Annotated in this window: 385 protein-coding genes, 10 tRNA genes and 2 other RNA genes (2 of these 397 cut by a window edge); 182 read left to right on the forward strand and 215 right to left on the reverse strand. The window is 63.3% G+C overall.

What is annotated here, in order from left to right:
• Both AC3EC3_RS04550 and AC3EC3_RS04555 read left to right on the forward strand, forming a co-directional pair.
• Positions 1–489, forward strand: the final stretch of a protein-coding gene (locus AC3EC3_RS04550) for a TonB-dependent receptor plug domain-containing protein (protein ID WP_488488459.1). It extends 2,193 nt beyond the left edge of the window; the window shows 489 of its 2,682 coding nt (coding positions 2,194–2,682); its start codon lies off the left edge, out of view; the stop codon is at positions 487–489.
• A 276-nt stretch (positions 490–765) separates the two neighbouring features.
• Entirely contained in the window at positions 766–1,950 is a 1,185-nt protein-coding gene (locus AC3EC3_RS04555) for a pyridoxal phosphate-dependent aminotransferase (RefSeq protein ID WP_488488460.1), read from the forward strand.
• A gap of 103 nt (positions 1,951–2,053) precedes the next feature.
• Here the strand turns inward: AC3EC3_RS04555 and AC3EC3_RS04560 are convergent, their stop codons facing one another.
• On the reverse strand, positions 2,054–2,314 hold the full coding sequence (locus AC3EC3_RS04560; RefSeq protein ID WP_488488461.1) for a hypothetical protein: 261 nt from the start codon (positions 2,312–2,314) through the stop codon (positions 2,054–2,056).
• On the opposite strand from AC3EC3_RS04560, the gene AC3EC3_RS04565 reads away from it, so the two are divergent.
• Both AC3EC3_RS04565 and AC3EC3_RS04570 read left to right on the forward strand, forming a co-directional pair.
• The gene (locus AC3EC3_RS04565) at positions 2,304–4,652 is read left to right on the forward strand and encodes a TonB-dependent receptor plug domain-containing protein (RefSeq protein ID WP_488488462.1); all 2,349 of its coding nucleotides are present in this window, start codon (positions 2,304–2,306) and stop codon (positions 4,650–4,652) included. The genes AC3EC3_RS04560 and AC3EC3_RS04565 overlap by 11 nt on opposite strands.
• A gap of 45 nt (positions 4,653–4,697) precedes the next feature.
• A complete protein-coding gene (locus tag AC3EC3_RS04570) occupies positions 4,698–6,485 on the forward strand; it encodes a gamma-glutamyltransferase family protein (protein WP_488488463.1) in 1,788 nt (595 codons plus the stop codon).
• 168 nt (positions 6,486–6,653) lie between these two features.
• Here AC3EC3_RS04570 and AC3EC3_RS04575 read toward each other — a convergent pair whose 3' ends face one another.
• Positions 6,654–7,565, reverse strand: coding sequence for a FecR family protein (locus AC3EC3_RS04575; protein ID WP_488488464.1), 912 nt, complete (start codon positions 7,563–7,565; stop codon positions 6,654–6,656).
• 28 nt (positions 7,566–7,593) lie between these two features.
• A complete protein-coding gene (locus AC3EC3_RS04580) occupies positions 7,594–8,190 on the reverse strand; it encodes an RNA polymerase sigma factor (RefSeq protein WP_488488465.1) in 597 nt (198 codons plus the stop codon).
• A 327-nt stretch (positions 8,191–8,517) separates the two neighbouring features.
• Between AC3EC3_RS04580 and AC3EC3_RS04585 the strand changes: the two genes are divergently transcribed.
• The 6 genes from AC3EC3_RS04585 to AC3EC3_RS04610 all read left to right on the forward strand — a co-directional run bounded on the left by AC3EC3_RS04585 (position 8,518) and on the right by AC3EC3_RS04610 (position 16,194).
• The gene (locus tag AC3EC3_RS04585; RefSeq protein WP_488488466.1) at positions 8,518–11,142 is read left to right on the forward strand and encodes a TonB-dependent receptor; all 2,625 of its coding nucleotides are present in this window, start codon (positions 8,518–8,520) and stop codon (positions 11,140–11,142) included.
• A gap of 69 nt (positions 11,143–11,211) precedes the next feature.
• Positions 11,212–12,039 (forward strand): sulfite exporter TauE/SafE family protein, encoded by an 828-nt coding sequence (locus AC3EC3_RS04590; RefSeq protein WP_488489198.1) that lies wholly within the window; start codon positions 11,212–11,214, stop codon positions 12,037–12,039.
• Positions 12,040–12,156: 117 nt separating this feature from the next.
• A complete protein-coding gene (locus tag AC3EC3_RS04595) occupies positions 12,157–13,308 on the forward strand; it encodes a pyridoxal phosphate-dependent aminotransferase (RefSeq protein ID WP_488488467.1) in 1,152 nt (383 codons plus the stop codon).
• Between the two features lie 53 nt (positions 13,309–13,361).
• Positions 13,362–14,618: a dipeptidase gene (locus AC3EC3_RS04600; protein ID WP_488488468.1), complete on the forward strand. Its 1,257-nt coding sequence runs from the start codon at positions 13,362–13,364 to the stop codon at positions 14,616–14,618.
• Between the two features lie 132 nt (positions 14,619–14,750).
• Entirely contained in the window at positions 14,751–15,341 is a 591-nt protein-coding gene (locus AC3EC3_RS04605) for a TetR/AcrR family transcriptional regulator (protein WP_488488469.1), read from the forward strand.
• Positions 15,342–15,453: 112 nt separating this feature from the next.
• Complete coding sequence (locus tag AC3EC3_RS04610) at positions 15,454–16,194, forward strand: siderophore-interacting protein (RefSeq protein WP_488488470.1); 741 nt, start codon at positions 15,454–15,456, stop codon at positions 16,192–16,194.
• A gap of 84 nt (positions 16,195–16,278) precedes the next feature.
• Here the strand turns inward: AC3EC3_RS04610 and AC3EC3_RS04615 are convergent, their stop codons facing one another.
• Genes AC3EC3_RS04615 through AC3EC3_RS04625 form a run of 3 tightly spaced genes read right to left on the reverse strand, consistent with a single transcriptional unit; the run spans position 16,279 to position 20,590 of the window.
• Positions 16,279–17,829, reverse strand: a complete 1,551-nt coding sequence (locus tag AC3EC3_RS04615; protein WP_488488471.1) for an efflux transporter outer membrane subunit — start codon at positions 17,827–17,829, stop codon at positions 16,279–16,281.
• Positions 17,829–19,367 (reverse strand): MDR family MFS transporter, encoded by a 1,539-nt coding sequence (locus AC3EC3_RS04620; RefSeq protein WP_488488472.1) that lies wholly within the window; start codon positions 19,365–19,367, stop codon positions 17,829–17,831. The genes AC3EC3_RS04615 and AC3EC3_RS04620 overlap by 1 nt, the downstream gene beginning before the upstream one ends.
• 50 nt (positions 19,368–19,417) lie before the next feature.
• Positions 19,418–20,590: an HlyD family secretion protein gene (locus AC3EC3_RS04625; RefSeq protein ID WP_488488473.1), complete on the reverse strand. Its 1,173-nt coding sequence runs from the start codon at positions 20,588–20,590 to the stop codon at positions 19,418–19,420.
• Positions 20,591–21,025: 435 nt separating this feature from the next.
• On the opposite strand from AC3EC3_RS04625, the gene AC3EC3_RS04630 reads away from it, so the two are divergent.
• Positions 21,026–22,174 carry a diguanylate cyclase gene (locus tag AC3EC3_RS04630; protein ID WP_488488474.1) on the forward strand — a complete coding sequence of 383 codons (1,149 nt, stop codon included), beginning with the start codon at positions 21,026–21,028 and terminating at the stop codon, positions 22,172–22,174.
• A gap of 10 nt (positions 22,175–22,184) precedes the next feature.
• On the opposite strand, the gene recG is transcribed toward AC3EC3_RS04630, so the two are convergent.
• Entirely contained in the window at positions 22,185–24,242 is a 2,058-nt protein-coding gene (gene recG / locus AC3EC3_RS04635) for an ATP-dependent DNA helicase RecG (protein WP_488488475.1), read from the reverse strand.
• A gap of 110 nt (positions 24,243–24,352) precedes the next feature.
• Between recG and AC3EC3_RS04640 the strand changes: the two genes are divergently transcribed.
• From AC3EC3_RS04640 to AC3EC3_RS04655, 4 genes are all read left to right on the forward strand, one after another.
• Positions 24,353–24,775, forward strand: coding sequence for a baeRF12 domain-containing protein (locus AC3EC3_RS04640; RefSeq protein ID WP_488488476.1), 423 nt, complete (start codon positions 24,353–24,355; stop codon positions 24,773–24,775).
• A 158-nt stretch (positions 24,776–24,933) separates the two neighbouring features.
• Positions 24,934–25,203: an FAD assembly factor SdhE gene (locus AC3EC3_RS04645; RefSeq protein WP_488488477.1), complete on the forward strand. Its 270-nt coding sequence runs from the start codon at positions 24,934–24,936 to the stop codon at positions 25,201–25,203.
• Positions 25,204–25,228: 25 nt separating this feature from the next.
• Positions 25,229–28,711 carry a transcription-repair coupling factor gene (gene mfd, locus AC3EC3_RS04650; RefSeq protein ID WP_488488478.1) on the forward strand — a complete coding sequence of 1,161 codons (3,483 nt, stop codon included), beginning with the start codon at positions 25,229–25,231 and terminating at the stop codon, positions 28,709–28,711.
• A 56-nt stretch (positions 28,712–28,767) separates the two neighbouring features.
• On the forward strand, positions 28,768–29,202 hold the full coding sequence (locus tag AC3EC3_RS04655; protein WP_488488479.1) for a hypothetical protein: 435 nt from the start codon (positions 28,768–28,770) through the stop codon (positions 29,200–29,202).
• A 7-nt stretch (positions 29,203–29,209) separates the two neighbouring features.
• Here the strand turns inward: AC3EC3_RS04655 and AC3EC3_RS04660 are convergent, their stop codons facing one another.
• Complete coding sequence (locus AC3EC3_RS04660; protein WP_488488480.1) at positions 29,210–30,535, reverse strand: EAL domain-containing protein; 1,326 nt, start codon at positions 30,533–30,535, stop codon at positions 29,210–29,212.
• Between the two features lie 140 nt (positions 30,536–30,675).
• Here AC3EC3_RS04660 and AC3EC3_RS04665 point away from each other — a divergent pair, with 140 nt between their 5' ends.
• From AC3EC3_RS04665 to AC3EC3_RS04685, 5 genes are all read left to right on the forward strand, one after another.
• Complete coding sequence (locus tag AC3EC3_RS04665) at positions 30,676–31,479, forward strand: NAD kinase (protein ID WP_260922940.1); 804 nt, start codon at positions 30,676–30,678, stop codon at positions 31,477–31,479.
• A gap of 85 nt (positions 31,480–31,564) precedes the next feature.
• Positions 31,565–31,639: transfer RNA gene (locus AC3EC3_RS04670), tRNA-Asn, on the forward strand.
• 218 nt (positions 31,640–31,857) lie between these two features.
• A complete protein-coding gene (locus AC3EC3_RS04675) occupies positions 31,858–32,019 on the forward strand; it encodes a hypothetical protein (protein ID WP_488488481.1) in 162 nt (53 codons plus the stop codon).
• A 112-nt stretch (positions 32,020–32,131) separates the two neighbouring features.
• A complete protein-coding gene (locus AC3EC3_RS04680) occupies positions 32,132–32,425 on the forward strand; it encodes a hypothetical protein (protein ID WP_488488482.1) in 294 nt (97 codons plus the stop codon).
• 66 nt (positions 32,426–32,491) lie between these two features.
• Positions 32,492–32,626 carry a hypothetical protein gene (locus AC3EC3_RS04685; protein ID WP_488488483.1) on the forward strand — a complete coding sequence of 45 codons (135 nt, stop codon included), beginning with the start codon at positions 32,492–32,494 and terminating at the stop codon, positions 32,624–32,626.
• 94 nt (positions 32,627–32,720) lie between these two features.
• Here AC3EC3_RS04685 and AC3EC3_RS04690 read toward each other — a convergent pair whose 3' ends face one another.
• The 5 genes from AC3EC3_RS04690 to AC3EC3_RS04710 form a co-directional block, all read right to left on the reverse strand.
• A complete protein-coding gene (locus AC3EC3_RS04690; protein WP_488488484.1) occupies positions 32,721–33,308 on the reverse strand; it encodes an opacity protein in 588 nt (195 codons plus the stop codon).
• A gap of 387 nt (positions 33,309–33,695) precedes the next feature.
• Complete coding sequence (locus AC3EC3_RS04695) at positions 33,696–34,007, reverse strand: hypothetical protein (protein WP_488488485.1); 312 nt, start codon at positions 34,005–34,007, stop codon at positions 33,696–33,698.
• A gap of 171 nt (positions 34,008–34,178) precedes the next feature.
• Positions 34,179–36,941, reverse strand: a complete 2,763-nt coding sequence (secA, locus tag AC3EC3_RS04700) for a preprotein translocase subunit SecA (protein WP_488488486.1) — start codon at positions 36,939–36,941, stop codon at positions 34,179–34,181.
• 167 nt (positions 36,942–37,108) lie between these two features.
• Entirely contained in the window at positions 37,109–37,435 is a 327-nt protein-coding gene (locus tag AC3EC3_RS04705; protein ID WP_488488487.1) for a hypothetical protein, read from the reverse strand.
• Between the two features lie 64 nt (positions 37,436–37,499).
• Positions 37,500–38,114 (reverse strand): TonB family protein, encoded by a 615-nt coding sequence (locus tag AC3EC3_RS04710; protein ID WP_488488488.1) that lies wholly within the window; start codon positions 38,112–38,114, stop codon positions 37,500–37,502.
• 422 nt (positions 38,115–38,536) lie between these two features.
• On the opposite strand from AC3EC3_RS04710, the gene argJ reads away from it, so the two are divergent.
• Genes argJ through AC3EC3_RS04725 form a run of 3 tightly spaced genes read left to right on the forward strand, consistent with a single transcriptional unit; the run spans position 38,537 to position 41,220 of the window.
• Positions 38,537–39,763 (forward strand): bifunctional glutamate N-acetyltransferase/amino-acid acetyltransferase ArgJ, encoded by a 1,227-nt coding sequence (argJ, locus tag AC3EC3_RS04715; RefSeq protein ID WP_488488489.1) that lies wholly within the window; start codon positions 38,537–38,539, stop codon positions 39,761–39,763.
• A gap of 5 nt (positions 39,764–39,768) precedes the next feature.
• Positions 39,769–40,389, forward strand: coding sequence for a glutathione S-transferase family protein (locus AC3EC3_RS04720; protein WP_488488490.1), 621 nt, complete (start codon positions 39,769–39,771; stop codon positions 40,387–40,389).
• A gap of 15 nt (positions 40,390–40,404) precedes the next feature.
• The gene (locus tag AC3EC3_RS04725) at positions 40,405–41,220 is read left to right on the forward strand and encodes an inositol monophosphatase family protein (RefSeq protein ID WP_488488491.1); all 816 of its coding nucleotides are present in this window, start codon (positions 40,405–40,407) and stop codon (positions 41,218–41,220) included.
• Positions 41,221–41,290: 70 nt separating this feature from the next.
• Here the strand turns inward: AC3EC3_RS04725 and trxA are convergent, their stop codons facing one another.
• The 8 genes from trxA to ahcY form a co-directional block, all read right to left on the reverse strand.
• On the reverse strand, positions 41,291–41,611 hold the full coding sequence (gene trxA / locus AC3EC3_RS04730; protein WP_260922961.1) for a thioredoxin: 321 nt from the start codon (positions 41,609–41,611) through the stop codon (positions 41,291–41,293).
• Positions 41,612–41,692: 81 nt separating this feature from the next.
• The gene (gene addA / locus AC3EC3_RS04735) at positions 41,693–45,193 is read right to left on the reverse strand and encodes a double-strand break repair helicase AddA (protein WP_488488492.1); all 3,501 of its coding nucleotides are present in this window, start codon (positions 45,191–45,193) and stop codon (positions 41,693–41,695) included.
• Positions 45,190–48,156 carry a PD-(D/E)XK nuclease family protein gene (locus AC3EC3_RS04740; RefSeq protein ID WP_488488493.1) on the reverse strand — a complete coding sequence of 989 codons (2,967 nt, stop codon included), beginning with the start codon at positions 48,154–48,156 and terminating at the stop codon, positions 45,190–45,192. Before AC3EC3_RS04740 ends, addA begins: the two co-directional genes overlap by 4 nt.
• A gap of 7 nt (positions 48,157–48,163) precedes the next feature.
• Positions 48,164–48,901 (reverse strand): nucleotidyltransferase family protein, encoded by a 738-nt coding sequence (locus tag AC3EC3_RS04745; RefSeq protein ID WP_488488494.1) that lies wholly within the window; start codon positions 48,899–48,901, stop codon positions 48,164–48,166.
• Entirely contained in the window at positions 48,898–49,893 is a 996-nt protein-coding gene (locus AC3EC3_RS04750; protein WP_488488495.1) for an aminoglycoside phosphotransferase family protein, read from the reverse strand. Before AC3EC3_RS04750 ends, AC3EC3_RS04745 begins: the two co-directional genes overlap by 4 nt.
• An 8-nt stretch (positions 49,894–49,901) precedes the next feature.
• Positions 49,902–50,351: a tRNA (adenosine(37)-N6)-threonylcarbamoyltransferase complex ATPase subunit type 1 TsaE gene (tsaE, locus tag AC3EC3_RS04755; RefSeq protein ID WP_488489199.1), complete on the reverse strand. Its 450-nt coding sequence runs from the start codon at positions 50,349–50,351 to the stop codon at positions 49,902–49,904.
• Complete coding sequence (locus tag AC3EC3_RS04760; protein WP_488488496.1) at positions 50,351–52,708, reverse strand: PAS domain-containing sensor histidine kinase; 2,358 nt, start codon at positions 52,706–52,708, stop codon at positions 50,351–50,353. Before AC3EC3_RS04760 ends, tsaE begins: the two co-directional genes overlap by 1 nt.
• A 130-nt stretch (positions 52,709–52,838) precedes the next feature.
• Entirely contained in the window at positions 52,839–54,260 is a 1,422-nt protein-coding gene (ahcY, locus tag AC3EC3_RS04765) for an adenosylhomocysteinase (protein ID WP_260922969.1), read from the reverse strand.
• Positions 54,261–54,500: 240 nt separating this feature from the next.
• On the opposite strand from ahcY, the gene AC3EC3_RS04770 reads away from it, so the two are divergent.
• On the forward strand, positions 54,501–54,980 hold the full coding sequence (locus tag AC3EC3_RS04770) for a redoxin family protein (protein ID WP_488488497.1): 480 nt from the start codon (positions 54,501–54,503) through the stop codon (positions 54,978–54,980).
• A 34-nt stretch (positions 54,981–55,014) separates the two neighbouring features.
• Here AC3EC3_RS04770 and AC3EC3_RS04775 read toward each other — a convergent pair whose 3' ends face one another.
• The 3 genes from AC3EC3_RS04775 to AC3EC3_RS04785 form a co-directional block, all read right to left on the reverse strand.
• Positions 55,015–56,472 carry a hypothetical protein gene (locus AC3EC3_RS04775; protein WP_488488498.1) on the reverse strand — a complete coding sequence of 486 codons (1,458 nt, stop codon included), beginning with the start codon at positions 56,470–56,472 and terminating at the stop codon, positions 55,015–55,017.
• Positions 56,473–56,559: 87 nt separating this feature from the next.
• Positions 56,560–57,171, reverse strand: coding sequence for a GTP cyclohydrolase I FolE (gene folE, locus AC3EC3_RS04780; RefSeq protein ID WP_488488499.1), 612 nt, complete (start codon positions 57,169–57,171; stop codon positions 56,560–56,562).
• On the reverse strand, positions 57,168–58,646 hold the full coding sequence (locus AC3EC3_RS04785) for a phospholipase D-like domain-containing protein (RefSeq protein ID WP_488488500.1): 1,479 nt from the start codon (positions 58,644–58,646) through the stop codon (positions 57,168–57,170). Before AC3EC3_RS04785 ends, folE begins: the two co-directional genes overlap by 4 nt.
• A 591-nt stretch (positions 58,647–59,237) precedes the next feature.
• Here AC3EC3_RS04785 and AC3EC3_RS04790 point away from each other — a divergent pair.
• Both AC3EC3_RS04790 and AC3EC3_RS04795 read left to right on the forward strand, forming a co-directional pair.
• On the forward strand, positions 59,238–59,840 hold the full coding sequence (locus tag AC3EC3_RS04790; protein WP_488488501.1) for a hypothetical protein: 603 nt from the start codon (positions 59,238–59,240) through the stop codon (positions 59,838–59,840).
• Positions 59,841–60,049: 209 nt separating this feature from the next.
• On the forward strand, positions 60,050–61,372 hold the full coding sequence (locus tag AC3EC3_RS04795; protein ID WP_488488502.1) for a chloride channel protein: 1,323 nt from the start codon (positions 60,050–60,052) through the stop codon (positions 61,370–61,372).
• A 241-nt stretch (positions 61,373–61,613) separates the two neighbouring features.
• Here AC3EC3_RS04795 and AC3EC3_RS04800 read toward each other — a convergent pair.
• The 3 genes from AC3EC3_RS04800 to AC3EC3_RS04810 form a co-directional block, all read right to left on the reverse strand.
• A tRNA-Arg gene (locus AC3EC3_RS04800) sits at positions 61,614–61,690 on the reverse strand.
• Between the two features lie 48 nt (positions 61,691–61,738).
• A tRNA-Arg gene (locus AC3EC3_RS04805) sits at positions 61,739–61,815 on the reverse strand.
• Between the two features lie 37 nt (positions 61,816–61,852).
• On the reverse strand, positions 61,853–62,263 hold the full coding sequence (locus AC3EC3_RS04810; RefSeq protein WP_488488503.1) for a (deoxy)nucleoside triphosphate pyrophosphohydrolase: 411 nt from the start codon (positions 62,261–62,263) through the stop codon (positions 61,853–61,855).
• A 125-nt stretch (positions 62,264–62,388) separates the two neighbouring features.
• Between AC3EC3_RS04810 and AC3EC3_RS04815 the strand changes: the two genes are divergently transcribed.
• The 3 genes from AC3EC3_RS04815 (at position 62,389) to AC3EC3_RS04825 (ending at position 63,082) form a co-directional block, all read left to right on the forward strand.
• Positions 62,389–62,583: a Flp family type IVb pilin gene (locus AC3EC3_RS04815; RefSeq protein WP_488488504.1), complete on the forward strand. Its 195-nt coding sequence runs from the start codon at positions 62,389–62,391 to the stop codon at positions 62,581–62,583.
• Positions 62,584–62,639: 56 nt separating this feature from the next.
• On the forward strand, positions 62,640–62,810 hold the full coding sequence (locus AC3EC3_RS04820; RefSeq protein WP_488488505.1) for a hypothetical protein: 171 nt from the start codon (positions 62,640–62,642) through the stop codon (positions 62,808–62,810).
• Between the two features lie 101 nt (positions 62,811–62,911).
• Positions 62,912–63,082 carry a Flp family type IVb pilin gene (locus AC3EC3_RS04825; RefSeq protein ID WP_488488506.1) on the forward strand — a complete coding sequence of 57 codons (171 nt, stop codon included), beginning with the start codon at positions 62,912–62,914 and terminating at the stop codon, positions 63,080–63,082.
• Positions 63,083–63,163: 81 nt separating this feature from the next.
• Here AC3EC3_RS04825 and AC3EC3_RS04830 read toward each other — a convergent pair whose 3' ends face one another.
• On the reverse strand, positions 63,164–64,087 hold the full coding sequence (locus AC3EC3_RS04830; RefSeq protein ID WP_488488507.1) for a tyrosine recombinase: 924 nt from the start codon (positions 64,085–64,087) through the stop codon (positions 63,164–63,166).
• 2 nt (positions 64,088–64,089) lie between these two features.
• Positions 64,090–66,018 carry a hypothetical protein gene (locus AC3EC3_RS04835; RefSeq protein WP_488488508.1) on the reverse strand — a complete coding sequence of 643 codons (1,929 nt, stop codon included), beginning with the start codon at positions 66,016–66,018 and terminating at the stop codon, positions 64,090–64,092.
• Positions 66,019–66,275: 257 nt separating this feature from the next.
• Between AC3EC3_RS04835 and AC3EC3_RS04840 the strand changes: the two genes are divergently transcribed.
• The 3 genes from AC3EC3_RS04840 to AC3EC3_RS04850 all read left to right on the forward strand — a co-directional run bounded on the left by AC3EC3_RS04840 (position 66,276) and on the right by AC3EC3_RS04850 (position 69,723).
• Entirely contained in the window at positions 66,276–66,854 is a 579-nt protein-coding gene (locus AC3EC3_RS04840; RefSeq protein WP_488488509.1) for a shikimate kinase, read from the forward strand.
• Positions 66,842–67,957, forward strand: a complete 1,116-nt coding sequence (aroB, locus tag AC3EC3_RS04845; RefSeq protein WP_488488510.1) for a 3-dehydroquinate synthase — start codon at positions 66,842–66,844, stop codon at positions 67,955–67,957. Before AC3EC3_RS04840 ends, aroB begins: the two co-directional genes overlap by 13 nt.
• Positions 67,958–68,316: 359 nt before the next feature.
• Entirely contained in the window at positions 68,317–69,723 is a 1,407-nt protein-coding gene (locus tag AC3EC3_RS04850) for a peptide MFS transporter (RefSeq protein WP_488488511.1), read from the forward strand.
• A gap of 45 nt (positions 69,724–69,768) precedes the next feature.
• Here AC3EC3_RS04850 and AC3EC3_RS04855 read toward each other — a convergent pair whose 3' ends face one another.
• From AC3EC3_RS04855 to gorA, 9 genes are all read right to left on the reverse strand, one after another.
• Positions 69,769–70,188 carry a hypothetical protein gene (locus tag AC3EC3_RS04855; protein WP_488488512.1) on the reverse strand — a complete coding sequence of 140 codons (420 nt, stop codon included), beginning with the start codon at positions 70,186–70,188 and terminating at the stop codon, positions 69,769–69,771.
• 78 nt (positions 70,189–70,266) lie between these two features.
• On the reverse strand, positions 70,267–72,288 hold the full coding sequence (locus tag AC3EC3_RS04860) for an ATP-binding protein (protein ID WP_488488513.1): 2,022 nt from the start codon (positions 72,286–72,288) through the stop codon (positions 70,267–70,269).
• Positions 72,288–72,731 (reverse strand): lysozyme inhibitor LprI family protein, encoded by a 444-nt coding sequence (locus AC3EC3_RS04865; protein WP_488488514.1) that lies wholly within the window; start codon positions 72,729–72,731, stop codon positions 72,288–72,290. Before AC3EC3_RS04865 ends, AC3EC3_RS04860 begins: the two co-directional genes overlap by 1 nt.
• On the reverse strand, positions 72,728–73,795 hold the full coding sequence (gene bioB, locus AC3EC3_RS04870; RefSeq protein ID WP_488488515.1) for a biotin synthase BioB: 1,068 nt from the start codon (positions 73,793–73,795) through the stop codon (positions 72,728–72,730). The genes AC3EC3_RS04865 and bioB overlap by 4 nt, the downstream gene beginning before the upstream one ends.
• Positions 73,796–73,809: 14 nt before the next feature.
• Entirely contained in the window at positions 73,810–74,619 is an 810-nt protein-coding gene (locus AC3EC3_RS04875) for a heme-dependent oxidative N-demethylase family protein (protein ID WP_488488516.1), read from the reverse strand.
• A gap of 5 nt (positions 74,620–74,624) precedes the next feature.
• Positions 74,625–76,880, reverse strand: a complete 2,256-nt coding sequence (gene scpA / locus AC3EC3_RS04880) for a methylmalonyl-CoA mutase (RefSeq protein WP_488488517.1) — start codon at positions 76,878–76,880, stop codon at positions 74,625–74,627.
• Positions 76,881–76,958: 78 nt separating this feature from the next.
• Positions 76,959–77,396, reverse strand: a complete 438-nt coding sequence (gene mce / locus AC3EC3_RS04885; protein ID WP_488488518.1) for a methylmalonyl-CoA epimerase — start codon at positions 77,394–77,396, stop codon at positions 76,959–76,961.
• 16 nt (positions 77,397–77,412) lie between these two features.
• Positions 77,413–78,939, reverse strand: a complete 1,527-nt coding sequence (locus AC3EC3_RS04890; protein WP_488488519.1) for an acyl-CoA carboxylase subunit beta — start codon at positions 78,937–78,939, stop codon at positions 77,413–77,415.
• A gap of 117 nt (positions 78,940–79,056) precedes the next feature.
• On the reverse strand, positions 79,057–80,403 hold the full coding sequence (gene gorA, locus AC3EC3_RS04895; RefSeq protein ID WP_488488520.1) for a glutathione-disulfide reductase: 1,347 nt from the start codon (positions 80,401–80,403) through the stop codon (positions 79,057–79,059).
• A gap of 231 nt (positions 80,404–80,634) precedes the next feature.
• On the opposite strand from gorA, the gene AC3EC3_RS04900 reads away from it, so the two are divergent.
• A complete protein-coding gene (locus AC3EC3_RS04900; protein WP_488489200.1) occupies positions 80,635–81,318 on the forward strand; it encodes an RBBP9/YdeN family alpha/beta hydrolase in 684 nt (227 codons plus the stop codon).
• A gap of 45 nt (positions 81,319–81,363) precedes the next feature.
• On the opposite strand, the gene pgi is transcribed toward AC3EC3_RS04900, so the two are convergent.
• Positions 81,364–82,887 carry a glucose-6-phosphate isomerase gene (gene pgi, locus AC3EC3_RS04905; RefSeq protein WP_488488521.1) on the reverse strand — a complete coding sequence of 508 codons (1,524 nt, stop codon included), beginning with the start codon at positions 82,885–82,887 and terminating at the stop codon, positions 81,364–81,366.
• Positions 82,888–83,095: 208 nt separating this feature from the next.
• On the opposite strand from pgi, the gene lepB reads away from it, so the two are divergent.
• From lepB to AC3EC3_RS04930, 5 genes are read left to right on the forward strand one after another with little or no spacing between them, the layout of a single operon-like run.
• Positions 83,096–83,986, forward strand: coding sequence for a signal peptidase I (gene lepB / locus AC3EC3_RS04910; RefSeq protein ID WP_488488522.1), 891 nt, complete (start codon positions 83,096–83,098; stop codon positions 83,984–83,986).
• A 2-nt stretch (positions 83,987–83,988) separates the two neighbouring features.
• Positions 83,989–84,657 (forward strand): ribonuclease III, encoded by a 669-nt coding sequence (gene rnc / locus AC3EC3_RS04915; RefSeq protein WP_488488523.1) that lies wholly within the window; start codon positions 83,989–83,991, stop codon positions 84,655–84,657.
• Positions 84,654–85,571 carry a GTPase Era gene (gene era / locus AC3EC3_RS04920; RefSeq protein WP_488488524.1) on the forward strand — a complete coding sequence of 306 codons (918 nt, stop codon included), beginning with the start codon at positions 84,654–84,656 and terminating at the stop codon, positions 85,569–85,571. Before rnc ends, era begins: the two co-directional genes overlap by 4 nt.
• Positions 85,568–86,617, forward strand: coding sequence for an SGNH/GDSL hydrolase family protein (locus AC3EC3_RS04925; protein WP_488488525.1), 1,050 nt, complete (start codon positions 85,568–85,570; stop codon positions 86,615–86,617). Before era ends, AC3EC3_RS04925 begins: the two co-directional genes overlap by 4 nt.
• Positions 86,618–86,660: 43 nt before the next feature.
• A complete protein-coding gene (locus tag AC3EC3_RS04930) occupies positions 86,661–88,178 on the forward strand; it encodes an ArnT family glycosyltransferase (protein WP_488488526.1) in 1,518 nt (505 codons plus the stop codon).
• A gap of 10 nt (positions 88,179–88,188) precedes the next feature.
• Here AC3EC3_RS04930 and topA read toward each other — a convergent pair whose 3' ends face one another.
• From topA to plsY, 3 genes are all read right to left on the reverse strand, one after another.
• Positions 88,189–90,786, reverse strand: a complete 2,598-nt coding sequence (gene topA / locus AC3EC3_RS04935) for a type I DNA topoisomerase (protein ID WP_488488527.1) — start codon at positions 90,784–90,786, stop codon at positions 88,189–88,191.
• A 127-nt stretch (positions 90,787–90,913) separates the two neighbouring features.
• Positions 90,914–92,050, reverse strand: a complete 1,137-nt coding sequence (gene dprA / locus AC3EC3_RS04940; RefSeq protein WP_488488528.1) for a DNA-processing protein DprA — start codon at positions 92,048–92,050, stop codon at positions 90,914–90,916.
• Complete coding sequence (gene plsY / locus AC3EC3_RS04945; protein WP_488488529.1) at positions 92,047–92,649, reverse strand: glycerol-3-phosphate 1-O-acyltransferase PlsY; 603 nt, start codon at positions 92,647–92,649, stop codon at positions 92,047–92,049. Before plsY ends, dprA begins: the two co-directional genes overlap by 4 nt.
• Before the next feature lie 146 nt (positions 92,650–92,795).
• Here plsY and murI point away from each other — a divergent pair, with 146 nt between their 5' ends.
• From murI to AC3EC3_RS04965, 4 genes are all read left to right on the forward strand, one after another.
• Positions 92,796–93,725, forward strand: a complete 930-nt coding sequence (murI, locus tag AC3EC3_RS04950; RefSeq protein WP_488488530.1) for a glutamate racemase — start codon at positions 92,796–92,798, stop codon at positions 93,723–93,725.
• Positions 93,722–94,624 carry a hypothetical protein gene (locus AC3EC3_RS04955; RefSeq protein WP_488488531.1) on the forward strand — a complete coding sequence of 301 codons (903 nt, stop codon included), beginning with the start codon at positions 93,722–93,724 and terminating at the stop codon, positions 94,622–94,624. The genes murI and AC3EC3_RS04955 overlap by 4 nt, the downstream gene beginning before the upstream one ends.
• The gene (gene hemA, locus AC3EC3_RS04960; protein ID WP_488488532.1) at positions 94,621–95,835 is read left to right on the forward strand and encodes a 5-aminolevulinate synthase; all 1,215 of its coding nucleotides are present in this window, start codon (positions 94,621–94,623) and stop codon (positions 95,833–95,835) included. Before AC3EC3_RS04955 ends, hemA begins: the two co-directional genes overlap by 4 nt.
• A 142-nt stretch (positions 95,836–95,977) precedes the next feature.
• Positions 95,978–97,081: an NADH:flavin oxidoreductase/NADH oxidase gene (locus tag AC3EC3_RS04965; RefSeq protein WP_488488533.1), complete on the forward strand. Its 1,104-nt coding sequence runs from the start codon at positions 95,978–95,980 to the stop codon at positions 97,079–97,081.
• Here AC3EC3_RS04965 and AC3EC3_RS04970 read toward each other — a convergent pair.
• Entirely contained in the window at positions 97,078–97,488 is a 411-nt protein-coding gene (locus AC3EC3_RS04970) for a MarR family winged helix-turn-helix transcriptional regulator (RefSeq protein WP_488489201.1), read from the reverse strand. The genes AC3EC3_RS04965 and AC3EC3_RS04970 overlap by 4 nt on opposite strands.
• Positions 97,489–97,627: 139 nt before the next feature.
• Here AC3EC3_RS04970 and AC3EC3_RS04975 point away from each other — a divergent pair, with 139 nt between their 5' ends.
• Positions 97,628–98,569, forward strand: coding sequence for a quinone oxidoreductase family protein (locus AC3EC3_RS04975; RefSeq protein ID WP_488488534.1), 942 nt, complete (start codon positions 97,628–97,630; stop codon positions 98,567–98,569).
• A 68-nt stretch (positions 98,570–98,637) separates the two neighbouring features.
• On the opposite strand, the gene AC3EC3_RS04980 is transcribed toward AC3EC3_RS04975, so the two are convergent.
• From AC3EC3_RS04980 to AC3EC3_RS04995, 4 genes are all read right to left on the reverse strand, one after another.
• Positions 98,638–99,864, reverse strand: coding sequence for a type III PLP-dependent enzyme (locus AC3EC3_RS04980; RefSeq protein WP_488488535.1), 1,227 nt, complete (start codon positions 99,862–99,864; stop codon positions 98,638–98,640).
• Positions 99,865–100,186: 322 nt separating this feature from the next.
• The gene (locus AC3EC3_RS04985) at positions 100,187–101,365 is read right to left on the reverse strand and encodes a carboxynorspermidine decarboxylase (RefSeq protein WP_488488536.1); all 1,179 of its coding nucleotides are present in this window, start codon (positions 101,363–101,365) and stop codon (positions 100,187–100,189) included.
• Between the two features lie 46 nt (positions 101,366–101,411).
• Entirely contained in the window at positions 101,412–101,762 is a 351-nt protein-coding gene (locus AC3EC3_RS04990) for a DMT family protein (protein ID WP_260923041.1), read from the reverse strand.
• Between the two features lie 61 nt (positions 101,763–101,823).
• A complete protein-coding gene (locus tag AC3EC3_RS04995) occupies positions 101,824–103,035 on the reverse strand; it encodes a saccharopine dehydrogenase family protein (protein WP_488488537.1) in 1,212 nt (403 codons plus the stop codon).
• Positions 103,036–103,308: 273 nt separating this feature from the next.
• On the opposite strand from AC3EC3_RS04995, the gene AC3EC3_RS05000 reads away from it, so the two are divergent.
• The 4 genes from AC3EC3_RS05000 to AC3EC3_RS05015 are packed head-to-tail and all read left to right on the forward strand — an operon-like array spanning position 103,309 to position 106,534.
• Positions 103,309–104,559 carry a BtaA family protein gene (locus tag AC3EC3_RS05000; RefSeq protein ID WP_488488538.1) on the forward strand — a complete coding sequence of 417 codons (1,251 nt, stop codon included), beginning with the start codon at positions 103,309–103,311 and terminating at the stop codon, positions 104,557–104,559.
• Between the two features lie 4 nt (positions 104,560–104,563).
• Positions 104,564–105,208, forward strand: coding sequence for a class I SAM-dependent methyltransferase (locus AC3EC3_RS05005; RefSeq protein WP_488488539.1), 645 nt, complete (start codon positions 104,564–104,566; stop codon positions 105,206–105,208).
• Between the two features lie 57 nt (positions 105,209–105,265).
• Positions 105,266–106,240 (forward strand): threonine ammonia-lyase, encoded by a 975-nt coding sequence (locus AC3EC3_RS05010; protein WP_488488540.1) that lies wholly within the window; start codon positions 105,266–105,268, stop codon positions 106,238–106,240.
• 33 nt (positions 106,241–106,273) lie between these two features.
• The gene (locus AC3EC3_RS05015) at positions 106,274–106,534 is read left to right on the forward strand and encodes a hypothetical protein (RefSeq protein WP_488488541.1); all 261 of its coding nucleotides are present in this window, start codon (positions 106,274–106,276) and stop codon (positions 106,532–106,534) included.
• Between the two features lie 18 nt (positions 106,535–106,552).
• Here the strand turns inward: AC3EC3_RS05015 and AC3EC3_RS05020 are convergent, their stop codons facing one another.
• From AC3EC3_RS05020 to AC3EC3_RS05050, 7 genes are all read right to left on the reverse strand, one after another.
• Complete coding sequence (locus AC3EC3_RS05020) at positions 106,553–107,842, reverse strand: class I SAM-dependent RNA methyltransferase (RefSeq protein ID WP_488488542.1); 1,290 nt, start codon at positions 107,840–107,842, stop codon at positions 106,553–106,555.
• Positions 107,839–109,224 (reverse strand): NAD(P)H-hydrate epimerase, encoded by a 1,386-nt coding sequence (locus tag AC3EC3_RS05025; protein WP_488488543.1) that lies wholly within the window; start codon positions 109,222–109,224, stop codon positions 107,839–107,841. Before AC3EC3_RS05025 ends, AC3EC3_RS05020 begins: the two co-directional genes overlap by 4 nt.
• 18 nt (positions 109,225–109,242) lie before the next feature.
• The gene (locus AC3EC3_RS05030) at positions 109,243–109,677 is read right to left on the reverse strand and encodes a hypothetical protein (RefSeq protein ID WP_488488544.1); all 435 of its coding nucleotides are present in this window, start codon (positions 109,675–109,677) and stop codon (positions 109,243–109,245) included.
• A gap of 189 nt (positions 109,678–109,866) precedes the next feature.
• Positions 109,867–111,723, reverse strand: coding sequence for a dihydroxy-acid dehydratase (gene ilvD / locus AC3EC3_RS05035; RefSeq protein WP_488488545.1), 1,857 nt, complete (start codon positions 111,721–111,723; stop codon positions 109,867–109,869).
• An 83-nt stretch (positions 111,724–111,806) separates the two neighbouring features.
• Complete coding sequence (locus AC3EC3_RS05040) at positions 111,807–112,547, reverse strand: N-formylglutamate amidohydrolase (protein WP_488488546.1); 741 nt, start codon at positions 112,545–112,547, stop codon at positions 111,807–111,809.
• Complete coding sequence (locus tag AC3EC3_RS05045; protein WP_488488547.1) at positions 112,544–113,359, reverse strand: 4-(cytidine 5'-diphospho)-2-C-methyl-D-erythritol kinase; 816 nt, start codon at positions 113,357–113,359, stop codon at positions 112,544–112,546. The genes AC3EC3_RS05040 and AC3EC3_RS05045 overlap by 4 nt, the downstream gene beginning before the upstream one ends.
• A 74-nt stretch (positions 113,360–113,433) precedes the next feature.
• Complete coding sequence (locus AC3EC3_RS05050; RefSeq protein WP_488488548.1) at positions 113,434–115,080, reverse strand: electron transfer flavoprotein-ubiquinone oxidoreductase; 1,647 nt, start codon at positions 115,078–115,080, stop codon at positions 113,434–113,436.
• A 134-nt stretch (positions 115,081–115,214) separates the two neighbouring features.
• Between AC3EC3_RS05050 and AC3EC3_RS05055 the strand changes: the two genes are divergently transcribed.
• From AC3EC3_RS05055 to moaB, 3 genes are all read left to right on the forward strand, one after another.
• Positions 115,215–116,000: a uracil-DNA glycosylase family protein gene (locus tag AC3EC3_RS05055; protein WP_488488549.1), complete on the forward strand. Its 786-nt coding sequence runs from the start codon at positions 115,215–115,217 to the stop codon at positions 115,998–116,000.
• A 212-nt stretch (positions 116,001–116,212) separates the two neighbouring features.
• The gene (locus tag AC3EC3_RS05060) at positions 116,213–118,030 is read left to right on the forward strand and encodes a lytic transglycosylase domain-containing protein (RefSeq protein ID WP_488489202.1); all 1,818 of its coding nucleotides are present in this window, start codon (positions 116,213–116,215) and stop codon (positions 118,028–118,030) included.
• A gap of 11 nt (positions 118,031–118,041) precedes the next feature.
• Complete coding sequence (gene moaB, locus AC3EC3_RS05065) at positions 118,042–118,569, forward strand: molybdenum cofactor biosynthesis protein B (protein ID WP_488488550.1); 528 nt, start codon at positions 118,042–118,044, stop codon at positions 118,567–118,569.
• Between the two features lie 3 nt (positions 118,570–118,572).
• Here moaB and AC3EC3_RS05070 read toward each other — a convergent pair whose 3' ends face one another.
• Positions 118,573–119,424, reverse strand: a complete 852-nt coding sequence (locus AC3EC3_RS05070) for an arylamine N-acetyltransferase family protein (RefSeq protein ID WP_488488551.1) — start codon at positions 119,422–119,424, stop codon at positions 118,573–118,575.
• 226 nt (positions 119,425–119,650) lie between these two features.
• Here AC3EC3_RS05070 and AC3EC3_RS05075 point away from each other — a divergent pair, with 226 nt between their 5' ends.
• Together AC3EC3_RS05075 and AC3EC3_RS05080 are read left to right on the forward strand one after the other, a co-directional pair.
• Positions 119,651–122,065, forward strand: coding sequence for a membrane-bound PQQ-dependent dehydrogenase, glucose/quinate/shikimate family (locus AC3EC3_RS05075; protein ID WP_488488552.1), 2,415 nt, complete (start codon positions 119,651–119,653; stop codon positions 122,063–122,065).
• A complete protein-coding gene (locus AC3EC3_RS05080; RefSeq protein ID WP_488488553.1) occupies positions 122,065–123,450 on the forward strand; it encodes a carbohydrate porin in 1,386 nt (461 codons plus the stop codon). The genes AC3EC3_RS05075 and AC3EC3_RS05080 overlap by 1 nt, the downstream gene beginning before the upstream one ends.
• Positions 123,451–123,501: 51 nt before the next feature.
• On the opposite strand, the gene AC3EC3_RS05085 is transcribed toward AC3EC3_RS05080, so the two are convergent.
• The 10 genes from AC3EC3_RS05085 to AC3EC3_RS05130 all read right to left on the reverse strand — a co-directional run bounded on the left by AC3EC3_RS05085 (position 123,502) and on the right by AC3EC3_RS05130 (position 135,732).
• Positions 123,502–125,133 carry an alpha-D-glucose phosphate-specific phosphoglucomutase gene (locus AC3EC3_RS05085; RefSeq protein ID WP_488488554.1) on the reverse strand — a complete coding sequence of 544 codons (1,632 nt, stop codon included), beginning with the start codon at positions 125,131–125,133 and terminating at the stop codon, positions 123,502–123,504.
• Between the two features lie 107 nt (positions 125,134–125,240).
• Positions 125,241–125,765 (reverse strand): hypothetical protein, encoded by a 525-nt coding sequence (locus tag AC3EC3_RS05090; protein ID WP_488488555.1) that lies wholly within the window; start codon positions 125,763–125,765, stop codon positions 125,241–125,243.
• A 42-nt stretch (positions 125,766–125,807) separates the two neighbouring features.
• Positions 125,808–126,140: a hypothetical protein gene (locus AC3EC3_RS05095; RefSeq protein ID WP_488488556.1), complete on the reverse strand. Its 333-nt coding sequence runs from the start codon at positions 126,138–126,140 to the stop codon at positions 125,808–125,810.
• A gap of 105 nt (positions 126,141–126,245) precedes the next feature.
• Positions 126,246–126,752 carry a helix-turn-helix transcriptional regulator gene (locus AC3EC3_RS05100; RefSeq protein ID WP_488489203.1) on the reverse strand — a complete coding sequence of 169 codons (507 nt, stop codon included), beginning with the start codon at positions 126,750–126,752 and terminating at the stop codon, positions 126,246–126,248.
• 151 nt (positions 126,753–126,903) lie between these two features.
• Positions 126,904–128,706: a translation elongation factor 4 gene (gene lepA, locus AC3EC3_RS05105; RefSeq protein WP_488489204.1), complete on the reverse strand. Its 1,803-nt coding sequence runs from the start codon at positions 128,704–128,706 to the stop codon at positions 126,904–126,906.
• Positions 128,707–128,738: 32 nt separating this feature from the next.
• Positions 128,739–131,408 carry an EAL domain-containing protein gene (locus tag AC3EC3_RS05110; RefSeq protein ID WP_488488557.1) on the reverse strand — a complete coding sequence of 890 codons (2,670 nt, stop codon included), beginning with the start codon at positions 131,406–131,408 and terminating at the stop codon, positions 128,739–128,741.
• 289 nt (positions 131,409–131,697) lie between these two features.
• Positions 131,698–132,816: a DNA polymerase III subunit beta gene (gene dnaN, locus AC3EC3_RS05115; RefSeq protein WP_488488558.1), complete on the reverse strand. Its 1,119-nt coding sequence runs from the start codon at positions 132,814–132,816 to the stop codon at positions 131,698–131,700.
• A 192-nt stretch (positions 132,817–133,008) separates the two neighbouring features.
• Positions 133,009–133,773, reverse strand: coding sequence for a 3-oxoacyl-[acyl-carrier-protein] reductase (gene fabG, locus AC3EC3_RS05120; RefSeq protein ID WP_488488559.1), 765 nt, complete (start codon positions 133,771–133,773; stop codon positions 133,009–133,011).
• Positions 133,774–133,814: 41 nt separating this feature from the next.
• Positions 133,815–134,750, reverse strand: coding sequence for an ACP S-malonyltransferase (gene fabD / locus AC3EC3_RS05125; RefSeq protein WP_488488560.1), 936 nt, complete (start codon positions 134,748–134,750; stop codon positions 133,815–133,817).
• Positions 134,751–134,922: 172 nt separating this feature from the next.
• On the reverse strand, positions 134,923–135,732 hold the full coding sequence (locus AC3EC3_RS05130; protein ID WP_488488561.1) for an LD-carboxypeptidase: 810 nt from the start codon (positions 135,730–135,732) through the stop codon (positions 134,923–134,925).
• A gap of 55 nt (positions 135,733–135,787) precedes the next feature.
• On the opposite strand from AC3EC3_RS05130, the gene AC3EC3_RS05135 reads away from it, so the two are divergent.
• Positions 135,788–137,233: a glutamate ligase domain-containing protein gene (locus tag AC3EC3_RS05135; protein ID WP_488488562.1), complete on the forward strand. Its 1,446-nt coding sequence runs from the start codon at positions 135,788–135,790 to the stop codon at positions 137,231–137,233.
• 21 nt (positions 137,234–137,254) lie between these two features.
• On the opposite strand, the gene AC3EC3_RS05140 is transcribed toward AC3EC3_RS05135, so the two are convergent.
• Positions 137,255–138,202, reverse strand: coding sequence for a DUF808 domain-containing protein (locus tag AC3EC3_RS05140; protein WP_488488563.1), 948 nt, complete (start codon positions 138,200–138,202; stop codon positions 137,255–137,257).
• Between the two features lie 225 nt (positions 138,203–138,427).
• Here AC3EC3_RS05140 and AC3EC3_RS05145 point away from each other — a divergent pair, with 225 nt between their 5' ends.
• The 7 genes from AC3EC3_RS05145 to AC3EC3_RS05175 all read left to right on the forward strand — a co-directional run bounded on the left by AC3EC3_RS05145 (position 138,428) and on the right by AC3EC3_RS05175 (position 145,019).
• The gene (locus AC3EC3_RS05145) at positions 138,428–139,252 is read left to right on the forward strand and encodes a flagellin N-terminal helical domain-containing protein (protein WP_488488564.1); all 825 of its coding nucleotides are present in this window, start codon (positions 138,428–138,430) and stop codon (positions 139,250–139,252) included.
• A 239-nt stretch (positions 139,253–139,491) separates the two neighbouring features.
• On the forward strand, positions 139,492–139,854 hold the full coding sequence (gene rpsF / locus AC3EC3_RS05150; protein WP_260923106.1) for a 30S ribosomal protein S6: 363 nt from the start codon (positions 139,492–139,494) through the stop codon (positions 139,852–139,854).
• A gap of 5 nt (positions 139,855–139,859) precedes the next feature.
• On the forward strand, positions 139,860–140,084 hold the full coding sequence (rpsR, locus tag AC3EC3_RS05155) for a 30S ribosomal protein S18 (RefSeq protein ID WP_260923108.1): 225 nt from the start codon (positions 139,860–139,862) through the stop codon (positions 140,082–140,084).
• Between the two features lie 14 nt (positions 140,085–140,098).
• Positions 140,099–140,698 carry a 50S ribosomal protein L9 gene (gene rplI / locus AC3EC3_RS05160; protein WP_260923110.1) on the forward strand — a complete coding sequence of 200 codons (600 nt, stop codon included), beginning with the start codon at positions 140,099–140,101 and terminating at the stop codon, positions 140,696–140,698.
• A 101-nt stretch (positions 140,699–140,799) separates the two neighbouring features.
• Positions 140,800–141,300 carry a GNAT family N-acetyltransferase gene (locus AC3EC3_RS05165; protein ID WP_488488565.1) on the forward strand — a complete coding sequence of 167 codons (501 nt, stop codon included), beginning with the start codon at positions 140,800–140,802 and terminating at the stop codon, positions 141,298–141,300.
• Positions 141,301–141,355: 55 nt separating this feature from the next.
• Positions 141,356–142,786: an AMP nucleosidase gene (locus AC3EC3_RS05170; RefSeq protein WP_488488566.1), complete on the forward strand. Its 1,431-nt coding sequence runs from the start codon at positions 141,356–141,358 to the stop codon at positions 142,784–142,786.
• Positions 142,787–142,949: 163 nt separating this feature from the next.
• Positions 142,950–145,019: a M13 family metallopeptidase gene (locus tag AC3EC3_RS05175; RefSeq protein ID WP_488488567.1), complete on the forward strand. Its 2,070-nt coding sequence runs from the start codon at positions 142,950–142,952 to the stop codon at positions 145,017–145,019.
• Between the two features lie 63 nt (positions 145,020–145,082).
• Here the strand turns inward: AC3EC3_RS05175 and nfsB are convergent, their stop codons facing one another.
• Positions 145,083–145,772 (reverse strand): oxygen-insensitive NAD(P)H nitroreductase, encoded by a 690-nt coding sequence (gene nfsB, locus AC3EC3_RS05180; protein ID WP_488488568.1) that lies wholly within the window; start codon positions 145,770–145,772, stop codon positions 145,083–145,085.
• Positions 145,773–145,885: 113 nt separating this feature from the next.
• A complete protein-coding gene (locus tag AC3EC3_RS05185) occupies positions 145,886–146,665 on the reverse strand; it encodes an alpha/beta fold hydrolase (protein ID WP_488489205.1) in 780 nt (259 codons plus the stop codon).
• Between the two features lie 157 nt (positions 146,666–146,822).
• Here AC3EC3_RS05185 and AC3EC3_RS05190 point away from each other — a divergent pair, with 157 nt between their 5' ends.
• Positions 146,823–147,107, forward strand: coding sequence for a hypothetical protein (locus AC3EC3_RS05190; protein ID WP_488488569.1), 285 nt, complete (start codon positions 146,823–146,825; stop codon positions 147,105–147,107).
• Positions 147,108–147,133: 26 nt separating this feature from the next.
• Here the strand turns inward: AC3EC3_RS05190 and AC3EC3_RS05195 are convergent, their stop codons facing one another.
• The 4 genes from AC3EC3_RS05195 to AC3EC3_RS05210 form a co-directional block, all read right to left on the reverse strand.
• The gene (locus tag AC3EC3_RS05195) at positions 147,134–148,159 is read right to left on the reverse strand and encodes an aspartate-semialdehyde dehydrogenase (RefSeq protein ID WP_488488570.1); all 1,026 of its coding nucleotides are present in this window, start codon (positions 148,157–148,159) and stop codon (positions 147,134–147,136) included.
• 259 nt (positions 148,160–148,418) lie between these two features.
• Positions 148,419–150,818, reverse strand: a complete 2,400-nt coding sequence (lon, locus tag AC3EC3_RS05200) for an endopeptidase La (protein WP_488488571.1) — start codon at positions 150,816–150,818, stop codon at positions 148,419–148,421.
• Between the two features lie 128 nt (positions 150,819–150,946).
• The gene (locus AC3EC3_RS05205) at positions 150,947–151,282 is read right to left on the reverse strand and encodes a YbaB/EbfC family nucleoid-associated protein (RefSeq protein ID WP_260923133.1); all 336 of its coding nucleotides are present in this window, start codon (positions 151,280–151,282) and stop codon (positions 150,947–150,949) included.
• Between the two features lies 1 nt (position 151,283).
• Positions 151,284–153,332, reverse strand: coding sequence for a DNA polymerase III subunit gamma/tau (locus tag AC3EC3_RS05210; protein ID WP_488488572.1), 2,049 nt, complete (start codon positions 153,330–153,332; stop codon positions 151,284–151,286).
• 162 nt (positions 153,333–153,494) lie between these two features.
• Between AC3EC3_RS05210 and AC3EC3_RS05215 the strand changes: the two genes are divergently transcribed.
• Positions 153,495–153,971 (forward strand): hypothetical protein, encoded by a 477-nt coding sequence (locus AC3EC3_RS05215; RefSeq protein WP_488488573.1) that lies wholly within the window; start codon positions 153,495–153,497, stop codon positions 153,969–153,971.
• 83 nt (positions 153,972–154,054) lie between these two features.
• Here AC3EC3_RS05215 and ffs read toward each other — a convergent pair.
• The 3 genes from ffs to hrpB form a co-directional block, all read right to left on the reverse strand.
• Positions 154,055–154,149: signal recognition particle sRNA small type (ffs, locus tag AC3EC3_RS05220), an RNA gene on the reverse strand.
• 85 nt (positions 154,150–154,234) lie between these two features.
• A complete protein-coding gene (locus AC3EC3_RS05225) occupies positions 154,235–154,513 on the reverse strand; it encodes an NADH dehydrogenase ubiquinone Fe-S protein 4 (RefSeq protein WP_488488574.1) in 279 nt (92 codons plus the stop codon).
• Between the two features lie 45 nt (positions 154,514–154,558).
• The gene (gene hrpB / locus AC3EC3_RS05230) at positions 154,559–157,027 is read right to left on the reverse strand and encodes an ATP-dependent helicase HrpB (protein WP_488488575.1); all 2,469 of its coding nucleotides are present in this window, start codon (positions 157,025–157,027) and stop codon (positions 154,559–154,561) included.
• On the opposite strand from hrpB, the gene AC3EC3_RS05235 reads away from it, so the two are divergent.
• Entirely contained in the window at positions 157,026–159,128 is a 2,103-nt protein-coding gene (locus AC3EC3_RS05235; RefSeq protein ID WP_488488576.1) for a putative bifunctional diguanylate cyclase/phosphodiesterase, read from the forward strand. The two genes, hrpB and AC3EC3_RS05235, sit on opposite strands and share 2 nt — an antisense overlap.
• A gap of 24 nt (positions 159,129–159,152) precedes the next feature.
• On the opposite strand, the gene AC3EC3_RS05240 is transcribed toward AC3EC3_RS05235, so the two are convergent.
• Both AC3EC3_RS05240 and AC3EC3_RS05245 read right to left on the reverse strand, forming a co-directional pair.
• Positions 159,153–159,857, reverse strand: a complete 705-nt coding sequence (locus AC3EC3_RS05240; RefSeq protein WP_488488577.1) for a hypothetical protein — start codon at positions 159,855–159,857, stop codon at positions 159,153–159,155.
• Positions 159,858–160,051: 194 nt separating this feature from the next.
• A complete protein-coding gene (locus AC3EC3_RS05245) occupies positions 160,052–161,068 on the reverse strand; it encodes a polyprenyl synthetase family protein (protein ID WP_488488578.1) in 1,017 nt (338 codons plus the stop codon).
• A gap of 108 nt (positions 161,069–161,176) precedes the next feature.
• On the opposite strand from AC3EC3_RS05245, the gene AC3EC3_RS05250 reads away from it, so the two are divergent.
• The gene (locus AC3EC3_RS05250) at positions 161,177–161,482 is read left to right on the forward strand and encodes a chorismate mutase (protein WP_488489206.1); all 306 of its coding nucleotides are present in this window, start codon (positions 161,177–161,179) and stop codon (positions 161,480–161,482) included.
• 155 nt (positions 161,483–161,637) lie between these two features.
• On the opposite strand, the gene AC3EC3_RS05255 is transcribed toward AC3EC3_RS05250, so the two are convergent.
• The 4 genes from AC3EC3_RS05255 to AC3EC3_RS05270 form a co-directional block, all read right to left on the reverse strand.
• Complete coding sequence (locus AC3EC3_RS05255) at positions 161,638–161,841, reverse strand: hypothetical protein (protein ID WP_488488579.1); 204 nt, start codon at positions 161,839–161,841, stop codon at positions 161,638–161,640.
• A 168-nt stretch (positions 161,842–162,009) separates the two neighbouring features.
• Positions 162,010–163,326, reverse strand: a complete 1,317-nt coding sequence (locus tag AC3EC3_RS05260) for a sensor histidine kinase (protein ID WP_488489207.1) — start codon at positions 163,324–163,326, stop codon at positions 162,010–162,012.
• Between the two features lie 119 nt (positions 163,327–163,445).
• Positions 163,446–164,120: a response regulator transcription factor gene (locus tag AC3EC3_RS05265; protein ID WP_260923153.1), complete on the reverse strand. Its 675-nt coding sequence runs from the start codon at positions 164,118–164,120 to the stop codon at positions 163,446–163,448.
• A gap of 140 nt (positions 164,121–164,260) precedes the next feature.
• A complete protein-coding gene (locus AC3EC3_RS05270; RefSeq protein WP_488489208.1) occupies positions 164,261–164,587 on the reverse strand; it encodes a PepSY domain-containing protein in 327 nt (108 codons plus the stop codon).
• A 172-nt stretch (positions 164,588–164,759) separates the two neighbouring features.
• On the opposite strand from AC3EC3_RS05270, the gene AC3EC3_RS05275 reads away from it, so the two are divergent.
• Positions 164,760–166,556 carry an ABC-F family ATP-binding cassette domain-containing protein gene (locus tag AC3EC3_RS05275; protein WP_488488580.1) on the forward strand — a complete coding sequence of 599 codons (1,797 nt, stop codon included), beginning with the start codon at positions 164,760–164,762 and terminating at the stop codon, positions 166,554–166,556.
• 66 nt (positions 166,557–166,622) lie between these two features.
• Here the strand turns inward: AC3EC3_RS05275 and AC3EC3_RS05280 are convergent, their stop codons facing one another.
• Complete coding sequence (locus AC3EC3_RS05280) at positions 166,623–166,952, reverse strand: TM2 domain-containing protein (protein WP_488488581.1); 330 nt, start codon at positions 166,950–166,952, stop codon at positions 166,623–166,625.
• Between the two features lie 103 nt (positions 166,953–167,055).
• Here AC3EC3_RS05280 and AC3EC3_RS05285 point away from each other — a divergent pair, with 103 nt between their 5' ends.
• Positions 167,056–167,625, forward strand: a complete 570-nt coding sequence (locus tag AC3EC3_RS05285; protein ID WP_488488582.1) for a helix-turn-helix domain-containing protein — start codon at positions 167,056–167,058, stop codon at positions 167,623–167,625.
• Positions 167,626–167,649: 24 nt separating this feature from the next.
• Positions 167,650–168,888 carry a glycosyltransferase gene (locus tag AC3EC3_RS05290; protein WP_488488583.1) on the forward strand — a complete coding sequence of 413 codons (1,239 nt, stop codon included), beginning with the start codon at positions 167,650–167,652 and terminating at the stop codon, positions 168,886–168,888.
• Positions 168,889–169,053: 165 nt separating this feature from the next.
• Here AC3EC3_RS05290 and secF read toward each other — a convergent pair whose 3' ends face one another.
• The 3 genes from secF to yajC form a co-directional block, all read right to left on the reverse strand.
• Positions 169,054–170,040 carry a protein translocase subunit SecF gene (gene secF / locus AC3EC3_RS05295; RefSeq protein ID WP_488488584.1) on the reverse strand — a complete coding sequence of 329 codons (987 nt, stop codon included), beginning with the start codon at positions 170,038–170,040 and terminating at the stop codon, positions 169,054–169,056.
• A gap of 9 nt (positions 170,041–170,049) precedes the next feature.
• Positions 170,050–171,666 carry a protein translocase subunit SecD gene (gene secD / locus AC3EC3_RS05300; RefSeq protein ID WP_488488585.1) on the reverse strand — a complete coding sequence of 539 codons (1,617 nt, stop codon included), beginning with the start codon at positions 171,664–171,666 and terminating at the stop codon, positions 170,050–170,052.
• Between the two features lie 62 nt (positions 171,667–171,728).
• Complete coding sequence (yajC, locus tag AC3EC3_RS05305; protein ID WP_260923161.1) at positions 171,729–172,055, reverse strand: preprotein translocase subunit YajC; 327 nt, start codon at positions 172,053–172,055, stop codon at positions 171,729–171,731.
• A 320-nt stretch (positions 172,056–172,375) separates the two neighbouring features.
• Between yajC and AC3EC3_RS05310 the strand changes: the two genes are divergently transcribed.
• The 4 genes from AC3EC3_RS05310 (at position 172,376) to aroQ (ending at position 174,108) form a co-directional block, all read left to right on the forward strand.
• Positions 172,376–172,452: transfer RNA gene (locus AC3EC3_RS05310), tRNA-Pro, on the forward strand.
• 139 nt (positions 172,453–172,591) lie between these two features.
• A complete protein-coding gene (locus AC3EC3_RS05315) occupies positions 172,592–173,005 on the forward strand; it encodes a holin family protein (RefSeq protein ID WP_488488586.1) in 414 nt (137 codons plus the stop codon).
• Positions 173,006–173,175: 170 nt separating this feature from the next.
• Positions 173,176–173,565, forward strand: a complete 390-nt coding sequence (locus AC3EC3_RS05320; RefSeq protein WP_488488587.1) for a hypothetical protein — start codon at positions 173,176–173,178, stop codon at positions 173,563–173,565.
• Positions 173,566–173,670: 105 nt separating this feature from the next.
• A complete protein-coding gene (aroQ, locus tag AC3EC3_RS05325; RefSeq protein WP_488488588.1) occupies positions 173,671–174,108 on the forward strand; it encodes a type II 3-dehydroquinate dehydratase in 438 nt (145 codons plus the stop codon).
• On the opposite strand, the gene AC3EC3_RS05330 is transcribed toward aroQ, so the two are convergent.
• On the reverse strand, positions 174,072–174,677 hold the full coding sequence (locus AC3EC3_RS05330; protein ID WP_488488589.1) for a hypothetical protein: 606 nt from the start codon (positions 174,675–174,677) through the stop codon (positions 174,072–174,074). The genes aroQ and AC3EC3_RS05330 overlap by 37 nt on opposite strands.
• Before the next feature lie 31 nt (positions 174,678–174,708).
• Positions 174,709–175,176: an Lrp/AsnC family transcriptional regulator gene (locus tag AC3EC3_RS05335; protein ID WP_260923172.1), complete on the reverse strand. Its 468-nt coding sequence runs from the start codon at positions 175,174–175,176 to the stop codon at positions 174,709–174,711.
• Between the two features lie 277 nt (positions 175,177–175,453).
• On the opposite strand from AC3EC3_RS05335, the gene AC3EC3_RS05340 reads away from it, so the two are divergent.
• The 5 genes from AC3EC3_RS05340 (at position 175,454) to AC3EC3_RS05360 (ending at position 180,237) form a co-directional block, all read left to right on the forward strand.
• Positions 175,454–177,466: a histidine kinase gene (locus AC3EC3_RS05340; RefSeq protein ID WP_488488590.1), complete on the forward strand. Its 2,013-nt coding sequence runs from the start codon at positions 175,454–175,456 to the stop codon at positions 177,464–177,466.
• 34 nt (positions 177,467–177,500) lie between these two features.
• The gene (locus AC3EC3_RS05345) at positions 177,501–178,505 is read left to right on the forward strand and encodes a polysaccharide deacetylase family protein (RefSeq protein ID WP_488488591.1); all 1,005 of its coding nucleotides are present in this window, start codon (positions 177,501–177,503) and stop codon (positions 178,503–178,505) included.
• Positions 178,506–178,579: 74 nt separating this feature from the next.
• Positions 178,580–178,655, forward strand: a tRNA-Ile gene (locus AC3EC3_RS05350).
• 59 nt (positions 178,656–178,714) lie between these two features.
• Positions 178,715–178,791 (forward strand) — tRNA-Pro (locus AC3EC3_RS05355).
• Between the two features lie 213 nt (positions 178,792–179,004).
• On the forward strand, positions 179,005–180,237 hold the full coding sequence (locus AC3EC3_RS05360; protein WP_488488592.1) for a tyrosine-type recombinase/integrase: 1,233 nt from the start codon (positions 179,005–179,007) through the stop codon (positions 180,235–180,237).
• Between the two features lie 235 nt (positions 180,238–180,472).
• Here the strand turns inward: AC3EC3_RS05360 and AC3EC3_RS05365 are convergent, their stop codons facing one another.
• From AC3EC3_RS05365 to ku, 8 genes are all read right to left on the reverse strand, one after another.
• Positions 180,473–181,126, reverse strand: coding sequence for an SOS response-associated peptidase family protein (locus AC3EC3_RS05365; protein WP_488489209.1), 654 nt, complete (start codon positions 181,124–181,126; stop codon positions 180,473–180,475).
• A 91-nt stretch (positions 181,127–181,217) separates the two neighbouring features.
• Positions 181,218–181,505: a hypothetical protein gene (locus tag AC3EC3_RS05370; protein ID WP_488488593.1), complete on the reverse strand. Its 288-nt coding sequence runs from the start codon at positions 181,503–181,505 to the stop codon at positions 181,218–181,220.
• Between the two features lie 3 nt (positions 181,506–181,508).
• Entirely contained in the window at positions 181,509–184,772 is a 3,264-nt protein-coding gene (locus tag AC3EC3_RS05375) for an error-prone DNA polymerase (protein WP_488488594.1), read from the reverse strand.
• Positions 184,769–186,589, reverse strand: coding sequence for a Y-family DNA polymerase (locus AC3EC3_RS05380; RefSeq protein WP_488488595.1), 1,821 nt, complete (start codon positions 186,587–186,589; stop codon positions 184,769–184,771). Before AC3EC3_RS05380 ends, AC3EC3_RS05375 begins: the two co-directional genes overlap by 4 nt.
• On the reverse strand, positions 186,504–187,265 hold the full coding sequence (locus AC3EC3_RS05385; RefSeq protein ID WP_488488596.1) for an ImuA family protein: 762 nt from the start codon (positions 187,263–187,265) through the stop codon (positions 186,504–186,506). Before AC3EC3_RS05385 ends, AC3EC3_RS05380 begins: the two co-directional genes overlap by 86 nt.
• 216 nt (positions 187,266–187,481) lie before the next feature.
• Positions 187,482–188,039: a type 1 glutamine amidotransferase domain-containing protein gene (locus tag AC3EC3_RS05390; RefSeq protein WP_488488597.1), complete on the reverse strand. Its 558-nt coding sequence runs from the start codon at positions 188,037–188,039 to the stop codon at positions 187,482–187,484.
• 340 nt (positions 188,040–188,379) lie between these two features.
• On the reverse strand, positions 188,380–190,926 hold the full coding sequence (gene ligD, locus AC3EC3_RS05395) for a DNA ligase D (RefSeq protein ID WP_488488598.1): 2,547 nt from the start codon (positions 190,924–190,926) through the stop codon (positions 188,380–188,382).
• Positions 190,898–191,779, reverse strand: coding sequence for a non-homologous end joining protein Ku (ku, locus tag AC3EC3_RS05400; RefSeq protein WP_488488599.1), 882 nt, complete (start codon positions 191,777–191,779; stop codon positions 190,898–190,900). Before ku ends, ligD begins: the two co-directional genes overlap by 29 nt.
• Before the next feature lie 454 nt (positions 191,780–192,233).
• Between ku and AC3EC3_RS05405 the strand changes: the two genes are divergently transcribed.
• Genes AC3EC3_RS05405 through AC3EC3_RS05425 form a run of 5 tightly spaced genes read left to right on the forward strand, consistent with a single transcriptional unit; the run spans position 192,234 to position 198,546 of the window.
• Positions 192,234–193,541, forward strand: a complete 1,308-nt coding sequence (locus AC3EC3_RS05405; protein WP_488488600.1) for a metallophosphoesterase — start codon at positions 192,234–192,236, stop codon at positions 193,539–193,541.
• 2 nt (positions 193,542–193,543) lie between these two features.
• Positions 193,544–194,638: a GTPase-associated system all-helical protein GASH gene (locus tag AC3EC3_RS05410; protein WP_488488601.1), complete on the forward strand. Its 1,095-nt coding sequence runs from the start codon at positions 193,544–193,546 to the stop codon at positions 194,636–194,638.
• Positions 194,639–194,642: 4 nt separating this feature from the next.
• Entirely contained in the window at positions 194,643–195,665 is a 1,023-nt protein-coding gene (locus AC3EC3_RS05415; protein WP_488488602.1) for a TRAFAC clade GTPase domain-containing protein, read from the forward strand.
• Positions 195,662–196,522, forward strand: coding sequence for a TRAFAC clade GTPase domain-containing protein (locus AC3EC3_RS05420; RefSeq protein WP_488488603.1), 861 nt, complete (start codon positions 195,662–195,664; stop codon positions 196,520–196,522). The genes AC3EC3_RS05415 and AC3EC3_RS05420 overlap by 4 nt, the downstream gene beginning before the upstream one ends.
• Positions 196,507–198,546 carry a GAP1-N1 domain-containing protein gene (locus AC3EC3_RS05425; RefSeq protein ID WP_488488604.1) on the forward strand — a complete coding sequence of 680 codons (2,040 nt, stop codon included), beginning with the start codon at positions 196,507–196,509 and terminating at the stop codon, positions 198,544–198,546. Before AC3EC3_RS05420 ends, AC3EC3_RS05425 begins: the two co-directional genes overlap by 16 nt.
• A gap of 578 nt (positions 198,547–199,124) precedes the next feature.
• Here AC3EC3_RS05425 and AC3EC3_RS05430 read toward each other — a convergent pair.
• Together AC3EC3_RS05430 and traA are read right to left on the reverse strand one after the other, a co-directional pair.
• Positions 199,125–199,844 carry a DUF6118 family protein gene (locus AC3EC3_RS05430; RefSeq protein ID WP_488488605.1) on the reverse strand — a complete coding sequence of 240 codons (720 nt, stop codon included), beginning with the start codon at positions 199,842–199,844 and terminating at the stop codon, positions 199,125–199,127.
• A 96-nt stretch (positions 199,845–199,940) separates the two neighbouring features.
• Positions 199,941–202,991 (reverse strand): Ti-type conjugative transfer relaxase TraA, encoded by a 3,051-nt coding sequence (gene traA / locus AC3EC3_RS05435; protein WP_488488606.1) that lies wholly within the window; start codon positions 202,989–202,991, stop codon positions 199,941–199,943.
• Between the two features lie 174 nt (positions 202,992–203,165).
• Here traA and AC3EC3_RS05440 point away from each other — a divergent pair, with 174 nt between their 5' ends.
• Complete coding sequence (locus AC3EC3_RS05440) at positions 203,166–203,516, forward strand: conjugal transfer protein TraD (protein WP_488488607.1); 351 nt, start codon at positions 203,166–203,168, stop codon at positions 203,514–203,516.
• Positions 203,517–203,532: 16 nt separating this feature from the next.
• Complete coding sequence (locus AC3EC3_RS05445) at positions 203,533–203,742, forward strand: conjugal transfer protein TraD (protein ID WP_488488608.1); 210 nt, start codon at positions 203,533–203,535, stop codon at positions 203,740–203,742.
• 33 nt (positions 203,743–203,775) lie between these two features.
• On the opposite strand, the gene AC3EC3_RS05450 is transcribed toward AC3EC3_RS05445, so the two are convergent.
• Positions 203,776–204,723, reverse strand: coding sequence for a HEPN domain-containing protein (locus AC3EC3_RS05450; RefSeq protein WP_488488609.1), 948 nt, complete (start codon positions 204,721–204,723; stop codon positions 203,776–203,778).
• A 317-nt stretch (positions 204,724–205,040) separates the two neighbouring features.
• Between AC3EC3_RS05450 and AC3EC3_RS05455 the strand changes: the two genes are divergently transcribed.
• Positions 205,041–205,256 (forward strand): helix-turn-helix transcriptional regulator, encoded by a 216-nt coding sequence (locus tag AC3EC3_RS05455; protein ID WP_488488610.1) that lies wholly within the window; start codon positions 205,041–205,043, stop codon positions 205,254–205,256.
• Positions 205,257–205,327: 71 nt separating this feature from the next.
• Here the strand turns inward: AC3EC3_RS05455 and AC3EC3_RS05460 are convergent, their stop codons facing one another.
• The 6 genes from AC3EC3_RS05460 to AC3EC3_RS05485 form a co-directional block, all read right to left on the reverse strand.
• Complete coding sequence (locus AC3EC3_RS05460) at positions 205,328–205,609, reverse strand: sigma factor-like helix-turn-helix DNA-binding protein (protein WP_488488611.1); 282 nt, start codon at positions 205,607–205,609, stop codon at positions 205,328–205,330.
• Positions 205,609–206,496 (reverse strand): ArdC family protein, encoded by an 888-nt coding sequence (locus AC3EC3_RS05465; protein ID WP_488488612.1) that lies wholly within the window; start codon positions 206,494–206,496, stop codon positions 205,609–205,611. Before AC3EC3_RS05465 ends, AC3EC3_RS05460 begins: the two co-directional genes overlap by 1 nt.
• A 536-nt stretch (positions 206,497–207,032) precedes the next feature.
• Entirely contained in the window at positions 207,033–207,209 is a 177-nt protein-coding gene (locus tag AC3EC3_RS05470; protein WP_488488613.1) for a hypothetical protein, read from the reverse strand.
• Between the two features lie 131 nt (positions 207,210–207,340).
• Positions 207,341–208,321 (reverse strand): PAS domain-containing protein, encoded by a 981-nt coding sequence (locus tag AC3EC3_RS05475; RefSeq protein WP_488488614.1) that lies wholly within the window; start codon positions 208,319–208,321, stop codon positions 207,341–207,343.
• A 372-nt stretch (positions 208,322–208,693) separates the two neighbouring features.
• On the reverse strand, positions 208,694–210,022 hold the full coding sequence (locus tag AC3EC3_RS05480; RefSeq protein ID WP_488488615.1) for an ABC1 kinase family protein: 1,329 nt from the start codon (positions 210,020–210,022) through the stop codon (positions 208,694–208,696).
• A gap of 167 nt (positions 210,023–210,189) precedes the next feature.
• Complete coding sequence (locus AC3EC3_RS05485; protein ID WP_488488616.1) at positions 210,190–210,921, reverse strand: Crp/Fnr family transcriptional regulator; 732 nt, start codon at positions 210,919–210,921, stop codon at positions 210,190–210,192.
• Between the two features lie 313 nt (positions 210,922–211,234).
• Here AC3EC3_RS05485 and AC3EC3_RS05490 point away from each other — a divergent pair, with 313 nt between their 5' ends.
• Together AC3EC3_RS05490 and AC3EC3_RS05495 are read left to right on the forward strand one after the other, a co-directional pair.
• On the forward strand, positions 211,235–213,838 hold the full coding sequence (locus AC3EC3_RS05490; RefSeq protein WP_488488617.1) for an HWE histidine kinase domain-containing protein: 2,604 nt from the start codon (positions 211,235–211,237) through the stop codon (positions 213,836–213,838).
• A gap of 1,382 nt (positions 213,839–215,220) precedes the next feature.
• Positions 215,221–217,377 carry a TonB-dependent receptor gene (locus tag AC3EC3_RS05495; RefSeq protein WP_488488618.1) on the forward strand — a complete coding sequence of 719 codons (2,157 nt, stop codon included), beginning with the start codon at positions 215,221–215,223 and terminating at the stop codon, positions 217,375–217,377.
• 49 nt (positions 217,378–217,426) lie between these two features.
• Here the strand turns inward: AC3EC3_RS05495 and AC3EC3_RS05500 are convergent, their stop codons facing one another.
• From AC3EC3_RS05500 to AC3EC3_RS05520, 5 genes are all read right to left on the reverse strand, one after another.
• Positions 217,427–218,641 carry an HlyD family type I secretion periplasmic adaptor subunit gene (locus tag AC3EC3_RS05500; RefSeq protein ID WP_488488619.1) on the reverse strand — a complete coding sequence of 405 codons (1,215 nt, stop codon included), beginning with the start codon at positions 218,639–218,641 and terminating at the stop codon, positions 217,427–217,429.
• Positions 218,638–220,779, reverse strand: a complete 2,142-nt coding sequence (locus AC3EC3_RS05505; protein WP_488488620.1) for a type I secretion system permease/ATPase — start codon at positions 220,777–220,779, stop codon at positions 218,638–218,640. The genes AC3EC3_RS05500 and AC3EC3_RS05505 overlap by 4 nt, the downstream gene beginning before the upstream one ends.
• A complete protein-coding gene (locus AC3EC3_RS05510; RefSeq protein WP_488488621.1) occupies positions 220,776–222,239 on the reverse strand; it encodes a TolC family protein in 1,464 nt (487 codons plus the stop codon). The genes AC3EC3_RS05505 and AC3EC3_RS05510 overlap by 4 nt, the downstream gene beginning before the upstream one ends.
• Positions 222,240–222,307: 68 nt before the next feature.
• A complete protein-coding gene (locus AC3EC3_RS05515; RefSeq protein WP_488488622.1) occupies positions 222,308–232,942 on the reverse strand; it encodes an Ig-like domain-containing protein in 10,635 nt (3,544 codons plus the stop codon).
• A 442-nt stretch (positions 232,943–233,384) separates the two neighbouring features.
• Positions 233,385–234,527 carry a glycosyl transferase gene (locus AC3EC3_RS05520; RefSeq protein ID WP_488488623.1) on the reverse strand — a complete coding sequence of 381 codons (1,143 nt, stop codon included), beginning with the start codon at positions 234,525–234,527 and terminating at the stop codon, positions 233,385–233,387.
• Positions 234,528–234,754: 227 nt separating this feature from the next.
• Between AC3EC3_RS05520 and AC3EC3_RS05525 the strand changes: the two genes are divergently transcribed.
• The gene (locus AC3EC3_RS05525; protein ID WP_260923255.1) at positions 234,755–235,432 is read left to right on the forward strand and encodes a response regulator transcription factor; all 678 of its coding nucleotides are present in this window, start codon (positions 234,755–234,757) and stop codon (positions 235,430–235,432) included.
• Complete coding sequence (locus AC3EC3_RS05530) at positions 235,429–236,802, forward strand: sensor histidine kinase (RefSeq protein WP_488488624.1); 1,374 nt, start codon at positions 235,429–235,431, stop codon at positions 236,800–236,802. Before AC3EC3_RS05525 ends, AC3EC3_RS05530 begins: the two co-directional genes overlap by 4 nt.
• 9 nt (positions 236,803–236,811) lie before the next feature.
• Here the strand turns inward: AC3EC3_RS05530 and AC3EC3_RS05535 are convergent, their stop codons facing one another.
• From AC3EC3_RS05535 to AC3EC3_RS05560, 6 genes are all read right to left on the reverse strand, one after another.
• Positions 236,812–239,007, reverse strand: a complete 2,196-nt coding sequence (locus AC3EC3_RS05535; protein ID WP_488488625.1) for an ATP-binding protein — start codon at positions 239,005–239,007, stop codon at positions 236,812–236,814.
• Positions 239,008–239,179: 172 nt separating this feature from the next.
• Entirely contained in the window at positions 239,180–241,111 is a 1,932-nt protein-coding gene (locus AC3EC3_RS05540; protein WP_488488626.1) for an alpha-L-fucosidase, read from the reverse strand.
• Positions 241,112–241,150: 39 nt separating this feature from the next.
• Positions 241,151–242,602, reverse strand: coding sequence for a glycoside hydrolase family 125 protein (locus AC3EC3_RS05545; RefSeq protein ID WP_488489210.1), 1,452 nt, complete (start codon positions 242,600–242,602; stop codon positions 241,151–241,153).
• Between the two features lie 35 nt (positions 242,603–242,637).
• Positions 242,638–245,244, reverse strand: a complete 2,607-nt coding sequence (locus tag AC3EC3_RS05550; protein ID WP_488488627.1) for a glycoside hydrolase family 3 C-terminal domain-containing protein — start codon at positions 245,242–245,244, stop codon at positions 242,638–242,640.
• 19 nt (positions 245,245–245,263) lie between these two features.
• Positions 245,264–247,873: a beta-mannosidase gene (locus tag AC3EC3_RS05555; protein ID WP_488488628.1), complete on the reverse strand. Its 2,610-nt coding sequence runs from the start codon at positions 247,871–247,873 to the stop codon at positions 245,264–245,266.
• 11 nt (positions 247,874–247,884) lie between these two features.
• Positions 247,885–250,299: a beta-N-acetylhexosaminidase gene (locus tag AC3EC3_RS05560; protein ID WP_488488629.1), complete on the reverse strand. Its 2,415-nt coding sequence runs from the start codon at positions 250,297–250,299 to the stop codon at positions 247,885–247,887.
• 198 nt (positions 250,300–250,497) lie between these two features.
• Between AC3EC3_RS05560 and AC3EC3_RS05565 the strand changes: the two genes are divergently transcribed.
• Both AC3EC3_RS05565 and galA read left to right on the forward strand, forming a co-directional pair.
• Complete coding sequence (locus AC3EC3_RS05565) at positions 250,498–251,235, forward strand: GntR family transcriptional regulator (RefSeq protein WP_260923270.1); 738 nt, start codon at positions 250,498–250,500, stop codon at positions 251,233–251,235.
• Positions 251,235–254,147 (forward strand): beta-galactosidase GalA, encoded by a 2,913-nt coding sequence (galA, locus tag AC3EC3_RS05570; RefSeq protein ID WP_488488630.1) that lies wholly within the window; start codon positions 251,235–251,237, stop codon positions 254,145–254,147. The genes AC3EC3_RS05565 and galA overlap by 1 nt, the downstream gene beginning before the upstream one ends.
• A 117-nt stretch (positions 254,148–254,264) precedes the next feature.
• On the opposite strand, the gene nagE is transcribed toward galA, so the two are convergent.
• From nagE to AC3EC3_RS05600, 6 genes are all read right to left on the reverse strand, one after another.
• A complete protein-coding gene (nagE, locus tag AC3EC3_RS05575) occupies positions 254,265–255,998 on the reverse strand; it encodes an N-acetylglucosamine-specific PTS transporter subunit IIBC (protein ID WP_488488631.1) in 1,734 nt (577 codons plus the stop codon).
• On the reverse strand, positions 255,995–258,583 hold the full coding sequence (gene ptsP, locus AC3EC3_RS05580; RefSeq protein ID WP_488488632.1) for a phosphoenolpyruvate--protein phosphotransferase: 2,589 nt from the start codon (positions 258,581–258,583) through the stop codon (positions 255,995–255,997). The genes nagE and ptsP overlap by 4 nt, the downstream gene beginning before the upstream one ends.
• A gap of 39 nt (positions 258,584–258,622) precedes the next feature.
• The gene (nagA, locus tag AC3EC3_RS05585; protein ID WP_488488633.1) at positions 258,623–259,759 is read right to left on the reverse strand and encodes an N-acetylglucosamine-6-phosphate deacetylase; all 1,137 of its coding nucleotides are present in this window, start codon (positions 259,757–259,759) and stop codon (positions 258,623–258,625) included.
• Complete coding sequence (locus AC3EC3_RS05590) at positions 259,756–260,775, reverse strand: SIS domain-containing protein (protein WP_488488634.1); 1,020 nt, start codon at positions 260,773–260,775, stop codon at positions 259,756–259,758. The genes nagA and AC3EC3_RS05590 overlap by 4 nt, the downstream gene beginning before the upstream one ends.
• Positions 260,776–260,945: 170 nt before the next feature.
• Positions 260,946–261,674: a copper homeostasis protein CutC gene (locus tag AC3EC3_RS05595; RefSeq protein WP_488488635.1), complete on the reverse strand. Its 729-nt coding sequence runs from the start codon at positions 261,672–261,674 to the stop codon at positions 260,946–260,948.
• Positions 261,572–261,796: a hypothetical protein gene (locus AC3EC3_RS05600; RefSeq protein ID WP_488489237.1), complete on the reverse strand. Its 225-nt coding sequence runs from the start codon at positions 261,794–261,796 to the stop codon at positions 261,572–261,574. The genes AC3EC3_RS05595 and AC3EC3_RS05600 overlap by 103 nt, the downstream gene beginning before the upstream one ends.
• A gap of 237 nt (positions 261,797–262,033) precedes the next feature.
• Here AC3EC3_RS05600 and AC3EC3_RS05605 point away from each other — a divergent pair, with 237 nt between their 5' ends.
• The 3 genes from AC3EC3_RS05605 (at position 262,034) to AC3EC3_RS05615 (ending at position 269,533) form a co-directional block, all read left to right on the forward strand.
• Positions 262,034–264,742: a TonB-dependent receptor gene (locus AC3EC3_RS05605; RefSeq protein WP_488488636.1), complete on the forward strand. Its 2,709-nt coding sequence runs from the start codon at positions 262,034–262,036 to the stop codon at positions 264,740–264,742.
• A gap of 128 nt (positions 264,743–264,870) precedes the next feature.
• On the forward strand, positions 264,871–267,216 hold the full coding sequence (locus AC3EC3_RS05610; protein WP_488488637.1) for a GH92 family glycosyl hydrolase: 2,346 nt from the start codon (positions 264,871–264,873) through the stop codon (positions 267,214–267,216).
• A gap of 10 nt (positions 267,217–267,226) precedes the next feature.
• Positions 267,227–269,533 (forward strand): hypothetical protein, encoded by a 2,307-nt coding sequence (locus tag AC3EC3_RS05615; RefSeq protein WP_488488638.1) that lies wholly within the window; start codon positions 267,227–267,229, stop codon positions 269,531–269,533.
• A 9-nt stretch (positions 269,534–269,542) separates the two neighbouring features.
• Here AC3EC3_RS05615 and AC3EC3_RS05620 read toward each other — a convergent pair whose 3' ends face one another.
• From AC3EC3_RS05620 to AC3EC3_RS05630, 3 genes are read right to left on the reverse strand one after another with little or no spacing between them, the layout of a single operon-like run.
• Positions 269,543–270,187, reverse strand: a complete 645-nt coding sequence (locus AC3EC3_RS05620; protein WP_488488639.1) for a TadE/TadG family type IV pilus assembly protein — start codon at positions 270,185–270,187, stop codon at positions 269,543–269,545.
• The gene (locus tag AC3EC3_RS05625) at positions 270,187–270,798 is read right to left on the reverse strand and encodes a TadE/TadG family type IV pilus assembly protein (protein WP_488488640.1); all 612 of its coding nucleotides are present in this window, start codon (positions 270,796–270,798) and stop codon (positions 270,187–270,189) included. Before AC3EC3_RS05625 ends, AC3EC3_RS05620 begins: the two co-directional genes overlap by 1 nt.
• On the reverse strand, positions 270,795–272,615 hold the full coding sequence (locus AC3EC3_RS05630) for a TadE/TadG family type IV pilus assembly protein (protein WP_488488641.1): 1,821 nt from the start codon (positions 272,613–272,615) through the stop codon (positions 270,795–270,797). The genes AC3EC3_RS05625 and AC3EC3_RS05630 overlap by 4 nt, the downstream gene beginning before the upstream one ends.
• A gap of 247 nt (positions 272,616–272,862) precedes the next feature.
• Between AC3EC3_RS05630 and AC3EC3_RS05635 the strand changes: the two genes are divergently transcribed.
• From AC3EC3_RS05635 to AC3EC3_RS05650, 4 genes are read left to right on the forward strand one after another with little or no spacing between them, the layout of a single operon-like run.
• Positions 272,863–275,976 (forward strand): response regulator, encoded by a 3,114-nt coding sequence (locus tag AC3EC3_RS05635; RefSeq protein ID WP_488488642.1) that lies wholly within the window; start codon positions 272,863–272,865, stop codon positions 275,974–275,976.
• On the forward strand, positions 275,976–276,833 hold the full coding sequence (locus tag AC3EC3_RS05640; RefSeq protein ID WP_488488643.1) for a CheR family methyltransferase: 858 nt from the start codon (positions 275,976–275,978) through the stop codon (positions 276,831–276,833). Before AC3EC3_RS05635 ends, AC3EC3_RS05640 begins: the two co-directional genes overlap by 1 nt.
• Positions 276,823–278,742 carry a response regulator gene (locus tag AC3EC3_RS05645; RefSeq protein ID WP_488488644.1) on the forward strand — a complete coding sequence of 640 codons (1,920 nt, stop codon included), beginning with the start codon at positions 276,823–276,825 and terminating at the stop codon, positions 278,740–278,742. Before AC3EC3_RS05640 ends, AC3EC3_RS05645 begins: the two co-directional genes overlap by 11 nt.
• Positions 278,743–278,774: 32 nt before the next feature.
• Positions 278,775–279,242: a low molecular weight protein-tyrosine-phosphatase gene (locus AC3EC3_RS05650; protein WP_488488645.1), complete on the forward strand. Its 468-nt coding sequence runs from the start codon at positions 278,775–278,777 to the stop codon at positions 279,240–279,242.
• Positions 279,243–279,296: 54 nt separating this feature from the next.
• Here AC3EC3_RS05650 and AC3EC3_RS05655 read toward each other — a convergent pair whose 3' ends face one another.
• Together AC3EC3_RS05655 and AC3EC3_RS05660 are read right to left on the reverse strand one after the other, a co-directional pair.
• Complete coding sequence (locus tag AC3EC3_RS05655) at positions 279,297–279,869, reverse strand: nucleotidyltransferase family protein (protein WP_488488646.1); 573 nt, start codon at positions 279,867–279,869, stop codon at positions 279,297–279,299.
• A 119-nt stretch (positions 279,870–279,988) separates the two neighbouring features.
• Positions 279,989–280,615 carry a GNAT family N-acetyltransferase gene (locus tag AC3EC3_RS05660; protein ID WP_488488647.1) on the reverse strand — a complete coding sequence of 209 codons (627 nt, stop codon included), beginning with the start codon at positions 280,613–280,615 and terminating at the stop codon, positions 279,989–279,991.
• Positions 280,616–280,793: 178 nt separating this feature from the next.
• Here AC3EC3_RS05660 and purC point away from each other — a divergent pair, with 178 nt between their 5' ends.
• The 3 genes from purC (at position 280,794) to AC3EC3_RS05675 (ending at position 285,573) form a co-directional block, all read left to right on the forward strand.
• A complete protein-coding gene (gene purC / locus AC3EC3_RS05665) occupies positions 280,794–281,576 on the forward strand; it encodes a phosphoribosylaminoimidazolesuccinocarboxamide synthase (protein ID WP_488488648.1) in 783 nt (260 codons plus the stop codon).
• Between the two features lie 146 nt (positions 281,577–281,722).
• Entirely contained in the window at positions 281,723–284,602 is a 2,880-nt protein-coding gene (locus AC3EC3_RS05670; RefSeq protein WP_488488649.1) for a M16 family metallopeptidase, read from the forward strand.
• Positions 284,603–284,733: 131 nt separating this feature from the next.
• Positions 284,734–285,573, forward strand: coding sequence for an aldo/keto reductase (locus tag AC3EC3_RS05675; protein WP_488488650.1), 840 nt, complete (start codon positions 284,734–284,736; stop codon positions 285,571–285,573).
• Between the two features lie 117 nt (positions 285,574–285,690).
• On the opposite strand, the gene AC3EC3_RS05680 is transcribed toward AC3EC3_RS05675, so the two are convergent.
• A complete protein-coding gene (locus tag AC3EC3_RS05680) occupies positions 285,691–286,362 on the reverse strand; it encodes an HAD-IA family hydrolase (RefSeq protein WP_488488651.1) in 672 nt (223 codons plus the stop codon).
• 59 nt (positions 286,363–286,421) lie between these two features.
• Here AC3EC3_RS05680 and glmU point away from each other — a divergent pair, with 59 nt between their 5' ends.
• The 5 genes from glmU (at position 286,422) to AC3EC3_RS05705 (ending at position 293,498) form a co-directional block, all read left to right on the forward strand.
• A complete protein-coding gene (gene glmU, locus AC3EC3_RS05685; protein ID WP_488489211.1) occupies positions 286,422–287,792 on the forward strand; it encodes a bifunctional UDP-N-acetylglucosamine diphosphorylase/glucosamine-1-phosphate N-acetyltransferase GlmU in 1,371 nt (456 codons plus the stop codon).
• Positions 287,793–287,815: 23 nt separating this feature from the next.
• Positions 287,816–288,643, forward strand: coding sequence for a TIGR00266 family protein (locus tag AC3EC3_RS05690; RefSeq protein WP_488488652.1), 828 nt, complete (start codon positions 287,816–287,818; stop codon positions 288,641–288,643).
• Positions 288,644–288,720: 77 nt separating this feature from the next.
• On the forward strand, positions 288,721–288,987 hold the full coding sequence (locus tag AC3EC3_RS05695) for a hypothetical protein (RefSeq protein WP_488488653.1): 267 nt from the start codon (positions 288,721–288,723) through the stop codon (positions 288,985–288,987).
• A gap of 135 nt (positions 288,988–289,122) precedes the next feature.
• Positions 289,123–290,946 carry a glutamine--fructose-6-phosphate transaminase (isomerizing) gene (glmS, locus tag AC3EC3_RS05700; protein WP_488488654.1) on the forward strand — a complete coding sequence of 608 codons (1,824 nt, stop codon included), beginning with the start codon at positions 289,123–289,125 and terminating at the stop codon, positions 290,944–290,946.
• 362 nt (positions 290,947–291,308) lie between these two features.
• Positions 291,309–293,498: a putative bifunctional diguanylate cyclase/phosphodiesterase gene (locus AC3EC3_RS05705; protein WP_488488655.1), complete on the forward strand. Its 2,190-nt coding sequence runs from the start codon at positions 291,309–291,311 to the stop codon at positions 293,496–293,498.
• Positions 293,499–293,563: 65 nt separating this feature from the next.
• Here AC3EC3_RS05705 and purQ read toward each other — a convergent pair whose 3' ends face one another.
• The gene (gene purQ, locus AC3EC3_RS05710; protein ID WP_488488656.1) at positions 293,564–294,241 is read right to left on the reverse strand and encodes a phosphoribosylformylglycinamidine synthase subunit PurQ; all 678 of its coding nucleotides are present in this window, start codon (positions 294,239–294,241) and stop codon (positions 293,564–293,566) included.
• Positions 294,238–294,474 carry a phosphoribosylformylglycinamidine synthase subunit PurS gene (purS, locus tag AC3EC3_RS05715; RefSeq protein WP_488488657.1) on the reverse strand — a complete coding sequence of 79 codons (237 nt, stop codon included), beginning with the start codon at positions 294,472–294,474 and terminating at the stop codon, positions 294,238–294,240. Before purS ends, purQ begins: the two co-directional genes overlap by 4 nt.
• Positions 294,475–294,789: 315 nt before the next feature.
• On the opposite strand from purS, the gene AC3EC3_RS05720 reads away from it, so the two are divergent.
• On the forward strand, positions 294,790–295,419 hold the full coding sequence (locus AC3EC3_RS05720) for a DUF4328 domain-containing protein (protein ID WP_488489212.1): 630 nt from the start codon (positions 294,790–294,792) through the stop codon (positions 295,417–295,419).
• Positions 295,420–295,429: 10 nt separating this feature from the next.
• Here AC3EC3_RS05720 and AC3EC3_RS05725 read toward each other — a convergent pair whose 3' ends face one another.
• The 4 genes from AC3EC3_RS05725 to AC3EC3_RS05740 form a co-directional block, all read right to left on the reverse strand.
• Positions 295,430–295,738, reverse strand: coding sequence for a DUF2794 domain-containing protein (locus tag AC3EC3_RS05725; RefSeq protein ID WP_488488658.1), 309 nt, complete (start codon positions 295,736–295,738; stop codon positions 295,430–295,432).
• Between the two features lie 59 nt (positions 295,739–295,797).
• Positions 295,798–296,514: a serine O-acetyltransferase EpsC gene (gene epsC, locus AC3EC3_RS05730; RefSeq protein WP_488488659.1), complete on the reverse strand. Its 717-nt coding sequence runs from the start codon at positions 296,512–296,514 to the stop codon at positions 295,798–295,800.
• A gap of 84 nt (positions 296,515–296,598) precedes the next feature.
• Positions 296,599–297,210, reverse strand: coding sequence for a P-loop NTPase family protein (locus AC3EC3_RS05735; protein WP_488488660.1), 612 nt, complete (start codon positions 297,208–297,210; stop codon positions 296,599–296,601).
• A gap of 38 nt (positions 297,211–297,248) precedes the next feature.
• Positions 297,249–298,574, reverse strand: a complete 1,326-nt coding sequence (locus tag AC3EC3_RS05740; RefSeq protein ID WP_488488661.1) for a heavy-metal-associated domain-containing protein — start codon at positions 298,572–298,574, stop codon at positions 297,249–297,251.
• A 186-nt stretch (positions 298,575–298,760) separates the two neighbouring features.
• On the opposite strand from AC3EC3_RS05740, the gene purM reads away from it, so the two are divergent.
• A complete protein-coding gene (purM, locus tag AC3EC3_RS05745; protein WP_488488662.1) occupies positions 298,761–299,864 on the forward strand; it encodes a phosphoribosylformylglycinamidine cyclo-ligase in 1,104 nt (367 codons plus the stop codon).
• Between the two features lie 109 nt (positions 299,865–299,973).
• On the opposite strand, the gene AC3EC3_RS05750 is transcribed toward purM, so the two are convergent.
• Entirely contained in the window at positions 299,974–301,068 is a 1,095-nt protein-coding gene (locus AC3EC3_RS05750) for an AI-2E family transporter (RefSeq protein WP_488488663.1), read from the reverse strand.
• A gap of 203 nt (positions 301,069–301,271) precedes the next feature.
• Between AC3EC3_RS05750 and purN the strand changes: the two genes are divergently transcribed.
• Positions 301,272–302,222: a phosphoribosylglycinamide formyltransferase gene (purN, locus tag AC3EC3_RS05755; RefSeq protein WP_488488664.1), complete on the forward strand. Its 951-nt coding sequence runs from the start codon at positions 301,272–301,274 to the stop codon at positions 302,220–302,222.
• Positions 302,223–302,237: 15 nt separating this feature from the next.
• Here purN and AC3EC3_RS05760 read toward each other — a convergent pair whose 3' ends face one another.
• From AC3EC3_RS05760 to ndk, 3 genes are all read right to left on the reverse strand, one after another.
• Positions 302,238–302,972 carry an SDR family NAD(P)-dependent oxidoreductase gene (locus AC3EC3_RS05760; RefSeq protein ID WP_488488665.1) on the reverse strand — a complete coding sequence of 245 codons (735 nt, stop codon included), beginning with the start codon at positions 302,970–302,972 and terminating at the stop codon, positions 302,238–302,240.
• Positions 302,969–303,391, reverse strand: coding sequence for a GlcG/HbpS family heme-binding protein (locus AC3EC3_RS05765; protein ID WP_488488666.1), 423 nt, complete (start codon positions 303,389–303,391; stop codon positions 302,969–302,971). Before AC3EC3_RS05765 ends, AC3EC3_RS05760 begins: the two co-directional genes overlap by 4 nt.
• A gap of 307 nt (positions 303,392–303,698) precedes the next feature.
• Positions 303,699–304,121 (reverse strand): nucleoside-diphosphate kinase, encoded by a 423-nt coding sequence (gene ndk / locus AC3EC3_RS05770; RefSeq protein WP_260923326.1) that lies wholly within the window; start codon positions 304,119–304,121, stop codon positions 303,699–303,701.
• A 239-nt stretch (positions 304,122–304,360) separates the two neighbouring features.
• Here ndk and AC3EC3_RS05775 point away from each other — a divergent pair, with 239 nt between their 5' ends.
• Positions 304,361–304,693: a hypothetical protein gene (locus tag AC3EC3_RS05775; protein WP_488488667.1), complete on the forward strand. Its 333-nt coding sequence runs from the start codon at positions 304,361–304,363 to the stop codon at positions 304,691–304,693.
• Between the two features lie 75 nt (positions 304,694–304,768).
• Here AC3EC3_RS05775 and AC3EC3_RS05780 read toward each other — a convergent pair whose 3' ends face one another.
• Entirely contained in the window at positions 304,769–305,218 is a 450-nt protein-coding gene (locus AC3EC3_RS05780) for a DNA polymerase III subunit chi (RefSeq protein WP_488488668.1), read from the reverse strand.
• A gap of 72 nt (positions 305,219–305,290) precedes the next feature.
• Positions 305,291–306,751, reverse strand: coding sequence for a leucyl aminopeptidase (locus AC3EC3_RS05785; protein ID WP_488488669.1), 1,461 nt, complete (start codon positions 306,749–306,751; stop codon positions 305,291–305,293).
• 104 nt (positions 306,752–306,855) lie between these two features.
• Here AC3EC3_RS05785 and AC3EC3_RS05790 point away from each other — a divergent pair, with 104 nt between their 5' ends.
• The 5 genes from AC3EC3_RS05790 to AC3EC3_RS05810 all read left to right on the forward strand — a co-directional run bounded on the left by AC3EC3_RS05790 (position 306,856) and on the right by AC3EC3_RS05810 (position 313,486).
• The gene (locus AC3EC3_RS05790; protein ID WP_488488670.1) at positions 306,856–309,207 is read left to right on the forward strand and encodes an LPS-assembly protein LptD; all 2,352 of its coding nucleotides are present in this window, start codon (positions 306,856–306,858) and stop codon (positions 309,205–309,207) included.
• Between the two features lie 372 nt (positions 309,208–309,579).
• Positions 309,580–310,851 carry a peptidylprolyl isomerase gene (locus tag AC3EC3_RS05795; RefSeq protein ID WP_488489213.1) on the forward strand — a complete coding sequence of 424 codons (1,272 nt, stop codon included), beginning with the start codon at positions 309,580–309,582 and terminating at the stop codon, positions 310,849–310,851.
• 22 nt (positions 310,852–310,873) lie between these two features.
• Entirely contained in the window at positions 310,874–311,902 is a 1,029-nt protein-coding gene (gene pdxA, locus AC3EC3_RS05800) for a 4-hydroxythreonine-4-phosphate dehydrogenase PdxA (protein ID WP_488488671.1), read from the forward strand.
• On the forward strand, positions 311,866–312,726 hold the full coding sequence (gene rsmA / locus AC3EC3_RS05805; RefSeq protein ID WP_488488672.1) for a 16S rRNA (adenine(1518)-N(6)/adenine(1519)-N(6))-dimethyltransferase RsmA: 861 nt from the start codon (positions 311,866–311,868) through the stop codon (positions 312,724–312,726). Before pdxA ends, rsmA begins: the two co-directional genes overlap by 37 nt.
• 460 nt (positions 312,727–313,186) lie before the next feature.
• Positions 313,187–313,486 carry a hypothetical protein gene (locus AC3EC3_RS05810; RefSeq protein WP_488488673.1) on the forward strand — a complete coding sequence of 100 codons (300 nt, stop codon included), beginning with the start codon at positions 313,187–313,189 and terminating at the stop codon, positions 313,484–313,486.
• 79 nt (positions 313,487–313,565) lie between these two features.
• On the opposite strand, the gene ssrA is transcribed toward AC3EC3_RS05810, so the two are convergent.
• Together ssrA and mscL are read right to left on the reverse strand one after the other, a co-directional pair.
• Positions 313,566–313,930, reverse strand: a transfer-messenger RNA (tmRNA) gene (ssrA, locus tag AC3EC3_RS05815).
• Between the two features lie 56 nt (positions 313,931–313,986).
• Positions 313,987–314,460 carry a large conductance mechanosensitive channel protein MscL gene (gene mscL / locus AC3EC3_RS05820; RefSeq protein WP_488488674.1) on the reverse strand — a complete coding sequence of 158 codons (474 nt, stop codon included), beginning with the start codon at positions 314,458–314,460 and terminating at the stop codon, positions 313,987–313,989.
• Between the two features lie 260 nt (positions 314,461–314,720).
• Between mscL and AC3EC3_RS05825 the strand changes: the two genes are divergently transcribed.
• From AC3EC3_RS05825 to AC3EC3_RS05845, 5 genes are read left to right on the forward strand one after another with little or no spacing between them, the layout of a single operon-like run.
• Complete coding sequence (locus tag AC3EC3_RS05825) at positions 314,721–315,326, forward strand: LemA family protein (RefSeq protein ID WP_260923344.1); 606 nt, start codon at positions 314,721–314,723, stop codon at positions 315,324–315,326.
• Between the two features lie 4 nt (positions 315,327–315,330).
• On the forward strand, positions 315,331–316,182 hold the full coding sequence (locus AC3EC3_RS05830) for a TPM domain-containing protein (RefSeq protein WP_488488675.1): 852 nt from the start codon (positions 315,331–315,333) through the stop codon (positions 316,180–316,182).
• Positions 316,183–316,197: 15 nt separating this feature from the next.
• The gene (locus AC3EC3_RS05835) at positions 316,198–316,893 is read left to right on the forward strand and encodes a TPM domain-containing protein (protein ID WP_488488676.1); all 696 of its coding nucleotides are present in this window, start codon (positions 316,198–316,200) and stop codon (positions 316,891–316,893) included.
• Positions 316,890–317,441 carry an NUDIX hydrolase gene (locus tag AC3EC3_RS05840; RefSeq protein ID WP_488488677.1) on the forward strand — a complete coding sequence of 184 codons (552 nt, stop codon included), beginning with the start codon at positions 316,890–316,892 and terminating at the stop codon, positions 317,439–317,441. The genes AC3EC3_RS05835 and AC3EC3_RS05840 overlap by 4 nt, the downstream gene beginning before the upstream one ends.
• Before the next feature lie 5 nt (positions 317,442–317,446).
• The gene (locus AC3EC3_RS05845) at positions 317,447–317,656 is read left to right on the forward strand and encodes a hypothetical protein (protein WP_488488678.1); all 210 of its coding nucleotides are present in this window, start codon (positions 317,447–317,449) and stop codon (positions 317,654–317,656) included.
• A 106-nt stretch (positions 317,657–317,762) separates the two neighbouring features.
• On the opposite strand, the gene AC3EC3_RS05850 is transcribed toward AC3EC3_RS05845, so the two are convergent.
• The 8 genes from AC3EC3_RS05850 to AC3EC3_RS05885 form a co-directional block, all read right to left on the reverse strand.
• Complete coding sequence (locus AC3EC3_RS05850) at positions 317,763–318,335, reverse strand: hypothetical protein (protein ID WP_488488679.1); 573 nt, start codon at positions 318,333–318,335, stop codon at positions 317,763–317,765.
• 73 nt (positions 318,336–318,408) lie between these two features.
• A complete protein-coding gene (locus tag AC3EC3_RS05855; RefSeq protein WP_488488680.1) occupies positions 318,409–318,981 on the reverse strand; it encodes a hypothetical protein in 573 nt (190 codons plus the stop codon).
• Between the two features lie 94 nt (positions 318,982–319,075).
• A complete protein-coding gene (mmsB, locus tag AC3EC3_RS05860) occupies positions 319,076–320,023 on the reverse strand; it encodes a 3-hydroxyisobutyrate dehydrogenase (RefSeq protein ID WP_488489214.1) in 948 nt (315 codons plus the stop codon).
• A 29-nt stretch (positions 320,024–320,052) separates the two neighbouring features.
• Positions 320,053–320,847 (reverse strand): enoyl-CoA hydratase-related protein, encoded by a 795-nt coding sequence (locus AC3EC3_RS05865; RefSeq protein WP_488488681.1) that lies wholly within the window; start codon positions 320,845–320,847, stop codon positions 320,053–320,055.
• Positions 320,844–321,902 (reverse strand): enoyl-CoA hydratase/isomerase family protein, encoded by a 1,059-nt coding sequence (locus tag AC3EC3_RS05870; protein WP_488488682.1) that lies wholly within the window; start codon positions 321,900–321,902, stop codon positions 320,844–320,846. The genes AC3EC3_RS05865 and AC3EC3_RS05870 overlap by 4 nt, the downstream gene beginning before the upstream one ends.
• A 9-nt stretch (positions 321,903–321,911) precedes the next feature.
• A complete protein-coding gene (locus tag AC3EC3_RS05875; RefSeq protein ID WP_488488683.1) occupies positions 321,912–323,060 on the reverse strand; it encodes an acyl-CoA dehydrogenase family protein in 1,149 nt (382 codons plus the stop codon).
• Between the two features lie 51 nt (positions 323,061–323,111).
• Entirely contained in the window at positions 323,112–323,609 is a 498-nt protein-coding gene (locus tag AC3EC3_RS05880; protein WP_488488684.1) for a hypothetical protein, read from the reverse strand.
• A 122-nt stretch (positions 323,610–323,731) separates the two neighbouring features.
• A complete protein-coding gene (locus tag AC3EC3_RS05885; RefSeq protein ID WP_488489215.1) occupies positions 323,732–325,180 on the reverse strand; it encodes a CoA-acylating methylmalonate-semialdehyde dehydrogenase in 1,449 nt (482 codons plus the stop codon).
• Between AC3EC3_RS05885 and AC3EC3_RS05890 the strand changes: the two genes are divergently transcribed.
• From AC3EC3_RS05890 to AC3EC3_RS05900, 3 genes are all read left to right on the forward strand, one after another.
• Complete coding sequence (locus AC3EC3_RS05890) at positions 325,091–325,381, forward strand: hypothetical protein (RefSeq protein ID WP_488489238.1); 291 nt, start codon at positions 325,091–325,093, stop codon at positions 325,379–325,381. The genes AC3EC3_RS05885 and AC3EC3_RS05890 overlap by 90 nt on opposite strands.
• 75 nt (positions 325,382–325,456) lie before the next feature.
• Positions 325,457–326,356, forward strand: coding sequence for a LysR family transcriptional regulator (locus AC3EC3_RS05895; protein WP_488488685.1), 900 nt, complete (start codon positions 325,457–325,459; stop codon positions 326,354–326,356).
• Between the two features lie 42 nt (positions 326,357–326,398).
• Positions 326,399–326,890: a flavin reductase family protein gene (locus AC3EC3_RS05900; RefSeq protein ID WP_488488686.1), complete on the forward strand. Its 492-nt coding sequence runs from the start codon at positions 326,399–326,401 to the stop codon at positions 326,888–326,890.
• A gap of 15 nt (positions 326,891–326,905) precedes the next feature.
• On the opposite strand, the gene AC3EC3_RS05905 is transcribed toward AC3EC3_RS05900, so the two are convergent.
• Positions 326,906–328,087 (reverse strand): acyltransferase family protein, encoded by a 1,182-nt coding sequence (locus AC3EC3_RS05905; RefSeq protein ID WP_488488687.1) that lies wholly within the window; start codon positions 328,085–328,087, stop codon positions 326,906–326,908.
• A 208-nt stretch (positions 328,088–328,295) separates the two neighbouring features.
• Between AC3EC3_RS05905 and AC3EC3_RS05910 the strand changes: the two genes are divergently transcribed.
• Positions 328,296–329,237, forward strand: a complete 942-nt coding sequence (locus tag AC3EC3_RS05910) for a substrate-binding domain-containing protein (protein ID WP_488488688.1) — start codon at positions 328,296–328,298, stop codon at positions 329,235–329,237.
• Positions 329,238–329,410: 173 nt separating this feature from the next.
• Positions 329,411–330,511 carry a hypothetical protein gene (locus AC3EC3_RS05915; RefSeq protein WP_488488689.1) on the forward strand — a complete coding sequence of 367 codons (1,101 nt, stop codon included), beginning with the start codon at positions 329,411–329,413 and terminating at the stop codon, positions 330,509–330,511.
• Between the two features lie 121 nt (positions 330,512–330,632).
• Here the strand turns inward: AC3EC3_RS05915 and AC3EC3_RS05920 are convergent, their stop codons facing one another.
• From AC3EC3_RS05920 to AC3EC3_RS05935, 4 genes are all read right to left on the reverse strand, one after another.
• Entirely contained in the window at positions 330,633–331,406 is a 774-nt protein-coding gene (locus AC3EC3_RS05920; protein WP_488488690.1) for a LysR family transcriptional regulator, read from the reverse strand.
• Positions 331,407–331,462: 56 nt separating this feature from the next.
• A complete protein-coding gene (gene apaG / locus AC3EC3_RS05925; protein ID WP_488488691.1) occupies positions 331,463–331,861 on the reverse strand; it encodes a Co2+/Mg2+ efflux protein ApaG in 399 nt (132 codons plus the stop codon).
• A gap of 201 nt (positions 331,862–332,062) precedes the next feature.
• The gene (locus AC3EC3_RS05930; RefSeq protein WP_488489216.1) at positions 332,063–333,439 is read right to left on the reverse strand and encodes a PAS domain S-box protein; all 1,377 of its coding nucleotides are present in this window, start codon (positions 333,437–333,439) and stop codon (positions 332,063–332,065) included.
• Positions 333,436–334,641, reverse strand: a complete 1,206-nt coding sequence (locus tag AC3EC3_RS05935) for a trans-sulfuration enzyme family protein (RefSeq protein ID WP_260921956.1) — start codon at positions 334,639–334,641, stop codon at positions 333,436–333,438. The genes AC3EC3_RS05930 and AC3EC3_RS05935 overlap by 4 nt, the downstream gene beginning before the upstream one ends.
• A 114-nt stretch (positions 334,642–334,755) precedes the next feature.
• Here AC3EC3_RS05935 and AC3EC3_RS05940 point away from each other — a divergent pair, with 114 nt between their 5' ends.
• Positions 334,756–336,102, forward strand: coding sequence for a phospholipid carrier-dependent glycosyltransferase (locus AC3EC3_RS05940; protein ID WP_488488692.1), 1,347 nt, complete (start codon positions 334,756–334,758; stop codon positions 336,100–336,102).
• An 836-nt stretch (positions 336,103–336,938) separates the two neighbouring features.
• Here the strand turns inward: AC3EC3_RS05940 and AC3EC3_RS05945 are convergent.
• The 6 genes from AC3EC3_RS05945 to AC3EC3_RS05970 all read right to left on the reverse strand — a co-directional run bounded on the left by AC3EC3_RS05945 (position 336,939) and on the right by AC3EC3_RS05970 (position 342,134).
• Positions 336,939–338,141 (reverse strand): glycosyltransferase, encoded by a 1,203-nt coding sequence (locus AC3EC3_RS05945; RefSeq protein ID WP_488488693.1) that lies wholly within the window; start codon positions 338,139–338,141, stop codon positions 336,939–336,941.
• 47 nt (positions 338,142–338,188) lie between these two features.
• Complete coding sequence (gene leuB / locus AC3EC3_RS05950; protein WP_488488694.1) at positions 338,189–339,232, reverse strand: 3-isopropylmalate dehydrogenase; 1,044 nt, start codon at positions 339,230–339,232, stop codon at positions 338,189–338,191.
• Positions 339,233–339,252: 20 nt separating this feature from the next.
• The gene (gene recO / locus AC3EC3_RS05955) at positions 339,253–339,858 is read right to left on the reverse strand and encodes a DNA repair protein RecO (RefSeq protein ID WP_488488695.1); all 606 of its coding nucleotides are present in this window, start codon (positions 339,856–339,858) and stop codon (positions 339,253–339,255) included.
• Between the two features lie 74 nt (positions 339,859–339,932).
• Positions 339,933–340,175 (reverse strand): accessory factor UbiK family protein, encoded by a 243-nt coding sequence (locus tag AC3EC3_RS05960; protein WP_488488696.1) that lies wholly within the window; start codon positions 340,173–340,175, stop codon positions 339,933–339,935.
• 467 nt (positions 340,176–340,642) lie between these two features.
• A complete protein-coding gene (locus AC3EC3_RS05965; RefSeq protein WP_488488697.1) occupies positions 340,643–341,197 on the reverse strand; it encodes a TspO/MBR family protein in 555 nt (184 codons plus the stop codon).
• Between the two features lie 100 nt (positions 341,198–341,297).
• A complete protein-coding gene (locus AC3EC3_RS05970) occupies positions 341,298–342,134 on the reverse strand; it encodes a TlyA family RNA methyltransferase (protein WP_488488698.1) in 837 nt (278 codons plus the stop codon).
• A 288-nt stretch (positions 342,135–342,422) separates the two neighbouring features.
• Here AC3EC3_RS05970 and AC3EC3_RS05975 point away from each other — a divergent pair, with 288 nt between their 5' ends.
• Positions 342,423–342,845, forward strand: a complete 423-nt coding sequence (locus AC3EC3_RS05975; protein ID WP_488488699.1) for a hypothetical protein — start codon at positions 342,423–342,425, stop codon at positions 342,843–342,845.
• A 623-nt stretch (positions 342,846–343,468) separates the two neighbouring features.
• On the opposite strand, the gene AC3EC3_RS05980 is transcribed toward AC3EC3_RS05975, so the two are convergent.
• The gene (locus tag AC3EC3_RS05980; protein WP_488488700.1) at positions 343,469–343,930 is read right to left on the reverse strand and encodes a hypothetical protein; all 462 of its coding nucleotides are present in this window, start codon (positions 343,928–343,930) and stop codon (positions 343,469–343,471) included.
• Between the two features lie 145 nt (positions 343,931–344,075).
• Between AC3EC3_RS05980 and AC3EC3_RS05985 the strand changes: the two genes are divergently transcribed.
• Positions 344,076–345,176 carry a branched-chain amino acid aminotransferase gene (locus AC3EC3_RS05985; protein WP_488488701.1) on the forward strand — a complete coding sequence of 367 codons (1,101 nt, stop codon included), beginning with the start codon at positions 344,076–344,078 and terminating at the stop codon, positions 345,174–345,176.
• A gap of 106 nt (positions 345,177–345,282) precedes the next feature.
• On the opposite strand, the gene AC3EC3_RS05990 is transcribed toward AC3EC3_RS05985, so the two are convergent.
• Positions 345,283–345,621: a hypothetical protein gene (locus AC3EC3_RS05990; RefSeq protein WP_488488702.1), complete on the reverse strand. Its 339-nt coding sequence runs from the start codon at positions 345,619–345,621 to the stop codon at positions 345,283–345,285.
• Between the two features lie 211 nt (positions 345,622–345,832).
• On the opposite strand from AC3EC3_RS05990, the gene yghU reads away from it, so the two are divergent.
• The 3 genes from yghU (at position 345,833) to AC3EC3_RS06005 (ending at position 347,255) form a co-directional block, all read left to right on the forward strand.
• Entirely contained in the window at positions 345,833–346,684 is an 852-nt protein-coding gene (gene yghU, locus AC3EC3_RS05995) for a glutathione-dependent disulfide-bond oxidoreductase (RefSeq protein WP_488488703.1), read from the forward strand.
• Positions 346,685–346,796: 112 nt separating this feature from the next.
• A tRNA-Gln gene (locus AC3EC3_RS06000) sits at positions 346,797–346,871 on the forward strand.
• A 171-nt stretch (positions 346,872–347,042) separates the two neighbouring features.
• On the forward strand, positions 347,043–347,255 hold the full coding sequence (locus AC3EC3_RS06005; protein WP_488488704.1) for an Arm DNA-binding domain-containing protein: 213 nt from the start codon (positions 347,043–347,045) through the stop codon (positions 347,253–347,255).
• Between the two features lie 170 nt (positions 347,256–347,425).
• Here AC3EC3_RS06005 and AC3EC3_RS06010 read toward each other — a convergent pair whose 3' ends face one another.
• A complete protein-coding gene (locus AC3EC3_RS06010) occupies positions 347,426–348,811 on the reverse strand; it encodes a sugar porter family MFS transporter (RefSeq protein ID WP_488488705.1) in 1,386 nt (461 codons plus the stop codon).
• 119 nt (positions 348,812–348,930) lie between these two features.
• Here AC3EC3_RS06010 and xylB point away from each other — a divergent pair, with 119 nt between their 5' ends.
• Positions 348,931–350,373, forward strand: coding sequence for a xylulokinase (gene xylB / locus AC3EC3_RS06015; protein ID WP_488489217.1), 1,443 nt, complete (start codon positions 348,931–348,933; stop codon positions 350,371–350,373).
• A gap of 54 nt (positions 350,374–350,427) precedes the next feature.
• Here xylB and egtD read toward each other — a convergent pair whose 3' ends face one another.
• Positions 350,428–351,414: an L-histidine N(alpha)-methyltransferase gene (gene egtD, locus AC3EC3_RS06020; RefSeq protein ID WP_488488706.1), complete on the reverse strand. Its 987-nt coding sequence runs from the start codon at positions 351,412–351,414 to the stop codon at positions 350,428–350,430.
• Between the two features lie 4 nt (positions 351,415–351,418).
• Positions 351,419–352,651, reverse strand: coding sequence for an ergothioneine biosynthesis protein EgtB (gene egtB / locus AC3EC3_RS06025; protein ID WP_488488707.1), 1,233 nt, complete (start codon positions 352,649–352,651; stop codon positions 351,419–351,421).
• 409 nt (positions 352,652–353,060) lie between these two features.
• On the opposite strand from egtB, the gene AC3EC3_RS06030 reads away from it, so the two are divergent.
• Together AC3EC3_RS06030 and AC3EC3_RS06035 are read left to right on the forward strand one after the other, a co-directional pair.
• Positions 353,061–354,167 (forward strand): DNA topoisomerase IB, encoded by a 1,107-nt coding sequence (locus AC3EC3_RS06030; RefSeq protein WP_488488708.1) that lies wholly within the window; start codon positions 353,061–353,063, stop codon positions 354,165–354,167.
• Positions 354,164–355,474 (forward strand): MFS transporter, encoded by a 1,311-nt coding sequence (locus tag AC3EC3_RS06035; protein WP_488488709.1) that lies wholly within the window; start codon positions 354,164–354,166, stop codon positions 355,472–355,474. The genes AC3EC3_RS06030 and AC3EC3_RS06035 overlap by 4 nt, the downstream gene beginning before the upstream one ends.
• 169 nt (positions 355,475–355,643) lie before the next feature.
• Here the strand turns inward: AC3EC3_RS06035 and AC3EC3_RS06040 are convergent, their stop codons facing one another.
• Together AC3EC3_RS06040 and AC3EC3_RS06045 are read right to left on the reverse strand one after the other, a co-directional pair.
• A complete protein-coding gene (locus AC3EC3_RS06040) occupies positions 355,644–355,868 on the reverse strand; it encodes a hypothetical protein (protein WP_488488710.1) in 225 nt (74 codons plus the stop codon).
• A 76-nt stretch (positions 355,869–355,944) separates the two neighbouring features.
• Complete coding sequence (locus tag AC3EC3_RS06045) at positions 355,945–356,838, reverse strand: LysR family transcriptional regulator (protein WP_488488711.1); 894 nt, start codon at positions 356,836–356,838, stop codon at positions 355,945–355,947.
• 120 nt (positions 356,839–356,958) lie between these two features.
• Between AC3EC3_RS06045 and AC3EC3_RS06050 the strand changes: the two genes are divergently transcribed.
• The 3 genes from AC3EC3_RS06050 to AC3EC3_RS06060 all read left to right on the forward strand — a co-directional run bounded on the left by AC3EC3_RS06050 (position 356,959) and on the right by AC3EC3_RS06060 (position 359,878).
• Positions 356,959–357,942, forward strand: coding sequence for an aldo/keto reductase (locus tag AC3EC3_RS06050; protein ID WP_488488712.1), 984 nt, complete (start codon positions 356,959–356,961; stop codon positions 357,940–357,942).
• Between the two features lie 84 nt (positions 357,943–358,026).
• Positions 358,027–358,437, forward strand: coding sequence for a (R)-mandelonitrile lyase (locus tag AC3EC3_RS06055; protein WP_488488713.1), 411 nt, complete (start codon positions 358,027–358,029; stop codon positions 358,435–358,437).
• Between the two features lie 199 nt (positions 358,438–358,636).
• On the forward strand, positions 358,637–359,878 hold the full coding sequence (locus AC3EC3_RS06060) for a multidrug effflux MFS transporter (protein ID WP_488488714.1): 1,242 nt from the start codon (positions 358,637–358,639) through the stop codon (positions 359,876–359,878).
• A gap of 45 nt (positions 359,879–359,923) precedes the next feature.
• Here AC3EC3_RS06060 and AC3EC3_RS06065 read toward each other — a convergent pair whose 3' ends face one another.
• Positions 359,924–361,093: an NAD(P)-dependent alcohol dehydrogenase gene (locus tag AC3EC3_RS06065; protein ID WP_488488715.1), complete on the reverse strand. Its 1,170-nt coding sequence runs from the start codon at positions 361,091–361,093 to the stop codon at positions 359,924–359,926.
• 84 nt (positions 361,094–361,177) lie between these two features.
• Between AC3EC3_RS06065 and AC3EC3_RS06070 the strand changes: the two genes are divergently transcribed.
• Complete coding sequence (locus tag AC3EC3_RS06070; RefSeq protein ID WP_488488716.1) at positions 361,178–361,318, forward strand: hypothetical protein; 141 nt, start codon at positions 361,178–361,180, stop codon at positions 361,316–361,318.
• Positions 361,319–361,835: 517 nt separating this feature from the next.
• Entirely contained in the window at positions 361,836–362,408 is a 573-nt protein-coding gene (locus tag AC3EC3_RS06075) for a MarR family transcriptional regulator (protein ID WP_488488717.1), read from the forward strand.
• A 133-nt stretch (positions 362,409–362,541) separates the two neighbouring features.
• Here the strand turns inward: AC3EC3_RS06075 and eno are convergent, their stop codons facing one another.
• Positions 362,542–363,828 (reverse strand): phosphopyruvate hydratase, encoded by a 1,287-nt coding sequence (eno, locus tag AC3EC3_RS06080; protein WP_488488718.1) that lies wholly within the window; start codon positions 363,826–363,828, stop codon positions 362,542–362,544.
• Positions 363,829–364,047: 219 nt separating this feature from the next.
• Here eno and AC3EC3_RS06085 point away from each other — a divergent pair, with 219 nt between their 5' ends.
• From AC3EC3_RS06085 to AC3EC3_RS06105, 5 genes are all read left to right on the forward strand, one after another.
• Entirely contained in the window at positions 364,048–364,560 is a 513-nt protein-coding gene (locus AC3EC3_RS06085; protein ID WP_488488719.1) for a hypothetical protein, read from the forward strand.
• Between the two features lie 31 nt (positions 364,561–364,591).
• On the forward strand, positions 364,592–364,990 hold the full coding sequence (locus AC3EC3_RS06090; protein WP_488488720.1) for a phage holin family protein: 399 nt from the start codon (positions 364,592–364,594) through the stop codon (positions 364,988–364,990).
• Positions 364,987–365,334 carry a hypothetical protein gene (locus AC3EC3_RS06095; RefSeq protein ID WP_488488721.1) on the forward strand — a complete coding sequence of 116 codons (348 nt, stop codon included), beginning with the start codon at positions 364,987–364,989 and terminating at the stop codon, positions 365,332–365,334. The genes AC3EC3_RS06090 and AC3EC3_RS06095 overlap by 4 nt, the downstream gene beginning before the upstream one ends.
• Entirely contained in the window at positions 365,321–365,926 is a 606-nt protein-coding gene (locus AC3EC3_RS06100; protein ID WP_488488722.1) for a hypothetical protein, read from the forward strand. The genes AC3EC3_RS06095 and AC3EC3_RS06100 overlap by 14 nt, the downstream gene beginning before the upstream one ends.
• 155 nt (positions 365,927–366,081) lie before the next feature.
• Positions 366,082–366,315 (forward strand): DUF4170 domain-containing protein, encoded by a 234-nt coding sequence (locus tag AC3EC3_RS06105; RefSeq protein ID WP_260923510.1) that lies wholly within the window; start codon positions 366,082–366,084, stop codon positions 366,313–366,315.
• Positions 366,316–366,392: 77 nt separating this feature from the next.
• Here the strand turns inward: AC3EC3_RS06105 and greA are convergent, their stop codons facing one another.
• The 4 genes from greA to carA form a co-directional block, all read right to left on the reverse strand.
• Entirely contained in the window at positions 366,393–366,869 is a 477-nt protein-coding gene (gene greA / locus AC3EC3_RS06110; RefSeq protein ID WP_260923512.1) for a transcription elongation factor GreA, read from the reverse strand.
• Between the two features lie 117 nt (positions 366,870–366,986).
• A complete protein-coding gene (gene carB / locus AC3EC3_RS06115) occupies positions 366,987–370,310 on the reverse strand; it encodes a carbamoyl-phosphate synthase large subunit (RefSeq protein ID WP_488488723.1) in 3,324 nt (1,107 codons plus the stop codon).
• 8 nt (positions 370,311–370,318) lie between these two features.
• Positions 370,319–370,531: a DUF4177 domain-containing protein gene (locus AC3EC3_RS06120; protein WP_488488724.1), complete on the reverse strand. Its 213-nt coding sequence runs from the start codon at positions 370,529–370,531 to the stop codon at positions 370,319–370,321.
• Positions 370,531–371,697: a glutamine-hydrolyzing carbamoyl-phosphate synthase small subunit gene (carA, locus tag AC3EC3_RS06125; protein WP_488488725.1), complete on the reverse strand. Its 1,167-nt coding sequence runs from the start codon at positions 371,695–371,697 to the stop codon at positions 370,531–370,533. Before carA ends, AC3EC3_RS06120 begins: the two co-directional genes overlap by 1 nt.
• Positions 371,698–371,873: 176 nt before the next feature.
• On the opposite strand from carA, the gene AC3EC3_RS06130 reads away from it, so the two are divergent.
• The 15 genes from AC3EC3_RS06130 to AC3EC3_RS06200 all read left to right on the forward strand — a co-directional run bounded on the left by AC3EC3_RS06130 (position 371,874) and on the right by AC3EC3_RS06200 (position 384,068).
• On the forward strand, positions 371,874–372,326 hold the full coding sequence (locus AC3EC3_RS06130) for a GatB/YqeY domain-containing protein (protein ID WP_488488726.1): 453 nt from the start codon (positions 371,874–371,876) through the stop codon (positions 372,324–372,326).
• Positions 372,327–372,477: 151 nt separating this feature from the next.
• Positions 372,478–372,912: an endonuclease domain-containing protein gene (locus AC3EC3_RS06135; protein ID WP_488488727.1), complete on the forward strand. Its 435-nt coding sequence runs from the start codon at positions 372,478–372,480 to the stop codon at positions 372,910–372,912.
• Positions 372,912–374,792, forward strand: coding sequence for a DNA primase (gene dnaG, locus AC3EC3_RS06140; RefSeq protein ID WP_488488728.1), 1,881 nt, complete (start codon positions 372,912–372,914; stop codon positions 374,790–374,792). Before AC3EC3_RS06135 ends, dnaG begins: the two co-directional genes overlap by 1 nt.
• A 45-nt stretch (positions 374,793–374,837) precedes the next feature.
• Positions 374,838–376,865 (forward strand): RNA polymerase sigma factor RpoD, encoded by a 2,028-nt coding sequence (gene rpoD / locus AC3EC3_RS06145; protein ID WP_488488729.1) that lies wholly within the window; start codon positions 374,838–374,840, stop codon positions 376,863–376,865.
• Between the two features lie 61 nt (positions 376,866–376,926).
• A complete protein-coding gene (locus AC3EC3_RS06150; protein WP_488488730.1) occupies positions 376,927–377,454 on the forward strand; it encodes a hypothetical protein in 528 nt (175 codons plus the stop codon).
• A gap of 180 nt (positions 377,455–377,634) precedes the next feature.
• A complete protein-coding gene (locus tag AC3EC3_RS06155; protein ID WP_488488731.1) occupies positions 377,635–377,952 on the forward strand; it encodes a hypothetical protein in 318 nt (105 codons plus the stop codon).
• 152 nt (positions 377,953–378,104) lie between these two features.
• On the forward strand, positions 378,105–378,722 hold the full coding sequence (locus AC3EC3_RS06160) for a DUF2059 domain-containing protein (protein ID WP_488488732.1): 618 nt from the start codon (positions 378,105–378,107) through the stop codon (positions 378,720–378,722).
• 395 nt (positions 378,723–379,117) lie between these two features.
• Positions 379,118–379,555 carry a ribose 5-phosphate isomerase B gene (gene rpiB, locus AC3EC3_RS06165; protein WP_488488733.1) on the forward strand — a complete coding sequence of 146 codons (438 nt, stop codon included), beginning with the start codon at positions 379,118–379,120 and terminating at the stop codon, positions 379,553–379,555.
• A gap of 14 nt (positions 379,556–379,569) precedes the next feature.
• Entirely contained in the window at positions 379,570–380,868 is a 1,299-nt protein-coding gene (gene glyA, locus AC3EC3_RS06170; RefSeq protein WP_488488734.1) for a serine hydroxymethyltransferase, read from the forward strand.
• Between the two features lie 4 nt (positions 380,869–380,872).
• On the forward strand, positions 380,873–381,100 hold the full coding sequence (locus tag AC3EC3_RS06175; protein WP_260923540.1) for a hypothetical protein: 228 nt from the start codon (positions 380,873–380,875) through the stop codon (positions 381,098–381,100).
• A gap of 33 nt (positions 381,101–381,133) precedes the next feature.
• Entirely contained in the window at positions 381,134–381,595 is a 462-nt protein-coding gene (gene nrdR / locus AC3EC3_RS06180; protein WP_260923542.1) for a transcriptional regulator NrdR, read from the forward strand.
• Positions 381,596–381,629: 34 nt separating this feature from the next.
• Positions 381,630–382,415, forward strand: coding sequence for an RNA methyltransferase (locus AC3EC3_RS06185; RefSeq protein WP_488488735.1), 786 nt, complete (start codon positions 381,630–381,632; stop codon positions 382,413–382,415).
• Positions 382,416–382,495: 80 nt separating this feature from the next.
• Positions 382,496–382,771, forward strand: coding sequence for a hypothetical protein (locus AC3EC3_RS06190; protein ID WP_488488736.1), 276 nt, complete (start codon positions 382,496–382,498; stop codon positions 382,769–382,771).
• Between the two features lie 264 nt (positions 382,772–383,035).
• Entirely contained in the window at positions 383,036–383,650 is a 615-nt protein-coding gene (rpsD, locus tag AC3EC3_RS06195) for a 30S ribosomal protein S4 (RefSeq protein WP_488488737.1), read from the forward strand.
• A gap of 223 nt (positions 383,651–383,873) precedes the next feature.
• Positions 383,874–384,068: a hypothetical protein gene (locus tag AC3EC3_RS06200; RefSeq protein WP_488488738.1), complete on the forward strand. Its 195-nt coding sequence runs from the start codon at positions 383,874–383,876 to the stop codon at positions 384,066–384,068.
• Between the two features lie 18 nt (positions 384,069–384,086).
• On the opposite strand, the gene AC3EC3_RS06205 is transcribed toward AC3EC3_RS06200, so the two are convergent.
• The 9 genes from AC3EC3_RS06205 to AC3EC3_RS06245 all read right to left on the reverse strand — a co-directional run bounded on the left by AC3EC3_RS06205 (position 384,087) and on the right by AC3EC3_RS06245 (position 391,452).
• Complete coding sequence (locus AC3EC3_RS06205) at positions 384,087–384,722, reverse strand: AAA family ATPase (RefSeq protein WP_488488739.1); 636 nt, start codon at positions 384,720–384,722, stop codon at positions 384,087–384,089.
• 120 nt (positions 384,723–384,842) lie between these two features.
• On the reverse strand, positions 384,843–385,982 hold the full coding sequence (gene tgt / locus AC3EC3_RS06210) for a tRNA guanosine(34) transglycosylase Tgt (protein WP_488488740.1): 1,140 nt from the start codon (positions 385,980–385,982) through the stop codon (positions 384,843–384,845).
• 18 nt (positions 385,983–386,000) lie between these two features.
• The gene (locus AC3EC3_RS06215) at positions 386,001–386,774 is read right to left on the reverse strand and encodes an ABC transporter permease (RefSeq protein ID WP_488488741.1); all 774 of its coding nucleotides are present in this window, start codon (positions 386,772–386,774) and stop codon (positions 386,001–386,003) included.
• Entirely contained in the window at positions 386,771–387,706 is a 936-nt protein-coding gene (locus AC3EC3_RS06220; protein ID WP_488488742.1) for an ABC transporter ATP-binding protein, read from the reverse strand. The genes AC3EC3_RS06215 and AC3EC3_RS06220 overlap by 4 nt, the downstream gene beginning before the upstream one ends.
• A 69-nt stretch (positions 387,707–387,775) precedes the next feature.
• Positions 387,776–388,810 (reverse strand): tRNA preQ1(34) S-adenosylmethionine ribosyltransferase-isomerase QueA, encoded by a 1,035-nt coding sequence (gene queA, locus AC3EC3_RS06225; RefSeq protein WP_488488743.1) that lies wholly within the window; start codon positions 388,808–388,810, stop codon positions 387,776–387,778.
• A 56-nt stretch (positions 388,811–388,866) separates the two neighbouring features.
• Positions 388,867–389,601: a peptidylprolyl isomerase gene (locus tag AC3EC3_RS06230; protein WP_488488744.1), complete on the reverse strand. Its 735-nt coding sequence runs from the start codon at positions 389,599–389,601 to the stop codon at positions 388,867–388,869.
• 145 nt (positions 389,602–389,746) lie between these two features.
• Positions 389,747–390,274: a pantetheine-phosphate adenylyltransferase gene (coaD, locus tag AC3EC3_RS06235; protein ID WP_260927958.1), complete on the reverse strand. Its 528-nt coding sequence runs from the start codon at positions 390,272–390,274 to the stop codon at positions 389,747–389,749.
• Complete coding sequence (locus AC3EC3_RS06240) at positions 390,267–391,193, reverse strand: polyprenyl synthetase family protein (RefSeq protein WP_488488745.1); 927 nt, start codon at positions 391,191–391,193, stop codon at positions 390,267–390,269. The genes coaD and AC3EC3_RS06240 overlap by 8 nt, the downstream gene beginning before the upstream one ends.
• Before the next feature lie 4 nt (positions 391,194–391,197).
• On the reverse strand, positions 391,198–391,452 hold the full coding sequence (locus AC3EC3_RS06245; protein ID WP_260923572.1) for an exodeoxyribonuclease VII small subunit: 255 nt from the start codon (positions 391,450–391,452) through the stop codon (positions 391,198–391,200).
• A 145-nt stretch (positions 391,453–391,597) separates the two neighbouring features.
• Between AC3EC3_RS06245 and purL the strand changes: the two genes are divergently transcribed.
• The gene (gene purL / locus AC3EC3_RS06250) at positions 391,598–393,772 is read left to right on the forward strand and encodes a phosphoribosylformylglycinamidine synthase subunit PurL (protein ID WP_488488746.1); all 2,175 of its coding nucleotides are present in this window, start codon (positions 391,598–391,600) and stop codon (positions 393,770–393,772) included.
• Positions 393,773–393,985: 213 nt separating this feature from the next.
• On the opposite strand, the gene serB is transcribed toward purL, so the two are convergent.
• Positions 393,986–394,870: a phosphoserine phosphatase SerB gene (serB, locus tag AC3EC3_RS06255; RefSeq protein ID WP_488488747.1), complete on the reverse strand. Its 885-nt coding sequence runs from the start codon at positions 394,868–394,870 to the stop codon at positions 393,986–393,988.
• Between serB and miaA the strand changes: the two genes are divergently transcribed.
• From miaA to AC3EC3_RS06295, 8 genes are all read left to right on the forward strand, one after another.
• Entirely contained in the window at positions 394,863–395,849 is a 987-nt protein-coding gene (gene miaA / locus AC3EC3_RS06260) for a tRNA (adenosine(37)-N6)-dimethylallyltransferase MiaA (protein WP_488488748.1), read from the forward strand. The two genes, serB and miaA, sit on opposite strands and share 8 nt — an antisense overlap.
• 177 nt (positions 395,850–396,026) lie before the next feature.
• The gene (ilvB, locus tag AC3EC3_RS06265; RefSeq protein ID WP_488488749.1) at positions 396,027–397,769 is read left to right on the forward strand and encodes a biosynthetic-type acetolactate synthase large subunit; all 1,743 of its coding nucleotides are present in this window, start codon (positions 396,027–396,029) and stop codon (positions 397,767–397,769) included.
• Between the two features lie 33 nt (positions 397,770–397,802).
• Entirely contained in the window at positions 397,803–398,318 is a 516-nt protein-coding gene (ilvN, locus tag AC3EC3_RS06270; protein ID WP_260923576.1) for an acetolactate synthase small subunit, read from the forward strand.
• Positions 398,319–398,420: 102 nt separating this feature from the next.
• Positions 398,421–399,440, forward strand: coding sequence for a ketol-acid reductoisomerase (gene ilvC / locus AC3EC3_RS06275; RefSeq protein WP_488488750.1), 1,020 nt, complete (start codon positions 398,421–398,423; stop codon positions 399,438–399,440).
• Between the two features lie 113 nt (positions 399,441–399,553).
• Entirely contained in the window at positions 399,554–400,222 is a 669-nt protein-coding gene (locus tag AC3EC3_RS06280) for a YceI family protein (protein WP_488488751.1), read from the forward strand.
• Positions 400,223–400,301: 79 nt separating this feature from the next.
• Positions 400,302–400,925, forward strand: a complete 624-nt coding sequence (locus AC3EC3_RS06285; protein ID WP_488488752.1) for a TMEM175 family protein — start codon at positions 400,302–400,304, stop codon at positions 400,923–400,925.
• Positions 400,926–401,126: 201 nt separating this feature from the next.
• Complete coding sequence (gene leuA, locus AC3EC3_RS06290; RefSeq protein WP_488488753.1) at positions 401,127–402,806, forward strand: 2-isopropylmalate synthase; 1,680 nt, start codon at positions 401,127–401,129, stop codon at positions 402,804–402,806.
• Between the two features lie 140 nt (positions 402,807–402,946).
• Complete coding sequence (locus tag AC3EC3_RS06295; RefSeq protein WP_488488754.1) at positions 402,947–403,888, forward strand: NAD(P)H-dependent flavin oxidoreductase; 942 nt, start codon at positions 402,947–402,949, stop codon at positions 403,886–403,888.
• On the opposite strand, the gene AC3EC3_RS06300 is transcribed toward AC3EC3_RS06295, so the two are convergent.
• Together AC3EC3_RS06300 and AC3EC3_RS06305 are read right to left on the reverse strand one after the other, a co-directional pair.
• Entirely contained in the window at positions 403,852–404,436 is a 585-nt protein-coding gene (locus AC3EC3_RS06300; RefSeq protein WP_488488755.1) for an AHH domain-containing protein, read from the reverse strand. The two genes, AC3EC3_RS06295 and AC3EC3_RS06300, sit on opposite strands and share 37 nt — an antisense overlap.
• A 5-nt stretch (positions 404,437–404,441) precedes the next feature.
• Complete coding sequence (locus tag AC3EC3_RS06305; RefSeq protein WP_488488756.1) at positions 404,442–405,152, reverse strand: hypothetical protein; 711 nt, start codon at positions 405,150–405,152, stop codon at positions 404,442–404,444.
• 209 nt (positions 405,153–405,361) lie between these two features.
• On the opposite strand from AC3EC3_RS06305, the gene recJ reads away from it, so the two are divergent.
• From recJ to AC3EC3_RS06320, 3 genes are all read left to right on the forward strand, one after another.
• Positions 405,362–407,152, forward strand: a complete 1,791-nt coding sequence (gene recJ, locus AC3EC3_RS06310) for a single-stranded-DNA-specific exonuclease RecJ (RefSeq protein WP_488488757.1) — start codon at positions 405,362–405,364, stop codon at positions 407,150–407,152.
• A gap of 103 nt (positions 407,153–407,255) precedes the next feature.
• Positions 407,256–407,331 (forward strand) — tRNA-Glu (locus AC3EC3_RS06315).
• A gap of 37 nt (positions 407,332–407,368) precedes the next feature.
• Positions 407,369–407,443 (forward strand) — tRNA-Glu (locus tag AC3EC3_RS06320).
• Positions 407,444–407,617: 174 nt separating this feature from the next.
• Here AC3EC3_RS06320 and AC3EC3_RS06325 read toward each other — a convergent pair.
• On the reverse strand, positions 407,618–408,997 hold the full coding sequence (locus tag AC3EC3_RS06325) for a sensor histidine kinase (protein ID WP_488488758.1): 1,380 nt from the start codon (positions 408,995–408,997) through the stop codon (positions 407,618–407,620).
• Complete coding sequence (locus tag AC3EC3_RS06330; protein ID WP_488488759.1) at positions 408,994–409,722, reverse strand: response regulator transcription factor; 729 nt, start codon at positions 409,720–409,722, stop codon at positions 408,994–408,996. The genes AC3EC3_RS06325 and AC3EC3_RS06330 overlap by 4 nt, the downstream gene beginning before the upstream one ends.
• A 169-nt stretch (positions 409,723–409,891) precedes the next feature.
• Here AC3EC3_RS06330 and AC3EC3_RS06335 point away from each other — a divergent pair, with 169 nt between their 5' ends.
• The 4 genes from AC3EC3_RS06335 (at position 409,892) to AC3EC3_RS06350 (ending at position 416,644) form a co-directional block, all read left to right on the forward strand.
• Positions 409,892–411,145, forward strand: a complete 1,254-nt coding sequence (locus AC3EC3_RS06335) for an efflux RND transporter periplasmic adaptor subunit (protein WP_488488760.1) — start codon at positions 409,892–409,894, stop codon at positions 411,143–411,145.
• On the forward strand, positions 411,142–414,288 hold the full coding sequence (locus AC3EC3_RS06340) for an efflux RND transporter permease subunit (RefSeq protein WP_488488761.1): 3,147 nt from the start codon (positions 411,142–411,144) through the stop codon (positions 414,286–414,288). The genes AC3EC3_RS06335 and AC3EC3_RS06340 overlap by 4 nt, the downstream gene beginning before the upstream one ends.
• Positions 414,285–415,715: an efflux transporter outer membrane subunit gene (locus tag AC3EC3_RS06345; protein WP_488488762.1), complete on the forward strand. Its 1,431-nt coding sequence runs from the start codon at positions 414,285–414,287 to the stop codon at positions 415,713–415,715. Before AC3EC3_RS06340 ends, AC3EC3_RS06345 begins: the two co-directional genes overlap by 4 nt.
• A 65-nt stretch (positions 415,716–415,780) precedes the next feature.
• Complete coding sequence (locus AC3EC3_RS06350) at positions 415,781–416,644, forward strand: Rossmann-like and DUF2520 domain-containing protein (RefSeq protein WP_488488763.1); 864 nt, start codon at positions 415,781–415,783, stop codon at positions 416,642–416,644.
• Between the two features lie 13 nt (positions 416,645–416,657).
• Here the strand turns inward: AC3EC3_RS06350 and AC3EC3_RS06355 are convergent, their stop codons facing one another.
• Together AC3EC3_RS06355 and AC3EC3_RS06360 are read right to left on the reverse strand one after the other, a co-directional pair.
• The gene (locus AC3EC3_RS06355) at positions 416,658–417,830 is read right to left on the reverse strand and encodes an aromatic ring-hydroxylating oxygenase subunit alpha (RefSeq protein WP_488488764.1); all 1,173 of its coding nucleotides are present in this window, start codon (positions 417,828–417,830) and stop codon (positions 416,658–416,660) included.
• Positions 417,831–417,869: 39 nt separating this feature from the next.
• A complete protein-coding gene (locus tag AC3EC3_RS06360) occupies positions 417,870–418,568 on the reverse strand; it encodes a cyclase family protein (protein WP_488488765.1) in 699 nt (232 codons plus the stop codon).
• A 172-nt stretch (positions 418,569–418,740) separates the two neighbouring features.
• Between AC3EC3_RS06360 and AC3EC3_RS06365 the strand changes: the two genes are divergently transcribed.
• On the forward strand, positions 418,741–419,742 hold the full coding sequence (locus AC3EC3_RS06365) for an AraC family transcriptional regulator (RefSeq protein ID WP_488488766.1): 1,002 nt from the start codon (positions 418,741–418,743) through the stop codon (positions 419,740–419,742).
• Here AC3EC3_RS06365 and AC3EC3_RS06370 read toward each other — a convergent pair.
• From AC3EC3_RS06370 to AC3EC3_RS06380, 3 genes are all read right to left on the reverse strand, one after another.
• Positions 419,739–420,728, reverse strand: coding sequence for an aldo/keto reductase (locus AC3EC3_RS06370; protein WP_488488767.1), 990 nt, complete (start codon positions 420,726–420,728; stop codon positions 419,739–419,741). The two genes, AC3EC3_RS06365 and AC3EC3_RS06370, sit on opposite strands and share 4 nt — an antisense overlap.
• Positions 420,729–420,794: 66 nt before the next feature.
• Positions 420,795–421,553, reverse strand: a complete 759-nt coding sequence (locus AC3EC3_RS06375) for an extensin-like domain-containing protein (protein WP_488488768.1) — start codon at positions 421,551–421,553, stop codon at positions 420,795–420,797.
• Positions 421,554–421,633: 80 nt separating this feature from the next.
• Positions 421,634–423,142, reverse strand: a complete 1,509-nt coding sequence (locus AC3EC3_RS06380; protein ID WP_488488769.1) for an amino acid permease — start codon at positions 423,140–423,142, stop codon at positions 421,634–421,636.
• A gap of 179 nt (positions 423,143–423,321) precedes the next feature.
• Between AC3EC3_RS06380 and panB the strand changes: the two genes are divergently transcribed.
• Positions 423,322–424,194: a 3-methyl-2-oxobutanoate hydroxymethyltransferase gene (gene panB / locus AC3EC3_RS06385; protein WP_488488770.1), complete on the forward strand. Its 873-nt coding sequence runs from the start codon at positions 423,322–423,324 to the stop codon at positions 424,192–424,194.
• Between the two features lie 8 nt (positions 424,195–424,202).
• On the opposite strand, the gene AC3EC3_RS06390 is transcribed toward panB, so the two are convergent.
• The 9 genes from AC3EC3_RS06390 to efp all read right to left on the reverse strand — a co-directional run bounded on the left by AC3EC3_RS06390 (position 424,203) and on the right by efp (position 433,178).
• Complete coding sequence (locus AC3EC3_RS06390) at positions 424,203–425,297, reverse strand: tetratricopeptide repeat protein (RefSeq protein ID WP_488488771.1); 1,095 nt, start codon at positions 425,295–425,297, stop codon at positions 424,203–424,205.
• A 42-nt stretch (positions 425,298–425,339) separates the two neighbouring features.
• Positions 425,340–425,936, reverse strand: coding sequence for a tetratricopeptide repeat protein (locus AC3EC3_RS06395; protein ID WP_488488772.1), 597 nt, complete (start codon positions 425,934–425,936; stop codon positions 425,340–425,342).
• 61 nt (positions 425,937–425,997) lie between these two features.
• A complete protein-coding gene (gene prsR / locus AC3EC3_RS06400) occupies positions 425,998–427,374 on the reverse strand; it encodes a PEP-CTERM-box response regulator transcription factor (protein ID WP_488489218.1) in 1,377 nt (458 codons plus the stop codon).
• Complete coding sequence (gene prsK, locus AC3EC3_RS06405; protein ID WP_488488773.1) at positions 427,374–429,521, reverse strand: XrtA/PEP-CTERM system histidine kinase PrsK; 2,148 nt, start codon at positions 429,519–429,521, stop codon at positions 427,374–427,376. The genes prsR and prsK overlap by 1 nt, the downstream gene beginning before the upstream one ends.
• A complete protein-coding gene (locus AC3EC3_RS06410) occupies positions 429,518–430,903 on the reverse strand; it encodes a TIGR03013 family XrtA/PEP-CTERM system glycosyltransferase (RefSeq protein WP_488488774.1) in 1,386 nt (461 codons plus the stop codon). Before AC3EC3_RS06410 ends, prsK begins: the two co-directional genes overlap by 4 nt.
• A 205-nt stretch (positions 430,904–431,108) precedes the next feature.
• Positions 431,109–431,192, reverse strand: a tRNA-Leu gene (locus AC3EC3_RS06415).
• A 51-nt stretch (positions 431,193–431,243) separates the two neighbouring features.
• Entirely contained in the window at positions 431,244–432,062 is an 819-nt protein-coding gene (locus AC3EC3_RS06420) for an inositol monophosphatase family protein (protein WP_260923619.1), read from the reverse strand.
• 64 nt (positions 432,063–432,126) lie between these two features.
• On the reverse strand, positions 432,127–432,615 hold the full coding sequence (locus AC3EC3_RS06425) for a hypothetical protein (protein ID WP_488488775.1): 489 nt from the start codon (positions 432,613–432,615) through the stop codon (positions 432,127–432,129).
• A complete protein-coding gene (gene efp, locus AC3EC3_RS06430; protein WP_488488776.1) occupies positions 432,615–433,178 on the reverse strand; it encodes an elongation factor P in 564 nt (187 codons plus the stop codon). Before efp ends, AC3EC3_RS06425 begins: the two co-directional genes overlap by 1 nt.
• 120 nt (positions 433,179–433,298) lie before the next feature.
• Here efp and AC3EC3_RS06435 point away from each other — a divergent pair, with 120 nt between their 5' ends.
• Together AC3EC3_RS06435 and AC3EC3_RS06440 are read left to right on the forward strand one after the other, a co-directional pair.
• Positions 433,299–433,748, forward strand: a complete 450-nt coding sequence (locus AC3EC3_RS06435) for a hypothetical protein (RefSeq protein ID WP_488488777.1) — start codon at positions 433,299–433,301, stop codon at positions 433,746–433,748.
• 43 nt (positions 433,749–433,791) lie between these two features.
• Complete coding sequence (locus AC3EC3_RS06440; RefSeq protein ID WP_488488778.1) at positions 433,792–434,790, forward strand: cation diffusion facilitator family transporter; 999 nt, start codon at positions 433,792–433,794, stop codon at positions 434,788–434,790.
• Between the two features lie 148 nt (positions 434,791–434,938).
• On the opposite strand, the gene AC3EC3_RS06445 is transcribed toward AC3EC3_RS06440, so the two are convergent.
• Both AC3EC3_RS06445 and AC3EC3_RS06450 read right to left on the reverse strand, forming a co-directional pair.
• Positions 434,939–437,473 carry a penicillin-binding protein 1A gene (locus AC3EC3_RS06445; RefSeq protein WP_488488779.1) on the reverse strand — a complete coding sequence of 845 codons (2,535 nt, stop codon included), beginning with the start codon at positions 437,471–437,473 and terminating at the stop codon, positions 434,939–434,941.
• 52 nt (positions 437,474–437,525) lie between these two features.
• On the reverse strand, positions 437,526–438,197 hold the full coding sequence (locus tag AC3EC3_RS06450; RefSeq protein WP_488488780.1) for an N-acetylmuramoyl-L-alanine amidase family protein: 672 nt from the start codon (positions 438,195–438,197) through the stop codon (positions 437,526–437,528).
• A gap of 850 nt (positions 438,198–439,047) precedes the next feature.
• Here AC3EC3_RS06450 and AC3EC3_RS06455 point away from each other — a divergent pair.
• The 4 genes from AC3EC3_RS06455 to zapE all read left to right on the forward strand — a co-directional run bounded on the left by AC3EC3_RS06455 (position 439,048) and on the right by zapE (position 444,386).
• Positions 439,048–441,789 (forward strand): Rne/Rng family ribonuclease, encoded by a 2,742-nt coding sequence (locus AC3EC3_RS06455; RefSeq protein WP_488488781.1) that lies wholly within the window; start codon positions 439,048–439,050, stop codon positions 441,787–441,789.
• A 225-nt stretch (positions 441,790–442,014) separates the two neighbouring features.
• Positions 442,015–442,797 carry a succinate dehydrogenase iron-sulfur subunit gene (locus AC3EC3_RS06460; RefSeq protein ID WP_488488782.1) on the forward strand — a complete coding sequence of 261 codons (783 nt, stop codon included), beginning with the start codon at positions 442,015–442,017 and terminating at the stop codon, positions 442,795–442,797.
• Positions 442,798–442,821: 24 nt separating this feature from the next.
• Entirely contained in the window at positions 442,822–443,271 is a 450-nt protein-coding gene (locus AC3EC3_RS06465) for a PaaI family thioesterase (protein WP_488488783.1), read from the forward strand.
• Positions 443,268–444,386 carry a cell division protein ZapE gene (gene zapE, locus AC3EC3_RS06470; RefSeq protein ID WP_488488784.1) on the forward strand — a complete coding sequence of 373 codons (1,119 nt, stop codon included), beginning with the start codon at positions 443,268–443,270 and terminating at the stop codon, positions 444,384–444,386. Before AC3EC3_RS06465 ends, zapE begins: the two co-directional genes overlap by 4 nt.
• Before the next feature lie 369 nt (positions 444,387–444,755).
• On the opposite strand, the gene AC3EC3_RS06475 is transcribed toward zapE, so the two are convergent.
• The 12 genes from AC3EC3_RS06475 to AC3EC3_RS06530 all read right to left on the reverse strand — a co-directional run.
• The gene (locus AC3EC3_RS06475; RefSeq protein WP_488488785.1) at positions 444,756–447,059 is read right to left on the reverse strand and encodes an EAL domain-containing protein; all 2,304 of its coding nucleotides are present in this window, start codon (positions 447,057–447,059) and stop codon (positions 444,756–444,758) included.
• Between the two features lie 217 nt (positions 447,060–447,276).
• The gene (locus AC3EC3_RS06480; RefSeq protein WP_488489219.1) at positions 447,277–449,172 is read right to left on the reverse strand and encodes an XrtA/PEP-CTERM system amidotransferase; all 1,896 of its coding nucleotides are present in this window, start codon (positions 449,170–449,172) and stop codon (positions 447,277–447,279) included.
• A gap of 10 nt (positions 449,173–449,182) precedes the next feature.
• Positions 449,183–450,727 carry an exosortase A gene (xrtA, locus tag AC3EC3_RS06485; protein WP_488488786.1) on the reverse strand — a complete coding sequence of 515 codons (1,545 nt, stop codon included), beginning with the start codon at positions 450,725–450,727 and terminating at the stop codon, positions 449,183–449,185.
• A 7-nt stretch (positions 450,728–450,734) separates the two neighbouring features.
• Positions 450,735–452,018, reverse strand: coding sequence for a TIGR03087 family PEP-CTERM/XrtA system glycosyltransferase (locus AC3EC3_RS06490; RefSeq protein ID WP_488488787.1), 1,284 nt, complete (start codon positions 452,016–452,018; stop codon positions 450,735–450,737).
• Between the two features lie 4 nt (positions 452,019–452,022).
• Positions 452,023–453,105, reverse strand: a complete 1,083-nt coding sequence (locus AC3EC3_RS06495; protein WP_488488788.1) for a FemAB family XrtA/PEP-CTERM system-associated protein — start codon at positions 453,103–453,105, stop codon at positions 452,023–452,025.
• Positions 453,102–453,992: an XrtA system polysaccharide deacetylase gene (locus AC3EC3_RS06500; protein WP_488488789.1), complete on the reverse strand. Its 891-nt coding sequence runs from the start codon at positions 453,990–453,992 to the stop codon at positions 453,102–453,104. Before AC3EC3_RS06500 ends, AC3EC3_RS06495 begins: the two co-directional genes overlap by 4 nt.
• 29 nt (positions 453,993–454,021) lie before the next feature.
• Positions 454,022–455,248 carry an XrtA/PEP-CTERM system-associated ATPase gene (locus tag AC3EC3_RS06505; RefSeq protein WP_488488790.1) on the reverse strand — a complete coding sequence of 409 codons (1,227 nt, stop codon included), beginning with the start codon at positions 455,246–455,248 and terminating at the stop codon, positions 454,022–454,024.
• A 20-nt stretch (positions 455,249–455,268) separates the two neighbouring features.
• Complete coding sequence (locus tag AC3EC3_RS06510) at positions 455,269–457,005, reverse strand: preprotein translocase subunit YajC (RefSeq protein WP_488488791.1); 1,737 nt, start codon at positions 457,003–457,005, stop codon at positions 455,269–455,271.
• The gene (locus AC3EC3_RS06515; RefSeq protein WP_488488792.1) at positions 457,002–458,030 is read right to left on the reverse strand and encodes a P-loop NTPase family protein; all 1,029 of its coding nucleotides are present in this window, start codon (positions 458,028–458,030) and stop codon (positions 457,002–457,004) included. The genes AC3EC3_RS06510 and AC3EC3_RS06515 overlap by 4 nt, the downstream gene beginning before the upstream one ends.
• An 8-nt stretch (positions 458,031–458,038) precedes the next feature.
• Complete coding sequence (locus tag AC3EC3_RS06520) at positions 458,039–459,562, reverse strand: XrtA system polysaccharide chain length determinant (RefSeq protein ID WP_488488793.1); 1,524 nt, start codon at positions 459,560–459,562, stop codon at positions 458,039–458,041.
• A 25-nt stretch (positions 459,563–459,587) separates the two neighbouring features.
• Entirely contained in the window at positions 459,588–460,232 is a 645-nt protein-coding gene (locus AC3EC3_RS06525) for an XrtA/PEP-CTERM system exopolysaccharide export protein (RefSeq protein ID WP_488488794.1), read from the reverse strand.
• 160 nt (positions 460,233–460,392) lie between these two features.
• Positions 460,393–461,373 carry the 3' portion of a pyridoxal-dependent decarboxylase, exosortase A system-associated gene (locus AC3EC3_RS06530; protein WP_488488795.1) on the reverse strand. 246 nt of this gene lie beyond the right edge of the window, so the window shows 981 of its 1,227 coding nt (coding positions 247–1,227); its start codon lies beyond the right edge, outside the window — the gene reads right to left on this strand; it ends in the stop codon at positions 460,393–460,395.

The following is a 461,373-nucleotide window of genomic DNA, read 5'->3' on the forward strand; positions in this document are numbered from 1 at the left end:
AAGGTCGACAAGATCAACGCCTTGCCGTCTGCGCTGTACACCAGCACGATCAATCCTTCGGCCACCGCACTCATCAACCGTTACTCGGTCTGGCAGCTGGAGAACAGCACGCCCAAGTTCCGTTCGGTCCTCAGCGCCTACTGGGAATCGAGCCGCTTCAGCGTGAACTTCCGCGAGAACTTCTACTCGAAGGTCTCTTCGCTGGCCGCAGCGCCTGCCGGTTGCGATTGCTCGGGCGATATCGAGACCCCGGTCAAGTCGGCCTTCATCACCGACCTCGAACTGGGCTTCAAGGCCACCGACATGATCAAGTTCTCGATCGGTGCGAACAACCTGTTCAACAAGTACCCGACCAAGACGCCCAAGGAGATCCGCGACGCATATCTCAGCATCGCCTCGACCTCCTACGCCAGCAGCGTCTACCCCACCATCTCGCCCTACGGCATCAACGGTGGCTACTACTACGCTCGCGTGAACGTGAACTTCTGATCGCGCGCGTGAACTGACAGCCAGGCCGCTGCATTGCGACGAAAAATTATCGTCAGAAATGCAGCGGCCCCATGGCGGAAATCTTCGTTTCGTTCGTTTCAACAGACAGGACGGACCACTTTCACAACGCAGCAATGTACCCGACCCGATCCGGGACAGATCGGAGCGAGTTCCTGCACGCGTTCGTGATCCGCACCGACTGCACTGCCATTCTCCAAATTCGCCGCGCCGTCACGCTCTGACCGCAGGCAAGACATTCGACAGGGAGTTCCATCAATGACCGACCTCGAGACCGAACTGGCCGAAACCATCGCGCCCGAAATCCGCGATGATCTGATGGGCCGCGGCTACTCGCGCCGTCACCTTGGCCGTATTGCTGCGCTTCTCGGCGGCGGTGTTGCTCTCGCGGGCACCGCAGGGACCGCATTTGCTCAGCAGTCGGCCAAGGCCGTAGTCGGCGCCGTGCGTATCGGCTCGAACGAATGCTGGACCGGGCCCCTGCCCGCCGGCATCGCCGCGGGCCAGAAGCTGGTCACAGAAGGCAATCGCTACGAGCCCGATGACGAGCACGAAAAGCTTTTTGCCGCCGTTGCGCAGGTCGAAGGCATTCCTGTCGAGCGCGTGACGGCATGGCCCGGTTCGAGCGATCCGCTCAACCGCGTCGCCGTGACCTTCGCTTCGCCGACGCGCGGTATCGTGACTGCCGACCCGACCTACGAGCAGATCTGGCGCACCGGCGCATGGCTCGGCGTGAAGGTCACCAAGGCACCGCTGACTGCCGACTATCGCCATGACGTGAAGGCCATGCTGGCCGCCGATCCGAATGCCGGGCTCTATTACGTCTGCTCGCCCAACAATCCGACCGGCACGCTGACGCCGATCGAGGACATCGTCTGGCTTGCCGAAAACAAGCCCAAGGATGCCATTCTCGTTGTCGACGAGGCCTACATCCACTTCTCCGGCACGCAGAACGCCGCCAAGCTCGCAGCCACGCGCGACGATGTGATGGTCATGCGTACCTTCTCCAAGCTGTTCGGCATGGCGGGTATGCGTCTTGGTCTGACGATCGCATCGAAGCAGATCCACGACAAGATGATGCGCTACGACGGCATGCAGGTCACGAACATGCTGCCGATGACCGCCGTTGCCTGTGGCACAGCCTCGCTGCCGCTCGCCGATCAGATCGCGGCACGACGCGGCCAGATGATCGCCGCGCGCGAAAAGACCATCGCCCACATCAAGAGCCGTGGTCTCAACGTCCTGCCCGGCAGCCACGCGAACATGTTCATGGTCGAATGGAAGGGCAAGACGCCCAAGGAAATGCAGGCCGCATTCCTCGCGCACAATGTGCAGATCGGCCGTTCGTGGAGCGCATATCCGCAAATGTCGCGCGTCACTGTCGGGTCTGCCGAGGACATGCAGAAGTTCTGCCTTGCCCTCGACAAGATCCTGATGGCCTGACGCATGTGATTACGCCGCATCGCCCGGCAATCGGGCGATGCGGCAGCATCAATGCATGGTATTCGCTCAACGCATACGATCGTTGCGCAAGCCAGCCTTCTCCTCATCCAAAAAATTCTGCTGGACCATGGCGGGTGTTCATCTGCCATTCGTTTTCCCGGTCAGTAACCCAACCGTCAACCGCGTCGACCGCACAAGCGGAGACCGGCAGAACAGTCGCGTGGCGGATAGGGAACTGACGGTTTCGGGGTCGGCGCAACCGATGCCGGAAGCCGATCCGGGAGAGAAACGAAGCAAGGTTCAGGAATTTGCGGCGGGCGTCCGGATCGGCCCTGTCGCGCGAGGAGAATAGAATGACGTTCAAGAACGCTCTGGTGCTGGCAGCCACTTCCGGCTTTGCCATGGCCCAGGCTCAGGTGGTTCATGCGCAAACTGCGCCCGCAGCCACCGACGCTGGAGACGAAATCGTCGTCACCGGCACCCGTACCGTGGGCCGCTCGAAGCTCGACAGCGCCTCGCCGGTCGATGTGATCACCGCCAACGACCTCAAGCAGCAGGGCACCACCGAACTCGCGACCGCACTCGCGAACTCCGTGCCCTCGATCGATTTCCCGCGTCCGTCCGCGACCGACGGCACCGATGCGATCCGCCCCGCCACCCTGCGCGGCATGGGCCCGGACCAGACGCTCGTGCTCATCAACGGCGTGCGTGCGCACACCTCGGCCTCGCTCAACGTCAACGGTTCGGTGGGCCGTGGCTCGGCCGCGACCGATCTCAACACCATTCCTTCGACCGCGCTGCAGTCGATCGAAGTCCTGCGTGACGGCGCCTCGGCGCAGTACGGCTCGGATGCGATCGCCGGTGTCGTCAACCTGCGCCTGCGCGAAGCCGATCATGGCGGCGGCGCGACTGTTACCTACGGGATGTACGACACCGACGTCGATACCGCGCGCGACAGCCGCCACGTCAACGGCGAAGGCACGATCACGGCAGCCGGCTGGCAGGGCATGAAGCTCGGCAATGACGGCTTCCTGACGGTTTCGGGCGAATACACCCACCGCAACCCCACGAGCCGTGGCGACGTCGATCCGCGTCTGGCCGATCCGATCGTGGACAATCGTTTCGGCGATCCGGAATCGACCAGCTACACCGGCTACGTCAATGCAGCCAAGCCGCTGGGTGACGTGTGGACGCTCTATGCCTTCGGTGGCTATCAGTACCGCAATTCGTCGTCGGCTGCTTTCCCGCGTCTGGCGACCGCTGCTGCCACTTACGGCCTTGCTGACCTGTATCCCGACGGCTTCCTGCCGATGATCAACACGCACTCCAAGGATCTTACGGCCACCGCAGGTCTTCGTGGTGAGGTCGCCGGCTGGAAAACCGACGTCAACGTCAGCTACGGGCGCAATCGGATCGACTACTGGACGCGTGACTCGGCTAATTACACCTACGGCGCTTCTACGCAGACCGATTTCTACGATGGAGCATCGACCTACGACCAGTTGGTAGCGGGCGTGGACTTCTCGAAGGAGTTCAATGTCTTCAAGTCGCTGAACGTGGCATGGGGAGTCGAAGGTCGCCGCGAGAGCTATCAGGTTCAGGCGGGCGAATATGCGTCCTACGGTTACGGCACCGAATACCCGAATGCGACGCCGGGCGCGCAGGGCTTCCCGGGCTTCTCGCCTTCAAACGAAGTGAACCAGCATCGCCAGAACGGTTCGATCTACCTCGATCTGGAATCGCAGATCACCGACAAGCTGTTCGTTGGTCTTGCCGGTCGCGGGGAAGACTATTCGGACTTCGGCACGACCGGCACCGGCAAGCTGACGGCTCGCTACGACTTCACGCCCTCGTTCGCGATCCGTGGCACCGCTTCGACCGGCTTCCGCGCACCCAGCCTGATCCAGCAATACTACACCTCGATCACTTCAGTTATTCAGGACGGTGGCCAGATCAACACCGGCACGTATCCTTCGACCTCCGCCATCGCGGAATCGCTCGGCGGCAAGGCGCTCGAGCCCGAGAAGTCGACCAACCTCTCGGCTGGTTTCGTCTTCCGCACCGGCGGCTTCTCGCTGACCGTTGACGGCTATCGGATCCACGTCCGCAACCAGATCGGTCTGTCGGAGAACATCCCCGTCACCGGCATCACCGGCGTCTCTGCAGCGCGCTTCTTCATCAATGGGCTGGCCACGACCACGCAGGGCATCGATGCCGTCGCGCACTACAAGTGGAACACCGACAAGGTCGGCAGCTTCGACTTCACGCTGGCGGGCAATGTCAACCAGATCAAGGTCACCAAGGTGCCCACGAGCACTCTGTCGACCCTGTTCGCGCGCAGCCGCATCCTGACTATGGAATCGGGTACGCCGGGCGAGAAGGTGACGGGCACCGTCGTGTGGACCGGCGGCCAGCTGGGCGCCACGGCACGCGTGACCTACTACGGCAACGTGCTGCAGCCGGGTACGACTGCCGCGAACGATCTCAACACCGGCAAGCGCGCGATCACCGATCTGGAGCTTCGCTACCAGCCCAAGGATCAGCCGTTCAACCTCGCCATCGGCGCGAACAACCTCTTGGATGTCTATCCCAAGAAGGTTCCCGCCGCGCTGAATACAACCGGCGTTACCGGTTTCCCGTACTACTCGCCGTTCGGGTATAACGGACGTTACCTTTACGTGCGTGCCAGCCTGAACTGGTAAGCACCACTTGGGCCATGCATCGCCCCCTAATCCCTTAAGCGATGCATGGCCCCCTTCCCTGTTTTCTTATATTCCCAAGGCTTTCGCGGAGATCTCCACTTGCGCGCCTTTCTTTTGTCCGCCGGTTCCCTCGCCTCAGTTCTCGCTCTGGCCCTGTCCTCTTTGGCGCCTGCCGGGGCAGAGGCCCCCGTCGCGTCGCCAAGCGAAACGGCCAAGTCCGTCCAGTCCGGTTTCGCGCGCCATGCCATGGTCGCGGCCGCCAATCCGTTGGCCACCGAGGCAGGTGTTGCCGTCCTCAAGCGTGGCGGCACCGCAATCGACGCAGCCGTCGCGATCCAGACCGTTCTGGGACTTGTCGAGCCGCAGAGTTCCGGCCTCGGCGGCGGCTCGTTCATGGTCTACTACGACGCCAGGACCCACAAGGTGACGGCTTACGATGGCCGCGAATTCGCGCCCGCCGGGGCCACCAACCGCCTGTTCGTCGACGATCGGGGCAAGCCCATTCCCTTCTACGATGCCGTGCTCGGCGGGATTTCGACCGGCGTGCCGGGCGCTATCGCCATGCTCGATCAGGCGCATCGCGACCACGGCAAGCTGCCCTGGGCCAGCCTGTTCGATCAGGGCGAAAAGCTCGCGTCCGATGGCTTCGAGGTCAGCCCACGCCTTGCCAAGATGATCGCCTCGAAGGCACCGCAGGCCAAGGCGCCCGATGCCGTGCGCTACTTCACAAAGGCTGACGGCGAACGCTATGTCGCGGGCGACGTTCTGAAAAATCCCGCTTATGCGCATACCCTCGGCCTGATCGCCAAGTTCGGCGCCTCCGGCCTGCTGACCGGCCCTGTCGCGCAGGACATCGTTGCGCGACTGCACGAAGGCCCGCGTCCCAGCACGATGACGCTTGCCGATCTTGCTGCCTATCGCCCGACTGTAAAACCCGCGCTGTGCGAGCCTTTCCTCGGCTACGTGGTCTGCACGCCGCAGGCGCCTTCAGGCGGTCCGGGGCTGCAAATGGCGCTGGGAATCCTTGGCCACACCGACATTGCCAAGCGTAACGCGAGCGACGAAAAAGCGTGGTTCGAATTCGCGCAGGCAAGCCGCCTCGCCTATGCCGACCGTGATCGCTACGTTGGTGATCCCGCTTTCGTGAAGGTGCCTCTCGCCGGACTGCTTGCGCCCGAATATCTCGCCAAGCGCGCCGCACTGGTCGGTGAAAAGGCGGGACCGGTGACCTTCGGCCAGCCTGAAGGCGCGCCGGATTATGCCGCAGACAAGACTCTGGAGCCGGGCGGAACCAGCCACTTTATCGTGGTAGATCAGTACGGTAACGTCCTGTCGATGACGACGACGGTGGAATCGATCTTCGGTTCCGGACGTATGGTCGATGGGTTCTTCCTGAATAACCAGCTGACGGACAGTTCGTTCTCACCGACGGATCCCGATGGTGTTCCGGCGGCCAACGCGCCTGCCCCCGGCAAGCGTCCACGCTCCAGCATGGCGCCTGCTATCGTATTGAAGAACGGTCGTTTCTATGCTGCTGCCGGTTCGCCGGGCGGTAGCGCGATCCAGGCCTACAACCTCAAGGCCCTTGTCGCGATTCTGGGCTGGAAGATGAGCCCGCAGGATGCCGTGGCGCTGCCCAACCTTGTTGCCAAGGGGGATAAGTTCAATGCCGATCCGTTCCCGGCGGACATCATGAAAGGCCTTGCCGACCGCGACATGCCGCTCGACACCGCGCGCGGAGAGGAGTCCGGCATTCAGGCTATCATCGTGAAAAACGGCGGTTATCTGGGCGGTGCCGATCCGCGTCGCGAAGGCCGCGCCCGCGGTTTCTGATCTGGTCCCCTGCCGGCGGCGCGCCTCGCCAGCGTTCCGCCGGTAAACCGGGCTAAAACCGGCAGAGATGGGGTCAAGACCGGGTAGAGACGGGGCACAACCCGGCACAGACCAAAAAAAGGGGGCCTGAGCGCCCCCTTTTTCATATCCGTCATCGAAACGTTCGGATCAGGTGCCGATCTGGACCGATCCATCCGCCTCCCGCGTAACACTCACACCGAAGCCAGATTGCAGGGCATCGAGAAACACATCGGATTCGTTGAGTCCGAAACGGCCACCGATACGCATCTGTGCGACGGCCGGATCGCTGACCCGGAGCGGCTTTGCGCGGTAGCGATTGAACTGGGCTGCGGCCTCACCGATCGTCAGGCCATCGAACACCAGCATGCGGTCCTGCCACGAAGTGCGCTGCGCGATTTCCAGCGAGGTCAGCTTCGCAGGCACGATGGCCGCGCCATCGACGATCCGCGCGCCGCTGCCCGCAGCAACCTGTGCATAGCGACTGGCATCGCGAACCGAGACGACGCCTTCTGTCACAGTCAGATCCACTCGGTCGGGCTGGCGTCGCAGGGTGAAGCTGGTGCCAATGGCACGGGTAATCGAATCCCCGGTCTCGACTTCGAAAGGCCGGTCGGGATCGTGCGCCACGTCGAAGGTGCCTTCCCCACGTAGCAGGCGCAGGAACCGACGGTCGCGGGTAAAGGCGACTTCGACCGCGGAATCGGTGTTGAGATGCAGCGTGCTGCCATCGTCGAGCTGGAGCGTGCGGACTTCCCCGAAACGCGTTTCGATCTGCTCCCCGCGCGGCGCGAAAAGGTGTCGCGCAGGCCAGGCGCCCAGCAAGGCTGCCACGGCTACACCGCTGAGGATGACACCACGGCGCGACGAGCGGCCGGGGCGCACGTCCGAATCGGTAACGGGAAAATCATCCGGCTCGACCAGATCAGTCGGCAGATCGCGACGACGTGCCGCCTCATCGAACCGGGCGCCGAGGGCTTTCAGCCGCTCGGCATCCTGCCACGCACTTTCTGCTTGAGCGTAAGCTACGGCATGGAACGGATTTTCATCGACCCAGGCCATGATTTCGGCCCGTTCGTCATCGTCCGCATCAGGATACCGAACTGCGTGCCGTGCAGCCGTCTCCTCGATCTCCGCTCGTTCCGTTCTCCCCGGAACCTGTTGGTTCACCGCCGAATTCCTCGCGTTGCCTGCGCGCCTGCATAATGAGTGCAAGTGCCTTGGCCAAATGTTTCTCTACGGTAGAAACGGATAAACCCATCACTTCCGCTATTTCCGCCACCGATTTTTCCTGAACCCGGCGCATATGGAACGCGCGGCGTGCCTGGATCGGCAACTCGGGCAGGAAATTGTGCAGCCATCGCAGTTCCGAGCGCGCCTGCAACTGCCCTTCGAGACTGGTGTCCGCCTGCAGCAGTTCGGCATCGGCAATCTGCTCGAATGAAACCACCTTGTTGCGCCGCGCTTCATCGATCACGAGATTGCGGGCGATATTGTAAAGATAGGCGCGGCCGTGGATCACACGTTCCCATTCGACCACGGTCCAGGCTCGGCACAGCACTTCGGCGACCATGTCGTCCGCGTCCTGCCCCGCCGTCACGATCCGCACGAGGCGCGAGCGCAGCGCGGCCTGATGCGGCAGGATGACAGACTTGTACCAGTCCAGCTTGGCGCGTGTATCGCCCAATCGAAACCCCCTGCGACCCCGGCACAGTTACCCGTGCGCGGTTGAAACCATAAAGAAGCGCCTCTCCACGCAAATGTACGGATTTGTTATATCCTGCCCTGTGCATTCCATTGCACCACGCATACGCACGCCTGTCCAGCAAATTTGCGACATAAAATTGTCGCATGGACATTGTTCCTGCCGCAGTGCAAAAAAATCGAGCGAACCAATGGCGGTTTCGTGACGGCGGTCCGTTCTGGATGGGCAAGGGACGACGACGGCCAAAGGGGGGTCGGGTTGCGAGGTACAGGACGATACTGGCTCCTGTTGCCATTCGCGCCGCTGCTCATGGCCGAGGCACCCGACGCCGCGCAACAGGCGCACGTTCACCCGTACCGGATCGAGGCCCAGCCCATGGCGCAAGCGCTCACCCGATTTTCGGAGCAATCGAACTTGCGCATCCTGTTCCCGTTCGAGGGCGTTCAGGCGATGCGATCGCGCCCGGTCAAGGGACGCCTCGACGATCGCCAGGCGCTCGAACGCCTGATCGCCGGAACCGCGCTGCGGATCGCCAGCATGCGCGACAATGTGGTGGTGCTCAGCCTGCCGCGCAGTGCCAGCGCAGTTGCCGTAGGCGCGGCACCCGGCGATACCGACAATCTTCCTGTAAGTCCGAGGCATGGTCTTTCCCGGCCAATCACTGCGCTGGGCGGCCCTGCCCCCGGCGAGCAGATCGTCGTCACCGGCAAGCGGATTTCCGACAGCAGCGAGGCGGTAGGCAGCGGACACACCACGCAGACCGTTGGCGTGACCCGCAAGGCCCTGCTTTCCGCGCCGCCGGGGATTTCCGGCCTGAAGATGCTGGAGTACCTGCCCGGCTTTAATGTCCAGACCGACGGTCCGCTCGGCCTCTACGAGTTCGGCAATTCGGTTCAGGTGCGCGCCTTCAATCTCGACGAGATAGGTTTCGTGCTCGACGGTATCCCGATGGGCCGTTCCGACGCTTTCGGGGGCAGTCCGATCTTCCGTTATGTCGATAACGAGAACCTTGCGGGCGTAGAGGCCTCGCCGGGCGCCTCGGATGTTACCCAGCCGAGCTATTCCTCGCTGGGGCCGATGATCCGTTATTCGACGATTGCGCCGCAGGACGCGCCGGGCCTGTTCGCGGCGCAGTCGCTCGGCTCGGACGCGCTGCGCCGCACGTTCCTGCGCGCCTCCACCGGCAAGGTCGGGCCTTTCTCGGCCTATATCAGCCGGACCCGGCTCGACAGCGATCTGTGGCGCGGTGCCGGATCAATCGATCGTACCCATTGGGAAGGCCAGCTTCACGCCCGGATCGATGCTCATTCATGGCTGCGGCTGAAGTTCGTCGCCAACGACTTCGACGATACCGACAGTCCTTCGCTCACCAAGGCGCAGTACGACAGCACGACGCCCGATCTCGGCGGTAAGACCGGGCGCGATCGGGGCTATGTCGGCACGGTGCTCAACCTGCCCGAGACCGTGGTGGGTGTGCCTTATTCCAATCCCGACTATACCTACTACGCAGGCCTTGCGAAGAACGCGCGCAGCGATCGCCTTTATGGCGCGACGCTGCATCTCGAACCCGCATCCGGCAGCACGCTGGAGCTGACTACGTACCGCGAGAACAAGGCCGGCCATGGCGTTTCGCCCGACAGTTATGCCAACTCGCTGATCTATTATACGGAGCAGGCAGAAGCCGGGCTCGCCGTCACCGCGCCGCGCGGTGTCCAGTACGGTTATTCGGGGCTTACCGGGCATCGCCAGGGCGCAGTGCTCAGCGCCTCGCAGGAAATCGGCGACCACAGGATCGATGCCGGAGCCTGGATCGAGAGCGACCGCTATCACCGCACGCAGTACCGGCTCAATCTGGAGGATGGCGCTCCGGACGGTGCTGTGCTCGCCGATGAAGTCGTCTATTATCGCCGCAATTACCGCTCGCATCGTGACACGCTTCAATACTGGCTGCGCGATCGCTGGACGCCGGGTCAGGGACGGCTGACCATCGAGGCGGGCATCAAGGGGCTCGACATGCGCTATGGCCTGACCGGCTATCGCGATTTCGATGATTATGCCCATGCGGACGGGACGCCGGGGTGGGGACCGCAGAGCGGCAAGGCGCACTGGTCCGATGGCTTCCTGCCAAGCCTTGGCGCGCTGTACCGCCTTGATGGCGAGCGCACACAGGTCTTTGCCAGCTACGCACAGAACATGGCGATGCCCAAGGGCATGGATACGATCGCCTCTACCGCGTTCGCTTCGACATCCGCCTTTGCCCCGACACCCAAGGCCGAGCGTGCGCAAAATTTCGAGGTCGGCATCCGGACCAAGCAGCCGCGTTTCTATGCCGTGGCGACGCTCTACCACACCTACTTCAGCAACCTCATCAGTGCGCTCAGCGTAACCGCGCCCGGCGATGCGAGTGAGGTGGAAACCTACTACGTCAACGTCGGCGCGGTAGAAGCGCACGGGGCCGAAGCCTCGGCCACGGTCAAGCCCGCGTTCCTGGGCGATAAGGCCTACTTCACCGGCACGCTGACCTATTCCGATGCCACGTTCCTGGACGACCTGCCTGCAACTACCGTCTCTGCGGCGACGGCGATCCGGGGCAATCGTCTGCCCGACAGCGCGCGCTGGATCGTCTCGGGCAGCGCCACGGTGGAACCCACGCGCTGGTCGCTGCTCGGCGTGAGTGCCCGCTACACCGGCAGGCGCTTTGCCGACTATGCCAACACGCAATCGGTAGGCGGCCAGCTGGTCGTCGATGCCTATGCCGAACTGGCGGCATCCCGCAGGCTCGGCCCGCTCAAGGACATGCGCCTGCGCCTCAACGTCGACAATGTGTTCGACCGCGATGCGCTGTCCTTCATCAATCCTACCGTGTCCGGCGAGGCCACCTATCGGCCGATGTCTCCGCGCACGGTGCAACTGACGCTTTCAGGGGAGTTCTGATCCAATGCCTGTGACGAAGTCGGTATCCTGTGTTTTCGATGCACTCCCTGTCAGGAGTGCGCAGGCATGATGGAGCTTGTTTCCCAGTGGGGCATGCCTGTGCTGATGCTACTGGCGGCAGGTGTAGCAGCCGGTTTCGTGGCAGGCCTGTTCGGTATCGGCGGCGGCTTCGTGGTCGTCCCCGTGCTGTTCGTGATGCTGCCGCTGTTAGGCGCGGCGAAGTCCGAAATCGCGCATGTCGCGATCGGCACCTCGCTCGCGACGATCATCATTTCCGCGATTCGCGCCACCCATGCACAGGCCAAGCGCGGCGCGGTCGATTTCGAAATGCTCAAGACCTGGGCACCGTGGATCGTGATCGGTGACGGCGTGGGCGTGATGCTCGCCTCGCGCGTGTCGAGCAACGGCCTGGCGATGATCTTCGGTGTCGGCGTCGCTCTGATGGCGATCCATTTCCTCCACCCGGTGCTGCGCGAGAAGCGCGTATCCGATACACTACCGGTGGGCTATGCCCGCGTCGGCATCGCCGGTGGCCTTGGCGCCTTCTCCTCGCTGCTTGGCATCGGCGGCGGTACCATCGCGATCATCGTGCAGACCCTGTGCGGCCGCGACATCCACCGCTCGATCGCGACGGCTTCGGGCATCGGCGTCATCATCGCCATTCCCGGCACCATCGGCTTCATGATCATCGGCCTTGGTTCGCAAGGGCTGCCGGTGGGCTCGATCGGCTATATCAACCTGCTGTCGGTCGTAGCGATCTCGGCGACGTCGATCATCTCGGCGCCCTGGGGCGTGGCCGCAGCACACAAGATCCCCAAGCACATCCTGACGCCGGTCTTCGGGCTCTACCTGCTCTTCGTCGCCTTCACGATGATCCGCCACGGGCTCGGCTACTGATCGCCTGACCGTTCCCCCCGCACTGCCGCCCCCCCCAGCCCGGCGGCAGGGCAAAGTCCGGTCCGGCGGCGTTCATGCCCGCCGGACCGGCATTGCATAAGAGGCCAGACACCCGACATGCCCCCCTTCTCCCTTTCCCGGCGCTCCTTGCTCGGCACAGCCGGAGCAGGCGGTGCACTGGCCCTGACCGGCACGAATCCGGCGCTTGCTGCGGCAGCGGAGCAAGGCACGGCAGCTTATGGTGTCGATGTCGCCGATGTGTTCGGGCCGCCGCCGGGTGTCGCCCAGCTCAGCCGGAACGAGAACCCCTTCGGCCCTGCCCCATCCGCGTTGCAGGCGGTCGCACGCTATTCGGCGCAAGGTGCCTATTACGCCGATCGTGCAGTGCGCAAGCTGATCGCGATGATAGCTGAGCGCCACGGCCTCGAATCCGATCGCGTGGTGCTCTCCTCCGGTTCGACCGAAGTACTCAAGTGCGTCGCGCTGGGACTCGGCCGCAAGGGGACCATCCTGTGCCCCGAACTGTTCTGGGACACTACCGTCCACTATGCCGAGGCCAAGGGCGTCAAGGTGAAGCGTGTTCCGCTTGCCAGCGACATGAGCATCGATCTTGCCGCGATGAAGGCTGCGATCACCCCCGACGTCAGCCTGATCCATATCTGCAATCCCAACAATCCGACCGGCATGTCGCTCGACGGCGAGGCCCTGCGCGCCTTCATCCGCAGCGTCGACCCGCGCGTCACCGTGCTGGTGGACGAGGCTTACATGGAACTGACCGCCCGGCCCGACTACACGACGGTCGTGCCGCTGCTGAAGGAGCGCGCCAATCTGGTGATCTGCCGCACGTTCTCGAAGATCTACGGCATGGCGGGCCTGCGTCTGGGCTATGCGATGACTTCGCCCGACATCGCCGAAACGCTGCGCGGCTATCTGATGAGTTTCGGCGGCAATCTGGCGGGCCTCGCTGCCGGGATCGCCTCATACCACGACGAGCCGTTCCTCAAGGCCTCGAAGGCTTTCATCCTGGAATCGCGCGCCTCGATCATGGAGGTAGTGAAGTCCTGCGGCCTTGCCACCTGCGCGTCGGACACGAACTTCGTATACGTGAAAGTGCCCGATGCAGATGCGCTCTACCAGAAGATGGTCGAGGCGCAGGTCGATATCCGACCAGCCTATGGCAAATGGACCCAGTGGTCGCGCGTCAGCACCGGCCGGGCCGAGGACATCGCTCGCTATGCCGCCGTGCTGCGCGCTTACGTCGGGGCCTGAGCGGCCATTTGGAAATTCGCGGAATGCGAATATTTGAACAGGGGAAAATCGAGATGCTGCAGATCCACCGCTTTCTGCTGGCGAGCGCCGCGCTGATGGCGCCGCTCGCCATGACGCACGCGGATGCCGCCAGCGATCCGCTGCCCGCGATAACCCCGCAGGTTCTGGCTATCCAGAAGCAGATGATTACGCTCGACACCCATCTCGACAGTTCGGCCTCGCTCGACCTGCCGGGCTGGTCGGTGATGGACCGCCATGACGTGCATACCGACTTCACGCAAGTCGATCTGCCGCGCATGAAGGAGGGCGAACTCGATGGCGGCTTCTGGGCGATCTACACGCCGCAGGGGCCGCTGGACGAGGCGAATTATCACCGCGTGCGCGATTTCGCGGTGATGCGCGGGCTCTCGATCCGGCTGATGGTCGCCGCCCACCCCGACCAGTTCGAACTGGCGACCAAAGCATCCGACGCCGCGCGAATCCATGCCGAGGGCAAGCGCATCGTCTTCATGAGCATCGAGAACGCCTATCCGCTGGGCGAAGATCCTTCGCTTATCACGCTGTTCTACAAGATGGGCGTGCGCGAGACCGGCTTCGCGCATTTCCGCAACAACCAGTACGCCGACAGCTCCACGGATCCGAACGGCCCCAAGTGGCATGGCCTCAGCCCGCTGGGCATGAAGCTGCTGGCCGAGGCGAACCGGCTGGGGATCATCGTCGATGCCTCGCACTCCAGCGACGATGTGTTCGACCAGTTGATCAAGTATTCGACGACACCGGTGGTGCTCTCGCACTCGGGCTGCCGCGCGGTGTTCGATCATCCGCGTAACATCGACGATGCGCGGCTGAAGGCGCTGGCGGCCAAGGGCGGCGTCATTCAGATCAACAGCTACGGCGGCTATATCCACACCGCCAAGGCCAACCCTGCGCGTCAGGCAGCGATGAAACAGCTCTTCGCGATGATGCGCGAGGACAAGGACATGACCCCGGCCGAGCGCGAGGCCTTCCTTGCCAAGCGCCGCGAGATCGACGCGAAGTTCCCTGATACCGATCCGCCGACCTTCGACGAGTTCATGGCGCATCTGCTCCATGCCCTGAAAGTCGTCGGCCCCGATCACGTCGGCATCGGGATGGACTGGGACGGCGGGGGCGGGGTCAAGGGTCTGGAAGATTCCAGCAAGCTGCCCCGCATCACCGCCGCGCTGCTCAAGGCAGGGTATTCGAAGGCGGATATCGCCAAGATTTGGGGCGGCAATATCCTGCGTGTGATGAAACAGGTGGAAGCGGCGGCGCAGCCTGCACCGGCCTGATCGGGATTGCGAGTTGATCGCAATGCCCTGCGGATAACACCGACGACAGGCTTGGCTTTGGCACGCCCCACACTACTCTGATACCGGTTACGACAAATATTATGTCGCGTCTTTTCAAACGAGAGAATGCCGGTGCCCAGACTGACCCGTAGTGAAAGCCAGGCCATCACCCGCGTCAAGCTGCTGCAGGCGGCGCGCGAACTGTTTCGGCGCGACGGCTATGCGATCACCTCGGTGGATCGCATCGCCGCCCATGCCGGGTACAGCAAAGGTGCGGTCTACTCCAACTTTCCGACCAAGGATGCGATCTTTCTCGAAGTGCTGGAAGGGATCGGCACGGATGGGATGGAAGCGCTGATGTCCTCGCTCAAGGCCGATCCTTCGCGCGAGGAGGTGATCGCCACACTGTGCAATTGGGCGAATTACTGCTCGGGGTCCGGAAGCTGGGTGCTGACTATCCTCGAACATGTCCGCAGCACGACGCCGGACTCGCCCGCGCTCGTCCGCCAGCGCGACATTCTGACCGCCAACTGGCGCCAGCTTGCCGGATGGCTGAAGCAGCGCTTTCCCGCAATCGACCTGCCCGAACTGACGCTCGGCGCGCTGCTGTTCGAGATCGCCTATGCTCCGGCGCTGACCTTCGTGAAGGAGCCGACCACAGGTGAACTCATGCGTGTCGTACTGGAGGGCATTCTGCCCGCAGATGCAGAGGCTATAATTTGAGAATAGGTCTCATTAGTTTATCTGAGATATATCTTTAGGCTTGAAATCGGTCATACCCGGCAGTATCTGCGTGTTCGACACAAGCACTCGGAAAAACAGCAGGAAGACAGGCATGACCCATACGCTCGAACGCGTCCGCCACGAACTCAAGCGCCGCGCGGCCACCGTCCGCTCGGTCGAGCAGGTCACGCCTGCCATGGTCCGCATCACGCTGGAAGGCGAAGACCTTGCCGATTTCGTCAGCCTCGGCGCCGACGATCACATCAAGGTCTTCGTCCCCGGATCGGGCGAGATGCGGGACTATACCCCGCGCCGCTACGACAATGCCGACCGCTCGCTGGTCATCGACTTTGCCATGCATGGTGGACAGGAGCATGCTGGCCCTGCCACTGCCTGGGCGCGCGATGCCAAGGCGGGTGACGAAATCCGCATCGGGGGGCCCAAGGGCTCGATGGTCGTCTCGCCGACCTTCGACTGGTATCTGCTGATCGGCGACGAGACCGCCCTCCCCGCCATCGGCCGCCGCCTTGAGGAACTGCCCGCAGGCGCCAAGGTCATCACTGTCGCCGCCGTCACCGGCCCCGAGGAAGAGCAGGCTTTCACCACCGCTGCCGATCACACCGCGATCTGGATTCACCGTCCCGAAAGCGCCAACGACGATCCCGCCCCGGTAATGGCCGTGCTCGAAACGCTGAGCGTTCCCGAAGGCGACGGCTTCGTGTGGATCGGCACCGAGGCCCGCGTGATGCGCGCCGCCAAGGCTCATGTCATCGAGACGATGAAGCACAACACCAGCTGGCTCAAGGCCGCCGGTTACTGGATCAAGGGGCAGGCTGACTCCAGCGAGAAGTGACCGCTTTTCGCAAGCGATAACCCACACGAAAAAGGGCGCGGACCGCACGGACCGCGCCCTTTTTCGTGTGCAGAGAATACACCGTCACTTCGCGGGCGGCGTGTCCCCCTGCGGCGTTTCTGGCGTTTGGGCCGGATCGCTCCAGCCAAGGCCCAGCGCCTTCTGCACCGCGATATAGTCGATCGTCAGCTGCGCGCGCGTCTGCGCCACGCTGATCTGCGCGGAGAGCTGCTGGCGTTCGATGTCGAGCTGGTCGATCAGCGTGCTGGTGCCCGCCCGATAGCGCTGTCCATTGAGCGAGGCGGCATTGTCCGCGCTTTGTTCCGAGCGGACGAGACCCGCCAGCTGGCGACGGGTCGAACCGAACCGGGCAAGGCTGTCCTCGGCATCCTGCAAGGCTTCGAGCACCTTCTGGCGATACTGCGCAGTGGCCTGATCGCGCTGGGCTTCCGACTGGCGGATCGCTGCCGCGTTGCGCCCGAAGTCGAGGAACGACCAGTTGATCATCGGCGCCAGCAGCGTGACGAGATTGTCGGGATCAACCACGTCGCCGGGCTTGGTCCCACCCATGCCGAGGATGCCGAAAAAGCTGACGCCGGGCAGCGCCTTGGCCTTGTTCACGCCGATCTGCGCGGTACTCGCTGCCAGTGCCCGCTCGGCCGAGCGGATATCGGGGCGATGAGCGATCAGCGCGGCAGGATCGCCGATCGGCACCGAGGCGGGCGGCAGCGGCACGGGGGCCTCGGTCGCAAGCGTCGCATCGAGGGCGCCGGGCACGCGACCCGTCAGAACCGCTAGCGCATCCTTGTACATCGCGATCTGCGCATCGAGCGGCACGATCTGCGCGTTGGTGTTCTCCAGTTGCACCTGCAGACGCTCGACATCGAGCTTCGAGGCCGTACCGGCGGTATAGCGCTGTTTCGTCAGGTCCAGCGACTGTGCCTGTAACCGGGCGGAATCGCGGTTGAGCTTCGCGCGGTTCTCGACATCGCGCAGGTTCACATAAGTCTGCGCGACCTGTGCGGTCAGCGAAACCTGCGCGTCGGCAAGGTCTGCATAGCGCTCCTCCACCGTCGCGCGCGCAGCTTCCACGCCGCGCCGCTTGCCGCCGAACAGGTCCGGTTCCCAGGATGCCGTGGCGCCGACATTGTAGAAATCCACCGCGCCCTGATCACTGCCCGAACTCTCGCTGCCCGAACTTCCGCTTCCCGATCCCGAGCTGTCGTCCGACGAATTGCCCAACAGTGAACTGGCGCTGTTGGGCAGGATCGCGTGAAGGTACGAGCCGCTGGCGCTGACGCTGGGCAGCAGGTTGGCCTTGCCCTGATCGAGCTTGCCGCGCGCCTCGGCAATCCGCGCCTGCGCCAGATCGATCGAGGGGCTGTTCTTCAGCGCATCGTCGACCAGCGCGTTCAGCGTCGGATCGTTCAGCGTCTCCCACCAGCGGGCAAGGCCCGGCGCGGTGGAGATCGCCGGATCGTCGGCGCGCACGAAGGTGCCCCGCGCGGCCGCGTCCGAGGCGACCTTGGGCGGCCCGGCATAGTTCGGGCCGACCGTGCAGCCCGAGGCGAGCAGCGTGCCTGCCAGAAGTGTCCCGGCCATCAGCGGTGCGGAGAGAGGAGAAGTTTTACGCATCAGTGCATCGCCGCCTTGGGGGCGTCCTTGGCCAGAGGTCTCAACAGCAGGATCAGCGGCATGACGCCCATCGTCACGGCGCTCATCGCGAAGAAAATATCGTTGTAGGTCATCGTCAGCGCCTGCTGCTGGATCTGGTTGCCGATCATGCGGATCGCGCCCATGTCGCCGCCATAGCTTTGCGAGAGGGTGTGAACGTAGTCCTGCACGGCGGTCGTGTTGGCGTTCAGCGTCTCTTCCAGACGGCGCGAGTGGAACCACATGCGGTCCTGCTGGAGGATCGAGATGCCTGCCAGCACGAAGCTGCCGCCAAGGTTGCGCGCGGCGTTGAACAGGCCCGAGGCATCGCCTGCATCCTCCGGGGGGACCGACTGCACGCAGGCCTGGCTGAGGAACAGCATGCCCAGGATCGTGCCGACCCCGCGCATCAGCTGCGAATCGATGAAATCGCCGCCGACCGAGTCGATGGTGAGGTTCGTCTCCATCCACGCCGAAAGCGCCAGCGTCGCCATGCCGAATCCCACCGCGAGGCGGATGTCGATCACCCGCACGAGGCGCGGCAGGAACGGCATCAGCATGATCGAGGGAATGCCCGAAAGCATCACGATCTGGCCCGATTGCAGCGCATTGTAGTCGGCAATGGAAGAGAGGAACTGCGGGATCGCGTAAGACGTGCCGTAAAGCACCATGCCCAGCGCCATCGCCATGATGATGATCGAAGCGAACTGCCGGTTGAGCAGCAGCCGCAGCTTGATGACCGGACGGTTGGCGAACCATTGGCCCAGAAACAGCAGGATGAACCCGAAGACCGATATACCTGCCATCCAGCGGATCATCTCGGAGGAAAACCACTCCTCGCGCGCGCCTTCCTCAAGGAACACCGTCAGCCCGCCCATGCCGAGGGTCAGCCCGGCGATGCCCAGCCAGTCCGCCTCGCCGATCAGGTGCAGGTTGCTCTTCTGAGCCGGGAGACCGATCAGCAGCAGGGTGATGAGCACGGCGGAGACCGGCACATTGAGGAAGAAGGCATAGTGCCACGAGATGTTCTCGGTCAGCCAGCCGCCCACCACCGGGCCGACGATCGGCCCGAGAATGGCGACGACGCCGAACACCGAGGTGCCGATCGGCTGCTGATGGCGCGGCAGGCGCTGGGCGATGATCGTCTGCGCGGTCGGGATCAGCGCGCCTCCGGTTATGCCTTGCCCCACGCGCCCGACGATCATCATCCCCAGCGTCGTCGAGATGCCGCACATCACCGAGAACAGCGTGAAGATCGTCGTTGCGATCAGCAGGAAGGTGCGCAGGCCGAGCAGGCGCTCCAGCCAGGCGGAGAGCGGGATGATGACGATCTCGGCGACGAGATAGGCGGTGGAAACCCACGCCCCTTCCGTGCCGCTGGCGCCGATAGCGCCCTGGATCTCGGGCAGCGAGGAGTTGACGATCGAGATGTCGAGCGTCGCCATCAGCGCGCCCAGCGTGCCTGCGATCACCGCCAGCCACGCGGTCAGGTCGGCGTTCTGCGGCTTGGCAGCGGGCATGCTACGCCTGCCTCCCCCACCCTTGCCGTTGATTGCGGCGCTGGCCACGCTCAGTGCTTCCCGTCCTCGAACTGCTTCTGCTGCTGGCGGATGCGGTCGAGATCGCCCTTGGCGCCGCGCGTATCCACCGTCACCGTCACCGAGAGGCCCGGAACCAACAGCCTGGCGGCAGAAGGCGTCGCATCGATGGCGATGCGCACCGGCACGCGCTGGACGATCTTGGTGAAGTTGCCGGTCGCGTTCTGCGGCGGCAGGATCGAGAACTGCGCCCCTGTGCCCGGCGAAACGCTCTCGACATGGCCGTCCACCTCAAGACCGTCGAGCGCGTCGACCGAGATCTTCGCGGGCTGGCCGGGGCGCATCAGGGCCAGCTGCGTTTCCTTGAAGTTCGCCACGATATAGAGCTGGTGGACCGGCACCACCGACATCAGGCGCGTGCCGGGCTGGACGTACTGCCCCACCTGCACCGTACGATCGCCCACCCGGCCATCGAACGGCGCGGTCAGCAGCGTGGCGTCGAGGTTCACCTTCACCGAGGCAAGCTGGGCCTTGCCGGCATCGGCCTGCGCGTCGGCCTGCTTGATCTGCGCCTGCAACGAGGCGATCCGGCGCTTCTGCGCTTCCAGTGCCGCGCTCTGCTGGCGGACCTGATCGGCGGACTGCGCGGCGGCGAGCTTCAACTGCGCCAGCTGCTGGCGGGTTTCGGCACCGCTGGCGACGAGCGGCGTGTAGCGCGCCACTTCGCCGGCATCGTGTGCGGCCTGACTGCGGGCGGCAGCCAGCTGGGCCCCGGCCTGCGCGATCGCCGCATCCTGCTCGCGGATCGAAGCCTTGACATTCTCCACGCTGGCATCGGCCTGCGCGATCGAGGCCTGCGCCTGCGCGGCCTGCGCCTGATAATCGCGTGCGTCGATCCGGGCGAGTGGCTGGCCCTTCTTCACGTCCTGGTTATCTGCCACCAGCAGCTGCGAGACATAGCCGTTGACGCGCGGCGAGATCGCCACGCCATCGGCATCGATCTGCGCATCGTTGGTGGAAGCCATGTACTGGCCATAGGTCTGGTAGCGGATGAACCACACCAGCGCGGCGATCACGGCCACCACCAGCAGCGCCAGAAGGATCACCTTGGCACGGCCGCTCATCCGCCTTTTGGGCGCAGCGGGCTGGTCAGCGGATTCGTTCTGCTGCGGTTCGTTGTCCATCGACTGGGTTTCGTCTGTCATGACGGCTGGAAATCGTCCCTGTTGTTACCGCGCGGAAGGCAGCCTTGGCATATGCTGGACGACGTAAGTCGCATCTCCCGCCAAAGTTGCATTTGTCTCCTGCAATCCCATCCAGAGTAGCGCGCTATTGCATTGCAGCAACAGGTAATTCGCCGGAGCACGTTGGATCTGGAGGCCCGCATGCTCCCGTAGATCGGGTTCATGACGGTAATGTGCCAGAAAACCGCTATTTACGTGCATTTCCAACGAACCCGAATACTCGCTCGCATCCGGATACCGGTCTGTTCTACAAAAGGAGCGACGCCAGCGATTATTAACGCTGCGTCAAGGATATTGCCCTAGCAGGAATCCATAGGGGACGGAGCGGGACAGTTGATCAGTAACAGACAGCCGGACAGCGGGGCGAACAGGAGGCGCAAGTGGCCCTCCCGTCGCATGATGGTCTTCATCACTGCCATCCTGACCATGGGTATTCTGTTACTGGGCTCTTCCGTCATGGCCTGGCAGGCGCATCGCCGTCAGGTGCAGCTGACCGGGATGTACGATGACACCCTGAGCGTGCTGTCGGCCAACAATCATGTGCGGATCGGTGCGCTCAACGCGCTGCGGGGCGAGCGCGGTTATCTGCTCACCAATGACGAGGGCTATCTTGAGCCCTACACGCGTGGTCGCGAAGAGATGCTCAAAGCGCTCGACAAGCTCGATGCGCTATCCACCGAAACCCCGGAACAGCGCAGTATCGTCGCGGCCCTGCGCCAACAGACAGCCGCCTATCTCGGTCACATCGATACTGTGGACATGCTCAACCGGGCCGGGCAGCACGAGGCCGCCATGGCCGAAGTCATGACCGGCCATTCGCGTGTTGCCATCGAGGGGATGGACCGCCTGCTCGATGCGATCTCGAAGCGGGAACGGGCCCGGCTCGACGATTTCTGCACCCGCTCGCAGCAGGCCTATACCCTCACCATCGTCTTCGCCGGGTTCGTTGCCCTGGCGGGTTTCGGATTGCTGATCATGGCCGCGATCAGCCTCTTTGCCCTCAACCGCTCGCTCGAACGCGAAAAGAGCTATCGTCGCGAATTGCAGAAGCTGGCCTTGACCGACGAACTGACCGGCCTCGCCAACCGCCGCGCATTTCTGACCGAACTCGATCGGGCGGCAGCCTCCGCCCGGCGTTCGGGCGCACCGCTGGCCGTGGCGATCTTCGATATCGACCACTTCAAGCGCATCAACGACGAGCATGGACACCTGTGCGGTGACGAGGCCCTGCGCGAGGTCGCGCGTCGAGCCACAGATTGCATGCGGGGCGGCGATCTTGTCGCCCGCATCGGCGGTGAGGAATTCGCGGTATTGCTTCCCGCTACCTCGACCGAGGCTGCGTTGGTCGCCTGCGAAAGGCTCCGAAAGGCCATGACCGAGCATCCGGTGCCGCTCGGCAACGGCACGCAAGTGCGCCTGACGATCAGCACCGGCCTTGCCGAGATGCGCGCCGAAGATACCGCCGAGCAGACCATCGCGCGGGCCGATACCGCGCTCTATGCCGCGAAGCAGGCCGGTCGCGACATGGTTCGCCGCGCCGCCTGAACAGGTGCCCTCAGCCGCCGCGCAGCAGTTGCACGCCCCAGTCGCGCTCGAACAGATAGAGCAGCACTCTAGCCGCCTCGCCGCGTGGGCCTGACAGGCCGCCGTCGCGCTCGATCAGCAGCCGCGCATCGTCGTGCGCCATCGGCAGATACTTGGTGATCTGCTCCAGACTGGCGATGCGGAACGGGGTATCGCCCGACTGTTTCGTGCCGAGCAACTCGCCGCCGCCGCGCAGCTTCAGGTCTTCCTCGGCCAGCCGGAAGCCGTCCTGTGTCTCGCGCATCAGCGCAAGGCGCTGCTTGGCCGTTTCACTAAGCGCGCCGCCGCGCAACAGGAGGCAGACCGATTTCTCGCTGCCGCGCCCGACGCGCCCGCGCAGCTGGTGCAACTGGGCAAGCCCGAAGCGCTCCGCCTGCTCGATCACCATCAGCGTCGAGTTGGGCACGTCGACGCCGACCTCGATCACCGTGGTCGCGACCAGCAGCTTCGCTTCTCCGCGCGAGAAACGCTCCATCGCCGCGTCCTTCGCCTCGGGCCGCATCTGGCCATGGACGAGCACCACATCGTCGCCGAACAGCTCCTTCAGCACCGCGAAACGTGCTTCGGCGGCGGCAAGGTCGTCGTTCTCGCTCTCGTTGACCATCGGGCACACCCAGTAGGCCTGACCACCGCCCTCAAGGTGTCTCGACAGCGCGCTCACCACATCGGCGATACGGTCCACCGAAACGACACGGGTATCGATCGCCTGCCGTCCCGGCGGCAGTTCGTCGAGCTTGGAGACTTCCATCTCGCCGTACTGCGCCAGCGTCAGCGTGCGCGGGATCGGCGTCGCGGTCATCGCCAGCGTGTGCGGTGTGCGCTTGCCTTTGCGCGCCAGCATCAACCGCTGGCCGACACCGAAGCGGTGCTGCTCGTCGATCACCACCAGCGCCAGATCGCGATAGGAAACGGCATCCTGAAAGATCGCATGGGTGCCGACCACGATGTCGATCGAGCCATCCAGCAGCCCCATGAGCACGGATTCACGCGCTTTGCCCTTGTCACGCCCGGTCAAGAGCGCGATCTCGACGCCCGTCCCCTGCGCCATACGCACCAGCGTTTCATGGTGCTGGCGCGCAAGGATCTCGGTCGGCGCCAGCAGGGCGCCCTGCCGCCCCGCCTCGACCGCGATCAGCAGCGAGGACAGCGCGACCACCGTCTTGCCCGAGCCGACATCGCCCTGCAGCAGCCGCAGCATCGGCGCCGCCTGCGCCATGTCGCCCTCGATCTCGGCGATCGAGCGGACCTGCGCGCCGGTCAGCGAGAACGGCAGCCGCAGCTTGGCGCGCAAGGAACCGTCGCCGGTCAGCGGCGTGCCCTTCTGGCGGCGGTTACTCTCGCGCACCAGCATCAGCGCCAGCGCGTTCGCAAGCAGTTCGTCATAGGCCAGCCGGTCGCGCGCGGGCGCATTCGGGCCCTGATGCGCGGCGGGCAGCGCCTCGATCCAAGTGGGCCAGTCGGTCCTGGTAAGCAGGCTCGGCTCGATCCATTCGTCCAGCCTGGGAAGCACTTTCAGCGACTGGCGCACCATGCTGCCGATGCGCCCCTGCGTCAGCCCTTCGGACAGCGGATAGATCGGCTCGCACACCTGCCCCATCGGCACCGCGCCCGCTTCCGAGACATGCTCGGGGTGAACCATCTGCAGCATCTGCCCGTACTGGTCGAGCTTGCCCGCCACCCAGCGCGTCTCGCCCACCGGCAGCTGCTTCTTGGCGGTGTACGACGAGCGCCCGAAGTAGGTGAGCGTGCAGATATTGCCCTTCACGTCCTCTGCGATCACCCGGAACGGCCCGCGACCGCTGGGCGCGCGATGTTCGCGCACGGTGAGGGCGATAATCACGTTCTCGCCTACGCCCGCCTCGTCGAGATCTGCCACCGCACGGCGCTCCACGAAGCGGTCGGGCAAATGGTACGCCAGATCGCGCAGCCGGGTCAGCCCCAGCTTGTCGAGCGGCTTCTTGAGCTTGGGGCCGACACCGTCGAGCGTCTCGACTTCGGCGAACAGGGGATTGAGCGCATCGGGTCTCATGATGTCCGACCCTTTAACCTGAGTGACGAACGTTTCGCCAGCCCGTGCGGAACGCAAAGCACCCTTCTCCGTTGGAAACTCCTGAAACCCCAACCGAAATGGAGACGCCCATGCTTCTGCCGAACGGCACCGTGCTCGCCATCGTCGATGGCTCCCACTTCGAGCTGTACCGCAATACCGGGATCGAGGCCGAGCCGATGCTCACCGCGATCGCCACGCCCGAACTGGAGCCTACCAACTTCTCCGCCGGGCACCGCCGCAGCGACGAGCCGCGCCGCCATCAGGCGCGCACGGGCGACGGCAGCAACGATTCCTTCGACGAAAGCGCGCATGTGGCCGCCGTCACCGGCTGGCTCAACCGGCAGGTGATGGAGCGCGAGATCGACCAGCTGGTGGTCGTTGCCGATCCGCGTTCGCTGGGCGAGATGCGCCGCCACTACCACAAGTCGCTGAAAGGCGCGCTGGTGGCAGAAGTGCCCAAGACGATGACCGGGCGCCCGCCCGCAGAGATCGTGCGCGTGCTTCACGCCTGATATCCCCCTGACGGCCGACACCCAAGATCGGCCGCAGAGGCAGGGGCTGGCCTTCCAGACTCCGGGGCCAGCCCCCGACCTCCTCACTTCTGAATGAGCGCTCCATCGCCAAACCTGCCGCCTTGCCCTCCCCCACGCGCGGGAGTATCGGCGCTGTCATGACCGAACTCTCTCCCCGCTTCGCCCGTATCAAGTTCCGCGCCTGGCATCGCGGCACGCGCGAGGCCGACTACATGATCGGCTGCTATTTCGACCGCTTCCATGCCGACTGGACCGAAGCCGAGACCGCCCTGTTCGAGGAGCTGATCGAGGAAGAGGACGTCGAGATCATGGCCTGGGCGCTCGGCACCGAGCCGGTCCCCGAAAAGTACCAGGGCGCGATGATGGAGCGCATGCAGGTGATCGATTACGTCACCATTCCGCGCTGATCCTTTTTCGCCTATTTCCAGAGCCATGACCGACTTCCAGCGCATCCTCTCGGCCAAGACGCCGCTCACGCTTTCCTCGGTGACGCGCGGCAGTCAGCCGCTGGTCATGGCCGACCTTGCCCGCGCCGCAGCCACCAAGCGCGCGCGCGCGGTGTTCGTGGCCGACAACGAGGCGACGATGGCGGCGGTGGCCGAGGCCGCGCGCTTCTTTGCGCCCGAGTTGGACGTTCTGGAATTCCCCGCGTGGGACTGCCTGCCTTACGACCGGGCCAGCCCGGCGCTGTCGGTCAGCGCGCGCAGGCTGGCCGCGCTCCATGCGTTGCAATTGAAGCGGGATGGCGCGCAACTGCTCGTCACCACGTCGAACGCGCTGCTCCAGCGCGTGCTGACGCCGTTCCGCATCCGCGAATCCGTGCGCCTGCTCAAGCCCGGCATGGAAGTGGGGCACGAAAGCCTGATCGCCCTGCTGCGCCGTCAGGGCTACCAGCGCAGCGACACCGCTATCGACGCGGGCGAGTTCGCGGTGCGCGGCGCGATCTTCGATATCGTCCCCTCGGGCTTCGACGGGCACGGGTTGCGGCTCGACTTCTTCGGGGACGAGCTGGAAACGGTACGCCGCTTCGATACCGGCACGCAGCGCTCGGTCGGCTCGGTCGATCAGCACCTGCTGCTGCCTGCCAGCGAAGCGCTGCTCGACGAGGACAGCGTCAAGCGCTTCCGCAGCCGTTATCGCGAGATGTTCGGCGCCAATGCCACCGCCGATCCGCTCTATCAGGCGGTCAGCGACGGGCGGCGTCTGGCAGGCATGGAGCACTGGCTGCCGCTGTTCGAGGACCGCCTCGTCACGCTGCTCGATCACCTGTCGGACGACGACGTGCTGGTGATGGACAGTGCCGCGATGGGCGCCGCCGAGGAACGGCTGAAAGACATTGCCGACTATCACAAGGCGCGCCTCGACACCTCGGGCCAGAAGGCGGGCAGCTATCGCCCGCTGAAGACCGACGCGCTCTATCTAGCTGAAAGCGAATACGAGCAGGCCGTCAGCGCCAGCCCGATCCATCGCGCCGATCCCTTCGCCCAGCCCGAGAGCGCCAAGGTGCTCGATTTCGGTTTCGGCAATGCGCGCGATTTCACGCCCGAACGCGCACGCGGTGACAACGCCTATGAGGCGGCGGCAAAGCACTTGCAGGCGGTCGCGAAATCCGGCCGCAAGGCGATCCTCGCCGCCTATTCCCCCGGCAGCCGCGCGCGTCTCGTCTCCATTCTGGGCGAAGCGCTCGCACCGGAGCCGCGCGTTGCCGAGACCTGGCAGGAAGCCCTCGGCCTTGCCGTGCAGGGCCGCTCCGCCGCGCTGGTACTGCCACTGGAAACCGGGTTTTCCAACGATGTGATGGAAGTCGTCACCGAGCAGGACATTCTCGGTGATCGCCTTGTCCGCCGCAAGAAAAAGAAGAAGGATTCCGACGCCTTCCTCGCCGAACTGGCGGCACTGACGCCCGGCGACCTGATCGTCCACATGGACCACGGTATCGGCAAGTACGAAGGCCTTCAGTCGATCCCGGTCGGCAAGGCCCCGCACGACTGCGTGATGCTGACCTATGCAGGCGGCGACAAGCTCTATATCCCGGTCGAGAACCTCGACGTGCTTTCGCGCTACGGCAGCGAGGCGGAAGGCGTTGCGCTCGACAAGCTGGGCGGCGAGGCCTGGCAGAAGCGGCGCGCGCGCCTGAAGGAGCGCATCCGCGAGATCGCGGGCGAGCTGATGAAGACCGCCGCCGAGCGTGCACTGCGCGTCGCCCCCGCGCTCGAACCCGATCCGTCCGCCTTCCCGCAGTTCGTCGACCGTTTCCCCTGGCAGGAGACCGAGGATCAGGAGCATGCCATCGAGGACGTGCTGGGCGATCTTTCGTCCGGTCGCCCGATGGACCGTCTGGTCTGCGGCGATGTCGGCTTCGGCAAGACCGAGGTGGCCCTGCGCGCCGCGTTCGTCGCCGCCATGGCGGGCCAGCAGGTGGCCGTCGTCGCGCCCACCACCCTGCTCGCACGCCAGCACTATGCCGGGTTCGCCGAGCGTTTCGGCGGCTTCCCGCTCAATGTCGGGCGCCTCTCGCGCCTCGTACCCGAAAAGGAAGCCCGCACCACCCGCGAGGGCCTTGCCTCGGGTACTGTCGACGTGGTCTGCGGCACCCATGCAATCCTGTCGAAAACGGTGAACTTCAAGCGCCTCGGCCTCGTCATCGTCGACGAGGAGCAGCGCTTCGGCGTGAACCACAAGGAAAAGCTCAAGCAGCTTCGCGCCGACGTGCATGTGCTGACGCTCACCGCCACGCCGATTCCGCGCACCTTGCAGATGGCGATGTCGGGCCTGCGCGAACTCTCCACCATCCAGACCCCGCCGGTCGACCGCCTTGCGGTGCGTACCTATGTGATGGAGTGGGACGAGATGGTGATGCGCGAGGCCCTGTTGCGCGAACATCATCGCGGCGGACAGAGCTTCATCGTGGTGCCGCGCATCTCCGACATGGCCGAGATCGAGGACTGGCTCCACGCCCATGTGCCCGAGGTGAAGTACATCTCCGCCCACGGCCAGATGAGCGCAGGCGAAGTGGAAGAGCGCATGAGCGCGTTCTACGAGGGCAAGTACGAGGTGCTGCTCTCCACCACCATCGTCGAGAGCGGGATCGACATTCCGCGAGCGAACACGATCATCATCCACCGCGCCGACCGCTTCGGCCTCGCCCAGCTTTACCAGTTGCGCGGGCGCGTCGGCCGCTCGAAGCTCCGCGCCTATGCGTACCTGACGACACCTGCGGGGCGTGCACTGTCCGAAGTTGCCGAAAAGCGCCTGAAGGTGCTCGGCGATCTCGACAGTCTGGGTGCCGGCTTCCAGCTCGCCAGCCACGATCTCGACATTCGCGGTGCAGGCAACCTGCTGGGCGACGAACAGTCCGGCCATATCCGCGAGGTCGGCTTCGAACTCTACCAGTCGATGCTGGAGGATGCGATCCTCGCCGCCAAGGCGGGCGGCGTCGGGCTGGAGAAGGACACGTCCGGGCTCAGCCCGCAGATCACGGTCGAAGCGCCGATCATGATCCCGGAAGAGTACGTGCCCGATCTGGCGGTACGCATGGCGCTCTATCGCCGCCTCAACGATGCCGACAGCAAGGACGAGATCGAGTCCCTTTCGGCCGAAATGATCGACCGCTTCGGCCCGCTGCCGCAGCCGACCGCCAATCTCGTCCAGCTTATCCAGATCAAGCGGCAGGCGATCGAGGCACATATCGCCAAGATCGACGTCGGTCCGCGCGGCACGCTGGTCAGCTTCCACAACGACAGCTTCCCGAACCCGACAGGCCTCATTGCCTATGCCGCGCGATTGGAGGGTACGGTCAAGCTGCGCCCCGACAACAAGCTGGTGCTCCAGCGCGCCTGGGGCGATCCGAAAAGCCGCCTCAACGGCCTGCTGCAACTGACCAAGGGGCTCTCGGCCATCGCCCGCAAAGGCTGACGCCCGCCAAGAGCCAGACCCGCCAACCGACTTTCAGGACCACGCCGGAAACCGCCATGCCCTGCCTTTCGATCACTCGCCTGAAACTGCGCCACTGGTGGACCGTGCCCGGCTACCTGAAAGCCACCGGCACCGCCTCGAAAGCGCTCCAGGCAACCCCCGGCTATATCGACGGCTATATCGGCTTCAGTTCGGGGCAGGTCTACTGGACGATCTCGCTGTGGACTTCGCGCAAGGTGCTGGAGAAGTACCGCGCCAGCGACGCCGCGCAGGTAACGCTGGCCCGCCTGCCGAAGTGGTGCGGCGAACTGTCGACAGCGGCGCTCGATATGCCGATAAGCGAAGCGCCCGAACCTGCCGAGATCGCGCGCCTGCTCGATAAGCATGGCACGATCGAAAACGTGGTACGACCCACCGAGGCGCAAGCCCGCAGTATCGTCTGGCCCGACCGTCGCGTGCCGCAGATGGGCATGCGGATCAGGCCGATATAAGTCGAACTCAGGAAGCGCGCGCCAGCTTGGCGAACATCGCCGCGCTCATCGGCTGGGCGCGCAGGAAGCCCTGATAGAAATCGCACTTCTCGCGCGCGACGGCGGCGCGCTGGGCCTCTTCCTCGATCCCCTCCGCAATCACCTGAAGATCGAGCGCCCGCGCCACGCCGACGATGGCGCGAAGCACGGCAACGTCACGCTTGTCGGTGGTGACGCCCTCGATCATCGAGCGGTCGAGCTTGAGATAGTGGATCGGCAGAACCTTCAGGTAGCGGAAGTTGCAGAACCCCGCGCCAAAATCGTCGAGCGCGATGCGGATGCCCTGCGAGGAGAACTCCGCCATCGTCTGCGCCGCCATGCTGACGTCCTTGATCAGCGCCTGCTCGGTGATCTCCAGCGTCAGGCGGCGAGGCGGGAATCCGCTTTCGCGGATCAGGTCGAGCATCTGCCGGGTATAGCTGGCATAGGCGAGATCGGCGGGCGTCACGTTGATCGAGAGGCGCAGGTCGCTCGGCCAGTTGCTGGCGATCGCCATCGCCTTGCGGGCGATATGCTGCGAAAGCGGCGCGATGTGATCGGCCCGCTCGGCCAGCGCGAACAGCGCACCGGCCCCGATGCGGCCAAGCGTCGGGTGGTTCCAGCGCGCGAGCGCCTCGGCCCCGGTCAGCCGGTCATCGGTGAGGCTGAACTGCGGCTGGAACAGGATCTCGATCTCGTCGCGGTCGATGGCGCCGAGCAGATCGGCCTCAAGCTGCGCGGCACTGCGCCCCGGCAGCGAAACCTCCCCTTCGGCCCAGGCGATGCGCGCGGCGGGGCTCTCGTTGATATCCGCCAGGGTCTGGCCGAGCCGGTCGAGCATCGAATCGACGCTTTCACCCGTCAGCGCGCGAATAAGGGCGACGCGTGGCGACAGTCGCACGATGCCCGAGGGCACCGCGATTGGCCTTGCCACCTCCTCAGCCAGTTGATCCGCGACCAGATACCAGCGTTCGCGGCTGCAGGCCTCGTTGGCGACCAGCAGGAAACTGCCGCCCGCTGCCCGGGCGACCATCCACGGCCCATCCAGTTCTTCGGAGGCATAGTGCGAAATGCGGCCTGCGATCTCTTCCAGCAGGCCATCGCCTGCCTCAGCCCCGTAAGCGATATTGATCGCATCGAGGCGACGCAGGCTGAGCAGCATGGCATGGACATGCGCATCGGGCGGCAGCATCGCCTCGTTCGCCTTCCAGCTCTCGATCCGCTCCCGCACAGACTCTACCGCCGGAACCCCGGTCAGCCGGGTTTCAAGGGTTCGGGCGAGATTGGACGACGGCGACGGCGAAGGTGAACTCATGGGAGGTGGTCATACCGCCAAAACCCTTGCCAAACACTTCAAAATTCGACAGCCCTGCCCCGGTTCGGGACGTTCCCGCAGCTCTCCCGGCAGGGAGAATCTTGACAAGTCCAAAGGGACATTTGCCGATGGCGGCGGATATGCACAAAGAGCTGAAACTGGCGCTGGTCGCCTCCGAAACCCCCAAGGCACAGGACGGTCTTTCCGGCCTGCTGGCCGCGCATCCCTGGGTGTCGCAGGAGGAGGCCGATGTCGTGGTCGTGCTCGGCGGCGACGGCTTTTTGCTGCAGGTGCTGCACGAGATGATGGCGCGCGACCGGGTGAAGCCCGTCTATGGCCTGAACCTTGGGACCATCGGCTTCCTGATGAACGCGCTGCCGGAAGATGAGCCGATCGCCAAGCGCATCGCCGAGGCTCATGCAGTCGAAGTGCGCCCGCTGGAGATGCGCGCGGTGACGCAGGACGGGCGCCAGTTCGTCTATCACGCGATCAACGAAGTCTCCCTGCTGCGCGAGACGCGCCAGACCGCCAAGCTGGAAGTGCGCATCAACGGGCGCGTCCGCATGGAGGAGCTGGCGGGCGATGGCGTGCTGGTGGCGACCTCGGTCGGCTCGACCGCCTATAACCTTTCGGCCAACGGACCGATCCTGCCGCTGGGCGCCCGGATGCTTGCCCTCACCCCGATCAGCCCGTTCCGCCCGCGCCGCTGGAAAGGTGCAATCATTCCCGAAAGCGCCGTCGTCGAGTTCCGCGTGCGCGAGCCCGGCAAGCGCCCGGTTGCCGCCGTCGCCGACCAGCGCGAAGTGCGCGACATCGCCGAGGTGCATATCTCCATCGCCCGCGAGCGCACGCTCACGCTGATGTTCGATCCCGGCCATACGCTGGAGGAGCGCATATTTGCCGAGCAATTCCAGACAGGTGAGCCTGTGGAAAAGTTTTCATGACATTTTCGGGAGGAAGTTGTTGCCAAGCCCGCTGAGCCTGTTATAGGCGCACACCTGCCCGGCAGTGGTGACACTGACAGGCTGCTCCCCGATAGCTCAGCGGTAGAGCATTCGACTGTTAATCGAATGGCCGTAGGTTCGAATCCTACTCGGGGAGCCAACATCCTTCCACTGGAAAGGATGACGCAAAAGCGGCCTTCGGGCCGCTTTTTTCGTTTCCGCTCAAGGCGCATGAGCCAGTCCCATACTGGTCCCGTCACCCGCACACGATCGCTGGGGCACGCAACATTGCATGCGATTCTTGCAATTGCGTAAAACTCACCTCTCTGCGAATGAGCATTCGTGCTGCAATGCAGCAATTTGAAGACAGAGGGAAACATGACCGCCACCGCCCGCAAGCTCTACGATCTGGACGCCACCTTCACGGCTGCTCCGACACCTGCAATTGTGCGCAACGATCGTCTGGCAGACAAGGCCGGGCGGCTGTTCGCAGGGCTGATGAAGGCGATCGCCAATACGGCGGACGAGCCTTTCCTCTGATCCGAAACGTCTTTGCAAGGACACGAACAGGGCGGCCACAGGGTCGCCTTTTTCGTTTGAGGATGGCATTCTTGCCCCCCAGGGCCTTTCACGACACACGGCATAAAATCTGATGAACTATTTCGCCCACGCCCTTGCCGCGCTGATCTTCCAGATCCTGATCGGCAGGACCACTGGACGATGGTGGACGGGCGCGGCGATCGCCTGCGCCTATTTCATCAGTCGCGAACTGACGCAGGCCGAATATCGCTGGATCGAGCATTTCGGCCACGGATTGCGCGCGAACATGCCCTGGTGGGGCGCGCTGGACTTGCGGGTCTGGACCACCTGGGACCAGTGGGTCGACTGGATCGGCCCCATCGTGGTGACCTGCTTACTGGCTGCGATCATGACGCGCCGCAGATAAAACAGGCCCGCGTTTCATAGCCCCCAAATTATCGAATATGCCTGTCCCCGCTCAAAGGAGGTCAGAATGGCAAATTCAGAAGTTGAAAATCGACTTGAGGCGTTGGAACATGAAGTGAAGCAGCTTCGTTCGCAAATGAACGAACTACTTCAAGCGGCAGGAAAACCCGCACGCAATCAGCGAAAACCACCAGTTGGTTAAAAAAACGCGGCCGGATCTCTCCGGCCGCGCCATTCCCGCGATCGATCCGGCGCCACTCGGTGAAGGGACGCCGGATCGTTCAGGGTTCCACGGATCAGAAGTGGAAGATCACACCGGCCATCGGGCGGATGCTGTCGAAGTCGTAGGTGTCGACCTCGAAGCGCAGGCGCACGCCCGCGTTGTCCGTCAGACCACCAAGACCGATGTCCTTGGGGCCGACTTCGGCGCCGACGCCGTAGATCCAGTCGCTCTTGTCGGCATAGGCACGCTTGCCGTTGACCCACTCGTATCCGGCGGTGGCGTAGATCATGCCGCTGGTGCCGGCACGGGCACCGAGGCGACCCTTGACGCCGTATTCCCAGCTGATGTCGTTGAAGCCCTTGGCAGCGTTGCCTTCAACGCCCACGAAAGCGGGGCCGATCGGCACGTTCACACCGGCCACGCCCTGGATCAGCGCGCCGTTCATCTTGCCACCGCGCGGCGAGCCGAACTCGCTCGACTTGTCGTAGCTGTCGTAGCCGCCCATCACGCCGACATAAGGCTCGATGCCGAAGGCCTTGGAACCGTCCGGCGAGGTGGCTTCGGTGCTGGTGCTCGTGTCGGTGCTCGATGCGTCCTGCGCATAGCTGGCAACCGGGGCAGCAGCGGCAATGGCCACTGCAAGAAGGGCAATCTTTTTCATAGTCTCGACTCCTCGGGACGAAACCGCCGGTATTCAGGCCGGACGATCCCGCTTCCGTTTCCATTCGAGCGGTTGGAGAAGCCCCTTGCGACGTACTGAAGGCGCCTCACCGAAGTGCAGAACCCCCTCGGCATAAGCGCACATTCGCGCTTGTGCCGTAACTCTCGCTACCATTCGTGAACCGAACCGTACCGACGGTGCAGAATGGGCTTTGCAACCTACCTGAAAAGGCCGCAACCCTCTGCAATCCATGAGCTATATCAGCTGTGTCGGCCTCATGACCTCTCTAACCATCTCGCCGGATAAATGACCGGGCGGGGGTAAGAGTTCCGGCACGAATACGGAACATCAGGAACTGTGACTTTAGAGTGACACTTTCAGTTGCAACTAACTGCGCAGCTTGGGCCGAACACGGATCGCCGCAAAAAGCACCACCGGCCAGAACCATGTGGCGATCATGTCAGCGCGCGTATCGCGCCACATCCACCCGCCATGGGCAAGATAATCGATACATTCGTTGAGGCACTCGGCAACGATCACCACGCCGAGGGGATGCCAGTGGCGCAGTGGCTTCTTCATCAGCAAGGCTGCGCCAAGCCAGATCGTCAGCCCCGCGTAGGTCTGCGCGAACTTGTCGGGCGCGGGGCATAGCGAGACGAGCCACCGGATCAGGTCTTCGTAAAGATACACGAGCTTCATGGGTATGGTCATGCTGGATCGCCGGGCCGGTGTCCACTGGGCCGGTGTCCACTCTCCCCCGGACGTCCGTCGCAGCCATTTCGACGAACGGAACACGCCCACGCAAAAGGGGCGGGAACCGGTCTGCCGATCCCCACCCCCTTTGTGATGTCAGCCTGGATCAGCGCGCGATCAGACGAGCGCGCCGTGGCAGTGCTTGTACTTCTGGCCCGAACCGCAAGGGCACATCGCATTGCGGCTGATGCCCATCTCGGCATAGGGATCGCCACCTTCCGGTGCGCCTGCCGGGGCGGTCTGACCGAACCCGACGGGCGCGGGCTGCGGGCCACCTGCCAGCGAGGCGAACAGTTCGGGATTGAACGCCGATCCGTCCCCGTCGTTGCTGTCATCGAAGCCGGTCAGCGGGTCGATGTGGCCGGTCAGGAAGTCCGGCAGTTCCGGCAGCGTCGAAATTTCGGGCATGCGCAGTTCGCTGATCGAGAGGATGCGCGTCACGTCCACGCGGATCGCATCGAGCATGTGCTCGAACAGACCGAAGGCTTCCTGCTTGTACTCGTTGATCGGCGTCTTCTGCGCATAGGCGCGCAGGAACACCACCTGGCGCAGCGCATCGAGCGTGGCGAGGTGATCCTTCCAGTGGTTGTCGAGGCGGTCGAGCAGGATGGTCTTCTCGGCCTGACGCCAGATCGCCGGATCGTCGTTTGCCATCTTGTCGGCCATGTGCGCATCGGCCGCGTCGGTCAGCCGCTGCTCGACGGTTTCGGGATCGACACCGTCCTCGTCGGCCCAGGCCGCGATCGGGGCATCGACGCCGAGGATGTCCTTGGCCTTCGCGGTCAGGCCTTCGATGTCCCAGTGCTCGGGATACGACCCTTGCGGACAGGCATCTGCCACCAGCGAGTTGATCGTCTCGTGGCGCATGTCGAGCACCACGTCGTCCACCGTCTCGGCATCCATGATGTCCGAGCGCTGCTCGTAGATCACCTTGCGCTGATCGTTCATCACGTCGTCGTATTCGACGACCTGCTTGCGGACCTCGTAGTTGCGCGCCTCGACCTTCTTCTGCGCGGTCTCGATCGCCTTGGACAGCCACTTGGAACCGATCGCCTCGCCATCGGCCAGGTTGCTGTTCATCATCTTGGCGAACAGGGTGTCCGGACCGAAGATACGCAGCAGATCGTCTTCGAGGCAGAGGTAGAACTTCGACAGGCCCGGATCGCCCTGACGGCCCGAACGGCCGCGCAGCTGGTTGTCGATGCGGCGGCTCTCGTGGCGCTCGGTGCCGATGACACACAGGCCACCGGCCTCGATCACCAGTCGCTTCTGCTCGGCCACTTCCATCTTGATGCGGGCGATGGCCTCCTCGCGCTCGGGCCCCTCGGGCATGTCGCGCAGTTCGTCCTCGACGCGGAACTCGACGTTGCCGCCCAGCTGGATGTCGGTGCCGCGCCCGGCCATGTTGGTGGCGATCGTCACCGCGCCGGGGCTGCCCGCCTGCGCAACGATATGCGCTTCCATCTCATGGAAACGCGCGTTCAGCACCGAGTGCTTGACGCCTTCCTTGTTGAGGAAGTCCGAGAGCAGTTCCGACTTTTCGATCGAGACGGTGCCGACCAGCACCGGCTGACCGATCTCGTGCTTTTCGCGGATCAGCTTCGCGATCGCCGCGAACTTGTCGAGCGTGTTCTTGTAGAACTCGTCCTCTTCGTCGATGCGTTGGATCGGCAGGTTGGTGGGGATCGTCACCACGTTCATTTTGTAGATGTCGTAGAACTCGCCCGCCTCGGTCGCCGCCGTGCCGGTCATGCCCGAAAGCTTGGGATACATGCGGAAGTAGTTCTGGAAGGTGATCGAGGCCAGCGTCTGGTTCTCGGGCTCGATGTTCACGCCTTCCTTGGCCTCGACCGCCTGGTGCAGGCCGCTCGACCAGCGACGTCCGTCCATCATGCGGCCGGTGAACTCGTCGATGATGACGACCTTGCCGTCCTTGACGATGTAATCGGTGTCGCGCTTGAACATCATCACCGCCTTGAGCGCCTGCTCAAGGTGATGCACGACCAGCGTATTTTCGACATCGTAGAGGTTCGAGCCGACCAGCAGGCCCGCCTCTTCGAGCATGCGCTCGACGCGCTCCACGCCGTCCTCGGTCAGGGTGATCGACTTTTGCTTCTCGTCGGCTTCGTAGTCCTCCGGGGCGAGTAGCTTCACGACCGCGTCGACCGAAATGTAAAGCTCGCTCTTGTCGTCGGTCGGCCCCGAGATGATCAGCGGCGTGCGTGCCTCGTCGATCAGGATCGAGTCCACCTCGTCGACGATCGCGTAGTTGAAGGGGCGCTGCACCATCTGGCTGCGCTCGTGCTTCATGTTGTCGCGCAGGTAGTCGAAGCCAAACTCGTTGTTCGTGCCGTAGGTGATGTCGGCGGCATAGGCCTCGCGGCGCTCGTATTCGCCAAGGTTGGGCACGATCACGCCAACGGTCAGGCCGAGGAAGCCGTGGAGCTGCTCCATCTGCTCGGCGTCGCGGCGGGCAAGATAGTCGTTCACGGTGACGACGTGGACGCCCTTGCCTTCCAGCGCATTCAGATAGGTCGGCGCGGTCGCAACCAGCGTCTTGCCTTCACCGGTGCGCATTTCGGCGATCTCGCCGCGATGGAGCACCATGCCGCCGATCAGCTGCACGTCGAAGTGACGCATGCCGAACACGCGCTTCGAGGCCTCTCGCACGGTAGCGAAGGCTTCGGGCATGATATCGTCGAGCGTGGATCCTGCGGCCAGCATCGCGCGCAGCTTGGGAGTCTGGGCCTTGAGTTCCTCGTCGCTCAGCGCGCTCAGCACCGGTTCGAAACCGGCGATCTGGGCAATCACCTTGTCGAGCGACTTGACGTAACGCTCGTTTGACGAGCCGAAGACGGACTTCATGAGAGAGCCGAACATGGCCTTGGTATCCCTGTTTTCTTTAGATTCGATATGGGTGGCAGGCGGAACCGGACGGAGGTGGCGGCGCGGGGTTCACGCGCAACAGCGACACGGGTCTCGCAGGACACGCACGCCGGACCTTCAGGGCCGCGCGCGGTCGGGAATGGGGTATGACGCGCTCGCGCTTATTGCAGCGCGCGGTCGCTGCCGGTCTGCACCGTCAGGGGACGGCGGGGCGCGAAGCCCGGAAGTTCGGCAGGCGCATGGCGACGGGTATTGCTGAACCCCGGTTCGGGCAATCGCGCGAGCGCGATAGGCGCGCGCGGCGCCTTCAGACTCTCGACCAGACTGTCCACCTGAGCGCCCAGCCCCAACTGCACGCTGGCGACAGGCACCATACGCGCCTCGGCAGGGCCGATCTGCGCGACAAGGCCCGTCAGCAGGGCAAGCAGGGTCAGGACGAAGCGGTTCGCCATGGCGACGAGATAGGATGCGCGAGAGGCCCTGTCCACCGCGAATGCGCTTTATCCTGCAATCATAGACGCGTGCAGCGAACAATGGATGCCCGGAAACTCGTCACGGTACGGGATCGATCGAAATCGAGTTCTTGACCGTGATCCGCCGGGGGACGGGATTACCCTTGTCATCATGGAACGGCGCATAGGTGGATTTGCGGCAAGCCGCCTCCGCCTGTTCTTCGCGCCCCGCGAACATGCCCGTGGCCTCCACCATCCGGCAATTGGCGACGCTGCCATCTGCCTCGACGTCCACGATCATCGTCGTGGCGCCCGGGGCAAGATGCCTGCCTTCTTCATCCTGCGTCCATTTCACGGCTGTGCTGTACGTGCCCGCGACGGCCCGGCCCTTGTTGTCTGTGGCGGGATAGAACGTCGCCCGCTCGGCAAGGCGCGCGCACGCCGTCTGGTCGAGTTCATCGTTTCCGCTGGACGAGGTGACGGTGCAGGTCGTCACTCGTCCGTCCGCGCCCACCGTCAAGCGTACACCGGTACGCCCCTGAGCACCGCCCTTGGGATAATCGTCGGGCAGAACCCATGCGCCGGGATTGCCATTCGGACGCGGCCCTTGCACCTTGCCCTGCGCGCTTTCCCGGATTTGCTCGGCGCCGGTGATCGGCACCGACGAGGCCATCGCGGCGCTGGCCACTCCCGACATGGCCAGAAGAGCCACCATTGTTTTCGATATGTTGTTCATTTCGCCCCTGAATATCTCGCCTCAGCTTTATCCCGCCGCAGTTTTATGAAGCGGGAAGGAATATGACCAGAAGGAATTGAAGCCTTGCGGTCAGGGCCATGGGTGACGACACACGCCCCTGTTCTGTCGCACCTCTTTTGCGATGCCATTTTCCTACATGGATCCCGGCGCGGTAAGTTGCACATCATGTCCGCAACTCTCCGCCTCGTGCGCCGCAAGGTGACACTTTCGTTCTCACGAAACAGCGGCTTTTCGCCGCGAGGAGACACGCTCCACGGGCAAGGTGACACTTCTCCTCTGGACCGTGTCAACTGTGTCAACCTGTCACCTTGCGAGGGCTTGTGTTCCGCGCTCCGCCAAGCTCCCTTGACCTGTCCCGCCCACGCGCTAGGCAACCGGCCATGGCCTATCCCACCTCCCCGCTCGCTCAGCCCTTCCCCGCCCTTCCCGCCATCGCGGGCGTGACGCCGCATGTGGTGCGTGCCGGCTACAAGGACTGGGGCCGCTGCGACCTCACTTACGTCTCGATGGACGAAGGGACGAGCGTGGCAGGCGTGTTCACGAAGAACCTGTGCTGCTCCAGCGAGGTCGAGATCGGCCGCGCCAATATCGCGCAAGGCCAGGCCCGCGCGCTGGTGGTCAATGCGGGCAATTCGAATGCCTTCACCGGCTATCGCGGGCGCGAGGCGGTGGAGCAGATCATGGCGCAGGTCGCAGGTCAGATCGGCTGCCCGAAGGAACAGGTCTTCGTCTCCTCGACCGGCGTGATCGGCGTGCCGCTGCCCAAGGACAAGGCGCGCGAGGGCGTCGAGAAGGCCCTGACCGCCGATGCCTGCACCTGGGAAGAGGCCGCGAACACCATCGCCACCACCGATACTTTCGCAAAGGGCGCCACCGCCACCGCGATGATCGGCGAGACCAAGATCACGATCAGCGCGATCATCAAGGGTTCGGGCATGATCGCGCCCGACATGGCGACGATGCTGGGCTACCTGTTCACCGATGCCGCGGTCAGCCCGGCGTTCCTGCAGGCCTGCCTCTCTTCGGCGAACCTGCGCACGTTCTCGTGCATCACCGTCGATTCCGACACCTCGACCAGCGACACCGTGATGGCCTTCGCCACCGGCAAGGCGGGCAATACGTCGCTCACCTCGATCGAGGACGCCGGAGCCCACGCCTTCGCCGCCGCCGTCCACGACGTCTGTCGCCAGCTTGCCCATCTGGTGGTGCGCGACGGCGAAGGCGCGCAGAAGTTCATCGCCGTCACCGTCTCCGGCGCAGTCTCGGACGAGAGCGCGCGCACGGTCGGCATGGCCATCGCCAACTCGCCGCTGGTCAAGACCGCCATCGCGGGCGAGGATGCCAACTGGGGCCGCGTGGTCATGGCGGTCGGCAAGGCGGGCGAGCCTGCCAACCGCGATACGCTTTCCATCGGCTTCGGCGGCATCTGGTGCGCCCGAGAGGGCCTGCCGCTCGCCGACTACGACGAGGCGCCGGTCGCTGCGCATCTGAAGTGTCAGGACGTGACCATCGAGGTCGATCTCGGCCTGGGCGACGGCACCGCCACGGTGTGGACCTGCGACCTGACGCACGGCTACATCTCGATCAACGCAGATTACCGGAGCTGAGCGCCATGGCTGCGCATTTCATCCTCTGGGGCCGCCCCAACTCGCACAACGTCAAGAAGATTGCGTGGTTCGCAGTGGAGCTTGGCCTGCCCTTCGAACGGCGCGACATGGGCGGGGCTTTCGGCTACTCCGACGAGTATTTGGCGAAGAACCCAAACCGCCTCGTGCCGATGATCGAGGACGGCAAGATCGCGCTGTGGGAATCGAACGCGATCCTGCGCTACATGGCCGCGGAATACGGCGGCGAGCGCTGGTTCGCGCGCGACCCCATCGACCGCGCCCTCGCCGACCGCTGGATGGACTGGCAGTTCACCTATGCCGACGGTCAGCGCCTGCCGTTCCTGTCTATGGCGCGCATCCCGCAGGACAAGTGGGACATGGCCGCGATCGATCGCGACGTCGTAACCTGCGCCTCGCACCTCGCCGTCCTCGAAGCGCATCTGGCCCAGAACCAGTGGCTCTCCGGCGGCCAGTTCGGCATCGGCGACATTCCGATGGGCTGCTACATCCACACCTGGTTCGCCCTGCCCTACCAGAAGCCCGAGTTCCCGAACATCGCCGAGTGGTATGCCCGCCTCCGCGAGCGCCCCGGCTTTTCCGAACACGTGATGATCCCGCTGACCTGAGGACCAAAGCGCCCCATGACCAATCTTGCCCGCCTCACCCCTGCCGTCGAAGCCCTGATGCGGCAGGCCAGCGAGCAGGCGATCCTGCCGCACTACCGCACGCTCTCGAGCGACCAGATCGACGCCAAGGCGCCCGATGACGTCGTGACCGTGGCGGACAAGGCCAGCGAAGCGTTCCTGACCGAGCAGCTCTCGGCGCTGCTGCCCGATGCCGTGGTCGTGGGCGAAGAGGCCGTGTTCGACGATGAAAGCCGCATGGCGCCCCTTAAGGACAGCCTGTGCTGGATCGTCGATCCACTCGACGGCACCAACAACTTCGCGGCAGGAAAAGCCCCGTTCGGCGTGCTTGTCGCGCTGGCGGACAAGGGCGAGACGCTGGGCGGCTGGATTCTCGACAGCCTGACCGGACGCTTCTGCTCCGCCACGCCGGGCGGCGGCGCGTGGATCGACGGCGAGCGTGTTACCGCGCGCACCACCGGCGAGGCCAGACCAGTCGCGGCGATCTCGACGATCTTCATGAACCCGGCAGAGCGGGCCGAAGTCAGCGCCCACGTCGCGCCGCACTACACGCTGGTCGACATTCCGCGTTGCGCCGCCGAGCAGTATCCGCGCCTGATGCTCGGCCAGAACGACATTGCCGTGTTCAACCGCACGCTGCCCTGGGACCATGCGGCGGGCGTGCTGTTCCTCAATGAAGCGGGCGGCAGGGCTGCGCGCGAGGACGGCAGCGCCTACCGCGTCGACGAATACGACCGGCGCGGGTTGATCGGCGCAGCCTCGCCCCGGCTGTGGGACGATTTCGCAAACCTGCTGGCCAAGCGCACGGCCTGAACAAAAGAAAACCCCTCCGGCCATATTGGCGGGAGGGGTTTCTTGTCTTCTCAGACAGCGAAGCGCGAGATCAGATCTCGCTTTCGATCCAGCCCTTGAGCGCGCTCTTGGGCGCTGCGCCGAGCTTTTCGGCAACCTTCTGACCGTCCTTGAACAGCACGAGGAAGGGGATCGAGCGCACGCCGAAATCGGCAGGCGTCTGGGTGTTGGCCATGATGTCCATTTTGGCGATCGTCACCTGACCGTCGAGTTCGGCGGCGATCTCTTCGAGCGCCGGGGCGATCATCTTGCACGGGCCACACCAGTCAGCCCAGAAATCGACGAGCACGGGCTTGTCGGACTTGAGAACGTCTGCCTCGAAGCTGGCGTCGGTAACGGCGATGGTCGACATGATCGAAAATGCTCCACAAAAGGATGTTGGTGACAATCTAGGGAGGAAACGACGCTACGCAACGCCCCTTTCTTCCAAGCTTTACTGCGTCGCGGCCAAGTCCGGCTTGTTCGCGGCGATAAGGTCGGCAGGAACCGCGATCAGGCGCGGCGCAGCGGTGTAGAGCAGCGCGGCTTCCACCGTGCGCCCCGGAAAGGTCACTTCCAGCGCGGCGACATAGGCCGCCATCTGCCGCAGGATAGCGCGCGGCACGGCGGCAATATCAGCAGGCGGGCGGCGCGAGGTCTTGAAATCGACCAGCCGCACATGCGTCGGCGTCACCACCAGCCGGTCGATGGTGCCCGCGACGACCTGCCCGCCGACGACGGCGGCAATCGGCACTTCGGCGAGCGATCCGGCCGCGAACAGATCGGCCCATGCGGGCTCCTCCAGTACCGTCAGCGCACTGGCTGCGAGTTCTCCACGCACCGCCTCGTCGAGATCGGCGGCATGGCGCTCCAGCCAGTGCAGCGCGGCCTCCTCACGCAAGCCTGCCGCCACATCGGGCAGCCGTTCGAGCAGGCGGTGGACCAGCGTCCCCCGGCGCGCGGCATCGCGACCGGCAGCGGGCGGCCATGGTGGATCGGGGGCTTCGTCTTCACCAAGTGCAGAGGGTGCTAGCGGGCGCGGCGGGCGAGGTTCGGCGGGCGGCTGTCGATCGAGCCAGCGCGGAATCGGTTCCTCCAGCGCCAGTTCGGGCACCTTAGCCTGGGTCTCGGCTGCGGGAGCAAACGGTGACAGCGCACCCCGCTCGCAGCGACTGCCCCAGATCGGATCGGCGACGGCGGCCTCTGTCGGGAAAATCTCGCGCAGCTTCGCGTACCAGCTCTTGGGCGCAGGAACGCCCTTGTCCCTTGAACCCAGCGCACCGCCCACGAACAGCGCTTCCTCGGCGCGGGTCATGGCGACATAGAGCAGGCGCCAGTGCTCCTGCTCGTCGCCGGTCTTGTTGTGCGCGATCTCGCTCTCGATGGGGCCGCGTTTCTCGTCCTTAGACAGCGGCGGCAGCGGAATGCGGCGGCGCTCGTTCGCCGGGTCCGGCAAGTCGATACCGCGATCGCGCGCGGTCTCGGGATTGCCGGTGGCGTCTGCCAGAATGACGATCGGCGCCTGAAGCCCTTTCGAGCCATGAACCGTCATCACCCGCACGAGACCCGAGGCGCCATCCGCCTCGCGCTTCAACTCGCCGTCGCCTGCGTCGAACCACGCGAGGAACCCTGCAAGGCTCGGCGTATCGGTCGCGACATAGGCGCTGGCGGCGTTGAGCAGCTCGTCGATGGGATCGTTGGCTTCGCTGCCGAGCCGCGCCGTCAGACGGCGGCGCCCCTGCCACGGTCCGACCAACAGCCAGTGCAGCAGATCCTGCGGTGTGCCGAAGTCGGCCTTGGCCAGCAGCTCGCCCAGTTGCCCGAGCAGAGTGGCGACCTCAGGCTCGCGCGAGGCTCGCAGATGGCTCCACAACGTAACGTTCCGCTCACGATATCCGAAACGAAGCAGTTGTTCCTGCGACCAGCCAACCAGCGGCGAAACCAGCAACGACGCCAGATTCAGATCATCCAGGGGCTGAACGGCAAAGCGCAGCGCCGCCACCAGATCCTTCACCGCCAGCGGAGCACCCAGACGCAGGCGGTCGACACCCGCCACATCGACGCCTGCCGCATGGAGACGCGCGACGATCAGCGCCGCCAGTTCCTTGCGCTGGCGCACCAGCACCATGATGTCACCGGCATTCGCGCGGCGCGTGCTGCCCTTGTGCAGCGTAAAGCCAGGGCCGTTGGGATCGAGCCATTCGCGCACTTGCGCGGCGATCTGGTCGGCCATCTGGCGGTCGGGCTTGGAGAGCCAGTTCTCCTGCCCCTCGTCCGCCTCGTCCTCAAGTTCGGCCTCCACCTCCCCCGCACCGCCAACCGGTTGCCACAGCGCGACATAGCCGGGACGCTGCTCGCCGACATGCGGTTCGGGTGGCGTGGAAAGGCCGAACTGCGCGTGACCGATCGCCCCAATCGCCGCGTCAACGAAATCAAGCACCGGTTGCGCCGTGCGGAAGCTGCGATCGAGCCCGTATTCACGAAGTTCGCGCAGAAGACCGCCTCCGCGCAACATGGCCGCATTGTCGGCGGCATCGGCCATCGTCTTGCGGACACGATCAGCCGCACGGCGGAAGTTCTCCGGGCTCGTCCCCTGAAAGCGGAAGATCGCCTGCTTGTAATCGCCCACGACGAAGAGCGTGCGCATCAGATCGCCGTGCTGCCCCTCGCCCGCCCAGAACTCGCCGGCGATGGCCATGACGATGTCCCACTGCGCCGCGTTGGTATCCTGCGCCTCGTCGACCAGGATATGGTCGAAGCGCCGGTCCAGCTTGTAGCGGATCCAGTCGGCCTGCTCGCGCTGCCCCAGAAGCTGCGCGGCGCGGCGGATCTGGTCATCGAAATCGATCAGCCCCTCGCGCTGCTTGGCCGCATCCCACGCCAGCGCGAAGGCGCGACCGAGCCGCAGCGCGGGCACCAGTCGCTCGACCAACGCCAGCCGCGCCCTGAGATCGAGCACACGGAAGATCGCCTCGCAGACCCGCGCGGCATAAGCGCCGTATTCGGGATCGCGCTTGTCCTGATTGGTGGTGGATTTGGGCTCGTCCTTGGCCGTCAGGAACACCTTGCGCAGGTCGTCGAACCCGGCGAGCCGCTCGGCAGGCGCCTTCTCGAGCCACGCGGTGATCGCATAGGCCGCCGCCTCGCCGGTCTTGGTCGCCCATTCGGCATTGACCAGACGACAGCGGCGCAGCGAGACCACGTCGAACGCCTGGTCAGCGCACATCGCCTCGACCATCGCGCCATCGGCATCGCCCGGCAATTCGAGTAGGCGCAGCACATGCGCACGCATGTCGCCCGCCGGCCAGGCACCAGGACCGAACCACGCCTCGCGCGCCTGTGCGCACCGTAGCAGGAACGCTTCCACGGCTTCAGGCCCATGCCGCATCGACAGCGCCTCGACCGCGCGCAGCAGCGACGGATCGCCGAGCGGATCGCTCTCGGCGGAAACCAGTAGATCGGCCAGCACCTGCCGCGCCAGCAGCACGCGCTCGCGATCTTCCATCGGCCGCGTGCCGGGGATCAGGTCCGCCTCCTGCGGGAAGGTCGCGAGCAGCCACTGCGAGAAGGCGTGAATGGTATCGATCCGCAGACCTCCGCCCGGCGAATCGAGCACGGCGGCAAACAGCGTGCGGGCGCGGGCGCGCGTCGCTGGATCGCCCGAGGCGCCGATCGCCTCCAGCCTTGCGGCGAGGTGCGTATCCTCCAGCCGCACCCATTCGGCCAGCGTCCCGTTGACGCGCGCGGCCATTTCGGTCGCTCCGGCCTTGGTGAAAGTCAGGCACAGGATCTGCGAAGGCGTGACGTCCGGTTGCAGCAAAAGCCGCAGCACGCGCGAGGACAGCACCTGCGTCTTGCCCGTGCCTGCCGAAGCCGAGAGCCACACCGTTTCCAGCGGATCGACCGCGCGCATCTGGTTCCCGTGCAGCGGCCAGACTTTCGCCGGACCGCTCATGCCTCGATCTCCCTGTCTGCCGGACCGCCGAGCGAGGTGATCCATTCATCCAGACGCATCAGCTGGTCGTAGTCCGCATAAGAGCCCAGTTCCGGGTTGAGGCGCGCAGTGAAAGGCTCGGTGCCGAGAATCCAGCGGTCGAGCGCTTCATCCAGATAGTGCGCCGTCTCGCCCAGAAACTCGTCGCGCATCATCACCTTTCCGCGCTTCTTCTCATCGTCCGTTACCGGCTCGACGACATAGCCGAACTGGTCCTTCACCTTGCCGAAAGACCAGTATTCGAAGGCCGAGGCTTCGCCGGACACGTCCTCGAAGCCGCCTGCCTCTGCGATCAGCGCGACAAGCCCGAGTTGCAGCGCGAAACCGTCGAGCACCATCTGTTTCGAGGGCGGCTGACCGGTCTTGTAATCGACCACCGCCAGCCCGCCTCCTGCCAACTTGTCGATCCGGTCTGCGCGGCCATGGATACGAATGTCCTTGCGGCGCATTTCGCCCTTGGCTTCGTAACGCAGCACGCGGCGACCTTCGGCCTTATCCGTCAGCACGCGCTGCGCAAACGTATCAAGCGCAGCGGCAAGACGCGGCCACCACAGTGCGCGCATCAGCGGGTGGGTATTGCTGCGCAGCAGAACGTCCTGCGCGATCCCTGGCAATCCCAGCGGCGGTTCTCCTGCGGCGTGCCATTCCTCCAGGATCTTGTGCGCGACTTCGCCCTTCCAAGCCGCGCTCGGCTCGGCGTCTATGGCATCAAGACGGCGCAGGTTCATCACCGCGCTGGCGTAGAACTGATAGGGATCGCCGCGCAGGCGATCGAGAGCGGTCACGGAAATGTCGACACGGCGCTGCTCGGCATCGGGCATCGGTTGCGGACGGGGATGCGACGGCACGGCGGCGGCGCGGTCGATCTTTTGCGCCAGTTCCACCGCCCGCGTCTCCCGCGCCACCTCGCCACCCGCCATGGCGAGCACGCGCAGCACGAAGCGCGAGGCGATCACCGGGCCACCCTCGTCGCGGCGCGCCCAACTGAGCACGACCTCGGGCGCGCCGAGCGCGCCTGCAAGGTCGTGCGCGGCAAGACCGATGCGGAAATCCGCGCCCGGCACGCCCAGCGCGCGCAGCACTGCGGGCGGCAGGAGCGAATCCTGCGATGGGCTGGCAGGCCACATACCCTCGGTCAGCCCGGCACAGATCACCAGATCGGCGCGGCTCATCCGGGCTTCGAGCAGACCGTAGACGGCCACGCGCGGGTGCCCGCCCCACGGCGGACGGACGGCAATGCGGTCCATCGCATCACGCAACACCGCATGGAGATCTCGCGGCTCGACCATCGTTCCTGCCGAGGACGCAGCCATCCGCAAATCCTCGACGAACTGGCTGAGCGCGCGGCCATCGGCATTGCCCCAGACCATTTCGCCGCACAGGCCTTCGATGCCCTCAGCCAGCACCCCGAGCAGATCGTCCAGCGGCTGCGCACCTTCCAACGCGAACAGCGGAACCAGCACCGCCTCAACCGAAGTCCACCATTCGGCAAGGCGGCGGCTTTCGGCAGTCTCACGCAAGGTGGCGAGGCCTGCTGCCGGGCGCGGGCCGCGCAGCGCAAGATCGAACTTGCGCGCATTCTCCAGCCAGCCTGCGCGCCCCTCGCCCGATCCCGCCAGCGGATGGGTCAGCAGTGCGATCAGCGGCACGGGTGCGGCCTGTTCGGCCAGCACTTCGGCGAGCAGCAGGAATGCCCGGCCCGCCGCCGTCATCGGCAATGCGCGGCCTGCGGTATCGTCCGCCTCGATATCCCAGCGCCGCAGTTGCGCGACCACGCGACCTGCGAGGCCCCGGTCCGGCGTGATCAGCGCCACGCGGCGTTCGGGCGTTTCCAATGCCTCCCGGATCAGCACGGCAATGGCCTGTGCTTCCTCGCCGGGATGCGCTGTCTCCATCAGGCGCACGCCCGACAGACGGCGGCGTTCTGCGGGCAGCGAGACCCATTGCGCCGAGGCTTTTGGCGGCAGGAACAGGCTGGAGATCGCCTTGCTGCGCGCAGGTGGCGTCGGGCCAAGACCGGAGCGATGCCAGGCCCGTACTTCCTCGCGCGTCAACCCCATGCGCGAGAGTAGCAGTTTCAGGTGGTATTGCGGATGCGTCACCGCATCGTCGCGACCGAACGGCGGATCGTCCGGCCCTTGCGTGTTTCCGGCCGTGCCGAGTTCGTCCCAGACTTCGGCCTCGAGCGACAGGTCGAAGTCTGGCAGCACCACCGCGCCCTGTGGCAGCTCCGAGACGACCCGAAGCAGCCGTGCCAGCGCCGGGGAGGCGCTGGTGACACCGGCAGCGACAACCGCATGCGACGGAGGTGCGGCACGCCAATGCTCGGCGGTGTGTCGGAACAGGCGATTGCGGCGCTCCGGCGCGTCGATCTCGCCGCGCTCGGCCATTTCGGCGATCCAGTATTGCTGGACCTTGAGGAACGTCGCAGTGTTGCGCGTCCAGTGCGAGGCCATCTCGCCGACGATGCCGATCACCCGCTCGGACAGCAGGTCGATCGGCGCGATATCCTCGACCAGCAGCCGGTCCATCGTGCGACCGATCTCGAAGGCACGGCGCAGCAGGGCGGGCCCGGTCCAGACCTCATCGCCCTCCACTTCGCGCAAATAATGCGCCAGACGCAGCCAGCGGCGGGTCGGGTCGGCAGCGGGGGGAATATCCGCCGCGCCCAGTGGATCGAGCAGCGGCCCCAGCGTCTCGTCTAGATCAAGATCGCCCACCACCGCCATGCGCGGCAGCAGCATGCCGCCGCCTGCCACGCGCACGAACGCTTCGGTCACGGTGCGGATCGCGCGACGGCTCGGCAGCAGCAGCGTCAGGCGCGCCAGGCCAAGCTCGTCCTCGGCATAGCGCGGGATCAGCCCGGCAACGAGCGCATCGGCAAATCCGCGATGTGCTGCGATGGAATAGATATGCGGGGCCATGCGGCCCTCAGGCACGGGTCAGCCAGGCTTCGGTCGGCGCGATGGCGCCCGGCTCGCCCACCTCGAACCAGAGGCCGGTATGCGAGATACCGTAGAGCCGTCCCTCCTCAATGGCGCGGCTCCACAGCAGGTTGGTCGAGAAGGCGCCTGCGGGCGCGTCGCGCAGCAGGCGCTTGGAGACCAGCTGGATACCGGTGTAGATGAACGGCGCCACCTTGCGCGGCTGGCGGCGCGAAACCTTGCCCAGCGGATCGAGGTGGAAATCACCCTCACCCCGATAGTTCAGCGCGCGGGTATGCGGCACCACGAGCAGCAGCGCGTCCATGATGTCCGGATTCCATGCCTGCGAGAGTTCGTGGAACACGTCGCGTGGACCGTCGAGCCAGATGTTGTCGCTGTTGAGGCAGAAGAACGGATCGGGCAGCAGGTCCGCAGCCTTGACCATGCCGCCACCGGTTTCGAGCAGCATCTCGCGCTCGTCAGACAGCGTGATCGCGGGCGCACGGCGGCGCCCCTTGCAATGGGCTTCCAGCTGATCGGCAAGATAATGGACGTTGACCACGGCCTTCGCGACGCCTGCGGCTTCCAGCCTGTCGAGCGAATAGTCGATCAGCGGCTTGCTTGCGACGCGCACCAGCGGCTTGGGCTGGGTCGCGGTGAGCGGACGCATCCGCTTGCCGATCCCGGCTGCCATGACCATCGCGGTATCGCTGGCAAGCGGCTTCACGGCCCCGTTCGCGCTCATGCCTCGAAGCTCCCGCCCATGGCAGAGCGCAGGTCCGCCGGGATGTTCGCATCGAACCATGCCGCAACCGGTGCCAGCGCCGGATGGCGCAAATCGCGCTCCATCTGCGCCCAGACGCGGGGGATCAGATCGAGGTATCGCGCCTTGCCGTCGCGCCGCCACAGCCGCACGAAAATGCCGACGATCTTGACGTTTCGCTGGGCACCGAGGCGGGCGTAGTCGGCCAGGAAAAGCTCGGGATCGGCGCCGGTCTCGCGCAGGTAATGCGCCAGCATTGCCGCCTCGACCGCGTGCGGAACATCGCGGCGCGCATCCTGCAGCAGCGAGACGAGATCGTAGGCGCGATGGCCGACGAGCGCGTCCTGAAAGTCCAGCAGACCCTGATCCTCAAGACTGCCGAGCAGCATGATGTTCTCGGCATGGTAATCGCGCAGGACCGTCACGCCCGGACGCTGGCGACCGAGCAGCGGCGCCAGTGCCTCTTCCCACGCCGCAACGAAGCCGGGCGCATTGACATAGATACCGCGCGCGGTGCAGTACCATTCGAGGAACAGGCGCACTTCGCGCAGATATTCGGCCAGCGAATAGTTGAGGAACGGCCCCGGCGGCAGATCGTGCAGACGGACCAGCGCATCGATGGCGCCGCGATAGACCGCCATCTCGTCCGCCGGGTGCTCATCCAGATGATCGCGCATGCGCTGATGGCCGAAGTCCTCCAGCAGCACGAGCCCGCGCGGTGCATCCTGCGCCAGAATACGCGGTGCGCGCATGGCATTGGCGTCGAGCCAGCTGGCGGCGCGCAGGAATGGCGTCGGGTCCTCGTTGGGCGGCGGCGCGTCCATCAGCATCGCGCTGCTCCCGTCCTTGTGGAGACGGAAGTAGCGACGGAACGAGGCATCGCCGGGCAACGCATCGATCGTCGCGCCGGACCAACCGGCGGCGGCAAGGAATTCGTCGAGCCCCTGGGGCAGTGGTGCGCGGGTCTGGGTCATCGGTCCTGTCAATCCTGAGGCATTCGCCCTAGCCAATCCGCCCCCGGCTCGACAATGGCCCTGCGCCCTTCATCCGCAGTTTCCAGCGTGATCGAAAGGCAGCCTGCCTCATGCGCGAAACCGCCGGCATGATCGGGCCACTCGGCGATGAGCGCCGCGCCGTGGCGATAATCGTCGAGGCCGATCTCCTCGGCCTCGGATGGATCGTTCAACCGGTAGAAATCGGCATGGACCAGCGGCAGGCGCACCGCCGGGGGATCGTAAGGCTCGACGATCGAGAAGCTGGGCGACGGGACCTCGCCCTCATGTCCCAGCGCCGCGATGATCGCGCGGGCCAGCGTGGTCTTGCCCGCGCCAAGGCCACCGGTCAGCGCGACGACATCGCCGGGACGCAAGACCTCGGCAATGCGTTGTCCGAGCCGCTCCATCGCGGCAAGATCGGGAAGTTCGAGTACGATCACGGTAGCTCCACCAATGCCAACGTCCCCGCCCCCGGCTCCGACTGGAGCGTGAGCGTACCGCCATGCGCTTCGACCAGCTGGCGCGCGAGCGGCAGGCCAAGCCCCTGCCGTCGCTCAACGCTCTCGCCGTCGCTGCCAAGGCGAATGCCGTCGAGCGCGCGGGCGAGCATGCGGCCATCCATTCCTGCGCCGCGATCCTGAACCGATATCTGCACCAGATCGCCGCGCCCTTCGGCCTTGCGGCGCGACAGCTGCACGAGGATACGCCCGCCGCGCGGGCTGGCGGCGATGGCGTTATCGACCAGATGCCCGACTGCACGCGCCAGACGCTTGCGGTCCGCCAAGATCGGGCGCGGCAGGCCGAGCGTCTGGAGATCGAGCGACAGGCCAGCCTTGTCGAGCCGGTCGGCCCGCTCCTGAACCACCTGACGCAGGAACAGCGCCGGATCGATCTCTTCCTTGCGCAGCGGCAGCAGCCCCGCCTCGCCCTGCGACAGGTCAAGCAGGCTGTCGATCTCCTCGCCCAATTGCTCGACCGAGGTCAGGATCGCGCCGACATAGTCCCGGCCCGATTCCGTCAGCTCTCCGCCGATCCCGGTTTCGAGCAGTTCGGCAAACCCGCCGATCGAGGTCAGCGGCGTGCGCAGCTTGTAGCTGGTGTTGGCGAGGAAGCGCGTCTTGATCGCATCGGCCTCCAGCAGCGCCGAATTGCTTTCGCGCAGCGCCGTCTCCACCTTCTGGCTATCGGTGATGTCGAGCACTGCCAGCAGCCCGTTGCCGTCCGGCAAGGGCACGCCTGCAAAGCTGAGCACGCGCCCGTCCGCCATCGTCACCCGGCCATCGCGGTGCGCGCGATCCAGCGTGGAGCCACGGACCACATCGCCCACCCCTTGCGCGTCGAGCGGCTGCATCAGGCCCGGAGCGATCTTGCGCAGCAGATCCTCGATATGCGGATGCTGGTCGAGGAACTCGTTCTCCAGATCCCACGCCGAGGCGAAGCGGCGGTTCCACAACTGCATGCGGCCATCCGGGGCGAACACCGCCACGGCCTCGAACAGGCTGTCGAACATTGCGGTTCGGGTGCGCAACAGCGTGTCTCGCATGGCCGAGAGACGCAGCTGTTCGGTGCGATCCTCGACGATCAGCAGCAGGCCGCCATCGGGCACCGGCTGGGCCACAACGCGAAGGTGCGTGCCGTCCGAAAGCGTCCACGCTTCCTCGCTCGCGGCACTTCTGGCGAACCATCCGGTACGCTCCCGCCGCCATGCGGGAAAGTCGCGCGCCTCTGGCACGCGCCCGGCGTCGCGCGCATTATCGAGCAGACGCTCGAACAGCGGCGGATCCGTGAGATCGCGCGCCGTTAGCGAGAGCAGGCGCTGAAACGGCTGATTCGCAAAGGTCAGGCGACGGCGACCATCGAACTGCGCAACGCCTGCGGAAAGCTGGTCGAGCAGCGCGCGCTGCGCCTCGCGGAAAGCGCGGAACGAGCGCGCCATTTCCTCCAGATCCTCGATGTCGATCGCATAGCCCGCCACGCCATCGTCGCCCAGCGGCAGGTCGCTGACGCGCATCGTGCGACGCTGACCACTGATGGTGGTGGAGACGACGCGCTCGATCGGGCGATGCTTGTCGCGCGCATGGGCAGCGACCTGCGCGGGGGAGACGCCATCGACCGCCTCGATCAGCTCGGTCCCGGCGGCGACCACGCCCTGTGCATCGGAGCCGCCCACCGCCGCGACATAGGCCGAGTTCACCAGTTGCAGCGCGCCATCCGGGCGGCGGAACCACATCGGCATCGGCGCCGCCTCGATCAGCGAGACGAGCGCATGAAAATCGCCCCGCGCGCGTGTCGCCTCTTCGCGCAGGCGTACCAGTTCGCTCTCGCTGTCGGAAAAATCGAACAGCCAGACCAGCGCCGCGCCGCCGGGCGAGACTTGCGGGTCGGCCAGATGCCCGCGCAGGGCAAGGCTGCGCTTCGAGCCGCGCGGACGCACGGTCATGCGGAACGGGGCGGCGGTCTTCTGGGTCCGGCGCACCGCTTCGGCCAAGGCGCCGAGCGTCTGCGTCGGCAACCCGCAATCGCCACCGTCAAGCTCGGTGAGGTACTGCGGCACGGCATCGAGCCCCAGCCACTGCGCAAGGCGCGGACTGGCCTCAATCCGGCCATCGGTGCGCACCAGCAGCGGAATGGCGGGCGAATCCTCCACCATGCGCGCCATGCGCCGGGCCGAGCGCAGAGCCGCATCCGCACGTGCCATGCGCAGGCGCGCCGCGATCACGGCCCACGCAGCCGCGATCGTCCACGCGCCCAGCAGCAGTCCGATCGCCAGCGGGAGGTAGGGAGAGGAAACCATAGGTGTTTCAGGCTATGGATGGACCGCGCGGACAAGACAATGGGGCAGGTGCACATGGCACCCGCCCCATTGCGGTATTTTGGGCGGTATTTCATGGCAGGTGTCCGGCGCGCTGCACCGGAACACATGCTCAGTAGCGGTAGTGGTCCGGCTTGAACGGGCCATTCGCGGGCACGCCGATGTAGTCGGCCTGCTTCTGCGACAGCACGGTCAGCTTCACGCCCAGCTTTTCGAGGTGGAGCGCGGCGACCTTCTCGTCGAGGTGCTTGGGCAGGACGTAGACGTCGTTGCCGTAGGCTTCGGGCTTGGTGAACAGCTCGATCTGCGCCAGCGTCTGGTTGGTGAAGCTGGCCGACATCACGAAGCTGGGGTGGCCGGTTGCGCAGCCCAGATTCACCAGACGGCCCTTGGCGAGGATGATCACCTGCTTGCCGTCGGGGAAGGTCACCAGGTCGGTGCCCGGCTTCACTTCGTACCAGTCATAGTTGTCGAGCGCCGAGATCTGGATCTCGCTGTCGAAGTGGCCGATGTTGCAGACAATCGCCTTGTCCTTCATCGCTTCCATGTGCGCGCCGGTGATGACGCCTTCGTTGCCGGTGGCGGTCACGAAGATGTCGCAACGCTCAACGGCTTCTTCCATGGTGACGACTTCATAGCCTTCCATGGCAGCCTGAAGCGCGCAGATCGGATCGATCTCGGTGACCATCACGCGGGCGCCGCCGTTGCGCAGCGAAGCCGCAGAACCCTTGCCGACATCGCCGAAGCCGGCGACGCAGGCAACCTTGCCGGCGAGCATGACGTCAGTGGCGCGACGGATCGCGTCAACAAGCGATTCCCGGCAACCGTAGAGGTTGTCGAACTTCGACTTGGTGACCGAGTCGTTCACGTTGATCGCCGGGAACGGCAGCTTGCCTTCCTTGGCGAGGTGGTAGAGGCGGTGAACGCCCGTGGTGGTCTCTTCCGAAACGCCCTTGATCGCCTTGACGGCGGCGGTCAGGTAGCCCGGCTTGGCCTTGAGGAAGGCGTTCAGTGCGCGAACGAACTCGATTTCCTCGGCGTTCGAGGGCTCGAACAGCGTTTCACCGGCTTCGACGCGTGCCCCCCACAGGGCGAACATGGTGGCATCGCCGCCATCGTCGAGGATGATGTTGGCGGTGAGATCGGGGTTCTCTTCGGTCGACCAGTCGAAGATTTTGCCCACGTAATCCCAGTAGTCGGCCAGGCTCTCGCCCTTGATCGCGTAGACGGGGATGCCGCGTGCGGCGATCGCGGCGGCGGCGTGGTCCTGCGTCGAGAAGATGTTGCAGGTGGCCCAGCGCACGTCGGCGCCGAGCGCGACCAGCGTCTCGATCAGCACGGCGGTCTGGATGGTCATATGCAGCGAGCCGGTGATGCGCGCGCCCTTGAGCGGCTGTGCGTCGCCGAATTCGGCGCGCAGGGCCATCAGGCCCGGCATCTCGGTTTCAGCGATGGCGATCTCGGCGCGGCCGTAATCGGCCAGCGAGATGTCGGCGATGGCGTAGTCGGGCGCGGTGTTGGCGGCAGTGGCCATGGGACACGAAACTCCTGGAACTGGACAGGCCCGCGTGTTCGGACCCGTTCGACAATGCCGCGTTCCCTAGCGGCTTGCCCCTGTCATAGCAAATATAAAGACATCTTTATATGTCCGAATGGAGCTTCGCGCGCGACCGCTTGCACCGCCTTGCGTCACCAGCCCCGTTGCGAGCAGGTGTCATGCACCCTAGCTAGGCTGCGCCGTGCGGGATTCGCCCGCCATCGAAAGGATTTGCACATGACGATTGCCGTTGGCGACAAGCTGCCCGACGTGAAGCTGGTAAAGGCCGGGGAAAGCGGCCCCGAGCCGGTGCAGAGCGCCGACTTCTTCGCCGGCCGCAAGGTCGCGCTGTTCTCGGTTCCGGGCGCCTTCACCCCGACCTGCTCGGCCAAGCACCTTCCGGGATTCGTCGACAAGGCTGCCGACCTCAAGGCCAAGGGCATCGACGAGATCGCCTGCACTTCGGTCAACGACGCTTTCGTGATGGGCGCCTGGAACCGTGCCGATGGCTCGACGGACGTGACCATGCTGGCTGACGGCAACGGCGATTTCGCCAAGGCCGTGGACCTCGTGATGGACGGCACCGGCTTCGGCATGGGCCTGCGCGGTCAGCGTTACTCGATGGTCGTGAACGACGGCGTGGTCGAGCAGATCAACGTCGAGCAGCCCGGTACGTTCGAGGTCAGCTCGGCCGAATACATGCTCGGCCAGCTCTGATCCTTTCGGACGGATTGTAAAAAGGCCGCGTCGATTATCGGCGCGGCCTTTTTAATGCACACAGCGTATTCCACGCAGGCACATAGACGACGATATGGTTCTGGTCGAAAATCCGGCACCAGCGGCGCGAATGCGCGAGTTCGCCCGCAAGCGAGCGGTTGTGTTCGTCGTTCAGCAGGAACGCCGCGGGGCGCCAGTGGCGTGTCACATCGACCAGCGGGACATAGCCCGCCTCCACGCCGCCATTGAGCTGCCACTCGTCCGAACTGTAGCGATAATAGCGCCCGTCGTAGGCGACCCGCCAGTCCGGCCAGCCGGTATCGATCAGGATACCGCCATAGGGAAAGTCTGCGTAGACCGTACCGCGAACATGCGCGTCCTTCAGGCGATGGGCAGCCGCCAGCGGCAGATCGGGCGCAAACCGCGTTGGCAGAAATGCAAGACTCACCGCGACGGCCAAAGCGATCGAGTCCGGAGACAGCCAGCGTGTTGCCTGTCCCGCATCATCGCTCGCTGAAGTCAAACGAAAGCGTGAAACGACGGGAACCAACGCAACAGCCAGAAACAGGACGAAGCGGTAGGCCGTCAGCGTTAGCAGCAGCATCGCCAGAAGGCTCAACCATTCCGGGGCCGGAACCGTCGCCGGACGGCGGCACCAGAGAAAAGCCACCGCCCCCGAAATAAACGCGACGAGCAGCAGGTGATGAAGGTTCGGGCCGGCCCACAGGGGGAGCCACTCACTGGCATGGATAGCAATGCTGGATCGGGCGTTCTGCGCCGAAATACGCAGGATCGCGAGGCCATCGGGCGTCAGGAACATCGCAGGGATGGTCCATGCAGCAAGCCATGTCGGCGCCCACGGCGGCGTTTTCGTGCGATCGCGCATGAAGGCCAGCCAGCCCGGTGCCGCATGGGCCAGCAAGACGACCAACCCGACGCTGATCGAGGGGTGAAGGTTCTGCCAGACGATCAGCAACAACATACCCAGCGGCACGGCGCGCCGGACAGGCGGATCGAGCCTCAGTAAAGCCAGCAACAGGCCGAAGCACAACGCGGCATAGCTTTGCGGCCTGACGCTCGCCGTTGCCAGAGTAAGCGCGAATGCCAGCATCAGCGCTGCGAAGACGGCCTCGGCGCGCGCCCCGCGCCGACGGCAGGCCCAGGCGATGGCCCAGAAACCACCCGCCCAGCACAGCGCGTCCAGCAGCCGCAGCGCCGTCCACCCGCCCGAAAGACGTGCAGCGGCCATGATCGCCTGCGCCAGCCAGCCCACGCGCGGCAGCGGCTCTCCCAGATGCAGGGCGGCGAACGGTTCGCGCAGTACCGGCGCATGATGCAGCAGCGTCAGTTCACCGAGCTTCAATTGCCAGAAGACATCGACGTCCCAGACCGGCCGCGCCATCAGCACCAGCAGCATGATGGCAGGCGCCACGGCAAGAGCCACCGTCGCCACGCGAACGCGGCGCACGCCGGAGCCGGAAGACGCTCTCACGAACGCATCCTGCGACGCCCCCACCATGCTTGAGATCCCCTTCTGCCCCGGTTCAGAGCCCTTGGAACGGCCCTGAACCTTGCGTAATCAATAGCCCATCAGGCTGAGCACTTCCTTGCGGCTGCGCTCATCGTCGCGGAACGTGCCCATCATGCGACTGGTGATCATGCCCACGCCCTGCGTGCGGACGCCGCGTGCGGTCATGCAGGCATGGCTGGCCTCGATCACCACGGCAACGCCATGGGGCCTGAGGTGCGTCCAGATGCATTCGGCTACTTCTGCGGTCAGGCGCTCCTGAATCTGGAGGCGACGCGCGAAGCCATGCAGCACGCGTGCCAGCTTCGAGATGCCGACGACGTGATCGCGCGGCAGGTAGGCAATCGCCGCCTTGCCGATGATCGGCGCCATATGATGCTCGCAGTGCGACTGGAACGGGATGTCCTTGAGCAGCACGACCTCGTCGTAGCCGCCCACTTCCTCGAACACGCGCGACAGATGCATCGACGGATCGTCGGCATAGCCCTGGCAATATTCCTTCCACGCTCGCGCCACACGCTTGGGCGTATCGAGCAGGCCTTCGCGTGTTGGATCGTCGCCCGACCAGCGGATCAGCGTGCGGATCGCCTCCTGTACATCCTCGGGTACTGCGGGCTTCGCGAGCGGAAGGCCCTCGTCGTGATCGTCGACCAGACCGGTCATGGCTTCATTCTCCTTCGCACGCGTTCCATCAGGCGCACTCGCAGGAGCTGCCCCTTGCGACGGAACAGCCCGCGTCGCTCGATCGGTTCGAACCGCTCCTCGGGGCGTTCGGGATCGAGCAAGGCACTTTCGCCGAGCGCTCTTTCAGCTTCGGAGAGATGTTTCAAGGGCAATGGTTCGAGATGCTTGCCATGACGACCGTTGCACAGCGCCTCGATAGCCCCCGCCATCGAGCCGTGCTCCGCGATGGCGCGCGCGATATCGCGTTCGGAAACGCCGCAATGTTCGGCCAGCAGGCGGTGCCGCAGGCTGGTGATCGCCGCGCCCGCATGGCCATTCGCCGGACGCATCGTGTCGATGAAGACATCGCACTCGCTGTCGAGCCCCATCGAACGGTTGTTCATGTTCGCAGAGCCGACGCGCAGGATCTCGTCATCGATGATCGTCAGCTTGGCATGGACATAGATGGGCTCGCCATCGGCGGCGCGCGGATCGAAGATGCGGAAGCGCCCGGCGTGGTCGGCCGCCTGCAAGGTCTTCACAAGCTCGACGCGCGCGGTGTCCATAGCCTTCTGTTCGAGCCAGCCGTTGGCGGTCAACGGATTGATGATGCAGAACTCGGGCGGATCGGGTTCCAGCAGCCGCTCGCAGACCGCCTCGGCGACCGCGCGCGAGGCGAAGTATTGCGTCTCGGCATAGACGAAGCGCTTCGCGCGGCGGATCTGCTCGACGAACAGATGCTCGATCTCGCTGACCTGCGGACAATCGCGGTATTGCGCTCGCGTGCGGGAAATGCCGATCTCGACATTCTCGAACTCGGCGACCAGCTCTTCCGGCCAGATCGAGTCCTTGCGCGGAGCGCACGGCGCAAGATCATCGCCGCCCGCGATCTTCCAGCGATCGTTGCCAAGGTCCGCGAGCGTGCGCGCCACCTCGCCTTCCATCACCATCGTCACATCGTGCCACGGCCCATAAAGCCGCCCGGTCGGACGGCGGCGGCGCGGATCGTGTGGCACATGCTCGGGCGTGTCCCAGCGATCCGAAGTCATGTCGATGCCGCCGCAGGCCGCAAAGCTATCATCGATCACTACGATCTTCTGGTGATGGCTGCACCCGATCGGATGGGCCGAATCGAAACGGAAATCGATCCCCTTGCGAAACGACCAACGGATCAGGTCGACCATCATGGTGCCACGAAACAGCGACTTGAAGCGCGAGAAGTTCCATTGCAGCACGAGGATGCGCAGCTTGGGACGGGTGCGCACCAGCCACACGAAGAACGTGCCCAGCCTTGCCGGGAACCGCTCCTTGTCCCGGCGTCCCCGCTGCCACCAGCGACGACCGTCGGACAGCAGGATACGCGAATCGAAATCCCAGCCGATCAGGAAGATACGCTCCTGCGCCTGGCACATCGCATCGCGGATGACGTTGAAATACGGGGCTGCATCGATGACGACATGGGCGCGCTTCGCCATCGCATAACGCCATACGGAACCGCCGCCGACGTCGCAGTCAGGTTTATTCGTTATAGTGAAAGGCTCTGCAGCAATGCCACCGCGATCCGATTCCTGAATCCCCTGCCCCACCTGCTCTACCACCTCAGATCACCCGTCCGTTGCCAAATCCTGTTGCGCCACAGAAAATCCCGAAAGCGCAGCATGTTCCCGGTCGGCTCTCTCGCTTCTGTTTGCATGTGCACACACGAAAGCAGGCAAGGGACATGGAAGCGTTTTCCCCGCCCCGACCGTATAATCGCCCGAATCCAACGCCTCACCGCAACATCGGGGCATTTCGGCGGTTGATCTTGCAACGTTCACCGGCCATTCCTGTTTGCGTGTGCGAATATCACACAACGCTGTTCGTCCACTGCATTGGCTTTGCGAATCTTGTTCGCAAGCTGCGGGATCAGCCTTTCCCACCGGCTTCGGCCGGTATCGCCTGGCACGCCGATGATCCGCCTTGCGTGGATCGCGGGCCAAGAAAATCGCCCTGGGACGCATAGGGCATGCCTCGGCAGAACGGCTTTGCGGCCGGTCTGTCGGACAACGAATGGAGTACGCAGAACCATGAAGAAATCGCTCATCGCCGCAGCGATCGCCGCTGCGGGTCTCGCACCCGTCGCCGTGATGGCGCAGGCTGCCGCACCCGCCGCTGCTACCGTCAACCCGACGGTAGGCGCGAAGGTTTACGCACCGGACGGCAGCGACGTCGGCACGGTCGAACAGGTTGCCAGCGGTGTCGTCACCGTCAATACCGGCACCGTGCGCGCGGGTCTGCCCACCAGCTCGTTCGCCATGCGCGCCAAGGGTCTGACCATCGGCATGACCAAGGCTCAGGTCGAGGCCGCTGTCGGCAGTGCCAAGGCAGAGACCGACGCCGCTAAGGATTCGGCGCTCGTGGTCGATGCCGCTATCAAGAGCAGCGATGGTGTCGATGAAGGCATCATCACCAACGTTCAGGGCGACAATGTCACCTTCGAACTGCCCGACAAGCGCTCGGCCATCCTGCAGAAGGCCTACTTCTCGGTTGGTGAAGACGGCAGCGTTGCTCTGACCATGACCGATGCCGCCTTCAAGTCGGCTCTCGGCGCCTCGGCAGCAGCCGCAGCACCGGCTGCCGCGCCGACCGATGCGGCTTCGGCCCCGGCAGCAGCGCCGACGGGTAACTGATTACCCTTCCCCGGTATGCAGCGCGCAGCCGAACATGCCGGATAGACAAGATCGACGGCCGCGAGGGGAAACCTTCGCGGCCGTTTCTCTATCGTCACAGTAAAGATTTTTTTGGTTGCGCCCTTGCGACTCGCAATCGGCAAAGCTCATAGGAGCCGCGACAGCCCCGGCGGTCCGCCTGGGTACTCCCCCTGAACGGAGCCGGCACCTTGCACCTGAGCGATCGCACCCACGACATCCTCAAGGGCCTGCCGGGTCTCGACGATTCCTTCGACGCTGCCCGTCGCCGCCTTGCCTCGCTGGTCGGCGCGGTACTGCTCGGCCTTATCGCCATCCTCTTCGCCAAGATGGGCGATCAGGCGCAGGAAATGTTCGGCGCCATTTTCCGCCACTATCCTTATGCACCGCTGGCGATGACGCCGATCGCGTTCGTCGCGGTCGTGTGGCTGACCGTGCGCTTCTTTCCCGCTGCCAAAGGCTCGGGCATTCCGCAGGTCATGGCCGCCAGCAAGGATCCCGAACTCGCCTATAGCGGCCTCCTGTCGCTTCCGGTTGCGCTGGGCAAACTGGTGCTGACAGTGATCATGCTGATGGTAGGCGGGTCGGTGGGACGCGAAGGCCCGACCGTGCAGGTCAGCGCTGCGATCATGATCGCCTGCCATCGCGTGCTGCGCGTGCCGATCACCGCAGGCGTGCTGATCGCAGGCGGCGCAGCGGGTGTCGCTGCGGCATTCAACACGCCGCTGGGCGGTATCGTCTTCGCGATCGAGGAGCTCGCCTCCGCCTACGAGCAGCGCGTTGCGGTACTGGTGATGGGCGCGGTCGTGGTCTCGGGTCTGGTCAGCCTCGGCATCGCGGGCGACTATCTTTATTTCGGTGCGGTGCACGAGAGTCTGCCCATCGTTTCGGTGATCCTCGTCTCGCCTGTCGCCGGTATCGTCGGCGGCGTTCTGGGCGGAGCATTCGCCAAGACGCTGCTGCTGTTCTCGCGCAGCAAGCATGCGTGGTTTACCAAGGCCCGCTCCCATCCGATCGTCATGGCGTTCGTCTGCGGCCTGATCGTGGCGGTGATCGGCGTACTGACCAAGGGTAATACCTGGGGGACGGGCTATGCGACCACGCGCGACATGATCGAGGGTACAGCGGCAACCTCGGCCTGGTTCGGACCTGCCAAGTTCGTCGCCACTGCAGCAACGGCAGTCTCGGGCGCGCCGGGCGGTATCTTCGCGCCTTCGCTGGCGGTTGGCGCCGGATTCGGACAACTGCTCTCGTTCTGCTTCCCCGGCACTTCGGTACCTGCGGTGATCCTGCTGGGCATGTGTGGCTACTTCGTCGGCGTGACGCGTGCGCCGTTGACCGCGGTGATCCTGCTAATGGAAACCACCGGCGCCCGTGCGATGATCCTGCCACTTTTCGTCACCGCAATGATCGCCGACAGCATGAGCCGCTTCGTCAGCCGCGAAAAGCTCTACCACGGCCTCTCGCACGGCTTCCTCATGCATGGGGAACGAAATTCCTCTCGCCAGGGCTAAAGCTCTTGGCAGTTGGAAACATCCCGCAGGCCGCCGACATCTTTTCTGGATCGGCGGCCTTTTTGTTTGCTTGGCAAGCACTGACGATCAGGGACCAAAGCCGAAAAAGCGGGAAAGGTTCGAAAATTCCACCCGCATCCGCTCACGCACAGGGTGCTCCGCAAATCGCTGGAGCCGATTTCTCGTGTAGTCAGCAGGCAAGAAAAAACCGCCGGAAAGCGGCGGTTCTTCTAGTTTGAAATGGTGCACCCGGAGCGATTCGAACGCCCGACCCTCAGATTCGTAGTCTGATGCTCTATCCAGCTGAGCTACGGGTGCATACCAAATTTCATTCCAACTTCAGGCCACTTCTCCCTAAAAGGGAGGTGGTGCACCCGGAGCGATTCGAACGCCCGACCCTCAGATTCGTAGTCTGATGCTCTATCCAGCTGAGCTACGGGTGCGTTGGAGAGGCGCCAATAGAAGGGCTCCCGATTCCCGTCAACACCTGTTCTCGACTTTTTTCATGAAAGTGCAAAGTTGCTCCGCGAGCGGGTAATCCAACGGCGGCATTTCGAGGTTTTTCAAAGTCTCAGCGCGAACCCACTCGATCTCTGAGGCGACTTGCGGTTGCGGAACGCCGCTCCATGTACGGGCAGCATAAAGACAGATGACAATCGTCCGTGGCACGTCGCCTGACGTTACACCTCCCGCAAAGCCTATCGGTTCGAGCTGAGAATAATCGAGCGTTACGGCAAGCTCCTCATCCATTTCGCGCAAGGCTGCGGCATCAGGCATTTCACCCGGCTCCACTTTACCACCCGGAAACTCCCATAGTCCCCCATGCATGGAATCGTATGGCCTGCGCTGCATAAGCACATAGCCGTCGCGGCGAATCAGAGCGACTGCCACTACCAGCAACGGAAATTGAGTTTCTTGCAAAGACCGCTTCCTTCTTAAGCCGCCTTTAACGGCCCTGCTTTATCCATTCCCGGCATACGCGCCGATGTTCGCGAATTAACCTCCAAGGGGCGGTCATGAAGACATTGAACATTCTGACAGCTCTGCAGAAGGATACGAGGGGCGCGACCGCCGTGGAATACGGGCTCATTCTGGCGCTCGTCATTCTGGTGATGCTGGCAGCGCTCACCAATGTCGCCAGCCTTACGATCAACATGTGGAACGGTGTCAGCTCCAAAGTAACATCAGCCGTATCCAATTCGAACAATTAATCCTTTTTTCAAGCGAGTACCGATAGGCCCCTCGTCCGCGCGGTGGACGAAGACAGATGGCTGTGCCCATCTGTCCGGGCCAGGCCTGCCGAACCCAGGCGACCAACATGACACGTCCCGCCAGGCAGCGCCGCAACAAAGATGGTGCCAACGCCATTGCCGCGATCAGCTATGTCCATTCCAGACTGACGCAAACTTTCAACGCCATCAACAACGGCGGCACTTAAGATTTTTTCAAGGAATCGCCCGTAGAAGCGGAAATGTCCAAAGGGCGATGCCGCCCCCCGGGCCGGGTACATACCGACTGCATTTTCCCAGGAGACCAAACATGAAGTTCCTCACCAAGCTGCGCCGCAACGAAGAAGGTGCTACCGCCATCGAATACGGCCTGATTGCCGCTCTCATTGCCGTCGCCGCGATCACCGCGATGTCGACCCTCGGCAGCAACCTCGGCGCAACCTTCAACAAGGTTTCGGGCAACCTGACCGCTGCCACGTAATCTGCTTAGCCTTACAAGGCACAAGCAAGAGGGCGGTGAACGCAAGTTCACCGCCCTTTGTCGTTTCCGACGCCTGATCTCTCAGGTAAACCGACCCCCGGCCAGCGGATGCCGGACATTCACCAACTCGACCAGCCGCGCGCTGTCGACATGGGTATAAATCTGCGTGGTTGCGATATCGGCATGGCCGAGCAGGGTCTGCAGCACGCGCAGGTCCGCCCCCCCTTCCAGCAGATGCGTCGCGAAGGCGTGGCGAAGGACGTGCGGCGACACCCGTTCGGGATCAATATCCGCGCGCACGGCCAGATCGCGCAGCAACTGGAACAGCCGGACACGGGTCAGATGGCCGGTCTTCCCACTTGAGGGGAACAGCAATCGCGAGGTCGATCTGCGCGCGCCCAACCCCGCCCGCACAGCCAACCAGCGCGAGAGCGCTTGCCGCGCCCGCGTACTGACGGGCACCATGCGCTGCTGACCGCCCTTGCCCGTGACATGAAGAAACGGCGCATCGCGCGGCACCGCTGCCAGCGGGAGCGAGACCAACTCCGTCGCGCGCAGCCCTGAGCCGTAAAGCAATTCCAGCAGCGTCAGCAGGCGCACGGCAGCAGGATCATCATCTTTGGCTTCTGCTTCAGCGACGTTCAAAAACCGCTCCACCTCGGCGCGAGACAGCAGGCGCGGCAAAGGACGGCGCGCCCTCACCTTCGGTAGTGCCGGCGAGGGATCGTCGCTGCGGATTCCTTCATCCTGCAGGAAGCCATAGAACTGGCGTAGCGCCGAACAGCGCCGGGCAAGGCTGGAGGGCGCAAGACCACTCCACGCTTCCCCCAGCATTTCCAGTGCCGCGACATCTGCCTGTCCCGGATCCCCCAACACTTCGCGGGCAGCTTCCAGATCGCGGCGATAGGCGGCAAGCGTATTCGTCGCCGCGCCGCGTTCCGCCGCCAGCATCGCCAGAAAACGCTCTTCCATGTCCCCGCCTGCGGACTGCGGGGCATCTGCCATGGTCAGGACCGCGCGACGGCTTCCGCCGCGATCATGCGCGCTTGCGCTTCCAGTCCAACACTGCGCAACGCGGACAGGATATGCATGAAATAGCGCGGCGTCATCTGGCTCCAGTTGCTGCCCTGCATTCCGAAACCGGCGAGGATCGCCACGCCCGCGCTGTCGCCTCGCGCCGCTGCCGCATCTATGGCGTCGGTGAAGCGACTCGGGTTGTCGAGGCCAAGGTTCATGTCGCGCGAATAGCGGTTGGCATTACCCGCATCGATCCGCCCCAGGCCTGCCAGAGCCGCGACGAACAGCGCCGTGCGATGGTGTTCGAAGCTCTTGTCCGCATCCGAGAAAGTGCTGACGCCCCCCGAATCGATCCCGTCGCCATTGGCATCCGCCAGCGTCACCAGCGCCCAGCCAAGGCTGCCCGGCTCCACCACCGAGGCCCAGCGCATCGCGTTGGCGTCGTAGCCCGCCGCCAGCATCGAGGCGATGAGATCGCCCGAGCTGGAATCCATATCCTTGCTGGGCGCCATTCGCGCAGCAGCGGCAGCGGTCAGCACGAGACGGGCATAGCGCGCTTCGGGCGTGTCCACCTTCCACAGGCTCTGCATCGCCGAAAGCCGTGTAGCCGGATCCTGATCGGTGTAGGCCGAACGCAGCGATGTCGCACGATCCTGCCATGCGCCGGTCACTTCAGGCGCTTCGTAGATCTGGCCGTAGAGATCGACCATCGCGGCACTGGAAAGCACGCCTGTCGCGCCTGCGTAATCCGCCGCCTCGGCACGGCGCTCCAGTCCGACCATCGGCGCCAGCGCGGTCATGCTGGCGTATTGCGTACCGGCATCCTTCATCAGCGAAGCGGGCGGCTCCAGCCCGGTGCCGATCGCCAGCGCATAGCGCCAGGGCGTGAGCGAGGTGACATCGCCCCACTCGATCGTCACGGCACGGCGACCTCGTCCGGCAGCGCCCACATATTTCTGGGCCAGCAGCAGGTCGATCTTGTCGGCCCGGCCATGGTTCATATCGCTGTCGAGACGCTGCAGCGCTGCCTGTGTATTACCCCGGAAGGCCATGCAGATATCGCGCGCGGCATTCCACTGCGCATCCTGACGGGCATTGCCGAACGCCGACATGGCCGGGCACATCCCGGTGAAATCGGCATTCTGCGTATAAACGTTGAGCGCGATGCTCGCGAGCGTCGGAGTGTAATCGGGAATATCGACGTCCTGAAGCACCGCACGCGCCGCATCGGGCTCACCCATGCGCAGCAGCAGGTCGACGCGCATCGCCGCGAAGGCTACCGGGTCCATCCCCGGCGGCGGCGCAAGGCGCGAAGCCAGCGCCTGTCGCAGCAGGATATGTCCCCAGCGCGAAACCAGCGTGCCCTTGTTCGCCGACAGGGCAATGCGGATCATCGAGGCGCTGGCGCGCGACAGAGAATCTGCCGCAAGGCCACCCTCGCCCGCGTCAATCAGCCCGACGTTGTCAAGCTTGCGACGCGCGGCAGGCGGCATGTCCAGCAGCGTGCGAGTGCCGAGCAGCGCGTCGAAATCGTCGGGCGTCATGCGCGCCAGCTCGTCGAGCGTGGGAATGCGCGAGAGGCCGGAGGTGTTCGTCGGCTGATCGGAAGGAGCGGCAGGTGCGGTGATGCCCGGCAACGGCTGCACCACCGGCGAGGCGGTTGCGACGGGAACCGGCGCAGGATGCGGCGCGGCAGGCAACGAAGGCGCGCTCGCCGTCGCCACCGGCTTTGGAGCCGCCGGTTTTGGAACGGCACGCGGCGCAGGTTTGGGGCGCGGTGTCGCGCGCGGCGACGGGGCAGCCTGCGGCGCAGGGTCCTCGAAGGCCTTGGGCAGCAGCGATTCAGGCCCGCTCTGCGCCAGCGCGAAGGCCGAGGTCATGGCGAGGCTGGCCCCGGCGATCAGATAAATCGGTCTCACGATGCCGCTCCCGTCGGTACGGAAATGGGGACGGACAAACTCCGCACGGGCTCCGGCCCACCCTTGCTCCAGGCAAGAGCACCCAGGCCGGCGACCACCACCAGCGCGCCCACGATCACCAGGGAGGCGCCCTTCACCGCAAGTCTGCCCGCGATACCGCCTGCTGCGGCATTTGCGCTGCGCCCGATACGATAGTCACTCGTCTTCCTTCACCGATGCTTGCGCTGCGACCTAGCGCAACTATAGGCGGTGGGGCAATGGACGTTCAACAGACCCGCCTTTCGCCACAGGATATTGCGACGATCGCCCGCCGGATCGAGCGCCCGATCGTGCTTGTTGGCATGATGGGCGTCGGCAAGTCGAGCGTCGGACGGCGCCTTGCCCAGATTCTGGACTGCTCGTTCGTCGATGCGGACGACGAGATCGAGCGCTCGGCGCAAATGACGATTCCTGAAATCTTCGACAGCTTCGGCGAAGAATACTTCCGCAACGGCGAACGCCGGGTAATTGCCCGCCTGATCGAAGAGGACGGTCATCACGGCGTCATCGCGACCGGTGGCGGCGCATTCTGCAATGTCGAGACCCGCAAGCTGATCCTCGACCGCGCGATCGCCGTATGGCTCGACAGCGAGGTCGCCACACTGGTCGATCGCGTCGGGCGCAAGGGCAACCGTCCGCTGCTGCGCGGTGGCGATCCGGCGGAGATCATCGCCCGCCTGCGCGCCGAACGCGAAGTGCATTATGCGCAGGCGCCGATCCACATCATGAGCGGACACGCGCCGCACCAGCACACCGTCAACAAGGTACTTCAGGGGATCGGGCAATGGCTGTCATAAAGGTCGACATCGCGGGCGCTCCCTATGAGGTGCGCGTGGGTGCGGGCCTGCTGGCCGAACTGGTGCCGCAATGCCGTGGCCTGCTGCGCAAGCGCGCCGTGCCAATCGTCACCGACGTCAACGTCCACGCCGCATGGGGTTCGGTGATCGAGGCCTCGTTGCGCGATAACGGCCACGAGCCGCACTGGCGCATCCTGCCCGCAGGCGAACAGACCAAGTCCTGGGCGGAACTGTCCGCCACCATCGACTGGCTGCTGGAACTGGAAGTCGAGCGCGGCGATCACGTAATCGCGCTGGGCGGCGGGGTCATCGGCGACCTCACCGGCCTGTGCGCGGCGCTGCTCAAGCGCGGCTGCAAGTTCATCCAGGTGCCCACTACCCTGCTTGCGCAGGTCGATTCGAGCGTCGGCGGCAAGACCGCGATCAACACGGCGGCGGGCAAGAACCTCGTCGGCGCCTTCCACCAGCCCTCGCTGGTGCTGGCCGATCTCTCGGCGCTGGAAACGCTGCCGATGCGCGAACTGCTCGCCGGTTACGCCGAGGTCGCGAAGTACGGGCTGATCGACGATGCGGACTTCTTCGCCTGGTGCGAGGCCAATGCCGGGGCCATGCTGGCAGGCGATGCGGCCCTGCGCGAATATGCGGTCGCGCACTCGGTAGCGTCCAAGGCGCGTATCGTCGCCGAAGACGAGCGCGAGACCACCGGCAAGCGTGCCCTCCTCAACCTCGGCCACACCTTCGGGCACGCGCTGGAGGCCGAGACCGGCTTCTCGAACCGCCTGCTCCATGGCGAGGCGGTGGCGCTGGGCATGGTCCTCGCCGCGCGCTTCTCGGCACGCTCGGGTCTGATGCCCAGGGTCAGCGCCGAACGCGTCGCCAGCCATATCGCTGCGGTGGGCCTGCGCACCGAAATCGCTGCACTCGGCCTCGACTGCGATGGCGCGGCGCTGGTCAAGCACATGCTCCACGACAAGAAGATGGACGCAGGCACCCTGCCCTTCCTGCTGATGAAGGCCATCGGCGAGACCTATCTCGACAAAACCGTCTCGCTCGATGCGGTCGCCGCCTTCCTCGACGACGAACTCGCGCGCCCGATTAACTGACGACCTCTTTCGCCGAGCCGAGATTATGCCGGGACAGGCCGCGAAACCGCGCACCTGCCTTCCGCGTTGCCCTGATGATCGTGTCTTGTCCTCCAACGCCTCTTACGAGGCCGGCACGAGCGATACCGCCACGGGCGGGGGGCCTGTTGCCCCTACCCGGGGGCACCGGAAGGCGGCGGTTTCCTACCCTCGGAATCGCCGCCTTTTGGTGAATGGCGGACAACTCGCCGGGATGACAGCCCCCGTTCATGTTCGGGATGGAATCGTGCGCGCCCTGCGGCGTGACATTACCAACCAGCATGTCTAAGTTGCGCCCTTCGATAATAAACCAGCACAACAGCGAAACGACACGGGGCGCCATGACAGCAGCCGAAGCCACGCCGGATTTAGAATCCGAACCCGATTTCCGATCATCCGGAAAAACTTCCGACACCGCGTTTCTCGGCCACCCCAAGGGCCTTGGCTATCTCTCCTTCGTCGAAGGGTGCGAACGCTTCTCGTACTATTCCATGCAGACGCTGCTGGTGCTCTACATGGTGAACTACCTGCTGCTGCCGGGCCACGCTGAAAACGTGATCGGGCTGCCCTGGCTTCAGGCCCGCCATATCGGCGAGACCGGCCAGCAGTTCGCCTCGTCGATCTTCGGCGACTATACCTCGCTGGTCTATTTCACCCCGATCCTCGGCGGGCTGATCGCCGACCGCTGGCTGGGGCGCCGCAGCACGCTGATCGCGGGCGGCGTAATCATGTCACTCGGCCATTTCCTGATGGCCTTCGAGAGCATGTTTCTGTTCGCGCTGGTCGCGCTGATCGTCGGCGTCGGCCTCTTCAAGGGCAACATCGCCAGCCAGGTGGGCGAGCTTTATAGCCCGAAGGACCTGCGCCGCGCGATGGCTTTCCAGATCTTCTACATCTTCATCAACGTCTCGGTGATCGCCGCGCCGCTGATCGCCGGAACGCTGGGCCAGAAAGTCGGCTGGCACTGGGGCTTCGGCTGCGCGGGCGTGGTTATGCTGATCGGCCTGCTGATCTACCTAAAGGCTGCCCCCTACCTTCCCGCCGACGCCCGCGAAGATCGCAAGACCAAGGGCAAGGCGGCAATGAAGCTGCAGAGCGAAGACTATCCACGCCTGATCGCGCTGCTGATCCTTGTACCGGTCATGGGCATTGCCCTCATTACCAACCAGCAGATCTTCAACGCCTATCTCGTCTGGGCGGACCAGCAATTCCAGCTGACCTTCTTCGGCATGACGATGCCGTCAAGCTGGATGATCACCCTCGATGCCACGCTCTCCTTCACGATGCTCGTTGCGGTCGCAGCCTTCTGGAAATGGCGCTCGGCGAGCACCGGCCGCGAACCCGACGAACTGGGCAAGATGATCATCGGCTCGGTCTTCACCATTGCCGGCGCCCTGTGTCTCGTCATGGCCGCCGCAACGCAAGGATCGGGGAAGATCGGCCTGTTCTGGCCGTTCATGTTCCACTTCCTGAACTCAATCGGCTTTGCCCATATCCTGCCGATCAGCCTGGCGCTGTTCACCAAGATCGCGCCGCGCCCGCTCAGCGGGACAGTCGTGGGTATCTATTACATGTCGTTCGTGCTGGCGAACTGGGTGGTCGGCAATGTCGTCGGCCCTTGGCTGTCGACAATGCCCGCCACCACGTTCTGGCTGATCCATGCCGGGACCGGCACCTTCGGCCTCGTCGCCTTCATCGTGTGCAAGCTGGCGCTGGGCCGCCTGCTGAGCGGTGAAGCCGCGACCTGATCCCAAACAAGCCCCCGACAGAATCCTGCCGGGGGACTTGTATCATCAGCGGACTTTGAGGGCCTTGACCTGACGAACCGACCGCGCCGGGCGCAAATCGCTCGGCACGATCAGACGATACGGCCCCGTCTTGTCATCAAGGGCTTGCCCATCGCATCGCTCGGCGATGATCATGCCTTCGTGTCCCAGGCCGGGATCGATCTCACCCACCGAAAACAGGACCGCATAACCGTCTCGAGCATGAACGATCACGCCCTTGGTCAGTTCGTTCCCGTGAAGATCCTTACCGTGCGGGACGCCCGCCCGGGCAAGCACATCGGCAAGCGCCGGCCCCTCGCACATGCGGCGCGTGCCATGATCGTTGAGCACCGCCTGCACATCGGGGAGCCCTTCAAGCAGCTTGGGTGTTACCGGAATGGTCTGGCTAGCTGCCGCAGCAGCCGCGAGCATGAGAAGCGCGGTCATCGTATCCCCCTGAAAAATGCTGACGCCTTCTAGGGGAGGATTGCCCGAAACACCATCGGGCAGCCGGTTAAACCGCGTTCACTCCATTTCGAGAATGATCGCGTCTACCGCCAGACTGTCACCAGGCTTGGCGTGGAGCAGCTTTATCGTGCCCGATTTTCCGGCACGAAGCGTGTTTTCCATCTTCATCGCCTCGACCACGGCAAGCGGCTGCCCGGCTTCGACGCGATCGCCCTCGTCCGCATGGAGCGCGACCAGCAGGCCGGGCATCGGGCAGATGAGATAGCGCGAAAGATCGGGCGGCACCTTTTCGATCATGTAGCGCGAAAGCTCGTGCAGGCGTCGCGGCAGGCATGTCACCTTGTGTACGGCACCGCGCGTCACCAGACGCAGGCCGATCCGGTCGATCAGCACGCGGATACCATAGATCTCGTCGTCGATCTCCGCCTCGATCAGTCGGTCGCCGGGCGTGTACTCCAGCCCCATGTCGATTTCGGCACCGTTGACTACCACGGCCTCTTCGCCGATCTCGACATCGAACGGCTCGCCATCGAGCGTGACCACCCAGTCGTAGGGCGGTTCGGTCGGCTCGGCGAGTTGCCCGGAAATCTGGCGCGCCCGGTCGGAACGCGCGGCGGAAATGAATGCGGCGACGGCAGCCAGCGCGACTTTCAGATCGTCCGATGCGGGCGCGCCGTGGAAGCCCTCGGGATATTCCTCGGCAATGAAGCCGGTCGAAAGGTCGCCCGCGCGAAACCGCTCATGCTGCATGATCGCCGAGAGGAAATCGATGTTGTGCCCAAGTCCGTCGATCACGAAGCGGTCGAGCGCGGCGATCTGCAGGTCGGTAGCCTCTTCGCGCGTCTCGCCCCATGTCACCAGCTTGGCGATCATCGGGTCGTAGAACATCGAAACTTCGCCGCCCTCGAACACGCCATCGTCGACGCGCACGCCTTCCATGCCGCGACGGCCATTGGCCACGCCATCGTCCGCCCAGCCCTCGACCGGCGGGTGATAACGCACAAGACGCCCGGTGGACGGCAGGAAGCCGCGATAGGGGTCCTCGGCATAGACGCGGTTCTCGATCGCCCAGCCATCGATACCGATATCGTCTTGCCCGAAGGCCAGCGGCTCGCCAGCGGCCACGCGGATCATCTGTTCGACCAGATCGATCCCGGTGATCGCTTCCGTTACCGGATGCTCCACCTGAAGTCTGGTGTTCATCTCGAGGAAATAGAACGATTCCCCGCTTGGATCCGCACCCGAGACGATCAGTTCGACAGTCCCAGCGCTGTAGTACCCAACGGCCTTCGCCAGCGCGACGCACTGCTCGCCCATCGCGCGGCGCATTTCCGGGCTGACGAAAGGTGATGGCGCCTCCTCGACCACTTTCTGGTGGCGGCGCTGGATCGAGCACTCGCGTTCGTTCAGATAGAGCACATTGCCATGCTGGTCGCCCAGGATCTGGATCTCGATATGGCGCGGGTTCTCAATGAACTTCTCGATGAACACCCGGTCGTCGCCGAACGAGTTGAGCCCCTCGCGCTTGACGCTCTCGAAGCCTTCACGAACATCGGCCTCGCTGTAAGCAAGCCGCATGCCCTTGCCGCCGCCGCCCGCGCTGGCCTTCATCATCACCGGATAGCCGATCTCGCGCGCGATCTCGACCGCGTGATTGGTATCGGCGATCTCGCCCACGAAGCCAGGGACGACATTGACGCCCGCAGCCTTGGCCAGCTTCTTCGATTCGATCTTGTCGCCCATCGCCGCAATGGCCTTGGCGGGCGGGCCGATGAAAGCGATGCCCTCGGCCGCCAGCATCTCGGCAAAGGCTGTGCGCTCAGACAGGAAGCCGTAGCCCGGATGCACCGCATCCGCCCCGGTCTCCCGGCACGCCGCGATGATCTTCTCGGCCACCAGATAGCTCTGAGCGGCGGGCGCCGGACCGATATTCACCGCTTCATCCGCCATCGCCACGAACGGCGCGCGGGCATCGGCATCGGAATAGACCGCCACTGTCGCGATCCCCATCGCTCGTGCCGTCTTGATCACCCGACAGGCGATCTCGCCCCGGTTGGCAATGAGGATCTTCTTGAACATCAGCGCTTCGCGTCCTCTTCCAGATAGGCCCGCAGTTCTTGTGTGCGGTTCTTGGTCATGCCTTCGAGGCAGGTGTTCTGGAGCAGCGGCCAGATCGTGCCGCTGTCCTCACGTCGCCCGTTTTCGGCGAGGCACTGCGCGTCACGATAGGCCAGCCACTTGCGCTGGGCATCGCGGTGGAGCGCCAGCCCGGCGGCATCGCGCCCTTTCGACAACTGCTGCCATGCCTCGTTGAGCGCTATGTCTGCCCGCAGATAGTCGCGATAGGAACACACGTTCATGTCGAACTGCGTGCCCTGCCCCGCGCAGTCCGGCGCGGGATCCTTCATCGCCATCGACTGCGCAAGTTGGCACTTGTCCTGCGCCAGCGCGCCGCTGACCGCGTTGCAATCGAGCGGCACGGTCGGCACCGCAGAGGCGAAGACAAGCGCTGCGAAGATCACTCCGCCGCTTCCAGCTTGGCGCAGCCCTTGGGCATCCGGCTCGCCTCGACATCAGCAGCCGTCTCGCTGATCGCCATCGGCTTGATACCCAGACGCGCGAACATCGCCATGTCGTTGTCATCGCCCGAATTCGGCGCAGTCAATAGCTTGTCACCGGTGAAGATCGAGTTCGCACCGGCCATGAAACACATCGCCTGCGTCATCTCGCTCATCGACTCGCGACCCGCCGAAAGGCGAACCATCGAGTGCGGCATGGTGATCCGCGCGACGGCGACGGTGCGCACGAACTCCACGTCGTCGATCTTGGCGAGCGGCGTGTCGGCCAGCATGTCGCCCAGCACCGTGCCCTTGACCGGCACCAGCGCGTTCACCGGCACCGACTGCGGATGATCGGGCAGCGTCGCCAGCGTGTGCACGAAACCGACGCGATCGGCGCGCGTCTCGCCCATGCCGACGATCCCGCCAGAACACACGTTGATGCCTGCCATGCGCACGTTGGTAAGCGTGTCGAGGCGGTCTTCCATCGTGCGGGTAGTGATGACCTGATCGTAACGCTCAGGCGAGGTGTCGATGTTGTGGTTGTAGTAATCGAGACCCGCCTCGTTCAACATGTCGGCCTGCTCGGGCGTCAGCATGCCCAGCGTCATGCAGGTTTCCATGCCGAGCGCGCGCACGCCCTTCACCATCTCGATGATGGCAGGCATGTCGCGGTCCTTGGGATTGCGCCAGGCCGCGCCCATGCAGAAGCGGGTCGAGCCCTGATCGGCAGCCTGTGCGGCACGCTGGAGCACCTGCTGTACTTCCATCAGCTTGGTGGCCTTCACGCCGCTGTTCGCCGAAACCGACTGCGAGCAATATCCGCAGTCCTCGACACAGCCGCCGGTCTTGATCGAGAGCAACGTGGAGAGTTGCACTTCGTTGGCCTTGTGGTTCGCCCGGTGGACTTCGGCAGCACGAAACACCAGTTCGGTGAACGGCAGATCGAACAGCGCGGCGATCTCTTCGCGGGTCCAGTCGTTCCGGGGCTGGGTGGCAACGCCCGAGGCGGTAGCGGTGTCGGTCATCTCGAAAATCCTGTTCAGTCTTGCGCGCCCGTACGGCATTTTCGCAGCGCGGCATAAGCACTCAAACCCTGCGCATAGAGCGGTCCGGCCCGGCGATCCAGTTCTCCTGCACCAAAACCGGTGAGCGAGAGGGCAAGACGCTCCACCGCCGCGTCGGAAAGTGTGTCCAGGCGCGCCCGGTAGATACCGATGGCAAAGACAATCGCGCCCGATTTCGGAAGTCGCCTCAAGGACTGCCTTTCGCAGCGAATCCATAGGGTTTCACCGGCATTCTCAGCCGTGACATGAGAATATCCCACCGCTGCCGAAGCCGCCGGAAGATAACGCAGCGCAGGAGAAGGCTGGACGAAGACATTCGCCCGCCCAAAAATCTGCCCGTCCTTCAAACCGTCCATGAACCGGTCGACACCCTGCTCCAGTTGCCCGGCATAGCCGTGAATCGGCGCATGGACCGCGCCCATCGGCAAACCGAGCTTCTCCGCAAGGTGCCAGTCGGTCGGGAACGCCAGGGCTCCTGCGACCAGACGATAAGGCTCGCCTCGGTTTTCCTGCACCAACAGGCAGAAGTCTTCCCAATGCGCCCGACCGCACGCCACAAGCCCACCGGGCACGCGCAGCATCTCCGACAATTCGGCGATGGCGGCCTCGGCCTCCGGCAGTGCCATCACGCATTCGGGATGAGCGTCGAAAGCCTCGCTCCGGAGAGCGAGGTCCGGTGCCGCATCCAGCCAGTCACTTTCCACCAGACGTACAAGACCCATCCGTGGCGCCCCGGCAACGCGGGCATGGGGAAGCAACGCCTCGACGGAAAAACCAAGCGACATGAGTGCTATGCTGCACCTTCTTCAGATCCATTGACAAGCCCTTCATCGGCTGGCGGCATATTGTGGCCAAGCAGGCGCAGCACGTCGGCGGCACACTCCACCACATTCGATCCCGGCCCATAGATGCCCTGTACCCCGGCCTTCTTCAGAAACTCGTAATCGCGCTGCGGGATCACGCCCCCGGCAACGACTTTCACGTCCGCTCGCCCTGCTGTGCGCAAATGGTCGATCAGTTCGGGGATGAGCGTCTTGTGCCCCGCGGCAAGGCTGGAGGCGCCCACGACGTCCGCCTGGCCTTCCAGCGCGAGATCGGCAGCCTCCTTCGGCGTCTGGAACAGCGGGCCGGACGTGACCGCGAAACCCATGTCCGCAAAGGCCGAGGCGATCACATTGGCGCCGCGATCATGCCCGTCCTGCCCCATCTTGGCGACCAGCAGGTGCGGCTTGCGCCCGAGCCGTCGCGCCACCGCCTCGACGCCCTCGACCACCTGCCGATAGCGCGTATCGCCTTCGTGCGCGGCACCATAGATCCCGCTGACGGGGCTGGGCGAGGTATCATGACGGCCAAACGCAGCCTCCATCGCCGCCGAAATCTCACCCAGTGTCGCACGCGCACGGGCCGCTTCCACGGCAAGAGCCAAGAAGTTGTTATCGAGCAGATCGGCTGTTTTATTTAAGCCGCTTGCAGCCACATCCTCAGAACCGACATTAGCTTTTGCGTGTTCCACCGATGCTGCCCTGCCTGCGGCCATGCGCAGCGCATCCAGCGACGCTTGCACCGTCGCTTCGTTACGTGACTCACGAAGTTTCTTGAGCCGTGCGACCTGTGCTTCGCGCACGCTGTGGTTGTCCACCTCCAGCGTCGCGAGCGGCGCCTCTTCAGGCAGGCGGTACTTGTTGACGCCGACGATCACATCCTCGCCGCGATCGACCCGCGCCTGACGGGCAGCAGCGGCCTCCTCGATCATCGCCTTGGGCCATCCGGCGGCGACGGCCCGAGCCATGCCGCCCTCCGCCTCGATCCGCTCGACAATCGCCCAGGCCTTGTCTGCGATCTCGGCCGTCAGCGCCTCTACGTAATACGAGCCGCCCAGCGGATCGACGACATGGGTGATGCCGCTTTCCTCCTGCAGAACCAGTTGAGTGTTCCGGGCGATGCGCGCCGAAAAGTCGGTTGGCAGGGCGATCGCTTCGTCCAGCGCATTGGTGTGGAGCGACTGCGTGCCGCCAAGCGTCGCCGCCAGCGCCTCGATCGTGGTGCGGATGACGTTGGTGTACGGGTCCTGCTCGGCAAGCGAAACACCGCTGGTCTGGCAATGCGTGCGCAGCATCATCGAGCGCTCGTCCCTCGCGCCCAGCTTCGTCATCGCCCGGTGCCACAGCAGGCGCGCGGCGCGCAACTTGGCGACTTCCATGAACAGATTCATGCCGATGCCGAAGAAAAACGAAAGCCGCCCCGCAAACGCGTCGATGTCCAGCCCTGACGCCTGCCCCTGCCGAACGTATTCGATGCCGTCGGCCAGGGTGAAGGCGAGTTCCTGCACCTGCGTCGCCCCGGCCTCCTGCATGTGATAGCCCGAGATGGAGATCGAGTTGAAGCGCGGCATCCGCGCGGCAGTGTAGGCAAAGATATCCGCAATGATCCGCATGCTTGGCACAGGCGGATAGATGTAGGTGTTGCGGACCAGAAATTCCTTGAGGATATCGTTCTGGATGGTCCCCGAAAGCTGCTCCGGCGCCACGCCCTGCTCCTCGGCTGCGACGATGTAGAAGGCCAGAACCGGGATCACCGCGCCGTTCATCGTCATCGAGACCGACATTTCATCCAGCGGAATCCCGTCGAACAGGATCTTCATGTCCTCGACACTGTCGATGGCGACGCCGGCCATGCCGACATCCCCGGTCACGCGCGGGTGATCGGAATCATAACCTCGGTGCGTTGCCAGATCGAAGGCGACCGACAGCCCCTTTTGCCCGGCGGCAAGATTGCGGCGATAGAAGGCGTTCGATTCCTCCGCCGTTGAAAATCCGGCGTACTGGCGGATCGTCCAGGGACGTCCGGCATACATCGTCGCCTTGACCCCGCGCGTGAACGGCGCGAAACCGGGCAGTCCCGGATCGTGCCCGACGTCCGCTGACGTATAGAGCGGCTTGACGGCGATCCCTTCGGGCGTACGCCATGTCAGGTCACGCCCTTTCGCCTCTTTTGCGGCCCTCTCCTGCCAGTCGTTCACGTCGGCCCGGTTGTTGTTCTCGGCCATACGGTTTCAGGTCCTCTCTCGTGGCCTCAGTCGACCTCTACCCGGCTTATGTCGGTCTCTGTGCGGTCTCTGTCCGTTTCAATGCGCGGCTTTCGGCGTTTCCATGATTTCGGTCAGCTGTCCTGCCATATCCTTGGGATGCAGGAAGAATATCGGCGTTCCATGCGCCCCTGTACGTGGCTCACCCAGGACGCGCTTGCCAAGGCTCTCGAACCAGCTCTTCGCCTCGTAGATATCGGGAACCTCGTAACAGAGGTGATGCTGTCCACCAAAAGGGTGTGTTTCCAGCCACTTGGCGACCGGAGAGTGCGATGAGGTAGGCTCCAGAAGTTCGATCTGCGTGCCAGATGTTCCCGAAAGCCCCGGCGTCTCCACGAAACACACCCTAACCTGCTGGCTTTCCATCACGAATGGCTCCGTTATCAACGTCGCACCCATAACCTCCCGGTAATAGGCAACGGCCACATCCAGATCCGGAACGGCCACACCGACGTGATTGAGACGCCCAAGTTTCATGATATTTCTCCGTGAGTTACAGAGGAATGTTCGCGTGCTTCTTCCAGGGATTCTCCAGCTGCTTGTTGCGCAGCTTGCGAAGCCCCAGAGCGATCCGCCGCCGGGTCGAATGGGGATAGATCACCTCGTCGATATACCCCCGGCTCGCGGCCACGAAGGGATTTGCGAAACGATCCTCGTATTCCTTTGTTTTGGCGGCAATTCCTTCGGCATCGAGCCCACGGAAAATGATCTCTACAGCGCCTTTCGCCCCCATCACCGCGATCTCCGCCGTCGGCCAGGCATAGTTGAGATCGCCCCGCAAATGCTTGGGCGCCATGACATCGTAAGCACCACCATAAGCCTTGCGCGTAATGACGGTGATCTTGGGCACCGTCGCCTCGGCATAGGCGAAGAGCAGCTTGGCACCGTGCTTGATGATACCCTTGTGCTCCTGATCGGTGCCGGGCAGGAATCCGGGCACGTCGACGAATGTCAGGATCGGGATTTCAAAGGCATCGCAGAACCTTACAAAGCGGGCTGCCTTGCGCGAGGCGTCGATATCGAGCACGCCAGCAAGCACCATTGGCTGGTTGGCGACCACGCCGACGGTCCGCCCTTCGATCCGCCCGAAACCGATCAGGATATTCGCGGCATGGCTCGGCTGAAGCTCGAAGAAATCGCCCTCGTCCAGCACCTTCTCGATGAGTTCGTGCATGTCATAGGGCTGGTTGGCGCTGGGCGGAACGAGGGTATCCAGACTGTCCTCAATCCGGTCCCAGGGATCGCTGGTAGGCCGCTCGGGCAATGGTGAACGATTGGAAAGAGGCAGGAAATCAACCATTTCCCGTACCGTCGAGAGGGCCTCCAGATCGTTCTCCAGAGCCAGATCGGATACCGACGTGCGAGTCGAATGGACCAGAGCGCCGCCGAGTTCCTCTTGCGTCACGATCTCGTTCGTGACCGTCTTCACCACCTCTGGACCCGTGACGAACATGTAGGAACTGTCCTTCACCATGAAGATGAAGTCGGTGATCGCCGGCGAATAGACCGCACCACCGGCACACGGCCCCATTATCATCGAGATTTGCGGGATAACACCTGATGCCAGAACGTTTTTCTGGAAAACATCGGCATAGCCCGCGAGCGAAGCCACGCCTTCCTGAATGCGCGCGCCACCGGAATCATTCAATCCGATTACAGGTGCGCCAACCTTCATCGCCGCATCCATGACCTTGCAGATCTTCTGGGCATGGCGCGAGGACAAGGAGCCGCCAAAGACGGTAAAGTCCTGACTATAAACGAATACCAGGCGACCGCTGATCGTACCTGAACCGGTAACCACACCATCGCCCGGCACTTTCTGGTCCTGCATCCCGAAATCGACGCAATCATGCTCGACGTAGAGGTCCATCTCCTCGAAGCTGCCTTCGTCCAGCAGGACCTCAATGCGTTCACGCGCAGTCAGACGCCCCTTGGCATGCTGCGCCTCTATGCGGCGCGGCCCACCCCCAAGCTTGGCGGCAGCCCGGCGCTTTTCCATCTCGGCGATATTGGCGGACATTTGCGCCCTTTCCTGTCTTATCCTGCTTTTCTCGGGATAAAACAGGCTTGAGCAGGCCCGGTCAACCTCTTTAATCGATCGATTAAGAAGGTTGGCCGTGAAATGTCCGCCTGGCGATCACTTCAACAATACCAGTTCCTCGGCCATGGTCGGATGCACAGCGACCGTGGCATCGAAATCGGCTTTGGTCAGCCCCGCCTTCACAGCGATCGCCGCAGCCTGAATGATCTCCGGCGCCTCCGGGCCAATCGCGTGAAGTCCGACCACACGGCCGGTCTCTGCATCACAGATCATCTTGTAGAGCGCGCGTTCATTGCGCTGGACGAGCGCATTCTTCATCGGTCTGAAGTCACTGGTATAAACAGCAACGCTACCAAGCTGTTCGTTGGCCTGCGCCTCCGTCAACCCGACGGACGCGATCGGCGGGTGACTGAAAACCGCTGCCGGAATACACGAATAGTCGACCTTGGACGGCTTATCGCCGAAAACCCTGTCAGCGAAGGCCTGGCCCTCGCGGATTGCGACCGGTGTGAGCTGAACCCGGTTCGTCACATCGCCCACGGCATATATGGATTCGATGTTCGTGCGCGCTTCATCATCGACCGTAACCGCACCATGGTCATCGACCACAACGTCTGCACCTTCCAGACCAAGTCCTTCAATATTGGGCACACGGCCGGTCGCGAACAGCACGCAATCGACGTCGATGGGATCGTTGTTCGTCATCGAGACCTTGAGCGATCCATCCGGATTCTTCTCGATCCCCTGCAAGTCGGCATTGAACCGGAAGTCGATGCCCTTGGTAATCGAGATTTGCAGCAAGCGATCCCGCAGCGCCTCCTCATAGCCTCGCAGCAGCTTGTCCGAGCGGTTTACAATCGTGACCTTGGCTCCAAGCGCATTGAATACACCTGCGAATTCGTTGGCGATATAACCTCCGCCAGCGATGAGAATACGATCTGGTATCGCATCGAGGTGAAAGGCTTCATTTGACGTGATGCCAAGGTCATACCCCGGAATCGAGGGCACATGCGGGCGGGCGCCAGTCGCAATCAGGATAATTCTCGCGGTCTTCGCTTCACCGCTGGCCAGCGTAACCTCATGCGGTCCCGTGATCGTTGCGCGCTCGCCAAAGATATCGACGCCGTTATTCGCAAGTGTCTGGGTATAAAGACCATTCAGACGATCGACGTCAGCCAGCACATTGTCGCGCAACCTGACCCAGTCGAACTTCGCGCTGCCGATCTCCCAGCCGAAACGGCCTGCATCTTCAAGATCCTCGGCAAAATGCGCCCCGTAGACCAGCATCTTCTTGGGCACGCACCCGCGTATCACGCAAGTTCCACCGACCCGGTACTCTTCGGCGATCGCGACGCGCGCACCATGCGCAGCAGCCACACGGCTCGCGCGAACGCCACCGGATCCGGCGCCGATGGTGAAGAGATCGTAGTCGTACTCGGCCATGAACACACTCCTGTTCGCCGGACCATCTGCTAGCCCGCCGGGAAGCGTGCATATGGGACAGGCAGGAGCTGATTGCCAGCGTCAGCGCCTACAGTGCGCTTTTCCGACGGACGCAAGCCTCTCACTCACCATCGCAAAGGATTTGTCTATTTAATGAGTAGAGTATAAAGATGGGTCAGACGTGCCAGCTTACGGTTTCGCGGCGCGTTCCGCACAGTGGAGAGATACATGATGAATCCCCATCACCGCCCCACTGCAGCGCGTGGCCACCCGACCAACGGGAATCAGGCACTGCGGCAACCGACTATACTACTCATTCCCGGGCTCAACGGCAGTGGACCAGACCACTGGCAATCTCGTTGGGAACGCGACATGGAAAATGCACACATCGTAGACCTTGGTCTCTGGAGCGACCCGCAACGCAGCCCCTGGATAAACCAGCTCAACCTTGCAATCCATGCAGCGCAAGGACCGGTTATACTGGTAGCCCACAGCCTTGGCTGCCTCGTGGCGACATGGTGGACCAAGTTCGAGCAAGCAGACAGCGCTTCAAAGGTGGTCGGGGCGTTGCTGGTCGCGCCACCGGAAGTGGATTTCTTTCCGCGCGACGATCGCGTTGGCCGCTTTGCGCCGATGCCGGTGGATCCATTACCATTCCCGTCCATCCTTGTGGCCAGCCAGAACGATCCCTGGATGGGCTTTCGCACCGCGCAAGTGCTCGCCCGGCAATGGGGCAGCGAACTTGTTGATATGGGCCACGCAGGGCATATCAACGCCGATTCGGGGCTCGGCGACTGGGCGCTCGGGAAATCGCTGCTCGCGCGCCTGATGCCGTTTCGCACTCCCGAAAACGCCGGCAAGCTACATGAATCAAGTTCCGAGCAGAACTGGATCTCACCACCTTCTCATAGATAAAAGCACTCCCGGTCGCAGCACCTCGCCGCGACCGGGATGTTCATATCAGGAGACGATACCGGCCAGTTCGAGCAAGGCTTCGGTCGACGGATCGAATGTCGTGCCGCCCTTCTCGATCTGCTTGGCGATCTCCTTGCCCAGTTCGACGCCAAACTGGTCGAAGGGATTGATCCCCATGAGCACGGCATTGGCAAAAGTGCGGTGCTCATGGAAAGCGATCAGGGCACCGAAAGCTGCCGGACTAACTTCATCGAGCAGGATCGTCGCCGAGGGGCGGTTGCCGGGATAGGCCCGTGCGGAATCCTCGCTCGCCTTGCCGGCCATGAGCGCTGCGCCTTGCGCGAAGCAGTTCGACAGCAGGATGCGGTGATGCGCAGGTTGCAAATCGTGCCCCGGGAAGATCGCGGCGATGAAGTCCACCGGCACGATGTTCGTTCCCTGATGCAGCAACTGGAACACGGCATGCTGCGCATCGGTGCCGACGCCGCCCCAGGTGATCGGTGCCGTCGGACCATCGACCGGCGTGCCGTCAGCCTTCACGCTCTTGCCGTTCGATTCCATTTCGAGCTGCTGGAGATAATCGGGCAACAGCGCCAGACGCTCGTCATAAGCGAAAACCGCACGGGTCTGGCAGCCGAGCAGACGGGTATAGTACTGATCCGCAAAGGCCGCGCGCAGCGGCAGGTTGGCAAGGCCTTCTGCATCCCGGAAGTGCTCGTCCATCAGCGCCGCACCGGCCAGGAACTCCGAGAAATCGGGCCACCCCAGCGCCATGGCGACCGGGAAGCCAATCGAGGACCAGAGCGAGTATCGACCACCGACACTTTCCGAGAACGGCAGGATGCGGGTCTCGTCCACGCCCCATTCCGTGGCTTTTTCGGGCGCGGCAGTCAGCGCGACAACCCGGCCATAGGGATCAAGAACGCCACCATCGCGCAGCCATTCGATGGCGCTTTCCGCGTTGGTCATCGTCTCGATGGTGGTGAACGTCTTCGACGCGATCGCCAGCATGGTGGTCGCCGGATCGCAAGCCGCAAAAGCCGCCTCCAGCGCACAGCCGTCGATATTGGAGACGACATGGACGTCGCACAGTGCGCCCTCGCGCGCCAGAGCGTCAACGGCCAGCGCCGGACCAAGCGCGGAACCACCGATGCCGATGTGGATCAGGTGCTTGATCTCACCCAATACCCCGCGATGGATCGCCTCCACGAGAGAGGCCATGCGGGCGTGATATTGACCGGCCAGTTCGACACTTTCCGCCTTGCCGACGCCTCGCTGGGCGGTGTGCTCTGCCGCACGACCTTCGGTGGGGTTGACGATCTCCCCGGCGAACAGGGCTGCACGACGGGCATCGAAATCCATGGCCAAGGCCAGCTTCTCGAAACCGGCGATATGCGCAGCATCCAGATGGGTCTTTGACCAATCGAAGCGAATCCCCGAAGCATCACCACCCACGCCAAGCTCGAACCGGGTCGCAAGCTGATCCAGGCGGTTTGCATCGTCAGCAAAGAGTTCACCAAGGCTCGGTTTGGGCAAAGCCTTCAGTTCGCTCCAGATCGCATCGCTCATTGTCGGTCATCCTCTTGGGTTGGCGGGCACAGTGGCCTGCGGCAGGCCTTATGCATCGCGATTGCGCGGTGGCCAAGTGCAAAACACCGCATAGGATCTATTTTGGTATTATTTTGGACACACTAAATCTTTCATCCATCGATGGCTGTCACACCGCCATCGGCATTGTGCTTGACGAGCGCGCCAAGGCACAACATGGGTTCGATCCATGACCGACGCCGACGATACCGTCTCCGCCCCCGTACCCGCAGTGCCTTCGCAGGCCAGCGCTACACCGCCCGTGCAAAAAGCGGACACTCCAGCTGCGGCCGACAAGAAGCCCAAGAAGGAGGAGAATTTCCTCTCCTTCCTTTTCTGGCTGGTGCTCGGCGTCGTGGTGCTGCGCAGCTTTATCGTCTCGCCCTTCAATATTCCGAGCGAATCCATGTTGCCCCGCCTTCTTGATGGCGACTACCTGTTTGCGACGAAGTGGAACTACGGTTACTCGAAGTATTCGCTGCCATTCAGCCTGCCGCTGATCCCGGGCCGGATCTTCGCCCATCAGCCAGAGCGTGGCGATGTGGTGATCTTCAAGGCTCCGCCCGGCAACGACGTTGATTATATCAAGCGCGTGATCGGCCTGCCGGGTGATGAAATTCAGATGCGCCACGGCCAGCTCTACATCAACGGCATCGCCGTTCCGAAGGTTCGCGTGGCCGACTTCGTGCTGCCCGTCACACCCAATACACATTGCTACGCCCCCGAGTTCGAGGGCAAGGATGTCAAGGGCGCCCCGGTCTGCAATTACCCGCAGTTCCGCGAGACGCTGCCGAACGGCAAGAGCTATAACGTACTCGACCTCCTGCAGACACCGCAGGACGACACCGGGGTCTATGTCGTGCCCGAGGGCCACCTGTTCATGATGGGCGACAACCGCGACAACTCGATGGACAGCCGTTTTCCCGCCGTGGAAGGCGAAGGCGTCGGGATGGTTCCTGAAGGCAACCTCGTTGGTAAAGCCTCCCTCATGATGTTTTCCACCGACGGATCCTCGAAGTGGTACGAACCCTGGACGTGGTTCACTGCGGCCCGCTGGTCGCGCATCGGAGGCACGTTCTGACCTTGCTGACCTTACAGACCCGCCATTTCATCGAGCGGATCGCAGGCCATGCCGTCAAGGATGAAGCTCTCTGGCGCTCTGCCCTTACCCACGGCAGCACCGGCGAGAAACGCACTTACGAACGCCTGGAGTTCCTGGGCGACCGGGTTCTCGGACTTGTCGTGGCCGAATGGCTGTTCCGCACCAGCGACGAGGCGGAAGGTCGCCTGTCCCAGCGGCTCAACGCTCTGGTCAGCCGCGCCACCTGCGCCCATATCGCGCGCGGCCTTTCGCTGAGCGAGCACATGCTGCTGGGCAAGCAGGCGCGCGACGATGGTGGCCTCGACAGCGAAAACATTCTCGGGGATATTATGGAGGCGCTGATCGGCGCCTGCTTCGTGGAAAACGGCTTCCCCGAAGCCCGCGCTATGGTTCTGCGAATGTGGACGCCGTCGCTGGAAGGCAAGGCAGGAAAGCGCAAGCACCCAAAATCAGCCTTGCAGGAATGGGCTGCCGGCAATCGTCGCCGCACGCCCGAATATGACCTGGTCGATCGTTCCGGGCCAGATCACGCCTCGCGTTTCACCGTCGAGGTTTCGGTATATAATGTCGGAAGCGCCCGCGCGACGGGCAACTCCAAGCAGGAGGCGGAAACACTGGCCGCCGAGGAATTCATGAGGATTTACGGATGACTGGCGCGATAACTAAAACGGCAGGCGAGAGCTGCGGCCTGGTAGCCGTTATCGGGCCGCCGAACGCTGGCAAGTCCACGCTGGTCAATGCGCTGGTCGGCCAGAAGGTGGCGATCACCTCGGCGAAAGCGCAGACAACCCGCGCGCGCCTTCTGGGAATCGCGCTGGAGGGTAGCGCGCAGATCATCCTGGCCGACACGCCCGGTATTTTCGCACCCAAGCGCCGTCTTGATCGCGCCATGGTCGCCGCCGCCTGGGAAGGCGCTCAGGAAGCCGATGCGCTTCTGCTGATCGTCGATACCGTCAAACTGCGCCGCCATGAGTTGATGCCGCTGCTGGAAACGCTGAAAGAGCGTCCGGAGCGCAAGGTGCTGGTACTCAACAAGGTCGACGCCGGCGCCAAGGAAAAGCTGCTGGTACTGGCTCAGGAGTTTACCGCCGAGGTTCAGTTTGACGAGGTCTTCTTCGTTTCTGCGCTGACCGGCGACGGTGTGCCGGAGCTCAAGACCTGGCTGGCCAAGTTGATGCCGGAAGGCCCCTGGCATTATCCCGAGGACCAGGTCTCGGATGCGAGCGAACGCCTGCTCGCCTGCGAAATCACCCGCGAACAGCTTTATCGGCAGCTTCACGAAGAGTTGCCGTATGACGCTGCAGTGCGACCAGAGGCCTATGTGCCGCGAAAGGACGGCTCGGTCGAGATTCGCCAGCAGATCGTCGTGACCCGCGACAACCAGCGCGCCATCGTGCTGGGCAAGGGCGGCACCAAGATCAAGGCGATCGGCGAAGCGGCGCGCAAGGAGCTGACCGAGGTTCTCGGCCAGAAAGTGCATCTGTTTCTTCACGTCAAGGTCGAGGAAAACTGGGCCGACCAGCGCGACATCTATGAAGAGATCGGGCTGGACTGGGTGAAATGAAATCGCTGCTACGGGGGGGCGCCCCTCTTTTTCTGCTTATCGCAGCCAGCCTTGCTGCGCCTGTCGCCAACGCCACGCAGAAAGATCCTTCAGGCACACCTGCGACCACTGCTGCCATGAGTGGCGCAGTTCCGCTCACCTCTGCCGAGCAGACGCTCCGGAATGCATTGGCAGGCGGAAACTACGTTGCAATGGGTTCGTCGTATGCCGCAGGCCCGATGCTGCCGCCGGGCAAACCCGGTATGGCAACGCGATGTGGGCAAAGCGCCAATAACTACCCGTCGCTCCTTGCGAAGAAGTTCGGCCTAACCCTGGTCGATCATAGCTGCTCGGGTGCCACTACCGAACACATCCTCGGCCCCTGGGGGGACATTCCTGCGCAAATTTCCGGCGTTAATGCAGCAACCAGGCTCGTGACGCTGACAATCGGAGGAAATGACCTTACTTACGTTGGCAACCTTTTCAGCGCGACCTGTCAGCAAGATCACCGTCGCAGGCCGCAGACGGCAGTATCGACCGTCAGCCCATGCAATCCCTTGCGCGTACCGACAGAGGCAGATTATCAACGCGACGAGGTGCAGCTTGGGCGCATTGCCCAACGGATCCACCAGCTTGCGCCGCGAGCGAAACTGGTTTTCGTCCAGTATCTCCAGCCCCTCCCGGCAACCGGCAAGCTTTGCGCCGATACGCCAATCAGCGAAAGCGACGCAGAGATCATCCGGACCATCGGTCGTCGCCTATCCGAGATCATCGATCGCGCCGGGCGCACAAACAACGCTCTTGTCGTCGAAATGGATAAATCCTCGGCCACCCACACCCCTTGCGACACTGACCCGTGGATGATCGGCTCTCCCAAGGGGTACGACGGCCACAACGGTCTGCAATGGCATCTCAACCTTGCCGGGATGAAGGCAACGGCGGATGGCATTGCTTACTGGCTCGCCAATCCGCCTGCGGCATCCCCCCCTGCACAGCCTGCGGCGACTTCGACCGATCAGGCTGTGCCTCCACCCAACGATCCAGTGGCGCCAACGCCACCTGCCTGACGTCGCGGGCAGTCGCAGTCCCATGCCTGGAGGCATCTCCGACATGAGTTCTTCTTTCTCGCGTTTTCAGGCCGGACGCGGGCCCATCCTTGGCTGGCTTTTACTGGCGATCGTCGTGCTCGCCTGCAGGTCGCCGCTGTTCGGCGATCCGCTGATCCATTCAGACGAGACCTTCTACAATCTTGTCGGCGAACGCATGCTGCACGGTTCCGTGCCTTTCGTCGACATCTGGGACCGCAAGCCGGTTGGCCTGTTCCTGATCTATGCCGCGTCCCACGCCCTATTTGGGAGCGGCGTGCTTGGATACCAACTGATAGCCGCGCTCAGTGTCCTCCTGACCGCTGTTGCTATAGAAAGACTGGCCTCCCGCATTGCGGACCGGCAAGGCTCATGCCTTGCTGCCATCACGTATATCCTCGGCCTTGCTATATTTCGTTGCTCAGGCGGCCAATCGCCGGTGTTCTATAACCTGCCGATGGTGCTTGCAGCCGGCATCATGTTGACACTGGCGACGCAGAAGCGCCCCGATCATCTTGTTATCCGTGGCGCAGCCGCCATGCTACTGGTCGGGTTGGCGCTCCAGATCAAGTACACCGTTGTATTCGAAGGAATTGCCTTCGGAATCGTGCTTCTCTGGCTGCACTGGCGCAAGAACCGAAGCGTCGTAAAGCTCGTTGCAGCAGGCCTCCTCTGGGTCGCCAGCGGGCTTGCGCCGACGGCGCTGGCACTGGGATGGTATGCCCTGCACGGATACGCTCAGGAATTTATCTGGGCCAACTTCCTGTCGATCTTCCTGCGGGATACCGGGGCTGCACTGTCGCTCGACCGCATATCCGATCTAGCCACCGACATTGCTCTGACACTGCCGTTCTGGGCTGGAGGCCTTTACTGGCTTCGCCACCGGCACACACCTCCATTCGCAACCAAGAATAATACGGCCCAGACACTTCCGGGCACACAAGCCTGGTTATTGGGTTGGGGAGGCGTTGCGACGTTCGGCTTCCTGATCTTCGGGACATATTACGACCATTATACCGCCGCTCTGCTGCCTTCCTTTGCGGTTCTGCTCTCGCCCGTTATGGGCTGGCGCCCTGGAAAGCGGATCGTGACCGCTTTCATTCTGTCATTTCTGGTCATCGCGGCTAGTGCGATCACAATAGGCACCTATCGTAAATACGGCGGGCGCGCAGATCTTGACCGTGCAGCAGCTCTCATTTCGCCCAATCTGCATGGGCGCTGCCTCTACGTGTTCGAAGGGTATGCTGCGCTCTATTCCGCCACCCAAGCCTGCACCGCTTCACGCTTCGTGTTCCCCTCGCACATCTCGCGCCGAGTGGATTCGGTCGCGCTTGGCGTGGATTCACGCGTAGCGTTGCAGAGGATTCTGGATCACCACCCCGGCGTCATAGTCGTCAACGCCAAGCCCGACATGAGCGAGGCGAACCTTGTGGTCCGCCCCATGCTCCATGCCGCGCTTACCCATAACTACGAACTTTATGCCCGGACCAATCTCGGCAAGCTGGACCTTGTGCTCTACCGCCTGCGCGAGCACGGACGGTAGAGCGACACATTCATTCAGTCTCAGCTGCAGCCTTGGCCGTCTTTGCCTTCGCCGGAGCCTTGACCTTTGCCGGGCTCTTCTTTGCTGTAGAGGACTTTTTCGCCACTGCAGCCTTAGCAGGCACCTTCTTCTTGGCAGGTGCCTTTTTCTTGGTTGAAGGGCCCTTCGCGACCTTCGCGTCGATCAGGGCTACAGCCTGCTCGGCACTGAGGTCTTCCGGTTTCTGGTCGCGCGGAAGGGTGGCGTTTGTCGTGCCATCAGTCACATAGGGGCCATAGCGCCCCGCCAGAACCTGCATTTCCCCACCGCTGGTTGGGTGCGCACCCAACACCTTGATGGGCTCCGCCTTTGCTCTGGTTCCCCGTCCACCGCGATTGGCAGAATCAGCCAGCATGGCTACCGCAGCATTCATACCCGTCTCGAACACTTCGGCTGTATTACGCAAACGCGCATATTTACCATCATGGGCAAGATAAGGGCCATATCGACCGATACTGGCCGTGATCTCCTTGCCGCTTTCCGGATGCTCGCCAACCGTGCGCGGCAGGCTGAGCAACTTGAGGGCCCATTCCAGCGTCAGTTCGTCGATGTCTTTGGGAATAGAAGCGCGCTTGGCCTCCTTCCCCTCGCCCAACTGAATATACGGTCCGAAACGTCCCACCTTGCGCAGCACTTCCAGATCGGTCTCAGGGTCCTTCCCGAGCCCTTCTTCCTCACCCTCGCCTTCAGCGCCGCCGGGCTGCGCGAACTTACGGGTGAACTTGCATTCAGGGTAGTTCGAGCAGGCCACGAAAGCGCCGTAGCGCCCTCCGCGCAGACTTAGCCGCCCATCACCGCACTTGGGGCAAACACGCGGGTCGGTGCCGTCCGCCTTCGCCGGGAACAGGTAGTCGGAGAGAAATTCGTCCAGAGCCTCGGTCACTTCCGAAGGCTTCTTCTCCATGACCTCGTCGGACTTGGGCTTGAAATCGCGCCAGAAGTCTTCGAGCAACGCCTTCCATTCCTGACGCCCGCCCGAGACGTTATCGAGTTCGTCCTCCATTCCGGCAGTAAACTCGTACGCGACATAACGATCGAAGTAGCGTTCGAGGAACGACGTTAACAACCGTCCCGTTTCCTCAGCAAAGAAACGGTTCTTTTCGGTGCGGACATAGGAGCGGTCCTTGAGCACCTGAATTGTTGCCGCATACGTCGACGGGCGCCCAATGCCGAGTTCCTCAAGACGCTTCACCAGGCTTGCCTCAGAGAACCGCGGCGGGGGTTGAGTAAAGTGCTGCTCTGCAAGAACGTCTTTCTTCGCAGGCATGTCGCCCGATTTCATGAACGGCAAAAGGCCGGAATCGTCATCGTCAGACTTGTTGTCCTGCCCCTCTTCGTAGACTGCAAGGAAGCCGGGGAACTTCACGACCTGTCCGGATGCCCGCAGTTCATGACGACCGGTGCCGTCACGCAGCGTAATCGTCGTGCGCTCCAGCGCAGCGGAGGCCATCTGGCTGGCCATCGCTCGCTTGAAGATCAGATCATAAAGCCGTGCCTCGTCACCCGAACCATGGCGTTCCTTGGTGAAATCGGTGGGGCGGATCGCTTCGTGTGCTTCCTGCGCGTTCTTCGCCTTGGTTTCGTAGTGGCGGGGCTTTTCGGGCAGATAATGCCCCGAGAAGCGATCCGAGATCGCCGCGCGCGCGGCAGATATGGCGCTGGGATCCATCTGCACACCGTCGGTACGCATATACGTGATCGCGCCTGCCTCGTAGAGCGTCTGCGCCACGCGCATGGTCTGGCTGGCCGAGAAGCCAAGCTTGCGCGCGGCCTCCTGCTGCAGGGTCGAAGTCGTGAACGGCGGCTGCGGATTGCGGCGGTGCGGCTTGGTCTCGACGCCCTCGACCTTGAAGGCGCCCTGTTCGACAGCCAGCTTGGCCCGCATCGCGGTGCCTTCGTCCCCAATGCTGAGGCGGTCCAGTTTCTGGCCCTCGAACGTCACCAGCTTCGCAGTGAAGTCCGATCCGTCATGCGCCATCTGCGCCGCAACCGACCAGTACTCCTGAGGCTTGAACGCCTCGATCTCTCGCTCGCGATCGACGATCAGACGTAGCGCTACGGACTGAACGCGTCCGGCCGACTTGGCGCCGGGCAGCTTGCGCCACAGCACCGGAGAGAGTGTGAAACCGAACAGGTAGTCGAGCGCACGGCGCGCAAGATAAGCGTCGATCAAGTCCTGATCCAGCTCGCGTGGCTGGGTCATGGCCTTGGTAACGGTGTCCTTGGTGATCGCGTTGAAAGTGACGCGCTGCACGTCCTTGGGCAGTACGCGGCGCTTGCGCAGCAATTCCTGCACATGCCACGAAATTGCCTCTCCCTCGCGATCAGGGTCAGTTGCGAGGATCAGGCGGTCGGCCTCCTTTGCGAGATCGGCGATGGCCTTAACCTGCTTCTGCTTGTCTCCATAAAGCTCCCAGTCCATCGCGAAATCCTCGTCCGGACGAACGGAGCCGTCCTTGGGCGGCAGATCGCGGACGTGGCCATAACTGGCGAGCACCCGGTAATCCTTGCCCAGGTACTTCTCGATGGTCTTGGCCTTGGCCGGAGATTCGACGATGACTAGCTGCATTACAAACTTTCAGATGCCCCTCGCACGCGCGCACCTACGCGCATGCATGTACACGTACAAGGTGGTTGCCTGTTCACGGTCTCGTCAAGAGGCCTGTTTGATGGCAGGCATTTGACAGAGACCTCAATCAGGAATCCAGCAGGCTGACACGCCCTCCGGCATGCCGCACGAGGCGGCCTGCCAGTTCCAGTTCGAGCAGAGCCATTTGCACATCGCCTGCATTCGCTCCCGATTGACGGATCAGTTCGTCGATAGCCACCGGTGCTCCGCCCAGCAATGCATTCACCGATGGTGATGCACGGCTATCGCCAAGCCCTCTCCCCTCATTCTCATCCACCGACGTCCAGGCTGTTTCCGGTTCGCGAACTACGCCACGAGGCATCCCTGAAAAGTCCTGCAAGAGTTCCATCACGTCGCCTGCATTCTGTACCAGAATAGCGCCGTCCCGGATCAACTGGTTACATCCCTGAGAGCGCGGATCGAGCGGTGAGCCCGGTATCGCCATCACTTCTCGCCCCATTTCGCCGGCGAGTCTGGCGGTAATGAGTGATCCGGATTTCGGGGCCGCTTCCACAACGACAGTGCCGGAACACAAGCTGGCGATGATGCGGTTTCGCGTCGGGAAGTGCCTGGCAAGCGGCTCCGTGCCGCAGGGCTGTTCGGCCAGGAGCAAGCCCTCCAGCGCTATCTGTTCCTGAAGATCGGCGTGCTCGGATGGATAGGACACGTCGATTCCCGATGCGATCACACCAACGGTGCCTGCGCCGCAGGTTGCCGCAAGCGCGCCCCTATGCGCGGCGCCGTCGATCCCGCGCGCCAGGCCCGACACCACGACAAAGCCCGCCTCGGAAAGCTCCAGTGCAAATTCACGCGCTAGCCGCAATGCCGCCGCTGAGGCGTTGCGCGCACCGACAATCGCGACACAAGGCTTATGAACCTGCCCGAGATCTCCTCTCCAGGTCAGGATCGGCGGCGCGCCATCGCTTGTCTGCAGCGATTCGGGGTAGTCTGGCGAATCATGAAACAGATATCGTGCGCCAGACTTGCGCATTGCCGCAATTTCGTCCTGCACGCGCCCGATCGACGCCGCGACATATTTGCGCCCTGCTCGTCCGACAAGTTCAGGAAGAGCCTCCAGCGCCGCAGCGCCCGAACCGAAGCGGCGCAATAACTGAACATAGGAAACCGGCCCGATATGAGGCGACCTCAGCAGGCGAATACGAGAGAAAGCTTCGTCCTGCGAGATGGCCTCGGTCGTGCTCACGCCTTCTTGCCACTACCGATTTTGGGCTCTGTACCGGATAGCAGGCGAGAAATGTTCTCACGATGCTGAAAGAGGACAAGGGCGGCAATCACGGCGAGCACTATCCCGTTCTCCTGATGGCCGGTTGCGAACGCGACAAGCGGCGCGACAACGGCTGCAGTCATTCCCGCAATCGAGGAAATACGCACGAGCGCCAGCAAACCGATCCACGTCGCCGCATAAGCAAGCCCGATTGGCCAGCCAAGCGCAAAACCGATGCCTGCCGTCGTCGCCACGCCCTTGCCGCCCCGAAAGCGCAACCAGACCGGAAAACAGTGACCGACGAATGCCCCGATCGCGGCAATACTGGTGGCCGCCGGACCGCTAATTTCTGGCCAGAAAGCACCAGCAAGCAGAACCGCGACAAGGCCTTTGAGAAGATCCAGAACAAGTGTTGCCGCGGCGAGGCCCTTGCGCCCCGTGCGAAGGACGTTAGTCGCACCGATATTCCCCGAGCCGATGGCACGAAGATCACCTGCACCAAACACGCGGGTCAACAGCAGACCGAAGGGAACCGAGCCCAGAGCGTAGCCCAGCAGTAAAGGGAGAATCCATTGCATAGCCACTCCTTAACCGCTCGGACGAATTTGGCGAAAGAGTTCTTCATCCAAACCGCTACGGTATGTCGCTGCAAGGTTGCCATCGGCCGTCACGACAGGCACACAGTCTCTCCGATCATCGTGACCTGTAGACCTTGCCTCGGCGCATGTGGCGCCACTCCGAAGATTTCATGCCAGCACCATCTGAAAATCATCCCGCCACTGCCCCATCCCAAACCAAGGGCGATTCCGCTCCATCGGTAAAAACATGTGAGAATCTTCATCAGCCGGCGACGTTGAAGGTCGATCCTTCAGCTCCGATCCTGCTTTTCGATTCCGGGGTTGGCGGTCTGACAGTGCTCGACGCGGTTCGTCGCAAGCTGCCCGACGCTCCCCTGTTGTATGCAGCGGATACGGCAGGCCTTCCGTATGGCACGAAGACCGAAGCCCAGATAGCCGCACGCGTTGCAGGATTACTGGGACGGATGACCGAACGGTTCCAGCCCCGACTTGTCTGCATCGCATGCAATACCGCCTCGACCATTGCTCTGGGCATGGTGCGCGAAGTACTGGAAGTGCCTATCGTCGGGACAGTACCTGCCATCAAACCGGCAGCTGCGATGACACGCAGCGGTGTGATCGGCCTGCTTGGCACACAAGCGACCATTAGACAAAATTACATAGACAGGTTGGAGCAGGAATTCGCATTCGGCAAACGCCTGCTGCGGCATGGTGCGCCTGCTTTGGTTGCCGCAGCAGAAGCGAAACTTCGCGGCGAACCGGTGAACATGGCTGACGTCGAGGCTGCCATTACAGCGCTGCGGGATCAACCCGGTGGAGACGAGATGGACACGATTGTCCTCGCGTGTACGCATTTCCCGCTGCTGCAATCGGAACTGAGCGAAATATGCGGCCAGAGCATGCTATTCGTTGACGGTGCTGCCGGCATCGCCGACCAGATCGCAAGACTGACAAGCGGCCAGACTTTTCAGCGTATCCGTCCTGATCGAGCCGTATTCACTGCACCACCAACTGACATCAACGCATACGCAGCCACGCTGGAGCGCTATGACCTCGCCGGGATCGACGTGCTTTGACCCCCCGCATCAATATTGCTTTAGCGGTCCTGCTGCTGGCATTGGGTATTCCCTTCTACTGGTACTTCATCAACGCCGGAACCGACGGCGCTCATGCGAAACCCCTCAAGATCACCGATTTGCGAACGCTTGCGCTGGAAGCGCCAGGCGCCGCGCCTGTCGGCATCCGCACAGAAATGATCGGCATACGCTATGTGCCCCTGGATTTTCTGGCCGCGGGTGCAGGTCTATGGTCATCGCCCACATCCATTCGCGCGTTCCAGATTGTCACCTCGGACGGCTCCTCGATCACCGTCGACTCCGGGATAACCCCGGAAACAGCCAATGCGTTTGATATCGTCAGCTACAACATCGCCGCACAGAAGCGAGTGAATATCGTTGTAAACAAAGCCAGAATTCGCCTCTATCTGAGTAATTTCCCACTTCATAAGCGCGTTGCGGGCACCGCTCATGCATCAACGCTCAAGAATGTCGCGCCGCACGCAGTGTCGGCAGGCATCGTGGAAATTCCGACCCCTGGCCTCACCGACGAATCGGCTATGTATTTTGTCCGGCTCCAGAACGGTCGGGAGTTCCTGTTTACCGGGGACGCGGCCACGCTGCGGGAAAGCTGGCGACAGATCCACCCTCCGGCGCGTTATGTCACCTCTTTCCGGCGGCCTCAGGACAGGCTGGAACTCAGTTCCTGGTTGATGACCATCAATGCGCTTCATCGCGAGGCGCCTGACATGGAGATCGTCGAGGGGCATGACCTGCATCCAATGCGCGAAATCCAGTACGGTTTTGACGATCACGGTGATCTGGGTCTGGTATCTGGTCATCCGCGCGACAATCCTGTAATGGCCCCCGCGAGGGGCTTAAGCAGCACGCCGAACCAAGGCAGGAAACACGCTCTGTGAATTACGATCGGATTTTCGATCAGGCGATCGACCGACTTCATTCCGAAGGACGCTACCGCGTCTTCATCGACATCCTGCGCAACAAGGGTGCCTATCCCAATGCGCGCTGCTTCGCCGGTCATAACGGCCCGAAGCCGATCACCGTGTGGTGCTCGAACGATTATCTTGCGATGGGACAACACCCCAAGGTAATCGCGGCGATGGAAGAAGCGCTTCACGATGTCGGCGCCGGTTCAGGCGGCACCCGCAACATCGGCGGCAACACCCACTACCATATCGAGCTTGAGCGCGAATTGGCCGACCTTCATGGCAAGGAAGGCGCCCTGCTCTTCACATCCGGCTACGTCTCGAACGATGCCACTCTATCTACACTCGCGCGACTGCTGCCGGGTTGCGTCATCTTCTCGGACCAACTCAATCACGCCAGCATGATCGCCGGCATTCGCAATTCCGGCTGCGAGAAAAAGGTCTTTCGGCATAATGACCTTGATCATCTAGAAGAATTGCTGGCTGAAACGGACCCGGCGCTACCCAAGCTGATCGCCTTTGAATCCGTCTATTCGATGGATGGCGACATCGCGCCAATCCATGCCATCTGCGATCTGGCAGAAAAGTACGGAGCACTGACCTACATCGATGAAGTCCATGCCGTGGGCATGTACGGACCACGCGGCGGCGGCATCACTGATCGGGACATGGCAGCACACCGTATCGATCTGATCGAAGGCACGCTTGGAAAGGCCTTCGGCGTAATGGGCGGCTATATTGCAGCCAGTCAGCGCATCATCGACTGCATTCGCTCTTATGCGCCGGGATTTATTTTCACCACATCGCTCTCCCCGGTCCTCGTAGCCGGGGTGCTCGCCTCGGTACGCCATCTAAAGAGTTCCAGTGTTGAACGTGACGGGCAGCAGCGTTCGGCAGCGATGATGAAAACGATGTTCCGGGAGGCAGGCCTGCCGGTCATGGACTCGACCACGCACATCGTGCCGCTGCTCGTCGGCGATCCCGTGAAGGCCAAGAAAATCAGCGACATCCTGCTTGCCGAATATGGCGCATATGTACAGCCTATCAATTTCCCGACCGTACCCCGCGGAACCGAGCGGCTACGTTTCACGCCGGGGCCTGCGCACACGGAAGAGATGATGCGCGAACTCACCCAAGCCCTTGTCGAAATCTGGGAACGCCTGGACATGCGCGTCGCCGCATAAGACATTTCAAGGCAAGTAGCTGAGAGGCGAGGGATATTTATCCCTGCCTCTTGGCATTTCGCATCTGCTCACCACGTTGATTGCGCCGTTTAGCGCGATATTGCTCGCGCTCTCTCGAGTTCGACAAAGGAACGCAAGACCCATGGCGAAGCTGTTCGAACCAATTCAGGTTGGCGGGCTTAAGCTTTCCAATCGCATCGTCATTGCCCCGATGTGCCAATATTCGGCACAGGACGGATGCATGAACGACTGGCACCTGAGCCACCTGGGCTCGCTCTCGCACTCCGGCGCAGGCGCTCTCACTATCGAGGCGACAGCCGTCACGCCGGAGGGCCGGATTACCAGCGGCGATGTCGGTCTGTATGACGATAGCTGTGAAGCCGCCATGAAGGAAGTTCTCACCTCGATCCGGCGCTGGTCGGATATTCCCGTCATCGTCCAGCTCGGCCATGCCGGGCGCAAAGCCAGTTGCGAGAAGCCCTGGGACAACGACGGCGCACAGATCCCACCGAGCGCTATCGGCGGATGGCAGACAGTGGCACCGTCAGCTCTGCCTCACGCACCCCACGAGAACGCACCGACACCCCTGGATGCAAAGGGTTTGGAGAACATTCGCGACGCCTTTGTTGCCGCCGCAAAACGCGCTGAAGCGCTTGATATCGATGGAATCCAGCTCCACGCCGCACATGGGTATCTGCTCCACCAGTTCCTGTCGCCGTTATCCAATATGCGCGGCGATACTTACGGGGGCAGCCTGGAAAATCGCATGCGTTTTCCGCTGGAAATCTTTGAAGCTGTACGCGCAGCATTCCCTTCACACAAACCCGTAACGGTTCGCGTCTCCGCCTCGGATTGGGTGGAAAACGGCTGGGACATCGAACAGACCATTGCCTTCGCAAAAGCGCTCGAAGCGGTCGGCTGCGACAGTATCCACGTTTCCAGCGGAGGTCTTGCGCCGAGTCAGGACATCCCGGTAGGACCGAACTATCAGGTTCCGCTCGCACACGATGTAAAGGCTGCCGTCAACATTCCGGTAATCGCCGTCGGCCTTATTACCGAGCCCCAGCAGGCTGAAAGTATCCTCAAGGCAGGGGATGCCGATCTGATCGCGATCGCTCGCGCCGCGCTTTACGATCCTCGCTGGCCGTGGCATGCCGCCGCTGCGCTTGGGGCACAGGTCAAAGCGCCTCCCCAATACAGGCGATGCCAGCCACATGGCTTGCCAGACCTTTTGACCCGTGCCTAATCGTTCTTGACCACATGTTGTCCTCGCCGCATCGCTTCGGCAAGGCGGCACGTCAAAGTCACGAGATCGTCGAGATCGTCTGCCGTCCAGTCTGCAAATGCCTGGCTCAGTACGCGATCGCGTGCGATATCGATGGCACGCGCCATCACTGATCCGGCAGGCGCTATCCGCGCCTCGCGAACGCGACGGTCCCGTGAATTTGTTCCCCGCACGATAAGGCAGCGTTCTTCCATCGTCGCCAGTTGGCGACTGACCGTCGTGTAGTCACGACCTACCCTGTCCGCCAAATCGCCGACCCCGATCGGACCGAAGCGATCGACAGCCACCAGTAACGGAAACTGCGCGCGATCAAGCTGGATTCCTGCCTCGCGAATAAGCATTTCGTCACGCTCCGCGCCGTTCATCATCGCCACAATTTCCAGCAAGGCACCGTGAAGTTCCCGAAGCCTTTCGGTTATGAGTGCATTATACATGTATTTTCTTGCCACCCATTATCGACCTATATATGTGTAATACGCATACACTTCATCCCGCGGGGAGCAACCCATGAAAGCAGCCGTCGTCACCGCCGCAGGCAATCCGCCGATATGGGATGACTTCGAAGCACCTGTTGCCAATGAACAAGAGATTGTCGTGGACATCGTCGCCGCAGCACTCAGCCAATTGACCCGCAATCGAGCTTCCGGTCGTCATTACAGCGACACCGCCACATCCGGCTTCATTGCCGGCGTGGACGGCGTAGGTTGGTCCCCTGACGGCAAGCCGATATACTTTGCGCTCCCTCGTACACCTTACGGCGCAATGGCCGAACGCGTTCCAGTCGCACATACGCAGACAATCGCCATTCCCGCTGGTCTTGACCCCTTACAGGCAGCAGCAATGGCAAATCCCGGCATGTCTTCATGCGCCGCATTGCGTGAGCGCGCCAGGATCCAGGTCGGTGAAACCGTCCTCATCAATGGCGCGACCGGAGCATCGGGAAGCCTGGCGGTTCGCATAGCCCGCCACCTTGGCGCCGCTCGCGTTATTGCTACAGGGCGCGACAAAACCTTGCTCTCAGCGCTCGGCGCTGACGAAGTGATCGCTTTGGATGTTACCGGAGAAGAACTGGAAACGCGATTTTCCAGACACTTCCAGGAAGGCGTAGATATCGTGCTCGACTATCTCTGGGGACCGAGCGCCCGCGCTGCCCTCGTCTCCGCCGCGAGACATTCCCCAAAAAGCAAGCCCGTGCGATTTATTCAGATCGGCGCGATATCCGCTGCCGACATTGCCCTGCCAGCAGCCGTCCTGCGATCGAGCACCATCGAACTGATGGGTAGCGGAATTGGAAGCGTAGGAACGGATCGCTTGCTCGCCTCCATCTCGGAGGTCTTCAACGCCGCCACCGCAAGAGGCTGGACAGTTCCGCTCCTGCCAATACCCATGGCAGATGTAACAAGGGCGTGGTCAACGAAAAGCCGCGAACGGATTGTCCTGACCCTTTGACACAACAAAGCCCGGCGAGTTTTTTACCTCGCCGGGCTTTGTCATATCTCTCAAGTCATGCGCTTTAATCAGCGCAATGAGACGACATTGTCCGAAACCCGAGGGTCCGGACGCCCCGTATAAAGGCTAGCCATCGGCTCGTCGGTCGTGATCACGACATCGCCCTGCCCGAAGCCGTTGAACGCGGTACGCATCGCCGCACCGTAAGCACCCAGCATGCCGACCTCGATCCAGTCTCCAGCCTTTATTCCGGCGGGAAGCACAAAGGGCCCTTCCATGAAGTCCGCATCGTCACAAGTCGGGCCGTAGAACGAGAAGTCCTTGAGATCCGTGGCGTCGAGAGCCGCTTCGACATCACTGGCGTTGCGAGCGATATGACGAACAGGAAAACGCCATGCGACATGTGCGGCATCGTAGAGCGCGCCATAGGCACCGTCGTTGATGAACAGTTCATCACCGCGACGCTTTTCCACCTTCACGATCAGCGAGTTGTACTCAGCCGAAAGCGCACGGCCGGGCTCGCACCACAGCTCTGCGTTGTAGGCGATCGGCAGCGCTTCGAAGTGACGGTGGATGATCGCGAAGTAATCTTCGAGCGGCGGCGGTTCCATGCCCGGGTAGGACGACGGGAACCCGCCACCCACGTCGATCATGTCGATGACGACGCCGGCATCGGCAATCGCCGCACGAGCGCGCTCGAGCGCCTGCACATAGGCGAACGGCGTCATCGCCTGCGAACCGACATGGAAGCAGACACCCAGCCAGTCTGCGACCTGACGGGTAGACTGGAGAAGCTCCCCTGCATCGGCGAGATCGATGCCGAACTTGGAGGCCAGGCTCAGTTCCGAATATTCCGAACTGACGCGCAGGCGCACGCAGAGACGCAGATCCTTGGCGAACGTTCCATCCTCGGCCGCAGTCGCTTCGAGAATCTTCTCGAGTTCTTCCTGCGTGTCGAGGCTGAAGGTGCGTACGTTGTGCGTGAAGTAGGCCTCGCGGATGGCGCTGGCGGTCTTCACCGGGTGCATGAAGCACAGCGTCGCAGTCGGCAATACCGAGCGAACCATCCGGATTTCCGCGATGGAAGCGGTATCGTAATGCGTGATGCCGTTGTCCCAGAGGATCTGGACAAGGTCCGGCGACGGATTTGCCTTCACCGCATAAAGCGACTTGCCCGGAAACTTCGTGGCGAAGAATCGGGCAGCACGCGCCGCAGCATGCGGGCGGTTCACAATAACCGGTTCGTCGGGCGCGAGTTCGCGCGCTACAGCCGATGCGTCAGGGAAAATGTGCAACTCAAGGGACCCCCAAACGGTGTGTTAACGACAAGAGCTGCCTTGCGGTTTGGAAGTCCCCATGGGGCAGCGAGGGGCCGGATATAGGCCGCATCGTTCGAATCGCAAGAGAAAAACGAGCGTTTTCACGGAAGTGTCACAAAGGTAAAAGGACATGGCTGGCCCATGAAATTTTCCCCTTCCATCACAATATGTTGTCTACGCGGCGTTACCACCGGGGAACTGTCATTTCGCAAACAACAGAAACGGACAGAAGCTCCCTGAAGCGGGGTGGAAACGGACACAAGGCACCTGACGCGCGATGGACCGTTCCCTTGCTCACTCAGCTTAAGCGATCGCGAAAATCCTCGTAGTCGAACTTGCGGATGCATTCGAGCGAGTCGGTTTCGGAATCCCACAACCAGATCGAAGGCAAGGGTACGCCATTGAAGGTGGTGGTCTTGACCATCGAATAATGTGCCTGATCGAGGAATGCGAAACGTTGCCCCGCTTCGGGATCGGCCGGCAGCACGTAATCGCCGATCACATCGCCTGCGAGGCACGAGGGCCCACCAAGACGGACCGCCTCGGCGTCATTCTCGCTCCGTTCCGCCAACATAGCGGGGCGGTACGGCGCCTCAATCACGTCGGGCATGTGGCAGGTCGCGGAAATGTCCACGATGGCCACCGGCATGCCGTTCCAGCCAACATCGAGCACGGTGCCGACCAGAATGCCCGCATCCAGCGCAACCGCCTCGCCCGGCTCGATATATATTTGCGCGCCCGTATCCTCGGCCATGTCGGCGAGGAATTCGACCAGCTCCTCGCGCTGGTAATCGGCGCGAGTGACATGGTGCCCACCGCCGATGTTGATCCAGTCCAGCTGGCCGAAATAGGGCTCGAGATAATCGAACACCTTGTCCCAGGTTCGCTGGAGCGGCTCGAAATCCTGCTCGCACAGGTTGTGGAAGTGAATGCCGTCGATCATCTCGACATGCTCTTCGGTAAGCTGGTCGATCGGGAAGCCGAGACGCGAATGTGGCGCCGACGGATCGTATTTGGGCACTTCGCCTTCGGGATGCAGCGGATTGACGCGCAGGCCGATGTCGAAATCCTCGCCGCGCGCACGGGCTGCCTCGATGATCGCCCAGCACCGCTCGATCTGCTGGGGAGAGTTGAAGATGACATGGTCGGAAAGGCGCAGGATCTCGTCAAGCTCGTCGGGCTTGTAGGCCGCGCAGTACGTCGCGATCTCGCCGTCATAGAACTCGGAAGCCAGACGCGCCTCCCACAGCCCCGAGGTACACACGCCGTCGAGATATTCCCCGACGATCGGCGCTGTCGACCACATCGAGAACGCCTTTAACGCGGCCAGCACCTTGGCACCGGAACGCTCACCGATATCCTGCAGAATCTGGAGGTTGGCACGCAGCTTCGCCGCATCCACCACGAAGGCCGGGCTGTCGACGCGCGACAGGTCGAAGTCCGCAAAGGCGCCCGGATCGCCGGCTCTGGTTTCCATGTGATGCGTGCCTTTCGTCTGTATTCGGATGAAGGAAGCCGCGGCTCTAGCCCAGCGGCCCCTTGAAAATGAACCAGGCCCCTGCCCCGACAAGACAAAAGCCGATGATCTCGTTCCAGCCCGGCTTCTGGCCGAACAGCGCCCAGGCAACCAGCACGAAGCCCAGCAGCGAGAACGCCTCCTGCATGACCTTGAGCTGCCCCAACGAATAGACCGAACTACCGATCCGGTTGGCCGGAACCGCCAGACAGTATTCGAAGAAGGCGATACCCCAACTCATCAGGATCGCCAGCCACAGCGCCTTGCCCGGCAGTTTCAGGTGCAGATACCACGCCGTGTTCATGAATAGGTTGGACCCTGCCAGCAGCGCGACGGGCGCAACGAAGGACCAGTTCATGCGCGGAATACCCTTGATACGGTGTTCCGCCCCGCAGATCGAAGCGGAACACCGTGTCCAATCAGAACTGCACCGGTCCGTCGAGCTCTTCCACGGTCCAGGGCAGGCCATGCTGGTTGAGCATGTCCATGTAGGGATCAGGATCGAACTGCTCCATGTTGAACACGCCTTCACCATTCCACTTGCCGGTCAGGATCATCGCCGCGCCGATCATTGCCGGAACGCCGGTGGTGTAGCTGACGGCCTGGTTGCCGGTTTCCTCGAAAGCGTCTTCGTGGTCGCAGATGTTCTTGATGTAGAACGTCTTCTCACCCGAACCATCGAGCGCTTCGCCGGTCGCGATATCGCCGATATTGGTCTTGCCCCGGGTCGTCGCGCCCAGCGAGCTGGGCTCGGGCAGCACGGCCTTGAGGAACTGCAGCGGCACGATCTCGACGCCGTTGTAAGTCACCGGGTCGATGCGGGTCATGCCCACGTTCTGCAGCACGGTCAGGTGCTTGATGTACTCGTCCCCGAAGGTCATCCAGAAGCGGCCACGCTCCATCTCGGGCAGGAACTTCGCGAGGCTTTCCAACTCCTCGTGGTACATCATGTACATGTTCTTGGGGCCGACGGCCTCGAAGTCGAACTCGACCTTCCTGCCCATCGCCGGGGTCTCGACGAATTCGCCGTTCTCCCAGTGGCGTGCCGGTGCGGTCACTTCGCGGATGTTGATTTCCGGGTTGAAGTTGGTGGCAAAGGCCTGACCGTGATCGCCGCCGTTGCAATCCAGAATGTCCAGCGTGCGGATGGTCTTGAGCTTGTGCTTCTTGAGCCACATCGCGAACACGCTGGTCACGCCCGGATCGAAGCCCGAGCCGAGCAGCGCCATCAGGCCCGCTTCCTTGAAGCGCTCCTGATAGGCCCATTGCCAGTGGTATTCGAACTTTGCCACGTCCTTGGGCTCGTAGTTCGCGGTGTCCATGTAGTGCGTGCCGGTGGCAAGGCAGGCGTCCATGATCGCCAGATCCTGATAGGGCAGCGCCAGGTTAACGACCAGTTCGGGGCCGATCTCGCGGATCAGCGCGCTGGTGGCCGCCACATCGTCGGCGTCGATCGCATAAGTACCAATCGTGACGCCCGTGCGCGCCTTCACCGATTCCGCGATCGCCTCGCACTTGGAAACCGTGCGGCTGGCGAGATGGATGTCGCTGAAAATATCGGGATTCATCGCCATCTTGTGGACAGCGACCGAGCCGACGCCGCCTGCGCCGATCACCAGAACCTTGCTCACCGTACTTCTCCTTGACCCAGATTTCCCTGCGACGAGGTTTGCGCCGCTCAGTCCGGCCCTCTCGCGAAAGCGCCGCATATAGTGCCCGGATGTGACAACACAACGTGCGGCAACACAAGCCGTGCCGGTTATCAGACTTGGAAATTCCTGCATCGCCTGCCGCATCTGGTCGGCCAATCGTCACGGTTGTGCCATCGCCGCGTCATCGCCCGGTCACCGGACATCCGCAAAGGGGGCATCAGACGCGCTGCTGCGCCAAGGGACACTCTCACCATGCAGCCCACATCCGCAAGCAAACCCCGTGCTTCTGCCAGACAGCCCAACACCCTGATCGAAGGCGCGGTCGTGCGCCACGAGAGCCCGCGCGGTGCGCGCCTGCTCGACCGGGCTTTTGCGATAGCCTTCAAGGGTCTCGTCTATGCGCAGATCTGGGAAGATCCGGTGGCCGACATGGCCGCGCTCGATATTCGCTCCGACAGCCGGGTGCTGACGATCGCGAGCGGTGGCTGCAACGCGCTGTCCTACCTCACCGCCAATCCCGAAGCGATCACGGTGGTCGATCTCAACACCGCGCATATCGCACTGAATCGCCTGAAGCACGCCGCGCTGACGCACCTCGACGATTATGCCGCGCTCCGCCGCTTCGTGGTCGAGGCGGATCACCCCGATAATCTGGCGACCTACAGGGTCCACCTTGCGCCGCATCTGGACGAGGCCACGCGGCGCTACTGGGAAGGTCGTGATCTGGTCGGACGCCGCCGCATCGAGGGCTTCTCCAGGGGCATTTATCGCAAGGGCCTGCTGGGCGGGTTCATCGGCCTCGCCCATGCCGTCGCCAAACTTTATCGCATCGATCCGCGCGAAATCCTCGAAGCGCGCGACCTTGAGGAACAGCGTCGCATCTTCGACGAACGCTTTGCCCCGGTGTTCGAGCGCCGCATGGTCCGCTGGCTCACCGACCAGCCTGCCTCTCTGTTCGGGCTCGGCATTCCACCCGCGCAATACGATGCGCTCGCAGGCGGCCAGAAGATGGCCGATGTGCTGCGCGCGCGCCTTGAAAAGCTCGCGTGCCACTTCCCGCTGAACGACAACTACTTCGCCTGGCAGGCGTTCTCCCGCGGCTATGGCCGTGCTCCGGAAGCACCGCTGCCGCCGTGGCTTCAGGAAAGCAATGTCCCGGTCGTGCGTGAGCGTCTGGGCCGGATAACCCTTCGTCATGCGAACTTCATCCATGTCCTTCAGGAAAGCGCCGATGCCTCACTCGACCGCTATGTGCTGCTCGATGCACAGGACTGGATGACCGACGGACAGCTGACCGAACTGTGGTCCGAGATCACCCGCACCGCTCGCCCCGGCGCACGCGTGCTGTTCCGCACTGCCGCGGAACCCTCGTTGCTGCCCGGCCGCGTGCCCGATGAAATCCTCTCACGCTGGGACTATCGCGAAGCCGAATCGGCCAGAGCGACTGCAGACGATCGCTCGTCGATCTATGGCGGCGTTCATCTCTATCTCCGCAAGGCCTGAGTCGATGGCGACCGCAGCTCCCGATCACGCCGCGCTGATGGACCGCGTCTATCGCGGGCAGCGGCATATCTACGATATGACCCGCAAGTACTTCCTGTTCGGTCGCGACCGGCTGATCGGCGAAATCGCTGCCGCGCCGGGCTCCACGGTGCTGGAACTGGGCTGCGGGACGGGCCGCAATCTGGAACTGATCGGCAGGCGCTGTCCCGGCGTGACGCTGTACGGCCTCGATATTTCTGAGGAAATGCTGCGAAACGCCCGCAAGCGGTTGACCGCGTCGAGCCGTCTCGTTCAGGGCGACGCCACCCGCTTCGATCCGCAGGTGCTGTTCGGCGTGGCGGGGTTCGACCGCGTGGCGATATCCTACGCCCTCTCGATGATCCCCGACTGGCACGCTGCGCTCGCGGCCGGAGCAGATGCCCTTGCGCCCGGCGGACGGCTGGACGTGGTGGATTTCGGGGACCTGCGTGGGCTTCCAACGCCCGCCCGCACCGTGTTGCGGGCATGGCTCACACACTTTCATGTGACCCCACGCCTCGATCTGGAAGCAGCGGCGCAGGACCTCGCCCGTCGCAAGGGACTGGCGATGGAAAGCCTGCGGGGGGCGCTTGGCTACTACCGCCTGATCCGCCTCTCTCGCCCAGCATGATCCAGAGCGACAATTCATCATTGCGAACAACGGGTTCCCGCCCCTAAGCTGGCAATCATGACCACCGTACTCCGCCAGCCCACCGCAGAGGGTGTCGCCCTCGCCGCCCGTCTCGTGTCCGAGATCCTGCCCCAGACCCCGCTGCTGCCGCTAGAGGTCGAGGGTCGAACGATCTGGTGCAAGGCCGAGAACCTGCAACCCGTCGGTGCTTTTAAGATTCGCGGCGCCTGGCATCGCCTTTCCGCGCTCACGCCGGAAGAGCGCACGGCAGGCGTCGTCGGCGTCTCCAGCGGCAACCATGCGCAGGGTGTCGCCTGGGCCGCACGCAAGCTGGGCATCGCCGCGACGATCGTCATGCCGGTCGATGCCCCGAGCGTGAAGCTCGCCAATACCCGCACGCTCGGTGCCGAAGTCGTGCTCTACGATCGGCCCGGCGGTGAGGACCGCGACGAGGTGGCAAACCGCGTCTGTGCCGAGCGCGGCGCCACGCTCGTCCATGCCTATGGCGACCCGTGGGTCATCGAAGGTCAGGGGAGCACCGGGATCGAGATCGTCGCGCAGATGGCCGCGATGGGCATCGACGGTCCGAATCAGATCGTCGCGCCGTGCGGCGGTGGCGGGCTGACCGCCGGTCTGGCGCTGGCCTGCCCCGGCGCCGCAATTGTCCCGGTCGAACCCGAAGGCTGGGACGATGTTGCTCGCAGCCTTGCCAGCGGCACGATCCAGCGCATCGCGCCCGATGCCCCGCCGACCGCCTGCGATGCGCTGCAAACGCCCGCGACATGGCCGATCAACTTCGCGATCCTGAAAGAACGCTGCCCTTTCGGCCTGATTGCCACACCCGCCGAAATCCGCGCGGCGCAGCGGCTTGCCTTTGCAAAGCTGCACCTCGTAATCGAACCGGGCGGCGCCGCAGCACTGGCCGCCGTGCTGGCAGGCAAGGTCGAACTGACAGACCGGACTGCCGTGATCCTTTCGGGCGGGAACACCGATGCCCCCGCCTTTGCCCAGGTTATCGCGAGCGACGATTGACAGTGATGGGGGCGTTCTGGGATGCCCCCGCGCATGGATTTGGACGATCAGCTTCGCCGCTTCTTCGGCACCGAGGACCTCGCCACGCTTTCGCCCGACGCACTCGAATCGGGCGTTGAGCGTATGCAGGTGGAATTCGGCCTCGAAACCGATTCGGGCCGCCGCTTCGCGCTCTGGGCACTGATGCACATGTTCGGCGCGGCTCCCGGCCTCGACGTGGCGTTCGACAACGAGGCTGATCGCAATTCCGCCCGCGATTTCATGGATATGCTGGACAAGGTTCAGGGCGGCTGAGCGCACCCTGAACTCTCGTCAGTCGCGGATAAACAGGCTCGCCAGCTCGACATGGGTCGACCAGCGGAACTGTCCCACCGGGCGCAGTTCCGCGAGCCGGAAGCCTGCCTCGATCAGCCGCACGCCATCGCGCGACCAGCTTGAGGGATTGCACGAGATATAGACCACACGCTTGACCGTGCTGTCGGCGATGCATTCCACCTGTTCGCGCGCACCAGCCCGTGGCGGATCGAGTACGACGGCAGAAAACCGATTGAGTTCATCGGGTTGCAGCGGGTTGCGGAACAGGTCGCGATGGACGCTGAACACTGGCAACTGGGCCTTGTCCGCTGCCGACTTGCAGGCGAGATGGGCATCGCGCGCCGCTTCGGCGGCAAGGACCTTGGTTTGTGGCCCGGCGAGCGCCAGTGCAAACGTGCCAAGACCGGAAAACAGATCCGCGACAAAAGGTTGCCCTTCCAGCCAGCGCGTGGTCGCAGCCACCAGCGCAGCCTCGCCATCGAGCGTCGCCTGCAGGAACGAGCCGGGGTTGAACGGGACAGAGACCGATCCCAGACGGACAGAGACCGGTTCAGGCTCCCACACCGTCTCGAAACCGTAACCGCCGTCCATCGTCAGGCGTGCCAGACCATGCGCGCGCGCAAAATCGAGCATGTCCTCGGTCGCAGAGAGCCCCTCGGCGGTCAGCCCCTTGATGCCGAGATCGACGCCCTGCTCGGTCAGCGTCATCTCGATATCCGCAGCCATGCGCGCCTGCTGGTGTTTGACCGGGCCGCGCGGTCCCTTCTTGGCAGGAGCGGCCTTGCCCATCGTGATGAGCAGCTTGCGCAAAGGTCCAACGAGCGCGAACAGCTCCGGCGCCATTACATGGCACTCGGTCAGTTCGACCAGCCGGTGCGAACGCGCCTCGCGAAACCCGATGACGATCCGCCCGCCCGAACTTTCCGCACGCAGCGAAACGCGGCGACGGCTTTTCGGTGGCGAAAGGTAAGGCGCGGCGATCGTTTCGGCACCTAGTTCCTGCGAAGATGAGGCGTTGGCGACCCGCGCCTCGACAAAGGCGATCAGGCTCTCCTCATCCAACTGCTGGAGCTGGCAGCCCCCGCAACGCCCGAAATGCGCGCAAGGCGGCTCGACGTGATGCGCCCCCCATTCAAGCGTACCGTCGGCGAGCAGCATGTCGCCGGGCGCCGCGCCCCAGGCAAAGCGGCCACTGGCCGTGATGCCATCGCCCTTGGCGGCGATGCGCAGGATTTCCTCAGAGCCGAAGTCCGGCTCGGGTGCGGTTTCGTAGATGTCGTCGTTCACAGGCAGGCCGCTAGCGCAGCGGGTATCGCCTGCGCAAGCTGTCCTGCGATGAAGGCCGGGCGGCAATGCCGTGCAGCGTCACCATGAAGCCACACTCCCTGACAGGCCGCCTCGAACGCCTCGGCACCCGTAGCGAGCCTGCTGGCAATCGTTCCCGCGAGAACATCGCCCGTCCCTGCGGTGGAGAGCCATGGATTCGCGCCTGCCGAACAGGCCAGTCGTCCATCGGGCGCGGCGACCACGGTATCCGGTCCCTTGGCGACCACGATCATCCCGCTCGCCCGCGCCAGCGCGAGCGCCCGCACGGTCTTGCTGCCGCTGCCGTCGAGATCGAACGCGCGTTCCAGTGCAACCAGTTCGCCTTCATGCGGCGTCGCCACAACCGGCGCATCGCGCTCTGCCAGCAAACGTGGCGCAAGCAGCACCAGCGCATCGGCGTCGAGCAACACCGGCACCGGATCGGCCAGCGCCGTGGCCAGTCGTTCGCGCGCGACGCCATCGCGACCAAGGCCGGGGCCGACGAGCACGGCGGCATTGCGGTGATCGGCCAGCACTTCGGCGAGATCGCCGGTATCGACCACGAGGTCTGCGGGGCAGTTGCGCTTGCTCTCGGCAAACAGCTTCACATAGCCCGCACCGGCACCCTGCGCCGCAAGGCTGGCGAGGATCGCCGCACCGGGCATCGCCCCGCCGACGACCGCGAGCAGCCCACGCGTATATTTGTGGGCGTCGGCATCGGGCCTTGCGATCCTCGGGCGGGCGATCATCCTCGCCGCGCCATCGACCGGCGCGACGCCGATCGGAACCAGCCGCTTCTCGCCCATCATCGCACAGGCAGGCATCAGCACATGGGCAAATTTCCAGACGCCGAGCGCCAGCGTCAGATCATACGACGGCAGCCCCGGATTGAGCGCCATGCCGGTATCAGTCTGCACGCCGCTAGGCAGATCAATCGCGACCCTGTGGCGATGCTGCGCAGCAAGCACATGCAACAGTGCCAGTGCTTCGCCTTCAAGCGGACGTGAAAGACCCGATCCGAACAACGCATCGACGAAGACATCGCCGTGCGCGGTCGCATCTGCATCTTGCAATATCTCCCCCTGCCACAAGGACCGGGCGCGCTGCGCCGCCTCGGCCTTGGGTTCAAGGGGGGCGATCAACACGACATCGCCGCCCCGCTTGCGCAGTGTCTCGGCCAGAACATAGCCATCACCGCCATTGTTTCCGGGGCCACACAGCACGGTCACGCGCCTGCCCGCCGCCATGCGCCAGATCCATTGCGCAGCGCCTTCTCCGGCGCGTTTCATCAGTTCGTGAACATCTGTGCCGGTGGCGATCAAGGCCTTTTCGGCCTCGCGCATCTGAGCGGCAGTCAGGATCATCCGGCTTTACTCGCTTCGTCAGGCAGCATCATTCGAGGCAACGCTGGCGCTCCCCGCCGGTTGCGAAGCACCATCGCTCTCGACATGTGCGGGGAAGCGGTAACGATCACTGCCGACGCGCACTTCGAGCTTGCCGTCCGAAAGCCGCGTCGAGGCCGAAAGCGCCCCGTCAGCGACCGCAATGCCGCTGCCGTCCTGCATCACCTCGAAGCGGCGGAAACCACCATCGGGATGATGAACGACCAGCGAGAGTTGGCCGCCCACCTCGACCCGCTGCACCGTACAATCCGGCTTGAACGCCTTTTCGCCGCCGACCGCGCAAGCGATCGTGTCCTGCCCGACCGCTGCCGCATCGGTGTCGCCGGAACGAGAGCAACCCGCTGCAAATGGCAGGATCGCCATCGCGGCGACGATAGATGTGAGGCGGGCGATTGGACGGGAAACACAAGCCATTCGCAAGGGATACCGTCTGTGTGCGAGGCTTGATAGTCCACCTTGACGGAATGGCATGAGGTGTGGCGAAAATGCCGCCGTCCGCGAAAGCAGGCTGGCGCACGAAGAGACAAACGCCAGCGAGCCACCGCCCCGTCTGGGCGGAACGATGGCTCGCAGTTTTCTTGCCTAATCCGTCCGGCGCGAGAATCAGCCGCGCTTGAGCTGGCTCACGTCGCGGATGGCGCCCTTGGCAGCGCTGGTGGTCATGGCAGCGTAAGCCTGAAGTGCGGCGGACACCTTGCGCTTGCGCGGGTGGACCGGCGACCAGGCATCGGCGCCGCGCGCTTCCTGCGTGGCGCGGCGGGCTGCCATTTCCTCGTCGCTGATCATCAGGGTGATCGAGCGACCGGGAATGTCGATGGCGATAGTGTCGCCGTTCTCGACCAGACCGATCTCGCCGCCCTCTGCTGCCTCGGGCGAAGCGTGACCGATGGAGAGGCCCGAAGTGCCGCCCGAGAAACGACCATCGGTCAGCAGCGCACAGGCTTTGCCGAGGCCCTTCGACTTCAGATAGCTGGTGGGATAGAGCATTTCCTGCATGCCGGGGCCGCCACGCGGGCCTTCGTAGCGGATCACTACCACGCTGCCTTCGGTCACTTCACCGCCGAGAATGCCAGCAACCGCCGCGTCCTGGCTTTCATAGACGCGGGCAATGCCAGTGAACTTCAGGATGCTCTCGTCCACGCCCGCCGTCTTCACGATGCAGCCATCGCGCGCGATGTTGCCGTAGAGCACGGCAAGACCGCCATCCTGGCTGAAGGCGTGCTCCTTGGATCGGATGACACCCGCTTCGCGGTCGAGGTCCAGTTCCTTCCAGCGACGATTCTGGCTGAAGGCGACCTGCGTGGGCACGCCGCCCGGTGCCGCCTTGTAGAACTCCTGAACCGAAGGCTCGTTGGTGCGCGAGATGTCCCAGCGATTGAGTGCATCGCCCAGCGTGCGGGCATGGACGGTCGGCTGATCGCCGTGCAGCAGGCCTGCGCGCTCCAGCTGCCCCAGGATCGCCATGATGCCGCCTGCGCGGTGGACGTCTTCCATATGCACATCGGACTTCGCGGGCGCGACCTTCGAAAGGCATGGCACCTTGCGGCTGAGACGATCGATGTCCTGCATGGTGAAATCGACGCCCGCCTCGGCGGCAGCGGCCAGCAGGTGGAGCACGGTATTGGTCGACCCGCCCATCGCGATATCAAGGCTCATCGCGTTCTCGAACGCCTCGAAAGTGGCGATGCCGCGCGGCAGGACGCTCTCGTCCTCCTGCTCATAGTAACGCTGGCACAGATCGACAACGAGGCGCCCGGCCTCGCGGAACAGGCGCTCGCGATCGGCATGGGTCGCCAGCGTCGAGCCATTGCCCGGCAGCGAGAGGCCGAGCGCTTCGGTCAGGCAGTTCATCGAGTTTGCGGTGAACATGCCCGAGCACGATCCGCAGGTCGGGCAGGCCGAACGTTCGATCGCCTTCACTTCCTCGTCGGTGAAGCTCTCATCAGCGGCAGCGACCATCGCGTCGACCAGATCGAGCGCGTGCTCCTTGCCGCGCAGCACGACCTTGCCGGCCTCCATCGGCCCGCCCGACACGAAGACCACCGGGATGTTGATGCGCATCGCTGCCATCAGCATGCCGGGCGTGATCTTGTCGCAGTTCGAGATGCACACCATTGCATCAGCGCAATGGGCATTGACCATGTATTCCACGCTGTCGGCGATCAGGTCACGGCTGGGCAGCGAATAGAGCATGCCGTCGTGGCCCATGGCGATACCGTCATCGACTGCGATGGTGTTGAATTCCTTGGCGACGCCACCTGCCGCCTCGATCTCGCGGGCGACGAGCTGGCCCAGATCCTTGAGGTGGACGTGGCCGGGCACGAACTGCGTGAACGAGTTTACCACCGCGATGATCGGCTTGCCGAAGTCATCGTCCTTCATCCCCGTCGCGCGCCAGAGGCCACGCGCGCCCGCCATGTTGCGGCCGTGGGTGGAAGTGCGGGAACGATAGGCAGGCATTGTGGGGACTCCGGTATGCTTCGATAAAGAGAGAAGCGCCGCCCCTACTCCACTCTTACGCGCAATCGAAGCAAAAAATGAACTCACATATCGAGTTTTAGCGCAATTTTATTACAGATGCGCGCAAGCCGCTCGGCCCAGAGCGCCTGCCCCTTGGCATCGGCGATGAGATCCTGACGCACTTCGACCCCCAGATAGGGACGCCCGTCGGCTTCGGCATGACGGTTCATCGTCGCGTTCAGCACCTTGCCCGAATAAGGCAACTGGTCGCCGACGATCAGGCCTTCGGCTTCCAGCAGAGGGATGGCGATCCGTGCAGCGCGGTCATCCTCGTTATAGAGAATGCCGATCTCCCACGGACGCGCCTGTGCGGGATCGCTCTCCAGCGACGGCGTGAAGCTGTGGAGCGAGAGGATCAGTTGCTGCGGTACTGCATTAAGCAGACGCTCCAGCCCCTCGTGATAGGGCCTGAAGAAGCGCGCGAGGCGCTGATTGCGACCCTCCGCATCAATCCGGTTACCGGGAATTTCGTGACCGTCCGAGACTTCGGGAACCAATCCCGCCGCGCCCTCGTCGCGGTTGAAATCGCACACAAGGCGGCTGACGCGAGCGAGATAGGCGGCGATGCCCGGCCGTACCATCGCTTCGGCAACCCCCGCCACACCGATATCGACCGCGATGTGCAAGTCCATCAGCGCCGGATCGATACCGAGATCGATCCCGTCCGGCACTCGGTTCGAGGCATGGTCGGAGACGACCAGCAGGCCGCCGAACTTCGGCTCTCCGATCAGGCAGGCAACGTCTGCGTAGTCATCCATATTCATCGCAGCGCTCCTGCCAGTTGCCACCATTCGGGGTGTTCCTCAACAATCCGCGCGGCAGCGGAATCGCGGGCCTCAATATCGTCATAGAGAGCAAAGCACGTCGCGCCCGAGCCCGACATACGCGCGAGAAACGGAGCGTTTGAGGCCAGCGCAGCCAGCACATCGCCAATCACCGGGCACAACGCGAGCGCGGGTGCTTCCAGATCGTTACGACCCGCCAGCGCGATATGGCGCAAGCTGCCCTGCGACATGGCGCCGCGATCGATACCATCCCACGCCTTGAACACCGGGCCGGTCGGCACCGGCGCGCGCGGGTTCACAAGCAGCACCGGACAACCGGCCAGGTCGTTTTCGGCCACTTCGGCAAGGTCGGTTCCTGTTCCGGTGCCGATACACGGGCGCGAAAGCACGCAGGCGGGCACATCAGCACCCAGCTTCGCGGCGCGCGCAAGCCAATCATCCGGCAGCCCCTGCGCGCGCTCGACCATGCGAAACACCGCGCCTGCATCGGCAGAGCCACCACCGAGGCCCGCCGCCACCGGCAGGCCCTTGTCCAGCGTAACCGCCCAGCCCTCAGGCCGGGGCAATGCCCCGAGCGCCTTGGCGACGATATTATCGAAGGAATTGTCCAGCGTACCTGCAAACTCGCCATGCGTTTCCAGCCGATCCATATCGGCGGGGCGCACGGAGAGTTCATCCCCCGCATCGACGAAGGCGAACAGCGTTTCGAGTTCGTGGTAGCCGTCCTCGCGCCGCCTGCGGACATGGAGCGCGAGATTGATCTTGGCGTAAGCGGTTTCGGTCAGGTGCATCGTGGCCCTTCCCTGAAACGGACAAGGCCCCGGAGCAACCCCCGAGGCCTCGTGATGATGCGCTTTTATGCGGATCACATATTCGGATAGTTCGGACCGCCGCCGCCTTCTGGCGTTACCCATTCGATGTTCTGGGTGGGATCCTTGATATCGCAGGTCTTGCAGTGGACGCAGTTCTGCGCGTTGATCTGCAGCTTCGCCTCGCCAGCATCCTCGACGAATTCGTAGACGCCTGCCGGGCAGTACCGCGCTTCCGGCCCCGCATAGAGCGGCAGGTTCACCCGCGTCGGAACCGTCGGATCCTTCAGTTTGAGGTGGACCGGCTGGTCTTCCTCATGGTTGGTAAACGAGAACGAGACGCTGGTCAGGCGGTCGAAACTGATGACGCCATCGGGCTTGGGATAGACAATCGGCTTGTAGAGATCGGCGCGCTGCGTCTCGCTGGCGTCGGTGTGGTGCTTCATCGGTTTGGCCAGACCAAAGCCGAACAGCTGGCGCAGCCACATATCGGCACCTGCCAGGATCGTGCCCAGCGTGCCGCCGAACTTCGCGACCATCGGCTGTGCGTTCTGGACGAGCTTCAGTTCCTTGGCGATCCAGCTGTCGCGCACCGCAGCATCGTATTCGTCCAGCGCATCGGCCTCGCGCCCGGCTGCGATGGCCGCAGCGATGGCATCGGCGGCAAGCATGCCGCTCTTCATCGCGGTATGCGTGCCCTTGATGCGCGGGACGTTAACGAAGCCCGCCGAGCAGCCCGCCAGCACACCGCCGGGGAACGCGAGTTTCGGCACCGACTGCCAGCCCCCCTCATTGATCGCGCGCGCGCCATAGGCGACGCGCTTACCGCCTTCGAGGATCGCGCGGATTTCCGGGTGCTGCTTCCAGCGCTGGAACTCCTCAAACGGGTAGACGTAGGGGTTCTTGTAATCGAGCGCGGTCACGAAGCCGAGCGAGACCTGCCTGTTCGCCTGATGATAAAGGAAACCTCCGCCCCAGGTCTCGCTCTCCGACAGCGGCCAGCCCTGCGTGTGAATCACGCGGCCCGGCACATGCTTGTCTGGCGCGATGTCCCAAAGCTCTTTGATGCCGATGCCGTAGACCTGCGGCTGGCAATCGGCTTCGAGGTCGAACTTTTCTTTCAGGCGCTTGGTCAGGCTGCCGCGTGCGCCTTCGCAGAACACCGTGTACTTGCCGAGCAGGTTCATGCCCGGCTGGTAATCGTCGCGCGGCTCGCCATCGCGGCCCACGCCCATGTCGCCGGTCTGCACGCCGATCACGGCGCCATTGTTGTCATAGAGCACTTCCGCGGCAGGGAAGCCGGGGAAGATCTCGACTTCCAGTTCCTCGGCCTTCTCGGCCAGCCAGCGACACAGATTGCCCAGCGATCCGGTGTAGTTACCCGCATTCGAGAGGAACGGCGGCATGATCGCATGCGGCATCGCGCGCTTGCCGGATTTGGAGAGCACCCAGTGCCAGTTGTCCGTCACCGGCGTTTCGGCAAGCGAACAGCCCAGCTCGCGCCAGTCGGGCAGCAGTTCGTCGAGCGCCTTGGGATCGATCGTCGCACCCGAGAGGATATGCGCGCCGATCTCCGAGCCCTTTTCCAGCACGCAGACCGAAAGATCGGGCGAGACCTGCTTCAGCCGGATCGCCGCCGAAAGCCCGGCAGGCCCGCCGCCGACGATCACCACGTCGTAAGGCATCTCTTCACGTTCGGTCATGGTCGTCCTTCAAAGCCCTGAGCCCGCGCGCCGTCCTGATGGCGACGGGATTTGTCTGTGCACGCAATTTAGTCGCGCGATTAATATCGATCCAGCCTTGATTGCTGGCAAGCGAGAGGTCAAGAGCCGTAACCATGGTTCAGCCGCCAAATCCAGAAAATTGGGACGGGAATATCCCGTTCGATGTGCGCTTCGATCCCCGCACGGCTATTTCGGGCGCGCTCGACTGGTGGCGTGAGGCGGGTATCGACAGCGATTTCCTCGACGAGCCGCGCAAATGGATCGTGCCCGAAGGCGAGGACGACAACGGACGCCCCCCCCCCCGCCTGATTGCCGCCGCCGAACCCGAAGGTCCGCTTCTGCCGCCGCGCCTCGATGGCGACATGCCAGAGACACTCGCAGCGTTTCGGCAATGGTGGCTGGAAGCACCTGTGCTGGACGACGGCCGCACCGGTGGCCGTGTCACCCCGCAAGGGCCGGAAGGCGCTGCGCTGATGGTGCTGGTCGAACAACCCGAGATCGAAGACGCCGACTCTCTTCTTTCCGGGCCGCAGGGGCGGCTGCTCGATGCGATCCTCACGGCTTTCGAGCTAAGCCGCGAAACCGCCTATATCGCCAGCGTGCTCCCGCGCCATATGCCCGCCGCCGACTGGCGCGCACTGGGCGAGCGGGGACTGGGCGACATCGTGTCGCACCACGTCGCCCTGGCGCGCCCGCAGCGGCTCCTGACCCTTGGTGGACACATCCTGCCGCTCATCGGCCACGAGTTACCGCAACGCCCTGCCGTTTTAACGCAATTTAACCAAGGAAAGAATGAGATCCCCATGTTGGCCACACGGGACCTCTCTTCGATGCTGCACAGACCGCAGGCGAAGGCAGTTCTCTGGAAGGCCTGGCTGGAATGGACCGCGCAGCGCTGAACGCTCCGCACCCCTGCCAGCCGACAGAAGGGCATAGCGCTCAACGGGCGCGATGCTGAAACGGGCATGGGGCTCGACAGGACTAGACGCTTGGTTGCACGGCCCACGGATCGGCGCTGCGCATCAAGAGCGGGATCAGGGACGACACTTTGACGAAACGGAACGGCGTGGGTGCGGCAACCCGCAGAACTTTCGTAGCCATTGCGATGCTGATGGGAGCCTCTACGGCGACCCCGGCGCTCGCGAACAGCGCAGCGGTCGATTACTTCCGCGCGCGGGCCGACAGCACGGCTGTCCCGACCCTACTTAGCCAGGACGACCGCGGCTATTACGGCAGGATCTTCGCAGCGATTGATGCCAAGGACTGGCGCACGGTGCAGTCCCTGCTCGCCCAGCAGAGCACTCAACCGGACAGCAACAACCCACTCCAGCGCGAGGCCGTGGCAGAGTATTACCTCGCCGCCGGTTCGCCCAGAGTACCGCTCGCAGATCTCCAGACCTGGCTGGCTGGCGGCACGCAACTTCCGGGTGCCGACCAGATCAGCCGTCTGGCGCTGAAACGCGGGGCAGGCAGCATTCCTGACATGCCGCTCGAACAGCAAGTGGCCCGCCTGCCATCGTTGCCCAAGCGTACCCGCCCTGCCCCCACCAACGACGGCACGATGCCGCAGCTGGTATCGAACAACATCCTCGACCGGATCAGGAACGACGACCCGCAAGGCGCCCGCGTTCTGCTCGACGGAATCGACGCCACGCTCAGCGACAGCGCGCGGGCCGAATGGCGCCAGAAGGTGGCATGGAGCTACTACATCGAGAATCAGGACGCCAATGCCTATCAGATGGCGCAACTGGCGACACAAGGCGTCGGCCCCTGGGTGGGCGAGGCATGGTGGACAGCCGGGCTCGCAGCCTGGCGCCTGAACGATTGCGAAGGCGCGGCCGAGGCTTTCCGCAACGCTGCCAGGTCCTCGGATAACGACGAACTGACCAGCGCTGCCTATTACTGGCAGGCCCGCTCGCTGGTGCGCTGCCGTCGCCCCGAAGAGGCGACGCCGGTGCTACGCATGGCGGCCAAGCGCGACGAGACGCTTTACGGCATGCTGGCGGTAGAACAGCTTGGCATGCGCCTGCCTGCCCAGCATGCCGATGCCGACTTCACGATGAGCGACTGGCAGAAGCTGCGAGACAACCCGAATGTCCGCACCGCCGTCGAACTGACCGAAATCGGGCAGGACTCGCTGGCCGACGAAGTGCTGCGCCATCAGGCGCGGATCGGTGATCCGGGGCAATATGGGCCGCTGAGCCGCCTTGCCCGCGATCTCGGCCTGCCCTCCACGCAGTTGTGGATGGCCTATAATGCGCCGCAGGGTGGTCGCCCCGATCCCGCCTCACGCTTCCCCACCCCCAAGTGGACGCCGGTGGGGGGCTGGAAAGTCGATCCCGCGCTGATGTATGCGCACACGCTGCAGGAATCGGTGTTCAATACCGACATCGTCAGCCCGGCAGGCGCACGCGGATTGATGCAGGTGCTGCCCAGCACGGCGGGGGACTATGCCTCCGTCGTCGGCGTGCCCGCGACGACCAGCAATCTCAACAAGCCCGAGGTCAACCTCGCCTACGCACAGCAATTCCTCGACAGCCTGCGCGACCAGCCTGCAACGCAAGGGCTGCTGCCCAAGGTCATGGCCGCCTACAACGCCGGGATCGTGCCGATCTCGCGCTGGAACACGCAGGTCAATTCGCAGGGCGATCCACTGCTCTGGATGGAATCGCTGCCGTACTGGGAAACGCGCGGCTACGTGAACATCGTGCTGCGCAACTACTGGATGTACGAGCGGCAGGCAGGCGGAGATTCCGAAAGCCGCATGGCGCTGGCACAGGACATGTGGCCCACCTTCCCCGGTCTTTCCGGTTCGAAGGGCGTGCGCATGGCGGTGAACGGCGCGCTGATCGGCCAGCCGGTCGCGATGAACACCGATGCCGACGCCCCTGCATCTACCCGTCCGCAGTTCGCCGACAGCCGCGACTGAGCACGCATCACATGGCCATCGACACCACGCGGACATTCCGTCCGATCCGCATCGCCCTGCTGACGGTTTCAGACACGCGCGGGCCTGACGAGGACACCTCGGGCGACATCCTTGCCGGACGCATCGTCGGTGCCGGGCATACGCTCGCCCATCGCGCCATCGAACGCGACGACGCCGGGAAGATCGCCAGACTGCTCAACCTCTGGATCGACGATCCCGAAGTCGATGCTATCATCTCCACCGGGGGAACCGGGCTGACCGGGCGCGACGTGACGCCAGAGGCGCTCGACCTTGTGAAGGACAAGGACATTCCCGGCTTCGGCGAAGTGTTCCGCTGGCTGTCCTACAAGACCATCGGCACATCCACGGTGCAGTCGCGCGCCTGCGCTGTGCTGGCGCGAGGTACCTACATCTTTGCCCTGCCCGGCTCCAATGGCGCCGTGAAGGACGGCTGGGACGGCATCCTTGCCGAGCAACTCGACAGCCGCAACCGTCCCTGCAATTTCGTGGAACTGATGCCCCGCCTCCGCGAGGTTTGAGGATCACCCAAACAGCGGGAGCGCAGCAGCCTCCTCATCGCTGAGCGCGATGCCGAAGGTTTCGCGCAGAAGCCATGCATATTCGCCCGAGGTTTCGATCTCGCGCACTTCGCGCGCCTCGCCACCTGCGCGATAGATTGACAGGCGGCGATCGCTCAAGGCCGCAAAGCCATCGGGCAGCACCACGCTGGCGACATGCGCGGTGACGAAGCGGGAACCGGGCCGGGTCGAGGTCCAGTGACTACCCATTTCCAGATCCTCGGGCCAGACCTGTGCGGTATCGAAAACGTACTGCACCTGCCATTCGCCATGGTCAGCCGCGCGTCCGTCCGTCGCGGCGGAAGGGCCTGCACGCTCTACCATCCATTCGCCGTCCAGCGGCAACTCAGGGCCAGTACGTCGCACCCGGTGACGCGCGCCGTCCGATGTTTCTGCCGTGTAACCATCCTCCAGACGCAGCGGCGGAACGTAGCTGCCCCCAAAGCCCGCGTCGGCCAGCCAGCTTTCGCCGGGGCCGGTTCGGACCAGCAGCAGCGTATGCGTGCGCGGCGGCACCACTTCCGGCGCAAGCCCCAGTCGTACTCGGGCCAGCAGCGGGCGATTCGGCAGCCCGATCTCGGTCAGCACATCGGCGAACAGGCGGTTCTGTTCGAAGCAGTAGCCACCGCGACCACGAACGACGAGCTTGTCGAACACCGAAGGGGTATCGATCAGGATCGGGCGGCCCAGCGGAATATCGAGGTTCTCGAACCCGATCGCCTGGCGATGCGCCGCCTGCAACAGGGCGAGCCCTTCGGCATCGGCAGAAGGGGCAGCCGCAAGGCCGATGCGCGAAAGATAGCGGGAAAGGTCCATAGCAGATGCGCTTACGACGCCCGCGCCCTGTGGACAAGTCTGCGCAAAATCGGTGAACAGAATGCGGACAACCTGTCGACTACTGGCTGCTCGGCATATCGCCATGCCCCTGGAAAGGCGGTCAGCATCGCTGAACGCAAAATTAATTTTTTACGTGCAGTCGCATTTTTTCTGCAACTTGTCGCACAAGTGCTCGTTCGACCCGTGACAACGGGAGAACTGTCACATGCCCCCCACTACCATACCACGGCGCCCCTGGTTCAGCGGTGCCGTCTTTATCCTCGTCGGACTGGTGCTCGCCATCGGCGGCGTCTGGCTCGCCGCCGTTGGCGGATCCCTCTATTACCTCATTGCCGGTATCGCCGTCGCAGCGACCGGCGCTCTTTTGTTGATGCGCAGCCCTTGGGCCCTGTGGCTCTATGGCGCGACCCTGCTGGGCACGACGCTCTGGGCCATCGGCGAAGTCGGCTTCGATGGCTGGAGCCTTGAGCCCCGCCTCGTCGCGCCGCTCATTCTCGGCCTCTGGCTGCTGCTGCCCTGGGTCCGTCGCGGACTTATCGGCAACGGTGCCGGAACCGGTGTTGGCCGTACGGCTGTATGGGCACCCGCTCTCACCTCGGCCCTCGCCGTCGTCGTGTTGATCATCGGCTTCGCCACGCCCGTCGGCATCAACGGCACCGCCACGGCCCGCAACTATGCAGGGCAAGTGGACGATACCGTTCCTGCCTCCGACTGGTGGTTCTACGGTCGCACCCCCAAGGGTGATCGCTTTTCCCCGCTCGATCAGGTCAACACCGGCAACGTGAAGGACCTCAAGGTCGCGTGGACCGCGCAAACCGGCGATACCATGCGTCCCGGCGAGGACATTGGCGGCACTGATGCGGGCCACGAGTTCAACTTCGAAGCCACGCCGATCAAGGTCGGCGATACGATGTATCTGTGCACCGGCCATTCGTGGGTCGAGGCGATCGATCCGGCCACCGGCAAGATCAAGTGGAAGTTCGATCCCAAGGCGCAGACCGATGCCGACGTCTACCTCGCCTGCCGCGGGGTGTCTTACTATCAGGCGCCTGCGGGCAAGAGCAGCGTCTGCCCCACCCGCATCATCGCACCTGTGCTCGATGCACGCGTCGTCGCGCTGAATGCCGAGACCGGCAAGCCCTGCTCGGACTTCGGAAACAACGGCTTCATCGACCTCAAGCAGTATCTCGGCCACGTTCCGGCCGGTTTCCACTTCGTCACCTCACCGCCGCTGGTCCTGCATGATCGCATGATCCTGGGCGGATGGATCTACGATAACCAGGCCGAACAGGAACCTTCGGGCGCCGTCCGCGCCTTCGATCCCATCTCGGGCAAGATCGTCTGGGCCTGGGATGTCGGCCACCCCGATCAGGTCGTCCATCCCGGCGACGGCACCGAACTGACGCGCGGCACGCCCAATGCCTGGGGCGTCTACACCGCCGATGCGGCGCTCAACACCGTCTACCTGCCGCTCGGCAACGCCACGCCCGACTACTACGGCGGCAACCGTCGTCCGTTCGACAACGCTTACAATTCGTCCATCGTGGCGCTCGACATCACAACCGGTCAGCCCAAGTGGCATTTCCAGACCGTCCATCACGACGTGTGGGATATGGATCTGCCGATCGGGCCGTCGCTGGTCGATCTGCCGATCAATAACCAGATGGTCCCGGCGCTGGTCCAGTCGAGCAAGCGCGGAGAGTTCTTCGTACTTGATCGCCGCACCGGCAAGCCGCTGGTCGAAACGGTTGAGAAGAAGGTGCCCACCAATGGGGTTCCGGGCGATACCCTGTCGCCCACGCAGCCCTACTCGCCGGGCATTCCCTCGGTGACGCCGGCTGATCTGGTCGAGAACCACCTGTGGGGTGCGACGCCGATCGATCAGATGATGTGCCGCATCCAGTTCCGTCAGTCGGCCTATCAGGGGCAGTTCACGCCGCCCCAGCTCAAGCCGACGATAGTCTATCCCGCCTTCGACGGCGTGATCGACTGGCACGGTGCGACGATCGATCCGGTCCACAAGCTGCTGATCGCGAATGCCAACTACATTCCTTTCCGCATCACCATGTTGCCGCGCGGTCCGTTCGAGAAGAACGGCAGCGTTCCGGCGTGGAACGGTTCGGGCAACGAGCCCAAGCTGGGTGCGCCGGTCGCACCGCAATACGGCACGCCCTATGTCGGCAAGGTTCATCCTTGGCTGAACCCGCTGGGCGTTCCCTGCAACCCGCCGCCATGGGGCACGCTGACCGCGATCGATCTCGTCAGCCACAAGATCGTCTGGCAGCACCCGATCGGTGACACCCGCGCCACCGGCCTGTTCGGGACGCACACTAACCTGCCGATGAAGACCGGTATCTTCAACATCGGTGGCAACATGGCGACCGCAGGCGGTCTGGACTTCATCGGTGCGACGGCGGACGACATGTTCCGGGCCATCGACACGAAGACCGGCAAGGTTCTGTGGCAGGTCCGGCTTCCCGCCGGTGGCAATGCCACGCCGATGACCTATTCGGTCAACGGACGGCAGTACATCGTGATCGCCGCAGGTGGTCATGGTGGCCTTGGCACCAAGACCGGCGACTATGTCGTCGCTTACGCCCTGCCGCAGAACAAGTCCTGATGAAGCAGGCGATTTCGGTGGCGGCCTTTATGGCCGCCACCATCGTCGCGAGCCCCGCCCTCGCGCAAGAGCAACAACAGACACCGGAGAGCGATGCGACTGCAGCAGCGGGAGAGGCCGCAGTCCAGTCCGGTGACGTCAATGCAGGAGGACACCTGCTGGGAGACTGGGGTGGTTTCAGGACCGACCTGTCCGACAAGGGCATCGATATTTCGGTGGGATACCTCTCGGAAACGGGAAGCGTGGTTTCCGGCGGCCTGAAACACGGAACGGCCTATGCCGACCAGTTGAAATTGCAGGCCGACGTCGACCTGCAAAAGCTGGTGAACCTGCGCGGATGGAGCATCCACGGGCAACTCGTTTCACGCCATGGCGTGAGCGCGAGCGCGAAGTACCTCGGTGATGATCTGAGCGCAGTGCAGGAAATCTACGGCGCGACCGGCAATGCCGATATCCATCTCGGGCACCTCTATCTGGAGCACATAGCATCCGGGGGCGGCTTCACCCTCGACGAGAAGATCGGCCGCATCCCGGTGGGCGAGGATTTCAACACCTCTCCCCTTTACTGCGGGTTCCTTTCGCTGGGAATCTGTCCGCAGCCGCGCGGGCAGTCGATCGACCAGAGCTATTCGCTCAACCCCAGCGCCACCTGGGGCGGCCGGATCAAGGCCGCGACGGCCAACTGGTACGTTCAGGCCGGTGCCTATCAGGTACGCCCACGCTACGGCGGCCCGGATGGCTTCGACTGGGGCTGGTCGCACACGATCGGCACCGAGATACCCGTCGAAGCCGGTTGGACGCCCCGCTTCGGCCCCGACAAGCTTCAGGGCCACTACAAGCTGGGCGTAACCTACGACACCAGCGACCGCCCCGACCTTCGCACCACATACAGCGATCACGACCATTCGCTCTCGCTCTATGCCAGCTTCGACCAGATGCTGGTGCGAACGGGCAAGAACGGCACGGACGGGCTTATGGTGCTCGGTGGATGGACCCATGCCAACCGGCATACCGCGATCTTCCGCGACTATGCCTTTGCGGGCCTCATCGCCAAGGGTGTCATTCCATCGCGTCCTGCAGATAGCATCGAGGCGTTGGTGGCGCATGGCTGGATCAGCCAGTCGCTCACCGATGCGCAGGAACTGGCGCTCGCAGCCGGAGAGGAACTGCCGACCGGGTTCCCGCCCGCACCGGGTTCGTTCAACGGCCCGGCGACAGCCCCCGGCATACAGACCTCAACCACGACCTATGAACTGGGCTATGCCTTCTCGATCAAGAGCGGGTTCACCGTTACGCCCGACGTCCAGTACGTCGTGCAACCGGGCGCCACCACGGCCGTGCGCAATGCACTGGTGCTGGGTGGCCGGGTCCAGATCGACCTGTAATATCGAAAAGGGGCGCGAGACCGGTTCCGTCTCGCGCCCCTTTTCTCGGGATCAGGTGATCACGTCCGGTGCGGTGCGCCCGGTATGCCGAACGATCCCGGCAATCTCCTCTGCGGCAGCGATCAGCGAGGCGAGCATATCACCCGTCTCTGCGTCGAGATCGCCATCTGCCGGAACATAGCTTTCCAGATAGACCCGCAACGTTGCCCCTTGCGTGCCCGTGCCCGAAAGGCGGAACACCACACGGCTGCCGTCCGCGAACAGCACACGAAGACCCTGATTAGCGCTGACCGAGCCATCCACCGGATCGGTGTACGAGAAGCTGTCCGCCAGCTTGACCGTCAGCGATCCGAAGCTCTGACCGGCAAGGCTTTCCAGCTTCCCGGTGAGTTCGGCGATCAAGGCTTCGGCAGCGGGCTTGTCGACCGCTTCATAGTCATGCCGCGCGTAGTAATTGCGGCCGAATTTCGCCCAATGCTCGCGCGCGAGTTCATCCACCGAGATGCCGCGCACCGCCAGAATGTTGAGCCACAGCAGAACCGCCCAGAGGCCGTCCTTTTCGCGCACATGGTCGGCGCCGGTTCCCGCACTTTCCTCGCCACAGATCGTAACCTTGCCTGCGTCGAGCAGCGTTCCGAAGAACTTCCAGCCGGTAGGCGTCTCGTAAATGTCGATCCCCAGCGCCTCGGCCACGCGGTCAGCGGCGGCGCTGGTCGGCATCGAGCGGGCGATACCCGCCGGGCCATTCTTATAAGCGGGGGCGCAATGCATATTGGCTGCCAGCATCGCCAGCGAGTCGGACGGCGTGATGAAACGCCCGCGCCCGATGATGAGGTTGCGATCGCCATCGCCATCCGAAGCCGCACCAAGCACGGGAGCGCTCTTGCCCATCATTAGGTCGTACAGATCTTTCGCATGGATCAGGTTCGGGTCAGGGTGATGCCCGCCGAAGTCTTCCAGCGGCGTACCGTTGACGACAGTGCCCTTGGCGAAGCCCAGCCGGTTTTCGAGAACCTCATGCGCATAAGGCCCGGTGACGGCGCTCATCGCATCGAAGCGCATGGTAAAACCTGCTGCGACAGCCGCGCGGATCGCGTCGAAATCGAAGAGGGTTTCCATCAGGTCGGCATAGTCCGTCACCGGATCGAGCACGGTGACAATCATCTCGCCAACAGCGACATCGCCCAAAGCGTCGAGATCGATGTCCGGCGTTTCGAGCGACAGCCAGCGTTCAATTGTCGTGGTGCGCTCCAGAATCGCCTTCGTGACACTTTCGGGCGCAGGGCCGCCATTGGCGATGTTGTATTTGATCCCGAAATCCTCATCCGGGCCGCCGGGATTGTGGCTGGCCGACAGGATCAGGCCACCGCTGGCGCCGTACTTGCGGATGACATTGCTCGCCGCAGGGGTCGACAGAATACCACCCTGCCCCACCAGCACGCGGCCATAACCGTTCGCCGCCGCAATGCGGATCGCCTGCTGGATCACGGTGCGGTTGTGAAAGCGTCCATCTCCGCCGATCACCAAGGCTGCGCCGGACTCGGGCGAAACCGCATCGAACACCGACTGGATGAAATTCTCGGCATAGTTGGGCTGCTGGAAAACCTTGACTTTCTTGCGCAGGCCGGAGGTTCCCGGCGCCTGTCCATCGTAAGGCTGGGTGACATGGGTCAGGACGTTCAAGCAGGTATCTCCATCGAGTTGGCGATGACAGGATTACGGACATCGGATTAAGAAATCCGCCACCGCATTGTTCCTCCGACATTACTTTCGATGGTGACGCCGTGAAGTCAAATCCTTGTCAGCCGAGGCGAACCGGCACGCAGGACGGGCGGAACGACGCAGGCCAGCGCTTCCCATGATGGATAAGGCCCGATTGCCCGCTCGCGCCGGATATGCGCCGTGAGCCCGAGGGTCATCACGACCAGCTGTATCCAGCTCGGCATGCGCTGCATGATTGCGTAGGCCAGCATATCGATGTCCGTGAACGCAAACCTATAGCAGTGCGCCAGAACGGCAATGATCTGCGCGGCGCCCAACCACAGGGGATAGACCCGGTTCGCCCTCATCGCGACAACGAATATCGCGGCCATGACCCAGAGATCGTTCAGGAAATGCCCGATGTTGCCGCGATCGATCACGATGCCCGGCTGACCGAAAATGCCATGATAGGCAAAATCGAAACCGATCATTCCCAGCAGGATCGATGATAGCCAGCGTTCCGGCGCGGCTCCGCGCCGGAACGAGACTATCACCAGAACGACAAGGCCGAACCACTGGAACCAGGCCCTGATGAACCAGAGCGTCTCAAGCATGAAGGCCTGCCAGAGCTCCACGGTTCGCCCCGGATCTGAACGTCAGGCTGCGTCGCGCAGCAGGGAGGCGTCCAGCAGGCCCGTATTGTCCGGGCAATTGCCGTCTTCGTCGCCACTCGCCCGCAATTCGCGGTTGAGGTCGAAAAGTTCGCGATGGATTTTGAGCATATCGGTCTGCGAAGCAAGCAGCGTGCGCTGGGTCTTTGCCAGACGTAAAAGCGCCGCTTGACCGGTATAGGCCGCCACGCCTTCCGTCTGGCGCGCCAGCAGCATCGTTTCCATCAGACGGGTGGATGCGAGCAACGCCTGATCGAGCGACAGTTCGGCTTCGGGAAGCTGGCGACCGATACGGGCGCTGGCAACGGCAAGAGTCATCGTCATAAAAGTCCCCCGGCAAACACGGCTCGTCCGCGTTGCCCCCAACCAGAAAGAGGGAAGGTTGGCCCGACTTCTGAAAAAAACGAACATCCGCCGGCACGATCATGTCAGATCACTCAGAGCCCGAACGACGGTCAACCCCAAGACCGCCGTCAACAGCATTCCCATTGCGATCATGACCATGGCAGCAGTCCGGTTCAATCGTCCGGTCGGTCCATCGAGCACCTTCGGGACGATCCGCCCATCCTGTCTGGAACCGGGCATCTCGTCCTGCCGTTGAGGAACCACAATTGCCGCGGTTTGGTTAACCTGAGGAATCTTATCTGGTACTGGATTACAGGCTTCTTCCATCTCCGTCAGGTATTGCCGGTAAACGCGCGCGAGTTCGTTGCGGGGGGGGGATCCCGAGCGGCTACGCACACCCTCGATACGCTGATTGACAGCACTCTCGGAAATACCGAGTTCCCAGGCGATTTCCTTGCTGGTGCGATTTTCGGCCACGAAGCGCAGAACTTCGTGCTGTTTTGCTGTCAGTTCCGGAAGAAGAACACGGATGCGACTCGTCGCGTCGTCCTGCACGCCGCGACTGTCCTGCCCGCCATTATCCATCACTCAGACCAAGCCTCACTCCACGCTGCCGCTCCCCCCGGTTCGGCTAACGAGTTGTGAACTATACGCTTGTTTCTGTTAACCTATCAAGTCAATGCGCACGCACCGCGATCAAAGCCACCGTCGGGCGGTGACTGTCGTCACTCTGCGATCATTCCTCGCCCATCCGCAGCGCAGCGATGAAGGCTTCCTGCGGAATCTGGACATTGCCATATTCGCGCATGCGCTTCTTGCCTTCCTTCTGCTTTTCCAGAAGTTTCTTCTTTCGGGTAATATCGCCGCCATAGCACTTGGCGGTCACGTCCTTGCGCATCGCCGAAATCGTCTCACGCGCGATCACCTTGGCGCCGATCGCGGCCTGAATCGGGATCTTGAACATGTGGCGCGGGATCAGGTCCTTCAGACGTTCCACCAGAGCACGGCCGCGCGGCTCCGCCTGGCTGCGGTGAACCACCATCGAGAGCGCATCGACCGGCTCGTTGTTCACGAGGATGTTCATCATCACGAGGTCGCCTTCCTGAAGGCCGATCTGCTCATAATCGAAGCTGGCATAGCCGCGGCTGATCGACTTGAGACGGTCGTAGAAGTCGAACACGACTTCGTTCAGCGGCAGCTCATACGTCACCTGCGCACGCCCGCCGACATAGGTCAGGTCCTTCTGGATACCGCGGCGGTCCTGACAGAGCTTCAGGATCGAGCCGAGGTATTCGTCCGGCGTGTAGATCACCGCCTTGATCCACGGCTCCTCCATGAAGTCGATCTTCACCGGATCGGGCATGTCGGCCGGGTTGTGCAGTTCCTTCACGCTGCCGTCGGTCATCGTCAGGCGATAGACCACCGAAGGCGCAGTGGTGATAAGGTCGAGGTCGTATTCGCGACTCAGGCGCTCCTGGATGATTTCCAGATGCAGCAGGCCGAGGAAGCCGCAGCGAAAGCCGAAGCCCAGCGCCGCGCTCGATTCCATTTCGAAGCTAAACGAGGCGTCGTTGAGACGCAGCTTGCCGATCGATTCGCGCAGCTTTTCGAAGTCGTTGGCATCGACCGGGAAAAGACCGCAGAACACCACGGATTGTACTTCCTTGTAGCCCGGCAGGGCCTCGGTAGCGCCCTGCTTCACGGTGGTGATGGTGTCACCAACCTTGGCCTGCTCCACTTCCTTGATCTGCGCGGTGATGAAGCCGATCTCACCGGGGCCGAGTTCAGGCAGGTCGATGCGCTTGGGCGTGAAGCAGCCCACGCGGTCGACCAGATGGTCCGTACCGCCCTGCATGAACTTGACCGGCAGGCCCTTCTTGATGACGCCGTCGATCACGCGCACCAGAATGACGACGCCAAGATAAGGGTCGTACCAAGAGTCGACCAGCATGGCCTTGAGCGGCGCATTGCGATCGCCCTTCGGCGCCGGAATCTTGGCGACGACAGCTTCGAGAATCTCGTCGATACCGATGCCCGACTTGGCCGAGGCCATCACAGCTTCGGACGCATCGATGCCGATCACTTCCTCGATCTCGTTGCGCACTTTTTCCGGTTCGGCAGCAGGCAGGTCGATCTTGTTGATGACAGGCACGATCTCGTGGTCGTGCTCGATCGACTGGTAGACGTTCGCCAGCGTCTGCGCTTCGACGCCCTGCGCGGCATCAACCACCAGCAGCGCGCCTTCGCAGGCAGCAAGACTGCGCGACACCTCGTAGGCGAAGTCGACGTGGCCCGGCGTGTCCATCAGGTTCAGCTCGTAAGTGATCCCATCGGACGCCGTGTAGTTCAAGCGCACGGTCTGCGCCTTGATGGTGATCCCCCGCTCCTTCTCGATATCCATGTTATCGAGTACCTGCGCGCTCATCTCGCGGTCGGAGAGGCCTCCGGTGCGCTGGATCAGGCGGTCGGCAAGTGTCGACTTGCCGTGGTCGATATGGGCAATGATCGAGAAATTTCGGATCTGGGCGAGGTCTGTCATGAAAGCGCCGTTAGCAGCGCTTTTCATCGCTGTCAGCCTGCCTTGAGCAAGACTCCCGCATTGGGCTTTACCGCAGGGGCCGCAACCGCGCTAAACTGCACCGATCCCGTCTCGTCCACATCAAGCGCCTTGCCGAATTTCACACCAATCCGGTCTTCGTGACACCAACGGGTCTCCGCTTTCACGCTCAGCCCATCGGCCAGATAGATAACGAAAGGTGTGCCTTCCGGAACATTCCAGAGCCCCTCTATCATAGCGCCGGTTGGCGAGATGTTCCGGATAGTGCCGTCGTAGCGATACTCACCATGCTCCAGCACGACCTTTCGCAACATGGTCTGGCGTGGCGCACGCGCCGAGCGCGGCCCCTGCGCGATGGCAGACAGCCCCATCGCCAGGCGGCGTGCCGCAGCCTTGGCATCAAGCGGGCGTTCGTAGATGAAGCCCTGAATATGGCTGCACCCTAAGCGTCGAACGAGATCGAGTTCGTCGAGCGTCTCCACGCCTTCCGCTGTGGTCTCCATGCCGAGCGCCTCGGCGAGATTGACGATCGAAGCGATGATCGCACCGTTACGGCTCCCCTCCATCGTTGCACCGCGCACAAAGCTCTGGTCGATCTTGATCTTGTCGAACGGCGCCTTCTTCAGATAGCCGAGCGAGGAATATCCGGTGCCGAAATCGTCCAGTGCCAGTCGCACGCCGATGTTCTTCAAGGCGCTGAACATGGCTTCAGTATTCTTGTTTTCGCCCAGAAATACGCTTTCGGTAATTTCCAGTTCAACCCGATCCGGATCAATGCCGGAGGAAGCGATCGCACTGGCTACGATCGCCGGTAACACCGGGTTGGCAAATTGCAGCGGTGAAACATTGACGGCGACCCTCACATCACGTGGCCAGCTGGCCAGATCGTGACATGCTGTCCGCAACGCCCATTCGCCGATCTGGGCGACAAGTCCGACTTCCTCTGCAATCGGCACGAACTTCGCCGGTGAAATGTAGCCGAGTTGCGGATGGTTCCAGCGCAGGAGCGCCTCAAAGCCGGTGATCTTTTCCGACATCGTATGAACCTGCGGCTGATAATGCAGCTCAAATCCGCCCGTCGCGATCGCGTCACGAAGATCCTGCTCGAAACGCTGCCGCTCCTTGGCATCCGAATGGAGATCATCGTCATAGAAATGGTGGCGACCTCGGCCGCCGCCCTTGGCCGCATAGAGAGCAAGGTCGGCATTACGAATCAGCTCATCCGCCGTCACCCCGTCATCGGGACAGAGAGCAATACCGACAGAAGTGCCGATGATGACCCGCGAACCTTCGATGGAGTACGGCTGCGAAATGGTCTCGATGATCCGGCGCGCAAGATGAGCAAGGCCTTCACGCTGATGATGACCATGAAGAATGACTTCGAACTCATCGCCGCCAAGACGGCCGACACGCCCCATACTTCCCACTGTGGAGCGAAGCCGATCTGCCACCTGCACCAGCAGGGCATCACCGGCGGGATGGCCCATCGTATCGTTGACCTGTTTGAAGCGATCGAGGTCGAGCAGGAAGACGGCGCAGGCCTTGTTCTCGATACGCGGCGCAGCGAGCACTTTCTCAAGCCATTCGGCCATCTGAAAGCGGTTGGCCAGCTTGGTAAGTGAATCGAAGCGCGCCAGCTGTGTCACATGCTGTTCGGAACGGCGTCGCTCGGTAAGGTCGGCACCCGAGCCTCGAAAGCCCATGAAGTTGTCGAACTGATCCAGCACCGGCCGGCCGGTGATCGACCACCACCGCTCCTGCGAATCACCGGTAGCGGCAAGAACCGCGAGATCTACAAACGACGAGCGCGTCGAAAGATGGAACACCAGTGTACGTTCGCTTTCCTGCTCCTGCGCATCGAGCATGAACAGCGACGTGAAGGGCCTGCCTGCCAATTCCCCATGCTCACGCCCCAGATGCTGCGCGATTTGTGGCGATACGTAGGTAATCTGCCCACGCCGATCGGTTTCCCAGAACCAGCCCTGTCCACACTCCTCGAATTCGCTCAGAAGTTCGCCAGCTCGCGCATGGATGCGATCGTGCTCGATTCGTCGCTCTTCGGCTTCTTTCGATGCCCGCGCATGTCGCACGACGCAGTAGAGGCCGAATACACCGCCAAGGACCAGCATCAGATATGTCTGCGACGAACCGGCAAACAGCAGCACACCTGTCCATAACCCCAGCGTAGCCGCGACCACGGATGTCAGATTGCCTTCCAGCAAGGCGATCGCGGCGAGCAAGATCATGACATAAATGCTGGTAGTCACGCTCCAGTCTGTGTCTGTCCGCATGGTTGTCCAGGTTGCGGTCGCCAGTCCATACAGAAACATCGGCAAGGCAATCCCCGCAAGCAGAACGGGGTAACGACGCAGGTCATAAGGCGCGAGGCGGCCTTGCACAGCGGTCAACGCCGGAGCTGACAGACACAGTGCAATTGCACCGCACAGCGCCCAGATCGTCAACGCGCCAGGCCGTTCTTGCGCTCGAAGCCCGATGAAAACGGCCATGGCAGACATCGCCAGCGCCATGGCGGCCCAACGCCGAGGAAGGAAACCATCTGCCGCTCCGGCGACGACATCCGCCGTTACCCGACGCGCAAAGCTGCTGCGAACGGCCGGCTCATTGCGGGATGCCTGGTCATCAGGCAGGATCGCAGCCTCCTGATCACTACGTCGTGCATCCAAAATCCGGTCTGGTAAGCCACCGGAATCTTGGTGGCTCTCCGCTTGAGCAGCGTCAACAGCGCCTGCTTTGCGGGGACCTGCTATTACCTGCCGGATTCTGCTTCTAGCCATGGGCGTCACTATGCCGGAAACGCCCTTGCCATCCGGTTAAACATACGAAGCAAACGGCCGGTAAATATGCATGTTCCATGCCCCACACACATCGAAAGCCGAAGCTTCCCGATGGGGAAGCTTCGGCCTTCGAAATCTCGCACCGCATGACCGCAGCCCGGCATACCGGGCTGGCGACCTAAACGCGCATCGGCATTAATACGTAAAGCGCGGGGCTCTTGTCATCCTGACGGATCAGCGTCGGAGCGCCAGCATCGGCCAGATGCAGCTCCACCGTATCTCCATCGATCTGGCCCAGGATGTCCTTGAGATAGTTGGCATTAAAGCCGATCTCGAAGCCATCTGCCGAATAGTCTGCCGGAACCTCCTCAGCGGCCGTGCCATTGTCTGGCGATGTGACAGAAAGCGTCACCCGGTCCTGCTCCAGCGCCATCTTGACCGCGCGAGTCTTCTCGGTGGCGATGGTCGCAACGCGGTCCACCCCCTCGAAGAACGACTTCGGATCGATCTTGAGCAGCTTGTCGTTACCGGTCGGGATAACACGATTGTAATCAGGGAACGTGCCGTCGATCAGCTTGCTGGTCAGCACCACACCATGCTCGCCACCCAGCGTGAAGCGCACCTTGCTGGCCGAAAGGTCCACCAGAACCTTGGTGTCGAGCACTTCCTCGATAAGCTTGCGCAGTTCGGTCACGCATTTGCGCGGCACGATCACGTCCGGCATGCCTTCGGCCCCATCGGGGCGTGCCAGCGTGAACCGGGCGAGGCGATGGCCGTCGGTCGCGGCAGCCTTCAGCTCGTCCTCGGTAACGTGGAAGAAGATGCCATTGAGGTAATACCGGGTTTCCTCGGTCGAGATTGCGAAGCGGGTACGATCGATCAGCTGTGCCAGCGTTGCCGCAGGGATCTCGAAACTGGTCGGCAGTTCGCCCTCGGCGATCATCGGAAAGTCGTCGCGCGGCAGCGTCGGCAGCTGGAAGCGGCTGCGCCCGGCCTTCACCACCATGCGCCCTTCGGCGGCATCGAGGTTCACCTGGCTGCCATCGGGCAGCTTGCGGGCGATGTCGAACAGCAGGTGCGCAGAAACCGTGATGGCGCCCGCCTGCTCGACCGAAACGGCACCGACCGATTCGACCACCTGGAGATCAAGGTCGGTCGCCATGATACGCAGCGCACCAGCAGACGATGCCTCGATCAGCACGTTCGAAAGGATGGGAATCGTATTGCGGCGCTCGACGACCGACTGCACATGGGAAAGGCAGCGCAGCAGCGTGGAACGTTCGATAGTGGCCTTCATGACAGCCTCAGGTCCCCCTTGGTCGGGCTTGGGTTCAAGAAACCCCGAAAATTGGACGACTATCTCTAGCGCGAGTCAGGCAAGCGGCAAGCGCGATGTGACCAGAAACCTGCGAAACTGGGGATAAATCCGGGTTTCGCCCCGGAAGAAAGTGGGTGGAAAGCGATTTCGCCCTCCACCCGACCTTTCCCGTCAGATCATCACCATGCCGCCGTTGACGTGGATCGTCTGGCCGGTGACGTAGCCTGCTTCCTTGCTCGCCAGGAATACGGCGGCAGCAGCAATGTCGTCACCCTCGCCCATCCGGCCCATCGGGATGCGGCCGTTGAGGGCGTCCTTCTGGGCATCGGGCAGTACATCGGTCATCGCGGTGCGGATGAAGCCCGGCGCAATGCAGTTCACGGTGACGTTGCGGCTGGCAAGCTCCTGCGCGAGGCTCTTGGACATCGCGGTGATGCCACCCTTGGCCGCGCAGTAGTTCATCTGGCCGGGATTGCCGGTAGTGCCGACTACCGAGGTCACGTTGACGATGCGACCGAAGCGCGCCTTCATCATCGGCTTGGTGACAGCGCGCATCAGGCGGAAGGTCGATTCGAGGTTCACGCGGATCACCGCATCCCACTCTTCATCCTTCATACGCATCGCGAGGTTATCGCGCGTGATCCCGGCATTGTTGACCAGAATGTCGATCTTGCCGAGCGTCTCCAGCGCGGCAGGGACCAGCTTCTCGACATCCTCGGCGCTCGACAGGTTGCAGGCAATGGCAACGTGATCGACATCCTGCAGATGCTGCGGCGTATGCTCCACCAGTTCCTCGCGGAAGGCGCGGAGCTTGTCGGCATTGGAGCCGGAAATCACGAGGCGGGCGCCCTGTGCTGCCAGCGCGCGGGCCACCGACGAGCCGATGCCGCCCGAGGCGCCGGTGACGAGAGCGGTCATTCCGTGAAGATCGAACATGGTCTTGGTTCCTCTGGAAAATTCAGTTGCAGGCCAAGCGCTCAGAGCGCCTTCGCCAGTTCCTCGATCTCGGCCATGGTCGAGGCGGAGATCACATCGACTTCACCCGCGCTACGCTTGATCATCGGGGCGAGCACCTTGCCGCCCAGTTCGACGAACTGCTCGACACCGGCATCGCGCATCGCGATCGCGCTTTCGCGCCAGCGCACGCGGCCCGTCACCTGCTCGACCAGCAGGCGCTGGACCACAGCAGGATCGGTCACGACATCGGCGGTGACATTGGCATAAAGCGCCACGCGCAGCGCGCTGGGCTTGGTGGCCTCAAGCGCTGCGGCCATGGCATCGGCGGCAGGTTGCATCAGCGGGCAGTGGAACGGTGCGGAGACCGGCAGCAGCACGCCGCGCTTGATGCCGTACTCCTTGACCAGTGCAACCGCACGCTCGACCGCATCCTTGTGACCGGAAATCACGACCTGCGTCGGGTCATTGTCATTGGCGACGGTGCAGACCTCGCCTTCGGCGGCAGCTTCGGCCAGCGCGCTCGCCTTCTCGATGTCCGCGCCCAGCAGCGCCGCCATCGCGCCTACGCCCACAGGCACGGCAGCCTGCATCGACTGACCGCGCAGCTTCAACAGGCGCGCCGTATCGGCAAGGCTGAAAGCACCAGCGGCGCACAGCGCGGTATATTCGCCCAGCGAGTGTCCGGCGACAAAATCCGCCTTGTCAGCCAGCGAGATGCCGCCTTCCTTCTCCAGCACGCGCAACACGGCGATGGCATGGGCCATGATAGCAGGCTGGGCGTTTTCGGTCAGCGTCAGCTGATCTTCGGGGCCTTCGGTCATGATGCGGAAGAGGTTCTGCCCGAGCGCCTCGTCGACCTCCTGGAAGACCTCGCGTGCGGCGACGCTGGCCGCAGCAAGCTCCGCACCCATGCCGACTTTCTGGCTGCCCTGCCCCGGAAACACGAATGCGCGCATGTGCTGATACCTTCTTTGAATGTCGTTCGTTCACCACGAGCGACCAGAGGCCAGCCCGCGAAAGGCGCCGCGCTTATTCACCGAGCCGCTACAGAGCAACCCTTAAAGCGCACACAAGCGCCCATACAGCCGCCCGTCACGCGATGGTAGAGGGCTTGGAACGCGCTTTCGTTCAGCCGAAAGGCACGATGCGGTTATCCGCATCATGGCCGATGTTCGCAGTTCCCATAAAAGCAATCGAGTGTCGTTCGCACCAGTGGCGCACGATCGCTTCGGGCTCGATCCCGAACGGGCGGTCGTTCTCGGGAACGGCGCTTACCCGCCCGAGCCGGAGCCCGGAAATCCCGCCCAGATGCGCCGAAAGGTGGAACATCAGCCGGTCCACGGCATAGAGATATTCCGAGACTTCCTCGACCATCACCACATGCCCGGCCAGTCCCGGCATCAGCCGGGTTCCGCACAGCATCGCCAGCGTCATCAGGTTGAACGCGACCACCGGATGCCCCTGCCCCACGGCAGGCTCGATGCCGGCAGCCCCCTCTCCCGAAAGATAGGAAAGCGCGCGCAGCACGGCCGCCTCGCCACCATCGCGGCGGATATCCGCCAGCATCGGGCCATGGACGGGGCGACCGATCCTGGCGCGGTAGAGGCCTCCCAACAGATAGCCCGCATCCGAATAGCCAAGGAACACCTTATTCTTTGCCACATGGTCGAAGCGCGCCATGGCATCCTCGGCCACGCGGCAGGCGCCGTAGCCACCACGCGCGAACCACACCGCATCGTAAGCCGGATCGTTCGCGCATTCGAGCAGCGCTGCGAGCCTCGTCTCGTCCGATCCGGCGAAATGGCCATGTTCGGCAAAGCTCTGGGGATGGATATCGAGCGTCACGCCGGGGAAATGCGCAGCAGCAAGCGCGGTCACGCGCGCGGCGTCCTCAGAGAGGATCGGGGTGGACGGTGCACAAACGGCGATACGGGTCATGTCCTCTTCTCTATCGAGGTTGTCACAGGCGGCAAGGCCGCATACCGAAGCCGACATGACCGCCAGCGCCGAACCGACCACCCTTCCCGCCCTCACAGCCCATGAACTCACCACGCGCCCGTGGTTCTTCTGCGGCATTGGCGGCTCGGGCATGCTGCCGCTCGCGCTGATCCTCAAAGGCCACGGCGCGCATATCGCCGGGTCCGACCGGGGCCGCGATCAGGGACGTACGCCGGAAAAGTTCGCGTGGCTCGAATCGCTCGGTTTTGCGCTTTACCCGCAGGACGGCAGCGGCATCACAGCGCCCGAGCAGGTGCTGGTCGCCTCTGCTGCGGTGGAAGACAGCGTGCCCGAAGTCGTTCGCGCCACCGCGCTCGGCTGCCCGCGCATGAGCCGCGCGCAACTGCTGGCAACGCTGTTCAACGCGGCCAGGGCCGGGATCGCCATCGGCGGCACCTCCGGCAAGTCCACCGTCACCGGCATGCTGGGCTGGATCCTGACCGCGACCGACCGCGACCCGACAATCATGAACGGGGCGGTGATGAAGAACTTCGTCAGCGCCGATGCACCTTTCGCCAGCGCCCGCGTGGGAAGCGGCGATCTGTTCGTGTCGGAAGTCGATGAAAGCGACGGCTCCATCGCGCTCTATCGCCCGCAAGTCGCGGTGCTCGGCAACGTCAGCCTCGATCACAAGAGCCTTGAGGAACTGCGCACGCTGTTCGGGGACTTCCTTGCCCGCGCAGACATCAGCGCGATCAATCTCGACGATGCCGAGACGGCAGCGCTGGCATCACATGCCAAACGCCTCGTGACTTTCGGGATCACCTCTCCCGAAGCCGATCTCGTCGCCAGCGAGATCGTCGAGGGGCCAACCACGCTCAGCGCGACAATCCATGACCGGCGTGATGACAGCACACACGCACTTACGCTGAAAGTGCCCGGTCGCCATAACCTCTACAACGCGCTGGCCGCCATTGCCGGAGCGAGCGCTGCGGGCGTGTCGGTGGCCGAAGCAGCGGCTGCGCTCGACACTTTCGCAGGGCTTGCGCGCCGCTTCGATATCGTCGGCACTTCGGCAGGCGGCGTGACCGTGATCGACGACTTCGGACACAACCCGGACAAGGTCGGCGCGACGCTTCGCACGCTGAAGGCCCATCCGGGACGCGTGATCGCGTTCTTCCAGCCTCACGGCTACGGCCCCTTGCGCCAGATGGGTCGCGAGCTTGCCGAAGTCATCGCGAAGACACTGGATGGCAACGATCTGACGATCCTGTGCGATCCGGTCTATTTCGGCGGCACGGTCGATCGCAGCCAGGGCAGCGAGCGGATCGTCGAATTCATCCGCGCCGATGGCGGGCAGGCCGAGCATATTCCAGAGCGCACCGCCTGTGCCGATCGCATCGTCGAGATTGCCCGCCCCGGCGACCGCGTGGTGGTGATGGGCGCGCGGGACGATACTCTCACGCAGTTCGCCAAAGACCTGTTGGCGCGCCTTCCCTGACTACAGGAAAGACGCGATGGCTCAGTGTGCGGAACCGCCCCGCGCCTTGGCAATCACATGCACGATCGCCGCGATCACGGCGCCTACGATCAGACCGATCACGGCAGATATGCCTGCATAAGTAAGCCAGCCCAGCGCCGGGCCGACCGCGCCGGCTGCCTCGGAGGCCCCATGCTCCCAGCCATGAACGAGATGTGCCGGATCAGTCCAGCCCAGTTCCTCGGTGCCGTGGAGCAGGATACCGCCGCCGACCCACAGCATCGCCAGCATGCCGACGTTGGACAGCACGCTCAACACGACCGGCATGCCTTTCAGGAGCAGGCGCCCGAACCACTTCGCTCCGGCGGAAGGCTTCTTCGCCAGATGCAGGCCGATGTCGTCCATCTTCACGATCAGCGCGACCGCGCCATAGACGCCCACGGTGATGAGCACGCCCACCAGCGCCAGTGCGACCGCGCGGGTCAGGAGTGTCGCATCCTCGATCTGCGAGAGCGCAATCGCCATGATCTCGGCCGACAGGATCAGATCGGTGCGCACAGCGCCTGAAACGCGCTCCTGCTCGAATTTCGCAGGATCGGTCACGGGATCGTCGAGCGTTTCGCCATGCTTGGCACCGCCCAGCTTCTCCAGCACTTTCTCTGCACCTTCGAACGAGAGGAACAGGCCACCCAGCATCAGGATCGGGGTGATTGCCTGCGGCAGGAACGCGCTCAGCAGCAGCGCAACCGGCAGCAGGATCAGCAGCTTGTTGCGCAATGATCCCTTGGTGATCCGCCAGATCATCGGCAGCTCGCGATCCGGCGTGAACCCGGTAACGTAGCCCGGCGTCACGGCCGCATCATCGATCACAACGCCCGCCGCCTTGCTGCCTGCCTTGGCGACACCCGCGCCGACATCGTCGAGCGACGCCGCAGCAGCCCGTGCGATCACCGATACATCATCCAGAAGCGCCACGAGACCGCTTGGCATTGTCGAAATTTCCCCGTTTCATTGCGCCCGCCGCCACGGCTGCGCGGCATCGTTCATCGCAGATTGTGGCGACGGATCAAGCCATTGCCCGGTAACAGAACATTGCTGACAACCATGCCTGCCTCTCACCCCTTAAACCTTCCCGCCGATTGCCGTTCTTGTTGGCATTCCGAGGGCGCCGATGGTCGGCCTGCTCCGGCAAACGGTACAATTGGGGAATTCACAATGTCAGTGATCAACACGAACATTTCGGCGATTCGGGCAAGCAATGCGTCGGCGGCGGCGGACAAGGCGCTGGGCACGGCGATGGAGCGCCTGTCGACCGGCAAGCGGATCAACTCGGCCAAGGACGATGCTGCGGGTCTGGCGATCTCGACCTCGATGACCTCGCAGATCAAGGGCATGGGCCAGGGCATCCGCAACGCCAACGACGGTATCTCGCTGGCGCAGACCGCCGAGGGCGCGCTGTCGGAAGTCACCAACATGCTCCAGCGCGTCCGCGAACTGTCGGTGCAGTCGGCCTCGGGGACCTATCAGACCTCGGACCGCACGGCGATGCAGTCGGAAGTCTCAGCGCTGACGGCGCAAATCTCGGACGTGATGACGCAGACCAAGTTCAACGGCAACGCGCTGTTCTCGACCACGGCGGGCACGAACAAGACCTTCGACATCCAGACCGGCGCCAATGCAGGTGAAAAGGTGACGCTGACCAGCACCGCGATCGACGGCACCAACCTGACCGCGACCGCGCTCGACGTCTCGGACGCGACCAAGGCCGCCGCGACGATGACCAGCGTGGGCAAGGCGCTCGACGACGTAAACGCCACCCGCGCCTCGCTGGGCGCAGGCCAGAACCGCCTCGAATCGGCGATCAACACGCTGACCAGCAACAGCACCAACCTCTCGGACGCGAAATCGCGCATCGAGGATGCCGACTACTCCACCGAAACCACCGCGATGGCCAAGGCCCAGATCCTCTCGCAGGCCTCCACCGCGATGCTGTCGCAGGCCAACCAGAGCCAGCAGAACGTCCTGTCGCTGCTGCGCTGATACAAAAAAGAAAAGACCTCTCCCCCCCAGCCTCCTCCGGTCGCCCCCTGCGACCGGAGGAACTTTGCGTCCGGGGTCTCGCATCTCACATGAAAGCTTGCACGCCCGCCTCGTTTCCACTAAGGGCGCGCCTTCCGCATCCGGCTCTTAATCCGGGTCGGAAACGGACGAAAGCCGGAGGGGCCCCGCAATCCCGCGGACAAGCCAGCGATCGGCTAGATAGATTAAAGGAAGCTGCCGTGGCTCTTTATGAGCACGTGTTCCTGGCTCGCCAGGACCTCAGCCAGTCGCAGGTAGATGCACTGGCCGCCACTGCCACCGAGATCATCGAAGCTAACCAGGGCAAGGTCACCAAGACCGAGACCTGGGGCCTCAAGAACCTCGCGTACAAGATCAAGCGCAACCGCAAGGCGCACTTCGTTCTGCTGAACTTCGAAGCCGGCGGTGATGTCGTTGCCGAGCTGGAGCGTCAGACCCAGATCAACGAAGACGTGATCCGCTATGTCACCATCCGCGTTGACGAGCACGAGAACGGCCCGTCGGTCATGATGCGCAAGAGCGACCGCGAGCGCACCCGCCGCCGCGAACGTGAAGGGAACTGATCCACATGGCACGTGCATTCTTCCGCCGCCGCAAGTCCTGCCCGTTCTCGGGCAAGAACGCGCCGCAGATCGATTACAAGGACATCCGTCTGCTTCAGGGCTTCATGTCCGAGCGTGGCAAGATCGTCCCCAGCCGCATCACCGCGGTGTCCGCCAAGAAGCAGCGTGAGCTGAGCCAGGCGATCAAGCGCGCGCGCCACATCGGCCTGCTGCCCTTCATCGTCAAGTAAGGGGGAAAGACCCAATGGACATCATCCTCCTGGAGCGCGTCGAAAAGCTCGGCGCCATCGGCGATGTCGTTTCCGTCAAGGACGGTTACGCACGCAACTACCTGCTTCCCAACAAGAAGGCCCTTCGCGCCAACGAGCGTAACAAGAAGGTCTTCGAAGCCAACCGCGCCAAGATCGAGGCCGAGAACGCCGAGCGCCGCACGGCTGCTCAGGCAGCATCGGGTGACGTCGAAGGCAAGCAGGTCGTCCTGATCCGCGCCTCGTCGAACTCGGGCCAGCTCTACGGTTCGGTTTCGGTGCGCGACATCGTCGACGCTCTGAACGCCGACGGTGCGAACGTTGCCAAGCACATGATCGTGCTGGAGCGTCCGATCAAGACGCTTGGCATCTTCGACGTTCGCGTCAGCCTGCACCCCGAAGTGGCCGTGACCGTTCAGGTCAACGTGGCACGTTCGCCGGACGAAGCCGAACTGCAGTCGCAGGGCGTCAACGTCATGGAAGCAATGTTCGAGCAGGACGTCTCGGGCTTCACCGAAGCCTATGACCCGAACGCCGAGCCCGGCGAGATCGCCGTCGAGGCGACCGAGGAAGCCGAAGGCGAAGAGCAGGCCTGATAGGCTACACGCTCTTTCCCTCACGGAAGACTTCACGAAAGCCCTCGCACCCACATGGTGCGGGGGTTTTTCGTTTGCACACATGTACGAATGGAACTGCGATGTTGGTCGAACCCTTGTCCGCTACCGATGTGCATACAGACTCCGCTCTGCTGGCTGCCATCGTCGCGCTGAACAACGCGCACGCCGTGGAGCTTTCCCTTGCGGACGAGGCCCGTATGGAACTGCTGATCTCGCGAGCCACATGGACAGCAAGGGTGGGCCGGGTGGACGGACTGCTTCTCGCCTTCGACCAGGATGCAGACTACGATAGTCCAAACTTCGCATGGTTTCGGAACGCCTACGACCGCTTCGCCTATGTCGACCGGATCGTGACCGACCCCGCCGCTCGTGGCAAAGGCGTAGCTCGGCGCCTGTACGACGATCTCTTTACCAAGGCACGCGCAGCCGGACACGAGCGCGTGGTCTGCGAGATCAACTCCGATCCGCCCAATCCGGCTTCGGAACGTTTCCATCGCGCTCTGCGCTTTGAGCAAGTCGGCGAGGCTCTGCTCGAAAACGGCAAGACAGTGTCCTACATGGCCTGCCAACTCACCCCGTAATCGCGAAGTTTTCAGATGCCCTTGCACTGCAACACGAATTGCGTAAAAACGGGCGATGGAAACGATACAGAAAACCCTCGCGGAATTGGTCCGCGTCTATGAAGAAGCCATCGCCTGCCTGCAGGCGGACATCAACGCTTTCGTGGCCGATGGCACTCTGCCTCCTGTAGAGAGGCGCTCCGAACATCGCTGGACTTACCCGGAACTGCGCGTGACGTATGCCGGGCGCGAACGTGATGCCAGCCACAGCCGCGCTTTCGGGCGACTGGCCGAGGCGGGCGAATACGTTACCACGGTGACGCGCCCGCATCTGTTTGCGGACTATCTCACCGACCAGCTCGAACTGCTCCAGCAGGATTACGAGATCGAGATCACCGTCACCCGCTCGGCGCAGGAGATCCCCTTCCCTTACGTCCTCGATGGCGTGAAGGTCGGCGCGATCACCCCCCAGGAACTCTCGCAGCACTTCCCGACCACGGAACTGGCGATGATCGGTGACGAGATCGCCGACGGTATCCACGAACTGGATGACGAAGACCCGATGCCGCTGGCGCTGTTCGATGCGCTGCGCACCGATTTCAGCCTTGCCCGGCTCCAGCACTACACCGGAACCAGCGCCGATCACTGCCAGCGCTTCATCCTGTTCACGAACTATCACCGCTATGTCGATGAATTCGTGGACTGGGCTGGGCAGCAGGTCGGCAAGGACGGCTATGTCGCGCTGTCGGGTGCCGGTGGACTCTACCTCGACGCCCCGATCGACAATGCCCGTGCGCGACTGTCCGACACGGCATGGCGCCGCCACCAGATGCCCGCCTATCACCTTATTCGTGAGGACCGCTCGGGCATCACGCTGGTGAACATCGGCGTTGGCCCCTCGAACGCCAAGACGATCACCGATCACCTTGCGGTCATCCGTCCCGAAGCGTGGCTGATGATCGGCCACTGCGGCGGCCTTCGCGAAAACCAGCGCATCGGCGACTATGTGCTCGCCCATGCGTACCTTCGTGACGACCATGTGCTCGATCCTGTGCTTCCGCCAGAAATCCCGCTGCCCGCGATTGCCGAAGTGCAGATGGCGCTGGCGACGGCGGCCGAGAAGGTCAGCGGCGAAGGCGGCACCAACCTCAAGAAGCGTATGCGCACCGGCACCATCGTCACCACCGACGATCGCAACTGGGAGCTTCGCTACACCGATTCGGCGCATCGTTTCAGCCTGAGCCGCGCGATCGGCATCGACATGGAAAGCGCGACGATCAGCGCGCAGGGCTATCGCTTCCGGGTACCCTACGGGACGCTGCTCTGCGTCTCGGACAAGCCGCTGCACGGCGAACTGAAGCTGCCGGGCCAGGCCAACAGCTTCTATGACGAGGCCATCGCCGGTCACCTCAAGATCGGACTGGTCGCCTGCGACCTGCTGCGTGCCGAAGGCGAACGCCTGCACAGCCGTAAGTTGCGCGCATTCAACGAGCCGCCGTTCCGCTGATCCCTTTACCCCTCGCTGCTCGCCATTTCGATGTGAGCAGCGAGGGTCATTCGTCGCGCAATGGTTGCAGGAGCACGATGAACCGTTAGAACCCCCGATTATCGATCCGGCAGCGCGAGAGACATCGTGCGCCGGAAGACCAGAATATCCGAGGGATTCTTCCATGCGCACCACTTCGCTTGTTGCGGCCCTGCTCGCCGCCACCGCCCTGCCCGTTTCTGCCCAGACGCCTGCACCCGAAGCCGCACAGCAGGGCACTGCCGCCGGGATCAACCCCGCCGCCATGGACACCACCACCAAACCCGGTGACGACTTCTACGGCTACGCCAACGGCACCTGGCAGAAGCAGGCGCAAATCCCGGCAGACCGCTCCTCGACCGGCGCGGGTCTCGTGGCCTTTGAATCGACCGAGCGCGAACAGACCGAACTGCTTGCTAAGCTGCTCGCCTCCACGCCGACGCCGGACAGCGATGAAGCGCGCATCAAGGACTACTATAGCGCCTACATGAACCTCGGCGCGATCGATGCCGCCGGAATGGCACCACTCAAGAGCGATCTGGTCCGCTACGCCGCGATCAAGTCGAAGGCGCAACTGGTCCACGTGCTGGGAGACCAGACCGAGAGCGACCTCGACCTGTTCAACAACAACAACGACATGGACACCGAAAACCTGTTCGGCCTGTTCATCACCAAGTCGCTCAGCGGGCCTGACGTGGTGCCCTATATCTATCAGGGTGGCCTTGGGCTGCCGGATCGCGAATACTATCTCTCAACCGATCCCAAGATGGCGACCGCCCGCACGCAGTACCGCACCTATATCGTGCAACTGCTCAAGGCAGCCGGTGTCAGCGAGCCTGAGGCCCGTGCCGCGCGCATCTTCGATCTGGAAATGAAGATCGCCCGCGCACACCCGCCCAAGGCCGATATGGCCGACTTCACCAAGGGCGGTACGCTCTGGAAGCGGACGAACTTCGCGAAGAACGCACCCGGAATGGACTGGAACGCCTACTTCACCGCCGCGCGCATGCCGCACCAGCAGATGTTCGACGTCTATGCGCCCAGCGCGATCAAAGGCATGGCCGCCCTTGTCGGCTCCCAGCCTTTGGCAGCGTGGAAGGACTGGCTGATCTTCCACCGGATCAACGCCAATACCGACGTTCTGCCTCAAAAGCTCGATGCCCTGCACTTCGCCTTCTACGGCACCCAGCTTTCGGGCACGCCGCAGCAGCGCCCCCGAGCCAAGCGGGCTCTTGCCGCCATCAATACCGACCTCGGCAACGCCTTTGGCAAACTGTACGTGCAGGCCTATTTCCCGCCGTCGGCCAAGGCGCAGGTCGAGGATATGGTCGTCCATATCAAGGCCGCCTTCGCCAAGCGCATCGCCGCGCTCGACTGGATGGCGCCGGAAACCAAGAAGCAGGCCCTCGCCAAGCTGGACGCCACCGTTGTCAGTGTCGGCTATCCGGACCACTGGCTCGATTATTCGATGGTAACGATCGCGCCGAATACCGCCTATGCCAATCGCATGTCAGCCATTCGCGGCAAGACGCTTCAGCAGCTCGCCAAGCTCAGAAAGCCGCAGGACCGCAGCGAATGGTGGATGGACCCACAGCTCGTAAACGCGGTCAACCTGCCGGTCCAGAACGCGCTGAACTTCCCCGCGGCGATCCTCCAGAAGCCGTTCTTCGATCCAGCTGCCGATGCGGCGTTCAACTACGGCGCCATCGGCGCGGTGATCGGGCATGAGATCAGCCACAGCTTCGATGCCAGCGGCGCGATGGTCGATGCCGAAGGCAATGTCCGTAACTGGTGGACGAAGGCCGATCTTGCCCACTTCCAGGCCGAAACGCAGGCGCTTGTACGCCAGTACGATGCCTATGCGCCCTTCCCCGACCTGCATCTCAACGGCAAACTGGAACTGGGCGAGAACGGCGCAGACGTGGCTGGCCTTGCCGCCGCATTCGATGCCTATCGCGCGTCGCTGAACGGCCAGGATCTGCCGCAGAAGGACGGGCTCACCGGCGATCAGCGCTTCTTCGTGGCCTTTGCGCAGAGCTGGTCGAGCAAGACCCGCGAAGCGGCGGAGCGTGCACAGATCGTCGCCAACGCCCATGCCCCCAGCGAATATCGCGCACTGACGGTGCGCAACAACGATGCCTGGTACAAGGCCTTCGACGTGCAGCCCGGCTCGGCGCTCTACCTCGACCCCGCCAAGCGCGTGAAGCTCTGGTAATATGCAAAAGGGGCGGGACTGCAACGGCAGTCCCGCCCCTCTTCATTGTCACGCAGTCGAGAATCAGATTTCGGTGATGACTTCGCTCAGCGGCAGGCGCGCCTTGGGCAGCTTCGCATTGAAATCACCCTCGGCGCGATAGCCCAGCGAAACCGCGCAGATCGCCGTGAAACCCTTTTCGGGAAGCCCGAGTTCCCGGTCGAGCGCGGCGGTGTCGATGCCTTCCATCGGCGTCGCATCGATACCCATCGCCGCAGCGCCCAGCAGCAACTGACCGATAGCGATATAGACCTGCTTGTCCGCCCACTGACGCAGATCCTTCAGATCGTCGCGGTGCCAGCCGACGAAGAAGCGACGGCCCTTCAGATTGCCCTCGCGCGCCTCGGCGTTGGCATAGCGACCGGCGGCTTCCTCCACATCGGTGACGTGCAGGACATATTCGTCATCCTCGGCCAGACGGCTCGCGAAGACCACGACGTGCGAGGCCTTGGTCACTTTCTCAAGGTTGAAAGCATACTGCCCCTCCACGCCCTTGGCGACGCGCGCCTTGCCTTCCTCGGTCCCGGCGATCACGAAATGCCAAGGCTGCGAATTGACGCTGGAAGGTGTCAACTGGAGCAGTTCCTTGATCTTCTCGACATCGGTATCGGCGATGCGACGGCTCGGATCATAGGCCTTCGTAGTATAGCGGCTGCGCGCCGCTTCCAGAATGACTTCGGCAGCTTCAGGCAGAACGGCGGTCTGGACGGTCATGGCTTTCTTCCTTGGGGGACGGAATGATCCGCCAAAGGTAGGAAGCGTGGTGCGATGCGTCATCTGGTCTATGGCAAAGATTTTCTTGCAGCACGGCGAACTTTTGCCCGTGTTCAGTCCTGAAGATACTCGACAATTGCCCGGCCAAGATCCTTGAACGTTACCGACGACATGTGATTGCCCGGCGTCTCGATATAAGTCCCTTGCGGCAGCGCAGCAGCGAGATCCGGCGCAGATCCGTTGTCATGATCGTCCGCCCCGGCGACACACAAGGTCGGCATGGCGATGCGCCCGATGGCATCCGGGCCGGTATCGTCGACCGAGCCCAGCAGCAGACGCGCCGCCACCCGGTCGATTCCCTGGCTCTTCATGAAAACCTGCGCCACATAAGCCTTGTCGCCGCGCTCGATGGTTCCGAAACGGTCAATCGCATCGATGAAATGCGCGCTGCGACGCGCCCAGCCGGAAAGCCCGGTCAGGCCCATGCCGCCCAACACCAGCCGCTCAGGCGTCAGCCCTTCCAGCACCCCGCGAACCACCGTACGAGCGCCGAGCGAGAATCCGCCGAGATCATAAGTCGCACCGTCGAGGCCTAGCGCAGTAATCACCGTCTTCAGATCGCGCACCAGTACATCTGCGGGGTACGCGGCCGGATCGTGCGGCGCTTCGCTCTGCCCGTGCGCGCGCAAGTCCGGCATGAACACCTCGAACCCCGCATCCGCCAGAATGCGCGCATTGCCGAACTTAATCCAGTTCACCTCGGCACTGGAGAACAGGCCGTGGAGCAGCACCAGCGGGCGCGCGCCGCTGTCCCCGATGGTATGCAGCGCCAGCCTGGTCCCGGCGTAGCCTTCGAGGAAAGTCGTCTCGATTCCACTGGCAGGCGCGTTCATGTTGATCTCCAAGGGGTATGCAGCAATTGCCCGTCCCTTGATCGCCTGTGCCAGCGAATGCAAGGCCATGCGCGCATGAAGAAAGCCGTTCCGATCTGGACTTGGTTGGCCGCCAGTCGCTCTTGATGATCAGCCCTCGCACGCGCATCCATCCGCGATGGAGAGGATCACGAAAGGCGTGATGCAGGTCTGGGGCATATTTGTACTGCCGGGCCTCGTCGCAGGCGCATTAATACTCGCCCACACCAATCTGTGGCCGCCTCCGCTCGATCTGGCGGGGACAGCCGAAGGTCTGGTGTGGCTGGCCATCTTCGGCCTGTGTTATGCGCTGCCGGCGCTTTACCTTGCGGGGATCATTGTCCTGCGGTTGCGCAACGGAATTATCGCGCTGCGAACATACAAAAGGCCCGCCAACAACCACGCCGGCGAGCCTCTTGCCTGATTTCTCAGGGCATTATCTAAAAAAGATCAGCCCTTCTTGAGGTGACGGCGCCCCAGCAGTTCGGCAATCTGCACCGCGTTCAGCGCCGCGCCCTTGCGCAGGTTATCGGATACGCACCACAGCGTCAGCCCGTTCTCAACCGTCGAGTCCTCACGGACGCGGCTGATATAGGTCGCGCCGTCGCCCACACATTCGATCGGGGTGACGTAACCGCCGTCCTCACGCTTGTCGACGAGCATGATGCCCGGCGCTTCACGCAGGATATCCTGCGCCTCGGTAGCCGAAAGCTCTTCCTCGAACTCGATGTTCACCGCTTCGGAGTGACCGACGAACACCGGCACGCGCACGCAGGTCGCCTGCAGCTTGATCTTCGGATCAAGGATCTTCTTGGTTTCCACGACCATCTTCCACTCTTCCTTGGTCGAACCATCATCCAGGAAGACGTCGATGTGCGGGATCACGTTGAAGGCGATCTGCTTGGTGAACTTCTTGGGCTCGGCCTGATCGCCGACGAAAATCGCGCGGCTCTGCTCGAACAGTTCGTCCATACCCGCCTTGCCTGCGCCCGATACCGACTGGTAGGTCGAGACGACGACGCGCTTGATCTTCGCGCGATCGTGCAGCGGCTTGAGCGCGACGACCAGCTGTGCCGTCGAGCAGTTCGGATTGGCGATGATATTGCGCGCGGTGTAACCATCGATCGCATCCGGGTTCACTTCCGGCACGATCAACGGCACGTCCGGGTCCATGCGATAGAGCGACGAGTTGTCAATCACCACGCAGCCCTGCGCAGCGGCCTTGGGGGCATAGATCTTGGTAGGTTCCGAACCAGCCGCGAACAGCGCGATATCCCAGCCCGTGAAATCGAAGTGCTCGATGTTCTTGACCTTGAGTTTTTTACCGGTCTCGCCGTATTCAATCTCAATACCGGTCGAACGCGACGAAGCTACCGCTGCGATCTCGTCGCAGGGGAATTCGCGCTCGGCAAGGATGTTGAGCATTTCGCGACCGACATTTCCGGTCGCGCCGACGACGGCTACCCGGTAACCCATTTCAAGTTCCTTCATCATCTTCGATACCACGAGGCGGCAATGCACTCGTGAACGCGCGCCGTTACAGGGGATGCAGCACACTGACAAGCGCACTTTTCCAATGCTTGCGCATTATCCCGCCGTCGGCGATCAAATATTTCCCAGCGAACTATAGTTACGGGCAAATTTTTGCCCGTAGTACATGCAGAGTGCCCTTCAAACGAAAGCAGCCGATCCCTTCGAACCGGCTGCTTCGAATTTGTCCTGAGGGGCTATCTGGTCAGTGTGCTGTCGCACTCGCGGCCGGGGCCTGGACAGGAGCAGCCGCCAGTTCGTCGGCCTCTGTCCATTCGATCTCGGTCAAGGTTTCGGTGAGCGCCTTTGCGAGAACCTGATCGACGTGACTGACGGGAATGATCTCCAGCCCCTGCTTCACGTTATCGGGTATTTCGGCGAGATCCTTGCTGTTGTCCTCCGGGATCAGCACCGTGGTCAGGCCGCCACGCAGCGCTGCCAGCAGCTTTTCCTTGAGGCCACCGATCGGCAGCACACGGCCACGCAGGGTGACTTCGCCGGTCATGGCGATATCCTTACGCACCGGCACACCGGTCAGCGTCGAGACGATCGAGGTCACCATGCCGATGCCCGCCGAAGGGCCATCCTTGGGCACCGCGCCTTCGGGCAGGTGGATGTGGATGTCCTTGCGGTTGAACACCGAAGGCTTGATGCCATAGGCAGGCGCGCGAGCCTTCACGAAGCTGAACGCGGTCTGGATCGACTCGTTCATCACTTCACCCAACTTGCCGGTCGCCTTGATCTGTCCCTTGCCGGGCACTGTCACCGCCTCGATGGTCAGCAGTTCGCCGCCCACCTCGGTCCAGGCAAGGCCCGTCACCGCACCGACCTGATGCTCCTCTTCGGACACCCCGTGGCGGAACTTGCGGACACCGGCATAGTCGGCAAGATTTTCCGGCGTGATCGTGACGCTGGTGGTCTTGCTTTCGAGAATCTGGCGCAGCGACTTGCGGGCCAGACGCGCCACTTCGCGCTCCAGCGTACGCACACCAGCCTCGCGGGTGTAGTAGCGGATGAGGTCACGAAGGCCCTCCTGCGTCAGCGTGAACTCGCCCTTCTTCAGGCCGTGCGCCTCCACCTGCTTGCGTACCAGATGGCGCTCGGCGATCTCGACCTTCTCATCCTCGGTGTAGCCTTCGAGACGGATGATCTCCATACGATCGAGCAGTGGCTGCGGCAGGTTCAGGCTGTTCGCGGTACACACGAACATCACGTCCGACAGGTCGATGTCGAGTTCGAGATAGTGATCCTGGAACTTGGCGTTCTGTTCTGGGTCAAGCACCTCAAGCAGCGCCGAGGCCGGATCACCGCGAAAATCCTGCCCCAGCTTGTCGATCTCGTCGAGCAGGAACAGCGGGTTGGACTTACCGGCTTTCTTCAGATTGCTGACGATCTTGCCCGGCAGCGAGCCGATATAGGTACGGCGATGACCACGAATCTCGGCCTCGTCGCGCACGCCGCCCAGCGACTGACGAATGAACTCGCGCCCGGTTGCCTTCGCAATCGACTTGCCCAGCGAGGTCTTGCCCACACCCGGCGGCCCGACGAGGCACAGGATCGGCCCCTTCAGCTTGTTTGTACGCGCCTGCACCGCCAGATACTCGATGATCCGGTCCTTGACCTTGTCGAGTGCATAGTGATCGGCATCGAGCACATCCTGCGCGGCCGAAATGTCGCGTTTGAGTTTGCTCTTCTTGCCCCAGGGAAGCCCCAGCAACACGTCGAGATAGTTGCGCACTACCGTCGCTTCGGCGCTCATCGGCTGCATCGAGCGCAGCTTCTTGAGTTCAGCGTTAGCCTTCTCACGCGCTTCCTTCGAAAGCTTGGTGCTCTCGATCTTGTCCTGCAGTTCGAGAAGCTCGTTGGCCTCATCGCCCTCACCGCCCAGCTCGGACTGGATCGCCTTGAGCTGTTCGTTGAGGTAATATTCGCGCTGCGTCTTCTCCATCTGCCGCTTCACACGGCCACGGATCTTGCGCTCGACCTGCAGCACACCGAGTTCGCCCTCCATGAAGGAGTAGACCATCTCGAGCCGCTTGAGCGGATCGGGCTCGGACAGCACCGCCTGCTTGTCGGACACTTTGGCAGTAAGCTGCGCTGCAACCGTATCCGCGAGCTTTGCCGCGTCCTCGATCTCGCCCAACTGCTCGCCTGCGTCCTGCGACAGCTTCTTCGACAGTTTGGCATATTCACCGAACTGTTCGACGACCGTGCGCATCATCGCGGAAACTTCAGTGCCTTCCGCCTCGATGGCATCGATCAGCTCGACCTGCGCAACCAGCATCTCGCCTTCGGCGCCCTGCTCGGTGCCCAGGCTTTCGAGCGCGGCGCGCTCCTTGCCTTCGACGAGCACGCGCACGGTGCCGTCCGGCAACTTGAGCAGTTGCAGCACGCTGGCGATCACGCCGGTATCGTAAAGATCGTCACGATCGGGATCGTCACAGCCGGGATCGAGCTGCGCGAGCAGGAAGATATCCTTGTCGCCTGCCATGGCGGCCTCGAGCGCGGCCACCGACTTGTCGCGACCGACGAAGAGCGGAACCACCATGCCCGGAAACACGACGATGTCGCGAAGAGGCAGAAGGGGAAGCAAATTCACAGACATATCCAATCCATCAGGTGCCGGCCCGGAAGGCCGGAAAGCCCGGAGTTACCCCCGGCTTGCCGGGAGAATATGGGGCTTCACCGTAGCAGTGCAATGCACCATGCGCCTAAACCGACGCAAATGCGTCATCAGAACGGCATCTTGAAGCCCGGCGGCAGACCCATGCCCTGCTGTGCCTTGCCAAGTTCCTCGTTGGCAACCGAATCCGCCTTGGTGCGGGCATCGTTGTAGGCCGCCGCGATCAGGTCTTCGAGCATCTGCTTTTCCTCGACCTTCATCAGGCTTTCATCGACCGAAACGCCGATAACCCGGCCCTTTGCCGAGCAGCGGATCTTCACCAGGCCGCCGCCCGAAAGCCCTTCGACTTCCATCTTGTCCAGCTTGGCCTGCGTCTCGTTCATCTGCTTCTGAATCGTCTCGGCAGCCTGCTGTGCGGCCTGGATCATCTCTTCCATCGACTTCATGTCATCGTCTCCATTGGCGTCGTCCACCGCCGATGGCAGCGGGACGCTCGTCTTCAATCATTTCAGCTTCGGGGAACGCGGCCAGAGTTGCCTGAACCAGCGGATGCGCGACAAGCGCCGCGCCCGCCTCTGCCTTGCGGCCTTCGGCCTGCTCGACAAGGGTGGGAACGCCCTCTTCACCGGTAACACGCTCAACCTGCCAGCGTTCGCCCGTGACCTTGCCCAGCGCATTGCGCATGAGCGCGGCAATATCCTCGTTGAAACCGGGCGGCTGCGCATAGCGGAGCAGCGCCGGTGCCAGTTCCACCACCCTCACCTGCATGCGCATGGTGTTCGCGGTCGACATCTCGCCGATATGCTCTACATCGTCGACCAGCGCTTCCCACTGCGGCACGACGGCACTTGTGCCTTGCGGGGCCGTCGTTGCCACTCCGCCCCCTACCGCGTCATTCGCCGTCATGGCTGCAGGCGCGGGCGCGCGAGACGCAATCTCTTCCAGCTTGCGCACCAGCGCCCCGGGATCGGGCATATCGGCTGCATGCATGATCCGCAGCAGTGCCATCTGCGCAGCGACCAGCGGATCAGGCGCCGACTTGACCTCGTCATGCCCCTTTATCAGCAGTTGCCACAGGCGATGGACCTGCCCGGCCCGAAGGGTTTTCGCCCATCCCTCGATCGCCTCGCGCTCCTCACTGGCCGGGGCATCGGCGGCATTCCCGCTCACCTGCGCCACCGCGATGCGGTGCGTCAGTTCCATGAGCCCCCGCAGGATCGAAACCGGCTCGACACCCAGCGAATACTGGTGCGTCACGACTTCCAGCACGCCAGCGCCATCGCCGTCGAGCAGCGCGCTGACCAGTCGGCGCTGCGTGCTCTTGTCCGAAAGCCCCAGCATGTCGCGTACGCGCACAGCCTGCACTTTGCCCTCGCCGTCAAGGTCGGCATGGGCGATCGCCTGATCGAGGATCGAAAGTCCATCACGCACCGAACCCTCGGCAGCGGCAGCGACCATCGCCAGTGCCTCGCCTTCAGCCTCGACACCTTCGAGTTCGCAGATCTTCCCAAAGTGCTCGGCCAGCATGGCGCTGGGAATCCGGCGAAGGTCGAAGCGCTGGCAGCGCGAGAGCACCGTGACTGGCAGCTTGTCCACCTCGGTCGTCGCGAAGAGGAACTTCACATGCGCAGGCGGTTCCTCAAGTGTCTTGAGCAAGGCATTGAAAGCATTGCGTGACAGCATGTGAACTTCATCGATGATGTAAATCTTGTAACGCGCTGAAACGGCGGCATAGCGCACCGCCTCGATGATTTCGCGCACATCGTCGACGCCGGTGTGGCTTGCCGCGTCCATCTCGATCACATCGATATGGCGCCCTTCCGCGATCGCACGACAGGGCTCGCAGACACCGCAGGGATCGATCGTCGGGCCACCCTGCCCGTCCGGACCGATGCAGTTCAGCGCCTTGGCGATGAGCCGCGCGGTCGATGTCTTGCCGACCCCGCGCACGCCGGTCATGAGGAAAGCATGCGCCAGTCGATCGCGCTTGATCGCATTGGCCAGCGTGCGAACCATTGCTTCCTGCCCGATCAGTTCGGCGAAAGTCTGCGGGCGATACTTACGTGCCAGCACACGGTAAGGCTGCGCGGCCTTGTCCGGGAGAGCCTCCGGAACTTTTGCAGCGGCCTCTTGCAGAGGCTGCTTCGCAACCGGCACCTGCGCAGGGAGACTTTCAGCTTCGTCGAGATCGGGTTCAGCTTCCGGGAGCGCGCTGGGCTCCACTTTCGCCGCCGGCACAGCGACCGGCGCCTCCTGCGGCTCAGCTGGGGCAGCACCCTCCATGACAGGCTCGGGAGATTTTTCCGGGGCAGGTGCTGGCACCTCGGCGGGCATCGGTGCGGGCTCCCCGAACATGGAGAACTGCCCCGCCGCTTCAAGGTCTGCCTTGCTGGGCGCCGCCTCGCCCTCATCGCTCGCCGACGAGTCGGGCAGCGCGGCGAACATATCGTCGTGCCAAGGCGGCGTCTGGCCGTCGGTATCGTGTGAATCGCTCATTGCATCTGCCAGACTAGGCGCTGGCGAGGCAATTGTCAGGCCTTGGGCTGGCGTTCATGCCGGGTTTGTTAGAGGCAGGCTTGCCAAGCCGAACATTGCGCCGCAGCAGTCAGCCGGGAAAACGCGCCGATCTGGCCGAACATATTCAGGAAACAGCTCTCGATGATCCTCGCTCTCCTCATGATGACGCTGACACCCGCAGCAGCCACGGCGACCATCCCTACGCCGCCCGAGATCCCGCAATTCAGCGTGACGGATTGCCAGAATCCAGATCGCGCACGAGATGCCATCGCTGCGAACTTCGCCTCGGGCGAAATCGAGAACGCCATTCGCTCTTACGGTGTCGCGCGTCAGGAAGCGCTTGTCGCGCGGTTCAACGCCTCGAAGATGAATGTCGAGGAAAGAGGTGTGCTGATGCACCAGCTTGGCGGGTCGGCGACCGTACGAGAAGCCGTCGCGGCCGGACAGCATGCCTGGGACGAGACCCAGCCCTGGTACGAAAAGCTGAAGGCCGACCCTCGCGGAGCGGGCGCATGCGTGGCGACAGCCCATGTCTCGCAAGGATTTTCCGCCATGCTCGCGGCATCTCAGCGAATTTGGGATGTCTTCGACGCAGGCATTGGCAAGACTGGCGCCTGAGCCAACCCAAATCGCCTTATCCCGAAACAGCAAAAGGCCGCGTCATGACGCGGCCTTTTGGCGTGCTCATCATAGCATGAGCGTTTGAAGGAGCCGGACGACCCGCCGCAATCCGTTGTGGCTGCTTCCTTCCGGACCTGACCAGATTGGCGAACGCAAACGTCCGACCGACTCCCGGCGCGCCCTATGAGCGAGCCGAAAAGGTTTGTCCAGCCCCACTACCCACTTACATTCAAGTCTGGCCGTGGGGAGCTGACGAAACCTTAGCGGAAGTTGTCCGCATAGGCCTGAATCTTCAGGCGGCGGGGCGGGGTTGCATGCACTTCAGCCTCAATGCCGTACTTGTCGGCATAAGCCTTGGCCGCCTCGACATCCTGGAACTTGAGTTGCACCTGACGCTGCGTGTCCATCGAGCCAGCCCAACCGGTCAAAGGATCAGGCTTCTGCGCGTCTGCCGGCGCAAATTCGAGGATCCACTCGGCGAGAAGCGCTTTCCCAGACTGCATGGCGTTCTTGGGGCGCTGAAAGATGCGTGCACTCATGACTGGTTCCTTGCCTCCGAATCGGCATGCAAATCAAGACGCAAATTACCGCTTACGCGTTGCCTCGAATGCATTGCGCGTCTTGAGGCTGGGATCTTCTGTCCAAGGCTCGTCCGGCCAGCGGTGCCGGGGATAACGTCCCTTCATATCGCGCTGCACATCGCGCCATGACCCCCGCCAGAATCCTGGCAGGTCTTTCGTCGACTGAATAGGACGACCGGCAGGCGAGGTCAGTTTTAACAGCAACGGCTGTTCCGGACGGCCAAATCCGGGATGGCGATCGAGACCAAACAAAGCCTGTACGCGCACTTCGATGCTGGGCCCGCCCTCGTCTTCGTAATCAATCGCATGGGTGGTGCCTGCGGGGCTGGTGAACGAGGCAGGCGCAAGACGATCAAGCGCCTGTTGCTCGTCCCATGTCATCCGGTTTCGCAGGGCCTCGTACACGGCGCCGTTATCAAGCGAATCGAGACGCCGCCCCAGCAATGGCCCAAGCCACCCCTCCAGATCCTGCATCAGTGCCGCTTGCCCCAGAGCCTCAACGCCGGCATATCGCGCCCGCTTGAGAAGTGTCAGCGCGGGCTTTCCGAAAGGCACCAGATCCAGGCCCTCGACGCGTATCCGTTCCAGCACGAAGGCAGTGATGGCGGACGGCGACGGCGCAGGATCCGGGCCACTTGCCAGCGTGATGACGCCAAGCCGCCGCTCGAGCCGTGCTTCGACACGCCCATCCTGCGCATTCCAGCGCAGCACCGAACGACGCTGCACGTCAGTTGCGAGCCACTGCTCGGCCTCACCATCGTCGAGCGAAACGCCGGCAAGTATCCGCGCGCCCTTAGCCTGACCTTGCGCATCGCCGATGACAAGCCATTCACGCGCCGCAAGCGGCGAGGCCGGATCGAGCACGTAGCCGCGCCCGCCGGCGGAAAGCCAATGCTCGCCTCCCGTATCACGACGGCGCGCGACCATATCGGGGCGGCCGAAAGCAAGAAGGATACCCAGCGGGATATCGTCCTGAACTTCGAGAACAGCGCCCGAAAGGCCCGCTGCACGCCGCGCCCATCCATCGGCCAGCTTGCGCGAAGCATCGGCACGAGACGAGCGATCGGCATTCCAGCGAGACAAACGCTGCCCCAGATCCTCGCTGCGCCCGCCAAGTCCGCGTTCCTGCAAGAGCATCGCCAGGCGCGCTGCCGTGCGGCCAGCCCCTCTCTCCGTCGCACGAAGGATCATGGCCGCTTGCGAAGGCTCCATCGGCAGCGTTGCGACCTTGCGCCCGAACGCCGTGATCCGCCCCTCCGTATCCAGCGCGCCAAGTGCGACAAGGCGTTCTCGAGCCACGTCGAGCGATGCCGGCGGCGGCACATCCAGCCACGCCATGGCCTGCGCATCGGCTGTCCCCCACGAAGCCAGAGAGAGCGTCAGCGGCGCAAGGTCACTGGTGACGATCTCCGGCGCATCGAAGCCCGGTCGGCCGGCATGTGCAGCTTCAGCCCATAACCGATAGGCTGTCCCCGGCCCCTGCCGGGCCGCACGCCCGGCACGCTGTCCTGCAGATGCTTGGCTCGATCGGTGGGTAACAAGGCGGGTTACACCCGCTGCACGGTCAAATTCTGCCCGGCGACTTAGACCGCTGTCGACGACGACCGAAACCCCCTCCAGCGTCAGCGATGTTTCGGCGATCGCTGTTGCCAGAACGATACGCCGCTGACCTTCCGGGTCTTTCCGGATCGCCTGACGCTGGGCTGCCGGATCGCACTGCCCATGGAGCGGGAGGATCACCGCCGAGGGCAATCGCTCGCCAAGACGTTCCTTCGTTCGGTCGATTTCGCGAACACCCGGAAGAAACGCGAGAATATCCCCGTCCTGCTCCCGCCATGCGGCAAGCACTGCCCTTGTCATCGCGTCCTCCACGCGCTCATCGGCAACGCTTCCCAGCCAACGGACCTCCAATGGCCAGGCGCGCCCCTCGCTTTCGATCAGCGGCGTGTCTGGCCCCAGAAGATCGGCAAAACGGGCGCCATCGATGGTCGCGGACATCACCACTATCCGCAGATCCTCGCGCAGTACGGCTTGCGTTTCGATGGCCAGTGCCAGCCCCAGATCGCTGTCGAGATGCCGTTCGTGGGCTTCATCGAACAATACCGCACTGATCCCGCCAAGTTCCGGGTCGGCAAGGATGGTGGCGACAAAAATCGCCTCCGTCATCACCATCACCCGCGTACGCGCCGAGCGGCGGGTATCGAGGCGGGTCGCGTAACCGATCGTTTCGCCCGCGTTTTCTCCCAGTAGTTCGGCCATTCGCTCGGCAGCGGCACGGGCAGCGACCCTGCGCGGAGACAGCAAGACCACCGTTCCTTCGCACCAGGATTCGCTCAGCAACGCCGGTCCGACAGTCGTCGTCTTGCCTGCCCCTGGAGGCGCGATCAGCACTGCCGAATTCTGCATGCGAAGAACTGAGAGAAGTGCCGGAAGCACAGTGTGAACGGGAAGGGTTTGATCGACAGCGCTCATGGCTTGCGCCCCATACCCTCTCGATGGGCAGTTCACAAATTGTCACATACGGCCATTCCCGCCCGTTCCGCGAGACCCGCGTGCACTTTTTTTCAATGTTTGGTCGATAAATGCAATGATCGTGTTCTTTCGACTTATCTCCTTTATGCGTCCGCGCGAGCACGTGATCCACCCCGCCGGCCAGCTACCGCTGCCCGTTGCCCAGTTCCTGCGCCTGCGCGATCAAATTCCCTGGCTTTACGGGTTGCTGGTGACCAATTCCGTGATTCTGGCATATACGCACCGCGCGGTTGCCCCCACTACCCTGACAGTCACCGTCCCGACGGTTCTCATTCTGGCCACTCTGGTCCGCATGGCCATGTGGCTGACACCGATTCGTGCCGAAGATCTGGCCGTGGCAAAGGTTGAAGCGAAACTGCGCAGCGCCGTGGCGGTGGCCGTAGCGCTGGCGATCGGCTTCGTGACCTGGGCACTGGGGCTGGACCAGTATGGCAACGCTTGGGAGCACGGCCATGTCGTCATCTACGTGGCCGTTACCGTCCTTGGCTGCATCTTTTGTCTTAATTACCTGCCACTAGCTGCGACCCTGGTCGGCGTGACGGTAATCGGCACGTTCCTTGTGTACGCGCTGCTCCAGCAGACCGAAATCCTGATCGCCATCGCAATCAACATCGGCCTTGTCGCAGCCATGATCCTGAAATTGCTGAACGACAGCTATCACGGCTTCGTCGATCTTGAACTGGCGCAACGTGACCTTCACCGCAAGCGGCGTCAGGCGCAGGCGCTCGGCACGGAAAATGCCCGTCTTGCCGAGACCGATGCCCTTACAGGTCTTCCCAATCGCCGTTTCTTTTTCGCCATGCTCGATTCGATGATCGAGCAGGCCAGCGCGGATCACAGCTTCTGCGTGGGCTTGATCGATCTGGACCGTTTCAAGCCGATCAACGACACGCACGGCCATGCGCAAGGTGACAGACTTCTGCAGATCATCGGTGAACGACTGCAGTCTTCGCGTCCCGACGACGTGATCGTCGCACGCCTCGGCGGCGACGAGTTCGGACTGATCATCAACGGCAGCGCGGATAAAGCGGAAGCCATCGCAAACTCGCTGTGCACTGCGGTCCGTGCCCCCGTCCGGCTGGGCGATCTGGGAGTTTCGGTAGGATGCTCTGCCGGATTGGTCGTTTTCCCGCAGGCTGGAACGACAGCCCACGCGCTTTATGATCGTGCCGACTTTGCCCTCTATCACGCAAAGAACCAGAAACGCGGCCAATGTGTTCGCTTCTCCGGCGAACTGGAAAACCTGATTCGCACCGAACAGGCTCTGGAGGCCGCCCTGCAAGGCGCCGATCTGCAACACGAACTTCGGCTGGTGTTTCAGCCGATCGTCTATACCGACACACTTGAGGTGGTGAGCGTGGAGGGATTGGCCCGCTGGACATCCCCTCGCCTTGGCGTGGTTTCGCCGGAACAGCTTATCCAGACCGCAGAGCGTGTCGGCCGGGCCCGCGAAGTAACGTTGACGCTGTTCGACAAGGCGCTGGTTTCACTGGCCAGACTACCGGCCAGCGTTCGCCTATCGTTCAACCTTTCCGGTATCGATCTTGGCGATCCGGGAACGATCGAGGCGCTGCTCTCGCGCATCGGACAGGAGCATCACCTCGCGCATCGCCTGGTGTTCGAGATCACGGAAAGCTCGCTCATCGCTGAGATCGAAGCCGCAGAAGTCGCCTTGCGTCGTCTGCGCGCAGTGGGCGCACAGATTGCGCTGGACGATTTCGGAACGGGCTATTCGAGCCTTTCATCGCTACACATGCTGCCGCTGGATATCGTCAAGATCGACCGCAGCTTCGCCACTCGCCTGGACGAACCATCGGGGCGTAGGCTTATCGCAGCCATCCGTAATCTTGCACGGGCGTTGTCCCTTGATTGCGTGATCGAGGGAATTGAAACAGAAAGCCAACTCATCGGCGCACGCCTTGGCGGCTTCACCCTTGCCCAAGGCTACTACATGCACCGGCCGCTCGAAATGGCCGACATACTGCGACTGCTTGCCCCTGCGCCCACAGCCTCGCCTCATCCCCGCAACCGGTTCGGCTAGACCTCCGGTCTTCATAGCCGAAACTTAATGAAGCCGCGTGCCGCTGGACGAATAGTCGATGCGAATCCGGACCCAGGCACCAACCTGTTCCTTGCCGTTGACGCGCGGCGGCCTCACCAGGAACTGCCATGAGGCGTCCAGAACGGCGCGACCATAGCCCGAGCCTTGCGGCCCCTGCCCGATGATCTGGCAATTCTCGACATGGAAATGCTCGACCGTCTGGCACGCGATCATTCCCCAACCCGTACCCGGCGCCTTGGCCGGAACATACGTTGCCAGTTCGGCATTGGTCGGCTCGCGATACCATTCCGCATTATAGAGGATTTCGCCGCCAGGCCCCTCGCCCGGACCATAGCTCGCACCACCGCCGGTGCTCTTGCTGGCAGAGGACGAGCCTCCTGCCTTGGGAAGACCCGCAATATCGGCCGACGCGAAGTCCTGGCTCGACATCTTGATGAAGCTGAGTGGCGGCGGTTTGTCCGCCTTCACATCCGGCGTCGGCACGGGCGCCTGCGAAGGCGTCTTCTCATGCGTGTTCTCGTGCTTCTTGACCTCCGGCTTGGTCTGCTTGACGTTGGACGCCTTTTCCTTGCTCTTCGACTTGTTCGTCTTGCCCGGTGCGATGTCGAACGTCGTCGGATTGGACTGGTGGATCAGGTTGGGCACAACCGTGCCTCCCAAGATCGCCGCCAGCAGGACGAGCAGGATAATGGCCAGCGAAAGGGCCATGGAGATAGCGCGCTGTCGCGGTGAGCCGGGCTGATAGCCACGTGCGCCCGGTTCGGATTCGAGAAACATTGCGGGCCTGATTATCCTCACGCACCAGACCGAACAATCCGGCCCGGACGATTTCGTCACCACCGTTACACTTTTGCAAATGGTCGCAGATCGGCCCGCCAGCCCCCCTTGCGACCATCACCCCGTCAGTAGCGGCGAGCTACCGCGAACTCGACGGCTTCGACCATCGCGGAACGGGCTTCACCTGCCGGAAAACCGGCGATGGCATCGACTGCGCGCCGCGCATAAAGCCGGGCACGCTCACGTGTTTCCTCAACGCAGCCATGGCGATTGATGAGTTCGACGGCATGCGCCAGATCGCGGTCCTCGGTGCGGAAACCGGCGATGGCTTCTTCCCAGAACTTGCGTTCTTCGGCATTGCCGCGCGCATAGGCCAGAATGACCGGAAGCGTCATCTTTCCCTCCCGGAAATCGTCGCCCTTGTCCTTACCCGATTCGGTGACGTCCGAATCGTAATCGATGGCATCGTCGACAAGCTGGAAGGCGATGCCGAGGTTGCGGCCATAGGCATCCAGCGCCATTTCCTCGGCCTCGCTCTTTTCCGCGACGATGGCGGAAATGCGAGTGGCCGCAGCGAACAGCGCCGCCGTCTTGGAGCCGATGATGCCGAGATAATGCTCTTCGCTGGTGTCGATCCGGCGCTGTGCGGTCAACTGATCGACCTCGCCCTCGGCGATGATCGAACTGGCCTTCGAAAAGACCTTGAGAACCTTGAGGCTGCCGTCCTCGACCATCAGCTCGAAAGCGCGGGTAAACAGGAAGTCGCCCACCAGCACCGTGGCCGGATTGCCGAAGACGATATTGGCCGCCGCCTTGCCGCGACGCATATCCGAACCATCCACGACATCATCGTGCAGCAGCGTTGCGGTGTGGAGGAACTCCACCGCCGCTGCCAGCTTATGATGACGTGTCCCCTGATAACCGCAAAGTTCCGCAGCAGCGACCATCAGCATCGGCCGCATGCGCTTGCCTCCGCCCGATATCAGATGCCCGGCAAGCGCGGGAATCAGCGGAATCTCGCTCTGCATGCGATCGAGAATCACGGCGTTGACGCTGTTCATGCCCGGCGCGGTCAGCGCCAGCATGGGAGCGAGGGAGGGCTGCTGCCTGCGCGTCTGCAGGGGGACGACATCTGCACTCATCGTCCCGGGCATTGCGCGTTGCAGCGCGACAACGCAAGAGCGAATGCTGCCGAATGTGGGTTTGGAGCGTCTGGAACGGGGGACAAAGCCGTGCTAGCGCTCGGCGCGATGACACAGGAAGCCCAGACCACCGCTCCGGACCCGGTTCTCGCCGGCTATCGCGCCAGCATCGACAACATCGATGCGGCGCTGATTCACATGCTGGCAGAACGGTTTAGGATCACGCAGGCGGTCGGCGCCTACAAGGCCGAGCACGACCTTCCCGCCTCCGATCTCGGCCGCGAGGAGCGCCAGATCGCGCGGCTTCGCGCCCTTGCCGAGGACGCCCATCTTGATCCGGACTTCGGCGAGAAGTTCCTGCGCTTCATCATCGACGAAGTGATCCGCCACCACGAACGCGCCAAGAACACCTGATAATTCAGGCAATTATATCGAAAAATTCCCGTACCGTACTGAAACGGGCAAAGGCGGGGTAAAAGCACCCTAAGCCCTACCTGAGACGTACCGAGAGGCGGCAAGCCATCGCATAACGCAATGCTGCCGCCCTTCCCGGTAAACTCAGCGACAGATCAATGTTCGATTAGCGCTTCGAGCCGGGCCTTCAACGCCTGAATGCGTACGGCGGCCTCATTAAACGTTGCCACGTCATCCCGGCTGCCATTGCCCCGTGCTTCGTCAGCCGCTTCGGCATAGCCTTCCAGATCGACTTCCAGCGCATCGACCAGCATCTCGATCTCGTCGGCGGTCAGCGACAGCTTGATCTGTTCGCTCATGGTCCAAAATTCCTTCTGCTCGTTGTTGGCCTAGGCCAGTCAGGGATCGGCGCCTGCCAAGCTCGGCGCAGTCACGCAATGGGCGGCGCGATCATAATCCCCCGATGGTGCAAAGGGCAGTCCTGATTGCATGGCGCCCCCACCTGCTCGTTGCGCTCAAGCTCAAGCTCAAGCTGCCGCGCGCGGCAGCTTGAGCTTGACCAGCAGACCACCCAGATCCTCGCTTTCGTCGAGTTCGGCATCGCCGTCATAGATCCGCACTACGTCGCGCACGATGGCAAGGCCCAGCCCCGTGCCGGGCTTGCCGGTGTCGAGCCGCGCGCCGCGATCGAAGATGCGATGCCGCTCGGCCTCGGGAATGCCCATGCCGTCATCCTCGATCCAGATTTCGCACAAGGGCGAGCCGGGCACGGCATCGACCGTCACGAACACGCTGCCGCCACCGTACTTGGCGGCATTCTCGATCAGGTTGCCGAGAATTTCCTCAAGATCCTGCTTTTCCAGCGCAACCGAAACGTCGTGATTGCCGTCGAGATCGAATCGCGTCTCTTCATAGAGACGCTCCACCGCGCGTAGCACCGCCTCCACGCTGGACCATACCGGTGTGCGCGAAAGCCCTGCCGCGCGGCGACCGACCGCACGGGCGCGGGCCAGATGGTGATCGACATGCCGCCGCATCGCCGCGCCTTCACGCAACACCGTTTCCGCCAGATCGGGCGCCTGCGCACTGGCGGCGTTGTTGAGCACCGTCAGCGGGGTCTTGAGCGCATGGGCGAGATTGCCCGCATGCGTGCGCGCTTCCTCGGCCTGCCGGTCGGTATGTGCCATCAGCATGTTGAGTTCATGCACCAGCGGCTCGACTTCCTTGGGAAGCGGCGCGTCGAGGCGGGCCGAGCCGGTGGTCCGCATCGCCTGGATCGCGCGACGGACGTGACGCAGCGGGAACAGACCGTACCACGTCTGCATGCCCGCCATCAGCAGCAGGCCGACGCCCAGCGCGACGAAGGAGTAGATCAGGATCGCGCGAACCGGCTTGATCTGCGCATCGAGTTCGGTGCGGCTGGCCGCGACCGTGAACATCCACTTGGCATCGCTGCCGGGCAGCACGACGGCGCGCTCCATCACCCGCAGCGGTTCGCCGGGAAACTGCTTGGAATTGTAGGTATGCAACTGCGTGTCGTAGTCTCCCGCCGGAACGTCGAGACTGCGATCCCACAGCGAGCGCGAAGGAACGTCCTCATGCCCCGCAGCACGTACCTGCCAGTAGAGGCCGCTGTTGGGTTCGAGGAAACGCTGATCGACCAGCGGACGGATGAAGAACACCTCGCCATCGGGGCCGATTTCCGCAGAGCCGATCATGCCCGTGAGCATGTAACCCAGCTGATCGTCGAAATTGCGCGTCAGCAGCCCGGTCAGCGTATGGTTGAGCGCGACACCGCCCAGCAGCAGCAGGATCGAGATCCACCCCGCCGCGATCAGCATCATACGCCGGGCGAGCGAGCCGGTGCGTGCGGTTTTCACCGCCGCAGTCCGGCCCGTGCCGTCAGGTTCCTGGGCGTCGCCCTTGCGCATTGCGGTCTACCCGGCGTCTCGCAGTCACGCGATCAGCCGCGCGGGGCCTCCGGATCGTCGAGGCTGTAGCCAAGGCCACGGATCGTGGTGATAACGTCGGCACCCAGCTTCTTGCGGATGCGGGTGACGAAAACCTCGATGGTGTTCGAATCGCGGTCGAAATCCTGATCGTAGATATGCTCGATCAGTTCGGTGCGGCTGACCACCTTGCCCTTGTGGTGCATGAGGTAGGACAGCAGCTTGTATTCCTGCGCGGTCAGCTTCACCGGCTCGCCCGACAGCGTCACGCGGCCCGAACGGGTATCCAAGCGCACCGGCCCGGCGATCAGTTCACTGGAGGTATTGCCCGAGGCACGACGGATCAGCGCGCGCAGGCGAGCGATCAGTTCCTCGGTCTGGAACGGCTTTGCCAGATAATCGTCAGCCCCTGCATCGAGCCCGGCCACCTTGTCCGACCAGCTGTCGCGCGCGGTCAGCACCAGCACCGGGAAAGTGCGGCCTTCGCGGCGCCACATGCCCAGCACTGTCAGACCGTCGATCTCGGGCAGGCCGAGATCGAGGATCACCGCGTCGTAGTCTTCGGTCGAGCCGAGAAAATGGCCGTCCTCACCGTCCACCGACAGATCGACGGCATAGCCGTTCTGTTCGAGCGTGGTCTTGAGCTGGTTGCCGAGTGTGGGTTCATCCTCGACGATCAGGATGCGCAATTGCCGTCTCCCTGTTGGATAAGCTGGAAATGGGCGCCTTGACGTGTTGCGTCAAGTTGAACGCCCGAACCGCGCAATAGCTGCGCGGCTGTTCAGACAAGGTGGAAAATACCGCTAAGGTGGAAATACCGCGCGGGGCTTCAGCGGCTCTGGCCGATGATCCGGCCGGTGCGGGCATCGACATCGACGAAAGACACGCGCCCGTTGCGGATGAACTTCAGGCGATAGGCCATGGCCGCCGGATCGTACTCGGGGCCAAGATACTGCATGCCCGCCATGCGCGGCAGAATCTCGCGCTCGATCTCGCGCAGCGACCGCACATTGCCCGCGCGCCGCTCCTTGCGCACTTCGCCCTGATCGCCCCTCCCCGGATCGTCGGCATGCGCCGAAACGACCGGGACAAGCATCAGGGCTGAAACGCTCGCCAGGCTGCTGAGCGCGAGAAGAAGGCCGGAACGCGGTGTCATCATGGTGTCCGTGCCTAAGTCCCGACCATTGAACAAGTGCTGAATATCGTCGCGCGGGAGAAACGGGTGATCGTGTCGGAAATCTTATAGCGACAACCGGGATAGCCCGCTCCCGTTTACCCGCCCGCTCCCCGCTTGCCAGTGACGCCTCCTCGCCTGTAAGGCGCGCACCATGGCACAAGCACCGATCCTCAGCTGGGAAAACCTCGGCCTCGTCCAGGGCAATGGCTGGCTCTTTCAGGGCCTCGACATCAATATCGGCCCGCGTGACCGGCTGGCGCTGATCGGGCGCAATGGCGCCGGCAAGTCGACGCTGCTGAAACTGATCGCCGGCACCGTCGAAGGCGACAAGGGCACACGCTCGGTGCAGCCCGGCATCCGCGTCGTCACGCTGGAGCAGGACCCGTTCTTCACCGGCTACGACACGCTGCTCGACTTCGCGATCCACGGCGACAATCCGCCGCCCCGGCACGAGGTGGAGGCGATCGCCGACCAGCTCGGCATCGACCTTTCGCGCGAGGCCAGGAGCGCATCGGGTGGTGAACGACGCCGCGCCGCGCTGTGCCGCGCGCTGGCCTCCGAGCCCGATCTGCTGCTGCTCGACGAGCCGACCAACCACCTCGATCTCGCCGCGATCGACTGGCTGGAAAGCTGGCTCCAGCGCTACAATGGCGCCTGCGTGGTCATCAGCCACGACCGTACCTTCCTCACCCGCCTGACCAATGCGACGCTGTGGCTCGACCGCGGCTCGCTGCGCCGCAAGGATATCGGCTTCGGCGGCTACGAAGCGTGGGAAGAGGAAGTCTACGCCGAGGAAGCGCGCGCGGCCCAGAAGCTCGACGCCAAGCTGAAGATCGAGGCGCACTGGCTGGAACGCGGCGTCACTGCGCGGCGCAAGCGCAACCAGGGCCGCCTTGCCAAGCTGTGGGAAATGCGCGCGCAACGCGCGGCGATGGTCGGCCCGCAGGGCGCCGCCAAGCTGGCGGTGGTGGCCGACGATTCGAAGACCAAGTCGGTGATCGTCGCCGAGAAGGTGACGAAGGCGTTCGGGGCCGGAGACACCCAGCGCACCGTCATCAAGGATTTCTCGATCCGCATCCAGCGCGGCGACCGGATCGGCATCGTCGGCGCGAACGGCTCGGGCAAGTCGACGCTGCTCAAGCTGTTCATGGGCGAGCTGGAACCCGATTCGGGCACGATCACGCTGGCGAACTCGCTCGATGCCACGGTGATCGACCAGCAACGCAGCCGCATGGCGCCTGAAAAGACCGTGCGCGAGGTGGTGGCCGAGGGGAGCGACTGGATCGACGTGCGCGGTGTGCGCAAGCACATCCACGGCTATCTCAAGGACTTCCTGTTCGAACCCTCGCTGGTCGAGGCCAAGGTCGGCACGCTGTCGGGCGGCGAGCGCTCGCGCCTGCTGTTCGCCCGCGAATTCGCGCAGACCTCGAACCTGCTGGTGCTCGACGAGCCGACCAACGATCTCGACCTCGAAACGCTCGACCTCCTGCAGGAAGTGATCGCGGACTACGACGGCACCGTGCTGATCGTCAGCCACGACCGCGACTTCCTCGACCGCACGGTGAACATCACGCTGGGGCTGGATGGTTCGGGCTATGTCGACATGATCGTCGGCGGCTATGCCGACTGGGAGGCCAAGCGTCGCGAGCGCACGTCGGGCGCCGCCAAGAAGGCCAAGGCGGAAGGCGCAGCCCCGCCGCCGCCAATGCCGCCCAAGAAGGCCAAGCTCTCGTACAAGGACCAGCGCGACTACGATCTGCTGCCAAAGCGCATCGAGGAACTGGAAGCCGCCATCGCCCGCGACGAGGAAGCGATGTCCGACCCGGCACTCTACACCCGCGATCCCAAGAAGTTCGCCAGCCTGTCCGACACCATCGCCAAGGCCCGTGCCGACAAGGACGCCGCCGAAGAGCGCTGGCTGGAACTGGCAGAACAGGTGGAAGGCTGAATATAAAGCTGAGCGAAGGGGGCTGAGCACCGCACTCAGCCCCTCCGTCACCGGTCAGTCACCCCGTCAGTCGAACGCAAAGTGATCGGCCAGGGCCATGTTCTTTTCCCGTGCGATGCCGGGGATGAGAAACAGGTCGATGATGATCCAGATTCCCAACGGAATCCACGCAATGAACAACGTGACCCAGCCCAGCAGCCACAGTCCAAGTTGCAGGCCACCACCAAGCTTCGAACCCAGATAGAACCGGTGCGCCCCGAAACCACCGAAGAAGATGCACAGCAGATACGCCACACCCGGCGACTTCCTGTTGGCATCGTACATCATCTGCGCGCGAGCACTTGCCAGCACGGCTCTTTCATCACCCATGAGTTTCCCCTTGTTGTCCTCGAACAATATGCCACGCGCGCGTTAAAGCACCATTTCCGTTACGATATTTTCATCGATCCCGATCGTAATCGCTGGCTGAAATTATCCCAATAGGTTAATCATGCTCAGCATGAAGAACCGTATCCGCGATATTCGTCAGCTCAAAGCCCTTACGCTGGCCGAAGTTGCCGCTGCCTGCTCGCCGCCCACCACGGCGCAGACCATCGGGCGGCTGGAGACCGGGATGCGCAATCTCTCGCTCGACTGGATGAACCGCATCGCCGCCGCGCTGGACGTGGAGCCGGAGATGCTGCTCGCCAGCGAGAGCGCGGCCTCCACACCGTCCATCGTTGCCGACCTGACCGCACGCGGCGCACAGGCGCTTGCCACGCCGCGCGCGGCGGTATTGCCCAACGCACTGATCGCCGATGCCGAATGGCTGGTCGTCACCGTCACCGAGCCGCTCGACGACCACCGGCCCGGCGACCAGATCTGGCTGCGGCGCGTATCGCCCGACACAGCGCCGCTCGGCCGCGAGGTGCTGGTGCCGCTGCCCGGCGAGCGCTTCGCCTATGGCCGCCTCTTCGCGCGTGACGAAAACGGCATCGGCCTGCTTCCGCTCGGGCGCAGCGCGGTGCCGACCACCGTGGCCGACCCGGCATGGATAGCCGTCGCCGAAATGCTGGTCAGGAAACTTTGACGCTTTCGGGGTATTGAAATGCCCATGCGTGTCCTTTCCATCGCCACCCTGTTCCCCAACCCGGTTCGCCCCAGCTTCGGCATCTTCGTGGGCAACCAGATGCGCGCGGTCGTCGCGCGCGGCGATGTCGAGCTGACGATGGTGAGCCCGATCGGCATACCGCCCTGGCCGCTGTCCCGGCAGGAACCCTATGTACGCCTGAAAGACATTCCCGAAACCAGCGACGCGGCGGGCCTCACGGTCCACTATCCGCAGTTCACGGTGATCCCCAAGGTGGGTGGAGACAGCAATCCGGGGCGGATCGCCCGCGCCGTCCTGCCGCTCGCCCGTGCGCTCCATGCCGAGCGCCCGTTCGATCTGGTCGACGCGCAGTTCTTCTTTCCCGACGGCCCCGCCGCCGCCCTGGTCGCGCGTGAGCTTGGCGTACCGCTGACGATCAAGTCGCGCGGGGCGGACATCCATTACTGGGGCCAGCGCCCCGCCGCGCTAAGACAGATGCGCGAGGCGGCGAATCAGGCCGCCGGGATGCTGGCGGTCAGCGCCGCGCTGCGTGACGACATGATCGCGCTGGGCATGCCCGAAGCACGAATCGGCATCCACTACACCGGCCTCGACCGCGAGCGTTTCCGGCCCATCGAACGCGGCGCCGCGCGCGCGCTGGTCTCGGCGATGCCGCATCTCGGCATCTGGTCGCAGGGGCCTCTGCTGGTGACGCCCGGCGCGCTGATCCCCCGCAAGGGACAGGCACTGGTGATCGAGGCCCTCACCCGCCTGCCCGAAGCGCGCCTCGCGCTCGCAGGCGCGGGCGAAGACGAGGCCCGGCTGCGCGCCCTCGCCGGAAAGCTGGGTGTCGAGGACCGCGTGCATTTCCTCGGCATCGTCAACCACGACGATCTGCCGCACATCCTGTGCGCCGCCGATGCGCTGGTGCTGCCGTCCGCCAGCGAAGGCCTTGCCAATGCCTGGATCGAGGGCCTTGCCTGCGGCACCCCCATCGTCATCCCCGATGTGGGCGGCGCGCGCGAAGTGGTGAAGGACAACAGCGCCGGGCGCCTCGTCGCACGCACCAGCGAGGCGATTGCCGATGCCGTCGCCGACATTCTCGCCGATCCGCCCACGCAGGCCGACGTCGCCGAGAACGCGACGCGCTTCAGTTGGGGCACCAACGCCGACAATATCGTCCACTTCTGGCACGATGTCGCCGAGGGCCGGTTTATCGGCGGTGCCGCCGCGGTGGGGCCTGATGTGGAGGCGGTTGCGTAGCCATCAACCGTCATCCCAGCGAAGGCTGGGATCGTTGTGAAATGGGCGCTACATCGAGAACGATCCCAGCCTTCGCTGGGATGACGCAAATGACAACTGTGCAACAAAAAAGGCCGCCCCGGTTTCCCGGAGCGGCCCTTTTTCTCTCCCGTCGGACGTCAGCCCTCAAGGCTTCTCGCTACGCTCGCGGGCGAGACGCTCCTGACGGTCCATCTCGCTTTCGGTCTTCACGAAGCTGTCCGAGCGCACGCCCAGCCAGATCAGGATCGGCGCGGCCATGTAGATCGAGCTGTACGTACCCACGAAGATGCCCAGCACGATCGCGGCGGTCAGGCCGAACAGGCTTTCCGGGCCGAAGAACAGCAGCGGAATCAGCGCGACCAGTAGCGTGGCCGAGGTCATCACCGTGCGCGCCAGCGTCTCGTTCACCGACATGTCCAGCAACTCGGGCAGCGGCATGCGGCGATACTTCTTCAGGTCTTCGCGGATACGGTCGTAGACGACGATGGTGTCGTTCAGCGAGTAACCGACGATGGCCAGGATCGCCGCGACGATCTGCAGGTCGAACTGCATCCCGAACAGCGAGAACATGCCCAGCGTCAGCGACACGTCGTGGAACAGCGCGAAGAGCGCGCCCACGCCGAACTGCCACTCGAAGCGTACCCAGATGTAGATCGAGATCGCGAGCATCGCCGCCAGCAGCGAGTAGATCGCCATGGTGCGGAATTCACCCGAGACCTTGCCCGACACTGCCGAAACGCCGTCGATGCGCACTTGCGGGTGCTCCTGACGGATCGTGTCGGTGATGCGCTTGGCGATGGCGTCGGCAGCACCGGGATTACCCTCGGCACTGGCGGGCAGGCGCACGCGGATCGAGACCTGATTGTCGGCGCCGAAGCCCTGGATCACCGGATCGGTGAAGCCCAGCTTGTCCAGCTGCTCGCGCAACTGCGCCGTGGGAGCCTGTGCCTCGCCAACGAAGGTGGCCTGGATTTCCTGACCACCGGCGAAGTCGACGCCATAGTTGAAGCCCTTGGTGAGAATCAGCGCCCAGCTTGCGCAGATCAGCACGATGCTGATCGCGTAGAACGGGACGCGCCACCGCAGGAAGCGGATGTTGGTATTCTCGGGGACGAGTTTGAGAAGTCGCATGGCGGTCCCTTACACGTTCAGTTCGGTGGGGCGCGACTTGCGCAGCCAGTCGGCGACCCACATGCGGGTCAGGGTCACGCCGGTGAACACCGAGGTGAACAGACCGATGATAAGAACCACCGCGAAACCGCGCACCGGCCCCGACCCGAAGGCGAAGAGCAGGATACCGGCGATCGCGTTGGTAACGTTGGCATCGTAGATCGCGCGGCTGGCTTCCTTGTAGCCGGTTTCCACGGCGGCGACGACACGGCGGCCCTTCTTGCGCTCCTCGCGCATGCGCTCGTAGATCAGCACGTTGGCGTCCACCGCCGCACCGATGGTCAGCACGAAGCCCGCGATACCCGGCAACGTCAGCGTGGTGCCCATCATGGCCATCACGCCCAGGATCATCAGCAGGTTCAGGATCAGCGCGCAGGTGGCATAGATACCGAAGCGGCCATAGCTGGCGATCATCAGCAGCACGACCAGCAGCGAGCCGATCCCCATGGCGACAAGGCCGCGATGGATCGAATCGTTACCCAGTTCAGCGCGAACGGTGCGCTCTTCCACCACGGTCAGATCGACCGGCAGAGCGCCCGAACGCAGCGCGACGGCCAGCTGGGTAGCCGACTGCACCGTGAAGCTGCCCTGAATGACGGCGCTGCCGCCCAGGATCGGGGTGTTGATCGAAGGCGCCGAAAGCACCTTGCCGTCAAGGATGATGGCGAAGCGCTTGCCGACGTTGGCACTGGTGAGCGCGGCGAACTTCTCGCCACCCTGCTGGTTGAAGGTGATCGAGACGACCGCCTGATTACCGCCCTGCTGGTCGAACTCCTGCTTGGCGTTCGTCAGCTGGTCGCCCTTGATGCCGCCCAGACGCTGGACCGCGATCGAGGCGACCTTGCCGTCCGGCCCAGGAGTCGCCGCTGCGTAAGGAACGATCTCGTCACCCGGAGGGGCAATGCCCTGCGCAACGTCGCTGGGGGCCGCATTTTCGTCGACCATCTTGAATTCGAGCTTGGCGGTCTGGCCCAGCAGCGCCTTCAGCGCGGTGGGATCCTTGAGACCCGGCACCTGCACGACGATGCGGTTGCTGCCCTGACGGATGATCGTCGGCTCGCGGGTGCCCAGCGCGTCGATACGCTTGCGCACGACGGTGATCGCCGAGTCCATCGCGTTCGAGACAGCCTCATCGAGACCGGCCTTCGTCTGCGTCAGTACGAAGCGGCTCGAATCCTGCACCTGGATGTTCCAGTCGCGCTGGCCGGTGAGACCTGCACCCGTGGTCAGCGGCAGGATCGCCTCACGGGCGGCATCGACCTGTCCGGGATTCTTCAGCATGAAGCTGAGCGTGCCGTTCTGGGCAGAGATGTCACCGATAGCGATCGGCGTGGTCGCAGCCTTCAGGCGCGAACGCACATCCTCTTCCATGTTCTCAAGCCGCTGGCGGGCGACCTGATCGGGGTTGGCCTCCAGCAGCAGCTGGCTGCCGCCGGCAAGGTCAAGACCCAGCGCGACCTTCGGGTTGGGCAGGAACGAGGGCCAGGTGGCACCCGTCACCGATACGAGCGAAGGCACGGCAGCAGCGGCGATGACCAAAGTCAGCGCCCAGTACCAGAGCTTCTTCCAGGTGGGAAATTCAAGCATAGCCTATGGCTTTTCTCCGAAGGACGGGCCCCATCGCAGGGCCACCGTCCGCTGGCCGCATGTCAGTCGTTGGCGGGCTTCACGCCCATCACTTCGACGATGGTGCTCTTGACCACCTTGACGCGAACGTTGGCGGCGATCTCGACCTCGGCATAGGTCTCGTCGACCTTGATCACCTTGCCGACAAGCCCGCCACCGGTGACGACCTCGTTGCCACGCGTGATCGACGCCAGCTTCGCCTTGTGTTCCTTCTGCTGCTTCATCTGCGGACGGATGATCAGGAACCACATGATGACAGCCATCGCCGCGAACGGCAGATACTGGATCCAGGCGGGAGGACCACCGGCAGCACCGGCGGCGGCGAGCGTCGAAAGGATCGAGCTGTGCATGGGACGCGAAAAGCCTTCGTTGTCACGGGCCTGAGCGGACGGGAACAAACGGCTGCGCAAATCCGGCGCGCGTCCTGAAACCGCCTCCCGCACTCGCACCCGCATCCCCCGCACAGGTCGCGCGGTAAAATGGATAGCGGCGGCGGTTAGCAACAAAGCGCTGCAACTGCAACGCGCCAGCGCGGTTTTCCGCGCCGGAAAGCCTCCCCTCCCCGCTTCCAGAAAGGTAGGGACGGGACCATCCGGTTCAAGATGACGACAAATTCCTTTCAAACCCGCTTGCGCTCTTCAAATCACCTGCCTATAGGCCGCGCTCCGGTCGGGACGTAGCGCAGCCTGGTAGCGCATCACACTGGGGGTGTGGGGGTCGGAGGTTCGAATCCTCTCGTCCCGACCAATTCTCTCTCGTTTGACGAGACAGACGAAAAGCCGCCTTTCGGGGCGGCTTTTTTCGTTGGGCTTTCGCTAAAGCATTTTCCTACACGAACCGATATGGTTATCTCCTTGCGCACCCCTGCTGCATGGAGTGCCCCGCGATGGCCCTGTTCGACACCCTTCTCACCCCGCTGACCAGCATCATCGACAAAGTGATTCCCGATCCCGAAGCGCGTGACCGGGCCAAGCTGGAACTGCTGCAGATGCAAGGTTCGCAGGAAGTGAAAGTGATGGAAGCCTCGCTTTCCGCCATCGTCGCCGAAGCGAATGCCAGCGATCCGTGGACCAGCCGCGCGCGCCCCAGCTTTTTGTACGTGATGTACGTCATGATTCTGTGGGCCCTCCCGATGGGCGTGATCGGCGCGTTCAGCCCGAACACCGCCGCCGCGATCGGACGCGGCATGACAAGCTATCTCCAAGGGCTACCCGAGGCGCTCTACACGCTCTTTGGCACCGGCTATCTCGGCTACTCCGCCATCCGCCAGTGGGGTAAGGCCAAGGGGCTGGAGCGTTGATGCAGCCCCTCCGCGCCCTATCGCCCGCCACCGAAACGGCCCCGCCCCTGCCCCTGATCCCCTGCCATTCGGCCTCTGCCTCTCGGTCGCTAACCGATCGCTAACATCTGCTGAATATCATGCGAGACCGTTGTGATGGGTTGTTGTCCTGACCCACGGGAGATCACGCCTTGTCCATTCCGGTCTCGCGCCCCCTCGCTGCCTGTGCCCTGTTCGCCTGTGTCGCGGGCGTTCTGTTTGCCGTCGCCTGGAAGCCTGGGCCGCCTGCGCCTTCCGCCACCCCCAGCGAAATGCCTCCCTCGCAGATGGTCCAGAGCCAGCCCATCGCTCCTGCCCCGCAAAAGACTCAAGGCGGGGCGGATCTATCCGCTTTCTACGCAGGCGCGTCGGATGGTGGCTCTGACAGCGGAAATACCGGCCCCGACGTTCCCGCACCGTCGGACAGCGGACCGGCACCGGTTATCGCCCCGCCGCGCGTCACCATCGTCCAGCAACAGGCAGACCCCAGCCAGCCAGCCGGACGTCCTATCGGCCCCGCCTCCACCAAACCAATTGAATAGCCATCGTCGGGCAGCGCGCACTTGCAGGCGCGCGACCGCCTGCCTATGCCTCGCCCCAACGCCACCCCCACCCCCACCAGGGCGGCACTATCTACGGAGCGCAGCATGGCCAGCAATCTCGTCTACGTCCTCAACGGGCCCAACCTGAACCTGCTGGGCACCCGCGAACCCGAAATCTACGGCTCGCAGACGCTCGACGACATTGGCGAAATGGCTGCAGCCCATGCCGAAACGCTGGGCCTTGCCATCGACATGCGCCAATCCAACCACGAAGGTCATCTGATCGACTGGTTGCACGAGGCGCAAGCCGAAGGCATCAAGGCCGTGCTGCTCAATGCCGGCGCCTATACCCACACCTCGATCGCGCTGCATGATGCGATCAAGGGCATCAAGGTTCCGGTGATCGAGATCCACTTGTCGAACCCGCACAACCGCGAGGAATTTCGCCACGTTTCATGGATCGGCAAGGCCGCGAAAGCCACGATCGCAGGATTCGGCACCAAGGGCTATCTGCTGGGGCTCGACGCTGTCTCGCGCTTCTGAACGGCTGTAATCGACTTGCCGGGAACTTTCAGACGCCGCGCTTCCGGCTCGCGCAGGCCGTCCAACCGCTCATGGCAGGCAAGGCCCCGGCCATCGGGCGCACGGGTCGAGACGATTCGATAGAGAAACACTTCGGGCTTTCCGTCGTGCAGCTTGCCGCCGGGATCGAAGATCCCGGCATGGCAGACATTGGCAGCGGCGATGTCTGCCAGCGCATGATGCAGCATCTGCGCATCCGCCTGATGCGGCAGGCGCACCACGACATAGGCGTATTGCCCCTGTGACCGGCCAACCTTTACCTCAGTCTCCCCATGCATTCGTCCCAGCCAGGCGCGTGAGCGTGGCGAGATCAGCACTTCGCCGCCATCGACCCAGCGCCCCGCCTTCGGGTCGAAGGCGGGCATCTCGGCAATGTCGTCAGGCTCCAGCACCGCAACAAGGCCGGTTGGGGCAATCACGAAATCGGGAACGGGTGGCGGGGGCGGAGGCTTCAACAGCCAGACCGCCTCTCCTGCCATCATTGCCACGGCCAACCCGGCCAGCAGCAAGCGTCGTTTCCTGGGTGTCATGCGATCTTCACCCGAACGACGCGGATAGCGATCAGCCTTCCAGCGGAACGCCGGGCACGCTCTTGGCCGTGCGGATCGTCAGCGAGGTCTTGACGCTATCCACGTTCGGGGCGGGCGTCAGCTTGCTGGTCAGGAATTCCTGGAAGCTCTGGAGATCGCGGCTGACGATCTTCAGAATGAAGTCGATCTCGCCGTTCAGCATATGGCATTCGCGAACCTCGGGAAGACCACGCATGTGCTCCTCGAACTGTCGCAGCGATTCCTCGGCCTGGCTCTTGAGGCTCACCAGCGCGAAGACGGTGATGGTAAAGCCGAGTTTGGAAGGGTCGAGATCGGCATGGTAGCCCTGAATGACACCGGCCTCTTCAAGGCTGCGTACACGACGCAGGCACGGCGGCGCGGTCAGGCCTACGCGCTGGGCGAGCTCGACGTTGGTAATTCGGCCCTCTGCCTGCAGCTGCGCCAGCAGCCGACGGTCGATTTCATCGAGATTGATCATCGCACTTTCCTTGGACACATCACATCGAAGCGGCGGCCCTGAAACTTCACCATCGAAAAGCCACCGCCTCTGAAATATTATTAGCCCTTAGCGTAATCGTCCCGCTTTGCAACGTTTGGAATGCAACTCTTTCGCTCTTCGCGCAGATTGCTAGGACGGTGCATCGCCGCCTTGCTGTGCGATCCGGAAAAATTCGAATGTATTCCGGAAAATTCTGCAAGGTTGGGCGCTTCTTAACCGGTTTGGGGCTAAGCCCTGAGACCCACTTGGAGCCAGAATGCATTTTGACGATCGCCTTGCCACGGTGCTGCGCCTGCCGGCGACGGGGGATTCCCTCGCCCGCATCCAGTATCGGCAGCTCGTCGACATTCTGAGTCGCATGCCTGATTCGGTTCCCGGAACCGATTCGGGATCGCTGCTCGACAGCGCCTTCGACACACTCGATTCGCTGAAAAAACGCATTCCGGCAGCCGAATGCGCTCGGCTGATCGCGCAAAGCGGGCACCCGATCTCCAATCCGCGATTGGTCAGGCAACTGGCGCTAGGCGCCCCCCCGATTGCCCTCGCCGCGATCGCCCGTGCGCAACTGTCCGAAAGCACCTGGCTCGCACTGGTGCCCAAGTTGCCCGTGGGCGCACGCGGGATCATCCGTCATCGCAGCGACCTTCCCGCCGACGTTGTAGCTTTGCTCGATCGTCTTGGCGTGCAGGACCGCACGCTGCCGCAGGCCGAAGCGGCCGGAACCGAGACATATATACCCAAAACACCGGAGACCGAGGCGCCGCCCCCGGCCAGCGCCACCCGGCCTGTCTCGGAGCAGCCCACCTCGGCCCTATCCGAGCCTGCAAAATCACTTCCCCCGCTCGAACTGGAACTCGCAGCAATATTCGGGGAAGATTTCGACGCGCCCGGCAGCATGTCGCCTCCCACCGACGATGCCGCTCGCACGCCTGTCGCAGCGATCACGACTGCGCCCGCGCCCGTTGCCCCCACGACGCAAGCGCTGCTTGATAACGCCTTGTCCGGTACTACGCCGCCCCTTCCGGCCAATGTCCACGCATTACGTCCAGCCCGATCAGGGAAAGACCATCCGGACAGCGAGATCGGCGCTATCGTCCGCCGGATCGAGGCCTATCGCAAAGCGCGGGAATCCCGGCCCGATGTCCAGCCCGGCCAAAGCGACACCCGGGAAGCAACTGACGCTTCACCGCCCCCGTCTCGTCTCCCCGCCGCCATCGATTTCGAAACTGACGGCCTTGGCCGTGTGACCTGGGCCGAGGGGCCATGCGCGCCGTGCATCGTCGGCATGCAACTGCCACTCACCGCGACGACCGACGCTTTGCATATAGCGTTCACCGAACGCCGCCCACTGGTCGGCCACGTCGTCCAACTGGATGGCTCAGCGCTCATCTGCGGCTTCTGGCGCATCGATGCCATGCCGGACTTTTCCTCCGGCGGCGGATTCCGTGGCTATTTCGGCCGCCTTCGCCGACGTGTCACGGCACAGACAGACGCCCTGTCCCAACCCGAATCCCATACCCTGCCTGAAGCCGACAGACCGGGAGACCGACTGCGCGAAGTCCTTCATGAACTGCGCACGCCCGCCAATGCCATTCAGGTGGCCGCAGAGATTATCCAGCAGCAGCTCTATGGCCCGGCGCCGCATGAATATCGCGCGCTGGCCGCCGCTGTAGCCGGGGATTGCGCGCATATCCTTGCCGGTTTTGAAGAGCTTGAACGACTGGTCAAGCTGGAGACAGGCACGATGAGGCTCGATCCCGGCGAATGCGAATTCACCTCGGTTCTCGCCAGTGTCGCCGAACGGCTGCGTGCCTGGACCCAGCCTCGGCGCAGCGGTTTCTCGCTGCTGAGCGCGCCAGACGACATTCGAGTCTCGCTGACCGGTGCCGATGCGGAGATGCTGGCGTGGCGACTGCTGGCCGCACTCGCCAGCTCCACGGCTCCCGACGAGGTGCTCGAGCTTGGCTGGGTGCGAGACAGCACGCCCGGCGCAAGCCGTGACATGATCGCCATTCGCAGTGCCTTGCCTGCGCGGCTTTCCGCTCGCGATCAGGACGACCTGTTCGCTGCGATTCCGGGCGATCGGGGCCATTCGCTGGCCGTTGGCGCATTCGGTACAGGCTTCACGCTCCGCCTCGCCGCAGCAGAAGCGCGCGCAGCGGGTGGTGGATTGCGACGCGAAGGCAATGACTTGGTGCTGTGGCTGCCCGCCTTGACCGCCGCCTCGGCACACCATAGCACTCTCGACGCGGCCTGCTTTGGCGGCTGATACGGCTTGCGGCAGCCGAACAGGGGACACGCGAATGGCTCAGGCAAATCTTCTGGACGCCCCCGACCCGTCACAACTGGCAGTTTTCCGGCAGGACTTCGGTCAGCGTTTCCTCGTGACCGTCGATACCGAAGAAGAATTCGACTGGGGTGCGCCATTGGACCGCGACCGTCATTCGGTACTGACGATCCCCGCACTGCGTGACTTCCAGCAGTTCTGCGAAGGCTTCGGCGTTATCCCGACCTACCTTGTCGACTGGCCGATCGCAAATTCCCCTTACGCAGCGCAAGCCATCGGAGATGCTGTCGCTGCCGGGCGCGCGGAAGTGGGCGTCCAGTTGCACCCGTGGGTCAGCCCTCCCTTCGAGGAGGATGTTTCCGAATATAACAGTTACGCCGGGAACCTGCCGCTCGAACTGGAGCGCGAGAAGTTCCATCGCCTTTACAACCGCATCGCCGAAGCATTCGGCACCGCGCCGCGCATCTATCGCGCCGGGCGGTATGGCCTTGGCTCCGATACCGCGCAGATCCTCAGTGAACACGGCATCGCCATAGATACATCCGTGCGGGCGAGGTTTGATTACAGTGGTTCTGGTGGCCCGAATTATCGACAGCACCCGCTGAAGCCCTACTGGGTCGATACCGATCGTCAGTTGCTCGAACTCCCGTTGACCACGGTTTACTGGGGCGCGCTGCGGCAGATCGGCAACGTGGTCTACCCTCACCTCTGGCGCGCGCCACAGTTGCGCGGTGTGCTCGCCCGGACGAGGCTGCTCGAACGAATCCCGCTCACTCCGGAAGGCATCACAAGCCAAGAGGCCCTGCGCGGCGTCGATATCGCGCTTGGTGAAGGCCTGCCCGTGCTGGTATTCTCGTTCCACAGCCCGTCACTGGCCCCCGGCCACACACCCTACGTGCGAACCGAGGACGATCTTGACGCGCTCTACAGCTGGTGGCGCACACTTTTCGCCCATCTTGAAGGTCGCGGTGTAAAACCCACCAGTGTCGCTGAAATCATGGACAGTGTAACGCTTGCCTAGTTGCCTGAGGCACGCTAACGGGCATCTCACCGACGCCCGGAAGGGCTTCGGCTCGACGGATGTTCGACGGATAGGGGCCCGTAGCTCAGTGGTTAGAGCTGGCCGCTCATAACGGCTAGGTCGCGGGTTCAAATCCTGCCGGGCCTACCACCGCATTTCCTGGCTACAGGAATTGCAAGGGCTTGGTTATCCGTTCATCCCGATCCGGTCGGGGAGTAGCGCAGTCTGGTAGCGCGCCTGCTTTGGGAGCAGGATGTCGCAGGTTCGAATCCTGTCTCCCCGACCATTTTCCTTTTTCACGATGTTTCACTCGATGCCATATCGGCTCGTGGACCGTGATTTTATCCAATAGAATCAGCAAACTTCTGCGCCATTCTGCATCAGATGGTCGCCTTGCGTCGCAGGCTAACTGTTGGTTATTTGTTGGTTGCAACCAACAGAAACCAACAGCCAACCAACAAGGCGAAAACCCAACCAACGTTCTTTGATCGGAGGTCCTATGCTGACAGACATTGCCCTGCGCGCTTTGAAACCGGAAAAGGCCGCATACAAGAAATCCGACAGCAAGGGATTGTTCGTCACGATTCATCCGTCCGGCAAAAAGGTCTGGGGGCTCGCAATCCGGGTAGAGGGTAAGCAGAAGTTCCTTACGGGTGGCGCCTATCCAGAAATCACCGTCAAACTGGCGCGAGCTTGGCGCGATACCGTGAAGGCTCAATTGATCTTGGGCCTGGCTCCTACAGCGAAACCAGGAAATCTGGAGCCAGGCTTACCAGAACAGGTGGCAACGACACCCAGCGAATCCTTCGAGACAGTTGCCCGCGAATGGTTTGATACCCGAAAGGTAGCCTGGACCCCACGTTACGCCGGGGTGACGATGCGGCGGTTGGAGGCCGACATCTTCCCCGCGGTAGGCGCACTGCCGATCGCAGCCATAACACCACGCCAGATGCTCGAAGCTTTGCGCGCCATTCAGGGACGCGGTTCTGTTGAAATGGCGCACAGGGTGAGAAACCACTGCAGCGAAGTTTTCCGCTACGCTATTCCTGATGGACGATGCGAAAGCGATCCATGCCGCGATCTTGCTCCCGGCATGGCAAAGCCAGCCCCCGTCAAGCACCATGCCAAAGTCGCAGCCAAAGACCTGCCGGAATTTTTCGGAAAACTGAATAGGGATGGAGGCGATCGCACCAGTCACCTCGCGCTGCGATGGACAATGCTGACAATGGTGCGCACGCAAGAGACCCGGTTCGCGCGATGGATAGAATTCGAAGGGCTCGATACGGCTGAGCCGATTTGGCGCATCCCGGCTGAGCGTATGAAGATGAGCACGGAGCACATCGTGCCCCTTCCACCTCAAGCCATCGCTATGCTGAACGAGATCCGCGAGCGAAATATCTATCTCGCCGCTGGAAACGAGAGACTCGGGGCTTTCCTCTTCCCGGTCCATTATTCGAAATCACTCGTCATCAGCGAAAATAGAATGCTGGACGTCATGTATCGCATCGGCCTTCGTGGAAAGGCCACCGTTCATGGCTTTCGCGGCCTCGCCAGTACGGTGCTGAACGAATCCGGGCTTTTCGAACCAGACTGGATCGAGTTTCAGCTTGCGCATGCAGCCCGAGGTGTTCGTGCGGCTTACAATTCGGCCCGCTATCTCGTTCATCGGCGCAAGATGATGGTTTGGTGGGCCGATTATCTGGACGAGGCTGAGCGAGCCGGATCAGAATAGCTCATCATTCAGCTGTCATCGCCCCAAAGGTCGCCAGCCGCTCAATCTTCATGAAGGCCAAGAAGCCGGTGCGCTCGAGTACTAACCCGCGCCGCAGCATACGGTCTGAAATGCCTTCGTCCATTTAGAGCCTCGCCACTTCTCCAATATCACGAGTATCCAGCGGTAAGCAAAATAGACATTCGGACAAGATCGGCACCAAGGCACTGCCTTATTACGCACGGTGCGGCCCCACTCAGGTGAGCGATGCGTCCCGTTGTGAGCGCGTCCCGCGCGTCGGGAAGATCGGCCCTCGGCTAACCATTTTCGTTGCATCGAAAGGCCGTTGCAGTGACACGGCGTCCTCATACGATCCTCTGAGCCAAATATCTATGTCGTCGGGTTCCAGGATCGTCACCATCGCCTTGGGATGGATGGGCTTCACCAGCGGGTTGGGGTCGCACGTCACCATCGCAAAGCCATTCCCCTGCTCGGTATGTTGCCAGAACCCAGCGACAGCGAACACCGGCTGATCAGTGACCGAGAACCAGATCTCACCCTTCAAGGGCGGTTTGCCGTCGCCAAGATCATACTTTTCCGGAGTGAATTCGCAGAACTCGGTGAGTGGCACTAGGCAGCGATTTTCCGGGCGTTCAGCGAGCCGCTGCCACTGAGGAAGTGAGAGGTTACGCACATTGGTCATCGGCCAGGCGGCCCTGCCGCCCAAGACATCCCAACCCATTACGTCCCATCCCCGCACACCATCCTGCTCCCGGACAACATAGGCACGTCCCTTGGGTCGCAGCTCTTGCGGATCGAAACGGTTGTCGCGAGGTTGCTCGGTGAAGAGTTCGGCAATCGAGCCCCAGATAGTCTCGATCTCGCCTTTCATACGGGCTCGATTGCACATCGAACGCATTCCTCCCTGATCGGCACACCGCACGCTGGTCACTGTATCGAGGCATGAAAACAGATCGGCGAGCCGATTGCTCCGGCCCATATCATGCCGCTTCGCTTTCATCATACCTTCCGGCAAGCCGCAACTGCCGCACAATCCCGTTGAAGGCTGCGGTCACCCCCTGAGCCCGACCAATCTCGTTGTCCTGCCGGGCCGCATCCCAGTAGAGTTCGAGCGGCCAACGCTCGCGGCAATGAGGTAGCAGGCACCGCAACGCGAGGCGCACCTCGACGGTATCGACCCTAGTCTCCGCACAGCGGATGACACCGCCGCGCAGGATATGCACAGACAGGGCGATGATAACCCGCTGATGTCTGGGAAGCGTGGCCATGACTCAGTGAAAGTCATGCGACTTGAAGCGCACAACGTCTTCGGGGTCGCGGCCTTCGGAGTGCGGGGGCCAATAGCTATTCGTCGGCCTTGGGCTCCACCCCTTATCGCCACGATCAGGCGCACTGGCATGCCGGGCGCCGTCGCCCCGCCCGGTCTGGTGCGGAAACGACATCTCGCCGACGCGGTGCAAGAGGTCGCCATGATCGATGATCCGGTCGCAAATGACGTGGATCACCTCCCCTTCCTTTTGCACCCGGCCCTTCAGGCCCACCATCGATGCGGACATGACGGTGCGGCGCTGGGCCTCGAAGCGATCGGGCCAGAGTATCCCGTTGGCGATGCCGGTCTCGTCCTCGATGGTGATGAAGAGCACACCCTTCGCCGAGCCCGGCTTTTGGCGCACCAGGATGATGCCGGCGACCTCGACCTTTCGGCCATCGCGGATGTTCGCAAGATCGGCGCAGCGAGTAATGCCACGCCGGGTCAGTTCCTCGCGTACGAACGTCAGCGGGTGCGCGCGCAGCGACAATTGTAGCGCGCGATAATCTTCGATCACTTCACGGCCGTCGGTCAGCGAGCGTAAAACAACATCAGGCTCCACCCCTTGGGCGCTGACTGCCTGCGCCGCTCGGTCGACTGCCGCAAAAAGCGGCAGCGGCGCTTCGCCCAGCCCCCGCACCTTCCACAGCCCCTGTCGCCGGTCGGACCCGAAAACGCGGAAGGCATCGGCGTCGGCCAGCTTTTCGATCGCCGCGCGGGCGACGCCAGAACGGCGCCACGCGTCCTCGACGGACTCGAATGGAGTTTTCCCCCGTGCACCTACGATGCTCGCGCCATCGGCGTTGGAAAGTCCGCGCACCTGCCTGAAGCCGAGCCGCACCGCCTGGTATCGACCTCGTGTCGGCTCCAGCGAACAGTCCCAGCGGCTAGCGTTGATACAGACGGGTCGAACTTCGACGCCATGCTGGCGTGCATCGCCCACGATCTGAGCCGGTGCATAGAACCCCATGGGCTGGGCATTCATCAGGGCGGCACAAAAGACGTCCGGATGATGATGCTTCATCCAGCTCGAGGCGTAGGATATCTTGGCGAAACTCGCGGCATGGCTCTCCGGGAAGCCGTAGGAACCAAAGCCTTCCAACTGACGGAAGGTGCGCTCAGCGAAGTCACGCGGATAGCCGCGGCCAACCATCCCCTCGATCAGCTTTTCTGAAAAGTGCGAGACCCCTCCGGTCATCTTGAAGGTCGCCATCGCGCGCCGCAGTTGGTCGGCCTCGACGGCGGTAAAACCCGCTCCGACGATCGCCACTTTCATCGCCTGTTCCTGGAAGAGCGGCACGCCCAGCGTCTTTTCCAAAACCGCGCGTAATTCGGGGCGTGGATATTCCGGCTTCTCCAGCCCCTCGCGGCGGCGCAGGTAGGGATGGACCATGTCGCCTTGGATCGGACCGGGACGCACGATCGCGACCTGAATCACCAAATCGTAGAAGCGGCGCGGCTTCATGCGCGGCAGCATGGACATTTGGGCCCGGCTCTCGATCTGGAAGGTGCCGAGCGTGTCAGCCTTCTGGATCATGGCATAGACGTCCGGATCATCGCTCTGGAGGTCCGCAAGGCCCACCTTCAGGCCTTTGCTTTCCTCCAGCATGTTGAAGGCGCGGTTCATGCAGCCGAGCATCCCGAGACCCAGCACATCGACCTTCATCATCTTGAGGGCATCAATGTCGTCCTTGTCCCACTCGATGATCTGCCGGTCAGCCATCGCGGCTGGCTCGATCGGGACGAGGTCGTCAAGGCGATCATGGGTCAGCACGAAACCGCCTGGGTGCTGGCTGGATTGGCGCGGTACGCCGATCAGCTGGCGGGCAAGATCGAGAGTCAGGCGCAAACGCCGGTCAGACATGTCGAGATTGAGTTCCTCGGCCTGTTTTTCGCCGACGCCTTCGGCCGACCAGCCCCAGACCAGTCCTGCGAGCGCCGAGGTCAGATCTTCGGGAAGCCCCATGGCCTTGCCGACATCACGCACCGCACCTCGCGCGCGAAAGCGGGTAACGACGGCGGTCAGCGCGGCCCGGTCACGACCGTAAGTCTCGAAGATCCACTGAATGATCTCTTCACGGCGTTCGTGCTCGAAATCGACGTCGATATCGGGCGGCTCGCGCCGCTCGCCTGAGACGAAGCGTTCGAAAAGCAATTCGTGCTTGATCGGATCGATCGAGGTGACGCCAAGCACAAAGCAGACACAGGAATTCGCCGCCGATCCGCGCCCTTGGCACAAGATACCTCGGCGCTTCGCTTCGGCGACGATAGAATGGACGGTCAGGAAATAGGGCGCGTAGTTCAGTTCAGCGATGAGATTCAGCTCATGCACGATCTGATCACGATATTCCTGCGCCGGATTGCCCTCGAACATGGCGTCAAGTGCCTTATGCGCCATCGCCTCCAGCGCCTGCTGGGCGGTCAGGCCCTCGATCACCTTCTCCTGAGGGTAATGATAGGTGAGGTCGCTAAGCGAGAAGGTGCAGGCATTTGCGATATCAACACTGGCACGCAGCGCATCGGGATAGGCGGCGAAGCGGCGTTGCATCTCCTCTGCGGACTTGAAGGCGCGATCGGCGTTGACCTCGCGCCGATAGCCTAGGTCGTCCACCCGGCAATTATGCCGAATGGCGGTCACCACATCCTGCAGAAGCCGCGCATCGGGCGCATGGTAGAGCACGTCGCCGGTGACAACCGCGCGCACCCCGGTCTCCCTTGCTTGGCGGGCCAGCGCATCAATTCGCACAGCATCGTCGGGGCGACGGCGCTGGAACAGGGCCATATGCGCACGTCGTCCATAGACGGACCGCAGATCGGCCAACGCCCCAGCGTTTTCGGCGTCGGCCTCTTGGGGAAGAAGAATTGCGATCACGCCTTCGGACCAGGCTTCAAGTTCGTGCCAGTGCAGCAGGCACCCCCCCTTCCCTGCCCGGCGCTTGCCGATGGTGAGGAGGCGCGTGATTCGCGACCAGGCAGGCCTGTCGGTCGGATAGAGCAGCAGGCGGCGGCCGCAGGAAAGATCGACCCGAGTTCCGGCGATCAGCCGCACGCCCGTGCTTTTCTCGGCCTCCCAGGCGCGCACCACCCCTGCGACACTGCCGAGATCGGCGATACCGACCGCGGGATATCCGAGCTTCGCCGCGACCGAGAACAGTTCGCCCGGACTTGAAGCCCCGCGCAGGAACGAGAAGTGCGTGAGCACCTGGAGTTCGACATAGGCGGTCATGCGAAGACCCCGTGCATCCACCACGAAAGATCGCCGCTCTCGCTGGTAACGCCGTCGCCGCGGCGGAACACCCAGTAGCGGCCGCCCGCCTCGTCCTCGACACGGTAGTAGTCGCGCACGGCCCAGACTTCAGCATTGCGCCGCCACCATTCACCATGCACGCGCTCGGGCCCATCGCCTGCGACCACCATGTAAGACCGACCCCGCCATTCGAAGCGCCGCGGAGGCTGATCAGGCAGCAGCGCGATCACGCGCGATAAAGGCTCGGGCCGAGCGAAAAGGCGAACCGGCCGTTGCCAGGCCGGCCATGAACCAGCAATCGCGATCGGGCTGGTTGGCCTTACCGCACGCTCGGGCACGTGGCTTTCAACCGGCGCGATGCGGAACACTGCGCCCGGTCCTATCCTGCCCGCCACGACATCAATGAGCCGGGCCGGATCACGCACTGTACTTTCACCCGCCAGGATCGCGCCCAGATTCTCAGCGTCGAGAGGTTCGGTATGCGGCGCCAGCAACCGGAACTGTTCGAGACCCATGCCGGGATCAATACGTTCGATGCGCAGTTTTAGCAGACGTAGCAGGTGCGGCACGTCGCGGGTGGGCCGAGAGGTTCCGATAGCCACCACCTGCTCACCGCCATCGATGCGCAGACCAACCAGGCGCAGCGAGCGCGCGCCTAGTCCCTGGCACTGAAGCACCTCAGCCAGATCCTTCAACAGGTCGTGCATCACCTGTGAGATTGCCTCAGCGGTACTGATCGGCTCGAGCAGCCGACGCTCGACCGCCGCTGTGACGACGTCCTCGCGCGAGGTGATCGGTTCGGCTTTACCGCCCAGCATTTGATCCAACCGATCGATGGTGGCAAGGCCGAGCCTCCTCGCCAGCGGCCCACGAGCCACCGGCAGCAAGTCGGCGATCGTCTCGAAACCGAATTTGCGCGCCGCGTTAAGCGCATCAGTTTCGAGGCGAAGGGCTGCAACCGGAAGCGGCGACACGGCTTTCAGCACGCCGCCGGGCGGAATGATGGCAATGTCCTCGCGCCCATAGCGCGCCAGCGCGTGTGCGGCTCCTGGGGTGTCGGCTATGGCGATACGCGCTGAGAACCCTGCCCGCTGGCAGAAGGCATGGAGCCTCTGGCAAAAACGTTCCTCACCGCCATGAAGGTGCGCGGCGCCGGTCAGATCCAGCCAGATGCCGTCAGGCGGGGAAACTGCGACGATTGGCGACCAGCGGCCAATGCCAAACAGTGCCAGGCGATCAAGCAGCGCCGCATCGGCCGCAGGCTCCGCGGCGCGAAAGTCGAGATTGGAGACAAGCGCTCGGGCATGCGTTGCCGCCATCCCGATATTTATGCCCAGAGCCTTGGCCGCCGGACAAGCCGAGACGATCTCGTCGCGGCCGCCAACTTTGCCGATGAACGCCAATGGAGCAGTCATGTTCGGCAGCGAGACGCGCGCCTCTTTGGCCGCCACTGCTGAGACCGAGCGCTTGAATGGATGTTCGGCCGCCTCGGATCGGCGCCCCAATTCTCTCATTGGCGGCTTGGCGTGCAGTGGCAGCGCGGAAATTTCTCGCTCGACATCCGTGCGCGAACGTCCTTCCTCCCTGACAGCGCCCTGCCCTTCACGGCTCTGCTCACGTGCCCAACGCGCGCCCGGTCGCCACCCGCCCCCTCGAGGGACCGAGCAGGCACCGGGATTATCGTCAACGGGAATCTGGAGTACGCGCGGCTCAGGCCGCGGCGTGGCGAACCGGTCCTGCCGCCTCAGCCGTTCGATGGCCAAGAAGGGCAGGAACAGCGAGACGACCCGTCGCATCGCATCCCTCCACGATCAGGGAAAAGCCTTCGCCGCCGCGCTGACGGACCAATTCGACAAGCCAGCGCGGGCGCCCGACACCGGCGACGCCAAGACGTTCGGAGGACGCACTGGCGATCCGCCAGCGCGTCCAAGCGGCCGACGAGTCGGCCAGAGGATCACTGCCTCGACCTCGGTGACGTCGCAGCAAAAGCACCGGGATGCCGGCCTCGGCGGCAGCAAGCTGCAGCCGGCGCGTGGCGACCATTGAAATCTTGCTGGCTTCGGCAACGACGGCAGCCGGAGTTCCATCGCGTACGGCGTCTTCGACCACCGCCAGTGATGCGGCATCGTTGCGGGGCTGCGCATGGATCACATGGGCAGAGGCGAGGCCCGCCTGTTCGAGACCTGGGGCGTAGAGGTCGTTGCGACAGCTGACCCAAAGAACGGGCGCTGCTGCCGCCTGGGCCTCGCGCGCAGCTACGCCGGCAAGGAACAGTGTGGCCGCCGCATCGTCCGCCAGTGAGCAGGTCAGCGCAGTTGCCTCATGCAATGCGCCAGCGCGCAGGCCACCACAACCTAAACGGGAATCCAATTCTTCGGCGCCGAAGGGTATGACCCGATAATCAGGATGCGCAGTTGCCAATGCACGAAGCGTATCGATATCCGGATGCTCGAAGGGAGAAGTAGGAAGCATAGCGATTCTTGAGACTCGATCTTGTTCCTTTTATGTTCTCACTTCGAGCACCTCGTGGTCAACTGCCTAGATTTGACTCCCACGTCCAACATGGGGACAAAGCTGAGCGAAAGGTTGATACCTCGGCCTCAACGGTCGCCCACCCCGGCCATTCAGCACCAAAATCACCGTCCTAACAAAGGAAGGTCCGCTTTCCAGCCGTCACAAGCGCATGCTTCATGCGTCAGGATGACGGCCCTCTGCGAACTCCTCGATAAGCTTAGCGCAAAAGGCAGGTAGGTCGTGGGGGGTGCGGCTCGTGACCAGGCCCTCATCGACGACCACCTCCTGATCCGTCCAGTTGCCTCCTGCGTTCTCGATGTCGGTCTGGATCGACCGATAGGAGGTCAGATCGCGGTCCTCAACCACGCCTGCCTCGACGAGGAGCCAAGGTCCGTGGCAAATCGCTCCCACGGGCTTGTTCTGTTGGAAGAAAGCGCTGACAAAATTTACCATTCCATCGTCGGCACGCAATTTGTCGGCGCCGACTGTACCTCCGGGAATGATCAAGCCGTCAAATTCGTCAGCGCTAACGTCCGCTACCGCCCTGTCGACCTTGTAGCTGCCACCCGGGTCCAGATCGCCGTTATTGGTCTTGGCCTCACCCGCCTCGAGACCGATAACCGTTATTGAGCCCCCAGCCTGCTCGATGGCCTGCTTGGGCTGGACGAATTCGGGTTCCTCGGTCCCGCGAGGGGCAATAAGTATGGCTATATTTCTGCCTTCGAGCGTCATGTAATATCCTCCATGGAGCGACGGCACCGGTCGGGTACCTAGTCATTTAAGCTCCGCAGGCCGCCGCAGTTCCTCACCGCAGCGATGGATGGTTGGCCGCATGGGACGGAGTAATTCCGAACCATAAAAGAAATTCAGCCGTTAATTTCCGTCCATCAAGTGCAGAACGACCGCTTTCCCTTCCTAAATATTCAAGGATGGCAAATAACGACCACCGTCTACCGATACACGACGTACAAACGATCTTCTTTCTTGAAGATGCAATTTAAAAATCACGTTTTTGCGATGATGCAATCAATACTCCAACTTGCCAGCGTCGGTTGAAAGAGCTCAATCAATTTCAGATTTCCGGGAGCCGCTGGTCGGCGAAACCCCAGCCATGCAGCCGTTCGGCACGCCTGATTAGCGTCGCAGCATCGCCGATCGAGAACGGATGCGCCGTTTTCATGTCGTTCAGTTCATCCCAGCTTACCGGCACCGCTACCGGAGCGCCTTCGCGAGACCGTGCGGAGTACGGCAGCACGGCGGTCGCACCGCGCTGGTTTCGCAGCCAGTCGATGAAGATGCGGCCTTTGCGCTTGGCTTTGTTCATCGTCGCGACGTAGCGGTCCGGCTCGGAAATGCTCATGGCTTCGGCAAAGCGGCGAGCAAAGTCCTTGTGGGTATCCCAGTCGTGACCGCGCTTGAGCGGCACGACGACATGAACGCCCTTTCCGCCGGACAGCATGGCGAAAGTCACCAGCCCAAGGTCGGCGAGCCGGACGCGAATATCGCCGGCGGCTCGGAGGCACTCTTTAAAATCCAACCCCTCGTCGGGGTCGAGGTCGAAGATCATGCGGTCTGGGTGCTCGACGTCGTCGGTCTTTGCCGCCCAGGCGTGAAACTCGATCGTGCCCATCTGCACGCAGGAAAGTAACCCCTCGGCATCGTTCAGGTAGAGGTAGTCCTCCGCGTTGCCGTCCTTTTCGCGGATCGGCACGTGATGGACGTGATCGCCGAATGTGCCGCTGTCATGTTTCTGGAAGAAGCATTTCTTTGCTCGTCCCTGAGGGCAGCGCACGACGCTCATCGGGCGGTTCGCCACGAAGGGCAGCATCAGCGGCGCGACGGCGGCATAGTAATCCGCAAGGTCGCCCTTAGTGTCGCCGCTTTCGGGGAAGATCACGCGTTCGCGGTTGCTGATTGTCACGGCGATCTCGGCCTGCGGTGTGGGCTTTGTTTGCTCCGGTTTCACCGCCCGGGCCTTCTTGTCGCTCCTGAGGCCAACGAAGCTGCCATGGCGCACGCGGCCCTCGCCGGTCAGTTCGGCGAAGGCGACTTCCGCGACCAGCTTTGGAGTGACCCAGCTGGCGCCGCGCGCCTCCGCCTTGTCGACCTCCAGCGGCGGGGTCTTGCGGGCCAGCTTCTCAAGGTGCCCCGCCATGTCAGTAAGACCGTCGGCGTCGAAGCCGGTGCCCACCTTGCCGCGATAGATAAGGGTCTTTCCCTCGTATTGACCCAGCAGCAGCGAGGAGAACGGACGGCCCTTCGCGCTCGACTTCGCCCATCCCACGATGACGAACTCCTGCCGCCGGGTACACTTTACCTTGACCCAGTCCTTCGTGCGGCGGCCCCGGTAGGGTGCATCGATGCGCTTAGCGATGATCCCCTCCTGCCCGGCGCCGCACATCGCATCGTAGAGCGTCTCGCCCGCGCCGATCACGTGGTCCGCGACGAAGACGGGCGGTGCGGCATCCGCAAGCAGCGCCTCCAGCCGTTCCTTGCGTTCGATGTTGGGCATCGCCGCCAGATCCTCGCCATCCAGTTCGAGGAGATCGAAGGCGTGGAATTCCAGGGGCTGGCCTTCACTCTGGCTGCCCTTGCCGCGCTTAAGCACGGCTTGGAGGCTGGAGAAGTCCGGATTACCGTCCACGCCTCGGGCAACGATCTCGCCGTCGATCAGGCAAGGCGGCAGGTTCAGCGCGGCGATATGGGCGGCGAGCGGAGCGAACTTTTCGGTCCAGTCGAGGCCACTGCGGGTATGGACGACGACCTTGTCTCCCGCCGCTGCGATGAGCGCGCGGTAGCCGTCGAATTTGATCTCGTGCATCCACAGGTTGCCGGTGGGCACGGTGTCGACCAGCGTGGCGAGTTGGACGGCACGGAACTTCGGCGGCTTGCCCGCGCCTTTACGGGAGGGCCGCTGGTGCCGCACATTGCGAGAGGCAGCCTTTTCCATGACCTGCGCAAAGGCATCACCCTTTTTGCCTTTCAGCGAATGGGTGCCGCCCTTGTCGGCTTCGATCTCGGCCATGGTGCGGCCGGTCAGGACGCTGGTGAGGCCCTGCTCGACGAGGGCGTCGCCTGCCTGCGCATGGGCGTCCTGCACCTTGCGCAGCAGCCAGTTCTCGCGCTTCTCGCCGGGCCTCGGCTTCATGCGCACGAGCAGCCATTCGCCCTTCATCCGCTCGCCGTCGAGGGTGAAGTGGAGGTGGCCGTCCGCGATGTCCTTCGCGCTCTTGCCCGCGATCGGCGCCCAGGTCCCCCGATCCCAAAGCATCACTGTACCACCGCCGTACTCGCCTTTGGGGATCCCGCCTTCGAACACGCCGTAGGACAACGGATGGTCCTCGGTGCGCACGGCAAGGCGTTTGTCGTCGGGATCGGCGCTCGGGCCTCGGGTTACCGCCCAGGACTTGAGCACGCCGTCCACTTCGAGACGGAAATCCCAGTGCAACCGCCGGGCGGCGTGCTTCTGTACAATAAAGGAATTGCCTCCAATCCTGCCACTTTTGCCAGCAGGTTCGGCGGTCTTCGCGAAGTCGCGCTTACGGTTGTATTCCGCGAGGAGATCGGCGCCGGGGTCACCGGCCTTGCCGCTACGCCCGCTTGCGGGCACGGCTGCCACCCGAGGGCGAGGTTTTCTTCGCCGCAGGCGTGCGCGTCGAAGAGGTCGACTTGCTGGCGGGTTTGCCGTCCCCGACCGACTTCTTGAGCGCCGCCATCAGGTCGATCACATTGCCCTTGCCACTGGCCGGTTCCTCGACATCCTCCAAAATCCGTTTGTTGCTCTTCGACTTGGCCTTCTTGTCGATCAGGCGATGGAGCGCATCGACATAGCGATCGTGGAATTCGGCGGGTTTGAACGGCGCGGACTTCTTTTCGATCAGCGTGGTTGCAAGGTCGAGAAGATCCGCATCAGGTACCGATTCCTTGATCTCCCCAAAGTAACCTTGGGCTTTTTGGACCTCGTCAGCATAGCGCAGCACTTCCATCACCAGTCCGCGCCCACAGGGCTTGATCGAAACCAGTTGTTCACGCCCGCGCACCGCCAACTGGCCAAGGCCGACCTTCCGGGTCTTGCGCAGCGCCTCTCTCAACACGCTATAGGCCTCCTCGGCCAGATCATCGGCCGGTACGACGAAATAGGGCTTCTCGTAATAGAGCACGTCGATCTCGTCGGCATCGACGAACTGGATGAGTTCCAGCGTCTTGCGGCTGTCGATCTTGACCGCCTCGATCTCTTCCTCATCAAGCAGCACGTAGCTGCCCTTGGAGACCTCAAAGCCCTTTATGATCTCGTCGCGGTCCACGGGGCCGACGCCGGGCGCGACCTTTTCGTAACGGATCCGCTTGCCGCTCGGTTCATGGATCTGGTGGAAGGCAATCGCCGCCCCCGATCGCGTCGCCGGATAGACCTCGATCGGGATTGAGACGAGTGCCAGACGAATCTGGCCTTTCCAGTATGCGCGTGCAGGCATCAACAGGCTCCTTCAGCGGAAATACAAGCCTGAAGCGTGACAAGTTGTTCCCATTGGTTTCAAAGCGCCGCTCGAAGCGAGGCAAAGGGGATCATTCGCGCTTTTTCATAAGTGCTTGGCAGCCCTCGACCCTTTGTGGCCGTTCAGGCGACAATTTTCGATCCCCAGGTGCGGACCGTCCGCAATTTCGGCAGGTCGCAACCAGAATTTGTCGTTTGCCGATCTGACTTTGAACGGCAGCGCCTGCCAGAATCTGCCATTTTTTGGCGCGAAGCAGATTCACCGTGATTTGGTCGGCTTGGCGTCTGATTACCATGGTGCTCCAGTTGCTGATAGCCAAACTATCCTGATTACGGGCCCTCTCAACACCGCCTTGAACATTTTCGCATATGAGATATCTCTCCTTCACGCCTTGAACTACGCTCGGTCAAGATGAGGGGGATCGGTCGCGTCGATGCTGATACTGCACATTTCCGACATCCATTTTAAGTCGCCGCAGTGCCTTGATCCCATGCAGGATCCAGACTTCGCGATCCGCACGAGAATGATGCGGGATCTTGTCAAGCAGGTCGAACGGCTTGGCAATGTCGGCGCGATCCTCATCGGCGGGGACGTTGCCTTCAAGGGCGCGAGGGACGAGTACGAGACGGCTTGGAAGTGGATCCTGCAGTTGGCGCAGATCTCGGGCTGTCCAATGAACCGGATCTTCGCAGTGCCGGGCAACCATGACGTCGACAGGGCGATAGTTCGACAGAGCGTGCCGACGCAGTCCGCGCAGCACATGATCTGGTCGGCATCGAAGGATCAACGCGAATGGCGCCTAGACCAGCAACTGGATAACGAGGAGAGCGGGCAGTCGCTTCTTAAGCCACATGCCGAATACAATCTCTTCGCTGCGCCACTGGGCTGTAACATCTGGCCTGAGAAGCCGTTCTGGCATCAGGACGTCGATCTCGATGGAGGCGTGACGCTCCGCTTATTCGGCCTGACCTCGACGCTGCTTTCGGGAAAGGACGGAGAGGATGACGTTCCCCGCAATCTATTTCTGGGTGGCAGACAGACCGTTCTCGATCCGGTGCCGAACACTGCGAACCTCGTCCTCGTCCATCACCCGCTCGAATGGCTTTCGGATGGTGATGACGTAGACGACGCGCTTACCAATCGTGCGGCCTTCCATCTCTTCGGCCATAAGCACAAACAGCGTGTGGTGCTGGCCGATACGTATGTTCGCATCGGGGCCGGCGCGGTTAATCCCTCCCGGGGCGAGCAGCCCTACCAGCCGGGTTACAACCTCATCGATCTCAAGGTCGACGGCGAGGGAGACGCTCGGCACATCAAGGTCGAGATCCACCAGCGCCGTCTGCAGGACGCGCCGGAAGTATTCGACGCGATCAAGACCAATCAGGGCGACCCCGTTTTTCGCACGAGCATTCTTGTTCCGGTCGAGCCCGACCTCCCGGTCTTTGGTGGGCCGGTCGGTGCTGCGGCGCCTGATCAGGTTGCTGTGGGCGGCGTAATTGAGGCGCTTGCGGTGCCTGATGCGGAGGCGGCCATGGGAGAAGCTGATACTCGAGATCTGCTCTATCGATTCTGGCGCCTCACCAGTAGCGAGCGTCGCACGATCGCACAGGAACTGGGTCTGCTGGACGAAGGGGATCTGCGGCTTCCCGAGCCGGAGCGATACGGTCGCGCCTTGATACGCGCCGGAGAGCGCAAGCAGATCGATGACGTCGCGGCCGCGGTCGCTAAGCTGGAGAACTGATCATGGCCAAGCTGCCGCAGATGAGCACTGACTTCGCCCGTTGGTATGCCGAGGCGTTCATGGATGAGGGCACCCGACGGGAAATGCGTTGGAAGGGCGTCGTGGACGTAGCTGCCGGCGCGGATCACGAGACCGTTGAGGTGCTCACCCGGCTCGCCTTCCCGACACCCGTGCCTGCGTCGGGAAGGAAGAGCGAGAAGCTGACCTCCATCTATGCTTCGGTGGTTTCGACGATCTCGGGCGGTGACGCCGCATTTGATCCGGCCCATTCCTCGCGTGAACTGCAGGTCCTCGCCGCAGCCGTTCTGGCCCGGCTCGTTGCCACCATGCCGGACGCTGCGCTCCTGGTGACGACAGCGTCGATGGCCGGCTTCCGCAAACCGGATCTGCCGATGGATCTCGCGGGACTTGCCGAGGCCGCGCTCGTCAAGTGCTCCGAACGCAAGCACGTTCGCCAGGACGTCGCGGAGATCAAGCTCGCCGCACCGAAGGTGGACTACAAGTTCGATCCCGAGATCTTGGCGACGATGGAAGGTGAACAGATCCAGGCGGAGTTCGATCGGTTGCATGATGCCACCGCGGCCGCTATCGAACGTGTCGTGGAGGGTCAGAACCGCGTCGTCAGGGCGCTGCATGACAGGCAGGTGCTCGACGAGGAGGAGCTGCAGATGCTGTGGTGGCTGACGGGCGGATACAGCCACGTCAGCGACAAGCCCTTCGCGAATATCGATGACAAACTGCGGCCTTTCTCCCTTGCGCATGAGCTGGCCGAGATGACCTCAGTCTCGCCGGGCCCGGTTTCCGTCCGTGCCATGCTGCTCCGAGCGAGTGTGGGTACAACGAAGCTGAAACTGATCGACGCAGTCAACGCGCCCAGCGCCGAATGGGCGAAGGAGGTGTCGGACTCGACGCTGGTTTCGCCGGTAACGACGCCGATTCACTTCGCGCTGGAACAGCGAGCGGAGCTCGCATCAACCGACACGTGGCAGGCCGCCTGGGCCGGGCTGACCGGCCTGTCGGTCGATCTGCAGCTGCCCGCCGTGAAACTCGCCGAATTGTTCTATCGCGAGCATATCTTCCTCAACGTGGGAGCCTGAGGCGATGGCTTCTCAACCGACGGGATGCTCGAACGGGGAGTGCCACGTCGCCATCGATGGTAAATGCGTCGAGGGGTACGACCTCGGCGAGTGTCCGCATGCCGTGCACATAAGCGTCGACGAAATCGAGGAGATCAAGGAGCCGGTCCTTGCTACTGCGTCGGCCGCGGTGCTCAATCTTGCCCTCGGGGACGCTCTCGATCGGAAGGATGCCTCGGTCCTGCAATGCCGACGCGTATCCCGAACAGTGGGTGTCATCGGCCCCAACGACGCTGGAAAGACGAGCCTCGTCGCCAGCGTTTACGACCTTCTGCAGGATGGTCCTGTCGCCGGTGTGGGCTTCGCTGGATCATCCACGCTGATCGGCTTCGAGAAGATCTGCCATGATGCGCGCGCGGCTTCCCGCAGGGATGCCCCGCACACCGCCCGCACAATCGCCGGGGCGGAGGCCACGTTCTTTCATCTGGATCTGCGTCCGAGTAGCGGAGAGGTCGTATCACTCTTCATCGGCGACCGGTCTGGCGAGGACTATCTGGCAGCGGCCGACGACTTGGCTCGCGCAGCTGACTTCTTCGAGATCAGACGCGCCGACGTGGTGACCCTTCTTGTGAACGGCGAGCACCTTGCTTCGTCGCAGCATCGGCACGAGACGAAGGCGGCGACGCCGCAAATCATCGATGCGCTGGTCGAGTCACGGGCCCTTCGAACCGGATGTCGCCTGGCGATCGTCTTGACCAAGGAGGATGCCGTCTTGGCATCGACGAACGCTGATCGCGCGTATCGAGAGTTCGGCGAGCTGGTTGAGGCCGTCAAGGACAGCCAAGGGGAGTATCTCGGTGAGGTGGAGAGCTTTGTTGTCGCTGCATCGCCTCGGGATTCGACGCATGTGAAGCGTGGCGATGGGGTCGACCAGCTCCTCCTATATTGGCTCCAGGCCGCTCCATCGCCGCAGGCCGTGCCGCGGCGGAAGTCGGAAAGCAGCCGGATGATCGATCTTCTGGGCGCGAACGAGGAGTCGGCGGAATGAGTGGCGATCCGGACGTTTCGATCATCGGCCTGCCGGCATCGGGCAAGACGACATTGCTCGCGGCCATCTGGCACATGGTGCGTGAGGCCGGCTCGGTTACCGCACTAAAGTTCGACGGCCTTAGTCAGGGGAACTACGAGCACCTCAACGCCCTTGCCAAGCGATGGCGTGCCGGCAAAAGACAGCCGCGCACGCAGACCGGCGAGATGAAGGTCGTTTCGATGCGGCTGAAGACGGAGGAGGGGACATCCTTCGAGGTGTCGTTTCCCGATATGCCGGGCGAAGCCTTCGCCACGATGTGGGAGAGGCGGGAGGTCGACGATGCGATTGTCGGGACTCTCGAGGCGAAGTCCATCGTCTTGATCGTCAACGGAGACACGATCAGGTTCCCTGCGTGGATCGTCGAGCAGATGGCAATCGCCAAGGGCGTCGGCATTGAGGTTCCTGAGGCCGAGATAATGGACTGGAGCGCGAGCCTCGCACCAACCCAAGTCCAGCTCGTCGACCTTCTCCAATTCCTCATGACGGGCGATCTGTTCGTCGGCCCCCGTCGTCTAGCCGTGCTGATATCCGCATGGGACGAGGTCGAGGGTGACGGGCTGGATCCCGAGGAGGTCTTGTCGACCAAGCTGCCGCTCCTCAACCAATATCTTCGAAACAGACGGGATCCATGGTCCTGGCGCGTATGGGGGGTGAGTGCACAGGGCGGCGTGTACGAAGATCAGGATAGCACCGAGGAACTGGAGGCAACCGCTGCTCTCCGGGAACTGGATCGACCTTCGGACCGCATCAAGGTCGTGGATGGAAAGACGCTAAGCACCGACATCACTCTGCCACTGGAATGGCTGATCGCCTGATGGCGCCGACGATTCATCAGGCTCTGCACGGATACAACGACGGCCACCGCCTGATCGCGAGTTCGGTCTCGTTTTCCAGCGTCGACGCCCGGACGATGATCGTAATGAGCGATCTATCAGGAGCTGGCATGAAGCCGGAGGCGTCTGGCTATCTCACTGGATATCCGCTTGAAGGTGCAGGACGGTACGTTCTCGCCCGCACCTGGGCCGCACCCGAGATGCCGCGGCCGGGATGCGTCTGGACACATTCAATCATAATTGAGAACGCTGACTTGGCTGCCTTGAAGTCGGCTGCGGGGCTGCTCGCTCTGTTCCGGCGTCCCGGCGGGACGCCGGTAAAGACGGAATATTCAGAACTCATTGGTATGCCGGCGGGAGACATGCCGGTACGCGGAGTCCCGTTGGGACAACGCGAGCGAGCTATCATCAACGCGCTGTATGCGAAGCCGGAGGGCCTGATCGTCGCGGAGACCGCCGATGCCATGATGGACGAGCGCCTGCTTACGGCAATATGGATGCAGCAGTGGCCACGCCTACGACGTGCCTTCGGCTTCTGCACCTTTGCTGGCATGGACCGTTCGAAGAAGGGCGCCCGTCTCGACATCCAGCTCACTCCGTCGATCGACCGCCAGATGCGATCGAAGTTTCCGGACTCCGTCGTTCCCTCCGACGTTGCACCGGAGGCGTCGCTGAGGCCGCTGTTCGTGGACCTCGAGGGTAGCGAGCCGACGCAGTTGCGTGAGTTTCTCCGCAGGACCGGTGGTGACGTGGAAGGCGGTCGGCAAGCGATGGTCTCGCTCTGCCGGATGTATTCTTCACTCTTCGCGGGCGGTCGCCCGGATCTGCCGGCCGCGGTGTCGGCTCTTGCGACCCTCGACGCTTTTGGCTCGCGCCAAGCGCGCTCAGTCCGATCGCTGATTGCTCGCAGGGCGATCGAAAAAGTCGATGAGCTCGACGACGTGGTGTTCGACTTCGTCGTGGATTCGCTGGAGCAGACTTCCGGGCATGGTGATCTGGCCATCGCTGCCGATCGGATCGCTACGACGCTTTGGCGGCGATCGCCCGATCGGTTCTTCGACGCCTTGGATGCCGGGGGTGTCATCGGTGGAGGGGCGACAGAGGCCCTCTCGGTCCTTTCAGGGGACGAGCTTGTGAAGGGGCTCATATCCGCCCCTCATCTGGCGGACCGCGTTGCCGCTCGCCGCCCTGACGTCATGTTCCGCACGGATTTCTGGCTGCTCGATACTGCGAACGTCGATCTTCTGAATTTCGTCGGTGAAGGACAGATGGAACGCGTCGCACCCGCGCTTTTGGAAGCTGGTGTCGCGTCCGCCGCGCCATTAGTCGTCTCCAGGATAGAACCTGCGCGGCTTGCCGAGATCCTGGCGGGAGCGATTGAACGCCCGTCGTTGGATGCGTGGTTGCGGGCACTCGCGGACAGGTCCGACATCACAGCCGGTGTTCTTGCATCCGGGCGTATAGGCGACCGAGCAGTCATCGTCCGCTTGGCGCGGATGAGCGAGCCGGACAGTGTGCCGAACGATTATGGGGACGATCCGTGGCTGATCGCGGTTCGATCGGCTGGCGGAGGGATCAGTCAGCCGGATGAGGATTTGCTATCTGCCTTTCTAATCTCGCGCGCGCTCGGCCGCAGGTCTCGATCGCAGGCCGAACTCTTCCGCTTCGCCTACACGACAGTGTATCGTGCATTGGAGCAGAGCCGGTTGCCACGTGACGCCGAGCGTCTCGTGACCGGAAGGCTCGACTGGGGTGACTGGTTCGGTTGGGACAATTGCTCTCGGCTCAGGGAGACCGTCGTCGACGCCTTCGTCGAACGCCATCTCAATCCAGAGACATTTGGACGTCTCACGAACGATGGCGCTCTTGCGATCTCGCTAATCGACGAAGCAGCTCGGAGTGGCCGTGGAAGGAGATATCTTGCTGAAGTGCGAAGGCAGATCAAGGATGCGCAGGAAAAAGGCATCAAGGCGAGGGCCGACTACATTGCGAAGAAGATAAAATGACGAAACCGATTTGATGCGCGCACGACAGCGGAGGTATGCGTGGGTAGGCAGAAGCGCTGGACCGAGGAAATGCAGGCCCGCTTCGCGGAGGGAACCTTCGCGAGCATCGCGGCCGTTCTCTATGACGGAGAGGACCGCACCGACTTCGTAAGGGCCGCTGTAAAAAAAGAAGTCGCTCGGCGCCAACCTTTGAATACGAAATGAACAGCGGCTCACTGATTGCTTACCAAGACCGTCCATCTACAGATCTGCCCCACTCCTTTCACAATGCGATGCCAGTCAATCAACCGCTAACTGCCCTCTCCTGACAGGAGCTGCCGTTCGACATATCGCTCCGGAATGGCAGTTTTGTCCCACACTTTTGCTCCAAAGCTGACGCCCATGACATCGTCAACGTCAGCCTCTGTATTTCTGGCTCTCTAAACCGGACCGAGCACAAGGTCCCAGTCCTTGCCATAATACGGATGGTCGCCGACGTTTTTGAAGTCCTGGTTCCAAGAAGAGCAGTGAGCCGCCACACGGCGTGGATGGGCCGCGACGCGTTCGAGCATCAATCAATCCCACACGCTGCCGGCCGCTCAATCCCTCGTTTTGGCTTTCCGATGGACGCTGCGGGCCTCGCCAGCCTTATCGGGCAACACCGGCACAGATGTTGGCGACAGTGCCGGCAGCATCCCCAGCACCTCCGTCCCTAAAGTACGCGTCGCCATCCATTCGGGTACATGCCATGAAGCGGGCAGCGACCGGGCGATGACGCCGGGCAGGAAAGACCACAGAACGATCCCTGCCAGCAGCCCGGCGATGCCCGCTTGAACGAGGCGCAGATGCTGACGATCGGTAGCTTGCCCACGCTGGACGATGGAGTTGATGGCGCCAACCGCGTTATGGATCGAGACACGCGCCGTCTCCAGCAAGCGCTCATCTTCGGTACGCGCCGCTTTGGCAGCCGTCACGATTTCCCGCGCCAGGACCGCAGGGGTAAGCTTGAGCGATGGGCTCTGCTCGATCCCTGCAAGCCGGTCGCAACTGTCTTCGATCGCCTCCTTGAGCTCATCGAAATCCGCGCGGTAATCCGGGATCTTCTCGCGCGCGGCAGTGAGGCCCGCCACGGCATTGTGCAGCAGGCTGAGTTCATGGCGCAGAGCCTCGAAAGCTTCTGCGGGGCTCGCGGCGGAATCAGGGGCGATGTCGGCGCCGGGGTCTGGGGATGAGGTCATGGGCGCAAGGCTATGCCTGCCGCGCACCACGGCGCCAGAGCCTGGGATGTCCGGACAGATCCTGAGAATTGCGCGCTGCACGTTTCTGTCTCGCGGCGCCCCACGTTTGCCGGTGCCGCAAGGAAGCAGGTGCTTCTCGCGGCATTGCGACTCGCAGATTGCAGCACATCGGTGCCGCTACAATCCAAGCCCCCTGCCCCGTCCCAGCCCCAGGCTGCTCGCAAGGTCATCGCCCAACGAGCGCCCGGTGGTGAACCTGATACCGAGTTGCTGCTTGCGCTGGGCCAGCACCGATTCGAGCTGAGGATCGCGATGGAGGTTGTGGGCAAGGTCTGCCATCACCGCCCGGGTTTCCCGGCGGGCGCTCATATGGCCTGCCACATACTGCTGCTCGCTCTTCGTCCTGAGCGCCGTCCAGTTGGCAACGAACCGGTCGGCACGCAGTTCGGGATCGGTGCGCAGTTGCGTCTCCAGCTGCAGCGCACGCACCGCCCGGTTGATCCGCCCCTGCGCCGCTTCATGGGCCAGCTCGGGCTCCTTCACATAGGCTTTCTCGGCATCGTGTGCGCCGTAGGGGCGCAGCGCCTCGAAGTGGGTGCGCGAGGCTTCGAGCTCGGACCATTGCTCCGGGCTTGCCCGCTGCCCGGCCTCGCGGGCCTCGAAGACGGCAGCAACGGCGCGGGCATGGCGCTTCAAGGCATCCGTCCGCTCTTCGCGCAACCGCTCGGCGCGCGCCTCGGCCGGCGCCTCTGCCGAGAGTTGCGGGGCCGATGCCGAGGCCGAATCTGGGCTTGGCTCCAGTGTGCGCCGCACATGATCGGGTAGCTTCAGCTCCAGACCATCGAAGCGCCCCTTGCGCGGGGCCCCGGTGTCCGGTGTCCTGACCTCCGGCTCTCGCTTGGCCGGCGGCGCATGGACGGGGCCTGCCGTGCCCGGATCGATGAGCGGACCACTGGGCAGGCGTAGCCCATCGAAGCGGCTGCGGGATGTACGACCCGCCGGTTCGACCTGCCGAACGCGCGCCTCCTCTTCTTGCGTCTTGCCATAATCCGTCGCCATGTCCTTGCCGCGATCCCGGCTGAGCGCGCGCGCAAGCCTGGTGTGATCGGCAAAGTCGTCCTGCCCATAGTGCAGCTCGACCCCGTCGCGGTGCCGGGTCAGGGCCACATAGGCACCGTGACGATCGAGACCTGGCGTGGCCAGGACATGGACCCGGTCAACGGTCATGCCCTGTGCCTTGTGAAGGGTGGCGGCATAGCCGTGATCGAGCCGGTCATAGTCCTTGAGATCGAAGGCCACGGAAGTCCCATCGTCGAGGGTCACGCCCATGGCCAGTGCATTGACACTGCGCACGGTTCCGAGCGTTCCATTCTTCACGCCCAGACTGCGCTCGTTCTTCAGGAACATCACCCGGTCTCCCGTGGCAAAGTCCCGCGTGCCGCGCTCGACCTCCACGCGCACATCCTTGCCCAGATCGCCGGCCTCGCGAAGACGCTGGCGGGCCTCTCCATTCAGCGCCTGCACTTCGTCATTGGTATGGGTCAGAATGATCCGGCTCGTATCCGGACTGGCCTGCCGATCGCTGTCCCAGCGATCGATGAGTTTGTGACGGGCGATCTCGCGCGTGGAGGCAGCGTGGACATGGCCTGCGTCCTCGTAAGCGGCCAGCGCCTCGCCGGTGCGCCCGGTGGCAAGCTGACGCGTCGCCTCGCGCTGCCAGTCCTCGACCTGGCGGCGCACCTGCGTGATCTCGATCGCACCATGCCGCTCGGCGATGGAACGGAAGGCGGCGCCTGCCTCGATCGCCTGGAGCTGCTGGGGATCGCCGACAAGCACGACCTTGGCGTGGCGGCGCTCGGCTTCGGCCAGCACCCGCTCCATCTGGCGGGTGCCGATCATCCCGGCCTCGTCGATAACGAGGACAGACTTGTCGCTCAGCAGTTCGCGTCCCTGTCCCCACTGGCGCTCGAGCCCGGCGATGGTGCGACTGGCGATCCCCGAACCGCTCTCGAGGCTCTCGGCGGCAATGCCGGAGAGAGCAATGCCGCGCACTTCGTAGCCGCCCTGCTCCCAGGCGTCTCTCGCAACGCCCAGCATCGCGCTCTTGCCGGTCCCGGCATAGCCGATGACGCTGGCAAGACCTCTGGCGCCGGTTACATGTTCAAGCGCGCCGCGCTGCTCGGGCGAGAGAACAAGCCCGCGCGTTTCGGCGCGGGTGATAGCGCGTTCAACTACGCGCTCGGGCACGCCGTGGCGGCGCGCGGCATCGAGGCGAACGGTGGCCCTGGTCAGCCGCTGCTCGGTCTCGAGCATGGCGCGCGATGTGAAGCGATGCTCGCCGCGTCCGTCCTTGCCCAGGGCGACCAGTTCGGGCGCGGCCTTGATGACGGCCATGACCTGATCGAACTGCTCCTTGCCCTCGCTGTGACGGTGGACGAACTTTGCCATATCCCGCGTGGTGAAGGTCGCCTGGCTGTGGGTGATCGCCTCGAGCGCAATGGCGGGTTGCGCCAGGATTTTCTCGCCATTGGCCCTGGCGATGGCATGGTGTTCCTCGAGCCGCTCGCTTTCCAGGCCTTCGCCTGCCATGCGACCGGCAGCGGGGCCGATCTTGTGCTGGGGTTCCAGATCAATCCCCTGCGCTTCGAGCGAGCGATGATCGATGCGCGCCTCGATATCGAGTTCGGCAAGGCGCGCATTCACATGCCCGGCCCAGGCCTCGCGCCAGTGGGTGAGCAAGTCCGTGCGGTTCCAGTCGCGCACCTTGGCGCCGAAGCCTTCGCTCGAAACCTCCCGCAAGCCCAGCATCACATGGGCATGGGGCCTGGGGCTGCCATCGGCGCCGATGTCCCAATGGACATTGAGGTCGGCGACCATGCCGCGCGCGACGAACTCGCGAGTGACGAAGTCGCGGGCCAGGGCGATACCATCGGCCTGCGTCATCTCCTGCGGGATGGCGAACTCCACTTCGCGGGCGAGCTGCGCGTCCTTGCGCTTCTCGGCCGCCTCGACATCGTTCCACAGCCGTTCGCGATCGTGCCAGGCGTCGGGCGCGTTCTCGGGCAGCAGCACTTCGCTGTGCACGACGCCACTCTTGTTGGAGAAGTCATGGTCGCGGTCGAGCCGCTCGTCGCGAAGGCGCGAGGCCGAGCGGTAGGCGGCGGCCGCCACCGCCGAGGATCCGGTGGCGCGGGAAATGACTTTGGCCGAGAAGTGATAGATCGCCATGGCGGCGATCCATTTACGCCTCCAGCAGCACGTCGGCACGACGTATAAGCGCGCCCTCACACGATTTGCTCGCGTTCGGGATCACGCTGTTTCAGGGGGTTCCAGCCTCTTGCTGGCCTGTGAGACTCCCGATAGCTGGACTGTCCGCTTCCCTCCAGAAGAAGGACAACCTCCATGCGCAAACCGCGTGATTACGATGCCGAGCTCAAGGCGCTCGACGACAAGGCCCGGCAGCTCAAGCACCGCAAGGTCCAGCAGCTGGGCGAGCTTGTCACCGCCACCGGCGCTGATGCGCTGTCGATCGAGGAACTGGCAGGCGCCCTGCTCGCCATGGTGAGCACTACCGAGCCGGCGCGACGGGAGGCATGGCGCAAGCGCGGCGCCGCGTTCTTTTCTGGCGAGCGAACCGGGACGAACGTCCGTCCATCCGAAGGCTCTGGTGGCAGCGCTGGCGGCGACGAGCGCGGCGCTGCGGCGCAGCCGAGCGGCGCGCCATCGCCTGCTCGCAGCGAAGGCGCGGCATGACACCCGCGACTGGCAGGTGAAGCGGCGTGAGCGCACGCGCCAGCTGATCGAGCTCGGCGGGCTTGTCGCCAAGGCCGGGCTGGTCGATCTGACCAGTGATGATCGGGCGGTGATCCTCGGAATCCTTGTCGAAGCCGCCGCGCGCTTGCGCACCGCAGAGCGCGAGGCAGCGCTGACCTTGTGGCGGCGGCGCGGGGCGCGCGCCTTTGCCGAAGACAGGGAATGACGGGCAGGCCCCAGGCTGGGCCTGCAGATGCGATCAGGAGGCGCTGTGGCCGACCGCGCGCTCGCCCGCGAGTGCTTCGAGATCGGCGATCCGCTCTGAACAGATCGCGTGTACCACGCGGCCCAGTTCCTCGACCTGCTCACCCAGCCAGGTCAGCTCCTCGGCGGTGATCTTGTAGTGCTTCGAATAGCGCGCCTTGACGTAGGCTTCCTTGAGCTTCTCGAAGGTTCCGCGCTGCCAGCGATTGTCGCGCGGCCAGACGTGGACAAGCCGCGGATCGAGGCGCTCGGCGTGCGTGCGCAGAAACGCCAGATTGTGAACGTGCGGGGTGTAGAAGGTGCTCACCAACAGCACGCAGTGGTAGAGGCTTTCACTCGTCTGATGAAACAGGAAGGCTGCTTCCTTTGGAAAGTCTTGAGCCACTGCATCATTCGCGAGCTTGAATTTTCGCATCGAGGCGGAAAACCACTCGCCATAATATTCCCGCGCCATATCGAGCGCGGCCTGCGGCGTCTTGGGCTGGGGCTGGGCAAGCTCGCTGTTTTCGCTCTGATAGAGCACGATCCCGTCGCGGGCGATGTCCATGAAGAAATAGCGGCCATGGGCCAGGCCATCGTTCACTTCCTGCAGGGTGTGGACGATGAAGTTCACCGGCGTGCGAATCGTGCCGGTCACCCCGTAATCGCGCATCAGCCGGTCATCGACTTTCGACCAGTATTTGACGCGATCGGTCAGCCGCTTGTCGCTGACGATGATCAGCAGATCATAGTCCGACTGGTAGCCCTTGGCGGTATGCGGTTCATCGACCCAGCCGCCGCGCGCATAGCTGCCGTAGAGAACGAGCTTGGCGATGCGCCCCTTCTTCTTCCACTCGTGCGTCGAGAGCGCGAAAGCGTCCTCGAATTCCTCGAAGACGAGCTGCACCACGCGCTCGAGTTCGCGTTGCTTGTTCGCAGGAAGATGATCGAGATCGGTTTTCATGACAGGCCTTTCCAGCGACTCTGCGCATTTGCACTTCACGGCGCAAGCGCGAAGCGTCCCGGATCAGGCAAATGGCACTGCCTCGTGCGCCCGATGGGGCACGATTTACGCCTCCAGCGCGAGCCGTGTGCGCACATCGGAAAAATATTTTTGCCTGCGCTACAGTGCGACAAGGTTCGCCATGGTCGTACAGGGTTCGCCACCGTGCCCCTGCCTCATTGGCAGGCGCTGGTCACAGGTCTTGCGCTCGTATCGAATTGCCCCAATTCTACTCGTGGCCGGCCAGTCCCCCTCACCTTCGATGAAGGACTACGCCCATGAGTACCCCGCTTCCCGACCGTTACCTGCGCCTCCATGTCGTACTCGACCGCACCGGGCTGTCGCGTGCGACGCTCTATCGCAAGATCCAGGAAGGCACTTTCCCAAGGCAGGTGCGCATTGCCCAGCGCTGCGCCGGATGGCGCGAAAGCGTCATCAGCGAATGGCAGCGCAATCCCGTCGGCTATCGTGCCGCCGATCACGCGCCCGGATAAACCTGCCCCTGCCAACGAAGGCGGGAGCCGCCCGGCGTGCCGGGCGGCTCCTGCTCCCTGCTGCCCCTTGGCTACCATCGCCCCTGCTGCTGCCGCTCGTAAGAGTCCGCAACCAGCCGCAAGGCCAGCGACAGGTGCTGCACCACCTCCTCGGTACTCAGTCCTGTGCGGGCCGCGACCTGCTCGTTGGAGAGGTCTTCATAACAGGCCAGCCGGAACACTGCCTGCTCGCGGGCGGGCAAGGCGTGCACCGCGCACAGCATCCGGCGCAGCTGGGGATTGGTGATCCGGCGAAACCGCCAGCGCTGGGCCCATTCGCGCACCCGATGGTGCAGGATGATCGCAGCGCGCATCACTGGCCTCCCCCGGCAAAGGCCAGCAGGTAATCGGCGCCCTTGCTGGCAGCACTGGCCGCGCGGAAGATCGCCTTCTCGTCGGCTCGCAGGACTTCGAGCCATGATCCGATGTAGTCGCTGTGTCGTACCGTCGGCTCGATGCCGAGCGAGGCACAGGCAAAGGCCGATGTCATCTCGGCGACCAGTTCCTCTTTTGCGTACGAGGCCGAACCGAATGCACCGCTCTGGTCACGCTCCAGCCGCCCCTTCCCTCCGGCATAATGCCCCATCTCGTGCAGCGCTGTTCGGAACCAGTTGATCGGCTCGGGGAACGCGGCCTGCGGGGGCACCTGCACATAGTCCTCGACCGGCGAATAGAAGGCCGATGGCCCACCGATCCGGAAGTCCGCGCCCGAATTGGCAATCAGGCAATCCACCTCGGCAATCGCGATCACGGGATCGGTTGGTACAACGCTATCCGCCAGCGTCTCGGGCAGCCCCTCGCACTGGTCGAGGTTGAAGACCACGAAGCGTTTAAGAAAGGCGATCGTCCTGGCGTCGCGATCCTCGCTACGCGCCTTCTCGGCTTCCTCGCGAGGCGTGAAGCGGTCGGCATAGCATACCACTGTCCCGGTCTCGCCGCGCCGGACATTGCCCCCTGCCGCTGCGGCTTGCCGATAGGTCAGCCAGCGCTGCGATGTGAACCCGCGCTCGATCCCCTCGCACCACAACAGCAGCACGTTGATGCCGGAATACAATCTGCCGGTCACGGCATTGGCAGGCATCGTCACCGGGCATCTGTCGGCATCCCATGGCTGTACCCATGGCACCCGTCCCTCTTCCAGTTGCGCGATGATCCGGTTGGTAACCTCGCCATAGAGGCTGTGCCGTTCGTCCTTGGCCATAGTGTCTCTCGCTCCTTCCTCAACCGCCATGGCCCGGCGCCAGGGTGGCGGGGGGCGGCAGGAGCGCACCGGACAGCCCCGCCGGCCAAGGCGGGGCGCACCTGCAAGGCTGCAACGAAGTGGAAGACCCGGACAGCGCAAGCGGCCGGGTTGCGCCCCGGCGAGGCGGGGCTATCGGGTAGCGACGCCCCCCGTCACCTGGAGCCGCCAGGCCCCACACCCAACGCCGCCGCGTGACATCACGCGGCGACTGCAGGACGCGCCTGCACCGCAGGTGCGCCCCCAGCGTCAGGCGATCGTGACGGCTGTGCCGCCGAGACCCCAAGGGGCTCGGCCGAAGCGCAAGCGGCGGTAGAGCGCGACCGGGGCCGCAAGGGGCCGGGACGCCTGGACTGCCTGCAACAGATCCTGACCCAGGCAGCTGACCAGACTGCAGCGCTTGAGGGATTAGGTAATAATTCTGTCAGTCGAATATGCGCCCCTGCCAGTCACTCCTGGCTTTATTGGCGGACCTCAAAACCCGCCGATCCAATATCTCATGCCCGCCGGGTTAACCAGCGGCGAAGATAGGTGATTATCTGTCGTTCGTAGAAGAAGCGCGTGCGCTTTTCGTCAAACTCATCGCAACCTGTCACCATCCCTCGCACAAAATGCTGGCGAAAATGGACGCCGGGCTGATCAGTGTGCAGCTTGGGCGCTTTATCGGGCCTCATGACCGACCTGAAATCCGTGACTGCGGCAAAAAACGCAGCGCCCCGGACTAGGCCCGGGACTTTGCATGTCGATGTCTATTAACCTCATGCAGCCCAAATTGCCCTATCGAGGCAATGCTCGCGGACTTATCTCAAAACCGAACCACCATTTCTGCGGTCAGTCCATCTCGCCTCCAGCGCATATCCAATGCGCCGCCGCGCGTTCGCATGGTCCGCTGCATGATCTGCATGCCGTGGCCGCCATCGCGCTCGGTGCATTGCACCGCCTTCTTTGACCTCTCCGTCCATACCAGCGAGAAGCCATGTTCGGTACGCTTGCCGGTGATCACAATACTGCCACCTGATCCAAGGGCACCGTGCTTGGTCGAATTCACGCTCAGCTCGCCAAGTACCAATGCAAGCGCATTGGCCCACTCAAGATTAACCGTGGCACAGGGTAGCTGTTCGAAGGTTATAGAGCACTCGGTATTTTCAAACGGCGACAAAACAGCTGAGACCAGCTCATCGACATTACGGGGGGCATCCCTGTTGGCAAACAGCGTCTTCGCCCTCCCCATAGCTGCGAACATGAGCGACATCTGTTTCGCAAAAGCCACGCGGCTGGCGTCTCCACGCGCATAATGGTTCATGACAGCGCACATCACCGAGAAGGAATTCAATAGGCGATGCCGCAGTTCGTCTGCAGTGATGATGGCCGTATCCAGGCGTTGCTGATTTTCCGTAACGTCGCGAGAAATAGCCATATATCCGGCATGCTGCTGCTCCTCGTTCAGAACAGCGGATACCGTCACGTCCCACCAACGAGGAGCCCCCTTCATCGTCGGACAAAACGCACGAAAGCGCACGACCTCGCCCGCCGCGGCCTTGACGTAGGCGCCTACGATTTCAGCCTTGCTTTCCCCAGGCCAGAAATCGACCCATTGCTTGCCACGCACCAAATCGAAATCATCGATTTCCATCGCGCACTGGCCGTTGGAGTTCATGTAGTGAACGTCGCCACTCAGCCCAAGGAGTTTCACGCAATCGACGCTTTGATCAAGCACGCTGGCGAGTGAGACGGAAGAAAGCGACGCTGGAGAAAATTCTGGAAGAGGTGCCATGAAATCCATCATACATGGTTGGGTCGCCCGCGCATCAAACTCTACCGCTACCAAACGGTTGCATGCGACGCCGGTTGACCATCCGTGAAAAGGCTTATCACTTTTCGTGCGCGATCGATTCAGATCATCAACAAACGATGGAATGAACGCTTCTGGTTCTCCGTCGAGATTACGTCATCGACCAAGGACGGACGCTCCTTGTATAGTAAAGTGCCCGTTGAGATCGGTCATGGCGTAACATACTGGCTCCTTAGCCTTATCGGAGTCCAGCGGCGCCCATTTGGGCCGACTAATGGGCCTTACGGAAAGGCACTGTGCGCCCATGCGCGCCGCTCAACAGAGATTTTTTCTCTCTTGGAAGCGGACATGCAAATGATTCCTTGGCTATTGCACATCCGTAGCACCCACCGCCTTTGCCACTATGCCGCGCAAGGGAATCTGCGCCTGCATTCGCACCGCCAGCAGGGCGGTCCCGCTGATTTTGCGCTGGACGAACAGTGTATCGGCAGGTGGGACATGCCATGTGCTGCGATCAGCGATGATGGTCCGGCCCTGGATACGCAGCTCTTCGACAAAGCTGCGGTCCGCAAAGTCAATCAGGCCGGGGCGGTCCAGGTGGTTCATTACGATCTCGATCATCGCATCGAGCGTCCGCCCGTGGCGCATAACGGTGGCCTCGGACACGAAGCCCACCTCGACTAAGCCCGCCTTGAGCGCAGCCCGATCTCCTGCCAATCCAGCACGCATCAGACCGCGGTAGGCATCGCGCGTGGCATCGGGTATGCTGCGCGCTGCGCCGAAGTCGAGCAACACGATCCGAGAAGTTTCTGCTTGCCATCGATAATTGGCAAAATTGGGGTCAGTTTGCATGAAGCCGAAGCTGAACAATTCCCGCAGTACCAGCCCCATCAGCGCCGTCATCGCTTTATCACGCACCACCTGCGAAGCAGTCGCCAACGTCTCGATTGGTTCTCCGCTCAGATAATCCATGACCAGTACGCGTTCGCTCGACAGTTCTATGACGGGCCGGGGCACGATGAATGCTTCATCCCCAGTGAGCAGTTCGCCATAGCGCCGCATCTGATCGGCCTCCCGGGTGTAGTCCGCTTCTTCGCGCAACTGCCGTTTGGTCTCTGTCAGTAATGGCGCCACGTCCAGGCTCTGTGGCAGCAGGCCACTCACGCGCAGCAGCGTAGCGACATTGTCGACGTCTGCCTCGATGCTGTCAGCCACGCCGGGATACTGGACTTTGACCGCCACCACCCGCCCATCAAGCAGCACCGCACGATGGACTTGGCCGATCGAGGCTGCAGCGATCGCTGTCGTATCAAACCTGGCAAAGCGCCCCTGCCAACCCGTGCCCCACTGTTCGGCCAGCACCCGGTTCAGCTGTGAAGGCGGCATGCGGTGGGCGCCTTCGCGCAGGCGAGCGAGAATAGCACTGAGTTCAGGCGGAAGTAGGTCTCCGGCATCAAGCGAGATCATCTGACCCAACTTCATTGCCGCCCCGCGCAAGCGCGACAGTTGCTCTGTCAGCCGCGAAGCGTTGCCGGGCGTCAGCAGCAAGTTAGAAAGATGCGGGCGTTCTCCCCGCGCTAGCTTACGGGCGCCTTCTGCGAGCACGCCGCTAGCAAGACCGCCGGCCAACTGCCCGAACCCTGCCAAACGCGACAGACGCGATCCGGGGACCTTGCGGTATTTCGTTTCATTCATGCCGATCCCTTTTGCGCAGCCTCGGCAGGGTAACGCACCAGAATGCGTCTCGGTCTCAGCTAAGGCTCGAGGCGCGTAACGCATGTGGCATTCACCTTACGTCCGTTCCTCGGCTCGCCTATGACACGATCGACAATTCACATCGCCAGATGACCGGCAAGCGCAGCTTACTGCAACGGATAAATTCCATGCAGTACCGTATCGAAATGGTTCTCGATCGTGGTCGTGCAATCGCACGCCGTATCCCGCAGGATCTGCTCATCCTTGACGATAAACACGCCGCGCCGGGTTTCGATCGTCCCAGCTTCTCGCAGTTTTGAAATGACACGGGTCACGAAAGATCGGCCGACGCCGAGCATCTCAGCGAGCTGCTCGTGGGTGATTGCAAACTCGGATCCGTGTGTCCTGCTGATGGCCGCGAGCAACCATTTGGCGGTTCGCTGCGCGATGGTATGTGTCGCATTGCACGCAGCGGTCTGAAAGACCTGTGCGAGCAAGCAGTCCGAATAGCGCGAGAGCCAGTGCCGTAAGGTCAGGGAGTCGAGCTTGGCTTGCTCCAGCGCAGCGGTCTTGATCCGTAAAAAGCGCCCGCCGTACATGACCTGCGCGGTCGCGAAAGCGGGGGCATGGCCGTTCGAGACGATCCCGCCAATCGCCCCTTCGCGTCCGACAAGAGCCACCTCGACAGCTGGCCCGTCCTTCATGCGCACGCAGAACGCCGCCATTGCCGGCCCGCACGGGAACCAGGTGTCTATGACTTCGTCGCCCGCTTTCTGCAAAGTTTCATGGGCTCTCAAGTCGAAGACCAGCATATGAGGAATCAGTCGCTCTTGATCGCTTTTGCTCAAGGTCGCCAACAGGGCATTATTCGCCAGTTCTTCCGAGGTCGGCGCCGACATGGTCTCTCCTGATTAACCTGCGTTAAAAGTGGGCATTTTGGTGCACTTATGGACAAAGCTATTGATTGACCAATGTTACTGGCAAGCATAACCCGCTCTTTGAGAGGTTTAAGGCAACTGGCTCGGGGTTAAGTTTTCCCGTGCGGCCTGGCTTTAAACCGGCCCCCAGCTCGGATCATGATGTGCTCTCAATTTATAAAATTCCTGCAGCGATGACATGTCATGCAACGTCTGCAGCCGATTTTCGTTGCCGTTCGATGCATAGGACAACGCGCGCATTTCGACAGGCTCCGGAGGCGGACTAATTATGGCAATGCCGCCTACCAAACCTGTTGATCTGACCAACTGTGATCGCGAGCCGATCCAGATTCCGGGAAGCATCCAGCCCCACGGCGTAATGCTTGTACTGTCTCCTGCCGACTACACCGTGCTGTTTGCTTCGGCAAATGCGCAGATGTTGCTTGGCGACGATGCTCCGATCAGGCGTGGAGCGCTGCTTGCCGACATCATCGGAACCGAGGCCGCGCATACGATCCGCAATGCAAGCGCCAAGGCGGGCGGTAGCGAGATCGCTGGAGTCGAGCTTGGCATGACAGTGGCTCATGCCTCTGGGCCCGTGGACATGATCGTGCACCGGCATAAAGATCGAGTGATCGTAGAATTTGAGCCTTCGCTCGACGGCGCTCAAAGCGCAAAGCAGGCATTGGATCTGACGCAAAGCCTGATGCGCCGCGTCAACGTCGAAACGCAGGTCGATGCTCTTGCCAAAGCGGGGGCCAAGCTCGTGCGTGCAATGCTCGGCTTTGACCGGGTAATGATCTACCAGTTCCTGCACAACGGCGCTGGGCGCGTCATCGCTGAGGCGAAGCAGCGCGAGCTGGAAAGCTTTCTAGGGCAGCATTTCCCTGCCTCCGACATCCCGTATCAAGCGCGCCGTCTCTACGAGCTCAACACGATCAGGGCGATCGCAGATGTAAGCTATGCGCCGGTTCCGCTCGAACCTGCGACCAAGCCAGGCGAATTGCCTGTCGATATGTCGTTCGCACAGCTGCGTTCGGTCTCCACGATCCACTGTAAATATCTGCAGAACATGGGCGTCCATGCGTCGATGTCGATCTCCATTCTGATCGACGGTGAATTGTGGGGATTGATTTCTTGCCATCACGATAGCCCTAAGGTCGTGCCGATCCCGCTCCGGATTGGCGCCGAACTTTTCGGACATTATTTCTCGCTGCAGATTTCGGTAGCGGAGCGCCGCGCGCACATTGTTGCATCAGGACTAGCCCGCGAACGGCTAGACAAGATTCTGTCCGGGCTGTCGGTCGATGAAACGCTGCTCGAAGGGCTGCGCGAGCATCTAGATAGCTTCGGCGAATTGTTCGATTGCGACGGGGTCGGCCTCTGGGCTGAAAACGAGTGGGCCGCCCGCGGTGCGGCGCCCTCGGAAGATGAAGCGCTCGAATTGGTTCGTTACCTTGCTGGCGAAGAGCAGGAACATCCCCGCTCTGCTTCGTCCCAGCTGGCATTGTGGCATACTCAGGATCTGCGCCATCTCACCGGGCAGGTCAATTTTGGCAAAAGTGTGGCCGGCGTTATCGCAATCCCGCTGACGTCGATGCCCCGCGACTATCTGCTCATCTTTCGCAGCGAAGAAGCGCATGAGATCGAATGGGCGGGTAAGCCGACGAAACTCGTCATCGACACGGACGAAGGCCAGCGCTTGACCCCGCGTGGAAGCTTCGAAACTTGGCGCGAGGAAGTGCGAGGGCAAAGTCGTCCCTGGACCGAAACAGACCTGACCGCTGCCGATACGGTGCGGACATATCTGCGTGACGTTTTTTTGAAGCAGAATGAGATCACGGCGGAAGCGCGCGGGCATCTCGATCGCCGTCGGCGAATACTCAATGACGAGCTTAATCACCGTGTAAAAAATATCATCACGCTTATCAAATCCATCGCGGTACAGACCGGCGTTCATGCAGATTCAGTGGCGGGTTACTCTCAGTCACTCGAAGGCCGCCTGCGTGCGCTTGCCTTTGCGCACGACCAGTCGCTGAGCGCAGCGGAGGGCGGAGATCTTGAGACGTTGTTCGAGGCGGAGGCGGCACTGCATCGCTATGGTCCTGAAACCGATCGCGTCGTCGCGTCGGGCGCGAAGGTCCGGCTTAAAGACCGTGCGTTCGGCACACTGGCCTTGGTCATCCATGAGCTGATGACTAACGCAGCGAAATATGGCGCCTTGTCGGAATCCGCAGGACGTCTGGAAATCAGTTGGACGTATTCCGAAACCGATGGCTGCGAGATTCGCTGGACAGAGACAGGCGGTCCGCTGACAATTGCGCCCAATCGTCAGGGGTTTGGTTCCAAACTGATCCAGAATACGATGGTATACGATCTTGGCGGCAAGGTCGAACTCGATTATCTGCAAAGCGGTCTTGCCGCCCGGCTTGTCATTCCGCCCAAATTCGCCTCGCTGGTGGTTGAAGACAACACAGCGGTCGCTCAAGAAACAGCAGAAACGACGACAGAATCGCCAGCGGTCAGCCTTGAGGGAATTTCGATCCTTCTGGTCGAAGATCAGTCTTTAATCGCGCTCGACACCGAAGAGCTTCTTCGCCAGCTCGGCGCCAAGGAAGTGCGACTTTCGCCTGACGCAGAGCACGCCATGCGCAGCCTTGGCAATTATAAGCCTGACGCCGCCGTTCTGGACTTCAATCTGGGCGACGAGACATCAGAGAGGATTGCCGACCATCTTTTGGCGGTCGGCATTCCTTTCGTATTCGCCACCGGATATGGCGACAGCGTGATGATCCCTGAACATTTGCGCGATGTCCCGGTCGTGCGAAAACCCGCAGGCGCAAAAAATCTTGCTCAGCGTTTGGTAGAGGCAGGAATGAAACTTGGTGGGGATGCCTAGAGCCGGAGCCGGTCGGTGTTCCTTTTGTGTGGCGCTGCCAATCAGGCCGCCAAGGCTAGTGGAACGGCTGTGGAAATGGCGTCGACTAGCTGGTCGGTATGAACTTCGAAACTGACCAGGCTCATCGATCCAAACGCAGTTGAAAGCGCCGTGACGGCAGCATCGCGGCCACACGCCATGAGAACGCGGCTGACCTTCCCCCGGCAGTCCCTCGCTCATACCGAGAGTCCAGCGGTTAAATACGATGGCCCGGACGCCTGCACAAGCGCGTCGGGCATCATGCTCCCGCTGATTAATCTTGAAGGACCCACCACCTGCTTATCTGACGGCCCGATAGCTAGGCGACCGGAACAAGCAGCGGTCCAAGTAATTGTAGGACAGCTGGACTTTTGCTCAGTCACTCTGTGAACCTGCAATGCCGGTAATTTTTAACGAGATTACCGGCATTTTTTTGGGCTTACCGGACTTCGCTCGTCAGCAGAGCCGCGTCGCTTCTGTCCTTAGGCCAAGGACCCATTGATTCGCCGCCGCGGATGCGATTCATGCTTCGTAAGGAGACTGGGCATGAGTGACTTATATTGGCTGACAGACAAGCAAATGGCACGTCTGTCACCAATCGTGCTCGAAGAACCGATCCGGAAACGATGCTCATTCAGAAGTTATCCACAGCTTATGCAACGGCTCATCTCCCACGACAATCGGCCTACCCCATTCTCATTTCGAACCATTTTGCATCGCACCAGCTTAAGCAAAATTGGTTGGATTCTTTGGTTTCAATACGAGTAAGACTTAAAACTAATTCTATATTTCAATAGGTTAAATGGGCTGACATCGCCATGTCTCCCCGACCATTTCATAGCAATCATTGTACCATGGTGCTCTGAATCGGGTCTCTGCTCATACCGGAAGCACGTTACGCATCGCTACACCCATAGCTTGCGCCATCCAGTGCCTCACATTCGTCTCCAGCTTCCCCATCAGCCCGTCTGCGAGAGCAGCCGCGAACGATTCTGGCAGGCATTGTCGCAAGGTCGTTATCACACGGCAATGCAATTATCTCGGCGCCGATCGCCCAAAGATAGAAATCGAACTGCATCCATGCGCCAGGTCATTACTGAGAACTAAGAATAATTTTGAATGCCAGGATCGCATTTGGGAAACGCAGAAAACCGGCACTTTTTGAGAATAGAACCTGCAACACAATAGAAATACAAATTTCCGCAACGTTCGCGTCACCAACAAGACCGAAAAGCGTCACATCCCCCGCTTAGCGGCAACGCGACACAGTTGCCATCAGGGGGCCACTCATGAAATTGCCGCACAACACTCGTTTTCCCGATCGTCATGGAGCCGGCCTCGCCGCTTTGACACTCGGACTGTTTATGGCATCGCCTGCATTTGCAGCCGCTGCCGATACTGCGAGTGCGCCAACTACTTCACAGACCGCTGACGAGGCGCCGTCCAACGGCATTGCCGAGGGTGCTGATATCGTCGTCACCACAACGGTCGCCAACGAAATTGCACCCGTTACCGCCTCTCTTCAGACGATCGAGCCGCAGGCGATCGTCTCACGATCGTTCATCGAGGATTCGCTGCCGGCAACGGCGGATTTCAACCAGCTTGCCCTCATCACGCCGAGCTTCTCCACCAGCGGTGGGGGTGGCGGCATGGGGATCAGCGAATCCTCAGGGCGTCTTCGCGGCTTTCAGGACGGCGAATACAACATCACCTACGATGGCGTGCCGTTCGGCGATTCCAACGATTACACACACCATTCCAACACATTCTTTCCGTCGGACACAATCGAGACCGTGGTGGTCAACCGCGGCCCCGGCAATGCAGATAATCTGGGCGATGCGACGTTCGGCGGTACGGTGAACCTCTACTCACGCGAAACGCGTGAGGACGCCAGCGCCTCGCTGCGCGCGCAGTACGGCTCGTTCAATACATGGATGCTGCGCGGCCTGTTCCAGACCGGATCGATCGACAAGCTGGGCGGCACGCAGATGGTGCTGGGTGGGCAGTACGTCGATACCGACGGCCGCCTCACCTACTCCCCCTATCACCAGCTGAACCTGTTCGGAAAGGCCGTGATTCCGATCGGGTCGAGCGCGAAGCTGACGCTGCTCTCGACCTACAACAAAAACCACTTCAACCAGCCTGACGACGATGGCATCACACTGGCGCAGGAAGCCGAATACGGCAAGAACTACCAGCTGAACGACGACCCGACCTCGACCCAGTACTACAAGTATAACTACACCAACAAGAGCACCGACTTCGAGGTCGCCAAGTTCGAGGCGGATATCGCACCCGGCACGAAGCTGGAGAACCGCGCCTACACCTTCCACTACAACAACTCGACCCTGTCAGCCGAAGACTCGACCGGAACCGACAAACTCAAGACCTACGATTCCGAAGGCAACAAGATCTCCGGCGACATTCCCGGCTACACCAAGCTCAACAGCTACCGCGTCTGGGGCGATATCCTGAAGACGGCGGTCGATTTCGGCCCGGCTACGCTGACGGCAGGCGGCTGGCTGTACTGGGAAAACACCTCGCGCAAGCGCTACGACTATGACCTTACCGCCGGTGGTCCGGCGGCGGGGGCGTACAACTATGCCGAGGACAGCGATCCGGCCTACATCGACTATGATCAGAACTCGTCGAGCAATCAGGCGCAGGTCTTCGCCCAGCTGGAAGTGCGCCCGACCTCGACGATCAAGATCACGCCCGGCTTCAAGCACATGGAGATCACCCGCGAAGTCGATGCGCTGGTGAACCAGAAAACGCAGGAGCCCGCGCATTTCTCGGAAAGCTGGAGCGCGAACCTGCCGTTCCTGACGGTGAACTGGCAGCCCACCGAACGGCTCGCGTTCTATGCCGAATATGCCAAGGGTTTCCTCGCCCCGCCGCTCGACGTGATGCAGGTTCAGGATCCCTCGCTCAATACCGTGAAGCCGCAGAAATCAACCAACTACCAGACCGGCTTCGTCTTCCACGGATCGCACCTCTCGGTCGACGCCGACATCTATTACATCGACTTCTCGAACAAGCTGAACGACATGAAGGTCGATGGCGAAACCATCTACTACAATGAAGGCGGCGTGACCTATAAAGGCGCGGAAGGTCAGATCACCTACGCGTTTGACAAGCATCTGGCCGTGTTCGCCAATGCCTCGCGCAACTTCGCCAAGTCGAACGAGACGCATCTGCAGATCGCCAATGCCCCGTACATGACGGCGGCAGCGGGCGTGATATACAAGCAGGGCCCCATCCGTGCCTCGATCATCGACAAGGTTGTGGGCGCGCAATACGCCGATGACGACCAGCCCGCCGATTACCGCATCGCCGGCTACAACACGACGATCATCTCGGCAGGTTACGACTTCGGTCCCTTCGCCGTGCAAGGCACCGTTTCCGACCTGTTCAACTCCCGCGCCGTCACCGACATTTCGATCAACGACGGACCGACCGATGACCAGTACAAATTCCTCGCCGGTCGCGAATGGAGCGTGAGTCTGCTGGCAAAGTTCTGATGACCTCTCAGGGGCAGGCGCGATATATCCCACGCCTGCCCCTTTGTTCCTATCGCTCGCGCAGGGCTTCCTTCGCCTTGTTGATCGGTTTCATCAGGTACTGGAGCACGGTCTTGCGGCCGGTGCGTACTTCCACGCTGGCAACCATGCCCGGCATGATCGCGTGCTCGCGCCCATCCTTCGTGCGCAAGCTGGAGCGTGCCGTGCGGACATAGACACGATAATAGACCTGATCGCGATGCACCTCGTCCTGAAGCGTATCGGGCGAAATGCGATCCACCGTGCCTTCCAGCGTTCCGTAGATCGAAGGATCGTAAGCGGTGATCTTGACTGTCGCGGGCTGGCCCGGACGGATAAAGGCAATATCGCGCGGCGACATGCGCGCTTCGATCAGCAATTGCTTCTCCAGCGGCACGATCTCCATCAGCGAGCCGCCCGGCTGGATCACGCCGCCGATGGTCGTCACTTCCAGATTTTTCACAATGCCGTGAACCGGCGAATAAAGCGTGGTGCGATCAAGCTGATCCTGTCGACCATCTATGACCTCTCGCACCTGATCGAGTTCCGCGCGAGCCTTGGAATAATCGCCACTGGCATCGATCACGTACTGGTTGCGCAGCGAGTCGAGCTTGGCCTGGATCTCGTTCTTCTGGCGCTGCAACTGGATGATCTCGACCTTGTTCGCCGCCCCCAGATCGACGAGAGGCTCGGTCATCGTCAGTTGCCGCTGCGTAAGTGCGAGGCTCTCGCGCAGGCTGGCCGTGGCGACGGCAAGGTTCTGGCGGCGCGATCGCATCACTTCCATCTCGCGGGCAACCAGACCGGGCGTGGCGCGCACATCCGCCGGGAATTGCGGGCTGCCGCCACTGATCTCCGCCTCCAGCCGCGCCGAAGTGGCCTCCAGCGCCCGCGCCTTCGCCTCGGCCTCGCCCAGCATCGAACTGAAGCGCGCCTTGTCGAGCGTCGCCAGCTTCTCGCGCGGACTGACGATATCGCCTTCGTGGACGAAGATGCCGTTGACGATCCCCCCCTCAAGGCTCTGGATCACTTGCGAGCGCGACGGCGGCGTGACCTTGCCGGGGCCGGTCGCCACTTCGTCGAGCACACCGAAATAGCTCCAGACCAGAAACGCCAGCACGCCTGCGGAGAGCACGGGGATGATCCGCAGGCGCCCGATCCAGCGCAGCCAGCGGCTCTCCTGCTCCTGCGCCGTGAGCCCTTCGAGCAGGTGCGTGTACGTACCATCGCCGAAATAGCCGCTCATGCGCGTTTCTCCCGCAGGGCAGCAGGCCCCGATAGGCTGGCCATGACCTGATCGCGCGGCCCCTCGAGCACGATTTTCCCGCGATCGAGCACGACAATCCGGTCGACGAGTTCGAGCAGCCCCGGCCGGTTGGTGGTAACAACAAGCGTCCGCGCGCCCAGCCATTGCCGCAAGTTGGCGACCAGACTGCGCTCTGACATGTCATCCAGCGGCGCGGAGGGTTCGTCGAGCAGCACGATGTTCGCCTCGCGCAACAGCGCGCGCGTCAGCAGCAAGGTCTGCCGCTGACCGCCCGACAGGCCCACGCCGCCTTCCTGCAACAGCAGGTCCAAGCCTTCGGGCTGGTTCTGCACGAGGCCGATGCCGCCCGTGACGGCAAGCGCGTGCAGGATCTTCTCGTCGCTGGCGCCTGGCGCGCCGATCAGCAGGTTCTCTCGGATCGTGCCGAGGAACAACTGCGCCCCCTGCCCGAGATAGGCGATGTCGCGCCGCACGTCCGCCGGGTTGATCAGCGAGAGCCGGGTATTATCGAGCAGCAGGTCGCCCCCGGTCGGCCGCGCCAGCCCCGCCAGCAGTCTCAGCATCGTGGATTTACCGGCACCGATCCGCCCCAGCAGCGCCACGCGCTCTCCGGTACGCAGCGCGAAGCTGTCGATCGAGAGCACTTCCGGGCTTTGCTCGTCATAGGCATAGCGCACGCCGGTCATGTCGAAATTGCCTGACAGCACGGGGCGTCGCAGCAGACCAAGGTCGGGATCGTGGTCGACCGGCCTTGCGAAGAGGTCTTCAAGGCCCATGACAGCGATCTTCGCATTCTGCCAGCGCGTGAAAATCTGCCCAAACGGCACGAACAGCACCAGCGCCCGGCTGGTCAAAATCGAGCAGGCGATCAGCGCGCCCATCGTCATGTCCCCGTCCATCACCTTGAACGCGCCGGCCACGATCACGGCGGTATAGGCCAGTTGTTGCAGGGTCTGCGTCCAGTTGACGAACAGCGCGGACCAGAAGCGCTGCTCAGCCCCCACGCGGGTTCCCGTCAGTGAAAGGCGCTCCCACATCGACTGAAAGCGCGGTTCGGCCTGCGCCATCTTGATCTCGTCGATCCGCTCGATCGATTCGACAAGGATCGCATTGCGCAGCGCGCCTTCACGCATCCCCTCCCCGGCCAGCCGCGCCAGCGGGCGTTGCAGCAACAGGCCCGGAACGACGATCAGCACGGCGGCCGCCACCAGCACGAAGGTCAGTTGTCCCGCCAGCAGCGCGAACAGGATCAGGAACAGACCGATGAACGGCAGGTCGATCAGCGCGGAAATCGTCGTGGAGGTCAGCATCTCGCGGATCTGCTCGATCTCGCGCAACTGGGCGATCAGGGCTCCGGTGGAGCGGGGCCGGGCATCGGAACGCAAGTCCAGCGCACGGGCAAATATGCGCGAGGACAGCTCGATGTCCGCGCGCCGCCCGATCCGGTCGACCAGCTGGACGCGCGCGGTGCGCAGCATCAGTTCCACCACAAGGGCAATGCCGGTGCCCAGCGCCAGCACCCAGAGCGTGGGGATCGACTGTGCCGGAACCACCCGGTCCCACACCTGCATGGCGAACAGCGAGGTCGCAAACGTCAGCAGGTTGCCGAAGACCGACCCGATCATCACTTCGCCATAACCGCGCCTGTCCCTGGCGATAATGTCGCGAACCCACGAGCGCGCAGGTGCACGCAGAAACTCCTCCAGCCGGGCATCGCGCGACCGGCTGGACAGTGGCTCGACAAAGCCCACCCGGCCACTCGCCATCGGGGCGAAAGTGGAGATCGGCAGGCTTATCGGCGTATCGCTGCCGGTACCTGTGATCTGCACACGGACAGTCTCGGCATCGCGCCCGAACAGGATCGCGGCCTTGCCGTCGCTCAACTCGATCACGCAGGGCATGAGCAGCACGGGCACGCCGTCCAGCGCCATGGCTGCGAACTCCAGCGAAAGGCCGGAGCGGCGCGCGGCGGACACGAGATTGCTCTCCAGCGTACCCCCCGAAGCCCAGTGCAATCGCCCTTCCAGCTCATCCGCACTGGCCGGAACACCCTTGATCGAGGCGATCCGCGCAATGGCCGCCGCCCAGGCCTGCGCCTTGATGGTATCGTGGATCACGGCCCTTCCTCTCCCTGATCGAGCCGGGCCGGAAGGCCCAGCGACGGACGCAGCGTGCCGTTCAGATTCTCGAACCGGACGCGGGCCTCCATGATGTCGTATTCGGCAGCGATGCGTGCGCTGGAGGCGCGGAACACTTCCAGCTGTGTATTGAGCAGTTCGGTCAGCGTGCGCTTGCCCAGCTTGTATTCCTCGAAGAAGATGCGCGTGGCCGTGACCGCCTGATCCTCCTGCCGGGCATAGGTATCGATGCGAAGCTGACCGGCCCGGATTTCCTGCTGCGCCGTAAGCGCCTTGCCGCGCGCCTCGATCACGGCGGTGTCCTGCACGGCCTCGGCAGCGCGCTGGTCCTCGCGCGCGGCCTCGACCTGATAGCGCTGCCCGCGCCGGTAAAGATCGCCGCTGACCGTGACGACCGCCGTGAACGCGTTGTCGCGCGTGTTGTAGGTATAGTTGTTGCGCGTGTAGCCCAGTTGCAGGCCCAGCTTGGGGTAGCGCTCGGCCTGCGCCTGCCCGACTTTCGCCTTGGCGGCATTCGCGGCATCGCCTGCGGCGATCACTTGCGGGAGCGTGTCGTAATCGGGTTCCTCGTCCGCCGGTTCGAAGCGCGAGATAATCGCGGCAGGGTCGGCATAATGGCTAGCCGTCCCGCCGATAAGATTGGCCAGCGTGGCCCCCGCCATCGCCAGCGAGGTGCGGGCCTGGATCGCATCGGCACGCGCCCCATCGACGCGCACGTCGGCCAGCATCAGATCGGACTTGTCCGAAACCCCGGCATTCACCCGCATGGCGATCAGTTCGCGCAAGAGCGCCAGTTCGCCGACCTGCCGCTCTGCCTCCACCGCAAGGACATCGAAACGGCGCACTTCCAGAAAGGCCAGCGCGCCCTGCTCCGCAAGTTGGTCGGCAGTTGCCTCCCGCTCGTACCAGCGCTGCGCAGTGGTGGAACGGGCCGCGCCGATCTCGCCCCTGCTTCGCCCGAAATCCCATACCTGCTGCTGTACGTAAAGCGTCGGCCCGGCGATATTCTCATTGAGCCCGGAGGCGTTCGCACCGGACAGCATATGCGGACCAAGATTGGCCTGATAGGATACCTGCGGATACCAGGCGGACCGGGCCGCGCCGAGATCCGCCTTGCCGCGCGCCAATGTGGCACTCGCCTGAGCGATCTGCGGATGTCGCTCCAGTGTCAGCGCGACCGCCGTGGCGATATCGAGGTTGGCGGGCACTCCTGCGGAACGTAACGGATCGGCAGGAAGAGACGCTTCACTCTCATTCCGGTCAGGATCGATCGGCGCCTCATCCCCATTGGGCAAGGGCGCCGGATCGGCGACAGCGGCCATCTGGCTGACTTCCACCGGTGGAAGTTCGCCCTTGTCTTGCGCTGCCCCCACGCCTGTCTGCATTCCCGAAACGACAGCCAGCAGGCCGCCCACCACATCCCGCCAGCCTCGCGCCATAAGGCCCTTTCATCTGTCCGTTGCCTCGCCGTGCCTCGCCTCGCCTCGCCTCGCCTCGCCTCGTCCGCTCACGTCACCGCCAGCACAGGATGATCGACGTAGATGTTCGTCGTCCCGAGCGTGTAGTGATTGTAGGCTTCCCCGCCGACGATGGTCTGGCCCTGGAAGACCGCGCCGGTCATCGTCACCTGATCGCTGCCGTCCCCCAGCACAGTCAGCGCATGGTTGCTGTCCGTCGCCCGCAGAATACCGGCCTCGGTCAGTGTGATCTGGCGCCCGGCATCGCCGGTGCCGAGGTCGATCCGCTCGATATTACGAATGTTGTTGACCAGATCGAGATTGAGCACCGGCCCTGTACCCGAAGCGATGAGCAGCGTGTCCGTGCCTGCTCCGCCATCGATCAGAGTGTCCGCCGCATCGTAGACCAGTGTGTCGTTGCCATTGCCCCCGTTCAGGGTATCGGCTCCGGCACCGCCGCGCAGCAGATCGTCGCCATCGCCGCCGTTCAAGGTATCGTTTCCGGCAAAACCGTAGAGCCGGTCATTCGCCGCCGTGCCGGTCAACGTGTCGTTGCCGCTGGTGCCCTGATAGATGTTGCTGGCGCCGCTGGTATTGAGAAGGCTGGCATCCAGCAAACTGCTGACAGTCGTCGTGCTCGACAGGTTGGTGGTGTCGTAGGCGGTTATCGAGGTCGCGTTGAGCACGTCGAGGCTGACCAGCGAGGTGCTTTGCTGAAAGTGGACCGTCGCCAGCAGTTCGTTGACCGCGAGGTTATCGATAACCCCGCCGCCGACTGCCGTGATGGTGAGCGTCGATGACGGCGCAAGCACGCCCAGGAAGCCCGAATTGTTGCTCACTCCGATCTGCAAACCGAGTTCTGCCGCCAACGCGGCAGACGCCGTAAGGGTATAGGCCCCCAGCGAAACCGACAGCAGCGGCGCATAGGATACCACCACCCGCTGCAGGTTGTTGTTCACGTCCGCCGCGCTCAGCGACTGCGAGGACAGGTCGATCAGGTTCAACGCATTGAGCCCGACGAGACCGAGCAGCGATGAACTGCTTGCCTGCACCACCGGCGCAGTCGCCGGAATGCTGGTGATCGTGATGCCCTGCGACGTGGTATTGCCAATGTTGCCCGCCGCATCGACAACGCGCGCGGCGATGGTATGCGAACCCGTGGTCAAGGTTCCAGGACCGTAGAACCAGCTCGTTCCCGATGCGCTGGCATTCACCCACGTTCCGCCATCGATCTGGACTTGCACCGTATCGCCGGACGTCAACGCGGATCCCAGCGAACCGCTGATCGTGGGGCTGTTATCCTGCGTACTCCAGTCACCGACCGTTCCGGTATCGGTGTAGAGCATCGTGATCGCAATCGTGTTGGCTGGCGCTGTGTGGTCGAGCGTCATTGCATAGGTGTTGGAAGCCGCGCTGGCATTGCCCGCAGTATCGACTGCAACGGCTGTGAAACTGTGGCTTCCATCCGACAGCGCAGCACCGGGCGTGAAAGTCCACGCGCCCGAGACATTGGCAGTCGCCGAACCGATGGAAACGCCGTTGTCATAAATCACCAGCGAAGCATTGGCCGGCGCTGTCCCTGTCAGTTGCGGCAACGTGTCGTTCGAGGAACCGCCATTCGCCACCACGCCGGTATTCAGCGGCACATCATCGACGATACTGGTGATGACCGGTACGGCAGGCGCCGTCGTATCCACAGTGATCGCATACGTGTTCGACACCGGACCGGTGTTTCCGGCGGCATCGGTCGCTCTTGCCGTGAAGCTGTAACTCCCCTCCGCAAGAGCCGAGGCTGGCGTAAAGCTCCAGTTGCCGCTGGCATCGACGACCGCGCTGCCGACCGAAACACCGTTGGCAAGGATCGTCAATGTCGAGCCCGCTTCACCGGTGCCGCGCAATAACGGCAGCGTATCGTTGGTGACGCCGCCAGTCGCAACGGTGCCCTGCACGGTCCCGACATCATCCGTCACGCTGGCGATAACCGGAGCAGCCGGGGCGGTCGTATCCACGCGGATCGCGAAAGGCGAAGACGCGGCGCTGACATTGCCTGTGGCATCCGCCGCCCGGATCGTGAAACTGTGGCTGCCATCTGCCAAAGCGGTCGTCGGCGTGTAGGTCCAGACGCCCGAGGCATTGGTCACCGCGGTTCCGATCAGCGAACCGTTATCGTAGATGGAAACGGTGGAATTCGACTCGGCCGAGCCGGTCAGGGCCGGTCGTGTATCATCGGTCGCAGCACCGTTTGCCAGCGTGCCCTGCACGCCCCCGACGTCGTCCGCAACACTAGCGATAGAGGGCACCAGCGGCGCAGTGGTATCAACCGTTATCGAGTAGGTGTTCGAGGTGCTGCTCAGGTTGCCTGCCGCATCGCGTGCGGTAGCGGTGAAAGCGTGCGATCCCTCCGCAAGCTGGCTGGGCGGCGTGTAAGTCCATGCGCCGGATGCATTCGCGGTGGTCGTGCCCAGCAGCGCACCGTTGTTGTAGATCGACACGATGGAATTTGCCTCGGCGGTGCCGGCCAGCAGCGGTGCGGCGTCATCGGTCGTGCCGCCGCTGGAAACAATGCCTTGCGACGTGCCCACATCATCCGTGGCGGAAACGATCACCGGGGCGACAGGGGCAGTGGTATCCACGGTCAGGTTGAAAGGCGACGTGGCGGCACTCTGGTTGCCGACGGCATCGCTGGCGCGAACGGTCAACGCGTGTGCCCCGGCAGCAAGGTCAACCGATGGCGTGAAGGTCCATGCCCCTGCTGCGTTCGCCGTGGTCGTGCCAATGGCAGCACTGCCGTCGTAGACCGTGATCGTGGCATTGGCTTCGGATGTGCCGGTCAGCGTCGGACGAGGATCATCCGTGACGCCGCCGTTGGACAGAGGGCCTTGCGTTGCCCCGACATCGTCACTGACAGCCGTGACCGCCGGAACCACCGGAGCTGTGGTGTCCACCGTCACGCTGTAAGTGTTAGATGTCGGCCCGACATTGCCTGCACTGTCGGTCGCCGTCGCCGTGAAGCTATGCGTACCGCTTCCCAGCGCCGTTGCCGGTGTGAATATCCATGCGCCGGAAACATTGGCAGTCGCAGTGCCGATCACGATGCCGCCATCGTAGATCGTCACCGTCGCGTTGGCTTCGGCAGTGCCGCTCAGTGTCGGAGTGGCATCGTCGCTTGCGCCCCCCGATGCCACGGTGCCTTGAATCGGGCCCACATTGTCGCTGGCACTGGTAATCACCGGCGCAACCGGCGCAGCCGTATCTATGGTCAGGCCATATGTGTTGGAGGCGGAGCTGACATTGCCGAGGGCATCCGTGCTGATCACCGTGAAGGAATGCGAGCCGGTTGCCAGGGGCAGCGTGGGCGTAAACGTCCAGGCACCCGAAGCATTGGCAGTCACCACCCCCAGCACCGAGCTGCCATCCCGGATCGTCACGATCGAATTGGCTTCTGCTGTACCTGTAAGCGTCGGCGTTGTGTCATTCGTTGCCCCGCCTGTGGAAACGCTGCCGGTCACGGGCGTCACATTATCGCTGGCATTGACGATCACCGGTGTCGGGGGCGGCGCACTATCGACGCTCTGCGTACTCGGCGACGAGAGATTCCCCGCTGCGTCTTCAGATCGTGCGGTTACAAGAGTGCCGTCGGGCAGCGGCGTGGCGGGCGTATACGCCCAGTTGCCAGCTGTATCGACCGGCACCACGGCTTCGGGCACACCATCGCCGGTGAAGTCCAGATTGACCAGTGAATTGGGCTCCGCCGTCCCCGAAAGCGTGCTTCCATTGGTGGGGGAGATCGTCGGCGCAGCCGGTGCAGCCGTATCGACGTTGAGAGCTACGGGCGAGCTGTTGAGGCTTTCCAATCCATTCTGGGCAGCTGTCGCGGTAAAGCTGTGCGCGCCATCGGTCAGCGTTGGCGTGTAGCTCCAGTTGCCTGCACTGTCCGCCGTGGTGGTTCCGATCGGCACGCCCAGATCGTATATGGTGATCGTCGATAGCGGGTCCGCCGTACCGGAAAGCTCGGGCATGGCATCGTCGGTCGCCCCCCCACTGGAGACGGGCCCCTGCGCGGTTCCCACGTTGTCAAAGATGGTGGGCGTCGACGGGACGGACGGCGGCGTCGTGTTTATGCCGTCATCGACCACTTCACTGTCCGGCGGCGAGACATTTCCTGCCGCATCCACTGCGACTGCCGAGACCGTGGTTCCATCGGGCAGCGCGGGACTTGCCGTGACGCTCCAACCTCCGAAACTGTCCACCGTGGTCGTGTAATTGGGCGTACCGTTACCGTCGGTATCGACCTGGATGATCGCGCCCGGCTCTCCCGTTCCTGCTATCGTGATGCCGTCAGTGGGGAAAAGCACCGGGGCCGCTGGCGGCGCCGTGTCGACCGTGATCGCATAGGCGTTCGAGGTCACGCTGACATTACCTGCACTATCGGTCGCCGTCACGGTAAAGCTGTAGCTCCCCTGCGCAAGCGTCGGTGTGAAGGACCAGTTGCCGCTACCATCGGCCGCCACCGTGGCAAGCGCCGTGGTGCTGGCGTTGGCATAGAGGCTGACAAGCGCGCCTGCCTCTGCCGTGCCGGTGATCGTGGGCGTCGTGTCGTTGGTCGCCCCGCCACTGGCCACGTTGCCGGTCTGCGGCGCGGCATTATCGCTGACGTTCGCGACCACCGGTGTTGCAGGAGCGCTGGTATCGATGCTGAAGGCGAAGGCAGGCGAAGATGCACTGCCGGTGTTGCCGGAAGGATCGGTTGCCACGATCGTGATCGCATGCCCGCCGGGGGCAAGCGCTGCAACGGGCGTGAAAGTCCAGTTTCCGCTGCTGTCGGCCAGTGCCGTTCCCAGCACGGTGGCGCCATCCCGCACGGTGACGGTCGCCCCCGCTTCGGCGGTTCCCGTAAAGGTAGGCTGCGTGTCGTTCGTGACTCCACCTGCCGAAACCGCGCCTGTCACCGGTGCCTGATCGTCGTTCACCGCGGCCAGGACCGGGGCAGCCGGTGCAACGGCGTCAACCGTCGCGCTCGTCGGCCCTGAAACATTGCCCGCAGGATCTTCCGCCCGCACGCTGACCACGACGCCGTTACCCGGATTGGTCGGGAAGTTATAGCTCCACGCGCCGGTGCCATCGACGGTTACCGTCGCATCGACAGATCCGTTGTTACCAACGTCGATCAGCACGCTCGCCCCGGCTTCTGCCGTTCCCGATATCTGGCTGCCCCCGGCACGGACGACAACCGGCGCGCCCGGCGCGGTCGCATCGATGGTGAAGCTGTAGGTATTCGAGGGGCCACTGGTCACGCCCGCCGCATTCACGACAATTGCGGTTATGCTGTGTGCGCCCTCGCCAAGCGCAGCACCGTAGCTCCAGTTGCCGCTGGCATCGGCATTGGCCGTCCCCAGAAGCGCTCCGTCAGCATAGACCCGAAGCACGGCATTCGCAGCTGCCGTGCCTGCGATCAACGGCGAGGTATCGTTCGTCAGGCCACCTGCAGGAACCGTGCCGACATGGTCGGTGGCGTCATCGGTCACACTCGTGATTGTGGGCGCCGCCGGCATCGAAGTGTCGATGGTGACGGAATAGACATTCGATGCCGCGCTCACCGCGCCAGCCGCATTGGTTGCGATCGCCGTGAAATTGTGCGGCCCACCCGATACCGGGGAAGTTGGCGTTAGGCTCCAAGCCCCTGCGCTATTGGCTGTCGCCGTGCCGATCAGCGTCGCGCCGTCATAAACGGCAATCGTCAGGTTCGCGCCCGAGGTTCCTCCCAGCACCGGGAGCGTATCGTCGCTTGTTCCTCCCGAGGCGACATCACCCTGAGCGGGCCCGACGTCATCTGTGAGTGAGGTGATGACCGGGGCGGGCGGAATGGCCGTATCCACCGTCACCGTATATGCCACAGACACCGGGCCGCTGTTGCCGGCCGCGTCGATCGCACTTGCCGTGAAGGCGTGCGAACCGGTCGCCAGCACAGTCGCGACCGGGAAGGTCCAGTTGCCGGAGGCATTGACCGCGGCGGTGCCAAGCGAAGTGCCATTATCGAAGATCGTAACGGTCGAGCCGGGCTCCGCCGTGCCAGTGAGCACCGGCTGCGTATCATTGGTACCGCCGCCGTTTGCCACTGTTCCCGTCTGAGGCGCCACGTCGTCAAGGACGCCGGTTATGGCGGGTGCCAGCGGTGCGGTGCGATCGACCAGCATGCTCGTTGGCGCGGACGTATTTCCTGCGGTATCGGTCGCTGTTGCAATCACCCGAGTACCATCGAGAAGCTGAACCGGCGGCGTGTAGGTCCACAGACCCGATCCATTCGCCACGACGCTGGTGTCGGCCACACCGTTCCCGTCCAGGTCGAGATTGACGGTCGCCCCGGCTTCCGCAGTTCCCGTCAGCGTCGTGCCACTGCTCGGCTGGATGGTGGGCGCAGCCGGAGCCGTCACGTCGATCCGCAGAGTGAACGGCCCAGAACTGGCGCCGACGTTTCCTGCGACGTCGGTGGCATAGGCCGTAATCGCGTGCGGACCTTCGGCCAGTGCCATCGTGGGCGTAAAAGTCCATGCCCCACCGGCACCAGCCAGCGCGGTTCCAAGGACGGTGGCACCATCGCTGATCGTGACCGTCGCGCCCGGTTCGGTCGTACCGGTGAAAGTCGGCAGGACGTCATCGCTGACACCGCCGCTTGCGACGGGCCCCTGGACCGTACCGGCGTTATCCAGTGCAGCTGTAATGACGGGCGCTGCGGGCGCCTGCGTATCGACGGTGAACGCGAACGGCGCGGTCGTCGGGCTCTGCGTTCCGCTGGCATCGGTGGCATAGGTGGTGAGGACGTGCGGCCCGCCCGCCAGGGCGACGGCAGGCATCAGGCTCCAGCGCCCGGTCGCATCGACCGGTGCGGTTCCGATCGAGGCCCCGTCGATCAGGACCGTGACGACCGTGCCCGGCGATGCCGTTCCCGAAAACGATGGCAGTACATCGTCGGTCATACCGCCCGGCTGAACCGGTCCCTGCACGCTCCCAGCGTCGTCCAGCACCGCGCCAACGGTAGGCGCAGCCACGGTCGGAGAGGTGATCGCCAGCGCATAGACGGAAGAAGCCGGGCTGACATTGCCAGCCGTATCGGTCGAGGTCGCGGTGAAGCTGTGCGGCCCCACGGCAAGCGGGGAGGTGGGCGTAAAACTCCAGTTTCCCACCCCATTGGCAAGGGCCGTGCCGAGCAGGCTCGTCCCGTCATAGATCGAGACACTGCTGCCGGGCTCCGCACTCCCGCGCAAAAGTGGACTGGCATCATCGCTAGAACCGCCTGAGGCGACCAGCCCCTGAACCGCGCCGAAGTCGTCGAGAGCCGAGATGATCGAAGGCGCACTAGGCGCAGAGGTATCGATGTTCAGGCTGAATGGCGATGTCGCCGGGCTCACATTGCCCAGGGCGTCGCTTGCCGTGGCCGTGAACACATGCAAGCCTTGCGTCAGTGGGATCTGTGGCAAGATAGTCCACGTGCCCGCAGGCGTCGCGACTGCAGTGCCCAGCAGCGCTACGCCGTCATACAGCGAAACGAGTGCCCCCGGTTCTGCCGTGCCGGTAAACGTCGGTTGAGTATCGTCGGTATAGGCACCGCTGGCCATCGCCCCCTGCCTGCTGCCGGTATCGTCACTTGCCGACGAAATCGCAGGGGAGGCTGGCGCAGTACGGTCGATCGTTGTCGAGCTTTGCGCAGATGTATTGCCTGCGGCATCGCTGGCAGTGGCGATTACAGTGTCACCGTTGGCAAGCGGATCATCGGGCGTGTACGTCCAACTCCCATCGGATCCCGCCTGTACCGAGGTATCGACCGTGCCATCGCCATCAAGGTCGAGATTGACTGTCGCGCCTGCCTCTGCAGCCCCTGCCAGGCTGTCCCCGTTGCTGGCATCGATCACTGGCGCGGAAGGTGCGGTCGTATCGACCGTAAGCGCGAAGGCACCGCTCGGCTGGCTCTCGTTGCCCTGCGCATCCGTAGACGTGAAGGTCAGCACATGCGGACCTTCCGCCAGCGTGGGGGCAAATGACCAGTTACCCGAAGCATCCGAAGTGGTCGTGGAGATCAGGATACCCTGATCGTAGAGCGACACCGTAACGTCCGGATCGCCCGTCCCGGCGATCAGCGGCATCGTGTCGTCGCTGGCCGCACCGCTGGCAATCTGTCCCTGTATCGATCCCACGTCGTCCGTCACCGCCGTCAGCACGGGGACTGCCGGCGGCGTGCTGTCCAGCGAGGCATCAACCGTACCGCTGGCAGCAGGCGAGGCATTTCCTGCCTGGTCTTGTGCCACCACGCTGACGGTGGTTCCATCCGCCAGCGCCGGATCGAACGAAACGCTCCAGCGACCGTTCGCATCCGCAATCGCAGTCGCGTCAGGCGTTCCATTGCCGTCGCTGTCGACAAGGACGGTTGCCCCTGCTTCTGCCCTGCCACTCAACGTTGCACCATCCGTGGGATTGAGAACCGGGGCTGCAGGCGCGGTATAATCGAACGTTACAGGATAGGCGCTGGAAGGGCCGCTACCCACACCGTACGGATCGAGGGCCGTCACGGTAAAGCTGTGATTGCCCTCTGTCAGGGCAGTGGCCGGCGTGAACGTCCATGCCCCTCCTGCATTCGCCGTCGCGGTGCCGATCGCCGTGCCGTTGTCGAGCACGGTGACGGTCGCCCCTCCCGCCGCGATTCCGCTGAGCGTCGGCCTCGGGTCGTTACTCACCCCTCCTGCCGCGATCTGCCCGATGCCGGCGGCAACATCGTCGGACACCGCATTGATGATCGGCACAACGGGATAATTGGCGTCAACGACCATGCTGGCAGGTGACGAGACATTGCCCGCCACATCGCGGGCCGTCACCTCGACCACGGTATCGTCCGGGATGGTTTGCGCGGGAATGTAGCTCCAGCGCCCGTTGGCATCGGCCTGTACGGTGGCATCCACCGAGCCGTCTCCGTCAATGTCGATATCGACGAACACACCGGCCTGTGCCGTGCCGACCAGCCCGGAACCGTTCGTCGGATCTATAAAGGGAGAATCCGGCGCCTGCGTATCGACCACAAGGTCGAACGCCGAAGAGGCCGCACTGACGTTGCCCGTGCTATCGGTAGCGGTGAACGTCAGCGAATGCGGCCCATCCTCCAGCGGGGGAGATACCTCGAAGCTCCAGGTTCCATCCGGTTGGACAAGCGCTGTACCCAACAACTGCGTCCCATCGTAAATGGAGATCGTCGCCCCTGCCTCCGCGCCGGTGCCGCTCAGCACCGGAGAAGCGTCATCCGTTGCATCGCCACTGGCTAGTGCGCCCTGCACCATACCCTGATCGTCCGTCACGACAGGCCTCGGCACCGGCGGCGGTGTGGTATCGAGCGACTGGTCGACAATCGTCGTCGCGGCGGCGGACACGTTCCCCGCAGCATCCGTTGCCGTGGCGGTAACCGTAGCGCCATCCGCCAGTGCGGGATCGACGGTGACACTCCAGCTGCCGTTATCAGCAGCGGTTGCGAAAAGATCCGCTACGCCGTCACCATCGACATCCACGCCTACCAGAGCGCCCGCTTCTGCCGTGCCGGCGATCGTGGTGCCATCCGTTTCAGCAAGCACCGGTACAGCGGGCGGTGTCAGGTCCACCGTCAGAGTATACGGTGCCGAGGCCGCGCTGGCATTGCCCAGCGCATCGGTGGCCACGATGGTGAAAGCGTGCTCGCCTTCCCCCAGCGGCGTACCAGGTGTGTAGGACCAGTTCCCGTTCGCAGCAGCCGTCACGGTCGCAATCAAAGTGCCGTTATCGTAGATCCCAACGCTGGCCTCCGCCTCGGTCACCCCTTCCAGCGTCGGCGTTGCATCGTCGGTAAATCCTCCCGAAACGACAATGCCCTGGATCGTTCCGGCATTGTCCATGGCATCGTTGACGAACGGCTGAGGCGGTGCGAGCGAATCCGTAACCGTGCTTGCGGGCGGAGAAACGTTCCCCGCCGCATCCACCGCCGTCGCCGTAACGCTCGTCCCATTGGCCAGCGGACTGGGCGGCGTATAGGACCAGTGCCCACTGCTATCCGCCGTCACACTGGCATCGGCCGTTCCGTCGCCGTTGAAATCGAGCCGCACTGTGGCCCCCGGCTCTGCCGTGCCATCGAGGACACTGCCGTTGCTAGGTGCGATCGTCGGCGCGGCAGGCGGCGTCGTGTCGCCCGAAGGCGTACTGCCGCCGCCACTATGCCCGCCACCGCTGGACACCGCGACGATGGCCCCCGCCGCTGCCAGCCCGCCAAGACCGATCAGCAACCCGCTCGACAGCCCTCCCGATACGGCGGAAGAGCTTTCAAGCGGCACCATGGTAAAGTCGACAGGGCTGCTCGAAGTCTCCGCCGGCGCGACGCAGGTCAGGTCCGCCAGATGTGCAAGCCATTGATCTCCGGTCAGGGGATCGGCAAAAGTCACGGGCGTCGCTTCGCTGGTTCCGCAGGCGAAATAGCCATCGAGCCGTACAACGCTGCCATCCGCGAACGAAATTACCAGATCATCGCCATCACGGACCATGCCTGTCACGGTCCCGGCAGCAACGTCGATCCTGACCGCTGCTCCCTGCTCAACCGCAATCGATGTTACGCCATCTCCTGCATGAAGCGTCTTGCTGGCCGATCCTTTTACCTTGCTGGTGATCTCGACGCGCTTGTCCATGGACTGTCTCCCGGTTGGCGGCGACCCACATCCTGCGAGACAAATTTACGTGAGGAAACTTAGACAATACTACCTATAACAATATTGTCCGTCTTTACATTGAACTTAAAATATTTCCTCAATGATATATCATTAATTTATCAATATAATGTGATGTCGCCACTTATCCATCACACGTATGGCTATTTGTTTTCCAAGATATAGCCATTTCACGTCCGAAACAGACAAGAATTTTCAAATTCATGGGAAGCCAATTCCAACAACACGGACACACTTGCCCAGACCCGCGGTCACAGACCTGACAATGCATCCATATCGGAACAGTATAGAAGCATGGTGAGATGCCGATCACGACAGCGGGCAATCATCCAAGCGCTCGACAAAGAAAAGTAGGGCATAGCCAGATCGATACGCCTCAATGCATATCGGCGATGCATGCCTCTCAGGCCGCGATGTTCACATCCCGCAACCCGGCCCGTGCGACTAGGGCCTGCGCCACCGTAATTGCAGGTGACTGTCCATCGATCCGGGGTTTGCCGTCGTGCATCCATGCGATCCCCTGGATGGCATAGGCCATGCGTTCCTTCTGCCATGTGGCATAGGCCCCATGTGCGGCGATGGCGCGATCCACGGCGGCAATCACATCGACGTCCGCGCCGATGACCTCTCCGAAATGCCACATTGCGAAGTTTTCGCAGTCACGCCATGGCGTCCCCGCCACGTCGATGAACAGGCAGGGGCGCGGATGAACGAGGAACTCGTAGACCTGGCTGCTAACATCGCCGACATAGACATCGGCACCGAGCGTATAGGTCATGTCGCAACCACGCTCCGACCCGAGATCCACCCGGATCTGCCCCGGCACGGCCAGCGCCTCCCATTCACGGCGACGGCGTGCACTCCAGCCTCGCGCCATCCGGACATGCGGCGCGATCACCAGGTTATAGCGGCCATCCCGCATCACCGCCTCGGCAAGCCGCTTTCCGAAACGCGGCAAGGAACCGAACTGCTTAGAAAAGTGCGGATTATAGAGAATGGTCTTGCGATCGTTGTCGAACAGACGGGGTCGCTGCGCATGGCATTTGAGCACGGCTGCCAGCTTGACCGGCCCTGCAACAGTGCAACGATCCTCGGGCACCCTGCCGTCGGCCAGCAAGCGATCGCGATCCTTGCTGCCTGCAACGAACACCTCGTCGAAATAGGCGAAACGCGGCTCGAAGCCGACAGCCCGATCCCCTGCGCCATGCGGAATATGCAGGATCGGCGGGCAATCGCGACCTGTGCGTGCAAGAATGGTCGAAGTCCGTTCCGCACACAGGATCACATCGGCCTGAACCAGTCGCGATCGCCACGCAAGCAAGCGCCCGACCTTGCCAACCACTTTACCGATGAAGGACACGCTGCGGGGCAAGGTCATCACCGTGACCCGCAGCATCGGCTCGCCGATCGCTGCAAGGAACGCGCCGAGCGCTCGCGCATCGCGGTGCGAGGGCACGAATATCGTCACCGCACCTGGCAGCAGGCGTTCCACCTCGCACGCTACAGGAATGATATGCGCAAACTGATGGGCACCGCCGATAGCCATGACATGCACGCGGCCCGTGCCGCGGCCGACCGTCGGAAAATGGGAAAATCGTTGTACCTGTAGGCCTGTCATGACCGTGTACTGACACGGCCTGATCGGTGACATGTGGCGCCAGCATGTTTTTTTGCCCATGTTCGCGAGGCAATTCGGCGCCGTACCTCGACGCACGGCGAAGTGCCGGGTATCGCCGCTTCTGGTCCCTCGTTCAGGAATACGCCGCCCTAGCCATGCAGATCCTGCTTGTCGAAGATGACGACAGCCTTGCGCGCCACATTCTCGCCGGCCTTGCCGAAGCGGGACACGTCGCCGAACGGTGCGGTGACGGGCGCGAAGGACTGGTTCGCGCCACCTGCGAGACATTCGATGTCATCATCCTCGACAGGATGCTGCCCTCGCTCGACGGCCTCAAGCTGCTTGCCGCCCTTCGCGCCACGGACGATGCCACACCGGTTCTCCTGCTGAGCGCGCTCGGTGATGTCGACGAACGGGTGCGAGGACTGCGCGCCGGTGCCGACGATTACATGACCAAGCCCTTCGCGATGTCTGAACTGCTGGCGCGTATCGAAGTGCTTGCCCGTCGCGGCAGCAGCGTCAACGAACCCGCGATGCAGATGCGCGTGGGCGAACTCGAAATCGACTTGGCGGCCCATACGGTAACCCGGCGCGGTCGCACCATCGCGCTAACCCTGCGCGAACTGCGCATCGTTGCCTATCTCGCGCGTAATGCCGGCCGGGTCGTCACCCGCTCGATGCTGCTGGAGAACGTGTGGCACTACCACTTCGATCCGCAGACCAACGTGATAGACCAGCACATCAGCAAAGTCCGCCAGAAGCTCACGATCGATGACGAACCGCAGCTGATCCATACCGTACGCGGCGTCGGCTATGTGATGCGCGCCGAATGACGCGAATCCTGCGTAGCCTGTCATTCCGGCTGGCCCTGACGTACGCCGGGATGCTGTGCATCTCGATGGCCCTGCTCATGGGCGCGGGCTATTGGCTCCGCGTCACGATGCCGATGGAGGAACAGCGCGCAGCGGTAGAAACCGAAGCCCAGCACTACGCCGCCGAACTGGCGAAATCCGGCATGGAGCCTGTCGCCCGGATGCTGGAGAGGCGCGATCATCAGGCCGGAACGCGCAAGCCGTTTCACGCCCTGCTCGCGCCGGACGGCACCGTCATCTCCAGCAATCTGCCCAGTTGGCCGCCCCACGGCAATGACCGCTTCACGATCATCGAGGCGGACAATTTTCTCGACGGCTTCGAGATCGACTATTCCTCGCTCACCCGCGACATCCTGATGCCCGACGGCACGCGCCTGCTCGTCGGGCGCGACGTCGATGACATCGTGCGCGACCAGAACATGCTGCAAACGGCGGCTCTCTGGATCCTGTGCGGCACCATGGTACTGGGCCTGAGCGGAGGCTGGGTGATGAGCCACGCCATCGGCAAGCGACTGGAAGCCGTCACCAAGGCCGCGCGGCAAGTCATGGACGGCGACCTTTCGGGCCGCATCCGCGTACGCGGCACGAACGACGATTTCGATCGCCTTGGCGAAACGCTGAACCTCATGCTCTCGCGCATCCAGACCCTGTTCGAATCCACCCGCCGGGTATCGGACAATGTCGCGCACGAACTGCGCACACCCCTTGCCCGGCTGGTCGGGCAGCTGGAGGACATCGAACAGCGCGCGGGAGACGATCACGAGATGCGCGCCGCGATCGAGGCCGCGATCGACGATGCCAACCGCCTGCGCCAGATATTCGCGGCACTGCTGCGCATCTCCCGCCTCGAAGGCGGACGCCATCCGCTACACCTTCAGGCAACCGATGTCGTGCAGTTGCTGGAAGACGTTGTCGAACTTTACCAGCCCGAAGCCGATGCCCGTGGCATAACCCTGGCGCTGAACGCGCACAGGCCTCTGGTGGCGACACTGGACCTCGATCTGATGTTCCAGCTGCTAAGCAACCTGCTCGACAATGCCCTCAAGTATGTGCCGGAAAAAGGTCACGTCCTGCTCTCGGCGGAACTGCGTAACGGCCTGTTGCTGGAAGTCCTCGACGATGGTCCCGGCATCAACGGCGAGCATCTCGAACGCGCGACCGAACCGTTCTATCGCGGCGATGCCTCGGCCCGCACAGCCGGAGAAGGGCTTGGGCTCAGCATGGTTGCCGCCATTGCGCAGGCCCACGGTGCTGCGCTGTCGCTTTCCTGCGCCACCCAAGAACCCCGCAAGGGGCTGCGCGTCACGCTGACCCTGCCTCCCCTGGCCTGAAGAGCTTTCTCAGGCGACGAGTTCGTGGACCCGTGAAACCAGCGCCTCGATCATGAAAGGCTTGGTGAGAATTGCAGAGTTTGTCTCCAGCTGGCCATTCGCCGCAACGACATTCTCGGCATAACCGGTGATGAACAGCACCTTGAGCGAAGGCCGGGTCTGGCGAGCCAGATCGGCCACCTGACGACCGTTCATCCCGTTTGGCAAGCCAACATCGGTTACAAGCAGATCCAGCCGGCCTGCACGCTCCAGTTGCTGCGCCGCACTCGGCCCGTCAGCGGCTTCTATCACTGTGAAGCCTTCGTCTTCCAGCACCTCGACGATCAGCATGCGGATCATCGGTTCATCATCGACGACAAGAACCACCTGCCCATGGCCATCGGTATCCGACGGGCTCCTCTCATCGGTCTCGTCGATATCCACGGGCACAACCGCATCGCTGCGGGGCAGGTACATGGTAATGCGCGCGCCCTGCCCCGGCTTGCTGACGATCTCCACCTGCCCCCCGGACTGCCGCACGAAACCGTAGATCATGGAAAGCCCCAATCCGGTTCCCTGCCCCAGCGGCTTGGTCGTGAAAAAGGGATCGAAGGCCTTGGCCGCAATATCCGGCGACATCCCGGCCCCGGTATCGCTGACCGACACGGCAATATAGTCGCCAGCGACCAGCCCCATACCCCCGGCAGTAGGCTCGTCGAGCGAGCGGTTCTCGGTAACGACTGTCAGCGCGCCTCCATCCGGCATGGCATCGCGGGCATTGATGCACAGATTGAGAATTGCGTTTTCAAGCTGGTTACGGTCGATCAAGGCGAACCAGCCCAATTCGCCGCGCTCGAAGCCGACATTGATCGCCGGGCCCATCGTGCGACTGACAAGATCCTCCAGATCCACCATCAGTTTGCCGATATCGGTAGGTAGTGGATCAAGCGTCTGGCGACGCGCAAAGGCCAGCAGCCGGTGCGTCAGCGCAGCAGCCTTGTCCACCGCGCCTTCGGCAGCCACGAAATAGCGGTCGAGGTCATCCGTCCGCCCCTGACCGACCCGGCTGCGGATCATTTCGAGACTGCCCCCCAGCCCCATCAGCAAATTGTTGAAATCATGCGCCAGACCGCCGGTCAACTGGCCAACGGCTTCCATCTTCTGTGCCTGCCGCAAGGCGTCCTCCGCTTCCGACAGCTGACGGGAGCGCTCCTCCACCCGACGTTCCAGCGATTCGTTCAGTTCGCGCAATGCCGCCGCCGCCTTGCGCAAATCGGCCTCTACACCGACGCGTTCAACATGCGCCCACGATCGCTGCGTGACTTCGCGGATCACGTCCAGATCGTAGTCATTCCACTGGCGCGGTCCGCTCGTGTGAATAGCCATCAACGCGGTCAGGCGCCCCCCCTTGACCAGCGGCATGCAGATCGTCGCTCCGATACCGATCGCCTGGAATGTCGCCGCTTCGTGAGGTGCCAGTTCGCGCAAGTTATCGTTGACGATCAGCGGACGGCCCGCATGCAGCTCCCGAACGGCAAGCGCACCGAAATCGGAAAGGCTGTAATGCCCCAGTATCGATGGCGATCCGTCCGCGAACCAGTTGCCCCGGATCGTGAAACCATCCTCATCGGCATCCATGTCGGCATAGGCGCAGTTCGATAGCGCGAGGTGCTCTCCCGTCATACGTGTGGTGATCGACAGGATGCTGTCCGCATCACGGGAGTCCGCCACCTTCTGACCCAACGCATCTAGAAACGCCAGCTTGTCGCTGGTCCGGTCCAGCGCGTCGCGCGCTTCATGGGTTGCCGTCGTCTCATACAGCACGGCGAGCACGCCGATCGCCTCGCCATGTTCGTCCCGAACGGCGGAATAATCGAGATCGAGATAGACCGCTTCGGGCTGTCCATTGCGTTCGAACCGGAACATCTGGTCGTCGTAGCTGATCGCCTCTCCGGCGATCACCCGCGCGATGATGTCCTGATTGAACGCGGCGACCTCGGGCCAGCTGTCCAGCACACTGGACCCCAGCGACTGGGGATGCCGCCCTCCGGCGATGGGGATGTAGGGATCATTGTAGATCATCGTTCCGCGCGCGCCCATCATCAGCGCCATCGGCACCTTGGAGGCCAGCACGAGATCGACGACAGCACGCAACGAGGCAGACCAGTCCGAGATCGGGCCGAGCGGCGTCCCTGCCCAGTCGTGGGAGGCAATCAGGCCGCTCATATGGCTGCGGCTAAAGGGAAAGCTCAAGACGTGTTGCCCCCAAAGCAACCGACGTCGCGACGGAATTACCGCGAGGTCAGGCAGAAACGTGCGATCTGCCTGACCTGTTCCCGGCCAGGGGCGCGTCGGTGAATTTCTCCAACGCGCACCCGGCCTGTGATCCTCCCGCCGCTCAGCGCCTCGCCGAAAAACCGCCGATACCGGCAATGGCCAGCACTGGTGCTGAGAGCGCCGTTTCGGCGAACGTCAGCCGCAGGAACCGCGCTTCGACCGGCTTGTCGAACGCCACGCGCTGGGTCGAGAGCGCATAGGCGATGTTCGAAAACTCACCCTCGCCCTGCTTTGCCCATGTCTTGCCGTCCATGCTGGTTTCCGCGACGTAGCCCTTGGGCGGCACGGCATGGGCATCGACCTGACGGCCCGGCGTCAGGCTGAAGCCTGCCAGTTCCACATCGCCGCCAAGATCCACCGCGACCTGCACCGGATGGCCTGGCGTCGGCGCGGGCTGCTTCCAGATCGTCGCTGCATCGTTGTCGAGCAGAACTGCCGCGCCCTCCCCGCTGGCGGAGACGACCGTCCACTTGCTGGTGTCGAGCACGGTCGGATCGCTGGAGACTATCGCGGGCACCGGCACCGGTGCAACGGCAGCAAACAGGGCGAACTCGCTGATCGCAGGACAGGCGGGCGCCTCCAGCACCACCAGACGCACGCGGCGCGCGGTGATTTTCTGCGGCAGGCGGATCACCCGCTGCGCGCCGATGCATTCCTTTTCGGCCAGACGCTGCCACGCGCCATCGACTTCGGCCTCGACCGCAAAGCGGGTGACGCGCACGCCCAGCGGCAGATACTCGCGCAGGCGGATCAGGTCGAAGTGCATACCCGGCGCCAGATCGAGCGTGAGCGTGGGCGTGAGATCGGCATCGGGCGTGGACCAGTACGTCTCGCGACGCCCGTCGAGCACCTGCGCCGCTTCGAAACCGCGACCGCGCGTGGCGCTGGCATGGGCGACCGCGCCCCTGGTCAGATCGTTGGCGAGCGTCGCGCGCATCGCATCGCCGAAGGACTTGAGGATCTTCACGTCCTGATCGGCGATCCGTCCACGACGATCCGGCGGCAGGTTGAGATTGAGGTTGGTGCCGCGCCCGATGGATTCATCGTAAAGCTGGACCAGACGCTCGGGGCTCTTGACCTTGGAGTCCTCGTCGGCGTGGTAGAACCAGCCGGGTCGGATCGAGACGTCGGTCTCGGCAGGCCACCACAGTTCGCCCCCGCGAAGGCCCGCATTGCCGACGCCCTGCTCGTAAGGCTTGTTCGGCATGGTCGGCCAGCAGGGATCGCCCGCCACGCCGTTCTCGTTGCCTACCCAGCGGATGTCCGCGCCCAGCGGATCGAACGTGCAGGCATCGGGCTGGAGCTTGTGTACCATCTCGATGATCGAGGGCCAGTTGTAGTACTTGGGCGCATCGATATGCCGTGCCTCGCGCGCGCCGCCATAGTAGCCGTCGCCCCCATTCGCACCGTCGAACCACACTTCGAACAGCTTGCCGTAGCGCGTGCAAAGCTCCGTCAGCTGGGTGCGGTAATAGGTGATGTAGGCGGGCGTGCCGTAGTCCGCGCGATTACGATCCCAAGGGCTGAGGTAGAGGCCATAGTCCAGCCCCGCCCGGCGCGTCGCATCGCCCAGTTCGCGCACGATATCGCCCTTGCCCTGCTTATAGGGGCTGTTGCGGATCGAGTGTTCGGTGGTCTGTGTCTGCCACAGACAGAAACCGTCATGGTGCTTGGCGGTGAGGATGATCCCCTTCATGCCCGCCGCTTTCGCCGCCGCCACGATCTGGTCAGGATCGAAGTCGGTGGGATTGAACCACTCCGGCTTCTCGTCACCGTAGCCCCATTCCTTGTCGGTGAAGGTGTTCATCGCGAAGTGAACAAAGGAATACATGCCGCGCTGATGCCACTTCCACTGGCGCGCCGAGGGCGTTGCCCCCCACGGCTTGGGAGCATTCGCGGCAACGGCGGCATTCGCGGGCGCCGCCGAAAGCGCGCCGGCTACGGCACCGGCAGCAGCGGTTTCGGTCAGGAAGCGGCGGCGAGAAAAATCCATGATCTGTCCTTCAGGAAAAGCGGAGGCGGGCAGCGCGCGTCAGAGCGGCGCGGCGAGGATATCGGGATGCGTATCGACCAGCTTGACGATCAGTTCACCGAACAGGCCGTTGGCCCAGGCGAACCACGGCCGCGTGAATTTCGTGGGATCGTTGCAGTCCACCGCCTCGTGGATGAAGCCGGTGTTCGCATCGGTATCGCGCAAGGTGCGCAGCAGCGAGCGCAGCAGCGCCGGATCATCGGTGGACAGCGCTCGCACGATCAGGCTCATCGGCCAGACCTGCCCGAGGCCGACATGCGGTCCGCCGATGCCTTCCATCGCCTTGCCCTTGAAGAAGTAGGGATTGGCGTCGGACCAGACCGCGGCGGCCGTGGTCTGCCACAGGGCATCGTCGGGCTTCACGCAATCGAGGAAGGCAAGACCCAGCAGCGAGGGGACATTGGCATCGTCCATGAACATCGCATTGCCGAAGCCATCGACTTCATAGGCCCAGACGCGGCGACCATCGGGCAGCGTCATGGTGCCCCACTGGCCCAGCGCCGTTGCCAGTTCGTCCGCCAGCAGGCGGGCATCGGCGGCCAGCGCATCGTCGCCGCGCGCTTCCTCGGCCACATAGGCCATTTCGCGCAAGGTCGTCATTGCAAAGAGGTTGGCGGGGATGAAGAAGGGATAGGTGCACGAATCGTCCGAGGGGCGGAATCCGCAGTGGATCAGGCCGACGGAGCGCGAAGGCGCGCCCCAGCCGTCGAGCTGCATCGTCTCGGTCGGGCGATTGCTGGTGCGCTGGAAGCTGTAGGGACCGGCGCTGTCCTTGCGCTGCTGCTCGCGGAAGGTGCGGATGATCGTGCGCGCGGCATCGGCCCAGAGGCTGTCGAACGGGGTCTTGTCCCCCGTCGCGCGCCAGTAGCGGAAGGCAAGGCGCGTGGGATAGCACAGCGAATCGATCTCCCACTTGCGCTCGGCCACGCCCGGCTTCATCGCCGTCTGATCCTTTTGCGCCCAGCCCAGATTGGTCTTCGCCGTGGGATCCTTCATGAAGGCATTGGCGTAAGGATCGATCAGGATGCAGCGCGACTGGCGGGCAATCAGGCCCCGGAACATCTGCGTCAGCGCCTTGTCGCCCTTGGCAAGGTGCAGATAAGGCATGACCTGCGCGCTGCTGTCGCGCAGCCACAGGCACGGGATATCGCCGGTGATGACGAAGGCATCGGGCTTGCCGTCCACCTCACCCATCTCGACCGTGGTATCGAGCGTGTTGGGATAGCAGCCCACGAACATCGTGCGCAGCTTGGGATCGGAGATCTTCACCGAAACGCGCTCGATCTCAGCCTCGACCGCCTTGCTGACGAACCTGCGGTTCGCCGGCAGCGGACGCCCGCCACCGACCGGCATCGGGATATCCTTGGTATAGCTGTCTGCCGCGGCCTGCGTGGCCGCCAGCGTCGGTGCCAGAGCGCCGGTCGCGAGAGCCGCGGCGCCTTTCACCAGCATGCGACGATCGAGCTGAATTTTGCCTTTTTCAAACGTCACTTCGGCAACTCCTTCGCCTCTCCGGTCAGGGTGAAGCTGGCCCACTGGCCCGCGCCGTCACCCGGCTGGCCGCCGCCGATCCACACCTTGTAGTCCCCCGGCACCACGCGGCGGATACCGCGCCTGTCGACCACCGAGATACGGCGCGGATCGAGCGTCAGCACCACCTTCGAAGACTTGCCCGGCGCCAGCTGAACGCGAGTGAAACCGGCAAGCTGGCGCTGGAGCACCGGTTCGGTCAGCATCGGCTGATGCCCGTCCGACGGCGGCACCAGATAGGCCTGCACAACCTCCTCGCCTGCGCGCGCACCGGTGTTCGAGAGCGTGACGCTGACTGTCACCGGCGAACCGGTCGTGATCGAGCCTGCCGCCGCGCCCTGATAATCGAACGCGGTGTAGCTCAGGCCATGGCCGAAGCGCCAAAGCGGCGTGCCGGTGAAGTAGCGATAGGTCCGCTCCTTCATGCCGTAATCGACGAAAGCGGGCAGATCGGTGGTGTGGCGATAGAACGTCACCGGCAGACGGCCCGAGGGGTTGTTCGCCCCTACCAGGGTATCGGCGACGGCGGTGCCGCCCTCCTCGCCCGGATACCACGCTTCCAGCACCGCATCGGCCATCTCGGGATCGAGCGAGACGGCACTGCCGCTGGAAAGCACTACGATCACCGGCTTGCCAGTGGCGCGCAGGGCTTTCAGCAGGTTCGCCTGCGGTTCGGGCAATTCGATCTCGGAGCGGTCGCCGCCCACGAAACCGGGCACCTGCACCTGCAGTGCCTCACCTTCGAGATCGGGCGAGAGGCCGAGCACGGCGACAACGGCATCGGCCTGCTTCGCGGCGCTGAGCGCGCCTGCTTCCAGCGCGCCTTCCGGCGGCAGCCACATCAGGCGCAGGCCTTCATCCTCGCCGTAGTGGTCCATCTCCAGCCGGATCGGCTGCGGCGTGCCGTCAGAGGTGACGGTAAATTCCACGCGCTGCTTGTCGAGCGGACCATCGTGCAATTGCTTGCCGCCTACCCACAGGCGCACGTCGTCGTGGCGGTGACAGTCCTTCCAGCACTGCGGCGCATCGAGCGCGAGGCGGTAGGTTCCTGCGGCAGGCGGCACGAATGTCCCCGTCCAGCGCGCATCGAAGCGCTGCGGGTCGAGGCCTTCGGGCGCGGTACGGGTGAAGTTGAAGTCCACCCGGCGGTCCTGTCGGGCCAGAACCACCTTGCCCGTCGCATCGCGGTACTCGGCGGCGAGGCCCGGCTTGCCGTTCGCGCTGAGCGCCGTCTCGGGCATCACCACCGGCGCGCCTTCGGCCAGCACCGAGCCTTGCGCATAGGTCACGTTCGCCGCGCCGAAGCGCTTGCGGATACCGTCGAGCGGCGTCACCGGATTGGCGGCGGTGCCGTGATAGTTGCCCTCCAGCACGCTCAGGTCATCGGCATTGACACCGATCACCGCCAGCTTCGCGTTGGACTTGAGCGGCAGCACGCCGCCCTTGTTCTGGAGCAGCACGATGGCCTTGCGCGCGGCCTCCAGCGCCAGCGCGCGGTCGGCAGGCGTATTGATCGCCTTGGGCGAAATCTTGCCCCACGGGTTCGGCGCGCCATAGACGATACCCAGCTTCCAGCGCGCTTCCAGCGAGCGCTCCAGTGCGGTGTTCACTTGTGCCTCGGTCAGCAGCCCACGCGAAACCGCCTTGGGCACACCGGCATAAGCCGTGCCGCAGTTGAAGTCCGTACCGCCCTTGATACCCGCCGCCGAAGCCTCGGCGCTGTCGTAGGCATAATGGTGGAACTGCCAGATATTGCCGATCGCATCGCAGTCGGAAACGACGAAGCCCGTAAAGCCCCAGTCTTTGCGCACGGTCTGGTTCAGCAACTGGTCGCTGGCGCAGACGGGCGTGCCGTGGATCGAGTTGTACGAGCACATCAACGAGAGGACATGCCCCTGCGTCACTGCCATGCGAAACGCCGGCAGGAACGTCGCTTCCATGTCCTGCGGGCTGGCATCGACATCGAAGCTGTCGCGCCCCGCCTCGGGGCCGGAGTGCGCGACCAGATGCTTGGCCGTGGCGATCACGCGCGGGTGATCGAGGTCCGGCCCCTGCAACCCGTCGATGAAGCCCACCGCAAGGCTGCCCGTCAGGAACGGGTCTTCGCCGTAAGTCTCCTGCCCACGCCCCCAGCGCGGATCGCGGAAGATGTTGATGTTGGGCGACCAGATCGTCAGCCCTTCGTAGATGCGCCGGTCGGCATCGACAGGCCTGGCGTTGAACTTGGCGCGCGCCTCGGTCGAGACGACCGTGCCGACCTTCTCCATCAGCGCCGGGTCCCAGGTCGCGGCAAGGCCGATGGCCTGCGGGAACACGGTGGCAACGCCGTTGCGGGCAAGGCCGTGCAGCCCCTCGCTCCACCAGTCGTAGGCAGGCAGGCCCATCGCCTTGTCGGCAGGCGCAGTGCTCTGGAGCTGCGCCGCCTTCTGGTCGAGGCTGGCCTTCGTGACAGCCGAGACCACCGCAGGCGCGATGGTTTCGGTCGGCGCTTCCTCGGCCAGCGCGGGCACGCAAGCAAGGGTCATAACAGCGAAGCCGGAAGCGGTGGCGAGAAGGTGGGGCATGGACATACGAACGGTCACGTTACTGTGCTCCCGCCAGTGTGCGAACCACCAGCGCCTTGCGCAGCGCGGTCCCACCGGCCTTAGAAGTGATCTGGATGGAACGGCTCTCTCCCGGCAGCAGGTCGAAGCCGTTGTCGGCGGCGTGGGCATCGACCGAACCGAAGTCCAGCATCACCGCGCGCGCCAGCTTGGCCGCGCGCAGCGTCACCGTGTCACCGTCCCAAGACACCGCAACCTGCGGCGCCGGATAGACCATCGCCTTGGGCAGCTCACGCTCGACAATCTGGCGCGAGACCAGCTTACCGCCCACGGTCAGTTCCGCCACGGCATAAGAAGCGCTCGACGCCGCCGTGCCGAACACTTGTGCATCGGGCACATCGGGCACATCGGCGCCCGTCGTCGCCGTCGTCGGGGCCAGCGTGACGTCGCCGCCAGCCTGCCCCAGCTTCGTGCCGTCCATCGCATAGCCGGTGAGCGACCACTGCGCCGCGACCGGCGCCGTCGCGTCCGATACCAGCGTGACGTGCGTCGAGGCGTCCTTGTGCTCCGCCGTAACGATCTGCGGTGCGAAGAAGCGCTTGGCGGCGTATTGCAGCAGCTTCCAGCGCCCGTAGTGATCGATGCTCGCCCACGAGATCGAGGGCCACACGTCGTTCAGCTGCCAGTAGAGCGAGCCCATCGTCACCGGCTCGCAAGCGCGGTGATGGCGTGCGGCCAGTTCGATGGCCTGCATCTGGTTGACCTGCGTCAGGTACACGAAATCGGCGAAGTCCTTCGCCGGACGCAGGCGCGCATCGAGATAGAACTGGAGACGCGCATTGCCCTCGCCCGCCAGGAACTTCTGGTGCGCCTTCATCACCGGGCTTTCCGGCGTGAACGGTCCCTTGCCTGCGAAATCGTTGATCGTCGCCATGACCGGCATCGCCTGGAAGCCGAACTCCGACATGAAGCGCGGGCACGAGGCGGTGTAGTTCTCGACCGGCTTCGAGCCCGACCATACATCCCAGAAGTGGCGGTCGCCGCCCGCATCGGTGTCGGTTGGGCCGTCGTAATCGTTCGAGGGCGAGCCGGGCCAGTACGGTGTGCCCGGCGAATGCTGCACCACGGCCTCGCGCAGCACGCGGTCGAACAGCACCGTCATCGCCGTCGCGATCCGCTCCTGCTCGTCGGGGCCGACCGCCTTCTTGAACGCCTTGCGGTCGCTCCAGTTCTCCCAGCCGGAAAGCACTTCGTTGCCGCCTGCCCACAGCACGATGGAAGGGTGCGAACCCAGCCGCTCGACCTGCTGCTGTGCCTCGACGCGCACGTTCTCTCGATAGGCCGCATCGGGCGGCGTGACCGAACCGCCGAACATGAAGTCCTGCCAGACCATCAGCCCCAGCCTGTCCGCCGCGTCATAAAACGCATCGTCCAGATACGTACCGCCGCCCCAGACGCGGATCATGTTCATGTTCGCCTCGCGCGCGTCGGTGAGCAGCGAAGTCATCGTCGCTTCGGTCACACGGCTGGGGAACATGTCGAAGGGGATCAAGTTCGAGCCCTTGGCGAAGATCGGCACGCCATTAACCTTGAAGCCCATCGCGCCGCCACCGCGGATCAGCTCGACGGTCCGCAGGCCCACGGTGCGATCCGCCGTCGCACCCGCGCCTGCGCCGTCGGCGATGGCGCCTGCGACATTGTAGAGCGGCTGATCGCCATAGCCTGCCGGCCACCACTGGCGCGGATGGTCGATGCTCAGCGGAAGGTCGATCTCGGTCGTGCCCGCGCCCACCGAAACGGTGCGCTCGACCGGAGCCAGAGCCTGGCCGTCAGGCCCGGTAACGTTGGCGCGCAGCGTCATGCGGCCCGGCTTGTCGGCCACCACATGGAAGCGCGCGCTCAGCATCGCCTCTGCATCGTTCAGCGCCGTCTGCGTCACTTCAAACCCGGCGAGACGGGCATCGTCCCATGCCTCAAGGCGAACATGCTGCCAGATGCCGGTGTTGACGATGCGCGGGCCCCAGTCCCAGCCGTAATCGTACTTCGGCTTGCGGATATAGGGTGAGGTCTGCTTGCCCTTGGGCTCGTCGCCAAAGGCGCTGTCGTACTCGCCGGGCAGCGGATGCGCTTCGGCCAGCACCATCGGCTGGAGCTTGCGGATCGGCGAATCGAAATGCACCGCGATCTCGTTGGCGCCGGCCTTCAGCCACGGCTTCGCATCCACCCGCCAGCGGCGATGCGCGTTATCGGCGGTCAGCACCTCGTGCCCGTTGACGGTGACGGTGGCGAACGTATCGAGCCCGTCGAACACCAGATCGAGGTGCCCGCGCGAGAGCATCTGCGGCGTCACCTGAAGCGTACGACGCATGTCCCAGCCGGTGAGACCTGCCCACTGGATCGCGGCTTCATTGGTGCCGATGTAGGGATCGGGCACGCGCTTGCTTTCCACCAGCGTGCGCTGGATCTCACCCGGCACGCGCACCGGAAACCAGCGTGCTTCCTTCGGGTGCGCCTTGGCGGTGGCAGCGTCAGCCGGGGCGATGCGCGCGGTCCAGCCTTCGTCGAGCGAGGCCTGCGTCGGCGCGCCTGCTAGCGCAACTTGAGCGGTTCCGGCCAGTGCCAGAGCTGTCAGTGCAACGATACCCTTCATCGTGTCCCCCTTCATTGCCCCTGCTCCGACCACACCACCTTCTCGACCGAATAGAGCGGATCGGAGAGTGGCGAGGTGAACTGGAAGCACACATTGCTTTCGTCCTGCATCGCCAGATCGGCAGGCAGGACGGCATGAACATCGAACCGCTGCGGCGCGATCTTCGGATCGGGCAGAGCCCAGCTGGCCAGCACTTTCGCGCCGGGCAGCGGATCGTGGTGCGCGGCCTTCGGATCCTTGGCGTTGGCCTCCGCGGCCTCTTTGCAACCGAGCGAAGCGATCAGTTCGCCATGGGCGCTGGTGGGATAGTGCGTCGCTTGCGTCCACACATCGTGCGCCAGCCCGAAGTTGCGCGGAATGCGCGCGATCGAGACCGTCACCGCCTTTGCATGAGCCAGCGGTGCATGATCGTCAGCCTGACACGGGTCGAAGATATTGATGTTGTAAGCCGGGCCGTTCGTCGTCGCATCGGCATCGAGCGGCAAGCGCAACCACAGCGACTGGCCTGGACAGGCCGCAAGCTGGCCGTTCGGGGTCGTCAGCAGCGCCTCGCGAGAGGTATCGAAACGGCGCGGCGCCGCCAGCATCGCGCCATCGGGTGCAAAGCTGCCGGCGGTCACGACGAGGCCGGACTTCACCGAAAGCGCGCCGACATAGAGCTTCGACTTCGCGGTCGGCGCCGTCCCGTCGAGCGTATAGCGGATCGCCCCGAACGGCGCCTGCGTCGCCAGCGTCACGCCGACCTTTGCGGCGCCCAGCGCAACACCGCGCGACTGGGTGGTCGCGAATGTCACGGCGAAAGCGCTGTCGGCCACTTCGACGCCCGCCTGCTTCCAGCGGCGGATCTGCGGCTCCAGCCTTGCAAGGAAGCCGGGATAGTCCTTGGCGCCCTCGACTTTCGACGACCAGCCGTCTTCGGCAATGGCGCCTGCGCGCGGGAACAGCTTGTGCTGCATCTGCCAGGGCGTGACTAGATACTCGCTCCAGGCATTGGCCTGCACGCCCATGACGTGCCCCGCCTTCGCCGGATCGATCCCCTTGGGCATCGGGTCGTAGCGATAGACGCTCTCCAGCGTCTGGACGAAGCCGCGCCCGGCCGGGCCATCCCCCAGCGTCGACTGGCGGTTGTCGAAATAGAGGTTGGGCGATGGCGAAAGCACCACGTCGTGCCCGGCGTTGGCGGCATCGATCGCGCCCTGCTCGCCGCGCCAGCTCATCACCGAGGCAGACGGCGGCACCCCGCCTTCGAGGATCTCGTCCCAGCCGATCAGGCGACGGTCATGCTTCGCCAGATACTGGCCAAGCTGCTCGATCATCCAGCTCTGCATGGCGTTCTCGGTCTTGATGCCGAGCGCGCGCATCTGCGCCTGCACAGCGGGCGAGCGCTCCCACTGGTCCTTGACCGCCTCGTCTCCGCCAAGGTGGATGAAGGTGGAAGGGAATACCGCCATCAGTTCATCGAGCACGTTCTCGACGAACTCCATGCCCTTGGGGCCGGGATTGAACAGGTAGGGATTGATGCCCCAGTCGTGCGAGACCTGCGTTGGCGATTGCAGGATGCCGAGTTCGGGATAAGCCGCGACCAGCGCCTGCGCGTGACCCGGCAGGTCGATCTCGGGCAGGATCGTGATGCCGCGATCCGCCGCGTAGGCGACCAGCGCCTTCAACTGATCCTGCGTGTAGAACCCGCCGGTGCGCGGGCCTTCGCCATGGCCACTGTCCGAGCCGTTGCGCCATGCGCCAACCTCGGTGAGCTTCGGGTAGCGCTTCACCTCGAAACGCCAGCCCTGATCGTCGGTCAGATGCAGGTGCAGCACGTTAAGCTTCACGTCGACCATCTGATCGACCACGGCATAGAGCGATTCGATCGGCTGGAAATGGCGCGCCGTATCGATCATCAGGCCACGCCAGCCAAAGCGCGGAGCATCGTTGATGACGACCGAGGGAACCCGCGCCGGCGCCCCATCGCCGCTGCCCAGCAACTGATCGAGCGTCATCGCGCCATAGACCAGCCCCTGCGCACCCGAAGCCGCGATGATCGCGCCCTGCGGCGTCACGGTCAGGCGATAGGCTTCCGCCCCCTTGATCGCGGGATCGCGCACGAAACGGACCTTGCCGGTCGAATTTTCAGAAACAACGAACGTCAGCCCGCGCTCCGATTTTGCGCGGTCGGCGAGCAGCTGCGCAGCGGTCTTTGCCTCATGATCCCCCTCAGGGACTTGCAGCACCGTGCCCGACGTCAGCGTCAGCACACCCGATGACCCTTCGACCGAAGCCGGATAAGGCACCAGCGGCAGAACCTGCCCGGCCGGGGCGGGCTTTGCGAAGGCCGTGCCACAACTCACTACCGACAGCGCCGCCCCGGCCAGAAGTGCCAGCCTGCGCGCGCCTTTGCTGCCGAAACCGGCAATCGCCCCTTGTGTCATGTCCCGCCCGTCCCTGACCTGATTGGTTTCTGGCACAAGGTGTAACCAAAATATGTCCTTTGAGACAACAGGTATTACACAAGATCGGCAGCCCGTGCGAATAAACCGAAAGTCCGAGTGCACAAAACGGTACGATTGCACCACCCGCATGACCAATGTAAGCCTTTGTTCCCGTTCAAGGGGTGCGAAAGAGGTAACATGGCATTTTCCGACCGTATCGGGTCGTTGCGCGCTGACAATGCGGCACCGCTCTACCTGCAGCTTCAGCAACTGATCCGGGACGCCATCGCTGGCGCCGTGCTCCAGCAGGGAGAGGCGATTCCGCCCGAGCGCGACCTTGCCGCCGAGTACGAAGTCTCGCGCATCACCGTGCGCAAGGCGATCGGCGGTCTGGTCGAGGAAGGCATGCTGACGCGCCGGCGGGGGGCCGGTACGTTCGTGGCCTCGCGCGTGGAAAAGAGCTTCTCCAAGCTCACCTCGTTCAGCGAAGACATGGCCGCACGCGGGCGCCTGGCCTCCAGCAGCTGGGTCTCGCGCAGCAGCGGTCCGGTCGGCCCGGACGAGGCGATGGCTCTGGGCCTTGCGCCCGGCAGCACTGTCTTGCGCTTCACGCGTATCCGCTATGCCGACGATGTGCCGCTGGCGCTCGAATACTCGACACTCGCCAGCTTCTGCCTCCCCAGCGTCGATGCGGTCGACGATTCGCTCTATGCCGCGCTCGACAAGGCGGGACATCGCCCAGTGCGCGCCCTGCAACGTCTTCGTGCCGTGCCCTTCGGCGGCGAACAGGCGCGCCGCCTCGGTGTCGATACCGGTCATGCAGGGCTCCTGATCGAACGCCACGGGTTCCTGCGCGATGGCCGCGCGGTGGAATTCACCCGCTCCTACTATCGCGGCGATTCGTATGATTTCGTCGCCGAACTGACGGACATGTGATGAAGCGGCGCTCGGTTCTTCTCGGCGGCGCCCAGCTTGGCGCCACGCTGGCCTTCGCAGGCGAACTTGTCTCCCCCGCGCAGGCGGCGAAGACGGCACCTTTCGGTCCCGGCGAGGCGGACGGCCTGCCGATGCCGCCGCCCGCCCCCGGCGCCACGCCGCGCCTGCCCGAAAGCGACCCATCGCGCACGCTGATGGAGCACGGCTGGCGCTTCCACGAAGGCGACGTGCCGTTCCCCGAACCGGCTGACCACAACGCCACGTACCTTTCGGTAAAGGCCGGAAACGCCACGGGCGCCGCCTCCTTCGCATTCGACGATTCGGACTGGCAGGAGGTCACGCTTCCCCATGACTGGGCCAGCTTTCAGGACGTCACTGAAAGCGCCAACGTCTCCGAGGGCTATCGACCGCGCGGAATCGGCTGGTATCGGCGCCTGTTGAAGCTCGATCCGGCGCAGAAGGGTCGCAAGCTCGAACTCCATTTTGACGGGATCGCGACGCATGCGACCGTCTGGGTCAACGGCAGCGAAGTCGCGCATTCGTGGTCGGGCTATACCGGCACCATCGTCGATCTGACGCCGTTCGCGCGTTATGGCGACGATCTCAACTGGATCGCCGTCCGCGTGGACGCCACCGCCCGCGAAGGCTGGTGGTACGAGGGCGCAGGGCTGTATCGCCACGTCTGGCTGGTAAGCCGCGCGCCGGTTTCGATCGCGACGGACGGCGTCCATTGCCACCCGGTTCAGCAGGACGGCGCATGGACAGTGCCTGTCAGCGTGGCGCTGGAGAACATCGAGACCGCCTCCGCCGACGCTTCTGTCCACGCGCGCCTGCTCGATCCCGAGGGCAAGCCCGTCACCGATGGCAGCGCATCAGCCAGCGTTCCGGTTCTGGAAAGCACGCAGGCCACGCTGACACTCACCCCCGGTGGGGTCCGCCTGTGGTCGCCCGATGAGCCCGTGCTCTATACCGTAGAGGTCGATCTTCAGCGGGACGGCAAAGTCGTGGACAGCCGCCGTGTCGCGGTAGGCTTCCGCACCCAGCGCTTCGATGCGAACGAAGGCTTCCTACTCAACGGCAAACCGGTAAAGCTGAAAGGCGTGTGTCTGCATCAGGACCATGCGGGCGTCGGCGTCGCGGTGCCCGATGCGCTGATGTACTGGCGGCTCCAGCGCCTGAAAGCGATGGGCTGCAATGCCATCCGCATGTCGCACAACGCCGCTGCGGCAGAACTGCTCGACTGGTGCGACCGCCTCGGGTTCCTCGTCATGGCGGAGAACCGCCTGTTCGATCCGGCGCCCGATTACATGGCGCAGCTCCAATGGATGGTGCGGCGCGATCGCAATCACCCCTCGATCATTATGTGGTCGGTGTTCAACGAAGAGCCGATGCAGGGCACCCATGCCGGTGTCGAGATGGTGCGCCGAATGCGCGCCGCCGTGCGCAAGCTGGATACCGAGCGGCCCGTCACCGGCGCAATGAACGGCTCGTTCTACAATCCCGAGAATGTCGGCGGCGTGCTCGATGTCATGGGGTTCAACTACTATCAGGCGGACTACGACAAGGTCCACGCGATGTACCCGGAGCGGCTGCTGACCAGCTCCGAGGACACCAGCGCCTACGAGACGCGCGGCGCCTTCGCCAGCGTACCGGCAGCGCATGTCGTCACCTCGCTGGACAAGGAAGCCGCATCGTGGGGCGCCACGCACCGCGAAACCTGGCGGGAAATCGCCGCGCGCCCGTTCATTGCGGGCGGCTTTGCCTGGACCGGGTTCGACTATCACGGCGAACCTACCCCTTACGCTTGGCCCGCGGTCAGCAGCTTCTTCGGCATTCTGGACCTGTGCGGTTTCCCCAAGACCGCGTTCGGCATCCGCTCCGCCCACTGGCGCGAGGATGCGCCGATGGTCTGGCTGGCGCCGCACTGGACCTGGCCGGGCCACGAAGGCAAGCTGCTGGAAGTCTTCGCGATCTCGAATGCCGAGGCTCTGGAACTGCGCCTCAACGGCAAGCTGGTCGAGACCGTCGCCAAGGCCGACCGGATCATGGGGCATACCTTCAAGGTACCGTATGAACCGGGACGCATCGAGGCGATCGCGCTGAACGGCGGCAAGGTCGTTGCCCGCGCAGTGCATGAAACCGTTGGCCCGGCCGTGGCCCTGCGCCTCACGCCTTCGCGCACCGCGCTCGCCAGCGATGGCGAGGACATGACGATGGTGACGGTCGATGCAGTCGATGCCAAGGGGCGCCATGTCCCCACGGTCAATGCGATGGCCGATTTTACTGTCTCCGGCGGCAGCGTGATCGGTGTGGGCAACGGCGATCCGAACTGTCACGAAAGCGGCAAGGGCCTGAAACGCTCGCTGTTCAACGGTCTTGCGCAAGTTATCGTGCAGGGCGATGCCAGCGCCCAGCGCCTCGTCGTGACGGCCAAGGCGGATGATCTCAAGCCCGCCCGTCTTCAGGTCGCGCGTGAGGTCCGTTCCGTGCGCACGCAGATGCCCGCGATCCCCTCGCAGATGATGCTGGCCGACTGGCGCCGCTCCGCCCTGTTCGCGCAGCATCCCGATCCCTCGATCGCGCCGGCGGATGGCGACAACAACTCGTGGGATTTCGTCCACGCAGGCACACCCGCCCCCAAGGGTGCGGCTGGCTGGCGCGGCTATCGCACGGCGTTCACGCCGTGGCGCAAGATCGGCGCGCAAGGCGGCACCCTGCACTTCGCCTCGATCACCGGCCGCGCCGAAGTCTGGCTCGACGGGCAGAAGATCGCCACCAAGGCCCAAAGCGCGGCGGCGCCGCTCGATGCACAGGTTCCGGCAGGCCCAAATGCACGCAAGTTGCTAGTGCTGGTACAGGCCGAAGCCGATACGCCATCGGGCCTCACCGGTCCCGTTTCCTTGACGGCCTGAAGAAAAAAGCCCCGACGAGACCAGGCTCATCGGGGCTTTTTCATGCCTTGGATATACGAAGGGCGGGCCAGCCGGGGAGGCGCCCGCCCTTCTTCAGATCGCCTGAGCCGGGAGAGGTCAGGCGCTGAAACGGTTCATGTCGGCGGGATCGAGCACGAGGTGCAGCCAGTCGTTCGACGGTCTGGCGATGCTGCGCACTCCCAGCGCCGAAAGGTCGCCCTTCACGCGCTCACCATCGGCCACGCCCACGCGCAGACGGTTGCCATGGCGCGTGGCCGAACGGACATTCGAGGCACCACCCAGCGCTGCCAGCAGATCGTCGGGCAGGCTCACTTCTGCCGCTGCCGTAGCGGATGTGGGCGCTGCGACTTCGGCCGAAACCACGACCACCGGGCGCCCCATGGCCTCGCGGATCTCCACCGAGACGATATCCGCGACCGGCCCCAGAATCACCTGCAGCGCCTTGTCGGAAGGGCGCACCAGTCCGCGCGCGCCCAGCGCCTTGAGACGGGCATCGTCAACCGCAGACTGGCTGGCAACAATCAGGCGCAGGCGTGTGGTGCAGGCCGAAACGCTTTCGAGGTTCGCCGCGCCGCCAAGGGCCGCGAGATAGGCCGCGCCGCGCTGCGACGGGTCGGAACTGTCGGCGATCTCTTCGCCCACCGGATCGTCCTCGCGCCCTGGCGTCTTGAGGTCGAGCTTACGGATCGCGAAGCTGAAGACGCCGTAATAGACCACGAAATAGACCAGACCGACCGGCAGCAGCATCAGCGGGCGGGTCGCCTTGCCGAAGTTCAGCACATAGTCGAACAGCCCTGCCGAGAAGCTGAAGCCCAGATGCACGCCGAGCGCAGGCATCAGCCACATCGAGATACCCGTCAGCACCGCATGGATCGCGTAAAGCAGGGGCGCCAGGAACATGAAGGTGAACTCGATCGGCTCGGTCACGCCGGTCAGCATCGAGGTGAGCGCAAGGCTGAGCAGCATACCGCCCACCGCCTTGCGGCGCTCCGGCTTGGCAGTGCGATACATCGCAAAGCATGCCGCAGGCAGGCCGAACATCATCACCGGGAACATGCCGGTCATGAAACCCCCGGCAGTGGGATCGCCTGCAAAGAAGCGGCGGATATCACCGTGTGCGCCGTGATAGTCGCCCAGCACGAACCAGAACAGGTTGTTGAAGACGTGGTGCAGGCCGGTGACGAGCAGCAGGCGGTTCACCACACCGAACACGAAGAACCCGGCGCCACCCAGATCGGCAATACCAAGGCTCAGCGAGTTCACCCCGTCGGAGATCGGCGCAAAGGCAAAGCCGACGAGCGCCGCCAGCACCAGTCCCGCCACGCCCGAGACGATCGGCACGAAGCGTCGTCCACCGAAGAACGCCAGATATTCGGGCAGCTTGAAGGCCGAAAAGCGGTTGTAGAACTTGCCGCCGACAAGCCCGGAGATGATCCCCATGGGCACGTCCAGCTTGGCGATGCCCTGCGCCTTGGCCGCCGCGACCATCGCTGCCAGCGTATCGCCGGTGAGCGTCGGATCGATGCCCGATGGCACCGGCATCAGGATCTTGGCGCCTTCGGTCGAAACGAGGAAGCAGACGATCCCGGCAAGACACGCCGCACCGTTGCCATCCTTGGCATAGCCGGTGGCGACACCGATCGCGAACAGCAGGCCAAGGTGCGAGAACAGCGCATCGCCCGCCGCGCTCAGCAGCGCGATATTCAGCAGGTCGGGCTGACCGAGACGCAGCAGGAGACCTGCCACCGGCAGGACCGCGATGGGTAGCATGAGTGCGCGGCCAAGTGGCTGCAGCGTCTCGACGATGGCACGGAAATTGGGCTTGCTCATGCCTCGTTCTCCCCCTGGAAAGCAGCGACAAGGTTGCGCACTTCGGCAGCCGAGCTGCATTCGAGCGCGCGCTCCGCCAGCGCACGGCAGGCGTCGAGATCGAGCGTGCCGACCAGCGCCTTGATATCGGTGACAAGCGCGGCGCTTGCCGAAAGCTCGGTAACGCCAAGCCCCAGCAGCAGCGGCACCGCAACCGGATCGGAGGCGAGCGAGCCGCAGACGCCGGTCCAGCGCCCGTGCTTTGCCCCGCCCACGCAAGTCTGTGCGATCATGCGCAACACGGCGGGATGGAGCCCGTCGAGCGAGGCGGCGACGGCAGCATTCCCGCGATCCATCGCCAGCGCATATTGCGTCAGGTCATTGGTGCCGATCGACAGGAAATCCGCCTCACGCGCCAGAATATCGGCGGAAACCGCAGCGGCCGGCGTCTCGACCATGATGCCCAGTTCCACACGCTCGGTCAGGCCCAGACGCGCGCTCACCCGGTCGAGAACCTCGCGCACCGCACGCAGTTCAGACAGGCTGGCGATCATCGGGATCATGATCTTGCAGCGACCGACCGGCAGGACGCGGGCAATCGCCTCGACCTGTGCCTCCAGCATATCGGGGTAGGCAAAGCCCACGCGAATGCCGCGAAGGCCCAGCGCCGGGTTCTCCTCGCCGGTGATCGGCAGATAGGAGGCAGGCTTGTCGCCGCCGATGTCAAGCAGGCGCACGATCAGCGGACGGCCTTCCAGCGCATCGGCAATCGCCTGATAGCTGGCGGTCTGCTCTTCCACATCGGGCGCGGCGGGCCGGTCAAGGAACAGGAATTCGCTGCGCAGCAAACCGCAGCCTTCGGCACCGTTGGCAACCGCCAGTTCGGCATCCTCGCGCGAACCGGTGTTGGCGAACACCTCGATCCGGGTGCCGTCCTTCGTCGTGCAGGGCGCGGTGGCCTCGCGCGCGGCAGCGCGACGGGTGGCCAGCACCGCAAGACGATCGCGCACAGCGGCGATACGGGCGGCATCGGGACGCGCCTCGAATGCTGCCGAGGCCGCATCGACGACGACTTCGGAGCCCTCGTCCAGCGTCCTGAGCACCGGCCCCATCGCCACGACCATCGGCACGCCCATGCCGCCTGCCAGAATGGCAACGTGCGAGGTCGGGCCACCATGAACCAGCGCGATACCCGCAAGCCGCGCAGTATCGAGCGACATCAGTTGCGAGGGCAGCAGGTCTTCGGCGACAAGCACGGCGCCTTCGGGAAGGTCCATCGCGCGCTCCTCGATTCCCGCCAGTTCGGCCAGAACCCGGCGCTCCAGATCGCGCATATCGTCGGCGCGTTCGGCAAGGCGCGCATCGCCCGACTTCGCAAGCGCTTCCGCCTGCGGGCCGATGGCCGCTTTCCAGCCCGCTCCGGCACTCGCGCCCTGCCCGATGGCTTCGTGCGCGGCGAGGCGCAGATCCTCGTCCTCCAGCATCGCAGCATGGGCGGCCAGAATGCTGGCCGCGCGGGGATCTGCATGGGCGCTCTCGCCTGCGATCACGGCGGCAAGGCGCGACAGGGCGCCGTCAAGCGCCGCACGCTCTGCAACCACATCGCCAGAACTTTCGGCAACCGGAATATCGGCAAGGCGGTGATGAACCACACGGCCCACCGCGATGCCCGGAGCCGCACTGACACCACGCAGCACACCATCGTCCGGCAAGCTCGTGACCGCCGCAACCTTCGGCGCAGCCTCGGCGACGGTCGCAACCAGTGCTGGCGGCGTCTCGCCCGGATTGGCCAGTTCGCCCATGCCGCTGGCGATCAGCTCCTCCAGCGCATCGAGCGCGGCAACGGCCTGAAGGCCGCGTGCATGGAGCGTGATCTCATCCCACAGCCGCACGCCCAGCGCCAGCATCGCGACAGGACTGCGCAGGCTGGCCGCCTTGTTGCCCTTCTCCATGCGGACCACGGCATCGAACTGGCCTGCCGTCTGGCGCAGGCGCGCAGCAGGACGCGCATGTATGCCGTGTCGCAGCGGCACGGTGACACGGCGGTCGATTTCCTCGCCCTCAATGTCCACCGCAGGCGCAGCGACCGGAGCACCGGCAGCGTGAAGCGTCATGATCGCATCGCCAACCATCACCGGTCCGGCAGCACGCAGATCCCCCGCCGCGAAACTGTCGCTTTCCAGCAGGAGAACCGGCGTCATCGCGCTGATTGCGCTGCACACCACGGTATCGAGATCAAACCGCACCAGCGGATCGCCTGCGCGTACCCTCTGCCCCGCCTTGACGAGAGGCTCGAACCCCCTGCCGCCCATGGCGACAGTATCGATGCCAAGATGCATCAGCAGTTCGGCGCCTTCCGACAGGCGCAGCGTTACCGCATGACCCGTGGTGGCGACCGAGGCGATCTCGCCGTCGCACGGGGCGTGCAGCGTGTCACCGGTCGGATCGATGGCCACGCCATCACCCAGTGCGCGACCGGCGAAGACCGGATCGGGAAGCTCATCCAGCGGGCCAAGCCAGCCTTGGAGTGGAGAGACGATACGGATCGGCTGGCCTCCGGCCCCGTCCGTTGCGTGTTGTGTGGTCGGGGCGGTGGAGGCGGGCATGATCGTTGCAGGTCTCCGAAAAAGGAAAAGGTGTGAGGATCAGGCCGCGCGGCGGCCGGCGATCCAGGTGCCGCGCGGATAACCGTGCGCGTCAAGCCAGGCGAAGTCGGCGGCGAAACCGGGCGCAATCGTGCCGCGCTGATCCGCCATGCCCAGGAACGCCGCCGGATAGGCCGACGCCATAGCGAGGGCTTCTTCCAGCGGCAGGCCAACCATCGAGACAGTGTTACGTACAGCGGCCGCCATGTCGAGCGCCGCGCCCGCAAGCGTCCCCTTGTCGTCCACGCAGCGCCCGTCCTCGACGAAAATCTCGCGACCGTCGAGGATGAAGCTGGGCTCGTCGGAACCGACGCAGGGCATTGCATCCGTCACCAGCACGAAGCGTTCGTGCGGACGGGACGCCAGCGCCACGCGCAGCGCCGCCGGGTGAACGTGATAGCCGTCGACGATCACGCCGATCCACGCCTCACGGTTTTCCAGCGAGGCGCCGACCATGCCCGGCTCGCGATGATGCAGCCCGGACATCGCATTGTAGAGATGCGTGACGCCTGTCGCGCCAAGCTCGAACGCGTGGCGGGCGGTCTCGTAATCGGCATCGGAATGTCCGATGGCGAGGATCACCCCTGCTTCCTTGAGCGCATGCGCCTGCTCGGCGTTGAGATACTCGGGCGCCATGGTGAACAGCACCCGGCCCTTGCGCGGGCGGGTCAGCAGTTCGAGCATCTCGTCGTCAAGCGGCTGGAGCCGTTCCTCGGCGTGAATACCCTTGCGCGCCTTGTTCAGAACCGGGCCTTCGACATGGATGCCCAGGCACCCCGGAACCCCTGCCTCGATCGCTGCGTCCACCGCATCGAGCCCCGCCGCAATCATCTCGGGCGACCCGCTGATCAGCGTCGGGAGGATACCGGTGGCGCCAAAGCGCGCATGCGCAGCGCAGATCGCCGCGACACCTTCGACCGTGGGATCGGTGTTGAACAGCACGCCACCGCCGCCATTGACCTGTACGTCGATCAGGCCAGGGACCAGCATGCCGCCGTCCAGATCGACGACTTCACCACCCTTGCCCGCTTCGTCGATCGCAACGATGCGACCATCCTCGCCAAAGGCGATCGAGGCGCCTTCGCGCCATTCGCCCTCGACCAGCACGCGGCCATCCTGGAAGTCGATCCGGCTCATCGCGTTTCGGTCACCTTGCGAAGGTGCGCGGGCGCATCGGGGTCGAACCCGCGCGCCAGCGACAGCGCATTGGCCTCGGGATAGAACGCCTGGATCATCAGCAGCGGCTCCAGCGCCGGATGTCCGGCAAGCTGGGCGACACTGCCGCCGGGAATGTTTTCAAGAGCATCGAGACGGCGCACGGCGGCATCCCGGCGCTCAAACTCGTCAGCAGCCTCGCGCACGCTCGGACCGCCCGCGTCGCTTCCTGCGAAGGCAAGGATCGGGAAACCGGCGTTGACGATCGCCATCGGACCATGGCGCACTTCGGCAGCGCTGAAGCCCTCGGCGTGAAGACCGCAGGTTTCCTTGAGCTTGAGCGCGGCTTCCTGCGCGACCGCAAAACCGTAGCCGCGACCGATGATGAACAGGTTGTTCGCATCCTTGAGGAGGTCGACAAGGCCGAACGGCACCAGCGAACGCACAGCCGCCAGACCATCGGGCAGTCCGTTCAGCGCCGTCAGCATCGCCTCGTCCTCGGACCAGTGCGCAACGATCGCGGCAAGGCCTGCAAGGGCCGCGATATAGGACTTGGTGGCCGCGACGGACTTTTCCGGCCCAGCCTTGAGCGGAACGAACACGTCGGCCATCGCCGCCAGCGGAGAGGTCTCGTCGTTCACCAGTGCGACAATTCGCGCACCGGCAGTCTTGTAGGCTTCCACCGTTGCGAGCAGGTCGGGGCTGCGGCCGCTCTGCGAGATCGCGATCATCAGCGCCCCGCCCGGTACGACCGGCGCTTCATACACCGATGCAACCGAAGGCGCTGCGGACGCCACGGGAATGCCGAGCTTCGTCTCGATCATGTACTTGCCGTAAGTCGCGGCATGATCGGACGATCCGCGTGCGCACGTCACCACCAGCGACGGGGGAGTCTCGCGCAGTGTACGACCCAGCTCTGCCAGAACACCGGCGTTCGCCGCCAGCAACCTGCCGACTGCTTCGGGCGCCTCAGCTGCTTCTGCCGCCATCAGAGTCATCGATATCGTCTCCATCGCTCGCCCCGCGCCGCCGAACACCATATTCGAGCGGCAGGCGCCCAACCGTCCGGCCGGGCTCTGGCGGTCTTTGCATTGGTCTTGAAAGCCCCCTGCGTCGCAAGAGACATAAGTTATATATTGGTATTGCTCAAGACCTGATTAATACCAATTCATGCGATTGCAGAGATGTAAGCGCGCACCCGCGCAACATCGGTTGCGCGCGGTTTCCCAAGAGAAAAACCCAACTCGGCTAGCTTCGGCTCAACATCACCAGCAACATCGCTTCGACAGGATGCGTGGAACTCCCGGACTCCCACCCCCCGAAGCGCCGGGATCGATTCGGGTACAAGGCCACCCCCTGCCAGGATACCAACAGCCGTTCCCGCGCGATCCACCAACCTGGCGAACGCGGGAACCGCATCGCCCGCCTGAACCTTGCCGCCAGACGTCAGGATGCGGTCAAAACCAAGTGCAACAGCAGCGCCAATCGCGAATTCCTGGTCATCGAGCAGGTCGAACACACGATGCAGCGTCAGGCTGAGCGCATTCCCCCGCGCCTCCGCACCGCGCCTGGCCAGATCGACCCATGAGCGCATGACAGCCAAGTCCAGTCCGGAACGATCTCCCGCGCCGATCACAATCCCGGCAGCCCCCGCTGCGACGATATCGACAATATCCGCCGCGATCAGCGCCTTCTCCGCCTCGCTGTACACAAAGTCGCCACCGCGCGGACGGATGAGCACATGGACCGGCAAGGGCCCTGCGACAGCAGCCCGCACCATGGCCAGCGATGGCGTTACACCGCCGACTTCCAGCGCAGCGCAAAGCTCCACACGCGCCGCGCCGCCTTCATGCGCAGCACGAACGCCCGCAAGACCATCAACACAAACTTCGAGCATGCCACCCCCATGCGATTCGATTCGCCCAAGTCTATTTTGGACATATTTTGGTTCTCAAATTCGGCCAAGAACGAAATTTTCAGATGGCCAGCACAGTCCCCAATGAGGCTGACCGGCAGCAAAATCCACCCTCAAAGTGGCGCTACGGGGCTGATTCCAATTCAATTTTCCTTAAAGACACACTCCCGCAAAGAACGACACTGTGCATGCATATTTTGGTAGACAAGAGGTGTCATTGAGGTGACATATGGTCCTGTCGCTGGACCTTGATTGGTTTCATACCAAATCATGAGAACAGAAAGCGGCACTCAGGGTTAAACGATCGCGACCGCCAGCCGGCCGCACACGGGGGTTACATCATGGCATTTGCACGCGCCGCGCTTCTTGCTTCCACAGCCGTCTTCGTTCTCTCTACCCCAGCCATGGCGCAAGACGCCACCGGTTCGGACCAGTCCGGCAGCACCGCCGCCAATACCGATGTCAATCCGGCGAACAGCATCGTTGTCACCGGCATCCGCGCGTCGCTGCAGAACGCGATCAACGTCAAGCGTAACGCCAATGCCGTCGTTGACGTCATCACCGCCGAAGGCATCGGCAAGTTCCCCGACCGCAACGTCGCCGAATCGCTCGCTCACATTCCGGGCGTCAGCGTCGATCACCAGTTCGGTATCGGCGAACGCGTCTCGATCCAGGGCACCGACCCTGCCCTGAACCGCATCCTCGTCGACGGCCACTCGATCGCCTCGGCCGACTGGGGCGGCAACACCGGTGACGTTACCGGCCGCACCTTCAACTATTCGCTGCTCGCCCCCGAAATCGTTTCGCAGGTCGAAGTCTACAAGTCGCCCGAACCGTGGATCGACGAAGGCTCGCTGGGCGGCACTGTGATCGTGCGGACCCGCATGCCGCTGGACCTGAAGGCCAACACCATCAACGGCTCGGTCGGCTACAACTACAACGACCGCTCGAAGCAGGGCAATCCGCGCGGATCGCTGATGTACAGCTGGAAGAACGATGCCGGCACCTTCGGTATCCTGGTAGCCGGAACTTACGACGAGGATTCGCTGGCCCGCGCAGGTATCGAATACTTCGGGTACTCGACCGGTGCTGACTTCCTGACGACCGACTCAGACGGCAATACCGTCCTCAAGAACCCGAACGCGACGATCACCGGCGGTTCGCTGAGCGACCTCGCGAACGCCCGTTACCCGGTCGGCATCAACCATGCCTACTTCAAGCAGACCCGCAAGCGCATCGGTGGCCAGTTCGCCATGCAGTGGGCGCCCAGCAGCGACTTCGAAGTCGCGCTGACGGGCATGCATATTCAGGGCACCTACAACAACTACAGCCAGTCGGAATTCATCTACCCGAACTGGGCCAGCAGCAACCTGACCTCGGCGACCATCTCGAACGGCCTGATCACCTCGGCCTCGTTCGCGGACGGCACATCGACCCAGGCTGAGCTGGACATGAACTACCGCAAGACCAAGGTCACCAACGACAGCTACAATCTGGCGACGACCTGGCACGCCAGCGACAGCTTCACGCTGACCGCCAACGGCGGCTGGACGAAGGCCACCGGCGGCACCAACCCCGAATACGACCTGACGATGTATTCGAACGGTGGCTACAGCTTCGACTATACCGGCACCTCGACCAGCGTGACGTATAACAACGCACCCTCGGATGCGAGCACCTTTGGCCGCTCGTCGTCTTCCGAGATCACTCTCCCTGACGGCACGACGATCAACGGCTACCAAATCGGTGGTATCGCCAGATCGCAGCAAAAGGACGAGGAATTCTACGGCCAGCTCGATGGCAAGTGGGATGTGGATGACTCGTTCTTCAAGGACGTGCGCATGGGTGTGAAGGCCTCGACGCATGAGAACGGCACCACCGTCTACGGCTCCAAGGTCTATTACGACAGCGCCGTGTCGCTTTCGGACTTCGAGACCAACGCAACGCCGTCGGGTCTGTTCTCGGGCCTGAACGACAGCGGCAACGCAAACTCCTTCCAGACGCTCACCGCGCAGGGCGTTATCGATGCGCTGAACGACGGCATCTACGTAGACAGCGGTCTCGACAAGAGCTCGACCTTCCGCGTGCGTGAGAAGACCGCAGACGCCTACGTCCAGCTCGACTTCGAGACGGGTCCGATCCGTGGCAACGTCGGTTATCGCGCCGTCTACACGCAGGACATCTCGCACTATTACTCGACCACCGATGGCGGCACCACCTACACGCCAACTGTGGCCAAGAGGGACTACCTGAAGGGCCTGCCCAGCATAAACGTAAGCTGGGACATGTCGGACACGTTCAAGCTGCGAGGCTCGATTGCCGAAGTGATCGCTCGCCCGCGCTACGCCCAGCTTGCAGGTGCCTTCAGCCGCGACGATACCACGCTGACCGCCAGCTCGGGCAATCCCGATCTGAAGCCCTACCAGTCGACCAACTACGAGCTGTCGGCTGAATGGTACTTCCGTCCGGGCGCCCTGCTTTCGGTCGAGTATTTCCGCCGCGAAATCTCGTCGTATGTCGTAACCAAGACCGTTACCGAGCAGCTGACTCCAACCGGTTCCGACAGCCCTGTCGACTATCAGGTCAGCGAGCCGGTCAACGCCTCGAACGCCACCGTGAACGGCGTGTCGCTGGCCTTCCAGATGCCGATCTGGAACGGCTTCGGCATCCTGACCAACTACACCTATGCCGATGCCAGCGCGGGTAAGGATGCGGATGGCAACGTCCTCAACCTGCCCTACCTCTCGCGCCACACGATCAACGTGATCCCGTACTACGAGAAGGGCGCGTTCCAGGCACGCGTCAGCTGGAACTACCGCACCCACTACTTCACCGGTGTCGGCCGCCTGAACTCGAACGATTCGACGGCGGGCTATCACCAGCTCGACGCCTCGGTTTCGTACAAGATCTCCCCGAACTTTACGATCCAGGCGAACGCGCAGAACCTGCTGGACTCGACCTACTACTCGTACAGCGGCACCAAGTCGGCGCCGACCGCCTTCTACAAGAACGGTCGCACCTTCGCCGCCACGGCGCAGTTCAGCTTCTGATCCCAGCTTCGGCGTACATGGTTCTTCTTCCCTCCCCATGTGCGCCGTCCCTGCCGCCTGCCGGATCCCCCGATCCGGCAGGCGGTTTGTTTTTGCATTTCCCTCCCCTTTCGACGCAGGATGATGGCATGACCAACCTCGCCCGCCGTGCCCTGATGACCGGCACCTGTCGCCTCGCCTTTTTCGCCTCGGCCGCTCTGGCCCCTCTTCCCGCCCTGGCGCGAAAGAGTTCCTCGTCAGGCGAGGCAAAGAGCCATGGCAAGGACATTGACTTGTTCATCGGCACCGGTGGCGACGGACATACCTTCCCCGGTGCCTCTATGCCGTTCGGCATGGTCCAGCTCAGCCCCGATACCGATACCGCGCGCTGGGATACCTGCTCGGGCTATCACCACGGCGATGCCTCGATCATGGGCTTTTCCCATACGCACCTTTCGGGCACCGGCATCGGCGACATGCTCGACGTGCTGGTCCAGCCGTGCCGCGGCGATGTGCGCCTCGAACCCGGCCCGCTCGACAAGCCCGAACAGGGCTATCGTCTGCGCTACACGCAGGAGCAGGCAGAGCCCGGCTATTATGCCGTCGCTCTCGAAAACGGCGTGCGCAGCGAACTGACCGTCACCGAGCGCACCGGCATCCAGCGCCACACCTTCCCCGAAGGCATCGGCCATCTGCTGATCGACCTTGCGCATCTGGTGCAGGATTCGTCCGATCATCCGCCGCTGATCGACCAGGCACAGCTCACGCTGGAAAAGGACGGCACGCTCACCGGCACCCGCCGCGTGTTCCGCTGGGCCAAGGGACGTCACATCTATTTCGCGATGCAGTTCTCGCGCAAGCCGACGCGGATCGACTTCTACGGTGACGACAATGCCCCCGCCAAGGCAGGCAGCGAGACCGTTTCCGGCAAGCGCCTGAAAGCCGTCGTATGGTTCGGCGATGCGGGCAACGAGCCGGTCGTGATCCGCACCGGCATTTCGGCTGTCGATATCGCGGGCGCCAAGGCGAACCTTGCTGCCGAAGCCCCCCATTTCGACTTCGACAAGTACCGCCTGATGGCCTCGCGCGCCTGGGCTGCGGAACTGACAAGGATCGAGTTGAAGGGCGGCACCGACGCCCAGCGCCGGATCATGACGACCGCGCTCTATCACACGGCAATGGGGCCCACGCTGTTCTCCGACGTGGACGGGCGTTATATCGGGCTGGATCGCCAGATCCACCAGTTGGGCTACGACCAGACATCGTACAGCGCCTATTCGCTGTGGGATACCTATCGCGCGTTCCATCCGTTGCAGACGATCATGCGCCCCGGCCTCGTGCGGCACATGGTGGCAGACCTGATCCGCCAGACCCAGCAGAGCCCCTATGGCCCGCCGGTCTGGCCGTTGCAGGGAGTGGAGACCGGCTGCATGATCGGCTGGCACGCCGTCCCGGTTCTCGCCGAGGCGCAGGCCAAGGGCATCATCGGCGATTATGCCGCCGCATGGCCGGGTATCCGCCGTCGCGCGCTCGATTTCAACATGCCCACGATGGACAATTCGCTCGGCATCCCGCGCTACGATCGCCTTGGCTATATCCCGGCAGACGAAGTGTTCGAGAGCGTCAGCCGCACGCTGGAATACAGCTACGACGACTATGCCGCCGCAAAGATCGCCAAGGCCACCGGCTTCACGGCGGATGCCGACTACCTCGCACGGCGTTCGGGCAACTGGAAGAACGTGTTCGATACCTCGCGCGGGTTCGCGGTGCCGCGCTTTGCCGATGGTTCGTTCTGGAAGGATTACGATCCGGTCCAGCTTGGCCACGCGCCCGAAAAATGGCGTGACTATACCGAGAGCAACGGCTGGCAGGCGACGTTCCTGAACCAGCACGACGTTCCCGGTCTCGTTTCGGCGATGGGCGGTGACAAGGCCTTCGAGAAGAAGCTCGATGCGCTGTTCAACGCGCCCTCGACCCTGCCCAAGAATGCCCCGCCAGACATCTCGGGCCTTGTCGGCCAGTACGCGCACGGCAACGAACCTTCGCACCATGTCGCCTATCTCTATGCCTGGTGCGGCGCGCACTGGAAGACGCAGGCCATGGTCCGACGCCTGCTGACGACCATGTACAAGGCAGACCCGGACGGCGTGATCGGTAACGACGACTGCGGCCAGATGAGCGCGTGGTTCGTGCTGTCGGCGCTCGGCTTCTACGCCGTCGATCCGGTCAGCGCCAACTACATCCTCGGCAGCCCGCTGTTCGACGAGTCCAAGCTGTTCCTCGACAACGGCAAGACGCTGATCATCGAGGCCCGCAACAACGCGCCCGACCGCCCCTATTACGGCAAGGTCGAGTGGAACGGCCAGCCGATGACGAAGTGCTGGATCAGCCACGAAGACCTGATGAAAGGTGGCCGCCTGACCTTCCACATGCAGGCAACGCCCGACAAGAGCTTCGCCACTGCCGCTGCCGACCGGCCGCCCGTCAACGCGTGATCCTGAACGCATGACGGTCCGCTTAGCCGCGCTTGCCGCCGCGTCATTTCTGGCGCTGGCGGCACCGGTCGCGCATGCCCGCACCACGCAGGTGTCGCTGGCACATGCCTGCGTCGAGGGAAGCGGCGATGCCGAGGCCGCCGTGCGTCTTCTCGCGCAGCGCTTGACCGAGCGCAGTCTCATCGGTCAGGGCGACTGCCGCCTGGAGATCCGGCTCGATGCCGCCCCGGGCCTTGGCGAGGGATACCGCATTCGCCGCGAGGGTCAGGGCCTCGCGGTCTCGGCCAGCCAGCGGCGCGGCTATGTCTATGCCGCCGGATGGCTGCTCTCGCATCTGCGTGGCACCAGGCTCGACTGGAACGGGCCGGTTAACGAGCACCCCGCGCTTGCCGTGCGCGGCGATCAGATCGGCATTCGGGCCAAGAACAACAGCTTCGATGCCTGGACCCCGGCGATGCTGGCGCGCCATGTCGACGATCTGGCACTGATGGGCGCCAATCGCATCCAGCTGGTCGGCCCGGTTTCCGACGACGCGGGCGCCTCGCCGCTGGCCCCGGTCCCGGCGATGGACGCGATCCTCGCCACCGCGCGCGAGGCCAAGGTACTGGGACTGGAGGTCGCACTCTATCAGCCACTCCTGCGCGACTATGCCAGGCCCGGCGCCGATACCGCCGAACTGGCCGCCTTCACCGATCTGATCGACAGATTCCCGGCGCTCGATGCTGTCTATTTCCCCGGCGGAGATCCGGGCAACACGCCCCCGGACATCCTGTTCCCCCTGCTGGCCAAGCTCGCGGTTCCCTTGCGCGCACGTTTCCCGAAGGCGGAACTTCTGGTCTCCACGCAGGGGTTCGACGAGACCGATTTCCTCGCCTTCGTGGCGCAGATCCGCAAGCGGCCGTCGTGGTTGTCCGCTGTGTTCGTCGGTCCGCAGACGCGGGGCTCCATCGCCCGCCATCGCGAACTGATCGGCCCCTATTACCCGCTTGAACTCTACCCCGACACGGCGCACGCCATGCACGCGCAATTGCCGGTCCAACGCTGGTCGCCGGTCTTCGCGCTCACCGAAGGGCGTGAGCCGGTCAATCCGCGCCCCCTCGCCACGGCTGCCGCCTTCCGCGATCAGATACCGCAGACGCGGGGTTTCATCGCCTATTCCGAAGGCGTGAACGATGACTGGAATGTCGCACAGTGGCTGGCATTGAGCTGGAACACGAAGGCGACGCTCACCGGCACGGCCTTGCGCTATGCGCGCCTGTTTATCGGTGACGACCGCTTTGCCGCCATCCCCGAAGCACTTGAACGTAACTGGCATGGCGATCCGGCGGACAACACCGCCATTCCCGTCACGCTTCGGCAGGCCGATGCGCTGCGTCCCGCCCCGTGGGCCGACTGGCGCATCGATCTCTATCGCTATCGCGCTGTCTACGACGCGCTCGATGCCGAGCGTTGGGAAAGTGCGCGTGCAGCACAGGCCAAGGCCGACCAAGCCTTGCAATCCGCGCCGAAGCTCGGTGCCAAAGCTGCCGCACAGCAAGCGCTCGCGGCGATGTCTCCGGTTTCGACACCCACGGAAACACAACTTTACACGCGTCTGGAAACGCTCGCCGGTCTGCTCTGGCAACGCGCGCGCATGCAGCTTAGCGTATCGCGATATGGCGCCTCCAACTGGGAGCGCGGCGCCAATCTCGACCGCGCGATGATCGACCTGACGGACAAGGCTGCGCTGGCCCCGCGGATCAGCGCCGCCCTTGCCCTGCCCACCGAAAGCCAACGCGCGACAGCACTTGTTCGGCTGGGAGACCGCGCCGATGCCCGCGATCACGCGCTGTACGATGATCTCGGCAACGCAGGGCACGAGCCGCACCTCGTTACCGGGCCCGGAGAAGGAACCGATCCGCAAGGACGGCAAAGCGCAATCGACGGCGTGGCAGATCGCCTCCCGCAAGACGGCTGGACGCTTTCGGAACTCTCCTATGCGGAGGCCCTCTACGAACAGCCTCTACACCTGCGCTATACCCAGCTGCCGACGGGACAAAGTTGGTGCTTGCGCTACACATGGGCCGGGGAAGATTACTGGCGCCCGCTGCAAATCAGCGCAGGCGGCGAAGTCATCGTATCGTTCCACAACCGGAAGAATAATCCGGCGTTCGAACAGACCCCCATTCCGGCACATGCGGTTCACGACGGGACACTCGACATCACCTTCGTCTCTCCGCCCGGCGCTGGCGGCAGCGGTCGCGGCAGGCAGATCGCCGAAACCTGGCTGCTTCCCGCCACCCCGGCACAATGTTCCGGGGATTGGACAGGACCGTGATGTATCTGATCAGCAGGATGTCGTCGAATTGCCACCGGTCACGCCCGGCGTCAGATTGCGGTCGTCCCTGACCAGCAGTGCGGCTTCCCTTTCAAAGCGGGAACTCTTGACGAACATCGTCCCGAACAGGGGCTGATAATCATAATAGACCTCGACATACATCACTGCCATGCCCGTAGGGGCCGTCACCATGTGACCCGTGCGCCCCATCCCGCTGGCCTCGACCGTTCCGGCCACACCATAGGCAGAAGCGACTGCCAGATCGCCGCTGCAACGCTGCCAGTGAATGTATTGCTGATTTTTGGAATTGATCTCCAGACTGGAGAGAATGATGCGTCCGTGCGCCTCGAAATTGAAGCTGTTACCCTGATAGAGCCCCCCGGTCATGACCGAGGCGACCTGGGTTTCAGTCACGGTAGGCGTTACCGAACTGTTGTCGGTCTGGCCGATACGCGAAGAGTTGTCGGCCACTGAGGTCGCGATCTCGCTAACCTCCATGTTGATCATCGACATATAGGCGACCTCGGTGCCGTAAAGCCCCAGGATCAGGAAGATCGGCAGCGCCAGAGCAAATTCCAGGATCGACACACCGCGCCGGTCCCGCCGCATGGCCCGCAGCCATCCGGCGACTTTGGCCTTGGTGAATCCCTGCATCACTTGCACACCCCGACCGACGAACCATAGGTTGTCTGGGTCGCAAACGGCTGGTTCTTGCGAACCGAAGTGGCCGTGAGGGTCTGGTTCGTATTCCAGTTTTTCATCAGCGGGACCGGAAACAGCGGCTTGTAGGTTACAGTCGCGGTGTAAAGGATGACATCATCCGCGCCGCCATTGCCGGAGACGCCGATGTCTGCATCCCACTGCCCGTTCTGGTTCTCGTCGATATAGCTTTCGCCGTTGTCGCAAGTACCGTCGTTATTGGAATCGTTCCACGACTCCGCACGGCCGACGTCGGTGAAATCGTAATAGCTCTTGCGCGAAAACGTCAGCGTAGCGCTGGGAATCACCTTCTGGACGATCCCTGTCACATAGGCGTCCTCGGTGGTCGTATTGGCGGTCTCGATGGTGCCGCTGCGCGAGACCTGCTCCACTGCGCCGTGCAGCACGGAATTGATATACGCCATATACCCGATGTCGAAGATGCCCATCATCATCAGCAGAAACACTGGAGCCGCCAGTGCGAACTCCACCACGGTGACGCCACCCCGGTCGCTCGCAATCGCACGCAGAACGCCTGGTCGATGACGAAAAGCAGGAGGCGTCACTGAACGATCCTCAGTTCGCCCACCTGCTTGGCAATCTCCTGGAACGCAGTGTTCAGGCCGCTGGCATCCGTGGCGGAATACGAACTGTCATCCGATGAGCAGTACTGCAGATCATCGGAAAGCGTGGAGGTAAACGCGATCACCCAGATGCGAATGCCCTTGGCCTTGATCGCATCGCACGCCGCGCGGAAACGGGAGGTATGGTAATCGTCATCGTTTGTGTAACCGTTGGCCGTTACGCGGCGGTCCCAGTACTCCAAGCCCCAGGCCTGCTGGATCATGTAGTTCGTATCCATCTCGCCGTCGGTCATGAAGATGAGGTGGCGTGAGACTTCACCGCCGTTCTGCGGCGCCGCGGTAACATTCGCCGAGAACATCCCGGTCGGCGAGGCCAGACGACCGCCCCAGATCATGCCGATATCGAGGTAGGTTCCCCCCTCGGCGACCAGGCTGTCAGCATAGGCGTTGAAGGCGGTTTGCGACATTTCGCTGAGCAGTTGCGCCTTCGCCGGGCAGAAGGTGTAGCCCAGACTGATAACGGAATAACCATAGTAGCCGTTCGCATACTGGATACGGCCGCTGGAATCGGTCCGCAGATACGCGACTTCAGGCCACATCGGTGCCCACTTGCTCTTGTCGTCGCTCGTCGGCGCGCCATCGATATCAAGGTCCAGCGCCGCAGCAGGCGATATCCCCGTCGCCGAGCTATACGTGACATTCGTGGCAGGTACGGTGGATCGCTCTTCGATGCAGCCGCCCCAGCTCGAACTGACGGCGGCACCATTGGTCCCGGTCGGCGTGGACACGGTGGAGAAGGCCTTGTACTTGCTGGTATCATAGGTAATCGGCGCATAGAGATAATATGACGTCACATTACGCGACGTATAACTATAAGAAATATAGTAGTATGTGTTTCTGTTCGATGTGAATGCCTGACAGGCGTAGGTATATTTCCTCTGTGCCTGCGTCGTTACGCCATTTGATGTCGACGAACTTCCGTAGTTTGAATAATCGGAATCGTTACTCAGACCCGATTTCGCCAAAGCAGTGTTGCAGGACGCCAGGGTGGAATAGGCGGTCGAGTTGTATTTGGTCCAGCTTGACGCCGAAGAGGCCGAACCCGTCGTCGTGACGAACTGGCGCGACTGGTACGTGCGCGTATCGACAAGGTAGGACGGGTTCAGATTATACAGCAACTGCCCCACGTTCACGGTCGTGCTGTACGGCACGAATCCATAGCGGATACGCGCGTTGGTGCCCGACGTAGAGCTTTGCAGCGTCGTGTAGAAATTCTTCATCGCGGTGCGCAGGGCGGCGATACGCGTGGTGCTACCGAGAGTTTCGTCCATCGATCCGGTGGTATCAAGCACCATCATCACATCGGCATTGCCCACGCCCATCGAACTCGCACAAGTTGCGGTCAGCGGGATCGTCGTGAATCCGAACAACCGGACCACTGCGGTGTTCATGACCGTGCTGGCCGAACCATCGACCGTCGAGCCGCTGTCGGGCGTGCTCGACGTAAACGTGGTGCCATGGGTGTCCTGATCGGCGTCGAGGAAATTCGCGCCGAAATAGGTCGTCGCGGCTGTCTGCGAAGCCGTGTCATAGCCATTGGTCGTCACCGTGCGGCGCCCGGCAAGCACAGCGGCGTCGCAAGCGGCCTGCAACTGGTTCTTCACCTTGTAGGCCCGGCTGAGATCGATTGAGGCCCCGACGATCATCGCGGTGACGATCATCCCGACCGCCGCGATCGGCAGCAGACTTCCAGCAGTGTCGCGAAGGAGAGCGACGAAGGATTTGACGATGCGACCCATGAGTTTGCAGGCTTTCTGCGGATTTTAGGCTTGATCCTCGTCCCCTATCGGCAAATGTTTAACGAACACTTTGACGCACTGCGCCAAAATGGACATTCACGATCGTTAACGACCGAGAAATAATGCAACTGCGAGCAAAAATGCGGAACCTTTCCGAAACTTGTCGGTTATTGCCCCAAATCGGGGCTTTGCGCGCACGGGGGGCGCAGCCCGCGCGCGCCTGCGGCCGTTCCCCGCGAGAGTACCGATGACGTCATCCCAGGGACCGAATTCCCAGATTCTTCTCGCTTTTGCCCTGCCACTAATTCTAGGGCTCTGCCTTCTGACCGACATCACCCTGCCACTCGGCACCGGGGTGAGTGTACTCTATCTCCTGCCCACCGTTATCGCCTATGCAGGCAGACGTCCGGTCGCTCCGATAGCGACCGCAATCGGTGGACTTGGTTGCGTCACGCTAGCCTATTTTTACGCACCTGACGGCGTAGCCGCCTCGATCGCGATCATGAACCGGCTACTCTCGGGTGCGACCAACGTACTGGTCGCCATCATCGGCGCGTCGATCATTCACTACCGTAACCGCAACCGCCATGCACAGGCGCTGCGGGTGGCTGAAGCCGAACTGGCCCGGACCATGGCCGGTGAAGTCCCGCTGGACGAACTGGGTCACCGCGCCATCACCTTTCTTGCCGAACAGTTCGGGGCCAGTGCCGGGGCCCTGTTCGCCCATGAAGACGGCCAGTATCGCCGCATCGCTACCGTCGGCGTGCCGCAGGACGCGAACATCCCGCGGACAACATCCCCGGACGACGGTCTGCTGGGCGAAGTCATCCGCACCGGAAAGACCATACATCTGGCCGATGTTCCGGCAGGCTACCTCGAAATCGGCAGCGCGCTTGGCCGCGCGGTGCCGCGCGCGCTCGTGATTGGCGCCGCGCAGGTCGACGGCTTCGTGAATGCGGTAATCGAACTGGGCTTTCTCGATCAGCCGAACGCTCGCCCCGAGGACGTGTCCGAATTCCTCGACCTCGTGGGCGGACCACTCGGGATTGCCCTGCGTTCCGCCAAGTACCGCTCACGCCTTGAGCACCTGCTGGCCGAAACCCAGAACCAGGCCGAGGAATTGCAGGCCCAGAGCGAGGAACTGCGCGCCAGCAACGACGAACTCGAAGCGCAAAGCAAGCAATTGCTGGATTCGCAGACCGAGCTGGAACAGCAGCAGGCCGAACTCGAACGCTCGAACGCGCAGCTCGAAGAACAGACCGCCTCGCTCGAAGCCCAGCGTGACGAACTCGCGCGCGCGCAATCGCGCCTGCGCGGACAGGCCGACGATCTGGAACAGGCCAGCCGCTACAAGTCCGAATTCCTCGCCAACATGAGCCACGAATTGCGCACCCCGCTCAATTCGCTGCTGATCATGGCGCGACTGCTGGCGGACAACCGCACCGGCAACCTGTCGGGCGAGCAGGTCCGTTTTGCCGAGACCATCGAGACGGCGGGCAACGATCTGCTCGCCCTCATCAACGACGTGCTCGACATTTCCAAGATCGAGGCCGGTCGCATCGACCTCGATCTGCACGAGACCTCGCTGGCCACGCTGCTCGCCAAGCTGCGCGACACGTTCGCGCCGGGCGCCGAGCGCAAGGGGCTGAAGCTGGCAATGAGCGTGGCGCCGGAGACACCAGCCTCGCTGGAAACCGATCCCCTTCGCCTCGAACAGATCCTCAAGAATTTTCTATCGAATGCGCTCAAGTTCACCGATGCCGGTTCGGTCGAACTCGCGGTTCGCAGCACCGGGAACGACACGCTCGCCTTCACCGTGCGTGACAGCGGGCCCGGCATCGCACCCGAGCAGCAGCAGGCGATCTTCGAGGCGTTCCGACAGGCCGATGGCGGCATCGCCCGCAAGTATGGCGGCACCGGCCTTGGCCTCTCGATCTCGCGCGAACTGGCGCGCCTCCTCGGTGGGCAGATATCGCTCGAAAGCGAACCCGGCAAAGGCAGCGCCTTTACGCTGACGCTTCCCTGCACATTTGCGGGGAGCGGGGAAGCCACGCCCGCGCCAATGCGCCAACAGGAGACGATCCGCCCGACAGCCGCCGCACCAGCGCCGCGATCCACGACATCGCTCCACGCAACGTCTACCAAGGATGACCGCGAAGCGCTCTCCGGCGATTCCCGCATCATTCTGGTGGTCGAGGACGATCCGGCCTTCGCCCGTATCCTGCGCGATCTGGCGCACGAAGTGGGCTTCCACTGCCTGATCGCCGGAACCGCAGACGAAGGCGCGATGCTGGCGCGGCAATATCTGCCCCATGCCGTGATCCTCGACATGCACCTGCCCGATCACACCGGCCTGTCGGTACTGGACCGGATCAAGCGCGACATCCGCACGCGCCATATCCCGGTCCACATCGTCTCTGCCGACCACGACGATCACGGCGCGCTGGCCAGTGGCGCGGTCGGCTATCTATTCAAGCCGGTCAGCCGCGACGCGCTGGTCGATATGCTGGAAGGCCTCGAAGCCCGCATGGAGCAGCGTCTGCGCCGTGTTCTGGTGGTCGAGGACGACGCGATGCAGGCCGAGGCGGTGAACCATCTTCTCGCCACCCGCGATGTCGAGACGATCGCCGCTTCCAGCGCAGCCCAGTGTCTTGAACGCCTCGGCACCGAGACGTTCGACTGCATGGTTCTGGACCTCAACCTGCCCGATATGTCCGGGCTGGACCTGCTGGAGAAGCTCTCGGGCGACGACAGGCTCGGCTTCCCGCCGGTGATCGTCTACACCGGCCGCGACCTCTCGACGGAAGAGGAAATGCGGCTGCGGCGCTATTCCAAGTCGATCATCGTCAAGGGCGCCAAGAGCCCCGAGCGGCTGCTCGACGAGGTTTCGCTGTTCCTGCACCAGGTGGTGTCCGACCTGCCGCCCGAGCAGCGCCAGCTGATCGAACGCTCGCTGGGCCGGGACTCCGCACTGGAAGGCCGCCAGATCCTTGTTGTCGAGGACGATATCCGCAATGTCTATGCCCTCACCGCCGTGCTCGAACCGCATGGCGTGGGCGTTCGCATAGCCCGCAATGGCGTCGAGGCGATGGACGAACTGGCCAGAACCGAACGGGGCGAGCGTTCGCCGATCGATCTTGTACTGATGGACGTGATGATGCCCGAAATGGACGGCCTCACCTGCATGCGCGAAATCCGCAAGGACCCGCGCCGTGCCGGGCTTCCGATCATCGCGCTCACCGCCAAAGCCATGGCGCGCGATCACCAGGAATGCCTTCAGGCCGGTGCGAACGACTATTTGTCCAAGCCGCTCGACGTGGACAAGCTGCTCAGCCTCGTGCGTGTCTGGATGCCCCGCTGATGCGTACGGGCGAGACCATCGAGGACATCGAGCTGGACCTGCTGGTCGAGGCGATCTGGCGTCGGTATCAGTACGATTTCCGCGACTACTCACGCCCCTCGCTGCTCCGGCGGATGCAGCGCGCGCAGACGCATTTCGGCTATCCCACGATGTCGCGGATGCTCGACCGTGTGCTGCACGATGCAGACAGCCTGACCACGCTGATCGGCTACCTGACCATTCAGGTCAGCGAGATGTTCCGCGACCCCACATACTTCAAGGCACTGCGCGAGAAGGTGATCCCTCACCTGCGCACGTGGCCGACGATCAAGGTCTGGGTGGCAGGCTGCGCCAATGGCGAGGAGTTCTACTCGCTGGCGATCCTCTTCCACGAAGAGGGCCTGTCGGACCGCACGATGTTCTACTGCACCGACATCAACCCCGGCGCCCTCTCGCGGGCCGAGGGCGGCATGTACGAGGTCGAGCGCATCGCCGGTTTTTCGCGCAACTACATCGAGGCCGGCGGCACGGGATCGCTGTCGAACTATTACACGGCCAATTACGGCATGGCGCGCTTCTCGCCCGAACTGCGCCGCCGGGCGGTCTTCGCCGACCACAACCTCGCCAGCGACGAGGTGTTTTCCGAAGTGCAGCTCGTCTCCAGCCGCAACGTGCTGATCTACTTCGACCGCACCTTGCAGGACCGTGCACTGGACCTCTTCGCCCGATCGCTGCCGCGCGGCGGGTTCCTTGGCCTAGGCTCCAAGGAGACCATTCACTTCTCCGATCAGGCGCGCCGTTTCAACGACTTCGCCCCGCAGGACAAGATCTACCGCCGCAACGCCCTCGACACGCAGGAGGCCGCCTTTGCAGAGTGAACCGATCCGCATTCTCGCGGTCGACGATATCCGCGAAAACCTCGTCGCGCTGGAGGCCGGGCTCGACCAGCCGGGCGTCGAACTCGTTACCGCACGCTCGGGCATGGAAGCGCTGGAACTGCTGCTGCGGCAGGATTTCGCACTGGCCCTGCTCGACGTGCAGATGCCCGAGATGGACGGCTTCGAACTCGCCGAACTGATGCGCGGGACCGAGCGCACGCGCGGTGTGCCGATCATCTTCCTCACCGCCGTCGCCACCGACGAGCGCCGCCGCTTCCGCGGCTTCGAAGCAGGTGCGGTGGACTACATGCTCAAGCCGCTCGACCTGCATGTGCTCAATTCCAAGGTGGCGGTCTTCGTCGAACTCGCCCGCCAGCGGCAGGAAATCGCCCGCCAGCGCGATGAACTCGGTATGGCGCTCAGCCGCACCCGCGCGCACGGCGACAACTCGCCGCTTGCCGTGCTAGAAATCGACGAATCCCTGCGTATCGTGCGCTGGGCCAAGAGCGCGGAACGCCTGCTGGGCTTTACCGAGGCCGATATGCTCGGCCTGCACCTTACCGAAGCGCCGTTCCTGCGCAGCGAGGACCGATCGACGATAACCGAGCGGTTTCGCGCCCTGATGGGGCCGCACAGCGACCGCACCCGGATCGACCAGCACATGCTGCGGGCCGACGGCAAGGATCGGCTGGGCGAATGGTACTGCTCTTCGCTGCCGCCAACCGGCTCGCGCCCCGCCAGCGTGACCGTCGCCATGCTCGACGTCACCGAACGGCATGAGGCGGAACAGACGCAGCGGCTGCTGATCGGCGAACTCAACCACCGGGTAAAGAACACGCTGGCGACCGTCCAGGCCATCGCCAGTCAGGGCCTTCGCCATGCCAGCGGACTGAGCGAGTTTCACGAGGCCTTCAATGGCCGCTTGCAGGCGCTCGCCCGCGCGCACTCCTCCTTGTCGCAGACGACCTGGGCACCCGCCGGCCTGCGCAACCTGATCGCCGATCAGGTCGCCATCGGCGCGCTGGGCGAAGACCGACTTCACCTTTCTGGCCCTGACGTCGATATGCCGCCAGAGATCGCGCTGCGTTTCGCGCTTATCCTGCATGAACTGACCACCAACGCGAACAAATATGGCGCCCTCTCCAATCAGAGCGGTGTCGTGTTTCTGGAATGGTCGCTGGAGCATGGAGCCCTGAACCTCGTCTGGCGCGAAGCCGGTGGACCTGTAGTCTCCCAACCAGAACGGCGCGGCTTCGGCTCGACGTTGATCGAGCGTTCCATGGCATCCGATGGTGCGCATATCGCAGCCGCCTTCCTGCCCTCCGGCGTCGTCTGGACGATGCATCTGCCGTTGCCGGACACCATGGCAGAGCCACACCCAACGGCTGAATTTTCCTCAGACATGCAGCCTGCCCTCGCAGCGCCCACCTCCCGGCCAGCCCCGCCGCCAACTGCCTCGCCTGCGGCCCCACCCTCCGTCATGACACCCGTTTCCCACGCATCCACGCCTTTCGCTTTGGCACCGGCAGCTTGCTCCACCGAAGGGTTCGTCGTTCTCGTAGTCGAGGACGAACCGCTGGTGGCGATGGAACTGACCATGGAAATCGAGGACCACGGCGGCATTGCCATCGGGCCTGCGACATCGTGCGAACAGGCCTTGGCGATGATCGCCCATCGCCCCCCGAAAATGGCGCTGCTCGACGGCAATCTCAATGGCGAGCGCGTGGATGTCGTGGCGGATCGACTGGCCGCGAACGGCACCCCCTTTGCCTTCGTCAGCGGCTACGACCGGGAGCACCTGCCCGAAGCACACCGCGACCGCCCCATGCTGGGCAAGCCGTTCCTGCCCGCCGATGTCCATACGATCCTGCAGCGCCTCGCCGCCGAATGCACTGAAAATGCCGACTGACGAGGCTCCTTGGAGGCACTAGGAAACGCCTTATGTCTCGTCCCCTCGCGTCCATCCTGTTCGTCTGCCTGGGCAATATCTGCCGCTCTCCTCTGGCGGAAGCCGCCATGCGGCACGAGGCAGGTGGCGCAGGCATACAGTTGGAGATCGATTCGGCCGGAACCGGCGCCTGGCACCTCGGCCATGCCCCGGACCCGCGCTCGATTGCCGAAGCGGCCCGGCACGGTATCGACATTTCGCACTATACGGCGCGGCAGGTCACGGCAGAGGATTTCCATCACTTCGATCACATCGTCGCGCTCGACCGGTCCAACCTTGCGAACCTTCGACGTCTGGCCCCGGACGACAGCACGGCCCATCTCTCGATGCTGATGGATCACGTCCCCGGAATGGCTGGCCGCGATGTCGACGATCCCTACTATGGTGAGCCCCGCGATTTCACACGCACCTGGGGCGAGGTGCTGGAAGGCGCGAGAGGGCTGCTCGGCAAATTTGCGTAGATGTCGCATGGCGCAATGTCCACAAACGCCCCAAAGCTGAACCTCGAACGCCTCTCACGAAGCCCGGATAGCTGCCTTTTCAAGCGAGAGCCTTGGATAACGGTCTATCCAGCGCTTCGAAGAAACCCGGTCAACGAAAATTGGGAGCTTGTCAGTGAGGAAGTGTGTCGTCGGCCGCAGCCGTAGCGCGAACAGGTCATCAAGCCCAAGAGGTGCGTTAATCTCCATTGCGCCCGACGATCCTAGCCGAACTGCAACCGCCGTTGCCGTCTCAGGCCAATGTCGCATAGCATCACCCGCTGAGGTATAGGGGGCATCCCCATTGCGAAGGTGCATACGGGCCTGATTTTTCACTGACCATAGCAGGCTCGGCATTGCGCGCCGCAACTCCTTCTCAATACGTTCGTCAAGATCGGCCTGCGGCAAGGCGTCATCATACCAGATGACATCAACATCGCCCTTCGGTGTCGTCACCGCATACCCGTGAAGGTGGTCCCAAAGGGCGTCGCGGACAAAGCCCGCACCGATCCAACAATCGGGTAGGTCAAACGTCGACACAACCTCTAGCGCCCTGCGCCGTAGAGGATCGCTCATCATGAGAGTTTGAAGGACGGCGATTTGATCCATGCAGAACGCCTTAGCAACTTCCGCAAACGACCGCTTTGCCTATTTTAAGAGCCGTCACCTGCCCGAGCGCTTTCCACCCATGTTGGCCTTCTAGTAGACGTCAACATGCCCACGCGCACCTAAAACCGGCGTAACCAATAACGCATCGGCTTCTCGCTTTCTACGCTCTCGCCCTTGTCCTTCCAGCGCAAGGTCGTGCTGAGCGCATCTTCGCGCCGGTAGCCTCGCCCCGTCCAGAACCGGTCGAGCGGCACGTAGCCCTGGGGACGCGCGGGGTGATCGACCGGACGCTCCACGGCTGCGAAAGTCGCCATTCGCGCGCCACTCGCCTGTGCATGCCGTTCGCGATGATCGAAGAAGGCATGACCCACCCCCTGCCCGCGCCAGGACGGCAGCAGGACCGATTCGCCGAAATAGAACAAATGTTCGATATCGAGTCCGGCCTCCCGGAACGGTGCGCTGAACGCCGCTTTCTGCCCTGCCATCGGCGCCGCCGTCGCCGCCCCCACGACCACCCCACCCGCTCTCGCCACCACCAGCACCGCGCCCGGCGCTGCCGCGAATTCGCGCAGATATTCGCCCTCATGGGCAAGATCGCCCTCATAGAGATAGGGCCACTCCGCAAAGACCGCGATGCGCAGCCGCGCCAGATCTGCGATGGCAGACGCGATTTTCGCCCCCGTCAGGCTTTCCACTTCCACCATCGTCACCTCTTTTACCTGCCTCTCGCTTGCCTTGCGTCGCATGCCCGGCGATAACCACGCAATGGGATCGCCCGATCCCATGCGCGATTTGCTTTTGCACCGGCTTGCACTATATGCGCGCCGGAATACCCCGGCCCCTCCGTCCTCGCAGCGATGCGGCCCGGCACCGGGGATACCGCTCTTTTCGAACGCCCGTGTTCACTGTTCAAGGACGAAGCGCATGTCCCGTCGCCGCCAGATCTACGAAGGCAAGGCCAAGATCCTCTACGAAGGCCCCGAGCCCGGCACGATCATCCAGTATTTCAAGGACGATGCGACTGCCTTCAATGCCCAGAAGAAGGGCACGATCCAGGGCAAGGGCGTGATCAACAACCGTATCAGCGAATACGTGTTCTCACGCCTCAACCACATCGGCGTTCCCAACCACTTCATCCGTCGCCTGAACATGCGCGAGCAGCTGGTGCGTCAGGTCGAGATCATCCCGATCGAGGTCGTGGTGCGCAACGTGGCCGCCGGCTCCATCTCCAAGCGCCTCGGCATTCCCGAGGGCGAGATGCTGCCGCACACGCTGATCGAATACTACTACAAGGACGATGCGCTGGGTGATCCGATGATCGCCGAAGAGCACATCGCCTGCTTCGGCTGGGCCACCAACGAGGAGATGCAGGACATCTCGTCGATGGCGATCCGCGTGAACGATTTCATGTGCGGCATGTTCGCCGCCATCGACATCCGCCTCGTCGACTTCAAGCTTGAATTCGGCCGCATCTGGGACGGCGACTTCAGCCGCGTGATCCTGGCGGACGAGATCAGCCCCGATGGCTGCCGTCTGTGGGACATGAACACCGGCGAGAAGCTCGACAAGGACCGCTTCCGCCGCGATCTCGGCGGCGAAGAGGAAGCCTATCAGGAAGTCGCCCGTCGCCTCGGCCTGCTGCAGGACGACAATGGTCCCAGCGAAGTGCTCGACCTGTCGAAGCACCGCAAGCTGCGCGGCAAATAATCGGATCGCAGGCCCCGCGCGCATAAGCGCGCGGGGCCTGCCGGTCGCCCGATGGCGACCTTCGGGCCGGACCGTTCTCGAGCCCTCACTATTGCGAACCATTCTCCTTGCGCTTTAGCGACTTGCGGGTAAATCTTCTCCGCAGGATGCCTGCAAGAACAATCGCGACACTCTCGCTCTCCGCCCTCCTGCTCGCCGGCTGCGCGCAGATTTCCGCGCACACGCCACCGGTTCCGGCGACTTCTCCCGCGCATGCTGCCAAGCCCGATCCGGCAAGCTGGGCCTTCGAGAGCAGCGATCTCCCCCTCGACCCCGACTGGCGCTATGGCCGCCTGCCCAACGGCATGCGCTACATGGTACGACACAACGCCATGCCTGCGGGCACCGCGATGGTGCGGCTTGACATGAACGTGGGCTCGTTCGACGAGGAACCGAGCGAACAGGGCTTCGCGCATTTTGTCGAACACATGGCCTTCAACGGATCGACCAATGTGCCCGAAGGCCAGATGGTCCCGCTGCTGGAGCGCGATGGCCTCGCCTTCGGGGCGGACACCAACGCCTCGACGAGTTTCGACCGGACGAATTACAAGCTGGACCTGCCGCGCGCCGATCCGAAACTGCTCGGCACCGCGCTGATGCTGATGCGCGAGACCGCTGGAAACCTGACGTTTGCCCCCGATGCCGTGGCGCGTGAACGCGGCGTGGTGCTGTCGGAAATGCGCGACCGCAACACATGGGCCTATCGCAGCACGCAGGATGCCACGCGCTTCTTCTATCCCGGATCGCGCTTTTCCGAACGCTTTCCGATCGGCCTCAAGACAACGCTCGATGCCGCCACCTCGCAGTCGCTCTATACCTTCTATCGCCGCGAATATGTGCCGAAAAACGCCACGCTGATCGTCGTGGGAGACTTCGACGCCGATGCCGTCATCGCCCAGATCAAGGCGCGGTTCGGGGACTGGCAGACGGCCCCGGTTGAACTCCAGCCCGATGGCGGACCTGTTTCGTCCAAGGACAAGGGCCGCACGTCGATCTATCTCGATCCGGCGCTGTCCGAACGGGTGACGATCCAGCGCAACGGGGCGTGGATGGACGAGCCTGACAGCGCGGCCCAGCGCGAGGAAAACCTTTTACGCTCTATCGGTTATGCCATCGTCAACCGCCGGCTCCAAAGCATCGCCCGACGCGCCGACGCCCCGTTCAAGGGCGCCGGGTTCGGCACCGGAGACGTCTTCGAGGCGGCCCGGTCCACCCGCCTGATCGTCGATACCGTAGACGGCGGGTGGCAAACGGGGCTGGAGAGCGCGACGCAAAGCTACCACAACGCGCTTGAGAACGGCTTCAAACCGTCCGAGGTCGCCGAACAGGTGGCCAATATCCGCACGCAGCTGGAAAACGCGGCTGCGGCCTCATCGACCCGCTCGAACGCCGCGCTCGTCGGCGCCGCCGAAGCGCTGATCGACGATCGCAAGGTGGCAACCACGCCGCAGTCGGTGCTCGACCGTTTCCGGGAGTTCGCGCCAAAGATCACACCCGACGCCGTACTCGCCGCCCTGAAGCGCGAAGCCCTGCCGCTGGCCGATCCGCTGATCCGCTTCCAGGGTCGCACTGCACCTGCAGGCGGCGAAAAGGCGCTGCGCCAGACATGGCGCGAGGCGCTTCACGCCCCGCTGACATCCGATACTACGCAGGCCGACACGCCGTTCGCCTATACCGATTTCGGCACGCCCGGCACCGTGGTCAGCGATCACGTCGATCCTCGCCTCGGCATTCGCGAAGTGCGTTTCGCCAACGGGGTTATGCTGAACATCCGGCATACCGATCTGGTGCACGACCAGATCTATGCCAGCTTCGCCATCGACGGCGGCGACCGGCTGGAGACGAAGGCCAATCCCACCGCCACCGACATGATGAGCTATCTCGACAAGGGCGGCCTCGGCAAGCACAGCCTCGACCAGCTCGACACGATCACTGCGGGTCATACCGTGGGCATGGCACTGGGGAGCAGCGGCACCTCGTTCGACGGGCGCTTTGCCACGACGCCCAGCGACCTCGGTCTGCAACTGGAACTGATGGCCGCGCTCATCACCGATCCGGGCTATCGGTCCGAAGGCGAGATCCAGTATCACCAGCAGGTGAACACCTTCTTCGCACAGATGGGCGCAACCCCTCAGTCGGAGATGCAGGCCAGGCTGGGCAACATCCTTTCGGACAACGACCCGCGCTTCTCGCTGCTCGCGCCCGAGGCCTACCGCGCGCTGACTTTCGCGAAGCTCAAGACCGACATCTACGACCGGCTGGCGCACGGCGCGGTGGAGATCGGCCTTGTCGGCGATGTCGATGCCGATCAGGCCATCGCGCTTGTCGCCAAGACCTTCGGCGCCCTCCCGAAGCGCGAAGACACCTTCCTGCACAACGACCAGCCGCCGCGCACGTTCTCGGCGGACCGCTCCGAGCGCGTACTGCGCCACACCGGCCCTGCAGATCAGGCGCTGATGCGGATCACCTGGCCGACCCGCGACGATGCCGATCCGGTGGAGGCGATGAAGCTCGAACTGCTTGAAAGCGTGATGCGGATCGAACTCACCGACGAACTGCGCGAGGCTCTGGGCAAGACCTATTCACCATCCGCCAGCAGCGACCTGTCCCGCGACTGGAAGGGTTATGGCACCTTCTCGATCTCAGCCTCGATCAGCGTCAGCGATGTGGCCGCGACCAAGGCGGCGATCGAGCGTGTCGTTGCCCGGCTGGGTAGCGAGCCGGTCAGCGCCGACGTGCTGCTGCGCGCCCGCGCACCGATGCTCGAAGGCTTCCAGAACGCGCTCAAGACCAATGCCGGATGGCTGGGTCTGGTCGGGCGCGCGCAGAGCCGCTCGGACCGGATCGACCGCTTCCAGCAGGCAGCACAGCGCCTTTCCGCGCTCACCGCTGCCGATGTCGAAGCCATGGCGGAGCGCTATCTGACGCCCGATCAGGGACTTGAGGTGCTGGTGATCCCCAAGGACGTGCCCCAATCGGTCGGCTGACACCGCACACGGTCATTTCGTTTCATCGCGAAGGAAGCACGGTTTGTAGACAGATGCAGGTGCATCCATTCCAATGGCAGACCCGGTTCTTAACTCGCGCATGTTGCATCGCAAAAGATGAGGCTCTCCAGATGACCGTCACGCTTTCCTCCGCCCCCGTCCAGCGCCTGAACAACGGCGTCGAGATTCCTCGCCTGGGTCTGGGGACCTGGCCGATGGAGAATACCGAGGCGGAGAACGCCGTGCGCACCGCTATCGAGGCGGGCTATCGGCTGATCGACACCGCCGAGAATTACAAGAACGAGCAGAGCGTGGGCGAAGGCATCCGCACCAGCAGTGTTGCGCGGGAGGAGATCTTCGTCACCACCAAGTTCAACCGCGAATGGCATTCGGTTGAAGGCGTGCAGGAGGCCTGCAAGGCCAGCCTCAAGCGCCTTGGGCTCGACTATATCGACCTGCTGCTGATCCACTGGCCCAACCCCGATCAGGACCGCTATGTCGCAGCCTATGAGGGCATGGAGCGGTTGCGCGAACAGGGGCTGGTGCGCGCGCTGGGCACTTCAAACTTCAAGATCCCGCATCTCGAAAAGCTGCTGGCGGCAGGTCATGTGCCGCAGCTCAACCAAATCCAGCTCGACCCCTATCGCCGCCGCGACGATATCGTCGCCTTCCACGAAGGAAACGGCATCGCCACCGAAACCTGGAGCCCGATCGGACGCGGCGACAGCCTGCTGGGCGATCCGGCGATCACTGCCATCGCGCAAGCGCATGACCGCACGCCCGCGCAGATCGTGCTGCGCTGGCACATCCAGTCCAGCTATCTGCCGGTGCCCAAGTCCGGCAATCCGCAGCGCCAGATCGAGAACCTCGACGTCTTCGAGTTCGAGCTGAAGGACGACGAGATGGAAACGCTGAACGGCCTTGGCCAGCCCGATGCCGAGATCATCGACGCCGACAGCTTCGGGCACTGAGATTGCTTGGAAATTCGCTGTAGGCGAATTTCATCGGCACGAGCGCTCGCCCCCACCCGGCCTCCCGACGACAGTATGCTATGGGAGGCCGGGTGGGGGCGAGGCCGGCGCTGCATCTCAAAGCTTCGACAATAACGGCACCAGTTCCTCGAACCCGTCGATCACAGCCGTGCCGCCCAGTGCGGCGGGGTCGCCATCGTTGAAACCGAAGCTGACAACCACGCAGGGCAACCCCGCCGCTTTCGCCGCGCCGGTATCGAAGCTGCTATCTCCCACATAGGCCGCTCTTCCGCCCCCCGCCCGCTCGATCATCAGGTCGAGCAGATCGGGCGCAGGTTTGCTGCGCCCCAGCCCCAGTGTATCGCCGCCGATCACCGTGAAGAAACGATGGCGCTGGCCGAGATCGTCGAGGATTTTCGTCGCGAGCCGCTCCAGCTTGTTGGTAACGACCGCCAGCTTCACACCGCGTGCGGCGAGATCGTCGAGCATCGCCTCGGCCCCCGGATAAAAGCGTGACAGATCGGTCATATGCGCTTCGTACCAGACCATCAGCGCCTCATAGAGCGCGGGCATCTGCTCTTCGGGAAGTGGACCGCCGGTGACCTCCAGCGCCTTGTGCAGCATGACGCGGGTGCCGCCGCCGATCAGATCGCGCACGGCATCGTCGAGAAGCGGCGCGCGGCCCGCCAGCGACAGCGCGTGGTTGACGGCACCGGCAAGGTCGCGATGGCTGTCGAGCAGGGTTCCGTCGAGGTCGAAACCAACGATATCAAAGGGAAACAAAGTCATTGCCGGTGTGGTGCAACCTCGGGATGGAAACTGCAACACTTTGCTGGCAAACGAGGATGATGACCACGGACACTGCCCCCCTCGCTATCGTCGTCCTTGCCGCCGGCAAGGGCACCCGCATGAAAAGCGACCTGCACAAGGTACTGCATCCCATCGCCGGTCGTCCAATGCTGGAGCATCTGCTGGCCAGCGCCGCACAGTTGGCGCCGCAGCGGCAGGTGGTAGTCGCCGGGCACGGGCGCGAGCAGCTGGAAAAAGCACTCGGCACCCGCGCGACGATCGCCGTGCAGGAGCCGCAGCTCGGCACCGGTCACGCGGTTCAGCAGGCGTACGAAGCGCTGGCGGACTTCACGGGCGACGTGCTGATTCTCTATGGCGACGTGCCGTTCGTACGCCCCGAAACCATGCAGGCGATGATCGCACGTCTACATGAGGCCGATGCTCCGGCGGTGGTTGTGCTCGGCTTCGAGCCCGAAGATCCGCTGCAGTATGGGCGCATCCTCGCGCATGAGGACGGGCGGATTGCGATGATGGTGGAATACAAGGACGCCAGCGACGAACAGCGCGCCTGCAGGCTTTGTAATTCCGGGCTGATGGCGGTGGGCAGCGCCGACCTGTTCGACTTGCTCGCCCGCGTCGGCAACGACAATGCGCAGGGCGAATACTACCTCGTCGATATCGTCAATGTCGCTACGCTGGAAGGCAAGCCCTGCGCGGTGATCGCCACCGACAATCCCGACGAAGTGGCGGGTATCAACAGCCGCGGCGAACTGGCAGGCGCCGAAGCGCGCTGGCAGGTGCGGCGCCGCGAGGCCGCGATGGTCGACGGTGCGACGCTCATCGCGCCTGAAACGGTGTTCTTCAGCTGGGACACGCAGCTGGGCCGCGACGTGACGGTGGAACCCAACGTGGTGTTCGGCCCCGGCGTCACCGTTGCCGACAATGTGGTGATCCACGCCTTCTCGCATCTGGAAGGCGCGATGCTGGAGAGCGGCGTCTCGATCGGTCCCTATGCGCGACTGCGCCCCGGCGCAGTACTGCGCAAGGGCTCGAAAGTGGGCAACTTCGTCGAGATCAAGAACGCCCAGTTGGGCGAAGGCGCCAAGGCCAACCACCTGACCTATCTGGGCGATGCCACGGTCGGCGCGGGCGCGAACATCGGCGCAGGCACGATCACCTGCAACTATGACGGCTATTTCAAGCACCGGACGGTTATCGGCGAACGGGCCTTCGTGGGCTCGAACAGCGCGCTGGTGGCACCGGTGAAGATCGGCAGCGACGCCATCGTCGCTGCGGGCAGCACTGTCACGCGCGACGTGGGTGATGGCGAGTTGCGCATCGTGCGCGCCGAACAACTGGTCAAGCCCGGCTGGGCCGACGCCTTCCACGATGCGATGAAGAAGAAGAAAGCCGAAAAGGCCGAGAACTGAACCTTTCCGTTTAGGAGCACTCCATGTCCGACAGTCCCTGGGGCCAGAGCCGCCGCACGACCGACGCCGATGAGGTCGATTACGAAATCCGGGGCCAGGAACTCCAGTTCGTCGAGATCGAACTCGATCCCGGCGAAAGCGCCGTCGCCGAAGCGGGCGCGATGGTATGGAAGGACGCCTCGATCGAGATGACGACCGTGTTCGGTGACGGTTCGGGCCAGCAGGGCGGCGGCTTCATGGGCAAGCTGCTGGGCGCGGGCAAGCGGCTGGTCACGGGCGAGAGCCTGTTCACGACCGTCTTCACCCACCACGGCACCGGCAAGGCCCGCGTCGCATTTGCGGCGCCCGTACCCGGCACCATCCTGCCGATCCGGCTGACCGACGTGGGCGGCCGGCTGATCTGCCAGAAGGATGCGTTCCTTTGCGCCGCGCGAGGGGTGCAGATGGGCATCCACTTCCAACAGAAGATCATGACAGGTCTGTTCGGCGGCGAAGGCTTTATCATGCAGCGCCTCGATGGCGACGGCATGGTCTTCGTTCAAATGGGCGGCATGGTGGTCGAGCGCGAACTGGCACCTGGCGAGGAACTGCATGTTGATACCGGGTGCGTGGCAGCCATGACGGCAAGCGTCGACTTCGACGTGATCCGGGCAGGCTCGGTCAAATCGATGATCTTCGGTGGCGAGGGCGTATTCTTCGCCCGGCTGCGTGGTCCCGGCAAGGTGTGGATCCAGTCGATGCCCTTCTCGCGACTTGCCGGGCGCATGCTTTCCGCCGCCCTGCCCGGCGGTCAACGGCGCGGGGAAGGCTCGATACTTGGTCCACTGGGTGATTTCATCGACGGCGATTGAAGTTTATTTACCTGACGTTACGAATTGGCGGATAACAGCGCGGCCTTCACTATTCGCAATGCCGGAGCCCCAACCCCGTGCCGATCTCGTTCAAGGATGCCCTGCGATTTTTGGCCTGGTTTTGCTGGGCCGGTGCCGCTCTTGGAATCGCGGTATTCGCCTGGACGTTGCTGACGCGCTGCTACACCGCACCGGGCTCGACCTTCTTTGAGGTGCGAATTTTCTGCGATCACGCCGCCGCGGCGCGAGGCAACAATGCCCTTTGGATCGCCATTGCACTGCTGATCGTCGGCGGATTCTTCCATCAGGCCGGTCGAAAGGCAAGTCGCCCCCCTCTTGGCTGACCCGTCAGGCTGTTAAGCCTTCACACAGCATTGCAGGTGCAGGGGGCGGATCGTAAGGTCGCTGAAGCGGGCCTTACGCCCTACCCCCTCCCTTTCGCGGCCACCCCGGCGCGGAGCAGCAAGAAACACGGCCCTATGTGCGGAATTATCGGAATTGTCGGCAAGGAACCCGTTGCCGAGCGTCTCGTCGATGGCCTGCGCCGCATGGAATATCGCGGCTACGACAGCGCGGGCGTGTGTACTGTCGATGACGGCCAGCTCGTGCGCCGTCGCGCCGAAGGCAAACTGCTCAATCTCGTCACGGAACTGGCGCGCAACCCCGCCCCCGGCCTGATCGGCATCGCCCATACCCGCTGGGCGACCCACGGCGCTCCCACCGCCGCCAACGCGCATCCGCATGCCACGTCCGAACTCGCGCTCGTCCACAACGGAATCATCGAGAACTTCCGCCCGCTTCGCGAGGCGCTCGAATCGCGCGGTCGCACTTTCGAGAGCCAGACCGACACCGAAGTGGTCGCCCATCTGGTGTCCGAGCAGGTCGAGGCAGGCGCCTCACCGCAGGAGGCGGTGAAGACCGTGCTGCCGCAGTTGCGCGGCGCCTTCGCGCTGGCCATCGCCTTCCGCCGGCATCCCGACATGCTGATCGGCGCCCGCCTCGGCTCGCCACTGGTCGTGGGGTACGGAGAAGGCGAAACCTATCTCGGCTCCGACGCGCTCGCCCTGGCCCCGCTGACGCAGCGCATCTCCTATCTGGAGGAAGGTGACTGGGTGGTCATCACCCGCGAAGGCGCGCAAATCTTCGATGCGCAGAACAATCCCGTGGTGCGCGAGATCGTGACCTCGGGCGCCTCTGCCGTCGCCATCGAGAAGGGCAACTTCCGCCACTTCATGCAGAAGGAAATCTACGAGCAGCCCACGGTGGTGGCGCAGACCCTGCGCAGCTACGTGCGCCCTGTAGACCAGTCCATCGCCCTGCCCCAGATCGACTTCGACCTTTCCGCCATCAAGCGCATCACCATCGTCGCGTGCGGCACCAGTTTCTATGCCGGCATGGTCGCCAAATACTGGATTGAGACCTTCGCTCGCGTGCCCGTCGATATCGATGTGGCCAGCGAGTTCCGCTATCGCGACCCCGTACTGGAAGCGGGCGGTCTGGCCCTGTTTATCTCGCAATCGGGCGAGACGGCGGACACCCTCGCCGCGCTCAAGCACTGCAAGGCGGCCGGACAGACCATCGCCGTCGTCGTCAACGTACCCACGAGCACGATGGCGCGTGAGGCCGACCTGCTGCTGCCCACGCACGCCGGGCCGGAAATCGGCGTCGCCTCGACCAAGGCCTTCACCTGCCAGTTGGCGGTGCTGGCGGCACTGGCCGCGCGGCTCGCGGTCTGCAAGGGGCGGATGGATCGCGACGAGGAAATGCACGTCGTCGAGCATCTGGTGCAGACGCCCGCCAGCCTCAACGCCGCGCTGGAGCACGACGAGGAAATCGCGGCGATGGCGCACCTTATCGCACCTGCGCGCGACGTTCTGTACCTCGGTCGCGGGCCGGACTTCCCGCTAGCCCTTGAAGGCGCGCTGAAGCTCAAGGAAATCAGCTACATCCACGCCGAAGGCTATGCCTCGGGCGAGATGAAGCATGGCCCCATCGCGCTGATCGACGAGGCAGTCCCGGTAATCGTCCTCGCCCCGTCCGGCCCGCTGTTCGAGAAGACCGTCTCGAACATGCAGGAAGTGCGCGCGCGTGGCGGCAAGGTCGTGCTGATCTCCGATGCCGAAGGCATCGCCGAAGCGGGCGAAGGTTGCCTCGCCACGATCGAGATGCCCAAGGTCCACCCGCTGATCGCCCCGCTGGTCTATGCCGTGCCGGTCCAGTTGCTGGCGTACCACGTAGCCTGCGTTAAGGGCACCGACGTAGATCAGCCGCGCAATCTGGCGAAGAGCGTCACGGTAGAATGATCCCTAAAGGGCGGCGAGCCCTTACTGCTCCGCCGCCCTTACTTCGTATCCGCCGCCCATCCTGACACTGCTATTCTCACGTATTTTGCGGCATTTTATAGCGAATGCGCCTCCAGACCGGATATTTCGTCACACGACGCCCTATTCGGGAAACTTATCGTCCATCGCATGCTTTACCGGGCGATAACTCTTGATTGGCTATGCATGCACCCGTGAACATGCGCGCTTCCGTTTCGCCGAGTCCTTCAAGCTCGCTGCCCTTGCTGGCTGTCATTGGCCTGATGACGCCCGCCCGCCGCGCAGACATGGACGATTGGGGCCGCTTGCGAGCTTTGCAGCACGCCGGCGCCAGCGAGCGCGGAATGCGCCTTTCCATCCAGCTTGCAGGCGGTTTCGTGGCCGCGGTACTGTCGGTCCGCGATGTACACCCGGCCCTCCTTGGCAGTTGGATCGCGGCTCTGCTGACGTCCTTGTGGCTGCTCACCAACAAGGCCAGCCATGCTGCCCGTACAGGTGCCCAACCAATTCCCTTGCCGTCCGCCCTGCTAAACGCGGCGGTCTGGGCCATGCCGATCCTGGTGACGCCGCTATTTCTGGGACAGATGCTGGCCCTCAAACTGTGGTTCGTGATCGCGGTTCTCATGACTGCCTCAGGGTTGCTGCTGCCTGCAGTACCGCTCGCCGCGCTGACGTTCATCATAGTGACAGGCCTTTCCAGCGCCGTCGGCTTCGCCATGGCCCGCGCGTTCGACATGACCGCGATCTCGCTCGCCTTTACGGCCGTGATCGCCTTCGGCACGGCGGAGAATGCCCGCCGCTTTCTCTCGGCACGGATCGCCGAAGCCGGGCGCGACGAAAATCAGGAAGTCGTCTCTCTGTTGCTTCGGGAATTCGAGGACAACAAAGCGGATTGGCTCTGGCAAACCGACATGAACCGCCGCGTTCGCACGGTCTCCCCGCGCTTCGCCTTTGCGCTCGGTCGTCATGCCGCTGACACCGAAGGCCTGCCCTTCGTTCAACTGGTGTCAGGTTCTGCCTGGGAAACCGGACGCTTCCCCCCCAGCCTCCACGAACTGGCAGAGCGACTGAAGCATCGCGCGCCGTTCTCCAACCTGCTCGTTCGCGTCAACATCGACGAAGAATGGCGCTGGTGGGAACTTTCCGGAACCCCGCGTTTCGATACGAGCGGCGTATTCGAAGGTTTTCGCGGCGTCGGCTCGGACGTTACCGAGGCCCGCGAAAGCTCTGAACGAATCGCCTGGATGGCGCGCTACGACACACTTACCGGGCTGCCCAATCGCACCATGCTGACCGACGCGCTCGCCGAAGCGCTGGCCGATGTCGAACGCTGGAAAAACCGCTGCGCCTTCCTGATGATCGACCTCGACCGCTTCAAGGCGGTGAACGATACGCTGGGCCATCATATCGGCGATCAACTGCTGGCCCGCGTAGCCGAGCGGCTGAAGGATCTGTTGAGCGAGACTGAACTGTGCGGACGCCTCGGCGGCGACGAGTTCGCGATCGTCATGCGCGATGTCCGCGACGATGCGCAAGTGCGTGCGGTTGCCGAAAAGATCATCACCCGCCTCTCGCAGCCTTACGAGGTGGACCGTCACACATTGTACGTGGGCGCTTCGGTCGGCTCCTCTGTCGGCCCGCGGGACGGGCAGAGCGTGGAAGCGCTGATGCGCAATGCCGATCTCGCGCTTTATCGCTCGAAGGGCAAAGGCGGCAATGGACACTTCACCTACGAACCCGCGCTCCATGTTCAGGCGGAAGAACGCCGACAACTGGAATTTGCCCTGCGACAAGCGCTCGACAACAACGAAATGTTCCTGAACTTCCAGCCTGTCGTGGCGGCCAACGAGGAAAACGTCGTCGCCTTCGAGGCCCTGCTGCGCTGGAACAGCCGCGATCACGGCCTGATCCCGCCGGACCGTTTCATTCCGGTCGCCGAAGAAACCCGCCTGATCGTGCCCATCGGTGAGTGGGTGCTGCGCGAGGCATGCCTTGAGGCGCTGAACTGGCCGGAGCATATCCGCGTCGCCGTCAACGTCTCGGGCGAGCAATTGCTGGCACCCGACTTCGGCGACACACTGGTGTCTGTACTCAGCGAGACCGGCCTTTCCCCGCACCGCCTCGAACTGGAAGTCACCGAAAGCATCTTCGTGCGCGATGCCGTACAGGCGCAGGCTACGCTGGAGCAGGCCATGGCACTGGGCTGCCGGATTGCGCTCGACGATTTCGGCACCGGCTACTCTGCGCTCGGCTACCTGCGCCAGTTGCGGTTTTCGACGATCAAGGTCGACCGCTCGTTCGTTCGGGGCGTCTCGGACGGCAGTGTCGAAAGCCTGGCGATCATCCGCGCGGTGGTGGCGATGGCGGAAAGTCTCGAACTCTCTACCACCGCCGAAGGTGTCGAAACCCAGCGGGACCTCGACATGATCCGCGCTCTTGGCTGCCGCAATGTCCAGGGCTTCCTGTTCGGTCGCCCGATGAGCGCCAGCGATGCCCGTTCTCTGTTCCGCACCCGGAACGCCCAGCAGGCCTGACACAAAAAAAGGCCACCTGCCGGATCAGCAGGCGGCCCTCTTGTCGATCCGGCAGGAAGCCTCGATCAGGCCTCGACCAGACCCCGGATCGCGCTTTCGAACAGCGCCCGGCCATCGGTGCCACCATGCGTGGTCTCGATAGCGCGCTCGGGATGCGGCATCATGCCCAGCACGTTCCCCGCCTCGTTGAGCACACCGGCAATGCCGCGCGCCGAACCGTTGACCTGCTCGGCATAGCGGAAAGCCACGCGGCCCTCACCTTCGAGGCGGTCCAGCGTCTCGGCATCGGCGTGGTAGTTGCCATCGTGGTGGGCGACGGGGATCGAGATTTCCTGACCCTGTGCATAACCGGCGGTGAACAGCGACTGGTTGTTCTCAACCGTCAGCTTCACGTCGCGGCACACGAAGCGGATCACCGAGTTGCGCAGCAGCGCGCCCGGCAGCAGACCGCTTTCAGTCAGCACCTGGAAGCCGTTGCACACGCCGAGCACCGGCACGCCGCGGTTTGCAGCCGCGATCACGGCCTGCATCACCGGCGAGCGCGACGCGATCGCCCCGCAGCGCAGGTAATCGCCATAGGAGAACCCGCCCGGCAGACCGATGAAGTCCAGACCTTCGGGAAGCTCCGCATCGCCGTGCCACACGCGGTGCGGCGCGGTGCCGGAGACCTTCTCCAGCGCCGTCGCCATGTCGCGGTCGCAGTTGGAGCCGGGAAAGGTGATGACGGCGGAGGTGAAGCTCATGCGGCGACCTTCTCGATGCGATAGTTCTCGATCACCATGTTGGCGAGCAACTTGCGGCACATGTCGTCGAGCGCCTCGTCGGTGACTGTCTCGGCAACGTCCAGCTCGAACAGGCGCCCGGCGCGCACGTCGTTGACGCCCGCAAAGCCCAGACCTTCGAGCGAGTGGTGGATCGCACGACCCTGCGGATCGAGAACGCCTGGCTTGAGGCTGACGTGGACGCGGACTTTCATCGCAGGGCCTTTCGCATGATGACAGGCAGATTCGTTGCGTGCGCCTATGACCCTTCGAGCGTCTCGGCGCAAGGTTCAAGGCCGCGTTCCCTTACCCCTGCTGCTATCCTTCCACACTCAGGACTTGCCCCTAGCTTCGGATACTGCCGCCAGCGCCACCGAATTCGCGGCGCGAGGCGCCGGCCATACCGGAGTTCCGATTAAATTGCGGCAATCGACGATTGACGCGGCCGGCTCCTCGAAGCAGCCTCCCCCTTCTGTCATGCCGGGGGGCGGCATCGGGAATACTTCGGGGAGCAATTATCAGTGACACAAATGACGCTTGAACAAGGCGTTGCCTCGCTCCAGCGACGATCGCGCGTCGCATCCGCCGCTATTGTCGTTTATATCGCGCTCTGCGCTATGATGATGCTTCTGGCGCTGGGGCTTATCAACGGAGCGGTAAACTTCGATCGCCCTGAGAACCTGAACGCGGCTAGCGCCATCGGCAGTATGGTCGCAGTAGCCTACATCGCTGTATTTTTCATTTCGGTCATCGTGGTGAGCATGTGGATCTACCGCGCCCATGCCAATCTGTTCGCAGCCGGCATCGAGGGTCTCGAATACAGCCCCGGCTGGTCGGTGGGCTGGTTTTTCGTGCCTGTCGCCAATCTGTTCAAGCCGCTCCAAGCCATGCGAGAGCTCTGGACCATCAGCCACAATACCGGCGACAACTTCAACAGCGAGACGCCGCCGGAACTCATTCCATGGTGGGGCGGCTATCTGATCGGCGGATTGCTGAAGAACATGAGCACACGACTTGGTGAGCTCGGGACCGGCGGATACGTGCTCGATCTTGTTGGCAGCATCGTTCTTATCGTTTCGGCCTGGTGCCTTTTGCGCATCATCAGGGCCGTTACGTCGGCGCAAGCGAACATCCTGACTGCAACGGAAGTCTTCGCCTGACCGCGAAAGCTCAATCGTCCACCACTTTCAGCAGCTTGCGCTCCAGCGGGCTAAGGATGTTGGCGAGTTCGTGGCCACGCTTGAGGATCTGCCCCGCCTCGCCGAACAGCGTCCACATGCCCTGCTTGCCGCGCAGTGCCGGACGCTTTTCCACGCGGGCCTGCGGACGCTCGGCGGCGCGGCGAAAGGCCGAGAAGTGGGCGGCTTCCTTGTCGAAATCCATCGCATAGTCGCGCCACAGACCGGCGGCGACCATGCGACCATAGAGATCGAGAATGCGCTGGAGTTCCATGCGATCGAAACCGATCTGCAAGGGCATGCGCGGCGGAAAGGGAACGACGCTGGCGCTGGGTCCTGTGGGGCCGGAAACCATCGACCTCAGGCGTTCTTGTGGACGAGCTGTTCCACCGGCACAGCCTCGGCCTGCTCAAGGGCACGCTCGCTGACAAGCGCCTCGACCTGACGGCGCAGCGCCTCGACCTGCTCTTCCAGCTCGTCGACCCGCTGGTTGGGGGCAGGCTCGCAAGGTTCCTTGCAAGGCGTACCATAGGGCATGAATTCGCGCGCATACGTCTCTGCGGCGACGAGCGTGGAGCGCGCCTTGACGCCGATCATCGTCGCGCCTTCGGGCACGTTCTCGGTCACGACGGCGCTGGCGCCGATGCGCGCACGGCGGCCAATGGTGACAGGGCCGATGATCTGCGCGCCCGAACCCACGATCACGTTGTCCTCCAGCGTCGGGTGGCGCTTGCCGCCCTTGCCATTGGTAGGGTTCGAGCCACCCAGCGTCACGCACTGGTAGATCGTCACGTTGTCGCCGATGAGCGCCGTCTCGCCGATTACGGTAAAACCATGGTCGATGAAGAAGTTACGCCCAATCGTGGCGCCGGGATGGATGTCGATCGCGGTCATGAAGCGCGAGAAGTGATTCACCGCGCGGGCGGCGAAGAACAGGTCTGCCAGAAACAGGCGATGCGCGATCTTGTGGAAGAACAGTGCCCACACGCCCGGATAGAGCAGCACTTCCCAACGCGAACGCGGCGCGGGATCGCGCGCGACAACGGAGTCGAGATAGCGGGTCAGATTACCGAACATGGCGCAAGACTCCCATCAAACCATCATTTTGGCAAGTCCGGGCCGCAATGACCCGTCTGACCATACGACCCTCATGCCGCCCGATCACCCCTGCCCCCGCACTTCGGCCAGCGCATCGCGCAGGATCGATTGTGTGGGCGGCTGCTTGCGCTCCAGACTGAGCCGGTCGATCACCTCGACCAGTTGCCTGGCGCCCAGATGGCTACGCTCGGCCCGTCCTGCAAGATAGGCGGTAGAGGCATGATCGAGCGCGAGACCGCGCGCTTCAGCGTGAACTTCGATCAGATCGGCCAGCATCTCGTCGTCGGGCGCGCCGATCTGGAGTTGCAACGCCGCGCCAAGGCGCGAGCGCAGGTCCGGCAGCTTGACGTTCCAGTGCCCCTCGCCAGCACCGTAAGGCTCGGCCGAAACGATCAGCAGCGGGCGCCCGCTCTCCTGCGCGCGGTTCCAGGCGTGGAACACCGCGTCTTCGGGGACATCGGGCGCATCATCGATGGCATCGCCCTGCCCGCTCTCGACGAACCAGCGCGCCAGCAGCGACTTGCCCGAGGCGGCCGGGCCGCTGAGCATCGCCGTACGGAACGGCCAGTGCTCAGCCCGCATCATCGAATCGACCGCCTCGATATTGGCGGCGCCCACGACGATGCGCGTCGGCTGGTCGGCCCCGGTAGGCAGCGGAAGGGGTATCTGTCGCATGACTGAGGAGGAAACGCCGGAGGTAGCCTTGCGGTGCCCTAGCGCGAGATGCGCAGGATACCGCCGCTCCCGGCGACCTTCCAGCCCCGCGTGCGAAGACCGGCGGCCAGGCGCTCTTCGCCGCCCTCCGCCGTCACGCGCATCACCGAAGTGCCGCCCATGGCAAGGCTGCTCATCGTGGCCGACTGCACGCCCTGAACACCGCGAACGGCGGACAGCGCAGCGTCGACCGCACCCGCGTCCGGCGACGGGAACTGGACAGAGACAGTCGCGGTCGGCACGGGAATCGTCACTTCGGGCGTGATGACCGGAGGTGCCGAGGGCGTGATCGCAATCGGCGGTGCGGCCATATCGCCACCCACCGCCGCGCTGCCGCCCGGCATCAGTTTGGTCTTGAGTTCAGCAAACGCCTTGTCGAGCGCCAGCGTGCTGCTCATCAGCGTGGGATCGGGGCGAAGACGCCCGTCGATCAGCGCCTGCCGGTAGATACCGTCGATGCGCGAGACGGCCTGCGCCAACATTGCGGGCAGTGCGTCATCGTCCGGCGCGGTCATCTCGAAGCTGCCAAGACTGGTATCGTCCGGGCCGAAGCGCGCCGTGAACGTGCCGTGGACCGGACCGCCCGGCCATTCGCGCGTCAGGTGCGCGACCGGGATCACCACATCGGCGGCGGAAAACTGATCGAGCACGGTGCGCCACCACAGACGGCTGCGCCGCCCGGACTGTCCTGCCGTCAGGATCAGCGATTCGCCACCCGAGCCGACCGGGCGGACATAGTCCACCGGGCTCTGCGAGGTCTGGAACTCAGCCCAGGCACGCTGCCATACGCCGCGCACCTCGAAGACCTGCCGCACGCCGCCCGAATCGAGCACCGGCAGCACCAGCATCGGCGCCGAGCGCGAGACCGGCCCGCTGGAGCCGACGAACTGACCCGCCTTGGCCTTGTCGAAGATCACGCCCAGCGTCGCGATATAACGATGCGGGCCGACCTGCTCCTGCTGGATGACGACCGAGGAGACCATGGCATCGATCGATTCGACCGGCATCGCCGGGCCGCCAATCTGCTTCCAGGCGAGCTGTTCAGCCTGTTTCCATCCGGCCTGACGCGCGTCTTCGCCGGTCTTGCCGGTGACGTCGACCTTGATGTTATTGACCTGAATGTCTTCGGAATTGGCCAGCGGCGCGATGCCGCGATCGCCCTCGATCTGCGCAAGGAGCTGCGAGCCCCCCACGACACCCAGCGCCAATACGCCCGCACCGCCCAGCGCCAGCGCGACTCCGCGTCCGCTGCCGAAGCGCTTGCGGGAAGCGCCCGCTCCGTTGCGGCCAAGCCGCCGGAATGTCCTGTAAAAGGTGTCTGCCATGTGCAATCCGGCTGGCCTTGTGGCCGATGCCCGGAGAATTTCCAAGCCGGAATTGTCCACGCTATCCACACCCCGGCACTTCGGCGCAAGGCAGCCCTTTTCCTCCGACCGGTCCAATATTGCCCCACAAGCCTCATTTATCCGGTTCGTCTTGATCCGCGCCCCAATGCAGCTTATGCGCGCGCCATGTCAGACGAAGCCCCCGCAAAGAGCTATTCCTACGAGCAGGCCGGCGTGTCGATCGCTGCCGGCAACGCGCTGGTCAAGGCCATCGGTCCGCTCGCCAAGTCCACTGCGCGCCCCGGCGCCGATGCCGAACTCGGCGGTTTCGGAGGCTTCTTCGATCCCCGCGCGGCCGGTTACAAGGACCCCCTGCTGGTTGCCGCGAACGACGGCGTGGGCACCAAGGTCAAGCTCGCGATCGACTTCGACCGCCACGATCACATCGGCATCGACCTTGTCGCCATGTGCGTGAACGACCTCATCGTGCAGGGCGCAGAGCCGCTGTTCTTCCTCGACTATTTCGCCACCGGCAAGCTGGAGAACGGCGTCGCCACGCGCGTCGTCGCAGGGATTGCCGAGGGCTGCAAGATTTCCGGCTGCGCCCTGATCGGCGGCGAAACCGCCGAGATGCCCGGCATGTATGCCGCTGGCGACTATGACCTTGCCGGCTTCTGCGTCGGCGCGGTCGAGCGCGGCGAGCAGCTGACCGGTGACAAGGTGGCAGCAGGCGACGTGCTGCTGGGCCTCGCCTCCTCGGGCGTGCACTCGAACGGTTATTCGCTGGTGCGTCGCCTCGCCGAAGACAAGGGCTGGAAGCTCGACCGTCCGGCGCTGTTCGATCAGGACGTGCTGCTGATCGACGCACTGATCGCGCCGACGCGCATCTATGTGAAGAGCCTGCTCCCGCTGGTCCGCTCGGGCCGCATCCACGCCCTCGCCCACATCACCGGCGGCGGCCTGCTGGAGAACATCCCCCGCGTCCTGCCCGAGGGCCTGCGCGCGCATGTCGATGTCGACAGCTGGGAGCAGCCGCGCCTGATGGCGTTCCTGCAGGCTCAGGGCAACATCGAACCGGCAGAGATGGCCCGCACGTTCAACTGCGGCATCGGCATGGTGCTGGCCGTTTCGGCCAACGAAGTGGCTGGCGTTACCGAAGCGCTCGAAGCGGCAGGCGAGACCGTCCACCGCATCGGCGAGATCCGCGAAGGCCAGCGCGGCTGCACGGTAACGGGCAGCGCGGAAGTCTGGAGTGCCCGCGCCGCCTGGGAAGCCGGGCACGACGCGTAAGGCCTTACGGCTTCTTTCCGAGCCCGAAATTCAGCGGCGCCGGACCTCGATCACGATCAGGGTCCGGCGCCGTTTTGCATGGGAAACGCGATGAGCTTGCGCGAGCAACTCAGTCCGGCGACGAGGAAGCGAGGCCTTCAGCCTCGCTCTCGCGCGAATGGCGCCGGGGGATGCCTTCGATATCCTCGCCCAGCGTGTCGCGCAGATAGAACTCGCGCACAGCCACGAAGGCGACGATCAGCAGCGCCCCGGCGAAGAACACCCCGTAAGGCCCGAAGACCAGGCCAACGCCCAGAATCGTGAACAGCGTCAGCGCAGGCGGGATCGAGACAACCTGCCGATTGACCACCGGCGTCAGCGCCCATCCCTCGATCACCCGTACCGCCAGATAGGCGACCAGGGTGCGCCACAGCACGTCGCCGCCCGCCGCGGCGGCAAGACCGATCGCGGGCAGCATGGCGATGGCCGGGCCGACATAGGGCACGAACTCGCTGAGTCCTCCGAGCAGGCCGAGCGAGGCCCACGATTCGAGCCCTGCGAACCACAGCGAGCCGCCGATCACCACTGCCATGAACGTCATCGAGATCAGCTTGGCCTTGAGCCAGAGGCGCAGCGCGCCCGCGATCTGATCGAGCGCGCGCTCCATGGTCTCACGCGCAGGTTTGGGCGTCATCACCACGATACCGCGCCGGTACGGGCCGGGATTGCCCGCAATGAACAGCGCGCCGACGATCACGATCACGAAATTGAGCATGACCTCGCCCGCGCCGGTCACAAGATCACTCAGGCGCGTGGCGATCGTGCTGCCGCCGGTTGCCACCCGGAAGGCCTGCACCACCGCAGCACCCACGGGGCTCTCGGACAAGCCATCCTCGATCTTGGCGATGGTACCCGGCAAGTTGCCGAGCATTCCCGCCAACTCGCTGCCGAACTGCACGGTCAGCAAATAACCAATAGCGCCGAACAGCGCGAGGACCATCAGCGTGCCGAACCCCAGCGCGAGCGGCCAGTTCTTCAGGCCCAGCCGTTGCAGCAGCCGCGCAGCGCTGCGAAACATGACAGCGCCCAGCACCGATCCGAACGCCAGCAGCAGCAGATTACCCGCCCGCCACAACAGCGCCAGCGCGAGAACGACGAGCACCAGCCAGCCGAGCCTTCGCAGGAACGGCAGGTCTTCCTCGCGCGGGGCAAACGGGGCACGCATCAGCAATGCGTCTCCAAAGCGGTCAACCGTGCGGCAGGAGTTGCCCGACACGGTGGGAACGCATAGGGAGCCCGGATTGCGGAAGCGCGTTTTGCGCGGCTGGATCGGAGGAAACGCATCGCCATGGCAAACGTACGGGTAACGGTGCTGTTCCGTGTCTGCAATCCGATAAGCTGCGGCAAGACACACTGCGAGGTCCGCGCATGAGCCGCTCGAAAGTCGCCGTGCTGATTTCGGGCAGCGGCACCAACATGGCCGCCCTGCTCTATGCCAGCCGCGCAGAAGATTGCCCTTACGAGATCGTGCTGGTCGCTAGCAACAAAGCAGACGCCGGAGGCCTCGCGCTGGCAGCGGCAGAGGGCGTGGCAACCGTCGCGCTCAGCCACAAGGGCATGACCCGCGCCGATCATGACATGGCGATGGACGCCGCAATCCGCAAAAGCGGCGCGCAGTGGGTGGCGCTGGCAGGCTACATGCGCATCCTGACGCCCGAATTCGTGGCCGGGTGGGAGGGCCGCATGGTCAATATCCACCCCTCACTGCTGCCCAAGTATACCGGCCTGCACACCCACGAGCGCGCCATCGAGGCTGGTGACAGCCACGGCGGCGTCACCGTCCACCTCGTCACGGCAGAACTCGACGATGGCCCGATGCTGGGCCAGACCCCGGTCGCGATCCTGCCCGGAGACACGCCGGACAGCCTCGCGGGCCGCGTGCTGATCGCCGAGCACCAGCTCTATTCGCGCTGCCTTGCCCACCTCGTCACGCGCGAGAGCAGCGCGGAATGGCTGCTGGAGCGGGTGCGCGATCTTGCCATGGCCATGCCCGAGGCGGAGGAAACGGTCAGCCACGGCATGGCCTGCTTCGGCATCGTCAAAGGCAAGAAGTTCGCCTGGTTCAGCGCCGATCACCATGGAGACGGGCGCAAGGCTCTGCTCGTCAAGATCGACGGCGTGGACGAGCAGGCCATGCTGATCGAGCAGGACGAGGCGCGCTATTTCCGCCCCGCCTATTTCGGCGACGGCTGGATCGGCATTTGCCTCGATCTGGGCGATACCGACTGGGACGACATCGCCGCGCGCATCGCCCGGTCATGGCGCTCGGTGGCGCCGAAGAAGCTCACTGTCCTCCTCGACGCCGCCGACGCCTTCTGAAACTTCGCCCCTGCCTTACTCGACCAGCGTGAGCCCGCCATCCACGGTCAGCGTCTGGCCGGTAATGAAAGTGCAGCGCATCAGGAACAGGTAGGCCTCGGCGATTTCCGGAACCTGCGCCACGCGGCCCAGCGGAATACGTGAGGCGAAGCTGGCGCGGATATCCTCGACCTGCGCAGGCTCCATCGCGCGCCACAGCGGCGTGGGCGTCCAGGTCGGCGCGACGGCATTGGCGCGGATGTTCCGCCCCGCCAGCTCCACGCCAAGTCCTCGCACCAGCGCGGCGATACCGATATTGCCGAGATAGGCCCCTGAGGCATTGTCAGGCCGCCCACCCGAGCCGCCGGTGAAGGTCATGCTGCCGCCGTCGTTGATGTGCGACGCGGCGGCACGGGCGATTGTCATCGCCGCGAACACCTTGCCTTCGACAGTTTCGCGGATGTCCTTCACCTCTGCGGTCAGGAAACCACCACCCATCGCTCCGCCCACGGTCGAGACAAGATGGTCGACCGGGCCATGCCGTACAAGGAACGCCTCCAGCGCCGCGCTGTCGGTGGCATCGAGCGCCGCGCCCTCAGCGCCGACACCCTCGGCCCGGAAGCGTTGCAACACCTCGCCGACTTTCGCCTCGTCCCGCCCGACCAGCAGCAGCCTTGCGCCTTCGCCCGCTGCCTGATGCGCCACTTCAAGGCCGAAACCCGAAGTGCCGCCGATAACCAGGACGCTCTTGTTTTTCAGCACGCCGCTCATGCCGTTGCTCCCGCGAACGCAGCGAGCACGGCTTGCGCCATCGCCTCGTCTTCCTCTCCGGTGGCACCGCTGACACCGATGGCGCCCAGCACCTCACCGTCGATCGCAACCGGAACGCCGCCTGCCAAGGGCACGGCACCGGGGACCGAGAGCATCGAGGCCTTGCCCGCATCGATCATGCCCTCGAACAGATGGAGCGGCTTGCGAAACAGCGCCGAAGTCCGCGCCTTGCCGATGGCGACCTCGATCGCGACCGGAACCGCACCGTCCATGCGGCGAAACGCCAGCAGTTGCCCGGCGATATCAGCCACCGCAATGCAGATCCGGTGGCCGCGTGCAGAGGCCTCCACGATCGCGAGATCGGCCAGCCGGTCGGCAGCGGCCAGCGTCAGCGTGTCGAGTGTGGTGCGATAGCTCATCGCGCGACACCTCGCGCGGCGAGCGATGGGGAAACGAAGATCATCGGCAGAGCATCCTTGCAGCAGCTTCCATCGGGCGAGAGCCCTTGCCGACGAATTTAAATACCAATTGGTATCTGTCCAGCACGTAAAAGTGCAACCGCCCCCGCGTTCCGGACAAGCATCCCCCAGACGGACCGCGCAGTACCAAAAAAGGCCGCCCCTTGCGGGACGGCCTTTCGTGTTTTCCAACCGGAAAGGTCAGGCTGGAGCAGTCGCATTTTCCGAGCCATCAGGTGATTCCACCTGATTAGAAAATGCTCTGAAATCAGCCGACGATCTCTTCCGGCTTGAAGAAGTAGGCGATCTCGATCGCGGCATTCTCTTCCGAGTCCGAACCGTGGACCGAATTGGCTTCGATCGACTCGGCGAGTTCCTTGCGGATGGTGCCGGCATCGGCGTTCTCGGGGTTGGTGGCGCCCATGATGTCGCGGTTGCGCTTCACGGCGTCTTCGCCTTCGAGAACCTGCACGACGACCGGGCCCGAGATCATGAACGAGACCAGGTCACCGAAGAAGGGACGCTCGGCGTGAACGGCGTAGAAGCCCTCGGCCTGTTCCTTGGTCATCTGGATGCGCTTCGAGGCGACGACGCGCAGGCCGGCTTCCTCAAGCATCTTAGTGACCGCGCCGGTCAGGTTGCGGCGGGTGGCGTCGGGCTTGATGATCGAAAAGGTGCGGGTCAGCGCCATGGGAAGTGTCCTTGGTGATAAGGAGGAAAGTTGCGCGCGCCCCTAGCCGGGAATTGCCAAGGCGGCAAGCACGCGCTGATCGGGAGTGGGGATTGTGGACGAGAGGCGGTGGTGGTCGGTAAAACCAACCGGCGCCGCGGACGTCAACGATGGGGGTTTTGCGGAAAGGCCCCTTCCGCAAGTAGAGACGGGCAACCCAGACATTTGGCTGACGCAAGGGAATGCGATAAGCCAAACAAATGACTTTAACGCAGCGAACATTTATCAACGAAAAAACGTGGCCAATCTACGTATCAGTTGAGCCTTGGCCTTATTGTTTTGAGCTTTTACCGGACGATCGATTAACGCTGACGTGGAATGGTCCGGACACTGGCGATGCTGCCGAAATTGAATGGATTAGCGACAAAGAGATTATCGTATGGCCGGAAGGCGATATTGATGGCATCGAATATCTAATCAACGATGAACCTGCAAAGGATCGCAGTTGGGACTTCAAATTCCCTATTATTGAGCCACGAACAAGAACAGGGCTGTGGTCAGCTATCAAGCGTATATTTCACCGGCCCAAATGACTGACTTGGGCGATTTGCGGAAAGTCCGCTTCCAACGCAAATTCCCTGCGGCTTCCTTTTCCCAGCCCCCTCCCCTCAGGCCGCCTTGACCCAGCGGCCGTTTTCCTGCCGCCAGAAGTTGTGCTCCACGCCTTCGCGGCTGCGCATCGCCACCCACATCTCTCGGGCGTGCTGGAGGGTGTCGGCATCGAAGAAGAAGAACACCCGTTCGAACGGGGTATCGCTCTCGCGCCACCGGCCGTCGGCGAGCGCGAGGCAGGTGGCGCCGTTGGCAGGCGCGCTGGCGGGATCGAGGCGCTCCGAGATCAGCACCGGTTGCCGCTGGGCATGGGGCTCGCTGTCGCGCCCGTGGGGCACGAAGCTGTCGGGGCGGGCGGACCACAGCGCGCGGTCGATCCGCTCGCGCAAGTCCTCGCTCTCGGCAACGACAAGCAGGCGCGCGCCAGATTCGAGCACCTTGGGGGCAATCTGCGCCAGCGCGATCTCGGCCGGATCCTGGCTCAGTTGGTAGAAGTCGACGCGCATATGTCAGTCGTATCCTGAAGGATGAGGCCGGAGCGAGCGCAAACCCGCCCCGGCACATCATCCCCGTAAGGCTCAGCCTTCCAGCGTATCGCGGACCAGACGGTCGAGCAGGCGCACGCCGAAGCCCGAAGCGCCCTTGTCCCACGTCGCGCCCGGCTTGTCGGTCCACACCGTGCCCGCGATGTCGAGGTGCGCCCAGGGGGTGCCGTTCTCGATGAAGCGCTGAAGGAACTGCGCGGCGGTGATCGATCCGCCCCAGCGCGGGCCGACGTTCTTGATGTCGGCGATCGGGCTGTCGATCATCTTGTCGTAGGCCGGACCCATCGGCATGCGCCACAGGCGGTCGCCCGAGGCATTGCCTGCTGCGGTCAGATCGGCGGCCAGCGTATCGTCATTGGTGAACAGCCCTGCGTATTCGTGCGCGAGGCTGAGGATAATCGCGCCGGTCAGCGTGGCAAGGTCGATGATGCGGGCGGGCTTGTACTCGCGCTGGACCCAGGTGAGCGCGTCGCAGAGCACCAGCCGACCCTCGGCGTCGGTGTTGATGACCTCGATGGTCTGGCCCGACATCGAGGTAACGACGTCACCCGGACGCTGGGCATTGCCGTCGGGCATGTTCTCAACAAGGCCGCACACGCCCACGACGTTCGCCTTGGCGCCGCGCTTGGCGAGCGCGAGCATGGTGCCTGCAACAGCACCTGCGCCGCCCATGTCCCACTTCATGTCTTCCATGCCGGCTGCGGGCTTGATCGAGATACCCCCGGTGTCGAAGCACACGCCCTTGCCGACGAAGGCGACCGGGGCCTGTCCTTCAGCACCGCCGTTCCATTCCATCACCAGAAGCTGCGCGGGCTTCACCGAACCCTGCGCAACGCCAAGGAGCGCACCCATGCCGAGCGCGGTCATCTCTTCGACGCCCAGCACGCGAATCTTCAGGCCGGTGTCGGCCATGCGCGCCTGACAGCGGGCGACGAAGCTTTCGGGATAGATGATGTTGGCAGGCTCGGTCACGAGTTCGCGGGTGAAGGCCACGCCCTCGGCCAGCGCCGCTTCGACCGACCACAGCGCCTCGGTGCCTTCGGGCGCGCCGATCACTTCGATGGTAGTGAGGCTGGGACGCGCATCTTCGGGCAGCTTGGTACGATAGACATCATGGCGCCACGAACGCAGCGAGGCCGCAAGCACCGCGCGCGAGGCTTCCTCAGCCGTCAGACCGGCATCGGTGAAATCGAGCGCGAGCGAAGTCTCGCCCGAAACGAGATAGCGCGCGACCACAGCAGCAGCGCCCTTTTCGGCGGCTTCGGCGCGGTCTGCGGCATCGGCAGCACCAAGGCCCGCCAGCGCCACGCGCACAACCTTGCCCTCACGCTCGGCGAAGCCTTCGAAGACCTGCCCCGCCTTGCCCGCGAAGCGCGAACGGCGTGCGCCTTCGGCCAGCACCGGCTCGATGGCGGCAGGCAGTGCATCCTGATTCACGAGGCTGACGAGAAGACCGGCCGAAGGCGTGGCGGCATCGAGGAACTGGATATGCATGAAGACTCCTGAAAATCGCGAGCGGCACCGGCGAACACGCATCGTTGTGCGCTTCACCGCAACTGCGGATTGCAGTTAGGCACGTGCGGTGCGATAGGCAACCCATGCTCCCTGCCGTGCCGACACCACGCCAAGCCCTTATCCTTCGTTCCGGGCTCCGTTCGCGATACTCCCTTTCGGGTAAACGCTCGCTTGTGCTGCGTCCGCTTTCTGTGGGCGCTCTGGTCGTAGGACTCACCGCAGGCTTCGGCTCGACCGCCGCCTTCGCGCAGGATCTCATGCGCCCGGTGGAAAGCGGACCGATCCCTGGCCAGCCGCCTGCGCCGCCGGCATCCACCGATCCCAATGCGATTCCCGTCGCGTTCGAGGCGGACAACGTCCAGTACGACAAAAACGGCGATACGGTCACCGCCACCGGCAATGTCGTGCTCCGCCGTCAGGAACAGTCCGTCCGTGCCGACAAGGTGACGTGGAACCGCACCAACGGCAAGATTTTCGCCACCGGCAATGTCCGCATGGTCGATGAGAACGGCAACCAAGTCTACACCGACAGCGCCGAATTGACCGACGAATTCAAGACCGGCGCGATGCAGAACCTGCTTCTCGCGCTGCGCGAAGGCGGCCGCCTTGCGGCTAACTCCGGCCAGCGTAACGCCAATGGCGATGTCACGCTGAACCGCGCGGCCTATACTGGCTGCGATGTGATCGGCCCCAACGGCTGCCCGCGTCAGCCAACGTGGAAGATTCTCGCCGACAAGGTAACGTACAGCGAGACGATGCAGCGCGTCAGCTTCCACCACGCGCGGCTCGAACTGTTCAACGCCGTGCAGATCCCGTTGTTCGGCGTGACGGTCAGCACAGACGGCGGATCCGTCTCGGGCTTCCTGATGCCCAACGTGGGATCGAGCGCATCGAACGGGCTTGCCGTCAGCAGCACCTATTACTGGAAGATCGCGCCCGACAAGGATCTCACCGCTACCGGCACCCTGTTCACCAACAGTGCGCCGATGGGCGAACTGGAATACCGCCAACTTACCAGCAAGGGCGCGTTCCAGATCACCGGCTACCTGACGTCGAGCAAGCGCACCTCGATCGACGACATCACCACGCCCGACAGCGAGAACGCGCTGCGTGGCTACATTTTCGCAAACGGCAAGTTCCAGCTCGATCCGAACTGGAGCGTCACGTTCTCGCTGCGCCGGGCGACCGACCGCACGTTCCTGCGCCGCTACAACATCAGCGACGACGATCGCCTGCGCTCGATGGTGAATGTCGAGCGGATCGATCAGGACAGCTACCTGTCGATCGGCGCCTACGCCACGCAGACGATGATCGCCGACACTGCGCAAGGGCAGATTCCGGTCGCCCTGCCGGTCATCGATTACCGCCATCGCTTCAACGATCCGCTGCTGGGCGGCGTGTTCGAGACCGAACTCAACACGCTCGGCATCCAGCGCAGTCAAGGGCAGGACACCCAGCGCGCCTTCGCCAAGGCGCAATGGTCGCTGCGAAAACTGACGCCGTGGGGGCAGGAAGTGGTCTTCACCGGCCTCGTGCGCGGCGACGTCTATCACTCCAGCGATAACGATCTCAACGATACCGCACTCTACGCCGGTTCGCCTGGCTGGCAGGGCCGTGTCGTGGCAACCGCAGCGGTCGACGTGAAATGGCCGCTGGTCGGTGCGGTCTGGGGCGGCACGCAGGTCTTCACACCGCGCATCCAGCTGGTGGCGACACCCAAGACCAAGAACCTCTCGATCCCCGACGAGGATTCGCGTTCGATCGAGCTGGAAGACGACAACCTGTTCTCGCTCAACCGCTATCCGGGCGAAGACCGGGTCGAGGACGGCGTGCGGCTGACCTACGGGTTCGACTGGCAGTTCGAGAGACCGCGCTGGAAAATCAAGACCAATATCGGCCAGTCGGTGCGGCTGACCCGCGACACCAGCGGCATGCCGCAGGGAACCGGCTTCAGCGGCACGCTTTCCGATATCGTGGGCCGCACCGAAATCCGCTATCGCGACTTCGTCAGCCTCATTCACCGTTTCCGTCTCGACAAGGACACGATGGCGGTGCGCCGCAACGAGATCGACGCCTCGGTCGGCTCGACGAAGACTTATCTCGAAGTCGGCTACACCAAGCTCGATCGCAATATCAACGAAACGATCGAGGATCTGCAGGACCGCGAGGAAGTTCGCGTAGCCGCGCGCGCGGCTTTCCACCGCTACTGGTCGATGTTCGGCTCGACGGTCATCAACCTGACCAACAGCGCGGACGATCCGACATATGGCTCGAACGGCTTCCAGCCACTGCGCACGCGCATGGGCGTCGCCTACGAGGATGACTGCATGCAGATCGCCCTTACCTGGCGACGCAACTACATCACCAACGGCGACGCCAAGCGCGGCGACTCTTTCATGGTCAGCTTCGCGCTGAAGAATTTGGGGAATCGCTGATCGGACCGCGAACCATGCACCGCAGGTCGGCGCACCATTGGCAGCCTTGCGCAAAGGCGCTATCCGCTATGCTCATTTTGCGTTAAGCCGCCGCGCGGCACGATTTTCACACGCCATGTCCGGCTGCGGGGCGCGGGTTTCCCAAGCGGTCGAAGCGGCAGGATTAACGGATTTCAGGCCCCGGCAACCTTCATGTCAGGTTCGGGGCGGGTCGAAGACGGGATTGATTAAACGGTGCAAGCATTCACTCGCAGCAGGTTCCTGAAGCACGCGCTCGCCTATGCCGCTCTCGGCAGCACGGTCGCCGGTCCGCTCCTGGCGCCTGTCGCCGCCGTCGCCCAGGCCCAGGCCCAGCAGGACGACGATCAGGACATGCAGCCCGCCGCTTCCGCGCAGGGCGAGATCGTCATTCCCAGTGACGTGAAGATCTTCGGCAACGACAACCCCAACGTGCGCCGCGCAACTGCCGTGGTGAACGGCGATGTCATCACCGGCACCGATGTGGACCAGCGCCTCGCGCTGATCGTGGCGGCCAACCAGGGCAAGATCCAGCCCGAGGAAATGAACCGCCTGCGCATGCAGATCCTGCGCAACCTGATCGACGAAACGCTCGAGATTCAGGAAGCCAAGGCCAACGACGTCACCGTCGACAAGGCCGACATCGACCAGACCTACAACCGCGTCGCCACCCAGAACTTCGGGCAGGATAGCGATGCGATGGATGCGTACCTCAAGCGCATCGGCTCTGCTCCCTCCTCGCTCAAGCGCCAGATCGAGGGCGAAATGGCTTGGCAGCGCCTGCTCCAGCAGAAGGTCGCGCCATTCGTGAACGTCTCGGAAGACGAGGTGAACGAAGTTATCGCGCGCCTGAAGGCTTCGAAGGGCACTGACGAATACCGCATCGGCGAAATCTACCTTTCGGCAAACCCGGATAACGCCGAGCAGGTCCACCAGAACGCCACGCAGATCATGGACCAGCTCAAGAAGGGCGGCAGCTTCGTCGCTTATGCGCGCCAGTACTCGCAGGCCTCGACCGCAGCAGTCGGCGGCGATCTGGGCTGGATCCACCTTGCCCAGTTGCCGCAAGTGCTGGCCGATACCGCCAAGACCATGCAGCCCGGCCAGATGGTCGGCCCGGTCGAAGTGCCCGGCGGCTTCGACATCCTCTATCTGATCGACAAGCGGCAGGTGCTCACTGCCGACCCGCGCGATGCCGTGCTGGCGCTCAAGCAGATCTCGATCACCTTCCCCAAGGGCACGACCGAGCAGCAGGCCTCGGACAAGGCGAAGACCTTCTCGGACGCCATTCACACGGCCAAGGGCTGCGGCGCGGTCGACAAGGTGGCCACTTCGATCGGCGCAACGGTCGTCGCCAACGATCAGGTCAAGGCACGCGATCTGCCTGCCTCGCTGCAGGATACCGTACTCAAGATGCAGGTCGGCGAAGTCTCGCCCCCGTTCGGCTCGCTGCAGGACGGCGTGCGCATGCTGATGCTCTGCGGTCGCGACGATCCGCAGCAGGCAGACGATGAAGGCCCGAACTTCGAGCAGTTGCAGTCGCAGATGGAAGACGACCGCATCGGCAAGCGCGCGCAGCTGTACCTGCGCGACCTCCGCCGCGACGCGGTGATCGAGTACAACTGAGCCGACGAAAGGCGCTGACGCCATGGCAGGAGTACCCTCGCCCGAGCAGCCCGTCGCGGTCTCGCTCGGCGATCCGGCCGGCGTCGGCCCGGAACTGATCGCCGCTGCCTGGACCGCGCGCAAAGAGCAAGGCCTTGCGCCGTTCTTCACGGTGGGCGGCGCAGAAGTCTTGCGCACCGCCGCAGTCTCTCGCGGGATCGATTTACCCGTCGCCATTATCGACAGCCCGGCGCAGGCTTCCTCCGTGTTCGGCACGGCGCTGCCCGTGTTCGGGAGTCTCGACGGGGCGTATCGCCCCGGCACGCCCGACGAGGACGGGGCTCGCCTCGCCCTCGCCTCGCTCAGTGAAGCGGCACGGCTGACCGTTACCGGAGAGGCTGGCGCGATCGTCACCGGTCCGATCGCCAAGTCACATCTTGCCAAAGTCGGCTTCACCCAGCCGGGCCAGACCGAATTCGTCGCCGATGCCAGCGGCGTTGCGCACAGCGACGCGGTGATGATGCTGGCCGGGCCGAACCTGCGCACCGTGCCGCTGACCGTCCACTGCGCGCTGAGCGAAGTCTTCGCCCGCATCACCCATGACCTGATCGTGCGCCGCACCCGCGTCGTCGCCAGCGCCCTTGCCCGCGACTTCGGCCTTGAACGCCCGCGCATCGCCATCACCGGCCTCAACCCGCACGCGGGCGAGGACGGTCGCATGGGTCGCGAGGAGATCGAGGTCATCAGCCCCGCCATCGCCGCCCTGCGCGCCGAGGGACTCGACGTCAGCGGCCCGCGACCTGCCGACGCCCTGTTCGCCGCGCACGAGCGCGAGGGCTACGACGTAGCGCTGTGCATGTACCATGATCAGGCGCTGATCCCGATCAAGACGCTGGACTTCGACGCGGGCGTCAACGTCACGCTCGGCCTGCCGATCGTGCGGACCTCGCCCGATCACGGCACGGCGTTCGGGATTGCCGGACAGAACATCGCCAGCCCCGGCGCCATGATCGCGGCGCTGCGGATGGCGGGCGAATGCGCCGCCCGTCGCACCGGAGCGCTCGTCTCGTGACCACACCGAAGCTCCCCCCCTTACGCGAAGTCATTGCCAGGCATGGTCTTTCGGCCAGCAAGGCGCTCGGCCAGAACTTCCTGTTCGACGAGCAACTGCTTGATCGCATCGCCGCTATTCCCGGCAGCCTGAACGGGGCGAACGTCCTTGAGGTCGGTCCCGGCCCCGGTGGCCTGACCCGCGCACTGCTGCGCGCAGGCGCCAACGTCACTGCGATCGAGATGGATCGCCGCTGCCTGCCCGCGTTGGCGGAACTGGAAGAGGCCTTCCCCGGTCAACTGAAAGTGATTGAGGGCGATGCGATGAAGATCGCACCCGAAACGCTGTTCAAGGGGCCGTGGCACGTCGTCGCCAACCTGCCCTATAACGTCGGCACCGCGCTGTTCATCGGCTGGCTCGGCGGCGAGGCATGGCCCCCGCAGTGGCAATCGCTGACGTTGATGTTCCAGGAGGAAGTCGCCCGGCGCATCGTCGCCGAGCCTGACACCTCTGCCTATGGCCGCCTCGCCGTGCTGGCGCAGTGGCGATCGCATGCGCGTTTGGCGATGAAGGTCCACCGCAGCGCCTTCACGCCGCCGCCCAAGGTGATGTCGGCCATCGTCCATGTCGTGCCCGGCGACGCGCCCGAAGGCGTTTCGATGCGGGTGCTGGCGCGCGTGACCGAAGCCGCCTTCGGCCAGCGCCGCAAGATGCTGCGCCAAAGCCTGAAAGGTGTGCCCGGCGCGCTGGAGGCGCTGGAGATGCTCGGCATCGACCCGCAGCGCCGCGCCGAGACGCTCTCGGTCGCCGAATTCGTCAGCATCGCCCGCGTCCTGACGCGCTGATCCCGAACGGTTTTACGCAAGACTGGCTTCGCCGGTCACATCGGCTGCCGCAGATGGCCGCCTCGGGGTAGATACCGCACCGTACACGCCGAAAGCCGGAGCACTGACGCTCAAGGCAGTAGACATGCGCGTGGGGCAGTGCCGGGTGATGATGATTGCTCCCGGCCAGTATCTTGCCGAACCGACGCCGAACAACGGCAGCGCCCGGTTGTTCCTCGATCGCTGAGCCCGGCCGCCGCGCGGGAACTTCGCCGCCGCTCAAACGCTGTTTCTCCCGGGAAGCGACGCCTTCCGGGAGATAACGCCACATGACCGGAAACGCTTGCGAGAACCTGTCCCGAAATCCGACACCCTGTGTCGACCCGGTTTACACCCTCCTCCCTTCACGCCATCTCTTCTTGCGTAAATTGCGCAATTGGCATGGAGCTTGCTTCGCAGGCCAGGCAGCAAGAGGATGACGATGCTCCGCAAGATTGCCCGCCTTTTCACGATCAAGACCCGCTGGGAAGCGTGTATGATCATCTACGCCCTGGCTCTGGGCGCGACCGAGCGGGGCACGGTCTATATTGCGCGTTTTCCGGGTTTCGGCGGCAAGCTGCTGTTCCTCGCCTGCATGGGCTCGGTGGTGCTTGCGGGTGCCAAGGTATTCGATTGCCTGAAATACGAAAAGGCCGAGCGTGAACGTTTCGCCCCGGCTCCTGCCGCGCTTGCCGGTAACGACAACGATGCGCGCAGCCGCAAGGACGCCCGCGAAGCCTGAAACCGCACAGTTCGCGGCCTGAGCCACCTTATATCTGGGAAGGTGGGGCGATTCTGTTGCAAGGCTCGCCCCCAGCCCCTGGAATCCCTTCTGTTACCCGGTGGGTCCAACCGTGTTCTGGCTTTGTAAAGTCAGGCCGTTAGGCCCTAGAATTACGCAGCGAGAGCAAGTGCTTCGTTGTCGTTGGCACTTATGAGTTTTGAGCCTTTAACGGGTTACTCAGCCCGGACGAAAACACCGCTTTTGAACACACGTCGATCCTAGTTCGGCCCCGTCATCACCCCTGCGACAACAGGGAGTCTCCGTGAACGAAGACGGGTGATGGTGGAGCCGCCGGGTACCGCCCCCGGGTCCGCTGCATCTATTACTCGGCACAATTTATCGTCATAGCCGGTCGAAACCGGCAAGGGTCCATATAGGGAACTCGCGCCAAAAGAAAAGGGCGAGACCGCATGGCCCCGCCCTTGCCTGTTGATGATGCCCGAAGGGTCGTGAAGCGATCAGACTTCCCCGCGTCCCTTGCGCAGTTCCTCAAGGATTTCCTTGAGCGCTTCGAGCTGCGGATCGACGGTCGCTGCCGCCGGTGCCGCTGCGGCCTCTTCCGCCTCCTGCTTCTTGGCCGATTCGACCAGCTTGTTGACCGAGCGGACCAGCAGGAACAACACGAAGCCGATGATCAGGAAGTTGATCACCTGCGTGATGAACATGCCGTAGCCGATCATCGGCACGCCTGCGGTCTTGAGTGCGTCGTAGTCGGTCGCCTTGGACTGCAGCGCAGGTGGGATCGATCCGAGCAGGATATAGAAGCGCGAAAAGTCGATGGTGCCGAAGATCGCACCGATCACCGGCATGATCACGTTTTCGGTCAGCGAGGTCACGATCTTGCCGAAGGCCGCGCCCAGCATCACACCGACCGCCAGATCGAGCACATTGCCGCGCGCAATGAACTTCTTGAATTCGTCGAAAAGAGCCACGCCGTTTCTCCCCTGGCATGTAATATATAGGCTGATACGGAAACGACCCTGCCACAGCCGCAGGACCGCCTCAATTCTTTGTTCACTATCGCGCATTGGCCGCAGGCCTGCGGACAGACCCGCTACATCGTGCCGCGATAGTTACGAAGCATTGCCCGCGGGCAATCCGACAGCGATCCCGCTTGAACGCGCCCCGCCGCTTGCTATCTATCGCAGCAGGGATGGGGTTGTTCCCCGTTCGAACAAAAGGATTCCTGTTCATGAGCCTGTCCGCTGCCGCCCGCCGGGGCCGCGTCGTCGTCGTTTCGCTGGCGCTGTTCGCACTCGCCGCCTGCGGCTTCAACTCGGTGCCGACCAAGCAGGAAGCCGCCAAGGCCAAGTGGGCCGATGTCGAGGCCGCATTCCAGGAACGCGCCAACCTCGTCCCCAACCTCGCCGCCGTCGCCAAGGGCGCAGCCGAACAGGAGAAGTCGATCCTCGTCGGCGTGACCGAGGCGCGCGCCAAGGCCACCTCGATCAACCTCACTGCCGACGATCTGAACGATCCGGCCAAGATGCAGGCCTTCCAGCAGGCGCAGGCGAACCTGGGCCAGGGCATTTCCCGCCTGCTCGCCAGCGTCGAGGCCTATCCCGACATCAAGTCGAACACCAATTACCAGATGCTCCAGAGCCAGCTTGAGGGGCAGGAGAACCGCATCCGCATCGCCATCCGCGACTACAACGCCTCGGTTCAGGACTACAACACCACCGTGCGCACCTTCCCGACAATGATCGGCGCGCGCCTGCGCGGTGCCTCGACGATGGTGCCCTACAAGGCGGTGACGCCGGGTGCCGACGTCGCGCCGAGCCTCGAAGGCAAGATCTGATCCGGTGAAGCACCTGCGCGCGCTTGCCGCGCTTTTCCTGCTGCTGCTTGCGGGTCTGTCCGCGCCATCGGCGTGGGCAGATGCCGCAAGCGGTCCGCAATTCCCCAAGCTGACCGGGCGCGTCGTCGACGATGCCCATATCCTGCCTGCCGACGAAGTTGCGCGGCTGGACCAGAAGCTCGCCGCCCTCGAACAACAGTCGAACCGCCAACTGGTGGTGGCGACCGTCTCCAGCCTGCAGGGCTACGAGATTTCGGACTATTCCAACCAGTTGTTCCGTAACTGGAAGCTCGGCGACAAAGAGCGCAACGATGGCGTACTGCTGGTAGTCGCGCCCAACGAACGCAAGGTGCGGATCGAGGTCGGCTATGGCATGGAGCCGATTATCACCGATGGCCTGACGTTCCTCATCAACAGTCAGCAGATCCTGCCGCGCTTCAAGGCAGGCGATATGCCGGGCGGGATCGAGGCCGGAACGGACGCGCTCATCAAGCAGATGACGCTGCCGCCCGAAGAAGCGCAGAAGATCGCCGCACAAGCGCAGAAATCGCATCAGCAGAGCGCAGGCGACGGCGTGTCGCTGGGCACCGTGATCTTCATCCTGTTCATCCTGTTCTTCGTCGCCCTACCAATCCTCAACGAGTTGCGCGGTCGTGGCCGTCGCAGCCGCATGGGCGGCGGCCCGATCATCTGGATGCCGCCACTCGGTGGATGGGACGATGACGATGATGATCGCTGGGGCGGCGGTGGTGGTGGTTTCGGTGGCTTCGGCGGCGGCGGATTCGGCGGCGGCGGCGGAGGCTTCTCCGGCGGCGGCGGAAGTTCCGGCGGCGGCGGTTCGAGCGGCAGCTGGTAAGGGGAAACGGGGGCTATGACCAAGACCACATCCGCGCCATCGCGCCTGACCGATGCCGACCGCCAGCGCGTGGCCGAAGCGGTCGCGGCGGCGGAGCTGAAAAGCTCGGGCGAGATCGTCACGATCCTGGCCGACCGTTCGGACGGCTATACCGATGTCGCGCTCAGTTGGGCGGCGGGCGTTGCCTTCCTCGCGCTGTGGGGACTGGCGCTGGCGCCGGACTTCTACCTGCATCTCTATGATCGGCTGTTCGCCGACTGGGGCCATGAATGGACCCCGCACTCGGTATTGATGGTCGCTCTGTTCGTCTGCGGCTTCAAGTTCGCCGGCATGATGGTGCTCCAGATGTGGGCACCCTTGCGCTACTGGCTAATTCCGGGCGCGGTAAAGAGCGCCCGCGTGCGCGACCGTGCCTTGCGCGCCTTCCGCATCGCCGCCGACCAGCGCACCGCAGGAAAGACCGGCGTGCTGATCTACCTCTCCATGCGCGAGCACCGGGCCGAGATCGTCGCTGACCGCGCGATCGCCGCCAAAGTTGCCCCCGAAGTCTGGGGCAGTGCGATGGCCGCAATGCTTTCGCATGTGCGCGAAGGTCGCGTGGCCGAAGGCATGGCGGTCGCGGTCGAGCAGGTGGGCGATATCCTCGCCCCGCATTTCCCGCGCGCCGATGACGATATCAACGAACTTCCCGACAGGCTGATCGAAGTATGACCGAAACCAGGCTCCCCCTCGATGCCGAGCTCCCGCGCGAGACGATGTGGCAGGGCAAGTTCATCACCGCCTACACGCAGGGACGCTGGGAATATGTCGGTCGCGCGCGCGGCATCCGCGCTGCCGTGATCCTTGCGGTCGATGAAGACGATCACATCATTCTCGTCGATCAGTACCGTGTGCCGCTGGGCCGACGTTGCCTGGAACTCCCTGCCGGGCTCGTCGGCGACACCGCAGGCAGCGAGGGTGAGGACGCCGCCAACGCCGCCGCGCGAGAACTGGAGGAAGAAACCGGCTACCGCGCCGCGCACATGGAGAACCTCGGCGAGTTCTACTCCTCGCCCGGCATGGTCAGCGAAAGCTTCACCCTGTTCCGCGCCCACGGCCTCGAAAAGGTCGGCGCGGGCGGCGGTGTCGAGGACGAGGACATCCGCGTCCACCGCGTCCCTCTCGCCAGCATCAGCCAGACCATCGCCGACTTTCGCGAGGCAGGCTACGCGATGGACGTGAAACTGCTGATGGCGCTGGGCGCCGCCTTGCTCGGCTGACGCGCTTGGGCGCGAAGACCAGTTGGAGCGTCTGCCAGCGCAAGACCCGCTATGCGAGCGAGGCTGACGCCCTCGCCGTGGCCGAGCGCGCGCCCTTCCCCTTGCGCCCCTATCGCTGCGCGCTGTGTCGCCAATACCACCTCACCAGCCGCACCAAGGGCATGAAGCTCCCCACCTTCGAGGCGGCGCGACGCAAGCGAGGCTCCGGGAGCTAGGCGCTCAAACCGATTGCCCCCTTGGCGACAAATCCGCCGTACCGACAAACCCCCGTTTTCGTCTTTGAATGCGACTTTCCCCACAAGGTCAGAGCTTCAGGACTCGCTATTTCCGATCCGGTATCGTCATGCGAAATAGCGGGGGTGAGCAGGCGTAAGCGGCCTTGTAAGACTGCCCCCAGCAACGTTCGAGTCCCTCGAAGATGTTCATGTTGAGCGGCCATCGCATCGGCATTGGCTTCCCGTCCGGACCTTCCATAGTAAAGTTTGCCGGGCGCGGGAGGTCCGCTAGCTTGGCCTTTGCCATCTCGAAAGCATTACGATCGTGCTTCAGGAAGGCGATCGTGCCATCCACATACAGGTTCCATCCCGTGCCGTTGTCTTGCTTCGCTGTTTTGTAAGATTGTCGAAACAGCGCGATAGCAGCTGCAGTCTGCCCGATATCGGCGCGTACCTGTCCTTCGTGCCATACCAGCGCGGGATCTTTTGCCTGATGCTTGATGCGCCAGTCGCGGATCAGGTCTGCGGCTTCGCGCTCACAGCCATCCAGTTCCAGCTTGCGCCATCCGCCTGTCATGTCCTGATCGAAGGCAGCTTGGTCGAGGGACAGCAGCCCCGGGCGGTCATATTGGCATCCGGAGCCGGCAACAGCCGCGTGTGCCAGGAAGGCAAGTAGCATGGTCATCCGCGACAGAATTTCACATCATATCTGGCAGAGCAACCTGCACCTTTTCGGTGCCATCACCTCCCCATCAACGCCGACGCCATGCGGCGAAGCTGCGGGCGTGTCCCGGCTTGTCGCGCAGGACGCGTTGTGGGCCGTCGCGGACCAGCGCCTCTGCATCGGGTGCCTGACTGGGGTTCATCGACCAGGATTCGATCCGCTCGTTATCGAACACGAAACCGGCCCCACCCTCGGCCCCGACATCGAGGCGGAAGGTGATGAAGTCGGTCCAGTGCTGGCCGCACGCGACACCGTTCTCGACCGTGAAATAGCGCCCCGCGACGGAGATCGTCGCATCGCTGTCGAGGAAGGGGTCGCACTGGCCGCCTTCATCCGCCCTCATGACAACATCGTCGTTGCGCCCGACCAGCACGAACGCCCCTGCCCCATGTCTGCCGCGCTCCTCGAAGATCAGCAAGGGACGCGCTGGCGCCGCTTCATCGCGGGTGCGATAGCTGTCCTCGCCCTTGCGTCCCATGGCGACCAGACGGAACCGCGGAGCGCCTTTCGGCGCCATCTCCTTACTCACGAGAATGTCATAACCGGGCAGAACGCGCGCGGCAGCATCCGCGACCGGATCATCTGCGGACGGCACAGCCATAGCAGCAGCAGGAACACTCGAAAGTAGGGCAAGAGTGCCAAGCAAGATCTTCATATGCCAAGCCTAGCTGCATTGACCGACCCGGCAAAGCCCTTCAATCCTCCAGCGTCGTGTAGATCGCGCCGAAGTCCAGCGCCCCCTTGCCCGTAGCGACGAAGGCTTCGTAGATGCGCATCGCGTGTTCGCCCATCGGCACTCGCGCGCCTGCCCCCTCGGCTCCCGCCATCGCCAGACGCAGATCCTTCAGCATCAGCGCGGACGCAAAACCGCCTGTGTAATGGTTGTCCGCGGGGCTCGGCGCGCCGACTCCGGGCATCGGGGTATAGTCGTTGAGCGACCAGCAGGCCCCGGTCGCCTTCGAGGCGATCGACTGGAACACTTGCGGATCGAGACCCGCCTTGCTCGCCAGCGCCAGCGCCTCGCATGTGCCGATCATGTGGATCGCCAGCAGCATGTTGTTCGCCATCTTGGCGATCTGCCCGCAACCCGAGGCACCGGCATGGATCACGGCCTTGGCCATGGGGGCCAGCACCGCCTCTGCGCGGACAAAGCTCTCTTCGCAGCCGCCGACCATGAAGGTGAGAGCACCCGCCTTCGCCCCGGCGATCCCACCCGAGGCCGGCGCATCAACCATCGCGAAGCCCCGTGCCTCGGCATCGGCCGTCAACGCCCGCGCAGTCGCCAGATCGATGGTCGAGCATTCGACGAACAGCGTACCGGGGCGAGCATGGGGGAACACCTCAGCCTCATAGACCGCGCGCACGATCTCGCCGTTCGGCAACATCGAGACGACCGCTTCGGCGCCGACCACCGCCTCGGCCACCGAACGCATGATTGTGCAACCATTCTGCCGGGCCTGCTCCAGCGCCGGTTCAGAAAGGTCGAAGGCGCGCACACGGTGTCCGGCGGCGGCAAGATTGGCCGCCATGCCGCTACCCATGTTGCCAAGTCCGACGAAGGCAATCTCCATGGCATCCTCTCCTCGTTCTGACGCCCGAAGTTGCTCCTCGGTGCGTCTCCACCCCTTCTCTGTCCGTCTCAGCCAGGTTCTCTAAACGTATCACGAACCGCTTAACAGCCCTTCCAGACCCCTGCCCGCTTCTCGATGAACGCCGCCATGCCCTCGGCCTTGTCCTCGCTCGCGGCGAGCACCTGGAACATCCGGCGCTCGGCGACAAGCCCTTGCGTCAGCGTGGTTTCATAAGCGGTATCAACCATTTCCTTTACCATCATCGCAGCCAGCGGCGGCATCGAAGCGATCACGTCGGCGGTCTTCAGAGCCTCGTCGAGCAGGTCCGCCAACGGCACGACCCGCGCGACGAGCCCGGAACGCTCGGCTTCGGCGGCATCCATCATCCGCCCGGTCAGGCACATTTCCATGGCCTTGGCCTTGCCGATGGCGCGGGTCAGACGCTGCGATCCGCCCATGCCGGGGCCTTCGCCGAGCTTGATCTCCGGCTGGCCGAACTTCGCGGTATCTGCGGCGATGATGAAGTCCGCCATCATCGCCAGTTCGCACCCGCCGCCCAGCGCAAAGCCGTTGACCGCCGCGATCCACGGCTTGCGGGTGCGCCCGACCACATCGCTCTGCCACCCCGCAAACAGGTCCTCGGCATACATCGCCGCCGCGCCCTTGTCCGCCATTTCCTTGATGTCGGCCCCTGCGGCAAAGGCTTTCTCGCCACTCCCGGTGACGACGGCACAGAGTTGTGACGGGTCGGCCTGAAAGGCTGCCAGGGCCTGACTCAATTCCGATAGAACCTGCAAATTCAATGCATTGAGAGATTTAGGTCGATTTAACGTGAGGATCGTCACGGCGCCTCGCTGCTCGACAAGCAGGGTCTCGAACGGGGTTGCAGTGCTCATTGCGGGGTCCACTCCTCTTCGGCCGGCAGGGCGGCAAAGATAGCGTCCAGCATAGCCTCGGTCACGTCCTGCGGCGCGGCCGGATGCCAATGCGGGGCATTGTCCTTGTCGACCAGCACCGCGCGTACGCCTTCGGCGAAATCCGGTTGCAGGATCGTGCGCGCTGCCAGGCGGTATTCCATAACCATCTCGTCTGCAAAGGTTTCCAGACTCGCCCCGATGGCGAGTTGCCGCAAGGCGACCTTGCATGAGGTCGGGCTACGGGTCTGCAACAGCGCAAGCTGGTCCAGCGCCCAGTCGGACGGATCGTCCGCCAGCGAGTGTAGAATGTCCTCCAGCGAATCCGAGGCGAAGTGCCGGGCAATGTTCGCGGCCTGCACCGCAATTCGAGGTTCCGGAGGTTTCACTGACAGGTCATTGAGAACACTACTGATCTCATGCCCCGCCGCCAATCGCTGCTTCGCATCCTCCAGCCGCTCCGACGGCAGATAATGCGTCGCCAATCCGGCCCACAGGCACTCGGCGCCATCCAGCCGTGCGCCGGTCAGCGCCAGGAACTGCCCCAGACGTCCTTGCAGGCGAGAGAGATACCAGCCCCCGCCGACATCGGGAAACAGGCCGATCGCGGTCTCGGGCATGGCGAAGCGGGTGTTCTCGGTCGCAACCCGAAACCGTGCGGGCTGCGACAGACCAACGCCCCCACCCATGGTGATGCCGTCCATGAACGCGACAACGGGCTTCGGGTAGGTGAACAGCCGATGGTTCAGGCGGTACTCGGCGTGGAAGAACGCGCGACCGCTCATGCCGCCATCGTCGAGCGCCGAGCGCCGCACTTTGGCAACATCACCGCCCGCGCAAAAGCCGCGGCTGCCGGCATGATCGATCATCACCAGTGCAATGTGCGGATCGCTCTCCCATTCGTCGAGCGCGCGGTGCATCGCCCGGCACATGCCCAGCGTCAGCGCATGGATCGCCTTGGGGCGGTCGAGCGAGATGTGCCCGGCGATGCCATCGGCACGGGCCTGAACGGCCTCTTCAAGTATCTGGGAAGGCATGAAAACCTTTCATTCACTAAGCAGGTCGCGCCCGATGATGAGGCGCATCACTTCGTTGGTACCTTCCAAGATGCGATGCACGCGCAGGTCCCGCCAGAACCGTTCGATCGGATAATCGCGCAAATAGCCGTAGCCACCGAAAAGCTGCAAGGCCCGGTCGACGACAGCCGAGCCGGTATCGGTGGCGATCAGCTTGGCCATCGCCGCAAACCGCGTGCGATCAGGGGCGCCATGCGTCACCTTGTCCGCCGCCAGATAGAGCAAGGCACGCGCGGCCTCGAGTTCGGCGGCCATGTCGGCAAGCTTGAACTGGGTGTTCTGGAACTCGGCCAGGGGCCGATCGAACTGGCGCCGATCGCGTACATAGCCCACCGCCTCGTCAAGGCAACGCTGTGCCCCGCCGAGCGAGCAGGCGCCGATATTGAGCCGCCCGCCATCAAGCCCCGCCATCGCGAAACGAAAACCTTCCCCCTCGTTTCCCAAAAGGTTAGCGGATGAAATTCGGGCATTTTCGAAGATGACCTGTGCCGTCGGCGAGGCATTCCAGCCCAGCTTCCTCTCCGGCGCGCCGAAGCTCACGCCCGGCGTATCCTTCTCGACTACAAAGCAGGAAATGCCGCGCGACTTGTGCTCGCCGGTGCGCGCCATCACGAAGTAGAGATCGTTGACGCCCGCCCCGGAAATGAACTGCTTGGTGCCGTTGAGGACATAGTGATCGCCCTCCCGCCGGGCCGAGGTGCGCAGCGCCGCCGCATCCGAGCCGGAACCGGGTTCGGTGAGGCAGTACGAGGCAATCTTGTCCATTGCCACCAGATCGGCGAGATAATGCGCCTTCAGATCGTCGCTGCCGAACCTGTCGAGCATCCACGCCGCCATGTTGTGGATCGAGATATAGGCCGAGGTCGCTGGGCACCCATAGGCCATCGCCTCCATCACCAGCGCCGCCTCGATCCGGCCAAGGCCGATGCCGCCGCCCTCTTCCGAAACATAGATCCCGCCAAAGCCGAGATCGCCCGCCGCCTTCCAGACGTCGCACGGATAGTGGCAGGTCTCGTCCCATTCTGCGGCATAAGGGGTGATCCGCTCGGCGGTGAAGCGGCGTGCCGTCTCCTGTATGGCGATCTGGTCTTCGGTCAGCCCGAACTGGCTCTCGGTCATGTCCTCTCCTGCGGGTTGGCCCCGCCTTTTTCGGTACGGTACGTCTTTATGTTACGAGCACTTGGAATACGTCAGTGCCTGCGGCATCGCATCAGGGCCGGTATCCTTGCGGATCATCGTCAGGCCGCCATCGGGCGTATGAAGGGCAACCTGGAGCTTCCAGCTCTGCCCTTCCCCGCTGAAACTGAAATCGCCGATGAAGGCATCGGCGCTGGCTTTCGTCACATGGGTGAGGTCAGCCACCGATTCGTAGAACTGGAGGCGCGTGGGGCTGACCGTCAGCAGACCCTTGGCATCGCCCGCCTGCGAGGTGCAATCCGCTCTTACCAGTCCCCAGCGGCCCAACAACGCGGGCGGGATCGCATCCTGCGCCACGGCGGCCTGCGTTGATGAAGGCTCCGGCGACGGCGTATGGGAGGCGATGTCCTCCACCGGCGCATTCGCGGTCGGGCTGGGATCGGGTTGATCCTTGCTCGATTTGGAACAGCCGGCCAGCGCGAGCATGGCGGCTCCGGTAACAAGGAACGCGGCGAAAGTGGAACGGCGCATGGCGGTATCCCTTTGCTGGAAGAGGCCTTTTCATCGGACGAAACACGCTTGCTGCCAAGGCTGTTCCGCGAGTTGCCCCCGTTTTCACCACCCCGTTTCAGTCCCCAGCCCTATCCCCCATTTTACCCCATCGTCGGGATCACGAAGGCATCGTGCCCGGATGCTCCGCCGCTACCATCCGGCCAGCGCTGCGTGACGGTCTTCACCCGCGTCCAGAAACGCACGCCTTCCATGCCGTGCTGGTTGGCATCGCCAAAAGCCGAGCGCTTCCAACCGCCGAAGCTGTGATAGGCGACCGGCACCGGGATCGGCACGTTGATGCCCACCATGCCGACATCCACGCGCGAGGCGAATTCGCGCGCGGCATGGCCATTGCGCGTGAAGATTGCGACGCCGTTGCCGTACTGATGACGCGAAGGCAGCGCGACCGCCTCCTCGAACGACTGCGCCCGCACGATCTGCAGGACCGGGCCGAAGATTTCCTCGTGATAGCTCTGCATCTCGGGCGTCACGCGATCGATCAGCGTCGGGCCGACGAACCAGCCCCCTTCGTGCCCCTGCAGAACCAGTCCGCGCCCGTCGACGACGATCTCTGCGCCTTCCTCGGCCGACTTCGCAATCCAGCCCTCGACCCGCGCCTTGTGCTGCGCCGAGACGACTGGACCATAATGTGCGTTCGCATCGGTCGATACGCCGACGCGTAAGGCCTCGATGGCCGGGATCAGCTTCGCCCGTAGCCGCTCGGCGGTCTCCTCGCCTACCGGGACCACGACCGGCAGGGCCATGCAGCGCTCCCCCGCCGAACCAAAAGCGGCACCCGCAAGGTCGTTCACCACCTGATCGAGATCGGCATCGGGCATCACGATACCGTGGTTCTTCGCCCCGCCCATCGCCTGCACCCGCTTGCCTGCCGCCGCGCCGCGCCGATAGACCTCGTGCGCGATGTCGGAGGAGCCGACGAAGCTGACAGCCGCAATATCGGGGTGATCGAGAATCGCCTCGACCATCTCGCGATCGCCGTGGACGACCTGCAACACACCTTCGGGCGCACCGGCTTCCAGGAACAGTTCGGCAAGCCGCACCGGCACTGAAGGATCGCGTTCGGAAGGCTTGAGAATGAAGGCGTTGCCCACCGCCGTCGCCACTGCTAACATCCACATCGGGATCATTGCGGGGAAGTTGAACGGGGTGATACCGGCGCCGATGCCGATCGGCTGGCGCAGCGAGAACACGTCGATCCCCGGCCCTGCGCCTTGCGTATATTCGCCCTTCAACGCGTGCGGGATGCCACAGGCGAATTCGACGACTTCCAGCCCGCGCTGGATATCGCCGCGCGCATCGGCAATGACCTTGCCGTGCTCGCTCGACAGCAGATGGGCAAGTTCGTCCATCTGCGCCTCGACCAGTTCCTTGAAGCGGAACAACACGCGGGCGCGTCGCTGCGGATTGAGCGCCGCCCATGCCGGTTGCGCGGCACGGGCATGCGCGACGGCGCGGTCGAGCACGGATTTGTCTCCGAGCACGACGCGCGCCTGCACTTCGCCCCTGTTGGGGTCGAAGACATCGCCCAGTCGGCAATCAGATGTATCGCCCCGAAGCGATGCATCTGCGGGAATTCGCGTGACCGGGTTATCGTTATTCAGGGGATGTTCGTCGGCGCCTCCGACGAGATGGTCGATGAGGCGCATAACGGCATCCTCTCCCATGTTTTTGTTCTGTATTTTTGTTCTGAAGGCCGTTTAGGACCGACCCTTCTTGCAGGGAAGCAGTGATTTTGCTTTTCTGGCCTGCATAAATGCAGGTACACGTCGGGAACCTTTCTGGCCGATGAATAAGGACGTAAAATCATGAGCATGCCCGATCTGGACTGGAGCGATTGCCAGGCTTTTCTGGCGGTTGCACGCTCCGGACAACTCGCTGCGGCGGGCCGCAGGCTTGGTGTAGACCCCACGACGGTCAGTCGCCGCCTGCGTCGGCTGGAGGCCGCGGTCGGCCAGACCCTGTTCGAGCAGAGTCGCACCGGGCAGGAACTGACCGAGGCAGGCGAGGCCATGCTCACGTCGGTCGAGGCGATGGCGCTGGCCGCGCACGAGATTTCCGAACGCGCCGAGGACGAGGAAGGCCTTGGCGGCACCCTGCGCATGAGCGTGACCGAGGGTTTCGGCTCATGGTTCCTCGCCAGCATGCTGCCTCGATTCCGTGAAGCCCACCCGCGCCTCGCCATCGACCTTGTGGCCAGCAGCGGCTTTCTCAGCCCGTCACGACGCGAGGCCGATGTCGCGATCATGCTCTCGCGCCCGCGCGCGGGGCCGCTCGTCGCCCACAAGCTGACCGACTACACGCTGCGCCTTTACGCCAGCATCGACTATCTGGTGACGCGCGACCTGCCGAAAGTCCCTGCCGACCTCGAACAGCACCAGCTTGTCGGCTACATCCCCGACCTGATCTACGCCCCGGAACTGCGATACCTTGAGGAGATCCATCCCAACCTCAAGCCCACGATCCGCTCCACCAGTATCGCCGCGCAGCAGAACCTACTGGCTGCAGGGGCAGGCATCGCCGTGCTCCCCTGCTTCATGGCGGATCGCGACACCCGCCTCGAACGGGTTATGCCCGACGTCTCTATCAGCCGCAGCCTGTGGTTCGTCACCCATCAGGACACCCGAAGTTTCCGCAGGGTGAGGTTGCTGCGCGAATGGCTTGATGAAATCGTGGACATCATGGAGGTTTCCTTGCGCCCGAAGTGACTTCGGGCCAAACCTTGCCATGTTCAGTTCAGCGGAGACAGTGTGACTACCACGACCATCGACCCGGCCGTCTTTCGCAAGGTGCTCGGCAGCTATCCCACCGGCGTCAGCCTGATCACCGCGCTCGATGGCGACAAGCCCGCAGGCATGGTGGTGGGCACCTTCACCTCGGTTTCGCTCGATCCGCCGCTGGTCGGCTTCCTGCCTGCGCGATCGTCCTCATCCTGGCCGCTGATCGAGCGGGCCGGGCACTTCGCGGTGAACATCCTCGCCGCCGACCAGCAGGACGTCTGCCGCGCCGCCAGCGCCAAGGGCGAGGAGAAGTTCCTCGGCGTGAACTTCACGATGTCCGAGCATAACCTGCCGATCATCGCCGATTCCATCGCCTGTATCGAATGCCGCCTCTATTCGGTGACGGATGCAGGCGATCACCTGTTCGTGCTGGGCGAAGTGCTGCGCATGGAGATCGTGCGCGATGAAGACCCGATGCTGTTCCATCGCGGCCGTTTCGGCGGTTTCGCCGAGCGGATCTGAAACAGGCGCGGCGCCTCAGTGTAAAACGGGCGCCGCCACTTCTACCATCGCCGGTTTTGCCCGACGGTGGCGGTTGAGCCCGATCAGCGGGCGCAAGGGGCCGACTTCGCGGCCGATCAGGTAGAAGCTCCAGCATCCCACCACCGTCGCCGCGATCAGGATCAGGAACTCGGTCAGGGCCGAGAAGCTCTGCTTCATCAGCCAGTATTCCACCGCCACCTGCACCGTCTGGTGGATGATGTAGAACGGGAACACCGCCTCGGCCAGCGTCGCGCGCCAGCTGCCGTCCACGTTCCAGAAGCGGTCGGCGACCCCGAACAGCGCGATCATGATGCCCCAGCTCTGCACCGCCTTGGCGAAGATCACCGGCACCTGCCAGAACGGCGGCGTCGGCACGTTGCCGGGATAGAAGCACGCATCCAGCGCCACGGCGGCATAGCCGACCAGCCCCGCCACCAGAGCGGCAGGCCACTGCTTCGCGATCGCCAGCCGCAGCAGTTCGGAGCGACGCAGCGCAATGCCGAACAGGAACATCAGCCCATAGTGCAGATGCGCGTTGGGGTCGTTCAGGAAATGGTGTGTATCGGTCCAGTCGCCCGGCAGCATGCGGATCGCAAAGACGATCAAAGTGCCCAGCGGCAACAGGCCCGGCCCGGCCAGCAGCGCCTCGGTGCCGCGCAGCATGGCCGCCAGCCAGCGCGTGGGCAGCAGCGACAGCGCGCAGAGCGCCAGCGTATAGGCCAGCAGGTAGATCACGAACCACAGGTGCATGTCGGCAGGCAGGTTCTCGCCCCCCACGCGCCGGAAGCTGAAGGCGTCGTGGAGCATGAAGTAGCCATAACCATGCGTGTAGCCGCTATGCACCAGCCCCAGGAACGGCTGCGGCGGCACCACCACGATCAGGCCGAACAGCAGCGGAATACCCAGACGCTTGAGGCGGCTTTTCAGAAACCCGCCGGTAACATCGCTCCTGCCTCCTTTGGGCGCAAGCGTCCCCTGCTTCACGAACAGCGCGGCGCTGGCATAGCCCGAGATTGCGAACAGCAGCGACAGCCGCCAGGGACTGAGCGCCAGCAGCGGGATTTCCGCCCACCAGATCACGCCGCGCCCCGCCGTCTGGTATCCCCAGGGCGTGAAACCGAAGCCGACATGGTAGAAGATCAGCAGCGCGAACGCACCGACCCGCAGCCAGTCCATGCCATAGTGGCGTCGCGAGGGGGCATGTTGCATCAAGGTCCGTGTCACTGCCGCATAGCCGACAGAGCCGACCGAAGAACCGCGAGCCTTAGTCCCGATGCCCCGCGCACGCAATCGCGCGATTGCTCCGCAAGACCGCCGGGTATCTCTCCGAAACGGCCCTATCTCGGCTTGGCCACGTCCACCGGAAGGACCATCCCCAAGCCCAATGAAGTTCGCGCGTTTCCTTGAAGGCTCAGGCACAGAGGCTCCCGACGGCGGGCGCGCCAGTGAACGGTCGGGTGAACCGGCCAGCGAACGGACAGGCGTGCAGATCGCCCTGCTTCACGACGGGACCAACATGCCGGTGGCCGGGTTGATCGAGGCCGGACTGCTCGAAGCCATGGCGGGAAGCGGCGTCGCGCTGCTGGTGCAACCCGTGCTGGCGGGCCTGGGGCACGGCGCCGTGCCGCGCTTTCTCACCGACCATCGCCCTGCCGCCGTGGTAATCGCCCCGCCGCTCTCTTACGACGATGCGCTGGCCGATCTCTGCGCCGAGGCAGGGGTAACGGCGCTGCGGCTCGGCCCGATCGAAGGAGGCCATGCCATGGGCTGCGACGAGCGGGCGGCGATGGCCGCGCTGGTGTCGGCGCTGATCGCGCGGGGACATACCCGCATCGCGCTGGTGAGCGGCGCCGATCTCTCGCCCTCTGCACGCCTGCGCGAAATGGGCTATCTCGACATGCTGGCCGAGCACGGCCTCGATCGCGGCCCCTCGTTGATCGTGCCGGGGGACGACAGCTTTGCATCCGGGCAGGAGGCCGCGCGCCTGCTGTTTCAGGTCAGCCCCCTGCCCAGCGCGATCCTGAGCACGTCGGACATGATGGCTGCGGGTATCCTCGCCGCAGCCACGGAGGCGCGCATCGCCGTGCCCGCCACGCTCGCCATCGCCGGGTTCGACGACATGCCGATCGCCGCACGCCTTTCGCCTGCCCTCACCTCGGTCCATATCCCATGGCGCACAATGGCCCACGACGCCGTGCGCCGCCTGTTCGCCTCGCACCTCACGCCCGAGCCCGTAATCTACCCCGCCCCGATCCTCGAACGCCCCAGCACCGCAATGCCCACCGCCGACCTGTCCCGGTCGGCTCTCGATCCGGGACGGGTGTGAGGGACGAGATGGCCTGACGTAAGGGATGGCCGGTAGGCGAATGTCGCGTTCGCAGCGACAAGCTGCAATTTGCTGACGCTCGGGCGAATGACCGTAGGCTCCAAAATTGCCGATCACAGTAACGAACTGGCGTAACTATTGACCTTCCATCAAACACCGTTGAGCCTACAGGGATGCGTAAACAGCCGATCTTGCCTCCTTCGACAATCGCAACATTACAAGCGATTGGTTCAAAGCTTCAGGCCCGTGAAAAAATTCAAGATGCTGAACAACTAGCGACATTGCTAGACGAACTAGACCCCCTCCATCTCGCGCAAGCTGAAGCAGAGATTGTAGAAGCGGCGGCGCTCTACCACTGGAGGCGTCAGCCGACGATCTTAGAGAAGATATTCGGTTCCGTAATCGCGGACATTGACCAACTGTCTACGGTAAATGGGCTTGAGGTCGTATTCATCTTCCATAAAGACGGAAAAATTCGAGAGGCTGCTTTAGATAAGATTTCTGGTCCTCTCTCTAGCGCATTTTTGTTTGCTTCCATCGCTTGGAGGCTGAATGATTGGGCCGCCCCCGTGAGGAAGGCTGCTTTTGCCTGTGCAGCACGAACGTTTCCGATAACACCGCCCGAAGTTGTTGCGAAGGCTGCCATCACTTTACTTGCGCGAGAGGCAACTTGGGGGCGATGGAGAACTGAAAAAAGCGCACTTGATGAAGCGCTCATACGTGAGGATGTCCAAGCAGCGCTGGCTAATCTCATTTCCACTGGAAGTACCGGCCCCATGGCATCGCTATTACGCAGCGCCTTACGTTTTGAAAGCATGGACAAGCATTTAGCGGAAATTGCGGCTGAGGCAGCACAGCCGTCAACCCGGGCCGTAGCATTCCAAACGCTTATCGCGGGCCATGCAAAATGGCCAAGTGGTCGAGAGTGGCGATGGATTGACAAATCAATGGGGCTTCGTCGTCGGGAAATCGTGCTTTCTAGACGAACGCTCGCCGAAGCGCCCAATATTGTTCACTGGGTACGACAGGGATTAGATGATCGGGCTGTCGCCGTACGCAAGATGGCGATGAACGGTTTGATCGAAAATCGCTCGATCTTCAGCGATATACGTCCCCTCGCCGATCAAATGCTCGGGGATAAATCTGCGGCCGTACGGGAGCTTGCCGCGTTCCTTGTGAGCCGAATTGAGCAAGAGGAGGCTTCCATTAATGGTTTTCAGAAAGGCGCTGGTGGCGGCTATCTTCCGCTATCCCGCCTTTCTCGGTCATCATAGCTAGCGGGGCAGTTCCCAGTCATTGCCGGACCCGGTCAGTATCACAAAAGCGGAAGAGCGACTTCTAAGATGGCCGAAGCGACCGTCGAGGGTCATAAACGGGCGCCTTTCTGCCAGCCACTCACCCCTCGGTAAGGGCAGCCACCAGCGCGCGGACTTTCTTCTGGCGCCATTGCGGTACGGGGGCGACCAGCCAGTAGCCGCGGCGGCAGGCTTCGGGTGTGCCGCCTTCGCCATCGGGCAGGAGCAGTGAGGGAACGCGGGCCTTGCCGAGCCCGGCGCGGGCCATCGCCAGCGCCTGTCCGGCATCGCCGACCGCGATGGCAGCGGCGCCGTCTCCCATGCCTTCGCCCGCCTCGTCAGGATCGCCGGGCCAGACGATCCGTTCGCCCTCGCCCAGCTCGGTCCATTCGGGCGCGCCCAGCGCCACACCTTCGAGATCGCCCGGCCCTTCGGTCCAGCGCACGGCAAGGTCGAGGTTCGCCTCGGTGAAATCATTCGCCGCGCCGTCGACGATCACGAAGCGGACCTGCGGGTTCTCTGCACGGAACGCGGCCAGTCGCGGCGCAAGCCAGGCGCCGAGGAACTCACGCGGGACGGCGATCGTCAGAACGTGGCTGGACTGGCCCGCCTGCATCGCCTGCACCGCTTCCTCGAACTGGAGGAAGCCGCTGCGCAGCGGGGCAAGGCCGCTGGAGGCCTCGTCGGTCAGTTCCAGCCCTTTGCTGGTGCGGCGAAACAGCACGACGCCGAGCAGATCTTCCAGCGCGCGAATCTGCTGGCCGACGGCAGCAGGCGTCACCGCCAGTTCGTCCGCCGCGCGGGTGAACGAGAGGTGCCGGGCGGCGGCGTCGAAAACGCGCAGGGCGTTGAGAGGCAGGTGCGTGCGCTTCATGCCGCATCCCTATGGCCTGGCGCGCCTGTCGGCAATGGCTGACGTGCCCGGCGAAATCAGCCCGCTGTCGCAGGCGCGGCGAGCGGAAAGTACGGGATGGCGATGGCGATCTCGCTGCCGTCCGCACGGCGCAGCATGTAGTGCCCTTCCATCGAGCCCTGCGGCGTGGGCAGCGGACAGCCCGAGACGTAATCGTGGCTGGCGCCGGGCGCGAGCACCGGCTGCTCGCCCACCACGCCCTCGCCATCGACAAGGCTGACCTCGCCGGTGCCGTCGGTGATGCGCCAATGCCGGGTGGTCAGCTGGAGCACCTCGTCCGAATCGTTCTCGATGCGAATGTGATAGACCCAGAACCACTTGCCCGCCTCGATCCGAGATTGCTCGGGCAGGAAGTTCACGGCCACGCGAACGGTCACGCCATGGGTGATGGCGGAATGCTGGAACAGCTCCTTCATGGTCCGATCGAGACTAGCGACTGATTTGTCGGGCGACAACCGGGCGCTGCATCGCTTGGCGCCTGGCGGCGCATCCGGCACCGGCCCACGCCCCCACTCTGCCACCCAACGATAGTACCTTGCGGGTGGCAGAGTGGGGGCGTGGGCCGGTGCCGCTTCTGAAATCGCTCTTTCGCGATTTCTCAAACGGGCGCTGGCACCTTACCCCAGATCGGCGGGATCGCAGGCCAGCGTCCAGACGAATCCCTCGGGCGGATAGCGCGTCTCGACCACCGCGTTCAGGCGCGAGCGCGGCACGTCGATCGTGATGCGCGTGCCGAAACCGGTGCGCACCGGCGGCGTCACCGGTGGCCCATCGCTCTCGCGCCACGACAGCTCGAAACGCGGTGCTTCCTGCTCGTCCGACAGCGACCAGACGATATCGATCCGGCCCGTCGCTACCGAGAGCGCGCCGTATTTGAGAGAATTGGTCGCCATCTCGTGCATTGCCATCGCCAGCGATTCGGCGGCGGCGGGCGCAAGCGAGACCGGCGGGCCAGCCATGCGCACTTGCTGGCTGACCTCACCGATATTGCCCAGTTGCGCCTCGATCATGTCGATCAGCGGCACATTGGACCATGACCGGCTGACTAGAAGGTCCTGATTCGCCGCAAGCCCCCGTATGCGTTGCTCCAGCCGTTTCACGAAATCGGGATTCCCCGAATCCGTACGCCGTGCGATGGAAAGAATAACCGCCAGCATGTTTTTCGAGCGGTGGTTCACCTCATCGAGCAACAGGGCGATGCGCTGTTCGGCGTCGCGCATTTCGGTGACGTCGGTGTTGGTGCCGAACCAGCGCACGATCCGCCCGCCCGAATCGCGGATCGCCTTCGCGCGCGAGAGGAACCAGCGGTAGGAACCGTCCGCCGCGCGCAGGGGGAAGGTGTCCTCCCAGTCCTGCCCGGTATCGATGCAGTGGCTGAAATGGCGCACGACCCGGTGCAGGTGATCCGGGTGGTGGTACGAGCGCCACTGCCAGTTGCGCATGTCTTCCAGCGCAGCGCCCGTGTAGTCGAACCAGCGCCGGTTGAACCAGATGATCGCCCCCCGCGGCTCGGCGATCCACGCCAGTTGCGACATATTGTCCGCCAGCAGCCGCAACCGCGCCTCGCTTTCGGCAAGCTGCGTGATCATCTGTTTCTGCGCGGTGATGTCGCGCGCGATCTTGCTGGCGGCAACCACCCTGCCCTCGGCATCGAGCACCGGCGAGACGGTGACGTCCACCAGCACCTCACTGCCATCCTTGCGCAGGCGTATCGTCTCGAACGGCGGCACGCGGCTTCCGCTCGAGATGCTGGCAATGATCGCGTCTTCTTCGACCTGCCGGTCGAGCGGGATCAGGGTGCGGATATTACGTCCGATGATCTCGGCGGCACTCCAGCCGAAGATGCGCGTGGCCGAATCGTTCCACGAGAGGATCGTCCCGTCGAGCGACTTGCCGACGATGGCATTGTCGCTCGACTGCACGATCGCCGCAAGAAACGCAGCGGCGCCGGGGCCGGAGGTGTCCGCCTCTGTCAGCGCCGCGCTCCCTGTCAGAGCCCTGCGCGGGTCAGCGCCTGATCCATGTCGGCGATCAGGTCGTCCACGTCTTCAAGGCCCACGTTGATGCGCAGCATGCCCTGATTGATGCCCATCTCCACCCGCGCATCCTCACCCATGTTGGCATGGGTAGACGAAGCCGGGTGGCACATCAGCGAGCGCGAATCGCCGATGTTGTTCGAGATGTCGATCAGTTCGAGAGCATCGAGCAGCGCATGTGCCTGCTCGCGACCGTTGACCTCGAACGAGAAGATCGGGCCACAGGCGTCCATCTGCTTCATGGCGAGGGCCTGCGAGGGGTGGCTGTCGAGCCAGGGGTGCAGGATCTTGGGCACGCGGCCCGCCACGAACTGGCCCAGCTTGAGCGCGTTCTCGCTCTGGCGCTTGGCGCGCAGGTCCAGCGTTTCCAGACCCTTGAGCACGACCCAGGCGTTGAACGGGGAAAGGTTCGGCCCGGTGTTGCGCTGGAACGGCAGTAGCTTCTCGTTGATGAACTCTTCCGAACCGCACACGGCGCCTGCCAGCACACGCCCCTGCCCGTCCATCAGCTTGGTGGCCGAATAGGCGACCACATCGATCCCGAATTCGAGCGGACGCTGGAGGGCGGGCGAGCAGAAGGCGTTGTCGACCACGGTAGTGATGCCGTGCGCCTTGGCGATCGCGGCGATGCCGGCCAGATCGGCGATATCCATCGTCGGGTTGGCGGGCGTCTCGAAGAAGAAAACCTTGGTGTTAGGCCGGATTGCGGCTTCCCATGCGGCAGTGTCGGTCGCGTCGATAACCGAGACTTCGATGCCGAAGCGCGGCAGCAGGCTGTCGCCCAGCCAGCGGCACGAGCCGAACGCGGCGCGCGCGGCGACCATGTGATCGCCTGCCGAAAGCTGGCAAAGCAGCGCAGCGGTCATCGCCGCCATGCCGGAAGCCTGCGTGCGGCATGCCTCTGCCCCTTCGAGCAGCGCGATGCGCTCTTCGAGCATCTGCACGGTCGGGTTCTGGAGACGCGAATAGGTCATGCCGTCCGCTTCACCGGCGAAGCGCGCCGCAACGGTGGCAGCATCGTCATATGTGAAGCCCGAGGTGAGGAACAGCGCTTCGCTGGTCTCCCCCATCTCGCTGCGCCATGTACCCCCACGGATCGCGCGGGTTGCGGGGCGCCAGTTGGCGGTCTTGGTTCGGTCCTGTCCGGTGGTGCGTTTCATGATGGCACCGCTCTAGGACGCACCAGATGTAGGTGCAAGCGAGTCGCACACCCGATCGCCCGTGACATTACCGATGCTTGCGCCGCGCCCGTGCCGCGCTTATCCCGCCCGGCGATGCCCCGCACGTTTTCGTCCGCCGCCCCGTCCTCCGCTCTGGCCTCTGCCGCCCGCAGGAACATCGACCCCATCGAGTGGTGCGTGGGCCTTGCCGTGGCTTTCATGGCGCTGGCGACATGGCGCCTGTCGATCCCGAGCAAGTTCTATTTCGATGAAATCCACTACGTCCCCGCCGCGCGCAAGATGCTGGAACTGGTGGCGGTGAACCGCGAACATCCGCTGTTCGCCAAGGAAGTGCTGGCCGCCTCGATCCATTTCCTGGGAGACCGTCCGTTCGGCTGGCGCTTCCCGATGGTGCTGTTCGGCGGGCTTGGCCTGTTCGCGTTCGGGCGGACGGTGTGGCATGCCAGCCATCGCCGCTGGGCAACGATCGCGGCGATGATCCTGCTGGCCACCAACTTCATGTGGTTCGTCCAGAGCCGCATCGCCATGCTCGACATGGTGGAGGCCAGCTTGTGCATGGTCGGCCTGTGGCAATTCGCGGGCGCCCTGCGCGAGCCAAAGCGCGGCGCTGCCCGCCGTCGCCTTGTATTCGCAGGTGTGGCGCTGGGCCTCTCGCTCGGCGCCAAATGGAGCAGCGCGCCAGCGCTGGCGATGCCGGGGCTATGCTTCCTGATCCTGTGCCTGCGTGACGGCGGCCCGATCCTGCCGCGCGCCAAGCGCCGCGCCGGGATCGCCAGCCAGACCCGCGGCCCTGCTGCCGGGATCTCGCTGGTCGAGGCCTTCGTGTGGCTCGGCCTCGTGCCGCTGGTGGTTTACTGGCTGACCTTCCTGCCCGCCATGTTCTACGCCCAGCACACGCTCGCCCCGTTCGACATCGTAGGCCAGCACAAGCTGATGTTCCGCCTACAGGACTCGGTGAAGAAACCGCACCCTTACCAGACCTACTGGTATCAGTGGATCGTCGACTGGCGCGGGATCTGGTATCTGTTCAAGACCATCGACGGTGCCCCGCGCGGCATCGTGATGCTGGGCAATCCCTTCTCGATGATCGCCGGACTGTTCGCGCTGGTGTGGGGCCTGTGGGCCATGATCTGGCGCCGCCGCAGCGATGTTGCCTGCTTCGTCGCGCTCTATCTCGGCACGCTGATGATGTGGGCGCTCGATGGCAAGCCGGTGCAGTTCTACTACCACTACCTGCTGCCCGGCGCCTTCCTGATGGCCCTGCTCGCCTTTGCGCTCGAAGCGCTCGCGCTGCGCCGCGACCGCTGGCGCTGGGCCGGCCCCGGCGGCGTCGTGCTGGCGGTGCTGATGTTCGTCGGATTCTATCCGATCATATCAGGGCTCCCGATGCCCTATACCCAGTTTTACAACGTGTGGATCTGGCTGCCGAGCTGGCGGTGAGTGGAACGAACGAGAGCGCCTGCTGAAAGCAGTGAACGGTCACTCGATCGAGATACCCTGATCTTCGTCATTCCCGCGAAGGCGGGAATCCAGTGAGCGCAACGCGTCGAAACCGAAATCGCAGGCGAGATCTCACCGCTGCGGATTTCCCTCTTTGGTCATCCGGAGCTTCCTGCCCCCGCTCCAGGCCTTGATCCGCTTCTGCTGGATCAGGTTTGAGATGCGGCCAGAATAAAGCGCACCGTTTCGTGCAGATAAGAGTCTTTGGACGGAGGCCACGAAGGTATCTTTTAGCGCAAGGCCGCTTCTGGATTCCCGCCTTCGCGGGAATGACGAATGGGGGTGGGTTGCTGCCGTTTGCGACACCTGAGATTTGGCGACTGCGCGGTCTAAAAGACCGCCATCTTCAAAAGCGAGACGATAAGGATGCCAACCCCCGCTATACCCGCCGCAGCGAACACGCTGAAGGTTATTCCATACTGCTGCGGCTTTGCGGCTCGGCTTAGTGGTTTGACGGGCCATTTGCTGGGGATCGTGCCAGTTAGGACCGCTGGCACGAGGTGATAGGCCGCGACGGTGATGAGCGCTAGCCCGACGAACACGCTCTGATTCATTCGGGTCTTTCCGAGTTCAATCCCTGCTTCACTAGCATGCACATTGGCAGATAAAAGCACGGTTGGTGAATAACCGCAATGAGACGTCTGCGGACACTGCCTTCTTTTGTCATTCCTATGAAACTACAACTGGCAAATGCACAAACAGCAGATACGAAAAGGCCCGCGAAACCATTCGGTTGCGCGGGCCTTTTCGTCAGATGATCGGCAGTGAACGCCGGATCAGTACTTGCCCCAAACGAACTTGGACGACAGCGCAAAGTTCCACACCGCGCCCAGCACGATGCCCGTCACAACCGCGATGGCCGAGTGAATGCCGATGGTCTTGAGCACAGCTGCCGAACCGACATTCGTCAGCAGGCCCAACGAGCAGGCCACGGCGAACTGAGCCCAGCCGCGCAGCACCGGGCCAAAGCCGCGCAGGCGCTTGTCCGAATAGGTCAGTTCGTTGTTCAACACGAAGTTGAAGGTCATCGCCACCAGCGCCGCAATCGCATTGGCGACGTTGAAGGTCGTGCTTTCCGACCAGTTACCGATCACGAAGCGCACACCGAACACGAAGTGCAGCAAAATCCACAGCGCGGCGACCTGTACCACCACACCCATCGCGCCCACCGTGCCGAACAGCGCGAAGCGCGTCGGGATGATGCGCCCGAGCCACTTGTCGTAAAGGCCAACGAGGAATTCGAACACGACAGTCTGATCCAGCTTGCTCTCGCCTTCCGCGCGGGCGGCGAAGTTCATGGGAAATTCCTTGACCCGCAGCGGCGTGTCAACGGTGGCGAGAATATCGAGAAGGATCTTGAAGCCCACGCCCGAAAGACGATGCGCATCCGCGCGCAGGATCTTTGCCGGGATCAGGAAGAAGCCGCTCATCGGGTCGGTCAGTTCGACACCCGTTACCTTGTTGGCGATCTTGTTGGCGAAGCCTGAGGCCTTCACGCGGTCAGGGCGGCCCCACTCCTCGGTGCTCGCCCCTTCGGCGAAGCGCGAGGCATAGGCGAGGTCGTACTGGCCCGAGTTCACCGCCGCCAGCATGCCGCGCAGCAGCGCCGGATCGTGCTGGTGATCGGCATCCATCACCGCGACGAAGGGTGCGCTGGTGGCGCACATACCCTCGATCGCGGCGCTGGCAAGGCCCCGGCGACCGATGCGCTGGATGCAGCGTACGCGCGTGTCTTCCTGCGCGATGCGGCGCACCTCGTCGGCGGTGCCGTCGGGGCTGTTGTCATCGACGTAGATCACTTCCCACGCGATGCCTGCCAGCGCCTTGTCGATCCGCTCGACCATCGTGGCGATGTTCTTGCGCTCGTTATAGGTCGGCAGGACGATGGCGAGTTCGAGCGGGCGCAGATCTGCCTGCGGCTGCGCGACGGGCGTCTGCGGGATGCTCTCGGGAGCGATATGTGTACCGATAGTGGTCATGCGTCGTGTCTTGGGTCTAAACCTGAAAATTCCGTCAGCGATCGCTCTTACAGGCGTTCGAGCACGGCGTCACCGATTTCGCGCGTGCCGTGGCGGCCGCCCAGATCGCCGCCCTTGATGCCATCGGCCAGCGTCGCCGCGACTGCCGCCTCGATGCGCAGCGCCTCGGCTTCGAGGCCCAGCGAGTGGCGCAGCAGCATGGCGGCCGAGAGGATCGTCGCCATCGGATTGGCAAGGCCCTTGCCCGCGATATCCGGCGCCGAACCGTGGATCGGCTCGTAAAGACCGAAGCTGCCTTCCGCGAGACTCGCCGAGGCGAGCAGGCCGATCGAGCCCACGCACATGCTCGCCTGATCGGAAAGGATATCGCCGAACAGGTTGCCGGTGACGATCACGTCGAAAGCGCCGGGGTTCTTCACCAGCTGCATCGCCGCGTTATCGACATACATGTGGGTCAGCTCGACCTCGGGATATTCCGCCGAGACTTCGATCATCACGTCGCGCCACAGCTGCGAGGTTTCCAGCACGTTAGCCTTGTCGACCGAGCACAGCTTCTTGCCACGCGTCAGCGCTGCCTTGAAGCCCACGTGTGCGATGCGGCGCACTTCGTCCTCGGCGTAGGACATCATGTCCCAGCCCTGACGGCGACCGTCTTCCAGCGTGCGCGTGCCCTTCTCGCCGAAGTACACATCGCCATTCAGTTCGCGCACGATGAGGAGGTCGATCTCGCCCGAAATCTCGGGACGCAGCGAGGACAGGTCCTCCAGCCCCTTGAACACCTGTGCGGGGCGCAGGTTGGCGAACAGGCCCAGTTCCTTGCGCAGGCCCAGAACGGCCTGCTCGGGACGCAGCGCGCGCTCCAGATGGTCGAGATCGAAATCGCCCACCGCGCCGAACAGGATCGCATCGGCCGAGCGCGCGATGTCCAGTGTTTGCGCGGGAAGCGGATGGCCGTGCTTACGATAGGCCGCGCCGCCGACATCGCCCTCGACGAGTTCGAGACCCGGAAGATCGAGCGCCTTGAGCACCCGAACAGCCTGTTCGGTCACTTCGGGGCCAATTCCGTCGCCTGCAAAAACCGCGATACGCATGATGTCCGCTTCCTCGTCTTTCAACCGCTGATACGCGCAAGCCGCTCTCGCAGCAAAGCGCGGGCCGCCATAGCGTCTTGGCGGCGATCGGCAAGCGGATAGCGCGAAAGCTGGGTGCCCAGCCTATCGAAAACCGCCAGCATCGCATCCCAGTCGTCCTCTTCCGGGCGGCTGACGGGCACGCCATAGCCCAGTTCGCGGAGCATCAGCACTTCGTAGGAGAGCAGCGCAATCAGCCAGCCGCGCGCCGACGGGGCCAGACATACCGCATCGAGCAACGCATCCAGCGCGCCGGGCAGCGCCGGATAGGGCTGTCGTTCGGGCAAGGCGGCGGCGGTCAGCGTCGTCACCCAGCCGATCGCGGCCGCGGGCAGCGGTTCGGTCAGCCATGGCGCGCGGCTCTGCACCAGTTCCAGCCGCGCGAAAGGTAGCTGCGTCTCGGTGCGCGAACGGACATCCACCTCCACCCGGTTGCCGGGGATCAGCACGGGCCGCAATTCCCGCCCGCGCCCGCCTGCGACATAGGCTGCGACCAGTCCCGCCTCGGCAGTCAGCAGACGGACGATCGAGGCCGTCTCGCCATGGGCGCGCACGGCGCAGACCAGCGCGGTAGTGCGAAGCTGCACGTCTCAGACGCCCCAAACGACGAACGCGCCGGAAGATCCGGCGCGTTCACGAAAACGGAAATGCTGACTGAGGATCAACCTTTAGCTTCGAGTGCGGCGATGCGCGCCTTCAGATCCTCGACCTCGGCGCGCGAGGACGCGGCCATTTCCTTCACCGCCTCGAATTCCTCGCGGCTGACGAAGTCCATGTCGCCGAGCATCTCACGGAACCGCTCGCGCGCCGAATCGCGCGCTTCGCGGGTCATACCGGCCAAGGTGCCGGCGGCGCTGTTCATCATCTTGACGACATCGGCGATGAAAGGGTTTTCGCTCTGCATGGCGCCTAGATGGCGGCTTGCGCGCGTTACCGCAAGAGGGACTTACATCTCGCCCTAACCGTCGTCCCAGCGGAAGCTGGGACCGCTCTCGATGAAGCGTCCTGCTCACAGCGATCCCGGCCCACTTCGGAATGACGACTGACAACTCCGCTCAGCCTAAATCTGTCGACGACCGCATCGTCGCCATATCTCAGCCCGCAAGCAATCCTATCCAAAAAAAGGCACAAAATATCCAGAAAGACCAATGCGCTTTCATCTTCACTTTTACTGCCGCCGCACCTTTCGAATAATATGCCTGAACATAGGTCGAGCCATCTTTTCGTGTGCGTGCGCGACTTTGCATACCGGCCCAAGGCTGTGAGGTCTCATGCGTCCTCTTTGCGAACATTACGATTATGTCCACAATCATGCCAAACAGCCCGCAAAAACAGAGCAACGTCATAAGTCCCGCACGCATCCCCACCCCCTCAGATCTCGATCCGCTGTACCGCGCCCGAGCCTTGGGCGCCGTCCTGTCCGGGGTTCGCCTGAAGGAAGGCGTAGTTGAGGTACGTCGCGAACAGGATCCACGCGAGGTAGGGCACCAGTAGCAGCGCGGCGGGGCGGCGCACGCGCCAGAAGGCGGCGATGGTGACGATCACGGCGAGGTCGAGCAGGCCGATCACCACCAGCCCCGCATGCATCTTGTGCGCGCCGAAGAACACCGGCGACCAGGCGAGGTTGAGCACCAGCTGCACACCGAAGAACACCAGCGCCAGCCCGCGTAGGCGCGCGCCTCTGGCCGCAGCGACCATCGCCGCGGCAAGCCCCATCATCACATAGAGAAGCGACCAGACAATCGGAAACACCAGCGGCGCGGGGTAGATCGAAGGCTTCACCAGCGCGGCAAACCACGGGTTGTCCGGCCCGCTTACCGAGGCGCGCCCCGAAATGAAGCCGAGCAGGATCACCAGCGGCACGATCACCAGAGTCCAGCGCCAGAAACTGGCCCGCAACTGGCCGGGAGAGGCAATCGACTGCATCAGCGCTTCATACTCCGGGACGCAGAACCCCGAATCAAGGGTTCCGCAGGAACAGACGAGGGTTTGTGCAGGCTGGCCGGGCTATGTGCAATCGCAAGGTTTATCCCGCGTTTGCCTCACTTTGAGGCGCACGAAGCGCGGAAATCAGGAACTCGACGTTGCCTTCCGGTCCCGTAATGGGACTCTCGACGATGCCCTGCACCTGCCAGCCGTCCGCTTCCAGCCAGTCGCGCACCTCGTTGCAGACGCGTTCGTGCAGCGCCGGATCGCGCACCACACCGCCCTTGCCCACTTCGCCGCGCCCGACCTCGAACTGCGGCTTGATCAGCGCGACGAGACGACAATGCGGCGCTGCAAGGCGCAAGGGCACTTCCAGTACCTTGGACAGACCGATGAAGCTGGCATCGCAGACCACCCAGCCATAAGGCCGGTCGATCATCTCGGGCGTCAGCACCCGCGCGCTGGTCTGCTCCATCACCGTGACGCGCGGATCCTGCCGCAGCTTCCACGCCAGCTGGTTGGTGCCCGAATCGACCGCGAAGACATGCGCCGCGCCGTTCGTGAGCAGCACATCGGTAAAGCCGCCGGTCGAACTGCCGACGTCCATCGCCACGGCATCCTTCGGGTCGAGGCCGAAATGCGCGATGGCATGGGCGAGCTTGAGCCCCCCGCGCGAGACCCAGGGGTGATCGCGCCCGCGCACCTCCAGCGGCGCATCGCCACGCAGCGACTGGCCGGGCTTGGCGATCTTGGTCTCGCCCGAGAACACCAGCCCCGCCAGCACAAGCGCCTGCGCCCGCGTGCGGCTTTCGGCATGGCCTCTGTCCACCAGCATCTGATCGACGCGCTGCTTTGCGGCGGGCTTTTCGGGCGCCTTGCGGGCAGCGCCCGCCTCGGCAGGCGTTGGGGCAGATTGGGGCTGGTGTGGGTCGGTCATCGGCAAAGGGCCCTTGTGATAGGCGGCGCCTCATTCCATACCGAGGGGATGAAGGCAAATCCGGCCCGCCCCGTTATCCGCGCTCTCCGCCCCCAAGACAACCGTGCACGCCCTGCCCCGCGCGGCAGCGCATCCTCGACAGCGCGCCGCCTATTCCTCGGGGCAGGCATCGCACTGACCTCCCTGCTGGCCGCAGCGTGCGTGCCGCAGGTAGAAGCACCCGGCGGTGCCAGAGTCGGCGGAGGCCATCACGGTCATCACCTGCCCCCGCGCCCTGCCCCGCAATATATGCCCAGCACGCCCTCGTCGCCAGTGGCTCCCGCCTCGCAGGACTGGCGCGATGCGCCGCGCACGGCAGGTGACTGGACATGGGGACCAGTCGGCGGCGGCACGCGCGCCAGCTACGGCGACATGGCAGGTGGAAGCCTCTTTTCGCTGACCTGCAACCACGCCGCCCGCACGATCGTGTTGATGCGCACCTCGTCGATAACCACGCCTGCGACCATGCAGATCACCACGACCTACGGCGCGCGCAGCTTCACCGCGAGCCCAGTGCCCGGCGGGCTCGCCATCACGCTCGCGGCAAGCGATCCGCAACTCGATGCCATGGCCTTCAGCCGCGGTCGCTTCGCGGTATTCACCAGCGGTGCCCCCACGCTCTACCTGCCCAGCTGGGCCGAGGTTGGCCGGGTGATCGAGGACTGCCGCTGAAAGCGGACGTGCTCGCCCGATCCCGGCAGCGATTCTTTTCCGTCAATTGTGTAAAAGTGCGCAGATAATTGGGAGAATTTGCGCCGTTTTCGTGCGCTTTGGGCACGCAGCGGACCTTTGCCGAAACAACGGCGAAAAGGCTCCGATTCCTGCGCCGTTTCGCTGGGGATAACCGGCGGGAAGCAACGATATTGACCGCAAAAAACAGGATTACAAGTCTTGTGATGCACTGCGGAATGCGACACATTTTCCTCAAGACAACGGCCCCCGGTTTACGCGCCTGGGCGCAGCCGAAGTCCCAGCCGCAGCGATGCGGCGTCTATGGCTCAACAGCGCGAAAGGAGGTGATCCGATGTCTCATGGTTCAGCAGAGAGGTCGGCAATTTCCGTCGTGAGGCATTATCGCTGATACGCTCTTTGGAGCGCTTGCGATAAAGGTCTCACTGGCGGCACTTCCCGGCCGCTGACCATGCGAAGGGTCGTACCGAGATATCGGTGCGGCCCTTCTCAGTTATGGGCTTGCTCAGCGGACAGCCTTGCACGGCTTCGAGCGCTCTGTGTCCGTCTCTACCCCGGTTGTGTCCGTTTCAGTCCGTTTCAGCTGTCTTCGCGAAACAGAGAATTCAGAACGGCAGATCGACCAGATCCGGCGCTACCCAGTCACGCCGGGCGAGCGGCGAGAACAGCCGCTCCCGGCTCCAGTGCGTCAGCAGCCAGTGCGAACGCCCCAGCGATGAGGACATGATTTCGGCAAGCACATCAGCGAGTTGTCGATCATCGAGCCGCACTTTCGCCGCGCGCAGCGAGGCCAGCGTGATCGTGTGGTGATAGCCTGAACTCTCCGTGTTCGCCGTCCCCGTCGCTTCATTGTACGCCGATATAATGGCGCGCAGCGCGACGGGCTCGGCGCACTCCGAGCGATGGCGCAGCAGCCATACCACCGCCGCGAAATGCGCCTCGTGCGTCCATTGCGCCTTGGGCAACGAGCGGTCGAGCAGGCCCATAGCGACGGCCTCGATGGCGGTGTTGTCCAGCATGATCCCGGCGTCTTGCCGTATCCGCACGCGATGCACCAGCCGGGTCATCGGCGCCCGCGCTTTTTCCGCAGTTTGCGTGGCTTGCACAAGGTGCTAAGAAAAATGCACGCGATGGAAAATTTCCATTACCTTGTCATTTAGGCAATTTTAGTTCACTGGGGCCGTCCCCCACCCGTTTCAAAGGACCCTTTCGATGGCGACTCTCGCCGATACCGGCCTCGCATTCACCACCCTGCCCCATCCGGCTCCGGCCAGCGACGAGCAGCGCGCGGCGGTACTCGCCAACCCCGGTTTCGGCTCGCACTTCACCGATCATATGGTCGTCATCGAATGGAGCGAAGGCAACGGCTGGCATGACGCCACGCTCGGCCCGCGCGGCCCGCTGGCCCTCGATCCGGCCGCCGCCGTGCTTCACTATGCCCAGGAAATCTTCGAAGGCCTGAAGGCTTACGTGCAGGCCGATGGCAGCGTTTCGCTGTTCCGCCCCGAAGCGAATGCCCGCCGTTTCAACGATTCCGCACGTCGCCTTGCCATGCCCGAACTGCCCGAGGCACTGTTCATCGAGGCGATCGAACGGCTGGTTCGCGCCGATCGCAGCTGGATTCCCGAAGGCGAAGGCGCCTCGCTCTACCTGCGCCCCTTCATGATCGCGACCGAGGCATTCCTGGGCGTGCGCCCGGCCAAGAGCTACAAGTTCATCGTCATCGCCAGCCCGGCAGGCAACTACTTCAAGTCCGGCTCACCCGCAGTCTCGATCTGGGTAAGCGATTATGTTCGCGCCGCGCCCGGCGGCACGGGCGCCGCCAAGTGCGGCGGCAACTACGCCGCCAGCCTCGTACCGCAGGGCGAGGCTATCGCACGCGGGCACGATCAGGTCGTGTTCCTCGATGCCGTAGAGCGCAAGTGGATCGAAGAACTGGGCGGCATGAACCTCTACTTCGTCTTTGCGGACGGCACTCTTCTGACCCCGGAACTTACTGGCACCATCCTGCCCGGCATCACCCGTGACAGCCTTCTGACGCTGGCGCGCGAGGAAGGCCTGCAGGTGATCGAAGGCCGTTATTCGATGGACGAATGGCGCGCTGCTGCTGCCTCGGGCAAGCTGCTGGAAACCTTCGCCTGCGGCACAGCAGCCGTGGTAACGCCGGTGGGCAAGGTCTGTGGCCATGACGGCGATTTCGAGATCGGCACCGGCGGCCCCGGCCAGCTCACCCAGAAGCTGAAGGCACGCCTTGTTGCAATCCAGCGCGGCCAGGAGAGCGACACGCACGGCTGGGTCCGCAAGATCGCCTGAGCAGGCTTTACATATTGACTGGTCTAAAAAAGGGCGCCGGATCCATGAGGTTTCGGCGCCCTTTTTCATGCGGCGATTTTTCTTACGCCCCTGTCGTTTCGCGCCATCAATGACAGCGCCTTGGCGATGTGGAGAGCGGCTTGCCGTACGCGAGGCCCGCACCGCAGCGCAGAACCTGCAAGGCATGTGCATGTCCCAGCAGTAAATTCTGCAAGCGCTGCTCCTTCAGACCGTGCGCAGTACGTGGCAGCAGGTCAAGATAGGCCAGCGCCAGCGGTAGAAAAGCACGCACGGCGACATCAAAATCCCGACACGCCTCAAGACTGGCAGCATCGCGCCGTGTCGCCCGCAAGTGCGCATCTTCGACAGCCCAGTAAGCGACAAAAGGCTCGAGCGCGGAAAAACGGCGCGGCAACAGGGACGAAAACGCAGAAAGGCTCGACATGCGGACATGACCTTAGAAATAGATATGCGACCGGGCGTTTCCGTGCCCCTGGGCGATTGCCCCTGCAGGCTCCTTACCGGCACATCACTGATCCGTGCCTGAAGATAACCCTAGGTATTTTCACTGGATTAGTGATGCCTTCTCCGAAGGCTTGTCGTGACGCAGACCGCTCCCTACTTCCCCTCGCGACCCTTCCTCGCAGGAGCTTGCCATGTCCGATCCCGTTTACACCCCGCCCAAAGTCTGGACCTGGGACAAAGCCAACGGAGGCCAATGGGCAACGCTCAACCGCCCCGTTTCCGGCGCTACGCATGACAAGGACCTGCCGCGCGGCGAACATCCCTTCCAGTTGCACTCACTTGGCACGCCCAATGGGCAGAAGGTGACGATCCTGTTCGAGGAACTGCTCGACGCCGGATTCTCCGAGGCCGAGTATGACGCCTGGCTCGTGTCGATCATGGATGGGGACCAGTTCGGCAGCGGTTTCGTTGCCATCAACCCGAATTCGAAAATCCCCGCCCTGCTCGACTGCTCGGGCAAAGAGCCGTTTCGCGTGTTCGAATCGGGCGCAATCCTGATGCATCTCGCCGAAAAGTTCGGCGTCTTCCTGCCCACGTCCGGCCCGGCACGCGCCGAGTGTCTGTCCTGGCTGATGTGGCAGATGGGCAGCGCACCGATGATCGGCGGCGGCTTCGGGCACTTCTATGCCTATGCACCCGAAAAATACGAATATCCGATCAACCGCTATGCCATGGAGACCAAGCGCCTGCTCGACGTGGCGGACAAGCGCCTGGGCGACAGTGAATATCTGGCCGGCGCTGATTACACTATTGCCGACATGGCGGCCTACGGCTGGTTCTCGCGCATGGTGAACGGCGAAGCCTATGGCGATGCCCGTGAATTCCTGCAGGTGAGCGAATATGGGAACCTCGTGCGCTGGTCGAACCAGCTTGGCGCACGTCGCGGCGTGAAGCGCGGGTCGATCGTCAATCGCAAGGGCGAAGGCTTCGTCGAAAACCGCCACAGCGCAGCGGATATCGACGCGATCCTCGGCTCAGACTGATGCTTTACAGCCGGTGCGGAGAAACACTCCCGCACCGGCTGCGAAATGACCATTTTTCCTGCCGAGAGGCCTTTTCAGCCCGGCAATTTGTCGCTAAGCGCCACTTCCCTGATGGGGCGTCGCCAAGTGGTAAGGCACCGGTTTTTGGTACCGGCATTCGCAGGTTCGAATCCTGCCGCCCCAGCCAGCCGAATCCTTGAAATTCGGCCCTTGATCATTGATCCTGCTACACAATCCTGATTTTCGAAACTTTCGTCGCTTGGACTCGCTGGACTGGGCTAGCCCGGGTTAGACGGCGTTTGTATCACGATTTGTATCATGATTTTCTGCGAGTCGGGGCCGGCCATGGAATCGGTAAATGGCACGGAAAATTGCGTTCTCACCTCTTGCTCTGGACGAGCTCTCTGTGGGGTCAATCAGGGATCCTTTGTATCCCGGTTTAAGCCTGGAACGGCTTCCCAGCGGTAAAAAAAACTGGCGTTACGCACGCCGTCTGGCCGGAGACGGTCAGTTGATCCGGATGCGCTTGGGGCCCTATCCTGCTCATACACTTGCTGACGCCCGGGCTTGACCTCGGCAATGGTGGGGTCGCGATAAAGCCCGAGGAAGGACATCGCTGTCGAGAGCACCCCGGATCGCTCGTTTTCGCTCTTGTTGAGCAGTTCATATGGTTGGGATCTTCGGGACTGACGAACAGGTGCAGATTGACGAAGCCAGGCTCCGCGATGACCATGACTGCAATCAATCCTTCGACACCCCGAGACGCCGCTCCATTTCCTCCAGAGGAACACCTTTAGTTTCCGGGAAGTAGAACAGCACGAGGCAGAACTGCGCGGCCATCATCGCGGCGAAGAAGAAGAACGGCAAGCCGCCGGACACCGCAGCGATCGCCGGAAACGCCGCCGCGATCATCGCATCGAAACCCCAGTGCGTAGAAGCACCGATCGCGCTGCCCCGGCTGCGAACGCTTGTGGGGAAGACTTCCGAGATATAGACCCAGATGACGGCACCGGTGCTGGGCGCGAAGAAGGCGATGAAGCCGATCAGCGCAGGGAGCACGATCCATCCGGGCAGCAAGCCGCTCATCGCAAGGCCTGCAACGACAAGGCACGCCCCCATACCCGCCGAACCGATCAGCAGCAGTGTGCGGCGCCCCAGCCGATCGATCAGCGCCATGCCCACGGCCGTGAAGACGGCATTGACCACGCCGATAATGATCGCCTGGAGATCGGGTGAAAGACTTCCGCCAGCCTTCGCGAAGATGTCGTTGAGATAATAGAGCAGTGCGTTGATACCCGAAAGCTGGTTGAACGCCGCGACCATGAACGCCAGCATAATCGGCTTGCGGTGGCGCGACCACGAGAGCTTCGCCCCGCTTGGCCGCTCGGTCAGGGCCGTGCGGACCGCCGCGATTTCCGCGTCGGCGCCCGCATCGCTGAGCCCGACATGAACGAAGGCGTCGCGCGCTTCGGTTTCGCGCCCCTTGGCCAGAAGCCAGCGCGGGCTGTTAGGGATGCGCAGCAGAAGCAACAGGAACACGGCAGCGGGCACGGCGGAAACGCCGAATTTCCAGCGCCAGTCGTCCGCGCCGATGTCCATCCCGGCAATCACCGCGTTGGAAACATAGGCCGCCAGAATGCCGAAGATCACCATGAACTGGAACGAGGCGACCAGTCCGCCCCGGCGTGAAGACGGCGCGATTTCGGCGATATAGACCGGCGCCAGCGCCGAGGAACCGCCCACCGCCAGCCCGGCGATCACGCGAAAGACAATCAACGAACCCCAGTCCCACGCCATCGCCGAGCCCAGCCCTCCGACGACGTAGAAGATCGCCAGGATGCGCAGCGTGTTACGACTGCCAAAGCGGTCACCGGGAATGCCTGCCGTGAGCGCGCCGACCAGCGTGCCCCACAGCGCCGAGGATACCGTCACGCCCAGCCACACATCGTCGAGGGCATAGACCCGCCGCAGCGACTCCGTCGTGCCGGAGATCACCGCTGTGTCGAACCCGAACAGCAGTCCCGCCAGTGCCGTCGTGACGATGCACGCCAGCAGGCCGCGATGAGCGAGCGACGGCCCCTGCCCGTCAGGCGAGGGCACCGAGAACGGCGTGACGGTGATGGCCATGAGCGAAATACCTCTTCCCGGCAGGTTTGCGTTTCTTCGCAACGCGCGTGCGGCCTTTCGGCTCCATCATGCGTTGCTATGATGATACCGCTCTGGGCAGCAGTAACAAGGACTTGGACATGTATCTCGGGATCGACCTGGGCACTTCGGGCGTCAAAGCGGTGATCGTCGACGATGGCGGGATGGTCGTCGCCCAAGCGACTGCGCTGCTCGACGTGTCGCGCCCGCAGCCACTGTGGTCGGAGCAGGACCCGGCCGACTGGTGGGCGGCCACCGAGGCCGCTATCGGCGAACTCGATGCCGGTCTACGCCGCAAGGTCCGCGGGATCGGCCTGTCCGGGCAGATGCACGGCGCCGTGGTGCTGGACAAGGCCGACCGGGTGCTGCGCCCCGCGATCCTGTGGAACGATGGCCGCGCCGGGCCGCAATGCGCTGCGCTTCTGGAGCGCGAACCGCATGCCCGCGAGATCACCGGCAATGCGATCCTTGCCGGTTTCACCGCCCCCAAGCTGTTGTGGCTGGCAGAGCACGAACCCGATGTCTTCGCCGCCACGCAAGGCGTCCTGCTGCCCAAGGACTGGCTGCGTCTGAAAATGACCGGCGAACGGGTGTCCGACATGTCGGATGCCAGCGGCACGCTGTGGCTCGACGTTCGCGCACGGCAGTGGTCCGACGCCATGCTCGAAGCCTGCGGGCTCAGCCGCAGCGCGATGCCGGAGCTTGTGGAAGGCAACATGCCATCCGGGCGCCTGACCGCAGAGGTTGCCGCCCGCTGGGGCATGGACCGCGTGCCGGTGGCAGGGGGCGCCGGAGACAATGCGGCAGGCGCGGTCGGGTTGGGCGTCGTGCAACCGGGGCAGGCGTTCCTGTCGCTAGGCACTTCCGGGGTGATCTTCAGCGTGTCGGATGGCTTCCAGCCCGACGTATCGCGCGGCATTCACGCCTTCGCGCACGCCATTCCGGACACCTGGCACCGCATGACCGTGATGCTGTCAGCCGCCGCCTGTCTGGACTGGGGCGCGCGGGCGCTTGGCTTTGCCGACGTTCCCGCGCTGCTTCAGGAAGCGGAGGAGGCAGATCCGCGATCCGGGGTGATCTTCCTGCCCTATCTTTCCGGTGAGCGCTCTCCCCATGCCGATCCCGATGCCACCGGCGCATGGCTCGGCATGACCGGCGCGACAGCTCGGGCAGATCTTGCCCTGGCCATTCTCGAAGGGGTGGCGATGGGCCTGCGCGACGGTCTCGATGCGCTGGAGGCGAACGGCGAACGGATCGCAAGCCTGTCGATGGCAGGCGGCGGCTCACGCTCGGCCCAGTGGGGCAGGATCATCGCAGGCGCGCTCGAACGCCCCCTTGTCTGGCATGAAGGCGCTGCCGTCGGCCCGGCGCTTGGCGCCGCGCACCTTGCCCGGCTGGCGCTGGGGGAGGACGACATCGCCAGTATCGCGAAACCCGGCCCTGTCAGCGCACGTATCGACCCGGCCCCTGACATTACGGCGCGACTGGCGGCGAAACAGCCGCATTTCCGTGCGCTGTACCGAGCACTCAAAACCGCACGATAGGCAAAACCGCAAGATAGGCCCGGCGAGCCGCCCGCTACCGGCAAGCTTGTCAATTCAGGCGGTCTGTTCGCCACCGATGGCGCGTGCGAGGATCACCATGAACTTGTCCTCTGCATCTCCAAAGCAGTGCAGCGGCTCCCAGCCTCCGGCGAGCAGCAGCGTGTTGGCACTGCGCGGGTCGTACTTGTGGCTGTTTTCGGTGTGTATGGTCTCTCCCGCCTGCATCGTGAAGCGGCGTCCGCAGACATCGAAGCGGATGGGATCGAGCGCCTCGATGTGCATCTCTATCCGCGCGCGCTCGTCATTCCAGACCGCCCGGTGTGCAAGGCTTTCCAGAGGCATATTGCCGCCCAGTTCCCGATTGATCCGGCACGCCAGATTGAGATTGAAATCCGCCGTGACGCCTTGGCCATCGTCATAGGCCGAGACCAGTTCGGTCGTTGCCTTGATCCGGTCGAAGCCGATCAGCAGCAGGCTATCCTCACCCAGTGTGCTTCGCATCGCGCGCAGCAGATCCGACGCCGCCATCGGCTCCATGTTGCCGATGGTGGAACCGGGGAAAAAGCCGAGGCGCGGATGGCCCTCCACTTCGGGTGGCAAGCGGGTTGGCGTGCCGAAATCGCCTTCCACCGGATGGATCGGCAGATCGGGGTAGCGTTGCGCCAGTGCAGCGCAGGCCTCCTCCAGGAAATCGCCAGAGATATCGATGGGAACGTAGGCCGCTGTCCAGATCGCGTCGAGCAGCAACGGTGTCTTCGTTGCGCTGCCTGCACCGAACTCGACCACGACATGGTGGCGTGATCCCACCATACGTCCGATCCGGGGCGCATGCGCCATCAGGATGCCCGCCTCGGTGCGGGTCGGGTAGTATTCGGGAAGACGGGTTATGGCCTCGAACAGCTCGCTGCCGCGATGGTCATAGAACCACCGCGCGGGGATGGCCTTTTGCCGCTGGGCGAGACCGGTCAGGACATCCCGACGGAACTGCGCGCGCAAAAGGTCGCGATCGGTGTCGATCAGATCGTGTACTGCGGTAGCCATGGGTCTAGATGTCCTTTGCCAGGCGCAGGCCGGTGAACTGCCAGCGTTTCTCGGGGGGGAAGAAATTGCGGTAGCTGGCGCGCGAATGCCCGCGCGGTGTCGCGCAACTGGCGCCCTTGAGCACGCACTGGCCCGACATGAACTTGCCGTTGTATTCGCCCACCGCGCCTGCTGTCGGTCGGAAGCGCGGATAGGGAAGATAGGCCGAGCGGGTCCACTGCCAGCAGTCCCCGAACAGTCCTGGCGAGCCTGACGGCGCCACGGCTTCTGCTGTGTCCAGTTGAACACCGGTCAGGGGATCGTGATCGCCTGCCAGCACTTCCCATTCAAATTCGGTCGGCAATCGGCAGCCCGCCCAGGTCGCGTAGGCATCGGCCTCGTAAAACGATATGTGGACAACCGGCGCATCGGGATGGCGCGGTTGCAAACCCGCGAGCGTGAACGCCTCTTCATCGCGCCAGTAGAGCGGCGCCTCGATCTCCTGCGCGTTGATCCATGCCCAGCCATCGGACAGCCACAACGCCGGATTGCGATAGCCGCCATCCGCGATGAACGCGTCCCATTCGCCATTCGTGACGAGCCGCCGCGCAAGCGCAAAGGGCTCTATCACCACCTGATGGCGCGGGCCTTCGTTGTCGAAGGCGAAACCCTCGCCGGAATGCCCGATCGACCTGATCCCTCCATCGCAGCGCCACCAATCGTCGGCATCGACAATACAGGGGTGGGGCATCGATACGGAAGAATAGGCAGGCGCAAGCGGGTTCTGGAACAGCGCATGCTTGATGTCGGTCAGCAGCAATTCCTGATGCTGCTGCTCATGATTGAGGCCAAGCGTGATCAGGTCCGAAAGGTCGTCCCGTTCCAGCAACCGCTCCATCTCCCGATCGACGTGATGGCGGTAATCCAGCACGGCTGCGAGAGAGGGGCGCGTCAGCATGCCGCGCAGCGGACGCGCGTGCCGTGGCCCTTCAGCCTCGTAATAGGAATTGAACAGGTAGGCCCAGTCAGGATCGAACGGGCGATAGCCCGGAACGTGATCGCGCAGCACGAAAGTCTCGAAGAACCAGGTGGTGTGCGCCAGATGCCACTTCGCGGGAGAGGCATCCGGCATCGACTGTACGGTGGCGTCGGCGTCCGAGAGCCGCTCGGCCAGCGCCTGCGATAGCGCCCTTACCGCGCGAAAGCGCTCAAGGCCGGCGCTGCGGGGCGCGCGCGATGTTTCCAGTGCAGTCGCCATGCCTTCGTAACGGCAAGGGACAGGATAAGATGCATGCCCTGCTCAACATTCTGCCGCTCGGCGGGTTCGTGCGACGGATTGCTCCATGAGAAGGGCTGGCAGAGCCACATAGCGGAACCGGTCACGCGTGCATCATGTTACGATCGCGACAATCACAACGGCGATCCGAGATGTTCCACACATGAACCCTCACACCACATCCAATGAAGCACGGGCGCAGGAACAAGCCGTGCCCCCGGACGCCTTCCGCATGATCATGGCGTCGTGGGCAACGCACCGTGCGGATATCAAGCGGGCCTGTGGCCGGATTCTTCAACGGCAGAAAGACATCTAAGCTGTGTGGGCAATGAAAATCGCGCGGCCGGTCTCGGATTAAGGAACGCGACGCACCGTTATGCCTTGAGCATGTATGGCCACGGCAGGAAAATCGGAACAGCGGTATGACGGCGGCATCGTCGATCCCCGCGAAGCAGCGGAAAACGCGGGGCTCATCTACGTTTCGGACGAGAGCAAAGGCATAACCCGCACACCCTGTCGCGGGCGCTTTCGCTACCACGACACCCGTGGCCATCTGATAAAGGACGAGAAGAAGCTGCAACGGCTGGCGGCTCTGGCCGTTCCGCCCGCCTATACCGATGTCTGGATATGTCCCCGCGCCAACGGGCACCTGCAGGCAACCGGACGGGACGCGAAGGGCCGCAAGCAATATCGCTATCATCCGCGTTTTCGCGAAGTTCGCGACAGCACGAAATACGAGCACATGCTCGATTTCGCGCGGGCGTTGCCGGCCATTCGCAACCGTATCGAATCCGACCTCTCCCGGCGCGGCCTGCCCAAAGAGAAAGTTCTCGCCGCCGTGGTTCACCTGCTGGAAAGCACGATGATCCGCATCGGCAACAGCGATTACGCCAGACAGAACAAGAGCTATGGATTGACCACGCTGCGCGATCGCCACGTCACGGTGAACGGCTCGGAACTGCGCTTCCGTTTCAAGGGCAAGAGCGGCAAGCAGTGGAACCTGACACTGAAAGACAGGCGCATTGCCGCCATCGTCAAGCGCAGCCAGGACCTGCCGGGCCAGCACCTGTTCCAGTACATCGGCGAAGACGGGCAGGAATGCGAAGTGACTTCCGGCGATATCAATTTCTATCTGGGAGAGATATCCGGCACCCGGATCACCGCGAAGGATTTCCGCACCTGGAACGGAACCGTGCTCGCTGCAATAGCACTGGCGGAATACGAAAAGGTGGATAGCGAGGCGGCCGCCAAGCGCAATGTCCGCAGCGCGATCGAAGCCGTCGCCGCCCGGTTGGGCAATACGCCCACCGTCTGCCGAAAGTGCTATATCCACCCCGAAATCTTCGAGAGCTACCTGAACAACGAACTGGTGCTTGAAGCCAGGAACGCCGTGGAGACGGAACTGCGCGAAGATGTCACGACGCTGCGCCCGGAAGAAGCCGTCGTTCTGGACTTCCTGCAACGCCGCCTGGAACGCAAGGCCCAGGGTCGGGCATGACGCACGAGGCCGCCCACGTTTCGAAAATGTCGATCGTCGTCGCAGCGCTGTCGACGGTCGTCGAATGGTACGATTTCACGCTTTACCTGTATTTCGCAACGGTGATTTCCCGCGTGTTCTTCGGTCAGGGCAACGCCGCCCTTGCCTCCACATTGGGAGGCTTCGCGGTGGCCTATCTTATGCGTCCTCTAGGCGCCGCGGTGTTCGGCCATATCGGTGATCGCTTCGGTCGTCGGCGCATGATGCTGATCTCCATGGGATTGATGAGCCTTGCCATGCTGGCCACCGCCTGCCTGCCGACCCATGCGACGATCGGCCATACATCGGGCATTCTGCTCGTCGTTCTGCGCTGTGCGATGGGGTTCTCGGTCGGCGGTGAATACACCGGCGTGGTCGCGTACCTGCTGGAGAGCGCCCCTTCCCATCGCCGAGGCCTCGTCACATCCCTCGCTGCGGCGGCTAGCGAGGTGGGCGGACTGCTGGCAGCAGCCGTCTGCACAATCACGGTCAGCCTCATGAGCCCGCAGGCATTGACCGACTGGGGCTGGCGCATACCCTTTTTCCTGGGCGCCCTGCTTGCAGCGGGGCTTTGGATCGCGCGCTCGTTCATGGAGGAAACCCCGGCGTTCCAGCAGCAGATCGCAACCGGCCACACGCCGCGTAACCCGCTATTCGACGCCTTGCGCCATCATCGCCGGGCGATTGCCCAAGGGTTTGCCATCTCCGCACTTGGTTCGATCACTTACTACATTGGGATAACCTACGTCCCCACATTCCTGACCCACATCGGCAGAATGCGGGAAGTCGCCGCCTTGCAGCTTTCCACGGCAGCAGCCGTCGCCGTGATTGCGGTAACGCCATTGGTCGGAATCGTGGCTGACCGGATCGGGCGGCGCCCTGTGCTCCTTGCCCTGTGTGTTTGCGCCATACCCCTGCCCATAGCCCTCTTCGCCACGATGACCGGTGGCACCTCCCGCCTGATCCCTGGTGCGGTTCTGCTTCTAGCCGTGCTCGGTGGCGCTGTCAGCGCGGTCGGTGCAGTAACAACTGCAGAGCTTTTCCCCGCCGCTAATCGCCTTAGCGGCCTGGCCATCGGTGCTACTGGCGCCACAGCCATTTTCGGAGGACTCGCACCTTACACCGCGCAACTGCTGAGTGATAAGCTAAGCACTCCATTGGTGCCCGGCATGATGATTGCATTCGTAGCGATCGTTGTCCTTCCCGTATTACTTGGCATGGGCGAGACTGGATTTTTGAACCGTACGGCAGCGAAAAATCACAGCCCCTCATCTCTTCCCAGCCGATAACGCCGCGCTACAAATCATCGTACATCATTTAAATCGAATACATCTTCATTCGATAAAATTTACCGGGTGACAAAACGAAAATGTGAAGCAAGAAATCGAATCGTTTGACCTGAGGCAATCCAAGGTAGGCTGACGAACGAGGCAAGGTTTTTTGCTGAGTCTCATAGTGTCAATCATCTGAAGCACTTTCCATTTTCAGCACTTTTTCAGCAGCTGCGAGGCGGTGCACCTCCAGTTTCGCCACAGCAGAATCGCATTGTGTAGCGGTCATTACCTGACATCGCTCACGCATCTTGAAGATCAGTTCAAGGATTGAGGTGATCTCCGATGGTGTCTGCCCGGCATCAACCGATAAGGGCTGCAAGCGGCTTTGCCTTGCAAGATGGTCGTGCACACCGGAGCGAACTTGTCACGCAAGTTGATGAAATTCATTCACCCAATATCCCCACGTGCCTGCTTGCGCATAAGGCTCACTCCCGAAAGCGCAATGCCTCGACCAAGAGCGTGAATGCGGCCTTGGGCTGACGCCTGCTGGGATAATAGAGGTGGTAGCCGGTAAAAGGCGGCGTCCAGTCTTCCAGCACCCTCTCCAATTGCCCTGCGGCAACATATGGCGCGACGTAATCCTCCGGCACGAAGCAGATGCCAAAACCGTCCAGCGACGCCTGGATGATCAGATCGACATTGTTCGACGTGAAACTGCCTTCGACCCGCACGTTCAGTTCGCGGCTCTCCCGCTCCAACTCCCAGGCATAGAGCCCCCCCGATGTCACCATGCGCAGGTTGATGCAGCGGTGGCCGGCCAGATCCTGCGGAAAGACGGGATAACCATGCTGCGAAAAATAACCGGGAGCCGCCACTGCGGCCATGCGCAGATCCGGTCCGATCCTCACCGCGATCATGTCACGTGCCACCTGTTCGCCAAGACGCACACCGGCATCGAAACGATCTGCAACGATGTCCCGCAGGCCGGAATCGACGCTGATCTCGACCTCGATCTCGGGGTAATCGCGCATGATTCCGGCAACCGCAGGCCACAGCACGGTCTTGCTGGCATGCGAGGGAGCGGTGATACGGATCAAACCGGAGGGCCGCTCACGCAATTCACCGATCTGCTCAAGCTCGCCCTCGATCTGCGCGAAGGCAGGAATGAGGCCTGCCAGCAGACGTTCCCCCACATCGGTCGGCGATACGCTGCGCGTCGTGCGCGACAGCAACCGCACGCCCAGCCGCGTCTCCAGACGCCGCAGCTTGTGGCTGAGCGCGGACTGCGACAGCCCCATGCGGTTTGCAGCCTTGGTGAAACTGCGCTCTTCCGCCACCGCGATGAAGGCGTTCAGATCGATCAGGTCATCGCGCTGCATTGATGATTCCTGTTAATAGAGCCATGCTATAATTATGCACTAATCGTGCGACCGGATGCAATCTATCTCCTCGCCTGCAAGATCGCGGCCATGACAGGCGCCACGACAGGAGATGCAGTCATGCAAACAAGAAGCCTTGGAATTGATGAATTGCAGGTCTCGGCCATTGGGCTGGGCTGCATGGGTTTAAGCTACGGCTATGGACCTGCGGTCAGCGAAGGCGATGGCATGGCCCTGATCCGTGCCGCCTATGACGGCGGTGTCACGTTCTTCGACACGGCCGAGGCCTATGGTCCCTATGCCAACGAGGAACTGCTCGGCAAAGCGCTGGCCGACGTTCGGAACGACGTCGTGATCGCCACGAAGTTCGGTTTCATCGACGGCAAGCCCGCCAGCGGGCTCGACAGCCGACCGGAAACGATCCGCGCCGTGGCCGAAGCCTCGCTCCGGCGCCTGGGAACCGATCATATCGACCTGTTCTACCAGCACCGCGTCGATCCGAACGTGCCGATCGAAGATGTGGCAGGAACGGTGCGCGACCTCATCGCCGAGGGGAAGGTACGGCATTTCGGCCTGTCCGAAGCCGGTGCCGAAACCATCCGTCGCGCCCATGCCGTACAGCCCGTGACCGCGCTCCAGAGCGAATATTCGATGTGGTGGCGCGAACCCGAAACGCAGATCCTGCCGCTTTGCGCCGAACTCGGGATCGGCTTCGTGCCGTTCAGCCCGCTCGGCAAAGGCTTCCTGACAGGTGCGATCAATGCCCAGACCACCTTCGGCGAAGACGATTTCCGGGCCGTGGTGCCGCGCTTCGAGGAAGCGAACCGCAAGGCCAACGATGCGCTGGTGCAGGAACTGAAGGCCATCGCGGCGCACCACGACGCCACCCCTGCGCAGATCGCGATCGCCTGGCTGCTGGCGCAAAGCCCTTCCATCGTTCCGATTCCCGGCACCACGAAACGTCATCGCCTTGACGAGAACCTTGGCGCTGCGCGGCTCGACCTCGACGAAAACGACCTTGCCGGCATCCATCGTACACTCGCAGCCTTCCCTGTTGCGGGCGATCGCTACCCGGCCTCCATCGCGGGGCGCGTGGGTCGCTGATCGTCCCGGCCGGCGATCGAGACGTTTGCCTTCCCCGGCCCTTCTCTCGTCGGCCGAACCTCACAGAACCAAAGGAATATCACCATGAAACTGATCCGCAACGGCACCCAGCCCTCGGTCAAGGGGCCAGCCGAATACTTCACCGAGCAGGTCCGCATCGACACCCCGTTCCAGGCTATGGCGCCGGGCCGTTCAGGCGGCGCCATCGTCACCTTCGAACCCGGTGCCCGTACAGCCTGGCACACCCATCCGCTCGGTCAGGTTCTGCTCGTAACCTCGGGCACGGGGTGGACGCAGTGCGAAGGCGAAGCCAAAGTCGAGATCCGCGCAGGCGACGTCATTTACTGCCCACCGGGTCATCGCCATTGGCATGGCGCCACGCCCACCACGGCCATGACCCATGTCGCCATCGCCGAAATGTTCGAAGGCCGTGCGGTCGACTGGCTGGAGCATGTCAGCGACGAGGACTATCTGGCCGGCGAGGCTGAACGCTGAGAGCCCGTTTGAAAATTCGGCCATGCCGAATTTGGCGGCACCGGCCCTCTCCCCCACCCTACCACCCAACGGTAGCATCCTGCGGGTGATAGGGTGGGGGAGAGGGCCGGTGCCGCCTCAAAAATGCCGCCGCAGGCATTTTTCAAACGGACTCTCAGGCGGCCTCGTACCTCCATCCGATACGATGACCACACATCCTATGACACAGACTGCTTCCTCTCCCTCTCGGGCACCCGGCACATCCGAGCCCGCCGTCACCTCTCATGGCTGGCGCGTGCTCGGCATTCTCAGTGCGCTGATGGGCTTCGCGTCGATCTCGACCGACCTCTATCTCCCCGCCATGCCCACCATGGCCCATGCGCTGCACGCCGATGTCGGCACGACTGAATGGACCGTCACCAGCTATCTGATCGGCTTCAGCCTTGGGCAGCTGGTCTGGGGGCCGGTAGGTGATCGCCACGGGCGCCGCATCCCGGTGCTGCTGGGTATTGTCCTGTTTGCGCTGGGATCAGCGGGCTGTGCGCTGGGAACAACGATCTGGGCGGTGATCTCCGCGCGCATACTTCAGGCCATCGGCGCATCCGCGGGCGTTGTGCTGGGGCGTGCCATGGTGCGCGACCTCTATCAGGGCACGCGCGCCGCCAGCATGATGTCCACACTGATGACCATCATGGCAGTGGCACCTCTGATCGGGCCCTTCGTGGGCGGGCAGGTATTGCTGGTGGCAGGCTGGCGCGCGATCTTCTGGCTGCTGGTGGCCGTCGGCCTCGTGACGACATACGCCATCACGACACTGCCCGAGACCTTGCCGGTATCGCGACGCCATGACGTGCCGCTGATCCGCGCCCTGACCGGTTACGCCACCTTGCTGCAGAACCGCAGCATTCTCGCCTACATCGGGATGGGCGCATTTTTCTATGCCGGGATGTTCGCCTATGTCGCGGGATCGCCCTTCGCCTACATCACCTATCACCACTTGCCGCCGCAATATTACGGACTGCTGTTCGGCCTTGGCGTGATCGGCATCATGGCCAGCAACATGGCCAACGCACGGCTTGTTCATCGCTTCGGCACCGATCGCATGCTGATGGCGGGCTGCCTGCTAGCCGCGCTTTCCGCCGCGTGCATCGCCTTTGCCGCGACAACCGATGCGTTCGGGCTCACTGGGCTGGTGATGACGCTGTTCTTCTATATTTCGGCGACCGGGCTGATCGTGGCCAACTCCATCGCCGGAGCCATGGAACTCGCGCCCGAACGAAGCGGCGCCGTATCGGCGCTGACCGGCGGCCTGCAATACGGCAGCGGGATCTTCAGTTCGCTGCTGGTAGGCATCCTCGCAGACGGCACCCCCCGCCCGATGGGCTTCATTATCCTGGCGTCCAGCCTTGGCAGTCTTGCCTGCGCCTTCGTTCTGGCCAACGCGAAGAAAGACGCCCGCTGAAGCGGTCTCCCTGCCCTGCATGATACAAGGCAGGGAGACATCGCATCAGGCCAGCGTCGCCATATCGATCACGAAGCGATAGCGCACATCGTTCTTCTCGAGCCGTTCATAGGCTTCGTTCACCCGATCTGCGGAGATAAGTTCGATATCCGCCACGATGTCGTGTTCGGCACAGAAATCGAGCATCTCCTGCGTTTCGGCAATCCCCCCAATGTTCGAACCCGAGAAACTGCGGCGCCCCTTCACGACATTGAAAGCGCCCACCTGCAGCGGCTCGTTGGGCAGACCCACAAGCACCATACTGCCGTCGATCGCCAGCAGGTTCAGATAGGCATTGACGTCATGCGGCGCCGAAACGGTATCGATCAGAATATCGACCCTGGAGGCGAACGCCTTCATCTGATCAGCATCGGTCGAGAGCACCGCGTCGTGGGCCCCGAGGCGCTTCGCATCCTCGACCTTGCCTTGCGACGTCGTGAAGCACACGACATGGGCGCCCATCGCTCTTGCAATGCGGATCGCAACATGTCCAAGGCCACCGATCCCGATGATACCCACGACCTTGCCTGCACCTGCGCCCCAGTGCTTGAGCGGTGAATAAACGGTGATGCCGGCGCACAGCAGCGGAGCGCCTGCGGCCGGATCCATTCCCTCGGGCATGTGCAGGGTATAGGCCTCCTTACACACGTAGGTCTGCGAATAACCGCCGAACGTTGCCCCGCCCAGATACTTGTCCGGCGTGTTGAATGACAGGCTGGTGCCACCTTCTCCACTGCAGAACTGCTCCAGGTCGCGATGGCACGCAGGGCACGTTCCGCAGGAATCCACGATGCAACCGACGGCAGCCATGTCCCCCACCTTGAAGCTCTTCACCGTGCTGCCGACAGCGGTGACGCGACCGACGATCTCATGGCCCGGCACCATCGGATACCGGCTGCCGCCAAAATCGTTGTGCGCCAGATGCAGATCCGAATGGCAGATGCCGCAATAGAGAATATCGAACTGCACATCGTCCGGCTGCAAATCGCGACGTTCGATGGACAGCAACTCGATAGGCTGGTCGGAGCCCTTTGTCCCCAGGGCCTTGATGGAAGTCGGCATAAGCATCCTTGAAATCGAAATGGAACGATCACAGCCTGCTTTCCGCAGGCGGCTGGCATGTCCGAATTGCTCCGAATGCCTTCGGTGATCGCGGTCGCGACCTGCGACTGCCACGACAGGGTAGGTGGAGTGGTCACAACCGATAATTCGGCATTTTTGGCATGAGCCTATCAACCACAGTCATGAAACAGACTGCACTTGGTCGAAGCAGCGGATCTTCACACGGACGCAGGCGCCTGTCTGGGGCAGGATGGCGCGTTCCTTACCGGCAGCGATTTCCTGATGGATGGTGGCGTTACGGCATCCTGGTTCTACGGCGACCTGAAGCCCTCTGCCTGAGGCTTCCTGCCTCCCCTCCGCAACACACATCGGGGTCGCCTTCGTGCAGAATCAACAAGCTAGGTAATAGCCCGTAAATACGAGAAAATATCACCAATATCGATGTAACTTGGCCTTTCTTTCGATAGCCCACTTGCGAAGAGCACCGCCAAAAGGCGCCTGCAGCGCAGCGGAAAACCACGGCAGATGGAACCTCTGCCACGACCGCGACCGATTTTGTCGCTTTCTCTGCCCCCATCCTGGCTGCGACACCTCTCAAGGGTTCCGCAAAGGATAAAACCCGTCCGATCCTGCCAAAGAGAATGTCACCGTTTCGGATTTAGCTCCGCGCGATGACTGCGCTGCACAATGCATAATCGGCGACAGGCTCACGATTTCATCGAGACGCCGGGGATGCCGCTACCGCACTGCGGCGTCCTCCGTCCCGAGTCCGTATCGGGACAACTGCATTATCTGAAAAGCGCATTGCCGCGCAGTTGCCGGGGGGCGGCTATCGGCAATGTACGGGGGGACAGGCATGGACAATACTGAAACCGTAATGCGCAATCGCGCCAAGGCGGTAAGGCTGATCGGAATAGCCAACGAATTGCTTGCGCTCGCTCGTGATCTGGAAATCGGCCAGACCGAACCTGTGATGCTCGCCGCCGCAACGCCGCCTCTCTTGCGAAGCGGAACACCTGCAAAAACCGAGGCAGGGCAGGACCACCCGATCTGGGTCGAACTGGCACGGCAGACTTATGACGACCGGCGCAGGCGAACCAAGATCTTCCAGTCGGAAAGCCTGTTTGGCGAACCTGCCTGGGATATCCTGCTGGACTTGTTTATCGCGATCAAGGAACGCCGCCGCGTCTCGGTGACAAGCGCCTGTATCGGCTCGGCCGTCCCGTCGACGACAGCACTACGCTGGATCACCATACTCGAAAAGCAGGGCTTTCTGGTCCGTGAGGCCGATCCGGGCGATGCCCGCAGGGTCTATGTGAAGTTGAGCGCGAGGGGCTATGCGGCGATGCTGGAATACTTCAGCGCAGCCTCGCGCTCGGTCGTGCTGCTCGACGGCGCCAAACAGAGTGCGGTTGCAGGCGGTCGCTGAGAGCAGCTCACGCTCAGAACACCCCGTGCCCCTGCATAAGCGCCTTATATCTCGGTATCATATCTCGGTATCCGGGAAGCGCGATCTTCGCGCCTCCCGAACACATCGTGTTATCGAACTTTCGGAAATATCCTCAGAACTTCAGGCGACCGAAGGCGGCCTTGCCGGCATAGCGGGCGGCCGAACCCAGCTCTTCCTCGATGCGGATAAGCTGGTTGTACTTGGCAAGCCGGTCCGAACGGGCGAGCGAGCCGGTCTTGATCTGGCCGCAGTTCGTGGCAACGGCGAGGTCGGCAATGGTCGCATCCTCGGTCTCGCCCGAACGGTGCGACATGACCGCCGTGTAGCTGGCACGATTGGCGATCGAGACGGCTTCCAGCGTCTCGGTCAGCGTGCCGATCTGGTTGACCTTCACCAGCAGCGAGTTGGCGAGGCCCTGCTCGATGCCCATCGTCAGGCGCTTGGGGTTGGTGACGAACAGATCATCGCCCACCAGCTGGACCTTGTCGCCGATCTTGTCGGTCAGCGCCTTCCAGCCCTCGAAATCGTCCTCGCCCATGCCGTCTTCGATCGAAATGATCGAATAGTCCTGCGTCAGCTTGGCAAGGTAGTCGGCGAATTCGATGGGGGACAGCGAGAGACCCTCGCCGCTGATCTCGTACTTGCCGCTCTTGAAGAACTCGGTCGCGGCGCAGTCCAGCGCCAGATAGACATCGCTGCCCAGCTTGAAGCCCGCCTTTTCCACCGAGGCACCGATGAAGTCCAGTGCCGCCCGCGTGCTGGCGATGTTGGGCGCGAAGCCGCCCTCGTCGCCCACGGCAGTGGCGAGACCCTTCTCGGCAAGGCCCTTCTTCAGGGTGTGGAAGATTTCCGAACCCCAGCGCACCGCTTCGGCGAGCGAATCGGCGCCGACCGGCATGACCATGAATTCCTGGAAGTCGATCGGGTTGTCGGCATGCTCGCCGCCGTTGATGATGTTCATCATCGGCACTGGCAGGACATGCGCCGAAACGCCGCCGATGTACGAATAGAGCGGCAGGCCGCGCGCATTGGCAGCGGCCTTGGCCACCGCCATCGACACGCCGAGGATGGCGTTGGCGCCCAGACGACCCTTGTTCTCGGTGCCGTCCAGATCGATCATGGCGAGATCTACGTCGCGCTGATCTTCGGCATCCCGGTCGACAAGCAGCTCGGCGATTTCGCCGTTCACGGCGTCGACGGCCTTGAGCACGCCCTTGCCCATGTAGCGGCTCTTGTCGCCGTCGCGCAGTTCGACGGCTTCGTGCGCGCCAGTCGATGCGCCCGAGGGAACGGCAGCACGGCCGAAGCTGCCGTCTTCGAGCAGCACGTCGACTTCAACCGTGGGATTGCCGCGGCTGTCCAGGATTTCGCGGCCGTGGATGTCGATAATCGCGGTCATTGTCTCGGTGTCTCCTCTAGGGCGCTCTGAAGGCGCAGTCGTGCGCGGTTTAGCAGGGGAACTTCGCGAGGCAAGTTGCGTTGCAACACCTGAGGGACAAGATGTGTACCCCTGACGATCAATGTGCGTTATGGTACATATCTCCGGCACCTTTGGGATTGCATGGCAATGCAATGAAATCCCACGGGAAACCGCAACAATCGAGGAAGGACAGACATTATGGCCGAAACCGACGCGACCGCTTCGACGGCAGACGCCGCCGCCAAGTCTCACTTCACGAAGGCCATGGAAGAGGCCAAGGCAGGCCTTCAGGCCGTGACCGACAGCTATCGCGAGAAGCTGAAAGCCTCCACCGCCGAATTCAGCGCCGAAGCCAAGGCGCGCACCGCCGACGCCCAGACCAAGGCCGATGGCTATGCGGCACAAGCCAAGGAGAAAGCCGTGGATCTGGCAAACGAAGGCAAGACCCGCACCAGCCAGGCGATCGTCGGCCTCAGCAAGCTGCTCGACGACAATCTCGAGACCATCGATGACAAGGTGGGGGTTCGCTACGGCGACTATGCCCGCAGCACCTCGCAGGCGATGAAGGATACAGCGGGCAAGCTGGACGAGAAATCGCTCGAGGATCTTGGCAACGATGCCAAGGAATTCGTGCGCACCAGCCCGGTGCTCGCGCTCGGCATGGCGATGGCCGCCGGGTACATGATCGGACGTGTGCTCAAGAAGGGCTGAGCCCTGCGGCCCCGATATTCCAGCACGCACGATGACCGATGATGCAATCGAATCGCCCGCCCTGCCCCCTTTCCATCAGGAGCCGGATGACGAGGTAACGCTCGTCGAGGATTTGCGTGGCCTGATCGACGAGACATTCGACCTCGCCCAGGCAGAGATCGCGTTCCAGAAAAGTCGCGCGGCCTATGCCGGGGCGGAAACGCGCAATGTCGTCGCCATGCTAGTCATGGCGGCGGTGTTCGGGTTCTTCGCATTTCTGGCGCTGGTGGTCGGTCTTGTGATCGCGCTCGGCCCGCTGCTGACGCCGTGGGGCGCGATGGCTGCCGTCACGCTGGGACTGCTGGTGCTGGCGGCGCTGTGTGCGCTGTCGGCACGATCGCGCGTCAAACGACTGATTTCGGCGCTGCGCAGCAAGGGAGGCGACGAATGAGCAGTCTGCGTCGTCAATTCCTGCAGGACAAGGCCGAGCGCGACCGCGCCCGCGCCGCCTTCGACACGCGCGTTGCCGATCTGCGCGCAGATTACGAGCAGCGCGGGATCGCCGGGCGAATCCTAGATGAAGTGGCCGAGCCTGCTGCCGACCTGTTCGATGAGGCGGTGGAACTGGCAGCGCGACATCCCGGCGCAATTGCCGGAACCTTGGGGCTGATTGTGGTTTGGTTCCTGCGAAGCCCGTTGATCGCGCTGATGAACCATATTCCCGGTCTTGGCGGCGTGGCGCAATGGTACGAAGACAGACAGAACGAGAAGGAGGCCCCCGATGAAGAAGCCTGACCTGAACACGCCGGTCCTCAGCGAAGCGACCCGCACGCCGACCACCGGCGTCGTGTCCTCGATCCACGGCAATCCGATCGAGACAGTAAAGCCCGATGCGCGCCCGTCCGAAAAAGTCGTCGCGTTCGTGAAGGACCACCCGGTTGCACTGGTGGCAGGCGGCATCGCCGTCGGCGTGCTGGCCACCGCCCTGATGCCGCGTGGCCTGCGCAAGCGCGTCGCCTCGAAGGCTTTCAGTGCCGCCAAGGCCGCAGGCGCTGCAGCCCTGACGTTCGGCCACGATGCCGAAGAGCGCGCCGAGGATTTCGGCAAGACGGTCAGTGCCCGTGCTTCGCGCCGTGCCCGCAAGCTGATCGACAATTCGGAAGACTTCCGCGAGGCTGCGCTTGAGCATGCCGAGGAATACGGCAGCAAGGCCGCACAGCGCGTCGGCAAGTTCGGCACCGCCCTGCTCTCGTCAGCGAAATCGCTCTCGAAAACCGCCGCGCATCGCGCCCATGACCTCGCCGACAGTCTTGCCGACGATGCCGCCGAACGCGGTGCAGAAGCCATGAAGCGCGCCCGTGCGGTACGCAAGGCCATGAGCGACTGATTTACATCGGGTGCAAACAACCGATCCGGCCGCCTATTCGATTGCATCACGCGCAATTGGATAGGCAGTCAATTCCCGCAATGTGGTCTTGCCGGGTCGAAATGCAAACCATATAGGGGCCGCAATCTCCCACAGAAGGAAAGCGGCCAACTTCCATGCAGCAGCAGCAGAAACTTCACCTCGTGATGGGCGGTCGGGTCAAGGATCCCCGCGGCCTCGATTTCGTCGACCTGAACGCCCTGCACGTCGTTGGCGTGTTCCCGGACCTCGCAGCGGCTACCGAAGCCTGGCGCGCGAATGCCCAGCGCACGGTTGACGATGCCGAAATGAAGTACGTCGTCGTGCCGCTGCACAAGCTGCTCGAAAAGCCCGAGACAGCCGAAGCCTGATCGCTTCGACATTCCAACAAAAAAGGCCGGCGTTTCCGCCGGCCTTTTTTGTTGCCTGAGGCTTCAGCAGATCGAACTCAGATGAATTCGATCTTCTGCACCTGATAGAACTTGTCGCCGGCAGGAACGGTCACTTCGACCTCGTCCTCGGCCCGGCGACCGATCAGCGCCTTGCCCAGCGGCGAGTTGTAGCTGATGCGCCCGACCTTCGCGTCCGCCTCATACGGGCCGACGATCTGGTACTTCACCGGGTGATCGTCATCATCCAGCAGCGTCACAGTGGCGCCGAAGATGATCTTGTCGCCCGTCAGCATAGCCGGATCCACGATCTGCGCGCGGCTGAGCTTGTCTTCCAGATCGGCGAGAGTCGCCTCGATCTGGCCCTGACGCTCTTTCGCGGCGTGGTATTCCGCGTTTTCCGAAAGGTCGCCGTGCGCGCGCGCTTCCTCGATCGCGTCCACGACACGGGGGCGCTCTTCGCGCAGCGCCTTGATCTCGGCGGCAAGCTTTTCATAGCCTTCCGCCAGCATCGGCAGCTTTTCGACACTTGCCATTCTACAATCTTCCTCCTGTTGCCTCCCCGCCTTCAAAGCTGCGACGACTGCCCGCTCCGGCCCCCGTCAATCAGGGGCCGGGCCGATCCGCAGCGATGTGGGGAAGCAAGATCGATTTCAGCTATAATAATCCTGCAACGAGCGCACTTCAAGTTGGCTCCCGCGCATTGCGGAAATCGCCTGTGCAGCAGCGTGGCTGGCAGCGGCAGTGGTGAAGTACGGCACCTTGCCGGTCAGTGCAGAGCCACGAATCGACTGCGAGTCCTTCAGGCTCTGCCAGCCTTCCGTGGTGTTGAAGATCAGCGCGATGTCGCCATCGACGATCCGGTCGACGATATGCGGACGACCTTCGGCCACCTTGTTCACCAGTTCCACCGGCAGCCCGGCATCGGCAAGGTAACGCTGCGTGCCCGACGTGGCGATGATCCTGAAGCCATTGGCCACCAGTTCCTTCGCCGCTTCCAGGATCAGCGCCTTGTCGCCGTCCTTCACCGAGACGAAGACGTTGCCGCTTTCGGGCAGACGCATGCCTGCGCCCAGCTGCGCCTTGAGGAATGCGGTCGCGAAATCGCGATCGATTCCCATGACTTCGCCGGTGGACTTCATCTCCGGACTGAGTACCGGATCGACGCCCTGGAAGCGCGCCCAAGGGAACACCGCTTCCTTCACCGCGACATAGTCTAGCTCGCGCTTGAACGCCGGGAAATCGGCCAGCTTCTCACCTGCCATGACACGCGCAGCAATCGCGGCGACCGGCTGACCCAGCGCCTTGGCGACGAAGGGCACGGTGCGCGAGGCACGCGGGTTCACCTCGATGAGGTAGACCTCACCGTCCTTCACCGCGAACTGGATGTTCATCAGGCCGCGCACGCCAAGGCCGAACGCCAGAGCCTCGGCCTCACGCTCCATCTCGGCGACGATCTCCGCAGGCAGGCTGTAGGGCGGCAGCGAGCAGGCGCTGTCGCCCGAGTGAATACCCGCTTCCTCGATGTGCTGCATGACGCCTGCGACCACGACCTGATCGCCATCGCACAGCGCATCGACGTCGCATTCCACGGCGTCGCGCAGGTACTGGTCGATCAGGACCGGCGAATCGCCCGAGACCTTCACCGCCGTGGCAATGTAGTTGTCGAGCTGTTGTTCGCTGTCGACGATCTCCATCGCGCGGCCACCCAGCACGTAGCTGGGGCGCATCAGCACCGGATAGCCGATACGGTTGGCGACCGCGACGGCCTCGTCGCGGCTGCGCGCGATGCCGTTGGCAGGCTGACGCAGGCCCAGCTTCTCGACCAGCGCAGCAAAGCGCTCACGGTCTTCGGCAAGGTCGATGGCATCGGGCGAAGTGCCCAGGATCGGAATGCCGTTGTCTTCCAGCGCCTGCGCGAGCTTGAGCGGGGTCTGCCCACCGAACTGCACGATCACGCCCACAAGCGTGCCGTTCTGCTGCTCGACGCGCAGGATTTCCAGCACGTCCTCGGCGGTCAGCGGCTCGAAGTAGAGACGGTCTGACGTGTCGTAGTCGGTCGAGACGGTCTCGGGATTGCAGTTGACCATGATCGTCTCGAACCCGGCCTTCGACAGCGCGAAGCAGGCGTGGACGCAGCAGTAGTCGAACTCGATGCCCTGCCCGATGCGGTTCGGACCGCCACCCAGGATCACGATCTTCTTGCGATCGGACGGCATCGCCTCGTTCTCGGGCTCACCGAAGAATGGGACTTCGTAGGTCGAGTACATGTAGGGCGTCACCGCCTCGAACTCGGCGGCGCAGCTGTCGATGCGCTTGAACACCGGGAGCACGCCCAGCTTCTCGCGCAGCTTGCGCACTTCGTCCTCGCTGGTAGCACCGGCCATGGCGCGCAGCGCATCGTGCAGCAGGCCCGAGCGCTTGGCCTGGGTCTCGCCCATGCCGCCCGCGACGCCCACCGAGCGCACGGCCAGCGTGGCCAGGCGCTTGTCCGAGAAGCCCATGGCCTTCAGCTTGCGAAGACCCTGCGCATCGACCGGCAGGCCGTGCTTCATGATCTCGGCCTCGGCGGCGATGATCTCTTCGATGTGGCGCAGGAACCACTTGTCGTAGTGGGCGATGGCGTGGATCTCGTCCACGCTGAAGCCTTCGCGGAAGGCCTGTGCGGCCACCAGCAGACGGTCCGGCGTCGCCTTCGAGAGCGCCGCCACGATCACGTCGCGCCCGGCGCCTTCCAGTTCGACCACGCGGTTGAAGCCGTCGAGGCCGGTTTCCAGACCGCGCAGCGCCTTCTGCATCGATTCCTTGATGTTGCGCCCGATCGCCATGACCTCGCCGACCGACTTCATCGCGGTGGAAAGCTGGGTATCGGCGCCCTTGAACTTCTCGAAGGCGAAGCGCGGGATCTTGGTGACCACGTAGTCGATGGTCGGCTCGAACGCGGCAGGCGTCGCGCCGGTGATCTCGTTGGTGATCTCGTCGAGCGTGTAGCCCACCGCCAGCTTGGCGGCGACGCGCGCGATCGGGAAGCCGGTGGCCTTCGACGCCAGCGCCGACGAACGCGAGACGCGCGGGTTCATCTCGATGACGATCAGGCGACCGTCCTTCGGATTGACCGCGAACTGTACGTTCGAACCGCCTGTTTCCACGCCGATTTCACGCAGCACCTCAATCGAGGCGTTGCGCATGATCTGGTATTCCTTGTCGGTCAGCGTGAGCGCCGGGGCGACGGTGATCGAGTCACCGGTATGGACGCCCATCGGATCGACGTTCTCGATCGAGCAGATGATGATGCAGTTGTCGTGCTTGTCGCGCACGACCTCCATCTCATACTCCTTCCAGCCGAGCAGCGATTCCTCGATCAGCACTTCGTTGGTCGGCGAGGCATCGAGGCCCGAGCGCACGATCGCCTCGAACTCGGCCTTGTTGTAGGCGATGCCCCCGCCGGTGCCGCCCATGGTGAAGCTGGGGCGGATGATCGAGGGCAGGCCCGTGGTTTCGAGGATCGCGAAGGCCTCGTCCAGCGTATGCGCGACGCCCGAGCGCGCCGAATTGAGGCCGATCTTGTCCATCGCGTCGCGGAAGCGCTGACGGTCCTCGGCCTTGTCGATCGCATCGGCATCGGCGCCGATCATCTGGACGCCGAACTTCTCCAGCGTGCCGTCGTTGAACAGCGCCAGCGCACAGTTGAGCGCGGTCTGCCCGCCCATCGTCGGCAGCACCGCATCGGGGCGCTCCTTCTCGATGATCTTGGCGACGACTTCGGGGGTGATCGGCTCGACATAGGTCGCATCGGCCATGTCTGGATCGGTCATGATCGTGGCGGGGTTCGAGTTCACCAGGATGACGCGATAGCCGTCTTCCTTCAGCGCCTTGATCGCCTGCGTGCCCGAATAGTCGAACTCGCACGCCTGGCCGATGATGATAGGCCCCGCGCCAATGACGAGGATCGAGGAGATGTCTGTGCGTTTGGGCATGGCTTCCTTCAGACCTCAACAGGCCGCTTGAAGATGAAAGAATGGGTGGTGCTGGAAAGGCCGGGCTCCGCAGAAACGGACACCAGTTCCCAACCGAGAGAACCGAGGTAGTTGAGTGCACCGACGACCGACTGGGTCTGCATCTCGCCTCCCGACACGCGATAGTTCAGCATGCCGTTGATTTTGGAGGCAACGATGTATTCCCAGCGCGTCATCGTCATCACCCCAGCATCCCCACGAACTTCTCGAACAGGTAGAAGCTGTCCTGCGGGCCGGGCGAGGCTTCGGGGTGGTACTGCACGCCGAAAGCCTTCTTGCCCTTGATAGCAATGCCGCAGTTCGAGCCGTCGAACAGCGAGACGTGGGTCTCCTCGACATTCTCGGGCAGCGTCTGGTTGTCGACCGCGAAGCCGTGGTTCATCGAGGTGATCTCGACCACGCCGTCGGCGTGGCGCTTCACCGGGTGGTTCGCGCCGCGATGGCCCTGATGCATCTTGGCGGTCTTGGCGCCAGCGGCAAGGCCGAGCATCTGGTGGCCAAGGCAGATGCCGAACACCGGAATGTCGCGCTCCAGCAGGCGCTGGATCACCGGGACGGCATAGACGCCGGTCGCCGCCGGATCGCCGGGACCGTTCGAGAGGAACACACCGGCAGGCTCCAGCGCCAGCACCTGGTCGAGCGTGGTCTCAGCAGGCACCACGGTAACGCGCGCGCCGGCCTTCACCAGATTGCGGAAGATGTTGTCCTTGGCGCCGTAGTCGATGGCGACGACATGCGGGCGGGCTTCGCCCTCGCCTGCACCGAAGCCTTCACCAAGCGTCCAGGTCGAGCCTTCCCAGCCTTCCTGAATTTCGCGGCTGACGATCTTGGCAAGGTCCATGCCTTCCAGACCCGGCCAGCTCTGGGCCTTCTCCAGCAGGGCGGGAATGTCGAAAGTGCCGTCCGGGCTATGCGCGATCACCGCGTTCGGCGCGCCCGACAGGCGGATGCGGCGGGTCAGCGCGCGGGTATCGACGCCCGAGATCCCGACCTTGCCCTTGGCCGCCAGCCACTCGCCATATTCGCCGCGCGAACGGAAGTTCGAAGGCAGCGTCACGTCCTCGCGCACGATGCAGCCCACCGCGCCGTCGACCTGCGATTCGAGATCCTCGTCGTTGACGCCGACATTGCCGACATGCGGGAACGTGAAAGTCACGATCTGGCCTGCATAGGACGGATCGGTCATCACTTCCTGATAGCCGGTCATCGAGGTGTTGAAGCAGACTTCGCCCACCGCTGCGGTCACTGCGCCGAAACCGCGCCCCCAGATGACATGCCCATCGGCAAGGACGAGAACGCCGGTGGCGCCATCGGGTTTGGGGGCGTGCGAAGATGCGGCGTCGGCCATTAGTAGGGTCGCTCCGTTGACGGCATTCAGGATATGTGTGCTAAGGCTCAGCCGCTAGAGACGAGCGCCGGGTGCGTCAAGCGCGCAAAGCCACAAATCGCCGCGAGCCACGCTCGCATCCGCACTGTCTCGTACATTTTCGCCATCCGGCACGCCAACAGGAAGCATTCAGACCCATGATCCGCGATTCGCTCAAGGCCGCGCAGATTTCCGCCATGAAGGGCGGAGACAAGGCCCGCCTCGCCGCCGTCCGCCTCATCCTCGCCAAGGTCAAGGACCGCGATATCGAACTGCGCACCGCCGAGACCACGCCCGATGACGATGCGATGGTGATCGAGGTGCTCCAGAAGATGGTGAAGCAGCGCCGCGAATCGATCCAGCTGTTCGAAGAAGGCGGTCGCCCGGAAAAGGCCGCCGAGGAAAAGGCCGAGCTGGAAGTGATCGAGACCTTCCTCCCCGCCCAGCTCTCCGAGGACGAGACCAAGGCGGTGATCGAGGCGCTCAAGGCCGAAACCGGCGCCACCGGCATGAAGGACATGGGCAAGGTCATGGGCCTGCTGAAAGAACGCCACGGCGCCGAAATCGACGCGGGCAAGGCCAGCGCCTGGGTGAAGGCCGCGCTGGGCTGAGGCAACCCATACAGCCCGCAAGGGCCGGCATCCCACAACCTCCCCTCCCGCCTGCGGGAGGGGCCGGGGGAGGGCCTGTTACAGCGCCACTTTCACAGCGCCTCTTAATCGCATCGGAGCGACCGGAACAGCACGCCTAAGGAGCCTTTCGTTGGAGACCCCACCAGACAAAGGCTATTCCCGGCCTACTGCCCGATCACGGCAGTTGCGGCGTGATGCCACTCCGGCGGAGCGCCTCCTCTGGCGACATCTGCGCGCCCGGCAACTCGCCGGTGTCCGCTTCAACCGACAGTTTCCGGTTGGCCCTTACATCTGCGATTTCGTATCGCGCGAATATCGGCTGGTGATCGAACTCGACGGCGGGCAACATGCATCCGCGATAGACTACGACCAGCGCCGCACCCGTTTTCTCGAACTGCAAGGTTTCACCGTGATCCGCTTCTGGAACGCCGACGTTCTCGATTCCACAGAGGGCGTTCTGGCGCGCGTCGCGACCGTGCTGGGCGACATGCCCTCCCCCGCCCCCTCCCGCAAGCGGGAGGGGAGTTTGTGCAGCCCGGCGCGTTCGCGCGGGCGTGTTGTCTGATGCTGACCCCGCAATGGCTCGACCAGCTGCGTGCGCGCACCACGCTTTCGGCGCTGATCGGGCGCTCGGTCCGGCTGCAGAAGGCAGGGCGCGAGCACCGGGCGTGCTGTCCGTTCCATAACGAGAACTCGCCCAGCTTCTACGTCAACGACGAGAAGGGCTTCTACCACTGCTTCGGCTGCGGCGCGCATGGCGATGCCATCCGCTGGATGACCGACCATCAGGGCCTGGCCTTCATGGACGCGGTGAAGGAACTGGCGGGCGAGGCGGGCATGGACGTCCCCGCCCCCGATCCGCGCGCGGCCAAGGCGGCGGAGAAACGCGATTCGCTGCACGACGTGATGGCAGCGGCACAGGCCTTCTTCGAGGAGAGCCTGAAGGCCGCCGAGGGCGAAAAGGCGCGCCAGTACCTCGCCACGCGCGGATTCAATGCCCATACGGTCGAGCGGTTCGGCTTCGGCTTCGCGCCCGAGGGTCGGCAGGCGCTGAAAAGCGCCCTTTCCCGCTTTCCCGAACCGATGCTGATCGAGGCGGGCCTGCGCATCGCCGTCGAGGAACGCGATCCCTACGATCGCTTCCGCGACCGCCTGATGCTGCCCATTGCGGATGCGCGCGGGCGGGTGATTGCCTTCGGTGGCCGCATCCTTGCCAAGGGCAAGACCGATGCGCCCAAGTACCTGAACTCGCCCGACACGCCGCTGTTCGACAAGGGCCGCACGCTCTATAACCTGCACCGTGCCGCGCCTGCCGCGCGCCAGACCGGGCGCATGGTGGTGGTCGAAGGCTACATGGACGTGATCGCGCTGGCCGCCGCCGGGATCGCCGATGCTGTCGCGCCGCTGGGCACTGCGCTCACCGAACACCAGATCGAGATGCTCTGGCGCCACGTAGAAATGCCGATCCTGTGCTTCGATGGTGACGCGGCAGGACAGCGCGCGGCGATGCGCGCCGTCACCCGTGCGCTGCCGCTGCTGCGCCCGGCGCACAGCTTGCGGATCGTGCGCTTGCCCGAAGGCCTCGACCCGGACGATCTCATCAAGGCGCGCGGGCCAGCCGCGATGGAAACGATTCTCGGCGAATCGCGCAGCCTGCTCGACGTGCTCTGGGAGCACGAGCGCGACGCGCTGCCGCTGGAGACGCCCGAGGCCAAGGCAGGCCTGAAGGCCCGCCTGCTCGCCCATGTCGAGACGATCGCGCATCAGGACATCGCCGGGCTCTATCGCCGCGAGCTGCTCGACCGGTTTTCCGAGTTCGCCTACCCGCGCCGCGAAAATCGCTGGCAGAATGGGGGGCAGAACGGAGGTGCGAATCGGGCGCCGTTCCAGCCGGGACGCAAGGGGCCGTGGAACGGGCGCCAGAACGGCCCTGCCCCCTCCAGCCCCGAATCGATCGCGCGACTTGCAGCGCGATTCGGTGGGGGAAATCGCGATGCCCTTTCCGCCGCCGTGCTCGCCGGCCTGTTCCACTGGCCCGAAGTGCTCGGCCACCATGCCGAGGCCATTGCCCGCACGCCGGACCTCGATCCGCGCTTCGGCGTACTGCTCGATTGCTGGGACGCACACGGCCCGCTTGAAAGCGCCGAACTTGCGACCATATTGACGAAAAATGGCGTGGAAGCCCCGCATTCGACCGAATACGCAGGGATACGTTTCGGCTTCGTGGATGGCCGGGGCGAACCCGAAAAGGCACGGGCGGAACTGATCCAGGCCATCCAGCTGCTGACCGAGCTGCCGATGATCGAACAGGCCCTTGCAGCGGCGACCGAACGCCACGAACGCGAGTTCACCGACGAGACTTTCGCCGAGCAGCAGCGCCTGCGCGAGAGAAAGCTGGAATTTGACAAGCGTCTCAGGCAAATGACGACCAGACATGCGTCCTGATTGTATAATTATACACCACAGGCTGCACGAGCTAACGGCGGAAGAATGAGCAAAAACGACACCGACGGCGATACCCACGACGGCACCGACGCTCCTCTGATCGACCTCAATGAGGCGTCGATCAAAAAGCTGATCGCACGTGCCAAGCGTCGCGGCGTCATCACGTATGACGAACTGAACGAAGCCCTGCCTCAGGACATGTCCTCGGATCAGATCGAGGACATCACCTCCGCCCTGAACGAAATGGGCGTCAACATCGTCGATAATGACGAAGACGCCGAAGGTCAGGAAAACGAGGACCAGGACAACGATTCGGACACCGACGACAGCGACGGTGACGATGGCGGTCCGCGCATGGTCGCCGAGCCGAAGAAGAAGGAAACGGTCGAGCGCACCGATGACCCGGTGCGCATGTACTTGCGCGAGATGGGCGCGGTCGAACTGCTCAGCCGCGAGGGCGAAATCGCCATCGCCAAGCGCATCGAGGCCGGTCGCGACATGATGATCCTGGGCCTGTGCGAGAGCCCGATCACCTTCCACGCCATCATCCAGTGGTCCGAAGCGCTCAACAATGGCGAGATGCAGCTGCGCGAGATCCTCGATCTCGACGCGATGCTGTCCAAGGAGCCTGCGCCCGAAAGCCTCAACGAAGACGGCGAGAGCGAGGACGACGGCGAAATCTCCGAAGCCACCGCCGGTCCCTCGTTCAAGGACGACGATTCCGACGACGAGGACAACTCGGAAGAGGTCGACGAGGACGGCAACCCTATCCCGAAGCGTCAGGCCGAGGAAGAGGAAGAGGACAACACGCTTTCGCTCGCGCAGATGGAAGCGGCGCTCAAGCCCGAAGCGCTTGAGAAGTTCCTGCTGATCACCGAGCTGTTCCAGACGTTCGAGAAGCTGCAGCGCGAGCGTCTCGACGCGCTGGCACTGGGCATCGATTTCCCGGCGGCCAAGGAAGACCAGTACCAGCAGCTGCGCGAAGACCTCACCGCGCAGGTGGAATCGGTGAAGTTCCACGCGACCAAGATCGAATATCTGGTCGACAACCTCTATGCCTTCAACCGTCGCCTCACCACGCTGGGCGGCCAGATGCTGCGTCTGGCCGAGCGTCACAAGGTGAAGCGCGCCGACTTCCTGGAAAGCTACGTCGGTCGCGAGCTGGACGACGCGTGGCTCGCCGAGGCCGGCAAGAAGGACAAGAAGTGGGCTGCCTTCGCGGAGAACGAGGCCGATAACGTCGAGCGCATCCGCGCCGAGGTTGCCGACATCGCCGCCGCCACCGGCATGGCGCTCCCCGAGTTCCGCCGGATCGTCAACATGGTCCAGAAGGCGGAGCGCGAGGCGCGCATTGCCAAGAAGGAAATGGTCGAGGCGAACCTGCGTCTGGTGATCTCGATCGCCAAGAAGTACACCAACCGTGGGCTTCAGTTCCTGGATCTCATTCAGGAAGGCAACATCGGCCTGATGAAGGCGGTCGACAAGTTCGAATACCGTCGCGGCTACAAGTTCTCGACCTATGCTACGTGGTGGATTCGTCAGGCGATCACCCGCTCGATCGCCGATCAGGCGCGCACCATTCGCATCCCGGTGCATATGATCGAGACGATCAACAAGCTGGTGCGCACCAGCCGCCAGTTCCTCCACGAGCAGGGCCGCGAGCCCACGCCCGAGGAAATGGCCGAGCGTCTGTCGATGCCGCTCGAAAAGGTGCGCAAGGTGATGAAGATCGCCAAGGAGCCGATCTCCCTCGAAACGCCGATCGGCGACGAGGAGGATTCGCACCTCGGAGACTTCATCGAGGACAAGAACGCGATCATCCCGGTGGACGCCGCCATTCAGGCGAACCTCAAGGAAACGGTCACGCGCGTTCTCGCCAGCCTCACCCCGCGTGAGGAGCGCGTGCTGCGCATGCGCTTCGGCATCGGCATGAACACCGATCACACGCTAGAGGAAGTGGGGCAGCAGTTCTCGGTGACGCGCGAACGCATCCGCCAGATCGAGGCGAAGGCGCTGCGCAAGCTCAAGCACCCGAGCCGCAGCCGCAAGATGCGCAGCTTCCTCGACCAGTAATCGAGACGAGTTCAGGAAAAGCCCCGCTCCGGCGGGGCTTTTTTGTGGGAGTGACGACGCTATGGGGGCCTGGGGCGCACTGATCATGGGGTTCTTCGGCGCGGTCTTCGCGGCGATGGCCCTGACCTGGCAGACGCATCTGCCAGGAACGATGTTCACGCTGGCGCTAGCCCTCCCCGCGCTTGTCTACCTGGGCATCGCGCTGGCAGCACTACGCGTGATCCGCATGCCCGGCACCGGCATCATCCCCACCCCGCGCGAGGCCAAGGCCATCCAGTGGAGCAGTCTCGGCGAAGGTCTCGGCCTGTTCGTCGTCGGTAATCTCGCCATGAACCTGCACCGCCCCGACCTGCTGCTTCCGGCCATGGCGCTGATCGTCGGCCTGCACTTCCTGCCGATCGCACGGGCGGGCGGCTTCCGGCCTTTCTACTGGCTGGGAACAGCCCTGATCCTTGCCGCAGTCACAGGCGCCCTCCTTCCCGCTCCGCTCGGGAGCGTCCTTTCCGGGGGTGGCGCGTCGGCAGGGCTGTGGATCGCGGCCATCATGGCGATTGTCCGCGACCGGCGAGCGAAGCTGGCAAATGCCTGACCCACGACAGCAAGCCGCTCTCCATCTTTCTTGCGAAAGTTCTTGCAAAAGGAAGCCTATTTGAGCCCGATTCTCACCATGTTGCTGACTGCCGCAGCGCCTTCCACGTCGCCTCCCCCTCCTCCCCCGGCCCCGCACTATCATCTCGGGCCGCCCGAACCTGCCACGAGCAGTACGACAATGGCCTCCGTGGATTGTCCGACCTTTGGCTCGGTACGGATCGCCATCGCCGGAGGGGATGCTCCCACGCACCTGACTGCATTTGTCATCCAGGGCAAGGAAGCCCCTGCCAAGCTGCGCCAAAGCGTGGACGAGCACCTGCGCAAATTTCCGCAGGCGCCGACGCTATCGCTCAATTGCCCATCGCTTTGGGAAGGGTCTCCCACCGGGACCAATGGCTCCGTCAGCATCAGGCTCGGCAAAGTACCGCTATCTCAGGGAGAATATGGCTTTGTCATCGACCTTGACCGGTCGGGCCAGTTCGACATCCAAGGATGACGGAGTTTGTAAGCGCTGGAAATTTCGCAATAATCGTGTGAACGCTATTATCATCCGGAGCTGGCGGATCGTCCGACAGGCATTCTAGGGCAAGCGTCCAACCTTCATAACGCGAAGGTTCTGCCCAGTTCGATATTGAAGGGGATTCTCGAATGACATTGGCCCGTTTCCTCGGCTTCGCCGCTTTCGCCGCGCTGGCCACAGCTCCGCTTTCCACGCCAGCCAGTGCTGCCAAGCCACCAGCAGCGGCTACGCCCGCCGTCGATCCCGAGGCGCTGGCTCTGGCAAAACGGATCACGTCCGCCGCCTTCCCGCCCGAGCGACGTCAGGAAATGCTGACCAATCTGATGCAAACCATGCTCGGGCAGATGAAGAGCGGCCTCGGCCTTGACGAGATCACCGATCCCGGCCTGCACAAGATCCTTGAGGATTACCTCGACAACATCCCCACCCTGCTGCGCCCGGCGACGGACGCCTATCTGCCCAAGCAGATGGATGCGATCGCGCAGGCCTATACCCGCAAGTTCACCACTGCGCAGCTGCGCGACATCGCCGCCTTTGCAGAGACACCCTCGGGCAGTGCCTACTTCAGCCACTCGCTCGAAATCATGTCCGATCCCGCCGTCGCCGAAGTGAACACCGAATATTTCCGGCAGATCAAGTCCATCAGCAAAGCCTCGCAGGCCGATCTTCAGGAAGAGGTGATGGCCTATCTGAAGGCCCATCCCGACGCGATGAAGGACAAGTCGGCTAACAGCGACGGCAAGTAACCCGGCCGGAAGGAAGCCCGCTGCTTGGCTTCGGGGCCAATGTGCCGATGCCCCCGGTGCGGGGCGCTTCCCTTTCCTACAGACCCGGCCGCGCGGTACTCTCACCGCATGGACGCGCCTGCCTCTTTCGCTGCAACCCCGCAACCCATGCGGCCACCGCAAGATGACACGCCTCGCGGCAAGGTGACACTTACGCGGCGCATGTTAACACCGTACACTACGCAAATCCGCCATTTCTCCGGCGAGGCGGCACATATCTCCTCTGGACAGTGTAAACCGTGTCAACCAGGTGTCACCTTGTGCGCCCATGGCACGGTCAAGACTCGCCATTTCGCCGGAGCGCGACTAAGGGAGCGCGCAAGCGAATCCCTCGCGAGAAGGAACCACCCTCTCCCATGCGCATCGCGATCGCATCCGATCATGCCGCCGTCGAGCTCAAGGCAGCTCTGCGCGAATATCTCATCGAAATCGGCCACGAGGTCGCCGACCTCGGCCCCGAGACCGAGACCCGCGTCGATTATCCCGACTATGGCTACAAGCTGGCCTCGGTCGTCGCCGACGGCACCGTGCAGTTCGGCGTCGCGCTGTGCGGCTCGGGCATCGGCATCTCGATCGCCGTCAACCGCGATCCCGCCTGCCGCTGCGCGCTCGTCTCCGAGCCGCTTTCGGCAGCGCTGGCGCGCGAGCACAACGATGCCAACGTGATCGCCATGGGCGCCCGCCTGACCGGCATCGACATGGCCAAGGCCTGCCTCGACGCTTTCCTTTCGACCGAGTTCGGTGGCGGACGCCACGCGGGCCGCGTCGAAAAGCTTTCCAACCCGACCCTCTGAAGGAGCCAGACCTTATGACCGTCGAAACCGCCATCCGCGCCCCCGGCTTCTTCACCGACGCGCTTGCCACCAGCGACGAAGCCGTCGCCAAGGCCATCGGCCACGAACTGAAGCGCGAGCGCAAGCAGATCGAGCTGATCGCTTCGGAGAACATCGTCTCCAAGGCCGTGCTCGAAGCACAGGGCTCGGTCTTCACCAACAAGTACGCCGAGGGCTATCCCGGCAAGCGCTACTATCAGGGTTGCGAGCCTTCGGATCAGGTCGAAGCGCTGGCGATCGATCGCGCCAAGCAGCTGTTCGGCTGCGAATACGTCAACGTCCAGCCCCACTCGGGCGCGCAGGCGAACGGCGCGGTACTGCTCGCCACCGTCAAGCCGGGCGACACCATTCTGGGCATGAGCCTCGATGCCGGTGGCCACCTGACGCACGGCGCGCGCGCGGCGATGTCGGGCAAGTGGTTCAACGCCATCCAGTACGGCGTCACCAAGGACACCCACCTGATCGACTTCGATCAGGTCGAGGCGCTCGCCCGCGAGCATAGCCCCAAGCTCATCATCGCCGGTGGCTCGGCCTACCCGCGCGAGATCGACTTCGCGCGCTTCCGCAAGATCGCCGACGAAGTGGGCGCGCTGTTCATGGTGGACATGGCGCACTTCGCTGGTCTGGTCGCCGCAGGCCTCCACCCCTCGCCGTTCCCCTATGCCGACATCGCCACCACCACCACGCACAAGACGCTGCGCGGCCCCCGTGGCGGCATGATCCTGACCAACGACGAAAAGCTGGCCAAGAAGATCAACTCGGCGGTGTTCCCCGGCCTTCAGGGCGGCCCGCTGATGCACGTCATCGCCGCCAAGGCGGTCGCCTTCGGTGAAGCGCTGCGCCCCGAGTTCAAGCAGTACGCCGCGCGCGTGATCGAGAATGCGCAGGTTCTGGCCGAGACCCTCAAGGCGCGCGGCGCAGCGATCGTTTCGGGCGGCACCGACACGCACCTCGCGCTTGTCGACCTCACCCCGCTGGGCGTGACCGGCAAGGACGCCGACGAGGCGCTGGAGCGTGCAGGCATCACCTGCAACAAGAACGGTATCCCGTTCGACCCGCTGCCCCCGGTCAAGACCAGCGGCATCCGCGTCGGCACGCCTGCGGGCACCACGCGCGGCTTCGGCCCCGAGGAATTCCGCGAGATCGGCAACATGGTGGCCGATGTTCTCGACGGTCTGGCGCGTTGCGGCGAAGAAGGTGACGCTCAGGTGGAGCAGAATGTGCGCACGCGCGTTGAAGCGCTGTGTGACCGTTTCCCCATCTACGAGGACTGATGCCATGATCGACCCCGAGCGCCCCGAGAAGACCGACAGCTTCATCCACGATGCCCGCCATGAGCTGGCCGGGATGCTGGAGGATGGCATGGCCCATCCCTCGACCAAGCCGGTTCTCGTCTGGGGTGCGCTCGGGGCCGTTGCCGGTGCTTTCCTGCCGGTCGTCTCGATCGGCATGGGCCTTGCCGCCGGTGCCGGTTATGCCTTCTACAAGCGCGTGCGCCCCGATTGAGGGGCACGCCTGATTTCGAAAGACCCTGCCTGAATGCGCTGTCCGTTTTGCGCCCACGACGATTCCCAGGTCAAGGACAGCCGCCCGGCCGAGGATAACGCCGCGATCCGCCGCCGCCGCCAGTGCTCCAGCTGCGGCGGACGCTTCACCACGTTCGAGCGCGTGCAACTGCGCGAAATCCTGGTGGTGAAGAGCGACGACAAGCGCGAGCCGTTCGATCGCAGCAAGATCGAGCAGTCGGTATCTCTGGCGTGCCGCAAGCGCGGGATCGAGCGCGAGAAGATAGAACAGCTCGTTTCGGGCGTGCAGCGCCAGCTGGAAACCTCGGGCGAATCGGAAATCCCCTCGGTCGTCATCGGCGAGATGGTGATGGAGGGCCTGCGCCAGCTCGATTCGGTGGCCTATATCCGCTTCGCCAGCGTCTATCGCGATTTCGCCGAGGCCAAGGACTTCGAGGATTTCGCAGGCGCCGTTCGCGAAATCGGACAGGGTTGATTTTACCGGCGGGCAAGCCCATCGCGGCATGATCATGTCCGATACCGACCTCCAGAACCAGCCCGCAGCGGCGCCCGCAGGCGCAAACCGCCAGCCTGTCATCGTCCTCGTCCGTCCACAGCTGGGCGAAAACATCGGCAAGGCCGCACGCGCCATGCTGAACTTCGGGCTGACGGACATGCGGCTGGTATCCCCGCGCGACGGCTGGCCGAACCCTTCGGCAGGCCCGGCAGCGGCTGGCGCCGACATCATTCTGGAAAAGGCGCAGGTCTACGAGACGCTGGCGGATGCCGTGGCCGACTGCGCCAATGTCTACGCCACCACTGTCCGCAAGCGCGGCGTGACCAAGCCCGTGGTAACGCCCGAGGAAGCCTCCCGCGAGATTCACGCCGAACAGGGCCGCTCCGCCTTCGTCTTCGGCCCGGAGCGCTCGGGACTGGAGACCGAGGACGTTGCGCTCGCCCGCGCGATCCTGACGGTGCCGATCAACCCGCAGTTCGGCTCGCTCAACCTGGCGCAGGCGGTGATCCTGTGCGCCTATGAATGGTCAAAGGGCGCAGCGGCGCACGATGCGGGGCTGGTCCAGCCCACGCAGGAAGAACTGCTTCCCCCTGCCCCGCAAGAGGAACTCGAAGGCCTCATCGGCCACTTCGACCGCCTGCTGGAAGAGAAGAACTATTTCTGGCCGGAGACCCGCGCCGCCGCCAACCGGCTGACCTTGCGCAATCTGCTGACCAAGCCGCGCTGGAACCATCTGGAAGTGCGCACCATGCGCGGCGTGCTCTCCGCGCTCGAAAAGGCGCGACGCCCGCGCAGTTAAGCCGCGACCAATCCTCTTGGTTGCCGGTTCATTTCACGATAGCATCCCCGCAGCGACAACATCTGTGGGGGAATATCATCATGAAGAATGCGATCCTGATTACGCTGGCGGTATTCGCCGGCGCGACGCCCGCACTTTCGAACAGCGCTCTGGCCAAAACGGACAAGCCGCAGCTTGCCAAGGACGATCCCAACCGCGTGATCTGCCGCCGCGAAGACACGACCGGTTCGATCATGGGCAGGAAGACCTGTCATACAAAAGCGGAATGGGACCAGATTGCGAAGCAGCTCGCCGACAGCAAGGTGAAGTTCGATGCGATCGATGCCCGGACGTATACTCGCTCCTCAGGCCACTGAGCGCAGGCCAACCCGCGATTTTCCGCTGTAAATGGCAGGAAATCGCGGGCCTCTCCTCCCCTTCGACTTGACTCTGGCGCTGTAACCCGTAAGGGGCAGCCCTTCACATGGCGCCCGTCGCTTCAATGCGGCGCGTAACGCCTATTCGGCCCCGCACTTCCGGTGAAGCGGCGGCCGCATCCGGCACGATAGGCCGGATGGTGCACCCCGGAAAACTATGGATCGCCTTCACCGTGAAGGCGGCAGCAGAACAGGAGACGACATATGTCGAAGCGTAAGAGCGCCAAGTACAAACTCGACCGCCGCATGGGCGAGAACATCTGGGGCCGTCCCAAGAGCTCGGTCAACCGCCGCAGCTACGGCCCCGGCCAGCACGGCCAGCGTCGCAAGAGCAAGGTTTCGGACTTCGGTCTGCAGCTGCGTGCAAAGCAGAAGCTCAAGGGCTACTACGGCGACGTGACCGAGAAGCAGTTCAAGCGCACGTACCAGGAAGCCTCCAAGATGAAGGGCGACACCGGTCAGAACCTGATCGGCCTGCTCGAGCAGCGTCTGGACATGGTCGTGTACCGCGCCAAGTTCGCGCCGACCGTCTTCTCGGCTCGCCAGATCGTTTCGCACGGCCACATCCGCGTCAACGGTGTGAAGTGCAACATCGCTTCGCGTCGCGTGAAGGTTGGCGACGTCATCAGCCTGGGCAACAAGGCCAAGGAAATGACGCTGATCATCGAAGCGCAGTCGCTTCCCGAGCGTGAAGTCCCTGACTACGTCGCTCAGGACGGCGCCGACAAGGTGACTTTCGTTCGCGTTCCGACGCTGGACGAAGTGCCCTACCCGGTGAAGATGGAACCGAATCTGGTCGTCGAGTTCTACTCGCGCTGATTTTCGGTCCTGTCGGACAGAATGCGAAGGGGCGGTTCCGGAAGGAGCCGCCCTTTTTCATTGCCAAATTTGGGCCGATTTCGGGCCGGTTTCGGGCTACTCGATTGCTGCTCGGCTACACCGTCCACGATGCCAACGATTGTTGCGATAAAACGAGGAAAAATCGGCGAATCGAAGGACTTGTCAGGGAACCGCAACAGGCTTTCGGCATTGGACAGTCACCATGTCTCGATACCGATTCATCACCCCGCACCGCACCGGAAAATGGTATCCCGATCTCGACACCGCGCAGCGCCATGCCTGCGAGATCGGCGCCGGATTCCTCGACACCCACACCGGGCGCTTCGTGGCCTATCTGGGCACCAAGTTGCAGATCCGCCGTCCACAGGACTCGGCGGACAACCTTATCCCGGCCTGATTGACACCAGGGTAATCGTCAGGACTTAGGGGCGAGGCCCAGTTGGGCGCTCGCCCAGTCCCACAAGGCATCGACTTCGGCCGCAGCCTTGCCTTCAGGTTCGACCTCGGAAGCCACTTCCCCGCCGCCCGCAGCGCGATGAAACGCTGCGCGTTCACCGAAATGGACGGGTGCCATGCTCAATCCCAGATTCTCGATCTGCGCGCCCGTCTCACTGATCAGTTTCGTCGCACGGGACGGCACTGCATTGAGCACTACGAACGCGGGCTTCTTCGCATAGGCAACCAGTTCCGCCGTCGCTTCCAGAGCATGCAGATCGAATGCCCGCGCGCGGGTCGGGATCAGGATGAGATCTGCCGCCCGCACCGCCTCACGCGATGCCATATCGCCATGCGGAGGGGTATCTATCACGATCAGTTCCGTCCCCTCGCGCTGGGCTTTCAGGATCGTACTGGTCAACCGCGCCGGAGGGCATGTCACCACTTCCGGCAGGAACCCTCCACGCCAGTCCCCCCAGGCCGCCGAAGTCGCCTGCGGGTCCATGTCGATCACGCAACTGCGCCGGGTATCGTAGGCCGCACAAGTGGCGAGATGTACGGCAAGCGTCGTCTTGCCCGAGCCGCCCTTCTGGCTGACAATCGCGATAGTCGGCATATGGTCCGGCTCTCCTGTGATGCCCAGCGAGCCCGTCCGAATCGAAAAGAGGCCAGCGCAGCGACGCTAGCCTCCCCTGAAAGCACCATCCATGTCCAGCGCCGTGCGCTGTCAGCAACCCTATCCGCCCGATTTCGAGGCGAAATAGTCTCGCCGGAAATCTGCGGCGAACGCCGCGAAACGCTGCTGCGCGATGGCGTCACGCATGCCCTGCATCAACTGCTGGTAGAACCAGATGTTGTGCTCGGTCAGCAGGATCGCGCCGAGCATCTCGCCCGCCTTGATCAGGTGGTGCAGATAGGCGCGGCTGTAGGTGCTGCACGTCGGGCAGGCGCAACGCTCGTCGATAGGGCCGGTATCTTCGGCATGGCGGGCATTGCGCATGTTGAGCGGGCCGTTCCAGGTGAAGGCCTGCCCGTTGCGGCCCGAGCGCGTGGGCAGCACGCAGTCGAACATGTCGACCCCGCGCTCCACCGCGCCGACCAGATCGTCGGGCTTGCCCACGCCCATCAGATAACGCGGACGGTCTGCCGGAAGCTGGCCGGGCGCGAACTCCAGCGTCTCGAACATCGCCTGCTGCCCCTCGCCCACGGCAAGGCCGCCGATGGCATAGCCGTCGAAGCCGATCTCGGTCAGGGCGCCGGCAGAGGTCTTGCGCAGGCCTTCGTCCAGCGCGCCCTGCTGGATGCCGAACAGCGCGGCATTCTCGGCGTGCTCGCCGCCCTGATCGAATGCCTCGCGGCTGCGCTTCGCCCAGCGCATCGACATTTCCATCGAGCGGGCGATAACGTCGCGCGGCTGGTCGATCTTGGGACATTCGTCGAAACACATGACGATGTCCGAGCCGAGCAAGCGCTGGATCTCCATCGAGCGCTCGGGGCTGAGCATATGGCGCGAGCCGTCGATGTGGCTGGCGAAAGTCACGCCCTCTTCGGTGATCTTGCGCAGTTCGGACAGGCTCATCACCTGATAGCCGCCGCTGTCCGTCAGGATCGGGCGATCCCAGTTCATGAACTTGTGCAGACCGCCAAGCCGCGCAACGCGCTCGGCACCGGGGCGGAGCATCAGGTGATAGGTGTTGCCAAGGATGATGTCGGCCCCGGCGGCGCGTACCGCCTCGGGCTTCATCGCCTTGACGGTCGCGGCAGTGCCCACCGGCATGAAGGCCGGCGTGCGGATCTCGCCGCGACGCATCTGGATGGTGCCTGTGCGAGCCTTGCCGTCGGTCGCGTGAATCTGGAACTGGAAGCGCGGGTTCATCCGCGCTCCCCTACCGCGTCAGCCGCGCAGGCGCCAGCCCGTCTGGAAGATCCGCCAGATCGCGATCACGCAGATCAGCAGGAATGCCAGGGTCATTCCCAGTGATACCCCGATCGGGAAGTCCGATTGGCCATAGAAGCACCAGCGCAGACCATTGACGAGATAGACCACCGGATTGACCATCGCCACCGTGCGCCAGGGCTGGGGCAGCATGTCGATCGAATAGAACGTGCCGCCCAGGAACGTCAGCGGCATGATGAACAGCACCGGCACGATACCAAGTTTCTCGAAGCTGGTTGCCCAGATGCCGAGAATGAAGCCGAACAGCGAGAAACTGGCCGAGACAAGCAGGATGAAACCAAGCGCATAGAGCGGATGGACGATGGTATAATCGACGAACAGCGTCGCCGTTGTCAGTATGATCGCCGCAAGAATCAGCGACTTGGTTGCCGCCGCGCCAACGAAACCGACCAGCGTCTCGGCCACGCCCACCGGCGCCGAGAGCAGTTCGTAGATCGCCCCGGTGAACTTGGGCATGTAGATGCCGAAGCTGGCATTGGAGGTGCTCTCTCCCAGCAGGGTCAGCAGCAGCAGCCCCGGCACGATGAAGGCACCATAGTTCATCCCGTCCATTCCGGCAGACATGCGCCCGCCAATGGCAGCGCCGAAAACGACGAAATAGAGCACTGTAGTCAGCACCGGCCCCAGAATCGACTGCATGGCGGTGCGCAGCGCGCGCATCACTTCGCGCTTGTAGATCGTCCAGGTGCTGCGGGCGTTGAAGGCGATCATGCCGCTGCTCCTTCGAGAAGATTGACGAAGATTTCCTCGAGACTGGACTCGCGGATGTCGATGGCGGTGTAGTCGATCCCGGCCTGGGCCAGCATTTTGGTGAGTTCGGCGACCTGCGCCTTGCCACCGCCCTGCCCGTCTCCGCCGCGATAGATCAGCACGGTGCCGTCTTCCGAAAGCGTGACCGGCAAATGCGTAACGACAGCCGGCACGTCGGAGACGGCAGCGGCGAGCGTGACATGCGCTTCGGTGCGGCCAAGGCGCTTCATCATCTCGCGCGTCGGCTCGACCATCCGGATCTTGCCGCCCTGAATGATGCCCACCCGGTCGGCCATATCCTCAGCCTCTTCGATGTAGTGCGTGGTCAGGATGATCGTCGTGCCGCGTTCCCGCAGGGCGGCGATCTGCTTCCACATGTCGCGGCGCAGTTCGACATCGACACCGGCAGTCGGCTCGTCGAGGAACAGCAGGTCCGGCTCGTGCGCCAGCGCCTTGGCGATCAGCACGCGGCGCTTCATGCCGCCGGACAGCGCGCGGATCTGTGCGTCCTTCTTGTCCCACAGGCTGAGCGCGCGCAGGATTTCCTCGATCTTGGCGGCATCGGGTGCAAGGCCGAAGAGGCCGCGCGAATAGTTGACCGAGTGCAACACCGTGTCGAACATGTCGGTCGCCAGTTCCTGCGGAACTAGACCGATGCGTGCGCGCAGGCGGCGCCAGTGCTTGTGCATGTCCTCGCCAAAGGCGTGGATCGTGCCGGAAGTCGGGCGCACCAGCCCGCAGACCGCGCCGATCAGCGTGGTCTTGCCCGCACCGTTGGGGCCGAGCAGGGCGAAAATCTCGCCCCGTCGGATTTCGAGGTCGATCCCTGCCAGCGCGGTGAACCCGCCGGCATAGGTCTTGGTCAGACCGCGAATGTCGAGAATAGTGTCCATCGTCCGAGAAATGCTCCCTGCCCCTGAGACGCGCGCCGATATCCTCACGCCTTGCGTGAGCACCGCTGCCTATCTTTCGGGAATCAAAAGACTCGAGTCGCCATATGAATAGAACCGATAGCCGTTCGCGATGGCATGCGCATAGACCTGCTGCATCGTGTCGAGGCCCATCAGCGCGCTGACCAGCATGAACAGCGTCGACTTGGGCAGATGGAAATTCGTCATCAGTCCGTCAATGGCCCGGAAGCGATAACCCGGCGTGATGAAGATCGAGGTATCGCCTTCGAACGGGCGGATAATCCCATCCTCGCCGGTTGCGCTTTCGAGCAGGCGCAGGCTGGTGGTGCCCACGGCAATCAGGCGACCTCCGCTTGCACGCACGGCGTTGAGACGATCCGCCGTCTCTGCATCGATCCGTCCGAATTCGGCGTGCATGCGATGCTCGGTGGTGTCGTCGGCCTTGACCGGCAGGAAAGTGCCTGCACCGACATGAAGCGTCAGCGTCTCGCGTCCGATCCCGGCAGAGTCGAGGCGCTCCATCAGTTCCGGCGTAAAGTGCAGCGCAGCCGTAGGTGCGGCGACAGCCCCCTTCTCGCGCGCGAACATCGTCTGATAATCGCTGGCGTCCGCCTCGTCGGTCGGGCGCTTACCCGCGATGTAAGGCGGCAGCGGCATGCGACCAGCCCGTTCGAGAAGCACTTCGACCGGCTCCTCGCCCCGAAACAGCAGCGTCCAGCTGCCGTCCTCGTGACGTTCCTCGGCGACAGCCTCGACATCGGCGGGAAACGCAATGACATCGCCTGCCTTCAAGCGCTTGGCATTGCGCACGAAGGCGATCCAGCGCCGCAGGTCATGGCGCTTGTGCAGCGTAGCCCCGATCCTGGCCTCACCGCGCATGCCTTCGAGTTGCGCGGGGATGACGCGGGTGTCGTTGAACACCAGCACATCGCCGGGGCGCAGTACATCGGGCAGGTCGTGGACATGACGATCGGCGAAAGGCTCGCCGTTCTGCGCCACGAGGAAACGCGCTGCGTCGCGCGGGCGTGCCGGGCGCAGGGCGATGAGGTCGGTGGGAAGGTCGAAGTCGAACAGGTCTACGCGCATGACAGCGCGCTAGAGCAGCCCGGCGCGCCCGGCAAGGGCACGCCGATACGCAAGGGTCAGTTCGACTTGGACTTGTTGAGATCCGAAGCCGAGATCGAACCCGGAGCAGGCGCGGCAGAGGGCGTTGCCGTCGGCGTGGGCGCAACGACAGGCGGCGCCTTGTTGTCCGACGCCAGCGAGGCCTGCAGGATCTTGGTCGGATCCTTGGGCGGCTCGCCACGGTGGATCGCATCGACATACTGCATACCCGCGATCACGCGACCAAACACGGTGTACTTGTGATCGAGCGCGAAGCGCGGGTAGAACATGATGAAGAACTGGCTGTTCGCGGTATTCGGGTCGTTGGTGCGCGCCATCGCCACGGTGCCGCGCACATGGGGCATCTCGTTGAATTCCGCCGTCAGGTCGGGAAGATCGGAGCCGCCCTGCCCGGTCCCCGTCGGATCGCCGGTCTGCGCCATGAAGCCATCGATCACGCGATGGAAGATCTGGCCGTTGTAGAAGCCCTTTTCCGTGAGCGTCTTGATCCGCTCGACATGATGGGGCGCCCACTGCGGCATCAGGCGGATCGCCACGCGCCCGCCGTCTGAAAGATCGAGCAGCAGCACGTTCTGCGGATCGTGAGAGATATCCATGTCCACCGTCACCGGCAGCTTGGCCTTCTGCATCTCGGTCGCCTCGCTGGCGGCCGCGCTCTCTTCGAGAGCCTTCTTCTTGTCCTTGGCGATAGCGGGCGTAGCGGCGAGCACGAGGCCCATCATCATCGCGGTAACGGGAAGGCGGAAGTTCATCTATCACTCACACTTGGGTCTGCCCTCGGGGCGCGCCAGCGTTAGCCGCCTTGCGCTGTCGAGACAATGAACGAATTACTGGAAGCGCGTTACCTGAGCCGTAACTGTGGCAACACGCGGGCAATGGAAAAATTCGATAGCGTCCTCAATAGTCGCCAAGGAACCCCCGTTCGGCAATCCGCGCCAGCACATCCTCGCGAACGGCAGGACTGACGAAACGGGTGATGTCACCCCGGAACATGGCGATTTCCTTCACCAGCTTGGACGCGATCGGCTGGAGACCGACATCGGCCATCAGGAACACCGTCTCGATCTCGGCATCGAGCTGCTGGTTCATCCCGGCCATCTGGTATTCGTATTCGAAATCGGCGACCGCGCGCAGCCCGCGAACGATCACGCCGGCGTTCTGCGCCCGCGCGAACTTCATCAGCAGCGCGTTGAAGCCCACGACGGTCACGTTATCGAGCCCCAGCGCAGCCACTTCGCGCTCGACCATGGCGATGCGTTCGTCCGGCTGGAAAAGCGGATCCTTCGACGGGTTCGTGGTCACGCCAACGATCAGCCGGTCGACCAGCTTCGCGCCGCGACGGATGATGTCCGCATGGCCCAGCGTGATGGGATCGAAAGTGCCGGGATAGACGCCGACACGCTCTGCGCTGCTCAAGTCAGTGATCCCTTTCCACGATATAGCGCGCCACGGCGCGCAACACGTCGGCCTTTTCGCCGTAGCTCGCCAGATGTCCGATCGCCTGTTCGACAAGCATGCGCGCCTGCTCGCGGGCGCGCTCGGGGCCAAGTAGGGACACGAACGTCTCCTTGCCCTTGCCCGCATCCTTGCCGACGGCCTTGCCCGCCACGTCGGCATCGCCTTCATGGTCGATCAGATCGTCGGCAATCTGGAAAGCGAGGCCGATATCGCGCGCATAGCCGCGCAAGTGCGTGCGGCCTTCCGGCGCGACTTTGCCCAGGACGGCGCCCATCTCGACCGCCGCACCGAGCAGCGCACCGGTCTTGAGCTGTTGCAGCCGCGTGACCGCCTGAAGATCGAACCCGCCCTCTTCTGCAACCAGATCCATCATCTGCCCCCCTGCCATGCCCTGCCAACCGGCAGCATGGGCCAGCGTGCGCACCAGTTCGACCTGCACGAAGGGATCGGGACTGGTCGCCGGGTCGGCGAGAATCTCGAAGGCGAAATCGTGCAGCGAATCGCCCGCCAGCACCGCCGTCGCTTCATCGAAAGCGAGGTGCAGCGTCGGCTTGCCGTGGCGCATGGCATCATCGTCCATGCAGGGCAGATCGTCGTGGATCAGCGAGTAGACATGGATCGATTCGAGAGCGATGCCCGCCCGGATCGCGGGTTCGCGCCCCACGCCGTACATTCCGGCAACGCAAGACACCAACAGCGGACGCAAGCGCTTGCCGCCGCCGATGCAGGCATAGCGCATCGCCTCGACCAGTCTGGCGCGGGCATCCCCCGGCACCGGCAACAGCGCATCGAAGGCGCCGTCGATATCCGCTGCGATCGCCGCGAGCGCCTCTGCCAGTATTGGCTCCGGGCCCGCAGTCCCGTTGATGCTGCTGCCCCCGCTCATGCTGTCAGCGATCCGGCGAATCGAAAGGCTGGGTGCTTACCGGCACGCCATCCGGCCCGGCGACGATGCGCTCGATCCGGGCCTGAGCCGAATCGAGCCGCGCCTGACAATGCTTGCGCAGCGCTTCTCCGCGTTCGTAGAGCGTGATGGAATCCTCCAGCGCGACGTCCCCGCTTTCAAGGCGACGCACAACGTCTTCCAGTGCGCGAAGGGCGTCCTCGAAACTGAGGCTTGCGATGTTTTCGGTCTCTCCGGCCATAGCCTCCTGCAATGGCCGGAGCGCCCCGCGCGGTCAAGGCGCGACCATGCCTCAACCAACAGCGCGATGATTTTCCGCAACCATGCCGCTCCAGCCCTCCAATCGGGCTAGCGCCTGCGCGCGCGTGCCGCTAAGGCGCGGGGCCATGACCCAGATCACTCCAGACGTCGTCGAGGCCCACGGCCTCAACCCCGAGGAATACGAGCGCGTCCTGAATGCGCTTGGCCGCGAGCCCAACCTCGTCGAGCTTGGCATCTTCTCCGTCATGTGGTCCGAGCACTGCTCGTACAAGTCGAGCCGCTTCCACCTCAAGAAGCTGCCGACCAAGGCCTCGTGGGTGATCTGCGGCCCCGGCGAGAACGCGGGCGTGATCGACATCGGTGATGGACAGGCCGCCATCTTCAAGATGGAGAGCCACAACCACCCCAGCTACATCGAGCCCTATCAGGGCGCCGCGACCGGCGTCGGCGGCATCCTGCGCGACGTGTTCACGATGGGCGCGCGCCCGGTCGCCAACATGAACGCGCTGCGCTTCGGCCGCCCCGACCACCCCAAGATGAAGCACCTCGTGCAGGGCGTCGTCGCGGGTATCGGCGGCTACGGCAACTGCGTGGGCGTGCCGACAGTCGGCGGCGAGACCAACTTCCACAAGGCCTATGACGGCAACATCCTCGTCAACGCGATGACCGTGGGCGTGGCCGAGACCGACAAGATCTTCTACTCGGCCGCCACGGGCCTGGGCAATCCGATCGTCTACGTCGGCTCGAAGACCGGCCGCGACGGCATTCACGGCGCCACCATGGCCTCGGCCGACTTCGGCGACGATATCGACCAGAAGCGCCCGACCGTGCAGGTTGGCGATCCCTTCGTCGAAAAGCTGCTGATCGAGGCCTGCCTCGAACTGATGGCGACCGACGCCATCGTCGCCATTCAGGACATGGGTGCTGCGGGCCTCACCTCCTCGTCGGTCGAAATGGCCAGCAAGGGCGGCGCGGGCATCCGCCTCAACATGAACGCCGTGCCCTGCCGCGAAGAGGGCATGACGCCCTACGAGATGATGCTGAGCGAAAGCCAGGAGCGCATGCTCATGGTGCTCAAGCCCGGCAAGGAGGCGATGGCGCAGGCGATCTTCTCCAAGTGGGAACTCGATTTTGCGGTGATCGGCGAAGTGACCGACACCGGCCACATGGTCCTCGAATTCGACGGCGAAGTGGTCTGCGATATTCCGCTCGGTCCGCTGGCCGACGACGCACCGGAATACGAGCGTCCCTATATCAGCCGCGAGGAATACAAGGTCTGGGCGCAGGTTCCGGCTCTGGGTGAAATCCCCGAGACCACCGATGTCGCTGCCGACCTGCTAACGCTGATCGGTTCCGCCGACCTCGCCTCGCGCCGCTGGATCTTCGAACAGTACGACAGCCAGGTCGGCGCCGACACCATGCAGAAGTCGGGCGGCGATGCCGCCGTCGTGCGCATCCACGGCACCCAGAAGGCGCTGGCGATCAGCACCGACTGTTCGCCGCGCTACTGCTATGCCGACCCCTACGAAGGCGGCAAGCAGGCGGTGGCCGAGACCTATCGCAACATCTGCGCGGTGGGCGGCCTGCCGATGGCGATCACCAACTGCCTGAACTTCGCCAACCCGCAGCGCCCCGAGATCATGGCGCAGATCGTCGGCTGCCTTGGCGGCATGGCCGAGGCGTGCCGCGCGCTCGACTATCCGATCGTCTCGGGCAACGTCTCGCTCTACAACGAATCGAAGGCGACAGGCGGCGGTTCGGCGATCCTGCCCACGCCCGCCATCGGCGGCGTCGGTCTGCTGGCTGACCATGACAAGATGGCGACCATCGCCTTCAAGAACGAAGGCGATGGCATCTTCCTGATCGGCGCCCCCAAGGGCCGTCTCGGCACCCACCTCGGCCAGTCGCTGTGGCTGCGCGAGGTCCAGGGCCGTGAAGCGGGCGAAGCGCCCAAGGTCGACCTCGGCGACGAGCGCGACCACGGCGAAATCGTGCGCGGCTGGGTCCGCCGCGACAAGGTTACGGCGGTGCATGACATTTCGGACGGCGGTCTGGTGGTTGCGCTGGCCGAGATGGCGCTTTCGGGCAACATCGGCTGCACCCTCGACGTCGAACTGACGACGCCGGGCGATGCCTTCGGTGAAGATCAGGGCCGCTACCTCGCGACCGCACCTGCCGGAACGCACCTCGACGGCGCCGTACGCATCGGCACCGTGGGCGGCACCAGCGTCGTCGGCGTCGAACTGACGGCACTGCGCGAAGCCAACGAAGCCTTCTTCCGCGACTGGATGGACGCTTAAGATTGAAGGGTAAACGCAGGGGAGCAATGCTCCCCTGCACCCCTATCTCCCGACGCGATCGGGGCGCCAAGCGGCCAATGCCGCTGATAAATGCAATCTTCCTGTGTCCGGGGCACGCAGTGCCCGAGCCTCTCGCTCTACGATAGAGCCGGAAGACGTAACGGGGTCCGGGGCCCATGGCCCCGGAATCACCCTTGAAACTTCAAATCGAAATCAGCCCCGCACCCACTTGCTCTCGGGGATACCCAGCAAGCGCAGCACGCTGGTCAGATCACCCCGGTCGATCCAGCCGTTAGACGCCGCGCGAGCCTTGGGCTTGGCGTGATAGGCGATCCCGTAGGTCGCCTCTTCCAGCATCGGGATGTCGTTGGCGCCATCGCCGGTCGCAAGGCAGGTCGCGTTCTCGCCCATCTGCGCCATTTCGGACAGCAGCGTTGCCTTCTTCACCGAACTGTCGACGATCGGCCCGGCAAGGCCGCCGGTCAGCTTTCCGTCCGCAACTTCGAGACGATTGCCGACGACATGCTCGAACCCGAGATCCTCTGCCACCGGATCGGCGAAGTGGTGGAAGCCGCCGGTCACGAGAACCGTCCGGCAGCCCAGCGACTTCAGCGTCGCCACCAGAGTCTTGGCGCCCGGCATCGGGCGGATACGCTCGGCAAGACACTGGTCGATGGCGCTTTCGGAGAGGCCCGACAGCAGACCGACGCGTTCGCGCAGGGCCGATTCGAAATCGAGTTCGCCCTGCATCGCGCGCTCGGTAATCTCGGCGATATGATCCTTCAGACCCGCAAAATCGCCCAGTTCATCGATGCACTCCTGCCCGATCATGGTCGAATCCATGTCCGAGATGAACAGCGCGGGCACGATTGGCTCCTCGCTCGTCACCAGCCCATCGGTCACGCCGAAATGCGCATCGAGCGCGGCACGCAGAGCCACGGCATCCTCGTCCGGCGAATCTATCTGCATCGTTGACCCACAGAAATCGAGCATCGTGGCATCGGCGATACGCACGCCGTCCGACGCCATCTGCGCCCTTGCCGCATCGAGACTGGTCGAAAGATGATCCGGTTCTGCTATCAGGCGGGCAATGAGCACTGCGAAATTCCTTGATGCGCCATACGATATGTCAGCCGGAGACCGGCCACCGCTGGCGCTCATCGCAGGGCCGACCGCCAGCGGCAAGAGCGATTGTGCCGTCGCGCTGGCGCAGGAACTGGAGCGACGCGGACGGCGAGCGGTGATCGTCAATGCCGACAGCTCGCAAGTCTATGCCGATCTCGAAGCACTGAGCGCCCGCCCTTCGGCAGACGAGATGGGTGGCATCGAACACCGCCTGTTCGGCACCTGGGACGGCACACAAAGCTGCTCCGCCGCCGACTGGGCCCGCGTCGCGGCGCAGACGATCCACGATCTGCACGCCGAAGGTGCTGTCCCGGTACTGGTGGGGGGAACCGGCCTTTATATCCGCACGCTGCTGGATGGCATCGCCCCGGTGCCGGCTATCGACCCCGCAATCCGCGATGCAGTGCGCGCCATGCCCGTCGAAGCAGCCCATGCCGCGCTGTCTCAGGAAGACCCCGAACGCGCCGCGCGCCTTTCTCCCACCGACACCACCCGCGTGGCCCGCGCTCTCGAAGTCGTGCGTTCCACCGGACACTCGCTGGCCTACTGGCAAACCCAGGCCCATGGCGGCATCGGCGGCAACGTATCTGTTCACGCCGCGATCCTGCTGCCCGAGCGCGCCGCTCTCTACGACCGCTGCGACCGCCGCTTTACCCGCATGATCGAGCGCGGCGCACTGCGAGAGGTCGAACAGTTGCTGACGCGCAAGCTCGATCCCGATCTCCCGGTAATGCGCGCGATCGGCGTACCGGAGCTGGCCAACCACCTTCGCGGCGAAATCTCGCTGGAAGATGCCTGCGCTGCAGCATCGCAGGCGACCCGCCGCTACGCCAAGCGCCAGTTCACCTGGCTGCGCAACCAGCCCCCGGAATCTTGGCGAAGAATCGCGTTTGAAAATTTCGATCCAGATAGCGTAACAGCAACTTTATTTCATTCCTTAGGGTTGACGTAACATTTCACGTCACCTACAGGCGCCCCTTACCTGCAAATGGAAGTATGCAGGGGGAGAGAGGAAGACCCGGCACGTCGCCAACGTCGTGTCGGGTCGACTCGAGGACAGCAAGCGCTGTCAAAAAACCAAGGCATTTCGTCGGCATGAGAGCCGCAATGCAGCATGAAGGAACGAGTCGTGAGTGAAGAGCGCAGTGGCGCCAACATCCTGGTCGAAAGCCTGATCCGTCAGGGCGTCGAAGTCGTTTTCGGGTATCCGGGCGGCGCGGTACTTCCGATCTACGATGCCCTATTCGGGGTGGAGCGACTACGCCACATTCTCGTCCGTCACGAAGCCGGCGCGGCCCACGCTGCCGAAGGCTATGCGCGTTCCACCGGCAAGCCGGGCGTCGTGCTCGTCACCTCCGGTCCCGGCGCGACCAACGCCCTCACCGGCATTGCCGACGCCTACATGGATTCGATTCCGCTCGTCGTCATCACCGGGCAGGTTCCGACCGCCCTGATCGGCTCCGACGCGTTTCAGGAAGCCGACACCATCGGCCTTTCGCGCCACTGCACCAAGCATAACTACTTGGTGAAAGACCCGCGCGAACTGGCTGCCGTCATCGACGAGGCGTTCCAGATCGCGACGACCGGTCGCCCCGGCCCGGTGCTGATCGACATTCCCAAGGACGTCCAGATCGCCATGGCGCCCTGGGACGACGCGCCCATTCAGCGCCGCCAGCGCTACGACCCGCGCACCGTCGGCCTGCCCGAGGAAATCTCCGAAGCGGTCGAGATGATTGCGGCGGCCAGGGCGCCCGTGTTCTACACCGGCGGCGGCATCATCAATTCCGGCCCGCGCGCCACCGAACTGCTGCGTAAGTTCCAGGAGACCATCGGCGCGCCCGTCACCTCGACCCTGATGGGTCTGGGCGCGTTCCCGGCGGACCATCCCGACTGGCTGGGCATGCTGGGCATGCACGGCACCTATGAGGCCAATCTGGCCATGAACCAGGCCGACCTCATCATCTGCCTCGGCGCGCGCTTCGACGATCGCGTCACGGGCCGTCTTGACGCCTTTGCGCCCAACTCGAAGAAGATCCACGTCGACATCGACCGGGCCTCGATCAACAAGACCGTGCGCGTCGACCTGCCGATCATCGGCGACTGCGCGACCGTGATGGAGCAGATCCTCGACGCGTGGGGCAGCCGCAAGGCCAACGACCTCACCGCGTGGAAGGCTCGCGTCGAGACCTGGCGCGAGAAGAAGAGCCTCTCGTTCCCGCTGTCCGACAAGGCGATCATGCCGCAGCTGGCGATCGAGCGCCTGTTCGAGCTGACCAGGGACAAGGCCCCGATCATCTCCACCGAAGTCGGCCAGCACCAGATGTGGGCGGCGCAGCACTTCCACTTCTATGGTCCGAACAAGTGGCTGACCTCGGGAGGTCTTGGCACCATGGGCTATGGCCTGCCTGCCGCCATCGGCGCGCAGGTCGGCAATCCCGATGCGCTGGTGATCGACATTGCCGGTGACGCCTCGATCCAGATGAACATTCAGGAGATGGGCACCGCCACGCAGTATCGCCTGCCGGTGAAGATCTTCATCCTCAACAACGAGTGGATGGGCATGGTGCGCCAGTGGCAGGAACTCACGTACGAGAGCCGCTATTCGCAGTCCTATTCCGACAGCCTTCCCGATTTCGTGAAGCTGGCGGCGGCCTATGGCTGGAAGGGCATCCGCATCGAGAACGAAAGCGAACTCGACGCCGGTATCCAGGCCATGATCGACTATCCCGGCCCGGTGATCGTCGACTGCCTCGTCGCCAAGGAATCCAACTGCTTCCCGATGATCCCCTCTGGCGCCTCGCATACCGAGATGATCCTCTATGGCGATCATGTCGCAGGCACCATGGACGACGCCGCCAAGGCCCTCGTCTGAGCGGCACGGCAAGCAGATCAGAGACATAACGCTATGCACATTCATCCCGAAGCAGACGAACGCCACGTCCTGACCGTCACGGTCGATAACGAGGCGGGCATTCTGGCCAAGATCGCCGGTCTGTTCACCGCGCGCGGCTACAACATCGACAGCCTGACCGTGGCCGACATCACCGAGAACCACGCGGTGAGCCGGATCACCATCGTCACCCATGGTCCGCCGAGCCAGATCGACCAGATCCACGCCCAGCTCGAACGCCTCGTGCCCGTCCACAAGGTGGTGGACCTGACCGAGATGGGGCCGCACGTCGCGCGCGAACTGGCGCTGATCAAGGTGGCAGGCCTTGGCGAGAAGCGCGTCGAGGCGCTGCGCCTGGCCGATATCTTCCGCGCCAAGGCGGTCGATACCACGACCGAGAGCTTCATCTTCGAGCTGACCGGCGCACCCGACAAGATCGACACCTTCGTCACGCTGATGCGCGACCTTGGGCTTGTCGAAGTGGGCCGCACCGGCATCGTCGCGATGATCCGCGGCGCCCAAGGGGCTTAGACCGGGCAGCTAAAACCAAACTCTTTTGAATTGGCGCCGCACCAGCAGCGCCCGAACGACAGCGGGCCCGGCCCTGACCGGGACACAGGAAGGACAGAACCAATGAAGGTCTATTACGACGCCGATTGCGATATCAACCTGATCGCAGGCAAGAAGATCGCCATCGTCGGCTACGGCAGCCAGGGCCACGCCCACGCGCAGAACCTGCGCGATTCGGGTGTCAAGGAAGTCGCCATCGCGCTTCGCGAAGGTTCGGCTTCGGCGAAGAAGGCCGAAGGCGCGGGCTTCAAGGTGATGAACAACAAGGACGCCGCCGCATGGGCCGACGTTCTCATGATCCTCGCGCCCGACGAGCATCAGGCCGCGATCTACGCTGCCGACATCCATGAGAACCTGCGCCCCGGCGCCGCGCTCGCCTTCGCGCACGGCCTCAACGTCCACTTCGGCCTTATCGAGCCGCGCGCCGACGTCGACGTCATCATGATCGCCCCCAAGGGTCCGGGCCACACCGTGCGCGGCGAATACCAGCGTGGCGGCGGCGTGCCCTGCCTCGTCGCGATCCATCAGGATGCCAGCGGCAACGCCCACGACATCGCACTTGCCTACGCTTCGGGCGTCGGCGGCGGCCGTTCGGGCATCATCGAGACCAACTTCCGCGAGGAATGCGAAACCGACCTGTTCGGTGAGCAGGCCGTGCTCTGCGGCGGCACCACCGCACTGGTCCAGGCCGGTTTCGAGACGCTGGTGGAAGCCGGTTACGCCCCCGAGATGGCCTACTTCGAGTGCCTTCACGAGCTGAAGCTGATCGTCGACCTGATGTATGAAGGCGGCATCGCCAACATGCGCTACTCGATCTCGAACACCGCCGAATACGGCGACATCAAGACCGGTCCGCGCATCATCACCGAAGAGACCAAGAAGGAAATGAAGCGCGTTCTGGAAGACATCCAGTCGGGCCGCTTCGTGAAGGACTTCGTGCTCGACAACCGCGCCGGTCAGCCCGAGCTGAAGGCCTCGCGCATCGCCGCCAAGCGTCACCCGATCGAAGAGACCGGCTCGAAGCTGCGCGCGATGATGCCGTGGATCGGTGCCAACGCTCTGGTCGACAAGACCAAAAACTGAGCAGGAAAATGATGCAGTGACACGCTGTTGTCACTTGTGCATTTGACGAATTGAAGGAGACGGCGCAGGACTTGCGTCGTCTCCTTTTTCGTTTTTCAGGGAACGTTCGTCTTATGCGCAAAGCCCCCCTTCTCGGCACCGCCGCTCTGGCACTCGCCGCGCTTGCCGCCACGCCTCTCCTTGCCCAGCAGGACGGCGATCATGCCGGTCATCGTGGCGGCGGCATGATGGCAGAACCCCTCCACGGCGCAGGCACCCCTGCTGACGTCAAGGCGGGCACTTACGCCGTTGAGCCCAGCCACACGCAGGTCGCCTTCAGCGTTTCGCACATGGGCATCTCGCCGTTCGCCGGCACGTTCTCGGGCGCCAGCGGCTCGATGCAGCTCGACCCGGCGGACCTGTCGAAGACCAAGCTCACCGTCACCATCCCGACGGCCAGCGTGCAGACCACCAGCGCCAAGTTGACGGAGGAACTCAACAGCGCCGACTGGCTCGATTCGGGCAAGTTCCCGACCGCCACCTTCGTCGCCACCTCGGTCAAGCCGATGGGTGACAGCATGGCGATGATCGAAGGCTCGCTGACGCTGCACGGCGTGACCAAGCCGGTGATGATCGGTGCGCGCTTCTTCGGCGCCGCGCAGAACCCGATGAGCAAGAAGGACTCGATCGGCTTCCTGGGCCGCATGGTGATACACCGCTCGGAATTCGGCGTGACCAAGTACGTGCCGCTCGTCTCCGATGAGACGGTGCTGGTCATCAACGCCGCGTTTGAAAAGCAGTAAGTCCTGATCGCCGCCGTTCGGGATGCTCTCGAACGGCGGCACTTTCCATGACCACGCAACCGGGGGGATGCGACTACACATGAGCGATGAATTTCCGATCGAACGGCAGGAAGGCGTCAACCGCGTCGAGGCGTTTTCCGATGGCGTGCTGGCGATCATCGTCACGATCATGGTGCTGGAACTGAAAGTTCCGCATCAGGAAAGCATTACGGCGCTGCTGGAACTGTGGCCGGTCTTCCTCGCCTATGTGCTCAGCTACGCCTACGTGGCGATCTACTGGGTGAACCACCATCGCCTGTTCGGCCTCGCCCGCAAGGTGACAGGCGGGCTGCTGTGGTCGAACATGGCGCTACTCTTCACGCTCTCGCTGATCCCGTTCACCACGGCCTACCTTGGCGAGCATCATTTCGAGCGGGACGCCGCCGTGCTTTATCTTGCCAGCCTGATGCTGGCCGCCCTCGCCTATGTCGTGCTGCAAAGGCAGATCAAGCAGACCGGCGCGCGCGATACGGCTGCACGGCACTATCACCATGCCACGATGCGCAAGGGGCTTGCCGCTGCCATGGTCTACTTCGCAGGCATTCCGCTCAGCTTCGTCTCTGCGTGGCTGGGGGTGGCTTGTGCTGCGCTTGTGGCGGTGTTCTGGATGCTGCCGTGGAGTCCGCTGGACGCGCTGTTCTCCGACCGCTCCGCAAGGAAATAACGCGCAAGGGCACCCGAATATCCTTTACATTGCCGGAAAGCCTGCCCATAGGCTCCGGCATGACTATCCAGCTCGGCCTTATCCTGCGACTTACCCGCCCTTGGGCGTGAGGTGACGCGTCGGCCTGCGACGCGCCAAGGCGCTCAAGGGGACCGAACCACCTGACAGGATTAGCGTTTTACCCGAGTGAGATTACCCCCGATGACGATGCTGAAAGACCCTTCGGTCAAGTACCGCCCCTTCCCGCAGATCGACCTGCCGGACCGCAAGTGGCCCTCTGCGGTCATCACCAAGGCGCCGCGCTGGCTCTCCACCGATCTGCGTGATGGCAACCAGGCGCTGATCGACCCGATGGGTGCGGAAAAGAAGAACCGCTTCTTCGACCTGCTTGTGAAGGTCGGCCTCAAGGAGATCGAGGTCGGTTTCCCGAGCGCCGGCGCGACCGAGTTCGACTTCATTCGCGGGCTGGTCGACAACAACCGTATCCCCGAAGACGTGTTGGTCCAGGTGCTGACCCAGTCGCGCGAAGACCTCATCACCCGCTCGTTCGAGAGCCTGGCAGGCGTGCACGCCGCGATCGTCCATCTCTACAACGCCGTCTCGCCGCTGTGGCGCCAGGTGGTGTTCGGGATGGAAAAGCCCGAGATCAAGCAGATCGCCGTCAACGGCGCCAAGGTCATGCGCGATCAGGCCGCGAAGTATCCGCAGACCGACTGGCATTTCCAGTATTCGCCCGAGACGTTCTCGACCGCCGAACTCGATTTCTCGATCGAGTGCTGCGCAGCCGTGATGGACGTGTTCCAGCCGACGCCGGAAAAGCCGATCATCCTCAATCTGCCCGCGACGGTCGAGGCTGCGACGCCCAACGTCTATGCCGATCAGATCGAGTATTTCTGCCGCCATCTGCCGAACCGGGAATCGGCGGTGATCAGCCTGCACACCCACAACGATCGCGGCACCGGCGTCGCGGCGGCGGAACTGGGCCTGATGGCCGGGGCAGACCGCGTCGAAGGCTGCCTGTTCGGCAATGGTGAGCGTACCGGCAACTGTTGCCTGGTGACGGTTGGCCTCAACATGTACACGCAGGGCGTCGATCCCGAACTGGACTTCTCGGACATCGACGAGGTGATCCAGACGGTCGAATACTGCAATCAACTGAAGGTTGCCGAGCGTCATCCCTACGGCGGCGAACTGGTGTTCACCGCCTTCTCCGGCTCGCATCAGGACGCGATCAAGAAGGGCTTCGCCGCGCAGGAAACGCGCAACGACGAACTCTGGGCCGTGCCTTACCTGCCGATCGATCCCGCTGATCTGGGCCGCAGCTACGAGGCGGTGATCCGCGTCAACTCGCAGTCCGGCAAGGGCGGTTTCGCCTGGGTGATCGAGCAGGATCAGGGCCTCAAGCTGCCCAAGCGCATGCAGGCGCACTTCTCGCGCCACGTGCAGGATCTCGCCGACGAACTGGGCCGCGAATTGCAGGCAGGCGATATCTGGGAGGTGTTCCGCAAGGCCTATCGCCTCGACGATCCGCAGCGCTTCAAGCTCATCAACTGGGATGAAGCCCGCGCCGCCGACGGCAGCCGCGTGTTTGCAGGCACCATCGGCGTCGACGGGCAGGAACAGTCGGTCTCGGGACGCGGCAAGGGCCTGATCTCCTCGGTAACGGCAACGCTGGCGGAGAGCTTCGGCATCCACATCGACGTGCGCGACTATGCCGAGCATTCGATGGGCAAGAACTCGGACGCCAATGCGGCCGCCTATGTCGAGTGCGTCACGCCCTCGGGCCAGGTGATCTGGGGCGTGGGCATCGACGAGGACGTCGCTACCGCCAGCGTCCGCGCCGTGCTGAGCGCCGCCAACGCGGTGATCGCCGAGGCCTGATTTCCAATACGGTTCCATGTGGAAGGCCCGTTCGTGCAACAGCGCGGACGGGCCTTTTTACGTATACGTCAACCATACTCGACAGCCCGCTCGGCCCGCGCTAGAAGGGATTTAATCGAACGATTAAAAAAGGTCAGAGGATGCCCCTTCCCGCCCGTCTGGCGAACCTGCGCCTGCCCGTGATCGGTGCGCCGCTGTTCATTGTTTCCGGTCCCGATCTGGTGATCGCGCAAGTCCGCGCCGGGATCGTCGGCAGTTTTCCAGCGCTCAACGCCCGCCCTGCCAGCCAGCTCGATGAGTGGCTTTGCCGGATCGAGGAAGAAACACAGGGCTGCGCCGCGCCGTTTGCGGTCAATCTGATCGTCCATCGCTCCAACAACCGGCTGGAGGAAGACCTTGCGCTGCTGGAACGCCACAAGGTGCCGTTGGTCATCACCTCCCTCGGCGCCAATCCCGAGATCAACGCCGCTGTCCACGGCTGGGGCGGCGTGGTGCTGCACGATGTGATCGACGATCGCTTCGCCCGCAAGGCTGTGGAGAAAGGTGCCGACGGCCTGATCGCGGTCGCCGCAGGGGCCGGCGGTCATGCCGGGCGCCAGAGTCCGTTCGCGCTGGTGCAGGAAATCCGCCAGTGGTTCGACGGACCGCTGGCCCTGTCAGGCGCCATCGCCAACGGGCGCGCCGTGCTCGCCGCCAGGGCACTGGGGGCCGACTTCGCCTATATCGGCAGTCCGTGGATCGCCACACATGAGGCACAGGCGAGCGAGGCCTACAAACAGGCTATCGTCGAGGGACGCGCTGCGGACATCGTGAACTCCAGTCTCTTCACCGGCGTCCACGGCAATTATCTTCGGCCCTCAATCCTTGCCGCAGGACTAGATCCCGACAACCTTCCCGAAGGCAACGTCGCGCAAATGGACTTCGGCTCGGGCGGCAATACCGCTGCAAAGGCCTGGAAAGACATCTGGGGCGCGGGACAGGGTATTGGCGCCATCGATGGCGTCACTCCTGCTGCTGAGTGGGTGGAGCGCCTGGAAGCGGAATATCAGTCTGCCCGCAACGCTCTGATCGGCATGGCCTGAGGAACAAACGAAACCAGCGGATCGGCCTGCGGCCATTCGGTTGCCGACCATAGCATATCCACCATTGCGTCCAGATCGGCAAAGGCAGCGCCCCCCGGAAGCCTGTCATGCCGGTTCAGCCGCAAGCTGCGCCGCTCATGTGTCAACAGATACCGCCTCAGCGCGCGCTGCAAAAGATCGATACGCATCCGCAAAGCGACATCCGCACGTTCAGGATCGCGACGACGCGATATCGCCCACTGCGCCTCGATCTGTCCGACACGTTCGGTGACCAGCTGCGTATAACTGCGGTGTGGCCCCCGATGAAGCGGCAACCCCGAACGCAGCGCAGCCTGCTCATGACAGGGCAGCAACAATCCGTTGCGACGGAAGTCTTCGAACCGCATCCGATGCCCTTCCATCGTCGCGAACATGGGACCGAACACCGTGCGATTGAGAAGTTGCCGTGGCAGGAGGTGGTGCCGCTGCAAACCTGCATCGAAATCCGGTCGCCCACGACAATTGACCGAACGAAACGGCAGATGCGTGCGCGAAACTATGGAGCCCACGCCTGTCAGTTCTCGCGCCAGGCCCAGATCTGATTGGCGAAATGGGAAGGCTCCAGATGCAACGTGGCGCCCTCGATCTCGATCCGTCGGGGCTGTTGCAGGCGGCCTTCCCGCACCAGAAGATCGATAACACGCACCGCCAGCTTGATCCCTGCTGATGCAGGCTCCCCCTCACGTCCCTGAAGCTGCAACTCCTGCCCTGTGAAATGCGCCAGCCCACGGCTTGCGACACTGCCATCGGATGCCACTGCAATCGCCGTCAGCCCCAATACCGGAAACGCACCGCCTCCCAGCCAGTTCATGACGATACGAGCGAAATAGCTTGGATCCATCAGTGTTCCTGCCGGCCCCCAGCCCACCGCAACAACGGGCAGCCGCAAGGCCAGGTCTGCCGCGAGCCCCAGCATCGCCCGAAGGATGGGCAACAATGTCGCACCCGATGCAATATGGGGCCCCGGCCCCAGCACCAGACATTCGGTGGTGCCCGGTACATTGCCAGCAGCGAATCCGAGCCGGAAAGCAGCATCGGCGACGTCGACGCCATTTCCGGGAAGCAGCCCGGACAGATCGAAGGTCAATCCGCTGGCCAGCAGTTCCACCCACCCCCCGTCCTGCGCGCGATGCGAGACGCGCGCGACGACCTGACCAACCGCCTCATCGTCCAGAAAGTCTTCCAGCGCATCGGCATCCGGGCGCTGACCCTCTGAAAAATGCAACGTGACAACACCGCGCCCCGTACGCCCGGCATCGCCAGAAGAGGTTGCAGCAAGATCAGCTGTTGTTGGCTCGTCCAGAATGTCGCTCCCTCCTCCGCCAGCTCCAATAGGCCCTAAATCAGCACTCCCGTCGAGTCCCGTAGATGGTAAACCCAATACAAAGCTTGCGTGCTTGGCGACAGGGGCAGAACTGGTCTAACCGCGTACTTATGGCATCGCGATCTACATCCGCCGTTTTCGGCGTCGAACGCTCTCTTTCCAGCAAGGCATGGCGCTGGCGGGGCGGCAACATGGACCTCAGCGACGGCCCTGCCGGGCTGAACGACGATATCGTCACCCAGCTCCTGCTCTCGCGCGGTGTTCCGCGCGAGGATATCGAGCGGCACCGTAATCCGACGCTCAATGCCTTTCTGCCCGACCCCTCGCACTTTCGCGACATGGATACGGCCGCAGAACGATTGGCAAAGGCGGTCGTCTCCGGTGAAACGATCACAGTCTATGGCGACTATGACGTCGACGGCGCCACCAGCGCAGCGCTGCTGATCCTGTTCCTTCGCGAGTTGGGCATCGATGCGCGGTACTATATCCCTGATCGCCTGCTTGAAGGGTACGGCCCTTCCGGCGAAGCGCTGGTAAAGATCGCCGGCGAAGGCTCTAGCCTGATCGTCACCGTGGACTGCGGCGCCATGGCGCACGAGGCGCTGGAGATGGCCCACGAGGCAAAAGTCGATGTCATCGTGGTCGACCATCACAAATGCTCACCGCAGCTCCCCCGTGCCGCTGCGCTGGTCAATCCGAACCGGCTGGACGAAAGCGACCTCGGCGCCGAGCACGGCCACCTTGCAGCGGTGGGGGTCGCCTTCCTGCTTGTCATTGCGACCCGGCGAGCGCTGGAACGACAGGGCTATTTCGGGACGCGTCGCAAGCCCAATCCGAAAGTCCTGCTGGACCTCGTTGCTCTGGGCACCGTCGCGGACGTCGCGTCACTGCATGGCCTGAACCGCGCTCTGGTCGCCGAGGGGCTGAAGATCATGGCCGGACGCCGCAACATCGGCATGTCCGCGCTGATCGATGCAAGCCGTCTCAATCGCGCACCGACCTGTTCCGACCTCGGCTTCGCACTTGGCCCGCGCATCAATGCGGGCGGACGCGTGGGCGAATCGACACTGGGCGTGCGCCTGCTGACCACCACGGACGCCGAGGAAGCGCGCGACATCGCCGCACAGCTTTCCCGCCTCAACGACGAGCGCCGGGCTATCGAGCAGGCCGTACAGGAAGCGGCCGAGATGCAGCTTGCTGCGCAGCATAACCGCGCGGTCATCGTCGTATCCGGAGCGGGCTGGCACCCCGGCGTGATCGGCATTGTCGCCGGACGCATCAAGGAGAAGACCGGTAAACCCACGCTGGTCCTTGCCATGGATGCGGACGAGGCGGGCAACGGCAAAGGATCGGGCCGCTCGATCGCCGGCGTGGACCTTGGCGCGGCGATCATTGCCGCACGCGAGGCCGGACTGCTGATTGCAGGCGGAGGCCACGCCATGGCCGCAGGTCTGACCGTTGCCCCGGACAAACTGGACGCACTGTCGGAATGGCTCGACGAACGACTGACGGGCGATGTGGCGCGGGCCTCTGCCAGCCAGATCGTATCACTCGATCTCGCGCTGGCGCCCGGCGGCCTTACCCCTTCGCTGGTGGAGACGCTGGAGAGCGCTGGCCCCTACGGCATGGGCTGGCCCGGCCCGCGTGTCGCTGTCGGCCCTGTGCGGATCGTGAAGGCAGACGTGGTCGGGGCCGACCACTTGCGCCTGATCGTCAGCGGACAGGACGGCTCCCGCTTCAAGGCGATGGCTTTCCGCGCTGCTGAAAGCGACATGGGACAGGCCCTGCTTCATGCAGCACAGGGCCGCCGCCTGTGGCTCGCAGGACGGGCGAAGATCGATGACTGGGGCAGCCGCCCCGCCGCCGAACTGCACCTCGACGACGCCGCCTTTCTGGACTGAATCTGCTTTTTTTCGCCTCGGTTAAATTATTTGAACATCGGGGGTTGACCACCTGCCAGACCACCGGTAGAGGGCCGGTCCTGCCTCCGGCGCAGCACGGAATGGCCCCATCGTCTAGCGGTCTAGGACGTCGCCCTTTCACGGCGAAAACACGGGTTCGAGTCCCGTTGGGGTCACCATCCGGCACTGCGCCGGGAGGCAGTTAAATGGCTTAACGGCCCCTTCGTCTAGCGGTTAGGACGCGGCCCTCTCACGGCTGAAACACGAGTTCGATTCTCGTAGGGGTCACCATTTTCTTTCGCTGTATCCGGAAGATCAAATCTTCCTTTCGCGAAACCCTTCATCCAACATGACGGTCTGTTTCTCAAGCTTGCATCCGTGTGGTATGAGCCCGCGCTGAGCTTTGCCAGCGGCAGGGAGACCTCCAGCAAATCCACAGGACGGTGGAAAGCCCGCCTGAACGAATCAGGGATTCGATTCGGCCAGCGGCAGCGTGATGCTCGCCACGATCCCGCCCCCCTCGCGATTTTCCAGCGACACCTCACCCCCCAGAAGCCGCGCCTGCGCCCGCGCGATCGCAAGTCCCAAGCCCGTGCCGCCAGTCAGGCGGGAGCGGCTCTGCTCGGCGCGCGCGAAGGGCTCGAACATGCGTTCGATCTGATCGGGCGCGATACCCGGCCCCTCGTCGCTGACCTGGATTTCCAGGACGCTCTGCGCCGTGTGGCAGTCGATTCTGGCGAAGCCGCCGTACTTGACCGCGTTCTCCAGCAGATTGCCGACACATCGGGCCAGCGCGTCAGGACGGGTGCGCAGCACCAGACCGCTCGTCTTCCCAAGATCGACATCCGCGCCCATGTCCACCGCGTCGGCGACGATACTGGCCAGCAGCGAGTCGATATCGACCATCGACCATGGCTCCTCGCTGCGTTCGCTGCGCGCCAGCATCAGGCCTTCGCGCACAATCGCCTGCATCATTGCCACATCGGCCTCCAGACGCGCCCGCACGACCGGGTCTTCCACATCATCCAGCCGCAACTGCATGCGGGTAAGCGGCGTCTGGAGATCGTGGCTGATCGCCGCCAGCATCGCAGTGCGCTGGCGGTGTCCCTCGCTGACGCGATGCTGCATCAGGTTGAAAGTCGCGATCGCGGTACGCACTTCCAGCGGCCCTGCCTCGGGCAGTGGCGACGGCTCGGCATTGACCGAAAACGCCTCGGTCGCGCGGGTCAGCTGGCGCAGCGGCTTGATCGTCAGCAACGTCACCAGCGTCACCAGCGAGGCGCTGAGCACGATCACGATGCCCAGCAGGATCGGGTCGATCAGATCCTGACGGCGGCTGAGATATTCGGGCAGGCCGATCGTCAGCAAACGACGCTTGCCGTGAGGATCGACAAAGCGGATCAGCCAGCAGTCGGGCACCGATCCCCAGCCCTGCGATCCGCCGGGCTGATCGTCGGACTGCCCCGCCGGAAAGCAATAGCTGCGCGGCATCACCTCGCCGACGGCCCACGCATCGGTGCCCAGCGAGGCCTGCAAAAGTGCAGTAATGGCCTTGTCCGGCTGCATGGCGTGGCCATCCGGCATGACCAGACGAACATGGCGGACAAGCCCCGATTGCAACAACTGTTCGGTTTGCGCCGGCGCCACGCCGAGCCGTTCGCGAATATCATGGGTATTGCTGGCAACGCTCTCCATCCGCAGGCGCGTGATCTTGATCCGATGGGCCTGCTCTGCCAGCGTCAGCGAGAGGCCCGCCACCAGCGCGACGACGACTGTCAGCAACACCGCCAGTCGGCCCGCCAGCGAGGACCAGATCCATCGCAGCGGTCGCGCGATACGCGTCATTCGAAACGCACGGTCGTTGCGAAGACATAGCCTTCGTTGCGCATGGTGAAGATCAGCCCTTCGTCGGCACCGGCTGCAACCAGCTTCTGGCGCAGGCGGCTGATCTGCAACACGATGGACCTGTCGACAGCCACCGTTGCCTTGCGTTCGGGCAGCAGCGCTTCCTTGGAGAGAACCCGGTTGGGATTATCGACGAAGCGCTCCAGCAGGCGGAATTCGGCGGACGAGAGGATCACCAGCCGTCCGTCCGCCGCGATCAGCCGCCGCCCAATCAGGTCCAGCCGCCAGTCCCCGAAGATCGCGAACCGCACATTGCGCGGGCGTCCGCTCGGCAAGGTACTGAACCGCTGGACAAGCTTGCGTACGCGGGCCAGCACCTCACGAAAATCGAAAGGCTTGGTCACATAATCGTCGGCGCCGAGTTCAAGGCCGAGCACGCGATCGACCGTGCTGTCGCGCGCCGTCACCATGATGATGACACCGGCATAGCCTTCCGCACGAAGCTGCGTACACAAGCTGAGGCCATCCCCGTCGGGAAGGTTCAGATCGAGAATGATGATGCCGATCGCATCCTCGGACACCACCTGCCGGATCTCGGCGACATTTCCCGCCGTACGCACGGCGAAACCCTCGCGCACGAAGCGCGAGGCCATCATCTCGCGGATGTCGTCATCGTCGTCGGCGACCAGTATCAGGGTATTTGCGGGGTCGGGCATGTCCTGCATGCCTCCGGCTATAGGCCCCGCGATACCCCGCCGCCAGCCTGCCCTCCGCTGCTGAGATATTTCGAGACAAAGCGAGAAAGCGGGAGACCAGCCGAGACGCCCCGATCCTGTCCCTGCCCCACGAAGCGACGCTATCGCCTTTGCGCAAATGGTCCGGCGAGTGCCTGCCATGCGCCTCTCGCGCGTGCCCTCGCCCTTCGTGGAGTGCATCATGGAAAACGAGCGGCGGCGCCGGTATGGCGTGTTTGCAGGGCTGGCGCTGGTCGCCTGCGGCCTCGGCGGCTGGGCGATGTTCCACAAACCGGCGGACAAGGCCAAGAAGGTTCACCCGGTTCCCGTCACCGCCGTCGCAGCCGTCCGTCGCGATCTGCCCCTGACGGTCAGCGCCCTTGGCGCCGCGCAGGCCTGGACCAGCGACACGATCTTCGCGCGCGTCAGCGGCATGCTGACCAAAGTGAACTTCACCGAAGGCTCGCAGGTCCACGCAGGGCAGGTTCTCGCCGAAGTCGATCCTGCACCGTTCCGCGCCGCACTGATGGTCGAGACCGGCACCCTGCACCGCGATCAGGCGATCCTTGCCGGAGCGGAGCGCGACCTTCAGCGCTACAAGACCCTGCTCGCCACCAACGCCGTGCCGCGCCAGACCGAGGAAGACGAAGAGGCGACAGTCGCGCAGGATCGCGCAACGGTGGAGATGGACCGCGGCAACGTCCAAACCGCGCAGATCAACCTCAGCTGGACCCGCATTGTCTCGCCCGTCACCGGTCGCGCCGGTGTGCGTCTGGTCGATCCCGGCAACCTCGTCAGCTCCAGCGGATCGACCGCCAGTGCGCAGAGCACCGCCGCCGCGACGAGTTCGGCATCCAGCAGCAGTTCCAGCGGCAGCGGCATCGTGGTCATCAACCAGCTCCAGCCGATCGCCGTGACCTTCACCATTCCCGAAGGCCAGTTCTCGCAGCTGGCGCAGATGACCGACGGCTTCCGCAAGCCGCTGCCGGTGCAGGCCTTCGGGCAGGAAAGCCAGCAACTGCTCGACAGCGGCCAGCTGACCATTACCGACAACAAGGTCGATCAGGCCACGGGCTCGGTCGAGCTGAAGGCGAAATTCGCCAATAGCGCCATGCACCTGTGGCCCGGTCAGTTCGTCAACGTGAAGCTGGCGACGCAGACCCTGCACGATGCCACCGTCATTCCCGATGCCGCCGTCAATCGCGGACCGAACGGCAGCTATGCCTTCGTCGTCGGTGCCGACAACAAGGTGCAGATGCGCCCTCTGACCGTGCTCGGCAGCGATGACGGGTTCACCGCCGTCAAGACAGGCGTGAAGCCGGGCGACAAGGTCGTCGTCGATGGCCAGATGATGCTGAAAGCCGGATCGCCGGTGAAGGTCACCGGATCGCAGGCGCCGGAGACCGGCGCATGAATATCTCGCGCCCCTTTATCCTGAGGCCGGTGGCGACAGCGCTGCTGGCCTTTGCCGTGCTGCTGGCCGGTATCGTCGCCTATTTCAGCCTGCCGGTTGCCTCGCTGCCTGCCGTGGATTTCCCGACGCTTCAGATCAGCACCAGCCTGCCCGGCGGCAGCCCGACGACGATGGCCTCGAACGTGGCGACCCCGCTGGAGCGCCAGTTCTCGCTGATCCCCGGCGTCACCCAGATGACCTCCAGCAGTTCGCTGGGCTCGACCAGCATCACCTTGCAGTTCGCGCTCAGCCAGTCGGTCGAATACGATTTCCAGCAGGTGCAGGCCGCCGTCAACGCCGCCAGCGCGCAGCTGCCCAGCAACCTTCCCGCGCAGCCGACGATCCGTCAGGTCAACCCGGCCGACACCCCGATCATGGTGCTGTCGCTGACCTCGAAGACCCTGCCGATCGACACGGTGGACAACTTCGCCGACACGATCTTCTCGCAGCGCATGTCGCGCATCGAAGGTGTGGGACAGGTCACGATAGGCGGCCAGCAGAAGCCCGCCGTGCGCATCGAGATCGATCCGCGCAAAGCCGCCGCGCGCGGTCTCGACGTGAACACCATCCGCACCAAGATCACCGCCCAGACGCTCAATTCGCCCAAGGGCTCGATCAACGGCGGCCAGCAGGCGCTGACGATCTATGCCAACGACCAGATTCTCGACGCCAAGGGCTGGCGCGATCTGGTGGTCGGCTACAATCAGGGTGCAGCCGTCCACCTGTCCGATATCGGCAGCGTCAGCGACGGGGTAGAGAACAACCAGATCGGCGCGTGGATTTTCCCCGGCAAGGCCGATCCGGACAAGGAAGTGCAGGCCGGACAAGGCATCCTGCTCGTCGTCTTCAAGCAACCCGGCGCCAATGTGATCGACACGGTCGACCGCATCAACCAGGCGCTTCCCTCGATGGAAGCCAATATCCCGCCGGGCATCCACGTCAGCGTGCTGCGCGACGGCACCCAGACCATCCGCGCCTCCGTGGCCGACGTGCAGAACACCATGCTGCTCACCATCGTTCTGGTGGTCGGCGTGATCTTCGTGTTCCTGCTCGACTGGCGCGCGACGATCATCCCCAGCACCATCATCCCGCTCGCCCTGCTGGGAGCGGCAGGCGCACTGCTGTTCCTGGGCGACAGTCTCGACAACCTCTCGCTGATGGCGCTGAGTATCGCCGTGGGCTTCGTGGTGGATGACGCGATCGTCATGGTCGAAGTCATCTGGCAGAAGATGGAGCACGGTGCCGGACCGCTCGAAGCCGCACTGGCAGGGGCAGGTGAAGTGGGCTTCACCCTGCTGTCGATCACCGTCTCGCTGATCGCCGTGTTCACGCCGCTGATGTTCATGGGCGGTGTCGTCGGCCTGCTCATGCACGAATTCGCCGTGGCGCTGAGCGCTGCCGTGCTCGTCTCGATGCTGCTCACGCTGACGGTCACGCCGATGCTCTGCGGGCAGTTCCTCAAGCAGCCCAAGCCCCCGCAGCATCGCTTCACGCGCGCGATGGAGAACGGCTTCAAGCGCATGGAGGCCAGCTACGAGCGTGGCCTGACGTGGGTGATGGACCATCGCCTGCTGACGCTGATAAGCTTCCTTCTGACCATCGTTCTGGCAGGCGTGCTCTATGCCACCGCCAGCACCGGCTTCTTCCCTGAGGAAGACACCGGCCTGCTCGGCGGCCTGATGCAGACCTCACAATCGTCCACCTTCCCGCAGACCAAGGCGAAAGCGCAGGAAGTGGGCAGGATCATCGCCTCCGACCCGGCCGTCAGCGCAGTCGGCATGTTCGTGGGCAATGGCAGCGGCAACCAGGCCAACATGTTCATTGCGCTCAAGCCCATGTCGGAAGGCCGCAAGATCACCGCGCCCGAGATCATCGCCCGTCTGCGGCCCAAGCTCGCCAAGGTGATCGGCGCACGGACGATCCTTCAGGCCCGTCAGGATATCAACATGGGTGGCCGTTCGGGTCAGGCGGAATACCAGTACACGCTGGCCGATGCCGACATGGACGAACTCAACACATGGTCGCCCAAGATGCTGGCGGCGATGCAGAAGCTGCCCGAACTGCGCGACGTCAACTCCGACCAGCAGTCGCAGGGCGCCTCGCTCAACCTCGACATCGACCGTGCCGCCGCAGCGCGCTTCGGTCTGACCCCCACCGACGTCGACGATGCCGTCTACGAGATGCTGGGACAGGACGAGATCGCGCAGTTCTACACCCAGCAGAACAGCTATCACGTCGTCATGGAGGCGCCGCCAAAGCTGCAGGAAACGCCCGACATCCTCAATTCGATGTTCGTGCTGTCCTCCACCACCGGCAAGACCGTACCGCTCTCGCTGTTCGTCAAGGCGACGCCTTCGGGCGGCACCCCGGTCTCGGTCAATCATCAGGGAGAATTCCCTGCCGTGACGCTCTCGTTCAACCTTGCCCCCGGTGTCTCGCTCAGTCAGGCGACGGCGGCGATCGAGAACATGCGCGATACGTTGGGCGCGCCCAACACGCTCTCCGGCGCCTTCCAGGGCAATGCGCAGGCGTTCAAGCAGTCGCTCTCCAGTGAGCCGGTGCTGATCCTCGCCGCGCTGATCGCCGTCTACGTGATCCTGGGCGTGCTCTACGAGAGCTTCATCCACCCGATCACGATCCTGTCCACCCTGCCCTCCGCAGGCCTCGGCGCCCTGCTTGCGCTGCGGCTGGCGGGAGAAGATCTGAACGTGATCGGCATCATCGGCATCATCCTGCTGATCGGCATCGTGAAGAAGAACGGCATCATGATCGTCGACGTGGCGATGCGGCTGGAACGCGAGGAAGGACTGAGCGCCACAGAGGCTGCCTTCAAGGCCTCGGTCCAGCGTTTCCGCCCGATCCTGATGACCACGGCCTGCGCGGCGCTGGGCGGCGTGCCGATGATCCTGATGCACGGCACCGGCTCGGAATTCCGCCAGCCGCTGGGCTATGCGATCGTCGGCGGGCTGATCGTCAGCCAGATCCTGACGCTGTTCTCGACGCCGGTGGTCTACACCTACCTCGACCGGCTTCGCGGCAAGCATGCCCACGATCCCAGCCATATCGATCCCGATCATATCCAGCCTCAGGCGGAGCCCGCATGATGAACGCGTTCAAGCTCAAGGCCGCCTGCGCCCTGTCACTGACGGCCTGCCTGCTCGCCGGATGCGCGGTGGGGCCGAACTATCACCGCCCGAGCGCCCCCGAAGCCCCGCGCTTCAAGGAGGCCGAGGGCTGGGTGCCGAGCCGTCCGGCAGACGATGCCGCGCGCGGACCGTGGTGGACGATGTTCGGCGATCCGGTCCTTGATGGACTGGAGGACAAGGTCGCCACCTCGAACCAGACGGTGAAGGAATACGAGGCCGCCTGGCGCGAGGCCGCGCAGACGACCGCTGCCGCGCGCGCCACGCTGTTCCCGACGGTCGGCGCGGACCTGTCCTCGCAACGCACGCATACCTCCGGTGCGGCCTCAAGCTCCGGCCAGTCGTCCACCGGCACCACCCACACCGCCGCGCTCGATGCAAGCTGGGTGCCGGACCTGTGGGGACAGGTACGTCGCAATGTGGAAAGCGACAAGGCGCTTGCCGAAGCCAGTTCCGCCGATCTTGCCGATGCGAAACTGGCCGCGCAGGCCAGCCTTGCGCAGGACTATTTCGAACTGCGCGTGCTGGACGAGCAGGCCGGGGTCTATCGCCGCATGGTGGAGCAGTACCAGCGGTTCCTGACGCTCACGACCAACCAGTTCAACGCGGGCACCGTCGCCCAGTCCTCGGTAATCAGCGCGAAGACGCAGCTCTATGCCGCACAGGCCTCGCTCGTCGATCTGGGCGTGCGGCGCGCGGCGATGGAGCATGCCATCGCGGTCCTGATGGGCATGGCACCGGCGCAGTTCTCGCTGCCCGCAGCGCCGCTCAGCCATGCCGTGCCCGTCGCCCCGGTCAGCCTGCCCTCCACCCTGCTGGAGCGCCGCCCCGACATCGCCGCCGCCGAACGCCGCATGGCCTCTGCCAACGCGCTGGTCGGCGTCGCGGTCGCCTCGTACTTCCCGACCGTCACGCTTTCCGGCGAATACGGCAGCAGCGCGAGCAACCTCGGCAAGCTGTTCGGCGCCGCCACCAGCCTGTGGTCGCTGGGGGCCGACGTTGCCGATACGATCTTCGACTTCGGCGCCCGCCACGCCAAGGAACGTGAGGCGAAGGCGGCCTACGACGAGTCGGTCGCCACTTATCGCCAGACCGTGCTCACCGCGTTTCAGGGCGTCGAGGACGAACTGGCGGCCCTGCGCGTCTACCAGCAGGAGAGCGATATCCTGATCCACACGCAGGACGCCGCGCATCAGGCGGTCGTGCTCGACATGGCCGAATATCAGCAGGGCACGGTCGACTACACCACGGTTCTTACCGCGCAGGCGACCGAACTCACCGCATCGCAGAACGTCCTCACCGTGTTGCAGGACCGTCTACAGGCAAGCGTGCTGCTGGTCGAAGATCTGGGCGGCGGCTGGCAGGCCAACGACATGAAGGCTTCCTGAGGGCTGCACATCCGGTGCGATTGGCGTTAGGGATCACCCCCCTTTCGCACCGGACGTCATCTTCCATGCAGCTTGCCCAGCCCCTCTATCCCATCGGCATCGTCGGCACCGGCCGCGTGGCGCAGGCTCTGGCGCAAGCGCTCGCCGGAGCCGGGCAATTGGCGATCTGGGGCCGCGATGCGGGCAAGGCACAAGAGCTGGCGGCACGCATCGGCGGCGAGACCTGCGCCTCGACCGACACAATGCTCGGCAGTTGCAAGACGGTGATCCTTGCCGTCGCCGACGATGCGCTGGCGCCGCTGGTCGCGCAACTCGGCAGCGGTGAGCAACTGGGCCACCATCCGCTGGTCTGCCACGTGAGCGGCCGCAGCGGTGCCGCGCTGCTCGAACCGCTGGGCAAGCGCGGGGCGCTGATCGCCGCGATCCATCCGGCGATGACCTTCACCGGCGATCCGCAGGCCGAGCGCGAGCGCATGATCGGCGCCCGCTTTGCCGTGACAGCGCCCGATCCTGCCGCCTGCGAAGCCGCGCATGCGCTGGTCGCACTACTCGGCGGCGTGGCGGTGGACGTGACCGAAGAGCACCGCACGCTGTATCACGCGGCGCTCAGCCATGCAGCGAACCATCTCGTCACCCTGCTGAGCGGCGCACAGGACATGCTGCGCGCCAGCGGCATCAGTGAGCCTTCACCGCTGCTGGCGCCGCTCGTCCACGCGGCTCTGGAGAACACGCTGGCGAAAGGCTTCGAGGCGCTTTCCGGCCCGCTGCTGCGCGGCGACAGCGGCACGATCGAAGGCCACCTCAAGGCCATCGCGGAAAACAGCCCTCGACACCTTCCCGCCTACCGCGCCATGGCCACCGCCACACTCGACGAACTGGAGAGGCAGGGCCGGGAACCGGACGCCGTCCTTCGCGCCCCGCTCACCTGACCCCTTCCCCAAGTTATTCGGCCAGTTGCGCGCGCCCGGCCTCGTAGCGATCCACCAGCCACAGGTTGAACTGGCGCTGCGCCCCTTCCTGCCACGAATAGCGCCCGCGCGGCGCGAAGCGCGAATTGAGGCCTGCCTGCACCATCAGATCGACGTGGAGATCCTGCCCGACGATCTCGGTCACGGCCTCCTCGTTCATCTTCATCTTCAGGTCGTAAAGTTCGTCCTGCATCGCACCTGCCGTCACCAGCGTGCCCATCGTCAGGCCATGGCTGTCCGCCGCGCGTGCATCGAGGATCAGGTAGAGCACCATGTCGTTCATCACGACCATGGAGAGGCTCGGCGGCAGGTTCACGAACAGCACCCGGTTGCGCTCTTCCTCGGTCAGATCGGGAAACACCTCGAACAGAGCTTTCAGCGTCGGGTTGAAACTGGCGTGCGGGTGGGTCGAGCCGTTAAGGCGGTAGTACCCGGCAGTTCCCTCCGGCAGCTCCGGGAAGCTGGCAAGCGAGCTTGGTACGATATCGTGCAGCGGGCCATGGTGCAGGCGGTTGGCGTGATAGCCGTCGTTGTTGTTCTCGAACATCACCTTCCAGTTCCACGGATAGACCGTGGGTTCGCCCGGCTGCGGCCCCTTCAGATCGGCCACGGCATAGTTCGCCATCACCGGCTCCAGACAGGCAAGACGCGGCGCCAGCGGTTCGGCATCAGGGTCGAAGTTCACGAACAGGAAGCCGTGCCAGCTTTCCAGCTTCAGTTTGGGCAGGCTGTTCTGCGCCTTGTCGAAATTGCAGGTCTTGCTCATCGCAGGCGCGGCGACCAGCCTGCCGTCGAGCGCGTAGCTCCAGTGGTGGTAGGGACACAGGAACCCGCGTGCATTGCCGCGCCCTTCGGCCACCAGCATCGCCCGGTGCTGGCACACTGCCGACATCGCGTTGAGCGATCCGTCCTGCGCCCGCGCCACGATGATCGGCTCTCCCGAATGGCTGAACGTGTAATAGTCCCCCACGCTCGGCACCCAGTCCTCGCGCCCGACGCAGAGCCATTCGCGCATGAAGATCGCCTCCTTCTCGAAGCCGAAGAACTCCTGCGAGGTATAGCAGGCAGGCGGCAGCGATTCGGCCACTTCGGTCTCGCGCACGGACGAGGCGAAGCTGTCGAAGAAGTCACGGGTCAGGACGGTCATCGCGAAAAGTCTCCGGTAAAGTCGGGAATTGAGGAAGGATCAGAGAACCAGCGCGACCGCGCGCACCGGACAGCCGGTCGCGCCACGCACCTTGATCGGGAAGGCCTGGATCAGGAACCGCTCCCCTGCGAGTTCCTCGAGACGGGTCAGTTGCTGGACCATGCACACGTTGTTGGAGAGCCAGATCTGGTGGGTGGGATCCCACCACTCCTCAGGGTCGTCCATGCCGATCAGGTCGGTGGCGAACATCGTCATGCCGCGATCGACCAGCCACTGCGCGGTCTCGGTCGGCACATGCGGGCGGTTGCGGCCCATGTCGGCCTGCCCCCAGACCTTGTCGACGCCGGTCCAGCACACGCACGCCACATCCGGGCCGATCCGCCCACCGGCTTTCACTTCCGCCGCCTCGAAATCAGCCACGGTAATCGGCTCTCCGGCCTGCTTGTGGGTAAGATCCAGCAGCAGTCCCGGCAGCATCAGGCGTTCGAGCGGCAGTTCGTCGATGGCAAGGCCGGGCTCGTGGAAGTGGCGCGGCGCGTCCAGATGCGTCCCGCAGTGTTCGGGGAACATCATCATGTGCGTTTCGTAGGACGCCTTGCCGTCGGTCATCATCGCGGTGCGCTTGAAGTTGTCCATCAGCGGGAACGTCACCGCCCAGCCGCCGCCATTGCGCATGTTCTCGAACATCGGATGGCTGAGATCGACGATCCGCCGGAATGGTGACACGGTAGCAGGCATCGAGGGCATTCTCCTGAACGGGCTTGGCGTTCAGACTATGCGGCACACCACCTCGATGCTTTGCGAAACGTGCGCTGCGATTTGCGCTTGCGAAACATCGCGCAATTCATACGATTGTGGTTGGGAGATGGTGCCCCTCGGTCTTTTGAAAGGCAATCCGAGGAGGACGCACATGCCGCATAGCCGCTTCGATGCCACTGCCCTGCCCCCCGCTGCCCGGCTTTCCGGCTGGTGCGGCGCGCTGTCCGATTTCGCGATCACCACCGACTGCGCCCTCGCCTCCGCCGAGGCGCGAGAGGCCAGCGTCGCACAGTTCCGCTCGCCGCGCGGGATCAGCTTTTCCGTGCTCGAAGGTGGCGCGCAGACGTTCGCGCCGATGGCACAGCGCAACGATGCCGTGTTCTGGCTGACGATGGTGATGCGCGGCACAGCCACGCTCAGGATCGATGGTCGTCCGGTTTCCGTCACCCCCGGCGATGTGCTGTTCGCGCGGCGCGGCGCCCCCGGAGAACTGGAAATGCACAGCGATTTCCGCATCGCCATGGCGAACATTCCCGCCGATCTGCTCGCCCGCGCCAGTCTGGTCTCGCTGCCGGTGAACCTGATCCACCTCAAGGATGCGCCCGGCCCGGTGCGCGTGCTGGGCGCGATGCTGGCCGCCGTCACCGAAAGCATCGAGCGGCTCGACGAGGCCAGCGCCCTCGCCATGGAAACCGCGCTGGTGCAACTGCTGCTCGGCAGTCTGTTCGACGATCCCGCGCGCAACCCGCTGGGCGGCCTCGCCTCGGTGCGCGCAGGCGCGCTGCGGCGCATCTGCCGCTCGATCGAGGAGAACCTGCACGACGGCGAACTCAGCCTGTCGACCGTCGCGAAAATACACCGCGTCTCAGTGCGCTATGTGCAGATGCTGTTCGCCGAAAGCGGCCACACCTTCCGCGGCCATCTGCGCACCCGGCGGCTGGAGCGCTGCCGCGAAGCGCTGGGCGATCCGCACCAGAAGAACGCCTCGCTCACCGAAATCTGCCTCAACTGGGGGTTCGGCGACAGCGCCTCGTTCAGCCGCGCCTTCCGCGAGGAGTACGGCTGCACGCCCAGCAGCTACCGCAGCGAAGCACTGGGCGCTGCACGCAATTCCGTCGATCGCCTGCGCAATGTCAGGCTGGTGGAACACTAAGGCAGGGGCACATCCGCGCCGACCAGACCCTCGGCGCGAAGCTCCTGCCAGAATGCGTCGGGCACCGGCTGGTGCAGATGGGCGACCGTCTCGCCGATGCGTTCGGGGCGAGAGGTGCCCACCAGCACCCGCTCGATCGCCGGATGCGCCAGCACGAAGCGCATCGCTGCACCGGGCAGCAATACCGCATGCCGCGCACAGAGCGCCTCCAGCTTGCGCACGCGGGCCACGATATTCTCGGGGGCCTCGCGATAATCGAAGCGCGCGCCCTGCGCCGTGCCCGAGGCGAGAATGCCCGAATTGAACACGCCGCCCGCCATCACCCGCACCCCGCGCCGCTGCGCGGTCGGCAGGAACGTTTCGAGGCCCGACTGGTCGAGCAAGGTATAGCGCGAGGCCAGCAGCCCCACGTCGAAATCACCGCCCGCCAGCGCCCGTGCGCCAACCTCGGCGCCATTTGCGGCAAAGCCGATCTGCGCCGTATCGCCTGCCCGCTTCAGTTCCTCCAGCGCCTTCATGCCGCTGTCGAGCAGCACGACAAGCTGTGCCTCGGTCGCCGCGCCGTGGTTTCCCTCGTCCAGTTCGTGGACCAGCAGCATATCGACACGCGTCAGCCCCAGTCGCATCACCGACTGCTCGAACGCGCGCATGAAGCCGTCGTAGGAATAGTCGAACACGCCCGCAAACGGCAGCGCGGCGGCGAAGAACTCGCGCTTTCCGGCCTCCTCCCCGCGCACCAGATAGCGCCCCACCTTGGTGGAGACCTGCAGCCCCTCATCCGCATGATCGCGCAGGAACGCGCCTGTACGCAACTCGCTGAGCCCTTTACCATAGCCGGGCGCTGTATCGAACAGCGTAATCCCCGCCGCCCGCGCCGCTTCCAGCACCCCGCGCGCCTCGCCTTCATCGATGGCACGGTGGAGGTTGCCGATTTCGGCACCTCCGAAAGCAAGGCAGGCGGCGGGATCGAGATCAGGGCTGGTCATGAAAACGCTTGTGCCGCCCGGCCCCTGGCAACGCTTGCCCGAATACGCACCGCGCTTTGACGCACTCTAGTGACAGGCCTTCCAGCCTCCCGTGCGGCGCGCCTGATCGAGATGCAGGTGGTTGGCATGGGCGGCGTTGTAGTCCGGCGAGAGCACGGTCGAAAACGGCATGCACGCCGCATCGCGCACGGCGTGAAGGAAGGCCGAACGTTCGGGCTGGCCCGCTTTCGCCTTCCAATCGCCCAGAACCGTCACCCGCTGCCCGTCGGCAGTGACGAAAGCAGAGATATCGATGGCATTGCCGGTCGAGTGCTGGCTCCATGTCCCGGTCTTGCCGCCTCCGATCCTGCGGCAATTGTAAGTGCCCAATTGCTCGATCCGCACCACCGCAGAGTGCAGGAACAGCCGCGCCGCCGGCTGCACACCGTAGCGCAGCCAGTACGCGAGGCCTGCATCTACCGCGCACGTCGCCTGTGCCTTGCACGGGCGCAGCGCCACGTCGGCGACGGCCAGCGAGGCGATCCGCTCACGGTCGGACCTTCGACAGATACCGCTACCGATGGCGGGCAACGGCTCTGCCGGGATATCGCTGCGTTCGAGGAAAGCACGGCATGTCGGCAGATCGCCACGCACCGCCGCCAGCTTGCGCCCCGTCGCCCAGCCCGGCGGATCGCGCAGCGACAGCGGCGCCCACGGATCGTCCTCGGGGTGATCGTGCAACCATGCGCGGCCCGCCAACAGCAGGCTCGCGACCAGCAGCAGCGCCAGCAGGCCATGATCGAACAGGGAGAGCAGTCTTGCGCGCATTCCCTTGCGCCAACGCATCGCGCCCTTCTCCGGCTCCGCAAAAAGAAAGGGGAGCGATATGCCCCCCTTTCCTCATATCAGCAATGACGCGTAACGCATCACACCGGCGGCAGCGGTGCGTCGGCGTCCGTCTCGTGGACGTCCACCAGACCGCGACCGACATGGCTGCGGTTACGACTGTAGGCGAAATAGACGACCAGCCCGACCAGCGCCCAGCCGACGAACAGCATGATCGTCTCCTTGGAAAGGCTGAAGAACAGGTAGATGCAGCCGATGATCGCCAGCGGTGCGGTGATCATCAGGAACGGCGTGCGGAACGGACGCTTGCGCGAAGGGTCCGTGCGCCGCAGCACCACCACCGCGATCGACACCGCCATGAACGCGAACAGCGTGCCCGAGTTGGACACGTCCGCCAGCAGGCCAACCGGGAAGAACGCAGCGAACAGCGCCACGAAAATACCGGTCAGCACCGTCACGACGTGCGGGGTGTGGAAGCGCGAATGCACTTTCGAAAAGTACTCGGGTAGCAGGCCGTCGCGGCTCATCACGAAGAAGATGCGGGTCTGGCCGAAGATCATCATCAGGATGACCGAAGGCAGCGCGATGATGGCGGCAGCACCGACCAGCCAGCCGACGAACGGATGGCCAACCTGACGCAGCGTCCACGCCAGCGCTTCCTTCGAGCAGACCACGGCCTGTTCATGGATCGACGAACAGGCCGCCGAAAGCGCGGGCGTTCCCGGCGAGAGCACTTCATGCCCCGGACCGAACACCGGCTGCGCACCCACGGTGCCGATCACGCCTGCGGCCACCAGCATGTAGAAGATGGTGCAGATCAGCAGGCTGCCGATCAGGCCGATCGGCATGTTGCGCTGGGGGTTCTTGGTCTCTTCGGCGGCAGTCGAAACCGCATCGAAGCCCACGTAGGCGAAGAAGATCGACGCCGCCGCACCCGAGATACCCGCAAAGCCGAGCGGCGCGAACGGCGTGAACTGGCCGGTCTTGATAACCGGCAGCGTCAGCAGCACGAAGAAGCCGAGCGCCAGGATCTTGATACCCACCAGCACCGCGTTCACGGTCGCGCTTTCCTTGGTGCCGCGCACCAGCAGCGCCGTCACCGCCGCCGCGATCAGCATCGCGGGAAGGTTGATCACGCCGCCATCGAACGGCCCGCGCACCAGTGCATGCGGTATGCTTATCTGGAAGCTGGTGTTGAGCCAGCCGACGAAATAGCCCGACCAGCCGACAGAAACGGCACCTGCGGCGATCGCGTATTCCAGGATCAGCGCCCAGCCCACCATCCAGGCGACCAGTTCGCCCATCACGGCGTAGCTATAGGTATAAGCCGATCCCGATACCGGCACCATGGCCGCCATTTCAGCGTAGCACAGCGCCGCCACGGCGCAGACGAAACCGGCGATGATGAAGGAAAGCATCATGCCGGGCCCGGCCTTCTGCGCGGCTTCCGCCGTCAGCACGAAGATGCCGGTGCCGATCACGGCGCCGATGCCCAGCATGGTGAGCTGGAAAGCGCCCAGCGAGCGATGCAGAGATTTCTTTTCAGCCGTCGCCAAAATGGCATCTAACGGCTTTACACGTCCGAACATGCGGATGGACCCCCGAATTTCTGGATGGCCCGGACGCTAACGACATGTTCACGCTTGGCAAGGGCCTAGATGCGCTGGTTCCCCGGCTTTTCGCGAACCGGCCCCCTTGCCGCGTCGCTTTTTCCCGGTTCGGGACGCAGCGAATTGCCGACCCGATACGGGGGGGCTAGAAGAGGCGCATGTCTACCACTTTCCAGATCGACACCGCCACGTCGCGCGCCACGCCCACGCCTGCCCCGATGAAGCGGCTGACCGTCCCCGCCATCCGCCGTCGCAAGCAGGACGGCGTGACCGAAAATCCCCTCGTCATGCTGACCGCCTATACCGCGCGGCAGGCCCAGTTGCTCGATGCCCATTGCGACATGCTGCTGGTCGGCGACAGTCTGGGTCAGGTGATCTACGGCCTTCCCTCCAGCGTTCCCGTCACGATGGAAATGATGATCAACCATGGCGCCGCCGTGGTACGCGGCAGCTATCATGCGGCGGTTCTCGTCGACATGCCCTTCGGCTCCTACGAACAGTCCCCGCAGCAGGCCTTTCAGAATGCCGCAAGGCTGCTCAAGGAAACCGGCTGCGCCGGCGTGAAACTGGAAGGCGGCGAAGCGATGGCCGAGACGGTCGCCTTCCTGACGGCACGCGGCATTCCGGTGATGGGCCATATCGGCCTTACCCCGCAGGCGGTGAACCTGCTCGGCGGCTATAACGCGCGCGGTCGCAGCGAAGCGGAGGCCGCCAAGATCGTCGCCGATGCCCGTGCCCTCGATACCGCAGGCGCCTTCGCGATCGTCGTCGAAGGCGTGGTCGAGCCGATCGCGATCGAAGCCACCCGCGCCTGTGCCTGCCCGGTCATCGGTATCGGCGGCTCTGCCCAGTGCGACGGGCAGGTGCTCGTCGCCGAAGACATGCTCGGCCTGTTCGAGCGCGTGCCGCGCTTCGTGAAGCGCTACGCCGACATGGCAGGCCTCGTCTCGCAAGCAGCGGAGACTTACGCCCGCGAAGTGCGCGAGCGCAGCTTCCCCGGCATCGAGCAGACCTACCAGCCCAAAGCCTGACCGGCGGTTCAGTTCACCGCACCGAGCGCGCTGGCCTTCTCTGCCAGGGCCAGCGCCTCGGTACTGCCGCCATGCGTAACTGCGAGCGCATAGGCCAGCGCGCGCGTCGCCAGCGGACTGGCTCGCTGGAGGTCGTAGGCCCGACGTGCATCGCTCAAACCTGCAGGCAAATTTCCGCTCTCCACTTCCACAGCGGCAAGACGGCTCAGTACGGCCACATCGTTGCTGCCACCATTATCGCGCAGCCAGCGCAGCAGAGCAGCCGCGCGCAAAGGCCTTCCCTCTGCCTGCGCCTGCTGCGCCGTGGCCATCAGCGCGACCCGGCTCGCAGGATCTCGTGCCAATCGGGCCTGAACCAGCGCCACGGCACCGGCACGATCGTCAGCCGCATCGAGCGCGGCCAGCCAGCGCAGGAACAGCCCATCGGGGAAACGGATCCCTGCCGCCTGACGATAGAGCGCCATCGCCTGCTGCGGGTCGTGCGCAGCCAACGCCGCATCTCCGGCCAGCGAAAGGGCATCGTAGGAGCCGGGCGACTGTTCCAGTGCCGTCTCTGTCGCGTTCAGTGCCGTTTGTGTCCTGCTCTGTCCAAGCAGATCTGCCACGCTGGATGTGCCTGAAAGCACATGCAATCCGGGTTGAGGGCCCCTTGCCGCGCGGTCCAGCAGAACACCTGCTGCCTGCCGGTCGCCCAACGCCTCCTCCGCCCGCGCCACTACCGTCAGCAGGTAAGGCGTGGCATCCGGCTTCGATGCGACATCCGAAAAACGCTGGATTACATAGCTGTACTGCCCCGAAAGATAGAGCACGCGAGCCAGAAGATTCTCTCCCGCGCGGTCATCGGGACGTTGCTGAAGCAACTTTTCCAGCCAGTCCGACGATGTCGCATAATTGCCTGCATCCGCTTCCAGAACGCCATGCAGCAGCATGACGCCCGGCATCGTATCAAGCGTCGTCCCGGCCCGATCCAGCACCCCGCGTGCGAGCGTATATCGCCCTGCGCGGGAAGCTATAAGAGATTGAATATAATAGGCATTCGCGTTTCCGGGCGAAACCGTCAGAAGACGTCGCGTGGCAGCCAGTGCTGCAGTTCCCTGGCCCATGTCGCACAACGTCGCAGCATAGTCTGTCAGAACGCCAGCGTCTTAGGAATCGACCCTCAGGGCGTGCTCGAACAACGGCAGAGACGCCGCAAGTCCCTGGCTGTCGCGCAAAAGTTGTGCCCCGAAACGAAGAGCTTGCACGTTGTCCGGCGCGAGTTCGATAGCGCGCCTTGCCGCTGCAATCGCATCTAGATGGCGCCCTGCCGCGTAGTTCCAGCGACCGACTTCCACCCACAACCCGGCATCGTTCGGCGCCAGCGTCAGGGCTTTGCGATAGGCCTCTCCTGCAGCCCCGATATTCCCGGCCTGCAGTTCGACAAGCGCCAGATTACGCCAGCCCTCCGGTGCGGAAGGTGCATCAAAATCTCTTGCTTCCAGCCATTTACGAGCATTATCCGGATCAGACTGGACGATATATGCCTCGCCCATATAAGCCGCGACTTCGGCGTGGCTCGCCCCCCCTGCCAGCGCCGCACGCAGCTTCATCTCCGCAGCAATCCCATCCCCGCTGCGCAAGGCATCGCGCGCCTCTCCGATCAGGACACCCGGACCATCCTGTCGTGCAACAACAGCGGCAGGGTGAACGACCAGACTGGCCACCATTCCTGCCATGACCAAGAGCGGCACGACGAGCGCCACCAGAATGCGGGCGCCAGGAAGCGACTTGGGTGGCGGCAGCGAGCGACGGAGCCGCGCCCGATCAGGCCTGCAGTTCGTACTGCTTGAGAAGGTCATAAAGCGTCGGTCGGCTGATGCCCAAGAGCTTGGCCGTACTGGAAATATTCCCCTCGCTACGCGCCAGGGCATGGCGAATCACCTTGCGATCCGCCTGCTCGCGTGCGGCCTTGAGGTTGAGCGCGCCGAGCACCTGCTCGTCGGGATCGAGCAGGTCGAGATCTGCGGCACTCACCAATTTTTCATCAGCCATGATGACGGCCCGCTTCACCCGATTTTCAAGTTCGCGCACGTTACCGGGCCAGTTCCATGCATCGATGGCAGCCAGTGCGTCGATGGAAAAGCCGCGCACCTGTGGGTTCATCTCACGCGCATGCCGCTGCAGGAACACCTTGGCGAGCAACACCGCATCTCCTGGACGCTCCGCAAGCGCAGGAATTCGCACGACAATTTCAGCGAGGCGATAATAGAGATCTTCGCGGAAACGCCCGTCCGCAATCATAGCCTCAAGGTTCTGGTGCGTAGCGCAGACGATCCGTGTGTCGACCGCGATTGCCTCTCGCGAGCCGATCCTCTCGATAACCCGCTCCTGCAGAAAACGCAGAAGCTTCACCTGAAGCTGAAGCGGAATGTCGCCAACCTCATCCAGGAACAGCGTACCACCGGCAGCCTGCTCGATCTTTCCCGGCGTCGTTTTAACGGCCCCGGTAAAGGCCCCCTTTTCGTGCCCGAAAAGTTCACTCTCCAACAGGTTTTCGGGAATAGCTGCGCAGTTTATGGCCACAAACTGCCCATGCGCACGGCCACTTGCCTCATGCAGGCCCTTCGCCAGCAGTTCCTTGCCGGTTCCGCTTGCGCCCAGCAGCATGACCGAAACCGAAGTACCCGCAACCCGCTCGATAGTCCGTGCGACCTTGACCATTTCAGGCGCTGCCGTGACCAGGCGCCCCAACACCTGTCCGCCTTCATCCACACGTTCCGCCAGCCGGCGATTTTCGTCTTCCAGTCGGCGCAACTGCTGCGCACGACGAACGATCAACCCAAGTGCATCAATGTCCACAGGCTTCTGGTAAAAGTCATAAGCGCCACGAGCGATCGCCTGCAGAGCGCTCTCACGGGCATTATGTCCGCTCGCGACGATAATTTTCGTATCCGGCTTGATTGCCATAATCTCATCCAGGACGGCGAACCCCTCGCTCGTCCCGTCCGGGTCCGGCGGAAGACCAAGATCCAGCGTCACAACGTCAGGGGCCTCGGCACGCAATAACGCAATTGCCGAGGCGCGATCTCCTGCCAGAACGACATCAAAATCCTCGTAAGCCCACTTTAGCTGCGCCTGCAGGCCGGCATCGTCCTCGACAATGAGAAGTTTGGGGAGTGCCTTGAGGCCTTCATCACTCATCATGCTACTTTCTGGTGCGTTTCATCGGATACGGCACCTGCTGATCCCGATTCGAGAGAGGCCGTGGCGAGCGGTAAATGGATCGTGAAACGCGAGCCCAATCCTTCACGGCTTTCCACATCCAGCCGCCCATGCATCGCCCGGACAAGCTCGCGCGCTTCGAATGCACCGATCCCGAAACCGCCAGACTTCGTGGACACGAAAGGCTTGAACAGGCGACTGCGCACAAATTCGGCTGACATACCAGAACCGCTATCGACCACATCGATCCTGGCGCTGAGGCCTTCTGCGATCAAGGAGAGGCAAATCGGTGCATTCTCGGAACTCGCATCAGCGGCGTTCTGGACAAGATGGACCAGAACCTGTTCCAGCGAATGCCCATTGGCAATGATTGCCAGATCGGCTGCTGATGTCACATAGACGCCGTGTCGCCCCGCAAATCGATCGGCTACGGCTTGTACAAGTGGCGCTGCGCGTATCACCTCGACGCGCTCCACCCCGCCGGTCCCGTACCGTGACAGCCTGGCGATCAGGGCATTCAACTTTTCCGAAGAGCTTCGCAATGTCACCAGCATATCATCGCGGAACGCCTTCTTTTCCGCGTGAAGTTCAGCGTTGCGGGCAAGCAGGCTGAACTGGCTGGCCAGATTCTTGATGTCGTGCATGACAAAGGCAATGCGGCGATTGAACTCGTCGAACCGGGCCGAATCCGCAAGCGCCTCCTGGCTGCTGTTTTCCGCCAGAAACGCTGCGGCCTGCTGCCCCATTACGCGCAACAGATCGAAGTCCTCCCAATCCAGACGCCGCGCCATCGGCGGCCGCGCCAGCAAGACCATGCCAACGATCCGCTCGAAGTGGATGAGCGGCACCGCAGCCCAAATCCGGCTGTCATCAAGAAGCCAATCGGGAACGTCATTCGCCTGAGGCCAGAACTCACTTCCATCGCCGCGCAAATCATCAAGATCGATGATAAAACCGCTCTTCTCGAAATAGCCCACGTGAAGGGCATCCCATGCAACGGAAGGAACCTCCAGATCGGGCCAACTGAACCTCGCGGCAACAGCCAGATCACCGCAATCTGCCGGCGTCAGAAGCACCCCTGCCGGGCAGTCGAAGACGTCCGCAACCGCCTGAATGACACGTTCCCCGATCGGCCGTGCCCCGGCAACGTCGCTGGCGACCGTACGCGCGAAGCGCAACCACTCATCGCGATAATCGTAGCGATGCTGGAAGAAGTGCTTAACCAACATGACACGCATCCAGGCCCTCAGCCGGCGCGAGGGCAGCACGACCAGCGCCAACCCGCTTGCGAATGTCAGAAAGGTGAGTTCGACAAGGCTTGCCATGTCACCGCCCGCATAGGACAGCCATTGCCCGACAACCACCATCGCGATGAGATAGAGGCCGATGACCAGCAACGAAAATGTCTGGAACGCGACGGCTCTCGACGGCCGCAAACGCAGCGCATCCGCATCGCGCGCAGTTGCAACGCCCATGCAAGCAGCCAACGCCAGCGCTGCAGCGCCTCGAAAGGCCGCCAACTCCAACGGCCAACGATCAGCCAGATAAGCCACTGTATAAAGGTTAAGCTCAAAAGCCCAGACAACGGCTATTCCAAGCACCGGCCAACGCAATATCCGGCGGGCGTCGGTCGCTGCGCCAACGTATAGATTATGGATCAGTACCAAGCCGCCCACTGTTGCCAGCAGCCGGAATAGAAGTTCCACGCCCGTCGCAACCGCCTTGACATCAGTCTCCAGAAGGCCGGTTGCCAAAGCAATATCCAGAATGACATGCAATATCTCGACGAAAGTCAGAGAAAGTATGACCAGACGCACCGGCGCGACGTTTTCTTCCCGGCCATCAGCCAGAAACATGCGATAAATGGCAAAAAACCACCCTACGTTTCGGGCGCTTTCCAGCACCGAAGGGAATGTGCTGTCCACACCTTCACTGCCCAGCGCAGCATCAACAAGGCACCATACCGCCGTCAGCACCAGCGCGATCAAGACCGGCGTTCCTGCTGCGCCAAGACGATCGCGACGCGGTAGCAGACACAGAACAGCGGCAAACATGGCACTGGCGGCGGTCACATCCAGCGCAATACCGATACGCTCCCAGGTACTGGCGGCAAACAGCACGTTCATCGCGCGCCCTCGCTCCACAGTACGACCCGCAGCGTCTGCAGGATGATGATCAAATCGAGAAACGGCGTGTAGTTCTTGGCGTAGTAAAGATCGTACTCGAGCTTGTTGCGCGAATCCTCAATCGAAGCACCATAGGGATAATTGATCTGTGCCCATCCGGTAATGCCGGGCTTCACCATGTGACGCTCGGCATAGTAGCGCAATTGCTCCTCGAGTTCGGAGACGAACTGCGGGCGTTCCGGGCGCGGGCCGACAAAGCTCATCTGCCCTTTGAGCACGGTCCAGGCCTGCGGAAGTTCGTCGATACGCACAAGGCGGATGAACCGTCCGATCCGGGTGACACGAGGGTCGTTCTTGGATGCCCATTGTGCGCCCGCAGCTTCCGCATCCGTACGCATGGAGCGAAGCTTGATGACATGAAACGGCTGCCCGTACAGGCCGACACGCACCTGACGGTAAAACGCCGGCCCTTTGCTGTCGATCTTCACCAGAAGCGCAAAGAGCAGAATCACCGGCGCCGTGATCGCCAGTAGCAGCGCACTGACACAGATATCGAAAATCCGTTTAGCAGCGCTGGATATGGCTCGCCCGGAAGAGAAGCCATCCGAAAAGATCAACCAACTGGGATTGACGGTGTCAAGATCGACACGCCCGGTCTCTCGTTCAAGAAAGCTCGAGAATTCATTAACATGCACGCCCGCCGTCTTGATCCTCAAGAGATCTTTCAGCGGCAGCGCGTTACGGCGTTCCTCAAGAGCAAGAACGACTTCACTAACCCCCATATTCTCTACGTGACGGGTCAGATTGTGGATCGCAGCGCGTGAAATCGCTTCCTCGACCACGGGCGACCCATCGCTCATGCCGACATAGCCGACGATGACAAAGCCGCTCTCGGGCCGCTCGGCTAGATCACGCAGGCGCTTCGCCCGCTCACCCGCGCCAAGCACAAGGACCCGGCGCCGAAACGCCGATGTACCCAGAACACCACCCAGCAGCAGCCGGTTGAGGATCAGCAGCACGATGGCAAAGGCCATGGAATAGGCCAGGGTGGACCGCCAGAAGTTCTGTCCGCCCGTCACGAAATCCACGAAGGATAGTGCAATGACGCCTAACGAAATCGCGACCAACAGGCGCGCTGCGGCAAAGCGGATGGAGCGTAATGCCTCCCCCCCGTAAACGCCGACAGCCATCATCGCGAGCGAGATCACGACAGCGAACGCCCCATGCCCCCCAGCGCGATCGGCGAATGTCCCTGCATTCATGCCAATCTGGTCGGCGCGCAGCCGCCACGACAATTCATTGGCGCCGACAAGCAACAGCACATCGACGAGCCAGAGCAGAATCACCGCATGGGGAATGTAGTGTTTGAAAAGACGAATCATCGTCGAGTGCCAATCATCCTTGCACGCTCAGCGTTCACCATGCCAAGCTAGGATGAAAGACGTAAAATGTCGGTAAATCTGACAGCATTAATGCCATTTACCGCGCCAACCGGCGGAAATCCGCCAATCGCCTTACGATTGCTCTGTCGGCATGCTTTACAAGCCTACGCCAAAATACGGCAATCGCGCATGTCATCTTCAGGAATGGTGCCCCTGGCCCGACTCGAACGGGCACGCCTTGCGACAAACGATTTTGAGTCGTTCGCGTCTACCATTCCGCCACAGGGGCACATAACCGGACGTGGAGGCGGCCTTAGCCGCCTACGCGCCCTTGCTCAAGTCAGTCTTTCAGCGCCGTCGCAACGATCTTGTGGAGACGCGAGTGCAGCGCATCATTGCCTGCCAGAATCTCCGTATCGCAAATTACGTTCGAGCGCCCCTTCCAGTCGGACACGAAACCACCGGCCTCGCGCACGAGCAGGCAGCCAGCCGCCGTATCCCAGGGCTTGAGGTCCGCTTCCCAGAAGCCTTCGTAACGCCCTGCCGCGACCCAGGCCAGATCCAGAGAAGCAGCGCCGAAACGACGGATCCCGGCAACCTGCGGCGCCAGAGCGTGATAGATCTTGGTCCACTGCCCGGCATCACCATGCCCGGCGAACGGAATACCGGTCGCGATGACGCTTTCGTCAAGATGACGACGCGATGAGACACGCAGGCGTGCGTCGTGGAGCCATGCCCCCCGGCTTTTTTCGGCCCAGTAGCTCTCGTCCGTTACCGGGTTGTAGATCAGCCCGGCAGTCACCTCTCCCCAGCCCTTTCCATCCAGACGCGGTTCCTGGACGGCGATCGAAATCGCGAAATGCGGAATGCCGTGCAGGAAGTTCGTGGTGCCGTCGAGCGGATCGACGATGAAGCGCGGCTTGTTGGGATCGCCCTCGATCTCGCCGGCTTCCTCGAACAGGAAGCCCCAGTCCGGGCGAGCAGCACGCAGTTCGTCCCAGATCGTGCGCTCGGAAGCCTGGTCGGCCTTCGACACGAAGTCTGAAGGCCCCTTGCGGCTGACCTGAAGGTGTTCGATTTCACCAAAATCGCGGCGCAGACGCGAACCCGCCTTACGGGCCGCCTTCTCCATCACGCGAATGAGACCGGAAATGGCCATTTCAATCTACTCTTTAGTAAGTGCCAACAGCGGGAGACGAGATAGTCCCCCGCTGCATGATATATCAGCGACCGCTGGAAGCCGAAGCTGCGCCGTCCTTGTCGGTCGGGCCGACGGCAGCGCCAGAGGGAGCAGACGGCCCACCCGGCGCCGCGCCCGACTTGGCCTCGGCAGGGTTGTAACCACAGATCATCACCATCGCGCTGAGCAGCTCGCTCATGTTCTCGCGATGGATCTTCTCCGGATTCTGCCTGATCACTTCATCCATCGAATGCGTGATCTTACCCAGCGAGTTGTTGTAAAGGCAGCCGACCAGCGCACCCTTGGCAGGCTGGTCAACGTTCTTCGATTCAAGACCGCTGATCAGCACCTTGAGGTACAGCATCGCGTTTTTCACTTCGGCTTCCGAAGCGGGCGGCTGCGGCAGCGAAGCGGCGGGAGCATGCGCAACCGGCTTGGCTGCTGCCTTCTTGGCAGGCGCTGCGGCCAGAGCAGGCGTTGCCGCCACGGCGAAAGCCGCGGCTGCCAGGATCGTGGTCTTGAACGTGTGCATCAATCTGCCTTCCTCACGTAGGCCTTCTCGTAGACTTCGACGATGATGCGCGTGCCGCTCTCGATATGAGGCGGAACCATGACGCGCACGCCGTTGTCGAGAATGGCCGGCTTGTAGCTCGACGATGCCGTCTGTCCTTTGACGACGGCATCGGCTTCAACGATGGTCGCCTCGACCTGTTCCGGCAACTGAACCGAGATGGGACGCTCTTCCCACAGCTCGAGCAGAACCTGCATGCCGTCCTGCAGGAAGGCAACGGCATCGCCGAGCAGATCGGAAGGCAGCTGGATCTGGTCGTAGGTCTCGATGTCCATGAACACCAGCTGGTCGCCTTCGACATAAAGGAACTGGAAGTCCTTGGTATCGAGGCGCACGCGCTCGACCGTATCGGCGCTGCGGAAACGCACGTTGGTCTTGCGGCCATCAATCAGGTTCTTCATCTCAACCTGCATGAAGGCACCGCCCTTGCCGGGCTGGGTATGCTGGGTCTTGGCGACCTTCCAGATACCCTTTTCGTATTCGAGAATGTTACCGGGGCGAATGTCGACGCCGCTGATCTTCATGAGCTTGAGCCTTGACCTGGGAAAGAGCTGTCCAGCCCGTACAGGGCAGGAAGGATTGCGCCCTTAGCTTACCGCCGTGCCTGTGGCAATTGCTTCGCGGCGGTGCTAGCGCTGGGTGCCATGAACCGTACCCTGCCGACCTCCCGTATTTTCCGCAGCACCGCCGATATTCGGCGCGCCTTCTCGCGGCTCGCCGCCTCGGGTATAGCCTTGGTGATGCTCGGCACAACAGGCAGCGCCATCGCCTCGAAGGGGACGCCCCCACCGGTACCTGGCGGTCCGCTGCATACCTTGCCACTAGGCCACTATGAGTGCGAGATGCCCGGCGATGCAACTGGCGCAGTTGGCAAGCCGATGGACAGTTTCGACTTTCAGGTCGTCATCGGCTCCAGCTACAAAGCACAGGGCGTGCGAGGCAGTTATCTTTACACTGGAGAAAAGGTCCAGATGACAGGCGGCGTCCTGAAAGGCCTGGCATTCCACCGGATATCCAACGGCTTCCTGCGCAAGCTCAATGCCGACGGCACCGATAGCGACATGCGCTGCGTACTATCCGCCCACGTAAAGTAACGCAGCAGCCGAAACACCGGAGCGATTCATTCGTTCCGGGCTGATGCCCAGAGAAATTGAAGAAACGGCGCCTCCCGCTCCACCGGCGACACTGGATGCGATTCGCGCCAATATAGTGCTCTACGCCGCACTTACAGCGAATGTCGGCATCGCCATTGCCAAATTCATTGCCGCCGCGATCAGCGGGTCGTCCTCCATGGCCACAGAGGGCGTTCATTCGCTCGTCGACAGCGGAAACCAGATCCTTCTTCTTCACGGCCAAAAGCGCGCCGCCCGCCCACCCGATGCAGCGCACCCCTTCGGCTACGGCCGCGAACTCTATTTCTGGGCATTCGTAGTTGCGATCCTGATCTTCGCAGTTGGCGCCGGCGTTTCGATCTACGAAGGCATCGACCACATCCGCAACCCGCACCCTATCGCGGACGCAACGCTGAATTACATTGTCCTTGGCATTGCATTTCTCCTTGAGGGCGCCTCGTGGATAGTGGCTGTCCGGGAATTCGATACGGGACGGGGCAAACTTTCGTGGTGGCAGGCCGTTCACCGCTCGAAAGATCCGTCAGGGTTCATCGTGCTGTTCGAGGACAGCGCGGCACTGATCGGCCTGATCATCGCAGGCCTGGGCGTGTGGGGCAGTGGCCATTTCGAAGATGCGCGGATCGACGGCGCCGCTTCAGTCGCAATCGGCATGGTGCTGGCCTGCGTAGCCATGCTGCTCGCGCGGGAAGCCAAGGGTTTGCTTATCGGGGAAGCTGCAGACCCAGAACTTATCGGCCGCCTTCAAGCCGTACTGGACGCAGAACCGAACATCGATGCAGTAAATCACATCCGCACCATCCATACGGCGCCGAAGGCTGTATTTGTCGCCATCAGCGCGGACTTTGCGGACAGTTTGCCCATGGGGGAAGCTGAAACGCTGATCGAGCGACTGGAAGAGCGCATGAAGGCGCTCTCCCCTGCCATTACATCGATCTACATCCGCCCGGAAAAACGCGAAAACGCCTTCACCGGTCACTCGAAACAGCTCTCAGAGATCGTTTGAAAAATGCCTTTGAGAGGCATTTTTGAGGCGGCGCCGGCCCTCTCCCCCACCCTGCCACCCGCAGGATACTACCGTTGGGTGGCAGGGTGGGGGAGAGGGCTGGCGCCGTAAAATTCGCTTTCCGCGAATTTTCAAACGGACTCTCAGATCAGTAGACGCCACCGAACTGCGAGGCGAAGTCCTGCTGGTCTGCTTGCTGTTGTGCCTGCGCGGCATGCTGGCGAGCATCGCGTGCATCACGAATCTGCGCGACCAATGCATCGCGACGACGCGTAAATTCGTCTTCTGCCGTATACTTGCGCGGTTCCATATCGGGCTTGAACGCTTCCCAGATAACCGCCGCCTTGGGATCGTCGGTCGGCTCGACCCCGAAGACCCGCTTACCGGTGACACGGTCGATACGAACCATGCGGATACCCGCCGGCGCGGTCAGCGGACTCGTGCTCCAGCGCTCGCGCGTCGCCTCGATCACACGCTGCATGACCGGAGCGGCGATGCGACCGCCTTGCGCCGCGCCGCCAAGCGAACGGGGATTATCGTACCCAAGGTAGACGCCGCCGACATAGTCCTGATTGCCGCCCATGAACCAGACGTCGGTCGGGCCGTTGGTGGTGCCGGTCTTGCCGAACAACGGCAGGTTCAGTGCCCGCAGGCGTGCGGCCGTACCGCGGATCACAACGCCTTCCAGCATATGGATCACCTGATATGCCGTGTCGGCATCGATTACCTGTTTGCCCTTGCGCTGGATACGCGGCATCGGTTTGCCGTCCCACTGGGGCATGTTGCACGCATCGCAGTGGCGGCTGTCCGAAGACCAGATCACTTTACCGTTGCGGTCCTGCACATAGTCGATGAACGACGAGGGATACTGCACGCCGTCATTCGCCATTGCCGAATAGGCATTGGTCATGCGGTAGACAGTGGTTTCACCTGCGCCCAGTGCGAATGAAAGATAGGGTTTGTAATCGCCTATCCCGAAATTGTGGAACGTGCGGATGACGCGCGGCATTCCCGTTTCATTGGCGATACGCACAGTCATCAGGTTGCGCGACTGCTCAAGCCCCCAGCGCAGCGTATGCATGCCGCCGCCGCCTTCGTTGCCGAAGTTGCGGAAACACTTCTGGCCGAGCGATCCGCCCTGATAGACGCAGAACGTACCGTCGAGGACCTGCGAGGCCGGGGTCATGCCCGCCTGAAGTGCCGTGGCATAGACGAAAGGCTTGATCGTCGAGCCCGGCTGTCGTTCGGCCTGAATGGCACGATTGAAGCTGCCAAGACCGGAATCGAAGCCGCCCTGCATGGCCAGGATACGGCCGCTACCGGGCTGCTCCAGAATCATGCCACCCGAAATTTCGGGAATGGTCCTGACCGCATACGTGCTGGCAGATACCGGCTCGGCGACGACGACGTCACCCACTTTGGCGCGGTCCGGAACATTCGTCAGCGATGCGGTTTTTCCGTCGGTAAAACCAATCTGACTGCCGTCGAGAATTACGCCCACCCGCCAGTTCTTATAGTGAACCGACTTGTTCGACACGATCAACTGTGTCTGCCAGTTATCCAGCGAACTGATGTGCGCAATTGGCCCATGCCAGGGGCCGTTGCCCTGGAATTGCAGCATCTGTGCCCGCAGCGAATCGCGAACCGCACCTTGCATTTGCGGATCGAGCGAAGTTCGCACCCACAGTCCGCCTGCATAAACGCTGTTCGGTCCATCCTTGGCATTCTCGCCATACTTGTCGATCAGGCGCTGGCGCACCTCTTCGATGAAGTAACCATACGACGGATCCCAGGCGTCGGCACGCTGTGTCACCAGCCCCAGCGGCTGGGCCTTGGCATCTTCTGCGGCAGCGCGGCTTGCCCAGCCATTACGCACCATCTGATCGAGCACCCAGTTTCGGCGCTCGATCGCCCGGTCTTCCGCCTTCTTTCGGCCATAGATCTCGGGCGCGCGCGGCAGGATCGCAAGAAACGCGCTCTGTGCGAGCGTCAGCTGATCGACGTCCTTGTCGAAGTAAGCCCGCGCAGCTGCCTGCACGCCGAACGAGCGGCGACCCAGAGGGATCTCGTTGAGGTACAACTCAAGGATCTGCTGCTTGGTCAGCGCTTCCTCGATACGGCGGGCGACCACCATTTCCTTGAGTTTGCGCGTAACCGAATATTCGTCGCCGATCAGGATGTTCTTGGCAACCTGCTGGGTGATCGTCGAGCCGCCCTTGGCGCGCGCTCCGGAGCCGAACTTCGAGGCATAATCGAGAACCGCCCCCGCCAGACCGCCCAGATCTACGCCGCCGTGCGTCCAGAAGGTACGATCCTCCGCTGAAAGGAAGGCATTGTAGACCTGCGGCGGAATATCCTGGAAGCGCAACTGGACGCGGCGTTCACGCGCATAGCTGTAGATGATCGCACCGTCGCCATCACGCACCATGGTCGGCAACGGCGGCTGATAGGTCAGCAGCGTATTCGCATCGGGCAAATCCCGCGTGAAAACAATCCAGAGCCCGGAAAGCGCGACAAACCCCGCCAGAAGGAGATAGGAAAAACGACGCAACCACTTGCGACGCTTCCAACTGGCAGCGATCCTGCCTGTCAGGCCGCCGAAGCGACCGCCTCCCTTGCGCCGCAGCGTGTAATGTCCATCTGGACCTTGCGGCTCTTCCGGTTCGAATGTGGCGTCGGTCATTGCCGCAGCCCTCTAGCACGAGCCATTTAGGCAAGACCAGACACGAGGCGCCTCAAAGACCGGATTTCGTAGCAAAATAGATGCGGATCGCCCGAGCCACGGCATCGGCGATCACCTGGCGCCCTCGAGAAGAGCCTAGAAACACGGCATCTTCCGGATTGTTGATGTAACCGGTCTCGAACAGGATTGAAGGAATATCCGGGGCTTTCAGAACTGCCAGCGCCGCAGTCTGCACATTGTCGCGATGAAGCCCGGCCTTACCGGAAAGTTCGCGCAGAAGAATGCCCGCCATCCGCGCCGACTGGACCTGCGAGCCGCGCTGTGAAAGGTCGAGCAGGATCGAGCCTACACCCTGATCCACATGCGAAAGCGCCACCCCGTTGATTCTGCCGTTCTGTGCATCGCTTGACGCAAAGCGCTGCGCAGCCTCTTCAGAGCCCTTCTCCGAAAGTGCATAGACGCTTGCACCACGCGCGGTGTTTTCCGGCGCGCTGTCCGCGTGGATCGAAATAAACAGATCCGCGTTCAGGCGACGCGCAATCTCTGGACGATCATGCAGAGAGACGAACCGGTCCGTATCGCGAGTTAGCGCCACACGAACGCCTCCCTGTTCGATCAGGCGCGCTCGGACCGCCAGCGCAATTGCCAACGCCACATCCTTTTCGTGCAGCCCACCCTGCCCTGCTCCGGGATCGAACCCACCATGACCTGCATCGATCACCACCAGCGGGCGCGATGGATCGGCAGGTCCATCGATACGAGGCAACCCGACAGCCAGGCCCGGCATCGGCATATCGAAACGCAGCACCGCACTGTCGTCAGCTCGAGCAGCCATGACGGCAGCGTGCGAAACCAGCACCAGTACGATGGCCGATACCGCCGCTGCGATGCAAGCGATCACCAACGGCAATGACAAGGCGCGACGCGACATGAACAAAGGTTAGGGCGCAGAAATCGCCTCGACAATTCATCCCCGGCAGTTTCCCCCGAAATCGTTCTGGCCCCAATTCCCGACAGCCCCGCCCACGCAACGAAAGTTCCTGTGCTGTCACCTCCTTGTAACTTGCCGTTCAGGAACAGGGATGCTAGGCCACTCAGGCCGGAGCCCGACGAGCATCCCGGCCACGTGCCTTGACCGGATATTGAAATCCGGGCTGGTTCCGCCAGTAGACGCCGTGGCTCGGATTGCAGAAACACTGCTCCCGGCACGACCTCCGGAAAAATCCTTTTCCGGATCAGCAGGTTGACGCGAGTCATGAGAAGTACGTTGCAGTCCCGCCAGCCAATGCCCGTCAGGGCATGGCCGGTATTGCTGCAACGCGCCGCGCGATTTCAATCGCCGCGCGGCCTGATGGCTGCAGTCGCATTGCCCGCCATAGGCGCGGGCCCGATCGACACATGTCTTTTCGCGATCAAGGCACCGGATCGCCTGGATCATTACTTTACCCTGCCCTGCAACGCGATGGGCTCCGCCGCTTTCGGCGAGCATGAACCAGCCGCGTCGGGCACCCCCGAAATTGATGGCGCCCTCCCGGAAGATCCGGTCGGACAGCGGCGCCAATGGAGATATTACAATGGCAACGCGCATGCTCATCGATGCGCGCCACCCGGAAGAAACGCGGGTGGCGGTCCTCAAGGGACACCGGATTGAAGAATTCGACTTCGAGTCGGCTGACCGCAAGCAGCTGAAAGGCAACATCTACCTCGCGAAGGTAACGCGCGTGGAGCCCTCGCTTCAGGCTGCCTTCGTCGATTTCGGCGGAAACCGTCACGGCTTCCTCGCCTTCAGCGAAATCCATCCGGATTACTATCAGATCCCCAAGGAGGACCGCGAGGCCCTGCTGGCGGAAGAAGCCGCGCACGCCGAAGAGGAAGCCGCGCTGCGCGCCAGCGAGACCGACGAAGAGGATGATGGCGACGATTACGAAGACGGCGGCCTGACCGAAGTCGATACGTCCGAAAAGGATGAGGTCGCGATCCTCGAAGATGGCAACGTCGAGCGCGGCTTCGACGAGGACGAGGAAGAAGAAACCGAGGGCGAGAACACCGGCCGCAGCCATCGCGGACGCCGCCGTCAGGGCGGTCGCAACTCCGGACGCTCCAAGGAAGCTGACGACCTGCGCGCCAAGCGCATGGCACTGCGCCGCCGCTACAAGATCCAGGACGTAATCCACCGCCGTCAGGTGCTGCTGGTTCAGGTCGTCAAGGAAGAGCGCGGCAACAAGGGCGCTGCCCTCACCACCTATCTCTCGCTGGCTGGCCGCTACTGCGTACTCATGCCGAATTCGAGCCATGGCGGCGGCATCAGCCGCAAGATCAGCTCGGCCTCGGACCGCAAGCGCCTGAAGTCGATCATCGCCGAGCTGCAGCTGCCGCGCTCGATGGGCTGCATCGTCCGTACCGCCGGACTCCAGCGCACCAAGACCGAGATCAAGCGCGATTTCGATTACCTTGCCCGCCTGTGGGACGAACTGCGTGAGCGCACGATGCACTCGGCAGCCCCGGCCCTGATCCACTCGGACAGCGACCTTATCAAGCGCGCCATCCGCGACATCTACAACCGCGACATCGAAGAAGTCGTTGTCGAGGGCGAGGATGGCTACCGCGCCGCACGCGACTTCATGAAGCTGCTCATGCCCAGCCATGCGCGCAAGGTGAAGCCCTACTCCGACCCTGTTCCGCTGTTCCAGCGCTTCGGCGCCGAAGACCAGCTGACCGCGATGTACGATCCGGTCGTTCAGCTGAAGTCGGGCGGCTATATCGTCATCAACCCGACCGAGGCACTGGTCTCGATCGACATCAACTCGGGCCGCGCCACCAAGGAGCATGGCATCGAACAGACCGCGACGGCCACCAATCTTGAGGCTGCGCACGAAATCGCCCGCCAGTTGCGCCTGCGCGACATGGCCGGCCTCGTCGTCATCGACTTCATCGACATGGAGTACGGCTCCAATGTCCGCAAGGTCGAGAAGGCGATGAAGGAAGCGCTCAAGAACGATCGCGCCCGCATCCAGGTCGGCCGCATCTCCAGCTTCGGCCTGATGGAGATGAGCCGCCAGCGCCTGCGCACCGGCGTGCTGGAATCGACCACGCGCTCGTGCCCGCACTGCGATGGCACCGGCCTTGTCCGCACTGCCAGCTCGGCAGGCCTCTCGGCACTGCGCCTGATCGAGGACGAAGCCGCCAAGGGTCGCGGCATCGTCATCCAGCTGTTCGCCAGCACGGAAGCCGCCGTCTACCTGCTCAACACCAAGCGCGCGGATCTGGCGGATATCGAAGCTCGCTACGGCGTGACCGTCGAGGTCATCCCCGAGGGTGAGAACGAAGGCGCCAAGATGCGTGTGGGCTCGTCGGGCCCCCGCAACGACTTCGTGCCCCGCTTCGACCCGATCGCCGAAGAGGTCGAAGACGACTTCATCGAGGACGAGTACGCCGAAGAGGAACTGGAAGAGGCCGAAGAGCGCGCCGCAGCGCCCGCTTCCAACGAAGATGGTGGCTCGCGCCGCAAGCGCCGTCGCCGTCGTCGCGGTCGCGGTCAGGACCGTCAGGACGATCAGGCCAATGCCGGCTCGCCCGAGGACGAAACCGCTGTCGACGTTGAAGGCGATGAGGGCGAAGATGCGGAAGCCGACGCCCCCGAAGGCAGCGACGATGCTCAGGCACCGAAGAAGCGCCGTCGTCGCGGAGGCCGTCGTCGCCGTGGCCGTCGTGGCGATGAAACGGAAGCGCTGAACGAAGGCGAGACCGAAGGTGAGGCCGAAGACGAAGAAGCGCCTGAGGCCATCGAAGCCGCTGACATCGAGGTCGAAGCAGCGCCTGTCGTCGAAGCTCCGGCTGAGGTGGCTGCCGAAGCGCCCAAGAAGCGCACGCGTCGCAAGAAGACCGTCGCATCCGACACGGTAGCCGACGAGACGGCCGCCGTTGCCGCAGCGACGCCGGAACCGGCAGCAGCCGAGGCCGAAGTGGCAGAGAAGCCGAAGCGCACGCGCCGCAAGAAGGCCGATGCCGCTCCTGCGGAAGAAGCGCCTTCCGTCGAGGCGGAGGCTGCGCCGGAAAAGCCCAAGCGCACGCGCCGCAAGAAGGCGGACGCTACACCTGCGGAAGAAGCTCCGGCTGCCGTGGAAGAAGCACCGGCCAAGCCCAAGCGCACGCGCCGCAAGAAAGCCGACGTGGAAGCCGAAGCCGCAGCGGAGCAGGCCCCTGTCGCTGAACCTGAAGCAGTTCCGGCCGCCCAGGAGGACGCCCCCGTCGAAGCCCCGGCTGACGGCGCAGCGGCTCCGCGTCGCGGCTGGTGGCAGCGCACTTTCGGCGAATAAATAAGCCGATCTGAGGAATGAGGGGGCGCGCCATTGTCTTCACGGGCAATGGCGCGCCCCTTTTTTCATGCGTGCTTTCGACCGATGGCGTCAGACGCAACTGCACGTTTTATATCTTCAACATGCCTGAAGGGCCTCTCCCCCCTTGCCCCGGGCCGCTGAATCGCTAGAGGGAGGATAAACATACGCGGCTTCGGCCCAACGCAAGATAATGGGGATTTGTTCATGGCGACCTTCAGCCTCCCGGCCAACAGCAAGATTCGCAAGAACGGCAACGTCCACAAGGCCGAGGGCGCGACGCGCGTGAAGAAGTTCACCGTCTATCGCTATGACCCCGCCTCCGGCGAGAATCCGCGCTATGACTCCTTCGAGATCGACCTCGACAATTGCGGGCCGATGGTCCTCGACGCGATCATCAAGATCAAGAGCGAGATGGACCCGTCGCTGACGTTCCGTCGTTCGTGCCGTGAAGGCATCTGCGGTTCGTGCGCCATGAACATGAACGGTGCCAACGGCCTTGCCTGCACCACGGCTATCGAAGACCTCAAGGGCGATATCCGCATCACCCCGCTGCCGCACATGGACGTGATCAAGGACCTCGTTCCGGACTTCACGCATTTCTATGCGCAGTACGCTTCGATCCGTCCCTGGCTGCAGACGGTTTCGACGACGCCTTCGGGCAAGGAGCGTCTGCAGAGCCCTGAGCAGCGCGAGAAGCTCGACGGCCTTTACGAGTGCATCCTGTGCGCCTGCTGCTCCACGTCGTGCCCCAGCTACTGGTGGAACTCCGACAAGTTCCTCGGCCCGGCAATCCTGCTTCAGGCCTATCGCTGGCTGGCCGACAGCCGCGACGAAATGACCGGCGAGCGCCTTGACGAGCTGGAAGATCCGTTCCGCCTCTATCGCTGCCACACGATCATGAACTGCGCGAATGTGTGCCCCAAGGGCCTTTCCCCTGCTCGCGCCATCGCCGAGATCAAGAAGATGCAGGCAGAACGACAGGTCTGACGTCTGGTCTACGGACCGATTGCCTTGCACGACACCGATCACACTTCAGTCCAGCCAGCGCCCGACGCTTGGCTGGACTGGCCTATTGAGGCATCTCGATTTGGGTTTCACGCTCTGGGCGCGCTTCAACTGCGCCATGACAGCCATGAACAGATACGCCTGAGATTACCTGCCACCGCGCCTCATCTCGGCAACTCTCACGGCAACATTCATGGCGGCGCCATTCTCACCCTCATCGATATGGGCATTTTCGCCGCAGCACGTTCGCGCCTTGGAGAACGTGCCGAGGGCGCAGTCACTCTGGACCTTCACAACCAGTTTATCGGCACGGGCCACCTAGGGGAGCCTCTCGATGTCGCCAGCGAGGTCGTCCGAGAAACAGGGCGCCTGATCTTTCTTCGCGGCAGCGTGGAACAAGGCGAACACCTCGTGTCCAGCTTCCTGGCAACTCTACGTAAGTCTCCACGCCCATGACTGGAATGTACGAAAGATACGAAACACTGGTCGCAACCGGGGAACTTCGGGTCGACTCGGAACAAGCTGCTGCGGCGGAGCGACTGGATCGCCTTCAGAGCGAACTCTACCGTGCGAAACCGGGTGGCGGTGCCTTCTTTGGCAAGCTGCTTGGCCGCAAGCCCCCCTCGCCTCGCGGGGTGTACATGTGGGGGGGCGTGGGCCGCGGCAAATCGATGCTTATGGATCTTTTCCATGACACGCTCGACATTCCGGAAAAGCGTCGTGTCCACTTCCATGCATTCATGCTGGAAGTTCACGAACGGCTTCGAGAGGAAAGAAAGAACGAGTCCGGAGATCCGATCCCCCCCGTTGCCGCTGCAATCGCTCGCAACCTGCGCTGCCTTGCCTTCGACGAAATGGTGGTAAACAATTCTGCCGACGCCATGATCATGAGCCGCCTGTTCACGCAGCTGATCGCCCACGAAGGCGTGACAATTGTCACCACATCCAACCGCGCGCCCTCACAACTCTATAAGGACGGGCTGAACCGCGAACATTTTCTGCCTTTTATCAAGCTGATCGAAACCGAGCTTGACGTTCTGACGCTCAATGGCCCAACGGACTATAGACTGCAACGCTTGGGAGGTATGGCCACATGGCACATGCCGCTCGGCGATCCAGCGACGGAACAGACGCGTGAAGCCTTTTATCGCCTCACCGACTATCCCCCCGAAGATGCCGAGCACGTACCTTCAGCGGAGCTGGATGTCGGCGGCGGCCGTATGCTCCACGTTCCCAAGAGCCTGAAAGGCGTTGGCGTATTCAGCTTCAAGCGCCTGTGCGGAGAGCCTCGCGGTGCGTCTGACTATCTGGCAATCGCGCGAGCCTACCACACCGTCATTCTTGTCGGCATTCCCCAAATGGGCCCCGATCGCAGGAACGAGGCTGCCCGGTTCGTGACACTGATCGATGCACTTTACGAACATCACGTAAAGCTGATCACAGCCGCCGATGCCGCACCTGAAGATCTTTATCAGGCAGGCACGGGCCGGTTCGAATTCGACAGAACCATAAGTCGCCTTAACGAGATGCAGAGTGCCGACTACCTCTCAAAAGGCCATGGTGACGAGTAGAAAGCTGATAACCGCCTCGAATCGGCCCGAGCAGTTAATCAACAGAAGACTACGCTTGCATAGACGACGAAGCAGAAAATAGTCGCTCAAAGACCGAAATCTGCCTGAGGCCAACCGGCCCTCCAAGCAAAATCCACGTCGTTCAAACAATAGAAAAATGAAAACGCGCGCCGGGCATAGTGCCAGACGCGCGTTTTATATTTGCATTTATCATGCGATCGACTCTCGTTCGTCATAACGAACGATGACGATTAGCGGCCGAAGCCACCCCACATCCAAGTGTACATATCATTTTCCCATGTGAACCGCCGCGTTTCCCCGCGGCTGTGCACATGGATAACAATGAGTTAACAATCTCTCAAGAAAATATTAACCAGTGCGCCGCGCACCTTCCCGGCCGATCTGCGTCTGAAAATCCCGGAATGGGACAGGTCGCCCTATGTGATAGCCCTGCACGAGGTCACAACCCCGTGCGCGAAGCATCTCCAGCACCACTGCCGTCTCCACCCCTTCCGCAACTACAGTGCGGTCAAGCGAGTGAGCCATCTCGATGATCGACTGCACAAGCAACAGGTCTTCCTTGCTGGTCTCCATTGCCGAAACGAAAACCTTGTCGATCTTGACTTCGCTTGCCGGCAGATAGCGCAAGTAATCAATCGTCGCGTTTCCGGTACCGAAATCATCGATAGAAAGTCTCAGCCCCATCTGAACAAGGCGCTGTAACATCTGGAACGTTCTTGACGTTCGATCGAGGCGATCTGTCTCCGTAATTTCAAGAACGAGCCTGTCTGGAGACAGATCATGCGCCTCCAGCGTCTGACCGATCATGTTCGGCAACCCGGGATTACGAAGCAGTTGAGCCGAGATATTCACGGCTATGGCCATGTCATGGCCCTCAACCTCGAGCGCCTTTGCACAACGCACTGCATCATCGAGCACGAAGCGTGTTATGCGCTCGATCCGATGGAATTCCTCAGCGATACGGATGAACTTATCCGGGCCGATCGGGCCGCGTACGGGATGAGTCCAGCGGACAAGCGCCTCTGCACCACATACCCGATTTGAGCGGAGGTCAAACTTCGGCTGATAGGCGACCCAGACCTCACCGTTATCGATCGCGCGATCAAGCGAGGTAAGCAATGAGATCTCCCATTGCGACTCCTGCTTCTCTCCCTGGCTGTGGTAGACCAGTTCATCATTGCGCACGGCCTCTTCTGCGGCTTGCATGGCTCCTGCGACCCGGGTCGACAACAGCCGATCAAACTCGGAATCGATGCCACAGTTAAACGAGAGGTCTACATCAAGACCCCCGACACGGATCCCGTTCTGGACAATGCGATGAAGCCCTTCCAGATTTTCCGAAATATCGAAAGCCTGACTGATGGACGACAGCCACATAAACATGCCGCCCTCGTGATATATCTCAGCCTCGCTGTCGCTGATCCGGATGCGACGAACGATTTCATCAGCGAGTTGCGCTTCAACTTTCTCCGAAAAGCTGCCAATGATTGCCCCGTAATTGCGGATTTTGAGCGCCACCAGGATATGCCCGGAGCGAGCGGCTGAATTACGCAGCGCATGTACACTGGGCAGTCCCGAGCCAAGGTTCGTCTCACCAGCGACCTCTACCCGATCAAGGTTTCGCATGCGAAACACCGCCACACTGGCACAGGCAAGTGCAGGAAATACAGCGACCTCCACCCTAATCAAATCCAGCACGAACGGCGCCGCTATCAGAACAACGGCCAAGCCGCTGAAGCGATAGACATCCAACACTTGGCCACGCTTCAAACCTGTAACCAATATCGCCAGCACAATCAGAAAGGGAGGCAACCAACCCAGGTTAACAGGTAGGCCTCTCTCAAGAGTTTCGGCCGCAATCGCATGAAAATACCCACCAGCGACAAAACCTTGGCCAGCCAAAGGATGAAGATCGTTATATGCAATCGCTCCGGGAGCAATTATCACATCTCGCCCTTCAACGACACCAATACCTTTTGCGCCATTTTCGACATCAAAATAGCTCAAAGTTGGTATTGTTCTATGGTCTATTGAATAATCAGGGCGAAAAACTTGATTAACATCACCCTTTATACCTGCAATTGAGGCCGCTATGCTTGGAATAATCCCCATCGGGCTATTTGAAGCATATGGAAAACTCACCCCTAAATTAAATGGGTGATGCGCACCTAGAAGTGAAATCACTTCAGCATGGTCTGCAAACTCTTTAGACGGTAGCATTTTCGCATAATTACCACCGCTTCCATCAGAGTTTGGCATAGCCCCCAAGAAAACCTTTCCTTTGTTTCGCAAAAGTACTGAAAGGAATTTCTTATCATCTGTAGGAGAATTATAGTACGAGAGCGCGCGGTCAAAGAATACGCGCCGTGCGCCTGCCTTGAACAAGTTGTCCAGGACCTTGGCATCATCGGCACGAGACACGTCCATCGCATCCAGTTTCTGCAACGTGCGGCTATCCTGAAGCACCATCACGATGTCACCCTTTGACGGATGAAGCCTCAGATAATTACGCGCATTGATCAGGATGTCTTCGACCGGCAGCCCGATTCCGGTCAGGCCACAAAGAACGCCTGTGAGCGTCGCCCACATAAGAATACGGGTACGAGCATTGCGCCAGAAGCCGCGGATGAATTGACGTAGTGAAAAAGTCACTGTTCGCCTCCGCAGGTCCACTCAGCCTCTCGCGCGAACAGCACCGGCCCCGCCTCGAAAACGGCAACCGGGTTTTGCTCAAAACAGGAATTCCAAACGATCATGTCGGCCCTTGCGATAACGCTAGACAGGCTCGACTTACGGCAAAGTTCCTAAGAATCGGTGTAGTTAACGCGCTGGCGAGCATTTCCCCTTGCGAGAAAGCCCAGGGCCGCGATCAGATCGCGAACAGCCGGCTCAGCGATTTTTCCAACATAAGCAACTGCCAGAGTTGTCGAGAATGATCGAAATGCCCGGAAATATGAGCCTCTGCCATGGCGCGAAGGTGCGGCATCTCGAACCAGCCAGTCCGGACCAGAGCTGCGTTATCACTCAATCCGCGTACAACCGACGCCAGCGGTCCGCGAAACCACTGAGCAATAGGCGTCACGAAGCCCTGCTTGGGACGCATCAAAACATGATTCGGCAGATCGTTACGCATGGCATGCTTCATCAGCCACTTGCCCTGCCCCCGACGGACCCTCAGGGATTCTGGCAGAACTGCGGCGAATTCAAGCAGTCGATGATCCAGCAGCGGCTCGCGTGCTTCCAGACTGACGGCCATGCTGGTCCGATCCACTTTCGTGAGAATGTCGCCGGGAAGCCAGAACTTCAAATCTGCATATTGCGCACGATCAAGCGCTGAGCGCGCAGGCGCAGCACGCATTATCTGCATGAGGGCGTGTTCCGCACGGTATTCACCGCGCAATGCCCTAAACGCCGGACTGAGCAGCGCGTCTCGCCCGTCCATTGTGCTCACCGCCAGTGCGCGGGCGTAAGCATCGTCTGAGTCTGCGGCCAGAGCCAGCAAGGTCGCCTTCGCACGCAGCGGCCTGGGCGCCCAGTCCGCCTTCGGATAAAGGCTTCCAAGCGAACCAAAGACCGGTCGCCGAAGCGCGCCCGGAAGTGATGAACGCACCCGCTCCTCGGCGTGGTGAAAGACATGACGCCGATACCCCGCCAAGGCTTCGTCCGCCCCATCGCCCGACAATGCCACCGTCACCGTCTCACGCGCCAGCTGACACACCCGCCAGGTTGGAAGCGCAGATGCATCTGCAAAGGGCTCGTCGAACATGCCCACCAGAGCATCTATTGCACCGAAATCATCGGGAGATACCTTGCGTGCGTGATGATCGGTCGAGAACAGCCGCGCGACTTCCGCCGCATAGCCGCTTTCGTCGAGTGAGCTGACATCGAAACCGATCGAGCAGGTCTTCACTGGCTGTCCGCTCATTTCAGACATCAGTGCGACTACGCTTGAACTATCTACTCCGCCCGACAGAAACGCACCAAGCGGGACGTCGGACACCATGCGAGAAGCAACCGCCTGACGCATCAATTCACGCAGTTCTTCGGCAAGATCGTCGGGCTTGCCTTTCCGGCGCCCTGCGAAGGAAATATCCCACCACTCTCGTTGTGCCGGCATCGGCTTATCGTGTTCCAGAAGAACATAATGGCCGGCGGCAAGCTTGACGACGTCCTTCACGATACAGCGACCATCGGGCACATAGCCCCAGGTGAGATAATCCTCCACCGCCAGCGGATCCACCTCGCGACGCAGCAAAGGGTGCGCCAGCAAGCCCTTGAGTTCCGAGGCGAAGGCAAGGCTGCCATCGCTCAATTGGGCCATGTAAAGCGGCTTAACGCCCAGCCGATCGCGCGCAAGGAACAAGGAGCGATTCTGAAGGTCATAGATCGCAAAGGCGAACATGCCATGTAGGCGTGACAGGCAGTCCGCTCCCCAGCGCTGCCATGCAGCGAGAATAACCTCGCTATCGCCATCCGTATGGAAAACGGCGCCCAGATCGCGCAGTTCTGCACGCAATTCCCGATAGTTGTAGATTTCGCCGTTGAAGACCAGCATCGCCCGACCGTCGGCTGACGCCATCGGCTGTGGCGAACCCGCGACATCGATGATCGACAGGCGCCGATGCCCCAGACCCACACCAGGTGCCGTCCAGATGCCTTGTCCGTCCGGGCCTCGATGTGCAAGGGCATCGCACATGAGTTCGATCCTCGCCGGATCAACCGGCTTCGGCGTTCCCAAATGATAGATGCCTGCAATGCCACACATATCGAGCGCTCTATCGCAGGCCTGCGATCCGGTCGACCCAGAGGTCGAGCGGACCGGCGGATCGGGCAAATGCCGCAATCGCGGCATTGCCGTCGCGCCCGGGCGACTGCTCGGCAGAAAGGATAAGCAGAGATGTCGGCCTGTCGCGCAGCAAAAGATGGTCTGCGATCACTTCGAGCTTGAGGCGAAGATTGCTGCCGGTCATCAACGAGCCAGTTCGATACCACGTCTGCGCGACACGCTGCACGCGCCCATCGCCAAGCAGTTGTTCTCCCTTTCCGCCCTCCAGACCGGCTACATCGTCCTGCCATGCCCAGGGACTGGACGGCATCAACGCACCCTGCCCGAAGCCTCCCGCCTCGCGCCCTTCCCCCTGGCTGTCATAGACCGCGATAAAGACATCCACCTGCTGCCCGGCAGCGTTGGCATACCGCCCCAGCAGGCGATGCTCTGCGCCTTCGGCCAGCGGCGACCACCATATCTGCGGCACATAGTTCACACGGTGCCAGCCGGGCACTGTGGGGAGATCGATCCGGGCAGGCAGTGGCGCCCTCACCTGATCCGCACCAAACGCCCACACCTGATAACCAACGACGACGAGAAGAAGGGCGAAAAGAGCCTTCCACGTCGTCGCCTCGAACCGGCGCAATCGTCCGATCAAGGGATTGTCAGCGATCTCCGAAACATCGATCATCCCTGCATCGGGATGGCGATCGAAGAAGCGCCAGGCGCACAGGATCACCACCGCCAGAACAATCGCGAAGAAGAACCAGCCGTAAATAATGTGATCTATGCCCGCAGCGACCTTGATGCCGAAGATCTGCGCGGCATAAACCGTGCCCCAGGCCCTGACTCCATTGGCCAGCACGGGCACGATGATGCAGGCAAGGATCATCACTGCCCGCCGACGCCAACTGACAAAGCAGACGTTCGCAGCGAGCACGCCAAACGCGAACATCGCGATCAGGAATTTCACCCCTGAGCAGGCCTCGGCAACCTCGAACAGACCGGCCGGCGTATCGATGAACACGCCTTCGATAACGGCAGGAACGCCGCTGAGATGTGTAAGAGCAACCGTGATCTTGGCCGTGATCGTCTGGAGCGGGCCGACAAGTTCATCGCCTGCCGGAACAAGAAAGACCATGTAGCACAACGGGAACCACAGCCCCGCCGTGATCTGAGGACCAAGGAGCAGCGGCACACTGCCCATCAACAGGCCGACAGCGCCAGCCTGCCGTGCGATATCCAGCCCCGACATTGCGCCCAGCAGCCAGAGGAAGCCTGCCAACAGCAGCGGAACCAACCCAGGCCACCACGCCCGCGGCTGTAGATGGATGAGCTGGCCACTACGCTGCCAGACCAGCCAGCCCAGGATCACCGGCACCAGCAACACGTGGTTATAAGTGGAAATATCCCACCATTGCCGCACCATGGCCAGCCAGTCGGGCCAGAACACAGCAATCAACCCCAGCCATACCAACCCGATACGCTGGAGGGCTGCGCGCCAATCTCGTTGTGCGGACGCATCACTGGAAAGATCGGGGCGAACACGCATCACAATATCAGGCGACGCCATCGAGCGCTCCGCAAGAGAAATTTCCGTCAGCCTGACGCCCAGTCACACCAAGGCAGGCCGGGAGTACCGCAAGCGCTGCCTCCCACCCCGCATGGGTAGCGATCCAGCGCCGGGCGGCAAGCGCCATTTCTGTACGCGATGCGCTATTTTCCCAGAGACTTACCACCGCATCTGCCATGGCCTGATCACTGTCCCGAATGCAGAACGCATGATCATCCGGCGCGTCTATACCTGTCGCCGCACCGGACGTGAGCACAACTGGAAGCCCCATGGCCATGGCCTCCAATACCTTGTTCTGCACACCCCGTGCGATCTCGAGTGGAACCAGCGCAAGATCCGCCGCGCGAAGCCAGGGGCGCATATCCGGCACGCGCCCCCATACATGCACGCCCTCGTGCCCGTGCATGGCGCGCAACGCCGCAGGCGGCTCACGCCCCACGATATGAAGAGTCGCGTCCGGAAGCTTGCGACGCACCAGCGGCAGAACACCTCCAGCCGCGCGCATCGCCGCTGCGATATTGGGTGGGTAGTCCATCTGGCCGGTAAATATGATCCTGGGACCGCCGGCAGAACGCATCTGTGTCTCGGGCGCGCAGGCGTCAGGCGAGAACAACACGTTGTCGATGCCGTTACCCATTGTCAGCACCCGCGAGTGCAGGCTTCCTCCGGATAGCCGCGAACGAAAGAGGGTAGCCTCGGCATCGCTGATCAGCAGGCTAACGTCCGCTCGGCTGGCCAGTCTGGCCTCTTCGGCCTTGAGCAGTCGACCTTCCCGCCGATCGATCCATGCGCGCAGGCTGCGGCGGTTTTCTCCATAGGCGTCGAACTTGGCGGAATCGACATCGACGAAATCCATTACCACCCGGCCTGGAAAATCATCGGGCACATACTGTCCCATCTGACCCGAAAAAACGTAAATCGCCGCTATCGGGCGCGTATCGAGGACTTTGCGAACGTATGCCCGCAAGCGGCCGTGATCGAAAGCCGAGAGGCTGACCGGCCGGCCGCTTGCAAGTGCCGTAACCCCGGCAACCGGTAACGGCAGCACCCTTGGGACAAGGCAATAGCTTTGGGCGAGCAGACCAAGCGCCTGTTCCGAAGCGCGATCCTCCGGATCATCGGCAAACGTCCCGACATGAACCGGCGCCAGCTCGCCCAGCGCACGCAAGACATGGTGAGAACGAATCTTGTCGCCGCGATCAGGCGGAAACGGGATGCGGTGAGACAGGAAAAGGATTTCGCCACCCTCGGCGAAGCGCGCGGGCGCCATCACCTCAGCCGATGCCCCGGGCGATCAGCGGGCCGAGCAGATTGGCCACCGGCAGCGGCAGCTTCTGCCAGATGCGGATCTGCATCGCCAGCTTGGCACTGGTAGGATCGGCCTCGCGCACCTTGCCGCCCGGCGCCGTCCAGCTGGCATAAGTCAGCAATTCCGGCTCGAAGCCCCAGTTGCGCTTGAAGTGCCACGCTCCGCTGTCTGCCTTGGAACGGCCGAAGTCGAAATGCGTGCAGCCTCGCGCGCGCGCATGATTCATCAGCGCATAGTACATCCGGTCATTCGCCCGCAGCGCGCGAGCGCCATGCGTGCCGCCGCCCCAGTACGGCATGACGGCGCCGCCATGGTACACGCTCAGCACGCCTGCCACCGGCGCCCCCTGATGCCACACCGTCAGAATATCGGCATCCTCGCCGAAGCCGTCGAGCACGCTGTCGAGCAGCCTGCGCGGGAAGACCGGGGTTCCGAGATTGCGATAGCTTTCGGCAAAGACGCGATAGTGCGCCGCGCGGTCGCGTTCCGATCTGCCGACCTCCACCGTCAGATCGTTGCCCAGCGCCTTGCGCACTTCGGCACGCTGCTTGCGCGGGATCGCCTTCAGCTCAGCCTCGTCATCCGCTTCGAGCGCGCGCGCGAAATTGCCGTGGGCACCGTGCTTAAAGGACCAACCCTCGCCGCCCTCTTCCGGTAGCGTCCCACCGCGCAGTTCGATCGTGGGGCACTTGTAGCACTCCGCCAGACGCTGCGCCTCGGCAAACATCGGCGCCGGATCGGCCAGCCGATCGATGGCGAGCAATCCACCGCCGACCGCAAAGCCGCTGGAGGCGAGCACGTTGCCGAAAACAGGGGAGCGGATGGCGTTGAGCGGCAGCAGCGCAACGATCTCGCCCTGACGCTCCTGCAACAGCGCATCGGCGCGATTGCCGGTCGCCTGTGCTACCGAAACGAACCATGCGGGACGATGGAAGGGCGTGCTGTGCGGATGCGCCAGCACGAAGCGGTCGATCCGCGCGCGCTCCGTCACATCGCCAAGATCGGCAAGGCGCACGACCGTTCCGCTGGATGGAAACGGCGCGTTCATGCCGCCTGCGCGAAAACAGAGGCCCGCTGACGTTCGCGCTCGGCAAGTTCGTCCATCCGGCCCCACGCGAAGTCCTTCAGCAGACGGCGCAACTTGCCCGCCATCGCATCGAGGTTGGTGTAATGGCGCAGCCTGGACCGCAAAGGCGCATCGGCCACGCGCGGCTGGCCGGGATCGACTTCCCACGGGTGGAAATAGAACACCGCCGGGCGCGCGCCATCAGCGGCATTTCCAGCATTCACCTGTCGGATCGCCCAGCGCGAAAAACCATAAGGCAGCACGCGGAAGAAACCACCGCCGCCTGCCGCCAGTCGCCGCTGGCCCAGCAGCGCGGTCGTCACCGGGATTTCGACCAGATCGCTGCCTGTGATCGGCTGAAACGCAAAGCGCGGCGCCTCCCGCCAGCCATAGTGATCGTGCACCACCGGCGCGACGCTGGAGCTATAGGCATAGCCCTGCTCGGCCAGAACCTCGAACGCCCAGGGCGTACGCGCATCGATGGAGAAGCTCGGAGCGCGATAGCCGCGCACCGCCATGCCGGAGGTATCCTCCAGCACCTTGCGCGCCCGCTCGATGTCGCTTGCGAAAGCTTCGGTGCCCAGACGGAACACGCGATCGTGCGACCAGCCGTGGCTGGCGATCTCGTGCCCCTGTTCGGCGATCCGCCGCATCATCTGCGGATGGCGCTGCGCCACCCAGCCCAGCGTGAAAAACGTGCCCTTCACGCCCGCCTCGTCGAACAGCGCCAGCACCGCATCGCAGTTGCGTTCGACACGATCTTCCAGCGACGGCCAGTGGTCCTTGTCGATCACCTTCTCGAAGGCGCCGACCTGGAACCAGTCCTCGACGTCGACCGAAAGCCCGTTCACCGGCCGGTTCGGCTGCATGGCTGCAAACTCCTTCGAAAGCCTGACGGTCAGGCGGCGACGCGCTGGCCTTCGCTGCCCTCGAACCATTCGATCAGCATGGTGAGCATGTGGCGCATGGTGCGTTCCTGCTCGGCAAGGCGCGCTTCCAGCTTCTCCGTGTGCACCTTGGCGGCGGCAAGCTGGGCTTCGAGCGCGGCCATGGCCTGCGCATTGCCTGCCGCTGCATCGGCCTCGCGCTGCTGCGCGGCGGAGGCGAGTTCGGAAACCGCGTGATGCAGTTCCTCGATCTGCGAATCGCGCTGCGCCAGGGCGTTCTCGATCAACGCGATCGCGGCGGCCTGATCGAGGCCCTGTATGACGGGCGCGGCCTGATATGGGGCGGGTGCCGCTTCCGGCATCCCAGCCAGAGGGGCTGCCATCGGCGCGACCTGCTCTGCCACCGGCGTCACCAGCGAACGGGTGCCATCGGCATCCAGCTCGGCCATGACTTGATCGAGCATCGTCGTCTCGATCCGGTTGCGACGCTCGACCGCCCCCAGCAGCAACAGGCGATTGACCACCTGGTTGATGCGGCGCGGGATGCCCCCGGTCGCCTCATGGAGCGCGGGATAGATATCCGGGTCGATATCCGGGTTGCCCTGCCAGCCCACGCGCGAAAGGCGGTGCTCGACATAACCGCGCACTTCGCCCGGCAGCATCGCACCCAGATGATGCGTCGCGATCACCCGCTGGCGCAACTGCTCCAGATGCGGACTTTCCAGCAGGGTGTGGCGGAACTCGGGCTGACCCAGCAGCAGCGTCTGCAACAGCGGGTGCGAGCCAAGCTGGAAGTTCGAGAGCATGCGCAGTTCCTCGATCGCCGTGACCGAGAGGTTCTGCGCTTCGTCCACGATCAGCAGGCAGCGTCGGCCCGCGCGGGCCTCTGCATGAAGGAAGGCCTCCACCGCGCCCAGCGCCGAAGCCTTGTCATGCCCCGCCACCCGCAGCCCGAAAGCCTGCGCGGCAACGTGGACGATTTCCTCGCCATCCAGCGCGCTGGTGACGATGTGCCCCACGGTCAGCCGCGCCGGATCGATCGTGTCCATCAGATAGGCGACCAGCGTGGACTTGCCCGCGCCGACCTCGCCGGTAATGACCACGAAGCCTTCGCCTTGCGCAAGACCGTAGCCGAGATAGGACAGCGCCTTGCGGTGCGTCTGGCTCTCGAAGAAGAAGGCAGGATCAGGCGTCAGCTGGAAGGGCCGGCCATTGAGCCTGTAGAAGTCATCGAACATACGTCGTCCCTCCTCGGGCCTTAGAAGCTGTAGCGCACGCCCACCAGGGCGGACGCTGACCAGATATCGTCGATGGAGGGATCCTTGCGGGTGATCCCGTCCAGTGAAAGCGCTGCCGTGGCGCGCAGGCGCTCGGTCAGCAGGCGGTAGTAGGCGGCGGTGATGCCGTAGCCGGTCGAGTCCGAATCGATCGCATCGGTACTCGTCAGCCAGTTGACGTAGGCCGTGGCAGACCAGCCCGCATTCGTGCCGAGTTGGCCATTCACATAGGCATTGATCCACGTGTTCTCGTCGATCACGCCATCCGCCGACGCCAGAATCGTGCCCTGAGCAGCGATGTAGTTTCGGCGATCATACCCTGCCGCAAGCCCCGCGCCCAGCCTGCCGAAGCGCCAGCCGTAGCTTGCCATGATACCGCGATCGCGGAACGTGGAGGACCGCACCGATCCGAGCACCCCGGAAAGGCAGGTGCCGCCGTCGACCGAGGACACGCAGCCCTGCAATTCGCCCGTGACGGGATCGCGAATGACGGTGAAATCATCCGGCAGACTGTCCAGCGTGCGGTCAAGCTGACCACCGAACCCGGCAACGTTGTCGTAGACCGAGATGTTCAGCGAACTGCGGTCATTGGGCGCATAGGCGAACATGCCGCCGAAGCTGGTGCTGCCATAGCGACGACCGATGTGCGCGCTGGCGGAAGTGCGCGGACTGGGCCGCCACATCACGCCGACGTCCCAGGTCAGGCCGGTCACGTCATAGGACAGCACCCGCGGGCTGGACTTGTCGGTGACGTAGCGTCCGTGGCTGTCGATTTCGGGATTGCCGTCCGCATCGTAGACGGCATCGCGATTGCCCATCGTCACGTCTTCGTAGCCGAGCGCGCCGGTCATCTGCACCGTGCGGCTGACCGGGACGGTCACGATGCCGCGCACCTGAATGTCGCGCACTCGCTGATCGAGGTTGGAGATATTCTCCTGGTAGAACGTGCCGCCGACACCCAGCCCCACAGGCGCAATGGTGCCCGGTGCGAAGCCCGCCTCAAGATCGGCCATCTGCGTCCAGCTCTTGTCGAACACATCGACCAGCGGGCTGTCCGCGCTGGCGCGATAGGCATTGCTCTGCCCGACCTTGGTATAGCCGATGCGATAGTTCGCAGAGAGGTCGAGATCGCCGATCCGTGAGGTATAGGACGGCCCCGCATAGACCGAATAGATATCGGTATTGCCAAGGCTGTCGGCGATGCCGCTGGAAATCGCGGTGCCGCCCGTCACGCTCGCACGGGTGGCAAGGCCGCCCGCCTCCAGCGTCAGCCCGCGGGCGAGCGTGGTGTATCCCCGGACAAGACCACTCACGGCATCACCATCGGAGGCGTTCTTGCTCCAGCCGAAGTGGTGCTCGTAACGCACCGAGGCGGCCAGACCGTTTCTGCGACCCGTGATGCTGGCATCCGCCCCCACAGCGGCCTGTGTATAGGTCAGCACGTCATCGACGGGCGCGAACTGCGCGTTCACGATCTGGTCGATCTCGATATAGGGCGTGATCTGGACCTTGCGACCCTTGTGATCCGCCGCACGGGCCGCCCGCTTTTCGCTGCGTGTCGCGCCCACATCCGCCGGCTCGCCGCCGGGCCCCGACGACGTGCCGACCGAATCGTACCCCATCGTCTGCGCAGCCGCCACCTGCGGCAGAGCAAGCGCCGCCACGCCTGCCAGCGCGAGCATCTTCGCCGAATATGTCCCCCCCTTCGCGCGCATCATCCGGTGTACCCGTAATAGGTGCCGAACTTGCGCCCGCTAGGGCTGAACTGCGCGGCGTTGAGCAGCAACTGGATGTTCGGACAGGCCGACAGCAGCGAGATCGCATCTTCCAGCGCGCCCTGCCCCGTGCTGTCGGCGCGCACGACGATCATAGTCTGGCCGACATACTTCGCCAGTTCCGGCGCGGTCGAGGCGGCCAGCACGGGCGAGGAATCGAAGATCACGATGCGGTGCGGCGCATGCTCGGTCAGCCGGTCCAGCACGCGAGCCGTGCGCGAGGAGGAGATATATTCGCTGTCGTGACTGCTGGCGTCGCCTGCGGGCAACACCCAGAGCCCCGGAATGTCGGTGCCCAGCACGAAGTCAGCCACGTCCGCATCCTCGTTCATCACCGCGTCCATCAGGCCGGGCCCGCCGGGCAGACCCAGCGCCGAGAGGATTGAGGGCTTGGCGAAATCGGCATCGACCAGCAGCACTTCGCTCTCTGTTTCCGCGGCGATCGACAGCGCAAGGTTGAGCGAGCAGTAGGTCTTGCCCTCGCCCGGATGCGGCGAGCAGACCAGCACGCGCTGCGCTGCACCACCTGCCTTCTGACGGCGCAGATCGGCGGCGTGAACAAGCAACTGCCGCTTGACGATGCGAAACTCCTCCAGAAGCGCAGTCACGGCGCCTTCCGGTACGATCAGTCCCTGTTCGCGAAGTTTCTCGCGGTCGACCGGGTGGCGTACTTGCGAAAAATGCGGCGGCGCGGTGACGGCAAGGCCCGCATCCTCCGCGACCGGCGAAATCTCGCCGGGAGCGGAAGCGGGAGCAGGAGCCGGAGCGGCTTCAACCGGCGTCGCCTGAACGGGCTCCGCTACAGCTTCTGCGGGCACCTTGGCCGCAGGGGCAGGCGGCACCGCGACCGGGCGCGTCAGATAGCTGTTGAGGTCGAAATGACCGGCCACCCGCTCGATCAGCGATTCGCCTTCGGCCTTGGGCCCTTCGTGGTCTTCGGACATCGGGATCCTGCTGTGCTCGTTCATCGCTTCGCTCACGCCACCATGCCGCGCTGGACGAATTCCACCGCCAGCAGCACGAAGCACAGTCCGCCCAGTGCGACTGTCGCCCCATAGAAGTACTTCAAACGACGGTTACGCTGCAAACGTGCCGTTTCGGTAAGATTACGCGAGATCGCACCCAGCACCGGCAGGCCCGTGGAACGCTCCAGCGCCGCCGTGGTCGAATAGACCGAACGCAGGCGGCTGAGAATGAAAGCACCTGCGCAGCCACCGCCCAGCCCGGCGATCAGCACGCCGACCAGCAGGATCGGGCGATTGGGCGCGACAGGCGCACGCGGCGTCGTCGGCGGATCGACCACCTCGAACTTCACGGCTTCGCGCTCGGTCTTCACCTCGCCGCGCAGACGCAGTTCCTCGCGATCCTGCAGCAGCTTGTCGTACTGGTCGCGAAGGACGTCATAATCACGGCTGATGCGCTGTGCCTCGGAGGCCAGTTCGGGATCCTGGATCGACGAGGCCTGGAGCTGCGCCACTTCGGACTGCACACCCGCACGGCGCGAGATCAGCGCCTGCACGGTCGCCTCACGGTCGGCTCGCATCGATTCAAGCGAAGCGTAAGCGGGATTGGGCACACCGCCGCCGCCCGATGCCTTTTCGGCGGCCGCAGGCCCGCGCAAGGCGGCGACCTGGTTCTTCGCCGCGATCACGTCGGGATGGCTGTCGGTCAGCCCGCGCGCCTTCATCGATGACAGGTTGGCCTCCGCCTGCGCCAGCGCGCCGGACGCACTGCCCACGCTGCCGCCCGGAAGCGTGCGCGGCGTGCTGGCAAGCTGGCCGGTGATGGCCGCCAGCGCGCTTTGCGCAGCCGTCAGATCGGCGTCGATGTCGCGCTGGTTCGAGCGGGCATTTTCAAGGTTCTGCACGACGGCAGCGCCGCCCTGCACCATCTCGGGATGCGCGGCCTCGAACGCGGTGCGCTTCGATTCGGCGGCTTCCAGTTCCTTTTCGCGCTGGTCCAGCTGGCGGTTCACGAACTCCAGCGTCTCCACCATGTCACCGCGATTGCCCGCGAGGTTCTCTTCGCGGAAGATGTCGATCATCTTCTGCGCGATGTCCTGCGCCAACTGCGCGTTCTCGGCATCCGAATACGAGCTGTAGCTGGCCGTCGCGGTGATCTGGAACAGGTTGTCCTGCTGCGCCACGACCGAGACGTTGTTGGCGAGCGTCAGCACCGCCGATTCCATCTGCTTGGGGCTGGTGATCGTGTCGCCAAGGCGCGTTGCACGCACCACTTTCTCAAGATTCTTGGCGCTCGTCAGCGTCTGGCGGATGCGGTCGATATCGCGCTTCTTGTCGGCGACACCGATGCCCACCTGTTCGGCCAGCGCGTCATCAAGCTGGATAAAGATGCGCGCCTGCGACTGATAGCTGTTGGGCACCATCGCCACCGCCAGCCAGCCGAGCAGGCAGATCGCCCAGGCCAGCGCCAGCGCGATCCAGCGCCGCGTCCACACGCTGTGCAATGCGCTGAGGATCTGTTCCTGAAGAGCGTTCATCGCCTGTGCCCGTTCCCGTTCCCGCTCAGAACATGCTCTCGGGGATGATGATCACATCACCCGGCTGGAGCATGACGTTGGCCTTGCTGTCACCCTTCTTGAGCAGGTCGCTGAGACGCAGCGCGTATTCCTTCTGCTTGCCGCTGGTCTTGTCGAACCGGATCAGCCGCGCGCGATTGCCCGCTGCGTATTCAGACAGACCGCCCACCGCGATCATCGCGTCGAGCACGGTCATATTCGCGCGGTAGGGAATGGAGGCGGGCTTTTCGGTAGCCCCGACGACGCGAATCTGCTGGCTGAACGTGCCCGAGAAGCTGTCGACGATCACCGAGACCAGCGGATCCTCGATATATTGCGACAGTTGCAGGCGGATATCCTCGGCCAGCATCGCCGGCGTCTTGCCGACGGCAGGCATGTCGCTGATCAGCGGCGTGGTGATCCGGCCGTCAGGACGAACCTGCACTTTCGCACTCAATTCGGGATTGCGCCAGACGAAGATCGTCAGGTTGTCGAGCGGGCCGATGCGGTATTCCTCGCCCGGCCCTTCCTGCATCGCCACGAACGCGGCAGGCGGAAGCTGCGGCGCCTTCGCCGTCGTCGCACACCCGGTCAGCGCCGTGCTGGCAAGCGCGCTGGCGGCAAGGATGGAGGCAAAACGGTTGCGCGGCATGCAGGACTTCCCTCAGCGTCATCGTTAATCACAAACGTCAGAAAGCCGCCCATGCGATGACAAGTTCCCCCTGAATATCAGGGAAAAGGGTGAACATTGCGTTAGTCTTGAAACGAGATTCGAGCAGCAGTCCCGAAACGGGACTGTCGTCAGGCACGGATCAGACCAGCATCTCCACGGCAGCGCCCTGCCCCAGGAAAGCGGCAGGACTGGCGCTTGCCCCATAGGCACCAGCGCAGAAAACCACCGCCAGATCATCCACATCCGCACGTGGAAAACCGCCCTTGTCGGCCAGCTTGTCCAGCGGCGTACACAGACAGCCGACGATGCTGGCCTCTTCCTCGACCCCGGCGCCGAAGCGTGTCGCGATCGCGCTGGGATAATTGCGCCGCACCACCGTTCCGAAGTTGCCCGAGGCAGCTAACTGGTGATGCAGCCCTCCATCGGTGATGAGGAAGACTTCGCCATGGCTGATCTTGCGATCGATGATTCGGGTAAGGTAGATCCCCGCTTCGCCGACCAGATAGCGGCCCAGTTCGATACAGAACTGCGTCTCCTGAAGCACATCGGGCAGCGTCGCGAACGCCTCACCCAACCGCTCGCCGACCAGCACCGTGTCGAGCGGCGCGTCGCCGGGGAAATAGGGTATGCCGAAACCGCCACCCAGATTGCAGTGCGGCAGGTCGACGCCTGCCTCCCCGGCCAGCGCGGCGGCGAGTTCCAGCGTCTGCAACTGCGTGGCGGCGATCGCCTCGGCATCGAGCGCCTGACTGCCTGCAAAGATGTGAAAGCCGCGCCACTCGGCGCCGCTGTCGACGATCAGGCGCGCGAGTGTCGGCACACGTTCTGCATCGATGCCAAAGGGCTTGGCGCCGCCGCCCATCTTCATGCCCGAGCCCTTGAGATCGAACGATGGATTGACCCGGATCGCCAGACGCGGCGCAATGCCCAGCCGCTCACCGATCATCAGCGCACGACGCGCCTCGGCCTCCGATTCGAGGTTCAGCGTCACGCGTGAGGATATTGCCGCCTCCAGTTCCTCGTCGCGCTTGCCAGGACCGGCGAAGCTGACGCGGCGCGGATCGATGCCCGCTCCGGTGACGATGGACAGTTCTCCGCCCGAGGCGATGTCGAACCCGTC

It is taken from the genome of Novosphingobium sp. BAM6 (assembly GCF_057784955.1).

Excerpts from the sequence above, each read along its gene's own strand:
- AC3EC3_RS05330 (WP_488488589.1), bottom strand. The coding sequence starts at position 174,677 with ATGACACCCAGGAAACGACGCTTGCTGCTGGCCGGGTTGGCCGTGGCA.
- AC3EC3_RS05960 (WP_488488696.1), bottom strand. The coding sequence starts at position 340,175 with ATGCAGAGCGAAAACCCTTTCATCGCCGATGTCGTCAAGATGATGAAC.
- folE (WP_488488499.1), bottom strand. The coding sequence starts at position 57,171 with ATGACCGGTCTGGTCGACGATCACGACGAGGGCCTTCCGCTCGCGAAG.
- AC3EC3_RS05215 (WP_488488573.1), top strand. The coding sequence starts at position 153,495 with ATGATCCTCGCTCTCCTCATGATGACGCTGACACCCGCAGCAGCCACG.
- AC3EC3_RS05945 (WP_488488693.1), bottom strand. The coding sequence starts at position 338,141 with ATGACCACTATCGGTACACATATCGCTCCCGAGAGCATCCCGCAGACG.
- AC3EC3_RS04675 (WP_488488481.1), top strand. The coding sequence starts at position 31,858 with ATGACCGCCACCGCCCGCAAGCTCTACGATCTGGACGCCACCTTCACG.
- AC3EC3_RS05795 (WP_488489213.1), top strand. The coding sequence starts at position 309,580 with ATGCAGCCCGCCGCTTCCGCGCAGGGCGAGATCGTCATTCCCAGTGAC.
- AC3EC3_RS06515 (WP_488488792.1), bottom strand. The coding sequence starts at position 458,030 with ATGAACGAGCACAGCAGGATCCCGATGTCCGAAGACCACGAAGGGCCC.
- AC3EC3_RS05475 (WP_488488614.1), bottom strand. The coding sequence starts at position 208,321 with ATGATGGATTTCATGGCACCTCTTCCAGAATTTTCTCCAGCGTCGCTT.
- AC3EC3_RS04585 (WP_488488466.1), top strand. The coding sequence starts at position 8,518 with ATGGCCGAGGCACCCGACGCCGCGCAACAGGCGCACGTTCACCCGTAC.
- AC3EC3_RS05090 (WP_488488555.1), bottom strand. The coding sequence starts at position 125,765 with ATGCTTGAGACGCTCTGGTTCATCAGGGCCTGGTTCCAGTGGTTCGGC.
- AC3EC3_RS05720 (WP_488489212.1), top strand. The coding sequence starts at position 294,790 with ATGACGCTTGAACAAGGCGTTGCCTCGCTCCAGCGACGATCGCGCGTC.
- AC3EC3_RS05670 (WP_488488649.1), top strand. The coding sequence starts at position 281,723 with ATGCCTGCAAGAACAATCGCGACACTCTCGCTCTCCGCCCTCCTGCTC.
- AC3EC3_RS06075 (WP_488488717.1), top strand. The coding sequence starts at position 361,836 with ATGGACAATACTGAAACCGTAATGCGCAATCGCGCCAAGGCGGTAAGG.
- AC3EC3_RS06370 (WP_488488767.1), bottom strand. The coding sequence starts at position 420,728 with ATGACCAGCCCTGATCTCGATCCCGCCGCCTGCCTTGCTTTCGGAGGT.
- AC3EC3_RS05470 (WP_488488613.1), bottom strand. The coding sequence starts at position 207,209 with ATGAGGCCCGATAAAGCGCCCAAGCTGCACACTGATCAGCCCGGCGTC.
- AC3EC3_RS05915 (WP_488488689.1), top strand. The coding sequence starts at position 329,411 with ATGCGTAAACAGCCGATCTTGCCTCCTTCGACAATCGCAACATTACAA.
- AC3EC3_RS06190 (WP_488488736.1), top strand. The coding sequence starts at position 382,496 with ATGAAGAATGCGATCCTGATTACGCTGGCGGTATTCGCCGGCGCGACG.
- AC3EC3_RS06060 (WP_488488714.1), top strand. The coding sequence starts at position 358,637 with ATGACACAGACTGCTTCCTCTCCCTCTCGGGCACCCGGCACATCCGAG.
- AC3EC3_RS06340 (WP_488488761.1), top strand. The coding sequence starts at position 411,142 with ATGAATATCTCGCGCCCCTTTATCCTGAGGCCGGTGGCGACAGCGCTG.
- murI (WP_488488530.1), top strand. The coding sequence starts at position 92,796 with ATGTGGCGCCACTCCGAAGATTTCATGCCAGCACCATCTGAAAATCAT.
- AC3EC3_RS06200 (WP_488488738.1), top strand. The coding sequence starts at position 383,874 with ATGTCTCGATACCGATTCATCACCCCGCACCGCACCGGAAAATGGTAT.
- AC3EC3_RS05255 (WP_488488579.1), bottom strand. The coding sequence starts at position 161,841 with ATGAGCGAACAGATCAAGCTGTCGCTGACCGCCGACGAGATCGAGATG.
- AC3EC3_RS05460 (WP_488488611.1), bottom strand. The coding sequence starts at position 205,609 with ATGCGCGCTGCGATCATCCTGCACCATCGGGTGCGCGAATGGGCCCAG.
- egtB (WP_488488707.1), bottom strand. The coding sequence starts at position 352,651 with ATGGCGACTGCACTGGAAACATCGCGCGCGCCCCGCAGCGCCGGCCTT.
- hrpB (WP_488488575.1), bottom strand. The coding sequence starts at position 157,027 with ATGAGCGCTGTCGATCAAACCCTTCCCGTTCACACTGTGCTTCCGGCA.
- AC3EC3_RS05565 (WP_260923270.1), top strand. The coding sequence starts at position 250,498 with ATGGCATTTTCCGACCGTATCGGGTCGTTGCGCGCTGACAATGCGGCA.
- AC3EC3_RS05975 (WP_488488699.1), top strand. The coding sequence starts at position 342,423 with ATGCCCAGCACGCCCTCGTCGCCAGTGGCTCCCGCCTCGCAGGACTGG.
- AC3EC3_RS04900 (WP_488489200.1), top strand. The coding sequence starts at position 80,635 with ATGAATCCCCATCACCGCCCCACTGCAGCGCGTGGCCACCCGACCAAC.
- AC3EC3_RS04860 (WP_488488513.1), bottom strand. The coding sequence starts at position 72,288 with ATGTTCAAGAAGATCCTCATTGCCAACCGGGGCGAGATCGCCTGTCGG.
- AC3EC3_RS05050 (WP_488488548.1), bottom strand. The coding sequence starts at position 115,080 with ATGACCGAACGTGAAGAGATGCCTTACGACGTGGTGATCGTCGGCGGC.
- AC3EC3_RS05530 (WP_488488624.1), top strand. The coding sequence starts at position 235,429 with ATGACGCGAATCCTGCGTAGCCTGTCATTCCGGCTGGCCCTGACGTAC.
- glyA (WP_488488734.1), top strand. The coding sequence starts at position 379,570 with ATGACCGTCGAAACCGCCATCCGCGCCCCCGGCTTCTTCACCGACGCG.
- secA (WP_488488486.1), bottom strand. The coding sequence starts at position 36,941 with ATGTTCGGCTCTCTCATGAAGTCCGTCTTCGGCTCGTCAAACGAGCGT.
- AC3EC3_RS06050 (WP_488488712.1), top strand. The coding sequence starts at position 356,959 with ATGCAAACAAGAAGCCTTGGAATTGATGAATTGCAGGTCTCGGCCATT.
- AC3EC3_RS05060 (WP_488489202.1), top strand. The coding sequence starts at position 116,213 with ATGGGAGCCTCTACGGCGACCCCGGCGCTCGCGAACAGCGCAGCGGTC.
- AC3EC3_RS05130 (WP_488488561.1), bottom strand. The coding sequence starts at position 135,732 with ATGACCCGTATCGCCGTTTGTGCACCGTCCACCCCGATCCTCTCTGAG.
- AC3EC3_RS04970 (WP_488489201.1), bottom strand. The coding sequence starts at position 97,488 with ATGATGAACGGCGCGGAGCGTGACGAAATGCTTATTCGCGAGGCAGGA.
- moaB (WP_488488550.1), top strand. The coding sequence starts at position 118,042 with ATGGCCATCGACACCACGCGGACATTCCGTCCGATCCGCATCGCCCTG.
- AC3EC3_RS04990 (WP_260923041.1), bottom strand. The coding sequence starts at position 101,762 with ATGAACTGGTCCTTCGTTGCGCCCGTCGCGCTGCTGGCAGGGTCCAAC.
- AC3EC3_RS05605 (WP_488488636.1), top strand. The coding sequence starts at position 262,034 with ATGGCATTTGCACGCGCCGCGCTTCTTGCTTCCACAGCCGTCTTCGTT.
- AC3EC3_RS06490 (WP_488488787.1), bottom strand. The coding sequence starts at position 452,018 with ATGGCGCCCGCGCGCTTCGCCGAGGGTGGCGAAATCCTTTTCCTGTCT.
- fabG (WP_488488559.1), bottom strand. The coding sequence starts at position 133,773 with ATGTTCGATCTTCACGGAATGACCGCTCTCGTCACCGGCGCCTCGGGC.
- AC3EC3_RS05550 (WP_488488627.1), bottom strand. The coding sequence starts at position 245,244 with ATGCCCCACCTTCTCGCCACCGCTTCCGGCTTCGCTGTTATGACCCTT.
- AC3EC3_RS06525 (WP_488488794.1), bottom strand. The coding sequence starts at position 460,232 with ATGCCGCGCAACCGTTTTGCCTCCATCCTTGCCGCCAGCGCGCTTGCC.
- AC3EC3_RS06445 (WP_488488779.1), bottom strand. The coding sequence starts at position 437,473 with ATGACCGACGCCACATTCGAACCGGAAGAGCCGCAAGGTCCAGATGGA.
- AC3EC3_RS04985 (WP_488488536.1), bottom strand. The coding sequence starts at position 101,365 with ATGGAAACCAGAGCCGGCGATCCGGGCGCCTTTGCGGACTTCGACCTG.
- AC3EC3_RS06440 (WP_488488778.1), top strand. The coding sequence starts at position 433,792 with ATGCCCAGAGAAATTGAAGAAACGGCGCCTCCCGCTCCACCGGCGACA.
- AC3EC3_RS05855 (WP_488488680.1), bottom strand. The coding sequence starts at position 318,981 with ATGGCTGTGCCGTCCGCAGATGATCCGGTCGCGGATGCTGCCGCGCGC.
- AC3EC3_RS05870 (WP_488488682.1), bottom strand. The coding sequence starts at position 321,902 with ATGCCTTCCCAGATACTTGAAGAGGCCGTTCAGGCCCGTGCCGATGGC.
- AC3EC3_RS06480 (WP_488489219.1), bottom strand. The coding sequence starts at position 449,172 with ATGTGTGGCATTGCAGGCATCTATCATTTGGGAACGCCGAAGCCGGTT.
- AC3EC3_RS05335 (WP_260923172.1), bottom strand. The coding sequence starts at position 175,176 with ATGATCAATCTCGATGAAATCGACCGTCGGCTGCTGGCGCAGCTGCAG.
- AC3EC3_RS06435 (WP_488488777.1), top strand. The coding sequence starts at position 433,299 with ATGAACCGTACCCTGCCGACCTCCCGTATTTTCCGCAGCACCGCCGAT.
- AC3EC3_RS06510 (WP_488488791.1), bottom strand. The coding sequence starts at position 457,005 with ATGATGCGCGCGAAGGGGGGGACATATTCGGCGAAGATGCTCGCGCTG.
- nagA (WP_488488633.1), bottom strand. The coding sequence starts at position 259,759 with ATGAGCCGGATCGACTTCCAGGATGGCCGCGTGCTGGTCGAGGGCGAA.
- secF (WP_488488584.1), bottom strand. The coding sequence starts at position 170,040 with ATGCGACTTCTCAAACTCGTCCCCGAGAATACCAACATCCGCTTCCTG.
- AC3EC3_RS05935 (WP_260921956.1), bottom strand. The coding sequence starts at position 334,641 with ATGAAACGCACCACCGGACAGGACCGAACCAAGACCGCCAACTGGCGC.
- xylB (WP_488489217.1), top strand. The coding sequence starts at position 348,931 with ATGTATCTCGGGATCGACCTGGGCACTTCGGGCGTCAAAGCGGTGATC.
- AC3EC3_RS05075 (WP_488488552.1), top strand. The coding sequence starts at position 119,651 with ATGCCCCCCACTACCATACCACGGCGCCCCTGGTTCAGCGGTGCCGTC.
- AC3EC3_RS06245 (WP_260923572.1), bottom strand. The coding sequence starts at position 391,452 with ATGGCCGGAGAGACCGAAAACATCGCAAGCCTCAGTTTCGAGGACGCC.
- AC3EC3_RS06045 (WP_488488711.1), bottom strand. The coding sequence starts at position 356,838 with ATGCAGCGCGATGACCTGATCGATCTGAACGCCTTCATCGCGGTGGCG.
- AC3EC3_RS05640 (WP_488488643.1), top strand. The coding sequence starts at position 275,976 with ATGCGTACGGGCGAGACCATCGAGGACATCGAGCTGGACCTGCTGGTC.
- AC3EC3_RS05360 (WP_488488592.1), top strand. The coding sequence starts at position 179,005 with ATGCTGACAGACATTGCCCTGCGCGCTTTGAAACCGGAAAAGGCCGCA.
- AC3EC3_RS05910 (WP_488488688.1), top strand. The coding sequence starts at position 328,296 with ATGAAGTTCGCGCGTTTCCTTGAAGGCTCAGGCACAGAGGCTCCCGAC.
- AC3EC3_RS06010 (WP_488488705.1), bottom strand. The coding sequence starts at position 348,811 with ATGGCCATCACCGTCACGCCGTTCTCGGTGCCCTCGCCTGACGGGCAG.
- AC3EC3_RS05405 (WP_488488600.1), top strand. The coding sequence starts at position 192,234 with ATGCTGATACTGCACATTTCCGACATCCATTTTAAGTCGCCGCAGTGC.
- AC3EC3_RS04620 (WP_488488472.1), bottom strand. The coding sequence starts at position 19,367 with ATGCCCGCTGCCAAGCCGCAGAACGCCGACCTGACCGCGTGGCTGGCG.
- AC3EC3_RS06455 (WP_488488781.1), top strand. The coding sequence starts at position 439,048 with ATGGCAACGCGCATGCTCATCGATGCGCGCCACCCGGAAGAAACGCGG.
- AC3EC3_RS05250 (WP_488489206.1), top strand. The coding sequence starts at position 161,177 with ATGACACAGGAAGCCCAGACCACCGCTCCGGACCCGGTTCTCGCCGGC.
- dnaN (WP_488488558.1), bottom strand. The coding sequence starts at position 132,816 with ATGAAGGCCACTATCGAACGTTCCACGCTGCTGCGCTGCCTTTCCCAT.
- AC3EC3_RS05790 (WP_488488670.1), top strand. The coding sequence starts at position 306,856 with ATGCTCCCTGCCGTGCCGACACCACGCCAAGCCCTTATCCTTCGTTCC.
- AC3EC3_RS05785 (WP_488488669.1), bottom strand. The coding sequence starts at position 306,751 with ATGCATATCCAGTTCCTCGATGCCGCCACGCCTTCGGCCGGTCTTCTC.
- AC3EC3_RS05740 (WP_488488661.1), bottom strand. The coding sequence starts at position 298,574 with ATGGCAGACACCTTTTACAGGACATTCCGGCGGCTTGGCCGCAACGGA.
- AC3EC3_RS06055 (WP_488488713.1), top strand. The coding sequence starts at position 358,027 with ATGAAACTGATCCGCAACGGCACCCAGCCCTCGGTCAAGGGGCCAGCC.
- purL (WP_488488746.1), top strand. The coding sequence starts at position 391,598 with ATGACCCAGATCACTCCAGACGTCGTCGAGGCCCACGGCCTCAACCCC.
- ndk (WP_260923326.1), bottom strand. The coding sequence starts at position 304,121 with ATGGCGCTGACCCGCACCTTTTCGATCATCAAGCCCGACGCCACCCGC.
- AC3EC3_RS05380 (WP_488488595.1), bottom strand. The coding sequence starts at position 186,589 with ATGCGACGGGTCGTCTCGCTGTTCCTGCCCTTCTTGGCCATCGAACGG.
- AC3EC3_RS06325 (WP_488488758.1), bottom strand. The coding sequence starts at position 408,997 with ATGACGCGTATCGCGCGACCGCTGCGATGGATCTGGTCCTCGCTGGCG.
- trxA (WP_260922961.1), bottom strand. The coding sequence starts at position 41,611 with ATGTCGACCATCGCCGTTACCGACGCCAGCTTCGAGGCAGACGTTCTC.
- AC3EC3_RS06100 (WP_488488722.1), top strand. The coding sequence starts at position 365,321 with ATGAAGAAGCCTGACCTGAACACGCCGGTCCTCAGCGAAGCGACCCGC.
- ilvN (WP_260923576.1), top strand. The coding sequence starts at position 397,803 with ATGCACATTCATCCCGAAGCAGACGAACGCCACGTCCTGACCGTCACG.
- AC3EC3_RS05015 (WP_488488541.1), top strand. The coding sequence starts at position 106,274 with ATGGATTTGGACGATCAGCTTCGCCGCTTCTTCGGCACCGAGGACCTC.
- pdxA (WP_488488671.1), top strand. The coding sequence starts at position 310,874 with ATGGCAGGAGTACCCTCGCCCGAGCAGCCCGTCGCGGTCTCGCTCGGC.
- secD (WP_488488585.1), bottom strand. The coding sequence starts at position 171,666 with ATGCTTGAATTTCCCACCTGGAAGAAGCTCTGGTACTGGGCGCTGACT.
- AC3EC3_RS06360 (WP_488488765.1), bottom strand. The coding sequence starts at position 418,568 with ATGCCTGCTACCGTGTCACCATTCCGGCGGATCGTCGATCTCAGCCAT.
- scpA (WP_488488517.1), bottom strand. The coding sequence starts at position 76,880 with ATGGCCGAGAACAACAACCGGGCCGACGTGAACGACTGGCAGGAGAGG.
- AC3EC3_RS05545 (WP_488489210.1), bottom strand. The coding sequence starts at position 242,602 with ATGCTGGTGAAAGGCGCCGCGGCTCTCGCGACCGGCGCTCTGGCACCG.
- glmU (WP_488489211.1), top strand. The coding sequence starts at position 286,422 with ATGACCACGGACACTGCCCCCCTCGCTATCGTCGTCCTTGCCGCCGGC.
- ahcY (WP_260922969.1), bottom strand. The coding sequence starts at position 54,260 with ATGGCCACTGCCGCCAACACCGCGCCCGACTACGCCATCGCCGACATC.
- AC3EC3_RS05725 (WP_488488658.1), bottom strand. The coding sequence starts at position 295,738 with ATGCCCTTGCAGATCGGTTTCGATCGCATGGAACTCCAGCGCATTCTC.
- AC3EC3_RS05100 (WP_488489203.1), bottom strand. The coding sequence starts at position 126,752 with ATGGATAATGGCGGGCAGGACAGTCGCGGCGTGCAGGACGACGCGACG.
- AC3EC3_RS06205 (WP_488488739.1), bottom strand. The coding sequence starts at position 384,722 with ATGCCGACTATCGCGATTGTCAGCCAGAAGGGCGGCTCGGGCAAGACG.
- rpiB (WP_488488733.1), top strand. The coding sequence starts at position 379,118 with ATGCGCATCGCGATCGCATCCGATCATGCCGCCGTCGAGCTCAAGGCA.
- AC3EC3_RS05890 (WP_488489238.1), top strand. The coding sequence starts at position 325,091 with ATGCGCGACGGCGCGGTCGAGCACGGATTTGTCTCCGAGCACGACGCG.
- AC3EC3_RS05495 (WP_488488618.1), top strand. The coding sequence starts at position 215,221 with ATGGCATCGCCTGCATTTGCAGCCGCTGCCGATACTGCGAGTGCGCCA.
- AC3EC3_RS05420 (WP_488488603.1), top strand. The coding sequence starts at position 195,662 with ATGAGTGGCGATCCGGACGTTTCGATCATCGGCCTGCCGGCATCGGGC.
- ptsP (WP_488488632.1), bottom strand. The coding sequence starts at position 258,583 with ATGCCCGCCTCCACCGCCCCGACCACACAACACGCAACGGACGGGGCC.
- AC3EC3_RS05690 (WP_488488652.1), top strand. The coding sequence starts at position 287,816 with ATGTCCGACAGTCCCTGGGGCCAGAGCCGCCGCACGACCGACGCCGAT.
- AC3EC3_RS06230 (WP_488488744.1), bottom strand. The coding sequence starts at position 389,601 with ATGAACTTCCGCCTTCCCGTTACCGCGATGATGATGGGCCTCGTGCTC.
- AC3EC3_RS04975 (WP_488488534.1), top strand. The coding sequence starts at position 97,628 with ATGAAAGCAGCCGTCGTCACCGCCGCAGGCAATCCGCCGATATGGGAT.
- AC3EC3_RS05140 (WP_488488563.1), bottom strand. The coding sequence starts at position 138,202 with ATGCCAAGCGGTCTCGTGGCGCTTCTGGATGATGTATCGGTGATCGCA.
- purN (WP_488488664.1), top strand. The coding sequence starts at position 301,272 with ATGAGCCGCTCGAAAGTCGCCGTGCTGATTTCGGGCAGCGGCACCAAC.
- AC3EC3_RS05780 (WP_488488668.1), bottom strand. The coding sequence starts at position 305,218 with ATGCGCGTCGACTTCTACCAACTGAGCCAGGATCCGGCCGAGATCGCG.
- AC3EC3_RS05525 (WP_260923255.1), top strand. The coding sequence starts at position 234,755 with ATGCAGATCCTGCTTGTCGAAGATGACGACAGCCTTGCGCGCCACATT.
- AC3EC3_RS04740 (WP_488488493.1), bottom strand. The coding sequence starts at position 48,156 with ATGGCCCCGCATATCTATTCCATCGCAGCACATCGCGGATTTGCCGAT.
- AC3EC3_RS05775 (WP_488488667.1), top strand. The coding sequence starts at position 304,361 with ATGACTTTAACGCAGCGAACATTTATCAACGAAAAAACGTGGCCAATC.
- AC3EC3_RS04925 (WP_488488525.1), top strand. The coding sequence starts at position 85,568 with ATGAAATCGCTGCTACGGGGGGGCGCCCCTCTTTTTCTGCTTATCGCA.
- glmS (WP_488488654.1), top strand. The coding sequence starts at position 289,123 with ATGTGCGGAATTATCGGAATTGTCGGCAAGGAACCCGTTGCCGAGCGT.
- AC3EC3_RS06185 (WP_488488735.1), top strand. The coding sequence starts at position 381,630 with ATGTCCGATACCGACCTCCAGAACCAGCCCGCAGCGGCGCCCGCAGGC.
- AC3EC3_RS05560 (WP_488488629.1), bottom strand. The coding sequence starts at position 250,299 with ATGACACAAGGGGCGATTGCCGGTTTCGGCAGCAAAGGCGCGCGCAGG.
- AC3EC3_RS05290 (WP_488488583.1), top strand. The coding sequence starts at position 167,650 with ATGCGTGTCCTTTCCATCGCCACCCTGTTCCCCAACCCGGTTCGCCCC.
- ku (WP_488488599.1), bottom strand. The coding sequence starts at position 191,779 with ATGCCTGCACGCGCATACTGGAAAGGCCAGATTCGTCTGGCACTCGTC.
- AC3EC3_RS05040 (WP_488488546.1), bottom strand. The coding sequence starts at position 112,547 with ATGAATATGGATGACTACGCAGACGTTGCCTGCCTGATCGGAGAGCCG.
- tgt (WP_488488740.1), bottom strand. The coding sequence starts at position 385,982 with ATGAACCCGCGCTTCCAGTTCCAGATTCACGCGACCGACGGCAAGGCT.
- AC3EC3_RS04710 (WP_488488488.1), bottom strand. The coding sequence starts at position 38,114 with ATGGTGGCTCTTCTGGCCATGTCGGGAGTGGCCAGCGCCGCGATGGCC.
- prsR (WP_488489218.1), bottom strand. The coding sequence starts at position 427,374 with ATGAGTGATGAAGGCCTCAAGGCACTCCCCAAACTTCTCATTGTCGAG.
- AC3EC3_RS04965 (WP_488488533.1), top strand. The coding sequence starts at position 95,978 with ATGGCGAAGCTGTTCGAACCAATTCAGGTTGGCGGGCTTAAGCTTTCC.
- AC3EC3_RS05260 (WP_488489207.1), bottom strand. The coding sequence starts at position 163,326 with ATGATGCTGATCGCGGCGGGGTGGATCTCGATCCTGCTGCTGCTGGGC.
- AC3EC3_RS04555 (WP_488488460.1), top strand. The coding sequence starts at position 766 with ATGACCGACCTCGAGACCGAACTGGCCGAAACCATCGCGCCCGAAATC.
- recG (WP_488488475.1), bottom strand. The coding sequence starts at position 24,242 with ATGAGACCCGATGCGCTCAATCCCCTGTTCGCCGAAGTCGAGACGCTC.
- AC3EC3_RS06520 (WP_488488793.1), bottom strand. The coding sequence starts at position 459,562 with ATGAACGCTCTTCAGGAACAGATCCTCAGCGCATTGCACAGCGTGTGG.
- eno (WP_488488718.1), bottom strand. The coding sequence starts at position 363,828 with ATGACCGCGATTATCGACATCCACGGCCGCGAAATCCTGGACAGCCGC.
- AC3EC3_RS05245 (WP_488488578.1), bottom strand. The coding sequence starts at position 161,068 with ATGAGTGCAGATGTCGTCCCCCTGCAGACGCGCAGGCAGCAGCCCTCC.
- AC3EC3_RS05170 (WP_488488566.1), top strand. The coding sequence starts at position 141,356 with ATGGAAACGATACAGAAAACCCTCGCGGAATTGGTCCGCGTCTATGAA.
- AC3EC3_RS06005 (WP_488488704.1), top strand. The coding sequence starts at position 347,043 with ATGGCACGGAAAATTGCGTTCTCACCTCTTGCTCTGGACGAGCTCTCT.
- AC3EC3_RS06500 (WP_488488789.1), bottom strand. The coding sequence starts at position 453,992 with ATGCAGCCGAACCGGCCGGTGAACGGGCTTTCGGTCGACGTCGAGGAC.
- nrdR (WP_260923542.1), top strand. The coding sequence starts at position 381,134 with ATGCGCTGTCCGTTTTGCGCCCACGACGATTCCCAGGTCAAGGACAGC.
- AC3EC3_RS05095 (WP_488488556.1), bottom strand. The coding sequence starts at position 126,140 with ATGACTCTTGCCGTTGCCAGCGCCCGTATCGGTCGCCAGCTTCCCGAA.
- rpoD (WP_488488729.1), top strand. The coding sequence starts at position 374,838 with ATGAGCAAAAACGACACCGACGGCGATACCCACGACGGCACCGACGCT.
- AC3EC3_RS06505 (WP_488488790.1), bottom strand. The coding sequence starts at position 455,248 with ATGTTCGATGACTTCTACAGGCTCAATGGCCGGCCCTTCCAGCTGACG.
- purC (WP_488488648.1), top strand. The coding sequence starts at position 280,794 with ATGTCCCGTCGCCGCCAGATCTACGAAGGCAAGGCCAAGATCCTCTAC.
- AC3EC3_RS05510 (WP_488488621.1), bottom strand. The coding sequence starts at position 222,239 with ATGGCGCGAGGCTGGCGGGATGTGGTGGGCGGCCTGCTGGCTGTCGTT.
- AC3EC3_RS06345 (WP_488488762.1), top strand. The coding sequence starts at position 414,285 with ATGATGAACGCGTTCAAGCTCAAGGCCGCCTGCGCCCTGTCACTGACG.
- AC3EC3_RS05680 (WP_488488651.1), bottom strand. The coding sequence starts at position 286,362 with ATGACTTTGTTTCCCTTTGATATCGTTGGTTTCGACCTCGACGGAACC.
- lepA (WP_488489204.1), bottom strand. The coding sequence starts at position 128,706 with ATGACAGACCTCGCCCAGATCCGAAATTTCTCGATCATTGCCCATATC.
- efp (WP_488488776.1), bottom strand. The coding sequence starts at position 433,178 with ATGAAGATCAGCGGCGTCGACATTCGCCCCGGTAACATTCTCGAATAC.
- carB (WP_488488723.1), bottom strand. The coding sequence starts at position 370,310 with ATGCCCAAACGCACAGACATCTCCTCGATCCTCGTCATTGGCGCGGGG.
- AC3EC3_RS05000 (WP_488488538.1), top strand. The coding sequence starts at position 103,309 with ATGCAGCCCACATCCGCAAGCAAACCCCGTGCTTCTGCCAGACAGCCC.
- AC3EC3_RS05270 (WP_488489208.1), bottom strand. The coding sequence starts at position 164,587 with ATGACACCGCGTTCCGGCCTTCTTCTCGCGCTCAGCAGCCTGGCGAGC.
- AC3EC3_RS04725 (WP_488488491.1), top strand. The coding sequence starts at position 40,405 with ATGACCAATCTTGCCCGCCTCACCCCTGCCGTCGAAGCCCTGATGCGG.
- aroQ (WP_488488588.1), top strand. The coding sequence starts at position 173,671 with ATGGCCAGCAATCTCGTCTACGTCCTCAACGGGCCCAACCTGAACCTG.
- AC3EC3_RS05490 (WP_488488617.1), top strand. The coding sequence starts at position 211,235 with ATGCCGCCTACCAAACCTGTTGATCTGACCAACTGTGATCGCGAGCCG.
- prsK (WP_488488773.1), bottom strand. The coding sequence starts at position 429,521 with ATGAACGTGCTGTTTGCCGCCAGTACCTGGGAGCGTATCGGTATTGCG.
- AC3EC3_RS05615 (WP_488488638.1), top strand. The coding sequence starts at position 267,227 with ATGACGGTCCGCTTAGCCGCGCTTGCCGCCGCGTCATTTCTGGCGCTG.
- traA (WP_488488606.1), bottom strand. The coding sequence starts at position 202,991 with ATGGCGATCTATCACTTCTCGGCCAAAGTCATTTCCCGCGCCACCGGA.
- AC3EC3_RS05455 (WP_488488610.1), top strand. The coding sequence starts at position 205,041 with ATGAGTACCCCGCTTCCCGACCGTTACCTGCGCCTCCATGTCGTACTC.
- argJ (WP_488488489.1), top strand. The coding sequence starts at position 38,537 with ATGGCCTATCCCACCTCCCCGCTCGCTCAGCCCTTCCCCGCCCTTCCC.
- AC3EC3_RS05025 (WP_488488543.1), bottom strand. The coding sequence starts at position 109,224 with ATGATCCTGACTGCCGCTCAGATGCGCGAGGCCGAAAAGGCCTTGATC.
- AC3EC3_RS05210 (WP_488488572.1), bottom strand. The coding sequence starts at position 153,332 with ATGAGCGATTCACACGATACCGACGGCCAGACGCCGCCTTGGCACGAC.
- AC3EC3_RS05920 (WP_488488690.1), bottom strand. The coding sequence starts at position 331,406 with ATGAAGCGCACGCACCTGCCTCTCAACGCCCTGCGCGTTTTCGACGCC.
- AC3EC3_RS04565 (WP_488488462.1), top strand. The coding sequence starts at position 2,304 with ATGACGTTCAAGAACGCTCTGGTGCTGGCAGCCACTTCCGGCTTTGCC.
- AC3EC3_RS05345 (WP_488488591.1), top strand. The coding sequence starts at position 177,501 with ATGGCTCAGGCAAATCTTCTGGACGCCCCCGACCCGTCACAACTGGCA.
- AC3EC3_RS06330 (WP_488488759.1), bottom strand. The coding sequence starts at position 409,722 with ATGCAGGACATGCCCGACCCCGCAAATACCCTGATACTGGTCGCCGAC.
- nagE (WP_488488631.1), bottom strand. The coding sequence starts at position 255,998 with ATGAGCAAGCCCAATTTCCGTGCCATCGTCGAGACGCTGCAGCCACTT.
- AC3EC3_RS06335 (WP_488488760.1), top strand. The coding sequence starts at position 409,892 with ATGCGCCTCTCGCGCGTGCCCTCGCCCTTCGTGGAGTGCATCATGGAA.
- AC3EC3_RS05185 (WP_488489205.1), bottom strand. The coding sequence starts at position 146,665 with ATGAACGCGCCTGCCAGTGGAATCGAGACGACTTTCCTCGAAGGCTAC.
- AC3EC3_RS04830 (WP_488488507.1), bottom strand. The coding sequence starts at position 64,087 with ATGGCAGATGCCCCGCAGTCCGCAGGCGGGGACATGGAAGAGCGTTTT.
- AC3EC3_RS06130 (WP_488488726.1), top strand. The coding sequence starts at position 371,874 with ATGATCCGCGATTCGCTCAAGGCCGCGCAGATTTCCGCCATGAAGGGC.
- AC3EC3_RS06295 (WP_488488754.1), top strand. The coding sequence starts at position 402,947 with ATGCCCCTTCCCGCCCGTCTGGCGAACCTGCGCCTGCCCGTGATCGGT.
- purS (WP_488488657.1), bottom strand. The coding sequence starts at position 294,474 with ATGAAAGTCCGCGTCCACGTCAGCCTCAAGCCAGGCGTTCTCGATCCG.
- AC3EC3_RS05225 (WP_488488574.1), bottom strand. The coding sequence starts at position 154,513 with ATGAGTGCACGCATCTTTCAGCGCCCCAAGAACGCCATGCAGTCTGGG.
- AC3EC3_RS06215 (WP_488488741.1), bottom strand. The coding sequence starts at position 386,774 with ATGATCGCCTTCAACGCCCGCAGCACCTGGACGATCTACAAGCGCGAA.
- AC3EC3_RS05145 (WP_488488564.1), top strand. The coding sequence starts at position 138,428 with ATGTCAGTGATCAACACGAACATTTCGGCGATTCGGGCAAGCAATGCG.
- AC3EC3_RS05440 (WP_488488607.1), top strand. The coding sequence starts at position 203,166 with ATGCGCAAACCGCGTGATTACGATGCCGAGCTCAAGGCGCTCGACGAC.
- AC3EC3_RS05045 (WP_488488547.1), bottom strand. The coding sequence starts at position 113,359 with ATGCACCTGACCGAAACCGCTTACGCCAAGATCAATCTCGCGCTCCAT.
- egtD (WP_488488706.1), bottom strand. The coding sequence starts at position 351,414 with ATGGCTACCGCAGTACACGATCTGATCGACACCGATCGCGACCTTTTG.
- topA (WP_488488527.1), bottom strand. The coding sequence starts at position 90,786 with ATGCAGCTAGTCATCGTCGAATCTCCGGCCAAGGCCAAGACCATCGAG.
- apaG (WP_488488691.1), bottom strand. The coding sequence starts at position 331,861 with ATGAAGGAGCTGTTCCAGCATTCCGCCATCACCCATGGCGTGACCGTT.
- AC3EC3_RS04770 (WP_488488497.1), top strand. The coding sequence starts at position 54,501 with ATGACGATTGCCGTTGGCGACAAGCTGCCCGACGTGAAGCTGGTAAAG.
- AC3EC3_RS05390 (WP_488488597.1), bottom strand. The coding sequence starts at position 188,039 with ATGACGCTCGAAGGCAGAAATATAGCCATACTTATTGCCCCTCGCGGG.
- AC3EC3_RS06220 (WP_488488742.1), bottom strand. The coding sequence starts at position 387,706 with ATGGACACTATTCTCGACATTCGCGGTCTGACCAAGACCTATGCCGGC.
- AC3EC3_RS06380 (WP_488488769.1), bottom strand. The coding sequence starts at position 423,142 with ATGTTCGGACGTGTAAAGCCGTTAGATGCCATTTTGGCGACGGCTGAA.
- AC3EC3_RS06495 (WP_488488788.1), bottom strand. The coding sequence starts at position 453,105 with ATGAACGCGCCGTTTCCATCCAGCGGAACGGTCGTGCGCCTTGCCGAT.
- purM (WP_488488662.1), top strand. The coding sequence starts at position 298,761 with ATGTCAGACGAAGCCCCCGCAAAGAGCTATTCCTACGAGCAGGCCGGC.
- AC3EC3_RS04595 (WP_488488467.1), top strand. The coding sequence starts at position 12,157 with ATGCCCCCCTTCTCCCTTTCCCGGCGCTCCTTGCTCGGCACAGCCGGA.
- AC3EC3_RS05940 (WP_488488692.1), top strand. The coding sequence starts at position 334,756 with ATGCCCCGCACGTTTTCGTCCGCCGCCCCGTCCTCCGCTCTGGCCTCT.
- mfd (WP_488488478.1), top strand. The coding sequence starts at position 25,229 with ATGACCGACTTCCAGCGCATCCTCTCGGCCAAGACGCCGCTCACGCTT.
- AC3EC3_RS05540 (WP_488488626.1), bottom strand. The coding sequence starts at position 241,111 with ATGGATTTTTCTCGCCGCCGCTTCCTGACCGAAACCGCTGCTGCCGGT.
- AC3EC3_RS04825 (WP_488488506.1), top strand. The coding sequence starts at position 62,912 with ATGAAGTTCCTCACCAAGCTGCGCCGCAACGAAGAAGGTGCTACCGCC.
- AC3EC3_RS06365 (WP_488488766.1), top strand. The coding sequence starts at position 418,741 with ATGCCGCATAGCCGCTTCGATGCCACTGCCCTGCCCCCCGCTGCCCGG.
- AC3EC3_RS06085 (WP_488488719.1), top strand. The coding sequence starts at position 364,048 with ATGGCCGAAACCGACGCGACCGCTTCGACGGCAGACGCCGCCGCCAAG.
- AC3EC3_RS04720 (WP_488488490.1), top strand. The coding sequence starts at position 39,769 with ATGGCTGCGCATTTCATCCTCTGGGGCCGCCCCAACTCGCACAACGTC.
- AC3EC3_RS05275 (WP_488488580.1), top strand. The coding sequence starts at position 164,760 with ATGGCACAAGCACCGATCCTCAGCTGGGAAAACCTCGGCCTCGTCCAG.
- AC3EC3_RS06285 (WP_488488752.1), top strand. The coding sequence starts at position 400,302 with ATGAGCGATGAATTTCCGATCGAACGGCAGGAAGGCGTCAACCGCGTC.
- AC3EC3_RS06375 (WP_488488768.1), bottom strand. The coding sequence starts at position 421,553 with ATGCGTTGGCGCAAGGGAATGCGCGCAAGACTGCTCTCCCTGTTCGAT.
- AC3EC3_RS05370 (WP_488488593.1), bottom strand. The coding sequence starts at position 181,505 with ATGGCCACGCTTCCCAGACATCAGCGGGTTATCATCGCCCTGTCTGTG.
- AC3EC3_RS05650 (WP_488488645.1), top strand. The coding sequence starts at position 278,775 with ATGTCTCGTCCCCTCGCGTCCATCCTGTTCGTCTGCCTGGGCAATATC.
- recJ (WP_488488757.1), top strand. The coding sequence starts at position 405,362 with ATGGCATCGCGATCTACATCCGCCGTTTTCGGCGTCGAACGCTCTCTT.
- AC3EC3_RS06035 (WP_488488709.1), top strand. The coding sequence starts at position 354,164 with ATGACGCACGAGGCCGCCCACGTTTCGAAAATGTCGATCGTCGTCGCA.
- AC3EC3_RS05005 (WP_488488539.1), top strand. The coding sequence starts at position 104,564 with ATGGCGACCGCAGCTCCCGATCACGCCGCGCTGATGGACCGCGTCTAT.
- rsmA (WP_488488672.1), top strand. The coding sequence starts at position 311,866 with ATGCGCCGCCCGTCGCACCGGAGCGCTCGTCTCGTGACCACACCGAAG.
- leuA (WP_488488753.1), top strand. The coding sequence starts at position 401,127 with ATGACGATGCTGAAAGACCCTTCGGTCAAGTACCGCCCCTTCCCGCAG.
- AC3EC3_RS04695 (WP_488488485.1), bottom strand. The coding sequence starts at position 34,007 with ATGAAGCTCGTGTATCTTTACGAAGACCTGATCCGGTGGCTCGTCTCG.
- epsC (WP_488488659.1), bottom strand. The coding sequence starts at position 296,514 with ATGTTCGGTAATCTGACCCGCTATCTCGACTCCGTTGTCGCGCGCGAT.
- AC3EC3_RS05240 (WP_488488577.1), bottom strand. The coding sequence starts at position 159,857 with ATGGCCCTTTCGCTGGCCATTATCCTGCTCGTCCTGCTGGCGGCGATC.
- purQ (WP_488488656.1), bottom strand. The coding sequence starts at position 294,241 with ATGAGCTTCACCTCCGCCGTCATCACCTTTCCCGGCTCCAACTGCGAC.
- AC3EC3_RS04660 (WP_488488480.1), bottom strand. The coding sequence starts at position 30,535 with ATGAGTTCACCTTCGCCGTCGCCGTCGTCCAATCTCGCCCGAACCCTT.
- AC3EC3_RS05810 (WP_488488673.1), top strand. The coding sequence starts at position 313,187 with ATGCTCCGCAAGATTGCCCGCCTTTTCACGATCAAGACCCGCTGGGAA.
- AC3EC3_RS05875 (WP_488488683.1), bottom strand. The coding sequence starts at position 323,060 with ATGACCGAGAGCCAGTTCGGGCTGACCGAAGACCAGATCGCCATACAG.
- AC3EC3_RS06390 (WP_488488771.1), bottom strand. The coding sequence starts at position 425,297 with ATGGGCCAGGGAACTGCAGCACTGGCTGCCACGCGACGTCTTCTGACG.
- AC3EC3_RS05635 (WP_488488642.1), top strand. The coding sequence starts at position 272,863 with ATGACGTCATCCCAGGGACCGAATTCCCAGATTCTTCTCGCTTTTGCC.
- panB (WP_488488770.1), top strand. The coding sequence starts at position 423,322 with ATGTCTACCACTTTCCAGATCGACACCGCCACGTCGCGCGCCACGCCC.
- rpsD (WP_488488737.1), top strand. The coding sequence starts at position 383,036 with ATGTCGAAGCGTAAGAGCGCCAAGTACAAACTCGACCGCCGCATGGGC.
- AC3EC3_RS05465 (WP_488488612.1), bottom strand. The coding sequence starts at position 206,496 with ATGGCCAAGGACGAACGGCACAGCCTCTATGGCGAGGTTACCAACCGG.
- AC3EC3_RS05425 (WP_488488604.1), top strand. The coding sequence starts at position 196,507 with ATGGCTGATCGCCTGATGGCGCCGACGATTCATCAGGCTCTGCACGGA.
- AC3EC3_RS06105 (WP_260923510.1), top strand. The coding sequence starts at position 366,082 with ATGCAGCAGCAGCAGAAACTTCACCTCGTGATGGGCGGTCGGGTCAAG.
- AC3EC3_RS05985 (WP_488488701.1), top strand. The coding sequence starts at position 344,076 with ATGGCGACTCTCGCCGATACCGGCCTCGCATTCACCACCCTGCCCCAT.
- AC3EC3_RS05825 (WP_260923344.1), top strand. The coding sequence starts at position 314,721 with ATGAGCCTGTCCGCTGCCGCCCGCCGGGGCCGCGTCGTCGTCGTTTCG.
- AC3EC3_RS05375 (WP_488488594.1), bottom strand. The coding sequence starts at position 184,772 with ATGACCGCCTATGTCGAACTCCAGGTGCTCACGCACTTCTCGTTCCTG.
- AC3EC3_RS05630 (WP_488488641.1), bottom strand. The coding sequence starts at position 272,615 with ATGGGTCGCATCGTCAAATCCTTCGTCGCTCTCCTTCGCGACACTGCT.
- yajC (WP_260923161.1), bottom strand. The coding sequence starts at position 172,055 with ATGCACAGCTCGATCCTTTCGACGCTCGCCGCCGCCGGTGCTGCCGGT.
- addA (WP_488488492.1), bottom strand. The coding sequence starts at position 45,193 with ATGAGCGGTCCGGCGAAAGTCTGGCCGCTGCACGGGAACCAGATGCGC.
- lepB (WP_488488522.1), top strand. The coding sequence starts at position 83,096 with ATGACCGACGCCGACGATACCGTCTCCGCCCCCGTACCCGCAGTGCCT.
- AC3EC3_RS05030 (WP_488488544.1), bottom strand. The coding sequence starts at position 109,677 with ATGGCTTGTGTTTCCCGTCCAATCGCCCGCCTCACATCTATCGTCGCC.
- AC3EC3_RS05705 (WP_488488655.1), top strand. The coding sequence starts at position 291,309 with ATGCGCCTTTCCATCCAGCTTGCAGGCGGTTTCGTGGCCGCGGTACTG.
- AC3EC3_RS05520 (WP_488488623.1), bottom strand. The coding sequence starts at position 234,527 with ATGGCTATCGGCGGTGCCCATCAGTTTGCGCATATCATTCCTGTAGCG.
- carA (WP_488488725.1), bottom strand. The coding sequence starts at position 371,697 with ATGGCCGACGCCGCATCTTCGCACGCCCCCAAACCCGATGGCGCCACC.
- AC3EC3_RS05660 (WP_488488647.1), bottom strand. The coding sequence starts at position 280,615 with ATGCGACGCAAGGCAAGCGAGAGGCAGGTAAAAGAGGTGACGATGGTG.
- xrtA (WP_488488786.1), bottom strand. The coding sequence starts at position 450,727 with ATGCGTGTTCGCCCCGATCTTTCCAGTGATGCGTCCGCACAACGAGAT.
- AC3EC3_RS05080 (WP_488488553.1), top strand. The coding sequence starts at position 122,065 with ATGAAGCAGGCGATTTCGGTGGCGGCCTTTATGGCCGCCACCATCGTC.
- AC3EC3_RS06160 (WP_488488732.1), top strand. The coding sequence starts at position 378,105 with ATGACATTGGCCCGTTTCCTCGGCTTCGCCGCTTTCGCCGCGCTGGCC.
- AC3EC3_RS05415 (WP_488488602.1), top strand. The coding sequence starts at position 194,643 with ATGGCTTCTCAACCGACGGGATGCTCGAACGGGGAGTGCCACGTCGCC.
- AC3EC3_RS05840 (WP_488488677.1), top strand. The coding sequence starts at position 316,890 with ATGACCGAAACCAGGCTCCCCCTCGATGCCGAGCTCCCGCGCGAGACG.
- AC3EC3_RS05315 (WP_488488586.1), top strand. The coding sequence starts at position 172,592 with ATGGCCCTGTTCGACACCCTTCTCACCCCGCTGACCAGCATCATCGAC.
- AC3EC3_RS05990 (WP_488488702.1), bottom strand. The coding sequence starts at position 345,621 with ATGTCGAGCCTTTCTGCGTTTTCGTCCCTGTTGCCGCGCCGTTTTTCC.
- queA (WP_488488743.1), bottom strand. The coding sequence starts at position 388,810 with ATGCGCGTAGACCTGTTCGACTTCGACCTTCCCACCGACCTCATCGCC.
- miaA (WP_488488748.1), top strand. The coding sequence starts at position 394,863 with ATGAGCACTGCGAAATTCCTTGATGCGCCATACGATATGTCAGCCGGA.
- AC3EC3_RS06410 (WP_488488774.1), bottom strand. The coding sequence starts at position 430,903 with ATGATTCGTCTTTTCAAACACTACATTCCCCATGCGGTGATTCTGCTC.
- galA (WP_488488630.1), top strand. The coding sequence starts at position 251,235 with ATGAAGCGGCGCTCGGTTCTTCTCGGCGGCGCCCAGCTTGGCGCCACG.
- AC3EC3_RS05880 (WP_488488684.1), bottom strand. The coding sequence starts at position 323,609 with ATGCGCCGTTCCACTTTCGCCGCGTTCCTTGTTACCGGAGCCGCCATG.
- AC3EC3_RS04680 (WP_488488482.1), top strand. The coding sequence starts at position 32,132 with ATGAACTATTTCGCCCACGCCCTTGCCGCGCTGATCTTCCAGATCCTG.
- AC3EC3_RS04645 (WP_488488477.1), top strand. The coding sequence starts at position 24,934 with ATGACCGAACTCTCTCCCCGCTTCGCCCGTATCAAGTTCCGCGCCTGG.
- AC3EC3_RS05010 (WP_488488540.1), top strand. The coding sequence starts at position 105,266 with ATGACCACCGTACTCCGCCAGCCCACCGCAGAGGGTGTCGCCCTCGCC.
- AC3EC3_RS04815 (WP_488488504.1), top strand. The coding sequence starts at position 62,389 with ATGAAGACATTGAACATTCTGACAGCTCTGCAGAAGGATACGAGGGGC.
- AC3EC3_RS05735 (WP_488488660.1), bottom strand. The coding sequence starts at position 297,210 with ATGCGACAGATACCCCTTCCGCTGCCTACCGGGGCCGACCAGCCGACG.
- AC3EC3_RS05480 (WP_488488615.1), bottom strand. The coding sequence starts at position 210,022 with ATGAATGAAACGAAATACCGCAAGGTCCCCGGATCGCGTCTGTCGCGT.
- era (WP_488488524.1), top strand. The coding sequence starts at position 84,654 with ATGACTGGCGCGATAACTAAAACGGCAGGCGAGAGCTGCGGCCTGGTA.
- zapE (WP_488488784.1), top strand. The coding sequence starts at position 443,268 with ATGACTGGAATGTACGAAAGATACGAAACACTGGTCGCAACCGGGGAA.
- AC3EC3_RS06460 (WP_488488782.1), top strand. The coding sequence starts at position 442,015 with ATGGCGACCTTCAGCCTCCCGGCCAACAGCAAGATTCGCAAGAACGGC.
- AC3EC3_RS06150 (WP_488488730.1), top strand. The coding sequence starts at position 376,927 with ATGGGGGCCTGGGGCGCACTGATCATGGGGTTCTTCGGCGCGGTCTTC.
- AC3EC3_RS05835 (WP_488488676.1), top strand. The coding sequence starts at position 316,198 with ATGACCAAGACCACATCCGCGCCATCGCGCCTGACCGATGCCGACCGC.
- AC3EC3_RS04820 (WP_488488505.1), top strand. The coding sequence starts at position 62,640 with ATGGCTGTGCCCATCTGTCCGGGCCAGGCCTGCCGAACCCAGGCGACC.
- AC3EC3_RS04850 (WP_488488511.1), top strand. The coding sequence starts at position 68,317 with ATGACAGCAGCCGAAGCCACGCCGGATTTAGAATCCGAACCCGATTTC.
- AC3EC3_RS05750 (WP_488488663.1), bottom strand. The coding sequence starts at position 301,068 with ATGCGTGCCCCGTTTGCCCCGCGCGAGGAAGACCTGCCGTTCCTGCGA.
- AC3EC3_RS05965 (WP_488488697.1), bottom strand. The coding sequence starts at position 341,197 with ATGCAGTCGATTGCCTCTCCCGGCCAGTTGCGGGCCAGTTTCTGGCGC.
- AC3EC3_RS05620 (WP_488488639.1), bottom strand. The coding sequence starts at position 270,187 with ATGCAGGGATTCACCAAGGCCAAAGTCGCCGGATGGCTGCGGGCCATG.
- AC3EC3_RS05595 (WP_488488635.1), bottom strand. The coding sequence starts at position 261,674 with ATGCTCGAAGTTTGTGTTGATGGTCTTGCGGGCGTTCGTGCTGCGCAT.
- AC3EC3_RS06175 (WP_260923540.1), top strand. The coding sequence starts at position 380,873 with ATGATCGACCCCGAGCGCCCCGAGAAGACCGACAGCTTCATCCACGAT.
- AC3EC3_RS04655 (WP_488488479.1), top strand. The coding sequence starts at position 28,768 with ATGCCCTGCCTTTCGATCACTCGCCTGAAACTGCGCCACTGGTGGACC.
- AC3EC3_RS05340 (WP_488488590.1), top strand. The coding sequence starts at position 175,454 with ATGCATTTTGACGATCGCCTTGCCACGGTGCTGCGCCTGCCGGCGACG.
- nfsB (WP_488488568.1), bottom strand. The coding sequence starts at position 145,772 with ATGACCGTCCAGACCGCCGTTCTGCCTGAAGCTGCCGAAGTCATTCTG.
- AC3EC3_RS06425 (WP_488488775.1), bottom strand. The coding sequence starts at position 432,615 with ATGCACACGTTCAAGACCACGATCCTGGCAGCCGCGGCTTTCGCCGTG.
- AC3EC3_RS04640 (WP_488488476.1), top strand. The coding sequence starts at position 24,353 with ATGCTTCTGCCGAACGGCACCGTGCTCGCCATCGTCGATGGCTCCCAC.
- AC3EC3_RS04615 (WP_488488471.1), bottom strand. The coding sequence starts at position 17,829 with ATGCGTAAAACTTCTCCTCTCTCCGCACCGCTGATGGCCGGGACACTT.
- AC3EC3_RS05205 (WP_260923133.1), bottom strand. The coding sequence starts at position 151,282 with ATGAAGTCGATGGAAGAGATGATCCAGGCCGCACAGCAGGCTGCCGAG.
- rplI (WP_260923110.1), top strand. The coding sequence starts at position 140,099 with ATGGACATCATCCTCCTGGAGCGCGTCGAAAAGCTCGGCGCCATCGGC.
- gorA (WP_488488520.1), bottom strand. The coding sequence starts at position 80,403 with ATGGCCGAGTACGACTACGATCTCTTCACCATCGGCGCCGGATCCGGT.
- AC3EC3_RS05905 (WP_488488687.1), bottom strand. The coding sequence starts at position 328,087 with ATGGACTGGCTGCGGGTCGGTGCGTTCGCGCTGCTGATCTTCTACCAT.
- aroB (WP_488488510.1), top strand. The coding sequence starts at position 66,842 with ATGGCTGTCATAAAGGTCGACATCGCGGGCGCTCCCTATGAGGTGCGC.
- fabD (WP_488488560.1), bottom strand. The coding sequence starts at position 134,750 with ATGCGCGCATTCGTGTTTCCGGGGCAGGGCAGCCAGAAAGTCGGCATG.
- AC3EC3_RS05070 (WP_488488551.1), bottom strand. The coding sequence starts at position 119,424 with ATGGACCTTTCCCGCTATCTTTCGCGCATCGGCCTTGCGGCTGCCCCT.
- AC3EC3_RS06090 (WP_488488720.1), top strand. The coding sequence starts at position 364,592 with ATGACCGATGATGCAATCGAATCGCCCGCCCTGCCCCCTTTCCATCAG.
- AC3EC3_RS05165 (WP_488488565.1), top strand. The coding sequence starts at position 140,800 with ATGTTGGTCGAACCCTTGTCCGCTACCGATGTGCATACAGACTCCGCT.
- AC3EC3_RS04665 (WP_260922940.1), top strand. The coding sequence starts at position 30,676 with ATGCACAAAGAGCTGAAACTGGCGCTGGTCGCCTCCGAAACCCCCAAG.
- AC3EC3_RS04685 (WP_488488483.1), top strand. The coding sequence starts at position 32,492 with ATGGCAAATTCAGAAGTTGAAAATCGACTTGAGGCGTTGGAACATGAA.
- leuB (WP_488488694.1), bottom strand. The coding sequence starts at position 339,232 with ATGCGTATCGCGGTTTTTGCAGGCGACGGAATTGGCCCCGAAGTGACC.
- AC3EC3_RS05760 (WP_488488665.1), bottom strand. The coding sequence starts at position 302,972 with ATGAGCGGCGTGCTGAAAAACAAGAGCGTCCTGGTTATCGGCGGCACT.
- lon (WP_488488571.1), bottom strand. The coding sequence starts at position 150,818 with ATGTCTGTGAATTTGCTTCCCCTTCTGCCTCTTCGCGACATCGTCGTG.
- AC3EC3_RS04630 (WP_488488474.1), top strand. The coding sequence starts at position 21,026 with ATGATGGTCTTCATCACTGCCATCCTGACCATGGGTATTCTGTTACTG.
- mce (WP_488488518.1), bottom strand. The coding sequence starts at position 77,396 with ATGAAACTTGGGCGTCTCAATCACGTCGGTGTGGCCGTTCCGGATCTG.
- AC3EC3_RS05980 (WP_488488700.1), bottom strand. The coding sequence starts at position 343,930 with ATGACCCGGCTGGTGCATCGCGTGCGGATACGGCAAGACGCCGGGATC.
- AC3EC3_RS05500 (WP_488488619.1), bottom strand. The coding sequence starts at position 218,641 with ATGAGCGGCTATTTCGGCGATGGTACGTACACGCACCTGCTCGAAGGG.
- yghU (WP_488488703.1), top strand. The coding sequence starts at position 345,833 with ATGTCCGATCCCGTTTACACCCCGCCCAAAGTCTGGACCTGGGACAAA.
- AC3EC3_RS05865 (WP_488488681.1), bottom strand. The coding sequence starts at position 320,847 with ATGAGCACTGCAACCCCGTTCGAGACCCTGCTTGTCGAGCAGCGAGGC.
- AC3EC3_RS04875 (WP_488488516.1), bottom strand. The coding sequence starts at position 74,619 with ATGTCGCTTGGTTTTTCCGTCGAGGCGTTGCTTCCCCATGCCCGCGTT.
- AC3EC3_RS05175 (WP_488488567.1), top strand. The coding sequence starts at position 142,950 with ATGCGCACCACTTCGCTTGTTGCGGCCCTGCTCGCCGCCACCGCCCTG.
- AC3EC3_RS05970 (WP_488488698.1), bottom strand. The coding sequence starts at position 342,134 with ATGACCGACCCACACCAGCCCCAATCTGCCCCAACGCCTGCCGAGGCG.
- AC3EC3_RS04760 (WP_488488496.1), bottom strand. The coding sequence starts at position 52,708 with ATGGTTTCCTCTCCCTACCTCCCGCTGGCGATCGGACTGCTGCTGGGC.
- AC3EC3_RS05555 (WP_488488628.1), bottom strand. The coding sequence starts at position 247,873 with ATGAAGGGTATCGTTGCACTGACAGCTCTGGCACTGGCCGGAACCGCT.
- rpsR (WP_260923108.1), top strand. The coding sequence starts at position 139,860 with ATGGCACGTGCATTCTTCCGCCGCCGCAAGTCCTGCCCGTTCTCGGGC.
- AC3EC3_RS06030 (WP_488488708.1), top strand. The coding sequence starts at position 353,061 with ATGGCCACGGCAGGAAAATCGGAACAGCGGTATGACGGCGGCATCGTC.
- greA (WP_260923512.1), bottom strand. The coding sequence starts at position 366,869 with ATGGCAAGTGTCGAAAAGCTGCCGATGCTGGCGGAAGGCTATGAAAAG.
- AC3EC3_RS06355 (WP_488488764.1), bottom strand. The coding sequence starts at position 417,830 with ATGACCGTCCTGACCCGTGACTTCTTCGACAGCTTCGCCTCGTCCGTG.
- AC3EC3_RS05895 (WP_488488685.1), top strand. The coding sequence starts at position 325,457 with ATGAGCATGCCCGATCTGGACTGGAGCGATTGCCAGGCTTTTCTGGCG.
- AC3EC3_RS04745 (WP_488488494.1), bottom strand. The coding sequence starts at position 48,901 with ATGAGCGCGAACGGGGCCGTGAAGCCGCTTGCCAGCGATACCGCGATG.
- AC3EC3_RS05195 (WP_488488570.1), bottom strand. The coding sequence starts at position 148,159 with ATGGGTTACCGGGTAGCCGTCGTCGGCGCGACCGGAAATGTCGGTCGC.
- AC3EC3_RS04785 (WP_488488500.1), bottom strand. The coding sequence starts at position 58,646 with ATGGCGAAGCGCGCCCATGTCGTCATCGATGCAGCCCCGTATTTCAAC.
- bioB (WP_488488515.1), bottom strand. The coding sequence starts at position 73,795 with ATGACCGACACCGCTACCGCCTCGGGCGTTGCCACCCAGCCCCGGAAC.
- pgi (WP_488488521.1), bottom strand. The coding sequence starts at position 82,887 with ATGAGCGATGCGATCTGGAGCGAACTGAAGGCTTTGCCCAAACCGAGC.
- AC3EC3_RS05190 (WP_488488569.1), top strand. The coding sequence starts at position 146,823 with ATGGAGAGGATCACGAAAGGCGTGATGCAGGTCTGGGGCATATTTGTA.
- AC3EC3_RS04790 (WP_488488501.1), top strand. The coding sequence starts at position 59,238 with ATGAAGAAATCGCTCATCGCCGCAGCGATCGCCGCTGCGGGTCTCGCA.
- AC3EC3_RS04625 (WP_488488473.1), bottom strand. The coding sequence starts at position 20,590 with ATGACAGACGAAACCCAGTCGATGGACAACGAACCGCAGCAGAACGAA.
- AC3EC3_RS05765 (WP_488488666.1), bottom strand. The coding sequence starts at position 303,391 with ATGAGCTATCGCACCACACTCGACACGCTGACGCTGGCCGCTGCCGAC.
- AC3EC3_RS04690 (WP_488488484.1), bottom strand. The coding sequence starts at position 33,308 with ATGAAAAAGATTGCCCTTCTTGCAGTGGCCATTGCCGCTGCTGCCCCG.
- AC3EC3_RS04890 (WP_488488519.1), bottom strand. The coding sequence starts at position 78,939 with ATGTCCGCCAATATCGCCGAGATGGAAAAGCGCCGGGCTGCCGCCAAG.
- ilvC (WP_488488750.1), top strand. The coding sequence starts at position 398,421 with ATGAAGGTCTATTACGACGCCGATTGCGATATCAACCTGATCGCAGGC.
- AC3EC3_RS06280 (WP_488488751.1), top strand. The coding sequence starts at position 399,554 with ATGCGCAAAGCCCCCCTTCTCGGCACCGCCGCTCTGGCACTCGCCGCG.
- AC3EC3_RS04610 (WP_488488470.1), top strand. The coding sequence starts at position 15,454 with ATGACCCATACGCTCGAACGCGTCCGCCACGAACTCAAGCGCCGCGCG.
- AC3EC3_RS04750 (WP_488488495.1), bottom strand. The coding sequence starts at position 49,893 with ATGACCCAGACCCGCGCACCACTGCCCCAGGGGCTCGACGAATTCCTT.
- AC3EC3_RS06095 (WP_488488721.1), top strand. The coding sequence starts at position 364,987 with ATGAGCAGTCTGCGTCGTCAATTCCTGCAGGACAAGGCCGAGCGCGAC.
- AC3EC3_RS05365 (WP_488489209.1), bottom strand. The coding sequence starts at position 181,126 with ATGTGCAATCGAGCCCGTATGAAAGGCGAGATCGAGACTATCTGGGGC.
- AC3EC3_RS04855 (WP_488488512.1), bottom strand. The coding sequence starts at position 70,188 with ATGACCGCGCTTCTCATGCTCGCGGCTGCTGCGGCAGCTAGCCAGACC.
- AC3EC3_RS04590 (WP_488489198.1), top strand. The coding sequence starts at position 11,212 with ATGGAGCTTGTTTCCCAGTGGGGCATGCCTGTGCTGATGCTACTGGCG.
- AC3EC3_RS05515 (WP_488488622.1), bottom strand. The coding sequence starts at position 232,942 with ATGGACAAGCGCGTCGAGATCACCAGCAAGGTAAAAGGATCGGCCAGC.
- AC3EC3_RS04840 (WP_488488509.1), top strand. The coding sequence starts at position 66,276 with ATGGACGTTCAACAGACCCGCCTTTCGCCACAGGATATTGCGACGATC.
- AC3EC3_RS05850 (WP_488488679.1), bottom strand. The coding sequence starts at position 318,335 with ATGCTACTTGCCTTCCTGGCACACGCGGCTGTTGCCGGCTCCGGATGC.
- AC3EC3_RS05055 (WP_488488549.1), top strand. The coding sequence starts at position 115,215 with ATGGTTCAGCCGCCAAATCCAGAAAATTGGGACGGGAATATCCCGTTC.
- AC3EC3_RS04575 (WP_488488464.1), bottom strand. The coding sequence starts at position 7,565 with ATGGCCTGGGTCGATGAAAATCCGTTCCATGCCGTAGCTTACGCTCAA.
- AC3EC3_RS06350 (WP_488488763.1), top strand. The coding sequence starts at position 415,781 with ATGCAGCTTGCCCAGCCCCTCTATCCCATCGGCATCGTCGGCACCGGC.
- AC3EC3_RS05285 (WP_488488582.1), top strand. The coding sequence starts at position 167,056 with ATGAAGAACCGTATCCGCGATATTCGTCAGCTCAAAGCCCTTACGCTG.
- AC3EC3_RS06120 (WP_488488724.1), bottom strand. The coding sequence starts at position 370,531 with ATGACGATGACGCGCTGGGAATACATCGTTGCCTCCAAAATCAACGGC.
- AC3EC3_RS04570 (WP_488488463.1), top strand. The coding sequence starts at position 4,698 with ATGGCCCCCTTCCCTGTTTTCTTATATTCCCAAGGCTTTCGCGGAGAT.
- AC3EC3_RS06155 (WP_488488731.1), top strand. The coding sequence starts at position 377,635 with ATGGCCTCCGTGGATTGTCCGACCTTTGGCTCGGTACGGATCGCCATC.
- AC3EC3_RS05450 (WP_488488609.1), bottom strand. The coding sequence starts at position 204,723 with ATGAAAACCGATCTCGATCATCTTCCTGCGAACAAGCAACGCGAACTC.
- AC3EC3_RS05655 (WP_488488646.1), bottom strand. The coding sequence starts at position 279,869 with ATGGATCAAATCGCCGTCCTTCAAACTCTCATGATGAGCGATCCTCTA.
- AC3EC3_RS05235 (WP_488488576.1), top strand. The coding sequence starts at position 157,026 with ATGGCTTGCGCCCCATACCCTCTCGATGGGCAGTTCACAAATTGTCAC.
- ilvD (WP_488488545.1), bottom strand. The coding sequence starts at position 111,723 with ATGCCTGCCTATCGTTCCCGCACTTCCACCCACGGCCGCAACATGGCG.
- AC3EC3_RS04600 (WP_488488468.1), top strand. The coding sequence starts at position 13,362 with ATGCTGCAGATCCACCGCTTTCTGCTGGCGAGCGCCGCGCTGATGGCG.
- AC3EC3_RS06240 (WP_488488745.1), bottom strand. The coding sequence starts at position 391,193 with ATGAGCGGGGGCAGCAGCATCAACGGGACTGCGGGCCCGGAGCCAATA.
- AC3EC3_RS05675 (WP_488488650.1), top strand. The coding sequence starts at position 284,734 with ATGACCGTCACGCTTTCCTCCGCCCCCGTCCAGCGCCTGAACAACGGC.
- AC3EC3_RS05410 (WP_488488601.1), top strand. The coding sequence starts at position 193,544 with ATGGCCAAGCTGCCGCAGATGAGCACTGACTTCGCCCGTTGGTATGCC.
- plsY (WP_488488529.1), bottom strand. The coding sequence starts at position 92,649 with ATGCAATGGATTCTCCCTTTACTGCTGGGCTACGCTCTGGGCTCGGTT.
- AC3EC3_RS05590 (WP_488488634.1), bottom strand. The coding sequence starts at position 260,775 with ATGACTCTGATGGCGGCAGAAGCAGCTGAGGCGCCCGAAGCAGTCGGC.
- AC3EC3_RS05610 (WP_488488637.1), top strand. The coding sequence starts at position 264,871 with ATGACCAACCTCGCCCGCCGTGCCCTGATGACCGGCACCTGTCGCCTC.
- AC3EC3_RS06420 (WP_260923619.1), bottom strand. The coding sequence starts at position 432,062 with ATGGCCATTTCCGGTCTCATTCGCGTGATGGAGAAGGCGGCCCGTAAG.
- AC3EC3_RS05135 (WP_488488562.1), top strand. The coding sequence starts at position 135,788 with ATGACCGCCAGCGCCGAACCGACCACCCTTCCCGCCCTCACAGCCCAT.
- dnaG (WP_488488728.1), top strand. The coding sequence starts at position 372,912 with ATGCTGACCCCGCAATGGCTCGACCAGCTGCGTGCGCGCACCACGCTT.
- AC3EC3_RS05485 (WP_488488616.1), bottom strand. The coding sequence starts at position 210,921 with ATGTCGGCGCCGACCTCGGAAGAACTGGCGAATAATGCCCTGTTGGCG.
- AC3EC3_RS05535 (WP_488488625.1), bottom strand. The coding sequence starts at position 239,007 with ATGAGCGGCCTGATTGCCTCCCACGACTGGGCAGGGACGCCGCTCGGC.
- AC3EC3_RS05385 (WP_488488596.1), bottom strand. The coding sequence starts at position 187,265 with ATGCTTCCTACTTCTCCCTTCGAGCATCCGGATATCGATACGCTTCGT.
- AC3EC3_RS04930 (WP_488488526.1), top strand. The coding sequence starts at position 86,661 with ATGAGTTCTTCTTTCTCGCGTTTTCAGGCCGGACGCGGGCCCATCCTT.